The organism is Comamonas sediminis, assembly GCF_041107495.1.
GTDB lineage: Bacteria > Pseudomonadota > Gammaproteobacteria > Burkholderiales > Burkholderiaceae_C > Comamonas > Comamonas sediminis.
In genome coordinates this window covers 338,741-754,887 of record NZ_JBGBDC010000002.1, presented here as the reverse complement: position 1 = coordinate 754,887, position 416,147 = coordinate 338,741, and the positions used below count along the sequence as shown (strand labels likewise).

Sequence of the window (416,147 nt, the reverse complement as noted above, 5' to 3'; positions counted from 1 at the left end):
GGAGTGGTAGTTCAGTTGGTTAGAATACCGGCCTGTCACGCCGGGGGTCGCGGGTTCGAGTCCCGTCCACTCCGCCAGATTCCAAAAGCCTTCTTGTCCTGTGGCAAGAAGGCTTTTTTCATCGCTGCTGCTGCCCGTGTGCAGCGTGCAAGAAAAAGCCGATCGCCGGGTTGCCCCGCAGATCGGCTTTTTGCATCGCAAGGCCCGCAGGCCTTGGTATTACTTGGGTGCCAGGCGGATGGCGCCATCGAGGCGGATCACTTCGCCATTGAGCATATCGTTCTCGATGATGTGCTTGACCAGCTTGGCGTAGTCCTCAGGGGTACCCAGGCGGCTGGGGAAGGGCACGCCAGCGGCGAGCGCATCCTGCACCTCCTGGGGCATGCCAAAGAGCATGGGGGTGCCAAAGATGCCGGGGGCAATGGTCATGTTGCGGATGCCGCTGCGCGCCAGATCGCGGGCGATCGGCAAGGTCATGCCGACCACGCCGCCTTTGGAGGCCGCATAGGCCGCCTGGCCGATCTGGCCGTCATAGGCGGCCACGCTGGCCGTCGAGATCAGCACGCCGCGCTCGCCAGTGAGCTCGGGCGCATTCTGGGCCATCGCTTCGGCGCAGAGGCGGATCATGTTGAAGCTGCCAATCAGGTTGACCGTGATGGTTTTGCTGAACAACTCCAACGAATGCGCGCCTTTTTTGCCGACGGTCTTTTCAGCCGGGGCAATGCCTGCGCAGTTGACCAGGCCAAACAGCTTGCCCAGCGATACCGCCTTGTCCACGACGGCCTGGGCCTGTTCGGCATTCGACACATCGCATTGCACAAATGCGCCGCCCAGCTGCTGGGCCAGCGCCTGGCCTTTGTCTGCCTGCATGTCGGCGATGACGACGGTGGCGCCTTCATTGGTGAGCATGCGGGCCGTGCCTTCTCCCAGGCCGGACGCGCCGCCTGTGACGATAAATACCTTCTTGGCGATTTGCATCGCTATGTCTCCCGGTTGTTGGATCGGTGCATCTTAGCCGAGCCCAGTGCGGTGAGCAGTCACAAAAAAAGCCCGCGAGCGGGCTTTTCGTGACAGCGTGCGCGGCTTACTGGAAGCCGGCGCGGTCCAGCATCTGCTGCACCTTGGCCATGTTGCTGCCCACAGCGCTGATCGGGATGGTCTCGCTCTTGAACGGCTTGTCCTGCGTCATCGCCTTCAGCGCCGGGTTGTCGGTCTGCACGTTCTTGGCTGCAGGCCACTCGTTGTTGCCGTTGGCGAAGTAGGTCTGGGCTTCCGGGCTGGCCAGGTACTCCAGGAACTTGACCGCGTTGTCCTTGTTCTTGCTGTACTTGGCGACTGCGCCACCAGCGATGTTCAGGTGGGTGCCCCAGCTGCTCTGGTTCGGGAACACGACGCTCACCTTGTTGGTGATCGCGACATCGTCGGGATTGCTCGAACGCATCAGGCGGGCGAAGTAGTAGCTGTTGGTGACGGCGATATCGCATTCACCAGCGGCAACGGCCTTGATCTGGTCGGTGTCACCGCCTTTGGGTGGGCGTGCCAGATTGTCCTTGACGCCTTGCAGCCATTGCTGGGCCTTGGCCTCACCGATGTGTTCGGTGACGGCGCCAAACAGGCTCAGGTTGTAGGGGTGCGAGGCCGAGCGGATGCAGATCTTGCCCTTGTTCTTGGGGTCAGCCAGCTTTTCATAGCTGTCGACATCCTCGAGCTTGACCTTGTCCTTGTTGTAGGCGATCACACGGGCACGGGTCGACAGACCGAACCAGGTGATGCCGCCATCGGCTTCGGGCTGGGCGCGCAGGTTGGCGGGGATCACGTCCTCCAGCTTGGCCGAGCGGATCGGCAGGAACAGGTTGTCCTTCTCGCCGCGGTAGAGGCGGGCGGCGTCCACCATCAACACCACATCGGCAGGGGAGGCGGCACCTTCTGCCTTGAGGCGGGCCACAATGCCTGCGTCGTCCGAGTCCACACGGTTGATCTTGATGCCGGTCGCTTTTGTGAAGTTGTTATAGAGCGCCTCATCCGTCGCGTAGTGGCGGGCAGAGTACAAGTTGACCACTTCCTGGGCTTGTGCAGCAGCACCTGCCGTGATGGCGCAAGCCAGTGCAAGGATTTTGAAAGAATGCATAGGGCAAAACGTCTCTGTAAAGTTGGAGACGCGATCTTAATTGAAACAAGAATTGTTTCTATTTAATCCAGTGCAGGGTCTGTGCTTATTCAGCTGCCATTAAGTGATGCATTGTCCATGGCGCGCCAGCCGTGCTGGCCGCCGGACAGACAAAAAAAAGCCCGGCAAGGCCGGGCTTTAAAAGGATCCAAGAAACCAGGTTTCGAAAAGATCCAAGGAGACAACTGGGTGCACCGACAAAGTCAGTGCGATCTATGTATTCTAGGGTTTACCCTTGGATTTGTCCAGGGGCTGGCCCTTTGCCGGGCTAAGTTGTGGGTATTGGGCCACAACCGGCGTCCGTTCAGCGGCGCTTGGCGGTCGCTGCGCTGACGGTACCAGCAGCCTTGACGGCGTTGTTGGTGATCGTGTTGAAGTTGGTCTCGGCCACTTCACCGGCTTGCTTCACGGCCTTTTGCACGGAGTCGTAGGCGTTGTTGGCAGCGGCAACAGCGGTCTTCATCACGGCAACGGCACTTTCGGAACCGGCTGGTGCGTTCTTGGCAGCAGTGTCGACAAAGTCATTGAACTTCGACTGGGCTTCCACGGCCTTGTTTTCGAACGCCTTGCTGAACTCCAGGCTGGTGGCAGCGGCGATTTCATACAGATGGCGGCTGTAGGCAGCGGTCTTTTCGGCCATCGGTTGCAGCAGACCGCTTTGCACGCTCAGCAGATCCTGGGCGCTCTTGGCATCGAGCACGGCCGAGGTGTTGGCCGAGACATCGGACAGCGCAGCGCGGGTAGCGGCCACATTCAGTTCCACCAGCTTTTCCACGCCTTCAAAGGCCTTGTTGGTCAGGCCCAGCAGGGTTTCCAGATTCGCCTTGTGTGCAGCCAGGATTTGGTCAGGGGTCAATGCCATGTTCATACTCCGTCTCGTTAGAAGTGGTGAAAATACCGGTCCGGACACCCATTGTGTACCGGAGGCTTGTGCATTGCTTTGAATTTGCTGCACTGCACAATGACTCTATTGTTGGGCATCTGCGGGTGTTTTGCAAGCCTTTTTTTGTGCAGTGCAGCAAAAAATCTTTTGTTTTGATTTCAATCATTTACCTTTTGTTTAATTAGTTGATGGGGTAACGAATTAATCGCCTGGTAATCGGCTCAAACCTGCTTGTTCTGACGTTGTAGCCGCCGCATGTGACAGCACGATGGCAGCGTCTGTGCTGGTCTGTCTCCGACAGTGCCGCGCTGCGGTGACGGCGGGTTCAGGCACTCGAAGAACGTGTTTACGATCTCCTCGCGCCGCGACAGCGGTTTTGCGGGAGGGGAGGCGAGGGGGGCGCCCAGCCGCGCAACACCGCAGCCATAGTCGCACTATTGCGGGGATTTGCAACGACGCAGACTGCCCTTAGTCGGGCACCCCTGCCCGGGCGGCCCTAGTCGGGCGCCCCTAGCCGGGCGCCCGCAAAACCCCTGTCCCTATGGGTTGGAGTGAAATGGGCCGATTTCTGCGCGCTGGCCCTTGCTTGCACCCCGGTGCAAGCTGCGGACCTGCCCTTCGAACTCATCCCGATTGCACTCCAACGCGGCCGCGTAGAGATTGCAAACACGTTCTACAATGCCTGCGAACTTCGTGACCAGGATGGCCAGATGTCTTCTTCGCAGCAGCACGCCGAGCGTCCCCAGCCGCAGCCCCGGTCGGCCTATGCCGAGTTTGTGCGCATAACCACCCGCTGGGCGGATAACGATGCCTATGGGCATGTCAACAACGTCGTTTATTACAGCTGGTTCGACACGGCCGTGAACCGCTTGCTGATCGACAATGGGCTGCTCGATCTGGAAAAGAGCTCCAGCATCGGCCTGGTGGTGGAGACCCAATGCCACTATTTTGCGCCAGTGTCCTATCCGCAGGATGTCGATGTTGGCGTGCGTGTCGCGCATCTGGGTAAAAGCAGTGTGCGTTATGAGCTGGCGATTTTTGTGGCCGGTGCATCGCAAAGCGCCGCTTGCGGGCATTTTGTCCATGTCTATGTGGACCGCAGCAGCCGGCGCCCGGTTGCGCTGCCAGACGCCACGCGCTTGGCGCTCGACAGACTGCGCCTGCGATAAGCCTCCGCGGGGTTGCCTTGCCCTGCCTCACAGCAGGGCGGCGGTCAATCGCCTACACTTGCCGCTGTTGCGACCTTATGAAATAGGCGCTGGGTTGTGGATACGAGACATGGCGTCTGCCTGTAGCAGCCACATAGGCCGCTGCACGTGTTGGCGCGCAACCCTGTGCTGCCAAACATGATTATCCAAAGTCTGCTGGACACCGACCTGTACAAGTTCACGATGATGCAGGTGGTGCTGCACCAGTTTCCGGGAGCCCAGGTGGAATACAAGTTCCGCTGCCGCAACCCCGGCGTGCAACTGGCGCCGTATGTGGACGAGATTCGCGCCGAAATCCAGCATCTGTGCAGCCTGCGCTTTGCCGATGACGAATTGGCCTATCTGCAGTCGCTGCGCTTTATCAAAAGCGATTTCATCGATTTCCTGCGGCTCTACCAGCTCAAGGAAAAATACATCAGCGTGATGCCGCTGCCCAGCGGTGAGATCGATATCACGATCACCGGCCCCTGGCTGCACACCGTGCTGTTCGAGATCCCGGTGCTGGCCATCGTCAACGAGGTCTACTTTCGCAACACTCAGCCTGAGCCCGATTGGGCGGAGGGGCGCAGGCGCCTGGCGGGCAAGATCGAGGCCATGCGTGGGCAGGGCCTGGAGGCGCTCAAGATCGCCGACTATGGCACGCGCCGGCGTTTCAGCCATCGCTGGCAGCGCGAGGTGCTGGGCAGCCTGGTGGGTGGCCTGGGCGTGGCCACACATCCAGCGATGCCGGGCGAGCGCCGGGGCCAGCTGGCCGGCACCAGCAACACCTTGTTTGCCAAACAACTGGGCCTGACCCCGCTGGGCACGATGGCCCATGAATACCTGCAGGCCTGCCAGGCGCTGGGACCGCGCCTGCGCGAAAGCCAGATCTATGGCTTTGACATGTGGGCCAAGGAATACCGGGGCGATCTGGGCATAGCGCTGTCCGATGTCTATGGCATGGATGCCTTCCTGCGCGATTTCGACCTGTACTTCTGCAAGCTCTTCGACGGCGCGCGGCATGACAGCGGCGACCCGTTCAGCTGGGGTGAGCGGCTGATTGCCCATTACAAGCTGCACAAGGTCGATCCGCTGAGCAAGATCTTGATCTTCAGCGATGCGCTGACGATACCGCGCACCATTGCGCTGTTCGAACGCTTCCAGGGGCGCTGCCAGCTGGCCTTCGGTGTGGGCACCAACCTGACCAATGACCTCGGCTACGAGCCGCTGCAGATCGTCATCAAGATGACCCGCTGCAATGGCCAGCCGGTCGCCAAGATATCGGACACGCCCGGCAAGAGCATGTGCGACGACGAAAAATACCTGGCCTATCTGCGCCAGGTGTTCAACCTGCCCCCCAGCCAGCACATGCCGCCGCAAGGGGTGGCACCAGCCCCCGCACGTGCGGGTTAATCGGGAGGGCGGCTGTTACCCGCAGCCGGTCCTGGCGCATGGCCGCTGACTAAAATCACCGGCTGCACCCGTCTGCCAGGCGCGCACGGCTGCATGGGGGAATAAGCACAAACACAAGGAGCAGCTTATGGCGCAGGTGGGGCAGCGGTATGGGGCGTGGGGCAGGGCGGCCGTGGGGGCTGCGGTGCTGGTACCGGGCTGGGCCAGTGCGGCCACGATCAATGGGGCTGATCTTTCTGTTTTATGGGGCATCCCTTTTGCCGGCATTCTGCTGTCGATTGCGCTGATGCCGCTGTTTTTGCCCCACTTCTGGCACCACCATTTTGGCAAGGTCGCCGCTTTCTGGGCGCTGGCCTTTTTGCTGCCGTTTGCTGCCGTCTTCGGACCGGGGTTGGCCGCTGGCAGCCTGGCCCATGCGCTGGTGGCTGAATACATTCCCTTTGTCATTTTGCTCACCGCCTTGTTCACGGTCTCGGGCGGCATCTACATCCGTGGCAACCTGCATGGCTCACCGGGCTTGAACACTGCCATCCTGGCCATTGGGGCGGTGCTGGCCAGCTTCATGGGCACCACCGGGGCGTCGATGCTGCTGATCCGGCCGCTGATCCGCGCCAACGATTCCCGCCGCAGTTGCGCGCATGTGGTCGTGTTCTTCATCTTCATCGTCTCCAACGCCGGTGGCTCGCTCACGCCGCTGGGCGATCCGCCGCTGTTCCTGGGGTTTTTGAAGGGAGTCGATTTCTTCTGGACCGTGCGCCACATCTTTGCCGAGACCCTGTTCCTGGTCGGTGCGCTGCTGGTGATCTTCTACCTGCTGGACCGCTACATGCTGCGCTTTGATGCGCAAAAGCCCCGCACCGATCCGACGCCCGACACCCACAGCCTGGGCTTTGAGGGCAAGATCAATTTTGTGCTGCTGGGCGCCGTGGTGGCCCTGGTGCTGCTCAGCGGCTTCTGGAAGTCCGACCTGCAGTGGGACATTGCCGGTGTAGCCGTTGGTCTGCCATCCATCGTGCGTGATCTGGGCCTGATTGCGGTGGCCGTGCTGTCCTTCAAGCTCACCCCTGCGTCTGCGCATGCCGCCAACCAGTTCGACTGGGGCCCGATGCAGGAGGTCGCCAAGCTGTTCGCCGGCATTTTTCTGACCATCATCCCCGTCATTGCAATGCTGCAGGCTGGTGCCAACGGGCCATTTGGTGCGGTGGTGCGTGCGGTGACCCGGCCCGATGGCTCGCCGGACCCGGCGATGTACTTCTGGGCCGCCGGCCTGCTCAGCAGCTTTTTGGACAATGCGCCCACCTATTTGGTGTTCTTCAATACCGCCGGGGGCGATCCCCAGGTGCTGATGACCTCGATGGCAACCACGTTGGCCGCCATCTCGGCCGGTGCTGTTTTCATGGGTGCGAACACCTATATCGGCAACGCACCCAATATGATGGTCAAGGCCATTGCCGAAAGCCGCGGCGTGCGCATGCCCAGCTTCTTTGGCTACATGGCCTGGTCCTGCGCCATCCTGGTGCCGCTGTTTGTCGTGATGACTTTTATCTGGTTCCGCTGAACCCCGAGGAAACTGCCGATGTCCCGCCCGAAAATTCTGATTGCCCGCGCCATCTCCCCTGAAGTGGTCACTGTGCTGGAGCAGCACTTCGAGGTCCAGTCCAACCAGGACGATGTCGCCTGGTCGCCCACCGAGCTGGCCGAGCGCCTGCAGGGCATCGATGGCGTGCTGACCACCGGCTCGCAGCGCATCGATGCGGATTTGCTGGCCGCCTGCCCGCAGTTGCAGATCTGCGCCAACATGGCCGTGGGCTACAACAACTTCGATGTGGCCGCGATGACGGCAGCCGGCGTGCAGGGCACGAATGCGCCCGATGTGCTGACCGAGACCACGGCCGATTTCGGCTTTGCGCTGATGATGGCGGCTGCCCGCCGCATCACCGAGAGCGAGCATTTTCTGCGCGCCGGACAGTGGAAGGACTGGCGCTATGACCTGTTGGCCGGTGCCGAGGTGCATGGCAGCACCCTGGGCATTCTGGGCATGGGCCGCATCGGCCAGGCCATTGCGCGGCGCGGTGCCCATGGCTTTGGCATGCAGGTGGTCTACCACAACCGCTCGCGCCTGAGCCCCGAGCTGGAGGCCGATTGCAAGGCCCGCTATGTGAGCAAGCAGGAGCTGCTCAGCACCGCCGACCACCTGGTGCTGGTGCTGCCCTACACCCCTGAGGCCCACCACACGATCGGTGCGGCCGAGATCGCCAGCATGAAGCCCACGGCGACGCTGACCAATATTGCGCGCGGCGGCATTGTGGACGACGCGGCGCTGGCCAAGGCCCTGGCCAACAAGACCATTGCTGCCGCCGGCCTGGATGTGTTCGAGGGCGAGCCTGCCGTGCACCCGGATTTGCTGGCACTGTCCAATGTGGTGCTGACCCCGCATATCGCCAGCGCCACGATGGGCACGCGCTGGGCCATGGCCCAGCTGGCGGCCGACAACCTGATCGCCTACCTGGGCGGCCAGGAGCCGGTCACGCCCGTCAACCACCTGGAGCACAGCCGCCGCAGCGCTGCCTGAACGCAAAATATTTCAATAAACATGGCTGTTTGTGCCCACCAGGCGGGTGCAAGCAGCTATTATTTTTGAAGTCTTCTCAAACACGGGGAACGCTTGTGAATCTGGATCTGGATCGGTCGCTGCTCAGCCTGGTGCTGCTGACCTTGGTGTTGTTGGCGGTGCTGGCCAATCTGCTGGTCATGCTGCTGCGCCGGCCCAAGGCCGGTCTGGGTGAGGTCTGGCTGCAGCAGCAGGAGCGCCAGGCCCGGGACCAGCAGCAGACGGTGCAGGCGCTGGCACGCAGCGAAGGGGCGCTCAGCCACCTGTCGCAGCACCTGACTTTGCAGCTGCGCGAGCTGAACCAGGGCAGCCAGGACGTGATGGGCGAGTTCCGCGAATCGCTGGAGGCGCGCATGGCGCAAAGCCTGGCCGAATCCCGCCTGGGGCGCCAGGAACTGGCCCAGGCACTGGCCGGGTTCGAGGCCCAGCTGGCGCAGCGCCTGGCCCACCTCGATGCCGCCGTCAACCAGCGCCTGTCGGTGCTCGATACCTCGCTGACCCAGCGCGTCGATGCACTCACCCGGGCCAACCACCACAGCCTGACCACGCTCAAGACCGATGTGCAGTCGCACCTGAGCGGCATGCAGGATGGGGTGGGGCGCCAGCTGGCGCAGCTGCTGCAGGCCAACCAGCAGCAGGCCGAGCAGCTGCGCGGTACGCTCAATGAGCGGCTGGCCAGCATCCAGAGCGACAACGCCAGCAAGCTCGAAGAGATGCGCAAAACGGTGGACGAAAAACTGCATGCCACCTTGGAGCAGCGCCTGGGTGAATCCTTCAAGCTGGTCAGCGACCGGCTGGAGCAGGTGCACAAGGGCTTGGGCGAGATGCAGACCCTGGCAGGCAGCGTGGGCGACCTCAAGCGCGTGATGACCAATGTGAAATCGCGCGGCACCTGGGGCGAGCTGCAGCTGGGCATGATCATCGACAACGTGCTGACCGCCCAGCAGTACGCCAAGAACGTCAAGACCGTGCCGGGCAGCGACGAAATGGTGGAGTTCGCCATCCGCCTGCCGGGCCACAGCGACGACAGGCCGGTGTGGCTGCCCATCGATTCCAAGTACCCGGTGGAGCACTACCAGCGGCTGATGGATGCGCAGGAGAGCATGGACAAGGCGGCGATCCAGTCGGCCAGCATCGGTTTTGAGAACTCGATCCGCCTGGAGGCCAAGAAGATCTACAGCAAGTACGTCTCGCCGCCCAACACTACCGATTTTGCGGTGCTCTACCTGCCCACCGAGGGCCTGTTTGCCGAGGTGATGCGCCGGCCCGGCCTGGTCGAGGCGGTGCAAAACGACTGCCGGGTCATGGTCTCGGGGCCCGCCAACCTGGCAGCGATGCTCAACAGCCTGCAAATGGGCTTCAAGACGCTGGCCATCGAAAAGCGCAGCTCTGAGGTCTGGGCGGTGCTGGGCCAGGTCAAGACCGAGTTCAACAAGTTTGGCGAGGTGGTCGAGGCCACGCGCAAGTCGCTGGACCAGGCAGCCAAGAAGTTCGAGCAGGTCGATGTGCGCACCCGGGCGATCAAAAAGCGCCTCTCGCATGTGCATGAGACGCCTGCAGCCGGCGAGTTGGGCCCTCTGACCTCGGATACGGACGAAGGCGACAGCGCGGCAAGCCTTTCTTAGCCGACAATGCAGGCCAAGCAAGCGCCAAGTGCCCAAGGTGCTGAAGGGAACGCGTGAATCGCGAGTTGATACGGCTGATCATCGGCCAGTTTTTCGTCCATACCTGTATGACAGGCACGCGTTTGGCAGCCCCGCTGCTGGCCCTGCGCGATGGCCACACCCCCGGCGCCGTGGGGTTCTTGCTCAGTCTGTTTGCGCTCACCCAGGTGTTTCTGGCGCTGCCGGCAGGCCGCTACGCCGACCGGCATGGCTTCATGAAGCCGATGCTCGCGGCGATTGCGCTGGCCTTTGTCGGTACTGCCATCGGTGTGGCCTTTCCCCGCTTTGAAGTCCTGTGCCTGTCGGCGCTGCTGACCGGCGCGGGTTGCGGCATCTCCATCATTGCGCTGCAGCGCCACGCCGGCCGCGTCGCGCATGAGGCCAGCGAATTGCGCCAGATCTTCAGCTGGCTGTCATTGGGCCCGGCGATTGCCAATTTTCTGGGCCCGATGGTGACGGGCCTGATCATCGACCACTCCACCGGCCAGGCGGGCAACAACCTGTCCTACCGCATCGCTTTTGCGGTGCTGGCGCTGTTCTCGGTGGTCGCCTGGTGGTGCGTGCGCAGCGCGCAGGAGATGGAGCCGGCGCCGCCCAAGAGCGATGGCCAGCCGCACCATGCCTGGGATTTGCTGCGCGAGCAGTCCTTCCGGCGCCTGCTGATCGTTAACTGGCTGGTCGCCTCCTGCTGGGATGTACACACCTTTGTCGTGCCGTTGCTGGGCCATGACCGGGGGCTGTCGGCCTCCGAGATCGGCGCCGTGCTGGGCGTGTTCGCGCTGGCGGCCTTTGTGATCCGGGTGCTGCTGCCTGCCATCTCGCGCCATCTGCGTGAGATGACGGTGGTGATGGCCGCGATGGTGCTGACCGCCGCCATCTTCGCGGTCTATCCGCTGATGCCCAATGCCTGGGCGATGGCCTTTTGTTCAGCCTTGCTGGGCATCGGCCTGGGCAGCGTGCAGCCGATGGCCATGAGCATGCTGCACCAGATCACTCCGGAAGAGCGCCATGGCGAGGCGGTGGGCCTGCGGCTGATGCTGATCAACGGCTCCAGCGTCTGCATGCCGCTGATGTTCGGTGCGGCGGGGGCGGCGATCGGTGTCGGCGGGGTCTTCTGGGTGATGGGCGCGCTGGTAGGTGCGGGCTCGCGCATGGCCTGGGTGCTGGGGAAAACGCCGCTGCCGACTTTCAAGGTCATCGACAGCAGTCCTGCGGCGGGGCCCGCCGCCCATGCGCTGGGCGAGAAGCCGGTGGCTATGCCGCCACGCGAGCCCTGATCGGCGGGCCCGACTTGCATTTGGCTCTGGCCCGAGCGGCTAAACTGCAGGGCTTGAATGGGGGATGCAAGCATGATGGATGGATTGGTTTCCGGGCGCATACTGGGCCAGCCGGTCGAGCGCACCAGTAAAACCGGCAAGCCCTACGCGCTGGCCAAGGTGCGTGCCAATGCCGGTGCAGGCGATGGCGAGATGCTGATTGTCAACGTCATCGCTTTCGACGATGCCCCGGTCGCCGCATTGCTGGGCCTGGGCGATGGCGACAGCATCTGCCTGTCGGGCAGCCTGACGCCCAAGGTCTGGGTGGACCGCGATGGCGTCGCCCGCCCCAGTGTCGATATGGTGGCCCACCAGGTGCTGACCGCCTACGCGGTGGCGCGCAAGCGCGGTGTGGCGGGCGACACGGACCTGGATCCTGCGGGCTGATCCCGTCCGGATGGCTGGCTGGCACGTACAATCTGCCGCAGCATGACTCCATCTTCTCCCGTATCTTCCCCAGCGGCCTCGCGCGGTCTGTTCATCAGCTTTGAAGGCATTGACGGCGCTGGCAAATCCTCGCATATCCAGGGCCTGCACGACGCCTTTTTGGCCGCCGGCCGCCGGGTGGTGAGCACGCGGGAGCCCGGGGGCACGCCGCTGGCCGAGAAGCTGCGCGCGCTGTTCCTGCAGGAGCCCATGGATGCGCTGACCGAGGCCTTGCTGGTATTTGCCGGCCGGCGCGACCACCTGCAGCAGGTGATCGAGCCCGCGCTGGCCCGTGGCGACGTGGTGTTGTGCGACCGCTTTACCGATGCCACCTTTGCCTACCAGGGCGCAGGGCGTGGCTTTGACCTGCAGGTGCTGTCGGTGCTGGAGCACATGGTGCAGGCCCGGCCCGAGCTGGGCGAGGGCGCACTGCGCCAGCCCGACCTGACGATATGGTTTGACCTGCCCACCGAGGTGGCCGCCGAGCGCCTGGCAGGCGCGCGTGCCCCGGACCGTTTTGAGGCCGAACCCCAGCAGTTTTTTGCCCGCGTGGCCGCCGGTTATGCCGAGCGCGCGCTGGCGCAACCCGGCAGGTTTGCACGCATCGATTCGCACCAGCCCAAGCCGGCGGTGTGGCAGGCAGTGCGCCAGGCCGTCGAGGCCCGGGGCTGGCTGAGCGCCAGCCGGGAGGAGGGCTGAGATGGCCACCGCCAAGAACACCGCTGCGGCTGAGGCTGTCTCCGCCGCCCCCGCTCCTCTGGCACCTTGGATCGCCCAGCAGCGCGACCTGCTGCTGGCCCAGCGCGGCCATGCCTGGTTGCTGCAAGGCCCCTCGGGTCTGGGCCAGTTTTCGCTTGCAATGGCCATGGTACGTGCCTGGCTCTGCGATGCGCCGACGCCGCAAGGGGCCTGCGGCCACTGCGCCAGCTGCCATGCCATTGATGTGCATGCCCATACCGACCTGTGTGTGCTGATGCCCGAGACCGAGATGCTGGCGCTGGGCTGGCCGTTGCCAGAAAAGGCCCAGGCGGACATTGACGACAAGAAGCGCAAGCCCAGCCAGGAAATCCGGGTGGATGCCATGCGCGATGCGGTGGAATTCACCCAGCGCACCTCCGGCCGGGGCAAGGGCAAGGCGGTCCTGGTGTACCCGGCAGAAAAGATGAATGCCGTCACCGCCAACGCGCTGCTCAAAACCTTGGAAGAGCCGCCAGGCGATGCCCGCTTTGTGCTGGCGACCGAGGCTGCGCACCAGCTGCTGCCGACGATACGCAGCCGCTGTCTGGCGCACACCATGCAGTGGCCTGATACGGCGTCGGCGCGCAATTGGCTGGTCGCGCAGGATGTGCCGGCCGACCAGGTCGATGCGCTGCTGCAGGCTGCGGGTGGCCGCCCTGATGATGCACTGGCACAGATGGAGGCCGGCCGCTCGCCCCAGGTCTGGAAGAAGCTGCCCAAGGACCTGGCCAATGGCCAGCCCGGCGCGCTGTCCAGCCTGTCCGCGCCCGAGGTGGTCGATGCCCTGCAAAAGCTCTGCCATGATTTGCTGATGCTGCGTGTGGGGGCTACGCCACGGTTTTTTGAGGCGGCTGATCTTCCGGCCCCCCCGACACTGGCCGTATTGGCGCGCTGGAGCAAGGCGTTGACGCAGTCGATGCGCACGGCGTCACACCCTTTCAACCAGGGGCTGATGCTGGAGGCGCTGGTGGCGCAGGCGGCCAGCGTGCTGCAGTCCCGCCGCTGAGCGGGGCCCGCCAGCGGTGTAACAGCGCCGCTTTCTGTCCGCTCTTTGCGCTGGCATAGGGGATGAGCTTGCAAAATTTGGTTATCCTTGCAATCTATGAACAGTCCCACTCCCGCAACAGGCACAGCCAGCGCGCGCCCCAGTGTGCTGCAACTGGCCATCAAGGAAAAAGCCGCGCTGTACGCCGCCTACATCCCCTTGTTCAAGGAAGGCGGCATCTTCGTACCGACGCCCAAGGACTATGCGCTGGGCGATGATGTCTACCTGTTGCTGACCTTGCCGCAGGACCCGCAGCGCTACCCCATTGCCGGCAAGGTCGGCTGGGTGACCCCGGCAGGCGCCAGCGGCAACCGCACCCAGGGCATCGGGGTACGCTTTCCCAAGGACCCCAAAACCGACGAATTGCGTTACAAGATTGAACAGATCTTGGGCACCGCCTTGCAGGCCGACCGCGCGACGCAGACGATCTAAGCACGCAGCTTCGACCCTGTCCCACCCGCATTTCTTAGCCGGGATGACAGGGTTTTACGGTGGCAGGCACCGGCCACGGGGCCGGAGCGCGGACAATGGCAGCAGTTGTTTGTATTTGGACTGCGGCGCTCCGTTCGTCTGCAGCGTTGACGATTGATGTTCACCGACTCCCACTGCCACCTCAATTTTCCCGAGCTCGCCCAGGACCTGCCGGCCATCCGTGCCAAGATGGACGAGGCCCGGGTGACCCGCGCGCTGTGCATCAGCTGCACGATGGAAGAGTTTCCCGACGTGCATGCGCTGGCGATGCGCTATGACAACTTCTGGTGCAGCGTGGGCGTGCACCCGGATACCGAAGGGCTGACCGAGCCCAGCGTGCAGGACCTGGTCGAGCGCGCCGCGCTGCCCCGGGTGGTGGCGATTGGCGAGACCGGCCTGGATTACTACGGCATGGAAGACCGCAAGGGTGGCCGCACGATTGCCGATCTGGAATGGCAGCGTGAGCGCTTTCGCACCCATATCCGTGCGGCCCAGCAGGTGCGCAAGCCTTTGGTGATCCACACCCGCAGCGCTTCGGACGACACCTTGCGCCTGCTGCGTGAAGAGGGCGAAACCGGTGGCGCTGATGCTGCAGGGGGCGTGTTCCACTGCTTCACCGAGAGCATGGAGGTGGCCCGCGCAGCGCTGGATCTGGGCTTCTATATCTCGTTCTCCGGCATCATCACCTTCAAGAAGGCCCAGGATCTGCGCGATGTCGCGGCCTTTGTGCCCGAGGACCGCCTGCTGATCGAGACCGACAGCCCTTATCTGGCCCCGGTTCCGTTTCGCGGCAAGACCAATATCCCTGCCTACGTGCCCCATGTGGCCGCGCAGATTGCCGAGGTGCGCGGCATCAGCGTGGAAGCGGTGGCCGAGGCCACCAACCGCAATTTCGACCGATTGTTCAGCGGAGTGCTGTCATGAAGCCCAAGTCTCGTTCCCTGTCTCCGCTGCGTGCGGCCTGTGCCGCAGCCTTGTCGCTCGCCTGCGCGGTCGCGCAAGCGGGCTCCTACGACGATTTCTTCACCCGCATCATCCGCGACGATGCCAAGGGTATCGAGGCGCTGGTGCAGCGCGGCTTTGACCCCAACACCGTGAGCGAGAAGGGCGAGACGGGGCTGACCCAGGCGTTCAAGCTCGATTCCTACCGCGCAGCCAAGGGCATGATTGCGCTGCCGGCAACCAACGTGAACCTGGCCAATGCCAAGGGCGAAACACCGCTGATGATGGCCGCCATCAAGGGCCAGGTCGATCTGGCCAAGGCCTTGATTGCCCGGGGTGCCGATGTGAACCGCGAGGGCTGGACGCCGCTGCACTATGCCGTATCGGCTCCCAGTGAAGACGGCTCCGACCTGCAGATGGTGGCGCTGCTGCTGGAGCACCATGCCTATATCGATGCCGCATCACCCAATGGCACCACGCCGTTGATGATGGCGGCGCAGTATGGCACGCGCAGCGCCGTGCAACTGCTGATCAAGGAGGGGGCCGACCCCAAGCTGAAAAACCAGCAAGGTCTGACCGCCAGCGACTTTGCCACCCGTGCCGACCGCTCGGAAGTGGTGACCTGGCTGACCCAGGCCGGCGCCGCTGCACCAGGCTCGGGTGCGCGCGCAGGCGCAGCAGCGGCGGGCAGCCAGGCCGCGCCCCAGCTGCAGCCTGGCGGCTATGTGCCGCAAAAGCCCGCGTTCCCGCAGGAAGGCCGGCGGAAGATCCAGAGCAACTGGTAAGGGGGCGGGCGGCGCGCCCGCGCTGCTCCCGCTGCCTCCGCTGCGTTTGCACCCGCTGTTGGCAGGGGCTTGACATTCACACCATGGCAATCTTTAAAGTGGCTGCCATGGATAGAAAGACAACCGCCATGACTGCCCCCACCATCTCCTCTGCTACCCCACTGCTGCAACTGCCGATCGAGGGCATGACCTGCGCCTCCTGCGTCGGCCGTGTCGAGCGTGCGCTCCAGGCCGTACCTGGCGTGCTGAGCGCCCATGTCAACCTGGCCACCGAGCAGGCCAGCCTGCAACTGGGCGACCAGGCCCCCGCCGCCCAACTGCTGGAACAGGCCGTGGCAGCGGTGCACAAAGCGGGCTACAAGGTGCCTGCGCATGCGCTGGAGCTGGAGATCGAGGGCATGACCTGCGCCTCTTGCGTAGGCCGGGTCGAGCGGGCGTTGAAGGCTGTGCCTGGCGTGCAGACCGCAGCTGTGAACCTGGCCACCGAGCGCGCGATGGTGCAGCTGACGGCGGGCGTGCAGGCCGAGCAACTGCTGGCCGCCGTGGCCAAGGCCGGCTATACCGCCCGCAGCCTGCCGCAGGTGGCAGACGCTGGCGCGGCAGCCGATGCCCATGATGCGCAAACCCAGCGCCAGCAGCAGGCACAGCAAGGCCTGTGGCGTGATCTGTGGATCGCAGCCCTGCTGGCTGCGCCGGTATTTGTGTTGGAAATGGGCGGCCATGTGCTGCCGGGCTTCCACCACTGGGTGAGCCAATGGCTGCCGCAGCAGAGCAACTGGCTGCTGCAATGGGTGCTGACCAGCCTGGTGCTGGCAGGGCCGGGCCGCCGCTTTTACCGCCTGGGGCTGCCCGCGCTCGTGCGTGCGGCGCCGGATATGAATTCGCTGGTGGCAGTGGGCACCTTGTCGGCCTATCTGTATTCGCTGGTGGCCACCTTTGCGCCTGGCGTCCTGCCTGCGGGCACTGTGCATGTCTATTTCGAGGCGGCAGCGGTGATCGTGGTGCTGATTCTGCTGGGCCGATGGATGGAGGCGCGCGCCAAAGGCAACACCTCGGCGGCGATCAAGCGCCTGGTGCAACTGCAAGCCAAGACGGCCTGGGTGCTGCGTGATGGCGATTGGCAGTCGCTGGCCATTGACGCGGTGCAGCCCGGGGACACGGTGCAGGTGCGCCCTGGCGAGCGCGTTCCGATCGATGGCCGGGTGACCGGGGGCGAGAGCTATGTCGATGAATCGATGATCAGCGGCGAGCCCGTGCCGGTGCACAAGACCCATGGCGCCCAGGTGGTGGGCGGCACCATTAACCAAAAGGGCGCGTTGACGCTGGAGGCCACCGAGGTGGGGGGCAACACCGTGCTGGCGCAGATCATCCGCATGGTTGAGCAGGCCCAGGGCGGCAAGCTGCCGATCCAGGCGGTGGTGGACAAGGTGACCATGTGGTTTGTGCCTGCGGTGATGGCTGCTGCCTTGCTGACCTTCGTGCTCTGGCTGCTGCTGGGCCCATCGCCCGCGCTGAGCCTGGCCCTCGTCAATGCGGTGGCGGTGCTGATCATTGCCTGCCCTTGCGCAATGGGCCTGGCCACCCCTACCTCGATCATGGTGGCCACCGGCCGCGCCGCCCAGCTGGGCGTGCTGTTCCGCAAGGGCGAGGCGCTGCAGCTGCTGAAGGACGCCCAGGTGGTGGCCGTGGACAAGACTGGCACCCTGACCGAAGGCCGGCCTGCGCTGACCGACCTGGTGCTGGCCCCCGGCTTTGAACGTGCTGCCGTGCTGGCGGCGGTGGCAGCCGTCGAGAGCCAGTCCGAGCACCCGATTGCCCAGGCCATTGTGCAGGCCGCCCAGGCCGAGGGCCTGCAGATACCGCCGCTGTCCGGCTTTGAATCGGTGACCGGTTTTGGCGTGCGTGCCCACGTAGGTAGCGCGCGGGTGGAGGTGGGCGCAGACCGCATGATGCGGCAACTGGGTGCCGATGTGGCGGTGTTTGCGGACGAGGCGGCCCGCCTGGGCGCCGAAGGCAAGACGCCGCTCTATGCCGCCATCGATGGCCAGCTGGCGGCCATGATCGCCGTGGCCGATCCGATCAAGCCCACGACACGCGCCGCCATTGAGGGTCTGCATGCGATGGGGTTGAAGGTGGCGATGATCACCGGCGACAACCGCCGCACCGGCGAAGCGATTGCCCAGCAGTTGGGCATTGACGAGGTGGTGGCCGAGGTGCTGCCCGATGGCAAGGTCGAGGCCGTCAAGCGCCTGAGGGCCGCCCATGGTGCGCTGGCCTATGTGGGCGATGGCATCAACGATGCGCCCGCACTGGCCGAGGCCGATGTCGGCATTGCCGTGGGCTCGGGCACCGATATCGCCATCGAGTCGGCCGATGTGGTGCTGATGGGCGGCGACCTGCGCGGCGTCGTGACCGCCATCGGGCTGTCGCGCGCCGCCATGCGCAATATCCAACAGAACCTGTTCTGGGCCTTTGCCTACAACGTGGCGCTGATCCCGGTGGCTGCAGGCCTGCTCTACCCCATCAATGGGACCCTGCTGTCGCCGGTGTTCGCGGCGGGGGCGATGGCGCTGTCGAGCGTGTTTGTGCTGGCCAATGCCTTGCGGCTGCGCCGTTTTAGCGTCTAGACAAGGCTGCTAGACATGAAAAAGCCCCGCAGGCACCAAGCCTGCAGGGCTTTTGTTCAAGCGGAAGGGCTTAAACCTGGTCGGCCGACAGGCCTGCCGTCTGGCTGAAGCCTCCGTCCACATAGGTGATCTCGGCAGTCACGCCCGAGGCCAGATCGCTCAGCAGGAAGGCAGCGACATTGCCCACGTCTTCGATGGTCACATTGCGGCGCAGCGGGGATGCATCAGCCACGCGGCCCAGCAGCTTGCCGAAGTCCTTGATGCCCGAGGCGGCCAGGGTCTTGATCGGGCCGGCGGAGATGCCGTTGGCGCGGATCGCGCGGCCGTCTTCGGTGCGGCCCACGGCCTCGGCCAGGTAGCGCACGGAGGCTTCCAGCGATGCCTTGGCCAGGCCCATGGTGTTGTAGTTGGGGATGGAGCGCAGGGCGCCCAGGTAGGACAGGGTCAGCAGGGACGACTTGTCGTTCAGGTAGGGCAGGGCGGCCTTGGCCAGCGCGGGGAAGCTGTAGGCACTGATGTCATGCGCAATGCGGAAGCCTTCGCGCGACAGGCCATCCAGGAAGTTGCCGGCAATCGCTTCGCGCGGTGCAAAGCCGATGGAATGCACAAAGCCGTCGAACTTGCCCCAGGTGGCGGCCAGGTCGGCAAACATCTTCTCGATCTGGGCGTCATCGGCCACATCGCAGTCGAACACCAGCTTGGAGTCAAACTCGGCAGCGAATTCGCTGATACGGTCCTTGAAGCGTTCACCCACGTAGCTGAAAGCCAGCTCGGCGCCTTGCTGGTGGCAGGCCTTGGCGATGCCGTAGGCGATGGAGCGGTTGGACAGCACGCCCGTGATCAGCAGTTTCTTGCCGGTCAGAAATCCCATTGTTCTTCTCCTGATGAGTTCCAGGCCATGAGGAATGGCCAAAAAAGACTTGGCACCGGGGCAGAGCGTTTCTCGGGGGTAAACGCTTGCACAGGTGGCCAGCTAGGGCAGAATTGTCGCATGCGATTCTGCCTTCCGCTGATTTTGTGTGCTGCTGCGGCAGCACCCGCCTGGGCCAACCATGCCTATGCCCTGTGGGGCGAGCCGCGCTACGGGGCGGATTTCAAGCATTTTGCCTATGCCAACCCCGATGCGCCCAAGGGCGGTGAGCTGCGGCTGGTCAGTGCGCTGCGCTACTCCACCTTTGACAAGTACAACCCCTTCACGATCAAAGGCTCGCCCCCGGCCTACCTGGCCGAGATGCTGTTTGACAGCCTGCTGATCGCCAGCCTGGACGAGACCACGACCGGCTACGGTTTGCTGGCCGAGGACATCGATGTGGCGGCCGATGGCCTATCCGCCACGTTCAAGATGCGCAAGGCGGCACGCTTTCAGAATGGCAAATCGGTGCTGGCGCAGGATGTGAAGCACAGCTATGAGGCGCTGATCAGCCAGTACGCCGCGCCCGGCTACAAGACCTTGCTGGCCGATGTGGAAGGCTGCGATGTCATTGACGACCGCACGGTGCGTTTTCGCTTCAAGAAACCCAACCGCGATCTGCCGCTGACGGTGGGCAGCCTGCCGGTCTTCAGCCGCGACTGGGGCCTGGGCGCTGATGGCAAGCCCAAGCGCTTTGACCAGATCGTGACCGATGTGCCGATCGGCAGCGGCCCCTACAAGATCGGCCCGGTGGTGTATGGCCGTGACATCACCTATGTGCGCGACCCCGGCTACTGGGCCAAGGACCTGCCGGTGCGCCTGGGCAGCGCCAATTTTGACCGGATCACGATCAAGATCTACAAGGACAACACTGCCAAGCTGGAGGCGCTCAAGGCCGGCGAGTTCGATGCGATGCGTTTTTTCAGCGCCGGCGACTGGGCGCGGCGCCTGTATGGCAAGCGCTTTGACCGGGGCGAGCTGCGCAAGGGGGACTTTGCCAACAAGCTGCCGTCCGGTTTCCAGAGCTATTTTCTGAACCTGCGCCGCCCGGTGCTGCAGGATGTGCGGGTGCGCGAGGCGCTGGGCCTGGCCTTTGACTACGAGTGGATGCAGCGCCAACTGTTCTACGGCGCCTACGAGCGCGTGCATGGCCTGTTTGGCAATACCGTGTGCGAAACCCATGGCAGCCCGAGCGATGCGGAATTGGCCCTGCTCAAGCCCTTTGAAAAAGACCTGCCCGCCGGCACCTTGGGCCCCCTGCAAGACCCACCCCGCACCGACCAGGGCAGCAGTCTGCGCGACAACCTGCGCAAGGCCCAGGCGCTGTTGGCCGATGCCGGCTGGAAGGTGGACGCCAACGGCGTGCTGCGCAATGCCAAGGGCGAGGCGCTGGAGCTGGAGTTTCTGGACAGCAACGAAGGCGGCATACGCACCGTGTCCACCTGGATGCGCAACCTGGAGAAGCTGGGCATCAAGCTGAGGCTGCGGGTGGCCGATTACGCGCTCTACCAGCAGCGGGTCGACAAGTTCGACTACGACCTCATATCGGTCAACATCCCGGGCACCAATATCCCCGGCCAAGAATACGCCGAGCTGTTTGGCAGCGCGGCGGCAGACCAGGAAAGCTCGGGCAATTTCATTGGCTTGAAGAGCCCGGCCGTCGACGCGATGATTGCCAAGATGGCCAGCGCCAAGAGCGAGCAGGAACTGCTGCCGGCCTGCCATGCGCTGGAGCGCATCATTGTGGCGGGCCACTACCTGATCCCGCAGTGGTATGCCGCAAGCCACCGGGTGGTGTATGACGCCTGGCGCCTGGTGGAGCCGCCCCAGGTGCCCGCCTATGTGCCGGGCGAGACCTGGCTGATGTACTACTGGTGGGCGCGCATGCCGCCGATCACCGCTGACACGGCCAAGCCATGACCCGGTCTGACGCAGGGCCCAGCCGTTATATGATCCTTCTCACCGCCCCAGCGCGCCTGCCGCGCTGCCCAGGCCTTTTCTGCCACAGTGCCACGGCGCTTGCCCGCCCTTGCTGACATTGGAGCCCGCACCGCATGTTTGCCTACATCCTCAAACGTTTGCTGCTGATGATTCCCACCTTGTTCGGGGTCTTGCTGCTGACGTTTGTGGTGATCCAGTTTGTGCCGGGCGGCCCGGTCGAGCAGTACCTGGCGGAGGCCAAGGCCGGCAACCGGGGGGCCGAAGGTGCGAGCATGGGCTACCGGGGAGCGCAGGGCATTGACCCCAAGCGGCTCGAAGAGATCAAGGCCTTGTACGGCTTTGACAAGCCGCCCGTCGAGCGCTTTGTGCAGATGCTGGGCCAGTTCGCGCGCTTTGATCTGGGCAACAGCTTTTTCCAGAACAAGAGCGTCTGGCAACTGATCAAGGACAAGCTGCCGGTCTCCATCAGCCTGGGGCTGTGGACCTTTTTCATCAGCTACCTGATTGCGGTGCCGCTGGGCATTGCCAAGGCGGTGCGCGCGGGCAGCCGTTTCGACATGGTCACCACGCTGATCGTGCTGGTGGGCTATGCGATACCCGGCTTTGTGCTGGGCGTGGCGCTGCTGGTGATCTTTGGCGGGCAACTGCAGTGGTTTCCGCTGCGAGGCCTCACCTCATCGGGCTGGGAAGAGATGGGCTGGGCCGCCAGGCTGGTGGACTATCTCTGGCACATCACCTTGCCGGTGACCGCCATGGTGGCTGGCAGCTTTGCGGTGACGGCCATGCTCACGAAGAACGCCTTTCTTGAAGAAATCCGCAAGCAGTATGTGATCACCGCCAAGGCCAAGGGCCTGAGCGAGCGCCAGGTGCTGTGGCGCCATGTGTTCCGCAATGCCTTGCTGCCCATTGTCACCGGCTTTCCGGCGGCCTTCATCGGGGCTTTCTTCACCGGTTCGCTGTTGATCGAAACCTTGTTCTCGCTCGATGGTCTGGGCCTGCTCAGCTACGAGAGCGTGCTGCGGCGCGACTACCCGGTGGTGCTGGGCACCCTGTACCTGTTTACCTTGATCGGTCTGCTCACCAAGCTGGTGAGCGACCTGTGCTATGTCTGGGTGGATCCGCGTGTCAAGTTTGACTGAGGCGCGCATGCCCGCATTGGCCCACCCGACAGCAGCGGGATACTGTGGTGCTTCAGTGCTTGCGCCGCAGGTACAGGCGCCGCAGCAGCACGGCCACCACCACGATGTTGAGCAGCAGCACCACCGCCCCTTGCCAGTGGCGGTGCGCCAGCAGGTGCTGTATTTCCAAGGGAATGTACAGCCCCGAGGACAGCGCGCCCAGCCATTCGCCCCAGGCCTTGTCATGCCACAGGCCCCAGGCCTCCAGCCAGCGCAGCGCGATATAGGCCGTGCCCAGCAGCACCAGCGTATGGATGGAGGTGGCATTGATCTTGTCCACCCAGCTGATCAGCACGGCCGGGTAGCGGGCGTTGGGCGAGAGGCCGAAGTGCCCGATCAGCTCCAGCGCCAGGCGGTGCAGATCGTGGTGCAGCAGGCTCAGCAGCCCCAACAGGCCCAGCAGCGCGGCAAGGCCTTTGAGCGCTTCAAAAATGGCAATGCTTTTGAGCGCGGTGCGCAAGGCTGGGGGGCTGGTGCTGGCTGGCATGGCGCAGAGCATGGCCGATGGCGTGCCGTTTGGCTGTCGGCCAACAGCGACAACGCGGCTGCCAGTGCCATCGCCGCCACAGTTGTTACCGTCGCCCCCCAAGGCCCCAGGCCCCCCTATTCAGTGACAGGAGGGGGACGGTGCCCACACCGCCTCTGCAGACCATGACGATGACCGAGCCTGTTTCCCCACTCCCGCCGGGCCGCTCGCCCGCTGCCCGCGCCTGGCGCCGTTTCAAGTCCAACAAGCTGGGCTTTTACAGCCTGCTGCTGTTTGTGGTGCTGGTGGTGCTCAGCCTGTTTGCCGAGCTGATCAGCAACGACAAGCCGCTCGTCGTGCGCTACGAGGGGCAGACCTATTTTCCGCTCGCCAAGGACTACCCCGAGACCACGTTTGGCGGCGATTTCCACACCGCCACCGACTACCTGGACCCCTTCATCCAGCAGCAACTGGGCAAGGATGGCAACTGGGCGCTCTTTCCGCTCAACCGTTATGGCCCCAACACCATCAACTACTTTGCCAAGTCACCCACGCCGTCGGCACCATCGGCGGACAACTGGCTGGGCACCGATGACCGGGGGCGTGACCTGCTGGCCCAGCTGATCTACGGCTTTCGGGTCAGCGTGCTGTTTGGCCTGGCGCTGACGGCAGTGGGCACGGTGATCGGCGTGCTGACAGGTGCCATACAGGGCTTTTTCGGCGGCAAGGTGGACCTGATGTTCCAGCGCTTTACCGAGATATGGGGCGCCATGCCGGTGCTGTACCTGCTGATCATCTTCAGTGCCGTGCTGGCCCCCAGCGCTGCGCTGCTGCTGGTGCTGCTGGCCTTGTTCGGCTGGATGGCGCTGTCGGACTATGTGCGGGTGGAGTTTCTGCGCAACCGCCAGATGGACTATGTGAAATCGGCGCGGGCGCTGGGCGTTCCCAGCTGGAAAATCATGTGGCGCCACATTCTGCCTAACAGCATGACGCCGGTGGTCACGTTCCTGCCGTTCCAGATGAGCGCCTCGATTCTGACCTTGACCTCGCTGGATTTCCTGGGCCTGGGTGTGCCGCCCGGCACGCCGAGTCTGGGCGAGTTGCTGAGCCAGGGCAAGAACAGCATCGACGCCTGGTGGATATCGCTGGCCACCTTTGCGGTGCTGGTCGGCACCCTGCTGCTGCTGACCTTTATGGGTGATGCGCTGCGGGATGCGCTGGACCCGCGCAAGCAGCTCAATGCGCCCCGTGCGGGCGCAGCGCCGGTGGCAGTGCCGGCCCAGCCAGCCGCACCAGCTGGCGCAGATGCCAAGGAGGCCCGCCATGCTTGAGCCAACACAAGCCCCGGTGGCGGTGCCCGCGCCGCTGTTGCAGGTCAACCACCTCCATGTGGGCTTTGGCGGCCAGGATGTGGTCAAGGACCTGAGTTTTTGCATCCAGGCTGGCGAGAAGCTGGCGCTGGTTGGAGAGTCCGGCTCGGGCAAGACGATCACAGCGCTGTCGCTGCTGCGCCTGGTGGGTGAGGCCCAGCTGCGCGGCGAAGCGCTGATGGGCGGGCGCAATCTGCTGCAGATCTCCGAGCGCGAGATTCAAGCGGTGCGGGGCGACGAGATTGCGGTGATCTTTCAGGAACCGATGACGGCGCTGAACCCGCTGATGACCATGGGCGCGCAGATTGCCGAGGTGCTGCAGCTCAAGCAGGGGCTGGGCGACAAGGCGGCCTGGGAGCAGGCCGTGCAGCTGCTGGCCACCACCGGCATTGCCGAGCCGCAGCGCCGCGCCGGCAGCTATCCGCACCAGCTCAGCGGTGGCCAGCGCCAGCGCGCGATGATTGCGATGGCGCTGGCCTGCCGGCCCAAGCTGCTGATCGCCGATGAACCCACCACCGCGCTGGATGTGAGCCTGCGCGGCCAGATCCTGGAGCTGCTGGGTGACTTGCAACGCCAGACCGGCATGGCCGTGCTGATGATCACCCATGACCTGCCGCTGGTGCGCCATTTCGCCGACCGGGTGGCCGTGATGGAGAAGGGCCGGTTGGTCGAGCAGGGCGCCGTGGCCGAGGTGTTTGCCGCGCCCCAGCATGCCTATACCCAAAAGCTGCTGGCCAGCACGCCCCAGCGCCAGGTCGTGGCGCGCCAGCCCGAGGCGCCAGCGGTGCTGCAGGCACGTGACCTGCATGTGGCCTATGCGACGCCGCTGCCGGGCTTTGCCGGCTGGTTCCGCAAGGGCCGGTTTGAGGCGGTGCGCGGCGCCAGTCTTCGCCTGGCCCGGGGACAGACCCTGGGCGTGATTGGCGAATCGGGCTCGGGCAAATCCACCCTGGCCCAGGCGATCCTGGGTCTGCTGCCCAGCGAGGGTGAGCTGCGCATTGGCGAACAGGCCTGGCAGTTGCCGGCGCAGCGCAACAGTGCCGCCAACCAGCAACTGCGCCGCCAGGTGCAGGTGGTGTTCCAGGACCCGTTCTCGTCGTTGTCGCCACGCATGACGGTGCAGGAGATTGTGGGCGAAGGCCTGCAACTGGCGCAGCCCCACCTGGCCGCTGCCGAGCTGCAGCAGCAGGTGCGGGCGCTGTTGCAGGAGGTGGGCATGACCGAGGCCCAGTTCCCGGGCCTGCTCGACCGCTATCCGCATGAGTTCTCGGGTGGCCAGCGCCAGCGCCTGGCTATTGCCCGTGCGCTGATCGTAGACCCTGACATTCTGGTGCTGGACGAGCCTACCAGCGCGCTGGATGTCACCATCCAGCAGCAGGTGCTGGCCTTGCTGCAGCGCCTGCAGCGTGAACGCGGTCTGAGCTACGTGCTGATCACGCACGATGTGGCGGTGATCCGCGCCATGGCGCATGAGGTGCTGGTGATGAAGGATGGCGAAGTGGTCGAGAGCGGCGACGTCATGCAGGTGCTGGACGCACCCCGCCAGCCCTACACACAGCGGCTGATGGCGGCCAGCCTGGAGCTGGGCTGAACCGGCCCGAACGACACAGATTGACGTATCTGCAGGCGGCTCAGAGCGCCTGTGGTATTCCTTGGAAATCCATGACAGAACTACTGCAAGTGACCGGTTTGGGCAAGCGCTTTGGCGGCGTGCAGGCCGTGGCGGACGTGGGCTTTACGCTGCGCCGCGGCGAGGTGCTGGCGCTGATAGGCCCCAATGGCGCAGGCAAGACGACCACCTTCAACATGCTAGGCGGGCAGCTGGTGCCCGATGCCGGCAGCATGCTGCTCAACGGCACCGCCCTGGGGGGCAAGCGGCCCCGTGAGATATGGCGCCTCGGAGTAGGGCGCACCTTCCAGATTGCCGAGACCTTCGCCTCACTGACGGTGGCCGAGAATGTGCAGATGGCCTTGCTGTCTGCTGCGGGCCGCACTTTTGGCCTGTGGCAGAAGGCTGCCGGCTTTCAGCGTGACGAGGCACTGGCGTTGCTGGCGCTGGTGGGCATGCAGGACCAGGCCGACCGCGCCTGCAATGCGCTGGCCTATGGCGATGTGAAGCGGGTGGAGCTGGCGCTGGCGATGGCCCACAAGCCGGTGCTGCTGCTGATGGACGAGCCCACGGCCGGCATGGCGCAGGCCGAACGCCTGCAGCTGATGGCGCTGACCCGGCAACTGGCCCGCGAGCGCGACATGGCCGTGCTGTTTACCGAGCACAGCATGGATGTCGTCTTTGCCTATGCCGACCGCATCATTGTGCTGGCGCGGGGCCGGCTGATTGCCGAGGGACAACCTGAGGACGTGCGGCGCAACCCCGAGGTCCAGGCGGTGTACCTGGGCAAGGGCAGCACTTACGACAGTGACGGCATGCGCCAGGAGCCCGCCTTATGAACACGCAGACCCCCGATGCAACGGCTGAATTGCTGCTGCAGGTGAGCCAGCTCAACGCCTGGTACGGCGAGGCGCATATCCTGTTTGATGTGGGCCTGGAAGTGCGGCGTGGCGAGGTCGTGGCCCTGATGGGCCGCAATGGTGCGGGCAAGTCCACCACGCTCAAGGCCATCATGGGCCTGGTGGAGCGGCGCAAGGGCAGCGTACAGTTCATGGGCCAGAACATTGCGCAGGCCGACTCTTGGCGTATAGCGCGCCTCGGGCTAGGCTATGTGCCCGAAGAGCGCCGCATCTTCAGCGGTCTGACGGTGCTGGAAAACCTGGAGGTGGGCCGCCAGCCTGCCCGCCGCTGGGCCGATGGCAGCCAGGCCAGTGCGTGGACGGTAGACGACTTGCTGGCGTTCTTTCCCAATCTGGCAGCCATGCCGCAGCGGCCAGGAGGGCAGATGAGTGGCGGCGAGCAGCAGATGCTCACCGTTGCCCGCACGCTCATGGGCAATCCCTACATGGTGCTGCTCGACGAGCCCTCCGAGGGCGTGGCGCCTGTCATCGTCGAGCAGATGGCGCAGATGATCCTGCAGCTCAAGCAGCGCGGCGTGAGCATTCTGCTGTGTGAGCAAAACCTGCACTTTGCACGTCTGGTGAGCGACCGCGCCTATGTGCTGGAGAAAGGGACGATCCAGTTTGCCGGCAGCATGCAGGCGCTGATCGATGAGGAGCGTGCTGGCGCCAAGCGGATCGGCGTCTGAAACGCCATCTGGCAAAGCAAAGCCTGCACGGCACATGCAGGCTTGGGGGCCGCTGCAGCGATTGAAGGGGGCTGCGGCCTGGAGCCGTTAACACGACCGAGCAAACCGAAGGTTTGCGATTGAAGTTGGGCGCCCCCGACAACGCGTCAAGTCACAGGCAGTGCAGCAGTACGAACAGGCTTGGTGCGGCCGGCGAGGCAACGACGTATCAAGGCTTGTGTTGGCGGCGCTTACCAGTGGCCCGTGGGATTGACGCCGTCCTGCATCACCCAATGGATGCGTGAGGTCTCCACGCCCATCAGTGCGGCCTGGTGCACCAGCATGTCGGTTGTCTTGCCGTCGAGCACGGGCTTGCGCGAGAGCAGCTTGAAGGAGTCGGTGGTGTCGCCCATCAGCATGGCCCAGCGGTACTCGGGATCGATCGCGACCACATGGTAGCCCTCGTGGAAGGGTCCCATGAACGAGGCTTTCATCGCGCCAAAGTGGGGCGCGCCGACAAAGCGGGCAATGCCATGGCCTTCCACCCAGCGGTGGGTGCCTGCATGAAAGCCCCGGGTGGTGATGCCCAGGCTGCCGTCGCTCAGCAGTTCGTATTCGACGCGTGAACGTGTCAGCGGCTTGCCCAGACCGCGTTCGATGCGGGCGATCTCATACCAGTCGCCGACAAAGCGCTCAACATCAAAGTCGGCCACCGGCTCAATCAGGTCGACCGGCACGACTTTGCGGGAGCGCTTGCTGGTCCACCAGTAAACGGCCAACGCTGCGACGCCCGCTGCTACGGGGAGCCAGAGGGAGCGCTGCTGCGGTCGTTGTTGATGATCGAGCTCGTGCATAAGCAAATATTCCTTGTTTTGTTTTATGAATCCTAACCAGATGGCCGTAATTTACAAGCTGGTAGAGCGGGCCAAATGTAAGCAAAGCGCCTGATTTGCGGGCTCCGCTTGCGGCGTGCATGCCTAATTTCGCACCCAGCCATCGGAATTAGCAGGTATTTTTATCTGCTCGCCTGGCATCTGTGGCCTAATGTCGGTTTTGTTTATCGCGAGGTCCCAGGATGGGCAACAAAATCGTTACGGAAGCTGACCGCAAGTTCACCCCCCAACCGGCCCTGCCTAACGGCAAGAGCCTGCCTACCGCTGGCCGTGGCCAACAGGTCAGCCGTGCCCGTGGCACCGCTACCCGTTCCAAGAAGAACCCAGGCAAGCGTACGCACAAGGGCGGTTGATACCGCATACCGGTTTTGCCCCGTCCGCATGCCGCGCTTGCCACGATCAGGCGCGGCATGCGGATGGTGCCTTTTCGGTAAGAAAGAGCCCGCTTTGGCGGGCTTTTTTGCGTCTGTGCAAAGGGGCTTCAGCGCTGCAGGCGGCGGCGCAATTCCAGCACCTCTTCCATCAGGTCGACAGTCAATGCGGCCAATTGCGGGTCGGCGTCATAGGTGTGCTCCAGCATCGCAACGCGGCGCGCGCGAACGATGCAGGTGGCGGCAAAGCGCCAGCTGGTGACCGCATCGGGGTTGCGCGTGCCCGTGCTGGGCGTCAGCACGCCATCGACGACACGGGCCTGCACCCAGTCCAGATTGCGTTGGCAGGCCTGCGCCAGGCTGGCGGCATCCAGGCTGTCGTCGTCGATGATCTGCACGGTGGTGGTGTGTACGGTGGTGGTGTGGGGCATGGTTACGCTCCTTGGCGAGGCTGGAACTGGGGAAAGGCCTGGGCAAAGGCGGTATAGGCGGCGCGTTCCTCCTCGGTGGTTGCTGGCGGGATGTGCAGCTGCAGCTCCAGGTACAGGTCGCCAGGTGTGGCAGCGGGCAGGCCCTTGCCCTTGATGCGCAGCTTGCGCCCGGCCGACCAGCCCGCCGGAATGCGCACCTCCAGCGTGCCTGCGGGGGTGTGCACCTCGGCGCTACCGCCCAGTGCCGCTTCCCAGGGGCTGACGGCCATCGGCATATAGACATCCTTGCCTTCGGCGCGCCAGCGCTTGTCAGCGCGAAAGTGCACTTCCAGCAGCAGATCGCCCGCCGGGCCGCCCTGGTACCCGGGTCCGCCCTGACCGGCCAGACGAATCATCTGCCCTTCACGCACGCCGGCGGGGATCTTGACCTGCAGCTGGCGTTCCTGGTTGCGCACCTCGCCCTCGCCGGTGATCTCCTGGCTGTGCAGGGTCAGCATGCGCTCGCTGCCGCGGTAGCTGTCCGTCAGGTCCAGCTCGATGCTGGCATGCTGGTCTTCGCCCCGCATGGCGGCACGCGGCCCGCCCGCAGCGCCGCCGCGTTGCCCCCGTGCAGCGTCGCCAAACATCTGGCGAAAGAAATCGCTGTAATCCGCATCCCCGCCCATGCTTTGGCGGCGAAACTGGAAATCACCGCTGTCAAAGCCCTCGGCACCCCGGAAGGGGTTGCCCGCGCCGGACGCAAAACCGCGCGGAGCGTCGAGCATCGCGTCGTACTCAGCGCGCTTTTCCGCATCCGACAGCACGGCATTGGCCTCGTTGACTGCGGCCATGCGCTGCTGGGCGTCTTTTTCCTTGCTCAGGTCCGGGTGGTATTTGCGCGCCAGCTTGCGAAATGCCTTTTTGATCTCGTCTGCGCTGGCCTTTTTATCCACGCCCAGAACCTCGTAGTAGTTTTTGGAATCCATGCCTGCTCCCGAAGATGTGGCAGTTTGCCGTTGTACCGGCAACTGCCCATTGGTCAATCACTTTCTAGAACTTAGTTGCTTTTGACGCTGATGCAAGTCAGAGAAGCGCGTATTCACAAAGACGTTGGGCCCGTCGGATACCGCAATGGTGGTAAAAATACGCCTTTTGCGGGATGGGCTTGGTATGACCGACGCTGCGAATGCGCGCTGGCTGGTGGTGTGTTTATGCGCGCAGTGGTGTGGTACCTGCAGCCAGTACCAGCCGGTGTTCGATGCGCTGGCCAAGGCGTGGCCCGGCATGGACTTTGTCTGGCTCGACGTGGAGGACGAGGAAGAGGCCTTGGGCGAGTTGGACATCACCACGTTTCCCACCGTCCTGCTGGGCCGGGGCTCCGACGCGCTGTTTCTGGGCCCGGTCCTGCCCCAGGCCGGTGTGCTCCAGCGCATGCTCGAGCGCTTTTCGCAGGGCGATGCGCCCGCATTGCCCGGCGGCGATGAGGCCCACGCGCTGCTGCACCGAACCCTGGCCATTGTGCAGGCCCGCAGCGCGCAGGCTTGATCGCCACTGCGCCTAAAAGCCACCCTGCCTCATTGCATCGATACTGGTTTGCCCCTATAATTGATGTCTACACGACCAACTGGGCGGTGCCAACCGCCCATTTTTTTTGGTCGCATGTTTTTCAGCTCGATGCTGCGGAATGTGTAACATTCCGTGGTTCTCGGGTTTTTTGTATTTGCGGGATAAATAGCACACGTGAGCTTGCAAGAAACCACCCTACAAACGGTGAGCGGCCTGGGCTACGACTTGGTGGAGATCGAACGCTCTGCCAGCGGCCTTTTGCGCATCACCATCGACCTGCCTTGGAGTGCGGATGACGTCCGCCCGGAAGGCGTGCCAGAACAGTTTGTCACGGTGGAGGATTGCGAGAAAGTCACCCGCCAGCTGCAGTTTGCGCTGGAAGTCGATGGCGTGGAGTACAAGCGCCTCGAAGTGTCCTCGCCCGGTATCGACCGCCCATTGCGCCATGAGCAGGATTTCATCCGCTTCACCGGCGCGGTGGTGGACCTGACGCTGAAGGAGTCCATCGGTGCCGCTGCCGAAGGCACGACCATCAGCGCCAATCGCAAGAAGTTTCGCGGCACGCTCGAGCGTACCGAGGCCGGTGGCTGGCAGATCGTCTGGAGCGATGCGCCACCCGTCAAGCCTGGTGCCCGCGTGAGCAAGAAGCGCCCGCCCGCACCGCTGCAAAGCCTGGGCTTTACGCTCGATGAATTGCGTGAAGCGCGTCTGGCCCCCATCGTGAGCTTCAAGGGCAGGGCGGCGGCAGAGGCCGCCGACGATACCCAGGCCTGATTGGCCCCGCACATGGTGGCGCTGCTGATGCTGCCTTCTGGTTAAAGATTGAAATAGGAGAGTCGTCGCATGAATCGCGAATTGTTGATGCTGGTGGATGCCATCGCGCGCGAAAAGAACGTAGAGCGCGATGTGGTGTTTGGCGCCGTGGAATCTGCCCTGGCCCAGGCCACGAAAAAGCTGTATCCCGGCGAAGTGGATGTGCGTGTGGCTATCGATCTCGATACCGGCGATTACGACACTTTCCGCCGCTGGCTGGTGGTGCCCGATGATGCGGGCCTGCAAAACCCAGACGCCGAAGAAATGCTGATGGACGCGGTCGACCGCAAGGAAGATGTGCAGGTCGGCGATTACATCGAAGAGCAGATCGAATCCGTGCCTATCGGCCGTATCGGTGCGATGGCGGCCAAGCAGGTCATTTTGCAAAAGATCCGTGATGCCGAGCGCGAAATGCTGCTCAACGACTTCATGGCGCGCGGCGACAAGATCTTCAACGGCACCGTCAAGCGCATGGACAAGGGCGACATCATCGTCGAGTCCGGCCGCGTCGAAGGCCGCCTGAAGCGCGGTGAAATGATTCCGAAGGAAAATCTGCGCAATGGTGACCGTGTCCGCGCCATGATCATGGACGTGGACCTGACCCTGCGCGGCGCGCCGATCCTGCTGTCGCGCTCTGCGCCCGAGTTCATGGTCGAGCTGTTCCGCAACGAAGTGCCCGAAATCGAGCAAGGCCTGCTGGAGATCAAGAGCTGCGCCCGTGACCCGGGCAGCCGCGCCAAGATTGCCGTGCTGAGCCACGACAAGCGCATTGACCCGATCGGCACCTGCGTGGGTGTACGCGGCAGCCGCGTGAACGTGGTGACCAATGAGCTCGCCGGCGAGCGCGTGGACATCGTGCTGTGGTCCGAGGATCCCGCCCAGTTCGTCATCGGTGCACTGGCTCCGGCCAATGTGTCCTCGATCGTCGTGGACGAAGAAAAGCACGCCATGGATGTGGTGGTGGACGAGGAAAACCTCGCGATCGCCATCGGCCGTGGCGGTCAGAATGTGCGTCTTGCCTCCGATCTGACGGGGTGGAAGATCAACATCATGGACGCGGCCGAGTCGGCCCAGAAGCAGGAAGAGGAAACCAGCACTTCCCGCAAGCTGTTCATGGAAAAGCTGGATGTGGATGAGGAAATCGCTGACATCCTGATCGAAGAAGGTTTCTCCAGCCTGGAAGAAGTGGCCTATGTGCCACTGCAGGAAATGCTGGAAATCGAGAGCTTCGATGAAGAGACCGTCAATGAGCTGCGCACCCGTGCCAAGGATGCGCTGCTGACGATGGAAATTGTCCACGAAGAGAGTGTTGCCCGTGTTTCCCAAGAGTTGCGTGATCTGGAAGGGATGACGCCTGAGTTGGTAGCCCAGCTGGAAGCTGGTGGAATCCACACGCGTGACGACCTGGCCGATTTGGCCATTGATGAATTGACCGAGCTGACCGGACAGTCTGCCGATGACGCAAAAGCCTTGATCATGAAGGCCCGCGAACATTGGTTTGATGGACAGGAATAAGGTCAGGAGGCACGGAACAAGATATGTCGAGTAATACTGTCGCCGAGTTCGCTGTTGAACTCAAGAAATCACCGGATACATTGCTGGAACAACTGCAAGCTGCAGGTGTGTCCAAGCAAAATGCATCCGATGCACTGACCGAATCGGACAAACAAGCGCTGTTGTCCCATCTGCAGGCCGCCCACGGCGCTGCCGACCGCAAGAAGATCACATTGACCAAGAAATCTACCAGCGAGATCAAACAAGCCGACGCCACCGGCAGGGCACGCACCATCCAGGTGGAAGTGCGCAAGAAGCGTACCTTCGTCAAACGTGACGAAGTTGCCGAGCCCGATGCCGAAGAAGCGCTCAAGCACGCCGAAGCCAAGCAAAAGGAAGCCGAACACAAGGCTGAGCTGGTCAAGCGCGAAGAGGAAGCCCGCCGCGAAGCTGAGCTGATCAGCAAGCAGGAAGCGGACCTGGTGCAGCAGCGTGCCGATCGCACCGAACGCGAAGACCGCGAGCGCAAGGAGCGCGAGGCCGAGGAGCGCGCCGCTGCCTATGTGGCCAAGACGCAGGAGCGCAAGGCCCAGGAAGCTGCCGAGCAGGAAGAAGCGGCCCGCCGCCATGCCCAGGAGCTGGCTGCCCGCAACGAAGCGCAGGCTGAAGCCAAGAAAAAGGCTGAAGACGAATCCAAGGCCCGTGAGGCGGAGGAAACCGCGCGCGCTGTCGATCTGGACGAGCGCCGCCGCAAGGCCCTGGCCGAAGCGGAAGCCATTCGCGCGATGATGAACGCGCCCAAGAAGGTGCTGGTGGCCAAGAAGCCTTCGGAAGAGAAGAAGGATGTCAAGGCCGCTGATGCCAAGAAGGGCACCTTGCACAAGCCTGCCACCACCGGGACTGGCGCTGCCAAGCCTGCCGCTGGCGCAGCGCCTGGCAACAAGGAAGTCAAGTCGGCCAAGCTGTCGTCGAGCTGGAGCAACCAGAACGACAGCAATGGCAAGAAGAAAGAGCTCAAGACCCGTGGAGATTCCTCGGGTGGCGTGGCTGGCCGTGGCAACAACTGGCGCTCCGGCCCCCGTGGCCGCCGTGGCAACGATCGCAACGACAACCGTGGCGCGCAATCGGCTGCGCCGGTGGAAGCGCGCGTGCTGGACGTCTATGTGCCCGAGACCATCACCGTGTCCGAGCTGGCCCACAAGATGGCCATCAAGGCCTCCGAGGTGATCAAGTCGCTGATGAAGATGGGCCAGATGGTCACCATCAACCAGCCACTGGACCAGGACACCGCGATGATCGTCGTGGAAGAGATGGGCCACAAGGCGCACATTGCTGCGCTGGATGATCCGGAAGCGTTCACCGCCGAAGAGGAATCCCAGGCCGAATCCGAAGCGCTGCCACGCGCTCCGGTGGTGACCGTGATGGGTCACGTCGACCACGGCAAGACCTCGCTGCTGGACTACATCCGCCGCAGCAAGGTGGCTGCGGGCGAAGCCGGCGGCATTACGCAGCACATTGGTGCCTACCACGTGGAAACGCCACGCGGCATGATCACCTTCCTGGACACCCCCGGTCACGAGGCCTTCACGGCCATGCGTGCCCGTGGTGCACAGTCGACCGACATCGTGATTCTGGTGGCCGCTGCCGACGACGGCGTGATGCCCCAGACCAAGGAAGCCATCAAGCACGCCAAGGCGGCTGGTGTTCCTATCGTGGTGGCCATCACCAAGGCGGACAAGCCCGATGCCAACCCCGAACGCGTCAAGCAGGAGCTGGTGGTCGAGCAAGTGGTGCCTGAAGAGTACGGTGGTGACTCGCCCTTCGTGGCCGTGTCGTCCAAGACCGGCCAAGGCATTGACGAGCTGCTCGAACAAGTGCTGCTGCAGGCCGAAGTGCTGGAACTCAAGGCACCGGTGGAAGCCAATGCCAAGGGTCTGGTGATCGAAGCCCAGCTGGACAAGGGCCGCGGCCCGGTGGCCACGGTGCTGGTGCAGTCCGGTACCCTGAAGGTCGGCGATATCGTGCTGGCAGGTCAAACCTATGGCCGCGTGCGCGCCATGGTCGACGAAGACGGCAAGGTCGCCAAGGAAGCGGGCCCATCGCTGCCCGTGGAAATCCAGGGTCTGTCGGATGTGCCGCAAGCCGGTGATGACTTCATGGTGCTGCCCGATGAGCGCCGCGCCCGTGAAATCGCCACCTACCGTGCAGGCAAGTTCCGCAACACCAAGCTGGCCAAGCAGCAGGCTGCCAAGCTGGAGAACATGTTCGCCGAAATGGGTGCAGGCAACGTTCAATCGCTGCCGATCATCATCAAGGCCGACACCCAGGGTTCGCAGGAAGCATTGGCTGCCTCGTTGCTCAAGCTGTCGACCGACGAAGTCAAGGTGCAGATGGTCTACACCGGCGTGGGTGGTATCAGCGAGTCGGATGTGAATCTGGCGCTGGCTTCCAAGGCGATCGTGATTGGTTTCAACGTGCGTGCGGATGCGCAGGCGCGCAAGACCGCCGAGAGCAACGATGTTGATATCCGCTACTACAACATCATTTACGACGCTGTCGATGAGTTGAAGGCGGCCATGTCCGGCATGCTGGCTCCCGAGCAACGCGAAGAGATCATCGGTATGGCCGAAATCCGCACCGTGTTCGTGGCCTCCAAGATCGGTACCGTGGCAGGTTCGTACATCACCCAGGGTCACGTTACCCGCAATGCACACTTCCGTCTGCTGCGCGACAACGTGGTCATCTACACGGGTGAGATCGACTCGCTGCGCCGTATGAAGGACGACGTCAAGGAAGTCAAGGAAGGCTTCGAGTGCGGTATCAAGCTCAAGAACTACAACGACATCAAAGAAGGTGATATGTTGGAAGTCTTTGAGATCAAGGAAATCGCTCGTACGCTGTAATTTCCGATGGCAACTCGCAAGAAAACTGCTGCGCCCAACCGCAGCTTCAAAGTCTCCGACCAGATCCAGCGCGATCTGTCGGAGCTGATCGCCCGTGAGTTGAAGGACCCACGTGTGGGCATGGTGACCCTGCAAGCCGTTGAGGTGACGCCGGACTACGCCCACGCCAAGGTCTATTTCAGCTTGCTGATCGGTGACCCTGACCAGACCCAGGACGCATTGAACCAGGCTGCTGGCTTTTTGCGCAATGGCCTGTTCAAGCGCCTGCACATCCACACCGTGCCGACCTTGCACTTCATCTACGACCGCACCACCGAGCGTGCAGCCGACATGAATGCCTTGATCGCCAAGGCAGTGGCATCGCGCGGTCCCGAGGAAGGCTGACCCGATGAATGCCTCTCGCACACGGGTGCAGCGGCGCCCTGTGCACGGGGTGTTTCTGCTTGATAAACCCATTGGCCTGTCCAGCAACGACGCTTTGCAAAAAGTGAAGTGGCTGCTGCGCGCCGAAAAAGCGGGCCATACCGGCACGCTCGACCCTTTGGCCACCGGTGTGCTGCCGCTGTGCTTTGGCGCGGCCACCAAGTTCAGCCAATTGCAGCTCGATGCCCCCAAGACCTATGAGGCCCTGGTGCACCTGGGCGCCACCACCACCACCGGCGATGCCGAGGGAGAGGTGCTGCAGACCTGGGAGGTGGACACACAGGCGCTGACCTCCGAAAACCTGGCTGCTGTGGCGGCCCGGTTCACCGGCCCCATCAGCCAGGTGCCGCCGATGTACAGCGCGCTCAAGCGCGATGGCAAGGCCCTCTACGAATACGCCCGTGCCGGCATCACGCTCGAGCGTGAGCCGCGCGCCGTGACCATCTTGCATCTGACGCTCTCCCGCGTTGAAGAAGAGCAGGCGTATGTCGCGCTCAAGATGACGGTGCGCTGCAGCAAGGGCACTTATGTGCGTACGCTGGCCGAGGACATCGGCCAGGCGCTTGGCTATGGCGCGCATCTGCGCAGCCTGCGCCGCATAGAGACCGGCGGGATCGATCTGTCCCGCTGCATCAGCCTGCAAACCCTGGAAGCGACGCCCGACGCCGAGCGCCTGCAGACCGTGTTGCCCGTCGACACGTTGCTTGCAGCGCACACCCGTGTCACGCTCGATGGTGATAATGCAGGCAGATTTTTGTCCGGCTTGCGCCGGCGGGGTGAATGGGCCGATGCCGATGCAGTGGCCGTTTATGGAGAAGAGCCTCCTGCGCTTTTGGGTGTGGCACACATCCGGGCGCGTGAGCTCATTCCCGACCGCCTCCTGAGCCCCGTCGAGATTCAACAAATTTTGGAAGGAACGCCGCGCCCACAAGCCAGCGGCATTTTGGAAACATCATGAGCAAACAAATCCGCAATATTGCGATCATCGCCCACGTTGACCATGGCAAGACGACCATGGTGGACCAGCTGCTGCGCCAGTCTGGTACCTTCGCCGAACACGAAAAAGTCGTGGACACCGTGATGGACAACCACGCCATCGAGCGTGAGCGCGGCATTACCATCCTGGCCAAGAACTGCGCCGTGTCTTGGAACGGCACCCACATCAACATTCTCGACACCCCCGGTCACGCGGACTTCGGTGGTGAAGTGGAACGCGCGCTGTCCATGGTGGACGGTGTGGTGCTGCTGATCGACGCGCAAGAAGGCCCCATGCCCCAAACGCGTTTCGTGACCAAGAAGGCACTGGCCCTGGGCCTCAAGCCCATCGTCGTGGTGAACAAGGTCGACAAGCCCGGTGCCAACCCCGACAAGGTCGTCAACGCTGCGTTCGACCTGTTCGACAAGCTGGGCGCGACCGATGAACAGCTGGACTTCCCCGTGGTGTACGCCTCGGGCATCAACGGCTGGTCGTCGAAGGAAGAAGGCGAGCCAGGCGCGCAATGGGGTCCCGACATGTCGGCCCTGTTCGAAACCATTCTGGAGCACGTGCCATCGGTGCAAGGCGATGCGACTGCACCGCTGCAGATGCAAGTCTCCGCACTGGACTACTCCACCTTCGTGGGCCGTATCGGCGTGGGCCGTATCACCCAGGGCACGCTCAAGCCCGGTCAGCAAGTGGCCGTGATGGCCGGCCTGGACGGCAAGAGCTACACCGGCAAGATCAACCAGGTCCACACCTTCCAAGGTATTGACCGCGTGCAAGCGACCGAAGCCGGTCCTTCCGAAATCGTGCTGATCAGCGGTATCGAAAACATCGGTATCGGTGAAACCGTGACCGACCCGGCCAATCCACAGCCTCTGCCGATGCTGAAGATTGACGAGCCTACGCTGACGATGAACTTCTGCGTGAACACCTCGCCACTGGCAGGTCGTGAAGGCAAGTATGTGACCAGCCGCCAGATCTGGGACCGCCTGCAAAAGGAACTGCGCTCCAACGTGGCCCTGCGCGTCAAGGAAACCGACGAAGACGGTATCTTTGAAGTGGCTGGCCGTGGTGAACTGCACCTGACCATTCTGCTGGAAGAAATGCGCCGCGAAGGCTATGAGCTGGCCGTGTCCAAGCCACGCGTCGTGATGCAGATGATCGACGGCGTCAAGCACGAGCCTATCGAGCTGGTGACGGCCGACATCGAAGAAGGCCACCAAGGCGGCGTGATGCAAGCGCTGGGCGAGCGCAAGGGCGAGCTGGTGAACATGGAACCCGATGGCCGCGGCCGCGTCCGTCTGGAATACCGCATTCCGGCCCGTGGCCTGATCGGTTTCACCAACGAATTCCTGAACCTGACCCGTGGTTCCGGCCTGATCGCCAACATCTTCGACAGCTACGAGCCGCACAAGGGCGAAATCGGCGGCCGCAAGAATGGCGTGCTGATCTCGATGGACGACGGTGAAATCTTCACCTACGCGCTGGGCAAGCTGGACGACCGTGGCCGCATGTTCGTCAAGCCCAACGACCCTGTGTACGAAGGCATGATCGTCGGTATCCACAGCCGTGACAACGACCTGGTCGTGAACGCCACCCGTACCAAGCAGCTGACCAACTTCCGCGTGAGCGGCAAGGAAGACGCGATCAAGATCACGCCTCCTATCGAGCTGTCGCTGGAATACGGTGTCGAGTTCATCGAAGAAGACGAACTGCTGGAAATCACCCCCACCAGCCTGCGCGTGCGCAAGCGCCACCTGAAGGAACACGACCGCAAGCGCGCATCGCGCGAAAACGCATAATCTGCGTTGCGACGTGATCCCACACCAGCAAAGGCCGCATCTGCGGCCTTTTTTGCGTATTGGAGGCGTCAGCCCGTAGGCTGGAGCTTGAGCAGCAGTTCCTTCAAACGCTGCGCCGTGGCCACCGGCTGGCGCTGGTTCAACGCCAGCGCAATGCCGATCTGGGGCAGGTGCTGGGTGTCGGTCAGTTCGCGGAAGACGACGCCTGGCGTGGCGGCCTTGGCGACGACGGCGGGCACCAAGGCGACGCCCAGGCCCGCGCCCACCAGGCTTACCAAGGTCTGTGCCTGCACGGCATGCTGCTTGATCTTCGGCATGAAGCCAGCGTTCTGGCAGGCCAGCACCACCAGCGCATGCAGGCCTGGCACCTCGCTGGGGCGGTAGTTCACAAAGGGTTGGTCGGCCAGGTCGATCAGTTGCAGACGGTCCTTGATCTGCAGCGGGTTGCCAGCGGGCAGCGCGGCAATCAGGCGGTCGGGCTCGACCGGGGTGATGGACAGCTCGGTGGCCTGTGTCACCGGGTAGCGCAGTAGGCCGGCATCGAAATCGCCGCTGGCGACCTGGGCGCAAATCTCACGCGTGGTCGATTCCGTCAGCACCAGGTCGATCGCAGGGTAGGCGGCCCGGAAGGCCTGCACCAGTTTGGGAATCAGCGAGAACGTGGCCGAGCCGATAAAGCCGATGTGCAGGCGCCCCAGCTCGCCGCTGGCAGTGGTCTGTGATACCGCCTGCACCTGGCGCGCATGGTAGAGCGCGAGCTTGGCGCTCTCCAGCGCAGCCCGGCCCGCGCCCGACAGCACGGTGCCGCGCCGGTCACGCTCGAACAGCTGCACGCCCAGGTCGTCTTCAAGCTTGCGGATCGACTGCGACAGCGGCGGCTGCGACATATGCAGCTGCTCGGCCGCCTGGCGGTAGTTCAGGGTGTGCGCCAGGGTGACAAAGTGGCGCAGTTGGCGCAAGTCCATTGATATCTCCTGTGTATCAGTACCTGTCAATTGCGACATAGACACAGTTGTGAAACATATCAAATAATGCCATTCATCGCTATCACCACAAAGACGGAGACAAGCCTTGAGTGCATTGACAGGCCTGCGGGTGCTGGACCTATCCAGCGTGATTTTCGGGCCGCTGGCCAGCCAGGTGCTGGCCGATTACGGCGCCGAGGTGATCAAGATCGAGCCGCCCGGCGGCGACTCCACGCGCTACACCGGGCCGGCGGCTGAGGCCGGCATGTCGGCGCTGTTCATGGGCTCCAACCGCAGCAAGAAAAGCGTGGTGCTGGACCTGAAAGCGCCCGAGGCCCAGGAGGCGCTGCATGCGCTGCTAAAGACCACCGATGTCTTCATGCACAGCATGCGCCCGCAAAAACTGGCCAAGCTGGGGCTGGACCCGGTGCGGCTGCGCAGCCAGTACCCGCGCCTGGTCTACGTGGGCCTGCATGGCTTTGGCGAGGATGGCCCCTATGCCGGCCTGCCCGCCTATGACGATGTGATCCAGGGCATGAGTGGCCTGGCCGACCTGATGGAGCGCCAGACCGGCGAGGCCCGCTACCTGCCGACCATTGCCGCTGACAAGACCTGTGGCCTGGTGGCAGCGCATGCGGTGATGGCGGCCTTGTTCCAGCGTGAACGCACCGGAGAGGGCAGCTTTGTCGAGGTGCCGATGTACGAGACCATGGTGGGCTTCAACCTGGTCGAGCATTTCTACGGCATGCATTTTGAGCCGGCACTCAGCGGTGCCGGCTACCCGCGCGTGATGGCGCCCTGGCGCAAGCCCTATAAAACCCTGGATGGCCATGTCTGCATGATGCCCTACACCGATGGCCACTGGCGCCGCTTCTTTGCCGCCGTGGGCCAGCCAGAGCTGGCGCAGGACGAGCGCTTTGCCACCCAGGCCCAGCGCACCCGCCATATCGCGACCTTGCTGGAGACCATGAGCAGCTATGTCGCGCAAAAGGACACCGCCTACTGGCTGCAGACCTGCGAGGCGCTGGAGATCCCCGCCGCCCCCGTCGCGCGCATGGACGACCTGCCGCGCGACCCGCACCTGCAGGCCACCGGCTTTTTTGTCGAAAAGCACGATCCCGCCATGGGCACGGTGCGTTTTCCGCGCTCCTCGGTGCGCATCGATGGAGCGCAGGCTCCCATCGGCATGCCACCGCGCCTGGGTGAGCACACGCAGCAGCTGCTGCGCGAAGCCGGGTGGGGCGATGCCCGCATTGCCGCTTTGCAGCCCTCCGTGGCTGATGAACCGCTGAAAGAAAAAACGCCATGACCGCCCCTAACTGGATTTCTTCCACCGAGAACCGCGCCGCCACGCTGGCCGGCACCGCACGCATGGGCCAGGGCTTTGTCTGGCAGGACCTGCAGGTCGGCCAGCAGCTGCGCACCTTTCGCCGCACGGTGACGGAGACCGACCTGGTCAACTTCATCAACACCACCGGCATGCTCGAAGCCATCTTTATCGAGGACGGCTACGACGGCGGCGCGATCCGGGGCCGGCCGGTACCCGGTGCGCTCACCTACACCTTGATCGAAGGCTTCATCCTGCAAAGCATGATCCAGGGTACGGGCCTGGCCATGTTGGAGTTGCACCAGAAGATTCTGGGCCCGGTGGTGGTGGGCGACACGATTGAGGCGCTGGTGGAAGTAACCGATATCAGGCCCACCAGCAAAGGTGGCCGGGCGGTGGTGACCTCGCGCATCGAGGTCTACAACCAGCGCCAGGAGCAGGTGATGGTCTACACCGCCGTGCGCCTGCTGGCGGGGCGCTAGCGCGGCCTTCCGTTAGGTGGCCGCCCTGGCCTGGGTCAGATGAGAGAACAAATACAGGAGACAAAGATGCAATATGGTTTTGTACGCCGTTCGGCCCTGCTTGCGTTGGCGCTGGTGGCTGTTGGCGGGGCTGCGCAGGCGCAGGATCCCTGGCCCAGCAAGCCGATCACCTTGGTCGTGCCGTTTCCGCCGGGCGGGCCTACGGACATGGTGGCGCGGGTGCTGGCACAGCAGGTGGGCCAGCAGCTGGGGCAGACGGTGATCGTCGACAACCGGCCTGGCGCCAACGGCAATATCGGTAACGCGCTGGTGGCCAAGGCGGCGGCCGATGGCTATACGGTGCTCTACAACACCTCGTCGATTGCGCTCAGCCCATCGCTGTACAAAAAACTCAGCTACGACGTGGCCAGGGACCTGCGCCCGGTCGCGTTGACGGCCGTGGTGCCGCTGGGCCTCGTGGTCAACCCCAAGGTGCCCGCCCACACGGTGCAGGAGCTGGTGAAGTACGCGCAGGACAACAAGGGCAAGCTCTCCTACGGCTCGGCCGGCAATGGCAATGTCACCCACCTGGCCGCCTTTCAGGTGGTGCAGCACTATGGCATCGATGCCAGCCATGTGCCCTACAAGGGCAGTGCGCCGGCCGATGTGGACCTGGTCGCGGGCCAGATCGAGTTCATGACCGACACCATCAACTCGGTGGCGCCCTTCATCAAGGACGGCAAGCTCAGGCTGCTGGCGGTGAGCACGGCCCAGCGCATTCCCAATTTCCCCAACGCCCCCACGTTGGCCGAAAGCGGCATGACCGGCTTTGAGGCCGGTGCCTGGCAGGGTGTGATGGTGCCTGCCAAGACGCCCGATGCGGTGGTGCAGCGCCTGAACGCCGAACTGCTGAAGGCATTGAAGGACCCTGGCGTGCTGGAGAAGCTGCGCGTGCAGGGCACCGAGCCGCTGGGCTCTACCCCGCAGGCCTATGGCGACTACATCCAGAGCGAGATCAAGCGCTGGGCCGGCGTGGTCAAGAGCACCGGCGTATCCCTGGACTGAACGAAAGCGAAGACGATGACGATTCTCAACGGACTGGCGCTGACGCGCATCCCGCCCGAGGGTGAGGCGCTGCGCGCCGAAGTGCGTGCCTTTTTGCAAGAGGCGGTCAAGGACATTCCGGCCCATATCCGCGCCAAATCCTGGAGCGGTTATGACCCCGCCTTCAGCCGCAAGCTGGGGCAGAAGGGCTGGCTGGGCATGACTTTCCCCAAGGCATATGGCGGCCATGAGCAGGGCGCTTTTGCGCGCTATGTGGTGGTCGAGGAGCTGCTGAATTTTGGCGCCCCGGTCGGTTCGCACTGGATTGCCGAGCGCCAGAGCGCGCCCTTGATCCTGAAATACGGCACCGAGGCGCAAAAGCAGCGCTATGTACCGCCGGTGGCGCGGGGCGAGAGTTTTTTCTGCATCGGCATGAGCGAGCCCAATGCCGGCTCCGACCTGGCCAGCGTGCGCACCCGCGCCGTGCCCCATGAGGGCGGCTGGCTATTGAACGGCCAGAAGATCTGGACGACGAACGCCCAGCACTGCCAGTACATGATTGCGCTGGTGCGCACCTCGGGTGAGGCGGCTGACCGCCACAAAGGTCTGTCGCAGTTGATCGTGGACCTGAGCCTGCCGGGCGTCACCGTGCGGCCCATTGAGGACATGTCAGGCGATAGCCATTTCTGCGAGGTCTTCTTTGACAACGTGCAGCTCGCCCCCGATGCACTGGTGGGCGCTGAAGGGCAGGGCTGGGAGCAGGTCACCGCCGAGCTCGCCTATGAGCGCAGCGGCCCGGAGCGCCTGTTCTCGTCGGTGGTGCTGTTGGACCAGTGGCTGGCCTTTTTGCGCAGTCAGGCGGCGCCACGCGCGGAATCGCTGAAGCTGGCCGGCCAGATCCTGACACGCCTGGCACCCTTGCGCGCGCTGTCGGTGGCGGTGCAAGAGAAGCTGGTGCAGGGCCAGAGCCCCATCGTCGAGGCCGCGCTGGTCAAGGACCAGGGCACCGTGCTGGAGCAGTACATTCCGGCCGCGATTGCCGATGACCTGATGGCGCTGGATGGCGAGGCCGTGCCGCATGAACTGCTGCTGACCCTGAACTACCTCACACTCGTCTCGCCCTGCTACACGCTGCGCGGCGGCACCCGCAGCATTTTGCGCGGCATGATCGCGCGCGGCCTGGGCCTGCGTTGAGCGCAAGGAGAAAAACATGGACCATTTGATTAACGAGGCCCTGCGCGATCTGCTGAGCGGCCAATGCATGCCTGCTGTGGTACGCGCAATAGAGAGCGAAGCGGCAGCAAGTGCTGGGGCATCACCGGCCGCTGCGGCGCTGTGGCAGCAGATTGAAGATACCGGCTTTGCCGACCTGCTGCTGCCCGAGGCCGCTGGCGGTGCAGGCCTGGCCTTGCGCGATGCCTTTGGCGTATGGGATGTGCTGGGCCAGCATGCGATGCCGCTGCCGCTGGCAGACACCATGCTGGCGCGGGCCTGGCTGGCAACCGCCGGTGTGCCATTGCCGCAGGGCGCCATTGCATTGGCGCCGCAGCTGGCAGTGGCGGCCGGTGGCGTGCGGGCCGCCGGTGTGCGCGGCGCCCGCGTGGCGCAATGGGTGCTGGGCCAGCAAGGCACCGATCTGCTGCTGCTGCCGGTGGCTGCAGCACAGGCCAGTGCCAGCATTTTTGTGCTGGATGCGGATCTGCACTGGCCCGAAGCAGCACTGGCCTCTGCAACGCGCGTGCCTGCCTTCGCCTCCTTGCTGGTCGCGCAGGCGGGGCTGGTGTCGGCCTTGCTGGCGGGCAGCCTGCTGACGGTGTTGGAGAGCAGCCTGAACTTTGCCAACGAACGCCAGCAGTTCGGCCGCCCGATTGGCAAGTTCCAGGCGATCCAGCATGAGCTGGCGGTGATGGCCGAGCATGTGAGCGCCGCGCGCATGGCCGCACAGATCGCCTGCGAGGCCGATGGCGTGGTGGCAGACCCGCTCAAGGTGGCGGTGGGCAAGGCGCGCAGCAGCGAGGCGGCTGTCGAGGTGGCCTCGCTCGCCCACTCGGTCCACGGCGCCATCGGTTTTACCACCGAGTTTGACCTGCAGCTCTACACCCGCCGCCTGCACCTGTGGCGCCAGACGGCCGGCAGCGAAAGCTATTGGCAGCTGCAGGCGGGCCAAGCACTGCTGGCTGCCGATGGCATGGCGCTCGATGTGATCCGCCAGATCACGGACAGCAGCGCGCCGGTAGCCTGATTTGGCACCTGATTGACCGCAGCCAGCGCCGTTTTTCGGCTATGGTGGCGGTTGTTTTCAGAAGAACAAGGAGTCAAGTCTTATGTCGGTCTACACCGAAGATGTGCAAAGCGAAGTGCGTGGCCAGCTGGGCTTTATCACGCTCAACCGGCCCAAGGCGCTGAATGCGCTGTCGCTGGCGATGGTGCGCGAGCTGCGTGATGTGCTGCTGCGCTGGCAGCAGGACGACAAGGTGCTGGCCGTCGCCATCCGGGGCAGCAACAAGGAGGGCGCGTTTGGCGCCTTCTGCGCTGGTGGCGATATCCGCTTTCTGCATGCCGCCGGCATGGCAGGCAACCCCGAGCTGGAGGATTTCTTCACCGAGGAATATGCGCTCAACCACCTGATCCACCACTTCGGCAAGCCCTATATCGCCTTCATGGATGGCATCGTGATGGGTGGCGGCATGGGCATCAGCCAGGGCGGCAGCCTGCGCATCGTCACCGAGCGCACGAAGATGGCGATGCCCGAGACGGCCATTGGCCTGTTCCCCGATGTGGGCGGCGGCTACTTCCTGTCCCGCTGCCCCGGCCATGTGGGCGAGTACCTGGGCCTGACCGGCCAGATGATTGGCGCGGCCGATGCACTGGCCTACCGGCTGGCCGATGGCTACCTGACCAGCGCGCAGCAGCAGGCGCTGTGGGACGGGCTGGCCACTGGCAGCTTTGCCAACGGCGACGCGGTGCAGGCCTTTGTCAAAGCCGGCCTGGCACCTGCGCCAGAGCGTGCAGCCAACCCCGATGCAGAGATCAACCAGTACTTTGGCCTGGCCGATGTGCCGGCCATCATCGCCGCACTGGAGGCCGGCAACAGCGACTTTGCCCGCGCCACTGCCGAGACCTTGCGCAAGCGCTCACCGCTGATGCTGTTTGTCGTGCTCGAGCAGATCCGCCGCGCTCGCGGCATGCGCCTGGCTGACGACCTGCGCATGGAGCGCGACATGGTGCGCCACTGCTTCTACCTGCGGCCCGACCGCAAGAGCGAGACGCTCGAAGGCATCCGCGCACTGGCGGTGGACAAGGACCACGCCCCCCAGTGGAGCCCCGCCCGCATCGAAGACGTGAACCTGCAGGAAGTGGCGCAGATGTTTGCCAGCCCCTGGCCTGTGGAGGCGCACCCGCTGCTGGCGCTGAACTGAGCGACAGGACAGCGCAAGCGGCTACGTGGATGCGTAGGCGCTTGCCGCTCATCAATAGCGGGTGGGAGCCGGTGTGCTATACCTTGACGTCTGATCGTCAAGCTATCCATGAAAGGCAACAGCATGAAGCATGCAGACTCCCGGACCTCCTCGCTGCGCGTTGAGGCGAACATTGGTGAAGGCTTTTGGCGCAAGGGCCCCCAAGACAGCCTGCCGCCACCCGATATGACGGGCGCCTATATGCGCAACCGGCCGGTGCTGGGGGCGCCGGTTGCTGGGCGCAAGGCCTGGATCATCGGCAGCGGCATCGCCGGCCTGGCCGCAGCTTTCTACCTGATCCGTGACGGCGGCATGGCTGGCGAAGACATCACCATTCTGGATACCCTGGATGTGGCGGGTGGCTCGCTCGATGGTGCGGGCAATGCCGAGCAGGGCTATATCGTGCGCGGTGGCCGCGAGATGAACTGGAACTACGACAACTTCTGGGACCTGTTCCAGGACGTGCCGGCGCTGGAGCTGCCCGAGGGCTACAGCGTGCTCGACGAGTACCGCTACGTCAATGACAACGATCCCAACTGGTCCAAGGCCCGGCTGATGCACCAGCAAGGCAAGATCCGCGATTTCTCCACCCTGGGCCTGACCAAGGCGCACCAGTGGGAGATCGTCAAGCTGCTGCTCAAGCGCAAGGAGGAGCTGGACGACATCAGCATCGAATCCTATTTCAGCAAGAGCTTTCTGGAGACCAATTTCTGGTACCTGTGGCGTTCGATGTTCGCGTTCGAGAACTGGCAAAGCCTGCTGGAGATGAAGCTCTACATGCACCGCTTTCTCGATGCCATCGATGGGCTGACCGACATGTCGGCGCTGGTGTTCCCCAAGTACAACCAGTACGACAGCTTTGTCGTACCGCTGACGCGCATGCTCAAGGACAAGGGCGTGAAGGTGCAGTTCAACACCCGCGCCTATGACTTGGACATGCGCGAAGAAGCGGGCAGCCGCACGGTCACCGCGATCCGCTGCCGATCGGCGGGCCAGGAGGTACAGATTGACGTCGGTCCCCATGATGTCGTGTTTGCGCTGACCGGCTCGATGACCGAGGGCACGGCATATGGCGATATGGATACGGTGCCGGTGCTGGCGCGTGGCAATGAGGAGCCGGGCGATGACAGCGACTGGACCTTGTGGAAGCGCCTGGCAGCCAAGTCGCCGGTGTTTGGCCGGCCCGAAAAGTTCTATGGCGATGTGAAGGGCTCGATGTGGGAGTCGGCCACGTTGACCTGCAAACCCTCGCCATTGATCGACAAGCTCAAGGAACTGTCGGTCAACGATCCCTACTCGGGCAAGACGGTGACCGGCGGCGTCATCACCTTCACCGATTCGAACTGGGTGATGAGCTTTACCTGCAACCGCCAGCCGCATTTCCCCGACCAGCCCGGCGACGTGCTGGTGCTGTGGGTCTACGCACTGCTGATGGACAAGAAGGGCAACCATGTGCCCAAGACCATGCCTGAATGCACGGGCCGCGAGATTCTGGCCGAGCTGTGCTACCACCTGGGCATTGCCGACCAGATCGATGCGGTGGCGGCCAATACCAAGGTGCGCCTGGCATTGATGCCCTACATCACCGCGCAGTTCATGCCGCGCGCCGCCGGCGACCGGCCCCATGTAGTGCCCGAGGGCTGCACCAACCTGGCCTTGCTGGGCCAGTTTGTCGAGACCAGCAATGATGTCATCTTCACGATGGAGAGCTCGGTGCGCACGGCGCGCATCGGCGTCTACACCCTGCTGGGCCTGCCCAAGCAGGTGCCCGACATCAGCCCCACGCAGTACGACATCCGCAACATCATCAAGGGTGCGCGGGCGCTGAATGGCAACCAGCCCTTTGTCGGTGAACGTTTGCTGCACCGCGTGCTGGGCAAGACCTATTTCGCCCACATTCTGCCGCCGTTGCCCGACAACGACGAGACCCTGCGCGAGCGTGCCGAATCGGAGCTGGCGCAGCTGCTGGGCAAGGGCGGCCAGGCTTTCGGCAAGCTGTCGGCCTGGCTGGAGCGCTACAGCAGCAATCTGCGCGATAAATCCAAATAATTGGCGTGCGGGGCGGTATGCCCCCATGCAAAGAGGTGGCCGCAGGGCCACCTCTTGTTGTATGCGCTGACGGTCAGGGCCGCTGGCCGATCAAGGCGTGGCGAGCTTCCACACACCGCCGCCCATGCCGTCGCCACGCTTGTCGCCCGCCTGGCTGTCCTTGGCGAAGTAGTACAGCGGCCAGCCCTTGTAGGCCCACTGCTGGGTGTTGTCCGTGCGGGTGATGATGCTGAAATCACCAATCGGCTTGGCGCCTGGGGCCACGCCCAGTGGCGGCCAGTTGGTGGCGCACTGCTGGTAGCAGGTGGAGGCACCGCTGCCAGCAGTGTCCTTGGTGAAGGTGTAGAGCGTGCGGCCATCGGGACCGACGAGCACACCATCGGCGGAACGCACCGGGGTGCTGGTGGCCGCTTCCTTGTGGTCCTTGTGGTGCATCGAGCCACAGGCGGTCAAAAGGACGGCCGACAGCGGAATGGCCAGTACTGCGAGCTTGGAGAACATAGACAGCATCCAGGTTGGTTGATGGTGCCGACCAATATAGTGCGCGCTGATGTAGTGCCGTGTCAGACGGGCGCGCTATATCGCAGCCCTCAGCGCCCGGCGTCAGCGCTCGCGGCAGCCAGTTTCAGCATGCGGTCAAAGGTGGCGGCCAGGGTGTCGCGGCGGTCCTGACGGTAGTCCTCATCCGGGTCCAGTTCGTCGATGCTGCCGTCCCACTCGCGCAAATAGCTTTGCTTCCACTGCTGCAGCTCTTGCAGATCAGGCCAGCGCGGCGCCATGCCGTTTTCTGCCATCACGCAGAGCAGCTCGATGCGGCACGGCACGATATCGCCGTCCCATTCATCGGCCTGCATGCTGTCCGGCGATGCCATCGCTTCCCGGATCTCTGCAATCAGCTGGCCGGTGGTGTCGCCGAGCCAGTCCAGTGCTGCGTCGTTGTCAAAATTGCCGTGTGACCAAGTTCCCCTGCGGATCTCGCTACAAGAGATAGAGAGCAAAAAAACAGGGCCACTCGTGATGGTGGCCCCATGGCAGTTACGCGGAAGTTGTCGCCGATCAGCGGTTGTGCACCTTCATCGCGCGCTCGACCTCGCGCTTGCCTTCGCGGTCCTTGATCACGTCGCGCTTGTCGTGCTCGGCCTTGCCCTTGGCCAATGCAATATCGCATTTGGCCAGGCCGTTCTTCCAGTGCAGGTTGATGGGGACCAAGGTGTAGCCCTTTTGCTCGACCTTGCCGATCAGGCGCTTGATCTCGTCCTTTTTCATCAAGAGCTTCTTGATGCGCGCGGCATCCGGGCTCACATGGGTCGAGGCGGTCTTGAGCGGGTTGATCTGGCAGCCCATCAGAAAGAGCTCGCCGTTCTTGACGAGCACGTAGCCATCGGTCAGCTGGGCCTTGCCCTCGCGCAGTGCCTTGACTTCCCAGCCGTGCAGCACCATGCCCGCTTCGAAGCGTTCCTCAAAGAAATAGTTGAATGCAGCCTTCTTGTTATCGGCTATGCGGCTGTTGGTGTTGTTCGTCTTCGACATAATTGCAATATTAGGGGCAAAACGGCTTTCCCAAGCCCTTAGGGCTGCTGGGTGCAGCGCTTTTTGTTCTGGTCTATGATTTTATGAATGTTTTGGGCGGCAGCCGGTTTGCTGCTGCAGCCCGCTCTCCTGTCTGCATGAAAACTGTCAACAAGTCCGTCCTGATCTGGTACAGCCCCCAGGAGATGTTCGATCTCGTGGCCGATGTGCCACGCTACCCAGATTTTCTGCCCTGGTGTGACCACGCGCATGTGCTGGAGCAGCACGCCGATGGCGTCACCGCCGAGGTAGGCATTGCGTTGGCGGGTATCAAAAAGTCCTTTGTCACCCGCAACACCTACGAGCCGGGCAAGCGCCTGCAGATGGCGCTGGTCAAAGGGCCGTTCTCGCAACTGCAGGGTGATTGGCGCTTTGAGCCGGTGGGCGACGGCAGCCAGCGCGCCTGCAAGGTATCGCTGAGCCTGAGCTACGGCTTTGACAGCATGGCGCTGGCCGCCGTGGTCGGCCCCATTTTCGACAAGATCGCCGCGACGATGATGGACGCCTTCATCCAGCGTGCCGAGAAAATCTATGGCTGATGGAGACACGGCGGCAGCAGCGCGCGCAGTGGCGGCTGCAGTGGCGGCTGCAGGCCTGATGCAGGTCGAAGTGGTCTGGGCTGAGAATGGCGAACCCCACAGCGTGCAACTGCGGCTGCCCGCCGGTGCCAGCCTGGCCCAGGCCCTGGCTGCTGCCAGCGCACAAACCGGCCAGGTGTTTGCCGATACGCAGGACGCTGGCATCTGGGGCCGGCTGCGCTCCCGCAGCCAGCTTCTGGCAGATGGCGACCGGGTGGAGCTGTACCAGCCACTCAAGGTCGATCCGAAAAAGGCCCGCCGTGAGCGCTTTGCCAAGCAGGGCGCCCGCGGTACAGGCCTGTTTGCCCGGCGCAGGCCGCAGTCCAAAGCCGGCTATGGCGCTTGACGCCGCGCGCCTTGAATGAAAAAAGCCAAGCATCTGCTTGGCTTTTTGGCGGGTGGCGCGGGTGATCAGCAGTTGTTGAAGATGGCCTCATCGGTGCGCTTGATCTCGGAGGCGCGCTGTTCGGCATTCTGGAACACCATCTCTCCCTTTTCATTCGGTGCACGGACGGCCTTGCCGGTGTCATACATCGCCTTGGCCTGCTGCGCACGTTTGCAGTTGTCCGCCCTGGCCGCCGCTTGCTTGGCCTTCTCAGCAGCTTCGGCATCGGCCTTGGCCTTGGCGTCTGCGGCTTTTTTCGCCTCCAGCTCCTTGTCCTTGCCGGCGGCTGCCTTGGCAGCAGGGGCGGCCGCTGCAGGGGCTGGTGCCGCTGCCGCATCGCTGGCCTCGCCCTCTTGCGGGGCAGGGCTGGCATCGCGCAGCGCAGGGCCTGTGCCCGAGGATTGCACACCCTTGAGCGCGCCATAACCCTTGGGGCGCTTGACAATGTTCTTCTCCGGCACCTCCAGCCCCGGTGGTCGGTCGCTGAAGACCTTGCGGCCATCTTTGTCGATCCACTGCCACTGGGCCATGGCGGGCGCGCCAATGCCAATGGCTACCGAGAGCAAGAGCAGCTTGATGAGTTTCATAGAAGGCGAGTGTAGCGTGCCGATTGTCGGTGCCGCACGAAGTTGTTGGTTGGAGATAACAACCTGCGTTGGAGGGGCTGTCATACCGCCGCCCTGCAGGCTGCTTACAAAAGACGGTAGAATCCTTTTTTTGGAGCCTTCACAATGCGCCTGATCGGAAAAGCGCTCACCTTCGACGATGTGTTGCTGGTGCCCGCATACTCCCAAGTCCTGCCCAAGGACGTCTCTCTCGCCACCCAATTCACCCGCAATATCCGCCTGAACCTGCCCCTGGTGTCTGCCGCCATGGACACGGTAACGGAAGCCAGACTGGCGATTGCCATCGCCCAGGAGGGCGGTATTGGTGTGATCCACAAGAACATGACCGCCGAGCAGCAGGCTGCCGAGGTCTCCAAGGTCAAGCGCCATGAATCGGGCGTTGTGCACGACCCGGTGGTCATCACGCCGGAGCACACGGTGCTGCAGATCATGCAGCTGTCCGACGAACGCGGCATTTCCGGCTTCCCGGTCTGCGACGGCGGCAAGGTGGTGGGCATCGTGACCAGCCGCGATCTGCGCTTCGAGACCCGCTACGACGTCAAGGCGCGCGACATCATGACGCCGCGCGAGAAGCTGGTGACCGTTAACGAAAAGGACGACACCACGCCCGCCGCTGCCAAAGCCTTGCTCAACAAGCACAAGCTCGAGCGCATTCTGGTGGTGAACGATGCCTTTGAACTCAAGGGTCTGATCACCGTCAAGGACATCACCAAGCAAACCACCTTCCCCAATGCCGCCCGTGACCGCGCGGGCCGTCTGCGCGTGGCTGCAGCGGTGGGCGTGGGCGCTGGTACCGAAGAGCGCGTGGACCTGCTGGTCAAGGCCGGTGTCGACGCCCTGGTGGTGGATACGGCCCACGGCCACAGCCGTGGCGTGATCGAGCGCGTGCGCTGGGTCAAGCAAAACTACCCGCAAGTCGATGTGATCGGCGGCAATATCGCCACCGGCGCAGCAGCGCTGGCGCTGGTCGAAGCGGGCGCGGATGCCGTCAAGGTCGGTATCGGCCCCGGCTCCATCTGCACCACCCGTATCGTGGCCGGTGTGGGCGTGCCCCAGATCATGGCTGTGGACAGCGTGGCCCAGGCGCTGCAAGGCACCGGCGTGCCCTTGATCGCTGACGGTGGTATCCGCTTCTCCGGCGATATCTCCAAGGCCCTGGCTGCTGGCGCATCCACCATCATGATGGGCGGCATGTTTGCCGGTACCGAAGAAGCCCCTGGCGAAGTGATCCTCTACCAAGGCCGCTCGTACAAGAGTTACCGTGGCATGGGCTCGATCGGTGCGATGCAGCAAGGCTCGGCCGACCGCTACTTCCAGGAATCGAGCACCGGCAACCCCAATGCCGACAAGCTGGTGCCCGAGGGCATTGAAGGCCGCGTGCCTTACAAGGGCTCGATGGTAGCCATCGTCTACCAGATGGCAGGCGGCGTGCGTGCGTCGATGGGCTACTGCGGTTGTGCATCGATTGCAGAGATGAACGAGAAGGCCGAGTTTGTGGAAATCACCGCAGCCGGTATCCGTGAATCGCATGTGCACGACGTGCAGATCACCAAGGAAGCGCCGAACTACCGCGCTGACTGATGGTCCAGAGAATGGCTGCCGCTGGCAGCCATTTTTTCGAACCCTGCGAAGGAATGCCGATGAAGCTTGCCGAAGCCCTGTTGCTCCGCGCCGACCACAAGAAAAAGCTGCTCTCCTTGCGTGAACGCATTGCGCGCAATGCCATCGTGCAGGAGGGCGAGCAGCCCAAGGAGCGGGTCGAAGACCTGCTGGCCGAGGCCACCTCGACCTTGCTGGCGCAGCAGCAGCTGGTGCGCGCCATCAACACCGCCAATGAGACGGCCCGCTTGGCCGATGGCCGTCTGCTGGCCGATATCCTGGCCGAGCGCGATACGCTGGTGGCCCAGCATTCGCTGCTGGTTGCCACCATCGCCGCCACCCACAAGGATGTGGACCGCTACAGCCAGCGCGAGATCAAATGGCTGCCGCAGATCAACGTGGCCAGCTTGCAAAAGCAGGCCGATGACCTGTCGCGCCGGATTCGCGAGACCAATGTGGTGCTGCAATCGGCCAATTGGCAGGTCGATGTGGCGGCCTAACCGTTCAAGAATTCAACAAGGGATGATTAGCTAGTTTTTGGAGCGCCACGGGCGAGTGCAAAGACCCCGGCCGGGAGCCAGGGGGTTGAAAACATACTGGGTCCCTCTGGATGCGCGGAGGGCAGCGCAAACGTGCTCAATACACGGCTTACCCATCAGCCCGGAACCACGCACCCTGTACCTTTGACAGCGTATACCTCACTACCTTGCACTGACGCGGCGCTCCTCCCTCTTGTGACAACAGCCCTTGCTGCGCTGTCGCGCCACAAGAGGCCACAGCCAAAACCCCTTCAATTCCGGTCTGTTGGCATAAAACTGGTCTGAATGATAGAATCTGGTCTGAATTGATGTTCAGGCCAGATTTTTTGTCACCTACTTCCATGCACAGCGTCGGTATTTACGAAGCCAAAACCCGTTTTTCTGCGCTGGTCGAGTTGGTCGAGCAGGGCGAGGAAGTGCGCATCACGCGCCACGGCAAAGAGGTGGTGCGCATGCTGCCGATGCGGCGCAAGCCGGTGATCACCGACGAGCAGATTGCCCGTGAGCTGGCGCAGATCGAGGCCTTGCAGGCCAGCATTGCGCCGCCGCCCGAGGCAGATTCGGTGCCCCAGTTGCGCCGCCGCGGCAGGAGCGCTGCATGAGCGCCGCCTTCAGCGCCTTTGTGCTCGATGCCTCGGTCACCGCAGCTTGGCTGCTGCCCGAGGCGGCCAGCGCCCATACCCAGCGCCTCTACGCCCGCATTCGCCGCCATGAGGTGGACCCGCAAGCGCCCAACCTCTGGTTCTGGGAATGCAGCAACTTGGTGGCCTCCGGCGCCAACAGCGGCCGTATCCCGCTGGGCAGCGTCGAGGGCCTCTGGGGCGTGCTTGATGCCATACGTCACCGGGTGGAGCTGCATGAGCTGGCACCCGCCCAGCACAAGGCTGTGCTCGATGTGGCGCTGGCCACTGGCCTGCCGGTCTACGATGCCGCCTATCTGTGGCTCGCGCAGTCGCTGCGCCTGCCATTGGCCAGTTTTGATGCCGCGCAGGTGGCAGCGGCCCGGCAATGCGGAATCACCGTGCTGGCCGCCGACGATTTTTGACCCATCACCCCCTTTTTTTCTCCATCCAAACCCAACGATCCTGCTATGCAACACGACAAGATCCTCATCCTTGACTTTGGCTCCCAAGTCACCCAACTGATCGCCCGCCGCGTGCGCGAAGCCCATGTCTACTGCGAAGTGCATCCCTGCGATGTGAGCAGCGACTGGGTGCGCGAGTTTGCCGCTGATGGCAAGCTCAAGGGCGTGATCCTGTCCGGCAGCCATGCCAGCGTCTACGAAGTGGACGACCGCGCGCCGGACGCCGTGTTCGAGCTGGGCATTCCCGTGCTGGGCATCTGCTACGGCATGCAGACCATGGCCACCCAGTTGGGCGGCAAGGTTGAAGGCTCCAACAGCCGCGAGTTTGGCTACGCCGAAGTGCGCGCCCATGGCCACACCGAACTGCTCAAGGGCATCGAGGACTTCGTCACCCCCGAAGGCCACGGCATGCTCAAGGTCTGGATGAGCCACGGCGACAAGGTCACCGAGCTGCCACCAGGCTTCAAGGTCATGGCGTCCACGCCATCCTGCCCGATCGCTGGCATGGCCGACGAAGCGCGCCGCTACTACGCGGTGCAATTCCACCCCGAGGTAACACACACCGTGCAAGGCCAGGCCTTGCTCAACCGTTTTGTGCTCGACATCTGCGCCACCCAGGCCGACTGGATCATGGGTGACTACATCGAAGAAGCGGTTGCCAAGATCCGCGAGCAGGTCGGTGACGAAGAGGTGATTCTGGGCCTGTCCGGCGGCGTGGATTCGTCCGTCGCTGCCGCGCTGATCCACCGCGCCATTGGCGACCAGCTGACCTGCGTGTTTGTGGACCACGGCCTGCTGCGCCTCAACGAAGGCGACATGGTGATGGAGATGTTCGAAGGCAAGCTCCACGCCAAGGTCATCCGCGTCGATGCCTCGGACCTGTTCCTGGGCAAGCTCGCTGGGGTGAGCGATCCCGAAGCCAAGCGCAAGATCATCGGCGGCCTGTTTGTCGATGTGTTCAAGGCCGAGGCCGCCAAGCTCAAGGCTGGCGACGGCGGCCACAAGGGCGCCACCTTCCTGGCCCAGGGCACCATCTACCCCGACGTGATCGAGTCGGGCGGCGCCAAGAGCAAGAAGGCCGTCACCATCAAGAGCCACCACAACGTGGGCGGCCTGCCAGAGCAACTGGGCCTGAAGCTGCTCGAGCCGCTGCGTGACCTGTTCAAGGACGAAGTGCGCGAGTTGGGCGTGGCCCTGGGCCTGCCCCGTGGCATGGTCTACCGCCATCCGTTCCCCGGCCCAGGCCTGGGTGTGCGTATCCTGGGTGAAGTGAAAAAGGAATACGCCGACCTGCTGCGCCGCGCCGACGCCATCTTCATCGAAGAGCTGAACAACTGGGTGGACGACGCCACCGGCAAGACCTGGTACGACATGACCAGCCAGGCCTTCACCGTCTTCCTGCCGGTCAAGAGCGTGGGCGTCATGGGCGACGGCCGCACCTACGACTACGTCGTGGCGCTGCGCGCCGTGCAGACCAGCGACTTCATGACCGCCGACTGGGCGGAACTGCCTTATGGCCTGCTCAAGCGTGTCTCGAACCGGATCATCAATGAAGTGCGCGGGATCAATCGCGTTACCTACGATGTTTCGAGCAAGCCGCCTGCGACGATCGAGTGGGAGTGAAACAGCGTCGTCTCACGCTGCCTCAAACAGGCTTGAAAATCACGGAAATTCCAAATGCAATAAAGGCTTAGGCGTCTCTGGGTGTCTCACCCAGTTTGCCTAAGCCGGCGCATTTGACGGTTGTCGTGACGGTATCTTTTTGCGGCGGCAAATCACATGAGATGCTGATTGCTGACCGATCGAGCACGTGGGGCCTTGGCGCTCAAAAAGAATATTCCACGTGGTGGACCGCGACGGCATGTTCGTAGCGGTGTTGCCAACTGAAGCCGGAGCGTTGCGGTACAACTACCGTTTCAATGGCTTTGGCTGCTGCGCGTCCTAGATGCCCGCTGCTTGCTTCAGGCAGAACCGCAGAACCGCAGAATCGCATCAGCCACAGCCTGCGGCGCCTCGCGCTGCGGAAAATGCCCCACGCCATCGAGCACTTGCCGCTCGTAGCCGCCCTGGAAGAAGGCTTCCCGTCCCTTGGAGCTATCGGGGTGGTTACAGGTGTCGGCGCCGCCGTGGTATACCAGCGTTGGCACCTGCAGCACCGGTGCTGGGTAGAGGCGCGCTTCGTCCTCGGCATAGGCTGGATCGCCTTCGGCGAAGCCCCAGCGGTGGCGGTAAGAATGCAGCACAATCTCGGCCCAGTCCTTCCCCTGGAACGCACGTGCCGCCTCGTCGAAATCGGCCGGGTCGTACCAGCCGGACGGCGCCCAGGTGTCCCACATCATCCGAGTGAACGCCTCGCGTTCGTCCTGCACCGTGCGGGCGCCGCGCGGCGTGGCCATGTACCAGTGATACCAGTAGTTGCGCGTCTGCGGCAGCGCCAGCGGCTGGTTCGGATCGTTGGTGCCATATCCAACCGACAGCATCACCAGATGCGAAGCCACGCCGTCACGCAGCCCGCAGGCATTGGCGACCGCGCGTGCACCCCAGTCATGGCCGATCAGGGCGGGACGCTCTAGCCCCAGCGTGTCGATGAAGTCGAGAAGGTCGCGGCCCAGCGCGGACAACTGGCCGCTGCGAGGGGTGGCGGGATCACGGAACCGGGTGGGCGCGAACCCGCGCAGTGCGGGCGCCAGCACGCGGTAGCCGGCATCGGCCAGCGCCGGGGCCACGGCCTTCCAGCATTCGGGGCTGTCGGGCCAACCATGCAGCAGGATGGCAGTTCGCACACCCTGGGGATTCCATTCGAGATAGGCGATGTCCAGCCGGTCGGTCACAGCGCAGTGGTAGTTTTGCATGGGATGGTCTCTCATCATCAGGATGCGCCATCGTAGCTGGACAGTTCTATTCGATTGGAGAACAATCATTCATAATTGATGATTTATTGCGATGAATGCCAGAATGAGTACGTCTTCCATTGCCGACGGCACACCGCTCGAGACCGTGCTGCTGCGCACCTTCGTCGAAATCGTGGACAGCGGCAGTTTCGCCAGCGCTGCCGATCGGCTGGCGCTGACGCCCTCTGCCGTCAGCGGGCACATGCGACGGCTTGAACAAATTGCCGGTGCCAGCCTGCTGGCGCGCACCACGCGTCGCCTGGAACTGACCCAAGCCGGTGACACCTTGTATGCCTACAGCCGCAACATCCTCGATCTGGAAAGCGAGGCACGCGCCAAACTGCGTGGCACACCGCTGCGCGGGCGGCTGCGCATCGGCGCCTCGGAGGACTTTGCCGGTGCTTGGCTGCCCCAGGTGCTCCAACGCTTCCGGCAATGGCACCCCGAAGCGACGGTCGAGTTGAAGGTCGGCATCACCGCCGACTTGCTGCGCCAGCAGGAGCGTGGCCGGCTGGATCTGGTCTTTGGCAAGCAATGCAGCCGCGTCGAGCGCAGCGGCGCACTCCTGTGGGAAGAGCCGCTGGTTTGGGTTTACGCAGCGGATCAGCCCTTGGCTGCCGGCGAACCCCTGCCGCTGGCTGTCTTCCCCGAGCCGTGCGTGTACCGCGAGTCGGCTGTCGCTGCGCTGGACCGGACGGATCGCCTCTGGCGAATCGTGTTCGAGAGCAGCAGTATGGCTGGCTGCCTTTCGGCGGCGCGTGCAGGCTTTGCGGTCACCGTCATCGCTGACAGCCAGCGTATCGAAGGCTTGCGTGTGCTGGATCGCGACGATGGCCTGCCCGCACTGCCGATGGCGCGCTTTTATGCCTTTGCGGGCAAGGACAGCCCGGCCGCATCGTCACTGATCGAGGCCGCGCGGCGTGCTGGCCAGAGCCGGTTTGCTTCGCGTGGGCTTCGGGACTGATGAACGCGGAGGCGGCCTCAGCGCGCCGCGATTGCCCTGCTGTGCCAAGCCGATAACCTCGGCCAATCCTTTCAGAGGGGGGGCAGTCCCGGGTAAAGGCCAGAGGCCTGCGGCTTACGGTAGCCGCCGCATCGGTGGCCGGACTCAAAGATACCGGTAAGCGGCACAGTCAGTGCCAATACCCGGAGACACCATCCCACAGCAGCTTAGCCGCTGTGAGCACCAGCAAGCCATAGCAGGCCTTGTACAGCTGGCGCTGATCCAAGCTGGCATGCAGACGCCAGCCGAGCCGCACCCCTGCGGGAATCGCTGGGAGACAGATCGCCATCAGGATCCAGACATTGCGCGCTGGCGGAGCTATGGCCAGCCATGGCACTGCTTTGATGATGTTGCCCACCGTGAAGAATATGCTGGTGGTGCCCGCGTAGACCTGCGTGCTCAGCCCCAGCGGCAGCAGGTACATGGCCAGGGGAGGCCCGCCTGAATGCGCAACCATGGTCGTGATACCCGACGCCACGCCGGCCGCCACGGCCTTGGGCGATGAGCGTGGCTGCACCACGACCGTGCCACCACGCAGAAACCAGAGTCTCACAAAGACCAGCGTGATGATGGCCATCAGGATGGCGATCGCGCGGTGATCCAGCATCTGGAACAGCAGATAGCCAGTCCCGATACCGGCCACCAGCCCCGGTACCAGCAACAGCAGATCGGGCTTTGACCAGGTAGACGGCTTCCAGTAGCGCAGGCCGTACAGATCCATCGCTATGAACAGCGGCGCCAGCAGGCCGCCTGCCGTGACTGGATCCATCACAAGCGACAGCAATGGGATACCGATGATGGCAAAGCCGCCGCCAAACGCGCCTTTCATGAAGCAGATCAAGAAGACACCGGCAAAGCTGATGAGGATGGTGGTGACAGTCAGTTCCATGCCGGCATCCTAGGGACAATTGTCAGTACAATCAAATTATTGTCATAGATACAATTTCGTATGCCGCAAGCGCGCTACAAGCAACTGGTGGACCGGCTTGCTGACGACATCCGGCAAGGGCGGTTGAGGCCCGGAACGGTGCTGCCACCCCATCGCAAGCTGGCGGCTGTGGAGGGCATTTCCCTGGCTACGGCGACGCGCGCCTATGCCGAACTGCAGGCCATGGGGCTGGTCGCTGGTGAGGTGGGCCGCGGGACCTTTGTTCGCGAGCCCATCTCGATGGGCGGGGAGGTTGCGATGCACGCGGCCAGCGACGATCTGGTGGATCTGACCTTCAACTATCCAGCCTTGCCCACGCAGACGGAGATGTTGCGCACGGCGCTCAAGCAGCTTGCCTCGGCAGGTGAATTGGAGTCGGTTCTGCGCTACCAGCCGCATGGAGGCCGTCCCCACGAACGGGCCATTGTGGCCGAGCACCTGAAGAGCCGAGGCCTGCCGGTGTCTGCCGATGCCGTGCTCATCGTCAGTGGTGCCATCCACGGGCTCGCCACGGCAGCCATGTCCTTGCTGCAACCGGGCGACATGGTGGCCGTGGATGCCTTGAGCTACCCCGGCATCAAGGTCGTGGCCGAGCAGTGTCGGCTGGAACTGGTTGCCATCCCGCTAAGCGGCGCTGGCCCCGACCTGGATGCACTGCAAGCGTTGTGCCTTGCCCGGAAGGTGCGTGCGATGTACTGCATGCCCACGCTGCATAACCCGTTGGGTTGGGTCATGACATTGAATCAGCGTCTTGCGCTGATAGAAGTGGCTCGGCGCCATGGCCTGCTGCTGCTGGAGGACGGCACCTATGCCTTTCTGGAAAAGCAGGCGCCACCACCGCTGGCTGCGATGGCGCCCGACATCACCGTCTACGTCTCCAGCCTGTCCAAGAGCGTGGCGGCAGGCTTGCGTTTCGGATTCCTATGCGCGCCCGTTGCCTTCGTTCCCAGGATCAGCCGCGCTATACGTGCCACGGTCTGGAATACGCCCACTCTCGTGACTTCTCTGTGCTGCAACTGGTTGCAGGACGGCACCGTGGCGCGGCTGGAGCAGGAAAAGCGCCGCGATGCCGGCGCGCGTCAGGCCATCGCGGCCAAGGCGCTCGCAGGCTTCAGGACCATCCGCCATCCGGCGTCATACTTTGTCTGGCTGCCGATGCCCGATGAAGTGCGTTCGGATGCAGTCGCCATGCGGCTTGAACGCGAGGGCATCTTGGTATCGACTGCGGCGCCCTATGCCATGGGGGGCCAGCCTCCGCATGCCATTCGGCTGGCCCTGGGCTCCATCTCCCATGCCAGGCTGAAGCTGGCCTTGGAGGCTGTTGCCCGTGCGGTGGCCAGTCTCAGCTACTAGGCCGGTGGTGCGATCCGCGCTTCACGCCGCACGGCCTGTGGCGGCATGCCGAAGCCACGCAGGAAGGCCTCGCGCATATGGCGCCGGTCGCGAAAACCCGTTTCCCTCGCTACGACTTCAAGGGGATGCCGGCTGCCTTCGATCATCAGCCGCGCGGCCTCGAGCCGCAGTCCTTCCACGGCCTTGGCGGGTGACTGGCCGGTCTCTGCGGTGAAGACGCGGCTGAACTGGCGCGGGCTCAGGCTGGCGGCTTCGGCCAGCGCTTCGACGCTCAATGGCTGCGCCAGGTTGCGCCGCGCATGTTCCAGCGCCTGCTGGATGCGGTCGGACTTTGGCGCGAGCTTGAGCATCTCGGAATGCTGTGATTGCCCGCCCGAGCGGCGCTGGTGCATAACCAAGCGGTGTGCCACGGAGCGCGCAATGTCGGCACCGAGATCTTTCTCGACGAGGGCGAGGGCCAAATCCATCTCTGCCGTCATGCCCGCTGACGTCCACACCGGTCCGTCGGCAATGTAGATGCGGTCGGCCTCGACCTGGATATGGGGATAGCGCTCCTGCAGCACTTCAGCCCAGTACCAGTGCGTCGTGGCGCGACGCCCGTCGAGCAGACCTGCCTCGGCCAGAATGAAGGCACCCGTGCACAAACCTGCGATGCGCCGCGCGCGCACGGCGATCTTGCTCAGCAGCCGGATCAATTCGGGGGCCGAAGGCATGGGCTTGATGGTGCCTGCTACCAGCCACGTATCAGCACTGCGGTGCGCGCTGAGCGGCTTGGCTTGCAGCACCAGGCCTGTCGATGCGCGTGCCGATCCGTCCAGCGCATAGGTTTCCACGGCATAGAAGGGCTGGCCCACCAGCAGATTGGCCAGCTCGAACACGGCCTGGGTGGCCAGCGCCATGACCTGAAAGCCTTCGGGCAGTATGTAGCCAATGCGGTGCATGGAGGGTGTCCTGGGGATATGTCCTTTTTTATAACTATATACGTCATTTACGACATTGTCTGCATAGAGGACCATTCATGCCATGGACAGCATCTCTCAACCCTCCAGGAGTTTCACCATGGCACAGACCCATCTCGGCACCGCCCTCATCACCGGCGCATCCAGCGGAATCGGTGCGCTGTATGCGCAGCGACTCGCGCAGCGCGGCTACGATCTGATCCTTGTCGCCCGCAACCGCGAGCGGCTGAATGCGCTGGCGAGCGACATCAGCGCCCGCACCGGCCGCGCGGTGGAAGTGCTGCCCGCTGACCTGAACGACCGTACCGCCCTGGCGCAGGTCGAGGCGAAGCTACGCCAGGACGCCAGCATCACCCTGCTGGTGAACAACGCGGGCATCGGCACGCACAAGCCGTTGCTGCAGAGCGACGTGGAACAGATGACGCGCATGGTCGAATTGAACGTCACCGCACCGATGCGGCTGGCCTATGCCGCCGTGCCGGGCTTCGTGGACCGTGGACACGGAGCGATCATCAACATCGCATCCATCGTCGCCATCTCGCCAGAGACGCTGAATGGCGTATACGGCGGCAGCAAGGCCTTTGTGCTGGCCTTCAGCCAGTCGCTGCAGCATGAGCTGGCCGACAAGGGCGTGCAGGTGCAGGCGGTTCTGCCTGGTGCCACTGCCACCGATTTCTGGGCCATTGGCGGTTTACCGGTCGAGCATCTGGATCAGCGCATCGTCATGCGCACCGAGGATCTGGTCGATGCCGCGCTGCTGGGCTTCGAGCGCGGCGAGAAGGTCAGCATTCCCTCGCTGCATGCCGGCGAGAAATGGGATGCGTACGAGGCCGCACGCCAGGCGATGGCAGGCCAACTGTCCAGCAGTGCCGTCGCGCCCCGCTATGCCGCCGTGTACTGACCCCTGCAAGGAGCCTCCGCCATGAAAGCCGTCATCAGCGCCTATGCGCGCTCGCCATTCCACTTTGCCCGCAAGGGCCGTCTGGCCGAAGTGCGGCCCGACACGCTGGCCGCCCAGGTCGTGCAGGGCCTGCTCCGGCGCTCCGATCTGGATCCCGTGCTGCTGGAGGACGTGATCCTCGGCTGCGCTTACCCGGAAGCCGCGCAGGGCAACAATCTGGCGCGCATCGTCGGCCTGCGGGCCGGCCTGCCCCAGGCCGTGGGCGGTATGACGGTGAACCGCTTCTGCGGCTCGTCGATGCAGGCAGTGCACATCGCAGCGGCGCAGATCGAGGCTGGCATGGGCGATGCTTTCCTGTGCGTGGGCGTGGAGTCGATGACGATGGTGCCGCAGGGCGGCTTCAACTTCTCGCCCCATCCCGAGCTGCAGGCGACGAGCGATGCCTACATCTCCATGGGAGAGACGGCGGAGAACGTGGCGCAGCGCTGGAACGTGAACCGTGCCGACCAGGAGCTGCTCGCACTGCAGTCCCACCAGAAAGCCGCAACTGCCCGCGACCAAGGTTTGCTGGCCGAGGAGATCGTGCCCATCCGTTTGCCCGATGGCGAGGTGGTGGAGGCCGACGGTTGCATCCGCCCTGGTACCACCTTGGAGGCGCTGGCGGGGCTCAAGCCGGCCTTCCGGGCCGATGGCGTGGTCACGGCGGGCACTTCGTCGCCACTGACCGATGGAGCGGCAGCGCTGCTGGTCACCAGCGATGACTTTGCCGAACGCCACGGCCTGCAGATGCTGGCGCGCATCCGCAGCTTTGCCACTGTGGGGGTGGACCCGGCCATCATGGGCATTGGCCCGATCCCGGCCACGCGCAAGGCACTGGCGCGCGCCGGCCTTGCCGTCACCGACCTGGACGTCGTGGAAATCAACGAGGCCTTCTCATCGCAGGCCCTGGCCTGCATCCGCGACTTGGGCCTGGACATGGCGACCGTGAACATCGACGGCGGAGGCCTGGCCATCGGCCACCCGCTGGGCGCCACCGGCGCGCGCATCACCGGCAAGGCTGCGGCCCTGCTGGCGCGCCAGCAAGGACGCTACGCGCTGGCCACCCAATGCATAGGCGGGGGACAGGGCATCGCTACGGTGCTGGAGAGGGCTTGAATGATGACCACGCCCACTTCCATGGCCATTTCGCCGGTCGGCTCCACGCCCAGCTACTGAGCGGCCCTGTGCTGGCCATGCTCGCCGGGCTGCGTTGGGGGTGGTGTCCGCCAGCGCCATCCTGCCGGCCTTGCCGTGCATGGCGTCCGATCTTGGCGCCGCCACCAGCGACACCAGCAGGGTGCGGTCGCGCCCGTTCCTGGCGTTCGCGGTCGGCAGCTGTTCGCCGGGCAGGTATCGATCGTTGGGGCCACCGTGCTGCGCGTGGGCGGGCGATATTTGGGGCGCGGGTGACGCGGGAAGCCACTACTGGCCGCAGGCCGGTGGCTGCGGGCGGCCAGATGGCTTGATGCATGGCAGGCACATCGGCAGAGTTTTGTAGCCCGCACCGCGCTCGGTCAGCCACGACGTTGATCCGTGTCCTTATCTGGCCCTCGAAAGGCGGGGCTCTTTGCTGCTTGCGGCAGGACGGGCGGATGCCTGCGATGGCACCACGGCGCGCTTGACGTTCTCGCCCGTTCGGCGGATGTGTGCTTCCAGGATGGCAGCAGCTTTGTCTGCATCCCGGGCCAAGGCCGCTTCATACAGCTGCAAGTGCTCTGTGGGCACCTTTTTGTCGCGCGGCGCCTGGGTGAGGAACAGGCGCCGGTAGCGGTCACTCAGGTCATGCAAGGTGCTGCAAAACTTCAGCAGCAGCGGCATGCGGCAGGCGGACACCAGCGCCGCATGGTAGTTGCGGTGTGCGGCTTCCCAGGTCTGCTGGGCTTGCGCGTTGACGGGCGCTGCGGCAACGCGGCCAAGCCGGTAGTGCGCGGCGACCAGGGCCTCTTCCCATTGCTCGTCTCCCAACCGGATCGATTCGCGGATGGCCGTGGTTTCGGCCATGCAGCGCAGGCGGATGAGCTCGTCCAGGTTCTCCACAGACACCGGGGCCACATGGAAGCCGCGCTGGCCTGCTGCCACGACCAGGCCTTCTGCCGCCAGGCCTGTCAATGCCTCACGCAGCGGACTGAAACTGATGCCAAAGCGGGCTTTCAACGCGCTCAGGTGCAGACGCTCACCGGGCGCAATGTCACCGTTCAATATGGCTGTGCGCAAACGGACTGCCAGCGAATGGGCCAGGGTGCTGCCTTCGTTGTCTGTCTTCAGTGGGGGCAGGCTTTCCATGGGAATCCTCAGAACAAAGAAGGGCCGCATTCTACCCATACCGATACTTATGGACACCATCGGTATCTCAAGAAATGTCGATGAAATGCCAAAATATCGATAATAATTATTTGCAATCGATGGAGGTGTGGTGATGCAAATCGTTGGATTGAATTCTGTGGTGTACGGTGTGGAGGACTTCGATGTGGCGCGCCGCTACTGGACTGATTTCGGACTGCAGCTCGTGATGGATGCACCCGACCAGATCATCTTTTGCACGCCGGAGGGCTCGCAGGTGCATGTGCGGCGCCTCGCAGATCCCATGCTGGCGCCCGCGCCGGTGGCGGGCCCCACGGTGCGGCAGGTGGTCTGGGGTGTGCAAAACCAGCGCACGCTGGATGCCATCGCGGCCGAGCTCGGCCAGGATGCCAGCATGCGTACCGATGAGGCCGGACGGGTGCTCGCCACCGACCCCGCCGGGCACGCGATTGCCTTCGAGCTCAGCTGTGTCGAGCCCATGGTGCAACCGGCTACCGTCTTCAACACCCCAGGCCATGCGATGCGCATCAATGCTGCGGCGCAGATTTATCCGCGTGCCTACCCCAGCCACATGAGCCATGTGGTGTATGCGGTGCAGAACCTGCAGGAGACGGCGGAGTTCTACGAAAAGCGCCTGGGCTTTCGGGTCACCGATTCGTATACCGGCAGCGGGGTGTTTCTGCGGCCCGCCGGTTCGGCAGACCACCACAGCCTGTTTCTGCTCCAGCGCGGTGATGCGGTGGGCTTTCACCATCTCGCATTCGATGTGCGCGACATCCATGAGGTCTTCGGCGGCGGGCTCTTCATGACCTCCCGGGGCTGGAAGACCCACATTGGGCCTGGGCGGCATCCGGTGTCCTCCGCCTATTTCTGGTACTTCAAAAACCCCTGCGGGGGCGCTGCTGAATACGACTTTGACGCAGATATCTGCGATGACAGCTGGGTGGCCCGGCAGTTTGTCCCCAGTGCCGAGGCCTTTGCGGAGTGGGCTTTTCCGGATGGCGTGCAGCGCCACCAGGGCATGCAGACCGGCAAGGCATGACCGCCGGCACCGCGCCATGCCGCCTTTATCTCTCCCCATTGAAAACAGTTGCATATGAACTCAAGTCTTGACACCGCCGCGCTGGCCAAATTTGCGGGCCTGGATTCTCTCGCATCACAAACGGCCGTATGCACCCATGCCCATACCTACCGCAATTTGCTGGGATTTCTGCCGCACCGGGTGGAGTCCCGGCTCAACTTCACCGGAGGGCTGGATTCGCAGATGCTCAACCTGCAAGAGCGCATGCGCAACCATGCCATGACCACCCCGCATATCGATGCTAAGACCATCCAGTTGATGCTGTTTGGCATGCTGCTGATGGATGGCAACGACGCGGCGGAAACCCATGCGATCGCTTCACGCCGTGCCGGCGCTGGCTGGGCCGAGTTGCAGGCGGTCATCAACCTGTGTTTTCTGTTCCGTGGACTGCCCGCTGCCAACCGGGGCGCCGATATTCTGGTGCGTGTGGCTGGCCGCGAGAGCCGGGCGGCAGGGGCTGACGACGCGGCATAGCACCTTGGCGCTGGTGGCGGGATGCAAAAAGCCTGGGGTAGCCAGCAGGCGTTCCCGCCCGGCAGCAAAGGTGAGTGCTGCGCTCGGTTGCAGAAGGCGGGCATCATCGGCCCAGGGGCAGCGGCAAAGCGCCGGTGCTGGCCCCAAGCTCTTTTGTTTTGTATGATGAATGATTCTGCACCACCACCGATTGCCATGTCTTTATCGTCACAGCCCGGCAGCAGTCTGCACCACCAGGTGATGGACAGCCTGGGCCGGCTGATTGCCAGCCCCGAGTATGGGCCCGGGGCCACCTTGCCCAATGAGGAGGAGCTGTGCGAGCGCCTGGGGGTGAGCCGCACTGCCGTGCGCGAAGCGATCAAGGCGCTGAGCGCCAAGGGCATGCTGGAGGCGCGGCCCCGCACCGGTACCCGCGTGCGGCCGCAAGCGCAGTGGAGCCTGTTTGATGCCGATGTGCTGGGCTGGCTCTGCAGCCAGGGGGTGGACCAGCAACTGGGCCGGCACCTGATGGTGATGCGCGGCATCCTGGAGCCGGCCGCCGCGTCATTGGCCGCGCGCATGCACACCGAGGCGCAGCTGCTCAGCCTGCAGCAGGCCTTCGCCGCGATGGAGGCGGCGACCTCGATCGATGAGTGGGTCGTCGCCGATCTGGCGTTTCACCAGAGCATTCTGCAGGCCACGGGCAACCCTTTGCTGATCTCGCTGGGCGGCATTGTGGCGTCGGCGTTGGAATCCTTGCTCACCGTCAACGCGCAGCAGGCCGGGCAGTTCAACGATGGCTTGATCATGCATGGCAAGGTGCTGGCGGCCATTGAGCGGCGCAGCGCCGATGATGCGCAGCTGTGGATGCGGGCGCTGCTGGCAGACACGATTGCCCGCTGGGGCGCACCCGCTTAAGGCCTGCCAATCCAGGTATCGCACGGCTGTCACGCAAAGCGCAGGGGCGGCCGAAGTCTAGGGTTTGCTCGGATTCAATCATCATACAAATAAACCGATGATGGCGACTTCTGAAATTCTCCAGGTCGCCATTCCATGTCTCGTTCCCTGTTTGATCTGTCGGGCCGTACAGCGCTGATTACCGGTTCCTCGCGCGGCATTGGGCTGGCGCTGGCCCAGGGCCTGGCAGAGTCGGGGGCGACCGTGGTGGTCAACAGCCGCCAGCAGGCTGCGGTGGATGCGGCGGTGGCGCAGTTGCAGGGCATGGGCCTGCAGGCCCAGGGGGCAGCATTCGATGTGGCGGATCAGGCCGCGGTGGAGGCCGCCTTTGCTGCGTGGGATGCCCAGGGCCTGGCGATCGACATCGTCGTCAACAATGCCGGCATCCAGCACCGCCAGCCCTTGCTCGATGTGTCGCTGGAGGACTGGACCCGCGTCATCAACACCAACCTGACGGCCGCCTTTGTGGTGGGCCGCACGGCAGCGCGCCGCATGATCGAGCGCGGCACCGGCGGCAAGATCATCAACATCGGCTCGCTCACCAGCGAGGCGGCACGGGCCACGGTCGCGCCCTATACGGTGGCCAAGGGCGGCATCAAGATGCTCTCCAAAGCCATGGCGGCCGAGTGGGCCATGCACGGCATCCAGGCCAACTCCATCGGCCCGGGCTACATCCTTACCGACATGAACGAGGCCCTGGTCAACAACGTGGCGTTTGATGCCTGGGTCAAGGCCAGCAACCCCACGCAGCGCTGGGGCCGCCCCGATGAGCTGGTGGGCACCGCCATCTACCTGGCCTCGGGCGCCTCCAACTATGTCAACGGCCAGATCATCTATGTGGATGGCGGCTGGCTGGCGGTACTGTAGGCGGGGCATCACCATGGCCACCTTGATCACCGACGTCAAAGTCATCGCGACGGCGCCAGAGGGCATCAACCTCCTGGTCGTCAGGATCGAGACCAACCAGCCCGGCCTCTACGGCCTGGGCTGCGCCACCTTTGCCTACCGCCATCTGGCGGTGCAATGCCTGGTGGAGCAATACCTGCGCCCGCTGCTGATCGGCCGCGATGCCAGCCAGATTGAAGAGCTGTGGCAGCTGATGCACCAGAACGCCTACTGGCGCAACGGCCCCATCGAGAACAATGCGATCTCGGGCGTGGACATGGCGCTGTGGGACCTGAAGGGCAAACAGGCCGGCATGCCGCTGTACCAGTTGCTGGGCGGCAAGCTGCGCGAGGGCGTGCCCATCTACCGCCATGCCGATGGGCGCGATCTGGAGGAGCTTTGCGACAACATCCAGAAGTACCGCGAGCAGGGCATCACCCATATCCGCTGTCAAAGCGGTGGTTATGGCGGTGGCGGCTTTGGGGCTGCGCCCGGTACGGCACCGCAAGGCGCAGCGGACGGCATTTACCTCGATGCGCGCAAGTACATGCGCGAGACGCTGAAGATGTTCGACACCCTCCGCAGCCGCATCGGCTTTGAGGTGGAGCTGTGCCACGATGTGCATGAGCGCCTCAAGCCGGCAGACGCGATCCGCTTTGCGCAGGCGCTCGAGCCCTACGAGCTGTTCTTTCTGGAAGACGCGATTGCGCTGGAAGAGGGCGACTGGCTGCGCCAGCTGCGCGGCAAGACCAATGTGCCGCTGGCCCAGGGCGAGCTGTTCAACCACCCGTTTGAATGGCGCGGCATCATCGCCGAGCGGCTGATCGACTTCATCCGCGTGCACCTGAGCCAGGTGGGTGGCATCACCCCGGCGCGCAAGCTGCAGCTGTTTGCCGAGCAGTACGGCGTGCGCACCGCCTGGCACGGGCCGGGCGATATGTCGCCGCTGGCACATGCGGCCAATGTCCATATCGATCTGGCCTCGCGCAATTTTGGCGTGCAGGAATGGTCGGGCACCGAGCCGCCCAATTTTGTGATCCAGGCGCTCAAGGGCCCGCGCGATGCCTTGCTGGCCGTGTTCCCCGGTTTGCCCACGTTCCGCAATGGCTATGTCTACGCCAATGAGCTGCCCGGTCTGGGCGTGGACATTGACGAGCGCGAGGCCGCCAAGTACCCCTGCAGCAGCGCCATCACCACCTGGACGCAGACGCGCCTGAGCGACGGGAGCCTGCAAACCCCCTGATTCCCAGCGTGCCGGGCAAGAGCGCCGGCTTTTTTCGATTCACAACAAAGACGGAGACAGACAGATGAGCACTCACTTCCAATTGCGCCGCATCCTGCTGGCCACCCTGGCGGCATCGGCCATGGGCGCTGGCGCGGCCTATGCCGAGGTCAAGGCACGCATCGGCCATGCGATGCCCGAGAGCCACCCGCAAGCGATGGCGATGAACAAGTTCGCCGAGCTCGCATCGACTTACACCAATGGCAATGTCAAGGTGCAGGCCTACCACAGTGCGGTGCTGGGCAGCGATGAGAAGCAGCTGCAGGCCGTACAAGCGGGCACCCAGGATCTGTACATCGGCACCCTGGCGCCACTGTCCTCGCGGGTCAAGGAAGTGCAGGTCTGGGATCTGCCCTTCATGTTCCGCAACTCGGCCGAAGTCTATGCAGTGCTCGATGGCGCCTCGTCCAAGAAAATTTTCGAGAAGATCGCACCGGCCAACCTGGTGGGTCTGACCTGGACCGGCATGGGTTTCCGCAACCTGTCCAACAGCAAGCACCGCGTGGCCAAACCGGAGGACGTGAGCGGCCTCAAGATCCGCGTGATGACCAACCCGGTCGCGCTGGACACCTGGAAGACCCTGGGCGCCAACGCCACGCCGATGGCCTTTGCCGAGGTGTTCCCAGCGCTGGAGATCAAGGCGCTGGACGGCCAGGAGAACCCGCTGCAGCACATGTGGGCCAACAAGATGCAGGAAGTGCAGAAGTACATCACCATCACCAACCACGTATACACGCCGTCGGCGCTGGTGGCCTCGAAGAAGTTCTGGGACAGCCTCTCGGCCGCCGACAAGGCCGGCGTGCAAAAGGCGGCGACGGAGGCCGGCCTGCTGCAGCGCAAGCTGCTCGATGAAGGCGACAGCCAGGCGATCGACAACTTCAAGAAGGCGGGCGTGACGGTGGACAGCATGCCTGCGGCCGAGCTGGCGCGCATGCAGGACAAGGTCAAGCCAGTGCTGGCCAAGTTCGCACCGCAGATCGGCGATGAGTTCGTCAAGGGCTTCTTTGCCGAAATCGAACAGGCGCGCAAGGCCCAGTAACGGCAGCGGGCCTGCCCGGTGAGGCCGGGCCCGTTTCCCTCGTTTCAACGTTCTGGCAGCGCCCCATCGCGCGGCGCTGCCGGCATCGACCTACAAGCTTCAGGTGGCGGCACGGCACAAGGCCATGCTGCCGGGAAAGGTGTTGCCATGGGCAAGGTACTCAAAATGCTCGCCGACGGGCTGACGCGCGCGCTGGAAATCGTCATGGTGCTGTGCATGCTCGTCATGCTGGTGATGGTGTTCGGCAATGTGATGCTGCGGCTGTTTTTCAATACCGGCATTGATCTGTCGGAAGAGGTGCCGCGCTTTGCCTTTGTGTGGCTGACCTTTCTGGGCGCCATCGTGGGCATGCGCAAGCGCGCCCACCTGGGGGTGGACCTGATGGTGCAGATGATGCCGCTGGCCGGCCGCCGCGTTTGCTGGGGGCTGAGCCAGGCCATCATGCTGCTGTGCTGCATCTACATCGTCTACGGCACCTGGCTGCAGCACGACATCATCGCCGGCAATGCCTCGCCGGTGGCGCAACTGAGCATGATCTGGGTCTATGGCGTGAGCTACTTCACCGGCGCGGCCATCGGCATCATCTGCCTGTCCAACCTGGTGCGCCTGGTGCTGGGCAGGGTAGCGGATGACGAATTGATCGACGTGCAGGAAGAGGGCATGGATGAGGCGCGCGAAGCCGAGCATGCGATGCAGGCGCAGTCCGGACCTCAGGGTGGCCGCGTATGACCATCTTCATTTTCATCTCGTCGTTGCTGGGGCTGATGGCCCTGGGCATGCCCATTGCGTTTGCGCTGATCGGCTGCGGCCTGGCGCTGATGTACTACATGGGCTTTACCGATCCGCAGATCGTCGTGCAGAACATGTGGGATGGCGCCAACAGCTTCCCGCTGCTGGCCGTGCCGTTCTTCATGCTGGCGGGAGAGTTCATGAACGCCGGCGGCATGACGCGCCGCATCATTCAGATGGCCATGTCCTGGATTGGCCATATCCGTGGCGGCCTGGGCTATGTGGCCGTGGGTGCAGCGGTCATCATGGCATCGCTGTCGGGTTCGGCCGTGGCCGATACCGCCGCGCTCGCTGCGGTGCTGGTGCCGATGATGCGCAAGGCCGGCTATGACGTGAACCGCTCCTGCGGCCTGATTGCCAGCGGCGGCATCATTGCGCCGGTGATTCCGCCATCGATCGCGATGATTCTGTACGGCGTGACCGGTGGCGTCTCCATCACCAAGCTGTTCATCGCCGGCATTGTGCCGGGCCTGCTGATGGGGCTGGCGATCTTGCTGGCCTGGCGCTGGTGCATTGGCCGCGACCCGATCGTCACCGAGCCCAAGCGCACGATGGCGGAGCGCCTGAGTGCCACGCGCCAGTCGCTGTGGGCGCTGGTGCTGCCGGTGGTCATCATCGGTGGGCTGAAGTTCGGCTGGTTCACCCCGACCGAGGCTGCCGTCATTGCCGCGATGTACTCGCTGGTCGTGGGCATGTTCGTCTACCGCGAGATCAAGCTGAACCAGCTGTTTGCGCTGATCTACCGGGCCGCTGAGACCACCGCCATCATCATGTTCCTGGTGTCGGCCGCTGGCGTGTCGGCCTGGCTCATCACCACGGCCAATATCCCGCAGCAGCTGGCCGCGCTGGTCGAGCCGCTGATGGACAACAAGATGCTGCTGACCTTTGCGCTGATGGTGCTGGTGCTGCTGGTGGGCACGGCGCTGGATTTCACGCCCACGGTGCTGATCATGACGCCCGTGCTGATGCCGGTGCTCAAGCAGGCAGGCATCGACCCGGTCTACTTCGGTGTGCTGTTCATCATGAACAACGCCATTGGCCTCGTTACGCCCCCGGTGGGCACCGTGCTCAATGTCGTCTGCGGGGTAGCCAAGATACCGATGAGCGGTGCCATCAAGGGCGTGATTCCGTTCATGGTCGCCCAGACGATTGTGATGTTCCTGCTGGTGGTGTTCCCGCAGATCGTCATGTGGCCGCTGGAGATGATGAGCCGCTAGCCCCAGCCGCTACCCCCTAACCCTATCCATTGAAGAGCCCTGGGCGCATGCAAATAACCTGTACCTGCAAGCGCCGGGCTGGGCTTTGCCCAAAAAAACAAGGAGCCGACCATGACACTGATCCAACGCCGAAGCCTCGTTGCAGGCTTTGCCTTCGCCACCCTGGCAGTCTTGGGCCTAGCGCCCGCGCAAGCCCAGGAGGGCAAGCGTGCACGCCTGGGCCATTCCTTTGCCGACTCGCACCCCCGCGCCATCGCAATGAAGCAGTTTGCCGCCGATGTGGCCAAGGCGACCGATGGCAAGGTGCTGATCGATGTGTACAGCAGCGCCACCCTGGGCAGCGAAGACAAGATGCTGATTGCGGTGCAAAGCGGCACGCAGGACCTGTACATGGGCGCGCTCTCGCCCATCGCCGCGCGCAAGAAGGCGCTGCAGATTTTTGATTTTCCGTTTCTGTTTGCCAGCGACGCCGAGGCCGCCCATGTGCTCGATGGCCCCATCGGCCGCCAGATGCTGGACGGCATTGCCGACATGAAGATGCGCGGTCTGGTCTGGGCGGGCGGCGCCTTCCGCAATATGTCCAACAGCAAGCGCCCGCTGGCCTCGCTGGCGGACATGAAGGGCCTGCGCGTGCGCGTGATGCAAAGCCCGATGGCGCTGGCCAGCTTCAATGCGATGGGCATGAACGCCGTGCCGATGGCCTTCTCCGAGGTCTACCCGGCGCTGGAGATCAAGGCGCTGGACGGCTATGAGCACCCGGTGGTCGACATGTATGCCAACAAGATGTACGAGGTGCAGAAGTACCTGACCATCACCAACCATGTCTACACGCCGGTGGCATTGATTGCGTCGGACAAATGGTGGTCGGCCTTGACGCCCGCGCAGCAGCAGGCAGTGCAGCAATCCGCAGAAAAGGCCCGCACCCTGCAGCGCAGCGAAGAGCTGCGCCAGGCCGGCGAGGTGGTCGCCCAGCTCAGGTCGCATGGCATGCAGGTGGGCGAGATGCCGCCGGCCGAGCTGGAGAAGATCCGCGCGGCGGTGCAGCCAGTGATCGGCAAGAACCAGGCGACGGTGGGCCCGGAGTTTGCCCAGTCGTTTTATGCGGCGCTGGCCAGCTACCGCAACAGCAAACGCTGAGATCTTCTCTCATTCAAGCCAACGAGGAACTTTTGACATGGAAGCGCTTGTAATCCACGCACCCGGCGATCTGCGGGTCCAATCCGTCCCCACGCCTGCGCCCGGGCCTGGCCAATTGCAGGTGCGGGTGCGCTGCGGCGGCATCTGCGGCTCTGACCTGCACTACTACCAGCACGGCGGTTTTGGCACCGTTCGCATCCAGGAGCCGATGGTGCTGGGCCATGAGGTCTCGGGCGTCATCGAAGCGGTGGGTGCTGGTGTGACGGGCTTCGCTGCGGGCCAGCGCATTGCAGTCAGCCCCAGCTGGCCTTGCGGCGAGTGCCGCTTTTGCCAGATGGGCCTGCACAACCACTGCCTGGACATGCGCTACTACGGCAGCGCCATGCGCACCCCCCATGTGCAAGGGGCGTTCCGCCAGCAGATCGTCATCGAGGCGCACCAGGCCCATCTGCTCGCCCCCCAGGTGAGCGATGCCGAGGGCGCGATGGCCGAGCCGCTGGCGGTGGCCCTGCATGGTGTGCAGCGGGCGGGGCCCTTGCTGGGCCGCAAGGTGCTGGTGACCGGATCCGGGCCGATTGGCGCACTGGCCATCATTGCGGCACGCCGCGCAGGGGCCGAGCACATTGTCGCCACCGACATGAGCGCGCACCCGTTGGCCAAGGCCTTGCAGGTGGGCGCCGATGAGGTCGTGCACGTGGGCGAATCGCCCGATGGCCTGGCGCGTTACGCGGCCGACAAGGGCCAGTTTGATGTGCTGTTCGAGGCCAGCGGCAACCCGCACGCGTTGCGCGGGGCCTTCGATGTGCTGCGCCCGCGCGCCACCATCGTGCAACTGGGCCTGGCCGGTGCCGAGATGAGCTTGCCGATCAACACGCTGGTGGCCAAGGAGTTCGACTGGCGTGGCTCCTTCCGCTTCCATCAGGAGTTCGCCACTGCCGTGGCGCTGCTCAACAAGGGCCTGGTCGATGTGAAGCCACTGATATCGGCCACCTTGTCCTACCGCGATTCAGCCCGCGCTTTTGCGCTGGCGGCCGACCGCTCGCAGGCGATGAAGGTGCTGCTGGACTTCGAATGAATCGCCTCCGCAACCGCTGATCCCGACCCATTCTTTCTCTGTTCTTCCCATGAAAATCGTCAAGCTCACCACCTTTATCGTGCCACCGCGCTGGTGCTTTCTCAAGATCGAAACCGACGAGGGCATCGTCGGCTGGGGCGAGCCGGTGGTGGAGGGCCGCGCCCACACCGTAGCCGCAGCGGTCGAGGAGCTTTCCGACTACCTGGTGGGCCGCGACCCGCGCAATGTGCAGGACCTGTGGAATGTGATGTACCGCGCCGGCTTCTACCGGGGCGGCCCGGTGATGATGAGCGCCATCGCCGGCGTCGATCAGGCGCTGTGGGACATCAAGGGCAAGGCGCTGGGTGTGCCCGTGCATGAGTTGCTGGGCGGCAAGGTGCGTGACCGCATCCGCGTCTACTCCTGGATTGGTGGTGACCGCCCGGCGGACACGGCGGCCCAGGCGCAAGCGGCGGTGGCGCGCGGCTTTACCGCCGTGAAGATGAACGGCACCGAAGAGATGCAGTACATCGACAGCCACGCCAAGGTGGAGCAGGCCGTCGCCAATGTGGCGATGATCCGCGAATCGGTGGGCAAGCACATCGGCATTGGTGTGGACTTCCACGGCCGGGTGCACAAGCCCATGGCCAAGGTGCTGATGCGCGAGCTGCGCGATTTCAACCTGATGTTCATCGAGGAGCCGGTACTCAGCGAGCACCTGGAGGTAATCCCCGAGCTGGCCGCCATCGGCGCTGCACCCATCGCGTTGGGTGAGCGCCTCTACTCGCGCTGGGATTTCAAGCGCGTGTTTGCGCAGGGCGGTGTCGACATCATCCAGCCCGACCCCTCGCATGCTGGCGGCATCACCGAGACCTGCAAGATCGCCGCGATGGCCGAGGCCTACGATGTGGCGGTGGCCCTGCATTGCCCGCTGGGCCCGATTGCACTGGCCGCGAACCTGCAGATCGATGCGGTCTGCTACAACGCCTTCATCCAGGAGCAAAGCCTGGGCATCCACTACAACCAGGGCAATGACCTGCTCGACTATGTGCACAACCGCGATGCCTTTGACTACCAGGACGGCTATGTGGCGATGCCCGGCGGCCCCGGCCTGGGCATCGAGGTGAACGAGGCCTATGTGGTGGAACGCGCCAACGAAGGCCACCGCTGGCGCAACCCGGTCTGGCGCCATGCGGATGGCAGCGTGGCGGAGTGGTGATGTGGCACAAGGCCCGCACCATTGGGTGACCTAGACGACGCTGAGCGCGACAGTGCTCTCTGGAACACCTGCACCCCACGCGAGCAAGTGGGGTGCAGGTGTTTTGTTATTCGGCCAGTCATCAGGCGCTAATTCGTCGTTAAGAACAGACAGCTGTCGCTCATAATTTATGTAAATATTTAATTTCATAAATTGGAAGCAAAAGAAAAATCAATAGAAATAGTTGAATGTTGAACGGCGTCAAAGCTGCATTGGGTTGCGACTCAGCGCACGCTGCATAAGAGGGCTATCTGCTGCCGCCCTGCCAGCCCTGGCGAGAGCTGGCAGGGCGGCGATGTTGCTTTTTTCGAAGGTCTTGGTTGTAACTCTTTCCTCATCTCCGGCGGGTTATTGTTAAATGTTTTTATTCTTTTGAAATTGATAGTTCGATAGCTAAATAACATCAAAGGTTAGAATTTGCGGCCGGTGTGTATTGCCACACCGCTACCCAGCAAATATCAACCAGTGGAGCAGGCGTGAGGATTGAGTTTTCCATTCAAGCCCATTCAGCCGTCGGGCGCGGGCTTCGCACGCCATGCCAATGGGGGACTTGGGCAGCGGCCCAGCCATCGGCACCGCTGGGGGAACTGGATCTCGATGTCTCCTCTATTCCCGCAATGGCACGCCGCAGACTCGGGTCGTTGGCCAAGATGGCGGTCGTGGTGGCAGACGATGTGCTGGCGCAGACATCGATGGCCGATATCCCCATGGTCTGGGTGTCCCGCTACGGTGACAGCGACAAATCCTTGCGGCTGCTGCGCGCCCAGGCCGGCGCACAACCCCTTTCTCCTACCGCATTTGCGCTGTCCGTGCACAACGGCGTTGCGGCGCAGTATTCAATTCTGCGGGGCATGGTTTCCAATGCCATCTGTATAGCGGCGTCCTCCGCTGGCCCCGAGGCCGGCCTCGTCGAGGCCATCGGCCTGCTGCACGAGGGTGCTTCTGCGGTGGTGCTGGTCTGCTATGACGAGGGCCTGCCGGGCGAGTACGCGCGTTTTGGCGATGCCGTTGCTGCCGAATTCGCGTGGGCCTTGGTGGTCAGCCTGATCCGGCCTGGTCTGCCAGCCTTTGCGCTGACTGCAGCGGTGGCCCACGGCGAGGCCGATGCAGGTACTGGTCAGGCAGGCCTTCCTCATGGTCTGCAGGTACTGCGTTTTCTACTGGATCCCACGCAAGCCCAATGGACCGGGGCACAAGCCGCGCCGGGCAGGGGCTGGACCTGGGAGCGCATGCATGGCTGAACGTCTCAACCGTTACTGGCGTGTCTTTGCGACGGGCTTTTGTTTTGCCGTCTTTGGCCTGGGCGGGTTGGTGGTCCGCTTGCTGGTCTATCCGCTGCTGCTGGTCTGCAACCGCGATCCGCAACAGCGCAAGAATGCCGCGCAGGCATGGATACACCACAGCTTTCGCTGGTTTGTCGGCCTGATGAATTTTGTGGGCGTGATCTCGTACGAGACCCGCCATCTGGAGCGCCTCAACCGCCAAGGACTGTTGATTCTGGCCAACCACCCCTCGCTGATCGACGTGGTGTTTCTGATCTCCTTCATCCCGAAGGCGGACTGCATTGTGAAGGCCTCGCTGCTGCGCAACCCCTTTACGCGTGGTCCCATTCAGGCGGCAGGTTTCATCTGCAATGGCGGCGGCGCCCAGCTGATCGAGGACTGCACCCGTTCGCTCGATGCCGGCAGCAACCTGATCATTTTCCCGGAAGGCACGCGCACGCCGCTGCAGGGCGCGCCCAAACTGCAGCGTGGCGCGGCGCATGTGGCGGTCAAGGGTGGCGTCGATATCACGCCGGTGTACATCCACACCAGCTTGCCGATGCTGTCCAAGGGCCTTCCCTGGTGGCGGGTGCCGGTGCGCAAGCCGCATTTCACGTTCGAAGTGCGGGAAGACATCGCCATTCAAGAATTCTGCACAGTGGCAGGCAACGAGTCGCTGGCGGCACGCCAGGTGACCGATTACCTGTCCGATTATTTATTCAGAGGACCCTCACGTGCTTCAGCTTGAACAGGAAATCAAGGAACTCATCATCGCATCGCTGGCACTGGAAGACCTGGCACCGCAGGACATCGATTCGGCCGCACCACTGTTTGTGGACGGTCTGGGCCTGGACTCCATCGACGCGCTGGAACTGGGCCTGGCGCTGCAGAAGAAATATGGCCTGAGCATGTCGGCCGACTCCGAGCAGACCCGCCAGCATTTCAGCAGCGTCAACGCCCTGGTGGCTTTTGTCGCTGGGCACCAGGCGCAATAAGCGTCCCTGGCTCCTTCTCATCTATTGATTCATTGGGTACCGCTTTGAAAAAGCAAGAAATTTATGAACATATCGTGCGCATCCTGGACGAGAACTTCAGCATCGAGGCCGCGCGCATCACACCTGAGGCCAGGCTCTATGACGACCTGGATATCGACAGCATCGATGCGGTCGACCTGATCGTGCAGCTCAAGCCCCTGGTGGGTAAGCGCCTGAATGCGGAAGCCTTCAAGTCGGTGCGCACCGTGCAGGACGTCGTGGACGCGCTCTACCTGCTGGTCAACGAGGACCAGCAGGCCGCCTGAGCGCCATGGGCATGCGCAGCGCGCTGAACTGGGCCCTGGTCGGGCTGACCGTGCTCTACCCGCTGGTGGTGTACGCCACCATCGGGCGGGTTGCGCCCCAGTGGCTGGCGCTGTTGATCGTGGTGCTGGCTGTTGGGCGTGCGCTCATCGCCCAGCAGAAGTTTTGGTGGCTCGCGGCAGCAGGCGCCGCCGCGCTGGGCCTGGCTGCCTGGCTGGGCAACGATCCGCTGATGGTCAAGCTCTACCCGGTCTGGGTCAATGCGGTGATGTTGGCGGTATTTGGCTACAGCCTCTTGCACCCGCCTTCGGTGGTCGAGCGCCTGGCGCGGCTGCAGGAGCCCGCATTGCCGGCATCCGGCGTGCGCTACACACGCAAGGTCACCTTGGTGTGGTGCCTGTTCTTTGGGCTCAATGGCGCGGTCGCTGCCATTACCGCACTCTGGGGCAGTGATGCCGTTTGGGCTTTCTATAACGGACTGCTGGCTTACCTCCTGATGGGATGCCTGATGGGCGGCGAGTGGCTGGTGCGGCGCCATGTGCGGCAGCCAGCGCCCGGGATGTGAACGCAATGGGACAAGGGGTGACGCAGTTGAAGCAGGGTGTGGCATTGGCCGACGTGGCCGTGGCGATGGCAGAGCAGGGCGCCCAGCGCCCCGTGGCCATGCGGGTCACACCAAGCGATGCCCAGGCCGTGGCGGGCGGCGAATGGCTGCAGATGGTGCGCTGCTGGTATGCCGCCTTTGCAGAGCTGCCCGGCCAGGAGATCGGCTTTTATTTTGACGATGCGCTGGAATTTTCGGCCGCGCTATGGGGGGCCTGGCATGCAGGCAAGACGCCAGTGCTGCTAAGCGATCTGCAGCCGGCGACCACCGATGCCCTGCTGCCCAGCCTGGCCGGTACTGCAGGGCTGCTGCCCGGCGCCGTGGCATCCGTGGCCGATGCTGCTGGCGATACGCCTTTGCTGGCCTTGGACAGGCATGCCACGCGCTTGGTGCTGTTCACGTCGGGCTCGACCGGCAAGCCCGAGCGCATTGTCAAGCAGCTGGCGCAGCTGGATGCCGAAGTCCAGGCGCTGGAGGCAGCCTTTGGCGCTGCGCAGGGCGGTGGGCCGCTGCAGGTGCTGGCCACCGTTTCGCACCAGCATATCTATGGGCTGCTGTTCCGAGTGCTGTGGCCGCTGTCGGCGGGCCGCATGCTCGGCTCGGCCTTCGCGCGCTACCCCGAAGACCTGCTCGCGCAGTTCCGCCAGGCACCTGCGTGCCTGCTGGTGTCCAGCCCTGCGATGCTGGGCCGGCTGCCGCAGCAGCTGCCCTGGGGCGATGCGCCATCGCGTTTGCGCGCCATTTTTTCCTCAGGCGGGCCCTTGGCTGCCGAGGCCTCGGCCCACTGCCTGGCAGTGCTGGGGCATTCCCCGACGGAGGTGTTTGGCAGCTCGGAGACCGGTGGCATTGCCTGGCGGCGCCGCGCCGATTCAGGCGAGGTATGGCAAGCCTTGCCGGGTGTGGCCGTCGCGCTGGACGCGGACAGCGGTGTGCTCAAGGTGCGCTCACCGCATCTGCCCGATCCTGCAGTGTGGTGGCAGACCGCAGACCGGGCCAAGGCCAGCAGCGATGGGACCAGCTTTGTGCTACGGGGCCGGGTGGACCGGATTGTGAAAATTGCCGAAAAGCGCATTTCTTTGACTGCACTGGAGCTGGCCCTGCAGGCCAGTGACTGGGTGCATGCGGCCCGCGCGGTGCTGATCGAGCGCAGCGACTTGCCGACCCGCGTGGGCATGGTGCTGGCGCTGACGGAAGCGGGCTGGCAGCAGCTGCTTACCCATGGCCGCCAGGCCCTGGCACAGGCCCTGCGTGCCTTGCTTGCTGATCGGGTAGAGCGGGTGGCGCTGCCACGCAGCTGGCGCTATGTCGAGCGCATGCCGATGAATGCGCAGAGCAAGGTTACCCAGCAAAGCCTGCTGGCGCTGTTTGATCCGATGATGCCCGCGCCGCAATGGATCCGCCGCAGCGCCACCGAGGCCTGCGCCCGCCTCCAGGTCCTGGCGGGCTTGCGTGTGCTGGATGGGCATTTTCCGCAGGCCCTGCTGGTTCCCGGCGTGGCCCAGCTGCACTGGGCGGTGACTTTGGCGCAGCAGGCCTTTGCATTAACAGCGGCCTATGGCCGGGGCGAGGTCATCAAGTTCCAGCAGCCGATCTTGCCGGGCGATACCGTCGAGGTCGAGCTCCAGTGGCTGGCGGCCAAGGGCGCGGTCCAGTTCGCCATCCGTTCGGCGCGTGGCATGCATGCCAGCGGCCGGCTGCTGCAGGGCGTTTGAAGCATGCAGCACGCCATCATCACCATCATCCCGGTCTACAACCATCCCGACACGATGGCAGACATGCTGCGCGGTGTCCTGGCCAGCGGGCAGGATTGCATCATGGTGGATGATGGTTCGGAGGCGCGCTGCGCCGCCGTGCTGGATGCGCTGGCCGCCGAACATGCACCCCGGGTGGAGCTGCTGCGCCTGGCGCAGAACCAGGGCAAGGGCGCGGCCATGATCGCCGGCATGCGCCGCGCGCAGCAGCGCGGCTTCACGCATGCGGTGCAGATCGATGCCGATGGCCAGCATGCCACCGCCGACATCGCTGGCTTCGCCGCCCTGTCACGCCAGCATCCCTTGGCCATGGTCTGCGGTGCGCCGGTCTACGACCACAGCGTGCCCAAAGCCAGACTGTATGGCCGCTATGCCACCCATGTCTGGGTCTGGATCAATACCTTGTCCCTGGACATCCGCGACTCCATGTGCGGCTTCCGGGTCTACCCGCTGGCGTCCAGCTTGCGTGCCTGGGACAGCGCCCACATCGGGCGGCGCATGGAGTTTGATACCGAGATCCTCGTGCGCATGCACTGGCAGGGCGTGCCCTTTGTCACGCAGTTCACCCGCGTGACCTACCCGCAAGATGGCCTGTCCCATTTTCGGATGCTGCGTGACAACCTGCTGATCTCCAAGATGCATGCGCGCCTGTTTGCGGGCATGCTGTTGCGCAGCCCGGTGCTGCTGCTGCGCAAGCTGACGCGGCGGAGGGCGGTCTGATGGCAGGCGCATGCAACAAGGCTTCGCAGGCTTGTCCGCAGACGCCACCCACGCATTGGGCCCAGATCGGGGAGAGCAGTTTTGTCGCAGGCATGTGGCTGCTCTACCAGATCCACCGGTTGTTGGGGCGTTGGCCGTTCTTGCTGTGCCTCTACCCGGTCGTCAGCTATTACTGGCTCAGCCGGCCTCTGGCCAGGCAGTCGTCGTTGGACTACCTGCAGCGCATGCAGCAAGCCCATGGCCTGTGGCCGCATTCGCCCGGTTGGCGGGAGAGCCTGCGCCACTTCCGCATGTTTGCGCAGGTCATTCTCGACAAGATGCTGGCCATCTCGGGCCGTTACCCTGCCTCCCGGGTGCAGGTTCTGGGGCAGCAGGCCGTCATGGATTTGATCGCACGTGGCCAGGGGGCCGTGTTCATCACCGCCCATATGGGCTGCATCGAACTGAGCCAGGTGCTGGCCGAGCAGCGCGCGGGCCTGCGGCTGAATGTGCTGGTGCACACCCGCCACGCGCAGCAATTCAACCGCATGCTGGCGCGCCTGTCACCGGGCAGCCAGGTGCGCTTCTTGCAAGTGAAGGAGTTCAACGCAGCCACGGCGATGATGCTGGCCGAGCGCGTCAGCGCCGGGGAGTTCATCGCCATTGCGGGTGACCGGGTGCCGGTGCACGCGGGCAATACCGCACAGGCCCCGTTCCTGGGCGCGCAAGCGGCCTTTCCCACCGGTCCCTATGTGATAGCGGCGCTGCTCAAGTGCCCCTTGCTGCTGATGACCTGCACCCACGCCAGCGACGGCTATGCGCTGCAGATCGAGACCCTGGCCTCGCAGGTGGTGCTGCCCCGCGCTGGCCGCGAGCAAGCGCTGGCCCAGTATGCCGCCCGTTACGCGGCGGCGCTGGAGGCGCGGCTGCGCAGCGCGCCCTGGGACTGGTTCAATTTCTTTCCCTTCTGGGCGCAGGCCAACGCGCCGCAGCCCGTCACCCCTTTGGCACAGGCCCAGAAAAGTAGCTCCCCATGACACAGAACGTTCCACCCACGCTGATCCTCTTTGATGGCAGCCCGCTGCAGATCGAGCAGATCACGGCTATCGCCCAGGGCCAGGCGCGAGTGCAGCTCTCGCCCGATCCCCTGTTCCGCAGCCGCATACAGCGCGGCGCGGATTTTCTCGACCGGCTGTTGCGCGAAGATGGTGTGGTCTATGGCGTCACCACCGGCTATGGCGACTCCTGCACGGTCGAGATTCCGCCAGCGCTGATCCCCGATCTGCCGCACCACCTCTATGCCTACCACGGCTGCGGCATGGGCCGTTTTCTGACCGACGTGGAAACGCGCGCGGTGCTGGCCTGCCGCCTGGCCTCGTTGTGCCAGGGCATGTCAGGCGTCAGCTGGGCGCTGCTGCAGCAGCTTGAGCACCTGATCGAGCACGATATCCTGCCGCGCATTCCTGCCGAAGGCTCGGTGGGTGCCAGTGGCGATCTCACCCCGCTGTCCTATGTGGCAGCGGTGCTCTGCGGTGAGCGTGAGGTGCTGTTCCGGGGCCAGGTTGTGCCCGCCGCGCAGGCCCTGCAAGATACTGGGGCGACACCATTGCGCCTGCGTCCCAAGGAAGGCCTCGCGCTGATGAATGGCACGGCCGTGATGACGGCGCTGGGCTGCCTGGCCTGGCAGCGCGCGGATTATGTCTCGCGCCTGGCTTGCCGCATCACGGCGGCCAATGTGGTTGCCATTGCCGGCAATGCCCACCATTTTGACGAGACGCTGTTTGCCGCCAAACCCCATGCAGGCCAGCAGCGCGCCGCCGCACGCATCCGGGGCGACCTGGTGGTCGAGGCGCAGCTGCGCAACTCCCACCGCCTGCAGGACCGCTACTCGCTGCGTTGCGCACCGCATGTGATCGGCGTGCTCGAAGATGCCTTGCCCTTTTTGCGCCAACTGATCGAGGCAGAGCTCAACTCGGCCAACGACAACCCGCTGATCGAGCCCGATGAGGAGCGGGTGCTGCATGGCGGCCATTTCTATGGCGGCCATATAGCGCTGGCCATGGATACCTTGAAGAACACGGTAGCCAATATTGCCGATCTGCTGGACCGGCAGCTCGCACTGCTGGTGGACACGCGCTACAGCCAGGGCCTGCCATCGAACCTGTCGGGCTCGCAGGGCGCAACGCAGCCGATCAACCATGGCCTCAAGGCGCTGCAGATCAGTGCCTCGGCCTGGACGGCCGAGGCCCTCAAACAGACCATGCCGGCTTCGGTGTTCTCGCGCTCGACCGAGTGCCACAACCAGGACAAAGTGAGCATGGGCACGATTGCCGCGCGCGATGCGCTGCGGGTGCTGGAGCTGACCGAGCAGGTGCTGGCGGCCATGTTGATCGCCGCGCGCCAGGCAGTGCCGTTGCGTGAGCGCATCCAGCCCGATGTCCCGGTGGGTCCCGCCATGCGTGCCTGGATTGCCGACCTGGCCGGCCGCGTGGCGCTGGTCGAGGAAGACCGTGCGCTGGACCGCGATCTGCACCAGCTGCTGAGCGGCATCCGTGCCCAAACCTGGAGCCTGTATGCCGACTGATAGTGAAATGGCTTCGCGCGAGCGCCTGTCCTGCGACATCGAGATCACGCCGGCGTTCTATGACATCGATGTGATGGAGATCGTCTACCACGGCAACTATGTGCGCTTTCTGGACCTGGCCCGCAGCGCTTTGCTGGCCCAGTTCGACTACGACTACCCGCGCATGCGCGATTCGGGCTTTGGCTGGCCGGTGGTGGACATGCGCCTCAAATACGTGCGCCCGGCCGTCTTCGGCCAGCGCCTCAAGATCAAGGCCAGCATCACGGAGTGGGAGAACCGCTTGCGCATCGACTACCTGATCCGCGATGCGCAGACCGGCGAAAAGCTCAATTCGGCCTACACGATCCAGGTGGCCGTCGACATGCAAACGCAGGAGATGCGCTTTGTCTGCCCACCTGTGCTATGGGAACGTCTGGGGGTGGCGCCATGAAGGCCTGGATTCTGTGCATGGCGCTGGCTGCGGGGATCGCCCCGGCTTTCGCCCAAAAGCCCGCTGCGGGCGCGACCGAGCCGGCGGCCCAGGACCTGTTGGCGCAGGTGCGCCAGCAGCTCAAGGATGCGCCCGTGGTGCGCGGCCAGTTCACGCAGGAGAAGACGGTCAAGGGCTTCAAGCAGCCATTGCGTTCTTCGGGCGAGTTCGTGGTGGCCAAGGGCCAGGGCATCGTCTGGCATGTGCGCAAGCCCTTTGCGTCGAGCCTGGTGGTCAAGCCCGACAGCCTGCAATCGCGCCGCGCCGATGGATCCCTGAGCATGCAGATGCGTGCCGAAGACGAGCCGGTGCTGCGCACGGTAAACGCCATGCTGTTTGCCGTCATGTCGGCCGATCTGGTGCAACTGCACCATTTCTTTGAGGTCAGCGGCAAGGCGCAGGCTTCGGGCTGGCAGATGCGCTTGCTGCCGCGCGACCCGATGCTGGCGCAGTGGCTGTCCTCGATCGAGTTGGAAGGCGGGCAGTTTGTGCGTGAAGTGCGCCTGCAGGAAGCCCGGGGCGATAGCAGCCTGATCCGCATCCAGAGGGCCGAGGCCGCGTCCCAGGCCAGCGATGCCGAGCTAGCGCAGTTCCGCTGAAGGATGAAGGTTTGATGACTGCTACCCCACAGACTGCCGCTGACAGCGGCCACCAGGAGCGGCCTGCCGGCCTGCTGTGGCGTGCCGCTGCGCTGCTGTGGCTTTTGCTGGTGCTGGCCGTTGGCGCGCACCAATGGCATTTCTGGAAGCAGGGCCGCATCGACACCGATGTGCTGGCCCTGCTGCCAATCAATGAACGCGCGCCCGATGTGGCGCAGGCCACGCAGCAGCTGGCCGAGCAGCTCCAGCGCCAGGTCGTGGTGCTGTTGGGCACCGAGCAATGGGAGCAGACGCGAGCGGCGGCGCAGACCTTTCGCGCGGTGTTGCGCCAGCACCCTCAAGTGCATCTGCAGGAAGTGGCGATGGCCAAGGATGTGTCACTGCAGTCGGCACTGGGCTTCTACCAGCCCTGGCACACGGCGCTGCTGACGCCTGCGCAGCGTGCCGAGCTGCGCGCGTCCAGCGATGAGGCCCTGGTCCAGCGCGCGCTGCAGGGCCTGTACCAACCTGCCACGCAGGCCCGCCTGACCGACTGGGTGAACGATCCGCTCGGCCTGTGGACGCAGTGGTGGTCGGCCCGCGCTGCACAGAGCCCGGCCCGGCCGAGGGATGCCGAGCTGTGGGTGGCTGCGCAGGGCAAGCAATGGGTGGTGCTGCAGTACACGCTGGATGGCTCGGCCTTCAGCCTCTCGGGGGAGCCGGTGATTGGCTCGGCGATGGACGATGCGCTGGCCCAGGTGCGCCGGCAAGCGCCCGATGCCCAGATGATCATGGCGGGCGTGCCGCTGCATGCCGAGGCTGCTGCCGTGCAGGCCAATGGCGAGATCAATGTCATTGGCTGGGGCTCGCTGGCGGGCGTGCTGCTGCTGGCCTGGATCGCGTTTCGTTCGCTGCGGCCGGTGCTGCTGGTTGGGCTGTCGCTGCTGATTGGCTGCGCGGTGGCGCTGAGCGTGACCGACCTGGTCTTTGGCAAGGTGCATCTGCTCACCCTGGTGTTTGGTGCCAGCCTGGTCGGCGTGGCAGAGGACTACGGCATCCACTACTTTGCTTCGCGCCAGGGTGCACCCGGCCGCGCACCGCATGCGCTGATGCGTGGCCTGCTACCCGCGCTCTGGCTAGCGCTGGGCACCAGCGCCATCGCCTATGTGGCTTTGGGCATGGCAGCCTTCCCCGGCCTGCGCCAAATGGCCTTGTTCTCGGTGGTCGGCCTGGCGGCGGCGATGCTGACGGTGATTTGCTGGTTCCCCTGGCTGGACCGTGGCCAGGTGGCGGGCAATGCGGCTGCGCAGTGGATCGGCAGGACCATGTGGTGGTGGCCGCGCTGGCGATCGGCACTGCCCTGGTCACTGGCGCTGTGCGCGCTGGCGCTGCTGTGGATCACGCAGGGCCATCTGCTGCAGCCGCGCGACGATGTGCGCCAACTGCAGAACAGCTCGCCCCAGCTGCTGCAGCAGCAGATACAGGTCAGCCAGATGCTGGGACTGCCCAGCCCGGCGCAGTTCTACCTGGTCAAGGCAGCAAGCCCTGAGGCCTTGCTGCAGCAGGAAGAGGCACTGAAGGAGCGGCTGGATGCACTGGTCGCGCAGCAGCACATCGCAGGCTACAGCGCCGTCTCGGACTGGGTGCCATCGCAGCAGATGCAGCAGCGCAACGCCCAGCTGGCGCAGCATGCCAACCAGGTGGTGCTGGCTGGTGTGAACGCACAGCTCGGTGAGGCCTTCGAGGCGTCGGCGGCGGTCAGCCCGCAGGAGCCGCTGACGCTGCAAGCCTGGCTGGCACAACCGATATCGGCTGCTGCGCGCCCGCTGTGGCTGGGTGAGCACGATGGAGCCTACCGCAGCATGGTGATGTTGCGCGGAGTGCGTGGCCAGGCAGCCTTGCCGGCGCTGGAGGCCGCTGCCCAAGGCCTGACCGCCGTGACCTGGGTGGACAAGCCGGCGGAGATTTCTGAATTGCTGCAGCGCTACCGCATCTCGATGACCGAGCTGCTGGTGGTGGGCCATCTGCTGGTGCTGGCTGCCCTTTGCCTGCGCTTTGGCCGCAGCGCCTGGCGTGCCTGGCTGCCGACGGTGCTGGCCAGCCTGGCTGTCGTCATCACCATGGCACTGATGGGCGAGCCCTGGCAGCTGTTCAATGTGCTGGCGCTGATGCTGCTACTGGGCGTAGGCATTGACTACGGCATCTATTTACAGGAACACGAGAACGATCCGCAGGCCTGGCTGGCGGTGGTCATCGGCGCTGCCAGCACCTGGCTGTCGTTTGGTCTGCTGGGGCTGTCGCAGACGCCAGCATTGCGCGCCTTTGGCGTGACCTTGATGCTGGGCCTGCCGATGGTGCTGCTGCTGGCGCCGCTGTTCCGTGCGGAAGCCGCGCCGCTGCCTGCGGCTGAGAAAGGATGAACGGCCTATGGGCAAGATAGAGCAAACAGAGATTGTGATCATCGGTGCCGGCCCTTCCGGGGCGGTGGCTGCAGGTCTGCTGCGCAAGCAGGGCCGCCAGGTGCTGGTGATCGAGAAAGAGACTTTTCCGCGCTTTTCCATCGGCGAGAGCCTGCTGCCCCAGAGCATGCAGTACCTCGAGGAAGCAGGCATGCTGCAGGAGGTGGTCGAGGCCGGCTTTCAGCACAAGAATGGCGCTGCCTTTGCGAAGGGGGCGTTGTGCAGCGATTTTGACTTTCGCGACAAGTTCTCGCCGGGCTGGGGCACCACCTACCAGGTGCCGCGCGGGCAGTTTGACAAGCTGCTGGCCGATGCTGCAGAAAAGGCCGGCGCCGAGATCCGCTACGGCCATGCGGTGACGGCTGTAGATGTGGACGCTGAGCGGCCCCTGGTACAGGTGCGCGGCGAAGGCGGTGAGAACTACGCCGTCAGTGCGCGCTATCTGCTCGATGCCAGTGGTTTTGCGCGCACCCTGCCGCGCCTGCTGGGCCTGGAGCGGCCGTCTGATTTTCCGGTGCGTGGGGCCTTGTTCACGCACGTTGAGGACCGCATCGCGCTGGAGGACATGGACCGGCACAAGATCCTCATCACCGTGCATCCCGAGCACCACGGGGTCTGGTTCTGGACCATTCCGTTCTCCGACGGCCGCAGCTCGCAAGGGGTAGTCGCTACGCCGGACTACCTGGCGCGCTACCCAGGCACTGAAGTCGAACGTCTGCGCGCCATTATTGCCGAGGTGCCTACGCTGGCCAAGGTGCTGCGCCAGGCCGTATGGGATACGCCCGGGCGTTCGCTGACGGGCTATGCAGCCAATGTCACCTCGCTGTGGGGCAAGAACTATGCGCTGCTGGGCAATGCGGGTGAGTTTCTCGACCCCGTCTTCTCCAGCGGCGTGACGATCGCGATGAGGTCGGCCAGCCTGGCCGCCCACTGCATCGGCCGTGCCTATCAGGGCGAGACGGTGGATTGGCAGGCGAACTATGCGCTGCCCCTGCAGGCCGGTGTCGACACCTTCCGGGCCTTTGTAGCTGGGTGGTACGAGGGGGGCTTTCAGGATGTGATCTTCCATGACCAGCACGCGCCGGAGATTCGCCGCATGATCGCCTCCATCCTCGCCGGCTATGCCTGGGACCGCAGCAATCCCTATGTGGCCAAGCCCCAGCGTCGCCTGGATGTATTGCGCCAGCTGTGCCAGCAGACCGTGCCGGAGGTGGTGGCATGAAGGCGCTGGGCATGCTGGGCATGGCTCTTTTGCTGGCCGGTTGCGCGCTGCAGCCAGCGCCGCAGCGGGAATCCACGGCCCAAGCAGCCCATGCATCGCCCCGGCTGGCGCTGGCGCTGGCGCCGGCAGCCTTGGGTTGCTCGGCGGCGGTGCAGCAGCGCCTGACGGTGCAGCCCCCGGGCCAGGCTACGAAGGAACTCGAAGCCTTGCTGGAAGTGGATGCGCACAGCATGAAGCTGGCGATCCTGAACTTGGGCCAGATGGTGGGCACGCTGGAATGGAATGGTGTGCAGCTCCAGCCCCAGCTGTCACGCTGGTGGCCGGCGGTGCTGGAGCCCGAGCAGGTGCTCAGCGATGTGCAGCTGGCGTTCTGGCCGCCCCAGGCGATTTCGGCCGCGCTGCCCGAGGGCTGGTCCTTGGCAGTGTCTGCAGCCGGGCGGGTGTTGCAGTACCGGGGCAGCGAGCGGGTGAGGGTACGCGCTGCAGGTGCTAATGCCCTGGAGCTGGTGTACCAGCAGGGCGCCTGGTCGCTGCGTATCGACAGCCCGGGCGGTGCCGATCTGTGCAGCAACGCGGCGGAGGCACCATGACGGCTGCCACGGTCTATCTAAATGCAAGCTCAGCGATCAGCGCGGTCGGTGGCACGCCGGAGGCATTGCGTGCCAACCTGTTTGCGCCGGCCTTGCCGCCGACCTTGACGGCCACCGAGGCCTATTCGCCTGGGCGGACGCTGATGCTGGGCTGCCTGCCGGCGGATGCCGTGCTGCCGGCGCTGGACTTTGCACCGCCTCAGCAGCGGTCGCGCAACAACGCCCTGGCTTGGGCGGCCATGCTGCCACTGCGCCCGCGCATCGATGCGCTGGTGGCGCGTTGCGGACCGCAGCGGGTGGCGCTGATCGTCGGCACCAGCACCGGCGGCCTGGACGAAGGGGCGTTGGCTGCAGACAGCTACCGTTGCACCGGGGCTTTCCCCCCCGGTTTTGACTACGCCGTGCAGGAGCTGGGCAATGTGGCCGCGTTTCTGGCCTCCGCGCTGGGCGTTGCTGGCCCCGCCCATGTGATCTCGACAGCGTGTTCCTCCGGTGCCAAGGCCCTGGCCAGTGGTGCAAGGCTGCTGCGTGCTGGGATGGTGGATGCGGTGATTGCCGGCGGTGTGGATGCGCTCAGCCCGTTCACAGTGGCCGGCTTCAGTGCGCTGGAGGCGGTGTCCGCCCAGCGCTGCAATCCGCTGTCCCTGTACCGGCAAGGCATCAACCTGGGCGAAGCAGCTGCCTTTTTTGTGATGACGCGCGACGCCGGGCCGGTGCGGCTAGCGGGCTGGGGCGAGAGCCAGGATGCGCACCACATGTCTGCGCCTGACCCGAGCGGGCGCGGGGCGCTGTCGGCCATGCAGCAGGCGCTGCAAGGTGCCGGCATGCAGCCAGCCGCGCTCGATTACATCAATCTGCATGGCACGGCCACGCCACACAACGACGCGATGGAAAGCCTGGCGGTGCATGCGCTGGTAGGCGAGGGCTGCGCGGTCAGCTCCACCAAGCCGCTCAGCGGCCACAGCCTGGCTGCCGCAGGTGCGCTGGAGGCCGCCTTTTGCTGGCATGTGCTGCATGACAATCCGCAGGGTCGTTTGCCCGTGCATTGGTGGGATGGTGAGCCCGACCCGGCCCTGCCGGCGCTGCAGGTGGTGGGGCCGCAAACGGCCCTGGGCTGCGCGCCGCAGGCGGTGCTGAGCAACTCCTTTGCCTTTGGCGGCAGCAATTGCGCGCTGCTGTTGGCGGCGGGCTGACCCATGGACGAACCACAAGCAATGACTGAGATGCTGCCCATCGAGAACTATGTACCCCACCGTGGCGCGATGCTGCTGATCGACCGCCTGCTGGCGGCCGACGCAGACGGTGCGACCGCCGAGCTGCAGGTGCCGCGCGACGGTCTCTTTCTGCAGGACGAAGGAATGCCCGCCTGGGTGGGGCTGGAGTACATGGCGCAGACCGTAGCGGCCTGGGCCGGATGGCGTGCGTTGCAGGCCGGTCTGCCTGTGAAACTGGGCTTTTTGCTCGGCACGCGCAAGTTCGAGGCCACGGCACTTTTCTTTGCGCCAGGCACCCGGCTGCAGGTGCAGGCGCAGTGCGAACTGATTGCAGAAAACGGACTGGGCATGTTTGCATGCAGCATCCGTGCGGACGGCCAGGTGTATGCCACGGCCCGCATTTCGGTCTTTGAACCTGAAGACGGCAGTGCCTACGTGCAGGCGCTGCAAACGACTGAGAATTGAATGACAACCCAATCCCTCTCCAAGGGCACCGTGTTGGTGACCGGCTCCAGCCGAGGCATAGGCCGGGCTATAGCGCTGCGACTGGCGCGCGATGGTTTTGACCTGGTCGTGCACTGCCGCAGCGGCCTGGCGCAGGCGCAAGCGGTCGTGCACGATATCGAGGCGCTAGGCCGCACCGCCCGCTTGCTGCAGTTTGACGTGGCCGACCGCAGCGCAGCCAGTGCCGCGCTGGAGGCCGATATGGCAGAGCACGGTGCCTACTACGGCGTGGTCTGCAATGCCGGCATTGCGCGCGATGGTGCCTTTCCGGCGATGACCGGCGAGGACTGGGATGCTGTGGTGCACACCAATCTGGATGCCTTCTACAACGTGCTGCACCCGGTCGTCATGCCGATGGTGCGCAGACGTGCGGCCGGGCGCATCGTCACCTTGGCATCGGTGTCGGCCTTGATGGGCAACCGGGGACAAACCAACTACAGCGCCGCCAAGGCGGGGGTGATCGCGGCCACCAAGTCGCTGGCCATCGAGCTGGCCAAGCGCGACATCACCGTCAACTGCGTGGCTCCCGGGCTGATCGACACCGAGATGGTCAGCGGAGAAGTGCTGGCGCACGCGATGGACATGATCCCCATGCGCCGCATGGGGGCGGTGGATGAGGTCGCTGGGGTGGTGGCCTTTTTGATGGGGCCGGATGCGTCCTATGTGACCCGGCAAGTCATATCAGTCAATGGAGGCATGCTGGGATGAGCAATGACAACCACAGCGCCAAGCGCCGTGTCGTGGTGACGGGCATCGGCGCCCTGAGCCCGCTGGGCCATGATTGGCAGACCGTCCGGCATCAGCTGCACAGCGGACGCAATGCGATCCGCGTGATGCATGAGTGGCAGGACATCGAAGGCCTGAACACCCAGCTGGGCTGTACCGTGCCTGAGTTTGCACTGCCCGCGCACTATAACCGCAAGACCTTGCGCAGTATGGGCCGGGTGGCGCTGATGGCCACCCGCGCAAGCGAGCTGGCACTCGAGAATGCCGGTCTACTGGGCCACCCGCTGCTCAGGAGCGGGAGTATGGGCGTGGCCTATGGTTCCTCGGCGGGCACGCCAGCGGCCATTGGTGATTTTGGCCGCATGATCATGGACCGCACTACCGAGGGCATCAACGCCAATACCTACATCAAGATGATGTCGCACACGGCTGCGGTCAACATCGGCGTGTTCTTTGGCTTGACGGGCCGGGTGATCACCACCTCCAGCGCCTGCACCTCCGCCAGCCAGGGTATTGGCTATGCGTTCGAGGCGATCCAGAGCGGCAAACAATTGGCCATGCTGGCCGGCGGCGCCGAGGAGCTTGATGCCACGCAAGCGGCGGTCTTTGACACGTTGTTTGCCACCAGCGTGAAGAACGACACGCCCGGGCTGACGCCACGGCCCTTTGATGCCGGGCGCGATGGCCTGGTGCTGGGAGAGGGCGCCTGCACCTTTGTGCTGGAGGAGCTGGCGCATGCGACAGCGCGGGGAGCGCCCATCATCGCCGAGCTGATTGGCTTTGGCACCAACTGCGACGGCACGCATGTGACCCATCCCAACCCGGCCACGATGGCGCAGGCCATGCGGCTGGCACTGCAGGATGCGGAACTGACGCCCCCAGACATCGGCTATGTGAATGCGCACGGCACCGCCACCGAACAGGGCGATATCGCCGAGTCGGCCGCGACCTTCGATGTCTTTGGCGACCGGGTGCCGGTGAGCACGCTCAAGGGCTTCATGGGCCATACCTTGGGCGCCTGCGGCTCACTGGAGGCCTGGATGACCCTGGAGATGATGCACGAGGGCCTGTTTGCCCAGAACGCGAACCTCGACCGGGTGGACGAGCGCTGCGCTGCACTCGACTACATCACCGGCCAGCCCCGGGCCATCGGTACCGATGTGGTGATGAGCAACAACTTTGCCTTTGGTGGCATCAATACCTCGCTGATCTTCAGGCGCTGGATGCCCTGAGTTCGTCCTCTACCCATCCACAACTCGGAAATGAGAAAAACATGAACCTCTTAAAAACCTCCAGCTGCATTCTGGCCTTGGCACTGTGCTCCGGCGCTGCCATGGCGCGCCAGGCAGTTTTGATTGACCACCCAAAGATTCTCTTGCTGGCCGATGGCCCGCCGCTGACCGAACAACAGGTACGCGCCAGAATCATCAATGCCGCGCAGAACATTGGCTGGCAAGCCACCAAGGATGATCCTGGCCATATGGAGCTGATGTATGACAAGGCCGGCCAGTACCAGGCATACATCGAGGTGAACTACGACGCAGCGGGCTTTGACATCAACTATTTGCGTAGCAACAACCTGAACTATGAGGAGCGCGACGGCCAGCGCAGGATCCACCCGGGCTACAACCGCTGGATCAAGAACCTGAACAAGCAGATCAGCGCGCCCGTGGCGCCCGTACCCGCTGCACCAGGAGCTGAACAATGAACGCCCTGGAATTTGCCTGCGCGCTGCTGCTGGCCTGTGGCAGCCTGGGCGCTGCCCATGCGCGCGATACCCGTTTGCTGGTACCGCTGGAGGAAGTCATCCAGATGGGTCTGGCCGATGGCAAGCTCGATGGCAGTGTCACCTTCCACCTGTCTGGCGCTGCGGCCCCGGCCGTCAAGGAAGCGCTGGGCGATGATGTCTCCAACAAAAAAACCAATGGCGTCGGCAAGGACGACCTGACCGCCTGCCGCTGGGCTGCGCTGTCGGCGCTGATGGCTTTCCAGGCGTCTGCCAAGAAACGGGGAGCCGACGCGGTGGTGGATATGCACAGCGTGTACAAGGGCAACACCGTCAAGGACCCCGTCAACTTTGAATGCCATGCGGGCAACATTGTTGTGGGTGTGGCCCTCAAGGGCAGCTACGCCAAGACGCGTTAAAGCGGGAATGCTTCTGTGTCCCATCGGCTGCTGCTGGTCTCACAGGCCTCGTTGGAGGGCGCGGTGCAGGCCAGTGCACCGCCGCAGTGGTTGAGCGCCTCGGAGCAGGCGCGCCTGGCGCAGATGGCGGCACCGGCGCGCCGCGCCGAGTTCATCGCCTGCCGCTATGCGCTGCGGTTGCTGCTCGCGGGCGACCAGGAACGGTTTGCCGAATGGTCGCTGGAGGCGCCGGCCGGGCAGCCGCCGCGTCTTTCAGCAAGCACAGGCGCGGGCTTGCATTTGTCACTGTCCCACAGCCATGGCTGGATCGCCTGCGCGCTGGCGCCTGAGCCGGTCGGCATCGATATGGAGCTGATCACCCGCAGGCCGGCCAGCGCCATCGCTGACCTGGCCCAGCTGGCCTGCACACCGAACCAGCGCAAGGAGTTGGCGCAGATCGCCAGCCTTGAACAGTGCCAGCAGCGCTTTGTGCAGCTCTGGAGCCTGAAGGAGGCCTGGTTCAAGCTGCGCGGGACGGGGGTGGACTTTGCCATGCTGCCGCGCCTGGTCTGCCAGCCAGCCCCCGCTGCAGCCGTGCAAGGCGCTGTGGACGGTGCCCATGCCTGGGCATGGGTGACAGCGACGCCTGCTGGCCAAGCGGCAATAGTGTCGGTATGCACCCGCAGTCCCGTCGCGCACTGGGCGCTGCATGCGCAGTCCCATCTGCCGCTGCCTGCAGCCCAGCGCTTTTGCATCGGCTTGTTGGGCTCAGTCTGAGGTTTAAGCAATACCGCCATTGGCGCGCAGCACCTGGCCGTTGATCCAGCCGGCGTTCTTGCTGGCCAGAAATGCAACCACGGCGGCGATGTCTTCGGGCTCGCCCAGGCGCTCCAGCGGAGGCATCTTGGCAAAGTGTTCGATCTGCGCTTCGCTCTTGCCGGCAAAGAACAGCTCGGTCGCGACCGGGCCCGGGGCCACTGCATTGACGGTGATCTGGCGGCCGCGCAGCTCTTTGGCAAACACGCGGGTAAAAGCCTCCACTGCGGCCTTGCTGCCGTTGTAGGTGGCGTAGCCGGGCATGTTCAGCGCCAGCGCGGTGGTCGAGAGGTTGATGATGCGCCCGCTGTCGTTGAGGCGCGTGGCTGCCTCGCGCAGCGTGTTGAACACGCCCTGGGTATTGATTGCAAAGGTTTTGGCAAACAGCGCGTCGCTGGTTTCGGCCAGGGGGCTGGTGGTCAGCACGCCGGCGTTGTTGACGAGCACATCAATCTTGCCCAGTTGCTGCTCGACGGCGCCGAACATGGCCTGGACCTGCTCTGCCTGCGAGATATCGGCGCGGATGGCCATCGCCTGGCCACCTTCTTGCACCAGCGTCTGGGCCAGTGCCTCGGCCTCTTGCGCGTTGCTGGCGTAGTTGATGGCGATGGCATGGCCCTCTTGGGCCAGGCGGCGGGCAATGGTGGCACCGATGCCGCGCGATGCGCCAGTGATCAGGGCGATGGATGTAGGCTTGGTCATGTCTGTTTTCCTGTCGTTGATGGAATGGCTGGATTTTTCACTATTCCATTCAAAAGATCATTGCCCTGATTTGAATTTTATAATTCGGTTTACTTTAATAATTACCGGACGCTGCAGCGTCCCTTTGGCCCATGGACCGCTTTCAGGAGATGCAGGTATTTGTGCGTGTGGCGGACCGCAGCAGCTTTGCGCAGGCGTCGGACGACTTGCAGATTCCGCGCGCCACGGTGACCAATCTGGTCCAGCGGCTGGAGGCGCGCGTGGGCTCGCGCCTGCTGGACCGCACCACGCGCCAGGTGCGTTTGACGCCCGAGGGCGAGGATTATTACCGCCGCTGCACCCGGCTGCTGGCCGATCTGCAGGAAGCGGAAAGCGCCTTTCGCCACGCGCCGCCGCAGGGCTTGCTGCGGGTCAACCTGCAGGGCACGTTGGCGCGCTACTTTGTGATGCCCCACCTGGGTGACTTTGCCAACCGCTACCCCGAGGTGCAACTGCACATGGCCGAAGACGACCGGTTGGTGGACCTGGTGCGCGAAGGGGTGGACTGCGTGCTGCGCGCTGGCAGCCTGCAAAGCTCATCGCTGATCGGGCGCCAGGTTGCGTCGCTGCGCCAAGTGACCGTGGTCAGCCGTGGCTATGCCAAGCGCCACGGCCTGCCTGCGTCGCTGGATGAACTGCCCCAGCATGCCGCCGTGGCCTATGTCTCCAGCGCCACGGGTCGGCCGGTGGCGCTGGAGTTTTGTGTGGGCAAGCAGGTGGTGGAGCGGCGCCTCAAGCCCAGCATCACCGTCAACGGCGCTGACCTGTACACCGGTGCTGCGATGGCGGGCCTGGGGATGGTGCAGGTGCCGCGCTACCGCATTGCGCAGGCGCTGGAAGAGGGCGAGCTGCTGGAGGTGCTGCCCGATCTGCCGCCGCCACCAATGCCGGTGTCGGTACTACATCCCTACAGCCGCCAGCCCTCGGCACGGGTGCGCGTGTTCATCGACTGGCTGGCAGAGCGCTTTGCGCATGTGGGTTAGCGGCCCGGCGTCCAGCGCCCGGCGGCCTGGTTGTCGCGCTCTGCCATCGCTGTGCATGGCCGCGAATCCATGCGATGATTTGTTCGATCTATAAGTTGTTTTATTAATCAAACAAACTGCTGTCGCCTACTGGGCGGGCAGATGGAGGGATAGCGATGCCAGGGTCTTCCACCTTGCACCCCCGGGTGCGCCTTTGCGCCAACGCCTGGCGCCATGCAGCGCTGGCTGCCATCGCAGGCCTGCCCTTGGCCGCTGTGGCGCAGCAGCTGCCAGCACCCGCCGAGGAGGGCGCCACCGGCGCCTGGGCTGTTCAGCTCACGCCCTATGTCTGGGCCAGTGGGGTGGGGGGTGATCTGCGGCCTTTCCGGGGCGACAGTGTGGTGTCGATGGACAAGTCGTTTTCCGACGTGATGAAGGACCTGGATGCCGCATTCTTTCTGACCGGCTATGCCCGCAAGGACCGCCTGGTGCTGCTGGGCGACATCAGCTACTCGTCCAGTTCGCGCTCGGGCAAGTTGCCGCCTAGTCTGCCGGCATCGGGCAGCTTCCGCCAGGCCTCCGCCACGTTGGCTGCGGGCTACCGTGCGGTCTTCAACGCCGATATCAACCTGGATCTGCTGGCCGGCTTGCGCGCCTGGAGCGTCAAGGCCTCGGTCGATGTGGCGGGCGGCCTGGTGCAGGCCTCGCCCGAGAAGCGCTTTGTCGACCCTGTCCTTGGCCTGCGCGCCCATATCCCCATTGCGCCGCGCTGGTCGGCTATTGCCTATGGCGATGTGGGTGGCTTTGGCCTAGGGTCGCGGGCCACGCACCAGGTCGCTGCCACCGTCAACTACCAGTGGAGCGAGCAGGCCTTTGTCTCGCTGGGCTACCGGGTGCTGACCCTGGACTACCGCCGGGGTGGCACGCGCATCGATGTGACGATGGCCGGGCCTTTGCTGGGGGCCACCTGGCGCTTTTAGGTTCCGCGCATAAAAAACCGGCACACAGCCTGGGGCGCTGTGTGCCGGTTTGCTCTTTTGCGCTGTTGCCTGCCGGGCAAGGGCTTGCTCAGGCAGGCCCGGGTCTTAGCGGTTGGACCGGGTCGCAATGCCCGCCACCACATGGGCAGGCGCTTCGGTGTAGCGCTTGAACTCCATCGTGTAGGTGGCACGGCCCTGCGTCATCGAGCGCAGCTGCGTGGCATAGCCAAACATCTCGGACAACGGAACCTCGGCCTTGATGCTCTTGCCGCCACCGGCAATGTCGTCCATGCCTTGCACCATGCCCCGGCGCGACGACAGGTCGCCCATCACGGTGCCGGCATAATCTTCCGGCGTTTCCACTTCGACCGCCATCATCGGCTCCAGGATGACCGGGTTGGCCTTCTTCATGCCTTCCTTGAAGCCGAAGATGGCCGCCATCTTGAAGGCCTGCTCGGACGAGTCCACATCGTGGTACGAACCAAAGGTCAGGCGCACGCGCACATCCACCACCGGGTAGCCGGCCAGCACGCCGGTCGTCAGTGCCTCGCGCACCCCCTTCTCCACAGCGGGGATGTACTCGCGTGGCACCACACCGCCCTTGATCTCGTCGACAAACGCAAAGCCTTCGCCGGACTCCATTGGCTCCAGGGTGAAGACCACATGGCCATACTGGCCCTTGCCGCCGGACTGGCGCACAAACTTGCCGTCCACATCCTTGACCGTATTGCGGATGGTTTCGCGGTAGGCCACCTGGGGCTTGCCCACATTGGCTTCCACGTTGAACTCCCGCTTCATCCGGTCCACGATGATCTCCAGATGCAGCTCGCCCATGCCGGCAATGATGGTCTGGCCCGATTCCTCATCGGTGCGCACGCGGAAAGAGGGGTCCTCAGCGGCCAGGCGCGACAGGGCGATACCCATCTTTTCCTGGTCGGCCTTGGTCTTGGGCTCGATCGCTTGCGCAATGACGGGCTCAGGGAAGGACATGCGCTCCAGGATGATCGGCGCGCTCGGGTCGCTCAGGGTCTCGCCGGTCGTCACCTCTTTGAGGCCCACACAGGCGGCAATGTCGCCGGCGCGGATCTCATCGATTTCCTGGCGCTCATTGGCATGCATCTGCACGATGCGGCCAATGCGCTCCTTGCGGCCTCGGATCGGGTTGTAGACCAGGTCGCCCTTGCTGAGCACGCCCGAGTAGACGCGCACAAAAGTCAGCTGGCCCACAAATGGGTCGGTCATCAGCTTGAAGGCGAGGGCAGAGAACTTCTCGCCATCGTCGGCGCGGCGCGTCAGCACCGTGCTGTCGTTCTCGTCTTCACTGTGGCCAGTCACCGCAGGCACATCCAGCGGCGACGGCATGAGCTCGACCACGGCGTCCAGCAAGCGCTGCACACCCTTGTTCTTGAAGGCCGAGCCACACAGCATGGGCTGGATCTCGGTCGCAATCGTGCGCAGGCGCAAGCCGGCAATGATGTCGGCCTCGGGCAGGTCACCGTCGTTCAGGTACTTGTCGGTCAGCGCTTCGCTGGCTTCGGCCGCAGCTTCCACCATCTTGGTACGCCATTCCTGCGCAGAGGCCTGCAGCTCGGCGGGGATGTCCCGGTACTCGAACTTCATGCCCTGCGAGGCCTCGTCCCAGATGATGGCCTTCATCTTGATCAGGTCGATCACGCCGGAGAACTCGGCCTCGGCGCCAATCGGAATCACGATGGGCACAGGGTTGGCCTTCAAGCGGTCCACCATCATCTGGCGCACGCGGAAGAAGTCCGCACCAATGCGGTCCATCTTGTTGACAAAGGCCAGGCGTGGCACCTTGTACTTGTTGGCCTGGCGCCAGACGGTTTCGGACTGCGGCTGCACGCCGCCCACCGAGTCATAGACCATCACGGCGCCGTCGAGCACGCGCATGGAGCGCTCGACCTCGATCGTGAAGTCCACGTGACCGGGGGTGTCGATGATGTTGATGCGGTGCGCCGGGAAGTTGCGTTCCATGCCCGACCAGAAGGCCGTTGTCGCTGCCGAGGTGATCGTGATGCCGCGCTCTTGCTCCTGGGCCATCCAGTCCATCGTGGCGGCGCCATCATGCACCTCGCCCAGCTTGTGGCTCACCCCGGTATAGAACAGGATGCGCTCGGTCGTCGTGGTTTTTCCGGCATCGATGTGCGCAGAGATGCCGATGTTGCGATAGCGTTCTATGGGGGTATGGCGGGCCATGTTGACCTCCTTGGGTCGGTATATCAGCTGGATTCAGCTGCATGTTACAGCCCTGTGCGCTCCCACTTTGCGACATCCGGTGCCTTCAGGACAGCACCGGCACAGGGCCAGAAAAGAGCGATATTAATAGTACGAAGACAATCGTACTGTCGTCATGGGTATTGGCGGTTTGGTGACAATAGCGCCCATCGGGCTGTCAGCCCTGCTGACCCAGGCAGAATGACGGCCTTTTACCCGGCCCGACGGGTCGATCGATGCGCGCCACTGTGGCGCCTGGACTCCGATGATTCCTCACCACCCTGAATCTGCGCAGATTCATCTGGAAAATGTGCTCACCGCGCTGGGCAACCCCACCCGGCTGGCAGTGGTGCGCGTGCTGGCCGATGGCCAGGAGCGCAGCTGCACGGCGCTGCTGCGCGACCAGACCAAGTCCACGATGACGCACCACTGGCGCGTGCTGCGCAGCAGCGGCGTGATCTGGCAGCGCCCTGCGGGGCGCGAAAACCTGTTGTCGCTGCGGCGCGAAGACCTCGATGCACGCTTTCCCGGCCTGCTCGACGCGATACTGTCGGCCACGCGCAGCGATGCGCTGACCGATGCCAGCACGGCCTGGAGTGAGCGCAGCTGAGCCATTGCCCATACGAGCCCGGTTTTTAGATTTTGGGATGGATGGAGAAGCGCAGCATGCAAGACGCCAAGGCGCTGGTACTTTTTTCGGGTGGACAGGATTCCACCGTCTGCCTGGCTTGGGCATTGAGCCGTTATGCCCATGTGGAAACGATTGGCTTCGACTACGGCCAGAACCACCGGGTGGAGCTGGAATGCCGCAGCACGGTGCTGGCTCACTTGCGCGCGCAGTTCCCGCACTGGGCGGCAAAGCTGGGGGATGACCACCTGCTGAACATCGATGTGCTCGGCCAGATCAGCGATACGGCGCTGACCACGGATGCCGCACTGGCCTACCAGGCCGATGGCCTGCCCAATACCTTTGTGCCGGCGCGCAACCTGGTCTTTTTGACCCTGGCCTCTGCGGTGGCCTACCGCCGCCAGTGCACGGTGCTGGTGGGCGGCATGTGCGAGACCGATTTCTCCGGTTACCCCGACTGCCGCGACAACACGATGAAAGCCATGCAGGTGGCGCTGAGCCTGGGCCTGGGCCGGCAGCTGGTGGTGGAGACGCCGCTGATGTGGATCGACAAGGCCGCGACCTGGCAGCTGGCGCAGGACCTGGGCGGCGACGCGCTGACCGCGCTGGTGCAGGAAGACACCCACACCTGCTACAAGGGCGACCGCAGCGAGCGCCATGACTGGGGCTATGGCTGTGGCGAATGCCCGGCCTGTGCGTTGCGCGCCCAGGGTTTCGCCCGGTGGAAGCAGGGCGCCTAGGTCCTCCATGCCGCCCTAGCGCGGCGCCACCAGCGGCGCCTTGCGGTTGGCCATCGCCCGCTCGAACAGCGCCATGAAGCGGGGCGCCACCTTGGCGATGTGGTAGGCCTTGCCGGTCTCCAGCGCCGCCTGGGCATAGCGCTGGCGCCGGGCTGGGTCGTTGCGCAGCTGCCGTATCGCGTCGATCCAGTCGTCGTCGTTGTCGGGCAGCAAGAGGCCGTTGACGTTGTGGGCAATCAGCTCGGGCGCAAAGCCCCAGTTGGAGCCAATCACACAGCCGCCGCGTGCCAGGATCTCCATCAGGCCCCAGTTGGCCACGCCATAGCGCAGCGGGTAGAGGAAGAGATCGACCTCGGCCAGCAGCGCCGAGAACTGCCCATAGGGCAGGTGGCCGGGGAACTCGATCACATCCGCCGCAGGGTAGACCTTGAGCAGATGGTCGCGAAAACTCTCCACCTTGCCGCCGTAGCGCCGCTCCACCCATTGCTGCTCATAGCCGTAGGTGGAGGCCTTGGCATCGCCGATGGCGATGAAGCGGGTGTTCTGGCCATCGCCTTCGCGCACCATGCGGTCCACCAGCCGGATATAGGTCTCCAAGCCCTTGGCACTGGACAGATCCCGCGCCGAGAAGGCGATCGTGAAAGGCTTGTCGGCACGGCCTGCCCCATCTGCTGCTTCGCTGGCCGCGCCCCAATTGCGCAGCGGCGGCTGGATGTCAAAGCCTTCGAACTGCACCGCAATGCGGTCCTGCAGCAGCGCGGGGAACATCGAGCGCGCATAGGCGCTGGGCACGATGGTCAGGTCGCTGCACAGCACCTGGTGAAAGCTCAGCATCTCGGTGTTGCGGTCGCCCAGGCGCTGCGCCTGGTCGGGCGGGTAGGCGGCATCCCAGCCATGGGCCAGGTAGCTGGGAAACTCGATGTAGCTGATGATGGCGGCGTCCAGCTCGCCATACAGCCAGTTGGGCGCGCCCCACAGCGAATGGGCGACCACCACATCGATCTTGCGGCCTTGCGCGGCCTCAAAGTCTTCCAGCGCCTTGAGCACGCCCCGGCAGATGCGCGCCGAGCGCTCGACCTTGTCCGAGTAGTAGTAGCTCTGGGGGCCGACGATCAGTCCATCGGGCTGGAAGGACAGCAGGTGGTCGCAGTGCTTGTCATGGTTGGCCTTGTGGCCGGGTGTGGTCATGAACCACGCATCGGCCAGGCCCTGGGCCCGCAGGTAGCTGCACAGCAGGCTGTACTGGCTCGGGTACACCGCGCCTACAAAAACGATCAGGGGTTTGTCTGTCATGGTCGGCCAAGGCTGGGTTTGCAGGGTCACAGGGGCAGGTTATCGTTGGCTTGCGCGGCGGCTGGTGCCAGCGGCACCAGCGGTTCACCGTCCGAGATCTGGTACTTGCGCATCTTCTCCCACAGCACCTTGCGGCTGATACCCAGTTGCTGCGCGGTGTGCTGGCGCCGCCAGTCGTTGGCATGCAAGGCCTCGATGATGCGGTTGCGCTCCTCCAGGTCCCAGTTGCTGCGGTCGGCCAGCAGCGGTTCGGCGGCATGGGGCTCCAGCGGAAAGGTGGTGGCCGACAGGCTCTGGGCCTGCAGCAGCAGCCGCTCGGTGGCGCCACCGGCATGCCAGTCCTGGGTCTGGCGGGCGGCCACGCCAACGCGCTCGGCCAGGTTGCGCAGTTCGCGCACATTGCCGGGGAAATACATTTGCGCAATCGCGTCGAGGATGAACATCGGCGGCCCACCCAGGCGTTCCATCATCTCCTCGCCCACCACCTTGCGCAGGATGCTGTTGAAGATGGCCAGCTTGTCGGCCTCGCCACGCTCTTCCAGGCTGGGCATCTGCAGCTCGATCACCGCCAGGCGAAAGAACAGATCCGCCCGGAAGCGCCCGGCATGCACCAGCTCGCGCAGCGATTTGTTGGTGGCCGCCACCAGGCGAAAATCCAGCGCCACCGGCGACGTGGCGCCCAGCCGGGTCACCGTGCGCTCTTCGAGCACGCGCAGCAGCTTGACTTGCTGGTACAGCGGCAGATCGGCGATTTCGTCGAGAAACAGGGTGCCGCCATTGGCCTGCTCGAAAAATCCCTTGTGCGCCGTCACTGCACCGGTGAACGAGCCCTTCGCATGTCCAAAGAACAGCGACTCGAACAGGCCATCGGGGATGGCGCCGCAGTTGACGACGACAAAGGGCCCCTGGCCGTAGTGCGTATTGCGCTCATGCAGGCGCTCGGCAATGCGCTCCTTGCCGGTACCCGTCTCGCCAAAGATCAGCACGCTGTGCTCGCAGTCGGCAAAGGTGTCCACATCGCGCAGCAGCGCCAGCATGCATTCGGCCTCGGCGATGATGTCGTCGCCACGGGGCTGCTTGTGCCTGGTGCTTTGCAGCCGCCGCACAATGCGCACCAGCATCGCCCGCAGTTCCGCGCCGGTAAAGTCAAAGGGCAGCACATGGGAGTACTCGGTGGCATAGGTGCCCGGTCCTTCGCCACGCGGTTTGGCGCTGACCCACAGCACCGGCATGCCGCCAAAGTTGCCCTCGATCCCCTGGCGCGTAAATCGCGCTCCTTCCAGCACCGACACACTGACCACGGCAATGGCGTTGCCGCCCTGTGCCACCACGGGCGACAGGGTCAGGCCATCGGCGCGCACCACGTCCACATCCAAGTTGACCATGCAGCGCTCCACCCGTTCTGCAATGTCCGCTTGGCCTTCCCAGACGTAGATGACCAAATCGTTCTGATTCACGTTCTATTCCCTCGGTTCTTCATGTCGCTGCGCTCACTCCTGTCCTCATTGCACGATCTGGGCGGTGTCGCACTGAATGCCCAGCAAATCCACACTGGCGCGGCCCAGCTCGATGCCCAGGCCCTGCAGCAGCAGGTCCAGTGCGCCGCCGATGGTGTTGAGCAGCGGGGCGAGCAACGCAGTGACCACCGTGACGACCACGTTGAGCAGCGCATTGAGGCCGCCCAGCAAACCCCCCAGCAGCCCGCCCAGCAGTCCCCCCAGCACACCGTAGTACTCGGCGTTCTGAATGTCTCCAACCAAGCCTGGCACCTGCTTCAATAGGTTGCTGACCGTGGTGCCCAGCCGCAATCCGTTGGGACCACTGGATCGTTCGACATCCACCTGCATGCCGACCAGGCATTCGTCCACATTGCTGTTGTTGTAGGGGCAGGCCTGGGCATTGGGCGCCGAGGAGTAGGTGGCGCCTTGCAGCACGGACGTGGACAGCTTGCTTTGGACGCGCAGCCCGCCCAGCAGGTTGAGCAGGTTCAGGTCCACGAGCTCGGTCTTTTGGCACACGCCGTTGGCATCGAGCTGGCCAATGCAGACATCGCCAATCGCCGAGCGCACGGAGATATTGGCGCGCCGGTCATTGCGCGCGGGCGTGCACTGGATGGCTTCGAGGGTGCCGGTGCTGCGCACCAGATCCACCTGAATGGGGATGTGCACCCGAATGCCCAGCAGATTGCCCAGCAGCGCCGTCAGCAGGCCGGGGGTGCTGACATTCTTCTGCTCGCCGATATTGACGGTCAAACGCACCTGGGCACTGCGGGCCTTGGTCTGGCCATTGGCGGGGCCGATGGCGTTGCGCGGTGGTTCCACCACGGTCAGGTTGGCATCCAGAATGCCCGGCAGCCCCAGGCCCAGCGCCACGCTGTTGCTGCCATTGGCAGCGAGCAGGTGGGTGCGCACCAGGTCACCCAGGCCGATGGCGGCATCGAGCCCAGCGCCGATGGGCGAGGCCGCGCCGCCCGCAGAGATGATCGCCAGCAAGCCCTTGTCTCCCCCCAGTGGCAGCTTGACGTTCGCGATCTGGAAGGCGGCCAGGTAGGTGCGAAGATCGACCAGGGCAGCGATATCCACCCCGGCATTGAGCAGGCTGTCGCTGCCGGCCTGGATCGCGGCGTCTATCAGGTCGATCACCGAGGCATTGACGTTGGCCAGGTCATTGGGGGTGAGCAGCGCCAGGTCATTGACACCAATGGGCAGCCCCAGCACCTTGAGCAGGCCCGAGGGCGTGATCTTGGCATTGGCGATGCCGTCCTTGTCGAGCACGGTGAGGCGCTGTATATCCAGCCCCACCAGCGCGGTGATGCGCCCGAGCAGGCCATTGTTGTTGAAGCGCAGCAGCTGCGATCCGATCGAGAACGCGGCCACCGGTTCGCTGTCCTTGGCTGCGGTGGCAGCGGCGGCCACCACCCGGGAGCCGATAAAAGGCACCAGCTGCAGCACCTCGCCTTGGAGCTGCACGCGCACGGCATTCATCGGGCTGCTGTTGAGGCCAAAGCGCAGCGCATCGGCCTTGCTGCTGTCCCAGTGGCCGCAGTCAATAGTGCGCTGTTCGTTGTTCAGCGACAGGCGCATTTGGGTGGTCACGCTTTGGTTGGCCGCTGTCCGGCCCAGCCCGCAGGTCGCAGAGTTGCCGTAGGTGATGGCGTTGACGGCTTCGAGCGCGGCCACATCGGCGATACGCTGCAGATCCCGCTTGGCGTAGTACATATAGCCGATCTGCACGGTGCCCAGCAAGGTGACCAGCACGGCAGCGAGCAGCGCAAACTGCACCAGCACGGCGCCGCGCTGGGCCGCAGGTATGGGGCGTCGTAGGGAAGGGGCGCTATAGGCGGACATGGTGCTGATCCTCCTCACAGCAGCGATGCAAAGTGCACCACGCTTTTTTCATAGAGCTGCCGTGGTTCGGTGACCCAGGCGCTTTGCGTGCCGAACAGTGGCGCGAGCTGGTAGCGCAGCTCAAACGTGGCACTGCCGGTGCCTGTGCTCGGGCAGGCCGCTTGCCATTGGATGGCGCCCACCGTCAATTGGTCTGCCACCGTGCCCGGTATGTCACTGCGCTCCAGGCTGGAGCGCACCGATTGCGCCACCCGCAGCTGGATGGTGGCGCGGTTGGCCGCTGCCTGCGTGGGATGGCAGGGGTCGCTGACCCCCGCTGCCAGCACGCCCAGAATGGCGCGTGCGCCATCGCCCGCTGCCCGGGTGAGCGACTGCTGCGCCTGGAAAGCGCGCCAGTACACCGTCACGCCCAGCAGCATGACGACCATGAACACGGCAATCAGCGCGAACTCGATGGCCGCAACGCCGCGCTGGCGCCGCGGCTGCGCGCTGGTGTGCAGATACAGGCGGAGCTGCTTCATAGCATCCTCCTGTCCACCAACAGGCTCGCCTGGGCCTGCAGGCTGGCGGGCAGCAACAGGCCGAAACCGGGGATGGCCGGCGCAATGGCGCCCTGGCGGTAGTTGGCGATGCGGTAGCTGACCAGCACCAGGCAGGGGGTCTCGATATTGCAGTCCAGCGCCGGGTTCAACGCCGTGTCCTGGTTGCAGGCGGTGTCTGCCAGGTGGCAGAGCGTGAAGTTGATATCGCTCTCGGCCGGGCGCAGTTCGGCCGGCAACCAGTTGAGCGCGTTGGCCGTGGTGCGGCGCGCCTGCAGGCTGCGGAAGGCCCAGGTGGGCGGGTTGCTGCCAATGATCGTTGAGCTGGGGTAGCGCAGCGCTGCGCGGGCGCCTTCTTCGACCGCGTACTGCATCGACTGGCGCACCAGAAAGGTCAGCCCGTAGCAGACGATGCCGTAGAGCAGTGCAAAGAACACCGGGAAGATGATGGCCCACTCGAGCGCATACACCCCGCGTTGCTGGCGCGAGTGCCTGCAGCGGTGCATGGATGGGGTGGGGTGCGGGCGCATCGCGGGCTCCTGGACGGCGGGGACTTACTTTTTCACATCCAGGCCGGTCTCAAAGCGCTCGGGGATCTTGGTCTCGAAGCTCTTCAAATAGCGCTGGTAGCTGCGGCTGGCCTGCTCGCCATCAATGGGGCGAGGGTGTACGCCCGGTGATGCCGTCTGCATGGCCAGCAGGCGCTCGGTGGCATTGCCGATGACGATGGGGCGGCTGCGCCAGATGACCGGGTTCTCCAGCGACGGGTTGCTGTTCTCCGTGGCCAGTGGAATATAGGGCTGCGTGGCGGGCGAGGCGCGCTCGGGAATCTCCACCACCGGCGCTTGCCGTGTCATCTCCAGGCTGGGCACCTCGGCCTCGACCGATACCACAGCGCGGCTGGATTCGGCATGCAGGTCGAATGCCGAGAGGCCGGCACTAGCAGCCAGGCCGAGCATCAGCATGGAACGCCAGGTGGGGAGAGAAAGAGACTGAGACATGGGGTACTCCTGGTGGTGCTAAGGCGCAATGGGGCGTGCCGGGGATGCGGTGATGGGTTGGCTGTCGTTGCCAGCGGTCGTACTGCGCAGGGCCGTGGGCAAGGCAGGCCCAGGTCCCGCCGCTGGCACTTCGGATGGAGCTGCTGCCGGGGTTACAACAGGGGCAGCAGCCGGAACGGTCAGCGGGCTGGCTGCAAGCGTGGCACTGTCCACCATGGGCGCCGCCGCAAGCGGTGCGGGCGTTGGCAACTCGCCACCGTTGCGCCGGCGCATGGCGGTCTGCACCGTCTGCAACTGGGCTTGCAAGGTCTGCATCGAGTTCGCATCAATCAGCGCAGGCACATTCTTGGCAGCGGGCTGGCTGAGCCGCTGCAGCAGTTGCGAGGCCTGCGCCTTCTGGTCGCTGGCCATCAGGTAGAGCGCCAAGTTGAGCTGCACCCGCGCATTGCCGGGGGCCAGCTGCGCCGCTTGCAGCACCGGCAGATGGGCGGCCTCGGTCTGGCCATCCAGCATATGGGCATAGGCCAGGTCGCTCAGTACATCGGCATCGATGGGGTTGATCTGGCGTGCCATCTCCAGCTGCGCAATGGCGTTGGGGTACTGGCCCTGGCTGGCGTACAGCAGACCCAGGCCGCGCCGGGCACGTGCGACCGTGCTGCTGTCAGGATCGGCCAGCAAGGCCTGGTAGCCCTGTTCGGCCCATTTGCCTTGGCCGGTGTTGCGCAGCGCATCGGCGCGCATCAGCCGGATCTGCGGCTGGCTGCCGTACTGGCGCTCAAAGGCCTGCGTGTGTGCCAGCGACGCATACCACTGGTTGGCCTGCTGCATCTGGCGGATCAGGTTCAGATAGGTCTGCTGCGCATCGATCTGGGTCAGCTGCGCGGCCTTCTCCATTTGCTGCTGCGCCTGGGCGGCCGTGCTTTGCTCGGCAGCGCCATAGCCCTGCGGGCCCTTCGAGGCGCAGCCGCCCAGCAGCGCTGCGGCCAAGGCCAGCAGCGGTAGGGACCATGTTCGGGTGTTGCGGTAGGTCTGGCGCATGTTTATCGCCCTCCAATGGATGACAGGGAGCGGATCACCGCGGTAAACCCGGGGCCCGCGGTAATCACGATTAAGGCGGGAAGCAAGGTCAGCACCATCACACCGGTCATCTTGACGGTGATGGTGCCAATCTTTTCCTTGAAACTGGCCTGGCGCTTTTCACGCAGGCGCAGGCTGAACTCGCGCAGCGGCTCCTGCACGGCGCCGCCGTGCCGGTCCACCTGTACCAGCAGGTTGACCACGGCACTCATGTCGTCATCGGCCCCCAGCATGGCCAGGCGCTGCAGCGACTGCTCGCGTGTGCGGCCCGAACTGTAGAGCCGGTTGGCCAGGCCCAGCTCGGCGCTCAGCACCCGCAGCACGCTGCCAAACTCGGTCGCCAGAATGTGCAGGCTCTGGTCAATGCTCAGGCCCACGCCTTGCAGCAGGCGCAGCAGGTCCACAAACAGCGGCAGCTCCTCGACCACCTGCTTGCGCCGGTTATTGGCCTTGGAGCGCAGAATCCATTTGGGCAGCATCAGGCCCAGGCTGAACGCTGCAAAGCCATAGAACACGGCCTTCATACCTTGCGGTTGCAAAAGCAGAAGCACCAGCGCGGGCAGCAACAGGCAGAGCACGGTGCGGCAGCCCACAAAAATGAGACCACCTCGGCCAATGTCGATGCCCGCCTGCTCCATGAGTTTGCGGTCCTCTTGGGCGAACAGCGCCTTGGCCAGTCCTGTCTCCAGCCACGCCGGTGGTTGGAGGCGTTCGAGCACCTGCTGGGCTGCTTCTTGCTCAGTCTGAACTGCCGAGGTAACCAGCGGCTGCAGCCCCGGCATCGGGAACGGCTGTACTACCGCCGCCGCCATGGCCTCGCGCTGCTGCAGCAACTGTGCCACCCGCTGTCCGGTGCGTTCGGCGCGGTGCTGGCGCAGCAGCAGCCTGCCGGCAAGTATCAGCAGACCCAGTGCAGCGAGCGCCAGGCTGGCGATCCACAGTTGGTCGGCGTTCATAGGCACTTCCTTGCGCTGGACATGTGCGCAGACCGAGATGCGTCGTGGCGGTCTAGATGGCAAATGGATCGGAACATCTTGGGCCTTCCTTACTTCAGGCGTGCCAGCCGGTACAGCAGGAAAGAACCAAATACCTCCAGGCCGGCTGCGGCAAAAATCATCTTCTGACCGGTGCCGTCGTTCCACATGCGCATGAAGTAGCCTTGGTTGAGCAACAGGATCAAGGTGCCGACAATGATGGGTAGCAAAGCCAGCACCCAGGCGGACAGACGCACCTCGGCCGACAGCGCATGCAGTTCGCGCTCCGCCGATTGGCGGTCGCGGATATAGGCCGATACGCGTTCCAGCACCTGGTCCACCCGGCCGCCATAGCGCGTGCTCATGCGGAACACGGCGGCGAGCAGGCCAAATTCGGGCAGTTTCCAGGTGCGCTCCAGCTGCGTCATCGCCTGGCCCAGGTCGGGCGAGACGCTGAGCGAGGCATTGACATGCTGCAAGGCGCTGCCCAGCGGCTCGGGCACATTGCCGCTGGCAAACTGGAAGGCCGCGTGGGGCGAGTTGCCGATCGAGATCAGGCGCACCATATTGTCCAGAAAGCCGGGCAGCAGCGAGAGCATCTTGGCGCGGCGCTTGCTCACCCGGTGCCAGATGCCAAACCAGGTCAGCAAAGCATAGACCCCCAGCACCATCATTCCCAGCAAGGCGCCTGCTTGCAGTGCAACCACAAATGCGAGTACCAGGCCCAGCCCGGCGATCATCACCAGGCCACGCGGGCTGATGCCCCAGGCGCCATAGCCCAGGTGGTCATACAGCCACTGCCGTGCTGACGCCGAGCTGCCGGGTGCGCCCGCCAAGGCTGTGGAGGCGCGCGGATCGGCCACCATGCCAGGCACCGGTGCTGCCGCAACGCTGGCCATCAGATCGCGCTGGATATCGCGGCTGCGCTGCAGGTGGCCGGTAATCGATTGCCGCGCCTGCTGCTGGCGCGCACGGGAGAACAGCCACAGCGCCAGGGCCAGCAGCGCGCAGGCGAGGGCGGCGATGACCAGGACGGCGGGGTGGATGTTCATCGTGGCCCTCCGCTGCTGCCGGGCTGCTGCTGGGCACGCCACCAGGCCAGCAATTTGGGGGAATGGGGGGAGATGCCCATGGACACCCATTGGTCTTGCTCCTGGCCATCGGGCCCGATCTGGGCCTCGTAGCGGTAGAGTTCCTGGGTGGAGATCATGTTGTCCGTCATACCGGTCACCTCGGTCAGCGACAACAGGCGCCGGCGGCCATTGGAGAGGCGGCCGATCTGCACGATGAAGTCCACCGCATTGGCAATCTGGCGGCGCAGGCTCACTTCGCTGCCCTGAAAGCCTGCAAAGCCGGCCAGCATCTCGGCGCGGTAGAGGCATTCGCGGGGCGAGCTGGCATGGATGGTACCCATGGAGCCATCGTGGCCGGTGTTCATCGCCTGGAGCAGCTCCAGCACTTCGCCACTGCGCACTTCGCCGACGATGATGCGGTCGGGCCGCATGCGCAGGCTGTTGACCAGCAGGTCGCGGATGCTCACATGGCCCGAGCCATCAAAGCTGCCCGGGCGGCTCTCCAGCCGCACCACATGGCTGTGGTTGAGGGCCAGCTCGGCGGTGTCCTCAATGGTCACGATGCGCTCGTTGCTGGGGATAAAGCTGGCCAACGCATTGAGCAAGGAGGTCTTGCCCGAGCTGGTGCCGCCGCTCACCAGAATGTTGCAGCGGGCCTTCACCGCCATCTCCAGAATGCGGCAGATGTCTTCGCTAAAGCTCCCCAACTGCACCAGGTCCTTGGGCGTCAGCGGATCCTTGCGGAACTTGCGGATCGAGACCGTGGGGCCGTCAATGGCCAGCGGGCCGATGATCACATTGATACGGCCACCATCGGGCAGGCGGGCATCGACCATGGGGCTGGATTCATCCAGCCGCCGGCCCAGCGGCGCCAGAATGCGCCGCACGATGCGCAGCACATGCTCGTCGTCCTTGAAATGCGAGGCCTCGCGCTCGAGCATGCCGCCGCGCGAGACATAGAGATCCCGGTAACCATTGATGAGGATGTCCTCGACCCTCGGGTCTTCGAGGAGCGGCTGCAGCGGGCCCAGGCCGGTCAGTTCGCGGCTGAGCGCCTCGCCCACCTGGCGGGCCTCCTGTTCGTTGACCGGCACCGCATGCAGGCGGATAAAGCTGTCGAGTTCGAGCTTCACAAACTGCGCAATTGCCGCCTGTGACCAGCGGCCAAACTCCGCCCCCAGTTCCTCGATGCGGCTGAGCAAATGCTCGTAGGCATGGTTCTTCAGATCGGCGAGCAGCTGGGCATGCTGCAAGCTGTCGCTGGTAGCGGTGGCGGCGTTGGTGTAGTCCGGGGTGGTCATGGTCGTGTTCAGTGGCCGCGCAGGCGCTGGAGAAGGGTTTGCAAGGGGCCTGCCGCACTGCTGCGGTGGCCCGGGCGCTGTGGGTGGTGCTCGGCCAGCAGCTGATCAGCCAGCTGGGCGACGGCCTTCACATAGGGCTCGCTGCGGCGCTGCGCCTGCAGCAGCTGGCCACGGTTGACCTCCTGCATCAGCGGTCGGCGGCGCTCCGGAATGCGGCCCAGCAGTGGCAATTGCAACTGCGCCGCCATATGGGTAGCCGCCAGCTCCAGGCGGCTGTCATGGCGGTTCACAAGCAGTTCGATGCGATCGGCTGCAACGCCCATGGCCTGCAGCTGCTGCAGCAGCTCGGCCGTCCAGACCACACTGGCCACACTTTGGTCGCAAACCAGCCACACCTCGCTGGCCTGCGGCAGGACCTCGGCCATTACCGGCACCGGAGTGTCGGCGCCCAGGTCCAGCACCAGGTGCTCAAAGTACTGGCCCAGGCGCTGGACCAGCGCGTCAATCTCTCCGGGCGCTGGCAACGCGGCATGGCGGGGCATCGTCAGCAGCCGCAGGCCGCTGGGGTGGCGCGACAGCGCACTGGCCGCCATGCGCTTGTCCAGGCGGCGCTGCTGGCTGAGCGCATCGGCCAGGCTGAACTCGCCCGGGGTGTTCAGGTAGATGGCGCAGTCCCCGCCCGAGCTCCCCATGTCCAGCAACAAGGTGTGCAAGCTTTGCGCATCGGCCGCATGGCTGGCGGGCGCTGTGGCTTTGGCCCCATGGGCCGGGCTCAGGCCTTCTTGCAGTTGCCAGGCCAGGTGCGATGCGAGCAGGCTGCAGCCCAGGCCGGCGCGGGCCGAGAGCAGCGCGGTGATCGGGGCGGTGTCCGCGCGGCGGTGGTCAACGGCAGCGGGGCGTGCCAGCAACTGGCTGACCACGCGCTGGGCCGGCTCCAGCGGCGCATCCAGATCCAGAAAATCCTGTACGCCCGCGCGCAGCGCGGCCAGCAGGCATGGGGCCTCCTGCGCATGCCCGATTGCCAGGCGAGGGATATGCGGGAATGCCTGCTGCAGTTGCGCCACCAGCGCCGTAGCGGCATCGACATTGGCGCCATCAAACTGCACCAGCACGGCATGGGGCTGCAGCTGCCGCACTTGCTCGGCTACCGTGTACAGGCTTGGGGCAACATGGGGCTGGGCGCCGCCCAGCAGTCGCTGCATCCAGACCAGCGCCAGTGCGCCTTGCGGCGCGGGCGCTTGCACCAGCAGCAGTGGCACCGTGGCGGCGCTGTCGGCCGTGTGGTCGGCATGCGCGGGTACCTGTGTCAGCGAGGGAGGAACGGCGCGCAACGCGGGGCGCTCGCTGGCATCTGCCGGCGCAGGCCGTGCCTGGACGGGCCGTGGCGTCAGCAGGTCGGCCAGCGACGGGCTCTCGGGCGCGGGGCCTGCGCTGTGGGGGGCGAGAGAATCCTTGTTCATGGCATCAGTACGAAAAGCCGGGCAGGGGCGAGTCGGCATAGGGCACACCCACGGCATAGGGCGCCCACACGCGGCCAGCATTGGGCAGTTCCTGCTGGGCACCAGGCAGCAGGGCCTCCAGGTTGGTGCCCGCGGGCAAGGGCTGCACCAGACGTGGCGTGACGATGATCACCAGCTCGGTCTCTTCCTGGGAGTAATCCAGATTCTTGAAGAAGGTGCCCAGGATGGGCAGGTCACCGAGCAGCGGCACCTTTTTGACGTTGGACAGGGTCGAGCGGCTGACCAGCCCGCCAATGACAAAGCTCTCGCCGTCGGCCAGCTCGACAAAGGTGTCGGCCCGGCGGGTGCGCAGCGCGGGTACCGAGATATCGTTGATGGTCACGCCCTGGGTGTAGTCCAGATCGCTGGCCTCGGGCGCCACCTTCAGGGCGATGCGCTCATTCGACAGAATGGTCGGTGTCAGCTGCAGCTTGACGCCAAACTCCTTGTACTGGATGGAAATGCTGTTGCTGCCGCCGCTGGGAACGGGAATGGGGATTTCGCCACCCGCCAGAAAGCTCGCGGTCTGGCCGCTATGGGCCACCAAGGTGGGCTTGGCCAGCACGCGCGCCAGGCCATTGCCTTCCAGAAAGCCCAATTGCGCGGTAATGCCCCGGCCGCTGAACGCGCGGCCAAAGCCGAGCACCAGGTTCATCGCACTGGCAATGGCCGAGGTGCCGTTGTCGCCGCCGTTGCCACCACCACTGCTGCCGTTGGACGAGCCACTGCTGCTGCCATTGCTGCCAGGAGTGTAGACCCCGAACTGGAAGCCATGGTCATTGGCGCCACCGCTGTTGAGCTGCACGCCCGCACGCCGCATGGCCGATTTCTTGAACTCCACCACCTGCACATCCACCTGCACGGTATTGCTGCGCACGTCCACCTTGGACAGGTCGGCCAATGGCGTGCCTTTGGGGGCCAGGGCGGCCAGTTCCGACGCGGCACGCGCATGCTCGGGGAGGGACTGCAGGCGGCGCTCCAGCAAAAGGCGCGGGCCGCTGACCACGATGCTCCAGGTCTGCGGTTCGCCCTGCGTAGGCCAGACCATCAAGGTCGTGCTGCCAGCAGACTTGGGGGTCAGCAGCAGCTCGGCATGGCGGGTGGGGCGCTGGCCCGCTGCCTTGCCGGCGGCAGGCTTGCCGGTCTGGGGCAGTTCGCCCAGCACCTGCACATCCAGCACCGCAGGGTCGCCAATGGCGATGCGTGCAATGGCGATACCGGGTTTGAACAGCTGCTGCTGGCCTTGCACCAGTGCCAGGGGCTGCACGTTCATGGCAGCGGGGGCCACCGGCTGGGCCTGCACGGCCAAGGTGCCGGCCAACAGGGGCAGCCAGGCGGCGGATGCGAGTGCAGTGGTTCTCATAGTCGTTTCCCTCGTCTGTCTCGTTCTGGTTCCGGGCCTTGCGGGCCCGTGTGCGCCTGTGCTGGCGCGGTCAAACGGGGCTGACAACCCCGGTCGCCCTCAATAACGTACGGTCTGGGCGCTGGCGCCCTGGTAGACCTCTACCGTGCGCAGCGGTACGGACGGGGCAGCAGGTGCCGCAGGCACCTTGGCCTGCGTGACGGCGGGCGGGCGGCGCACCGGTTTGCTGTCGGCGCCCGTTGCCAGGTCCTTGAAGCGCAGGCCGGCAAAGGAGCGGTCCATGTCCTGCAATTGCTCGCCCTTGGCCAGCTTGCCCGCTACCGGCTGCAGCACGGTAGGCAGCGCGGCAAACAGCGCCGGGTCGGGCACACGGCTGTCATCAGGGTGGCGCAGCGCCAGGCTCAGCTGGCCGTATTTCTCGGCAAGGGTCAGGCGCTCCACATCCTGCAAAGGCACCGCCAGCACGGCGGTAGCTGCGTTGCGGGCCGCCTGCGCATCTTGCGTATTGCGCCGGGCCGCATTGGCGCTGCTGCCGGTCTTGGCGGCCTCTTGCTCCTCCTGCTGGCGCTGGGCCAGGGTGAGCGGTGGGTTTTCCACACTGGCTGCGCCATAGGCCAGCACACGGGTGCGCGCCAGCAGCAGCCGGGTCTGGCTGTCCACCTCCGCGGCGTCCGTCTTTCCATCCAAGGTAAAGAACACATCGACAAAATCGCCGGGCCGCACATGGTGGCCGGCGGCCATGGCCTCGCGGATGCCGACGGACACTGCGCGTTGGCCGGGTTCGACCTGCAATGCCAAACCGCTGATCAGCTGCTGTTCAAACAGCGGTGCATCGGGCACCAGAGCCATCGTGGTGGTGCGGCCCAGCAGTGCATCGGTCGTCGAGAAACTGGACGCTACCGCCACTGGCAACTGCGCAATCTTGATATCGTCGGCTACCAGGCGCTGACCTGCGGCAATGGGTTTAGCTGCTACCACGACTGCGTGGGTAGGGGCAGGTTGGCTGGCAGAGGTGCCGCTGGCCTCGGTTACGGGTGCCACGGGACGGTTGGCCGTCTGGCGGCCCAGCAGCAAGGCGCCCAGGCCCAGGGCCAAGGCCAGTACCAGCAGCAGGCCGGCAAGTATCTTGGTGAGGTTCATGGTCGGAGGCTCCTGGAGGTTGAACACGGCATATGCTTTGCTGTCGCGGCAGCGCATGCGGCCCAGCGGGCGACAGCAAAGCACATGGAAAATGGATAAGGTGTGATGGCCATATCTGCTTGCCTTTATCCGGTGATGGGACCTGCATTGCGCATCAGCAGCACGATGGCCACCAGGGCCATATAGCCTGCATAGGGGATGCTGCGTGCGGGGCCTGATGGGCGGTTGGATGCAGCGGCGTCGGTACCAGTTGTCGTAGCGGGTTGCAGCAGCGGTGCCCAACGCACAGGCAGCTTGGCCTGCAGCATGGCCCCTTGGGGACTGCGTACCAGGCTGCGCCATGCGAGTACCGCCATGCCGTGCAGGCCGGCCATCAAGCTGGCTCCGAGCCAGATCGCCAGCAGGTGCGCAGACAGACCAAACCACAGACCGGCGACCGCCGCAAACTTGACATCGCCTGCACCCATCCAGCGGATGGCATAGAGCGGCAGCAAGGCGGCAAAGGCCACCGCCATCCCCGCCAGGCCTTGCCAGGGCAACAGATCGAACGGTTGCACACCTCCGAACAGTGCTGCCAGGCCGGTCGCCAGGCCCAGCAGCACCATCCAGTTGCGCACCTTGCGGCTGCGCAGGTCCATGACGGCTATGGCGACAAGCCATAGCAGCAGGATCCAGGTGACGACAGTGTTATCCACGGCCTGTTGCTCGAGATTAAGTGCCGCTGCTTGTACCAGTGCCCGCGCCAGTTATTGCGGCGCGAATCCGTTCAAATAGGCCACCCAAGCCCTCTCCCACTTGGCCCAGTACTGTAATCAGCGCCACAGCAATCAGCCCCGCAATCAACCCATACTCAATGGCGGTCGCGCCTTCTTCATCGTTCCAGAAGTTCTTGATGATGTTGGTCATGATGCTCTCCATTTACATAGCCCAGCTGAAAAACAGTGGCAGGCGTGGGCAAGCGCCTGTCGCTGTGGAAACCCGTACCTCTTACCAGCGCAGAGCGCGTGCTGCACCGGGGCCTTGCGGCTGGCTGAGCAACTGCGTGTCCCATCGGTGGTCCAGGCGCAGCGGCAGGTGCTGTGCCGTCAAAACAGGGGGGGAGGTAGAGGGTGTGCCGGGCCGGGCAGGGGCTGCGCGGCTGCTGGCCAGGGGCGCGGGGCCAGGGCCGGCAAAGGGGCGCTGCGCAGCGGCAGGCGCGGGGGCATTCGCAGAGCGCTGGGCAAAGAGCTGGTCCAGCCAGTGCTCGGGCAAGTCGCGGGGCAGCAACTGGCCGGTGGTGCGGGTCAGGCGCAGTTCATTGATGCGCTGGTCATACATGGCGTCGGCGGCGTCCAGCATGAGGCGCTGCACATCGAGCTGGGCATCGAGCACCTGCGACAGGTTGCCCCGGCCCACTTCCAAGAGGCGGCGGTAGCCGTCAAAGGCGGCGCTGGCTTCGCGCACGGCATCGCGCAGCTGGGTTTCGCGCGCGCGGCCCGCTTGCCAGCGGCCCCAGGCCGATGAGGCAGCCTCATGCACCTGGCGGCGCACGGCCTCCTGCTGGGCCTGCTGGGCCTGCAGCTCGCTGATGGCCTTGAGGATGCGGTCGCGCAGCTCAAAGCCATTGCCAAAGTTCCAGTTCAGCTCCACGCCATAGCGGGTGCCTTCGGTGTAGAGCACGCTCTTGGGGTCGCGGGTGTGCGAGACCACCGCTGCCACCGTGGGCCAGCGCTGGGCCTTGCTGCGGTCCACCTCGGCCTGGGCGCGCGCGATCAGGTGAGCGATCTCGCGCAGCTCGGCGCTTTGGTTTTCGGCGGCCAGCAGCGCGGCTTGCTCATTGGTCGGCACCCAGAAGCTGGGCACCTGGGGCTCGGGCAGCCAGGACAGACTGGGGATGTAGTTGAAGTAACGGGTAAAGCGGGCCTGCGCATCGATGCGCTGGGCTTCGAGGGCATTTTGCTGGGCCAGGGCGCTGGCGCGGCGCGATGCGGCCTGGCGCAGGTCATTGCGGCCGACGGCACCCAACTCGGCGCGGCGCTCCTCCACCCGCGCCAGCTGGCCGATGATCTCGGCCGATTCGGCGGCAATGCGGGCCTTGGTCTGGAAGCGGTGCAGCTCCAGCAACGCAGACAATGCGTCGAGCAGCACATTCTGGCGCGTGGTGTAGAGGGCGCTGCCTTGGGCCGCTTCCATCGCCTGCGCCGATTCGATGCCGGCGCTGATGGCGCCGCCGTCGAGCAGGTTCATGCGCACCTCGGCATTCACTGCCGTGTAGGAGCTGCGGCGCCCACCCTGGGGCAGTGCCGCATTGCCGGCCGAGGTGCCGAGCTTGAACGTGGGCCAGCGTGCGCCCTCTGCGGTATGGGTGTCGTAGCCCGCCGATTCCACCGCTGCGCGCGCCTTGCGCACATCGGGGTGGTCGCTCAGCATGGCGTAGAGCGCGGCCAGCAGTTGTTGTTGGGATGCGTTGCCCGCCAGCGTGCCGGGCATCAGCTTGGGGGCCATCTGCAATGCGGCAGCCGGGCTGGAGCTGGCGGGGGAAACGGGGGCGTTTGCCGTTGGAGCAGGCCGTGCTGCAGGGGCGGTTGGCGCAGCATGGCTGGCCACCTCAGGCGCGGAAACTGGGCTTTCAAGCGCAGGCTCAGCCCTTTGCACGCGCAGCGGCATCTCCAGCACCGGCGGGGCATCGTGCAGGCTGCTGTCCTGCGCGGGCACGGTGCCATCGGAGAAGCCCTGGGCCTGCAGATCACTGCCCGCCAAGGCCATCGTGAGCGCACAGACGATTCCCCACACGGCAGAGCCCTGGGGCTCGGCACGTGCCGGGCAAGCCAGCCGGGGCTGCGCCGCCAGGTAGTGGGCCGGCTGACAGCTGGGGAGAAGGGGGGCAAAGAGGCGCATGGCTCAAGGCTCCCGGAAAGCTTCGCTCTGGATATGCAGCACGGGGCGCAGCAGGTACCAGATAAAGGGCTCGCGGCCCAGCAGCAGATCCAGCTCGGCCTGCATGCCGGTGGTGATGCGGTTGTCCTTGCGGCCGACCCAGGGCTGGGCCAGGCTGGCCTGGATCCGGAAATACGAAGGCGCATCGGGCACGTTCGGGTCGTGGTCGGCATCGGCCGATACCAGCGTGACCTTGCCGGGCACAAAGCCATAGCGCAGGTAATCATAGGCACTGACCTTGGCCTTGGTGGCCTGGCCGGCACGCACATAGCCCCGGTCGGCCGGGTTCAGGCGCGCTTCGACGATGACCTCGTCCTTGTCGGGCACGACTTCGAGGATCGCCTCGCCAGGCTTGACCACCCAGCCCGCACCCGAGCTGCGCAGCCCTTTGACGACGCCGTCGGTCGGGGCCAGCACCACGGTGCGGCTGCGCTGGTTGCGCGCCCGGGACAGGTCCTCGCTCAGGCTGAGCAGTTCGCGCTCGGTCTGCGCCAGCTCTTCGGAGGCACGGCGCCGGAACGCGCCCTGGGTTTCGAGAATCTTAGCCTGCGCCTGCTCGACCTTGGCACGGTTGCTGACCAGGCTTTGCGTGGCGGCCGCCAGATCGGTGCGCACCAAGGTCAGCGCGCGTTGCTTGTCCAGCACTTCAAGCTGGCCGATCAGTTGCTCGGCCGCCAGCTGCTGGGCGATGGCGGCCTCTTGCTCATGCAGCGCCAGGCTGCTGCGCAGACCGTCAATACGGGCCTGGCTTTGGGCCACATCGCCTCTGGCCTGCAGCAGCATGGCCTGGCTGGACGCGAGACTGCCCTGGTATTCCAGCGCGCGCGACGAGAACGCGCCCAGCTCGGCACGCACGATCTTGTTCTCCAGCTCCTTGGGGAAGTCCGAGGCCTTGAGCGCCAGGCCCTGGCTCTCGGCCGTCAAGCGCGTGCGGCTGGCCTGCGCAGTGGCACTGCGGGCCGTCAGCTGCTCCAGGTTCAGGCTGCTGCCGCCCAGGTCAATCTCCAGCAGCGGCTCGCCCTTGTGCACTTCCTGGCCTTCTTTCACATGCACGGTGGTGACAATGCCGCCCTCCAGGTGCTGCACGGTCTGCACGCGGTCCGACGGAATCACCTGGCCGGTGGCGACCACGACGTTCTCCACGGGGTAGAACAGGCCCACCATCACCAGCACGGCCAAGGCCGCCAATGCGATACGGCGTTGGTTGCGGCCGGGTGCGGGTGTACCGGGATCGGGTGCGCGCTCCAGGTTTTGCAGCACCTGGGGCAGGTCGTGGAGGGAGCGGGCCGTCATGATGCCAACTCCTGGGCCTGGGCCGGGCCGGATGCCGGTGATGGCTTGGCGGCAGCAGCAGCGCTGCGCGATGCGGTGGCCTCATTGGCAGCAGCCGCTGGCTTGTGGCTGACGCCAAAGAGCAGCGGCAGCATCTGCTCGGGCTGGCCCTGGTCGACCTGGCCATCGCCGCGCACATGGTAGATATGCTGGGCAAGCGATGCTACACGCAGCGAATGGGTGACGACGATGACGGTGTGTTTGGTCGCGATCTGGCGCAGCGTCTGCAGCAGCGCGGTTTCGCTCTCGAAATCGAGGTCATTGCTGGGCTCGTCGAGGATCAGCACCGAAGGGTTGCGCAGAAAGAGCTGGGCCAGACCGAGCTTGCGCAGCTCGCCGGCGGACAGGCCCGCGCCGCCTTCGCCGAGCACCGTCTGGTAGCCCTGGGGCAACCGGCTGATGAAACCGTGCGCACCGGACAGCTGGCAGGCCGCCAGAATCTGGCCGTCATCGGCATCGGGGCTGACCATGCGCAGGATATCGACGATGGGACCACTGAACCAGTAGGTCTGCTGCGCGAGGCAGCCGACCCAGCGGCCCAGGTCATTGCGCGGGAACTGCGCCATGTCATATTCGTCGATCGAGATGGTGCCCTGCGTGGGCTGGTAAAGACCGGCGAGCAGCTTGGCCAGCGTGGATTTGCCGGCGCCATTGCGGCCCAGGATTGCATGGATGCCGCCGGGGCCGATCTGCAGCGACACGTTGTCCAGCGCCAGATGGCCCGATGGGTACTGGAAGCTGGCCTGTTCCAGGCGGAACACACCGCGTGGCCGGGGCAGCGCGATGCGTTGGCTATCGGGCTCCAGCGGCTCCTCCAGCGCATCCTGCAGGCGTGCAGTGGCCTCGTTGGCGCGGGCCAGCGAACGCCAGTTGCTGGCCAGCTGTGCAATCGGGCCCAAGGCCTTGCCCGACAACAGGTTCACGGCCATCAGGCTGCCGATGCTCATCCACTGCGCATTGATGGCCAAGGCACCCACAGTGATGACGGCGACCGAGAACAAGGTCAGCAGCACATGGCTGGTTTCCTTGGCGTTTTCCATCTCGCCGTTTTTCTCGAAGCTCTCGGCCAGCCAGCGGTCATAGCCGGACTGCCAGGCCTGCTGGGCCGCTGCGTCATAGCCCAGCACCTTGAGCGTGCCACGTGCATTGCAGATCTCGGCCGTGCCCCTGTCCAGCTGGCGCGCCTGCTCGACTTCTTCGACCCGGCCGCTGCGCACCTCATCAGCCCACCACCAGGCCAGCACCGCCAGGATGACCATGGCCACGACGATCACCGGCAGCACCGGCCAGGCGATGATGCCGATCACGATCAGTGCGAGCAGGGCCATCGGCAAATCCAGCACCGACGAGGCCACGCCGCCCGAGATGCACGAGCGCATCGCGCCGACATCGCGGAACAGCTGCAGCCATTGGGTGGCTGAGCGCTGCTCCAAGGTCAACAAGGGGTGGCCCAGCATCGAGCGCATCAGGCTTTGCGAGACTTCGCGGTCGATCGTGGCGCCGGCTTCCCGCAGCGCACGGGCGCGTTTGCGGCGCAGGTACAGCTCCAGCGCCAGCATGCACAGCACACCGGCGACCATGGCCGTCAGTGTGGCAGTGCCGCCGCGTGAAATCACCCGGTTGTAGACCTGCAGCAGGAAGATGGAGGGCAGAAGGCCGAGCAGACTGATGGGCAGGGACAGCCAGACGGCCTGGTGCAAATGGCCTTTGGCATGGGCGAAGGAGGTCGCCATCGCAGAGGCAAACGGGCTGGCGGTCGCCGCTTCGGCCTCCTGGGCCTGCGCCGTGGCTTCGGTGCGTGACACCAAGGCGCGGGGTAGCAGGTACTCGATCATGTAGGTCTCTCCCAATTCCTCTCAGCTATCCACTGCTGCACTGCACAAATACTCTTATCTATTTATTTGTTTTTGTTATTAAGTCGTAGAACCAACCGCTGTTTGGTTCAGCAATTGCTCTAATTTACTTTGATTTTTATCAAACATATCCCGGATGGTAGGTGGTAAGAAATTGTATTTTTTTATGGCAAATGTCACCCGCCCAGATACTTAATATAGGGTTTGATTAAATATTGGCGGAACGGAGTGGTTGAAGTTTTTTTCTATGTAAATGTTCAACAAATTAATAGTGCTTGCTAATCAAAAATTGATTAATTGCGGGACAGCGATATGGTGAATCCACTGGTAGCTGCGCCAGCTGCTGGCCTGGGACGGATCGGCATGCGCAAAGGGGTCGATAAACGCGGTGTACTCGCGGGTGTCGGGCGGTAGAAACATCGCTGTTTCCGGGTAAATGCGTTGCGGCAGGTTGGCGCGCAACGGCTGGCGCAGCGCTGCGAGCCAACTGCAGCTTTGCAAATGGCGGCGTGCGGTGGCCATCGCCGGTTGCAAGGCCAGCTCGGCCACGGCAATCACGGACCAATCGGGTTGTGGTGCAGAAGCACCGCCATGGGCGAGCAGATGCCACTGCAGCCAGTGCCGGGTCAGTGCTTCCAGCGCCGCCATCTCGGGCGCCACCATGCGGGCGGGGCTGGCGTCACTGTGCAGGCCGGTGTTGCTCGCCGGTACGGCAGTGCCTGCCGCAGCTAGTGGCCCAGCGGCGCCCAGGCAGCCTGCATAGGCGGTCAGTGCCACCAAGCGCCAGGCGGGTGCCAGTGCGGCCGGTTTGGGCGTGGGCAACGGGGGTTGCAAGTCGCTTTCGGGCAGCGGCTGATGGGCTGCTATGCGCCGGGCCAACTGCGCCATTGCGGGCATCACGCTGTCCAGCGCGTCGGAATCGGCCTGCGCATAGCGGGCCAGTACCAGCAGGCACAGCGCATGGTTCAGGCGCTGCGCGCGCTCCGCCTGTTCGTCCCTGATGTGTTCGCACAGCTGCAGCGCGGCGCGACCCAGCAGTTGGGACAGTCCACGCTGCGGCATTGCCGGGCCGTCGCCCGCCTGCTGCTGGTAGTGGTGCTGTACCAGCAGCAGCGCATAAAGCCGTGCGCAAAAGGCGTCCAGGCGCTCGCTGCTCCAGCTGTCTGGGGCGGGCTCGGGCGCGGCCAGTGCTTGCAGTATCGCCAGACTGGGATCTCCCGGCGGGGGGCCGGCAGTGGCTGCTGCGGCTTCCAGCGGCCCGCTGCTGCGCGACGGACCGCCTCCCGCGCGTGGCAACGGTGTCAGGCTGCCCTCGCTGTTGACCAACAGGCCTTGCAGATGCAGCAACCAGTGCGCGCGGGGCAGGCTGTCTGGCTGTTGGGCGCCCCCCGCCAGCCAGCTGCGGGGCGCTGATGCCGTTGCAGGCCAGTGCTGCGGTGGTAGCAGCTGGACCTGCTCCAGGCTCTCATCGGCCAGCGCCCAGGCCGATATGGCGGGTTGCGGGCCCGGTAGAACGGAGGCGGCGGCTTCCAACGCGCTGATTTGCAAGGGCCAGTCGATGCGCAACTCCAGGCAGTCAAGGCTGCGGCTCCAGGCCCATTGCCGCACCTGGGTCGAGCCTGCGCGCCACGCGGCATCCAAGGTGGCGCGGCGCACATAGAAGGTGGCCACGGGCTCACCCGGCGTGGCCACGCTCAGCAGCAGGATGCAATCACCGAAGGGCTCGGGCAGCGGGCTGGTGCGGGTTTTCAGGTAGTCCAGGCCCAGGCCCAGTTGCTGGACCAGGCTGGGCTGTGTGCTCCAGCGGTGGGGTGCTTGGTGCGCCAACACGGGGCCTCCAGGGGGCTGAGACAAGAGAATCGGCATCGCGCGGTTGCGCGCCATGCCGTGCGGCGCTTAGCGGTACTCGAACTCCACGCGGCGGTTGCGCTGGTGGGCCTCTTCGCTGGTGCCGGTATCGGCCAGCCGCTCCTTGCCGTAGCTGACGGCTTCGACGCGCGCGGGATCGATCCCCAAGGTCTGCAAGCTGCTGCGCACCGACTCGGCCCGTTTTTGGCCCAGCGCCAGGTTGTATTCAATGCCACCGCGTGCATCGGTGTGGCCTTGCAACGTCAGCGATTGGCCGGGGTTGCTGCGCATCCAGCGGGCATGGCTTTCCAGAACCGGGCGATCGGCGGGACGCACCGTGTAGGAGTCAAAGTCGAAATAGACGATATGGGCGGTATCGGCCGGGCCTTTTTTGCCGGGCTGTGCGGTGGCCACGACCGGCGCCACGCCCGATTGGGCAGGTGCTTGCGCCGGTTTGGGCAGCGCGTAAATGTGTTCCTCGCGTTTGGCGGTGGTGGAACTGGTGCCGCAGGCGGTGAGGCTCAAGGCCAGTGCGGCGGCAACGGAGAGAGGTAAATGTTTGAACATGGCAATCCTTGATCCGGCCCGGCGCTTGCCTGTTGCCAGGCAAGCGCTGCGAACCCATGGGGCACAAGCGGGTCACTGCTCAGCGCGGGGAGCGCTGTGCATCAGGCCGCCTGGTGGTGCAGAAGGTCCTGCGGCAGCACGCTGTGTGCATCGCCACTGGACACGCTGCTGATGGCCGTAGCCACCGGCTGCAGCGCACTGCCTGCGCTGCTGGCCACGAAGTGCGGCGCTGCCGTGCCCCCCAGCAAGCCGCCCAGCAGGCCTTGTCCGCCGAGCAGACCGCCGACGATGCCTTGTTCACCGGTGATGCCGGACAACAGGCCGGTGTTGCCACCCAGCAGGCCGCCGACGACGCCGTTGTCGCCCAGCAGGCCGCTGACGAGGCTGCCGTCGCCGGTCAGGCCCGCCAGCACGCCGCCCGTGGTGCCATCGGCCGAGCCAAGCACACCGCCGAGCAGACCGTCAACAACACCGCCCAGGTCTGCCGCGCCACCACCCGAGGTGGCACCGCCCAGCCCTGCCACGACTTCGTGCACGGTAGAGAGCACCGGCTCGAGCGCCTGGCCTGGCACCTGGGTCAGGCCATCGGCGACCGAGGTCACCACGCCAAGCGGGCCACCGCTGGTGCTGGTCAGGTCCTCGGCGACACTGGTGACCGGTGCCAAGACGCCGCTTTGCGGATCCAGCAAGGTATCAACCACTGCGTTGACCGGTGCTGCCACCGTGCCGCCGACCAGGTCGCCCACCACGTTTTGCGCGGTAGTCACCAGACCGCTGCCATCGGCGCCGCCCGAGCCGGAGCCCAGCACACCGCCCAACAGGCCACCGTCACCGGTCAGGCCGCCGAGCAGACCGCCATTGCCGGTCAAGCCGCCCAGCAGGCCGCCTTCACCAGTGACGCCGGAGAGCAGGCCGCCGTCGCCACCCAGCACGCCGCCAAGCAAACCGCCTTCGCCGGTCAAACCGCCCAGCAAGCCACCGGCCGCGCCACCCGATGCGCCGCCGCTCAGACCCGCCACCACATCGTGCACCGCAGAGACGACCGGCTCCAGCGCCTGGCCAGGCACTTGCGTGAGGCCGTCGACCGCCGAGGTCACGAGGCCCAGTGGGCCGTTGCCGGTGTTTGTCAGGCCTTCAACGATGCTGGTCACCGGCGCCAGGACGCCGCTTTGCGGATCCAGCAGGGTATCGACCACCGCGTTGATGGGCGCTGCCACCGTTCCGCCGACGAGATCGCCGACCAGGTTTTGTGCCGAGGTGACCACGCCGCTGCCATCGGCACCGCCGGAGCCGTTGCCCAGTAATCCGCCGAGCAGGCCGCCTTCACCGGTCAAGCCACCCAGCAGGCCGCCTTCACCGGTCAGGCCGCCGAGCAGGCCACCATTACCACCGACGACGCCGCCGAGCAGACCGCCGTCACCGGTCAAGCCACCCAACAGACCGCCTTCACCGGTGAGGCCCCCGAGCAGGCCGCCATTGCCGCCGACGACGCCGCCGAGCAGGCCGCCGTCACCGGTCAAGCCACCCAACAGGCCGCCTTCACCAGTCAGACCTCCCAGCAGACCACCTTCTCCAGTGAGGCCACCGAGCAGGCCGCCTACTGCGCTGCCTGACGTGCCTCCGCTCAGCCCTGCGACAACCTCGTGCACCGCAGAGACCACCGGCTCCAGCGCCTGGCCAGGCACCTGGGTCAGGCCATTGACGGCCGAGGTGACGACGCCAAGCGGGCCGCTGCCGGTGTTGGTCAGGCTTTCAACGACGCTGGTCACAGGGGCCAACACCCCGCTTTGTGGATCCAGCAAGGTATCCGCCACCACGTTGACAGGGGCTGCGGCCGTGCCGCCGACCAGGTCTCCGATCAGGTTTTGTGCCGTGGTCACGACACCGCTGCCGTCGGCACCGCCCGAGCCCGAACCCAGCAGCCCGCCAAGCAAGCCGCCGTCACCGGTCAGACCGCCCAGCAAGCCACCGTTGCCGCCGACGACGCCACCCAGCAGACCGCCTTCGCCTGTCAGGCCGCCCAGCAGACCGCCTTCTCCGGTGAGGCCACCCAGCAGGCCACCTTCCCCGGTGAGGCCGCCCAGCAGGCCGCCTTCACCGGTCAGGCCGCCGAGCAAGCCGCCATTGCCGCCCGTCAAACCGCCCAGCACGCCGCCAACCACGGTGCCAATCAGGCCGCCACCGAGGCCGCCGCCACCGCCGTCGCCGATACTGCCCAGGCCGGCAATCAGTTCGTTCAGCGTACCGATCACAGGCTGCAGGCCCTGGCCTTCAACCTGGGTCAGACCGCTGACCAGCTCGGTCAGTACGCCCAGTGGGCCGCCTTCGACCGAGGTCAGGCCTTCGAGCACGTTGGTGACCGTCGCCAGGGTGCCGCTACCAGGGTTGAGCAGGCTGTCGAGCAATTGGCCTACCGGTTCAGCAACGGTGCCGCCCAGCAGGTTGTCGACGACATCCTGGGCTGTGGTGATCAAGCCACCGTCGGTGGCACCGCCGCCCGGGACCAGACCGCCCAGCACACCGCCGACGATGGTTCCGATCAGACCGCCGCCCAGGCCGCCGCCCAAACCGCCTTCGCCAATGGTGCCCAGACCGGCAATCAGTTCGTTCAAGGTGCCAATGACCGGTTGCAGCGCCTGGCCTTCGACCTGGGTCAGGCCGCTGACCAGCTCGGTCAGCACACCCAGCGGACCGCCTTCGACCGAGGTCAGGCCTTCGAGCACCGAGGTCACCGTGGCAAGCGTGCCGCTGCCAGGGTTGAGCAGGCTGTCGAGCAGTTGGCCTACAGGCTCGGCCACCGTGCCGCCCAGCAGACCATCGACAACATTCTGTACCGTCGTGACCAAGCCGCCGTCGGTGGCGCCGCCACCGGGCACCAGGCCACCGAGCACGCCGCCAACGATGGTGCCAATCACGCCACCTCCCAGGCCACCTTCACCCACGTTGCCCAAGCCGGCAATCAGCTCGTTCAACGTGCCGATGACAGGTTGCAGCGCCTGGCCTTCGACCTGGGTCAGGCCATTGACCAGCTCGGTCAGCACGCCCAGCGGGCCACCATTGACCGAGGTCAGGCCTTCGAGCACCGACGTCACTGTGGCAAGCGTGCCGCTGCCAGGGTTGAGCAGGCTGTCGAGCAATTGACCCACAGGCTCGGCCACAGTGCCGCCCAGCAGGCCATCCACCACGTCTTGCACGCTGGTGACCACGCCGCCGTCAGTGGCGCCACCGCCTGGCACCAGACCACCCAGGATGCTGCCGACGATCGAGCCAATGAGGCCACCGCTGATACCGCCTTCGCCAATGCTGCCCAAACCGGCAATCAGCTCGTTCAAGGTGCCGATCAGCGGCTGCAGCGCCTGGCCGTCCACTTGGGTGAGGCCATGGACCAACTCGGTCAGCACCCCCAGCGGGCCGCCTTCCACGCTGGTCAGGCCTTCGAGCAAACCGGTGACGGTGGCGAGTGTGCCATCGCTGGGGTTGAGCAGACTGTCGATCAATTGGCCCACGGGCTCGGCCACGGTGCCGCCCAGCAGCCCATCCACCACCTCTTGCACCGTGGTCACGATGCCGGGGCCATCCGTACCACCGGGAGGCGTACCGGAGCCGCCGCCCAACAAACCGCCCAGCAGGCCGCCAACGCCTGCCAGCAGCTCACCGAGCGGGCTGTTCTCACCCAGCAATCCGCCCAGCACCTGGTTGACCACGCCGGGAATGCCTTCGGTAGCGGTCGGGTCGCCCAGACCGGCGATCAGTTGGTTGAGCGTCGCCACCAGTGGCTCCAGCCCCTGGTCCTGGATATTGACCAGTCCATCGACCAGCTCAGTCAGCACGCCCAGAGGACCGCCATTGGTATTGGTCAGCTGCTCCAGCACGCCGGTCACCACTGCCAGGGTTCCCGTCGATGGGTTGATCAGCGAATTGACCAGGTCCGTGACGGGTGCCACCAAGGTGCCACCGCCCAGCGCGCCCAGTACGTCCTCCACCGAGGTGATCAGACCATGCCCATCCGTCGGATCGGTAGGGGTCGTCGGATCCGTTGGGTTGGTCGGGTTGGTCGGATTGGTTGGATCCGTGGGGTTGGTGGGGTTCGTCGGATTGGTGGGGTCCGTGGGGTTAGTTGGATTGGTAGGGTTGGTCGGATTGGTAGGGTCCGTGGGGTTGGTCGGATTGGTGGGGTTCGTAGGGTTGGTTGGATTGGTTGGATCCGTAGGATTGGTCGGGTTCGTCGGATTTGTTGGATCCGTAGGGTTGGTTGGGTTGGTCGGATTCGTAGGATTCGTCGGATTGGTGGGATCCGTAGGGTTGGTCGGGTTCGTGGGATTCGTCGGATTGGTAGGGTCCGTCGGATTCGTAGGGTTGGTGGGGTTGGTCGGATTGGTTGGATCCGTGGGGTTGGTTGGATTGGTCGGGTTTGTAGGATCCGTCGGGTTGGTCGGATTGGTGGGGTTCGTCGGGTTGGTCGGATTCGTGGGATTCGTGGGATCCGTAGGATTGGTTGGGTTAGTCGGGTTCGTAGGGTTGGTTGGATTGGTCGGATTCGTAGGATCCGTCGGGTTGGTCGGATTCGTGGGGTTAGTCGGGTTCGTTGGATTGGTGGGGTTGGTCGGATTCGTAGGGTTCGTTGGATTGGTCGGGTTCGTCGGATTCGTGGGGTTGGTTGGATTGGTCGGGTTCGTAGGATCCGTCGGGTTGGTCGGGTTCGTTGGGTTGGTTGGACTGGTGGGGTCCGTGGGGTTGGTCGGATCCGTAGGATTGGTGGGGTTCGTCGGATTGGTCGGATCCGTGGGGTTGGTAGGGTTGGTGGGATTCGTTGGATTGGTGGGGTTGACCGGAGGCGTGCGGTCGTCGTCATCGTCCCCACTGTCCAATGCGGCCGCAATCAGCGCGCCACCGCCAATGCCGACGAGACCCGCCAACAGAAAATCGCCCAATGTGGAGCCACCTGCCTCGGCCGTTTCCTGGGTTACCACCAGGCCCAGCGCGTCGGTGTCATCGCCGGCAGGGGCTACATCGACTTTGCCGGAGGCCAGATCCAGCGCCATGGCACCGGCCCCGTCAGACCCTGCCTGGTAGCCCAACGTCGCCTCGGTGCCACCGGCAAAGGTACCGACCAGCTTCTGGCCACCAGCGCCGGTGAACTGGGCCTGCGCACTGCCATCGGCCGGGACGATGATCTTGTCACCCACCTGCAAGGCTGTGCCTGCCGGCGCTGCCATGGTCTGGCCGTCGCGCACGATCTGTACGCCAGCAGTGGCCTGGGACAGCGTGGCAGGCGTGCCTTTGGCCGATGCGGCCATCGCCGCTCCACTGCCGGTTTGGGACGCCATGCCGTGGGTTGCCAGTGCGGCAGCTGCGGTATTGGAAGGGAGGGCGGTAGAGGTGGTCATGTTCTCTGTCCTGTTGGAGATGGAATATCAAACGCAAGGGCTCCGACTCGCCTCGCGAGGCTTATCTGGGTGGAGCCTGTGCAACATGTGTGCCATAGATTTGTTTTTTATCTGGCGTCTTTTGGTTTTTCATAAGTGATTGAAAAATATGGGGTAATTTATTAATCAATGGAAAATCCGCTATTTAAAAAACTATGATTCGGAAGGGTGGTCAAGCTATGTCCAATGTTGTTCCGTGGGGTGTTACGTAACGTTCCCGAGTTATGGCGGAGCAAATCTGTAAATATTTGATACTTTTGTTGGTTCATAGTATTTGCATCATGGGGCGGGATAAGTCATAAAAATTTACATAATGAATCAGGTGCCGTGCTCGCATACCATTTCCGCTGTCGTCTGCTTCTCGTCTGTTTTTCCAAATCGCTGATCCGGTGCCTGTCGGGCCGGACATTCGGCTGCGTTTTCTGACCCATGACTTTGAAAAAGCCATTTATGCGCATTGCGTCTCGCCCTGTTTCTCGTTCGATCCGGTTATTGCAGACGCGGCTGCCCCGAGTGGCCGCCGCACTTTGGACAGGCAGCGCCGCCGCGTTGCTGGCGCTGCCGGTCCATGCGGCGCGAGAGGTGGATGCCGTCGCGCAGCTGCTCGAGCAGGGGCAGACCGAGCAAGCCGCCCAGCAGGCCGACCAGTTCCTGCAACTGAACCCCGCCGATGCAGAGATGCGCTTTTTGCGCGGTGTGATCGCTACGGAGCAAAAGCAGCTGCCGCAGGCCATTCAGATCTTTTCGGCATTGGCCCGCGATTACCCGGCCATGCCCGAGCCCCATAACAATCTGGCGGTGCTCTATGCCGCTCAGGGGCAGGAGCGCAAAGCTGTCGATGCGCTGGACCAGGCCATCCGCGCCCAGCCCGGCTATGCCACTGCCTACGAAAACCTCGGTGATCTGTATGCACGCATGGCCAGCCAGTCCTACGCCAAGGCGCTGGAGCTGGACAGCGGCCGCCAGGGCATTGCTCCCAAGCAGGCGCTGATCGCCCAGATTGCGCCGGCAAAGGCAGGGTCTGTCGCGCCGGCCGCTGCGTTGCCAGTGGCTGCGGTGGCCGCGGACGCGCCCGTGTCTGCAGCCAAGGCCGCGCCAGCGCCAGACTTGACGCCTGTGCAGTCCGCTGCTTCGCTGGGCACCACCGAGCCTGCGGCGGCGCCGTCTACCGCCGGACGCACCCCATCGGCGTCGCCCCGGCCCCTGGCCGGCGCGCAGGCGGCCCTATCTTCTGCCCGCCCCGATCCGGCGGGAGATGCGGCGCCTGCGCAAACCGCTACGCCGAAGGCCGATGCTTCCCCTTCCGCCGTCCAGGCGGCTGTACAGGCCTGGGCAAAGGCCTGGGCACAGCAGGACATGGACGCCTACCTGGCTGCCTACAGCCCCAGCTTCACACCCGCCGATGGCAGCAGCCTGGCGGCCTGGAAGCAGTCGCGCCGCCAACGCATTGGGGGCAAGCGCGAGATCAGCGTAGTGCTCAGCGATGTGCAAGTGGTGGTGGAGGGCGAGCGTGCCAGCGCGCGGTTTCTGCAGGCCTACGCCTCCGGGGCACTCAAGAGCAACACGCGCAAGACCTTGGTGCTGCAGCCGGAGCAGGGCCAATGGCGCATTGTGAGCGAGACCGTCGGGCGCTGAGCCAGCGCGACAGGAAAGGCGCCTGCCGGGAACGGACAGGCGCCTGGCTGGGGTGGGGCGCTCAACGCGGCGGGCCGGACTGCTGGCGCTGACCGCCGCACCCCGCGCGCCTTTCGCGCTCCCAGCGTTCAGTTGCGTGCAAGGTTGGAGAAATTCACCGCCGCGCTGATCGTGATCAGCAACTGACTGGCCACGCGGCAGTCGGTCAACGGCGCGCGGCTGCCACCGCTGGCAGGGCGCTGGCGGCCGGCCAGTGGATGCCCCGCTTTGGGCCAGACCATGCGCTGGTAGCAGGTCTTGAACAGCGACTGCATGCCCGAGAAAAACTGGCTGCGCTGCGCCGGGCTGGAGAACGCGGGTTGGCCGTGCTGCAGCGAGCATTCCATCAACGCAGTCGCCACCCAGGGCTCGGGATGCAGCTTGCTGTGCTCCTGGTCTTGTGCCAGGGCGTGCATCTGTTGCCAGGCTGCGTGCAGCCATTGGCAGTCCGTGGCGGATGCAGCCTCGCCGCCGCCGGCTGCATCCCCAGCCTGCTGCCCGCTCAGTTGCAGGCTTTGCAGCGCCAACTGGGCCCAGGGTGCAGAGGCACCGGCGGCGTTGCCGGTCTTGCCATGCAACTGCTGTGACAGCAGGCCAATCAGGTCCCGCAGCGCTGGGGCACTGCCGGCGCCCGGGTAGAGGTGGACATACTGCACGAGCACGATCAGCCCCATCGCCTTGAGCAGGTCGCTGCCGCATTCATGCAGGCTCCAGCGCTGCATTTGCGCGACCTGGTAGGCGATGGCGCGGTGCACGGTCATGGAGGACGCCGCTGTGGTTCCGCTTTGACGCTGCGTCAGCAGCAGTGCGTAGGTGATGCCAAGGTGGTCGATCAAGGTGCTGGCCTCGGGCCAACTGCCGTCTTCGCTCTGGCTCAGGGCCAGCAGCTGCTGGGTAGCCTGGTAGATCGCCGGTGCCGCGTCGCCCCGGTTCTGCCGTGGTGCGGCTGGCGGGTAGTGGGGCAGGGTGCGCATTTCTCCAAGCGGGCAGAGGTGCAGGCCTTCCAGCACCAGATGCCAGCGGGCCTGGGTGTTGGGTGGCACCGCATCGCTCAACTGCTGCAGGCGCGAGAGCGCCCGCGTTGTCTGCTGGCTCAGCGCGGCGAGCATTTCGCCGCGGTACGGCGCATGGTCGGCCAGGCTCCAGGACTGGCGCAGGTCAGCCAGCGCATCCTGCGGCTCATCGCCCGCCAGCGGAAGCACCGCCGTCACCCAGTCGACACGCAGCTCCATGCTGGTGATGTTGAATGCCCAGGCCCACTGCCGGATCCGCGCTGCACCTTCGGCCCAGGCTTCATCAATGCTGGGCTGGTGGGTGCAGAAGCTGGTGATGGGCAGGTGCTGTGCGGTCACCGTGAAGAACATCAGGCAGCCATCGTAGGGCTTGGGCAGCTCGGCCGCCTGCTGGGCGACAAAGCGTGCAGCCAGTTGGAGCTGGTGGCTCAGGCCCGGGGCGCTGTGGATCTCCATGGACAGATGGCGTTCCTGGGCTGCATCGAACAAGGTATCGCAGACCTCCGGGCTGAGCAAGGGAGCGTTTTGGGTCATGTGCAGGTCTCCGGTCCGGGTGAAGGGCTGGCTGGGTGGAAAAATGTCTGGCCTGCGAGGAGCTGAGCAACTGCCGTGCCAGCGTGCCCATGCTTTCCGGAAGAATGTCTGCAATCGCAAAGACGTTGTTTTATTTGGATATTTTTATGCCGGGTAGTGCGAGCCCGCTTCTGAAGGCCCACGCCGCTCTCGCTGTGTTCCCCGGTTGTTACGTAACGTTTGGCCGGTGTTCCAAGAGCGCCTGGCCCGCGCAGCCCTATGCTTGGCCGCTGCAGCGGTCTGTATAATCAGCCCGCTTTGCGCGCGCTCCCGGCGCCGCCTTCGCCGCCTTCGCCGCCTTCAGGGGCGCGTAACCGGCAAGCAAGATTTCTGGCTGTTTTCTGCGGCTTTGGTCCACTGCAACGAGACAAATCCCCCATGCAAAGTGCTTCTCCAGCGCGCCCCTCCCTGCGATCTCTGGTGCCCGTCCTATGTCGCCAGCACTGGGCGGCGGTCTGTGTGGGTGTGCTGCTGGGGGGGACAGCGCTGCAGGGGCAGGCAGCGCCGCCATCGCCAGCGGTGGCAGAAGTGAGCCAGCTGCTGCAGCAGGGCAAGGCGGCCCAGGCTGCCAAAGAGGCCGACGCCTACCTGCGCAAGCAACCCGCCGATGTGGAGATGCGCTTTTTGCGTGGCGTGATTGCGGCCGAGCAAAAGCAGAATGCGCAGGCGATCAGGATCTTCCAGGAGCTGACCCGCGATTACCCCGGCATGCCCGAGCCTTACAACAACCTGGCTGTGCTGTATGCAGCCGATGGGCAGGATCGCAAGGCGGCGCAGGCGCTGGAGCAATCGATGCGCACCCATCCGAGCTACACGACGGCGCATCAGAACCTGGGCGACCTCTATGCGCGCATGGCCAGCGACGCCTATGCGAAGGCGCTGCAACTGGAAGGCGGGCCCCAGCAAACGGGGCCGCAACTGGCGTTGATCACGCAGATTGTTCCGGCATCGCTTGCCAATGGCAAGAATGCCTTGGTGCAGGCGCGCGCCGATGCGCCGCCCAAACCGGTGGTCCCACCGCCTGCGCCGGCCCCCGCACCCGTGCCCGTGCCCGTGCCCGTGCCAGCACCCGCACCGGTGCCAGCACCGGCTCCCGTGGCCGCGCCCAAGCCGCCTGCGCCGGCTGTAGTGGCCCAAGCGGCTCCTGCGCCTGCTCCCGCTCCCGCCAAGGCGGCAGCGGCGCCCGCTCCAGCGCCGGCCCCTACGCCTGCTCCGGCGCCCGCGCCCAAGGCGGCTCCGGCACCTGCCGAGCCCGCCCACGCCGTGGCCGCCGCGCCAGCCGCCAAACCGGCAGCACCTGTGGCCGAGACCAAGCCCAAGCCAGCGCGCGATACCGCCAAGCTGGATGTGGAGCGCGCCGTCAACGCCTGGGCCTCCGCCTGGGAGAAGAAGGACATGGGCGGTTATCTGGCCGCCTACAGCGACCAGTTCAGCCCCGCCGGTGGCGGCAGCCTGGCGGCCTGGAAGGAAGAGCGGCGCCAACGCATCGTCGGCAAGCAGGCGATTGTGGTGAATGTGCGCAATCTGCAGGTCAGCGTCGACGGCGACCAGGCGACGGCCAAGTTCCGCCAGTACTATGCGGCCGGTTCCCTCAAGACGACCACCCGCAAGACCTTGGTGATGCGCCTGGAAAAAGGCCATTGGCGCATCATGCGCGAGACCACCGGCGGCTGATCGGGCAGCTATGATCGGCGCTGGTCCGCACGGAAGTCAGTAGAAGGAATCGCAGGCTATGCCTTTTTGCAAGCAGTTTTGGCGCACGGGGATTGGCGCAGCCATGGTGGCCGCCGCAGGCGCGGCGCTGGCCGCAGGCACCCCGGCCACGCCGCGCGCTGCAGCACAGGCCGGCGCCGCTACTGCCAACATCCGCCAACCCGATGCCGAAGAGCGCCTGGTGCAGATCATTGCGCTGGTGCAGAACCAGCAGCTGGACCAGGCCCTCAAGGCGGCAGCCAGCTTGACGGCCGATGTGCCGCATTTTCAGGCGGCGCAGCTGGTGTATGCCGATCTGCTGCGTTTTCGCTCCGGCCAGCCCGGCGCGTTGACACCGGCTGCGGTGGCCGAGCGGGCTGCGATGCTGCCGGTCAAACATGTCCCGCTGCCGCAAGCCGGGGCAGCGCCGTTGCCCATCCCCGCCGCCAGCGTTCAGGGCGCGCAGAGTCTGGAGCAGCTCCAGGGCCTGCAGGACGAAATCCGCCGCCGCATGCTTGGCGCCCGGTCGCTGCCCGCTGCTGGCCAAGTGCCTGCGGAGTTTCTGTCGCTGTCGCCCTCGGTGCGGCAGGTCATTGCGATCGATGCGAGCCAGTCGCGCCTTTATTTGCTGCGCCACGACAAGGGGCAGTTGCAGCTGGTGGACAGCTTCTATGTCTCCGTTGGCAAGCTCGGCGTGGGCAAGCTCGAAGAGGGCGACCAGCGCACGCCTGAAGGCATTTACTTTATCGGCCGGCAGATCGCAGGACAGCGCCTGCCCGAGTTTTATGGCAAGGGCGCCCTCACGCTGAACTACCCCAATGACTGGGACAAGGCCATGGGCCGCTCGGGCAGCGGCATCTGGCTGCACGGCGCGCCGCCGGACCAGTTTGCGCGCCTGCCCCAGGCCAGCGATGGCTGCGTGGTGTTGGCCAACCCCGACTTGATCGCACTGATGCGCACGGTGGACAAGCTCACGCCGGTCCTGATCCGCGATCAGCTCCAGTGGGTGGCGCCAAGCGATGCCTCCCACCGCCAGAATACGGAGGCCTTCCACGCCGTGCTCCAGCAGTGGCACCAGGCCTGGATGCAGGACGGTCCCCAGGCCGCTTTGCAGCTGGCCTCGCCGCAATGGACGGCCTCGCCCGAAGGCCAGGCCTGGCAGAACCGCATGGCCGCGCTGTTCAAGGGCCGCAACGTGGAGCTGCAGGACATCTCCACCTACGGCTGGAAGGACGACAAGGGCGAGATCCGTGTTGCCAACTTGAAGCTCAAGAGCCGCGAACAGGCCCAGCCCTTGTCGCTGCGCCAGTACTGGCGCAAGGTGGGCAAGGACTGGCGCTTGTTCTCTGAAGACCTGCAAAACCAGAGCTGACCGTTGTCAGCCCATAGCAAAAGGCCCAAACCGAGGTTTGGGCCTTTGTGCTTTGTGCAGCGGCTTAGTGCTGCGAGTCCGGGTCATCCAGCAGCTGCTGGCGCAGCTTCTGGTCTTCGGTCATCTCAAACCACATGGCGTTGAGCACCGCAAAGGCGGCGGCCAGTGGCAGGCCGAGAATCCAAGAGAAATACCACATAGTTGAATCCTTTCTGTGTGCGGCGGCGCTCAGTAAGCGTGGCCGTTGCCGTCGTTGATGTCCTTGGCATTGACCTTGCCCCAGAGGACGGAGTAGACCCAGCTGGTATAGGCGAGGATCAGCGGCATGAAGATGAGCGTACAGACCAGCATGATGAACAAGGTCATGTGGCTGGACGAGGAATCCCAGACCGTCAGGCTGAAACGCGGATCCACGGACGAGGGCAGGATCATCGGGAACATCGAGGCGCCCACGGTCAGGATGATGCCGGCAATGCCCAGGCCGCTGGTGATCATCGCCAGACCATCCTTGCGGGCGCGGATCAGCACGGCCGCCAGCAGGCAACCCAGTACGCCGAGAATGGGCGCAGCCATCGTCCAGGGGTGCTGCTGGTAGTTTTGCATCCAGGCGCCGGGGGCGTGGGCTGCGGTCTTGAACAGCGGGTTCGACGGGCCGGTGGTGTTCAGCACCGAGGTGATGCTGTAGCCGTCGACAAACTTCCACAGCACGATGCCTGCGAGCACGAACAGCACGGCGGTGACGACGGCCGAGATGCTGCCCACGGTGCGGGCCCGGGCGGCAATCGCACCTTCGGTCTTGATGCACAGCCAGGCGGCGCCATGCATCAGCAGCATGGTGACCGAGATCAGGCCAGCCAGGATCGCGAAGGGGTTGAGCAGGCCGAAGAAGCTGCCGTCGTAGTGGATATAGAGCTCAGGCGTGAGGCGGAAGGGTACGCCCTGCAGCACATTGCCCATGGCCACGCCGCAGATCAGCGCGGGGATGAAGCTGCCGGCAAACAGTGCCCAGTCCCAGCGGCTGCGCCAGGCGGGAGACTCGTTCTTGCTGCGGTACTTGAAGGCGACCGGGCGCAGGATCAGACCGATCAGGATCACGAACATGGCCAGGTAAAAGCCCGAGAAGGACACCGCATACAGCTGTGGCCAGGCGGCAAAGATGGCGCCACCGCCCAGCACCAGCCAAACCTGGTTGCCTTCCCAGGTGGGGCCCACTGCGTTGATGATGACGCGGCGCTCCAGATCGTTCTTGCCCAGGAAGGGCAGCAGCATGCCGGTGCCCAGGTCAAAGCCGTCCATCACGGCAAAGCCGATCAGCAGCACGCCCAGCAGGACCCACCAGATGACACGCAGGGTGTCGTAGTTCAAAAGTGTATGCAAGATCATGGTGTTACTTTCCCGAATAGGTAGGTTGTGCCGTGGCGATCGAGGCATAGCTCAGCGGCTGCGGATCACGCTGCTCGGGCTCCAGCTCGGGGCCCTTCTGGATGGCCTTGAGCATCAGCTTCATCTCGATGATCAGCAGCACCGTGTACAGCGCCACAAAGCCCAAAATGGTGATCAGCAGGGTGGTCACGCCCAGGTTGGATGCGGCCACAGCGGTGGGCAGCACGCCTTCGATGATCCAGGGCTGGCGGCCGAACTCGGCCACAAACCAGCCGCACTCAATGGCGACCCAGGGCAGCGGGATCGACCAGACGGCCACCCACAGCAGCCAGCGGCGGTTTTCCAGCTGGTGGCGCGACGCGAGGTAGAAGAACACGGCGGTCAGCACGATGAAGAACATGCCCAGCGCGACCATGATGCGGAAGGTCCAGAACAGCGGAGCCACCTGCGGAACCGTGTCCCAAGCCGCCTTGGCGATCTGCGCGTCGCTGGCCTGGCGTGGGTCATCGACATAGCGCTTGAGCAGCAGCGCATAGCCCAGCGACTTGCCATTGGCCTCGAATTGCTCCTTGAGCTCGGGCGAGATCGTCGTCGTGGAGCCCGCTGCGCGGATCTTCTCCAGTGCGTCATAGGCCTTGATACCGTCGCGGATCAGCACCTCGGCATGCTTGACCAGGTCGTTGATGCCCTGCAGCTCGGTATCCAGCGAGCGGGTGCCGATCAGACCCATGGCCCATGGGATGTGGATGGCGTAATGGGTCTCGCGCGCTTCCTGGTCGGGGAAGCCGATGGCGGTGAAGGCGGCCGGTGCAGGCTCGGTCTCCCACATCGCTTCGATCGCGGCGAGCTTCATCTTCTGGTGTTCGCCCGACAGGTAGCCGGACTCGTCCCCGAGCACCACCACCGACAGCGAACCGGCCAGGCCAAAGGCGGCAGCCACAGTCATCGACCGCTTGGCCAATGCCACATGGCGGCCCTTGAGCAGGTACCAGGCCGACACGCCCAGCACAAAGATGGCCGCGCAGACATAACCGGCAGAGACGGTGTGCACAAACTTGGCCTGCGCCACCGGGTTGGTGAGCACGGCCGCGAAGTCATTGACTTCCATGCGCATGGTCTGCGGGTTGAAGACGGCACCCACGGGGTTCTGCATCCAGCCGTTGGCGATCAGAATCCACAGCGCCGACAGGTTGGTGCCCAGGGCGGTGAGCCAGGTGACGATCAAGTGCTTGACCGGCGAGAGCTTGTCCCAGCCGAAGAAGAACAGACCGACAAAGGTCGCCTCCAGGAAGAAGGCCATCAGCCCTTCGATGGCCAGCGGGGCGCCAAAGATGTCGCCCACATAGTGGCTGTAGTAGCTCCAATTCATGCCGAACTGAAACTCCATCACCAGGCCGGTGGCCACGCCGATGGCGAAGTTGATGCCAAAGAGCACACCCCAGAACTTGGTCATCTGGCGCCAGATGACGCGCCGCGTCATCACATAGACCGTCTCCATGATGGCGATCAGCATGGACAGCCCCAGGGTCAGGGGTACGAAGAGAAAGTGGTACAGGGCTGTGAGTGCAAACTGCAATCTTGATAGCCCGACGATGTCGAGATCCATGAACTGGTCCTTCCGTGTTGTAAGTGCTCGATCTGGTAGAAAAACTACGTGGGTTCCAAACTGACAAATCCGTGGCTTGCGCAGGCTGCGGGGCTAGCCAGGCCGCAATCGCTGCAGCAGTGCTTCAAACTCCGCCGTGCCCTTGCGCGCTTGCGCCAATCCTCCTTGCAAGGGGGCTATCCAAACAATGCGGTCGGCGTGGCGCGCCTCGCGCTGCAAATGGCTGGCCATCACGATGGCGCTGCGGCCGCCAGCTGCGCGCTGGGCATGCCATTGCGCCAACGCGCTCATCACCTGGGCAGCGGTCTGGCGGTCCAGGCCTTCGGTGGGTTCGTCCAGCAAGCGCAAGGGTGCGGGGTGCAGCAGCAGGCGGGCGAGGGCCAGGCGGCGTGATTCGCCCCCCGACAGGCCTGCGCCCTGGCTGCCCAAGGGCGTATTCAGTTGTTGGGGCAGTGCGCGGATGACGTCGGCCAGCCCTGCCGTTTGCAGTGCGTCCCACAGCTGCGCATCGCTGGCATCAGCGCGGCCCAGGCGCAGGTTGGCGGCCACGCTGGCCTGGAATAGCTCTGTGCGTTGGGGCAGGCTGGCGCAGTGCGCCCGCAGCACCTGGCCGGCGCTGGGCGCCAGGTCGCCCGCTATCAGCGCCATCAGGCTGGATTTACCGGCGCCGCTGGGCCCGGCCAGCACCAGCCATTCGCCATCGGCCACCTGCAGATCGACCTGCTGCAGCAAGGCGCTGGCGCTGCCCGGGTGCTGCAGGCGGACTGCTTGCAGGTCCACGGCCAGGCCGGTAGCAGGTGCTTGGGCTTCGCCGGCGCGGGTGCCTGCAGCGTCATCGAGCAGCGGAGCAATGCGGCGCGCAGCGAGCAGGGTGCGGCCCGCTTCCATCGCGCCACGGCGGATATGGACGAGGGGCTCCAGCGCTGCCAGCAGCAGCAAGGTGGCCAGCGCGGCAATGGGCGCGCCAATTTCACCCTTCTGGGCCAGCCAGGCGGCGCAGAGCAAGGCGGCTGCGGTGGCCAGATGGCCCAGCATGGCCATCGCGACGGCGACCCCCGATTCCAGCCGGTTCAGACGGATATCGGCAGCAAACTGCTGGCGCTCCGCCGCCGCAATGCGGGCCATTTGGCCAGCCAGGGTGCCGGCCATCACCAGCTCGGTCTGCGCGCCGACGGCATCAATCACCTGGGCCCGCAGCTGTTCGCCGGCAAAGCTGCGGCGTAGCGCGGTCATAAAACCGTAGCGCACGCACCAGGCCACGCAGGCCAGGCCGCCGGCCAGCACCATGGCGCCCACGAGCAGGCCGCTTTGCCAGTTCAAAAAGACCGTCAACGCCAGCGCGGTGACGCAGGCACTGACCAGCAGCGCGACGGCCGGGGTCAGCAGACGCAGGTAGACTGCGTCGAGCGCATCGATGTCGGCGGTAAGGCGGTGCAGCAGGCGGGCGGGGCGCTGGCGCAACGCCAATGCGGTATCAGCGGCGGCCAGGCGCGAGAACAGCTGCACCCGCAGGGCGGCCAGCACGCGCAAGGTGGCATCGTGGGTCACTACCCGCTCGCTGTAGCGCGCGCCGGTGCGCAGCATCGAGAAAAAGCGCACACCGGCGCCGGGTGCGAATACATCAAACACCACGGCCGTGGCGGCGGAAAGACCCGCCACATAGGCAGCCGTGAGGAACCAGCCCGACAGACCCAGCAACGCCATGCCGGCGCACACGGTGATGGCAGCGAGCAGACTGCCCAGCAGCATGCGCCGGCGGTAGGGCGATTGCGCAAACAGTTGAACAATGGGGCGCAGCGCGTTCCAGGCCATCATGCGATGCTCCTCGTGGCGGCGGGCAGGCCGGTGGCAATGGGCGGCTGGCTGCCATCGAGCGACAGCACCCGGTCCATGCAGGCGGCCAGCAGCGGATCATGGGTGGCCACGACCAGAGTCGCGCCGCGTGCAGCCAACGCCAGCAGTCCCTGGCGCACAAACTGCGCGGTCTCGGCATCCAGGTGGGCCGTCGGTTCATCGGCCAGCACCAGGCGGCAGCCAGGCGTGGCAGCCGCGCGTGCCAGGGTCAGGCGCAAGGCCTCGCCACCCGACAGGCCCAGGCCGCCATCGCCCACCACCGCATTGCCGCGCAAGGCCAGCACGGGGCCGAGCGCCGCGCGCTGCACCGCTTGCTGCAGCGCGGCGTCGTCGATATCGCGGCCCAGGCGAATGTTGTCCATCAGGCTGGCAGCCAGCACATGGGGCTTTTGCGCGACCCAGGCGATGCCGCTGCGCAGCCGGTCGGCATGGGCTGCATCCAAGGGGGCGCCATCGATATGGATACTGCCGGCGCTGGGGGCAGCCAGGCCCGCGATCAGCGCCATCACGGTGGATTTTCCGCTGCCGCTTTCTCCCCACAGCGCCACGCGCTCCCCCGCGGCAATCTCTGCGCTGAAGGCATGGACCACCAGCGGGCTCTGGGCGCTGTATTGAAAGCTGAGGTCCTGGATTGTCAGCGCGGCAGCGGTTGTCTTGGGGGCGCTGGCAGCGCTGTCTGGGTGCGCATTGCCAGTACCCACCAGCTGCGGGCCAGGCTGCTGCAGCGCTTGCAGCGCGTCCAGCGCAGCGACACCGGCGGCCTTGTCATGCCATACCGCAGACAGCTCGCGCAGCGGCTCAAAAAACGCGGGGGCCAGCAGCAGCACGAACATGGCCTGGGCGAGGCCCAAGGTACCGCCCCAGCTGCCAAACGGGATCTGGCCCAGCAAATGAAAGCCGACATAGACAGCGACCAGGGCCACGCCCAACGCAGAGAACAGCTCCAGCACCGCAGAAGACAGGAACGCAATCTTGAGCACCGCCATGGTGTTGGCACGCAGCTGCTCTGCCGCACCGGTCAGCTGCTGGGCCACCTGGGCCACGGCACCCAGCCCGCGAATGCTAGCGAGACCTTGCAGGCGATCGAGCAAGAACTGGTTCAGGTTTCCAACATCCTGCAAATGCTTTTTGCTGGCCGCCTCGGCCCGCCAGCCCACAAGCGCCATAAAGATCGGAATCAACGGCGCTGCCACCAGCAGCACCAGCCCCGCCACCCAGGACAGACTGAAGACACAGACCAGGATGACCAGCGGCACGACCATGACCTTGGTGCGCGCCGTGGTGTAACGGGCAAAGTAGGGCGTGATGTGGTCAGCCTGCTCGTTGAGCACACTGGCCGCCAGCCCGGCCGATGGGCGCTGTGGGTGCAACGGCGAATGCAGCGCCAATGCCTGCAGCGCCTGCAGCCGCAGCTGCTGCGTATGCGCGCGCGCCGCTGCAAACGCCCGGCGCAGGCCATAGCCATCGACCAGCGCCCGCAGCAGGCCCAGTGCCAGGAACAGGGCGCAAGCCTTGGCCAATGCCGACCAGGCCGCTTGCTGGTGAATTGCCTCAATCCCCCAGGCAATGACCGCCGCTTGCGGCAGCCACAGTAAAGCCGCAAGCACCTGCCACCACGCTCCCTTTGCAGAGGGGCGCATTGCCACAGCAGGGCTGCTGGTGGAGGGGGTAGCGCGGGTGGATGGCATGGATGAGTTTTTCAGTTTTCAGAAATTCTTGAAAGTATTGTATATCCAAGATACTCATTAATTCAATTTATCGAATACCTGATAGGAACTACGTTGATCGAAGGCGCTGGACTTGACGGGCCGTGCTTAGGCGTCAGTTGCTACGAAATTCAGAGCATTCAACGCCCTGAAAACATAGTGAATGCAGAAATTGCCGTAAACCCCAGAGCCTTCGGTTCTGGCTGCTGCCTGGCGTTTTGAGCCCGCTTTGCCAAACGCTTGAGCCGATTGTGTTGCCTAGAGTGTGAACAGAGCTTGCTGTAAGTCAAGAACAGCGCGGGTTCTCCCTAGGGGGTGGGATGGGGAGATGGGGCGTTGTTTTGGGGCGACTGGATGAACCGAGGTCCATGCGCAACTCTTAACGAAGTACTTCTGGCAGGTGAGCCAAATGGCCTTGCGTTCATAACACTGGCGAACGGCTCAACAGGCGCGTACTCCAGCGGCACTTTCCCCGTTAGAGAACAAGTTTCGTCACCGCTTGATACGAGTGCCCCGCTAATCACTGATGAGGTTCAGCTGGCAACGTAAAAGTATCAGCAGGAATGTCACCCAATTTGCTGACCGAAGCCAGGTACATACCACGTTTGGAAAGCGTTTATATGGATTTAGGGTGTGGGCTGTGGTGTCAGTAAAGACGTGGATAAGTAAACATTCATTTCTGAAAAACGCTATGTACGCGTATGTATATAAACGTTCCTGCCTTCGGTAGCTAACTATTCGTTAGGAGAAAGAATTGCCATGCTTTCGAAAAGACGTTATCTAATCAGTCTTTTGAGTGAAATTATATATTAAATATTTTTAAAAATCAATTGTAAGTTATAGGTCGGTATTCTATTTGGTAATCATTTAATCATAATGATTAATGGCTACTAAATATTTGACTGCGATTGAAAATAATATTAAATTTAGCGAAAGCTTGATCGAGGCAAAACTTTGGGGAGTTCTTGTCGCGAGGTAACGTAAACAACTAGTGGTGCTTGGAACGTCGCACTCACGGTTGCTGCACGAATGAGCGCAGGATGAGGCGAGCGTTGCTCAAATAAACGCAATTGAATACAAGGGAGATTTCATGATTGGGAAACTATATCGTTATAGTGTCGCTGTATTAATTGCGGCGTGCGCGCACCACAGCTTTTCTCAAGAAGTCATACCTGATTTGTACAAAGATCCAGGTATTTATCCCAATCGAGATTATATAAATCAGAATGTTAGTGAAAATATTGATCCATTCACTGGTTCGCTGCAAAGGCAATACGTAGACCTCCATCTTCCTGGAAATGGAGGATTTGATCTTAAAGTGATAAGGTCTTACAACAGTTCTTCTGTGGAGCCGCTGAACCCTGCGGCTTACGACTCCTCCTCTGGTGCGGGGGTAGGGTGGAGCATCCACTTCGGTCGCGTTCTGAAAAACAAAGAACGAACCATTTGCTTGAATAAAAATGCTCAAACGGTAGCTGATAACCCGGTACTGGAACTGCCAGATGGTAGTCGCCAGTTACTCGCATTTACTGGCAACACATCGCCTTTGATGCTGACGACCCAGCGGTGGAGAGCAGACTGTATCAACAGTGGGGGGTTAAGGGTCTTCTCCCCGGATGGCATGCAGTATGAAATGACCCATCTGGTGAACATGACCGGCGGCGTCAACCCTATATTTGCATGGTTCACTACCAAAATCATTGATAGAAACGGAAACAATGCCGTTATCAATTACAAAGCGAGTGCATCTTCAGAAATATCCAATATTGTGACCAGTGATGGCCGCAACATAACATTTACTTATGCAGACAGTGGTGCCAGGACTCCCCGAATAAGCCGAATCAGCAGTGCGGGACAGACCTGGAATTATGCCTACCAAGCTGTGCCGAATGTGCTGTACAGCTACTTTTTGACATCGGTGACACGGCCCGATGGCACATCTTGGAAATACCAATACAACGGTAATCTCAATACCTTGCCCGGCAGCCATGTGATGAAAGATGTCACCTATCCGCAAGGCGGTGTTATCAGCTATACCTACGACTTTGTATATTTTGACGGTCAAGCCAATCCATTGAGCCGAACGACCGTCGTTAAAGGCAAAAGAAGCAATAACGGTGGTAACTGGAGCTTTCGCTACGCACCTGGTAGCCGCAATACATATGACACCACCACCGTCACCACCCCCACCGGCACGATCACCTATCAACACGTAGGCCCCAATTATTCCAGCTCGGGCACGGTCTGGATGGTGGGGTTGCTGATGTCTAAGAAAACAGGTAATACACAAACCGAAACCTACACCTGGGACAAACAAAAAATATCCAACGAAAACTATTTCAGGCCAGGTGCCTTTGTCACTAAGGTGGACTCAGGGCAAACCAACGCTCCCATTCTGACCAAGAAGACCACGGTGCGCGATGGTGCAACCTATACCATCACCAACAGCCAATTTGACAGTTATGGAAATCCAAGAACCGTTGTTGAGTCTGGTCCGTCAGGTGGAAGCAAGACTACCACCATTAGCTACTACACGAATGCTGCTAAATGGATCATCAATAAGTCCCAAAATGAAAGCTTCACTGGCAGCTCGATAAGCCGCGCCTTCGATGGGAATGGAAACCTGACCTCTTTTACTGAGGATGGAGTCACTACCACTTATCGGTATGATGCGCAAGGCAATATGGTTGCAAAAACTTTGCCTCGATCTCAGGTACACAACTATTCCAATTTCAAGCGAGGCATACCCCAGTCCGAAACACAACCTGAGAGCATTTCGATCAGAAGGCAAGTGGATGATGCTGGCAATGTCATATCGGAAACCAATGGAGATGGGCATACAACCAGGTTGAGATATGACAGTATGAACAGAATCACATCCATTGATTATCCTGCTGGTACCTCCGTTTCGGTCGCCTACACCGCTACTACGAAAACAGCCACTCGCGGCGCATTGGTGGAACGCACGGTGTACAACAGCTTTGGCCAAGCTACAGGGGTGACTTTGGGTGGTATCGCCCGAAAATTTACGGTGGATGTGCTTGGTCGCCGCACATTCGAGTCAGACCCAGATTCCAATGCCGGTACGAGCTACCAGTTCGATATATTGGATCGAATCACGCGGATCTCTAATGCAGACAATACCTCAAGCAATGTGGTCTACGGAGCCGGCACCAAGAGGGTGACGGATGAGCGTGGCAATGTGACAACCTACAGCTATAGATCCTATGGTGATCCGGATCAGCAGCTGCTAATGGGTATTTCAGCGCCAGAAGCATCTGCAAGCGTAACCATTGCGCGAAATAGCAAAGGCCTTATCACTTCTGCCACCCAGGCGGGATTAACTCGCAGCTATAAATACAACAGCAATTATCATTTGGAGTCAGTGACTAATCCAGAGACTGGCATCACAAAATATGGACGCGATGTCGCAGGCAACATGACCTCCAGCGCAGTGGGCGCTTCAGCAACCACCCGCTATGCCTATGATGCACAAAACAGGCTGACCTCTATTACCTACCCCACTGGAACTCCAAATGTCAGCAATACCTACAGCAAGACGCATAGGCTTTTGACGGCGAGGTCCTCAACTGGCAACCGTAGCTACAGCTACGATGCCAATGGAAACATGACCAGCGAAACGCTTCAGGTGGACGGGCAGACTTTTAAAGCCTCGTATACATACAACGGCCTCGACCAACTCGCCTCCATCACTTATCCATCCGGAAAAACGGTGAGCTATTCGCCCAATGCGCTAGGGCGGCCAACGCAAGTTTCAGGCTATGTTCGAAATATTACCTATTGGCCGTCTGGTCAACTGAGGCAAATTAACTATTCGAATGGCACAATCACTGAATATCAGCAAAATGCTCGTTTATGGCCAAGTACGTTCACAACGCGCAAAGGCGGCGGGGTAAATTACAACAATAACTCTTATAACTACGATGACGTAGGTAATCTGACTTCGATTCGAGATTCTGTAGATGCTGATAACAATCGAACGCTAAGCTATGACAAAATAAATAGATTGATTTCTTCTAATGGGCCTTGGGGTTCAGGGGTGGTGGGTTACGGTGGTAATGGAAATATCACCAGTCAAAAATTCGGCAGCAATACGCTCAGCTATAACTATGATCGCAATAACAAGCTGGCCAGCACGCAAAAAGGAGGCGTGGCTAACTACTATAGCTACGACGCATATGGGAATATTGTCATCGGAGATGGTAAGAAGTATACCTATGACAATGCCTCCAACTTGATATGTGTGGACTGCGACAACGCTGCTTCTAAAGTCGAGTATGCCTACGATGCTCAAAACAACAGGTCGATTATCGTCAAAGCAGGTGTCAAGAGCTACGAGTTTTATAACTCCAGCCATGATTTATTGGTTGACTATTCACCCTCAGAGTTGCACAAGGCCACTGAATATATATATTTGGGTGGCAAGCGTATAGCGCAGCGTGTTTTCCAATCGCAAAAATAGGGTGGAGGGAATCATGAATAAAAATACACGCTCAAAGCTAAAAAACTGTGTCTCATTTTTTTATAAATTTGCATTTTTCATCGCACTACTTTTAAGTCTTGGTAATTTTGCACGTGCTCAGGATGACTCCCAGCTGTTCATGACTGCTGTGCAGCCAAGCATGATTGAGGGGGATATCTATCGATTCCAGATAGGATACAGAAACACGGGTACTACCACTTGGTCAGCCGGCCAAGGCTATGTCTTAGCATCCCCTCAAAACAATTGGAATGCAGGGCCTATCTCCATTAAGCCAAGTGAACCTATTCCTCCCGGCGGGGAGTTCAGTACCTACGTTACCGTAACTGCGCCGCCATGCTGTAACACCCGCCTTGATTGGCAAATGAGAAAGGGGCGTGGTGGATGGTTTGGCTCGACTGCATTTTGGGAGAAGGATAATTACTCGACTGGTACATTTATCCAGATTGTAAGAAGGCCACGTATCCCTAATCGAGCGAGCTTTCACTCCCAGGACGTACCCCTGCATATGGTTGGTGGGCAGACTTATACAGTCTCCGTGACGATGAAGAATACGGGTACCGCTACTTGGAGTGAAACTGGTCAGTACCAACTAGGTTTAAGAAATCCGGCGAATCCCGCTCTCTGGGGTATAAATCGTGTGCCTGTAAAAGGCTCCGTAGCCCCGGATCAACTTCATACCTTTACATTTGACATCACCGCTCCCTCCGCACCAGGGACTCATAAACTAATCTGGCAGATGCTGCAGACGGGTGTCGAGTGGTTTGGCAGCTCATCTTTTATCCTCGATATCGACGTTTCACCACCAGAGCCGAACAGTGCATCGTTTGTAGCGCAAAGCTTGCCTATAAATGTGGTTAGGGGCAGGCAATACAAGGCATCGGTAACGATGAAGAATACGGGTACGCAAACCTGGTCTGAGGGTGCGCACTATCGACTTGGTTCTCAAAATCCTCAAGATAACGCCAGTTGGGGCCTAGGTCGAGTTCAGCTGACTGAACCCGTAGCTCCGGGGCAGACGTATACATTCAACTTTCCCATCACCGCGCCCAATGCGCTGGGTACTTACAATTTCCAGTGGCAGATGGTGCAAGACGGTGTGGAATGGTTTGGTTCAAAATCTACCAGTCTTGCTATCGAGGTAAGCGATCCAGTGCCCAATGATGCACAGTTTGTATCCCAAACGGTGCCCGAAAATATGGTGGCAGGCCAGGCTTACATTGCCGCTGTGACGATGTTAAATACGGGTACTGCCACTTGGTCAGAAGATGCAGCTTATAGATTAGGATCGCAGGCGCCTCAGGATAATGCTCACTGGGGGCCATCCAGAGTGTTTATTTCCAAGCCAGTGCAGTCTGGGGAGCAATACACATTCAGCATTCCTATCACTGCACCTCTGCCTTCCGGAACTTTCTCCTTCCAGTGGCAAATGGTACAAGATGGAGTTCAATGGTTCGGTAGCCCGTCCGATGAACTAAAAATACCGCTACTTGATCCTGTTCCCCATAGTGCCACATATGTATCGCAAAGCGTGCCGGCTAATATGGTTGCAGGGCAGCAGTACAGCGCTTCGGTAACGATGAAAAACACCGGTACTGTAGCCTGGACAGAGGTGGGCGGCTTTAGCCTCGGCTCTCTTGGCTCGCCCGAAAATACCTGGGGAGCATCAAGGGTAAATCTTGGCAATTCTGTTAACCCGGGGGAGCAGTACACGTTCAATTTTCAGATCACCGCACCCGCAACGCCTGATGCTTACGACTTTCAATGGCAAATGGTGCAGGGTGATGGGGCTTGGTTTGGAGATAAATCTGACAACAGAAAGATAGTGGTATCTGCCCCTGCGGGCAGCGACAGCGCCATCTTTGTGGCTCAAAATATCCCCGCCCGCATGATTGCAGGTGATACACACCAAGCGTTGGTGACCATGCGCAACGCAGGTTCCACCACATGGACGAGCGGCAACGGCTACCAGTTAAAGGCGCAGAACCCGTCGGACAACAACACTTGGGGTGCTGGTCCAATTGCGCTCAATGGCACGGTACCAGCGGGGATGGATTACACCTTCTCCTTCCCCATCACTGCCCCTGATGAACCTGGAAGCTATAACTTCCAATGGCGAATGGCGAAGGGTACGCAGTGGTTTGGAGCCACTTCTACCAACGCCGTAGTGACCGTCTCTGAGTCAACAGGAGCAGATGACGCAGCCTTCGTGTCGCAAAGCCTGCCAGTAACCACGATGACCGCTGGGCAAAGCTACACGGCATCCGTCACGATGAAAAATACCGGCACCTCTACTTGGTCCGCCGGCGACACGTACTACCTGGGTGCGCAGAATCCGCAGGACCCTGTCAATACCACATGGACCGCTACCGGTCGGGTGCCCTTGGAGACCGACGTAGTCCCTGGCGGGGAATACAGCTTTAGCTTCCAGGTCACAGCGCCCGCAACGCCAGGCACCTATAACTTCCAATGGAAGATGCTCCGTGGCGATACAGCTTGGTTCGGTGCTCAAAGCACCAACATCGCGGTGCCTGTAGTCGCCGCAACCATCACGGAGACCATCACCTTTTTCCACAACGATGTCTCCGGCTCCCCCATGCTGGCCACCGACGCCAGCGGCAACCTGCTCTGGAACGAAAGCTATTTGCCCTACGGTGAGCGCCTTAATGACATAGGTGATGGCGGCAATGCCCTGTGGTTTACCGGTAAGCCGCATGACAGTGATACGGGTTTGTCGTACATGGGGGCTCGGTACTACAATCCTGCATTAGGGCGGTTTATGGGTATCGATCCTGTGGGGTTTGATGCTGATAATTTGCATAGCTTTAATCGTTATGCATATGCCAACAACAACCCGTATAAGTTCGTTGACCCGGATGGGCGTAGTCCGCTGTCGATTGCTCAAATGAATCAAGTGAATGGAGCAATCCAGGGCTTCCACAGTTGTGGCGGCAATGAGGGTTGCATTGCGTCATCCCTGGCGGTGATGATACAAGTGCGCAATGAGCTACGTGCAGCAGGCGTAGACCCTGCGGAACGCATGCCTATTAATGCGAATATCGGAGCGGCCGGAGTCGCGCTTGGCGATTGGGGGCCTGCACTGTCAGCTGTGGGGGCGGCCGGTGTAGAGTCGCTTAAGGGTGGGGCGACCACGTCGCCAACGCTTCCTGCGAAGCAAATTGCTAAGGGCAATGGAGTAACAGTCGAGCACAACTACAAAGGTGGCGATCACCCGCCAGCCCACGCCCACGTTGTTGGTGGGGGTAAAACGGTAAAAATTGGACCCAATGGAAAACCTATTGCGGGAGAACGCGAACTTTCGTCTACACAGCAAACAGTTGTTGACGAGAACAAATCGAAGATTCGGAGTTCCATAAACAAAATTGGACGCTGGCTTAAACACAATGAATGAGATGGAAATGGAAGCAACTGTTTGGATTTTTGTCGCAACCAAGGCGGCGTTCCCGTCCGGTGTATTTGGATCGGTTGCAGATGCCGAAAATTGGATAGTCAAACATGGACTTACGGGCTTATTGACCGAGTATCCAATCGGAACAGGCGTTTTCGACTGGGCAATTGCCAGTGGAAAATTCAAACCGAAACCCGCGAAAAAACTTGATGCGGCGTTTATCGGCCAATTTACGACTGCGTCGATGGCACACCATCACTACGAGGATGGTTGCCGCCAAGACTAGCTGTCGCATGCCGGACGATCATACGGCCGCTTATTGAACAGTTCAGGATCAGTTGATGTTACTGAATATGGCTTGGCATTGCAAACGGCAATTGCTATTTATTTGAACGAAAAGAAGTCTATTGGTTCTAGATCTCTTTATTTAATCGATTGCCTAGGGGCTGTCATGTCGATGGATGTCAAATCCTTACTCGATAATTTATGAAGCAATAAGCCAATCAAGCAGCGAATTTCTTAAAGGCGTATGAATCACGGAAGTTCGGAAAAGTGTGCTGAATTGCTTTGATTTGAAGCTTCAAATTAAACGATATAACTGCATTAAATTATATTTATTGCATTCAAAAATCAAATGACTTCGCAAAATGAAATACGTTTGTAGTTTTGTTTATACAAATTCTTCACCCAGTGCTGTGTTGTTGGTACTGGAGCCTTGGGCGGAAGAGGTGTTGCTTGCACCTGGGGTTCGTGCGCAATTGGTTGGAGAGGTGGTCTGGTTGGTTCTGCTTTCGAGCTTGAGCAGTTGGATGATCGGTTGATTGTGTATGCATGGCCGGATTCGATAGCATCAATCAGGATATTGTAGTCGGCTGCAGATATTATCGCTCTATGCGTTTGTTTTTATAGATTTTATCCAATCGCTAATTAAATTACTGGGTATATTGGGGGTGGGAATTTATTGCCAAAAAATTTTAGCTCTGCCGTGCAAGGAGAGGTTTTCATGACTGATGATAAATGGAAGACGCTCATCTTAAGTGATGTGAACTACCAAAATTTAGTTGTGGAAGTTGGTTATGATGGCCAACTTTTATTGCTTTTAGACCATGAGCAAGGGCGTGACTGCGTCTGCATAACATTGCCGCAACATGATGGAATGTTGGGTGTGCGAATACCGCTGTCTGACTTCATTACACAGCTAAAAAATTCTGCAGAGAATTTGTGTCGCTGATATATTTTGCGTTGAAGCTATTCAATCAATTATTTGATATTTTTGACTTGGATGGATTGGGACCGCTACTGAATGAGGCCCGTGAGCAGGCCAATAATTGACTCCCTATCGGCGGAAGTTCTGTTGGTCTTGAGATGCATTGCTGCTAACAAAGGATGTGCCTAGTTGTGCTAATGCTTGAATTTGACACTGCAGACCTGTGTTCTATTCAGGGTCTGCTTCGCCAAGGAATAGTTGGCTATGCCACTGACACGCCTACTCCGCGCGGTGTATCAACTATCTGGCTTTTCCTTGCTAATGATTCCATACTGAAAATATATACGACGATGCACGATACGGTGGGTTGGGATGAGGTCGGTAATCTTGTTTTTCGACTTGTCGAGAAAGATAAAAATGCGCCTGAAATGTTGCCGTTGCCGCTAGCCTGGAGAGATATAACGGTTATCGAAAAAATGCTGGTGGTGGACGAAGATTTCACGGCGGAAAGTGGGCTTCAGATCAGCAATAACTCAGGTGAGACATTCACCATCGTTTGCTCTGCAAACATTTATCAAATTGAGGTTGCGGCACCGTTCTATCATGGTGATTTTTTGCCTGAGTATTATATGTGCCATTATATACACGTGCCGTTATAATATATAACTATCATTGGGCTCGGACTGCTTTATGAAGTGATAAATGCATGAGCGGATGGAGTCTGTTTACCACATTTAAGAAGAAGCCGCAGCGCATGCGCAAGACGGTGCAGGTCAGAAGTACCTATTTAACGGTGTGCAAAGAGCTGACAGCTTTTGATATGGTAATTTATAGATTGGCACGGAAATATGATGGAGGCACCCAATTTGCAAATAATCAATTTGCAATCAATCGAATCGATGGTGTTGGCCCCGCACCCTAGCGTGTGTTTGCTGGTCCTTGACGCTATATCTCCAGCCATGGATTTCAAAGGTTTGGTGCGAAACCTTATCCCCGCAGGATGTCAATACTTTATGATCTTAGGTGATGCAGCGGAGGATGTGCATGACGCTTTAGACTATGCCATTGATGATTGCGATCTAGGTTATTTGGGTACACTTACTGCTGTTCACAACGATGAGTCTGCCGAAGACGTAGCATCGTTATTGCTGAATGCAGCGATTCCTGGTGAAGCAAATGTGCGCTGCGTAGTTGGATATGACAAGGAGGATGATGCAGTGCGTGATATTCTGGAGAAATTGCGGCTGAAATCTCCAGAAATGAGTGAGCATTCAATTCCAAACCATCAAATGGTATGATCGCCATATGCTCGTCGAATGATCTGCATGGCTTAAATGGCCGGTGGGACCATCGTTTCGTGAGTGGCTTGATTATTTCAAAAATCGATAGGGGCAAAGTACTCGAATGACATTCAACATCGAAATATCAAAGGACACACGGTGTGAAAATGGATTTGTATACGAAATAGACATCGGCGCGCATCGGGAGGTAGTCCCTATCATGACCACCAGATGGTCACCTGAAGCCTATAAAAGGCAATGGGTGGAGGCGCTTGAATTTCTTGTGGCATCCCGTTCGAGTCGATGCGCTCTTATCACATGTATTCAGCCTGAATCTGTTAGCTATGGAATTACCTATTGGGCCTTATTCAGAGAGGGTGACTTTGTTTATTTTCAACAAATATTTGCCCGAGAAAATTATCTAGGATTTCTCCTCTCTCCGTGCATGGTAGAGAGACATATGCCCGATAGAATGGAAGGTACTTTCGAAGAATACAGCCAAGTATCATAGTGGGTTCTGCCAATTTCAGATATTCAGGAATTCTTGTTGTCTATAAATGATGAGTATTTTTAAAAACATCATTCGTAAGCTCAATTGATTTTTTCCAGCTGTGTTGGCGCCGTGCAGAGCATGCACGGCATGAGAAATCGTCGTCCTCCCAAGACTGGCTACAGCGGACCTTTGCAGCTGCCATCATCAATAAGGGGCATAAAAGTAACAGTGGTATGTTGAGCTTCAATACGAACGAATCTTGTATCGATGCCTTGGCTCTCGAAGAGCTCTTTTGCTTTAGATAAATTCTCTTTTTGGGCTGTAATAACAATGCGGTTTATTTTGTAGTCAATCTGCGAACCGGCGATGTACTGATTGTTGTTAAAGTTTTTAATAACCACTTGCTTGTGAAACCTCTGCAGCTCCGCCATGCTGTATCGGACGTATGTGATATGCAGCATTTGCTGAATCTCTGGATCCAGCTCTACCGGTGATGTCAGGCCTATCACCAATTTGCCATCTTCGCCCAGCCACATGCCTGCGTATTTGTCTCCGGTTGCTTTAAAAATTGCAGCGCATTGGCTTTCCGTTGGGGCGAAGGGGGTAGATGCATTGGCAGCAGGATGGGCGGCGAGCAGGGCAAGGCTAAGGGCAATGGCGGCGGTAGTTCTATGCATGTGAATTTGCCTGGTGACCGGTGTTTCCTGCATTGTTTGGGTGTGCTGCGCCAACTCCGTGCTCTTGTTGCTCCAGCTTCTGCAACACCCAATGAATATGGCTACGCAGCGCATACAACTCATCCGCATACGACAGCGGCACGGTAATCTTCTCGACCTTGCGGCTCAGCTCCAGCAATTCGGCCTGGATGCTCGCGCGGTCAGGGTTGGGTTGCTCCATTTCGTGCTCGATCGCGCGCAACTGGCCGTACCACTTGAAGACGCGTGAGCGCACGCGGAACTGGTAGAGGGGCGGTACGACCCGCGATAGCGGCAGCATGAAGGCCAGCAAAACGCCCAGCACCAGCCACATGCGCTCGACCAGGTTGGCGAGCCAGAAGGGCAGGTAGCGCTGCAGCAAGGGGGCGGGCTCGTTGATGGCGCGTACGCCTTCGGGGGCGACGGCCAGTTCGCTGCTGCGGGTGTTGGGAAAGTCACGCGCGCGGTTGAACCAACCCGCCTGGCTGTGGATGCCCTGCGAGGCCTGGGCAAAGAGCTGCTTGATGGCGGGGTGGGTGTCATCGCGGGCCAGCAGCGAGGTGGTGGAGGCCAGCAGGTGCACATTTTGCGGCGGCACATTGGCGGCGAGGTCGACAATGCCGCGCGGCAGGGTGACGGGGCTCAGGAACTTGAACTTGCGGCCATAGGCCTCGTTCTGCGGAAAATCCATCAGCTGCACACCGGGTGTTTTCAGCAGCATTTGCACCATCGGCGATTCGGGCGCGGAGACCAGGACCAGCGCATCGATCTTGCCGGCCAGAAACTCCACGGTCGCCGGCGTTTCGGCCAGGTGCGATACGCGCAGCTGGGCCAGGCTCAGGTGGTTGGCTTCCAGCAATTGGTTGAACAGATTGGGCACGCCGCTGCCAGCAGTGCCGACATTGATGCGCCAACCGGCGAGCTGGGTGAGGCTGTTCAGGTGGGGGCGCTTGGTCAGGCGCTGGGCCGAGTCGGTGCGGTAGAACAGCCAGACGGGCTCGACAAACAGCGCGCCCAGCGAGGTGAGGCTGTCCAGGTCGTCCTCGGTCAGCTCGGCAGTGCCGCCTTGCACAAAGGCCAGATCGACCTTGCCCTCGCGCAGCAGCTGCAGGTTGTCGAAGGAGCCTTCGCTGCCGACCAGGTCGACGCGGATCTTGTTCCTGGCCAGCGGCGTGCGGTACTGCTCGCCAAAACTGGCGTAGGCGCTTTGGGCCGGGCCGGTGGCCAGCTTGACCTGCGAGGGCGGGTTGGGCTTGAGCCACCAGTAGGCGGCGACGATCAAGGCCACGGCCAGGATCACCAGCGGGCCGCCGGAGACCAGCGCATCGCGGATGTTGAGCACCAGGGTGATCAGGGTTTGGCGCAGCCCGTAGGCTTTTTGGCGCATGGACGTGGAGCGGTCACCCATGGTGGTTGGCGGGCTGCCGGCGCAGCGCTGTTGGAATGGCGCCTACTGTAAATCAGCCGCGCTGGGCAGGTGCAAGGCCTTGTGGTTTTCTCCGGCATCGATTTGTAAACGATTGGCATGCAGCACCGCCTGCAGGGTGGCCTGGGCGACGGCCTCGGCGGCCATCGTGGCCAGCACCATCATGCCGGGGCTGCGCCCGGCGGCTCCCGTGCCCAGGCAAAACAAGGTGTCGCCGTCCGACATGGTGTGCACCGGGTTGATGGCGCGGGCCAGGCCGTCGTGGCCCACGGTCGCCAGGCGGTTGGCCTGGGCCTTGGTGATGGTCGCATCGGTGGCGACCACGCCGATGGTGGTGTTGGTGCCCGCCAGCAGCGGCTGCGGCGGCTCGCCGCGCAGCAGGGCGCGGCGCGTGTCGATGAGCCCCAAGCCATCGCTGGTGCGCGCGCCGGCTACCACCTGGGCGGTGTCCGGGTGCAGCACATCGCCCAGTGCATTGCAGGCAATGATGGCGCCCACAGTGACGCCATCTACGGTGACCGACGCGGTGCCGATGCCGCCCTTCATTGCCCGGTGGATGCCAAAGATCTTGCCCACCGCTGCGCCGGCCCCCGCACCTACATTGCCTTGTGCGGGCATGCCGCTGCTGGCGGCCTGGCAGGCGGCATAGCCCGCCTGGGCATCGGGGCGGATGCGCATATCGCCTACCAGCACATCAAACAGCACGGCGGCGGGCACCAGCGGAATGCGGCCCACGGAGATATCGAGGCCTACGCCTTGCTCTTCCAGCCAGCGCATCGCGCCACTGGCCGCATCCAGGCCCCAGGCGCTACCGCCCGCCAGCATGATGGCGTGCACGCGCTCGACCAGGTTGGTGGGGTGGAGCAAGTCGGTTTCGCGCGTGCCGGGTGCGGCACCGCGCACATCGACACCGCCCACCGCCCCGGCTTTGGCCAGGATGGCTGTGCAGCCGGTGGGGCGGCGCGTGTCTGTGAAGTGGCCCACTTCGATGCCTTGCACCAAGGTGATGGAGCCGGCCGGAGCCATGGGGAGGGGGCAGGAGGACATGGCCCGATTGTGGGGCAAGCCGCAGCCCACTGAGCCGGTGGCAGGGGCTGCAAAGGCAGCGGGCTGTCAAACAGGTGTCTGACAGCCCGCAATGCCGGATAAAAAAATAGCGTGCGGATCAGGGGCGGATGACGATCTGCGGGCTGATGACAATCGCATCGGGGGTGCGGGGCGCCACCAGCACCGGGGCAGCGTAGGCCGGCTGCGGCGCGTAGTAGGCGGCCGGGCGGTCGTGGCAGCGGCGCTTTTCCTTGTATTCGCCATTGCGCTTCCACTTGCGCTCCACCTGGCAGTTGCCGTCCCAGAACTGTTCCTTGTGTTCCTTGCGGTGGTGGTGGCGGTGGCCGCCGCCATGGGCCCAGCTGGCATCCGCCAGGCACGAGAGCGCCAACGCAGTGAGCAAAGGGGTCAACAAACGGTTCATGGCAGGGGTTGGGAGGGTGAACGATGCTGGCAGCTTAGCGGAAAATCCTGTATCAAAAGATGAGCAATGGTTGCTTTGTACATCAGCTGTTGCGGCTGTTTTGATGGTGGAAATCTATGGCGATGGCTGCTACCATTTTTTCATCTGTAAGCACCCGTTGCCGCGCTGGCGCCGGGTGCTATGCGTCATCAGGCGTTGACGGTGGTTTGCTGCTGCTCACCCAAGCCCTCAATACCCAGGCGCATCGTCTGCCCAGCCTTCAGATAGATGGGGTGGGGCTTGATGCCCAGCCCCACGCCGGGGGGCGTGCCGGTCGAGATGATGTCTCCCGGCTGCAGGCTCATGCACTGGCTGACATAGGCGACGATCTGTGCGACGGTGAAGATCATCGTCTTGGTGTTGCCGTTCTGAAAGCGCTTGCCATCCACCTCCAGCCACATCGACAGGTTTTGCGGGTCCGGCACTTCGTCGCGCGTCACCAGCCAGGGGCCGATGGGGCCAAAGGTGTCAAAGCCCTTGCCCTTGTCCCAAGTACCACCGCGTTCGATCTGCCATTCGCGCTCGGACACATCATTGACCACGCAGTAGCCGGCCACATGCTCCAGCGCCTGGGCTTCGGTGATGTACTTGGCCGCTTTGCCGATGACGACGCCCAGCTCGACCTCCCAGTCGGTCTTGGTGGATCCACGGGGGATTTCAACCGCATCGTTGGGGCCGCAGATGGCGCTGGTCCATTTGTTGAAGATCACCGGCTCGGTCGGGATGGCGGCGCCCGATTCAGCGGCATGGTCGGCATAGTTGAGGCCGATGCAGATGAACTTGCCCACGCGCGCCACGCAAGGGCCGATGCGGGGCTGGCCAAGCACGGCTGGCAGGGTGCTGGGGTCGATCGCGCGCAGGCGTGCCAGGGCGGCATCGCCCAGCTGCGCGCCTTCGATATCGCTGAGCACGCCAGAGAGGTCGCGCAAGGTGTTGCTGCTGTCGAGCAGGCCGGGCTTTTCCTGGCCCACCGGGCCATAACGCAGTAATTTCATGTCATCTCCAAAGAATCAATAGCGAGCAGGCGCCAGTCTAGGTGCCTGCCAGCCAGGGGGCTGTCGCGCAGCGAAAAATCGAGGTGGGGTGGCGGAGTCAGTTGGACCAGCCGCCATCAATCACATGGGCCTGGCCGGTGGTGAACGCAGCCTCGTCCGAGGCCAGATAGGCGACCAGTGCCGCAATCTCCTCGGGCTTGCCGACGCGGCCCATCGGTTGGCGGGCCACAAAGGCGGCGCGCACGGCGTCGACGGAAAGCCCATCGTGCGTGGCCTGGGTGGCAATGCGCTGGGCCAGCGACGGCGAATCGACCGTGCCCGGACAGATGGCATTGCAGCGCACGCCCCGGGTGCAGTAATCGGCGGCGATGGACTTGGTCATGCCGATGACCGCTGCCTTGGAGGCACTGTAGGCAAAGCGGTTGGGCACGCCCTTGATGCTGGAGGCGGCCGACGACATATTGATGATGCTGCCCTGGCCCCGCTGCAGCATGCCCGGCAAAAAGGCGCGGATGCTGCGGTACATGGCTTTGACATTGAGGTCAAACGCGAAGTCCCAGTCGTCCTCGCTGCATTCGAGCACGCTGCCGGCATGCACAAAGCCTGCGCAGTTGAAGAGGATGTCGATGGGCCCGAGCACCTCGGCCAGGGTCTGGATCTGGGCGCTGTCGCGCACGTCGAGCTGGCGCGCATCCAGGCCAGAGCCTGCGAGCGGGCCGATGTGCAAGTCGGTGGCAATCACGCGGGCGCCTTCGGCTGCCAGCCGTTCGGCGCTGGCGCGGCCAATGCCTTGCGCCGCTGCGGTCACCAGGGCCACCTTGCCTGCCAGGCGACCGGGGGAGACGGAAGAATGGGTCATGGAGTCAGTCCTGTCAAAACTATCAAAAGGCCCGGCTGCGCCGCAGGTCAGCGCAGCCGGGCAGGGGATGAAAGCGCTGCGGGTTTAGAAGTGGCCGTCCTGGGCCAGCTTGGGCGGGCTGCCAGCCGCGCTGGCTACCGGGCTAGGTGCGGTAGCGGATACCTGTTGGCGGCGGCCATGCTTGCGCGCCCACATGGCCGTGAGGATGGGCACCAGGATCGCGGTCAGCAGGCAGGCGGTGGCGGTGATCGCCGTGGCCGAATCGGCCATGGACTTGAGCTCGGGCACCATGGTGCCGATGATTTGCGGATTGGCGACAGCCGCACCGGCCGTGGATGAGGCAGCCAGTCCGGCCGTGCCATTGCCGCCGCCGATGAACTTGTCCGCCAGGATCAGCGGAATGCCAGTGACGATGATGACCGCCACCCCCACAAAGACGCCGGTAAAGCCGCTCTTGGCGATGACGCCCAGGTCGATCGAGCAGCCCAGCGCAAAGCCGAAGAAGGGGATCAGCGGGTGCACGCAGCGGCCAAAGAACTCGCGCAGGTTGGCATCCAGGTTGCCCAGTGCAAAGCCGATCAGAAACGGCAGCACGGCGCCGGCAAACAAGCGCGGCTCAAACACCGCCACGCCGGTGGCGCCCAGGATCAGCATGCTGACCAGCGGGCCCGACTCGATGGAGGTGAGCACAAAGGCGCCTGCCTCCTCTTGCGTGCCGTACTGCTGCATCAGTGCGGCATACAGGCCGCCATTGGTCATGTCCATCGCGGTGACCAGGGCCAGCACCGACAGGCCGGTGAACAGCCCCGTCTGGATGCCGCCTGGCGGCAAGAAGCGTGTTGCCACCATGGCCACGACCCAGGCCACCAGGATCTTCGTGACGACCAGGGTGCCGGATTTTTTCAGCACCACGCCTGTCGCCTTGAGGTTGATCGTCGCCCCCATGCAAAAGAACCAGACCGCCAGAATGGGCACGGTGCCGGTCATCAGCCCGTTCGTGAACGAGCCGAAGTACTTGCCGGCATCTGGTGCAAAGGTGTGCACGCAGGCGCCCAGCAGCAGCGGAATCAGCATGAGCCCGCCGGGCACACGCTCAATGGTTTTCTGGATTTCCATGTCTCGCTCCTCACACTTTGGTGGTGAATTTGTTATCGCTTGTAGAGGTGTTGTCCGATGACTACCGAAGCAACCGGGACAGTGTTCCATAAATTTAAAACTGGAAAATAGCTGGTAAACCCTTTGTCCAATTCCGTTAATAAAAATTTACGGAACATCGTTCTGAAAAATGAAGAGTGTGTTCCAATAGTTGCCATATCTCTTGGCTGGCCGGTCCTAGCGCTGGCTGTTTTTGATCCCGCCCCTCCCACAGTCCATGTCCCATTCCTCCATCTCCCATGCGCCTGCCCAGGCCCCGTCCAGCCCCCGTCATCCGTTTGATCTGCAGGGAAGGGTGGCGCTGGTGACCGGCTGCAATACCGGCATTGGCGCGGGCATTGCGGTGGCGCTGGCGCAGGCGGGGGCCGATATCGTCGGGCTCAACCGCAGCGATGCCAGCCAGACGGCCGCGCAGGTGCAGGCGCTGGGGCGCCGGTTTGTGCCGATACAGGCCGACCTGTCGCGCACGGAGGCGATGGCCGATGTCCTGGCCCAGGTGCTGGCAGCGGCTGGCCAGGTCGATATCCTGGTGAACAATGCCGGCATCATTCGCCGTGCAGATGCGCTGGACTTCAGCGAAGAGGACTGGGATGCGGTGATGAACACCAACCTCAAGAGCCTGTTCTTTCTGTCGCAGGCCGTGGCGCGCCATATGCTGGACTGCGCCGCGCAGCAGGGCGCGCAGTGGCGCGGCGGCAAGATCATCCATATCGCATCGCTGCTGTCGTTCCAGGGAGGGGTGCGGGTGCCTTCCTATACGGCAGCCAAGAGCGGCGTGCTGGGCCTTACGCGCCTGATGGCCAATGAATGGGCCGCCAAGGGCATCAATGTGAATGCGATTGCGCCCGGCTATATCGAGACCAACAACACCGAGGCGCTGCGCCAGGACGCAGGCCGCGCGGGCGAGATCCTGCAGCGCATCCCCGCCGGGCGCTGGGGGCAGCCGGCAGACCTGGGCGGCGCGGCGGTGTTTCTGGCCTCCAGCGCGGCCGATTATGTGCATGGCCATACCTTGGCTGTCGATGGCGGCTGGCTGGCCCGATAATCGAGCCCATCCACCACAGCCCAAAACAAAAGGACGGACCGATGAGCGAGAGCCCCGCAGCCCTGGACAAGACCGACACCGTCGCCGCGGTGGAAAAAGCCTTTGCCATTCTGGAATGCCTGGGCAACCAGCGTGATGTCAGCGTGACCGCGCTGGCCCAGCAGCTGTCGCTGTCCAAGTCATCGGTGCACCGCCTGCTGCAAACCCTCAAGGCCCTGGGCTATGTGGCGCAGGATGGCGAATCGGAGCTGTACCGCGCCACCTTGCGGCTGTTTGAGCTGGGCGGCAAGGCGCTGGAGAACACCGACCTCGTGCGCGAGGCCGACGAGGAAATGCGCCGCCTGGGCGCGCTGACCCGCGAGACCATCCACCTGGGCGCGCTCGATGAAGACGCGATCATCTACATCCACAAGATCGAATCGGATTTTGGGCTGCGCATGCAGTCGCGCATTGGCCGGCGCAAACCCTTGCACAGCACCGCCATTGGCAAGGTGCTGCTGGCCTTCATGCCTGCCGAGCGGGCGCACAGCCTGCTGTCGTCGCAGCCGCTCAAGCTGTTCACGCCCCGTACCTTGAGCTCTGTCGATGCCGTGATGGACATCCTGCCCCGCGTGCGTGCCCAGGAGGTGGCCGAGGACAATGAAGAGGCCGAACCCGGTCTGCGCTGTATCGCGGTGCCTGTGTTTGACCGCTTTGGCCACGTGATTGCCGCGCTGTCGGTGTCCTTCCCGATCATGCGCTGCGGCGCCGACACGCCGCACTACTACCGCAGCTTGCTGAAAACCGCCAGTGCGGCGATCTCGCAAAAGATGGGCTGGCATGCGCCGCACATTGCCAAAGATGCGAAAGATGCGAAAGATGCGGAAGGCGAGCCGGGCAGCACAGGCGGCGCGCCACTGTAACGCTGTTGGCGCTGCCTGGGTTCAGCCGGGCATCCAGCGGGCATCAAGCTGGCATCAGGCAGTTGCCAGAACAAAATCCCCGGGCTCAAAGCGAGCGCTGGTATCCATGCGCACCTGGCGCAGCGCTGCCGTTTGCTGGTGCGCGTCATACAGCACCTCGGCGGCATAGTTGATCAGCAGGCTGCGGCGGCGTGCGCCGCTGGGGTTGAGGCTTGCGGCATGCAGCAAGTCGACATCAAACACCAGAATGTCGCCGGCCTGGCCAGAGATCTGAATGGCCAGCGATTCATCATGCTCGATGCGCGCAGCTTCTTGTGCACTGGGACGGTGGCTGGCGGGGACCAGGCGCGTGGCGCCGTTCTCAGGTCCAAAGTCATCCAAAAACGCCAGTGCGCCGACGGTATCGCCGGGCCGCTGTTTGGACAGGTCACGGTGCAGGCGCTGGTAGCCACCGCCGCCCACGGGCTCGCGCCCTTCCACTTGCGACAGAAAAAAGCGCTCACCGATCAGCACGCCCGCAGCGGCCAGCAGTTGCGGCAGCCGGCACACCGCCAGCATCTGGGCGTTGTCATCTACCAGCGCATGGCGCCAATCCCAGCCCCGGGGCACCGGCCAGTGGCTGGTGATGCCTGCATCAAAGGCCTCGCGCAGACCGGGCAGCCAGTCAGCCGGGATGGCCTGGCGCAGCAGCAGATAGCCGTCGTGCTGGAGCTGTTCGTGGGGGCCCATGGTTGGCCTTTCAAGCTGTGGTTTGGGGGCGCAGCGGGCAGTATAGCCAGCGGGGACGGAGGGAGCGGCATACATCAGCCGCCTGCATGTCCGCGGTAGCTGCTGGAGGCTGCCGGATTGCGGACATTTTCGTCCGATATGTTCAGAATATCGGCCTGATTGTCTTAAGGCCGCAGTCGCTGCACCATGGCGGCTGATGCTTTTCACCCGCCAGCGGCCCCTGGCCTGCGCGGGTTTGTACAGGACTTTCGCTTAGCGCCATGGCAGATTCTTCTTCGCTTTCCTCCCACCCATCCCCCTCTCTTGAACCCAGCTGCACCCCCCAAAGCGGTGGCCTGCCGCTGGCATCGCTGCTGGCGCTGGCGCTGGCGGGCTTTGCCACCATCCTGACGGAAGCCTTGCCGGCCGGATTGCTGCCGCAGATCAGCGCCGGTCTGGGGGTGTCGCAGGCCATGGCCGGCCAGCTGGTCAGCCTGTATGCGATCGGCTCCTTGGTGGCAGCGATTCCGCTGACGGCGGCCACCCAGCGCATGCGCCGCAAGCCCTTGCTGCTGGCGGCATTGGCGGGTTTTGTGCTGGCCAACAGCATCACCACGGTGTCGGGCAGCTATGCGCTCACCTTGCTGGCGCGCTTTGTGGCCGGGGTGGCGGCAGGCCTGCTGTGGGCGTTGCTGGCGGGCTATGCCACGCGCATGGTGGCGCCGCACCAAAGCGGACGCGCCATTGCGATTGCGATGCTGGGTGCGCCGCTGGCGCTTTCGCTGGGCCTGCCGCTGGGCACCTGGATGGGCCAGCACCTGGGCTGGCGCCTGTGCTTTGCCAGCATGAGCGTGCTGGCGCTGCTGCTGATGGCCTGGGTGCAGCTGCGCCTGCCCGATTTTGCCGGCCAGCCCGCTGGCCAGGCCTTTGCACTGGGCCAAGTCTTCCGCCTGCCTGGGGTGCGGCCGGTGCTGCTGGTGGTGCTGGCTTATGTGCTGGCGCACAACCTGCTCTACACCTATATAGCGCCTCTGCTGGCGCCTGCCGATCTGGGCGCGCAGATCGACCGCGTGCTGCTGGTGTTCGGGCTGATGTCGGTGCTCAGCATCTGGATCACTGGCCTGCTGATCGACCGCCATCTGCGTGCGCTGAGCCTGGCGAGCACGGGACTTTTCCTACTTGGTGCCGTGTTGCTGGCGCTGGCGATGCAGCTGCCCGCTGCCGTCTATCTGGCTGTGGCCGTTTGGGGCCTGGGTTTTGGCGGGCTGCCGCCGTTGCTGCAAACGGCCTTGGCCAAGAGCGCGGGGCCGGCGGCCGATGTGGCGCAGTCGATGCTGGTGACCTCTTGGAACCTGGCCATTGCTGGTGGCGGCATGGCTGGCGGTGTATTGCTGGCGCAGTGGGGCGTGGCGGCTTTCTCGCCAGTGGTGCTGCTGCTGATGCTGCTGAGCCTGGCGGTCGTGCTGATGGCCAAGCGCCATGGCTTTGCAGCGGCCCGGCCCTGACAACGCAGGCGTAGACAAAGGCGCTGAGACAGGATCTCAGCGCCTTTGCCTTCAGGGCGTTAAATCCGCTTAGAAGCTGGCCGTCAAGGTGGCAAAGAAGCGGCGGCCGGGCAGGTAGAAATTGTTGCCCACATCGCGGTTGCCGCTGGCATTGCGGTCAAACAGGTTCTTCACGCCGGCGTTGATGCGCAGCGCCTTGTTGATGCGGTAGTTGGCCGCCAGGTCGTACAGCACATAGCTGTTCTGGATGCGCTGCTCGCCAAAGTTGGAGTTGTCGGCCAGGCGCTGGGCCAGGCCCATCTGCTTGCCCACCAGCTCGGCGCCCAGGCTCAGGCCCAGGGCAGCGTTGACCTGCCAATCCAGCACCGAGGAGCCGCTCCACTTGGAGACGGTGGTCAGCGCCACGCCGGTGGTCTTGTTCTCGGCCTTGAGCATATGGGTCAGGCTGTTGTTCCAGGTGATGCTGCGGCTCAGCGGCACGCGCAGATTGGCTTCCAGCCCGCGCGTGATGGCCGCGTCGATATTCACATACTGGGCCCAGTAGTTGCTGCCGCCCGGCAGGTAGCCAATGCCTTGCGAATCGATCTTGTCCTTGAAGTCGGTGTTGAAGAAGGTCAGGCCCGCTTGCCAGCCCTCATGCTCCCAGGCGGCGCCCAGCTCCCAGTTCTGCGAGGTCTCGGGCTTGAGGTCGGAATTGCCCCGGATGCTGCAACCGCCACCGGTGTAGCCGGCAAAGCCGCAGCCCGCGCCTTGCGACTGGCTCACAAAGTTCTCGTTGGACTGGCGCAGGTTGGGCGCGCGGAAGCCTTCCGAGTAGCCGCCACGCAAGGTCCAGGCAGCGGTGGGATGGTAGACCAGGTAGGCGCGCGGGCTGATGTGCGAGCCGTAGTCGTCATGGCGGTCACCGCGCAGGCCCAGGGTCAGGGTCAGGTTGTCGCGCAGAAAGATCTGGTCTTCGACAAACAGGGCCTGCGACTTGGCCTGCTTGTAGCTGAGGCCGATCACGCCTGCCTCATTGGCGACCGAGCCCACCGAGTTCGGGTTGTCCAGCTCCTGGCGCTGCCACTGCGCACCCACGGTCAGCATCTGGTCAAAGCCCCATTTAAAGGGCATGGTCACCGATCCGTCGAGGATCAGGTCTTCCGATACCGAATGGGTGTTGTAGGTCTGGGTAGCGGTGCCACCGGGCACCGGCACAAACTGGCCGTTCTCGATCCGAGGCGCAGTCGTCTCGTTGCTGTACTTGCTGTGGCTGAGCGAGAGCTTGGATGTACCAAAGCTGTACTTGCCCTGGTGGGTCAGGCTGGTGCTTTCGCGCTCCATATTGGAGGGGCCGCGCGTGGTGGCCGCAGCCGCAAAGCCGCCCGGGTTGCTGGTGGAGGGCGAGGGGCCGCCCAGGGTCTTCCACTCGGCGCGCTGCACATCCAGGCTCAGCTTGTGCTGGTCGTTGATGTCCCAATCCAGGCGTGCGCCCAGCGATTGGCGTTTGGCGCCTTCACGCCCGCCGCCCCAGCGGAAAGCAGTGGTGCCGTCTTCCAGGCCGCTGTCTGCCTGGCGGTAGGTTTGCTGGCCGTTCAGCTGCAGCTTGAAGCCCTTGCCCAGCGGGCCGCTGATGTTGAAGCCACCGCTGTAGTCGTTGCCACGGATGGATTCTGGATTGATCTCGGCACCGGCAGAGACCTGGCCGCCCCATGTGTCGCCGCCTTTCTTGGTGATGATGTTGATCACGCCACCCATTGCATCCGAGCCGTAGAGCGAGGACATGGGGCCGCGCACCACTTCAATGCGCTCGATCGCTTCAGGCGCAATCCAGTTGAGCTCGTTGCGGGTGTAGCGGTCAAAGGTCTCGCTGGAGCTGCCCACGCGCACGCCATCGACGAGGATCAAGGTGTACTGCTGCGGCAGACCGCGAATCTGGATGCTGGTGCCGCCATCGGGCGTGGTGGCTTGCGTGAGGCCGGGAACGCGGCGCAGCACCTCGTTCAAATCGGTGGCCGGCACGCGCGCGATGTCTTCGGCGGTCAGCACCGTCAAGCTGGCCGGTGCGTCCTTGACGGCTGTGGCCGTAGCCGCTGCCGTCACAGTGATCGTGTCCAGCGTGGTGCCGAGATCGGCACGGTCTTGCGCAGAAGCGGCCGGCGCCAGGCACAGGCCTGCGGCCAACGCAATGGGAAGAAGGGGGAATGAAGCAGCGGGATGGGACATGACAACAAACAATGGCAATAAGACGGCCTGCAGGCGGCGCAGCCCCGGGCAAAGCCGGACGGGCCAAAGGTATGCAGAGCGGAGCTGGCTGGCGTGGACGCGGCGCGGGTCCGGTCACGTTGGCTGGGGATGCAAGTTGATTCGCAATCAGAATCATTTGCGACGCATGTGGCGGGTGTTTGCCTGTTTGTGTCAGTTTGTGACTTGGTTCGCTGCTTGCTGTTCGCCGTGAAGGCAGCAGTGGGGGCTGTGGTGACGAAAAAAAGCGCCCCGACAGCCTGAGCTGAGGAGGCGCACTCGGCTAAGCGTTGACGTTATACAGAATCGCGAGATTTCACTTGCCGGGCGCTGAGGCCTACCAGCAAGCCACTCAGCACCAATAAGGCCCATGGCGCATCGGCAGGTACCGGCGTCGGTGTCGTCACCGGCGGCGTGACGGGTTTGATCACCTCAATGCTGGCCGATGCCGTGCACTGGGTGGCACTCGCGCCGCCCGAAGTGGCCGAACACTGTGTGGTTGTGGCGTCCGGCGTGGCTTGGGCTGTGTTGGTCAGCAAGCCGGGCGTTGCATTGGCCTCCACGCTGGCTTGGAGGGTAAACCTCAGTTGTCCGCCAGGATCTCCGGCTGCGGCAGCCGGTGGCAAGGCCAGGTTGGCCAGATTGAGAGCGCCGGTGCCGCTGCTGGGAACCGGGCAGCTGGCGCCATTGGCAGCTGTGCAGGCCCAAGCATTCAGCGTGATACCGGCCGGCGGGGTGTCCGTCAGTTGCGACACCGTGGCCTGCTGCGAGCCTTGGTTGGTCAGCACAATGTCATAGCTGAAGGTTCCACCCGCATTGACCTGGCTTGCGCTGGCGTTTTTGGTGATGTCGACTGAGGTGGGTTTGCAAACGGCCGTAGGCTCAGCCTGCACGAGCAGCCCCGTGACCCAGCCATAGTCCAGCACCTGAAAAACGATTTCGTTCAAACCGGGTTTCCAGTCCTGCGTCAACGTGCGAGAGACGGGCGGCGTGGAAAATGCCGATCCGGGGTTCACGATGGGCGCGTAAGCACTTTGGGCCACGCCGTTGACGTAGATCTCTGTGGCGCTGTCGTCCACCAGGTACGACAGCTGGACCGCCAGATCTGCCGGATCGACGGCAGGGTCCAAGTTGAACTGGTACCGGTAATAGCCCCAGCGTTGGGAATTGGCTCTGTCAAAGCCCAACGGCGAAACCCAATTGGCGTTGGCATAAGGTGACTCGCTCCAAGGCGCAGTCCAGTAAACCGTGAGGGGTGTCCAAGCAGCGGGGGGTATGGCGCTCAAGGCGACGGCGGGGTTGGTGACTGGCCTGCCTGCAAATGCGAATTGCCAAGATGGTTCCACCGCGTTTTGGGGCAGGGCACCTCCGGTTGCTGCGTTATGTCCCGTGCTGAATGCCGCCGATGGCGAGTTGCACGACACCGTGGGCAGCGCCGCTTGCGCCTGTGCGCCAAAAGACGACAGCAGTCCCGCCAATGCAATGAACAGACCTGTCGCTGCCGGAGCCACGGTGGCGCTGAAGCCCTTTGTCCGAGGCATGTTTGTAGAGGTAATGAACTTCACGATAAGACTTTCTGTCGGATGCCTACGCATGGGCGACTGGACTGAAAAAGGCACAGGCTTAACGTATCGTCAGTGGTACTGGGCTTATACGATGCGTGAATCGTCACCGCGAAACATTGTTTCTGTCAGTCGCATATTGTAAGTTTAGTCACCAAATAAGTCTATTGGCTGCGGGTGCGCGATGGTTTGGCACTAGCGGTTCGGCTGGGATTGCGCGCGCCGGTACCACGCGAGTGTTGCGTCGCGATGTTCCGAGGGGAAAACTCGTGCAACGAGCCGCGTCTGACGCGCCGCGCGGTCGTAGTGCGCAGGGTGTAACCGCTCCAAAGAACTCGGCCGCGAATTTGCCATTCCAGACGTTGGAATGCCAACCGATAGAAGTCACTCAAGCCGGCAACTCAATCACCGCCCTTAACCCACCCTCGCTGCGGTTATGCAGCTTCAACTCGCCGCCATGCGCCCGCACACATGAGCGCGCAATCGCCAGCCCCAACCCAAAGCCACCAGTCTCTCCATTGCGGGCGACCTCCAGCCGGCTGAAGGGCCGAAACGCCTGCTCGATGTCCTGCGGCGCAATGCCGGGGCCTTCGTCTTCGATTTCCATGCGCACGGTGGCGGCAGTGCCCGGGGCTGCGGCATCCGGGCCGGCCAGCCGCACGTGGACCCTGCCGTAGCGCGCGGCATTGTCGATCAGGTTGGCGAGGGCGCGCTTGAGGTGGGCCGGGCGGCAGCGGTAGCTGATGCTGTCTGGCGGGCTCCAGTCCACCTGGCGGCCCAGGGTGCGCTGCTGCTCGACCACGTCGCCCACCAGCGCGTCCAGATCGACAGGCTGGGTGGTTTCGCGCATCGCGTCGTCCTGGGCAAAGTGCAGGATCTCTTCGACCATGCTGTGCATCTCGTTGATGGTGTTCACCATAGCCTGGCGCAGTTCGTCGTCGTCCACCAGCTCGGCGCGGATGCGCAGCGAGGTGAGGGGGGTACGCAGGTCGTGGCCGATGGCGGCGACCATGCGGGTGCGGTCGTTCACGACGCCGAGCAGGCGGTCCTGCATCTCGTTGAAGGCCTCGATGATTTCGCGCACCCCTTCGGGGCCGGACAGCGGCAGGTGCGCGGAGCGCTCGCCCCGGCTGATGCGCTGGGCCGCGTCGGTGAGCATGCGCAAGGGCTGCATGATGCGCCGGCCAAACAGCACCGCAATGACGATGATGGGCAGCATGCCCACGGGGATGGAGAAACTCAGCACCCGGCTCCAGTGGCTGAGCAGCATGGTGGGCAGGTGCCAGCTGCTGAGCCACTGGCCATCGGGCAGGCGCACATCCACATGCAGCATCCAGCTGCCATCGTCATCAAATGCCGGGCTGAGCTTGCCCAGGATGTCCTGGTCCACATCGCCAGCCTCGCTGGCGGCTGCAGGAGAGCGCATGCGCAGATGGATGCGCACTGGCGGGTGTGCAGCGTTGGCACCGGCATCCAGCCCCAGGCGTTCTTGCAGCCTGGCGGTGAGTTTGGCTTCCTGCTCGGTGACAGCTTGGCCGTCGTCAAAAGGGCGTGGGCGAATGCGGAACTGCGAATCGGGCAGGCTGATGCTGTGCACCAGGCGCTGGGCGGATTCGGGGCTGCCCTCCAGCGCGCGGTAGGCGGCGGCCACCCGGGTCTCGATGGTGTGGGCCGACAGCGGGTGCACGACATCGCTGTCCTGGCGCAGCCAGGTCAGCAGCAGCACGGCGACCAGGTGGGCGACGATCAGCGCCAGCAGCAGCAGGGCCAGCAACTGGCCGGCTAAGGTGCGCGGCAGCAGTTTCATGGGGCGAGGCTGATGTTTCTGGCAGCCAGCAGGTAGCCGTCGCCGCGCACGGTCTTGAGCATGCGCGGCTGGCGCGGATCGGATTCGAGCTTTTTGCGCAGGCGGCTGATCTGCGTGTCGATGCTGCGGTCAAAGAATGCGTCGCCTTCGCGCTGGGTCAGGTCCATCAGCTGCTGGCGGCTCAGCACGCGGTTGGGGTTCTCCAGCAGCGCGCGCAGCAGGTGGAACTCTGCCGTGGTCAGCGGCACAGGGCTGAGGTTGGGGTCCTGCAGCTCGCGGGTGGTCAGGTCAAAGCACCAGCCTTCAAAGGTGTAGCGCCTTTCTGCCGATACGTCGGCGGTGGGCGCCGCCTGGGCCGCATCGTCTGCCCGCCGGCGGGCGCCGCGCCGCAGCACGCTGCGGACCCGGGCCACCAGCTCGCGCGGGTCAAAGGGCTTGAGCACATAGTCATCGGCGCCAATTTCCAGGCCCGCCACCCGGTCGGCCTGGTCGGTCATCGCGGTCAGCAGGATGACGGGGGTGCCGATGTGCTCGGCCACAAAGCCGCACAGCGACAGACCGTCCTCCCCGGGCAGCATGACGTCCAGGATGATCAGGTCATAGCTGCGGTCCTTCAGCAACTGCCGCATCGCCAGCCCATCGCAGGCAGTGTCGACATCGAAGTCATAGCGGCGCATGAAAGTGGCAAGAGGGTCGCGGATGCTTTGGTGGTCATCGACGATCAGGATGCTGCGTCGCACATTCATGGAAATTCGGGCATTGGCAAATGAGATTACTTCTTATTATCACCGGCCATCTGCCAGTGGGTGCGGTGCATGGTCAATCCCGCACCTTGCCGCGCTGGGCTTTGACATTGGCGCGCAGGCTCTTGCTTTGCAGGCGGCGCTGCTGCGATCCCCAGGTCGGTTTGGTGGCGCGGCGCTTGCGCGGCTCCACCGCCACGCTGGCCACCAGTGCGTTGAGGCGCTCCAGCGCATCCCACAGGTTTTGCTCCTGGGTGCGGTAGCTCTGCGCCTTGATGACCACCACGCCTTCCTGGGTGATGCGCGAATCGGCCAGGGCCAGCAGACGGGTCTGCACAGGCTCGGGCAGGCGCGATGCACGCACATCAAAGCGCAGGTGGATGGCACAGCTGACCTTGTTCACGTTCTGCCCGCCGGGCCCCTGGGCGCGAATGGCCGTCCACTGCACATCGGCTTCATGCAGGGTGAGGGCGGAGGGCGAGGGCGTGGTCATCTCGGGAGGCGTATCGCGGTAAAGCGGCAGGGAAAGGCGGGGTGGGGGTTTCACAGCGCTGTCGTGCAGCGCTGGCATAACCTGTATTTTGCGGCAGCTGTCCGGGAAGCCTCAACAAATCGCTGGGCCAACTCTTGTATAAGACTTAAAAAGCGGCGACAATCCTTGGCGTTGAATTCCGTATTGTGATATTGCATTGCAGCATTTGAGGGACAGGCTTCCCAACGGTGGTCGAGCAGTACATCATGAGGGAGTTTACGCGGGCGCGCCCTGAGCCGTGGAGACCAGCCAAGGCGCGACGCACATCAGAACTTTTGCCACTTGAAAGACCAGATGACTACCCAGCAACCCACCATCATCTACACCCTGACCGACGAAGCCCCTCGTCTGGCGACCGCAGCGTTCCTGCCCGTTGTTCGCAGCTTTGCGAGCGCCGCCGGCATCAATGTGGCCGAGAGTGATATTTCGCTGGCAGCCCGCATTCTGGGTGAATTCCCCGAGTTTCTGACCGAAGCACAGCGCGTGCCCAACAACCTGGCCGACCTGGGCAAGCTGACCCTGACGCCGGATGCCAACATCATCAAGCTGCCCAACATCTCCGCATCGGTGGGCCAGCTGCAAGAAGCGATCAAGGAACTGCAAGACCACGGCTACAAGCTGCCTGACTACCCAGACAGCCCTGCCAACGACGCAGAAAAAGACATCAAGGCCCGCTACAGCAAGTGCATCGGCTCGGCCGTGAACCCCGTGCTGCGCGAAGGCAACTCCGACCGCCGTGCGCCCCTGGCCGTGAAGAACTACGCCAAGAAGCACCCCCATTCGATGGGCGAGTGGAAACAGTGGTCGCAAACCCATGTGTCGCACATGGAAGAGGGCGACTTCTACCACGGCGAAAAGTCCATGACCCTGGACAAGGCCCGCGAAGTCAAGATGGTGCTGGAGACCAAGTCCGGCAAGACCGTGGTGCTCAAGGACAAGGTCAAGCTGCAGGACGCAGAAGTGGTTGACTCGATGTTCATGAGCAAGAAGGCGCTGCTGGCTTTCTACGAAAAGGAAATCGAAGACTGCAAGCAGTCGGGCATCCTGTTCTCGCTGCACGTCAAGGCCACGATGATGAAGGTGTCCCACCCCATCGTGTTCGGCCACTGCGTGCGCATTTTCTACAAGGAAGCGTTCGAGAAGCATGGCAAGCTGTTCGAGCAGCTGGGCGTGAACGTGAACAACGGCATGGCCAATCTGTACGAAAAGATTGAAACCCTGCCCGCATCGCAGCGCGAAGAAATCATCCGCGACCTGCACAAGTGCCAGGAAGGCCGCCCCGCGCTGGCCATGGTGGACTCTGCCAAGGGCATCACCAACTTCCATTCGCCCAATGACGTGATCGTGGATGCATCGATGCCTGCGATGATCCGCGCTGGCGGCAAGATGTGGGGCGCCGATGGCAAGCCTTACGATTGCAAGGCCGTGATGCCTGAGTCGACCTTTGCCCGCATCTACCAGGAAGTGATCAACTTCTGCAAGTGGCATGGCAACTTCGACCCCAAGACCATGGGCACCGTGCCCAACGTGGGCCTGATGGCGCAAAAGGCCGAGGAGTACGGCTCGCACGACAAGACCTTCGAGATCAGCGAAGACGGCGTGGCCAACATCGTCGACATCGCCACCGGCGAAGTGCTGATGAGCCAGAACGTGGAGCAGGGCGACATCTGGCGCATGTGCCAGGTTAAGGACGCACCGATCCGCGACTGGGTCAAGCTGGCCGTCACCCGCGCCCGCAACTCCGGCATGCCTGCCGTGTTCTGGCTGGACCCCTACCGTCCGCACGAAGCCGAGCTGATCAAGAAGGTGCAAACCTACCTGAAGGACCACGACACCAGCGGCCTGGACATCCACATCCTGTCACAGGTGCGCGCGATGCGCTTCACCTTGGAGCGCGCAGCCCGTGGCCTGGACACGATCTCGGTGACCGGCAACATCCTGCGTGACTACCTGACCGACCTGTTCCCGATCCTGGAGCTGGGCACCTCGGCCAAGATGCTGTCGATCGTGCCTTTGATGCAAGGCGGTGGTCTGTACGAAACCGGCGCCGGCGGCTCTGCCCCCAAGCATGTCGAGCAGCTGGTGGAAGAAAACCACCTGCGCTGGGATTCGCTGGGCGAGTTCCTGGCGCTGGCCGTGTCCTTCGAAGAGCTGGGCATCAAGAACAACAACGAGCGCGCCAAGCTGCTGGCCCAGACCCTGGACCAGGCCACCGGCAAGCTGTTGGACGAGAACAAGTCGCCATCGCGCCGCACCGGTGAGCTGGACAACCGTGGCTCGCAGTTCTACATCGCCCTGTACTGGGCCCAGGCGCTGGCCGCCCAAACCACCGATGCCGAACTGGCCGCCAAGTTTGCGCCACTGGCCAAGAGCCTGAGCGACAACGAGGCCAAGATCGTTGGCGAGTTCAAGGACGTGCAAGGCAAGCCTGCCGACATCGGCGGCTACTACCAGCCGGACACTGCCAAGCTGGATGCTGTGATGCGCCCCAGCAGCACCTTCAACGCAGCGGTGGCTGCACTGGGCTGATAAGGCCCTGGCCTGGGCTGGCTGATGCTGCCCGGGTTGCGATCCTCCAAGTAGAACCGGCAGTCCCTTGTGGGCTGCCGGTTTTTTTTCGTGGCTATTGAGGTCATCAGTGCTTGCCGGACAGCTCCGGTTAAGCCTCCAATGCCTACACCTAAATATAGCGAAGCACTGCACACCGGATCCTTGTAAGCCTCGTTAAATTGATCTTCAAATTAATCAAAAGATTGAATTTTGGTTAAAACGTTCACCAAATGACCAGCCAAATCACCAGTCCACTTCTCGAACGCCAATTGCTGCTGCAGTTGGGGGATCGGCTACGGCGCTTGCGTAAATCACAGGGGCTGGGAACGGTAGAGCTGGCTGAACGTGCAGGTATGACGCGCAATACCTTGCGGGCGATCGAAACAGGCGACCCTGCACCAACGATGGGAAGCTACTTGCGGGTCATGTCGGTGTTAGGCGTGAGTGGAGACCTGGCTTTGCTTGCCGGTGATAGTTTGCAGTTTGCACCGGCCGGCTCTGCAGGTGCCCGCTCAGTTCGAGCTGCGCCTGTGGTAGAAGTACGCATCTCGGCAGAGACCACGAGGCACCAGTTGCAGGATCTGCAAAGCCTTGCCTTGCATGATGAGGCGGTTCGCTGGGCCAAGACGCGGCCCGAGGTGCTGGAGCAGGCGCAAGAGACGCTGGAACAGTGGCTGCTTAAGGAGGATGCGCGCTCCGCACCGCTGTGGCGCGAATGGGCGGAGATCTTGAAAAACAGGTCATGGCGCAAAGTGCTGGGCAAGACCAGGCATGCGCAGCAATTGCGACAGGCTTCGCCCCTGGTTACTGCGTTGCCGGCAGAAGTGCGCCAGCGCATCCTGGCGCAGGCCGCAATTCTCAAACAAGGCGTGGTGCTGGGCGATGCCTCCCGGTTACCCGTTGCCGAGGAGACGCCATGACTCGGGAGGAACTGGAGCACATCATTCGCGCCAGTGCGGATATTACCGACCAGTATGAATTCGTCATCATTGGCAGCCAATCCATGCTGGGCACGGTTCCTTATCCTGAAGAAGTGTTCGTCGTGTCCATGGAAGCCGACATCTATCCGCTGCTTGCGCCGCATCTGGCTGACAGGATTGACGGTGCTATTGGCGAGGGTTCGCAGTTCCAGCAAACCTACGGCTACTACGCTCAGGGGGTTGGCCCCGAAACGGCGGTGCTGCCGGCTGGTTGGGAGGGTAGGCTGCAACGCGTGCAGAACAGCAATACCCAAGATCGCATTGGCTACTGCCTGGATCTGCGTGATCTCTTCTTGGCAAAGGCGGTTGCTGGGCGTGAGAAGTACCGCGAGTTTTGCATGGCGCTTCTGCTGCATGGCTATGTTTTGCCAACCGCATTGCTAGCCTTGGTAGCTGATATGCCATTGGATGACAGGGCGCAAAAATCGCTGCGTGCCAAGATTCGCCGCTGGGCCAAGGCTTTGCGCGACCTTGGTCATTCCATTGCCCAGGGCTGAGACGTAGCGCATGCCTGAAGTCGGCTGATATACCAAGGTATATCAGCCCCATGCCAATGGCAGTGGCATGCACCCCAAAGGCCACTGGCGATCCCGCGCTTGGCCTGCGAAAATCCTGTCTGTCGTCGCGAAAGCCCTGTGTCTTGTTACTGCGATGACGCTTCGCCCTGTGGCCATGTACCAGCTCGGCGATTGCCGCCGATGCGCACTTCAGTTGTTGAAGGCAACACATGGGCATCTCTAGAACTGTTCAACCGGAGAAAAGCATGGACCCCGATCCTGAGCCTGAAATGCGCTGCTGCCAGCGCCACCTCCCTTTGCACTGCATTACCACCCATCCCCATCGGGCCAACGCCCCGAGGCTGTCACGCATCTAAATGCATGAGAGGCCTTGGCGGCACCTGGCCCCAAGGAGCATCTCATGCTGTTCTTTCACTCCCCATCCAGCGCGCTGCTGCAGCGCGTCATTCGAGCCGCTGTAGCATCTGACGCCCCGTCCGTGCTGTCTGCCTTTCTGGCATCGCAGGGCGACAAGCCCTTTGCCCAGGCGCTGTCCGGCCTGTCTGGCCCGGTCATTGCCGATGCGCTGTCGAAGCTGCCTAGCCCCGAGCGTGCACGGGTACTACCCCATTTGAGCCGGCTCGCCCGACGCCGCTTGCAGAGCCTCGATAGGCCCGCCCGGTTGGCGGCTTATCGGCCCAGGGCCCGCTCGCGCGCGCTGTGCTGGATATTTGGCCATCGGGCAGGTCTGCCTGTATCCGTGACGGCTGCAAGCGCCCGCCGCTAACCTTGCGCTGCGCTTTGCCACACGCAAAGCCTGCAGCCGAACTTTCCCCCACTTGTCAATCCGCCAGGCCTTGGCACGCATTGCGTGTGCCACCGCCAGCGCGGAACTGCGCCAACCGAGGATGCGCGATGCCGTACTTTCAACATTTCTCGTCCGGTGGACCGCCACCGGCCGCCCATACCGGGCTGAACCTACACAGCCTTGTCTGGAGCCGGTCTGCACGCCGCCCCTATGCGCTGCCGCTGCAGCCGCCTCGGCCCTGGTCGCGCTATGAGCGCCTCTCTTTTTCGATGCTGGGCGTCACCTGGGGCATCTTGGTGCTCGCCGTGGCGGCTCTGCATTTTGGCAACTACCACCTGGATACCAAAACCTCGTCCACCTCGGGCTCGCACGCCGTTTTCTACGAAAGTGCGAGGTCTCTCAAATCCGATAGCCCTGCGCAGGAGTCTTCCCGATGAACATGCAACACCGATCTGATCTTTTGCAGCCCTCTGCCGGTGCCGCGCGGGAAGCCTTGCCCCAGTGGCTGCGCATCCGCGCCGATGAACCCGGCAGGCTGACCGGCATCCAGCAGAGCCTGGGCGTGGACATTGCCCATGGCCTGCAGCGCAATCTGAGCCAGGATGGCGAATTCAGCTACTTTGCTATCACTTTTCTGGGCGTTGAGCAGGGCCTGAGAAAAGCCAGCCGCGTCATCTTTGTGCTGGGCCCACGCATGTTGGTATCGCTGGAACCCGGCACCGCGCCGCAGGCGCTGGAGACGGCGCAATCCAGGCTGGAGCGCCAAGGGCAAGCCCTGCCGGCATTTGAGAACTTTGCCATGGTGCTCCAGGCCATCAACGATGCGACGGACGAGCTGCTGGATTCGCTCAACAGCGATCTGGGCCGGGTGCTGGTGCAAACCAACTCGGTGTTGAATAGCTTGGAAGCGCGGGACCGCGATTTTGGCGTGAGCGATGTGGTCTCTGCGCAGCTGGATCTGGGCGAAGTCGAAGAGCTGCTGTCCGACTGCCTGGAGAGCCAGTTGCAGCTGGCGCTGGCAGCGCGCCATGCACAGGCGCGCATGCCGCAGGCCGACACCGCCCTTCAAGCGCTCTATGCGACCTTGATCGAAGACATTGAAGCCGTGGAGGACCATGTCAGCTTTGTGCATGACCGCGTGCGGCTGCTGCAAGCAACTAACAACATGGCGCTGAACGTCAAGCAGAACCAGATTGTCAAGGTCTTCTCGGTCGTCACAGCCGTGTTTTTACCTGCCATGCTGATTTCCACCTACTACAGCATGAACGTCGCCCGCATGCCCATTCTGGAGTGGCACTACGGCGAGCCCATCACCATCGCGCTGACGGCAGGGCTGGCGTTGCTGCCGCTGCTCTATGTCAAGCACCGTGGCTGGCTGCGCTGAGCCCAGACCTGCCACTGCAAAGACTGCGCTCGGGCTTTTGTCAAAGACCGGTGTGCTGTCTGCGATTTCCCCCCTCCAGGAGTTATTTCCATGCCGCCAACGACTGACAAGAGCCGCTATACCTACACCACGCTGAACCGCCAACTGGAGGGTTTGGTCTGGAATGCCGACCTGAGCCTGCAGGATGCGGGCGAGGCCGCATCGCAGCGCCGCCAGGCCATCAACGAGGCGCGCGCGAGCCGTCCGCGCACCGCACAGATCGAGCGCGAGATCATGATCGCAGTGATCGTGCTCTATGCGCTGATTCTGGGCAGCTTCGCCGCGCTGCACCTCTATGGCGGCCATGTGCTGGAGCAACAGAGCCAGGCCGCGCAAGCCGATGCAACCGCCGCGCCGGCAGGCACTGCCACCCCCGAGGTGCAGCAATGACCGAAGACCGCACCAACCCCCATGCGGCAGGCGGCCTGATGGCGGCGCGCCTGGCCCAGGCTGGCTGGCAGCGGCTGCATACGCAGCAAGCCGAGCCGCTGGCGGCTGAACAACGCCTGCATGGACTGGATCTTTCCCCGATCCGAGGCAGAGCCGCGACGCAGGAGGGGGAGTTCATTGTCATCCCGATGGAGCTGGTCGTCTGCCAGCAGGGGGAGTTCCGAGAAACCGTCCTCGTCCTGGCACTGGGCAAGGAGCAGCTGATCAGTGTTGAACAAGGCCCCGCGTTGCATGCGCTGGACCGGGCCAGCGAACAGCTGTTGACCCGCTTGGCCGATGGTGGCGCGCTCGGGCCCGGCACGATGATGCTCTACCTGCTCGAAGCGCTCAACGATGCCGCCCATGCGAGCTTGCGCGCCATCGCCGAGCGCCTGGACGAGCGCAGTGATGCCGTGGCGGCGGCCAGCGGCGGCTTCGACACCGCCCAGCGCCAGGCCGGGGTGGCCGACATTGCCGGCACGGCAATGGCATTGGCAGAAGCCGAGGAACTGGTTGCCAAAGCGGTGGAAGGCCAACTGATGCTGGCCCGTGCGGGACGTTGGCTGCGGCGTGCTGCAGGGGATGCCCGCTTGGGCCCGCGCCTGACGGTCCTGCTGGCGGACATCCACAGCCTGCGCCGTTATGCCCGGTTTCAGCATGAGAAGATCCGCAACCTGCAGCAGTCGCTGATGACCACGTTGGACATCAAGCAAAACCAGGTCATCAAGGTGTTCACCGTAGTGACTGCCGTGTTCACGCCGCCCACGCTGGTCGCTGCGTTCTATGGGCAGAACTTTGCCTACATGCCCGAGCTGGCGTTGCCGTGGGGAGAGTGGATGGTCATGGGGCTCACGGGCCTGTTCGCGCTGGTGCCGCTGGCCTACATCAAACGCAAGGGGTGGATGCGATGACCTGGGACCAGACCTTGCCTTTATGGGCCCGCCTGCACGCCGCCAGCCCCCAGGCGCTTGATGACCTGGGCAGGCACCATGGCATGGACCTGGCGCCGGCCAGCGCGGCGCAGCGACCGGATGCCGGGGCGGCGATACGCATCCGCTGCGCCCGTGTGCAGGACGGGCGCGTGTTGGTGGCCGATCTGCTGTGGCACCAGACTGCAGATGCGCAGACCCTCTACACGGTCGAGACGGGGCACCGCATGCTCCGGCCCGGTCAGGCGCAGCAGCGCTTCAGGGCGCAGGGTTTGCCTGCGGGCAGCGCGCATGCCGTGGCGCTGGTGCTGCTGCACCAGTTGCTGGGCCAGACCGGGCTGGTGCTCGATCGCATGGATGAGGGGCTGACGCGCTCGATGCGCTCGCTGCGGAGCTTCCAGCTTGCGGTGGGTACGCCGGACTCCCGGGGCGCCGAGGACCTGATCGATGTGGACAGCCATCTGTCCATGCTCAGCCGACCGCTGTCGGTCGTGATGCAGACGCTGGATGATCTGGAACAGGCTGCCAAGCAACTGCGCCGCAGCGTATTGCAGGGCTCGCAGCTCGGGCGTCAGCATGTCGATGCGCTGTTGGCCGAGATCGACGGGGTGCAGCGGCGCAGTCGCTTCATGCTGGAGCGCCAGCGCTTCCACCGCCGCTCGGCTGAGGAAACCGTGGCGATGAGCGACCTGAATGTCACCAAGGTGTTCAGCGTGCTCTGGGCGGCGTTCATCCCCGGCACGGCCCTGATCAACTGGTATGGCCAGAACTTCCGCGTGATGCCCGAACTGTCCTGGGAGGGTTCGCTGTGGACGCAGCTGCTTGCCGTGCTGGTACTCACCGCGGTACCCGTCTGGATGGTCAAGCAATCGGGTACGCTGCGATGACACGAAACCGTCTTGCTGGCGCCGCACGATCGCACGGGGGAGGCTGGTGCCATGGCCTGCGCAGCCCTTGGTGCTGGTTATCTTCCTGTTTTCTGCAGCCGGGCCGCTGCGCCCGTCGCGCGTTGCAGCAGCGCCCCGGCCCCACTTTTACCGAGCCACCTATGTCACCGTTGTTTTTTGTATGGATTGCTGCGCGCCCGTTGGCGCCCGAGCAGACACGTATCCGCTGGGCTTGGTGCAGCGCTGCCGCTGTGCTGGCCGCCGTGGTGGCCATGCCCGCCCAGGCGCAAACCCATGTACGCCTGTATGGCACCGTCGATGCGGCGGTCAGTTCAACCCGGGTGAGCGGCGGGCCCACCGAAAACGGCCTTTTGAGCGGGGGCCAGTCGGACTCGCTCTGGGGCCTGCAGGGCCGTGAGGCGCTGGGCGGCGGCAGCTACGCCGCCTTCGCGCTGGAGGGCGGGCTGGATGTTGCCCATGGTGCGCCCGATGACCCGGCACGGCCGTTCAACTACCAGTCCTGGGTGGGGGTGGGGAGCGCCAGCCTGGGCGAGTTGCGCCTGGGGCGCCAGTACACCGTCGGCCAGGCCTTTGTCAGCGCGATCGAAGTGGGGGCCTGGCGCGATTTTGGCGTGGGTGCCTTGCTGCGGGCCTCCGACAACTACCAGGTGTCCAGACAGATCAGCTGGCGCAGCCCGCCGTGGAGCGGTGTGCAGCTGGGCGCCAGCTACAGCTTTGATGCAGGTGATGCAGCAGCCGCTGATGCGGCCGGCGGCTCTGCCTACAAGCTCTACAGCCTGGCGTTGCGCTATGAGCAAGGCCCTTGGCTGCTGGCCGCCAGCTGGGAGCAAGCCAGTGCACTGCGCTTGGATGCCCTGGGAGGGCGGCGTCCCAGCGCCGCGCAGTTGGGTGCCAGCTATAACTTTGGTGTGGCGCGCCTGGCAGCGGGCTGGAGCCGCCAGCGCAATGGCTTTGTCGGGCGCAATGGCGGTGATGGCCCGGCGCAGTGGCAGGCGGCCGGGCTCCAGGGCCTGGGGCCTGCCGAGTTCATCGATGGAGGCCGGCTGGACGCGGTCTATCTGGCGGCATCGATTCCGACGGGCCGTGGCGAGTTCCAGATGCAGTGGTCCCAGGCACGGCCCAACTGGGATTGGCAGGACAGCGGCGCACGCGCCAAGACCAGCCAGGTGATGTCGCTGGGCTACATCTACCCGCTGTCGCTGCGCACCTCCCTGTACGCCTTTGCCGCCCATGGCCGGGCCTATGCGATGGATGGGGCTCTGGATGCCAGCCAACCCTCGGTCAGCCAGGTGGCTTTCGGGCTGAACACCCGTTTCTGAGGCGCAGGGACTTCGCTGCACCGCTGGGATCGGCGTGGTAGCCTTTGGCAATCCCTGTAACCCACAGACGCTCTGTTGCTGATGAAGACACCGTCCCTGCCAACCCCGCCCCGGCGCCGCCGGGGCCTGCATCTGACCGCCATGGTGCTGGCCCTGGCGCTGCTGTTTTTGATAGACACGGCCACCCGCTATGAAGTGGCCGTGTCGGTCTTCTACACCGTGATCATTCTGGCGATGGCCCATGCGCTGACATGGCGTGGGCTCATCGTGCTGTCAGGCAGCTGCGTTGCGTTGACCTGGCTGAGCTTTCTCATCACCAGCTATGGTGACCAGCGCGCCGGGCTGGTCAACATGCTGATCAGCACGGTGGCGATTGTCATCACCGGCTACCTGGCCTGCACGGCGGAACTGGCGCGCGCGGCGGCGCACGAGGCACAGGCCAGGCTGCTGCGCATCTCGCGCATTCACAGCCTGGAGGGACTGACCACGTCGATTGCGCATGAGCTGAACCAGCCGCTGGCGGCCATCGTCACCAGCGGCCACGCCTGCCAGCGCTGGATGGAGCAGGACCCGCCCCAGCTGGACAAGGCCCGTCAGGCCCTGCAGCGCATCCTTGGTGATGCGGACCGGGCCAGCGGCATCATTGCGCGGGTGCGAAAGCTCAGCAAAGGCGAGCCGGCCAGCACCAGGCCCTTCGTCTTCAACGCCGCCGTGCGTGAAGTGCTGGCCCTGTCGCATGCCGAGATGCAGCGGCTGGACATCGCGATGCGTGCCGATCTGGCGCCCGGATTGCCGCTGGCGCTGGCCGATCCGGTGCAGGTCCAACAGGTGATCGCCAACCTGGTGCTCAATGCGATGGAGGCCACGGCCTTGGTCGATATAGCGCGCCGCACCATCCTTGTCGAATCGCTGCAGCAGGCCGACAAGCTGGTGTTCCGCATTTCGGACGGCGGCCCCGGCTTGCCCGCCGGCGCGCAGGAACAGGTATTCGAACCCTTCTGGACCACCAAGCACGAGGGCATTGGCGTCGGGCTGAGCATCAGCCGCAGCATTGTCGAGGCCAATGGCGGCCATATCTGGGCCGAACCCCATGCACCGGGCGGGGCGGTGTTCACATTCAGCGTACCGGTGGCACCCGCGGAGGGCGAGGCATGACGGACGCAGCGATGGTCTATGTGATCGATGACGACAACTCGGTGCGCGCCGCGCTGGAGGATTTGCTCGCATCGGTCGGTCTGCCGGTGCGCGCCTTTGCCTCGGCGGCCCAATTCCTGGCACAGCCGCTGGCCGATGTGCCCGCCTGCCTGGTGCTGGATGTGCGCATGCCGGGGCTGAGCGGCATGGAGTTCCAGCGCCAGATGCAGACCCTGGGATTGCAACTGCCGGTGGTGTTCATCACCGGCCATGGCGATATTGCGATGGGCGTCAAAGCCATGAAAAGCGGCGCCATCGACTTTCTGGCCAAGCCGTTTCGCGACCAGGACCTGCTGGACGCGATCCACCAAGGCATTGCGCAAGACCGCGCCCGGCGCCTGGCGGATGCCGACCGTGCCGAGATCGGCGGACGCTGGCAGACCTTGAGTGACGGCGAGCGCGAGGTGGTGCAACTGGTGGTCAAGGGCCTGTTGAACAAGCAGATTGCACACCAGTTGCAACTCAGCGAAGTGACCGTGAAGGTGCGCCGCGGCAATGCGATGCGCAAGCTGCAGCTGAGCTCGCTGGCCGATCTGGTGCGGTTGACCGAAAAGCTGGGTGTGTAGTGGCCTGGCGCGAAACGGGCGGCACCAGGCGGCCCGGGCCATTCTGAAGCCCGGCTTACGCCATGTTGGCGGCAGGGGTGTTGGGTTCTGCAGGGTTGCTATCTAATTGATAGCTTGAAAGCCCCATGAGCGGTGCTAAGATATACGTTTTCGCTTGTAAAGATGGTAGCTGCTTGTCGAAGACTGCACGCTGGACCGCCAGGGTCGCCAGTTTGGTCTTAACATGCTGCACCTGCCTTTGTTGCATTGCCGCATGGGCTGCCTGCGGCCGACCGTTGGCCATCCTGCAGGGTTTGGGATTCATCGACAGAACTGAGAAAGATCAGCAGGCGGCGCAGCCTTGACGTGCGACCCCGGCTTGAGCAACACATTACATGCTGGTTCCTTTTTTGATTATGTTGCGCGAGGGCATCGAGGCCGCGCTGATCGTGGGCATCATTGCGAGTTTCCTCCGCCACACGGGCCGTGCCAGGCTGATGCCCGCTGTCTGGGCGGGGGTGTTCCTGGCGCTGGGTCTGTCGCTGTTTGTCGGCGCGGGTCTGCAGTGGATGGCCGCCGAGTTTCCGCAAAAGCAGCAGGAGCTGTTTGAAGCGCTGGTCGGCTTTATCGCCGTGGGCATGCTGACCGGCATGGTGTTCTGGATGCGCAAGGCCTCGCGCTCGATCAAAGGGGAGCTGCAGGCCTCGGTCGACAAGGCGCTCAGCACCTCGGGCAGTGCCAGCTGGGCACTGATCGGCATGGTCTTTTTGGCGGTGGCGCGCGAAGGCGTCGAATCCGTCTTCTTCTTGCTGGCCATCTTCCAGCAAAGCTCGGGCTGGAGTGCCGCAGCGGGCGCCTTCCTCGGCGTGGCGCTGTCGGTGCTGCTGGGCGTGGGCCTCTACAAAGGCGGCGTGCGCATCAATCTGCGCCAGTTCTTCCGCTACACCGGTATCTTTATCCTGGTCGTTGCAGCTGGCCTGCTGGCCGGTGCCGTGCGCCGCCTGCATGAGGCCGGGGTCTGGAACCAGCTGCAGCAAGTGGTGTTCGACAGCAGCGCCGTGCTGCCCGAAGACAGCCCGCTGGGTGTCATTCTGGGCGGCCTGCTGGGCTACATGCATGCACCCGTCGCCGGCGAAGTGCTGGCCTGGGCGCTGTACCTGGCCGTGACCTTGGTGATGTTCTTCTGGCCGGTCAAGGCGGCGCCTGCCGTGGCGGGCGCTCCTGCCACGCCCACCCCCGCAGCCGCAGCGGCCGAAGTGGCCGCTGATGAGCCTGCTCCGCGTCTTGGCCCGGTTGTCCTGGGTAGCGTCGTCGTGTTTCTGCTCGGTGCTGCTGCTTTCTGGCAGGCATCGACGGTGCCGCGTGCCAGCGAGGTTGCAGGCAGCAGTACATCGGTCGATGGCGTGCCGGTGGTGACCATCGAGATCAACCAGGGCACCTGCACCCCCAATGCGGTGACCGTGCCAGCGGGCAAGGTGATTTTCCGCATCGTCAACCAGTCGCAGCGGGCGCTGGAATGGGAAATTCTGGACGGCGTGATGGTGCTCGAAGAGCGCGAGAACATTCTGCCCGGCATGACGCAGCAGCTGAGCGCACGCCTGGTACCCGGCAACTATGAGATGACCTGCGGCCTGCTCAACGCCGCGCGCGGCAGCCTGACGGTGACGACGTCGGACGCCTTCAAGGCCGAAGCTGCCAAGCCGCCGGTGACCGCCTTCCTGGGCGCACTGGCCGAGTACCAGGTCTACATGCTGACCGAGACGGCCAGCCTGCAGGAGATGGTCGATGCGCTGCAGCAGCGCCTGGCCCATCCACTGGAAGCCGGCGCCACCTCGCCCGATGGCTACCCCGCCGATGCCCTGCAACTGGCTGCGCTGGCGCGCGGCCAGTACCAAAAGCTGGCCCCGTTGGCGGTGCAGTACGGCGATTTGAATGCCCGCATCGATGCGCGCGCCGCAGACTTTGCGCTGCGTGACAAGGACCCGGCCTTTGTGGGCCTGCAGCGCATTGCCGCCGGTCTGCAAGCGGGCGAGCCGGCCGAGCAGCTGCTGCCGCTGGCCACCAGCCTGCAGCAGGATGTGCAGCAACTGGCCCAGCGCCTGGGCGATGCGGCCTTGCAGCCGCAGTCGATTGCCGCCGCAGCGGCCAAGGCGCTGGAGCGTGCCTCCACGCTGATTCCCGGTGAGGCGACCACGCCCGAACAGGGCCGGGCGGTGCTGCAGTTTGTCTATGGCAGCTGGGCGGCGGCCAACAAGGCCCAGCAAGTGCTGTCCCCGGTACTTGGCAATGCCAACCCGGCCTTGAACCAGCAGTTGCAGGACAGCCTGGCCAAGCTGCGCCAGCGCATCGAAGAGCTGGGCGTGCCCGCCGATGACAGCCAGGTGGCCGACATGGCCGGCCAGGCACTGAACCCGGTGCAGTGCCAGAACCTGGCCCAGGCGCTCTACCAGAGTTCGCAAAGCATGGCCAAGGTCAATGCAGCGCTGGGCTTGCAGCCCTAAAGTTTCCGCCTTCTATTTCTACAAATAACATACAGAAAGCACCACATGTCTTGGTTCAAGAACAGGAACGAGTCTCAATCCATCGTCCGCGAGGGCACCGACCCGTCGCGCCGCCGCTGGCTGGGCGAGGCCGCTGGCGCCATGGGCGCCGGCGTGCTGGCCGGCATGCCAGTGCGCCAGGCGCTGGCTGCCGACGATGCCTCGCCAGGCAACACCCAGGTGGCCGATGCGCCGCACAGCAGCGTGTCTGCGCAGCGCGTGCCGTTCTACGGCAGGCACCAGGCCGGCATCGTCACGCCCCGGCCGCTGGCCGGCATGGTGGTCAGCTTTGATGTGCTGGCCAGCAACCCGGCAGAGTTGGAGCGCCTGTTCAAGACCTTGACCGAGCGCATCCACTTTCTGACCCAGGGCGGTGCCCAGCCGGTGCTCGACCCCAAGCTGCCGCCGGCGGGCTCTGGCATTCTGGGCCCGGTGGTACAGCCCGATGCACTGACGGTCACCGTGGCCGTGGGCCACAGCCTGTTTGATGACCGCTTTGGCCTGAAGGACCAGCGGCCCAAGCGCCTGACCCCCATGCAGCAGCACCCCAACGATGCGCTGCAGGCCGCGCTCTGCCATGGCGATCTGTCGATCCAGTTCTGCGCCAACACGCCCGACACCAATATCCATGCGCTGCGCGACATCATCAAGAACCTGCCCGATCTGCTGATGGTGCGCTGGAAGCAGGAGGGCTCGGTGCCGCCGATCCCCGCTGCCGTGGGCCAGCCCGCTGAGAGCGCGCGCAATTTTCTAGGCTTCCGCGATGGCTCGGCCAACCCACCATCGGACGATGAGGCCATGATGCGCCGCATTGTCTGGGTGCAGCCTGAATCCGACGAGCCCGCCTGGGCCGCGGGCGGCAGCTACCAGGCCGTGCGCATCATCCGCAACTTTGTCGAGCGCTGGGACCGCACGCCGCTGGGCGAGCAGGAGGCCATCATGGGCCGCGACAAGGACAGCGGTGCGCCGCTGGATGCGCGCAAGAAGACCGAGCACGACACGCCGGACTATGCGGCCGATCCCGAAGGCCAGAAGACGCCGATGGACGCCCATATCCGGCTGGCCAACCCGCGCAACCATGGCAGCGAAGCGAACCTGATCCTGCGCCGGCCCTTCAACTATTCGAATGGTGTGACCAAGTCCGGCCAGCTGGAGATGGGCCTGCTGTTCATCTGCTACCAGGCCGATCTGGAAAAGGGCTTTGTCACCGTGCAAAAGCGCCTCGACGGCGAGCCGCTCGAAGAATACATCAAGCCCATTGGCGGCGGCTTTTTCTATGTGCTGCCCGGTGTGGCCGATGCCAATGACTGGCTGGGCCGTGGCCTGCTGGCCGCTGCCGCCAACAAGGCCTGACCTCGTTTCCTAACCAGCCACCGGTGTCTGTACTGCAAGGCCTGGGCGCGTTCTTCTTCATGAAGCATGTCAGCCGGGATTTGGCATGGGGATACCGGAAGCCAAAAATTATCAATCTAACAGTCTAGGAGTTCTCGTATGTTGATGCGTCGCCAATTCTTGCAAGGCCTGCTGCTGGCCGGCAGTGCCAGCGTCATCCCCCTGTCCAGCTGGGCAGCAGAAGGCGTGTCTGCGCTGGAGCTGGTCAAGCCGCTGGCGGAGTACAAGCTGTACGTCAACAACAACCTGCGCGAGCTGGTCAAGGGCGTGCAGGCCTTCACCGATGCGGTCAAGGCCGGCAAGATCGAAGAGGCCAAGAAGATGTACGCTGCCGTGCGCCGCCCCTACGAGCGCATCGAGCCGATTGCCGAGCTGTTTGCCGATCTGGACAAGAGCATGGATTCGCGTGCCGACGACCATGAAAAGGCCGAGAAGGACCCGGGCTTCACCGGCTTCCACCGCATCGAGTACGGCCTTTGGGTCGAAAAGAGCACCAAGGGCCTGACCCCTTTTGCCGACAAGCTGCTGGCCGATGCCAAGGAACTGCAAAAGCGCGTGAGCGGTTTGACCTTCCCGCCTGAAAAGGTCGTGGGCGGCGCTGCGGTGCTGATGGAAGAGGTGGCTGCCACCAAGATCTCGGGTGAAGAAGAGCGCTACAGCCACACCGACCTGGACGACTTCCAGGCCAACTTCGAAGGTGCGGACAAGATTTTCGAACTGCTGCGCCCCCTGGTCGAGAAGAAGGACAAGGCCTTTGTCGAAAAGACTGCGGCCAACTTCAAGACCGTGTTCGACATCCTGGCCAAGTACCGCAAGCCCAATGGCAGCTTTGAGCTGTACACCAAGCTGGGTGAGGGCGACCGCAAGATCCTGGCAGGCCGCGTCAACACGCTGGCCGAAGACCTGTCCAAGCTGCGCGGCATGCTCGGCCTGAACTGATAGCGCCCGCAGGCGCTGAACGATGAACCGTCCCTGTGCTGTGCAAGGGGCGGTTTTTTTTATGGCTGACGCAGTTGTCGACCATCAGGCTTTTAGAACAGGCTCTTGGATTGGCCGACAATGGCGGCTGCAATTTGAACCGCTAGCGCTATGAACGACACCACCACCAGCCCCGATGGGGGCGAGACCGACTGGGCCGCCTGGAGCCGCGAGGCCGTCGAGACGATGATGGCCCGCAACACCGAATGGCCACGCCAGTTCGGCCTGCAGAATGCGCCGCAATACCACTGGGATCTGGAAAGCGCCAGCCTGGTGATGCAGGCGCCCTTGCATGAGGTGCAGGGCACCGTCTGCCTGGTGGGCACCAGCAGCGAGAGCGAAGGCAGCTTTGTGTGGAGCTGGGCCAATGCCAATATCCCCGCCCAGCATGGCCAGGCCCTGGAGGTCGTGCACGACTTTGGCCGCGAGCATCAGCTGGCCTTGCTGACCACCGCGCGCATCCCCGGTGGCCGGCCGGAAGCAACGGAGTGCCTCTGCATTGCCGCCCGCCTGCAGCGCGCGATCGGCACCTTTATCGACCAGCAAGGCGATATCACGCTGTACTTCAGCATCCTGCATCTGCAAGTGGTGCAGAACCCGGACCAGGCGTTGCAGTAAAGGCTGGCCGCCCGCGACTGGCCGCCCGCGACTGGCCGTCCGCGACTGGCCGTCCGCGACTAGCTACGCACGACTAGCCCGCTGGGCAAAGCAAGCCCAGGCTGCAACCAAAGGGGTCCAGCAGCATCGCGGCTGTAGCCCCCAAGCTGGTCGTCATCGGCCCCCGGTACAGCCGGGCGCCCTGCGCCTGCAGGCGCTCAATGGCCGCGCCCAGGGCGGCCCCCTCCCAGTACACTGTCGTGCCGCCCACGCCGCCCGGGCATTTGCCATCGGTGGGGTGGAAGCCGATCAAAAGTCCCGGGCCTTGCACAAAGGCATAGTGCGCGTTCTCGTGTTGCACCTCCGTGCCCAAAAGCTGCGCATACCAGGCGGCCGCCGCATCGATATCGGCGACAAACAGCACGACAGACTCCAGCTTCTTGAACAAGGCGATTCCTTTGCTTTGGGGGGCGGTGGTGGGCTGCGCGATGGTGGCATGGTGCAGCGGGGCGCTGGCGGCCGTCGGCCAGCGCTTGACCTTAGCCTGGGTAATGGTTCTTGGCGAAGCCGCTGGCGCGGATTCATTTCATGTAACTACAATAGTTGCATGAAACACAACAGCCAGTTTTCCGATGTTTTGCATGTGCTGCTGCACCTGGCCGAGGCGCAGACGCCGCTGACCTCCGAGGTCCTGGCGCTGACCATGGACACCAACCCGGTGGTGCTGCGGCGCCTGATGGCCGGCTTGCGCGATGCGGGCATGGTCTCGTCCGGCAAGGGCCATGGGGGCGGCTGGCTGATTGCGCCCGGTTGGGGCGAGACGACATTGCGCGACATCCACCAGGCGCTGGGCGCGCCGGCGCTGGTGTCGCTGGGCTTTCGCGAGGACCACCCCGAATGCCTGGTCTCACAGGTGGTCAACCAGTCGCTGCGCAGCGCCATGCAGGAGGCCGAGGCCTCGTTGCTGGCTAAGCTGGGCGGCATCACCTTGGCGCAGCTGTCTGCCCAGATCGGCGCTTCGCTGCGCGCGCACCGGCTGGCCAAAACATCCACTTCCCACCGTATAGAGGACCACCATGGACATTCACACTGATTTCGCCATCGTCGGCGGCAGCTACGCCGGCATGTCGGCGGCGTTGCAGCTGGCGCGGGCGCGCCGCCAGGTCACCGTCATCGATGCCGGCCTGCGCCGCAACCGCTTTGTCGACGAGGCAGGCAGCACCTCGCACGGCTTTTTGTCGCGCGACGGCGTGGCGCCTGCCGAGCTGTGGACGCAGGCACGCACGCAATTGCTGCAGTACCCCAGCGTGCGCTGGATCGGCGGCCAGGCCGAGCAGGCCCGGGTGCTGCCCAGCGGCGAACTGTCGCTACAGGTAGGCGGCCAGTTGCTGGTAGCGCGCCGCCTGGTGCTGGCCACTGGGGTGCGCGATGAACTGCCTGCCGTGCCCGGCCTGGCCGAGCGCTGGGGCCACAGTGTGTTCCATTGCCCGTATTGCCATGGCTACGAGGTGGGTGGCGGCGCCATCGGGGTGATTGCCGCATCACCGATGGCCCACCACCATGCGATGATGCTGCCCGATTGGGGCCCGACCACCTTGTTTCTCAATGGCGTCTACGCGCCGACGGAGGCGGATCTGGCCGATTTCGCCCGGCGCGGCACCCAGATCGAGGCGACGCCGGTGCAGCGCATCGATGGTTTTGCGGATGTGGTGCTGGCCGATGGCCGCAGCATCCGCATGCAAGGCTTGTTTACCCAGCCACGCACCTCGCCCGCCAGCCCGCTGGCGCAGCAGCTCGGTTGCGTGCTGGCCGATGGCCCGATGGGCCCCTATGTGCAGGTGGATGCGATGCAGCAGACCAGCGTGGCCAACGTGTTCGCCTGCGGTGATGCTGCGCGTGCAGCGGGCAGCATTGCGCTGTCGGTGGCGGATGGTGCGATGGCCGGGGTGGCCGCGCACCGCGCATCGATGTTCTGAGCCAAGGGCTGGATGCAGATAACGCCCTCTGGAGGGCGTTTTTTCTTGGGCAGATTGCAGCAGCTCGTTGGTCAGCTGGGCTTCCAACCCTCGGGCACGCGCGGCCGCTCGATCTTGGCCAGCTCACAGACCACATCGGCGATGCCCGAGAAATCAATGCCGCCAAACTGGCTGGCCCGCGCCAGGCTGAAGGATTCATGCACGGCGGCAGCCACCGGCATCGGCACCCGGGCGGCATGCGCGGCGCCCACGACCAGCGACAAATCCTTGTGCGCCAGATCGATGGTGAAGCCCGGCGAGGTATCGCCGGCCAGCACCTTGTTGGGAAAGTTCATGCGCAGCTGGCCATTGTTGGCCGAGGTGCCCAAGAGCACCTGCAGGGTTTTGGTGATGTCGAGCCCAAAGCGCTGCGACAGCGCCAGCGCCTCGGCATTGACCTGGCACAAGGTGATGGCCACATAGTTGTTGACCAGCTTGGTGCGGCCGCCGGAGCCGACCGGGCCGCAGTGGTAGGTGGTGGTGCCCATGGCATCGAGCAGGGGCTTGACCTTGGCGAAATCGGCGTCGCTCGCGCCCACCATGAACAGGCTCTCGCCCCGGTCGGCATGCTCGGCCAGGCGGCCTACGGGTGCGTCCACCACGGTCATCTGGCGGCCGGCGGCTGCTTTGCTGAGCCGGTCGGTGGCGAGTGGGTCGATGGTGCTCATGTCCAGCAGGATGGTGCCGGGCAGTGCATTGGCAAGGATGCCATCGGCGCCCTGGGCGATCTGCTCGACCTCGACCGAGGATGGCAGCATGGTGATGACCACCGAGCAGCGGCGTGCCATCTCCGGCACCGTGGCGGCCTCTGCGCCCAGTGCCACCAAGGCCTGCACGGCCTCGGGGTTGAGGTCGGCCACCAACAGGCTGAAGCCTTTTTTCTGCAGATTGGCGGCCATGGAGCGGCCCATGCGTCCCAGGCCGATAAAACCGATGCTGTCTGTCATGGTGTGGTTCTCCTGCGAAGAGTTCTAAGTTGGACGAGGAATGGAAAGAGGGCTCAGTACGCGATGTAGGCCGTCTTGGTGCTGGTGTAGAAATCGACCGCATAGCGCCCTTGCTCGCGCGGCCCGTAGCTGGAGGCGCGCGTGCCGCCAAAGGGCACGTGGTAGTCCAGCCCGGCGGTGGGCAGGTTGACCATGGCCAGCCCGCTGCGCACATGCAGGCGGAAGTGGTTGGCTGCGCGCAGCGAGGTTGTGCAGATGCCGGCCGAGAGGCCAAAGCGCGTGTCATTGGCCGTCGCCAGTGCCTCGTCGTAATCAGCGACCTTGATGACGCTGGCGACCGGGCCAAAGATCTCTTCCTGGTTGATGCGCATCGCGTTATTGCTGCTGGTGAACAGGGCCGGCCGCACAAAGTAGCCCGGCGTGTCCGCCTGCACCGGCGTGCCGCCTTCGACCAGCTCAGCACCTTCGCGCTTGCCCAGGTCCAGGTAGTGCTGGATCTTGTCGAACTGCGACTGGTTGATGACCGGGCCGATCTGCGTGGCCTTGTCCAGGCTGTTGCCGACGACCATGGCTCGCATGCGCGCGGTCAGCGCATCGACAAAACGGTCATGGATCTGCTCGGTGACGATGAGCCGGCTGGACGCGGTGCAGCGCTGGCCGGCCGAGAAGAAGGCGCCGTTGAGCGCGCATTCGACGGCCACATCCACGTCGGCATCGTCCAGCACCACCAGCGGGTTCTTGCCGCCCATCTCCAGCTGCAGGCGGATCATCTCGCCGATGGCGGTCTGCGCAATGCTCTGGCCCACATGCACGCTGCCGGTGAAGGACACCGCATCGACGCCGCTCAGCAACCCCTGCGCCGCATGCTTGCCGCTGCCATTGACCAGGTTGGCCACGCCGGGCAGCAGGCCTTGCGCATCCAGAATGCGGAACAGCGCATGGGCCACGCCGGGCGTGTATTCCGAGGGCTTGAGCACCACGGTGTTGCCAAAGGCCAGCGCCGGCGCAATCTTCCAGGCGGGGATGGCGATCGGAAAGTTCCAGGGTGTGATCAGGCTCACGACGCCCAGCGCATGGCGGCTGATCTGCACACCGATGTCCGGCCGCACCGACGGCAGGCTCTCGCCGCCATAGCGCAGGCATTCTCCAGCAAAGAACTGGAAAATCTGCGCCGCGCGCACCACCTCGCCTAGGCCCTCGGCCAGGGTCTTGCCCGCTTCGCGCGAGACCAGCAGGCCCAGGCTGTCCTTTTGCGCCATCATCTGGTTGGCCACGCGCTGCAGAAAGTCCGAGCGCATCTGCGTGGTGGTGTGCTGCCAGCGCTCAAAGGCGGCGCGCGCAGCGGCCACGGCCTGCTGCATCTGCGCGGCGTCGGCCGCCGCATACTCGCCCACCAGCTCGCGGGTGTCGGAGGGGTTCCAGCTCTGGATGGTGCTGGCGCCCGCCAGCCACTGGCCATTGATCAGGTTCTCGTTCATGTCTCACTCTCAAGGGGATAGGTGGCGCTGCGCAGCTGATGGGCGCGCAGCGCTGGCAGTCGGCAAGCGGGGGGCCGGGCTTCAGGCTGCTGGCTTGAGCAGCGGGCAGGCACCTTCCTTGGACGGTGCATAGGCCTTGTCACCGGGGATGGTGCTGACCACCTTGTAGTAGTCCCAGGGTTTGGTCGATTCGGCCGGCTTTTTCACCTGCATCAGGTACATGTCATGCACCATGGCGCCGTCGGCACGGATGTAGCCTTTGGCAAACATGTCGTCGATGGGCAGCGACTTGAGCGCGGCCATCACCTGGTCGGGATCGGTGCTGCCGGCCTTTTGCACCGCCTTCAGGTAGGTGGTGGTGGCCGAGTAGTCGCCCGCCTGGAAGGTGGTGGGCATCTTCTTGTTCTTGTCGTAGAAGCGCTGTGAGAAGGCCCGCGAGGCATCGCTCATGTCCCAGTACCAGCCCTCGGTCAGGTACATGCCGCCGGTGGTGCCCAGGCCCAGGCTGTGGATGTCGGTGATGAAGGCCATCAGCGCGGCCACGTTCATCTTCTTGTCGATGCCAAACTCCTTGGCGGTCTTGATGGCGTTGATAGTATCGCCACCGCCATTGGCCAGTCCCATCACCTTGGCGCCCGAGCTCTGCGCCTTCATCACATAGGACGAGAAATCGGAAGTGCTGAGCGGATGGCGGATCGCGCCCACCACATTGCCGCCGGTTTGCTTGACCACATTGATCGCGGCCTGCTCCATCGAATGGCCGAAGGCATAGTCCGAGGTGAGGAAGTACCAGTCCTTGTAGCCCTGGCCCACCAGTGCAGCGGCGGTGCCGCGTGCCTGGGCCGAGGTGGAATAGGTGTAGCGCACCATATAGGGCTGGCAGGCCTCTTCAGTCAGCGAGTCGGCACCGGCACCGGCGCTGATGAAGACCTTCTTCTTGTCCTTGGACAGATTGCTGATCGCCAGCGACACGGCCGAGTTCGAGCCACCGATGATCAGATCCACATGGTCGTTGTCCCACCATTGGCGCGCCTTGGATGCGGCGATGTCGGCCTTGTTTTGGTGGTCAGCCGAGATGATCTCGATCTTGCGCCCCAGCACCTCACCGCCAAAATCGGCCACTGCCATGCGGATGGCGTCCAGTCCACCGGGCCCGTCAAAGTCCGAGTACAGGCCCGACATGTCGGTGATGAAGGCGATCTTGACCTTGTCGGGTGCGGCCTGGGCGCCGCTGGCGAGCAGGGCGGCCACGGCCAGGGCGGCGGCGGTCAGGGGTCCTTGTGCTTTTCTCATGGTTTTGTCTCCTAGAGCTGTTGGACGAAGGGCCTGCGGTGCTCTGTGTCACCTGCTAGGCGCGGGAACTAACGCAGTACAAAGGGGTTGCTGGTGGTCGCTCCGCTGTTGATCCAGACCGACTTGGTCTGCAGGTATTCATAGATCGCGCTCTGGCCGTTTTCACGGCCCAGGCCCGAATCCTTGTAGCCGCCAAAGGGCGCCATAAAGCTGACGGCCCGGTAGGTGTTGACCCAGACCGTGCCCGCCTGCAGGCGCTCGGACATGCGCAGCGCGCAGCCGATGTCGCTGGTCCAGACGGCGGCGGCCAGGCCAAAGCGCACATCGTTGGCGATGCGCAGCGCATCGGCCTCGTCGTCAAAGGGGATGACCGAGAGCACCGGGCCAAACACCTCTTCCTGTGCAATGCGCATGCCGTTGTGCACCTGGGTGAGGATGGTGGGCTCGATGAACCAACCCTTGCCGCATTCGGCGCGCGTGGCCTTGGTGCCGCCCAGCACCACCTGGGCCCCTTCGGCCTTGGCGATCTCGATGTACGACAGCACTTTCTCGTACTGGGGCAGGGTGGTGACCGGGCCCACCTGGGTCTCCAGGCTCATCGGGTCGCCCATGCGGGCAGTGGCGGCAAAGGCCACCAGACGCTCGACAAAGGCATCGTGGATGCTGCGCTGAACCAAAAGCCGTGATCCGGCGATACAGGTCTGGCCCGTTGCAGCAAAGATGCCCGAGATTGCGCCATACATGGCCTGCTCCAGATCGGCATCGGCAAACACGATGTTGGGGGACTTGCCGCCCAGCTCCATCGAACTGTGCTTGAGCTGGGCCGCTGCGGCCTGGTTGATGGCGCGGCCCGTCACATCGGAGCCGGTGAAGCTGACCTTGGCCACCAGCGGGTGCGCCACCAGCGCGCTGCCCACCTGCGCGCCATAGCCGGTGACCACATTGAACACACCGGGGGGGAAGCCCGCCTCGTTGAACAGCTCGGCAAATTCCAGGGTCGAGGCCGAGGTGAACTCCGAGGGTTTGACTACCACGGTGCAACCCGCTGCCAGTGCGGGTGCAATCTTCCAGGCCAGCAGGAACAGCGGCGAGTTCCAGGGTGTGATCGCAGCGACGACCCCCAGCGGCTCATGCCGGGTAAAGGCGAAATAGCCTTTCTTGTCCAGCGGCAAGGTGGCCCCTTGCACCTTGTCGGCCAGGCCGCCGTAGTAGTGGAACCACTGTGGTATGTACTGCAGCTGGCCGCGCATCTCGGCGAACAGCTTGCCGTTGTCCATCACTTCGGTGCGGGCGAGCTTGTCGGCATCGCGTTCGATCAAGCCGGCCAGTTTGCGCAGCAAGGCGCCGCGCTCGGTCGCGCTCAGCTGTGGCCAGGCACCGCTGCTGAATGCGGTGTGCGCGGCTTGCACGGCCGCGTCCACATCGGCGGCGCTGCCGTCGGGTATTTCGGCCCAGGCCTCTGCCGTGTAGGGGTTGAGGCTGGCGATCCATTGGCCGTTGGCAGGAGGCTGCGCCTGGCCGGCAATCTGAAGGGAGTAGCGTTTCATGGCAAAGGGCATTCGGGGTGCGGGCAGCTCGGCTGGTGCTGGCCAGTGCTGGAGAGGGCTGGATAGCTCTGAGAAGGGATGCCGGCCGGCATCCCCTGCCAAAGGCTAGAACGGCTGCAGGCCCAGCGCGCTGCGGAAGCGGTTCTTGATGAAGGGTCCGTCGCGCGGCGGCAGTGCGCGCGGTGGTTCATCAGCCTGCACGAGGGCCTGCACAAACGTGGTGGCCTTGCGGGCATTGATGTGCTCAGCCAGTGCATCGGCCTGGTCCACGGTCTGCAGCTGCTGCACCTGGGCAATGCCAAAGCCGCGCGCCACGGCCACCAGGTCGGTGCCCAGGCTGCTATGGCTTTTTTGCATGCCGGTCTCGCCGTAGTGGCCGTTATCCAGCACCACGATGCTGAGGTTGGCAGGCGACTTGGCGGCGATCGTGGCCAGGCTGCCAATGCCCATCATCTGCTCGCCATCCCCGGTGATGACGACCACCGGGCGCGTGGGCTGGGCCAGCGCTATACCCAGGGCCACCGATGAGGCACCGCCCATTGCGCCCCAGAGGTAGTAGTTGTGGTCGCGGTCGCCAGCGGCAAACACATCGTAGGAGGCGGAGCCCAGGCCAGTGACGACCAGCGCATCGGGGGTCTTGGCCAGCAGGCGCGCCACAAACAGGCGGCGGTCCATGGCGGCGGAATTTTCGCGGGTCTGCATTACTTTCTCTCCCATTTCTTGCGGCCGATCACGTCCTGGCCAATCAGCACGGCAATGCGGGCGCCGGCCATGAAGGCGCCGTCCAGCGCCGCGCTGACGACCTCTTGCGCATCTTCGGCGCGGCGCACGCGCATCACATGGATGCCCATTAGTTCCATCGCGGCCTGGGTGGCGCGGCCCATTGGCGCCTGCCAGGGGTTGAACTCCGCGTACTCGCCGCGCATCGTGACGATGGTGACAAAGGGGATGTCAGCGGCGCTGAGCAGCGAGAACATGTTGATGCAGTTGCCGACACCGCTGCTTTGCATCAGCAACACCGCGCGCTGGCCGCCCAGCCAGGCGCCGGCCGCCACGGCCACGCCTTCTTCTTCGGTGGTGAGCGCCACATCGGTGATCCCGGGATCGGCGATCGCGCTCTGGATGACATAGGCATGCCCTGCATCGGGCACATAGGCCACTTGCTGCACGCCGGCATGCTTGATGGCCTGAAAAATGTCTTTTTGCCAGGGGGGTGGGTTGGGGTTGGCGTTCATCTGCTTTCCATTGTGTGAACCAGTGAAGGCATCATAAAATGTGATGATGTGATTTTAATAATCACCATTTTTGATACCACTATCACGCAATCTGATCGAGGCTGCAGCATGGATTTCAAGCAACTCAAGGCCTTCTTGACCGTCGCCGACACCGGCAGCGTGACCCGCGCATCGGAGCTGCTGCATGTGGTGCAGCCAGCGGTGTCGCGCCAGTTGAAGCTGCTGGAGGAAGACCTGGGCTGCGCGCTGTTTGAGCGCGAGCGCCATGGCATGGTGCTGACCGAGCAGGGCCAGGAGCTGGCCAGCTATGCGCGCCGCGCTTTTGGCGAGCTGGAGAAAGCGCGGCTGCAGCTGGCCGGCACGCAAGCCGAGGTGACGGGCCTGGTCACCATCGGCCTGCTACCCAGCACCTGCGATGTCGTATCGAGCGCGCTGGTGGCGGCGATGGCCAGCCGCTACCCAGGCATCAAGCTGCGCCTGACGGTGGCCTATGCGGGCACGCTGCGGCCCTGGTTGGCCAGCGGCCAGGTCGATGTGGCCTTGCTGTATGCGGCCGATAAGCAGCCCGACCTGGTGCTGGAGCCGCTGATCGAAGAAGCGCTGTGGGGCCTGGGGCCCAAGGGCTGCGGCATCGCCGGCGCCAAGGCCGTGCCGATGGCCGATATGGCGCGCCGCGCGCTGGTGCTGCCCAGCAACCCGCATGGCATTCGCCTGCTGGTGGAGCATGCCTGCGCGCTGGAGAACCTGCAACTCAATATCTGCGTGGAGACCGACGCGCTGCCAGTGCAGCGCAGCGTGGTGATCGATGGCCTGGGCTACACCATCTTGCCGCCCATCGCGGTGGTGAGCGATCTGGCTGCCGGCAGGCTGGAGGGCGCGCCGCTGACCGAGCCCGAGCTCAAGCGGGTGATCGCGCTGGGCTATGCCGCCAACCGCAGCCTGACCCGGCCGGTGCGTGCCACCTTGGCGGTGCTGCGCCAGATTCTGGAGGCGGCCGTGGCATCGGGCGGCTGGCCCAGCGGCCAATGGCTGGCTGCGGCATCGGCCAGTGCTCCGCAGGCATAAAAAATGCCCGCCTGACCCTGGAGCAGGGACGGGCGGGCGCCTTGGTGGGTTGGGGAGGGGGCTTACTTCAGGTCGAAGCGGTCCAGTTCCATCACCTTGGTCCAGGCGGCGACAAAGTCCTTGACCATTTTTTCCTTGGCACCGGCCTGGGCATAGACCTCGGCGACGGCGCGCAGGATGGCGTTGGAGCCAAAGACCAGGTCGACGCGGCTGGCCGTCCAGCGCTGGGCACCGCTCTTGCGGTTCACGCCGACAAAGCTGCCGTCTTCCTGCGCCTTCCATTGCGTGCCCATGTCCAGCAGGTTGACGAAGAAGTCATTGCTCAGCTTGCCGGGCGCGGCTGTCAGCACACCCTGCTGGTTGCCCGCAGTGTTGATGTTGATGGCACGCAGCCCACCGACCAGCACGGTCAGCTCGGGCGCGGTCAACGTCAGCAGCTGGGCCTTGTCGATCAGCAGGGCCTCGGCGGCCACCGCAAAGCGGCCTTGCAGGTGGTTGCGGAAACCGTCGGCCTTGGGCTCCAGGTACTGGAAGGATGCGGCATCGGTCTGCTCGGCCGTGGCATCGCTGCGGCCTGGGTGGAAGGGCACGGTGGTGGGGACGCCTGCATCGGTGGCGGCCTTCTCGACACCGGCATTGCCCGCCAGCACGATCAGGTCGGCCAGCGAAATGCGCTTGTCACCGTCAGCCGCCTTGTTGAACGCGCGCTGGATGCCTTCGAGCACGCCGAGCACCTTGGCCAGCTGCGCGGGCTGGTTCACTTCCCAGTCCTTTTGCGGGGCCAGGCGGATGCGGGCACCGTTGGCGCCGCCGCGCATATCGGAACCCCGGTAGGTCGAGGCCGAAGCCCAGGCCGTGCCCACCAGCTCCTGTACCGTCAGGCCTGATGCCAGCACCTGCGCCTTGAGGCTGGCCACATCATCGGCATCGACCAGTGGATGCGTCACCGCAGGAATGGGATCTTGCCAGACCAGCTCTTCCTTCGGCACTTCCGGGCCCAGGTAGCGGCTGCGCGGGCCCATGTCGCGGTGGGTCAGCTTGAACCAGGCGCGGGCAAAGGCTTCGGCAAAGGCCTGCGGATTTTCCAGAAAGCGGCGCGAGATCTTTTCGTAGGCCGGGTCCTGGCGCAGTGACAGGTCGGTGGTCAGCATGGTGGGCTTCTTGTTGGGGCCGCCATGCGCATCGGGGATGACATCGGGCGCATCCTTGGCCACCCACTGGATCGCACCTGCGGGGCTTTTCTCCTGCACCCATTCGTACTTGAACAGGTTCTCGAAGAAGAAATTGCTCCACTGCGCGGGGGTCTGGGTCCAGGTCACTTCCAGGCCGGAGGTGATCGCATCGCGCCCGGAGCCGGAGCCAAAACTGCTGGTCCAGCCCAGGCCCTGGGCTTCGATGCCATCGGCCTCGGGCTCGGCACCCACATGGCTGGCTGCGCCGGCGCCATGGGTCTTGCCAAAGGTGTGGCCACCGGCGATCAGGGCCACGGTCTCTTCGTCGTCCATCGCCATGCGGGCAAAGGTTTCACGGATGTCTCGTGCCGCCGAGATCGGGTCGCCATTGCCGTCCGGGCCCTCGGGGTTCACATAGATCAGGCCCATCTGCACGGCGGCCAGCGGGTTTTCCAGGTCGCGGTCGCCGCTGTAGCGGCTGTTGGCCTTGTCGCTGGTCGCCAGCCATTCCTTCTCTGCCCCCCAGTACACATCCTGGTCAGGCATCCAGGTATCGACCCGGCCACCGGCAAAGCCAAAGGTGCGAAAGCCCATGGTTTCCAGCGCGACGTTGCCGCAGAGGATCATCAGATCGCCCCAGGACAGTTGGTTGCCATACTTTTGCTTGATGGGCCAGAGCAGGCGGCGCGACTTGTCGATATTGACGTTGTCCGGCCAGCTGTTGAGGGGGGCAAAGCGCTGCTGCGCGCGGCCTGCGCCGCCACGGCCATCCTGCACGCGGTAGGTGCCTGCGGCATGCCAGGCCATGCGGATGAACTGTGGGCCATAGTGACCAAAGTCTGCCGGCCACCAGTCCTGCGAGTCGGTCATCAGCGCACGCAGGTCGCGCTTGACGGCCTCGTAATCGAGCTTCTTGAATTCGTCGGGGTAATTGAAGTCTGCGCCCAGCGGGTTGTTGGCAGGATGGTGCTGGCTGAGCAGGTCCACGCGCAGCTGGTTGGGCCACCAGCTCTGGCTGGTCGTTCCGTTGCCTTGGGCAGCCGTTTCGCTGTTGCGTGCAGCTGCGGCGTGAAAGGGGCATTTGGCTTCTGTGGTCATGGGGTTCTCCGGTTCAAGCTGACAGGACGCCAGACAGCTGGCGGCATAGTGATAAGAAAACGCCGATGGAAGAGGCGGTTTCCATGTTTTTTGATTATGAATGCCAGTGCCTGTCCCCAGCCGCGTTTGCCGATTGAATATCCGCAACACGATGATTAATAAATACCTTAGACAGCCCTGGATCCGCCAAACCATGGTTGAAAAAGAGCCATGGCGAAGACAGGCACGCGCCATTACAGCACCGGTTGGCAAACCGGTGCTGTCAGACAATGACTACAAGCGTGGCGTTGGGGAGGGCAGCGTGCAGGGGCGCAACGGCCCAGGCACCGGTCAGCGGCGCAGGTCCTTGACGAGCGTGCTCTTGCCAAACAGGCTTTGCACCAGATCCACCACCAACTCGGCGGTCTGGTTGCGCAGGTCGAGCGCAGGGTTGAGCTCGACGATGTCCACTGAGCCGAGCAGGCCGGTATCGGCAATCATCTCCATGCACAGCTGCGCTTCACGGTAGTTGGGGCCGCCCCGCACTGTGGTGCCCGTGCCCGGCGCAATCTCGGGGTCGAGAAAATCCACATCAAAGCTCAGGTGCAGATGGGTCTGGCTCGGGTCACAGCCGGCCAATGGCGCCAGCGCGCGCAGCATGGTTTCGCGCATGCCCAGCTCGTCAATGGCACGCATGTCGAACACATCGATGTTGTGGGTCTTGATCAGGTGCTTTTCCTGCGCATCGACACTGCGCAAACCGATCTGGCACAGCGACTGCGGCCCCAGTGCGGGCGCAAAGCCGGCCAGGTGCGTGAGCTCGCGCGGGCCCAGACCCGAGAGGCAGGCCACCGGAATGCCATGGACATTGCCCGATGGGGAGGTGTCAGGCGTGTTGAAGTCGGCATGCGCATCGAGCCAAAGCACATAGAGGCGCTTGCCGGTGTCGCGGCAATGGCGCGCCACGGCGCTGATGGAGCCGACGGCCAGGCTGTGGTCTCCCCCCAGCATCAACGGCATGCGGCCTGCGGCCAACTGCCCGTGCACAGCGTCATGCACCGCCTGGTTCCAGACAACGGCCTCACCAAAGTTGCGCAGATCGCCATGCGCGGGGTCACGCGGCTTGCGCTGGTTGGCGGGCCCGGCCAGGTTGCCCAGGTCGTGCACGTCGCAACCCAGCTCGCTGAGCGCCGGCCCCAGTTGGGCGACGCGCAAGGCATCCGGCCCCATCGCGGCGCCCAGGCGCCCGGCACCGATATCAGTGGGTACGCCGATCAGGCTGATGGGCGTGGTGGGCGCGTGCACGGGGGCGGAGGTCAGGTCAGGCTGGAATGGCATGGCGGTCGGCTTCGGCGGGAGCTGGTTCGTCGTGGATTGCGGGCGGCAACAGCAGCTCGAACAGGTTTTTAGGATTGCTCAATTGTGGCAGCAGGGCGAGCGGCTGCAACAGCTGGTGCTGCCGGGCCAGCGCATGCATATAGCGCAAGGCGGTGTAGTCCTCCAGCGCAAAGCCGACGGAGTCGAACACCGTGATCTCATCATCTCGCTGGCGGCCTGCCTGCTCGCCGCGCAATACCTGCCACAGCTCGGTCACGGCAAAGTCCTCAGGCATGTGCTGGATCTCGCCCTCGATGCGGCTTTGGGGCGCAAATTCAACGAATACCCTGGCATCCGGCAGGATCGCGGCATCGAGCTCGGTCTTGCCTGGGCAGTCGCCGCCCACCGCATTCAGGTGCATGCCGGGCGCGACCATGTCGCGGCGCAGGATGGTGGCACTGGTCTTGTCCGCCGTGACCGTGGTGACGATGTCGGCGCCTTGCACGGCTTCGGCGGCGCTGCGGCAGCGCTGTATCTGCAGGCCGGGCATCTGGGTGTGCAGGTTGTGGACAAGCTTGTCGGTGGCGGCGGGGTCGATATCAAACAAGCGCAGACACTGGATGCCCAGCAGGCCGACAAAGGCCAGGGCCTGGAATTCGCTTTGCGAGCCGTTGCCAATCAACGCCATGGTGCGGCTGCTGCGCCGGGCGAGCAGCTTGGCCGCCATCACCGAGGTGGCGGCGGTGCGCAGCGCGGTCGTCAAGGTGAGCTCGCTCAGCAGGATGGGCGCGCCGGTGTCGGCCCGCATCAGTGCACCGAAGGCCATGATCGACGGAATGCCCAGTTGGGGATTCTTGGGATGGCCGTTGACGTATTTGAACGCGAAATGGCTGGCATCGGCCACTGGCATCAGCTCCATCACGCCGTCGGGGGTGTGCTGGGCCAGGCGCGCGCTCTTGTCAAAGTCGTGCCAGCGGGAAAAGTCCTGTTCCAGTGCGCTGACCAAGCCGCGCAGCAGCTCGGTCAGGCCCACACGCTGCACCAGCGTGGCGGCGGCATCGGTGCTGAGAAAGTCGACTTGGCCTGGGTGGTATGTCATGGCGATGGCTCCTGGTTTTTCGTTATGGCTGCCCGCTGCGCACGCCAAAGAGGCGCTGCCGCAGCGGCTGCAACCAGTGTCTCGCCAAGCCGCCATAAAGCAAAGTGCAAAAAATGGTAGAAAATGACAGTATTCAGAGCAATTAGTCAGGCCGCATTGTGCATATCGATAATATTGACCAAGCCTTGATCAGCCTGTTGCGCCAGAATGCGCGCGAGAGCGTGGCCACATTGGCGGGCAGGCTGGGCGTGTCGCGCGGCACTGTCACCAACCGCATGGAGCGCCTGGAGCGCGAGGGCCTGATCGTCGGCTACAGCGTGCGCCTGCGCCCCGATGTGCAGCCTGACGTGCTGCGCGCCTGGATGAGCATCGAGATCACCGGCAATGACACGCGGCGCGTGATGGCGTCGCTGCTCGGGGAGCCGGGCGTGGCGGCGCTGCACAGCACCAATGGCCGCTGGGATCTGCTGGCCGAGCTGCAGGTGGCCAGCCTGGAGGCGCTGTCCCAGGTGCTGGAGCGCATTCGGCTGATCAAGGGCATCAGCAACAGCGAGACCAGCATCCACCTGGAGAGTTTTCGGGTGTCCTGAGCGCGTATCGGCGATTGCTACACCTTCGCGTTGGGATGACACCGGGCTGTGTTCAAAGGGCTGTGTTCAGGCCTGGTCAGCCAGCAAAAACGCCAGCGCCTGCTGCAGTTGCTGGGGGGCCTGCTCGGTGATGAGCGCATCATGGGCCAGCACCAGGCGCTGCACCGGCCAGGCACAGATGCGGGCGGCGGCCGCGCTCGCAGCGGTGCGGTCCCGGATCGCAAAGCGCAGCGCGCGCGGCATCGCCAGGCGGCTGCGCGTGCCGTTGAGGCTGTTGAACAGCCGTGCCGACAGCGACAAATCCTGCGGGTAGTACTGCAGCACATCGGTGACGATCAGGCTGGCGCTGGGCTGGTGCAGCCAGACGCATTCATTCAGTATCGGCAAACCTGCAAACGGCTGCATCTGCAGGCTGGGTTGCCAGGCCGCAGGCAGTGCCTGGTCCAGGCTGTGCAACTGGGGCAGGTCAGGGCGCTTGGCGCCCAGCCCTGGCGCGCCCCACAGTGCTGCCTGCGGGTAATGCGCCTGCCATGCACCGGCAAACAGATGGTGCATGCGGTTGGGCGCCACGATCCAGCGCACATCGCCCAGCGTATCCAGCGCCGCACGCAACGCAGCTGCTGGTGCGATGGGCGAGTGCAGCCACAGCGCGCCGCCCGCCAGGCGCACGACCGTCATGCGGGTGCGCACCGGCAGGCCGTGCACGCTGATCTGTTGGGTAGCGCTCCAGAGGTCGTTGGCGATAGGGTCAAGCATGGTCGGCCTGGTTGCAATGGAGGGAATGCCTTGGATTTTCATTGTGAATCCAGGCTCGCAGGTGCAGAAAAGCTGGCAATGGTCAACAATGGCAGCCATCTTTTGAGGAATCGTACATGCACTATGACGTGGTGATTGTGGGCGGCGGTGCAGGTGGACTGGAACTGGCCGCACAACTGGGGCGCAGACTGGGCGCGCGCGAAGGGCGCGAGCGGGTATTGCTGGTGGACAAGATGCCCTTCCACATCTGGAAGCCGACCTTGCATGAAGTAGCGGCCGGCACGCTGGATGCGCACCAGGAGGGCCTGTCTTACACCGTGCTGGCGCGCCGCAACCATTTCAGTTTTGCGATGGGCGAATGCATGGGTCTGGATGCCGCCAAGCAGAGCATTGTGCTGGCGCCGGTGATCAACGATGCCGGCAAGCAGGTGGTGCCCGAGCGTGTCATCAGCTACCAGCATCTGGTGCTGGCGATGGGCAGCGGCTCCAATTCTTTTGGCACCCCGGGGATCGAGCATGCCTATCTGCTGGAGAGCGTGCGCGATGCGCAGCGCTTTCACGCCGACTGGCTCGGTGCCTGTGCCCATGCGTCGTATGCCGAGCCGCGTTCGCTGGCGGTCGCCATCGTCGGTGCCGGAGCCACCGGCGTGGAGCTGTCGGCCGAGCTGATCGAGGCGCACCAGATGCTGCTGGAGAGCCTGTCGGACAGCCAGCGCTTCCGGCTCGATATCAGCCTGATCGAAGGCGGTGAGCGCATTCTGGGTGGGCTGCCGCCGCGCATCTCGGAGCAGGCCCGCGTCGCACTGGAGCGCAAGGGCGTGCGGGTGATGACCGGTACACGTGTGCAGTCGCTGGCGCAGGGCCAGGTGATCACCTCCAATGGCGAGGTGCCGGCCGATCTGATCGTCTGGGCTGCCGGCATCAAGGCAGCGGACAGCAATGCCCGTCTGGGGCTGGAGGTCAACCGCATCAACCAATTTGTCGTGGACGACCACCTGCGCACCAGTGCCAGCCGCATCTATGCAATGGGCGATTGCGCCGCCGCCACCTGGACCGAAGGCAAGACGGTACCCGCGCGCGCGCAGGCTGCGCACCAGCAGGGCAGCTATTTGTGCAAGCTGCTGTTTGCCGCGCTCAAGGAGCGCTCGTTCAACGAGGTGTTTGTCTACCAGGACTTTGGCTCGCTGGTCTCGCTGGGTGACAACAAGGGCGTGGGCAATCTGATGGGCGGCCTGTCGGGCAAGAACTTCTTTGTGCAGGGCCTCATCGCCAAGTGGATGTATATGTCCCTGCACCTGATGCACCACCGTGCCATTCTGGGCACCGGCAAGACAGCGGTGCTGGCACTGGCCCGTTTGCTGCAGCAACGCGTGTCGGGCCGGATGAAGCTGCACTGACGCGACACTGCTTGGCAGGCCCAGGCAGCGTCAAGCCTCGGGTTCAGATGTCGTCCGGCCCGAGGACGATATCGAGCGAGCTGCCACCGGCCAGCAGCTTTTGCACCAGCTCTGCAGAGGAGTCGGCGCCGTATTTGCGCATCAGCCGGGTGCGGTAGATCTCGACCGTGCGGTGGCTGATGCCCAGGCCCCGGCCAATCTCCTTGCTGGTCATGCCTTCGAGCAGATGGGCCGCGACCTCGCGCTCGCGGGCGGTGAGCTCGGCGCGCACCGGGCGCAGCGCGCTCAGGTCCTCAAAGCTCCAGACACCGCCTTCATGCGGGTCGTCGCGGTTGAACGCGCGGCCCATCACATGGCACCAGAACATCTCGCCATTGGCGCGCTTCATGATGCGGTTGTCCGAATACAGGCCCTGCGCGCCCATGATCGGGGCGATGCGGCGGCCCAGGCGCTCGAACTCGTCGGCACTGGGGTAGAGGATCTGGAAGGACTGGCCCATCATCAGCTCGCGCGAGGTGCGGAACATGTCGCAGACCTGCTCGTTGCAGTCGATCATGACCCGCCGGTGGGACACCACCAGGCCCACAGGCGCCATTTCGAAGGCTTGTCGGTAGTCGAGTGGTGTCACTGCCATGGCAAAAATTGTCCCCTTTACGAAATACTACGTATCCTAATACGTAGTATGCTTGATTAGCGAAACAAGCCCTTCTTATCAGGAGACAAGTGTGAATAAGATCTACCCCAGTGCTGCGGACGCGCTCAAAGGCGTGGTGGCAGACAAGCAGTTAATGGCCGTGGGCGGCTTTGGCCTTTGCGGGATTCCCGAGGCCTTGATCGAAGCGCTGCGCGACAGCGGCGTCAAGGATCTGACGGTGGCATCGAACAATGCCGGTGTCGACGGTTTTGGCCTGGGCAAGCTGCTGGAGACGCGCCAGATCAAGAAGATGATTGCGTCCTATGTGGGCGAGAACAAGGAGTTCGAGCGCCAGTACCTGGCGGGCGAGCTGGAGCTGGAGTTCACCCCCCAGGGCACCCTGGCCGAGAAGATGCGTGCTGGCGGCGCCGGCATCCCCGCCTTCTTCACGAAGACCGGTGTGGGCACGCAAGTGGCCGAAGGCAAGGAGCTGCGCGAGTTTGACGGCGAAACCTATGTGATGGAGCGCTCCATCGTTGCGGATGTGTCGCTGGTCAAAGCCTGGCGCGCCGACAAGAGTGGCAACCTGCAATTCCGCCTGACGGCGCGCAACTTCAACCCGGCAGCGGCCACCTGCGGCAAGGTCTGCATTGTGGAGGTGGAGGAGATTGTCGAAGTCGGCGCGCTCAAGCCCGACGAGATCCATCTGCCCGGCATCTATGTGCACCGCCTGGTGCTCAATGCCACCCCCGAGAAGCGCATCGAAAAGCGCACCATCACCGAGAAGCAGTAAGGAGCCTGTCATGCCTTGGACCCAAGACCAAATGGCCGCACGTGCGGCGCAAGAGCTGGAAGACGGCTTCTATGTGAACCTCGGTATCGGCATTCCTACCTTGGTGGCCAACCACACCGGTGACAAGGAAGTGTGGCTGCAATCGGAAAACGGCATGCTGGGCATCGGCCCGTTCCCGACCGAGGATGCCATTGACGCCGACCTGATCAATGCGGGCAAGCAGACGGTGACCACGATTGCCGGCTCGTCCATCTTCAGCTCGGACCAGTCCTTTGCGATGATCCGTGGCGGCAAGATCAACCTGTCCATCCTGGGCGCGATGCAGGTGTCCGAAAAGGGTGACCTGGCCAACTGGATGATTCCGGGCAAGATGGTCAAGGGCATGGGCGGCGCGATGGACCTGGTGGCTGGCGTCAAGCGCGTGATCGTGCTGATGGAGCATGTGGCCAGGAAGAAGGACGGGACGACCGACCTGAAGATCCTCAAGGACTGCACCTTGCCGCTGACGGGTGTGGGCGTGGTGGACCGCATCATCACCGACCTGGGTGTGTTCGATGTGGTGCCCGAAGGCCTGAAGGTGGTGGAGCTGGCCCCCGAGGTGAGCTTTGACGACGTGCAGTCCAAGACCGGCGTCAGCCTGATCCAGTAAGCACCGCTGCCCAGCCGCTACCGGTTGGCGCTGTAGCCATGAGCCCGCGCATCGATCGATGGCGGGCTTTTTGCATGGCGGGTGGCAGCTGTCGCTTTCCCCATTGCCGGAGAGGGGAGCAGAGGACATACTCAGTGGATATCTTTATCGACCCACCCACTATGAACGCTCCGTTTGCCCCTGCCGACCTTTCCCATCCGCTGTTTACCCGGCCCGATGTACTGCGCATGCGTGAAGACATGGCGCTGGCGCTGCGTGCGGCGGCGCACTTTGGTCTGGGGGAGGGCGTGTGCAACCATTTCAGCATGGCGCTGCCCGATGGCCAGCATTTCTTGCTGAACCCGCGCGGCCTGATGTGGGGCGAGATCCAGGCGGACGATGTGGTGATGGTGGACGCACAGGGTGCCGTGGTGGCGGGCGGCCATGTCGTCGAGCCCACGGCGATGTTCATCCATGCGGCCGTGCACCGCATTGCCCGCAAAACCTGTGTGCTGCACACCCATATGCCGTATGCCACCGCGTTGACCTTGACGACGCAGCGCGCACTGGACACCACGTTGAGCCAGAACGCGATGCGTTTTCATGGCCGGCTGGCCATTGATGCGCAGTACAACGGCTTTGCGCTCGATGACCGCGAGGGCGAGCGTATCGCCCACGCGATGCAGGGCGCGGACATCAGTTTTTTAGGCAACCACGGCATCATCGTGTGCGGAGAACGCATGGACTATGCGTTTGACGACCTGTATTACCTGGAGCGCGCCTGCCAGGCCCAGGTGCTGGCGCAATCCACCGGTGTGCCGCTGGCGCCTTGCGAGCCAGCCTTGGCGGCTACCGTGGCGGAGCAGGCCAATGGCGAGCGGCTGCAATCGACGTTGTTCTTTGAGGCGCTGCGCCGCCAACTGCGCTAAGCGCCCTCTGCAGCACTTTCCCGCACGGGCCGGAGCGCGGACTCGGGCGGAGCCGCGTCCCTCCGGTGGGACGCTTTGCAGGCGATTCGCAAGCTTGTTCTTCGCCGTGGCTGCCAGCGCCATTGAGACCGCAGCTGCAGGCGCCAACATCACAATTCCAATATACAGGAATAAATTCTGTTAAATTGGAGGCATGACCATTGATGAGTTGCTCTCCACCCGCGTGCGCGCGCTGCGCAAGCAGCGTGGCTACACGTTGGAGGTGCTGGCGCAGCGCAGCGGTGTCAGCCGGTCGATGATTTCGCTGATCGAGCGTGGCCAGACCAGCGCCACCGCGGCCGTGTTGGGCAAGCTGGCGCAGGCCTTGCAGGTGCCGCTGGCAGCGCTGTTTGCCGATGAGCGCCAGACCCGCGCTCCGCAGCCGTTGGCCCGTGCCGACGCCCAGCCATGCTGGCGCGACCCTGCGACCGGCTATGAGCGCCGGCAACTGAGCCCGGTGGGCTTTCCAGCGCCGTTCGAGATGCTGGAGGTGGTGTTTCCGCCCGGCCAGCGTGTGGCGTTTGACAACGGCCTGCGCAGCCAGGCCTTGCACCAGCAACTGTGGCTGCTGCAAGGCGAGTTGCAGCTGACGCTGGGCACCTTGAGCTGGCACTTGCGGGCGGGCGACTGCCTGGCGATGGTGCTCGACCAAACCCTGGTATTTAGCAATCCCGGCCGCGAGCCCGCCCGCTATCTGCTGGTGCTGGCCGCGCCAGGCAGCAGCCTCCCGCCGTTGCCTGTGGTTTTTCCTGGAGAGATGGATGACTGAGAGACATGCGGTGCGCTGCACCCACGACCGGCATGCGCCGGCCATTTTGGCGATTCTGAACGACGCCATCGTCAACAGCACGGCGCTGTATGACTACCAGCCCCGCAATGCCGACAATATGCGCAGCTGGTTCGATGCCAAGCGCCAGGGCGGCTACCCGGTGATCGGCATCGAGGATGCGGCAGGCGAGTTGCTGGGCTTTGCCAGCTATGGGGCCTTTCGCGCCTACCCTGCCTACAAGTACACGATGGAGCACTCGGTCTATGTGCGTGCTGACCAGCGCGGCCAGGGACTGGGCCTGCAGCTGATGGAGGCCATCATCGAGGAGGCGCGTTTGAACGATGTGCATGCGCTGGTCGGCGCCATTGACGCGGCCAATGCCGGCTCGATCGCCTTGCATCAGCGGCTGGGTTTCCAATCGGTGGGGCTGCTGCCGCAGGTGGGTTTCAAGTTTGGCCGCTGGCTGGACCTGGCCTTTTACCAATTGCTGTTGCAAACCCCGGCCCACCCGGTGGACGGTTGAGTCCGGCTGCCCTGCAGTGCACGCATGGGATAATCCGCTTTTTCGCGCAGCGCGGGCCCAGGTGGCCTGCGATGGCTGTATCGAGGCTCGATCACTCTGCGCAGTTGCTGTGCCGGCGTTCATCGCTGGCGCCGGCGCTTGCCCCTGATCTTGAGACTGGCCTGTGTAGCCAGCTTGTGCCTTATGTCCCATCGACAGCCTGTTCGCATCAGCGATATCGACAAATTCGACACCATCATCGACGCCCGCTCACCCGCCGAGTTCGCGCTGGACCACATTCCCGGGGCCATCAACTGCCCGGTGCTGAGCAACGAGGAACGGGCCCAGATCGGCACCATCTACAAGCAGGTCAGCCCCTTCGAGGCCAAGCGCCTGGGCGCTGCCTATGTGAGCGCCAACCTGGCGCGCCATCTGCACGACACCTTCCATGACCGGCCCGCCCACTGGAAGCCGCTGGTCTACTGCTGGCGCGGCGGTCTGCGCAGCGGCTCGATGGTGACCTGGCTGCGCCTGGTCGGCTGGGATGCACAGCAACTGGCAGGCGGCTACAAGGGTTTTCGCGGCCATGTGATCGAGCGGCTGGAGTCGCTGGTGCCGCGCCTGCGCTTGCAGGTGCTGTGCGGTGCCACCGGCAGTGCCAAAACCCGGGTGCTGCATGCGCTGGCAGCGCAGGGCGCGCAGGTGATTGACCTGGAGGGCTACGCCAGCCACAAAGGCTCGCTGCTGGGCAACCTGCCTGGTGTGGAGCAGCCCAGCCAGAAGCACTTCGAGACCTTGCTCGCGACGCAGATCGGCCAGTTCGATCTGGAGCGCCCGGTGTTTATCGAAGGTGAAAGCGCCAAGATCGGGCGCATCTCGGTGCCGATGGCGCTGGTCGAGCATATGCGCCAGGCACCGGTTATCGAGGTCAAGGCCTCGGCGCAGGCGCGCCTGGCCTATTTGCTGCGCGACTACGCCTACCTGGGCGCCGACGCGGGACTGCTGGCCACCAAACTGGGCTACCTGAAGGAACTGCAAGGCAAGGAGGTCGTCGGCCGCTGGCAGGGTTGGGCAGCGCAGGGCGAGCTCGCGCCACTGTTTGCCGAACTGATGGCCTTGCACTACGACCCGCACTACGAGCGCAGCCAGGCGCGCAATTTTGCCCGCTGGGCCGAGCGCCGGACCCTGGAGGCAGATGACTTGGCGGACGCGTGCATCGCTGCGCTGGCGGCGCAGGTGATGCAGCAGGCGGGGCGCTCCTGAAGGGCCGTTAGAAGACAGGCAGCCCCAGCTGCTGCCCCAGTGGAGAGAACAGCAGGCACAGGCCCACCAGGTTGAGCACCACGGTCAGCCAGAACACCTGCAGAAATTCCTGCTTGCTGGATTTGTGGCGCAGCCAGCGCTGGGCGAGCAAGGCGCCCGGCCAGCCGCCGAGCAAACCCAGCAGCCACAAGTGCTTCTCGGGGGTGCGCCAATGCCCTTGCTGCGCGGCAGCCTTGTCCCAGGCATACCAGGCAAAGGTGACAAGCGAGGCCAGCAGATACCAGCCTGCAGCCCGCCAGGTGGGGCCAAAGCTCAGGCCCAGCACCAGCAGCAACGCCGCCAGCGCGGGGATGAACAACAGGGCGGCGCCACCGGATGCGCCCGATCGGGCAGCACGGGTGGCCTGGCGCCGGGCGCGCGTGGTTGCGGCCCGTGGGCGTGCAGGATGCGTTGATGGCGGTACCGCTGCGCCCAGCACGCGGGCGCGGCTGGCCCGGGGTCTGTCGCCTGCGGGCTTGTCCAGCACATAGCTCAGGCGCTGGCCGGCTTGGGGCCGGGCGGCGGTGTTCTGAAAGGCGGAGATGTGCACAAAAACTTGCGGGCCACCGCCATCGGGGGCGATGAAGCCAAAGCCGCGCTCATCGTTCCAGGATTGCAGGGTGCCTTCAAGAAGCATAGGCCTCCAGCTGCGCCGCGGCGGCTTCCCATTGGGTCTCGCTGAATACCGCTACCCCGGCCTGGCGCAGCAGGCTGCAGGCCAGGCCTTCGCCCGGCACGGTGTGGCCGGCAAACTGCCCGTCATAGATCTGGCTGGATCCGCAGGTCGGGCTGAACTCCTTGAGCACCGCCACCCGGATGCCATGGCGCTGCACCAGCTGCAGTGCCAACTGGGCGCCCAGCACAAAGGCGGCAGTCACGTCGTTGCCAGCGCTGTCGCGCACCTGGGCGGCATGGCGCAGCACCGCCATGCTGGTGCCGCCGACGATTTCAGCAGGCAGCCGGGGAGTGGGCAGACCTGCGGCCGTCTCGGGGCAGAGGCTCACCACCTGCTGCCCTGCCAGCCAGCGGTCAAGCACCGCGTGCTGGGCCCCTTTGTGGCTGCCGTCATAGCGCACGGGCTGGCCAAGCAGGCAGCCGCTGACCAGGACCTTGGGAGGCGCAGACTTCAGCATGCCAGCACCTCCACCTGCCGGGCCTGTTCGCTGGCCTCGCAGCGCAGGCTGCTGCCGCTCAGTTGCATTTGCAGCCCGTTGGCAAATTGCAGATGCAGGCTGAGCGCCTCAGCCTGGTAATCGCTGGGCACTGGCAGCACGCTGAGCCTTTGCAGGCCCCGTTGCAGCCATCCGCTGGTCAGCAAGCCAAAGGCTTGCGCCTGGTCAGCGATTGCGGGCGGGCAGGGGTTGAGCAGCAGGCGCAGGCCATTGCTGTAGCCTTGCTGGGTGTCGCTTCCCTGGCGCTCAGTGACCAGTGCGGCTGAAAACTCGATGCTGCAGCCTTCTGCGGTGCGGTGGATGCGGCTGATTTCGGAGTCAGCAAATTCAAACTGGTTAGCCATCCCGTGATTGTCGCAGACCGAGGTGAGGGCCTGCACCACATCTGCGCTGGTCATGCGGCCCCGGATGGCGCTACGCAGTCACCGAGCCAGGGCATCGCTGAGGCGGTCCAGATCTGCCGATGTGGCGGCAGCTGCGCGCGTTCTTCCACGCAGCCCAGGCGGATCACGACAAACTCCGGGTTCAGTGCGGCGCAGCCGTACAGCGGCGTTCCGCAGACGGGACAGAAGACCTGGTCGCGGCGCTGGCCGCTTGGCGCGGTCTTGGTATAGGTCTGCACGGTGCCCTGCAGCGAGAAGTCGGCGATCGCGGCTTTGACAATGGCCCGCATCGGCGCGCCCGACAGCACCTGGCAGTCGCTGCAATGGCATACGCTGACCTGCGCGGGCTCGATCAGCGCGGTAAAGCGAACCGCTTCGCAGTGGCATGCGCCGTGGATGAGCATGGCAGGGGCCTCCAGGTGGTTGTTGTTCGCGGGGCAAGCAATACGGTCTGCCTTTTTATCGTATTGAGGAGGCGCTGCCAAGGAACGCGACGGGGAGGAATACCGATGGCACACGGCAGGCAAATGGCATGACCCTTGCTTAACTGTCAACAACACCATGTTCGTCCTGGTCTGACACCCCCGTAGGAATATCTTTACAGTCTTGGTTGCAGTAACTATGGTTGCATATAGAAACAACCAAGAGTTGGGTGTGAAAGTGCGAAGCCTGGAGGGAATTAAATAAAAACAACAAGTTGCGGAATAGATGCAGTTGATTGGATAGCTAGTGGGGCAAAATTCAAAGGGTAAACCCCGGTATTTTGTGACATGAGGGGTTTGGGTTTTGTTACATATTTATGAATTGTCTTCAAAATAAACCGTGCTAAAGTCGCCCGCTATGTCACCGAAATGGATTTGCACCCTCATCGTCGCCGCGTCTGTCAGCGCACATGCCGCCCCCGAGAGCGAACACAAGCCATCCGATTTGGATCTGCTGCTGGGCATTGGCCAAAGCAGTCTTTCCAAGCTCGATTCGGTGCATCACCAGGTCAAGGACCAGGCCAATGTGCTGATCAGCAATGCCCTCGGGCTTATCGGCGTGCCTTACCGCCGTGGTGGTAACAGCGCTGAGACGGGGTTTGATTGCAGTGGCCTTGTTCGTGCTGTCTATGCCGAGAGCTGGGGCAAGATTTTGCCGCGCCGCGCCGAAGAGCAGGCCGCCGCGACCGACAAGATTGAAAAAGCCGAACTCAAGCCCGGGGATCTGGTGTTCTTCAACACCATGCGCCGGGCTTTCAGCCATGTGGGGATCTACATGGGGGACGGCAAGTTCATCCATTCTCCCCGCACCGGCAAGACTGTTCGGGTCGAGAGCATGGATATCGCCTACTGGGAAAAGCGCTTCGATGGCGCGCGCCGCGTGGAGTTGAGTGAAGAGGCGCGCACCAAGCTGATGCAGCAGGTCAACCTCGATGGTGCGGAGGCGCAGGATCTGATTGGCCGGGTGATGTCCAAAGCCAATATGCGTGTGAACTGAGCGCCTTGCGCTCTGCAGCGCGCGAAAGCGAACCAAGCTTCCTTCGGGAAGCTTTTTTGTTGTCTGCGCGGCATTGGTTCGCTGGGCTCAACCGTAAGGAGAGGGGGGGCGTCACGCACCCCTTCATATATAAGTAGCGGGGCGCGCCAGAAGCAGAGGCGTAAAAAAGGCTGCCTGTGGAGCAGCCTGGGCGGGTGACATGCTGGAGAGGCTCCAGCCAGGTCTTACTTGATCATCTGCAGGATATCGCGGAAGTCTTCGTGCTCGCAGCTGCGCAGCCATTCGAAGATGACCATCTCGGTGGTGACCAGCTCGGCGCCGGCACCGGCCAGGCGGTCGAAGGCGGCATCGCGGTTGCGCTCGGTGCGGCTGCTGCAGGCATCGGTGACCACGCAGACATCGAACTCGTCTTCGAGCAGCTCTAGCGCGGTCTGCAGCAGGCAGACATGGGCTTCGCAGCCGGCAATGATGATGCTGTTGCGTTCAGGTGCGGCTTGTTGCGGCTTTTGCAGGTGCTTGGGGAGGCTGCGGGCATTGCCGCCCTGGGGCTTGGCCGGAGGGCGCAACCATTCGTTCAGGCCCTCTGGCACAGCACTGAAGAACATCTTGGCCAAAGTCTTGTTGCACAGCCCGCGCAGCTCTGCGGCATTGGGGCCGAGCTTGCTGGGATTTTGCTCAGTACCGAACACGGGTACCTGCAGTTGTTGGGCTACCTTTGCCAGCAGGGTGGCATTTTTCAGCACCTGCGCGCCATCAAAAATGGCGGGCATCAGTTTTTCCTGGTAGTCGACCAGCACCAGCTGGGATTCTTCAAAATCTAAAAGCATGCGGCATTTTACCTGTGACGGCGCCCGGCCGCTGCTGCGGCATCGCGCAGGGACTGACGAAGGGTGCAAAAGCCATCCAACAGCGGCAGGCCTGGCAGGCCGGGCGGGATTCAGCGCTGGTCCTGGTCCAGAGCAGGCGCATAGACGACCGGCAGCACAATGCCCGCTTCGTGTGCTACCCGCACGCAGTCGCGCAAATGCTGCTCGCCCAGGTAGCGCAAGGTGGCGTACCCCAGGGCGGCCGACACGGCCTGGCCGGCGATCGGCACATATTTGCTGGCCTGCTGCACGGTCAGGCGCATGCCCAGCGCCTTGGCGCCGCGCATGATCACATCCTTGGTGATCAGCTTGCCCACCAGCACACCGCCCAGCATATTGACGGTGTTCTGTACTTTCGCGCGCTTGGCGGGCGTCAGGCGCGCAATCTGCTCATCACTCAAGCCAAAGTAGTTGCTGATTTGCGGGATCAGGCGCGACAGCAACGCGGCGTCCACGGCCATATCGAGCCCGGGCACCGGCGTCGCGCTGGCCAGCGCGGCCATCAGGGCTTTGCGGTGCAGCAGCTTTTGGGACTGCTCAACCGCCTCCAGCAGCGCAGGGTTGCCGGTTTGCGCGGCCAGTTGCAGTGCGGACAGGGGGCGGGGCTTGCGTCCAAGTTTCATGGGTGTCGGGGTGAAGTAAACAGCTGAAAAAAAATGCCTGCGTCCGCGGGCACTCCCGCCTGGCGCAGGCTGCTTTGCGCTTAGCGCTTGCGGATCAGGCCGTAGAGTACCAGCAAGATGATGGCGCCGACCACCGAGGCGATCCAGCCGGCGGCCTGGCCTTCCTGGTACCACCCCATGGCGACACCCGCGTAGGTCGCCAGCAGCGAGCCGGCAATGCCCAGCAAGATGGTCATGATCCAGCCCATCTTGTCGTCTCCGGGCTTGATGGCGCGTGCAATGAGGCCCACGATCAGGCCGATGAAAATGGTTCCAATGATGGACATGCGTAGTTCTCCGTTGAGCTGTGAACGCCAGCGCCTGCGCAAGGTGGGCCTGGCCAATACGCCCTGAAGCGTACCAAGGCACTGTAAGGCTGTTTGTAGGAGAAGGGTCTGAATCCAGCGGCTTTACGTGATAAACAACGGTGAACTGGCACTGTCACGCGCATGAAAAAAGCAGCCGGCGCTGCTGGGGCGCGGGCTGCTTTCGCAGGTCTGGGCCTTGGCAGCCGCAGACCAAGGGGGGCAGGGAATCAGGCGACGACCTTGGCAATCGATGCGCAGACGTGCTCGATATTCTTGCTGTTCAGCGCAGCCACGCACATGCGGCCCGTGTCCGTACCGTACACGCCAAACTCGGAGCGCAGACGCACCATCTGGTCCTTGCTCAGGCCGGAGTACGAGAACATGCCGATCTGCGTGGTGATGAAGCTCATGTCCTGCTTCACACCGGCGGCTTTGAGGCCGTCGACCAGCTTCTGGCGCATTTCCTTGATGCGCACGCGCATTTCACCCAGTTCCTTTTCCCACAGTGCGCGCAGCTCGGGGTTGTTCAGCACTGCAGCAACGACGGCACCGCCGTGGGTGGGCGGGTTGGAGTAGTTGGTGCGGATGACGACCTTGAGCTGGCTCAGCACGCGGCTGGCTTCTTCCTTGTCGGTGGCAACCACGGACAGTGCGCCCACGCGTTCGCCGTACAGCGAGAAGCTCTTGGAGAACGAGGTCGACACGAAAATGTTCAGGCCGGCAGCGATGAACTTGCCGATCACGGCGCCGTCTTCGGCAATGCCGTGGCCAAAGCCCTGGTAGGCCATGTCCAGGAAGGCGACGAGGTTCTTGGCCTTGACCACCTCGATGACCTTGTCCCACTGGGCAGCGGTGATGTCATAGCCGGTCGGGTTGTGGCAGCAGGCGTGCAGCACCACCACGGTGCCGGCGGCGGCGGCGTTCAGGTCGGCGATCATGCCGTCGAAATCGATGGCGCGGTTGGCCGCGTCGTAATAGCGGTAGCTGGCAACTTCAAAACCGGCGTTCTGGAAGATCGCACGGTGGTTCTCCCAGCTCGGGTCGGAGATCAGCACCTTGGCCTGGGGGTTGAGGCGCTTGAGAAAGTCCGCACCGATCTTCAGGCCGCCGGTGCCGCCGACGGCTTGCACGGTCGCCACGCGGCCGGAGGTGACGACTTGCGAGTCAGCGCCGAACACCAGCGCCTTGACTGCGTTGTCGTAGGCAGCGATACCGTCGATAGGCAGGTAGCCACGGGGGGTGGGCTTGTCCATCATGGCTTTCTCTGCGGCCTGCACGCATTGCAGCAGCGGCAGCTTGCCGTTGTCGTCGAAATACACACCCACGCCCAGGTTCACCTTGTTGGGGTTGGTATCGGCGGTGTACTGCTCGTTGAGACCCAGGATCGGGTCGCGTGGGGCCATTTCGACGGAAGAGAAAAGAGACATGTGTAGTCCTTGGTAGGTAGAAATCTGGCTTTGCACCCCCAAATGCCAAACAAGAGGCCATCGCCTCTACCGCAATTTTGCAGTACGCTTTGGGGTTAACCCCGTATTCTAGCGACGCCCGCTCGCGCGTGGCATACCCGACCTATGCACGAAGTCACTCCAGAGGCACCCCGCGAGGGGGAATTCATCCAATATCCCGGCTCTCCATTCACGCTGTTCCAGCCATATCCGCCCGCTGGTGACCAGCCGGCGGCCATCGACGGGCTTGTGGAAGGCATTGATGACGGTGAGGCCTTTCAGACCTTGCTGGGCGTCACCGGCTCGGGCAAGACCTTCACGATGGCCAATGTGATTGCGCGCACAGGGCGCCCGGCCATCGTGTTTGCGCCCAACAAAACGCTGGCCGCACAGCTGTACAGCGAGTTCCGCGAGTTCTTTCCGAAGAACGCGGTGGAGTACTTCGTCAGCTACTACGACTACTACCAGCCCGAGGCTTATGTGCCCCAGCGCGACCTGTTCATCGAAAAGGACAGTGCCATCAATGAGCACATCGAGCAGATGCGCCTGTCGGCCACCAAGAGTGTGCTCGAGCGCCGCGACACCATCGTCGTGGCGACCGTGTCGGCGATCTACGGTATCGGCTCGCCCGAGTCCTATACCAAGATGCGCTTCATCTTGCGGGTGGGCGACGAGTTGAGCCAGCGCGACGCGATCGCGCAACTGGTGCGCATGCAGTACAAGCGCAACGATGCAGATTTCTCGCGCGGCACCTTCCGCGTGCGCGGCGACACCATCGATGTGTTTCCGTCCGAGCACAGTGAAATGGCAGTGCGCATCGAGCTGTTCGATGACGAGGTCGAGAGTCTGCAGCTGTTCGATCCGTTGACCGGGCGTGTGCGCCAGAAGGTGCCGCGTTTCACCATCTACCCGAGCAGCCACTATGTGACGCCGCGCGACCAGGTGCTGGTTGCGGTGGAAACCATCAAGGAAGAGCTCGCCCAGCGCCTCAAGCAATTGGTGGGGGAGGGCAAGCTGGTCGAAGCGCAGCGCCTGGAGCAGCGCACCCGGTTCGATCTGGAGATGCTGACCGAAGTGGGGCACTGCAAGGGCATTGAGAACTACAGCCGCCACCTCTCGGGCGCCGCGCCCGGCGACCCGCCGCCGACGATGACGGACTACATGCCCAAGGATGCGCTGATGTTTCTCGATGAGAGCCACCAGATGATTGGCCAGCTCAATGCCATGTACAACGGCGACAAGGCACGCAAGACCACGTTGGTGGAGTATGGCTTTCGCCTGCCCAGCGCGCTGGACAACCGGCCGCTGAAATTTGGCGAATTCGAGCAGCGCATGCGCCAGGTGGTGTTCGTTTCGGCCACGCCAGCCGACTACGAGAAGACGCATGCCGGCAAGATCGTCGAGCAGGTGGTGCGTCCCACCGGCCTGGTCGATCCTGAAGTGGAGGTGCGCCCCGCCACCCACCAGGTGGACGACGTGCTGCAGGAGATCCACGCGCGGGTCAAGGTGCAGGAGCGGGTGCTGATCACCACCTTGACCAAGCGCATGGCCGAGCAGCTGACCGAGTACCTGACCGACAACGGCGTGAAAGTGCGCTACCTGCACTCCGATGTCGACACCGTCGAGCGGGTCGAGATCATTCGCGATCTGCGTCTGGGCACGTTCGATGTGCTGGTCGGCATCAATTTGCTGCGCGAGGGCCTGGACATTCCCGAGGTATCGCTGGTCGCGATTCTGGATGCGGACAAGGAAGGTTTTCTGCGTGCGGAGCGCAGCCTGATCCAGACCATTGGCCGTGCAGCGCGGAACATGAACGGCAAGGCGATCCTCTATGCGGACCGCATCACGGACTCGATGCGCAAGGCCATGGACGAAACCAGCCGCCGCCGGGAAAAGCAGATGGCCTTCAATGCGGAGCATGGCATCGTGCCGCGCAGCATCGTCAAGCAAGTGCGTGATTTGATCGATGGCGTCTACAGCACCAAGGCCAGCGATGACATGGACCGTGCCCAGCAGGTGGCGATCAGCCGCGCCCAGGTCGAGGACATGTCCGAAAAGGAGATTGCCAAGGAAATCAAGCGCCTGGAAAAGCAGATGCTGGAGGCGGCGCGCAATCTCGAGTTCGAGGCAGCAGCCCAGGCCCGCGACCAATTAACCATTTTGAAACAAAGGGCTTTTGGTGGCGCGTCTCCAGGGGCAGGGAATACCCGCAGCCTCTAGCGTTGTCAGTTTTTGTAAGTAATCTTTGCTTACCCGAGCGAATTCAGGGGGCATTGTGCTATACTGACACAAATTACTCAACAACAAGAAAAAAGCCTATCGATGAATGGGACCTACCCTGCACGCAGGGTGGAGCGACAGGCTACGACGATGTCATTGCGGGTGGCTTGCTTGCATTGGGCGTCTATGGTTATCAAGCCTGACCTCTAAGGAACGATTATGCGTCTCACTACCAAAGGCCGATTTGCAGTCACTGCAATGATTGATCTGGCTTTGCGCCAGAACAATGGCCCGGTAACTTTGGCTGCCATCAGCCAGCGTCAGCAGATCTCGCTGTCGTATCTGGAGCAGCTGTTTGGCAAGCTGCGCCGCCATGAGCTGGTGGAATCCACCCGTGGCCCCGGTGGCGGCTACACCCTGGCTCGCAAGGCCGCCGAGATCACAGTTGCCGACATCATTGTGTCGGTAGATGAACCTATTGACGCCACGCAGTGTGGTGGCAAGGAAAACTGTATGGGTGAAGCCGGCCGTTGCATGACGCACGAGCTGTGGGCATCGCTGAACCAGCGCATGGTTGAATTTCTGGATTCCGTCACCTTGCAAAAGCTGGTGGACGACCAGTTGGCCAAGGGCATCCAGATCGAAGACAAGCCGATCGTGCGCCGCGCCATCTCTACCACGCCGGTGGTCAAGCCCATTCGCGTGACGGCACCGAACTCGGTGTTTGCGCTGGGCAATGTGTTTGCCAAATCCTGATTCTTGATGCGGCGCATGTCGCCGCATCCCCGGTGCCTTTCACGGTGCCGGGAGGTCTTGTTGCGCCTTCCAGAGGGTGTGCAAGTCATTCGATGATTGCGTTTTGAGTTTTTGCGGGTGCCACCAGCACGCGCCAGTAGAGCCAGATATGGACACGACCCCACATTTCCCTATTTACCTTGATTACGGTGCCACCACGCCGGTGGACCCACGCGTGGTTGAAGCGATGATTCCCTGGTTGTCCGAGAACTACGGCAACCCTGCATCGCGCAGCCATGCCTGGGGCTGGACGGCGGAAGAGGCGGTTGAAAAGGCCCGCGCGCAAGTCGCCGCACTGATCAACGCCGATCCGCGCGAGATCGTCTGGACCAGCGGTGCCACCGAGTCGGACAATCTGGCGCTCAAAGGCGCTGCCCAGTTCTACAAGGGCAAGGGCAAGCACCTGATCACCGTCAAGACCGAGCACAAGGCGGTGCTCGACACGATGCGTGCACTGGAGCGCGAAGGCTTTGAGGTCACTTATCTGGACGTCAAGGAAGATGGTCTGCTGGACCTGGACGTGTTCAAGGCGGCCATTCGTCCCGACACGATTCTGGTCAGCGTCATGTTCGTGAACAACGAAACCGGGGTGATCCAGGACATCGACACCATCGGGAACATCTGCCGCGAAAAGGGCATCATTTTCCACGTGGATGCGGCGCAAGCCACCGGCAAGGTCGAGATCGATGTCACCGCGCTGAAGGTGGACCTGATGAGTCTGGCCTCGCACAAGACCTATGGTCCCAAGGGCATTGGTGCGCTGTACGTGCGCCGCAAGCCACGCGTGCGCATTGAAGCACAGATGCACGGCGGTGGCCATGAGCGCGGCATGCGTTCGGGCACCCTCGCTACGCACCAGATCGTTGGTATGGGCGAGGCTTTCCGCATCGCCAAGGAAGACATGGCCAAGGACTACGCCCATGCCAAGGCGCTGCAGCAGCGCATGCTCGACGGCCTGCTGGACATCGAGCAGGTGTTCGTCAACGGCGACCTGACCCACCGCGTGCCCCACAACCTGAACATCAGCTTCAACTTCGTCGAAGGCGAATCGCTGATCATGGGTATCAAGGGCCTGGCCGTGTCCTCGGGTTCTGCTTGCACCTCCGCCAGCCTGGAGCCCAGCTACGTGCTGCGCGCCCTGGGCCGCAGCGATGAGCTGGCGCACAGCAGCCTGCGCATGACGTTTGGCCGCTTCACGACGAATGAAGACATCGACTACGCCGTGGCATCGATCCGTGAGAACGTGGCCAAGCTGCGCGAGTTGAGCCCCCTGTGGGAAATGTACAAAGACGGTGTTGATCTGAGCACCATCCAGTGGGCTGCCCACTAAAGCCGGCGCAGCCGATAACTGTTAAGAGGTACCAAGATGGCATATTCCGACAAAGTGATTGATCATTACGAGAACCCCCGTAACGTGGGCTCTTTTGACAAGGGTGATGAATCCGTGGGCACCGGCATGGTCGGCGCTCCGGCCTGCGGCGACGTGATGAAGCTGCAGATCAAGGTCAATGCCGACACCGGCGTGATCGAGGATGCTCGCTTCAAAACCTACGGTTGCGGCTCGGCGATTGCATCGTCGTCGCTGGTGACCGAATGGGTCAAGGGCAAGACGCTCGATGAAGCCGCTGCGCTGAAGAACGCCCAGATCGCCGAAGAGCTGGCGCTGCCACCGGTGAAGATCCACTGCTCGATCCTGGCGGAAGACGCGATCAAGGCTGCAGTCAACGACTACAAGGCCAAGCACACCGCCAAGGCGGAGGCTTAAGGCGCCATGGCTGTCACGCTTTCTGAATCGGCTGCGCGCCATATCAACCGCTACCTGTCACGCCGTGGCCACGGCGTGGGTGTGCGTCTGGGCGTGAAGACCACCGGCTGCTCGGGCCTGGCCTACAAGCTCGAGTATGTGGACGAGGCAGCGCCCGAAGATGTGGTGTTCGAGGACCACGGCGTCAAGGTGCTGGTCGATCCCAAGAGCATGGCCTATATCGACGGCACTGAGCTGGACTTTGTGCGTGAGGGCCTCAACGAGGGCTTCAAGTTCCACAATCCCAATGAGCGCGATCGCTGCGGTTGTGGCGAGAGCTTCAGAATCTGAGGCCTCAGGTTCAGGCGCCCGGTTGGCCATCCCTGGCCGGTCTGGCCTTGTTTGTCGGCATCGCTGATGCCAAAACTGCAAACCGCCTGCGCTTTTGCCAGGCGGTTTTTTCATGATGAATCTGCAATCCAACGATTTCGAACTGTTCGCCGTGCCGATGCAGTTTGCGCAAGACGCCCAGCAATTGGCCGAGCGCTGGAAGGCCTTGCAAAAGCAGGCCCATCCGGACCGCTTTGCGTCGCAAGGTGCTGCTGCCCAGCGCGTAGCGATGCAGTGGTCGGTGCGCATCAATGAGGCCTACCAGCGCCTTAAGGACCCGCTCAAGCGCGCCGCCTATCTGTGCGAGCTGCACGACGCACCCATCCGTGCCGAAGACAACACCGCCATGCCCACCGCTTTTCTGATGGAGCAGATGGAGTGGCGCGAGGCGCTGGAAGAGGCGCAGTCCCAAGCCGATGTGGACGCGCTGGACGACCAGGTGGCCAGTGCCCGCCGCGCGATGCTGGAGCGCTGCCAGCGACTGCTGGATGTGGAGCGTGACTACGCACAGGCGGCCCAGCAGGTGAGAGCCCTCATGTTTGTTGCGCGATTTAGCGGCGACATCGACCGCCGCCGCGAGCAACTGGGACAATAGGCTTTTGACCAAGGCAGGGTGGCCCACCAGGCCGCACAGCATGCCTTGGCGCCCCCCGTTGAGACCGCTGCGCCCGCATCCCCTGCGGGCCGCAGGCAAGAGAACACAAGATAGATCGCATCCATGGCATTGCTCCAAATTTCTGAACCTGGCCAATCTCCCGATCCCCACCAGCGCCGCATCGCCGTGGGCATTGATCTGGGCACCACGCATTCCCTGGTCGCTGCCGTGCGCAACGGCGTGGCCGAATGCCTGCCGGATGATGAAGGCCGGGTGCTGCTGCCATCGGTGGTGCACTACCACGCCAATGGCAAGCGCGACATCGGTCATGCGGCGCTCGCCCATCCCGGTGTGGATGCCGCCAACACCATTGCCTCGGCCAAGCGCCTGATGGGCCGCAACCTCGCCGATATCCATGCGCCCGAGCAACTGGCCTATGCGCTGGTGCAACCCGAGGGCAGCGGCATGGTGGCCATCGAGACGGTGGCCGGCCGCAAGACCCCGGTGGAGATCAGCGCCGAGATCCTGGCCACCTTGCGCTACCGCGCAGAAGACACTTTCGACAATGACCTGTATGGCGCGGTGATCACCGTGCCGGCCTATTTTGACGATGCACAGCGCCAGGCCACCAAGGATGCGGCCCAGCTTGCCGGTATCAAGCTGCTGCGCCTGATCAACGAACCCACGGCTGCGGCCATTGCCTATGGCCTGGACAATGCCTCTGAAGGCATCTACGCCGTCTATGACCTGGGCGGCGGCACGTTCGACATCTCTGTGCTGCGCCTGACGCGCGGCGTGTTCGAGGTCATTGCCACCGGCGGTGACTCGGCGCTCGGCGGGGACGACTATGACGCGGCGCTGGGCCAATGGGTGCTGGAGAAAACCGGCGGCGCGGTGCAGACCGCGCAGGACAAGGCGGTACTGCGCCTGGCCGCCAAGGCCGCCAAAGAGGCACTGACCGAGGCCGAGCAGGTCATCTTCTCGGCGCAACTGTCGGGCCAGACCATCTCGCTGCCCCTGAGCCGTGCCGATTTTGATGCGGCCACCCAGGCCTTGACCGCCCGGACCCTGACGGCCGTGCGCCGTGCGCTGGCCGATGCCCAGCTCGCCAAGGACGAGGTACAAGGCGTTGTGATGGTGGGCGGCTCTACGCGCATGCCCCAGGTGCAGACGGCGGTCGGCAACTTCTTTGGCAAGCCGCCGCTGACCAACCTGAACCCTGACGAGGTGGTGGCCCTGGGTGCCGCCATCCAGGCCAACCAACTGGCCGGCAATGACACCAATGGCGATTTGCTGCTGCTTGATGTGATCCCGCTGTCGCTGGGCATCGAGACCATGGGAGGGCTGGTCGAGCGCATTGTCAGCCGCAACGAAACCATTCCGACCGCACGCGGCCAGGACTTCACGACCTACAAGGACGGCCAGACGGCCCTGGCCATCCATGTGGTGCAGGGCGAACGCGATCTGGTGGCCGACTGCCGCAGCCTGGCGCGCTTTGAGCTGCGCGGCATCCCGCCGATGGCCGCGGGCGCGGCACGTATCCGCGTGTCCTTCACCATCGACGCCGATGGGCTGCTGAGCGTGGGCGCGCAAGAACTGGTGAGTGGTGTAGAGGCGCATATCGATGTCAAGCCCTCGTATGGCCTCTCGGACGAGCAGATCGCGAACATGCTGCGCGACAGCTTCAGCACCGCCCAGGCCGATATGCAGGCACGCGCGCTGGTCGAGGCGCGGGTCGATGGCGACCGCCTGCTGATCGCCACCCAAAGCGCGCTGGACGCCGATGGCGACCTGCTGGCCGACGCCGAGCGCAGCCAGGTCGATGCGCTGATGGACCAGCTGCGCCATGCGCTGGCCAACAGCGAAAGCGCCGCCGAGATCGAGGCCAGCACCGACGCGCTGGCCAAAGGCACGGAGGCCTTTGCCGCCGAGCGCATGAACCGTGGCATCCGCCAGGCCCTGGCCGGCAAGAACGTGCAATCCATTTAACCGACTACAGCAAGAAGAACCACACTCCCATGCCTATCATCAAAATCCTGCCCCATGCCGAATACTGTCCCCAAGGCGCCGAGATCAAGGCGCCTACCGGTACATCGATCTGCGAGGCGCTGCTGGACAATGGCATCAACATCGAGCACGCCTGCGACATGAGCCGTGCCTGCACGACTTGCCATGTGATCGTGCGCCAGGGTTTCGATTCCATGGAGCCCTCCGAGGAGGAAGAAGACGATTTGCTCGACCGTGCCTGGGGCCTGGAGCCGCAGTCCCGCCTGTCCTGCCAGGCCATTCTGGCGCGCGAGGATGTGACCGTGGAGATTCCCAAGTACTCGATCAACCACGCCAAGGAAAACCACTGAGCATCTGCCGGGCCGGGCGTATCGAAGCGCCCGGCTTTTACAATCGCTGTTTTGAGTCGAGGAAGTTGTAGATGTCGCGCCAAATTGTTCTGGATACGGAAACCACGGGTCTGTCTGTCGTCGATGGTGACCGTGTCATTGAGCTGGGCTGCGTCGAGCTGCTCAACCGCAAGCTCACCGGCAACAATCTGCACCTGTACTTCAACCCCGACCGGGAAAGCCATGAAGACGCGCTGCGTGTGCACGGCATCACCAGCGCGTTTCTCGCTGACAAACCACGCTTTCACGAGAAGGCCGAAGAGATCCGGGCCTACCTGGAAGGCGCCGAGCTGATCATCCACAATGCACCATTCGACATGGGCTTCCTGAACAAGGAGTTCGAGCGGGTGGGCATGCCTGCGCTATCGAGCATGGTCAGCGGTGTGCTCGACTCGCTGTTGATGGCGCGCGATCTGTTCCCGGGTAAGCGCAATTCGCTCGATGCCTTGTGCGATCGCCTCGAAGTGGACAATTCCGGCCGCGACCTGCATGGCGCTTTGCTCGATGCCGAGCTGCTGGCCGACGTCTACATCAACATGACGCGCGGGCAGGAGCAACTGCTGTCATCTGACAGCATGGCGTCCAACAACAAATCCGGCTCGGCGGTGGTCATCAAGAAGGTGGACTTTGCGCAGTTCGATCTGCCGGTGATCCTGCCTTCCGATGCGGAGCTGGCAGCCCATGAGGACGTGCTCGCGCAGTTGGACAAATCGAGTGGCGGTAAAACTATTTGGAGAAAATTGGCCTAATTTTTACGGCCAGCAAATATTTGCTGTCATAATAGAGGGCTTGACGGCGAGAGATTTCGGGTGATTAGCTCAGCGGTAGAGCACTGCCTTCACACGGCAGGGGTCACATGTTCGATCCATGTATCACCCACCATTGATCGTCGTTGCGGTATGTCCCTTGGGGCATGCTTGGGGTGATTAGCTCAGCGGTAGAGCACTGCCTTCACACGGCAGGGGTCACATGTTCGATCCATGTATCACCCACCACCATTTAGTTTCGGTAGGCCCTTTTGGGGCGTACTCAGGGTGATTAGCTCAGCGGTAGAGCACTGCCTTCACACGGCAGGGGTCACATGTTCGATCCATGTATCACCCACCAATCAACAAGCCTCTTGAATGTGATGTTCAAGGGGCTTTTTGTTTTCTGTGCGCTGCGTCGCCGTCCACCATGTCGTGCAGGTCTCCGGCCTGTCGCTGCCAGGTAAATCCCGCCCCAATGCTGCAGCGCTGGGCTGCAAAGGCCTACGATGGCAGGTCTTGGCATTCAACGGTACCGACATGACTGCTCGCACGCTCGCTTCTGGTGTTGGCCTGGCCGCCTTTCTGGCCTGCAGTGGCTGGGCGGCCTCTGGGCCGCCATCCAGCCCGCCATCCGCCCCGCAGACTTGTACCGAACAGGCATCAGACGCCTGTTACCACGGCTTTGCGTTGCCAGGCCAGGCCGGGCGCATGCATTTCTATGCGTCACTGGCGCCGCAAGGCGAAAAGGCGGATGGATTCGGCGGGCCGGCAATGGCGCTGCTGATCATGCATGGCTTTCCGAGGGATGCCAACCGCAGCTTCAACGCTGCGCTGGACGCTGCACGCAGCGCAGGGCGCCTGGACACCACCCTGGTCATTGCGCCGCTCTACCAGGTGACCGGCGACAAGGCCCAGCGCTGCCGCACCCCGGGCACTCCCGCGCCGGAGCCGGGAGATGCGTTGTGGACCTGTGGCAGCTGGCTGGCCGCGCAAAACTCCCAGCCCGGTGCTGGCAACACCCCGATCAACGCGATTGCCGCGCTGGACGCCTTGATCGCCCATATCCATCAACGCTGGCCCAGCGTGCGCCAGATCACGTTGGTGGGTTTTTCCGCTGGTGGGCAAATGCTCCAGCGCAGCATCGGCTTTGCACAGCAACCGCCCGCCGGGGTATCGCTGCGCTATGTGGTGGCCGACCCTGGCACCTGGCTGTATTTTGATCCGCTGCGCCCGCAGCCCCAGCGCGCGGGCAGGGATGTGGACTGGGCCGCTTGCAGCGATGCAGGTTGCAGCTACCGCATGCAGGTGCCTGAAGCGCAATCCTGCCCGGGCTATGACCACTGGAAGTACGGCACCCAAGCGCTGCCGTCCTACCTGGGCTCGAACGCCGTCCAAGCCCGAGAGCGCTACCGCCAGGCAGATATCCATTACCTGGAAGGGGCACTCGACAACCACGCCGGCAAGGGCACCAGCTACGGTGCACTCGATAAATCCTGTGCCGCCATGCTGCAAGGGCCGTTTCGCCGCCAGCGGGGTGACGGCTATGCCGCCTATGTCAACCAGGTGCTGCAACCGCCGCGCCCGCAGCCTCTCTACACCGTGCCGGGCTGCGCCCATGATGTGGCCTGTGTGCTGCCCTCGGATGCCGCGCGGCCGGCCTTGTTTGGCACGGCGCCTTGATGGCAGCAGTTCGCAGACCGATGCCGAAGGCGGGTTGGCGCTTTAGCGTGGGCTTGCGGGCTGGGGTGCTGGCAGCAGCGGCAGGGCCGGTGTAGCCGCCGCAGTGGGGGCTGCGCTGGTCAGCATGCTGCGGTCCAGTACCTCGATGTCGTTCAGCGTCAGCGTGCCTGCGGCCTGCTTGAGCTTGAGCTGGCCGAGCAAGGTGTTGTAGCGGGCCAGTGCCAGATCACGCTTGGTCTGGTAGAGCTGGCTTTGGGCGTTGAGCACATCGATATTGATGCGCACGCCCACCTGGTAGCCGGTCAGGTTGGCATCGAGTGCAAGCTGGCTCGATGCCTCGGCTGCTTCCAGCGCCTTGACCTGGGTGGCGTTCGACTGCAGGCCAAAGAAGGCACTGCGCACGTTTTGTGCCACGGTGCGGCGGGCGTTGTCCAGATCGGCCTCAGCCTTGGTCTCCAGCGCCAGGGTTTCCTTGACCCGGTTTTGCACCGAAAAACCGGCAAACAACGGCACGTTGAGCACCACACCGACGGTGGCCTGGTTGGCGTTGTAGCCATGGGTGGGCATGGTGACGCTGCCCTTGGGGTAGAGCTGGCGGCCCACGGTGGCTTGCAGGTCGACGGTGGGCAGGTGGCCGGTTTCGGCCTTCTTCGTGTCCAGCCTGGCGTTGTTGGTGGCCAGCTGGGCAATGCGGATCTGCGGCTGTTCGCTCTGGGCCTGGTCCACCCACATCAGCACATTGTCGGGCATGGTGACCGGCAGCAGCACCGGCTGCTTCAGCGCCCAGGGCTGGTTGCCGGGCGTGCCCACCGCATTGTCCAGCGCCAGGCGTTTGACGGTGAGGTCGTTCTCAGCGGCGATTTCCTGGGCGCGCACCAGATCATAGCGGGCCTCCGCTTCGCGCGAATCGGTGATGGTGGCCGTGCCCACATCGAAGTTGCGCTTGGCGGCGGCCAGCTGCTCCTTGACCGCGGCTTTTTGCGCCTGCACGAACACCATGCTGTCCTGCGCGGCCAGCACGTCAAAGTAGGCCTGGGCCACCCGCACCAGCAGGTCCTGGCTGGCGGCATCGAGCTGCAGCCGCGCGATATCGCCGCCCAGCCGGCCCTGCTCCAGCGCAATGCGGTTGGCCGGGCGGTAGAGCGGCTGGCTGGCAGTAATGCCGATCTGGTGGTTGGGGCCGTTCAGGCGCAGCTCGGGGTTGCTGATGGCCGTGTGGCTGTACTGGGACTGCGCCTGCAGCCCCACCTGCGGAAGCAGGCCGGCGCGTGCCTGCTCGCCCCGGGAGATGGCTGCATCCAGGTTGGCGCGGGCCGATTGCCATTGGGCGTCATAGCCACTGGCCTGCTCCACCATCTGCAAAAGGCTCTGGGCCTGAACGGGCAACTGGGCCAGCCCCAGCAGCACCGCAGCGGCTGCGGCGCAGATTGATCTCGGACGGGGCAGGGCGGGGGCTTGGCGCATGGTGCAGAAGGTGGTGGTAAGAAGGTTGGCACGTGAAGGGCGGTTGCCCACCCCGTGCCGCAGACGACGATGACCGGTGGTCAGTAGCGGGGCACCGAAGGGTCGCGCTCGGCTGTCCAGAGGTCGATGCCGCCGGTCAGGTTGCTGACCTGGCTGTAGCCCTGGCGCTCCAGGAACACGGCAACCTGCATGCTGCGCATGCCGTGGTGGCAGAGGCAGGCGATGGCGCGGTCTTCATCGAGCAGGTTCAGCGACGCCGGAATCTGCTGCATCGGGATGTTCAGCAGCTCGAAACCTTCAGGCTTGACCGAGGCGGTCTGCAGCTCCCAGGGCTCGCGCACATCGAGCACCAGGGGGTTCTGGTCCGCGTGTTGGGCCAGCCATTCATCGAGTTGCGCAGGGCGGATTTGCTCCATACATCACTTTCTGCAGCGCGGCGGCCCGGAGGGCCGGCTGCGCTGCGGGGGGCATCAGAACTTGAAGCGGGGTGCTTCGGCAAAGCCCTTGAGGCGGGCCACCACGGTGTCCCAGGGCTGGCTGATCGTCAGCCTGCCTTGCGTGCGTGTGTAGACGGTGGTGCGCATCATGGGTTCGGTGCCCACGAAGGCGATCAGGCGGCCGCCTTCCTTGAGCTTGTCGAGCAGCGCTGCCGGCACTTCGTAGACCGAGCCGCTCAGCACGATCACGTCATAGCTGCCGCCGATGGCCTGGGCGTTGGAGCCGTCTTCCAGCACCACATCGACATTCTTGATCTGGGCGCGGTGCAGGTTGGCGCGGGCCAGCTCGACCAGCGCAGGCTCGATCTCCAGCGAGGTGACCTGCTTGGCCAGGCGCGACATCAGCGCTGCCATGTAGCCCGAGCCGGTGCCGATTTCCAGCACGTTTTCATGGGCTTGCAGCTTCAGGTCCTGCAGCACGCGTGCTTCGACGCGGGGGGGCAGCATGCAGTGGCCGTTGGCGATGGCTTCTTCACCATCATCACCCAGCAAGGGCAGCTGGATATCCATGAACGCCATGTCCTGCAGGCCATCGGGTACAAACTCTTCGCGGCGCAAGGTGCCGATCAGCTCCAGCACCTGTTCGTCGCCCAGGCTCCAGGGGCGCACCTGCTGCTCGACCATGTTGTAGCGTGCTGCGCGGTACTTATCATCCGTGCTGGGGGACATGTTCAGTGGCAAACTCATTGCAGACTCCGGTTGGCTTGTTGGGGTGGGGCAAGAAAAAACCCCCTATTTTAGGCCGCTTAGCGTTCCATAGCGGGGTGCCGCCACTTTTGGGCAGCCCATTTCGCAAAATCATCGAGGTAGCAGTAGACCACCGGCACCACCACCAGGGTCAACAGCGACGAGGTGATCACCCCGCCGATGACCGCCTGGCCCAGTGGCGCGCGCTGCTCGGCGCCTTCGCTCATCGCAAAGGCCAGTGGCACCATGCCAAACACCATGGCCAGGGTGGTCATCAAGATCGGGCGTAGCCGCACCTGGGCGGCCAGCAGCAGCGCCTGCTCGCGCGGCAAACCCGGCACGGTCTGGCCGTCCTCTGCCAACTGCGGCTGGCGGGCCCGTATCGCAAAGTCCACCAGCAAAATTGCATTTTTCGTGACCAGGCCCATCAGCAAGATGACGCCGATGATCGAGAACATCGACAAGGTCGTGCCGAACATCATCAACGTGAGCACCACGCCAATGAGGGTCAGCGGCAGCGAGGTCATCAGCGCCAGCGGCTGCAAAAAGCTGCGGAATTGGCTGGCCAGAATCATGTAGATAAAGATCACCGCCAGGGCCAGCGCCGACAGCGCATAGCCAAACGATTCCTGCATGTTCTTGGTGCTGCCGGCAAACTCGTAGCGGTAGCCGGGCGGGAAGGTGGTCTGCTCCAGCACCGCGCGGATATCGGCCGCCACCTCGCCAGCGCTGCGCTGGTTGGCGTTGGCATTGAAGGCGACTTCGCGGTTCATCGCCCGGCGGTTGATGCGGTTGGGGCCGGTGGTTTCGGTCAAGGTCGCCAGCTGGCTCAGGCGCACGGTATGGGGCTGGCCATTGGCGCCGATCGCCGTCAGCGGCAACTGGGCAAGCATGTGCGGGTTCTCGCGCGCCTCGGGCGCCAGGCGCACCCTAACGTCATAGGTCTGGTTGTCGCCGGCGCGCCAGTTGCCGACGGTGTCGCCTTCCACCAGGGTACGCAGCGCGGTGGCTACCTGGCCCATCGGCAGGCCCAGGTCGGATGCGGCATCGCGGTTGAACTGCAACTGCACGATGGGCTCGCGCTCGAGCACGCTGCTGTCCAGGTCCACCAGGCCAGGGATGTGCTGCAGGCGCTCGCTCACCTGGCGCGCCAGGCGCTCGAGCTCCCGCAGATCGGGGCCTTGCAGCGAGAACTCCACCTGCTTTTGGCCGCCCACGGCCTCCAGCAGGCCCACATGCGTGACCTGGATGCCGGCAATCTGGTTGAGTTCGGCGCGCAGGCTGGCCGATATTTGCTGTACATCCTGGCTGCGCTGGCTGCGGTCCACCAGGCGCACATACATGCTGGCGTAGTTCTTGCCATTGGCATTGCCGGTGTTGATCGTCGTCAGGGTGTAGCGCACGGCCGGGTTGCGGCGCACCACGTCCTCGACTTGGCGGGCGCGGGCTTCGGTGGCCTCTACCGAGGCGCCCACCGGTACGTTGAAGCGGATCTGGGTTTCGGAGAAATCGGCGCGCGGCACAAACTCGGTACCCAGCAGCGGCAGCAACAGCAGGCTGAGGATGAAGATGGCCAGCGCCACCAGCAGGCTGGCCAGGCGGTGGCGCAGCGCCCAGGCCAGCAGGCGCTGGTAGCCAGCGCTCAGCTGCTCGGTCGCCGCCTCGAAGCCGGCCAATGCCCGGCCCAGCGCGCGTGCGAACCGGTTGCGCGCTGGCTTGCCGCCTGGGTGCACGCTGGGGTCATGCCAGACGCTGGAGAGCATCGGATCCAGCGTGAAGCTGACAAACATCGACAGCAAGACGGCGACCACGATGGTCAGGCCAAACTCATGGAAGAACTTGCCGATGATGCCGCCCATGAAGCCGATGGGCAGAAACACGGCGACGATCGACAAGGTGGTGGCCAGGACGGCCAGGCCGATCTCCTGTGTGCCCTCCAGCGCCGCACGGTAGGCGGACTTGCCCATCTGCAGATGGCGCACGATGTTTTCCCGCACGACGATGGCGTCATCGATCAGCAGGCCCACGCACAGCGACAAGGCCATCAGGGTCACCATATTGATCGTGAAGCCAAAGGCATACATGAAGAAGAAGGTGCCGATGATGGAGATCGGCAAGGTCAGGCCGGTGATGACGGTGGAGCGCCAGGAGTGCAGGAACAGAAACACGATCAGCACGGTGAGCACGGCGCCTTCAACCAGGGTCTGGCGCACGTTGTCCACGGCCACGCGGATCGGGCGGGAGGCATCGGCAATGGGCTCCAGCCGCAGACCCGGCGGAAGCTCGGGCGTGATTTCGGCCACCGCGCGGCGCAGGCCGTCCACCACCTCGATGGTGTTTTCCTCCTGCGATTTCTGGATCGACAGCAGCAAGGTGCGGGTGCCGTTGTACAAGGCCAGGTTTTTGAGCTCCTGCGCGCCATCCTGCACCCGGGCGACCTGGTGCAGGTAGATGGGCGCGCCGTTGCGGCGGGCCACAATGATCTGGTTGAAGTCCTCGGGCCGCTTCATGCGCGAATCGATCTGCACCAGCCGGTCCTGCTCGCGCGAGCGCACCGAGCCCAGCGGCAGGTCCTGGTTCTCGCGGCGCACGGCGTCGGCCACTTCGCTGGCCGAGATGGACAACGCCTCCATCTGCTGCGGGTTCAGGTAGACATTGATCTCGCGCGGTGTGCCGCCCACCAGGCTCACGGCACCCACGCCGCGCACATTCTCCAGCCGCTTCTTGAGCACCTGGTCGGCCCAGGAGGTCATCGCGATCGCGCTGGGCGGCGTGCCCCGGCTGGGGTCAGGCAGCAGCGCCACTGACCAGACGGCGGCATCGGCCGGGTCAAAGCGGATCACGCGCGGGTCTTTGACCTCGTCGCGCAGCAAGGGGCGCACGGCGGCGATCTTCTCGCGCACATCCTCGGCGGCCCGGCGCCCGTCCACATAGATCTGGAACTCCATGATGATGACGGCCGTGCCTTCGTAGCTGCGCGAGGTGAGCGCGCTGATGCCGGCCACCGCGTTGACGGCTTCCTCGATCTTCCTGGTGACTTCGCTCTCGACGATCTCGGGCGCGGCGCCGGGATAGTCCACCGTGATGACAACCACCGGAAAATCGATGTTGGGAAACTGGTCGACCTTGAGGCGCTGCAGCGAAAACAGGCCGAGCACCACCAGTGCGGCCATCATCATCGTGGCCAGCACCGGGTTGTTCAGGCTGAGGCGGGTGAACCACATGGATCAGGACGCGGGCGACGCGGGTGTGGCGGGTACGGCTTCGGGCGCCAGCCGCACCGGCGTGGCCTCGCGCAGCTGGCCGACCTGGCCGCCCAGAATGCGCTGGCCGGCCTTCAGGCCTTGGCTGATGGCCACCCAGGTCATGCCATCACGCTGGCTGCGCGTGCCCAGCAGCACGGGCTGGTGCTGCACCCGCAGCGATTCGCCCGATTCGCCTTGGGGGCTGAGCAGCTGCACATAGGGCTCGGGCTTGTCCGTGCGCACGGCGGCCAGCGGCACGGCAAGGGTCTGCACCTGGCCGGTGGCCAGTTGGCCTTGCAGGTACAGGCCCTGGCGCAGCGCTGGCGTTGCAGCGCCTGCGGGCGCGGCTGGCGGCGCAATGCGCAGGTACACCGTCACGCTGCGGCTGTTGGCATCGGCCTGGGGGTTGATGCGCACCACCTGGGCGCTGATGGTCTGGCCGCTGCCATCGACCTGCAGCTGCGCCGTCTGACCCAGGCGCAGTTGCAGCGAATCGGCGGCGGGTATCTGGGCCTGCAGCTCCAGCTCACGCAGGTCGACGACCTCCAGCACACTGGCGTCGGGACCCACCTTCTCACCATTGCTGACCCATTTGCGGGCCACCTGGCCCTGGATGGGGCTGCGCAGCACGGTATCGCTCAGGTTTTTGCGCAGCACATCGGCCGCCGAGCGCGCTGCCTGGTAGTTGGCCTGCGCGGCCTGCAGCTGCGACTGCGACGATTCCAGCGCCGTGGCCGAGATGAATCCCTGGTTGGCCAACGCCCGGTTGTTGTCGTACTGGCGCTGCTGGATATCTTGCTGCGCACGGGCGGCATCGGCCTGCTGCTGGGCCTGCGCCAGTCGGGCCTGGCTCTCGGTGCTGTCTACGCGTGCGATGACCTCGCCGGCCCGCACCGGGTCGCCTTCGCGCAGCTGCAGCTGCTGCAGCTCACCGGCGATGCGGGCCTTGATGGTGGCGGAGTGCACCGCCTGCACCGTGCCGCTGATGGGCAGGCTCAGCACCAGGGTCTGCGGCGCCACGGTGATCGCGTCGCTCGCGGCCAGTTGGTAGACGGCCTGCGCCTTGGCCTGTTCGGCCTGGGCCAGCGCTTGCTGGCGCTGCTGCTGGGTTTTGACGCCACGCCACAGCCCGCTGGCAAGCAGCGCGACGACCACGGCGGCAGCCAGCCATGGCAGGATGCGCTTCATGGGGCACTGCCCTTGGACGGGTGCCCCATGCCATGCATCAGCGCATCGGCCTGCATCTGCAAGAAGCGGGGGATATCAAAATCGGGATCGGGCAAGCAGATACCGCCGGTGCTTTTGACGCTGGCACAGAAGATCAGCGGGGCCAGCACCAGGGTCACGCCATAGTCCAGATCGATGGGGGCCAACTCACCGCGCTCCATGCCCCGGCGCAGCACGCGCTCGATCAGGCGGTTGCCGGGCAGTACCACTTCCTGGCGGTAGAAGGCCGCGATCTCGGGAAAGTTGTGGGCCTCGGCCATAACCAGGTGCGGCAGGCCGCAGGCCTTGGTCGAGCCGATGCGCTGCCACCAGACCTCGTAGCAGTAATGGATCAAGGTGGCCGTGTCGTGCTGGTAGGTGTCCAGCTCCAGATCCCACTCGGCAAAGCGGCTGCTGAGCACATGGCGCACCACGGCCTGGAACAGCTCTTGTTTGCTCGGGAAATAAAGAAACAGCGTGCCCTTGGAGACACCGGCCTGGCGGGCCACTTCTTCGACCTTGGTGGCTGCATAGCCTTTGCTGACAAACAGGTCCAGCGCCGCATCCAGCAGCTCGCCAGGCCGGGCCTCCTTGCGGCGGCTGCGGCGGGGCGCAGGCGTGGCCAAAGCAGGTGGAGAGGGCGGGGTGGACACGGTGGGCAGCGCAATCAAACAGTTAATGACCAATGGGTTAGTAATGTAGGCGGCCGCCCGCGACAAGTCAAGCAAAACGCGCTGAAACAAATAGAGAACGCATTGGCATATGGCTGTCTTTTTCTCTGTTAAAAATGGAGCCGGCAAGCCGCTGTTTGTGCGCGCTTGCGCCTGAATGTTTGGCCCTTTTGTTGCCGGGGTCGTGATATCAAATGAAGCCCAGTCCCCCGTGGAAAAATCCATCTTGCCGGTAGTTGTTTTTCGTAAAAAAGGTCTACTTTTCAGTAAAAAGCACAATAAAATCAATGTTTTGTGAAATTTTAAAAGTGGAAATTTGTGAAGTTCTGTTGCTTTCACAACTCCTTAACTCACTCAAAAATATCTACTGATTTGCTTTGCTATTATTTTTGGTTGTCGCTTGTTTGGACCTGTCCGAATGAATGATTCCCTGGCCTGGGGACCCCGGTCCATGCAGTTTTAAAAAAGCTTTTAAAAGATAGCTGTAGCTTTTAAAAGTGCGGCAGAATGTTTCTGTAAAAGTTTTATAGGAGTAGACATGAACCTTCAAGCATTAGATTACATTAATAAGAATTGTGAAGAAATATTAGAGCAAGCCTCTAATGATAATAATGTTAATGAGGCGATGATTAAAGGTGTTGCCAAATTTGCTGTGGCAAATGGCTACGAAAAATTGTCACCAAATCAGAAATTTCATTTTGATGAAACTATTAGGCCATTGATTGAAGATGTGCAGTGTTCTGGATACACTCACGAATTAGAGGAGGTGCATCAAGAGTGCTCCTCTACACTTCCTGATGACAGGCTTGTAGAGTATTATCAAAATGATGGGGCTTACTGTGATAGTTGCCAAGGTCAAAATGATGCAGATGCTCATACTAAAGCAACATTTATGCGAGATTAGTTAATAATAGGTAAATTTAAAAAGCCCTACACTGAACTGCACCCCAAAAGTTGGACATCCCATCCAACCTTTGGGATGTTTCTCATGGCGAAGTACGACGAGAGTTACAAGCTGGAAGTTGTCCAGGGATACGTGCAGGGGCAGCATGGGACCAAGCGACAGTGCGGCGTTGGGTAAACTGAGGGAAGCCCAGAGTTCTTACACCTCAACAAGTTCAGCAGCGTGACGCAGCTTCAAGAAGGTCTTCACGACTACATCCATTACTACAATCACCAACGCATCAATCTAAAACTAAAAGGCCTGAGTCTGGTGCAATACCGGATTCAGGCCTTCAGTCCCTAGCTTCCAAGTGTCCAACTTCTTAGGGTCAGTTCACTTTGGGTGGCTTTGTTCATGCCGGTATACAGTCTTTTGCTGTGAACCAATCAGGGGGGATTTCCATTGCCCTGCCTGGTCTGTCTTTTTCTTCCATGAAGCTTTTTAAGTGTTCCTTGTATTGCTTTATTGCCCAGCTCAGGCTTTGGAATTCAAATGCAAGCCGTAGGAATGATTGCATTGAAATCCTAAGGCCACCTTCTAAGATGTTCCCCGTTGCTGAAATCTGAGCATACCAGGGACCGTCTTGTAGATAGGTAAGATGCATTCCATTTTGTTTAAATCTTCTTTTTATAATCTGCAAATCAAGAATAACAATAATGCTCAGATTCCCGATAATGAATTTGTATAAATGCTCAGGTGCCAACGAAAGATGAAAAGGTGTGTAAGGGTGCCAATTTAATTCTCGCTTAAAAGTATTTAGATTAATTTGGTGTACATACTTTGCGGAAATTTGTTTATAAACTTCTGGTTTGAATTTAAGTGCTGCTATGTAGTGAATGCCACTTTCAGGACTTACATGGCTCATCTCTTCAATGTATGCCTTTTCTATACATTGATTTATTGCCTGAAAATGGTACTTTTCTTTAAATGAAAGTTCATTTCGTACTACTGGGCCGCCACCTCTAAAATTTTCTGCCGCATCATTTTTGAAAAAACTATTGAGCTCTCCAATGCTTCTAAATTGTTTTTCTGCTCGCTTATCCGGTTTGTAGGCATCAGATTTTGTTGTTTTTATCTCAATAGGAAAGGGATCACTGCGACCTAAAAGACATACATCGCCATGCCTCAATGTGTTGGTTAGATCGCAAAGCACAGCAGGAACATTATTCTTGCCAGCCTCTTTTAAGAACATTAGTTCTGCCTTCAGTCCTTCTTTCCCTGAAATAAAACCGGCTGTTTCCTTGATGTTGTAATTTTTATCATAAAGAAAGTGTTTGATTGCATATTTGTCGCAGAAGATAAATGCAATGCTTTCTCCGTACATTTTCCATATATAAATAATGTACTTGTAGTCCTCAAGTTTTTCTTCAAACTTGGGAATAAGTTTTGTTATTTCCTTTGACCGTTCTTTTGTTGGTCTATCATTTGATTTTTCAAGTCGTAGCTTTTGAATTATTGCTTTTGTGCGAAGGATTGCTTTCTCTGCTTCCTTCACTTTCGTTAAAAGTAATAATTGAAAATCTACAATTGCCCCTGCATGCAAATCTTTTTTTGTCTTGATGATGTGCAGCATCATCGTAAACTGGTCAATGCTTTTTTTGTATCTTGCAACCATTTCTAGCCTTCAAAAAAAGCACTCCTTAGAGTGCTTGTGTGGGGGGTACTGTTTAAGCAAAAACCTTGGCAAGCCAAGTTTTGCCGGCTTCTGTCTCAAACCAAGCCTTCCCTTCGGCAGTGGACTTCTCAACAAAACTATCGTTGCCGAGCTGCTTAATAGACTGCCAGTACTTGAGAGCATCAGCAGTGAGCTTCCAGACTTCGCGGTCTTTCCAGACTTTGAACTGGCTTTGCCGACCTTCTTTTGTTTTGACAGCAGTAGCGAAGATAGGTTCTTTGTCAGTAGGTTGGCTACCTGCGGGAAGAATAATTAGCTTTTCAGCAACAAGAAGGGCAGTGAGTTCCTTGGGTCAATCTTGCTCTTTTTGATTTCTTCAATGATTTTCTTGCTAGATTTCTCAATTTCTTCTGCCTGTGCAAGCTGAGCTTGCAGGGCTTCCATCTGGGCTTTGATTTTTGCAGAAGTCAAAAAACTTTGATTGGCAAACATTTTAAAGCCCTTATGTGGCTGTTTAAGAGGTCTCTATTTTATTGTTGTTGTTTTCACTTGTCCAGGATTTTTAAACTTTCTTCTGTAATATTATAGTAGTGCTTAGTTTGTTATCCTGTCGCATGCCCAATAGACTTCATTGCTTGTTGTTGTGCAGTCACATCTTCGGGTGCAACTATTGAACTATGTAGCTCTTCAAATTTCCTTATAGATTGCAGTCCTAAGATTTTAGTTGCAAGTACTGAATTTCCTTGGCCTATTTTGAAAGCAATCTTGAAATATTGGTTTTTCTTAAGTCGTGAAATCTTAGCTTTTTGTGAAGCTCTGCTGACTTGAGAAAATCAGTCCAGATCTTTTCAAATTCACCGATTGAATAAGAAAAGAACTTACCATTTTCCGTATTTAGTTTATGGGTGGCTATGAAGTCTCTTGCATCTTTGGTCAGATAGACTTTTCTAGGCTTGTTGCTCTTTGTGTGTGTGAGTTGTATGTATGTGCTTTTAACTTATTCTTGTGTGAGGTAAATAATTTCACTTCTTCTCATTGCTGTCAGCAACGAAAGTCTTGGGATGTTGTACAAATCTCTATTGCTTTTCTCAATCAGCTTCCTATGGATGAGTTCTTCTTGTTTCTGTGACAAATAACTTATCATTTTGACATTGTGTAGTGTCCAAGTAGTTCTTTGTCGTAGTTCTTTGTGGGGTTGGAGAGGTCAGCTAAACTTTCATTGAAGTATTGAAGTTTTCTATACACATTAGAAATAAAAGTAATTTCTCTGTTGACTGAAATGGGCTTAATGGTTTTTAGTCTTGTCTTGATGGATTTAGTGGTTTATGTTAATGGCCCTAATTTCCCTAACATCAAATCCTTTAAGAAATTTGTAGACTGGCTCATCTGGGTCTAAGGCAAACTCTAATTTCTTTTCCAGTGTTATGTTTCTATCAATAATGCTTCTGTTCTTTATTGATTTCAAAAAAGATAGCTTGTTGTTTTTGTTTCTTTGAAGTTCGGTTGTCGGCTTTTTGATGTAGTCTTGTGTATACAAATCTACAAAATAGCCAAATTGATAGTTTTTGTTGTTTAAGGAGATTTCTTTCTTTCAGACTCAACAGAGTAGATAAGTTCTTGCCCCCTTTTTTGCTTTTGTCAATGCAAGAAATGCCTTGGCTTCATTGATATCTTTAAAATACTTGTCGCATTTGAAATAAATACTTGTCGCATTTGAAATCTTTCCGGCAAACCTTCGCTCTCTAGTAGATAGTTGTTGGCTTGCGGACTCGCTGTATGCCTCTGGGTAAGGTAGTAGCCATAGTGAAATCTGTGGTGAAATTTGGTGTATTAGTGACATTCTAGAGGCTGTGTAGTGAAATTTCCATGCAGCTTTAACTCATTGATTTAAAGGGGAAAATTATGACTGAAACCATAGTTCTCGGAGGTGGTTGTTTTTGGTGCACCGAGGCGGTTTTCGGGCGGGTGCGGGGCGTCGTCAAGGTCGTCAGCGGCTATGCCAATGGCCAGATCGCCAACCCCAGCTACGAACAGGTCTGCACCGGCACCACGGGCCACGCCGAATGTGTGGAGCTCACTTTCGAGCCGCAGGTGCTGCCGCTGGACAAGGTGCTGCACATCTTTTTTGCAACGCATGACCCGACCACATTGAACCGCCAGGGCAATGATGTGGGCCCGCAGTACCGCAGCGGCATCTACACCACCACGCCCGAGCAGCTGGCCCAGGCCCAGGCCTTCGTCGACAAGCTCAATGCCTCCGGCCAGATGGGTGCGCCGGTGGTCACCGAGGTGGAGCCGCTGCAGCACTTCTGGAATGCCGAGGCGTACCACCAGGACTATTTCGACAACAACCCACGCCAACCCTATTGCACCTATGTGGTGGCGCCCAAGGTCGACAAGCTGGAAACCCGTTTTGCAGACTGGTTGAAGTAGCACTGCGTGGGTGCCGGGCGCGGGCGATGGGCATAATGCAACACAATTGCATCAAAGCCATTCCGCCCCGCCACCGATGTCCGCCCGTACCCCATCCCCTGCCACTGCCGCTCTCAGCGTGCAGTCCCTGCCGCCCGGCATGCGTGCCACGCGCGCTACCAAGGCTTTGCTGGCCCTGGTCGGTGGCCAGCCGGGCGTGCAATGGTCCGTGGCTGAGGTGCAGGCGCGGCTGCAGAAGATGGGCGTCGAGGTCAACCGGGTCACCAGCTACCGCTTGCTCGATCGCCTGGCCGCTGCCGGCAAGCTGGTCAAAAGCGTCGATGCCGAGCGGCTGACGCGCTATGCGCTGCGTGCGGACGCGCCGGAGCCGCTGCAGGTGCGCTATGAATGCACCGACTGCCATTCGGTACAAAGTCTGGCCGAGCAAGCCGGCGACGCGGCCACGGCGCAGGTCAACCAGGCGATGGCGCAGTACCTGCAGGTGCTGCAGGAGCAGGGGCTGGCACCGGAGCAGACCGAGTTGCGCCTGCAGGGCCTCTGCGCCGACTGCAAGCACGAGCACAAGAAAGCCTGATCTCAGCGCTGTTTGAGGCCAATCAGCCCCGTAGACAGCATGGTGCCGCCAATCACCACGGCGCCGCAGCCCAGCATCCAGGCGGTGATGGGCTCCGCCAGAAACCAGTTGCCATAGACCAGCGCAAATACCGGCGCCAGAAAGGTGACCGCAATCGCGCGGCTGGGCCCGGCGGTCTGGATGATCTGGAAATACAGGATGTAGGCCACGCTGGTGCACAGCAGCGCCAAGGCAGCAACGGCCAGCCAGGAGGTCCAGGACGGCGTCTGGCTGGGCCACATCGCAACCGTGGGGACCAGCAGGCACAGGCTGGCACCGATCATGCTGCCGGTGGCCGTGGCCAGTGGCGGCACGCCCACCAGGTAGCGCTTGGCAAAGCTGGCCGCCACGCCATAGCTCAGCGACGCACACAGGCAAGCGGCGATGGCGGCATAGGCGCTCCAGCTGGCAGCGCCTGCGGTGGCCGGCTTGTCATGCAGCGCGAGCAGGGCCACGCCGGTGAACCCGATCAGCAGGCCGGTGACGCGCAGGCCGGTGATGCGGTCACCCAGCCAGAGCCAGGCCACCAAGGCCCCAAACAGCGGAGCACAGGCATTGAGCACCGAGGCCATGCCGGTGGGCATATAGACCACCGCGTAGGCAAACAGTGAAAACGGAATGGCCGAATTGATGATGCCGGAGAACAACACTGGCTTCCAGTGCTGGCGCAGCGCAGGCCATTCGCCACGCATCAGCATCACGGGCAGCAGGAACAGCGCGGCCAGAATCACACGCAGGCCAGCGGTAGGCACCGCCCCGAACTGCGAGGCGCCCAGGCGCATGAAAAGAAAGGACGCGCCCCACAGCACCGCCAGCAGCACAAAAGGGGGCAGCCAGCGGCTGGCGCTGGGCGCCGCCGACAGGTGGGAATGACCAGGGGCGGAGGCAGTCGCTGAGGAAGGGTTGGGGCGCATAGGTTCTCGCAAGGGCAGACTGCATGCTAGCGGGCGCCGCGCTGGCCATTGGTGACATTCTTGCGGTGTATTGATGCGTGCCGTGCAAAGGGCCGTGAAAGGGCCGCAGCGGCGCGGCCCATCCGCCTGTGCGCGGGCCTGGTGGCGCGTCTGGCGGCGCTGCGCCCTGGCCGCCAAATGGGCAACTGGCTGGCCCTGGCCCGGAGCGTGCCTACAATAGCTGTCTCGCAGTGATGGCGCGGCTTCTCCAGGAGGCCGTTTTTCATGCCTGTTCTGCGCCAACAACAAGGTGAGTTCTGTGCCGATTTCTTCGACAATCTTCAAAGCCTATGACATCCGCGGCGTCGTGCCGAGCACGCTCAACGAGAGCGTGGCACTGAAGCTGGGCCGCGCATTTGGCCAGCAGGCGATTGCCGCTGGCGAGCTGGTCGTCGCGGTGGGGCGTGACGGACGGCTGTCCGGCGATGCCTTGAGCCGCGCGCTGATGCAGGGCCTGGTGGAGGCCGGTATCGAGGTGATCGATGTGGGCCGTGTGACCACGCCCATGCTGTACTTTGCCGCCAGCACCTTGTGCCACAGCGGCATCCAGGTGACCGGCAGCCACAACCCCAAGGACTACAACGGCTTCAAGATGGTACTGGCCGGCCGCGCCATCTATGGCGAAGAGATCCAGAAGCTGCGCCAGATCATGGAAAAGGAATGCTGGCGCTTCCAGGGCGGCGGCAAGCTGCGCGAGGAGGATGTGACGGCAGCCTACGTCGAGCGCATTGTCTCCGACATCAAGCTGGCCCGCCCGATGAAGATCGTCGTGGACAGCGGCAACGGCATTGCCGGTGCCACCGCGCCGGGCATCTTCCGCGCGCTGGGCTGCGAGGTGACCGAACTGTTCTCCGAGGTGGATGGCAACTTCCCCAACCACCATCCGGACCCCAGCAAGCCCGAGAACCTGTGTGACCTGATCGAGGCACTGCAGACCGGCGATGCCGAGCTCGGCCTGGCCTTTGACGGGGATGGCGACCGCCTGGGCATCGTGACCAAGGACGGCCAGAACATCTACCCGGACCGCCAGATGATGCTGTTTGCCCAGGACGTGCTCTCGCGCGTGCCTGGTGGCGAAATCGTCTATGACGTCAAGTGCTCGCAGCGCCTGGCGCCGGCGATCGAGGCCGCAGGCGGCAAACCGGTGATGTACAAGACCGGGCATTCGCTGATCAAGGCGCGCATGCGCGAGACCAATGCGCCGCTGGGCGGCGAGATGAGCGGCCATATCTTCTTCAAGGAACGCTGGTACGGTTTTGACGACGGCACCTACGCCGGCTGCCGCCTGCTGGAAATTCTCAGCAAGGCCCAAAATCCTTGCGCACTGCTGCATGCGCTGCCCAGCAGCTACAGCACACCCGAGCTCAATGTGGAGTGCCAGGAGGGCGAGCCGCACAAGCTCAGCGCCCAGCTGCAGGAGATGGCGGCCGATGTGTTCAGCGAACCCGCCCAGATCAATACGATTGACGGGCTGCGGGTGGACTGGCCCGATGGTTTTGGCCTGATCCGTGCGAGCAACACCACGCCGGTGCTGGTGCTGCGCTTTGAAGGCCACACGCAGGCAGCGTTGCACCGCATCCAGAACGAGATGAAAGCGCTGCTGCTCAAGGTCAAGCCCGATGCCGTGGTCGGCAGCGCCTCGCACTGAAGCGCGGCCAAGTCCATGGGTCTGAGCCTGATGCTCTACGGCTGGGTGGCACGGCTTGCCCGCCCGCTCGTGCGGCGCAAGCTGGCGCGCCGCGCGGTGCAGGAGCGCGGCTACGCCCAGATGGTGGAGCAGCGTTTTGGCGATTACGGCGATCTGCCGCGCTACCGGGCGGTGCCCGAGATGCCGCTGGTCTGGATCCATGCGGTATCGCTGGGCGAGACCCGCGCTGCGGCCATCCTGCTGCGCGAGCTGCGGCTGCAGATACCCGCATTGCGCCTGCTGCTGACCCACGGCACGGCCACCGGCCGTGAGGAGGGGCGAAAGCTGCTGCTGCCTGGCGATATCCAGGTCTGGCAGCCCTGGGATGACCGCGCCAGCGTGAACGCGTTTTTGCGCCATTTCCGGCCCTCGATCGGCATTCTGATGGAGACGGAGATGTGGCCGGGCCTGGCTGCTGGCTGCCAGCGCGAGCATGTGCCACTGGTGCTGGCCAATGCCCGGCTCAACGAGAAATCCCTGCGCGGTGCCCAGCGCCTGGCCTGGCTGGCGCGCCCGGCCTACCAAAGCCTGCGCTCGGTGATCGCGCAGACCGAGGCCGATGCCGCACGCCTGCGCGCCGCAGGGGCCGAGGTCACCGCCGTGCTGGGCAACCTCAAATTCGATGTCGAACCCGATGCGGCGCAACTGGCCCAGGGCCAGGCCTGGCACCAGGCGGCAGGCAAGCCGGTGGTGATGCTGGCCAGCAGCCGGGAGGGCGAGGAGGCCCTGTGGCTGCAGGCGCTGGCACAGCTGCGCAGCAGCGGCCCGGAAGCGGCAGCGAAGGTGCAATGGCTGCTGGTGCCGCGCCACCCGCAGCGTTTTGACGAGATTGTGCAACTGCTGCAGCGTGCCGGTTTGCAGGTATCACGACGCAGCCAGTGGCAGGAGGGGCCGCAGCCTGCCGATGTGTGGCTGGGCGACAGCATGGGCGAGATGCAGCTGTACTACGGCCTGGCCGATGTGGCGATGCTGGGCGGCAGCTTTGCGCCTCTGGGCGGCCAGAACCTGATCGAGGCGGCCGCCTGCGGCTGCCCGGTGGTGATGGGCCCGCACACCTTCAACTTTGCGCAGGCGGCCGACAGCAGCGTGCAAGCCGGTGCCGGGCTGCGCGTGCCAGGCATGGACGAGGGCCTGCAGCAGGCCGTGGCCATTGCCACCGACAGGGCCAGCCACAGCCGCATGCGCCGCGCAGCGCTGCAGTTTGCGCAGGCGCACCGGGGTGCTGCCAAGGCGAGCGCGCAGCTGGTGGCTGCCGTGCTGGAGTCGACGGACGGTTTTGTCAACTCGAGCTTCGAGGCCTCGCTGTTCGACGAGGATTCTGCCTAGCCAGACCAGGCTTTCAGGCCCTGGAGCGGGTGGCAAACGCCAGCACAAAGGTCAGTGCCAGGGTGGGCAAGGCCGATCCCGCTTGGGGCGCCCAGGCGGCCAGGCCGTGGTAGAGCGCAATGCCGCCCAGCCACAGCGCCAGGGGCAGCAGGTGCACGGCAGCCTGCGCATTGCCAGGCTGGTAGCCACCCCAGGACAGGCGGCCCAGAATCACGCCAAACAGCGGCACAAAGATGGAGCTGAGGATCAGCAAAAAGGGCTCGAGGCTGTGCATCGGCAGCACCACGGCCAGCGCAGTGCTGGCTACGGCCATCGCAATGCCCCAGCCGTGCACGCCCCAGCGCGGCAGCAGGCTGTGGGCCGATACTGCGCCCGAGTAGGCATCGCCATAGGCATTGTCCACCTCATCGAGCAGCACCAGCGACAGCGCAATCAAGCCGCCCTGGGCCAGCAGCAACGCGGCAACCAGGTCGGTGCTGGGCAGCACCAGGGCCACCAGCACGCCCAGTGCATAGCACCAGATATTGGCAATGCCAAAACCGATCCAGGTGCCGGCCAGGGCGCTGCGGCCATCGCGCCCGTAGCGGGCATAGTCGGCCACCAGCGGCAGCCAGGAAATGGGCATGGCCACCACCAGGTCGAGTGCGGGCATCACGCCCATGCCGCCGGCGCCGGCGCGGCTCCACAATGCAGGCAGGCCCTGCTGCACTGCCATGCCCACAAACTGCCAGCTCAGCCACAGCAGCGACAGCACCACCAGCGGCAGCGCGATGCGCGAGATCAGCTGGCGCACCAGCCGCACCATGGAGCCGGTCATCAGCGCCACCAGCAGCCCGCCCCAGAGCAGGGTCGCCAGCCAGGGCCAGTACGCCGCCTGCATGCCGCCGGCCTGGCGGCCAATGGCCACCGTGGATTCGCGCATCACGACCAGCTCGAAAGCACCCCAGCCCAGCAGCTGCACGATATTGAGCAGTACCGGCAGCTTGGCAAAGTGGCGGCCATAGACATGGTGGATCAGCGCGGCGCTCGACAGCCCCGTGTCGCATCCGATCTTGCCCACCCAGGCCAGCAGACCCGCTCCCACCACCGAGCCGCCGATGATCGCCATCAGGGCCTGCTGCGTGGACAGCGCGGGCATCAGATAGGCGCCGACCTGCATCACCAGCAGTCCCACGCCCAGGCTGAACCACAGCGAGGCCAGATGCCAGCCGTTGAAAACACGCTCTTGCGCAGTGACGGGATGGAGGGCGAGGTTGGAGGCGGACGATGCGTTGGCAGTCATGGTCTGTTATTTTTTGGAGTGCTGCGAAAGAGGCGGCTGCGCAGGGCGGCCCCGGGCGCCTAGAAGTGCCGCTATTGTGCCCAGCCTGCAAGACCCTGGGCGCATATGGACGATCTCTGCCAGGTTGCCGCGCGCGCAGGCCGCCCACCCTCGCTCGGGTTGACTACAATCGCCTCCGAGATGACGATACAGACCGACCCGACTACCTGGATGCGCGAGGGCGTGAGCCCCAGCTGCGTGGTGCTGCCTTCGCGCGGCGGCGGGCTGCTGCTGGATTTTCTGGCCCAGCGCCTGCCTCTGGTCACTGCTGCGCAGTGGCGCGAGCGCATGCAGGCGGGCGATGTGGTCGATGGAACACGCCGGACCTTGGGGCCGGCGCAGGCCTTCGTGCCTGGCATGCGGGTGTACTACTGGCGCAAGGTGGAGCGCGAGCTGCCCATCCCTTTCGACGCCGATGTGCTGTACGAAGACGAGCGCCTGCTGCTGGTGGACAAACCGCATTTTCTGCCGGTGCTGCCCACCGGCAAGTATGTGCAGAACTCATTGCTGGTGCGGCTGAAGAATGCGACCGGCAATGCCCATCTCTCCCCGCTGCACCGCATCGACCGCGATACTGCCGGGCTGCTGCTGCTGTCCAAGGATGCGGCCACGCGTGGCCAGTACCAGGCCTTGTTCCGCGACCGGGCGATGGACAAGACCTATGAGGCGGTGGCGCCGTGGCGGGCAGACCTGGTGTTTCCGCGCGAGCACCGCAGCCGCATGGAAGAGAGCCAGCGCTTTTTTCTGATGCACGAGGTGGCTGGCGTGCCCAACAGCCACAGCCATATGGAGCTGCTGGAGCAGCAGGGCGCCTGGGCGCGCTACGGTCTCAAGCCCGTCAGCGGCAAGCGCCACCAGCTGCGTGTGCACATGGCGGCCTTGGGGCTGCCGATCCGCAACGATGCCTTCTACCCCGAGGTGAATGATCCGCCAGAGGGTGATTTCTCGCGGCCCTTGCAGCTGCTGGCACGCGAGCTGCGCTTTACCGATCCGGTGACCGGGCAGGCGCATGTGTTCCGCAGCCGGCGCCAGTTGCTGCCGCTGGTGGGCTGAAAAGCAAAGCCGCCTGGGCGGCGGCTTGGTGGGGTATGGACCAGATCGATCCGCATCAGCGGCTGAGCGTACCCATGGCCTCGCCCAGCCGCACGGGCTTGGCCGCTGCCCAGTCGGGGTTGAAAGTGCTCTTGCCTTCGGGCAGCAGCAGCACGATGGTCGAGCCCAGCAGAAAGCGGCCCATCTCATCGCCTTGCTCCAGCACGATCGGCTGGGTCTGATAGTCCCAGCTGCGCACCTTGCGCGAGCGCGGGGGATTCACCTGGCCATGCCAGGTCGTGTACATGCTGCCCACGATGGTGGCGCCGACCAGCACCATGACGACAGGCCCGATGCGCGATTCAAACACGCAGACCACGCGCTCGTTGCGTGCAAACAGGCCGGGCACGCCACGCGCGGTGACCGGGTTCACCGAGAACAGATCACCCGGGACATAGAGCATCTTTTGCAGCTTGGCGCGCAACGGCATATGGATGCGGTGGTAGTCGCGGGGGCTCAGATAAATGGTGGCGAACTGGCCGTTGGTGAACTGCGCGGCCAGCTGTGCATCGCCGCCGAGCAAGGCCGTGGTGCTGTAGCTGTGGCCCTTGGCCTGGAAGATCTGGTCCTGTGCGATGGCGCCGCACTGGCTGATGGCGCCGTCGACCGGGCAGACCAGATCGGCCTGGGCGATCGGCCGCACACCTTGGCGCAACTCCCGGGTGAAGAAGTCGTTGAAGCTCTTGTACTGCGCAATATCGGGCTGCGCTGCCTCATCCATGTTGACCTGGTACTTGCCGACAAACCAGCGGATGAAGCTGGTGGTTGCGCCGCCCAGCTCCGCCGATGCCAATGAGCCGGCCAGCGCGGTCATCCATTTCTTGGGCATCAGGTATTGGGGCAAAACAGCAATTCGATCGCGCATGGTCAGGGCCGTCACAGTAAACCGCCGATTCTATCGACACTGTGTCGTTCGAATGACAAATTGCGTTGTGAAATGCAGCTTTTGTCGGTCATGTGCTGACAATTTGTCGCCAAATGTCTGGTGGCGATGACGATGCCGCCAGCAGGGGTGACAGCAGCGGCTGGGTCTGTAGTCCGGGGCCTGATTATGATGGCGGACCTCCCGCCTTCATCTCGCTCTCTGCCGCGCCATGTCTTCTGCACGTCCGCCATCGCCACCCAGATCTTCGCCGGGCACCACCAGCCGCCGCGCGCGGCTGCAGCTGTGGTGGCGCAACTTTTTGCCATCGGCCGCGCATGTCAACGGGCTGGAGCTGGCGCGCATGGTGGTGGGCGCGATGGTGGTGCTGTGGCTGACCGGTCTGGCCAGCCAGACCTGGGGCCAGCATGACCACACCCCCTGGCTGTTTGCCGCGATGGGGGCCAGCGCCTTGCTGCTGATAGGCACGCCATCCAGCCCGATGGCGCAACCCTGGCCGGTGATTGGCGGCTCGCTGCTGTCGGCGCTGGCGGGGTGGGTCGCAGTGCTGGTGTTTCCCGATCCGCTGCTGGCTGCGGCGGTGGCGGTGGGTCTTGCCATCATGTTGATGGTGGTGCTGCGTTGCCTGCACCCGCCGGGCGCTGCGCTGGCCATGTGGATGGCCATCCAGGGCTGGCACGATGTGTCGATCCTGCTCAACCCGGTGGCGCTGAACCTGGTCGTTCTGGTGCTGCTGGCCACCGCCTACAACCGGATGACCGGCAAGCGCTACCCCGCGCCCCAGCACAGCCAGAAGCCGCAGGCAGTGCAGCCATCGCGCGCGTCCAGCGCACACATCGAGGGCGGCGATCTGGATGAAGCACTGGCGCGGTTCAACGGCGTGCTGGATGTGAGCCGGGCCGATCTGGAAGCGCTGCTGCAGGGCGCTAGCCAGGCGGCCTTCAAGCGCACCCTGGGCAATGTGCGCTGCGAGGATGTGATGTCCCATCCGGTGCATGCGACGCGGCCGGAGAGCAGCATCAAGGATGCCTGGTCGCTGATGCAACAGCACCGGGTCAAGGCGTTGCCGGTGGTCGATGCTGCGCAGCGGGTGGTAGGTATCATCACCGCCACCGATCTGCTCAACCATGCGCTGACCGCCACCCCGGCCGCGCTCAGCAGCAAGCTCAAGCACTGGGTACTGCGCAAGAAAGACGCTGGCCAGCTGGTGGCCGACCTGATGACGGCCGAGGTCTCCCAGGTAGGCAGCTACGACCGCATAGTGGACCTGATTGCGGTCTTCTCGCGCGCCAAGCTGCACCATGTGCCGGTCGTCACCCAGCAGGGCAAGCTGGTGGGCATCATCTCCCAGACCGATCTGATGCGCGAGATGGCAGCGGCGCTGTCGCTGCCGCGTGACGATGCCTGAGCGGAAGTTTGAGTAATTGCCAAGAATTAGCAAAGCCCTGCAGTAGCGATGCTGCAGGGCTTTGCTCTTCAGAACGGGGACTCCGCCCTGGGGCATGATCGCGGGGCTGGAAAACCTCTGCAGAACCCTCGCCCGACGCAGGGAGTTTGCAGAGGGTTCCCAAGCCCCGCTACCTTCGCAGCACCAGCCAGCTGAAGGCGCCCAGTGACAGCAGCGAGTAGATCAGCCCCGGCGCAGCAGCAGTCAGCATCGGGTGCCAGTTCTGCAGGTTGCCGGCAAAGCCGAACACGTTGTTCAGCAGGAAGAAGCTGATGCCGGCCATCACGCCGCCAAACACATAGCCGGTGATGCCGCCCGAGCGGAAGTGCAGGTAGGCAAAGGGCAGGGCGAGCACGACCATCACCAGGCAGCTGATGGGGTAGAACACCTTGCGCCACAGCTCGATCTCGTAGCGTTGCGCACTTTGGCCGTTGGCCTGCAGGTGGCTGACGTAGAGGAAAAGGTCGTAGGTACTCATCTGGTCGGGCTTGAGCACGGCGGCGGCCACCATGCTGCTGGTCACCGACGTCGGCCAGTCCATCGTCTCCAGGTTCTTGACTTCGACACGCGCCTGGCGCTGGTCGCCCAGGTAGTAACGCTGCTCCTGGATGTGGTGCAACTGCCAGACGCCATTGCCAAACTTGCCACCGGCAGCGGTCAGCTGCATCTGGATGCGGCCCTGGTCATCGAAGCTGTAGACCCGCACACGCTGCAGATCGCCTTCGGGCGAGATGGCGCGCACATTGATGGCGGCCATGCCGTCCTCGCGCTTCTCGCGCAGCCAGGCGCCGGTGCGGCCGGTGCTCAGCTGGCCAAAGCGCTGGGCACGCACCAGCTGGCTCGCCTGCTCGCCGGCGGGCGCCACATAGTCGCCGATCGCAAAGGTCAGCACGACGAAAGCCAGGCCAATGCTCAGCAGGCTGCCCAGTGCCTGCCAGGGGCCCAGGCCGCTGGTGCGCAGGATGGTGAACTCCGAGGTCTGCGCCATGCGCGCCATCACAAAGATCGTGCCGATCAGCACCGTGATCGGCAGCAGCTCGTAGATGTGGTTGGGGATGTTGAGCGCCACGCTCAACAGCGCATCCTTGAGCTCATAGGTGCCGGTGCCGATCCAGCGGAACTCGTCGACGAGGTCGAAGAAAAAGAACAGCGCCAGGAACGCGAGGGTGACAAAGCCGACGGTCACGGCGATGTCCCGGTAGATCATTTTGCGGAAGGTCTTCATGCGCGGCTCCCCTTGCGGCGTACCCATTGCAGGAGCGAGAACTGCTGGTTGCGGCTGAGCAGCAAGGTCCAGGCGAGCAGGGCTGTCAAGCCGTGGATAAGAACGAATGAGAGCGGCAGCGAGGCTTTGCCCGAAGACACCCAGTTCTGGGCAAAGGTCATGAGGTTGTAATAGACGATGAAGGCAAACAGCGCAAACACCAGGCTGCTGCTGCGGCCCGCCCGCGGGTTGACGCTGGCCATGGCCAGGCCCAGCACGACAAAGTTGATCGCGGCAATCGCCAGACCCAGGCGGTAGCCCAGCTCGCCCAGCAGGCGGGGCTCCTCACTGGCCATCAGCTGGCGGGTGGGGATGTTCTTGACGGCGCCCATGTCATTGGGGTCGATCGTGGCAGCACTGCCGATGCGGGTACCGTATTCCTTGAAGTCACTGACCTTCAGCCCGGGGTTGTCCTTGGTCTTCTCGACGCGCTGGCCATCATTGAGCACGGCGACGCGCGCATTCTCCTGCACTTCCAGGTGTGCGCTCTTGGCGGTGGTGACGGTGTCCTTCTTCTCCTCGTTGGTCACGATGAAGACATTGCTCGCTTCGAGGTCCGAGTTGCGGTCGCGGTCGATGAAGAACACACGCGAGCCGTCGGACGATTCCTGAAATTCCCCGGGCGCGATGCGGTCGACGTCGCCGCGCTGTTCATACTGGGCGCGAAGCTGCACAATCTGCTGGTTGGCCCAGGGCCATACCAGCAGGGCCAGCACGGCGATGACCACCATGATCGGCCAGGAAAAGCGCATCAGCGGACGCAGAAAGCTGACCAGGCTTTGCCCACTGCTGAACCACACGGCCATTTCGCTGTCGCGGTACATGCGCGATAAGGTCGCCACCACGGCGATGAACAGGCAGAGGCTCAAGATGGTCGGCAGCTGGCCCAGCACGGTATAACCCATCACCAGCAACACATCGGAAGGGTTGACGCTGCCGCGCGAGGCCTGGCCCAGCACTTTGATGAGCATCATCGTCATCACCACAGTCACGAGCACCACCAAGGTGGCGCCAAAGCTGCGGGATAGCTCTTTACGGATCGAGGAATCGAATAACATTGGCGAGAAGGAAAGCACCGATTATGAACTTTGAACTCAAAACTCTGGATTTGGCTTCGGCCGCATTGCAGTCCGGCGATCTGCTGATCGTGCTGGTAGCCGACAAGCAGCCCAAAACCAGTGATGCATTGTCCACCCTGATTGCGCACGCGCAGAAAAATGGTGATTTTGAGGCAAAAACCGGCAAGTTGCTGGCCATGTATGCGGTGCCCGCCATTGAAGCCCGCCATTTGTTGCTGTTGGGCGTGGGCGACGGTTCGCCCCAGGCCGTGCGCCAGGCGCTGGCGGCCGTTTCCGGCCCGCTGACGCGCGAGGGCATCGGGCGCGCTGCCGTGGTCAGTGCCCAGCCGTTGGCCGACGCCGCTTTGCACGCGCTCGTGCAATGTCTGGCCGACAGCACCTATCTTTACCGCACCACCAAGCCGTCGGCCAAGGCGGTGGGACTCCAGTCCGTGGTGCTGGGCGCGCCCAATGCTCCGGCGCTGGGCCAGGCGTTTGAAGTGGCCAATGCCACCGCGCAAGGCGTGGCCTTTGCCCGCGAATGGGCGAACCGCCCCGCCAACTACGCGACCCCCAAGCTGCTGGCCGAGGCCGCTGAGTCGCTGGCTGCTGATCACAAACGCATCAAGTGCAAGATCCACAAGCCTGAGGACGTGGCCAAACTGGGCATGGGCTCATTCATGGCCGTGGCCCAGGGCTCCAAGGAGCCGCTGCGCTTCATCGAGCTGCACTACCACGGCGCCAGCAAGGACAGCCAGCCGGTGGTGCTGGTCGGCAAGGGCATCACCTTTGATACCGGCGGCATCTCGATCAAGCCTGCGGGCGACATGGACGAGATGAAGTACGACATGGGCGGCGCCGCCAGCGTGCTGGGCACCTTCCGTGCGCTGGCCGAGTTGAAGCCCGAGATCAATGTGGTCGGCCTGATTCCCGCCTGCGAGAACATGCCTGATGGCGCGGCGGTCAAGCCCGGTGATGTGGTCACCAGCATGAGCGGCCAGACCATCGAGATCCTGAACACCGATGCCGAAGGCCGCCTCGTGCTCTGCGACGCGCTGACGTATGCCGAGCGCTTCTCGCCCAGCGCCGTGGTCGATATCGCCACCTTGACTGGAGCCTGCGTGATCGCGCTGGGTGCGCAGCGCAGTGGCCTGTTTTCGAACAACGACGCACTGGCCCAGGCGCTGCAGACTGCCGGCGACCAGGCGCAGGACCACTGCTGGCGCATGCCGCTGGATGACGAATATGCCGAAGGCCTGAAGACCAACTTTGCCGATGTGGCCAATGTGGGTGGCCGCCCGGCGGGGGCCATCACGGCCGCCAAGTTCCTGCAGCGCTTTGTCGGCACCATGGCCTGGGCGCATCTGGACATTGCCGGCACCGCCTGGCGCGGCGGCGCCAAGAAGGGCGCCACGGGCCGCCCCGTGGGCTTGCTGCTGCAGTACCTGCTGAGCAGCGCCCAGAGCGCAGCGCCTGCCGAGCAAGCCAAGACCGTCAAGCCTGCCAAGGCCAGCAAGACAGACAAGCCTGTGGTGCTGGACAAGCCGGGCAAGGCGGCGGTCAATATCGACGGCGCTGACAAGGCGGACGCCCAGTAAGCACAGCCTGCCTTATGACGACCTCGACGACGGTAGCGTTTCACTTCAACGCGCCCAGCAAGCTGGCCTATGCCTGCAAGCTGGCGCGCAAGCTCCAGCGCATGGACATTCCGCTGGTGGTCCTTGGTGAGCCGGCCATGGTAGCCCAGCTCGATGAGGCCCTGTGGTCCTTTGGCGGTGCCAGCCAGTTTCTGGCCCACTGCCGGGGAGACGCGGAGATGGATGTGCTGCAGCGCTCGCCGACGGTGCTGGTCAGCGATCTGGCGGGCAGCCTGCCGCACACCAGGGTGCTGCTCAACCTGGGCACGCAGATGCCTGCCGACGTGACCCGCTTCGAGCGGGTGATCGAAGTGGTCAGCGCCGACGATGAGCAGGACCGGCAGCAGGCCCGGGCGCGCTGGCGCGCCTATGCGGCCATGGGGTACGACATCGAGCGCCGCGATCTGGTGATGAAGACGGAGGACTGAGCCATGACCGAGTCCCGCATTCCCCCGAAGTTTGTGCCCACGCTGACCGAGGAAGCCGCACAGGACGCGGCCGACGCGCTGGCCCAGGGGGTGCCCGCTGGGCCAGCCGCTGCCGCTGCCGCAGCGGCTGACAGCACACCGTCCAGTGTCGACGTGTTGCGCAGGCGCCGCGATACCGATGCACCGGCCTCTGGCGCATGGGCAGCGCCGGTGCCTGCTGACGATATTGCCGATCTGCCGACCTACAGCGGCTGGGCGCAACAGACCGATGCGGCGCTGCCGCTGGGCAGTGGCGCGCAGGCCTGGGCAGCGCCTGAACCCGTGCAAGGCGAGCGTGCAGACACGCATGACCTGGTGCCAGCCTTGGCGCCAGCGCCGTTCACCGCGCTGCTGGCCGGGGCCGGGGCGGTGGTGGATGACAGCGCGGGCCTGGCGGCACCCGGCCATGTGCAAAGCTCGCAAGGGGCCGAAGGCGCCGGGGTGACCGATGCCGCCAGCCAACTGGTTGAATCGGCTGCCGAAACGGCCCAGGCGCTGGAAGACGCCATCACCCGCCGGGTGACGCGGCGTGTGCAGGAGACCCTGGATACGCGGCTGTCGGCTGCGGTGCTCAAGGTGGTGGAGCAGCAGACGGCGTTGCTGCAATCGTCGCTGCAGCTGGAGATCGACACGACCATCCGTGAGGCAGTGGCGGACGCCGTGGCTGGCATTCTGCGCGAATCCCGCGGAAAAGGCGTATAGCCATCTGCTTTTTGATATCAAAAATGACCTGCTGAAATAACCGGCGGTTGTAAAGAACTAAAATTTCGTTCTTTGCTGCTGTCTGTTGCATCGCTTACAGTACGGCTATTCACGGTTTTTCAAGCGCCCGCTTCAAGCTGCAGGGCGCTTTCTTTATTCCAATGATTGAACTACGGGGTATCACCCAAACCTATCCGGGCAAGAATGGTCCGGTCCAAGCACTGCGCGGTGTCGATCTGAGCATTGCCGCTGGTGAAGTGTTTGGCATCATCGGACGCAGCGGGGCGGGCAAGAGCTCGCTGGTGCGCAATATCAACCTGCTCAACCGCCCGACCACGGGCCAGGTGGTCGTCAATGGCAAGGAGCTGACGGCGATGGACGATGCGCAGCTGCGCGCCGCGCGCCGTGAGATCGGCATGGTGTTCCAGCATTTCAACCTGCTGTCGTCCCGCACGGTGTTTGACAACGCCGCGCTGCCATTGGAGCTGGCGGGCATGGGCAAGGCCGCGATCAAAAAGCGCGTGGACCCGTTGCTGGACCTGGTGGGCCTGGCGGCGCTGAGCGACCGCTACCCCGCGCAGTTGTCTGGCGGCCAGAAGCAGCGCGTGGGTATTGCACGCGCTTTGACCAGCGAGCCCAAGGTGTTGCTGAGCGATGAGGCCACCTCGGCGCTCGACCCGGAAACCACCCGCTCGGTGCTGGCCCTGCTCAAGCAGATCAACAAGGACATGGGCCTGACCGTGGTGCTGATCACGCACCAGATGCAGGTGGTCAAGCAGATCGCCGACCGCGTGGCGGTGATGGAGGCGGGCAAGGTGGTGGAGATGGGCTCAGTCATCGACGTCTTCACCCGCCCACAGCAACCCATCACCAAGAGCCTGATCGACGAGATCGTGCCCCAGGAGCTGCCCGCCAGCGTCATCGACCGGGTGCGCAGCCTCAATGGCGCGCTGTCCAGCGGCCAGGGCAAGCTGCTGCGCCTGTCCTATGCCGGCAACCTGGCCTACCAGCCCATTCTCTCGCGCCTGATCCGTGACTTTGGCCTGGATGTGAGCATTCTCAACGGCCAGGTCGATGAGATCCAGGACCAGACCTTCGGCTTTCTGGCGGTTTACGCCAGCGGCGATCTGGCCCAGCTCAACGCCGCAGTGGAAGCGCTGCGCGCCTCGGGCGTGATGGTGCAGGAAGTCAATACCGAGGCCTCGGCCGCCTAACACCCGCAAAGAGGTCATCGATGTTTGAGAATTTTTCTGAAATGATGCTGCAGCTGTTTGCCACCTCGTTGTGGGAAACGCTGATCATGGTCGGCATATCCGGCGTGGCCGGCGCGCTGATCGGCATTCCGCTGGGTGTGTTCCTGCGCCTGACGGACCATGGCGGCATCCTGCAAAACGGCGCCGCCAATAAGATCGTCGGCTGGCTTGTGAATGCCGTGCGCTCCACGCCCTTCATCATCTTGCTGGTGGCGATCATCCCGTTCACCCGCTTCATCACCGGCTCGTCCATCGGCACGGCCGCAGCCATTGTGCCGCTGACCCTGGCCGCAGCACCTTTCATCGCCCGCCTGGTGGAGACCTCGCTGCGTGAAGTGGACCATGGCCTGGTCGAAGCCGCGCAAGCCATGGGTGCGACCTCCTGGCAAATCGTCTGGAAGGTGCTGCTGCCCGAGGCGCTGCCCGGCATCGTCGCAGGCCTGACGATCAGCTTTGTCTCGCTGACCGGCTACTCGGCGATGGCCGGGGCCATTGGCGGTGGCGGCCTGGGCGACCTGGGTATCCGCTATGGTTACCAGCGCTTCCTGCCGGACATCATGCTGGCTGTGGTCGTCATCCTGATCGTCTTTGTGCAGCTGGTGCAAAGCCTGGGTGACTGGGCGGTGCGCCGCCTGAGCCACAAGTAATCCGCTGCTCCAAACGGTGGCCCCAGCCCATGTGCACTGCGCATGGGCTTTTTTCATCGGCAGCGGCGGCTGTCGCCCAAGGGCGTTGCACGCTGTGGGCTCTGCCTACAATGCAGCATTGCCCACGCTTTGGAGACCGCCATGAATGCCGCCTTGCCCACTGCCACCGCACATGCCTTGCCGCTGCAGGCGCTGGACCCGGCGCAATGGCTGCGGGCCAAGCCCTTGCTCGACGAGAACTGGATCCATGCCCACCCGGCGCTGGCGCGCGCCTTGCCGGTGGTGCTGGCCCGTGATGTCGGTCAGGACTGGCACAAGGCCGGCACCTTTCGCCACCATCTGCTGGGGGTGACGCGCACGCTGCAGCTGTGGCAGCAGCCCGAGGATGTCAAACTGCTGGGCCTGCTGCACAGCGTCTATGGCAACGCCTTTGTAGACCTGGTCAAGTTCGATGCGAGCAGCGAGCGCAGCCAGCTCGCGGCGCTGGTGGGCGAGCCGGCCGAGCAGCTGGTCTACGAGTTCTGTATTCTCTCGCGCGCCCAGTTTGTACAGAAGGTGCTGGCCGGTGCCATCGAGCCCGATGGCGCCGTGCTGCTGGACCACCAGGGCGCGCCACGCCGCGTCGAACCCTATACCGTGGCGGCGTTCATCATCGTCAGCATGGCCGACACCATCGAGCAGTGGTTCAGCTGGCAGGATGACATTTTCTCCAGCTTTCCGCAGGTGCCCCAGCGCCCGCAAAAGGCGCACTGGATGGCCTCGCTCTGGCCCGGCCCGATGCGGCCTAGCGGGCGCATGCTGTCGCAGATTGCCAGCCTGGGTCTGGCCTTGCAGCACCCGGGCTTGCAGGGCCTGCTGCCCACGCCGCCGGTGTTTGCCAACTGCACGCTGGGCCTGAGCGCGGCGGCCGATGCGGCGGCCGCGTCGCTGTACTGGTCGGTGATCCAGCAGGACCAGCCGCTGACCGATCTGGATGTGGCCACCGGCGTGCTGGAGCAGGCGGTGCAGCTCAATCCCTGGGTGGGCGAGCCGCAGATGGTGCTGGCCCAGCTTTACCTCAGCGCCGGGCGTGATGCCGATGCGCTGGCCGCTGCCGACAGCGCGCTGCAGTGCTTCAGCCAATGGGGCAATGCCTGGGACAAGCGCGTGCAATGGGATGCCTGGGTCGCCTGGACCCGCATCCTGCAGCAGCACGCCAGGAATGGCAACTGGCCCGAGCGCCTGGACAAGCTCAACAATGTCGCGCTGCGGCCGGAGTGACAGCGGTTTGGCAGCGGTGGGCAGGTTGTAAGCAAATGGCAAAAAGTTCTTTGTTGCGTTGCAAAATCGGGCGTACATTTCGGTATCGCATTTGAAAGGTATCGCTCCCGTGCAAAAACGTACATTGCTGCAATCCGTGCTGGCCCTGGCTTTGGCCGTCGGTGTTTCTGGCGCCGCAGTCGCACAAGACAAGGAAATCAAGATCGGCGTGACCGCCGGCCCCCACGGCCAGATCATGGAGCAGGTCAAGAAGATTGCCGAAAAAGACGGCCTGAAGATCAAGGTCATCGAGTTCAGCGACTATATCCAGCCCAACGCCGCGCTGCAGTCCGGCGAGCTCGATGCCAACAGCTACCAGCACAAGCCTTATCTGGATGCCCAGATCAAGGACCGTGGTTACAAGTTTGTCGCGGCGGCCGATACGGTCAATTTCCCGATCGGCATCTACTCCAAGAAGATCAAGAAGATCGACGAGCTCAAAGAGGGCGCGCGTTTCGGTCTGCCTAATGACCCGACCAATGGCGGCCGCGTGCTGCTGCTGCTGCAGGCCAATGGTCTGATCAAGCTCAAGGAAAGCGCTGGCTTGAAGGCCACGCCGCTGGATGTGATCGAGAACCCCAAGAAGCTGCGCTTTGTCGAGCTGGACGCCGCCCAGCTGCCGCGCTCGCTGGACGACCTGGATGCTGCTGCGATCAACACCAATTTCGCGATCTCGGCGGGTTTGAACCCCAAGTCCGATGCGATCGTCCTCGAGAGCGCCAAGAACCCGTATGTCAACATTCTGGTGATCCGCGAAGCCGACAAGAACCAGCCCTGGGTGGCCAAGCTGGTCAAGGCCTACCACAGCGAAGAGATCCGCAAGTTTGTCGACACCCAGTTCAAGGGTTCAGTGATGCCCGGCTTCTAAGCCCAGCACGCCCCAGCAAAAAGCCTCGCAGGTCACCGCTGCGAGGCTTTTGCTTTTAAGCGGTGTATCCAGCTCGGCGCTTCAGCTGCGCACTGGTGGTTTGGCCTTGGCGCGTTTGCTGCCGGGCACGACGGCCTGGGACGTTTCTGCCGGCAGGGGCTCGACCTTGACAATGGCCAGCGACATATTGTCGCCCGAGCCCGAGGCGCGCATGCGGGCGCGCTCGATCAGGAACTGGCTGGCCTCACGGGGCGAGAGCAGGCGCGTGATGGAGGAGAGCTCGTCGGGCGAGAAATAATGCCAGATGCCGTCACTGCAGGCCAGCAGCACATCGCCTTGCTTGAGCATCGGAATGCGGTGGTGGATCAGTGGCGGGTCTTCGGCAGTGCCCAGGCAGTGCAACAAGATATTCGATTGCGGGTGGTAGCGCGCTTCTTCGAGCGTCAGCTGCCCTTGGTCGACCAGGGTCTGCACATAGGAGTGGTCGCTGGTCTGGTAGAGCAGCTGTCCATCACGGAAGTGGTAGATGCGCGAATCACCGGAATGTACCCAGGCGCAGGCGCTGTTGGGCAGGATCAGAAAGGCGGCAATCGTGCTATGGGGCTCCTGCTCGGCGGCAATCGCCACCAGGCGGATCAGCAAATGGGCCTCGCGCACCAGGTTGCCCAGCATTTCTTCGGCGCTGTCCGTCTCTGGCGAGTAGCGCTCGAACACCTGCTTGGCCGTCAGCATGACCTGGTCCGACGCGGCACGCCCGCCGCTGCGGCCACCCATGCCATCGGCCACCACCGCCAGTACACAACCCTTGGCGCGCGGGTGGGCGAGCATGATGACCTGGTCCTGCTGGTAGGGCCGGTCGCCTTTGTGCAGGCCGGTGGCGGCAGAGAGACGGTAGCTATGGCTCATGCGCGAGGAGGGGTATGCCGTATGCAAGCTCGTTGAAGGGAAGGGGAATCATAGAACAGATTGCCCGGGGGGCCGCCAAAGCGGGCGGGATTACGCTGCCAACCGATGTTTGTATACCAACGCCTGGGGCGTTGCAGGCCGCCGGGCAGCGATGGCTGCCGAACGCGCTAGACTGCCATGCCCGCGAAACCGATCCATCGATGCCCTTGTCCGCCGCCTTTGCCAGTGATGCCCCGCTGCGCCTGCGCCCGCAGCAGGAGCAGATGATTGCGGCCATTGAGGCGGCCTGGGGCCAGGGCCAGCGGGTGGCGATCGAGGCGCCCACGGGCACGGGCAAGACCTATGCCTATCTGATAGCGGCCTTGGCGCGCCAGGAGCGCTTTGTGGTCAGCACGGCAACCCGGGCGCTGCAGGACCAGCTGGTGGAGCGCGACATTCCGGCGCTGCTGGCGCACCAGGGCCAGCAGCGCAAGGTCGCAGTGCTCAAGGGGCGGGAGAACTATGTCTGCCTGCATGGCCTGGAGCAGGCGCGCAGCAAGCTGCAAGGCCAGCATGCCGGCGCGCTGGCCCAGGTGAAGCGCTGGGCGCAAAGCACCCAGGGCGGTGACCTGTCCGAGCTGGACGACATCAGCCATCTGCCCCACCTGGTGCCGCATATCACGGCCAGCCATGACGAATGCATGGGCCAGCGTTGCGGCCACTTCGAGCGCTGTTTCTCCAACCAGGCCCGCGCCCGCGCCGCGCAGGCCGACATCCTGGTGATCAACCACCATCTGTTTTTCAGCGAACTGCGCCACCGCCAGATGCTGGGGGTGGGCCATGGCTTTGTGCCACTGGCGCAGACCATGGTGATGGACGAGGCCCACCAGCTGCAGGCCATTGGCCTGAAAGTGCTCGCCAAGGGCCTGAATGTGGGGGATATGCGCGACTACCTCCAGACGGTGGAGCGCGAAACCCGCGTGCATGCGCGCGGCTTTGCGCCGTGGCAGGCGCTGCAGCAGCAGGTGCAGCAGGCCATGGCGCAGTGGATGGATGCCGAGCGGCAGGCACTGGGGCCGGCAGAGGCGCCCGCGGATGCGGCGGCCCGCGTCACCAGCCGCCAGGCGCTCATCCATTTGCACAACGCGCTGTCGGCCCTGGTCGCTGCGTTGCAAGGTGTGGCCGGCAGTGCGGCCGTGGTGGCCCAGCTGGCCGGCCAGGGTGATGGGATGCTGCAGGCCTTGCGCCAGTGGGCCCAGGGGGCCGCCAAGGATCTGGTGCGCTGGTGGGATTCGCCCGCTGTGGTACGCGACGGCCCTGCCGGCGACCTGCAGACCTACGGACGCTATGCCTGGCGCCAGGGCTTCCGGGAATCGCCGCTGTGGCTGTGGCAGGCGCTGCAGGCGCTGAGCCCCCAGGTGCAGGCCAGCAGCTGGCTGGGCCAGGGGGTGCAGCGCTGGCTGTTCACCTCGGCCACGTTGGGCGATGACGATGCGCTGACCTGGTTTGCGCAGGGCCTGGGCTTGCGCAGTGACAGCAGCCAGGCCGGCGATGCGCCCTTGCTCGCGAGCCTGCGTTTGCGCAGCCATTTTGACTGGGCGCAGCAGGCCCGGCTGGTGGTGCCCCAGGGCCTGCCCGGCACGGATGCACCGGCCACCGAGCGCGCGCAGGCGCTGGCGCAATGGCTGCTGCCACACCTCAAGACGCTGGGCGGGCGCTGCATGGTGCTGTGCACATCGACGGCTGCCGTGCAGGCCCTGGCCCAGGCCTTGCGCCAGGGCCTGCAGGGCCAGGCGATCAGCGTGCTGCAGCAGGGCGAGCAGCCCAAGCGCCGCTTGCTGCAGACCATGCGCACGGCCCCCGGCAGCAAGACCGGGCGGGTGCTGGTAGGTACCTTGGGCCTGTGGGAAGGGGTCGATCTGCCCGGCCAGGCGCTGCAGCTGTTGGTGATCGACAAGCTGCCGTTCCCGCCGCGCCATGATGTGCTGCATGCGGCGCGGGTACAGGCGCTGCGCGCTGCGGGCCGGGATGCGTTTGAGCGCTATGTGCTGCCCCAGACCGCCATGCAACTGCGCCAGGGCGTCGGGCGCCTGATCCGCTCTGCCAGCGACGAGGGTGTGGTGGTGATCGCCGACGAGCGCCTGCACAGCCGCAGCTATGGCGCAGCCTTGCTGGCGGCGTTGCCGCCGCTGCCCAGCCTGGACGACGCGGCTTTGCCTGCGTTTTTGCGGGCGTTGGCGGAAAAAGCTATCCGCCCATAAGAAAACGGCTGCCGCAGTTTTTATCTTGCAGCAGCCGCTTGGCTGTCAACGCACACGCGCATCAGGCGCGCTGCATCACCACATCTTCCACCAGGGGCGGTCTTCCTTGCGGAAACCATTGGCCAGCAGGCGGGTGTTGGGGTAGCTGGCTTCCAGTACGCGCTTGGTGTCAGCGGCCATGTCGGCCATGTTCAGGCGCTCGTAGGACAGCATCAGGATATAGAGCGCGTCCTCCTGGGCGGGCACTTCCTTGTAGTCGGCGATGGCGCTTTGGGCGCGGTTGATCGCGGCCACATAGGCGCCGCGCTCGTAGTAGTAACGGGCCACATGCACTTCGTACTGGGCCAGCGAGTTCACGATGTAGCGCATGCGCTTTTCAGCATCGGGTGTGTACTTGGACTCGGGGAAGCGCGTGGTCAGCTCACGGAAGGACTCGAACGAATCCTTGGCGGCCTTCTGGTCGCGCTCGGACAGGTCCTGCTTGGACACCCAGGAGAAAAGACCCAGGTTCTCGTTGAAGTTGACCAGGCCCTTCAGATAGAGCGCATAGTCCACCCCTTCGCTGGCAGGGTGGAGCTTGACGAAGCGGTCCAAGGTGGCGATGGCCTGGGCCTTCTCGCCGCTCTTGTACTGGGAATAGGCCTTCTCCAGCTGCGCTTGCTGCGCCATCGCGGTGCCGGCAGCGCGGCCTTCCAGCTTTTCATACAGCGGAATGGCCTTGTCGAACGAGCCCGAAGAGGCCTCGTCGCGGGCTTCGGAATAAATCTTGTTCGGGCTCCAGCCGGCGGTGGGATCCACATCGGTCGATGAACAGCCTGCCAGCAAAGCGGCAAGTGCTACGGAAGCGATAGCGGGAACCTTCGATTTGGGGTACGCAAACAGCATTTTTGGCTTGAAATCCATGGACGGAAAGCTGAAGAACTGCGAGCAGCCGCAAGGCCTGCCGCGCAGCGGGGCAGCCCGTGCCGCGCCCTCTGATCTGGGCCATTGTAATCGGCGCGGGGCCTGCGCACACCATGCCGGACTTGCAGGCAGTAGGGCTGTGTAACATTCGGCCGCCGATATGCCATGGTTTGCACAGACGGTGCTGCGGCTTTCCTACAATGCAGGGATATGTTCGTACACCTTCGCATCCATTCCGAGTTTTCCATCATCGACAGCACCAATCGCGTAGGCGATCTGATCAAGTTTGCTGCGGGTGATAGCCAGCCGGCGATGGCGCTGACCGACCTGAACAGCCTGTTCGGCGCCATCAAGTTTTACAAAGCGGGCCGGGGTGCAGGTGTCAAACCCCTTCTGGGCGCCGAGCTGACCCTCGAGCCCGAGGTGGCAGGCGGGCCGCTGTCGCGCATCATCGTGCTGATCCAGAGCCAGCAGGGCTACCTGAACCTGTCGGAACTGCTGGCGCGGATCTGGATGGCCGATACCATCAAAGCGCAGCCGCAGTGCACCTGGGCCTGGCTGGAAGAGCTGTCGGACGGCCTGATCCTGCTGTCGGGCGCCCAGGCCGGCCCCGTCGGCCAGGCGCTGATGCGCGGGGACGAAAAGACCGCGCGCAGCGTGGCATTGCGCCTGGCGGGCCTGTTCCCGCACCGTTTCTACATCGAGCTGCAGCGCGCCGGCCGCGCTGACGATGAAAGCCATGTAGCCGCAGCCGTGGCGCTGGCAGCGCACCTCAAGCTGCCGGTCGTGGCCACGCACCCGGTGCAGTTCACCAAGCCTGCCGATTTTGAATCGCACGAGGCCCGTGTCTGTATTGCCGAGGGCGAGACCCTGGGCAACAAGAAGCGCGTCAAGCGCTTTACCCGCGACCAGTACCTGAAGTCTGCTGCCGAGATGGAGGCCTTGTTCGCCGACCTGCCCAGCGCCATCGCCAATACGGCCGAGATCGCCCGCCGCTGCAGCGTCACCCTGCAGCTGGGCAAGTACTTTCTGCCCGATTTCCCCACGCCCAATGGCATGCCGATCGACGCGTATTTCCGCCAGGCCTCGTTCGAGGGGCTGGAGGACCGCCTGCAACTGCTGTTCCCGAACGAGGCCAAGCGCGAGGCCGAACGGCCCAAGTATGTCGAGCGGCTGGAGTTCGAGCTGGGCATCATCTTGAAGATGGGTTTCCCCGGCTACTTCCTGATCGTGGCGGACTTCATCAACTGGGCCAAGAACAATGGCTGCCCGGTGGGCCCGGGCCGGGGATCGGGGGCCGGTTCGCTGGTGGCCTATGTGCTGAAGATCACCGATCTGGACCCGATTCACTACAACCTGCTGTTCGAGCGCTTCCTGAACCCAGAGCGCGTCTCGATGCCCGACTTTGACGTGGACTTCTGCCAGGCCAACCGGGACCGAGTGATCGACTATGTGAAGGACCTGTACGGCCGCAATGCAGTGAGCCAGATTGCCACCTTCGGCACGATGGCCGCGCGCGCGGCGATCCGCGACGTGGGCCGGGCGCTGGACATGAGCTATGGCTTTTGCGATGGCATCTCCAAGCTGATCCCGAACAAGCCGGGCCTGCATGTGACCTTGAAGTACCCGCCCAATCCTCCGAAGGACGGCGACAAGTACACCTACGCGATCAAGGAAGAGCCAATCCTGGCCGAGCGCATCGAGAAGGAAGAGGACGTCAAGACCCTGATCGAGATGGCGCAGAAGCTCGAAGGCATGACCCGCAACATCGGCATGCACGCCGGTGGTGTGGTGATCGCCCCGGGCAAGCTGACCGATTTTTGCCCGCTCTACCAGCAGCCGGGCAGCACTTCGGCGGTGGCCATGTATGACAAGGACGACGTCGAGGCCGTGGGCCTGGTCAAGTTCGACTTCCTGGGCCTGGCGACGTTGACGATTCTGGAGATCGCGCGCGAGTTCATCATCAAGCGCCACAAGGGGCAGGAAAACTTCAAGTTCGAAGAGATCCCGCTCGACGACGCCCGCACCTACCAGCTGTTTTCGGCCGGCAAGACCGAAGCGGTGTTCCAGTTTGAATCGCGCGGCATGCAGCAGATGCTGAAGGAGGCCAAGCCCAGCCGCCTGGAAGACCTGATCGCGCTGAATGCGCTCTACCGCCCGGGTCCGATGGACCTGATCCCCAGCTTTGTGGCGCGCAAGCACGGCAAGGAAGTGGTGGAGTACCCGCATCCGCTGGTCGAGAAGGTGCTGTCCGAGACCTACGGCATCATGGTCTACCAGGAGCAGGTGATGCAGACGGCCCAGGTGCTGGGCGGCTACAGCCTGGGCGGCGCCGACTTGCTGCGCCGCGCGATGGGCAAGAAAAAGGTCGAGGAGATGGTGCAGCACCGCGCGACCTTCCGGGAAGGGGCCTCCAAGATCGGCATCGACGAGGCCAAGGCCGACGAAGTGTTCGACCTGATGGAGAAGTTTGCAGGCTACGGCTTCAACAAGTCGCACGCCGCTGCCTACTCGCTGCTGGCCTACCACACCGGTTGGCTCAAGGTGCACTACACGGCAGAGTTCTACTGCGGCAATATGACCGTGGAAATGGACAACACCGACAAGCTCAAGGTGCTGTACGAAGACGCGCTGAAGATGGGCATGACCTTCGAGATGCCCGACGTGAACCGGGGCCACCACCGCTTCGAGCCGGTGACCGACAAGGTGATCCGCTATGGCCTGGGCGCCATCAAGGGCACCGGCCAGGCCGCCATCGAGGCCATTGTGGCGGCGCGCGAAGGCAAGGGCACGGGCCCCCAGGGCGATACCAAGGGGCCGTTCAAGAGCCTGTTCGACTTCTGCCTGCGCGTGGACCGCAGCAAGCTCAACAAGCGCACGGTCGAAGCGCTGATCAAGGGCGGCGCCTTTGACAGCATCCAGCTCAACCGCCGCGCGCTGATCGAATCGGTCGATGTGGCCTTCGAATTTGCCGCCACCACCCATGCCAACGCCAACCAGGGCGGCCTGTTTGACATGATGGGGGATGACGCCGTGGGATCGAGCACGCAGGAGCCGCCGCTGGCCGATGTGCTGCCCTGGGGCATCAAGGAGCGGCTGGTGCAGGAGAAGACCGCCATCGGCTTTTACCTGTCGGGCCATTTGTTCGACGAGGTCGAGCTGGAGGTGCGCCAGTTCGTGCGCACGCCGATCTCCCAGCTCAAGGACAGCCGCGAGCCCCAGACGGTGGCGGGCATCATCAGCGACATGCGCGTCATCAACGGCCAGCGCGGCAAGCTGGTGCTGTTCAAGATCGACGACAAAACCGGTGTCATCGAAGGATCGCTGGACGAGGCCACCTGGAACCGCCACAAGGAGCAGCTCAAGGACGATGAGTTCGTCATTCTGAGCGCCCGCATCGGCCAGGACCATTTCAGCGGCGGGCTGCGCGCCAAGGCCCAGCATGTCTGGGGTCTGGCCGATGCGCGCGCCCGTTTTGGCCGCTACCTGCTGGTCAACACCGACCGCCACCAGCCCGATGTTGCGCGGCTGATTCAGGAGTTTCCCGCAGTCGAGGAGCACACCGACGAGGGTGTGCTGCGCCACGGCCTCAAGATCCGCCTGGGCGTGGTCTGCGGCCAGGGCGAGGCACGGGCGGGTGTGGAGCTCAATCTGGGCGATGCGGCGCGCTTTTTCCCCAGTGACCAGGCGATGGCTGCCTGGTCCCAGGAAGCAGGCCACGAAGCCATCAAAATCGTTTACGAAAGCACTGTCTAGGAAGATTTTGCCAGGGCTGACAATACGGCTGCGCCAGTGGTTGCTGGCGCAGCCGTATTGAAGTTCATAAAAGCATCACCATCTTTGTGCATGTGGAAATTTAGCCTTATAGAATGATCTCAATGGCCACGAAACCTGTTGTTCCTCCCTCGCCGAATCTGCCTGCAACGCCCCAGCCACCGGAGGACGGTGGGGGTGCGCTGGTTGTGGAGCGCATCGCGCAGCGTGTGGAGCCACCGAAGATGTACCAGGTGGTCATGCTCAATGATGATTTCACGCCGATGGAGTTTGTGATTGAGGTGCTGCAGCATTTTTTTGGCAAAAGCCGCGAGGCGGCGACGCAGATCATGCTGAAGATCCACCTGGATGGGAAAGGCGTCTGCGGGGTGTACTCGCATGAAATCGCTGAAACCAAGGTGGCACAGGTGATGGATGCCGCCAACGGAGCAGGCCATCCGCTGCAAGCCGTATCGGAGCCTGTTGAATAACGGAATATGGTCCTCATCTAGAAGCAAGTTGAGTGTATTTGGCAAGCAATAAAGGAGTTTCAAATGATTGCTCAGGAACTGGAAGTCAGCTTGCATATGGCTTTTGTAGAAGCCAGGCAGCAGCGCCACGAATTCATCACCGTGGAGCACTTGCTACTGGCCTTGCTGGATAACCCAAGTGCTTCCGAGGTGTTGCGCGCATGCTCTGCCAATATTGACGACCTGCGCGCGTCGTTGACCAATTTCATCAAGGACAATGCCCCGCAGGTGGCTGGCGAAGACGAGGTGGACACCCAGCCCACCCTTGGTTTCCAGCGCGTGATCCAGCGCGCCATCATGCATGTGCAGAGCACCGGCAATGGCAAGAAGGAAGTGACCGGCGCCAATGTGCTGGTGGCCATTTTTGGCGAAAAGGACTCGCATGCCGTGTACTACCTGCACCAGCAGGGTGTCACGCGCCTCGACGTGGTCAACTACATCGCCCATGGCATCAAGAAGAATGACACGCCCGAGCTGCCCAAGTCCGAGTCCAGCTCGGATGCGGAAGAGGTCGGCAGCAACAACGCCGAGCGCGCTGAAAAGGCCTCGCCGCTGGAGCAGTTCACCGTCAACCTGAACCAGCAGGCCAAGGACGGCAAGATCGATCCGCTGATCGGCCGCCAGTACGAGGTCGAGCGCACGATCCAGATCCTGTGCCGCCGCCGCAAGAACAACCCGCTGCTGGTGGGTGAGGCGGGTGTGGGCAAGACGGCGATTGCCGAGGGCCTGGCATGGCGCATCACGCAAGAAGATGTGCCCGAGGTGCTGGCCGAGGCCACCGTCTACTCGCTGGACATGGGCGCGCTGCTGGCAGGCACCAAGTACCGTGGTGATTTTGAGCAGCGCCTCAAGGGCGTGCTCAAGGCACTGAAGGACAAGCCGCATGCGATCCTGTTCATCGACGAGATCCACACCTTGATCGGTGCCGGAGCTGCCTCGGGCGGTACGCTGGATGCGTCGAACCTGCTCAAGCCAGCGCTCTCGAGCGGCCAGCTCAAGTGCATTGGTGCGACCACGTTCACCGAGTACCGTGGCATCTTCGAAAAAGATGCAGCGCTGTCGCGCCGCTTCCAGAAGGTCGATGTGGTCGAGCCTACCGTGCCCGAAACCATCGATATCCTGAAGGGCCTGAAGTCGCGCTTCGAAGAGCACCACAACGTCAAGTACGCGGTGGCCGCTTTGCAGGCAGCCGCTGAGCTGTCTGCCAAGTTCATCAATGACCGCCATCTGCCCGACAAGGCGATTGACGTGATCGATGAGGCCGGTGCCGCGCAGCGCATTCTGGCGCCTTCGAAGCGCAAGAAAACCATCGGCAAGACCGAGATCGAAGAGATCGTCGCCAAGATCGCCCGCATTCCGCCGGCCAACGTCAGCAATGACGACCGCGGCAAGCTGCAGACCCTGGAGCGCGACCTCAAGAGCGTGGTGTTTGGCCAGGACAAGGCACTCGAAGTGCTGGCGTCGGCGGTCAAGATGTCCCGCTCCGGCCTGGGCAAGGTGGACAAGCCGATCGGCTCCTTCCTGTTCTCCGGCCCGACCGGCGTGGGCAAGACCGAAGCGGCCAAGCAGCTGGCGTATATCCTGGGCATCGACTTGATCCGCTTTGACATGTCCGAGTACATGGAGCGCCATGCGGTTTCGCGCCTGATTGGTGCGCCTCCCGGCTATGTCGGTTTTGACCAGGGTGGTTTGCTCACCGAGGCGGTGACGAAGAAGCCCCATGCGGTGCTGCTGCTCGACGAAATCGAGAAGGCGCATCCGGATATCTTCAATGTGCTGCTGCAGGTCATGGACCACGGCACCTTGACCGATAACAACGGACGCAAGGCGGACTTCCGCAACGTGATCATCATCATGACCACGAATGCGGGCGCCGAGACGATGAACAAGGCCGTCATCGGCTTTACCAACCCGCGCGCGGCGGGCGACGAGATGGGCGACATCAAGCGCCTGTTCACGCCCGAGTTCCGCAACCGGCTGGATGCCATCGTCAGCTTCAAGCCGCTGGACGAGCAGGTCATCCTGCGCGTGGTCGACAAGTTCCTGCTCCAGCTGGAGCAGCAACTGGCCGAGAAGAAGGTCGAGGTCACGTTCAGCGACAAGCTGCGCAAGCACCTGGCCAAGACCGGTTTCGATCCGCTGATGGGTGCACGCCCGATGCAGCGCCTGATCCAGGACACGATCCGCCGATCGTTGGCCGACGAGCTGCTGTTTGGACGCCTGACCGAAGGCGGACGCCTGAGCGTCGATTGGGACGACAGCAACGCCGACAAGCCCGAGGTGCTGCTGGACATCCAGCCGCTGCCCAAGAAGGAGCGTGCCAAGCAGGAGCCTGCCGAGCCAGAGGAAGAGCTCGCTGCCGATTGAGGCCGCACCACGCAAAGAACGAGAACAGCCGCTTGCGGCTGTTTTTTATTGCGTCTGTTCGTCACGGGGGCAGGCTACACTGAGCGGTCCCATCAACAGGAGCGCGGTGCTGTGGCGTCGTTATCTCAGTATCTGACCAAAGAAAACATTGTCGCGTTGCTGTCCGTGATCTGGCCGATCTATCTCGGCGTGGTGGGTATCTGGATACTGATGCAGCGCCGCGCGCCCGTGGCTACCTTGGGCTGGCTGCTGTCCATGGGCTCGCTGCCGGTGGTGGGGCTGATCGTTTACTACTTCATCGGTCCGCAGCGCATGAAGCGCCAGCGCATCAAACGCCTGCGCGCCCGCAACAAGAACCATGTGCGCGAGACCACGCGCCGCATCCGCGATGGCCAACCCCAGCCCCCGGTCCAGCTGCGCGAGATGGTCAAGCTGGTCGAAGCCACCTGCGGTTTCCCGATCACCTCGGCCGAGAGCGTGGAGCTGCTCAGCGGCGGCGCAGCCACGTTTGACCGCATTCTGGAGGATGTCACCCAGGCCCGCCACCATGTGCACCTCGAATACTATATTTTTGAGCCTGACCAGACCGGCACACGCCTGCGCGATGCACTGGTCGAGCGCGCCAAGGCGGGCATCAAGGTGCGCATGCTGGTCGATGCGCTGGGCTCCAAGCGGGTCAACCGCAAGTTCATCGCCCCGTTGCTGGCGGCAGGCGGCGAATTTGCGGTCTTCCACCCCACGCGGATCGGCAGGCGCCTGCGGCCGGTGATCAACTTCCGCAGCCACCGCAAGATCCTGGTGGTCGATGGCCAGATCGGCTTTACCGGTGGCGTCAACATCACCGACGAAGAGGACCGCCGCGTCAATACCTATGCCTACCATGATGTGCACCTGCGCATGGCCGGCCCCATCGTCACCTGGCTGCAGACGACGTTTTTGGAAGACTGGGCCTATGCGCTGGAAAAATCTGCCCAGGACATGCCGGCCAACCTGGACTTGCTGCTGCCCGACATGCCCGATGGCAGTCATGCGATGCAGCTGGTCAGTTCAGGCCCGGACAACCCCACCGAGCCCATCCACCGCGCCCATGTGGCCGCCATCCAGTCGGCGACCGTGCGGGTCTGGTTGACCACGCCATACTTCGTGCCGACCGAGCCCGCGATGTATGCGCTGACCAGCGCCGCACTGCGCGGCGTCGATGTGCGGCTGCTGGTGCCGGAGAAATCCGATTCGATCTTTGTGACCGCTGCGGCCCGCTCCTACTACGAGGAGCTGATCAGCGCCGGCGCCAAGGTCTACGAATACAGCGCCCGAATGCTGCACTCCAAGACCCTGGTGGTTGATGACGACCTGACCATCATCGGCACGGCCAATTTCGACAACCGCAGCTTTCGCCTGAACTACGAGGTCTGCGCGATTGGCTACGGGCCGGAGCTCAATGCCCGGCTGCAGGACCAGTTCAACACCGATCTGATGCGTTCCAAGCAGGTGGCCACGCGCCGCAAGCAGCGCTTTTTGCTGCGGCTGGGCGATTCGGTTGCGCGGCTGTTCTCACCGCTCTTGTAGTTGCGCGCCCAGGTTGCTCGGCGCTGGCTACCAGAGCAGGCATACTAGCGGGCATGCAGAATTCCCCGTCCGCCTCCGCCAGCTTTTTCTGGCATGACTATGAAACCTTTGGCGCCGTGCCGCGCCGTGACCGCCCCGCGCAGTTTGCCGGCATCCGCACGGACATGGATCTCAACGAGATTGGCGAGCCGGTCATGCTGTACTGCCAGCCAGCGCTCGACTACCTGCCCAGCCCCCAAGCCAGCCTGATCACCGGGTTGACGCCCCAGCACTGCCTGGAGCAGGGCGTGCCCGAGCACGCGTTTGCAGCGGTGGTGGAGGGCGAGCTGGGCCGTCCCGGCACCATCGGTGTGGGCTACAACACCATCCGCTTTGATGACGAGGTGACGCGCTACCTGCTGTGGCGCAACCTGCGCGACCCCTATGCCCGCGAATGGCAGAACGGCTGCGGCCGCTGGGATCTGCTCGATGTCGTGCGCATGGTCCATGCGTTGCGCCCCGAAGGCATCCAGTGGCCCAGGAAGGACGATGGCTCGGTCAGCTTCAAGCTCGAAGACCTGGCCCGCGCCAACGGCATCCTGCATGAATCGGCGCATGATGCGCTCAGCGACGTGCGCGCCACCATTGGCCTGGCCCGGCTTATCAAGCGCCTGCAGCCGCGCCTGTTCGATTTTGCGCTGGGCCTGCACAAGAAGGACCGCGTCATGCAGGAGCTGGCCCTGCCGGCCACCGCTGCACAGGCCCGGCCCTTTCTGCATGTATCGGGCATGTACGGGGTCGAGCGTGGCTGCATTGCGGTGGCCTGGCCGCTGGCCCAGCACCCGACCAACAAGAACGAGATCATCGCCTGGGACCTGTCGCAGGACCCGAGCCACCTCGCAGAGCTGTCGGTCGACGAGATGCGCCTGCGCATGTTCAGCGCAGCGGCCGATCTGCCCGAAGGCATGACGCGCCTGCCGATCAAGACCGTGCATCTGAACAAGTCGCCGATGGTCGTCAGCAGCCTGCGCACCTTGAGCCCCGAGCAGGCCCAGCGCTGGCAGATCGACATGGACCAGGCCCTGCGCCATGCCGCGATTGCCCGCGATCTGCCCGATATGAGCGCCACCTGGGCCGCCGTGTTCGAGCGCCCGCCGCTGCAGGACGTGGATGTGGACCAGGATCTGTACGGCGGCTTCATCGGCCAGGCTGACCGCCGCCGCCTGACCCAGCTGACCGGCATGCACCCGCAGGAGCTGGCTGTGGCCAAGCCTGGGTTTGATGATGCGCGCCTGCAGGAGTTGCTGTTCCGCTACCGCGCGCGCAACTTCCCCGATTCGCTGAACCCCGAAGAGCAGCAGCGCTGGCTGGAGCTGCGCATCGCCTTCCTGCAGGAAGGCCGGGGCGGCGCGCGCACGGCCGAGCAGATGTTTGCCGAGATCGACCAGCTGCAGGAAACCGCTGATGAGCGCGCCGAAGAGATTCTGGGCACCCTCTATGACTGGGCCGACGCGATCATGCCGGATGCCTGACGGCAGCTACATCCCTCAGCAGCATGCGTCTGCAGCCCGTGCAGGCCGCTGCTGCAGGCATCAGCCAAAGAACTGGTAGCAGACCACAATCGCGGCCACCACGCCCGAGAACTCGGCCAGCAGCGCGCAGGGCACCGCATGGCGGGCGCGCTGTATGCCGACGGCGCCAAAGTACACCGCCAGCACATAGAAGGTGGTCTCGGTGCTGCCCTGGATGATGGCGGCTGCCAGCGCAGGGAAGCTGTCCACGCCATGGCTTTGCATGGTCTCGATCAGCATCGCGCGCGCAGCGCTGCCCGAGAAGGGTTTGACCAGCGCGGTAGGCAGCGCATCGACAAAGCGCGAATCCATGCCGCTCAGGTCTACCAGCCAGCGGATGCCGTCGAGCGCATAGCCCAGCGCGCCCGAGGCGCGGAACAGACCGACGGCGCAGAGCATGGCCACCAGGTAGGGCAGCAGCCCTTTGGCCACGTCGAAGCCTTCCTTGGCGCCTTCGATAAAGCTCTCATACACAGCGACCTTGCGCAGCGCCCCCACCACCACAAACAGCACCACCAGGCCAAACAGGGTCAGGTTGCCCAGCAGCGATGAAACCTGCGCCATCGCGGTCGACGTCAGTGTCGCCAAAAAAGCCATGAAGCCAGCCAGCACCAGGCCTACCGGCAGCAGATAGGCCAGCACCACCGGGTGCCACAGCGGCAGGCGCTGCACGATGGCCACTGAGATCAGGCCGACCAGGGTAGAGACCGAGGTGGCCAGCAGGATCGGCAGAAAGACCAGGGTCGGGTCGGGCGCGCCTTGCTGCATGCGGTACATGAAGATGGTCACCGGCAGCAAGGTCAGCGACGAGGCATTGAGCACCAGAAACAGAATCTGTGCATTGCTGGCCGAGGTGGGCGAGGGGTTGATGTCCTGCAGCGCACGCATGGCCTTGAGCCCGATGGGGGTGGCAGCGTTGTCCAACCCCAGCGCATTGGCGGCAAAGTTCAGGGTCATCAGGCCCAGCGCAGGGTGGCCGCGCGGCACCTCGGGCATCAGCCGGGCAAACAGGGGGGCCAGCCAGCGGGCCAGCATATCGACCAGGCCGGCTTTTTCGGCAATCTTCAAAAAGCCCAGCCACAGCGTGAGCGTGCCAAACAGCAGCACCATCACCTCGACCGAGAGCTTGGCCATCGCGAACAGCGCCTGCACCATGTCGCCAAAAATCTGGGCATGGCCGCCCACCAGCCACTGCGCGAATGCGGCAAAGGCTGCCACTACAAAAAAACCCAGCCACAAACCATTGAGCATGGGACACCCTTCGTCATCCGGCACGCCACAGCACCGGGGTGGTGCGCCATGCCGCTGATTGTGCGCGATGCCGCAGCCTGCCCGGGCCGGCCGGCGCCGAAACTGCGCCCGGTGCCGCAAAAGCCCCTCTGGGCGGCCCGCATGTATGCGGGAAAACCACAGGGTAGCCCGCACAGCCGGGCGCGCATTTGTCAGCGGTTTGCAAGACAAAGGGAAATAATGGCTCCACGACAAAAGATGGAGACAGACTTCGATGAGCCGTTTTGCCGACTTCTACGACCGCTCGATCAATGACCGCGATGCCTTCTGGGCCGAGCAGGCGCAGCGCATCGACTGGCAGGTGCCGCCCCAGCAGATCTGTGACTACAGCAACCCGCCGTTTGCGCGCTGGTTTGCCGGTGGCCTGACCAATCTCTGCCACAACGCCATCGACCGCCATGTGGCAGAGCGCGGCGACCAGGCCGCGCTGATTGCGGTATCGACGGAGACCAATACCGAGCGCAGCTACAGCTATGCCGAGCTGCACCGCGAGGTGCAGCGCATGGCCGCCGCATTGCAGGCCCTGGGCGTCAAAAAAGGCGACCGCGTGCAGATCTATATGCCGATGATTGCCGAGGCCGCCATCGCGATGCTGGCCAGCGTGCGCATCGGCGCCATCCATTCGGTGGTGTTTGGCGGCTTTGCCTCGGGCTCGCTGGCCACGCGCATTGATGACGCCCAGCCCAGCGTCATCATCAGCGCCGATGCCGGCTCACGCGCCGGCAAGGTCGTGCCCTACAAACCCTTGCTGGACGAGGCCATTGCGCTGGCCAGCCACCCGCCCCAGGCCGTGCTGATGGTGGACCGGGGCCTGGCCCCCATGCAGCTGGTGGCGGGCAGGGACCACCTTTGGGCCGATCTGCGTGCCCGGCACCTCGATGCGCAGGTGCCCTGCGAATGGGTGGAGTCCACGCACCCCAGCTACACGCTCTACACCAGCGGCACCACCGGCAAGCCCAAGGGCGTGCAGCGCGACACCGGCGGCTACACGGTGGCGCTGGCCGCCAGCCTGCCGGCGATCTTCGATGCCAAGCCCGGCCAGACCTTTTTCTGCACCAGCGATATCGGCTGGGTGGTGGGCCACAGCTACATCATCTATGCGCCGCTGATCGGCGGCATGGCCACGCTCATGTATGAAGGCGTGCCGGTGCGGCCGGACCCGGGCATCTGGTGGAGCCTGGTCGAGAAATACAAGGTCACGCACATGTTCTCGGCGCCCACCGCTATCCGGGTGCTCAAAAAGCAGGATCCAGAGTACCTGCGCAAGTACGACCTGAGCAGCCTGCAGGCGCTGTGGCTGGCCGGTGAGCCGCTGGACGAGCCCACTGCCAGCTGGATCAGCGGCGCCATCCAGCGCCCCATCATCGACAACTACTGGCAGACCGAAACCGGCTGGCCCATCCTCACGCTGTGCAATGGCGTCGAGCCCCAGCCATCGCGCTTTGGCAGTCCGGGCAAGGCGGTGTTTGGCTACCACGTCAAGCTGATCGATGGCGACACCGGCGCCGAGCTGCAGGAGCCGATGCAAAAGGGTGTGATCGCCATCGAAGGCCCCTTGCCGCCTGGCTGCCTGATGACCATCTGGCGCGACGACCAGCGCTTCGTCAGCACCTACTGGAAGAGCATCCCCGGCCGCCTGGTCTACAGCACCTTTGACTGGGGCGTGCGCGACAAGGACGGCTACTACTTCATCCTGGGCCGCACCGATGACGTGATCAACGTTGCCGGCCACCGCCTGGGCACGCGCGAGATCGAGGAAAGCATCTCCGGCCACCCGGACATTGCCGAGGTCGCCGTGGTCGGTGTAGCCGATGCGCTCAAAGGCCAGGTCGCACTGGCGTTTGCCGTCGCGCGCAGCAATGCGGTGGCCGGTGACCTTGCCGCCTGCAATGCGCTGGAGAAATCCGTCTGCAACCATGTCGACACGCAGCTGGGTGCCGTCGCCAGGCCGGCGCGGGTGTACTTTGTGGCCAGCCTGCCCAAGACCCGTAGTGGCAAGCTGCTGCGCCGCGCGCTGCAGGCCGTGGCCGAGAAACGGGACACCGGCGATCTGTCGACGATGGAAGACCCGGCAGCACTGCAGCAGGTGGTGGCGGCCATGACAGCGGCGCAGCGCTGAAGCCACCCGGGCCTGCGTGGAGGCCACCAGGCGCGCTGCGCAGAGGTACCGAAGCTTCGGCGCAGCGGCTCAGCACGTGTTGCCGTAACTGCGATCACCCCCATCGGTGGCCGGGGAGGGGTGCGAATCCTTCACAGACGGATCATGGAAGCGCCGATCCCCGGGGAGGCGTTTGCCTTACAACGGCGGCCAAGACCCATCGATACAGTGAAATTTTCCAAATCGACAGGAGTCTCGCCATGGCCCAAGAAAATCCGCGTGAAAAATTGTGGGAACTGATCAAGGACATTCGCTTTGCGATGATTACCCACCGCCATGAGGATGGCAGCCTGCATGCCTGCCCCATGACGACAGCCAACCGTGAAGGCATGAATGAGGACAAGCATCTGTATTTCCTGCTCGGCAAGGATTCGGATCTGTCGCGCTGTCTGCAGCATTCCAGCGATATCAATATCTCTTACGCAGACCCCGATAAAGACAGCTATGTGTCCATTTCGGCCAAAGCGTCGGTCAGCGATGATCTGGCGATCAAGGAGAAGTTCTACGGCCCGATGGCCAAGGCCTGGTTTCCGGATGGCCCCAACGATCCCAACCTGCAAATTCTGATTGCCCGCGTTGACTTCGCCGAATACTGGGATGTCAAGGAAAACAAGCTGGTGCAGCTGTTCAAGATGGCCAAGTCGGCAGTCACCGGAGAGCGGCCCGAAGGCATGGGCGAGCACCGCGAGATCCGGCTGTAAATCCCCGGCCCTCACCCTCCAACTGCCAGCCCTGTGCCATGTCCCATGGCGCAGGGCTTGTCACATCAGGCTGGGCTCGCGTGCTGCATGCCATAAGACCGTTCCACCTTCGCCACCCGCACCTGGTAATGCGCATACCAGCGCTCGGCACCGATGCGCTGGGCAATCAGGTGGTCGCTGTGGGCCTTCCAGCGGCGGATGTCTTCTTCACTTTGCCAGTACGACACGGTGATGCCCAGGCCGTCACCGCCACGCGTGCTTTCGGCGCCCAGAAAGCCAGGCTGCTGCGCGGCCAGCGCCACCATGGCATCGGCCATCTCGGCATAGGGCTGGTGCTCGGTGTCGCTACGCTGCGAGGTGAAGATCACGGCGTAGTACGGCGGCTGGGGGGTGTTGGCAAAGGCGGCACTGTGCATGGCGGTAGCTCTGGGTGGGCGCGAAGCATAAAAAAGCCAGCGCGGAGGCTGGCTTGGCGGATTCAGGGACTGGGCGTCAAAGCGCGGTATTCCTGCATAGGGACTGGGCTCAGCGGATCAGGTCCTTGAGCTTGCCCGGCTGGCCGTTGGCCTCGTCGGCGCCTTCAAGCGGTGCCTTGCGCTTGGTGATGCTCTTCCAGCCGTCGGCCAAGGCCAGTTCGGCATTGAGCTTGATGAAGGCCAACTGGTCCGCAGGCACATCCTCTTCGGCATAGATGGCGTTGGCAGGGCACTCGGGGATGCAGACGGCGCAGTCGATGCATTCGTCCGGATCGATGGTCAGGAAGTTCGGGCCTTCGCGGAAGCAGTCAACAGGGCAGACGTCCACACAATCGGTGTATTTGCACTTGATGCAGTTTTCGGTGACGACGTGGGTCATGGAATGGTTTTCGCCAGTGATTCAGACAAACAAACAGCGGAGGATTTTACGGTTTTTGTGCACAAGCACCTAACCCGCCTCCGAATAACGTGGTTTTTAGCTGCGGGACTGCTTGCTTTATTCCACCAATACCGCGGCAGCCGTGCTGTTGGAAGCCGTGTCCACCAGGATCAGCGAGCCCAATTCACGCGAGCGCACAAACGCGGCCGCCGGAATTGCTTCCTGCAAGCTGATCTCCACGCGGCCAATGGCATTGGGTTCGAGCTGCTCGGCATCCTGGCGCTCCAGCGAGTGGATGTCCAGGCGGTTGAGCACCTTGCGCACCTTGGCCTTGATCCAGCGGCGGCCATGCAGCGCCCAGTACACGCGGCCGGGCAGCAGAGGCTCGTTGTCCATCCACGCGATGGTGGCGGTGATCTCGCGCGTTGCGGGCCAAGCGGGCCGTTCGCTGGGGGTGTCAAAGTCATCGTCGGCAGCGTGGGTCACCGCAGGCGCGGGGGCTGCAATGATCCAGTCACCGCGCGAGACATCCACCTCGCGGTCGAGCACAATGCCGGCGCTCTGGCCGGCGCCGCGCGCTACGGGCTGGCGGACATGGTCCAGCACCTGGGCGACGGTAGCGCGCTGGCCGCTGGGCAGGATCTGCACGGCGGTGCCCACTGCCACATCGCCTGTGCCAACACGGCCCCAGAAAATGCGGCGGCCCTGGTGGGTGTCGGCCGACGCAGAGAACTTCTCGACCCATTGCACGGAAAACGCCAGAGGCTGGCCGGCGTCGGCGGGCGTCGTGGGCAGCTTTTCCAGCAGCTCCAGCAGGCTCGGGCCCTGGTAGCCGGCCCAGTCGGGGTGCGCGGTCACCACGTTCCAGCCCTTCAAGGCCGAGACCGGGATGGTGGCAGCGACGGTGATGCCCGCTGCCTGGGCAAAAGTTGCCAGCGCATTGCGGATATTGGCAAAGGCCAGGGCCGGGTCGGCCACGGCGTCGAGCTTGTTGATCGCAAACACCAGCGAGTGCACGCGCAGCAGATGGGCCAGCAGGCTGTGGCGGCGGGTCTGGGGCAGCAGCGCGAGCTGCGGGTTCTGCCAGTCCAGCTTGGTCGCGTCCACCAGCACGACGGCCGCGTCGGCGCTCGATGCGGCGGTCACCATATTGCGGGTGTACTGCTCATGGCCGGGTGCATCGCCAATGATGAACTTGCGCGTCTCGGTGGCGAAGTAGCGGTAGGCCACGTCGATGGTGATGCCTTGCTCGCGCTCGGCAGACAAGCCATCGGTGAGCAGGGCCAGGTCGGTCTCGCCACTGCGCTGCACGCCGGCAAGCTGGTCCTGCAGCACCGATTTGCTGTCCACCAGCAGGCGGCCGATCAACGTGGACTTGCCATCATCGACCGATCCGCAGGTGATGAAGCGCAGCGCCGATGCGGTGCGCTGGTTGTCGTGGGCGGGGGTGCGCACGGCGCTCAGGGTATCGGTAGTCATCAGAAGTATCCGTCTTTCTTGCGCTTTTCCATCGAGGCGTCGCTGGTCTTGTCGTCCATGCGGGTGGCGCCACGCTCGCTCACATCGGCAGCCAGGGTCTCCAGCACAATGTCATCGGCCGAGGCGGCGTCGCTGCTCACCGGGCAGGTGCAGGTGATGTCGCCCACGGTACGGAAGCGCACGGTGCGGTTTTCAATGGTTTCGCCTTCGCGGGCGGGGGTCAGCGGCGTCACGGGCACGAGCAGGCCCTTGCGCTCCACCACATCGCGCTGGTGGGCGTAGTAGAGGCTGGGCAGCGCGATGTTTTCGCGCGCAATGTACTGCCAGACATCGAGCTCGGTCCAGTTGCTGATCGGGAACACACGGAAATGCTCGCCGGGGGCCAGGCGGGTGTTGAACAGGGTCCAGAGTTCGGGGCGCTGCGCCTTGGGCTGCCACTGGCCAAAGCTGTCGCGGTGGCTGAAGATGCGCTCCTTGGCGCGGGCCTTTTCCTCGTCGCGGCGCGCGCCGCCAATCAGTGCGTCAAAGCGGAACTCCTCGATCGCCTCGAGCAAGGTCACCGACTGGTGCACATTGCGCGATTCGCCGGGGTGGGCCAGGCGCACGGTGCCGCGCGCCATCGAATCTTCGACGCTGCGCACGATCAGATCGGCGCCCAGTTCCTTGGCGCGCAGATCGCGGAAATCGGTCACCTCGGGGAAATTGTGGCCGGTGTCGATCATCAGCAACGGGTAGGGGATGCGGCCGGCGCCAAAGGCTTTTTCGGCGCATTTGAGCATCACCAGCGAATCCTTGCCGCCGGAAAACAGCAGCGCAGGGCGCTCGAAGGCGGCTGCCACTTCGCGCAGGATAAAGATGGTTTCTTCTTCCAGCGCATCCAGGTGCTGGTTGCTCAGGTGGTTGAGCACATCGGTTTCGACACGGGCGTTCATATCTGAGGGACTTTCTTGTCGGGCGGGCTGCATACGGTCAGTGGGCAATGTGCAGGCCGCATTCGCGGTTGTCTTCGCCCTTGGTGGGATCCACATAGTCGAAGTTGTTGGGCAGACCGTGTTTTTCGCAGTATTCGTAGAGGTCCTTGGACGACCAGTGCAGCAATGGTGCCACTTTGATGAGGCCATCGGGGTTGAGGCTCACGGCCTCCATCTGCGCACGCACGGCGGTGTCGGTCGCGCGCAGTGCGGTGAACCAGACCTGGGGCCGGGTCTCGCGCAGCGCGCGGGCAAAGGGCTCGAGCTTGACCTCTTCGGTAAAGGCGGCGTGGCGCGGGTCATCAAGCGCGGGCGTCGCGCCTTCAACGGCTTCGCGGTGCGCACGCGAGCGGCGGGGCAGGTAGATCTGCAGGTTCAGCTGGAGCTGGCGCGCCACCTCGTCGGCAAAGCGGTAGGTGGCCTCGGTGTTGTAGCCGTTGTCCATCCAGACCACCGGCACATCGGGCTGCACTTGCGTGACCAGGTGCAGGATCACCGCTTCAAACGGGCGGAAATTGGTGGTCACGATGCTGGTCTGGCCCAGCGACAGCGCCCAGCGCACCAGGCCGGCAGCGTCGTTGCCCAGCTCGGCATTCACACGGGCCAGCTCTTGGGGAGTGAGGGTGGTCTTGCTCATGCGGCGGCCTGGTCAAAATGGGGCTTGGCTTCGACGCCGCCTTGGTAAAAACCGGCAAAACGCTCAAACTGGCGCGCGGCATCGGCCACGTCCACGCCTGCTTTCAGCACCGCACTGCTGAAACCGGTGCGGTGCATCTGCACCAGCTGGTCGATCAGCACATCGCCATGGGCGCGGATGTCGCCCTTGAAGCCCCGGCGGCGGCGCAGCAGGTAGGCCTGGCTGAACGCGCGGCCATCGGTGAAGGCGGGAAAGTCGAGGTCGATGCGCTCCACGCCATCGAGCGAGACTTGCAGTGCATCGGCATCATTGGCCAGCCGCAGCACGCTGCGGTCGCCTTCGGCAGCGGGCTGGTGGTCACCGGCGGCCAGGATCTGGAAATCGTTGGGAATGCTCATCGTTGTTCTTCTCAATGCTCAGGCTTCGGTGGTTTCTGCAGCCGTATCAGCCGCTTCCGGCAGGCGGGCGGACTTGCCGGCTTCCTTGAAGGGATCCAGGCCGACACGGCGCACCGTATCGATAAAGCGTTCGCCGTTGCTCCGCAGATCGCGGTAGGTGGACAACACCGCTTCGATCACACCCGGCACTTCGGCGGCGCTGAACGAGGGGCCGATCACCTTGCCGGCCTGGGGGGCGCCCGACAGCTGGGCGCCGTCGGAGCCGCCCACGGTGATCTGATACCACTCCTTGCCGTCCTTGTCCACGCCCAGAATGCCGATATGGCCGCTGTGGTGGTGGCCGCAGCTGTTGATGCAGCCGCTGATATGCAGGTCGATGTCGCCGATGTCGTCGAGCTCGTCCAGGTCCTGGTAGCGCTCGGTGATGGCGGCGGCAATCGGCAGGCTGCGGGCATTGGCCAGTGCGCAGAGGTCACCGCCGGGGCAGGCGATCATGTCGGTCAGCAGGTCCACATTGGTGCTGGCCAGGCCCAGGGCCTTGGCCTGCAGCCACAGGTCATGCAGCTGGCTCACATGCACCCAGGGCAGCACCACGTTCTGGTCGTGGGTCACCCGGGCTTCGCCGGCGGAGAACTGGTCCACCAGCTGGGCGAGAGCGTCGAGCTGCTCGCCCGAGGCATCACCGGGCGCCTGGCCAACGCGCTTGAACGACAGCACCACGGCACGCAGCTGCGGGTTCTGGTGGGCGCGCACATTGCGGCTCACCCAGCGGCCAAAGGCCGGCTCACGTGCGCCTTGCTCGGTCAGCAGGTGCTTGGCTTCGGTGGCGTTCACCTGCGGGTAGGCCGACAGGTCCGGCGCGACAAAGCAGGCGGCAACACGGTCGAATTCGGCCTGGGGGATGGTGTGCGGGCCGCCGTCGACTTCGACGATCTGGCGGAATTCCTCTTCCACCGAATCAATGTAGGTCTGGCCTTCGGCCTTGACCAGGATCTTGATGCGGGCCTTGTACTTGTTGTCCCGGCGGCCGCGTTCGTTGTAGACGCGCACGATCGCCTCGATGTAGTTGAGCACCTGGTTCCAGGGCAGAAACTCGCGGATGGGTGTGCCGATCACCGGCGTGCGGCCCATGCCGCCGCCGACAAACACCTTGAAGCCGATTTCACCAGCCTCGTTCTTGACCAGATGCAGCCCCACATCGTGCCAGCCGGTGGCGGCGCGGTCTTCGGCCGAGCCGCTGATCGCAATCTTGAACTTGCGCGGCAGGAACGCGAACTCGGGGTGCAGGGTGGTCCACTGGCGCAGCACCTCGGCATAGGGACGGGGGTCCACCAGCTCGTCCACCGCCACGCCGGCCAGCGCATCGGTGGTCGTGTTGCGGATGCAGTTGCCGCTGGTCTGGATGCCGTGCAGGTTGACGCTGGCCAGCAGGTCCATCACATCGGCGGACTTGGACAGCGGAATCCAGTTGAACTGCACATTGGTGCGGGTGGTGAAATGGGCGTAGTGGGTGGGCAGGTAGGTGGTGCCCATGGCGCCCTGGGTCTTGAGCGCGTCCTGGTACAGCTGGGCGTCCGGTTCATCGTATTCGCGGGCGATGCGGGCGAGCACGCGGATCTGGGCAGAGTTGATTTCGCCATAAGGCACTGCCACCCGCAGCATCGGTGCGTAGCGCTGCACATACCAGCCGTTTTGCAGACGCAGCGGGCGGAATTCTTCTTCACTCAGCCGGCCCGTTTCCCAGCGTTGGAGCTGGTCACGGAACTGGTCTGCTCGGGCCTGGACAAACTGGCGGTCAAAAGGGGTGTATTGGTACATCGTGGTGCGGAAGTTGCAGCTACCGAGCCCTGGTGTGCCCGCTGCCCCAATGGCGGCGGAGCTGGGCTGTTGCGATGTACTGTAGAAAAGTTTTATATAAACTCAAACTACATTTTTCTCAGTCCTGTATGACATCGAGTTATATGAAAATGGCAAATGCTAGTGAGTAAATGGCATATGGGCGCAGTAGCAGTCCCGGTAGACGGGGCGAAGCGAAGGCCCTGGCCGCAGCAACCACGGGCTTTCAAACACCGCTTATTTGCAGTATCGGTCGCTGGCCAGCGCCAGGGCCAGCGGGTTGGCTACCGGCAGCGGCTCCGTATGCAGGCGGGCCGCCAGCAGTTCGGCGCAGAGCAGCGCCCAGGTCAGGCCGCGCGATCCCATCGCCGTCGCGACCCAGGGGCTGGCGAGGCCTTCGGGCAGCGCTTGCAGCGCCTGTGCCGGCAGCAGCGGGCCCACCAGCGGTAGCCGGTCGGCCGATGCGCAGCGCAGCTGGGCCCAGTGCCGGGCCTGGGCAAAGGCCTGGGCGTCAGGCCGGTGGCCGGCCGGCAGCAAGGTTTGCAGCTTGGCCCAGTTGCCGGCATGCGCAGCGGCGGCATCGTCGGCAGAAGGTGGCAGTGTTGACTGACCACGCTCAAAACTTGATCCCATGACCCAGGCCGCTTCTCCGGTCTGCCCATGGCGGAAATACGGCACCCAACTGCCATGGCCGTTGACGGGCGGGTGGACAGTCGGCGCCTGGCCGGCCGGGTAGCTGCCCCAGCTGACCTGGCCGCGAATGGTTTGCAGCGCTGGGGCCGCAGCCAGGCTTTGTCCGTTGATGCGGATGCTGGCCGATTGCGGCCCGGCGCAGAGCACGACCAGATCGGCCTGCGCCCATGGCTGGCCTTGGCCGTCGCGTAGCGACCACTGCGGCGGGCCTTCTGCGGTCTCCAGCGCGTCGAGCGCCTGCACCGGCGCGTTGCCCACAAAGCGGATCGCTGGATGGTCCAGCAGGGCCTGCACCAGCGCGGCCGGGCGCAGCCAGCCGCCGCGCGGGTGCCAGAGCGCCGGGGTGCCGGCGGGCAAGCCCAGCGCCTCCAGGCAGGCGGCGCTGGCCTCGTCACTCCAGTCAGCGGCAGGCGCGGCCAGCGTGTCTCTCCAGGCGGGTGGCCGTCCATGGGCGCTGCGGCGTGCCGACACCGCCGGGCCGTCGCCATGCGCTGCCGTCTCATCGGGCGGCGTGCCCAGTTGCCGGCGCTCCAGCACCCCGGTCATCTCCCAATCCACCCCGGCCTGCAGCAGCTGCTGCAAGCATTGCAGGCTGCAGCGCTGGCCGGCGCGGGTGATGCGCGAGAGCAGGCTGTCGTCGCTGCTGGTATGGGGCGCAAAAATGCCGGCGGGCAGCGCAGACGCGCCGGCGGCCGGATGGCTGGCGGCATCGAGCACGGTCACCTGCCAGCCGCGCAGGGCCAGTTGGCGCGCGCAAGCCGCACCGGCGATGCCCGCGCCGACGATGGCAGCATGCCCGCCACCGCCGGCGAGCCGCGCTGGCAGGGCCTGCGCGCCCATGGGCCACAGCGGCGCCTTGCGGGGCTCCCAGTGCGGCGCAAAGCTGGCCTGCAGGTTGTCGCGCTTGGGCGGCACGCCGGGCACCTTTCGCACCTCAAAGCCGCACTGGGCCAGGTCGCGCCGCAGCTGGGCGGCGATGGTCCAGGTGGCGAGCCGGGTGCCGCGCCGGGCGCAGCGTGCCACGGCCTTCAGGGTGTGCAGGCTCCACATGTCGGGGTTGCGGGCGGGGCTGAAGCCGTCCAGGTAGATGCTGTCGGCGACCAGCTCGTGCTGGCGCAGCATGGTCTGGCTGTCGCCCACCAGCAGGCTGAGCAGCACCTGGCCACCGGCCAGGCGCAGCCGGTGCACGCCCGGCAGCAGGCCCCACCATTGGGCTGCCAGTTCCTCGGCCAGCGGCAGCAGATGGGGAAACTTGCGCGCCTGCTCCAAGAGGTCAGCCGCCGCAATGGGAAAGGCCTCGGTCGAGACAAAGTGCAGCAGCGCAGGGCGGGCCGGGTCTTGCTGCCAGGCATGCCAGGTGACCAGAAAGTTCAGCCCAAAGCCAAAGCCGGTCTCCAGAATGCGCCACTGCGGCTGGCCCGCCCAGGCCTGGGGCAGGCCGCAACCGGCCAGGAACACCTGCTGGGCCTGGGCCAGTGCATGGGCGGCTTCGCTGTGGTAGCGGTCGCCAAAGCGGGGGCTGTACGGTGTGCCGTCGGCCATCCATTGCACGGTCTCGGTCATGGCTTGCAAAGATCATTTCTCAAAGAATGCGCATTGTAGGGAGTGGGAGGCTGCTGCAGCGCCGGTATCGCCGCTTATGGCGGTTTTGTGACAATTTGTTGTCGAAGCCGTACTATCATCGGCCCATGCCTGATCGACCGTCTTCCTGTTCTTATGTCTTCTGTGGTTTGTGGATGGCGCTGGCCTGGAGCGCGCCCGGCCACGCCCAAGCGCCTGCCAAAGCCCAGCCTGCCGTGTATGCCGCAGCGCAAGCAGAGCAAAACCCCATGCTCGCCACGTTGAAAAACCTGGTGCATATCGAATCGGGCAGCCGCGATTATGGCGGCGTCAGCTATATCGCCCAGGTGGCTGCCGAGCGCCTGAAAGCACTGGGCGGCGAGGTGCAGACCATCCCCGCGACGGATGTGGTGCGGCTGGAGGATACGCCCGAGCAGGTCGGCCCCATGGTGCAGGCTGTCTTCAAGGGCCGGGGCCAGTCCCGCATCCTGATGATGGCGCACATGGACACCGTCTACCAGCGCGGTGATGTCGATAAGCAGCCTTTCCGCATCGAGGGTGACCGCGTCTACGGCCTGGGCGTGGAAGACGAAAAGCAGGGGGTGGCGCTGGTGCTGCACAGCATTGCGATGCTGCAAAAGCTGGGCTATGACCGCTTTGGCGAGATCACTGTGCTGTTCAACAGCGATGAAGAGATCAGCTCGCCGGGCTCACGCCGGCTGATCAGCGCGCTGGCGCGCGACCAGGATGCCATCTTCTCGTTCGAGAGCGGTGGCCTGCAAGGCACCTTGCACCTGGCCACCAGCGGCATTGGCGCGATGTTCCTGGATGTGGAGGGCAAATCCTCGCACGCCGGGGCCAAGCCCGAGGCAGGGGTGAATGCGCTGTATGAACTGTCGCACCAGCTGCTGCAGATGCGCGACCTGTCGCAACCCGAAAATGGTCTGAAGCTGAACTGGACCATCGCGCAGGCGGGCACCACCCGCAATGTGATACCGCCCCATGCGCAAGCGCAGGCTGATGCCCGGGCGCTGCGGGCCCAGGATTTTCAGGCGCTGCAGGATGCGGTGCAGGAAAAAATCAAGAACCGCCTACTGGAGGGCAGCAAGGTGACGGCCCGCTTTGAACTGCGCCGCCCGCCGATGCAGGCCAGCGACGCTGCCCGCCGCATCGCCGCACAGGCCCAAGCCATCTACCAGGATGAGCTGGGCATACCACTGCATGTGAACGATGTGGCGCTGGGCGGCGGCACCGATGCCGCTTTTGCCGCCCTCAACACCCGGGGTGGGGTGGTCGAGGGCATGGGCGTGTGCGGCTACGGCGCGCATGACATGTATGGCGAATACATCCTGCTGGACTGCATTGCGCCGCGCCTGTACCTGGTGGCGCGCATGGTGATGGCGCTGTCGGAGCCAGCGACCGCGCGCTGAGCACCGGCCGCCGGAGCAGGGCTGAGACTCAGCCCTTTTTCTGCAGCATCTTGATGACGCTGGAGAAGTCCTCGCCACCATGGCCGGCAATGCTGTGCGCCGCATACAGCTGGCGCGCCATGCCGCCCAGCGGGGTGCTGGCCTTCACCGTCATTGCGCTTTCCTGCGCCAGGCCCAGGTCCTTGAGCATCAGGTCGGTGCCAAAGCCGCCGGTGTAGCCGCGCGCGGCAGCGCTGGCGTCCTGCACGCCGGGGAAGGGGTTGTAGACCTCCAGCGCCCAGTTGCCGCCCGAGCTGCGGCGCATGATCTCGCTGAGCACCTTGGGATCCAGGCCATTGGCAACGCCCAGCGCAATCGCCTCGCTGGTGCCGATCATCAAAATGCCCAGCAGCATGTTGTTGCAGATCTTGGCCGTCTGGCCTGCGCCCACATCGCCGGCGTGGAAGATGTTCTTGCCCATTTTCTCGAGCAGCGGGCGGGCACGCTCCAAGTCTGCTGCGCTGCCGCCGACCATGAAGGTCAGGGTGCCGGCAATCGCGCCACCGGTGCCGCCGGAGACGGGCGCATCGATAAAGCCAATCCCCAGCGCTTGCGCGGCCTTGGCCACTTTCTGGCTGGTCGCTGCCGCAATCGTGGAGCTGTCGATGATCAGCGCGCCTTTGGCAATGCCTTGCAGCAGGCCCGCCTGGCTGCCGTTGCCCAGAAACAGGCCTTCGACATGCTGGCTGGCGGGCAGCATGCTGACGACCACCTCCGCGCCTTCGACGGCCTCCTGGGCGCTGGTCGCGGCGCTGCCACCTTCTGCCACCACCTTGGCTACCGCCTCGCGGCTCAGGTCAAAAGCGTGCACCTGGTGGCCCGCCTTGGCCAGGTTGATGGCCATGGGCGCGCCCATATTGCCCAGGCCGATGAATGCGATAGTTGCCATGTTTGTCTCCTTGAAGGTGTTATTGCAAAGCTTGTCGGTTGGTAGGGGTTGCGAATGACAGTCAGTACTCAAAGATCGCTGTCAAACACGCTGTGGCGTTTGCGGGCGGCGGGGGCCGGGCCCGCATCGCCAGCCGGCTTGGCGGTTTTTGGTTTTTTGAGCGGCTTGGCGGATGGATCGGAAGCGGCTGCCCTGGGCTTTTTCTTCGGTGTGGCCTTGGCGCGCGGGTTGAAGGCCAGCGCCGCATCGATCCAGTGCTGCCAGGCCTCGCGCGTGGCGTAGGCCGCGGGGCCGACCAGAAAATAGCCGTCCATCAAACCTTTGGACGACAGCGGGCGCAGGCCAGGCATTTCTGCCACCTGGGCATGGGTGTCGGGCGCCAGGCGCACCAGCAGCTCATCGTTTTCCACGCCCAGGCACATCTTGCCGTCGACCATGAACACATGGCAGCCGAACATGGTTTTCTCTTCCACCGGGACGCACACGGCTTGCTCGGCCAGTGCCAGGCGTACGGCATCGATGAGGCGCAAAGTTTCGGGGTCCAGAGGGCGGCGTGGCATGGTGGGATAGTGCTTGGGCAGAAGGGGCAGGGCAGGGGCCTGCTCAGCGGATGGCCTCGGGCGCATCTCCATCGAGCATGCGCCGGGCGATGATGACCCGCATGATTTCGTTGGTGCCTTCCAGAATCTGGTGCACCCGGGCGTCGCGCATCAGGCGCTCCAGCGGGTACTCCCGAATATAGCCGTAGCCGCCGTGCAGCTGCAGCGCATCGTTGCAAACATTGAAGCCGGCGTCCGTCGCAAAGCGTTTGGCCATTGCGCAGTAGGTGGAGGCATCGCGCGCGCCGGCATCGAGCTTGCTGGCGGCCAGGCGCACCATCTGGCGCGCGGCGACCAGTTCGGTGGCCATGTCGGCCAGCTTGAATTGCAGCGCCTGAAAGCTGGCAATCGGCTTGCCGAACTGCTTGCGCTCCTGCATATAGCTTTGCGCCTGGGTCAGCGCGCCCTGGGCCGCGCCCACCGAGCAGGTGGCGATATTGATGCGGCCGCCATCGAGCCCCTTCATCGCGATCTTGAAGCCTTCGCCCTCGCGGCCCAGCAGGTGGTTGGCGGGGATGCGCACATTGTCAAAGCTGATCACACGCGTGGGCTGGCTGTTCCAGCCCATCTTTTCTTCCTTCTTGCCGTAGCTGATGCCTTCCAGGTGTGCAGGCACCGCAAAGGCGCTGATGCCTGAGGCGCCCGATTGGGCATCACCGGTGCGGGCCATCAGCACCAGCATGTCGGTGGCGCCGGCCCCGCTGATGAAGGCCTTGCTGCCGTTGATGATGTAGTCATGGCCGACCAGCTCCGCCCGGGTTTTGAGCGAGGCGGCGTCGGACCCGGCACCGGGCTCGGTCAGGCAATAGCTGGCCAGCTTCTGGCCGCTGGCGAGCAGGGGGCCCCATTCATCGCGCACGGCATCGCTGGCCCAGGTGCCCAGCATCCAGGTCGCCATGTTGTGGATGGTGATGAAGGCGGTGGTGGAGGGGTCGACCGCGGCCAGCTCCTCAAACACCAGGGTGGCGTCCAGCCGTGGCAGCGCCAGGCCGCCGGCGTTTTCAGGCGCATACAGGCCGCAAAAGCCCAGCTCGCCGGCCTTGGCAATCGCCTCACGGGGGAAGACGGCTTCTGCATCCCAGTGCGCGGCATGCGGGGCCAGCTCGGTCTGGGCAAAGGCGCGCGCGGTGTCGGCAAAGGCGCGTTGGTCTTCTGATAGCTCGAAATCCATGGGCTTGTCTCCTGTCTCTTATCGCGCTGCGCCGGGCATGCGAGGCCCGGGCAGCACCGTTATGTGGTGAACGCGGCTGGCTATGGTTTTTGTAGCAGCTCGGGCGGCGGGCCCTCGTGCAGCCAGACCATCAACTCCTTCTTGCGCTTGCCGATTTCGGCCACCAGGCATTCGTGGTAGCGGCGCGGCCAGTCGGGCTGGGCCTCGTGCGCGGCCTGCTGCTTTTTGCAGATGGCCGCGCGCTGGCGTATCCACTCGTTCTGATCGCGGCGCAGTGCAGGGCGCTCGTGCGCCGACAGAATGCGCATGACGTCGGCATAGAGGATGTTGTTGTCGGTATCGGCTTGCTGAAAGGCCTGCACCGCGCAGGCATTGGTTTGCTCGGTATTGCCGCCGCTCACACAGGCCGCGCCTGCCTGGGCAAGCACGGTCTGCGGTGCGAGGGCAGCCGAGGCTGCAAAAAACAGAGCCAGCAGTGCTGGGCGGAATGCAAAGGAATGGGGCATAGCCCAGATCATCGCCGCAAAACCGCAGCGGTCCGGCAAAGGGCCGCTGCGGTGTTGGCCAACGCCGCTTACTTCAGGCTGATCGTGGTGTTCACGCCATGGGCAATGGTGCTGTCGTCAAACCAGCGGGCCGTCACCGTCTTGGTCTGCGTGTAGAACATGACGACCTGCTTGCCGTAGGGGCCCAGGTCGCCGAGCTTGGAGGCGCGGCTGCCGGTGAACGAGAACAGTGGCACCGGCACAGGAATGGGCACATTGATGCCGATCTGGCCGACATCGATCTCTTCCTGGAACTTGCGCGCTGCGGCGCCGCTTTGCGTGAAGATCGCTGTGCCGTTGCCATTGGGATTGGCGTTGATGAAGGCAATCGCCTCATCGATATCGGCAGCCTCGGCAATGCAGAGCACCGGGCCGAAGATTTCCTGGTCATAAATGGCCATGCCGGGCTTGACGCCCGAGAAGACCGTCGGGCCGACGAAATTGCCCTTTTCATAACCCGCGACGGCGGGCTTTCGGCCATCGAGCTCCAGCTTGGCACCGTCGGCAATGCCGCGCTCGATCAGGCCCTCGACCCGCGACAGCGCCTGGCAGGAGACGACCGGGCCCACATCGGTGCCCGCTTCGGTGCCGGCAGAGACCTTCAGGGTCTTGGCTTTTTCGACCAATTCGGGGATCCACTTCTGCGCTTCTCCGACCAGCACCACCACCGACAGCGCCATGCAGCGCTGGCCAGCGGCACCAAACGCCGCACCCGCGAGCGCGTTGAGCGACTGCTCCTTGTTGCAGTCGGGCAGCACGATGGCGTGGTTTTTCGCGCCCATCATGCATTGCACGCGCTTGCCGTTGAGCGATGCGCGGTTGTACACATGGGTGCCGACCTTGGTCGAGCCCACAAAGCTGATCGCCTTGATATCGGGGTGGTCGCAGATGGCGTTGACCGCGTCTTCGCCGCCGTGAATCACATTGAGCACGCCCGGGGGCACGCCGGCTTCCAGTGCCAGCTCGCACAGGCGCATGGTCACCATCGGGTCTTGCTCGGAGGGCTTGAGCACAAAGGTGTTGCCGGTCGCAATCGCCATCGGGAACATCCACAGCGGGATCATCGCCGGGAAGTTGAAGGGAGTGATGCCGGCGCAAACGCCCAGCGGCTGGTTCAGGGTGTAGGTGTCGACACCATTGGCCACATTGTTGGCCAGCTCACCCAACTGCAGGGAGCCGATGTTGGCCGCATGCTCGACCACTTCCAGGCCGCGAAACACATCGCCTTCGGCGTCGGGCAGGGTCTTGCCTTGCTCGGCCGTCAGGATGGCGGCCAGCTCCTTCATGTTCTCGCGGATCAGCTGCTGGAGCTTGAGGAAGATGCGGGCGCGCACGCCAATCGGCGTCTTCTTCCAGGTCTTGAACGCTTCCTTGGCATTGGCCACGGCGGCGTTGATCTCTTCGGGCGTTGCAAAAGGCACGCGGGCCAGCACCTGCTGGGTCGCAGGGTTGACGACGTCACGCCACTGCGTGGTCTTGGACTCGACCAGCTGGCCGTTGATCAACAGCTTGACGGTCGGCGCCAAGGTGCTGGTGGATTGCGGTGCGTTCATGTTTTGTCTCCTGGGTATCTGGGTCACGAGCGGCGGCAGGTTGCCAGCGGGCAAGCTACCGTTGGTGCCCATGGTAGATGTGCGCATTCGCCCAAACAAGAGGTTGTCTGCACATGGCTGTGCGAAGCTGCACATTTACGCTGTTGCAGAAGGCTTGGGGCATACTGTTCCGGTGGCTTTGCAAAGGAGGTTTGCATGGGTTGGTTAGACAGAATCGGTCAGCTGTTGGGCGCCAAACCGCCGGCCCAAGACGGAAGCACCGCACCGGCGCTTGCGCCTGAACGCCCCTCGGAGCCTACGCTGGACGACTGGCATGCCTTGTGCCTGGCTTGGGGTCAGGCGCTGGCATTGGACGATACCGCTGAACTGTGGAGCGAGGTGCGCCAGGCCATCGAGCAGCCGGCGCTCTACCTTGATCGCTTTGCGGATGCGTTGGTCAACCGGGGGATGGACGAGCCCGAGCATGTGACGCCTTGGCTGGCGCTGTTAGAAGGGCTGCAGCGCCGAGGGCAGAACGTTGAGCTCGATTGGAAGCTGGGCATGGACGACGCCATCTGGGCGCTGCAGCAGCTGAAAACCGTGCAGCAAGCGGGTGTGGACCTGCAGGTGCTGGCGGGCAGCAAGGCGCTGAACCATGAGGCCTTGCAGGAAGCGGGTGACTGCCTGCGCCGCCAGGGACTGAGCTTGGTCAGCATCGACATCGATAGCGATAGTTATCCGCTGTCTGTGTTGGAAATCAGCGCTGTCGCGCCTTTGCAGGCCCTGGCCCAACGGGTGGGCGGCAAACTGCTGACTTTGCACAATTAGTTGCGCAACAAAATAACCTTTTGGCCCTGCGCGGTGTAACGCTGTTTTATCCTTGCGCACCTTCGCGGTGCGTGCCAGCTTCAGCTGGGCTGAGCGCACTATCTTTTTCGCTAACGCCCGGCGCTCTACTCCATGAACAAACAGGCCCCAGCGGAGCAATCGAGGGCCGAGCATGGCACCGACGATCTCCAACGCAATCTCAGCAACCGCCATATCCAGTTGATCGCCATTGGCGGCGCCATCGGCACGGGCCTCTTCATGGGCTCGGGCAAAACCATCAGCCTGGCGGGTCCGTCGATCGTGCTGGTCTACGCCATCATCGGCATCATGCTGTTCTTTGTAATGCGGGCCATGGGCGAGCTGCTGCTGTCCAACCTGCACTACAAGTCCTTCATCGATTTCTCCGACGACCTGCTGGGCCCCTGGGCTGGCTTTTTCACCGGGTGGACCTACTGGTTCTGCTGGATCATCACCGGCATTGCCGATGTGATTGCGATCTCCGCCTATGCCCAGTTCTGGTGGCCTGATTTGCCCCAGTGGGCACCCGCGATCGCCTGCGTGGCCTTGCTGCTGTCGCTGAACCTGCTGACCGTCAAGCTGTTTGGCGAGATCGAGTTCTGGTTTGCGATGATCAAGATCGTCGCGATCGTCGCGCTGGTGGGCACGGGCCTGTACATGGTCAGCACCGGTTTCAGCTCGCCAGCCGGGCGCCAGGCGAGTATCGCCAACCTCTGGAACGATGGCGGGCTCTTCCCGCATGGGGCGATGGGCTTTTTTGCCGGCTTCCAGATTGCGGTGTTCGCGTTTGTCGGTATCGAGCTGGTGGGCACCACAGCCGCCGAAGCCAAGGACCCGCACCGCACCCTGCCGCGCGCGATCAACTCGATTCCGGTGCGCATCATCATCTTCTACGTCTGCGCGCTGATCGCCATCATGGCCGTCACCCCCTGGCGTGATGTGGTTCCGAGCAAGAGCCCGTTTGTGGAACTGTTTGTGCTGGCCGGCCTGCCTGCCGCAGCGAGCGTGATCAATTTTGTCGTGCTGACCTCGGCCGCCTCATCGGCCAACAGCGGCGTGTTCTCCACCAGCCGCATGCTGTTTGGACTGGCGCTCAAAGGGGATGCACCGCGCTCGTTTGGCAAGCTCTCGGCCAGCAGCGTGCCGTCGCGCGGCCTGCTGTTCTCCTGCGTCTGCCTGCTGGGCGGTGCGTTTTTGATGTGGGTGGTGCCCAACCTGGTGGAGGCCTTCACCCTGGTGACCACCGTCTCGGCCATCCTGTTCATGTTTGTCTGGTCGCTGATCCTGCTGTCCTATATCAGCTACCGCAAGCAGCGCCCGGCGCTGCATGAGGCCTCCCGCTACCGCATGCCCGGCGGCGTGTTCATGTGCTGGGTCTGCCTGGCCTTCTTTGCCGCCGTGCTGGTGCTGCTCAGCCTGGAGCTGGACACGCGCCAGGCGCTGATCGCCACGCCGGCCTGGTTTGTGCTGCTGGGCCTGGCCTACGCCTGGCAACGCAAGCGCGCCCAACTCGCCTGATCGGAGCCAGGCACGCTGCCTCACTGCTGCCCCTGTTGCAAATTTGCACAATAATGCTGTGCAACATCGACAAGGGGCTGGCATGGATTGGGATCATTTGCGCTTTTTCTGGGCCTTGGTGCAGGCGGGCACCTTGGTGGGTGCGGCCAAGGCGCTGGGCGTGGAGCACACGACGGTGTCGCGCCGCATCCAGGCGTTGGAAAAGCAGCTCGGCGCCACCTTGTTCACCCGCGAGGGCAGCGGCTACAAGCTGACCGATGCCGGCCGCCAGTTGCAGCCACGGGCCGAGGCCATGGACCAGATTGCGCGCGGCATTGCGCCGATTGCCGCCAGCCAAGGCGCCGAGACGCCCAGCGGCGTGGTGCGCATCGGCGTGACCGAAGGCTTTGGCACCCAGGTGCTGGCCAAGCACCTGGCTGTGTTGGCCCAGCGCTACCCGTTGCTGACGATTGACCTGCTGGCCGTGCCGCGCATGCTCCAGCTCTCGCGCCGCGAAGCCGACATCGTCATCTCGCTGGAGCGCCCGGTGCGCGATACCGTCGTGACCAGCCGGCTGACCGAGTACCGCCTGTATCTGTATGGCCAGCGCGAATACCTGGCCCGCCATCCGCTGATCACCTCGACCGAAGGCCTGGCCAGCCACCGCTTTGTGCACTATGTCGACGACCAGCTCTTCACCAAGGAGCTGCAGTTTCTCGACAGCCTGAGCGCGCCGCAGCGCTTCAGCTTCCGCAGCACCAGCATCCTGGCGCAGTACACCGCCGTGCGCACCGGTGCAGGCTTGGGGGTGCTGCCCGGCTTTCTGGCCGACAAGGATCCGCTGCTGCAGCGCGTGCTGCCCGAGCAGGCCCAGTTCACCCGCACTTTCTGGATGTCGATGCCGCCGGAGCTGCGCTCGGTGCCGGGCATCCAGGTGGTCTGGCGCTTTTTGCAGGCCACGGTGCAGGAGCAGCAGGACCTGCTGCTGCGCTGACCTCGGGCACCAAAAAAACCGGCTGCCAAGGCAGCCGGTTCGTTGTGCAGCGACGCGCGGTTTACATGTTGTTCGGCAGCACGGTAACGATTTGCGGAAAGAACCACAGAATCACCAGGGCCAGCACCATCAGCACAAAGTACGGCGCGCAGACGCGGGCCAGGTAGGTGATCTGCTTGCCCGTCATGCCCTGCAGCACAAACAGGTTGAAGCCCACCGGCGGTGTGATCTGGGCAGTCTCCACGGTGATCACCAGGAAGATGCCGAACCACAGCGGATCGATACCGGCAGCCTGGATGATCGGCAGCACTACGCCCATGGTCAGCACGATCGTGGAGATACCGTCCAGGAAGCAGCCGATCAGGATGTAGAAGATGCCGAGCACGATGATCAGCATCGCCGGCGACAGGTTCAGACTGCCGACATACTCGGCCAGCTGGCGTGGCAGGCCGATATAACCCATCGACAAGGTCATGAACGCAGCGCCGGCGAGGATCAGCGCGATCATGCAGTACAGGCGCGTGGCGCCAAACAGCGAGTCCTTGAAGTTCTTCCAGGTCAGCGCGCCTTGGGCGGCAGACAGCACCAGCGAGCCCACCACACCGATGGCAGCTGCTTCGGTCGCCGTTGCAATGCCGGTGTAAATACTGGCAATCACCGAGGCAATCAGCAGCACCACCGGGATCAGGTGGCGCGACTCGTGGAGCTTTTGCTTGAAGCTCATCGTGCTGTCAGCCTTGGGAATCTTGTTCGGGTTGAGCAGCGCCCAGAACACGATCCAGCCGCTGAACATCAGCGCCAGCATGATGCCGGGCAGCACGCCGGCCATGAAGAGCTTGGAGATCGACATCTCCGCGGCCACGCCATAGACGATCAGGATGATCGATGGCGGAATCAGCAGGCCCAGGGTGGCCGGGCCGCCCAGCGAGCCGATGACCATGTTCTCGGGGTAGCCGCGCTTCATCAGCTCGGGCACATTCATCTTGCCGACGGTGGCGCAGGTGGCGGCCGACGAGCCAGACACTGCCGCAAAAATCGTGCAGCCAATCACATTGGTGTGCAGCAAGCGGCCGGGCAGCAGGTTGACCCAAGGTGCGAGGCCGCGGAACATGCTCTCCGATAGGTTCGTGCGGTAGAGAATCTCGCCCATCCAGACAAAGAGCGGCAGCGCCGTCAAGGTCCAGCTGCTGGCCGATCCCCAGATCGTCATCGCCATCGCGTCCCCAGCCGCACGGGCGGTGAAGAACTCCATGCCGAACCAGGCGACACCGGCCAGGGTCAGACCCACCCAGACGCCGCCGCCCAGCAGGATCAGCAGCACCACGATCAGCGCAATGCTGGCGGTAATTTCATTCATGGTGGGCGTCCTCTTTAACCACAGGTTTGCGTTTGCCCATCAGCTCCAGCACCAGCTCGTCGCAAAAGGCGATAAAAAACACCAGGGTACCCAGTGCCATGAAAACTTGGGGAATCCACAGCGGCGTCGCGTCGATGCCGACCGAGATATCGTCGATCTCCCAGGATTGCCAGACCAGGCGCGAAGCGTAGAACGCCAGGAAGCCCGACAGCACAGTGGCGATGACCAAGGCAATCACTTCCAGGGTCTTGAGGGCGGAGCCTTTGAGCGCGCCCAGCAGCAGGGTCACGCGGATATGCTCGCCTTTTTTGAGGGTACTGGCCAGGGCCATGAAGCCCGCTCCCGCCATCGCGTAGCCAGCATAGGAATCGGTGCCCGGGGCACTGAAGCCGAACAGGCGGCTGATGACGGTGAGCAGCACCATCACGAGGATGCCGATCATTGAAAGCCCCGCCAGCCAGGCGGAGGCTTCATACAGTCCATTGAGTAGCTTGCGCATGCTTGTCATTCAAAGCAGTAAAGGTTGCTGACTATGCAGCCCCCCCGGCCTAGGCCGGCGGACTGCATAGAGAGGGGCCGTGGCTTACTTGGAGGCCTGGTAGGCGTCCAAAATGGCCTTGCCTTCAGCGCCCGCCTTGTCGGTCCATTCCTTGATGACGGTCTCGCCGACCTTGGCCAGGTCAGCCTTGAGCTGGGCCGATGGCTGCTCGATGCTCATGCCGCCTTGCTTCAGGGTCGCCAGCGACTTGGCATCCACTTCCTTGGATTCCTTCCAGCCGCGCTCTTCGGCAGCAGCAGCGGCCTTGAGCACCGCTTCCTGCTCGGTCTTGCCCAGCGCGTTGAAGGCCTTCTTGCTCACGGTGACGGCATTCTTCGGAATCCAGGCCTGCACGTTGTAGTAGTACTTCAGGTTTTCAAACAGCTTGTTGTCGGCGCCGGTAGCCGACGAGGTGATCAGGCCATCGACTACGCCGGTGGCCAGCGCCTGGGACAGCTCAGCTTCCTGCACGGTCGCCGGTTGCGCGCCAATCAGCTCGCCAATGCGGGCGGTGGTGGGCGAGTAGACGCGCCATTTCATGCCCTTGAGGTCAGCTGCCGAGTTGATGGGCTTCTTCGTGTAGATGCCCTGGGGTGGCCAGGCCACCGAATACAGCAGCACCTGGCCTTGCTTGTCCAGCAGCTTTTGCAGCGCTGGCTTTTGGGCCTGGTAGAGCTTGAAGGCGTCGTCGTAGTTGTTGACGAGGAAGGGCAGGCCGTCAACGCCGAAGATCTGCGATTCATTCTGGAAGCTCACCAGAAAGAACTCGCCCATTTGCGCATTACCGGTTTGCACGGCACGCTTGATTTCGGGCATTTTGAACAGCGACGCACCAAAATGGGGCGTGATCTTGAGTTTGCCGCTGGTCGCCGCGTCCACGTCCTTAACGAACTGCTCATTGTTCTTGGAATGGAAGTTGAATGGCGCATACGCCGTGGCGAAATCCCATTTGGTTTGGGCAGCGGCTGCGGTGGCAAAACCGACGCTGGCAACCAGGGTGGCGGTGGCACAAAAAATTCGACGCTTCATGACGGCTCCTTCTAGAGACAAATAGGGCGCAGCGGATGCTGCCCGGGATGAATACGATCAACAGCCACAGCAATGCTCGCAGCAACTGCTATGCTGGTGAATTGTTTGCCAAAATTAACAGTTATTGCAAAGTAACGCTATACGGGGTTTCAACAATCGTCGGTTCTTGTAGGTTTCAAAATTTCTTTTGTGGGATGTGGTATTAAAAATTGTTCAACGATTTTTGATTTCGATGGAACACGCCCATTATTTTTGCCGTGATAGTGTCATAGGGTTAATACTAGGTTTGCTGAGAAATCAGACAGGCCATGGGGCGCCAAAGCATGACCTTAAGGCAGTCTTAAGAGCCCTCTAAAGCCTGGAAATGCAGGCGCAAAAAAGCCACCACGGCGGCTGGAGCGCGGTGGTGGCTGGCGTGAGGCAGCAGTGCAGCAGGGCAGCGGTTCAGCCCTTGTTGGCGCTGTCGCCGGCAGGCTTGTCGGCGGGGGTGGCGCTAGTGGTTGCCACCGCTGCAGTGCCGGTGCTGCCTGGCTTGGGCGCTTGCCAGCCGATGAATTGGGGGTAGATGGTGGCGACCCCTTTGCCATTGAAATCCCAGCCTTTGCACTGCCCCAGATGGCGGGGTGGCTGGTCCGATTGGGGGCGCGCAAAGGCCTGGTTCACGCTCTGGAAAGCGGCAGTCGCCATGTTGAACAGCAGCTCGCGCATATGGGTGCAGCCCTCGATATGGCCGAGGTTGGCTTCGATGGCCTTGCGCCAACCGCGCGCCATGCAGCAACCCACCATCCGTTGCATCGCGGGCAGGGCCAGCGGGCACTCGCCCAGCGGATGCGCATCCATCGCGACCTCGATCGCAACCACTGTAAGTGTTGTATCAATGGTACAGCGAATCCACATATGGTGAATGGGTTCTCCCGCCATGCGTTTGCGCTCGCCGGACAGCACCAGGTCATAGGCCTTGGTGTCCACCAGCTCGCCTTCGACATCCCAGAGCCCATCGGCGCGCTCGAAGCTGCGGTAACGCACATCGCGCAAATGTTTGGGGACTCGGTTGGGGACGGGAGACAAAGGCATGGGAGAGGGTGTCGCGGTGGGATTGTTTTTTATGAATGACCCGGTTTGGTGCAGACGGCGCGGTATCGCTGCGCTGCCATGCCAACAGTGTTGATCACTATGCGGCTGTTGCTGCGGGCTGTCTGTGCAGCAGGTGACAGGGGGGCTGCCGGCTGCGCAGAGCCCTCTATTGTAAAAACAATCGCGCCGCCGCTGCAGAGCAGGGGCGGCGCTGTGGGGGAGGGCCTGCGAGCCGGTATCAGCCGTGGCGGATCGCGACGGTCTTCAGCGTGGTAAAGCCATACAGCGCCTCAAAGCCCTTTTCGCGGCCGTGACCGCTGGCCTTGGTGCCACCAAAGGGCAGCTCCACACCGCCGCCGGCGCCGTAGTTGTTGATGAAGACCTGGCCGCTGCGCAGGCGCTTGGCCACGCGGAACTGGCGGCCGCCATCACGCGTCCAGACGCCGGCGACCAGGCCGAACTGGGTGGCATTGGCCATCTTGATGGCTTCTTCCTCGGTGTCGAAGGCCATGGCGCTGAGAATGGGGCCAAAGATCTCTTCCTGGGCCAGGCGGTGGTCCACTGGCACATCGCGCAGCAAGGTGGGGGCCTGGTAGTAGCCGCCCTCTGGGGCCTCGTCGATGATCTGGCCCTGCGCGACGACGGAGATGCCGTCGTTGTGCGCATCGCTCAGAAAATCCCAGACGCGCTGCTGCTGGGTCTGGCGGATCAGCGGGCCCAGGTCCAGGTCCAGGCTGGCCGGGCCCACGCGCAGCGCTTCGAAGGCGCTGCCCAGGCGTGCCAGCAGGGTTTCGTAGATGCTGCGTTCGACCAGCAGACGCGAGCCAGCCGAGCAGGTCTGGCCGGAGTTCTGGATGATGGCGTTGATGATGGTCGGGATGGCGGCATCCAGATCGGCATCGGCAAACACGATCTGCGGGCTCTTGCCACCGAGCTCCAACGTGCAGGGGCAGTGGCGCTCGGCAGCGGCCTGCTCGATCAAGGTGCCGATGCGGGGGCTGCCGGTAAAGCTGATGTGGTCCACATCGGGATGGCGGGCCAGCGCGTCGCCCACTTCATGGCCAAAACCGGTGACGATGTTGATGGCGCCGGCAGGAAAGCCCACGTCGGCCGCCAGCTGCGCCACGCGGATGAGGCTCAGGCATGCGTCTTCGGAGGGCTTGACGACGCAGACATTGCCTGCCGCCAGCGCGGCGCCCACGCAGCGGCCAAAGATCTGCATCGGGTAGTTCCAGGGCACGATATGGCCGGTCACGCCATGGGGTTCGCGCCAGGTCAGCACGCTGAAATCATGGGGGTAGGGAATCGTCTCGCCATGGAGCTTGTCAGCCGCGCCGGCGTAGAACTCGAAATAGCGCCCCAGCGCCAATGCGTCGGCCTTGGCCTGCTTCGTGGGCTTGCCGCAATCACGCTGCTCGATGGCGGCCAGTTCATCGGCATGCTCCAGCACCTTGGCCGACAGGCGCATCATCAGGCGGCTGCGTTCCGCAGGGCTGGTCTTGCGCCATACGTTGTCGTAGCACAGACGTGCGGCCTGCACCGCATGGTCGACATCTTCCGCATTGCCGCGCTGGATTTCATCAAAGGGTTGGCCGTCAGAGGGGTCGAGGACGGGGATGGTCTTGCCCGACAGTGAGGGCACAGAGGCGTTGGCGATGTAATGCAATTGCATGGCGTTGTTCCGTTCTGGGTGCAATAGGCGGCAGAGTCTGCCAGCTGGCAGGCTCGAAACGGCCACCACGATAGCGCAGGAATGGGCCAGCGCCTACCGGGATGAGCCCGCGGTTGTCACGGGTTTGACCAGCCCATTTGAGCAGCCTGTTGGCACTTTTTGGGCGATGGCGGGCCAATGCACCTAAAATCACGGGGTTTTGCCGCTGGCGGGCCGATTTTTTGCGTGCTGCCGGCCCTCCATTCAATTGACCTCATAGGAATCGCATGTCCTTCGAAAAACTGACCCCTGGCTCCAAGGCCCCTGATGTCTTCAATGTTGTGATCGAAATTTCGGCCAACTCCGCTCCTGTGAAGTACGAAGTGGACAAGGATTCGGGCTGCGTGTTTGTGGACCGCTTCCTGGGCACCGCGATGCACTACCCCGTGAACTACGGCTATGTGCCCCAGACCCTGTCGGGCGACGGCGACCCGGTGGACGTGCTGGTGATGACGCCTTTCCCGTTGCCTACCGGTGTGGTGGTGCCTTGCCGCGCGATCGGCATCCTGCAAATGGAAGATGAGTCCGGCGTGGACGGCAAGGTGCTGGCCGTGCCCACCCAGAAGCTGCTGCCTTCCTATGACAAGATCAACCACCTGAGCGATATCCACGACCTGGTGCTGCAGCAGATCTCGCACTTCTTCGAGCACTACAAGGACCTGGAAAAGGGCAAGTGGGTGAAGGTGCTGGGCTGGAAGGGCGTGGACGAAGCGCACAAGGAAATCCTCGACGGCATCGCCAACTGCAAGAAGTAAGAAGGCGCCGCCTGCTGGGGCCTTGCGGCCCTCGCCAGGCCATGCTGACAAAAGCCGGTTTTTCACCGGCTTTTTGCTTTTGGGCGATGCGCTAGGCGCTAAGCTGGCAGGCATACAAAAAGGCGAAGGAGCGAGCAAGTGGTTGATGTCGTCGATTGCGTGGTGATTGGTGCAGGGGTGGTGGGGCTGGCTGTCGCCCGTGAACTCGCCTTGGCGGGGCGGGAAGTGCTGGTGCTGGAGGCCCAGGATGCCATTGGTACGGGCACGAGCTCGCGCAACAGCGAGGTAATCCATGCCGGCATCTACTACGCCCAGGGATCGCGCAAGGCGCGCTGGTGTGTGGAGGGCAAGGCGCTGCTGTACGCCTACTGCCAGGAGCGAGGTATCGACCACCAGCGCTGCGGCAAGCTGATTGTGGCCACGTCCGAATCACAGCGCGCGAAGCTGCAGGACATTGCCCGCCATGCCGCTGCCAATGGCGTCGATGACCTGGTGCTGCTCAGCCGCGAGGAGGCCCGGGCACTCGAGCCCGCGCTGGAATGTGTGGCGGCGCTGCATTCGCCCAGTACCGGCATTGTCGACAGCCACGGCCTGATGCTCAGCCTGCAAGGCGACCTGGAAAATGCCGGTGGCATGGTGGTCTTCAACAGCCCGTTGGCTGCCGCCCGCTGCAAGGAGGGCAGTATCTTGCTGCGCACCGAAGATGGCACCGAGCTGCAGGCCACGACCGTGGTCAATGCTGCCGGCCTGTGGGCGCCTGATCTGGCGCGCAAGTTTGAAGGCGCAGACCTGACGCAGCTGCCGACCGCCCATTACGCCAAGGGCAACTACTTCACGCTGTCGGGCCGCGCGCCCTTCAGGCATCTGATCTACCCGGTGCCCGAGGTCGGTGGCCTGGGCGTGCATCTGACCCTGGACCTGGGTGGTCAGGCCAAGTTTGGTCCGGATGTGCAGTGGGTGCAAAGCCCGGAGGACCTGGTCGTTGATCCCGCCCGTGGCGAGGCCTTTTACGCGGCCGTGCGCCGCTACTGGCCGGCGCTGCAGGAGGGTGCGCTTGCAGCCGGCTACGCCGGCATCCGGCCCAAGATCAGCGGCCCTGGCGAGCCCGATGCCGACTTTGTACTGCAAGGCCCGGGTGTGCATGGCGCCGCTGGTCTCTTCCATTTGCTGGGCATCGAATCTCCGGGGTTGACCAGTTGCCTGGCGATTGCGAAAGCAGTGGCCCGGGAAGTGGCCGCGCCTGGGGCATAGGCATGGATTACGCCCCGCGTGGACTGTGCTGGGAAAACTACAAATAGACGCTTTTGTACCGCGATAGTCGGAATCTTCTGACAGGCAGGGGTGCATATCTGAACCCGGCAGCGCCGCTTTCTCCGTTAATATGTAACGGAGCTAACGCCATGCCGCAGTCCTTGTCTGTGCTGCACGGCGTCTGCGGAACTTTCCTGTAGCCTGACCAAGAAAAGGATGATGAATATGCGTAAATCCAATTTGCTGAGCGATACCGTTGAGAATGCCCAGGCTGATCTGGAAAAACTGGTGAGCGATCTGCGCGGCGTGCTGTCGAGCAAGGACCTGGACGGCGTGCCGGACATCAAGCAACTGCGCCAGCGCCTGGAAGACACCGCTGGCGATGCCCGGGAAGGTGCAGTGCGCGCAGCCCAGGAAGCTGCCCGCCAGGCCAAGGAGGCCGCACTGGCCGCAGACCGCTATGCCCACGATGAGCCATGGCGCGTTGCCGGCGCAGCGTTGGCCGTGGGCGCACTGATCGGCTTTATCTTCTCGCGCCGCTAAGCTGCGCCCGATGGCCAGTTGCCGGCACCATAGCCGCACTGGCCTGGCCCGACGGGCCAAGACCTAGAACAAGGGGCACCCCGGTGCCCCATATGCACGAGGAGAGTCCATGAACTGGTTGTCTGTGCTGGGCGTGGATGACATGCTGATGCGCTTTCGCGCGCTGCTGTCTGAAAGCGCCATGGCGGCTGAAGACCGAATGGATCTGCTGGCCATTGAATGGCAGGAGCAGAAGAAGAACCTGATCTGGCTGGTACTGATGGGTTTGGTGGTCGCAGGTCTGACCATCGTCGCGCTGACGGTGCTGTCGGGCGCCATCATCATTTCGTTCTGGGACACGCCCAACCGCATGCTCGCCACCTGGCTGGTGGCTGGTGTGTGGCTGGTGCTGTGGCTGGGTGTTCTGGCTTTCCTGTATTTCACGACGAAGAAAGCCGCCAATCCCTTCCAGCTGACCAAGACCGTGCTGCGCCAGGACTGGCAAGCGGTCAAGGGCCGTCTTAAATAATGCAGGTGACCAACGCTATGAGCAATGCAAGCAAGGACGCTGATCTGGTGCTGCTGCAGGCCACGGATCCGCAAGCGCGTGAAGTGCTGCAGCGTATAGAGAACCAGCGTGAACGTCTCGAAGGCCGCCGCCTGGCGCGCCAGCAGGCACTCACGCTGCGCAGAGATGCTGCCGGAGGCCAGCACAACCCCATGGCCTATGGCACGTTGGCAGAGCGCTTGATCAACTTTGGCCGTGAGCATCCTCTGGTATGTGCCGGTCTGGTCGGTGCGGGTCTGTTGCTGGGCCCCCGCAAGCTGATCCGCATGGCCTCAATCGCGATGCCCATCGTAATGAAATTGCGCCGCAGCCATTAGGCTGCACGCGAGCGCAGCCTCGCACCTTTGGCTCGCTGGAGACCGCCATGCTTTACCGCATGGCGGTTTTTTTCGTGCTACAGCCACGGGCACAGTCCCGGCAATAGGGACAGTCCGCTTGCTGTCTGCGATGGCATCGCGAAAATACGCTGGCAAGCCCCGCTTATCTGGTTAGAATGCGCGGCGCGCTGTGTATATACGCATTGCGTGGTGCACTTGTTTTTGCGCTGTGCTCGGTGTTGCTGGTGCTGAAACGGACGGCCCATGACGAATGGGCGGTCCTGAAAATGGAGCAAGCACGGGCCTGTGCACCGCAGCGGAGCAAGACACGGTACAGAACTTGCTTCTCTCGCCCGCCCACTTGATCGCAGGTGGATCTCACCCCTAAGGAGTTTCTTGATGACTACACGGCGTCGTATTGTTCAAACCTGTCTGGCTGCGCTTCCCCTTGCGCTGGCTGGCTTGTCGGCTGCACCGGCCTGGGCGCAGACCAAGGTCAAGGTCGCGGCGGTGTACACCGTGCCGTATGAACAGCAATGGGTCAGCCGCATCCATGAGGCGCTCAAGGCTGCCGAGGCGCGTGGCGACATCGAGTACAAGTCCAGCGAGAACGTCGCCAATGCGGACTACGAGCGCGTGATGCGCGAGTACGCCACGGGCGGTGCGCAGCTGATGTTTGGTGAGGTGTTCGGCGTGGAAGCGGCTGCTCGCAAGGTTGCCAAGGACTTTCCGAAGACCGCCTTTGTGATGGGCTCGTCCGGCAAGATCCAGGCGCCCAACTTCAGCGTGTTCGACAACTATATCCAGGAGCCTGCGTACCTGACGGGCATGGTGGCCGGCGGCATGACCAAGACGGGCAAGATCGGCATGGTCGGCGGTTTCCCGATTCCGGAAGTCAACCGCCTGATGCATGCCTTCATGGCAGGCGCCAAGGAAGTGAACCCCAAGGTGGAGTTCACCGTGAGTTTCATCAACAGCTGGTTTGACCCGCCCAAGGCCAAGGAAGCGACCTTTGCGATGATCGACAAAGGTGCGGACGTGCTCTATGCCGAGCGGTTTGGTGTGAGCGATGCGGCCAAGGAGAAGGGCAAGCTGGCGATCGGCAACGTGATCAACACCCAGGCACAGTACCCCGATACCGTGGTGGCTTCGGCGCTGTGGCACATGGAGCCCAGCGTGGAGCGCGCGATCAAGGCGGTGAAGGACGGCAGCTACAAGGCTGAGGATTACGGCCCGTACTCGATGATGAAGTACAAGGGCTCGTCGCTGGCACCGTTTGGCACCTTCGAGAAGAAGCTGCCCGCAGACTTGATCGCCAAGGTGCAGGCCAAGCAGGCCGACATCCTGTCGGGCAAGTTCACCGTGAAGGTCGACGACTCGCAACCCAAGTCCACGGCCAAGTAAGCCGGGCCTGGATTGCATAGGCGCTGTGCCCACTGGCATGGCGCCTCCACTTCCAGCTCCGGCACTTGCCGGGGCTGTTTTTGTGCCCGCTGGCAGGCCACGCCGCCTGCCCAGCGAACCCAGCGGCCCCTTTGCCCATGTCTCCTCCAAGCTCCTCTCCTGTCGTGCTCCAGCTGCATGGCATCACCAAACGTTTTGGCCCCCTGGTGGCCAATGATTCCATTTCGCTGACCCTGCACCGGGGTGAGATCGTGGCCCTGCTGGGCGAGAACGGTGCGGGCAAATCCACGTTGATGTCGATCCTGTTTGGCCACTATGTGGCCGACGAGGGGGAGATCACGGTGAGGGGCCAGCCGCTGCCGCCGGGCCAGCCGCGTGCCTCGCTGGCCGCTGGCATCGGCATGGTGCACCAGCACTTTGCGCTGGCCGACAACCTGAGCGTGCTGGACAACATCATCGTGGGCAGCGAATCGCTGCTGCGCCTGCAGTCGGCCAAGCGCCAGGCCCGTGCCAAGCTGGTCGAGGTCGCGCGCCAGTTTGGTCTGGTGGTGGACCCGGATGCGCGGGTGGGCAGCCTGTCGGTGGGTGAGCGCCAACGGGTGGAAATCCTCAAAGCGCTGTACCGGGGCGCCAAGATCCTGATTCTGGATGAGCCGACCGCCGTGCTGACCCCGCAGGAGAGCGAGGCGCTGTTTGCGACCTTGTCCCAGATGGTGGCGCAGGGCCTGTCGATCATTTTCATCAGCCACAAGCTCGGCGAAGTGCTGCGTGTGGCCGACCGCGTGGCCGTGCTGCGGCATGGCAAGCTGGTGGCCGAGGCGCCGACTGCCGGCAGCACCCAGGCGCAGTTGGCGCAGTGGATGGTGGGCGAGGCGGTGAGCCTGCCCGAGCGCCAACCTGCCGCCCAGGTGGGCGACGAGGTCTGCAGCCTGCGCCATGTGCACACCACGGCCTCGGCCAAGTCCACCGCGCGCGATCGCCTGGTCGATGTATCGCTGGTACTCAAGGCCGGTGAGATGGTGGCGATCGCCGGTGTCTCGGGCAACGGCCAGGTGGCTTTGGCCGATATGCTCTGCGGCATGCGCCGCCCGGGCCAGGGCACGGTGCAGTACCTGGGCGCGCCGATGCCGGCGTCGGCCGTGGCCCTGGTCGCCCAGGGGGTGGCCCGTATCCCCGAAGACCGGCATGGCACCGGCGTGGTCGGTGATTTGCCGGTGTGGGAAAACGCGGTGTCCGAGCGGCTGCGCAGCCCCTGGTTCTCGCGCTGGGGCTGGGTGCGCCGTGCGCAGGCGCGCAGCCAGGCCCAGCATGTGTCCCGGCAGTTCGACGTGCGCGGTGGCGGGCTCGATGCGCCGGCCCGCTCGCTGTCGGGCGGCAATATGCAAAAACTGATTCTGGGCCGGGCGCTGTTGGCACCCCAAGGCGCCGAGGGCGTGGCGCCGCGCCTGATTGTGGCGCACCAACCCACCTGGGGGCTGGACATTGGCGCGGTGCGCTTTGTGCACCAGCAGCTGCTGGCGGCCCGCGATGCCGGCGCTGCCGTGCTGCTGATCTCGGACGATCTGGACGAGGTGCTGGCACTGGGTGACCGCATCGGCGTGATGCACGAGGGCCATCTTTCGCCCGTGCTGCCTTTTGCGGACTGGAGCCGCGAGACCATCGGTCTGGCCATGGCCGGATCCCCTATGACAGCGCCTGTGCACCAGCGCTGAGAGACTGCCATGCGTATAGAAAAAAGAGCAACCCCGTCGAAGCTGGCCATGGTGGCTGCGCCCTTGGGGGCCGTTGTATTTACCCTGGCCATCAGCGGCTTGCTGGTGCTGTGGGCCGGCGCGCCCGTTGGTGCGACCTATCTGGCGCTGTTCAAAGGGGCCTTTGGCTCGCTGTTTGCGCTGTCCGAGACCTTGACGCGCGCCGTGCCGCTGATCCTGACCGGCCTGGCCGCGGCAGTGGCTTTCCGGGCGCGGCTGTTCAACATTGGTGCCGAAGGCCAGCTGTATGCCGGTGCGGTGGCGGCTGTGGCCGTGGGCGGCATGCATGGCGGCACCGGCTTTGAGCTGCCCATTTATCTGCTGTTTCCGCTGATGCTGCTGGCCGCCGCACTGGCCGGCGCGGCCTTGCTGCTGGGCCCTGCGTTGATGAAGACCAAGCTGGGTGTGGACGAGGTGGTCACCACGTTGCTGCTGAACTTTGTCATGCTGCTGGCGGTGTCCTATCTGCTCGATGGCCCGATGAAAGACCCGATGGCGATGGGCTGGCCGCAGAGCGTGGCGCTGCAGGGCGACCTGGAGCTGGGCAAGCTGATTGCGCAGACCCGTTTGCACAATGGCCTGCTGATCGCCGTGGGCCTGGCTGTGGCGCTGTGGCTGCTGCTGCAGCGGGCGGTGCCGGGTTTTGACATCCGCGCTGCTGGTGCCAACCCCCGCGCGGCGGCCTTTGCCGGTGTGCCGGTGACCCGCACCGTCGTGCTGGTGGCGCTGCTGTCGGGCGGGCTGGCAGGCCTGGCCGGCGCCATCGAGGTGGCAGGCCGCACCAGCTACCTGACCCTGGACATGTCGCCCGGCTATGGCTACAGCGGCATCGTGATCGCGATGCTGGCAGGCCTGCACCCGCTGGGCGTGGTGGCCTCGGCCGTGTTTGTGGCCGGCATGCTGGTGGGGGCCGACAGCATGAGCCGCGCGGTGGGCGTGCCCAATGCGATTGCCGATGTGATCGTCGCGGCCTCGCTGCTGTCGGTGCTGGTGGCCAGCCTGATGACCCAATACCGCTTGCGCAGAAAGTGAGAGCTGCGATGTTGAAACCCCAAGAACAAAGCGCAGCGCGAGGTACCCTATGAGCGACATGATGGATATTTTGGCCAATGCCTCTTTCTGGGTGGCCGTGCTGCGTACGGCCACACCACTGCTGCTGGGCACGCTGGGGGTGCTGCTGTGCGAGCGCGCCGGCGTGCTGAACCTGGGCATCGAAGGCATCATGGTGGCCGGTGCCTTTACCGGCTGGCTGACCGTGTATGCCGGCCATGGCCTGTGGATGGGGGTGCTGGTGGCCGCGCTCACCGGCGCGGTGCTGGGCAGCCTGCATGCCTGGCTGACGGTGGGGCTGGCGCTGTCGCAGCACGTATCGGGCCTGGGCATCACGATGCTGGCCACGGCCTTGTCGTACTACGGTTACCGGGTGAGCTTTCCCAAGGTGAACACACCGCCCACGATCACGCCTTTTGAGGCGATGGACTGGCTGCCGATTCCGATTCTGGGCGACCAGACGGCCTTGACCTTGCTGGCCCTGCTGCTGGTGCCTTTGCTCGCCTGGGTGCTGTTTCGCACGCCCCTCGGTCTGGCCGTGCGCATGGTCGGCGAGAATCCGCAGGCCGCAGAAGGGCAGGGCGTGGCCGTGATGGCCGTGCGCAGCGGTGCCATCATTGCGGGCTCGGCACTGATGGGCGTGGCCGGTGCCTTCCTGACCCTGTCGGCCTTCAATGCCTTTTTCTTCAACATGGTCAATGGCCGGGGCTGGATCTGCGTGGCACTGGTGGTGTTTGCCTCCTGGCGGCCGGGCAAGGCCCTGCTGGGCGCGCTGCTGTTTGCGTTCTTCGATGCGCTGCAGCTGCGCCTGCAGCAGTCGGGCGATGGCCTGGTGCCCTACCAGTTCTATTTGATGCTGCCGTACCTGCTGTCGATCCTGGCGCTGGTGCTGGTGGCCCGCAAAGCCGCGTACCCGCAGGCGCTGATGAAACCCTACCGCAAAGGCGAGCGCTGAGCCGCGCGCCGCGCCCCACGATGCAGACCAGGGTCTGCCTACAAGGATAAAAAATGCTTGATTTATTGATTCGCAATGCCAGCCTGGCCGATGGCCGCAAGAACATGTCGGTGGCTGTGCAGGACGGCAAGATTGCCGAGGTGAGCGAGGGCCTGCAGGCGCCAGCGGCCGAGGTGGTGGACGCCGAGGGCCTGCTGCTGAGCCCACCTTTTGTGGACCCGCACTTCCACATGGACGCCACGCTGAGCTACGGCATGCCGCGTGTCAACGAAAGCGGCACCTTGCTCGAAGGCATTGCGCTCTGGGGCGAACTCAAACCCCAGCTGACGCATGAGGCCCTGGTCGAACGCGCCTTGGCCTACTGTGACTGGGCGGTGGCGCGCGGCCTGCTGGCCATCCGCAGCCATGTGGACACCAGTGACCCCAGCCTGCTGCCGGTCGAAGCGATGCTCGATGTGCAAAAGCGCGTGGCGCCGTATATCGATCTGCAGCTGGTGGCTTTTCCGCAGGATGGCGTGCTGCGCACACCGGGCGGGCTGGACAACCTCAAGCGTGCGCTGGACCTGGGCGTCGATGTCGTCGGGGGCATTCCGCACTTTGAGCGCACGATGGCCGATGGCGCAGAGAGCGTGCGCATTCTCTGCGAACTGGCTGCCGATCGCGGCAAGCGGGTGGACATGCACTGTGACGAGTCGGATGACCCGATGTCGCGCCATGTGGAGACGCTGGCCTACCACACGCAGCGCCTGGGGCTGCATGGCCGCGTGACCGGTTCGCACCTGACCTCCATGCACAGCATGGACAACTACTACGTCAGCAAGCTGATGGCCCTGATGGCCGAGGCGCAGCTGGGCGTTGTCAGCAACCCCTTGATCAACATCACGATCCAGGGCCGCCACGACACCTACCCCAAGCGCCGGGGCATGACGCGCGTGCCCGAGCTGATGGCCGCTGGCATGACGGTGGCGTTTGGCCATGACTGCGTGATGGACCCCTGGTACAGCCTGGGATCGGGCGATGCACTGGAGGTGGCGAGCATGGGCCTGCATGTGGCGCAGATGACCAGCCGCGCAGGCATGCAGCAGTGCTTCGATGCCATCACGCTGAACCCGGCACGCCTGCTGGGCCTGCAAGGCTATGGCATTGAAAAGGGCGCACATGCCGACTTTGTGCTGCTGCATGCCAAGGACCCCGTCGAGGCCTTGCGCCTGAAGGCCACGCGCCTGGGCGTTTGGCGCCGAGGCCAGCGCATTGCCAGCACGCCCGCACCGGTGGCCCGCTTGAACCTGCCCGGGCGCCCAGCCAGCACCAGCTTGCTGAGCGCGCGTTAAGCACGGCCCTTCAGCGCTGCTGCAAGCGCTTGCGGATGGGCTCGAACTCCGGTGTCGCGCGGCGCTTCACCGGGTCGGGCTGGCCTTTTTCCATCGCATCCCAGTAGCGCCAGTGCACCTTGGCGTGGCCCAGTTCGTAGTCCATCGCGTCCCAGGCATCTTCGCGAAAGCTGTAGAAGGCCCAGTGGTAGCGCTTGTCTTCGGCATAAGACAGAACATCGTCCAGGTACTGGCTGCAGCTGTCGAGCATGCGCACACAGCCAAACTCGCCCATGACGATCTGCTCCGGCGCGATCGACAAGGAGCGCGCCCAGCCGTTGACGGTATCCAGGTACCGGGCCACGCGCTCCTTGTTCCAGGGCTGGGTCTTGCCGGCAAACGGCACCTCGCCCGGGTAGCGGTAGGGCTGCTTGCGCTTGAGGTTGGGGCCGCTGGTGGCCTGGTAGGGCTCGTACATGTGAAAGCTGTACAGTACCCGTTTGTCCTCTAGTGCTTTGGGCCAGTAGGCGAAGGCATCGGCTGCGCCATACCAGCCGGCATCGACCATGATGGGCGTGTCCGGGTCGACGGCACGCACCTGGGCAATGAGGTAGTTGTAGAAGGCGAGCAGATCGCGCGATCCACCTTTGGCCTTGGCATACCAGGCCTGCATTTCCGCTGGGCTGGCATGCTCGGGCAGGCCGCCTTCCTTCTCGGGCGCGGGTTCATTGACCAGGTTGTAGGCCGCTATGCCGGGCGTGTCCTTCAACGCGCGGGCGAGGTCTTGCCAAAACTGGCCGGCGGCCTTCCAGTGTGCCTTGTCCTGCCAGATACGGTCATCAAACTTGCCATCGTTGTTTTGTGACCAGCGGGACAACGGCAGCGACAGCGGTGCAATCACCACCTTCAAGCCCGCCGCATCGGCCTGGGCCACCGAGGCTTTCAAGGTGGCCAGATCCACGGCGGACAGGCGCCGGTAGTCGTCGGCATTGCCCATCAGGAAATCACGCTGCTCGGGCTTCCATTTGTCATACGACAGCCGTACCCAGCTGGCGCCATAGCCGCGCAGTGCTGCGTAGTAGCTGGCATCCGGCGGCAGGCGGTTGAAGCTGTTGCCACCCCGTTGGGTGTCGGTCCAGAAGGCCGCCAGATCGGCCGCTTGCACGGATGCGGTCAGCGCCATCGCGACGGCCAGGCTGGGTACAGAGATCTTGAACATCGAAGCAGGGCGCTGAAGGCCAGTGGCTGGAGATGCGGGCGATGCTATCACTGGTATTGCTTTGATTGATTTTTATTTGCAACCGGTTTGGGGGCCGTTACAGGGCGTTTTAAGAGGCGTGCCGTCCGGACCATCCTTTGCGCTTGCTCACACAATGCCTGGCCATCGCGTTGCGCTTCTGCTTTTTAAGGATGACCAGGCAGGTTGGGCACCGCTTCCTGGCCGCCACCCTCCGCCAGCAGCCACTGCCGCAGCTGCGCAAAAGCGGGAAACTGCATACGGTCGGGCCGGTAGCACAGGTAGTGGCCATGCTCGACGGCGGTGCTGCCGTCGAACGGCGTCACCAGCACACCCTCGGCCAGTTCGTCTTCGACGAGGATGAGCGGCACAAAGGCGATCCCCAACCCGCAGCGCGCCGCCTGGATCAAGGCCGAGTACTGCGCAAACCGTGGGCCGGTGATCAGCAACTGGTGGGTGATGCCATGGACTGCGGCCCACTGCGACCAGGCGCCCTGGGCTTCTTCATGGTGCAGCAAGGTATGGGCCAGCACATCGCTGGGGTTCTCGATCTTGTGCTTGCCCTGCATCAGCTCGCGGGAGGCGATCACCACGAACTCGCGCCCTGCGATGTATTCGTTCACCACGCCAGCGTAGTCAGCCGGGTTGTAGCGGATGGCGGCATCGACATAGGCCGGCAGGTTCTCCAGCGGCGCCAGATGGCGGCTGAAGCTGAGCGTGGCGCGGGGATGGGCCTGGCGGAAGCGGGGCAGGCGGGGAATGAGCCAGCGCGTGAAAAACGTCGGCACGCAGCTGAGGGTCAGCACATGGGTGTCCGCGCCGGCGCGGGCCTCGTAGGTGGCGGTTTCGAGGTTGCGCAGGCTGCCGGTGATCTTGAGCCAGTAGCTGCGGCCCACGGGCGTGAGCTCTACGCCGCGCCCCACTTTTTGCAGCAGGGCGGTGCCCAGAAAGCTTTCCAGCGAGGCAATCTGCTTGCTCACGGCACTGGTGGTCACGCACAGCGAGCAGGCCGCCAGGGTCAGGCTGGAATGGCGGGCCACGGCGTCGAGCGCAAGCAGTTCCTGGATGGTGGGGCAGTCCCGTTTCATAGTGTCAGTCAGCGGTTTTGTTGATGAAAAGTTGCGAGAACACTTTCCATTAATTCAATGATGAAGTGGCATTGTCACGCAGTTGCAATATCAATATAGAGGCCGATCGCTACACTAACATGTCTGAAAAGGAAAGTATTCGCTTTTACCGGGAGACAAGATGGTTCGTGGCATTGCCATTGTCTATGGCCTGTACCTGCTGCTGCCGATGGCATTGCTGGCGATCGGCAGCTTCGGGCAGAACTGGACCAACACACTGCTGCCTTCGGGTTTCACCGGGCAGTGGTACATGGAACTGTGGAGCGACCCGTCGTTCCGCAAAGGCTTCGTCTCCAGCCTGGTCGTCGCGCTGTCCACCTGCGCGATCAATGCGGTGCTGGCGCTGCCGCTGGCCTATTCGCTGCACCAGGGCGCAACGCGCGGGCGCGCCTTTGCGGCCCGCATCGTGAGCGCCATGCCCGTGGCAGTGCCCGCCATCACGCTCGGGTTCGGCTACATGATTGTCTTCAACACCGATACCTTGCCCTGGCTGGGCAGCACACCGCTGCTGGTTGCTGCGCATGTGATCGCAACCTTGCCCTATCTCACCAACACCTTGCTGACCGATCTGCGCCACCTCGGCATCGAGCGGCTGGAGCAGGCGGCCGCCACCTTGGGGGCGGGCGAGTGGCAGCGCTTCAGCGGCATCGTGCTGCCGAGCCTGCGCCAGAGCATGCTGTCCGGTCTGGTGATGGTGGCGGCGCTGTCGATCGGGGAGTTCAACCTCTCCAATCTGCTGGTCGGTTTCCAGAACCGCACCTATCCGGTGGTGCTGCTGCAGGCCTTCTATGGCGCAACCGGCTTTGCCTGCGCCGCCACGGTGATCCTGCTGCTGCTGGCCAGCCTGGCCGCACTGCTGTCTTCTTCTCTTATGCGTAAATCCCCATGAGCCTGACTTTCGAGAACGTCAGTTACCGCTACCCCGGCAGCCAGCAAGGGCTGCACGAGGTGTCCTTCGACATTGGCCAGGGCGAGCTGGTGGCGGTGATCGGCCCCAGCGGCTCGGGCAAGTCCACCTTGCTCAAGCTGGTAGCGGGGCTGGAGACCGGCTACCAGGGCCGCATCGCACTGGCTGGCCAGGACATGGCGGGCACGCCGGTGCACCAGCGCGGCATCGGCATGGTGTTCCAGAGCTATGCGCTGTTTCCGCATCTGTCGGTGCGGGACAACGTGGCCTACGGGCTGGCGCTGCGCAAGATGCCAGCCGCACAGCGCCATGCCCGGGCGGCAGAGCTCTTGGAGGTGGTGGGCCTCTCCGATTTTGCGCAGCGCGGAGTGCAGCAGCTCTCCGGCGGGCAGCAGCAGCGGGTAGCGCTGGCGCGTGCGCTGGCCATCGATCCGCGTGCGCTGCTGCTGGATGAGCCGCTGTCTGCGCTGGATGCCAGCGTGCGGGGCCATCTGCGCGACCAGATCCGTGCGCTGCAGCAGCAGTTTGGCGCCACCACCTTGTTGGTCACCCACGACCAGGAAGAGGCGCTGGCCATGGCCGACCGGGTCGCGGTGCTCAAGGAAGGGCGGCTGCTGCAGATCGCCTCGCCCAAGGACATTTACGACATGCCAAACTGCCGCGCCGTGGCGGAGTTTGTGGGGCTATCGACCATTTTGGAAGGGCGGGTGGCCTCCAGCGGCCGCGTGGACTTTGGCTTTGCCGAGCTGTCCGTGCCCACCGGCACCCATCGCCCCGGGCACAAGGTGCCTGCGCTGATCCGCCCCGAGCATATCGAGCCAGACCCGCAGCCCGGGCAGACCAATACCTTGCAGGGGCGTCCGAGCGCCTGCCGCTATCTGGGTTCGCTCACGCGCTATGACTTTGCGGTCGAGGGCGCGCCGCGCGCCTTCCTGGCCGAAGGCCGGCAGCCGGCACGCCAGGCCATTGCCATCGCACCCGAGCACATTCGCCTGCTGGATGCCTGAGCACCGCAGATCCGTTCAACACCACACCGACTCCGTAATTTCAACGAAGGAACACCGCTATGCAACGCCGACATCTCATCCAAGCCGCTGCTGCCTTGCCTCTGGCAGCCCTGGTCCAGCGCACATCGTGGGCGCAGGAGGGGGCCGAGCTCTATGCCGGAGAAAAAGAGCTCTACGACCTGGCCAAAAAAGAAGGTTTTTGCGTGTCCTTCGACACAGGTCCGGAATGGGCCAACTGGAAGGCCTTGTTTGCCGAGTTCAAGAAGCGCTACCCCGATGTCGAGCTGAGCTACAACGATCTGGGCTCGGCCGCCACGGTGGTCGCGCTGGAGAAGATGCGCCGCCGCCCCCAGGCAGACACGGCCTACTACTTCGCGGCCTCGGCCGTGGATGCCGCGAAAAAGGACGTGGTGGCACCGTTCAAGCCCATCCACTTCGACAAGTTGCCCGAGGTTTTCCGCGAGCCGGAAGGGCGCTGGTTCACCATCCATACCCTGAACATCGCCTTCCTGGTGAACAAGAAGCTGGTCAAGAATGTGCCCACGGGCTGGGCCGACCTGCTCAAGCCCGAGTACAAGAACAGCGTGACCTATCTGGACCCCCGCAGTGCCGGCGTGGGCCAGGTGCTGACCTTGGCCGCAGCCTATGGCAATGGCGGCAGCGTGGAAAACGTCAAGCCCGGCACGGATTACCTGGGCAAGCTGCATGCTGCCGGCAATGTGCAGCGCGTGGAGGGCACGACCCCCTATGCCAAGTTCATCAAGGGCGAAATCCCGATCTGGATCGGCTACGAGAACGATGGCCTCAAGGCCAAGCATAACGATGGCATGGGCGACGCCTGCGAGGTCGTCATCCCCAAGGAAGCCAGCGTGGCCGCACCGTATGCCATCAGCCTGGTGAAGGGCGGCCCGAACCCGAATGCCGGCAAGCTGTGGCTGAACTTCATCATGAGCGACGCCGGCCAGCAGCTGTTCGCCAAGGGCTTTGTGCGGCCTGCAGTGCCTGGTGTCAAGCTGCCCGACGATGTGGCCAGCAAGCTGCCGGCGGCAGCGCAGATCCGTCCGCTCGATGTCATCAAGGCCTCGGCCAAGAAGGCCGAGATCGACCAGCTCTGGGCGCAGGCCACGCTGGGTCGCTCATGAGCGGTTGGATACGCCGTTTCGGCGCCTGGCCGGCCTGGTGCTTCATGGCGCTGTTCTTCGTGCTGCCCCTGGCATCCTTGGTGCCCGAGGCCATGACGGACGGAGGCAGCGCCTTTGCCCGCTTGTGGAGCAATCCACTGCTGGGCCGGGCGGTGTTGAACACCCTGGTGCTGGGCCTGACCGCCGGTGCCGTCTCCGGCCTGGTGGGCACGGTGATCGCCATTGAGCTGGGGCGCCAGCCGCTGCAGCGCCGGCGCTGGATGATGACCTTGCTCGGGCTGCCGCTGGCCTTCTCGGGCCTGGTGATCGCCTATGGCTTCATCCTGGCCTTTGGGCGCTCGGGCTTTGTCACGCAGCTGCTGGTGGCGCTGGGCCTGGATGGCGCTGCCGTCGGCAGCTGGATCTATGGCACGGTGGGGCTGGGCTGCGCCTATGCCTACTACCTGGTGCCCCGCGTGGCGCTGTCGCTCTACCCGGTTTTTGCCAACCTTGACCTGCGGCCCATGCTGGCGGCGCGCACCTTGGGAGCCACGCGCTGGCGCGCATTCCGCGACACGGTGGTGGCCGAGGTGGCGCCATCGGTGGTGTCCAACGCCTGCCTGGTGGCCGCCATTGCGATGGGCACCTACGGCACGGCGCTCGCGCTGGTGGGGACGCAGCTGAACATTCTTCCGCTGATGCTGTTTGCACAGGTCAGCGATGGCGGATCGGACCTGAGCGTCGCATCCGCCTTGTCATTGCTTTTGATGGCGCTGTGCGTCATCGTCATGGGATTGGGAGACGCGATTGCACGCCAACGTGAACAACATGCCGCAGGATCGCATTGATGCGCTCGGCTTGCCGCCCGGGCTGACCGAGGCGCTGCGGCGGCTGGCCCTGCACCAAGCCAGCCCGGCGCGCCACCGCCGGCCGGTGGGCGTCATCGGCCCGGGTGATGCCGATGGCCAGGTCTACGCCGATGCGCGGCTGATTGCCCGCGCGCTGGCTGCCGCCGGCATGGCGATTGTGTGCGGGGGGCGCGGCGGGGTGATGGCTGCGGCCTCACAGGGCGCCACCGAAGTGGGCGGCGTCGCCATCGGCATCCTGCCCGAGGAGGATGAGCGCCATGCGAATCCCTATCTCAGCGTGGCCTTGCCCACGGGCATCGGTGAAATGCGCAATGCGTTGATCGCCCGCAGCGCCCTCTGCCTGGTGGCCGTGGGCTACAACATGGGCACGCTTTCCGAGATGGCGCTGGGCCTGAAGTGGGAGCGCCCGGTCTTCGTGCTGCACGGCGAGCTGTCCTTGCCCGGCGCAGTCGAGGTGGCGGATGTACACCAGATGCTGGGCTGCATCGTGGACTGCCTTTTGGGCGATGCCGCGTCTGCGTGAATGGCGGCAATGCGCTCGTGAGGCCGCCTACACCTCCCGGTGCAGAAATTGCTTTCTGTAGCTCGCGGGAGAAATCGAAAACATCCGCGTGAACTGCAGGCGAAATGACACCGTGGAGCCAAAGCCTGCCGTCTCCGCCACCTGGTCGATGGAGCCGTCACCGCGCTCGAGCAGGCGCTGGGCGACGGCCAGTCGTTGGTGCAGCAGCCATTGCACGACGGTAGCGCCGGTCTTGCGCTTGAAGTGGCGGCTGAAGTTGCGGGCGCTCATATGGGCCTTCTGGGCCAGCTGTTCCACATTGATGGGCTCGTTGAGATGGGCCATGGCCCAGTCAAGCGCGGCGGAGACGGCATCCGGGCGCTCGGTTTCGGACAGCGGCATCTCGATGTACTGGGACTGGTTGCCGTGGCGGTGGGGCGCAACGACCAGGCGGCGCGCCACCCGGTTGGCGATTTCTGCGCCATGGTCCAGGCGGATCAGGTGCAGGCAGCAGTCAATGGCGGCGGCCGTGCCGGCCGACGTGGTGATATTGCCGTCGTCGGTGTAGAGCGCATGGCGGTCGAGCTTGACGTCGGGATGGTCCTTGGCGAAATCATCGGCCCAAGCCCAGTGCGTCGAAGCCGAGCGGCCCTGCAGCAGACCGGCCTGGGCCAGCACAAAGGTGCCCAGGCACAGGCCCACGACCCGCGCGCCACGCGCATGGGCCTGCTGCAGCGCGGCCAGCATCGCGGCCGAGGGCTGCGCCTCCGGTGAACTCCAGGACGGAATGATGACGGTATCGGCCTGCTCCAGAGCGGCCAGGTCGTGCTCGACCTGAATCGCGAATCCGGACAGGGTGGACACAGCACCGGTGCGCTCCGCGCAGACCCGCAACTCGTAGCGCGGGGCACCCAGGCGCAGCAAATCGTCGCCGAACACGATGCAGGGGACGGACAAATGGAAGGGGCTGATGCCGTCGTAGGCAATCACAGCAATCGTGTGCATGGCATGGAAAGGGTGGATTTGGCCGGATCTTATCGCATCTTGTCTATTTGGCTACTTTTGCATTTTCTGCAGATCAACAGAATAGAGCCATCGATTCAGACAAACTTGAAGGCATTACTAGTCAGGATCGAAGAGCTTATTCAATCGTTTAATACTAGGAGTTAATGATGAAGTTTTCCATCGCTGCTGCCGTGTTGGCCACCTCTTCGCTGATCGCCTGCGCCGCAGGTGCTGCTGACGGCCTGGTCTCCGTTCCTGTATCGCAGCTCAAGTGGACGGAGCTGGCGGGCTCGGGCGGCATCAAGTATGCCAATCTGCGCGGTGACCTGACGGGTAAGGAAGCCTACGAAGCCTTTGTGCTGTTTCCTGCAGGCCGCGACAATCCCACTCACCACCATACCAAGTCGCTGCCCACCGTGGTCGTGCAAGGCACCTTCTATGCGGTGATCGATGGCAAGCGTACCGAATACCCCGCCGGCTCTTTCTATGATCTGCCTGCCGGTTTGATCCATGAAAGCGGCTGCGTGGCCGGTATGGACTGCCTGCTGTTTCAATACCAGAGCGGTGGTTTTGATTTAGTCGCTAAATAATATATTTATGCAAGCGAATGGATTTACTGCGCAAGCAGTAAGTTCCTCGCGCAGGGATATAAAAAAAAATGGCAGCCTCGGCTGCCATTTTTTATGTCCGGGACGGAGCCGCGGCGTGCACTTTACAGGGGCACATCAGTCTGCGGTAGGGGGCACGTAGCCGGCTGCCGCATCGGCGCCTTCGCCGAAGAAATGGTTTTCCATCTGGCGGGCCAGGTACTGGCGGGCGCGCTGGTCGGCCAGATTCAGGCGGTTTTCATTGACCAGCATCGTCTGGTGCTTGAGCCACCCAGCCCAGGCTTCCTTGCTGACGTTTTCCCACAGGCGCTTGCCCAGCTCACCAGGGTAGGGGGGAAAGTCGAGGCCCTCGGCTTCTTTGTGCAGTTTGACGCAGTTGACCATACGTGCCATGGGAGATGCTTCCTTCGTTGGGTTGACGCTGATGCACTGGCGGTGCTCGCCCGATGCTGCCGCAGTCTGCCGGCCATCGCCAGACACTGCCTGCTTTGCCCGCACTTCCACCAGGGTGGGGGTGCGGGCGAGCCTCCTGCTTGCCAGCCCGTCACCGGGCCCGGCCACTGCGATTTCGCGTCTTGTTAATAAGTTTCAGTTATAAAAAACTGAATTAATAGTAGTTTGAGTTTTTATGGCGGCGTTTCAGAATGTGTTCAGGCCTCAAGCCCTACGACTTTTGCCATTCTGAAAGTGTTCCATGCAACAACGCCGCCACTTTATCAAGTTTCCGATAGCCGCAGCCGCAGTCGCGTCTCTGATGGCGCTTGCGCCTGCCGTTTTCAGCAGCGCGGCCCACGCCCAGGCGCCAGCCCCGGTGACCTTGCTCAATGTCTCTTACGACCCGACCCGTGAGCTGTACAACCAGTTCAACCAGGCTTTTGCCAAGCACTGGAAGGAGACGACCGGCCAGACCGTGACCATCAAGCAGTCGCATGGCGGCTCCGGCAAGCAAGGGCGCGCGATCATTGACGGCATCGAGGCCGACGTGGCAACGCTGGCGTTGGCGGGGGACATCGACGCACTGCACAAATATGGCCAGCTGGTGCCCGCCGATTGGCAAAAGCGCTTGCCGCTGAACAGCGCGCCTTACACCTCGACCATTGTGTTCCTGGTCAAAAAAGGCAATCCCAAGGGCATCAAGGACTGGGGCGATCTGATCAAGCCGGACGTGAAGGTGATTACGCCCAACCCCAAGACCAGTGGCGGCGCGCGCTGGAACTACCTGGCTGCCTGGGAGTTTGGCAAGCGCAACTATGGCGGTGAAGCAGGTGCGAAGGACTACATCACCAAGCTGTTCAAGAATGTGCCGATTCTCGACACCGGCGCGCGCGGCTCGACGGTGACCTTTGTGCAGCGGGGCCAGGGCGATGTGCTGCTGGCCTGGGAAAACGAAGCCTACCTGGCACTGAAGGAATTCGGGCCCGAGAAGTTCGAGATCGTGACGCCTTCGCTGTCGATCCTGGCCGAGCCCACGGTGACTGTCGTGGACAAGGTGGTCGACAAGCGTGGCACCCGCAAGATTGCCGAGGCCTACCTGCAGTACCTGTACTCCGACGAAGGCCAGGACATTGCCGGCCGCAATTTCTACCGCCCCACTGCCGAAGCGGCCAAGGCCAAATACGCCAGCCAGTTCGCCAACCTGAAGCTTTTCACCATCGATGACGCTTTCGGTGGCTGGACCAAGGCAGATGCTGCGCACTTTGCCGACGGCGGCAGCTTTGACCAGATCTACACCAAGAAATAAGCAAGGACGCTCAACAATCCGCCAGGTCATTACCTGGCGGTTGGTCCATAAAGGTGAATGTTATGAATTTTCAGCAACTGCGGGCCGTGCGTGAGGCCGCCCGCAATGGCTACAACCTGACCGAGGTGGCGCATGTGCTCTACACCTCGCAACCGGGTGTCAGCCGCCAGATCCGCGAATTGGAAGACGAACTGGGCGTGGATATCTTCATCCGAGCCGGCAAGCGTCTGACCGGGCTGACCCCGCCGGGCGAGGCCATCTTGCCGATCGTGGACCGTTTGCTGCTGGAGTCCGAAAACCTGCGCCGCGCCGGTGCCGATTTCCATGCGAGCCGCAGCGGTCAGCTGAGCATTGCCGCCACCCACTCGCAGGCCCGCTATGCGCTGCCGCTGGTGGTGCGCGATTTTCGTGAGCAGTTTCCGGATGTGGCCCTGCACCTGCACCAGGGCTCGCCGCGCCAGGTGGCCGAAATGCTGCTGAGCGGTGCGGCCGATATCGGCGTGGCCACCGAGGCCTTGACCGGCTATGCCAGCCTGGCCACCTTGCCGGGCTACCGCTGGACGCACTCGGTTGTCGTGCCGCCCGGCCACCCCTTGCTGGCCCAGCAGGAGTCCGGCCGGCCGCTGACCCTGCAGTCGCTGGTGCGTTTTCCGATCATCACCTATGAGCAGGGCTATACCGGCCGCTCGCATATCGATGAATCCTTTGCCGCCGCCGAGGTCACACCCAATGTGGTGCTGACCGCGATGGATGCGGACGTGATCAAGACCTATGTCGAGCTCGGCATGGGCATCGGCATCGTGGCCTCGATCGCGTTTGACGAGGAGCGCGACCGCAACCTGCGGGCCATCGATGCCGGTCATCTGTTCAAGGTCAACACCACCCGCATCGCACTGCGCAAGGGCGTGTGGTTGCGCGCCTACGCGTTGCAGTTCATCGAAAGCTTTGTGCCAACCTTGAAGCGCGAAGTGGTGTTGCAGGCCGTCTCTGCCACGGCGCCCGACGAGCCGGCAGCCGCTGCTACAGCGCAGAAAGCCGCTTGAGCGGCTGGCACTGACACTGCGACTGGATCGAGGCAGACAAGAATGGAAACAAAGTTTTCCATATGCGCAGGCTATGATGCACGTTTTCAACGTGAGGAGATAGCGAATGCGCACAACTTTGATGCTCACCGGTCTGGTGGCCGCCATGGCCCTGGCCGGCTGCAAGACCATGGACGCGGGCAACCTGAGCGGGCTGATGGACTCCGGCTCCACCGCAATGAAGGCCATGACATTGACCGATGGCGATGTCGTGGCCTTGTCCAATGAATCCTGCGCCGCACTGGACCAGCAAAACAAGCTTGCGCCTGCGAACAACAAATACAGCCTGCGTCTGGCCAAGGTCGTGGCCAAGATGCCGCAAGAGGTAGAAGGCAAGAAGGCCGACTACAAGGTCTACCTGACCAGCGATGTGAACGCCTGGGCGATGGCCAATGGCTGCATCCGCGTCTACAGCGGCCTGATGGACCTGATGAACGACGACGAACTGCGTGGCGTGATCGGCCATGAAATCGGCCACGTGGCCTTGGGCCACAGCAAGCGCCGCATGCAGACGGCCTATGCCACATCGGCCGCACGCCAGATTGCCGCCAACAGCGGCAATGCCACCTTGGCATCGCTGTCGAGCTCGCAAGCGGGCGAGCTGGGGGAGAAGTTCATCCATGCACAGTTCTCGCAGGCCAACGAGTCTGCTGCCGATAACTACTCCTTTGACCTGCTCACCAAGCAAAAGATGGAACGCAAAGGCCTTGTCACGGCCTTCCAGAAACTGGCCAAGCTGAGCGGCGGTGGCGGCGGATCTCTGATGGATTCGCACCCCCCATCGGAAGCCCGCGCCAAGGCGATGCAGGCACGACTGGACAGCGGCAAGTAAATCTCCGCAACGCAAAGGACTGGCAGGCTGCAAGGCAGCTGACCAGTCCTTTTTTGCGTCTGCGCATCGCAGAGGGGCCTGCCGCCGGTGCTTGTGTGACGCCGCTGCACAGCGCGGGCTGCTATGCTGGCAGCCCAACTCCAAGAGATGTTATGCAGTTACTGTTGTTGAGCAACTCCCGTGCCCCGGATGGCGGCTACCTGACTTTTTGCCGCGATGCGCTGGCAGCCCAGATGCAGGGCGTGCAAAAAGCATTGTTCGTGCCCTTTGCCGGTGTCACCCTGAGCTGGGATGATTACGCTGCGCAGGTGCAGGACGCCATGGCACACACCGGCGTTCAGTTGGTGGGCGCGCACAGGGATGACGCCCTGGGCCAGTTCCTGGCTGGGGATATTCAAGCCGTCATCGTCGGCGGTGGCAATACCTTCCAGCTGCTGGCCGAATGCCGCAAACGGGGCTGGCTGGTGCGCATCGGCGATGCGGTGCGCTCTGGCCGCATGTCGTACACCGGTTGGAGCGCTGGCGCCAATCTGGCGGGGCTGACGATCAACACCACCAATGACATGCCTATCGTCGACCCCCAAGGCTTTAGCGCGCTGGGCCTGGTGCCGTTCTGCATCAACCCCCATTACAACAACAGCCTGCCGCCCGGCCACCAGGGCGAAACGCGCGACCAGCGCCTGGCAGAGTTCCTGATCGCCAACCCGGACAAGCTGGTGGTGGCGTTGCCCGAGGGCAGCTGGCTGCGGGTGCAGGGCGGCCAGGCCCAGGTGGCGGGGCAGTTTGCAGCCAAGCGCTTTGCAGCGGGCAAGCCGGTCGAGGACCTGCCCGTAGGGACTGCGCTGAACGTCTAGTACTTAGACGCGCTCAAAGATGGCGGCAATACCCTGGCCGCCGCCGATGCACATGGTAACCAGCGCATAGCGGCCACCGGTGCGGTGCAGCTCATGGATGGCCTTGACGGTGATGATCGCGCCGGTCGCTCCAATCGGGTGGCCCAGCGAAATGCCCGAACCATTGGGGTTGACCTTGGCTGGGTCGGCGCCCAGGCCCTTGGTCACCGCGCAGGCCTGTGCCGCAAAGGCTTCATTGGCTTCGATGACATCGATCTGGTCGAGCTTGAGGCCGGTCTTGGCCAGCACGGCCTTGGACGCCGGCACCGGGCCAATGCCCATGATCTTGGGGTCGACACCCGCGTGGGCATAGCCCACCAGACGGGCCAGCGGCTTGGCGCCACGCGCGTTGGCGGCGGCCGCTTCCATCAGCACCACGGCGGCTGCGGCGTCATTGATGCCGGAGGCATTGGCGGCGGTGACGGTGCCGTCTTCCTTGATGAAGACGGGCTTCATCTTCTGAAAGTCTTCGATCTTGGCGCCGGCGCGGAAGTGCTCGTCCTTGTCAAAGCGGATGTCACCCTTCTTGCTTTTGAGGATGACCGGCACGATCTGGCCGGCAAAGCGGTTCTCTGCCCAGGCCTGCTCGGCGCGCTGGTGGCTGCTCAAGGCCAGCTGGTCCTGGTCATCGCGGCTGACGCCAAATTCCTTGGCCACGTTCTCGGCGGTCACGCCCATATGGATGTTGTGGAAGGGGTCGTGCAGCGCGCCGGTCATCATGTCGATCATCTTGAAATCGCCCATGCGTGCGCCCCAGCGGCTGGTGGTGCTGGCGTACGGTGCGCGGCTCATGTTTTCTGCTCCGGCACCGATCGCCACGTCATAGTCGCCCAGCAGAATGCCCTGGCTGGCCGTCACAATCGCCTGCAGGCCCGAGCCGCAGAGGCGGTTGACGTTCATCGCCGGCGTCTCCTGCGGGCAGCCGCCCTGGATGGCGGCCACGCGGCTCAGGTACATGTCCTTGGGTTCCGTATTGACCACGTGGCCGAAGACCACATGGCCCACATCCTTGCCTTCAATGCCGGCGCGGGCCAGCGACTCCTTGACGACCAGCGCGCCCAGCTCGGTCGATGGAACATCCTTGAGGCTGCCGCCAAAGGTGCCGATGGCAGTGCGCACGGCGCTGCAGACAAGTACTTCACGGGACATGGAAAGGTCTCCTGTTTAAATGGATAGAGGCATGCAAATGTTGCCTTGCAGCATTATTGCCACCCAGCCCGCCGCTGTGTCAACCAGAGAGGGCGAGCACGCACCTTGGTGACAGTTCACGACGGGCCGGAAGCGTCCAGTGCGCTCCGTCGTTCAAGGCTCGCGGACGTCGGCGATCACGTTCTGGCCAAAGTCGGCGCGGTCCAGCCAGCCCAGCACCTTGGCAGCGGCTTCTTCAGGGCTGCTGAGTTTGCCGCCTTCATGCAGGCCCTTGAAGTTGCCTACATCGGGGAAGGCGCCCGCATCGGCACTGCGCAGCTGCACCTGCATGTCGGTGTCGATCACGCCAGGCGCGAGCGAGACGATCTTGGCGCCATGGGGCTTGTGGGCCTCTTCCAGCGCCACGCAGCGCGCATAGGCATCCATGCCGGCCTTGGCGGTGCAGTAGGCAGCCTGCGATGCCATCGGGCGGCGGCCCAGGCCGGAGGACACATTCAGCACCTTCTTGGGCACGGTCCAGCTGCCGGTGGCGCCCAGGAACACGCCAGTCAGCGCCATCGGTGCCTCCAGCCCTACGCGCAGTGCATTGCGCAGATCGGGCGTGGCCAGGTCCGACAGCGGTGCGATCTGCGGAATCACGCCAGCGTTGTTGATCAGCGTGATGCTGGCCCAGTCGGCGGGCTGGAGGCGGCGCAGCCAGTCGCCCAGGCGCTGGGCTGCGGCATCGGTGTCGCCCAGGTCCTGCTCCCACTGGATGAGCTGGTCAGGCGTTGGAGCGGCAGCGGCCAGCGCGCTGGAGCTGCTGCGCGCGATGCTCAGCACGGTATGGCCCTTGGCCAGAAGTTGCCGGCCCATGGCCAGGCCCATGCCGCGCGATCCGCCGGTCAGGATGGTGAGGTGTTTGGTGGTCATAACCGGCTATCGTAACGGCAGTTGGGCCTGGGCGTTACGGCGTTTTTCCCGGATGCCTGCACAGGCGTGGCGGCTTGGTTAGGATCAGCAGCTTTGGAACGACAAAGACAAAGGAAGCACAGCATGAACCAATCCAAAGTAGCCATCGTGATCGCCGGTGGATCCGGCATGGGCGCAGCGGCAGCACGCCAGTTGCACCAGGCCGGCTATGCGCTGGGCATTTTGTCGTCTTCGGGCAAAGGCGAGGCGCTGGCCCAGGAGCTGGGCGGTGTGGGTGTGACCGGCTCCAACCAGAATGTGGCCGACATGCAAAAGCTGGTGGATGCGGTGATGGCGCGCTACGGCCGCATCGATGTGCTGGTCAACGGCGCCGGCCACGGCCCCAAGGGCGATCTGCTGTCGATCAGCGATGAGGACTGGATCAAGGGCCTGGAGGTGTACTTTCTGAACGTGGTGCGCGCCACGCGCCTGGTCGCCCCCATCATGCAAAAGCAGGGCGGCGGCGCGATCATCAATATCTCGTCGGCCTGGGCGTTCGAGCCGGCAGCGCTGTTCCCGACCTCGGCCATGGCGCGCTCCGGGCTGGCGGCCTTCACGAAGATCTTCTGCGATGAATATGGTCAGCACAATATCCGCATGAACAATGTGCTGCCTGGCTGGATCGACAGCCTGCCCAAGAAGGACGAGCGCCAGGCGGCCGTGCCGCTGCAGCGCTACGGCAAGGCCGATGAGATTGGCGCCACCGTGGCCTTTCTGGCCTCCGACGGTGCGGCCTACATCACCGGCCAGAACATCCGCGTCGATGGCGGCCTGATGCGCCACGTCTAAGACGGCCAGGCCGTTCCACCCCGGCCTTCAGAAATCTGCCGCCAGCCGGCAGTCCAGCCATTGGCCGGTCACCGGGTGGGCAAAGCCCAGCTGCTGCGCCTGCAACAGCAGGCGCGGTGCCATGGCCTGCACTGCGGCGCTGGCATACAGGCCGTCGCCCAGCATCGCATGGCCGATGGCCTGCATATGCAGGCGCAGCTGGTGTGTGCGGCCGGTCAGCGGCTCCAGCCAGAGGCGGGTGCAGCCGGCGGGAATGGTTGGGAGCGCGGCTGCCTCGTCTGCGGTCATCGCCCGCCACCAGGTCTGGCTGGGCTTGCCAATCTCCCAATCGACACGCTGCAAGGGGCGGCGCTCCCAGTCGGTGATCAGCGGCAGGTCCACCAGGCTCCAGGCGTGGCCATCCTGCGGCATCGCGGCATGCAGCGCATGGCCGGGTGCCAGAGGCTGTGCAGCAGGGCTGCCGCAGACGACGGCGGCATAGCGCTTGCGTACCGTGCGGGCCGCAAAGGCATCACCCAGCGCACGCTGCACGGCCAGGCTGCGCGCCATCACCACCAGGCCCGAAGTGGGCTGGTCCAGCCGGTGCACCACCAGCGCATCAGGCCACTGCCGCTGGGCACGTGCGCTCAGGCAGTCCTGCTTGTCTTCTCCGCGGCCAGGCACGCACAACAGGCCCGATGGCTTGTTCAGCACCAGCAGGTGCTCGTCGATGTAATCGGGAATCAGCATGGCAACAGCGCAAAAAGGCGGCGGAGAAATGCGCAGGATTTTACGTGCTGCAGCCTAGGTGACAGCGCGCCGTGCACGTGGCGAGCGGCTGCCTGTACTGTATGCCTCGTCATAAGCAGCAGGCATTTGCTCATGCAGCCCGCGCGCAGTGCGGGTTGCTACGATGCCCTTTGCCGCGCACAAGCGCTATAAAAACGGATGCATGCCGGTGGTGCCATGCGCAGCATCGCCTGCGTGCTGCCACTGGCCATATCACAAGGAGACCCAATGCTAGGCCTGATGCAAAAGCAGCAACTGCTGACCTCCAACCTGCTGAAGTTTGCGGAGCGTTACCACCGCGATACCGAAATCGTCTCCCGCCGTGTCGAAGGTGACATCCACCGCTACACCTATGCCGACTTTGCGCAGCGCTCGCGGCAGCTGGCCCAGACCCTGGATGGCATGGGCCTGGCCGCAGGCACACGCGTGGCGAGCCTGGCCTGGAATGGCTACCGCCATATGGAGCTGTACTACGGCGTGGGCGGCTCGGGCCGGGTCATCCATACCTTGAACCCCCGCCTGCATCCTGACCAGGTGGTCTGGATCGTCAACCATGCCGAGGACGAGGTGCTGTGCTTTGACAGCTGCTTCCTGCCGATCGTGCAGGCCATCCACGAACGCTGCCCCACGGTGCGCCAATGGGTGGCGCTGTGCGATGCCGACAAGTTACCCGCCGATGCCGGCATTCCGGGCCTGGTCGCCTACGAGGCCTGGATTGCCGGCGCCGATGGCGCCTACCAGTGGCCCGAGTTTGACGAAAACACCGCCTGCGGCATGTGCTACACCAGCGGCACCACCGGCAACCCCAAGGCCGTGCTGTACTCGCACCGCAGCACCGTATTGCACGCCTATGGCGCCTCGCTGCCCGATGTGATGGATATTTCCTCGCGCGATGTGGTGCTGCCCGTCGTGCCGATGTTCCACGTCAACGCCTGGGGCCTGCCGTTCTCCGGGCCGCTCAATGGCGCCAAGCTGGTGTTTCCCGGCCCGGCGCTGGATGGTCCCTCGGTGTACGCGCTGATGGAGGCGGAGAAGGTGACGTTTGCCGCCGGTGTGCCCACTGTCTGGCAGATGCTGCTGAGCCATGTGCAAAGCCAGGGCCTGCGCTTTGGCAGCCTGCAGCGCACCATCATTGGCGGTTCGGCCTGCCCGCCGGCGATGATCAAGACCTTCCAGGACGACTATGGCGTGACGGTCCTGCATGCCTGGGGAATGACCGAGCTCAGCCCGCTGGGAACCGTCTGCACCTTGAAGCACAAGCACCTGGCGCTGCCGGCCGACACCCAGGCGCAGCTGCTGGCCAAGCAAGGCCGGGTCATCTTTGGCGTGGACATGCGGATCGTGGGCGACGATGGCCAGGACCAGCCCTGGGACGGCAAGACCTATGGCGACCTGCTGGTGCGCGGCCCCTGGGTGGTGGCGGACTACTACCGCAGCGAGGGCGCGTCGCCGCTGGTGACCGATGCGCAGGGCCGCGACTGGTTCCCCACCGGTGATGTGGCCACCATCGATGCCGATGGCTTCATGCAGATCACCGACCGCAGCAAGGACGTGATCAAGTCCGGCGGTGAATGGATCAGCTCCATCGACATCGAGAACATTGCGATGGCCCACCCGGCCGTCGCCATGGCCGCCTGCGTGGGCATGCCCCACCCCAAGTGGGACGAGCGGCCAGTGGTGTTTGTCGCGCTCAAGAAGGATGCCGCCGTCAGCGAAGCAGACTTGCTGGCCTTCTACCAGGGAAAAATGGCCAAATGGCAGATTCCCGATGCGGTGGTGTTTGTCGATGCGATCCCGCTGGGCGCCACCGGCAAGATGCTCAAGACCCGGCTGCGCGAGCAGTTCAAGGACTATGCGCTGCCGGCCTGAGAGCCTCCATTTGATCCATTTCTTCAGGCATACCAGGAGGCCTTTGCATGACCCGCAAGATTGGGCAATTATTTGATTTGACCGGCAAGACGGCACTGATCACCGGCGGCTCGCGCGGCCTGGGGCTGCAGCTGGCCCATGCGCTGGGCGAGGCCGGCGCCAAGGTGGTGCTGAGCAGCCGTAAGGCCCACGAGCTGGAGGCGGCCGTGGCCGAACTCGGTGGCGCCGGTATCGATGCGCGCTGGGTGGCGGCCGACTGTGCGGTGGACAGCGAGATCGAGCGCCTGGCGCAAGAGGTGCTGGAGCGCGTCGGTGATGTGGACATTCTGGTCAACAACGCCGGTGCCAGCTGGGGCGCGCCGGCCGAAGACCATCCTGCTGCCGCCTGGGACAAGGTGATGAACCTGAATGTGCGCGGCTATTTTCTGCTGTCGCAGCAGCTGGCCAAGCGCAGCATGATCCCGCGCCGCCAGGGCGCCATCATCAACCTGGCCTCGATTGCCGGGCTGGGCGGCAACCCGGCAGCGATGAAGACCATTGCCTACAACACCAGCAAGGGCGCCGTGATCAACTTCACCCGGGCGCTGGCGGCCGAATGGGGGCACTACGGCATCCGCGTCAATGCGCTGGCGCCGGGCTTTTTCCGCACCAAGATGGCCACTGGCCTGATCGACCAGATCGGCGAGGATGCGATGACCGCCGGCGTGCCGCTGGGGCGCCTGGGCGGGGATGATGATTTGAAGGGTGCTGCCGTGCTGCTGGCCAGCGATGCCGGCAAGCACATCACCGGCCAGTGCCTGGCTGTCGATGGCGGGGTCAGCATCGTCACTGCAGGCTGACGGCGCATGAGGGGGCTGCCTGCTCCAGGCAACCCCGCTGCGGTGCATCAGCTGTGGTCCGTCTGCGCCAGGTAGAACCACTCGCGGTTCACGGCGGCATCGGCCTGCGGGAAGATCACGCAGCCATCGAACGGCGCCAGAATCTGGCTGCCATCGGCGCGCGTGGCCAGCAGGTCGCCCTTGCGGAAAGGGTCAAAGTTCTGCCAGTCCTGTTGCATGCGGTCGTCGGCGCTTTCGCGCATGAACACCTGCCGCATATGGTGGGTGGTGTACTGGGCAACGGGCTCAACGGTCACATCGGCCATCTCCAGCAGGTTCAGCACGCCAGCGATGCAGCGGTCGGCGACCTCGATGGCCTGCGGCTCTTCGTGCGAGCCCGATTCCACGGTGATCGCATAGCCGCCCCGGCTGCGCATGAACTCATTGGTGCCGATGCCATGCTCTGGGCGAAGCGCGCCGCCGCTCGCCTTCACGGCTTGCTCATAGACCTCCAGCCAGCCTTGCACGATGACCGGCAGGCCCACGGCCTTGGCAAAGGCTTCTTCTTCCTGCTGGCGGGCAAAGGGCTCGAGGCTGCCCGTGTTGTTGAGCGGCCCGGTCATCGCAAAGGGCTGGCCGTCGCCGCTGTACGAGTGCAGGTCGAGCAGTGCGTCATGGCTCTCGAGCAACGGAGCCAGCGCATTGACCATGTGGTCTTCAAAGTTCTGCGGCTCGGCCTGCGGCACAAAGTTGCGGTTCAGGTTGCGGTCGCCTTCGCGCTCGTTCTTGATGAAGGCCTTGGGATTGGCGACGGGCACCATCGTCAGCCGCCCGCGCTTGAGGCGCACCTGGCCCGATTCAAAGCGCTCGATCCAGCGGTGGATCGCATGCGTGCCGCTTTGCTCATTGCCATGCACGGCGCCAAAGATCAGCAGGGAAGGGCCGGGCACAGCCGATGCCCAGCCGTAGCTGCGCAACGCGGCAGGCTGATCGGCAGAGGGGCTGTGGTCCAGTTGGGGGATGTGGAAGCGAGAGACAGTCATTGCAGTTTTCCGGTGTGATGGCATGCCAGCCCGGGCCACTGCATCACAAGCCTTGCATCCCGCCGGGGACTGTCGCACCAGAGCAGGGCGCAAGGTTTATACCCACAACCGTGGGGCAGGGGGCGGCGTGTGCCATTGGCACCTGCTCGCAGGTGCCAGCAGCCATCCTACCGCATCGGGGGCTGCAGGCGGCCGGTTCTGCTATCAATTTTGATAAACATGGCAACTGTTACCTCGTCAGCCCGGTGCCCCAGGCAGCAAAAAAGAGAAAGGCTGCCGAAGCAGCCTCTGCACGTGGCGTGGGCCACTCGGCCCCCCCCCGCTTATGCGGCGCGGGTGAACACCAGATCCCAGACACCATGGCCCAGACGCAGTCCGCGGTTCTCGAACTTGGTCAGCGGGCGGTATTCCGGCTGCGGCGCGTAGCCGTCGGCGGTGTTCTTCAGGTCGGGGTTGGCCGACAGCACCTCGAGCATCTGCTCGGCATAGGGCTGCCAGTCGGTCGCGCAGTGGATATAGCCACCGGGCTTCAAGTGGGCCACCAGCTGGGCCACAAAGGGCGACTGGATCAGGCGGCGCTTGTTGTGCTTTTTCTTGTGCCAGGGATCGGGGAAGAACACATGGATGCCGTCCAGCGAGCCTGGCTGCAGCATGTTCTCCAGCACTTCCACCGCGTCGTGCTGGAAGATGCGGATATTGGTGATGTCCTGCTCGCCAATGCGCTTGAGCAGCGCGCCCACACCCGGCTCATGCACTTCGCAGCACAGGAAATTGTCTTCCGGGCGAACGCGGGCAATGTGCGCCGTGGCCTCGCCCATGCCAAAGCCGATTTCCAGAATCACCTTGGCCTGGCGGCCAAAGGCGGCTTCGGCGTTGAAAGCCTCACCGGTGTAGGGCAGCACATAGCGGGTGCCCAAGGTCTCAAAGGCCTTGGCCTGGCCGGTCGTGGTGCGGCCCGCACGGCGCACATAGGAGCGGATGGTCTTGGGATGGGCGATATCCGCAGGCGCATGGCCGGGGGCACTGCTGGCATCGCGTGCGTTGGTAATGATGGGCTCGGGCACGGGGCCGGCAGCAGGCGTCGAAGAAGATTGCATGGTCATGGAGGTGCCGCTTAGCACAAGCGGCAGGGTGGCGCTTGCCCGGCAAGGGGCGCTCGGCCGCGTCAAAAAAGGGGCTATTGTAGATTTTTCCAGTCTGCAATGGCAAAACGGTGGGCAATCGGTGTGCGTGCAGCTGGCCTGGTGACTGCCATCTTGCTGCCTATAATGCCTTTTTCACAAAGTGAAGTCTGTCGTGATTGCAGGTCTGTATGCGACAGGAAACTCGGGTGGCGGCTCGCGGCTCGCGCCAGGCGGCGTGGCTCGCCCCATGGGTTCCGGTATGGGCCTGCCAGTTGCGCCAGCATCCGGAGCAGCATGGACATTCTTTCGTCGTTGGAGCCGATTGTGCGCGAGCTTATCGCGCCGGCGGCCGCGCATACCGATAGCCAGGCGGTCTACCCGCGCCAGGCGCTGCAGGCCTTGGGCAGCCAGGGGCTGCTGGGCCTGATAAGCGCCGCTGATGTGGGCGGCATGGGCGCAGGCCTGCCCGAAGCGGTACAGGTGGTGGAGCGCATTGCCCAGGACTGCCCCTGCACGGCCATGGTGCTGACCATGCACTACTGCGGCGTGGCGCTGATCGAGCCCTTTGCTGCCGAAGACACCCGGCGCGCCATTGCGCAGGGCCGCCACATCACCACGCTGGCGGTGTCGGAGACCGGCTCGCGCAGCCATATCTGGGCGCCAACGGGTACTGCCGCAGCGCAGGGCCCGAGCGCGGTGCTGCTCAATGCCCACAAAAGCATGATCACCTCGGCCGGGGAGGCCGATTCCTATGTCTGGATCTCGCGGGCGAGCACCGGTGAGGGCAATACGCTGTGGCTGGTGGACAGCCGCCTGCCCGGGCTGCAGATTCCCGCGCGCTTTGATGGCATGGGGCTGCGCGGCAATGCCTCGTCTCCGATCATCGCCCAGGATGTGGCCGTGCCGCTGTCCTGCCGTTTGGGCGAGGATGGCCGGGGCGAAGACGTCAAGGCCCGCTACCTGATGCCGTATTTTCCGACCTTGATCGCAACCACGTCGGTTGGCCTGATGCAAGGCGTGCTGCGCCGCGCGCTGCAGCATGTGGCCCACACCCGCTTTGCCGAAAACGGCAGCGGCCTGGCCGACCTGCCCACCATCCGCGCCTACCTGGCCAAGGCCCAGCTCAAGGCCGACCAGGCCCGCCTGCTGCGCGATGACGCCGTGCAGGCGGTGCTGGCCGGGCGCCCCGATGCCAAGACCCGGCTGCTGCAATGCAAGGCCGCTGCGGCCGAGGCGGCGCTGGAAGTGAGCGATACCGCCATGCGTGTCTGCGGTGGCGCCGCCTTCCGCAAGGACCTGGGCATTGAGCGGCTGTTCCGCGATGCCCGCGCTGCCTCGGTGATGGCGCCCACCACCGATGTGATCTATGACTTGCTGGGCAAGGCGCTGTGCGAGGCCGCCGCCTGAGCCCTTTGTGTTCCACCTACCTGAGAAGGCATCCATGACAGCTTCCTACACCACCCTCCGACTCGGCGCTGTGGCCTATGCGCCCAAGGTCATCACGATCTGGGAGGGCTTCAAGGCCCACTTCATCGAGCAGGGCCTGTACTTTGACTATGTGCTGTATTCCAACTACGAGTCGCTGACCGAGGCACTGATTGACGGCCGTGTGCAGCTGGCCTGGAACTCGCCGCTGGCCTTTGTGCGTGCCGAGCTGATGGCCCGGGCCGCCGGCCAGCAGGTGCGGTCCATCGCAATGCGCGACACCGACATGGATGTGCAGTCGCTGCTGGTGGTGCGCGCAGACAGCCCGGCCCAGACCCTGGCTGACCTGCGCGGCCAGACCCTGGGCTTTGGCGCGATAGATTCGCCCCAGGCCACCTTGATTCCACTGGACCACCTGCGCCAACAGGGCATGCTGGCCGGCCGGGATTTTCAGGCGCGCCGTTTTGATGTGCTGGGCGGCAAGCATGGTGACCATATCGGTGGCGAGCGCCTGGCGGCCAAAGCCATGGTGGCGGGAGACATTGCGGCGTCGTGGATGGTGGCCAAGAACTACCTGGCCTTTGCCGCCGAAGGCACCTTGCCCGCAGGCGCCACGCGCGTGCTCGACACCTCGCAGCCTTTTGACCACTGCAATATGACGGCGGGCCCCAGCATCAGCGCCGCCGATGCGGCGCGCTTTACCGAGATCCTGCTGGCCATGTCCTGGGACGACCCGCTGATCCGCCCGTTGCTGGAGTTGGAAGGCCTCAAGGTCTGGCACCCTGGCCGTGCTTCGGGCTATGCGCCGTTGTCCCGTGCGGTGCGCGATGAGCGCTTCTATGATGACGCGGGCCGCATTCTGGCGGCGGACTACCGGTATTGACGCCCATGGAAAAACCGTCCGCACCGTCCTGTGGCGCTGGCAGCGAACGCCAGGCCGACCCCGCCAGCCTGCCGATTGTGGATTTGGGCCGGCTGGGCTTTGATGCCGGTGCGCACCTGCTGGTCAAGCACGGCCTGGCCGCCGTCGCAGTGGGCGAGTCCATCCGGGTCAGCGGCCAGGCGCCGGGCTGGCAGGCGCAGTTGGCGGCCTGGTGCCAGGCCCAGGGCCATGCGCTGCAAACGCCGCCGGGCTGGCTGCGGCAGCCGGCCTTGCTGGTGCTGCGCGGCAACGCGCAAGCCGGCCGGTGGCGCCATGCTGCGGTGGCAGGCCACAGCGATGCCAGCCAACCCGGTGCGGTCGCCGCACAGGCCAACCCGGCCTGGGGCTTGGCGGCGCGCGGCGCAGCGGTGGAGGCCGGGGCGCCGGCCTTTGCCTTTCGCCTGCAGGAGAAGGCCGAGTTCTGGACCGACCAGGCCGGGGACCTGTATGCCCAGGCCGTGGCTGCACAGTGGAATGCCGACACCGATATCGACTGGGCGCATGCGCCCGAGCCCCCGGCAGTGATCGAGGACGCCATCGTGCAGGTGATGACCTATATGGTCGAGAACGAGAATGCGGCGCTGATCGTGCCGGCGCGCTTCTTGGGCGAGCTGCATCCGCATTACCGCGAGTTGCAGGCGGCGCTGGCGATCCAGGTGGCCGATGAGGCCCGCCATATCGATGTGTTCACCCGCCGCATTCGCCGCCATGGGCGGGAACCGGCGCTCTCCACCGCAGGCGGCCAGGCATCGCTGCAAAGCTTGCTGGCGGAAAAGGATTTTTCGGTTGCGGGCTTTTTGCTGTCGGTGCTGGGCGAGGGCAGCTTTGTCAATCTGCTGCAGTTCTTGCAGACCTATGCGCCCGATCCGCTGACCCGCCAGATCTGCCGCCTGGCCGCCCGCGATGAGGCGCGCCATGTGGCGCTGGGCATGTCGCACCTGCTGCACCGCTTGAAGCTCGAGCCGGATTTTCGCCACCGGCTGGCCCAGGCGGTGGAAGCACGCCATGATGCCCTGGCCGGGACATCGGGCTTGAACGAAGAGGTGTTTGATGCGCTGATCCTGGTGGGCGCCGGGACCTTGTCCGCCGATGCGCTGGCGCTGGGCAGCCAGCGCGTGCAGCAGCTGATGCAGGACATGGCCGATGGCCGCTACACCAAGCTGGTGCGGCTGGGCTTTGAGCGCGGCCATGCGCAGGAGCTGGCCTCCTTGCACACGCGCAATTTCATGTAGGGGCCAGGTGGCGGCGCGCCCATTGCGCCGTCCAGCCGGCCAGCGCATCGGGGATGCTGCTGGCCTGGCCCGCCTCCAATCCCAGGTGCTGGGCCGACTGGCGCAGCACGGCGATGCGCTGCTCGGCGCTGTCCACCACGACGGCTGGCGCGCCGTATTGTTTGGAGAGTTTTTCACCATCGGCCTGCAGCACCAACGGCGTGTGCATATAGCGCGGCGCAGGCAGGCCCAGCGCGCGCTGCAGCAGCAACTGGCGCGGCGTGTTGTCAGCCAGGTCGGCGCCGCGCACCACATCGCTGATGCCTTGCGCGGCGTCATCGACCACCACGGCCAGCTGGTAGGCCCAGAGGCCATCGGCGCGCTGCACCAGAAAATCGCCGACGCTGGCAGCCACATCCTGCTGCAGCGGGCCCAGCCAGCGGTCTTGCCACAGCAGCTGCTGGTCGCTGTGCAGTACCGGGTGTTCGAGCGTCGGCAACAGGTCGTCTTCGGCCGCTACGGCGCTGGCATGCTGCTGGAAGCGCTGCGCATGGAAGCGCCAGCTGCGGCCGGTCTTGCCATGCAGGCCATCGCGGCAGGTGCCCGGGTAGGGGCGCTCGCCGTGGCGCTCGTGCATATGGCCCTGCGCGGCGAGCGCGGCATCCATGTCACGGCGGGTGCAGGCGCAGGGGTAGGCCCAGCCTGCTGCCTGTAGCTGCGCCAGTGCGGCGGCATAAAGGCCATGGCGGGCGGATTGCCATTGCGGCGGCGCATCGGGAACCAGCTGCAGCGCATGGAGCTGGCGCAATATTTCCCGGTCCATACCCCGCGGGCAGCGGGGCGGATCGATGTCTTCGATACGCAGCAACCAGGTGCCGTGATGGGCGCGGGCATCCAGCCAGGACGCCAGGGCCGCCACCAGCGAGCCCGCATGCAGCGGGCCGGTGGGCGAGGGGGCAAAACGGCCGGTATAAACGCGTGAGCTCATGGGAGAGCAAGTGTAATGCCGCTGGCCAGCGCGAAAAGCCGTTGCCCGGTATCGGCATCGGCTGAGGATGAAGAGAACGGAGAAGCGCCCGGCAGGCTGCTGGGCGCGCTGCGCTTAGAGTCGCTAACACGGCCCAGCAAACCGAAGGTTTGCGGTTGAGGCTGGGCGCCCCCGACTAGGCGCCAAGCCGCAGGCAGTACAGACGTAAGACAAGGCTTGGTGCGGCCGGCCAGGTAACGACGTATCAAGGGTTGTGTTAGCGACTCTTAGTCGCCGAGCACGGCCAGCGCGAGTTCCAGGCCGGAGACAAAGGCGTCTTCGACTCGGTAGCCCAGGCACCAGTCGCCGCACAGGCCAATGGCGCTCTTGGCGTTCCACAGATGGCTGCGGGCTTGGCCCTTCGCATCCTTGGGCAGGGGGTTGATGGTCTTGGCATAGCCCCATTGCACAACGCGGATGTCGCTGGGCGTGGCGCGGATGCGGGTCAATTCGGAGAAGGCCTGCAGCATCTTGGCGGCGACGCGCTGGGGCTCGTCGTTCTCATGCTTGCGCGCCCAGTCGGGGCTGGCCTGCACGGTCCAGCGCTCAACCTTGCCACGGCCGGGCTTGGACGACTCACGCGAGAGCCAGGTAATGCGGGGGTGTTCGGTGCGCGCGGCATTCCACTGCGGGCCCATCGTGGTGATGCTCGGATCGACCGCATGGGCAAAGGTCAGCAGCAGGGTCCAGCTCGGGGCGATGTAGACATCGGGCAGCTGCCAGTCAGCGGGCACATGGGTTTCGCTGTCGGCCAGCAGCTCCTGGGCTTCGGGCGACGGAATGGCCAGCACGACGCCGTCGAGGCCGGCGTAGACGTGGACGCCGCCGTCGACGTCTTCGGTGCGCAACTGCCACTGGCTGGGGTTGAGTGCATCGCGCTCAAAAGCCAGTGCGTATTCATTGAGGCGAACGGTCAGCGGCGCGGACCAGGACGCGAGCAGACTGTCCATCGTGGGGACGCCCACCAGATGGGCTTCCATGCCGCGCTGAGTGGTCACGGCGACCTTGCCGGTCGCATCCAGGGTGCGGATGGCATTGACGCTCCATTGGCGGGTGACATCGGGGGTGGTGTTCAGCGCCAATTGGAAGCGCGGGTCGCGCACTGTGAAGAACTGGGCGCCGACATCGAAGCTGCCATGCGCGCTGTGGCGGCTGGCCATGCGGCCACCCACCTGGGGTTGGGCTTCGATCACGGTGACCTGGTGGCCCGCCTGCTGTAAGGTGCGTGCGCAGACGATGCCCGCCATGCCGGCGCCTACCACGGCATAGTGCTTGCGGGTGGCCAGAACAATATGGGAAGAGGAGGCTGATCGTTTGGGTTTGGGGGGAATGCGAGAAGACATGAAAGACTTTCTGTACTGTTTCGACAAACGATAAGGCATCACAGATGGCTGCAGGTGCAGCGGCATCTGGAGAACCACTCTACACGGTGTGCATGCCCATTTTGCTCAGGATTTATCCCACATAGTGATTGCTCAGCAAAGAAGTGCGTGTGGCCTCGGACTGCAACTGGTCGAGCCACCACTGCAAAGCCTTGCCGGGATTGGTGCCGCGCCAGGCGTAGCGCAGCTTGATCTTGCGGGGGGGACGCATCAGTTCGCGCTCCACCAACTGGCCGCTGCGCAGATAGGGCATGGTCATGTTGTCGGGCAGAAAGCCGCCGCCAATCCCGCGCAGCTGCGCCTGGAGCTTGGCCTGCATGGTGTCGACGGTCAGCACATCCTGGCCGTTGATCACGCCGATGGTCTGGCCGTTTCCGCTGCGCGAGGAATCGGCCACGGCGATGATGCGGTGCTGGCGCAGCACCTCGTCGCTGATGGGTTGCAACTCGTCGGCCAGGCGGTGGTGCGGGGCGACGACATAGCGGAAGGTGATCTCGCCCAGGTCCAGCTGCTGCAGGCCGGCGACGTGCGATGCATCGACGGCAATGCCGATGGCCAGATCGGCGCGGCCCGAGCTGAGGGCTTCCAAGGTACCGGCCAGTATGGAGTCGGTGATCTTGAGCCTGGTGGGCGGCGCGATCGTGTAGAAGGCCTCGATCAGCTCCAGCAAGGTGGTGCGCGAGATGACACCATCGACGGCGATGCGAAGCTCGGGCTCCCAGCCGGTGGCCACGCGGCGTACGCGGTTGGCAACGGCATCCACTTCCGACAGCAGGCGCGCGCCTTCGCGCAGCAGCTCCTGGCCAGCCTCGGTGGGCCTGGCCTGGCGCGCGCTGCGGTCAAACAGCAGCACATCCAGGGCATCCTCGACCTGGCGGATACGGTAGGTGAGCGCGCTGGGCACCAGACCCAGCTGGCGCGCCGCAGCAGCAAAGCTGCCGGAGTCCGCCACCAGCTGGAGCAAGGCCAGGGTATCGGGGGTGAGGACATCGCGGTCACGCAACAAGGCCATTTTGACGGTTCTTTCCTACATGCAGCCCTGGGCAGATCGGTAAATCTTCGCTGCTGAGGCCGGCTTGATTCAGGCTTGACGAGATCGTGGATACGTTCTGGAAAAAGCCCATCAGATTTTTTGAATGATGCCATCAAAACCGCTGCCCCGCAGGCAGATGCTGCGGTTTTACAGTCTTGGACATGGTGATGAACAGCGCAATGTGCGCCGTTTGCCAGACAGGAGATCAAAAATGTTGATGGTTCGTAAATCTGCCGATCGTGGCCATGCTGACCATGGCTGGCTGCGCTCCAACCACAGTTTCTCGTTTGCCGGCTACTACGACCCCCGCTTCATGGGCTGGGGCAATCTGCGCGTGATCAATGAAGACCGGGTGGCACCGGGCAAGGGCTTTGGCACCCATGGTCACCGCGACATGGAAATCATCAGCTATGTGCTGGAAGGCAACCTGGCCCACAAGGACAGCATGGGCCACATCGAAGGCCTGCCACCGGGCGATGTGCAGCGCATGAGCGCCGGCACCGGCGTGCAGCACAGCGAGTTCAACCATGCCAGCGGCCAGGAAACGCATTTTCTGCAGATCTGGATCGAGCCGGATCGCAAGGGCATTGCGCCCAGCTATGCACAAAAGACGTTTGCGGATGCGGACAAGCGCGGCCAACTGCGCCTGGTGGTGTCGCCCGATGGGGCCGACGGCTCGCTGACGATGAACGCCGATGCGCGCATGTATGCCGGATTGCTTGACGGCGATGAAGAGGCCAGCCTGCGCCTGGCGCCCGGACGCAAGTCCTATGTCTATGTGGTGCGGGGCGATGTGTCGGTGAACGACACGGCGCTGCACACCGGGGATGCGGCCTATCTGGACCAGGAGACATCGCTGCGCCTGGCGCAGGCTCGGGATGCCGAAGTGCTGGTATTTGATCTGGCTGCCTGACGCACCGGGGGCGCTGCCATGGAGGGCAGCCCCCGTGTGGCGCAGGTATGGGTGTTGGTAGTAGTGGTGGTGTTATTTCAAGGAGAAAAATATGAATGCTTTGCAAAATCCTTTGGCCCTGCTGGGCCGTATCCTGATTGCCTGGTTCTTTATCATTCCAGGCTGGGGCAAGTTGACCGGCTTTGCCGGCGCCGTAGGCTATGCCCAATCGGCAGGCATGCCGATGCCCGAGGTGGGGGTGGCCGTGGGCCTGGCGATCGAGATTCTGGGTGGTCTGGCGCTGCTGCTGGGCCTGGGTACGCGCTATGCCGCAGCCATTCTGGCGGTCTTTACGTTGGCTGCGACCATGATCTTCCATGCCTACTGGTCGGTACCCGCCGAGGCCGTGATGGTCACCAAGCTGCTGTTCAACAAGAACATCGCCATCGTCGGCGGGCTGCTGGCCTTTGCCGCCTTTGGGGCCGGCGCATGGAGCCTGGACGCCAAGCGCCACGCTGCTTGATCGCCTGCAGCATGCCGAGCCGGGCAGCAGCCTAGCGGTCAGGTCTCGGTCTTGAGCGCCGTCTTGCGCAGGCCGTCATCGACGGCGCGGCGCTCGTCAAACACAAAGCAGCTGCCCTGGTAGCCGCTGCCATCGGTTTCCTCGAAGTACTTGAGGATGCCGCCTTCGAGTTGGTAGACATGCGTCAGGCCTTCTTCCTGCATCAGGATGGCGGCCTTTTCGCAGCGGATGCCACCGGTGCAGTAGCTCACCACGGTCTTACCGGCCAGCTCCTCCCGGTGTGCCCGCAGCTGTGCGGGGAACTCGGTGAACTTGCGCAGTCGCCAGTCGATCGCGCCGACAAAGGCGCCTTCGTCCACCTCGTAGTCGTTGCGGGTGTCCAGGGTGACCACCGGGCGGCCCTGGTCATCATGGCCTTGCTGCAGCCAGTGCTGCAGATCACGGGGGCTGACCGATGGTGCGCGGCCATGGGCAGGGCGAATGGCCGGGTGGTCCATGCGGATGATCTCCGGCTTGACCTTGACCAGCATCTTGCGAAACGGCACCGTCTGCGACCAGCTCTCCTTGGGCTGTACATCGGCAAAACGTGGGTCCTGGCGCAGCGCATCCACCCAGGCATGTACCGCCTCGGCGGGGCCAGCCAGAAAGAAATTGATGCCTTCCTCGGCCAGCAATACCGTGCCCTTGAGCGCCAGATCGGCCGCGCGCCGGGCGAGCAGCTCGCGCAGCGCCTCACAGTCAGGCAGGCTGATGAACTTGTAGCAGGAGATGTTGAGAATCGAGGACACGGTGGTTTCTGGCAAAGCTTCGGGGATGAAATAGCCGCCTGTGCCGGAGTGCATGGCGGGCGGCTATTTTAGCCAGGGTAGCGCTGGCCGCTGGTCAGGCCCATGTGGCAAGGGCCCGAATCGCTAGATCGCATACTCGATGCCGTCATCGCTGTGCGCGCGGTTCATCGCTTGCAGAAACTCGGCATCGGTGCGGTACATGCGCAGATGCGGATTGTCCTGCAGCAGGCCGGCGCGTTGGAGGCGGGCTTCGACGGGCAGCTTCATGCCGACGATATGCAGCATGCCGCCGCGCTTGGCAGCCATGCGCTCCAACCGCACAAAGGCTTCGACGCCGGTGATGTCGATCTGGTTCATCGGCTGGGCCAGCAGCGCCAGTTGCCGGTAGTGCGCGTGCTGGGTCCACAGGTTGGCGGCGCGCTCCTCGAGCGCTGCGGCCGATGCAAAGTCCAGCTCCGAATCCATGCGCAGGGCCAGCAGGTCCGGGGCCAGCGCAGGCAATTGCCACAGATGGCGGTCGCGCAGGCTGCCGTCCGGGTGCAGGCCGACCTCCACAATGCGCGGGTGCAGCCGGTTGTAGAGAAAGTAGCAGGAGCTGAGCAGGATGCCCGAGAGCACGCCCCAGTAGATGCGCGGTGCCGTCAGCAAGGTGATCCCGAAAGTGGCGACCGCAATGCATCCTTCGACGCGCGAGATCTTGAACAGATAGAGCAGGGCACGCGGCTTGACCAGGTTGGCGACGGCCGTCATCACAATCGCGGCCAGTGCCGCCTGCGGCACATGGTAGAGCGCCGGGATGAAGCACAGCACCACGCTGACGACCAGCAAAATCGAGAACACATTGGCATAGCCGGTCTTGGCACCGGCCAGCAGATTGACGGCCGAGCGCGAGAACGAGGCGCTGGTGGCAAAGCTGCCGAACAGGCCGGCACTCATCTTGGACAGGCCTTGCGCCACCAGCTCCTGGCTGCTGTCCCAGCGTGTACCCGCCTGTTGGTGCTCGACCTGGGCGCTGGAGGCGGTCTCCAGTGCGCTGACCAGCGAAATCACCAGCACCGGCATGACGAGCAGGCCAAATTGCGACCAGTCCAGCATCCCCGGCCAGACCAGGTGCGGCAGGCCAGTGGGCAGGTGGCCGACCACCGCGCCGCCTTTGTCGGCAAAGTCGGTCAGCCAGCTGATCAGCCCGGTGCCGGCGATAACGAACACCGCCGACGGGAAGGCTGGGCGCCACTTCTTGCCCAGCACCAGGATGGCAATGCTGGCCAGTCCCAGCAGGATGGAGCGCCAGTCAAACAGGCCCAGCGACGGGTTGTCCCAGACGGTAGCCCAGTCGCTGCGCATGCCCAGCAAACTGGGCAGTTGCGAGGCCAGGATCAGCAGCGCGGCAGCCTGGGTGAAGCCGGCCAGCACCGGTGAGGTGACCAGGTTCAGCAGCCAGCCGGCACGCACCAGGCCCAGGCTCAGTTGCACCAGGCCGGCCAGGATGGCCATCCAGGCGGCCAGCACCACCCACTGGGCCGAGCCCGGTTCAGCCATGCCGGTCAGCGATGCACCGATCAGCAAGGCGCTCAATGCAGTGGGCCCGACGCCCAGCCGAGGGGACGGGCTGAAAAGAATGGCCACGGCCGCCGGGATCATCGATGCATAGATCCCCGTGATCAGCGGCATGCCCGCCAGATGCGCGTAAGCCACTCCCTGGGGCACCAGCATCAACCCGACCGTCATGCCGGCCATGAATTCACCACGCAAGAGCTGTGGGGTAGGCCTGGGCCAGCGCAGGAACGGAAAGATACGGTGAATCAGGGTGGGCTGCATGGCTGCATTGTCGCCGCATCAACCCCGTCTTGCAGCGTGTCTCCTGCGCCCGCGCGACTGCGGGCAGTGGCCTGGGCCGTTCCTCGGGCTGATCGGCGGCCGGTGTTTGTGAAGCATTGCCAAGCCCTGGTATCTGGCCGGTATCGCTTGCCGCAGCTTGTTGCAATGGCTTGGCAAGCGGCGGCCGCGCCGCGACAATCGTCAGCGCAGACCAGGCCTTGTCTGCGCGCCGCCGCTGCTTGTATCTGTTTGCCTTTGCATTTGCATTCCATGCCCATGATCCGCCGCTTCACCCCGCTTCAAGCCATCGCCATCGCAGCGCTGGTGCTCGCTGTGCTCGGCGCTGGCCTGGTGGCACTGTGGCAGTCCGGGGCCTTGCAGCAGGGCCGGGGCTGGAGCCAGGGGCTGGCACACACACTGGACGCCTCGGGCCAGCGGGCCAGCCAGGCCGTTGAGCGCGCAGCCCAGTCCAACCGCCAGCGCGCCGATGACGATGCGATCACCTCCCAGGTGGTGGATGCGCTGGCCGCCTCGCAAAGCCCTGACCTGGTGGCGCTGCAGGTGGAGACCTCCCACGCAATGGTCACGTTGCGCGGCACGGTCTCCTCCCAACCGCTGCTCGACCGTGCGGTGGCGATTGCGGGCAGTGTGCTGGGGGTGCATGGCGTTTTCAGCCTGATCCAGGTGCATGCCGATGCGCTCGGATGAGCAGCCCTGCCGTGCGGCAGTCCCTGCCTGGCCCATGGCATTAGTCCCCGTGTGGCCCGTCCCCATGGCAGTTGGCCGCATAATGCCGCCCAACACCGAAGGTGCCGGTTGTGCATGCAGAACCGGGCACCGCTCTTCATATCCGGCAGCCTTGGGCCTGCCTTTCTCTACCTCCGTTTGCCGCCATGCACCAGCACGACCACTCCCATGACCACGACCATGGTCACTGCGACCACGCGCACTGCCAGCACCACCATGCCCCCGGCTCCAAGCATATTTATGTGTACTCCCCATCGGGGGCGGTGCGTGACAAAAAGGCGTTCAAACGCGCGGTGAAGCGCCTGGAGGCCATGGGGCACCAGGTGGAGGTGGACCAGGATGCGCTCGCCTCCAGCACGCGTTTTGCCGGCGACGATGACACGCGCCTGGCGGCGATCACGCGCGCCTGCCAAAGCGGCGCCGATGTGGCCATGATCAGCCGGGGCGGCTATGGACTCTCACGCCTGTTGCACCGCCTCGACTATGAACAGATCGCCCAGGCCGTCGCCTCCGGCACGCGTTTTGTCGGACTGAGCGATTTCACCGCATTCCAATTGGCGCTGTATGCCAGGACCCGCGCGGTGACCTGGGCCGGCCCGGCGCTGGTGGGCGATTTTGGCGCCGAAGAGGGCGTTGATGACATCATGCAGGATTGCTTTGAAGACCTGCTGAGCGGGGCTGGCGAAGGCGCTGGCTGGCGGCTGGCGCCGGAAAAGGCGGGCACGGTGACGGGCGCGTCAGCCTCGGACGATGTCTACATCCCCAAGGCGACGCTGTGGGGGGGCAACCTGGCGATGATCGCATCCCTGGTGGGCACACCGTACCTGCCCAAGGTCAAGGGCGGGGTACTGTTCATCGAGGATGTAGGCGAGGCGCCCTACAAGGTGGAGCGCATGCTGACCACCTTGCTGCACGCCGGCGTGCTGGCCCAGCAAAAGGCCGTGGTGTTTGGCCAGTTCAGTGACTACCATCTCAATGCGCATGACAAGGGCTTCAAGCTGGCCAGCGTCGTGCAGTGGCTGCGCACGCAGATCGAGGCGCCGGTGTTCACCAACCTGCCTTTTGGCCATGTGCCGACCAAGGTGCTGCTGCCGGTGGGTGCCCAGGTTTCGCTGAGTGTTGAAGGCCGGGACGCATTGATTTATTGGGGCCATCAATAAGCATCCACCGCCAGCAGCCGCAGGCTTCGACCACGATTTGTCGCAGGCTCCATGTGTTGGAATCTTAACAATTCGTAAGCTCCACGACAGGCTTAAGACTGGTCGGGCATGCTGGTTTGCAGTGTAATATGCATGGTCGCCATTGATGCATAGGCTGGCGTTGCTCCTGGGGAGGAGGTAGCGACGGCCGTAACAAGAAAATCCATGACAACTGTCGCCACCGTGGTATTCATCGATATCTCGGGCAGTACCGCATTGTTCGAAACCTTGGGCAATGAACGCGCTGCGCGAGCCGTCGCGGGCATGACGGACGCCTTCAAGCAGGTCGTCGTGCAGGCGGGGGGCCGCGTCATCAAAACGCTCGGCGATGGTGTGCTGGCCATTTTCAACAGCAGTGCGTTGGCCGTCAGCGCCATGACGATGCTGATGCGCCGCCATTACGGGCAGTGGGATTCGCTGCCCCCCTCCCAGAAATTCCATGTGCGCGTGGGCATGAGTACCGGCGAAGTGGTGCTGATGGAAGGCGACTGCTATGGCGACTCGGTCAACATGGCGGCGCGTCTGTGTGAGAAGGCCGGCCACCGCGAGGTCTGGGCTGCAGCCTCGACGATGGAGTCCGGCGCCCGCGCCGACACGGTGTTTGTGCCGATGGGCTGGATGGATGTGCGTGGCAAGGCCGAGCAGCAAATGCTCTACCAAGTGCAATGGATCGAGCCGGAAGCCCAGGACGTCGTCACCGCCTACGACTCGGTATTGCCGATGAAGCCCGAAGCCGTGGTGCAGATGCGTTTGCGGCTGGCATCGGGCGGCCTCGAGCGCTTTTTCAGCACCCAGGAGATGCCGATCTTTGTCGGACGCTCATCCGATTCGGAGTGGGTCGTGCTGGACCGGCGTGTCTCCCGCCAACATGGCCGCATCGACTGGCGCAGCGGCAATGTCATCTACACCGATCTGAGCCGCTATGGTACCTGGGTGAGCTTTGGTGCCAACCCTGCCACCGCCGTGCGGCGCGAGTCGGTGCAGCTGCACGGGATGGGCGTGATGTACTTTGGCGTGTCACCCGAGGACCCGACCGCGCCGAGCACGGCGTTCTCGGTCACGCCGGTCTGAGGCATACCCCTGGCTGGCGCATCGATAGGCGTCGCCGGGCGCAACGCCGATGCGTTCATGTTTACGGCGCTTGCAGCGCGGCCAGTGCCGTCTCGATGCTTGCTGCCGTCGTGGGCCGCACCACGCGCGCCACTTCCTGCCCATTGCGCAGCATCACCAGCGTGGGCCAGAGCTTGATGCGGTAGCTGCGGCCCAGCGGTCGGCCTGGGCCGTCTTCCACTTTCAGATGACGGATATCTGCGCGCGGTGCCAGTGCCTGCTCGATCAAGCCTTGTGCCCCCAGGCAATGCGGGCACCAGGGGGTGCCAAATTCCAGGACGGTCAAGCCGGGTTGGGTATCGATGTCGGAGCGCTGGGGCTCCTGGCTGAGGTGCTGTGCCGAGTAGGTCAAAAGGCGGCTCCAAGGTGGGGATGCTGATCTGGTCTGTTATAGCACCGGCACAGTCCGTGTCCGTCAGCGCCAGTCACTTGTGCGGCGGTGGCATGTCCTGCAGACAAGCCAGCTCTTCGGGCGTATTGGCGTTATAAAAGGCCTGGGCATCGTCAAATGGCACGAGGCAATGGCCATGCTGCGCTGCCCATTGCCGCAGTTTGCGCCCGCCGCCGGCCACATATTGCCGCACGCTACCCGCCAGGCTGGCGTGGATCAGGCAGAACGTGGGTTGCAAAACCGGGCGTGTGCTGCCGGCCTCGTCGGGCGGGGTGCAGGCCATCGCAATCGGGCAGCCCTGGGCGGCAGTGGCCTGCGCCAGGCGCCGGGCCAGGTCCTGCGGAAAATAGGGTGTGTCGCAGGCCACCGTCAACAGCCATGGCGTTTGGCAGGCCGCCAGGCCGGCGGCAAATCCTGCCAACGGGCCTGCGTAGGCTTCGGTGTCCGGCAAATGCAGGTCTGCCACCACCGGGTAGCCCAGCGCGCGGTAGGTATCCAGGTGGCGATTGGCGTTGATGAGCAGCGGACCCACTTGGGGCTGCAGCCGTTGGGCGCAATGCCATGCCAGCGCCTGGCCGCCCAGCAGTTGCAGGCCTTTGTCTGCCCCGCCCATGCGCGAGCCCTGGCCGCCTGCCAGTACCAGGCCGGTGATGTGTTCAGGGGGGATGGCGACGACAGAAGAGGGCATGGTCGGCAAAGGCAGCGGGTACTCAGGCGATCGGATGGTGGGTCCCATCAGAAGGGCGCGATGGCGCAGTCAGCCCCCGATATAGCTCATCTCCACGCGCTGGCGCTGCTGGGCGATCTCGGGGTGTTGGCTGCGCCGCTCGCTGTAGTTGTCGCTGCGCTGGCCCCAGACCTGGGCAATGGCCTGGCGAATGTCGCTGTCGCTGGCGCCATTGCGCAGCAACGCGCGCAGGTCCCAGCCTTCGCTGGCAAACAGGCACAGAAACAGCTTTCCCTCGGTGGACAGGCGTGCGCGGTTGCAGTCGTGGCAGAAGGCATGCGTGACGCTGCTGATCAACCCAATCTCTCCCAGGCTTGGATCATGCCGGCCGTTGGCACCGACATAGCCCCAGCGTACCGCCGTCTCTCCAGGCGCAGTCGCGGACAAGGGGGTCAGTGCAAAAGCCGACTGCAGGCGCTCCAGCACCGCATCCGAGGGCAGCACTTCTTCCAGCCGCCAGCCATTGGTGGCGCCGACATCCATGAACTCGATAAAGCGCAGCGTGACGCCGCTGCCGCGAAAGTGGCGCGCCATCGCGACGATCTCGTGGTCATTGACACCCCGCTTGACCACCATGTTCACCTTGATGTTGGCAAAACCCACGGCCTGCGCGGCCTCGATGCCCTGCAACACGGTGGCGACCGGAAAGTCCATGTCGTTCATCTGGCGGAACAGCGGATCGCTCAGGCTGTCGAGGCTGACGGTCAGCCGCTTGAGCCCGGCGTCTTTGAGCGCACGGGCCTTGCGTGCCAGAATGGAGCCATTGGTCGTCAGGGTCAGATCCATGGGGCTGCCGTCCAGGGTCTCGATCTGGGCCAGCTGGGCGATCAGCGCCTCCAGGTTCTTGCGCAGCAGCGGCTCGCCGCCGGTGATGCGCAGCTTGCCGACGCCAAGTTGCGAAAACAGGCGCGCAGTACGGGTGATCTCCTCGAAACTGAGCAAATCGCCATGCGGCAGATACACGTGGTCCTTGTCGAACACATCCTTGGGCATGCAGTAGCTGCAGCGGAAATTGCAGCGGTCCGTGACGCTGATGCGCAGATCCCGCAGCAGCCGCTGGCGCAGGTCGTGCACCGCATTGCCGTGCGGCAGTGCAACGCCGGCCGGTGCGGGCATAGCCAGACCTGCATCGCGCAGACGCAGGTCAACCAGGGAAATAACAGGACGATCCATGGCCGAATGGTACTAGAGGGCGCCTTCCGATGTGGCCTTGCGGTTATGCGCTGCCTTGCCAAGCAGCAAAAAGTACCAATCCCCGGTTGCCGGTGGCCCGAGTTGGTGTATGGTTCGCCCCCTTGTTCTCTTTTGCTTTGCGTGATTTTTGCCATGACCTTGCCCAGCCATTCCTCTTCTTCACCCGCCCCATTGGATGTCGCGGTTATTGGTGGCGGCCCGGCTGGCTTGATGGCGGCGCACCGTCTGGCGCAGTCCGGTCTGCAGGTGACGGTGTATGACGCGATGCCGTCGGTGGGGCGCAAGTTCCTGCTCGCCGGGCGCGGCGGGCTCAACCTCACCCATTCGGAGCCGATGGCACCGTTTGTCGGGCGTTATGGGCGTCAGCAGGCGGTGGTCGCATCCTGGCTGCAGTATTTTGGCGCTGCCGAAGTGCAGGCCTGGGCGCAGGATTTGGGTGTCGAGACCTTTGTAGGTACCTCGGGCCGGGTGTTCCCGAAAGACATGAAAGCGGCGCCGCTGCTGCGCGCCTGGCTGGTGGCCATGCGGGCTGCAGGCGTGCGTTTTGCAATGCGCCACCGCTGGCTGGGCTGGGATGATGCAGGCGCGCTGCGCTTTGCGGTGCCCGATGGCGAGACCGCCGTGCAAGCCCGGGCCACCGTGCTGGCGCTGGGCGGAGGAAGCTGGGCACGCCTGGGATCGGACGGCGCCTGGATGCCGCTGCTGGCGCAGGCGGGGGTCAGCACCGTGGCGCTGGAGCCCGCCAACTGCGGTTTTGATGTGCGCATGCTGCCATCGGCCCATGGCGAGACCGCACCCGGCTGGTCGCCATTTTTTGCCAGCAAGTTTGCCGGCCAACCCTTCAAATCGGTGGCCATCCGTTTTGACGATGGCAGCGAAGCGGGCTTTGCACGCCGAGGAGAATTTGTGGCGACTGACTCGGGCGTGGAAGGCAGCCTCATCTACGCGGTGTCCGCTCCGCTTCGCGAGGCCATCAAGGCCCAGGGGAGTGCAACGTTTTTTGTCGACTTGCTGCCCGATCACAGCGCGGAGCGCGTACTCGCCGAGGTTCGCCACCCGCGCGGCTCGCGCAGCCTGGCCAGCCATCTCAAGGGCCGGCTGGGGCTCGACGGCATCAAGGCGGCACTGCTGTTCGAGGTGTTGGGCAAGGAGGGCATGCAGGATGCGCAGAAACTGGCAGCCACCATCAAGGCGGCTCCCATCACCGTCACCGCTACCCGCCCGATGGATGAAGCGATCAGCACTGCCGGGGGCGTGGCGTTCTCCGCGCTGTCGCATGACCTGATGTGCCATGCCCGGCCGGGGCTCTTTTGCGCGGGCGAGATGCTGGACTGGGAAGCGCCGACCGGTGGCTATCTGCTGACCGCCGCGTTGTCGAGCGGCGTGCGCGCGGCGCAGGGTGTTGCGCATTTTCTCAAGGGCTGATCCCACCGCAGCGGTAGCAGCTATGCGGACGCTGCGGCCAGCCCGTTCTTGAAATGCAGCTTCACGCAGGCGCGTGCTGCTTGGCTGTCATGCGTGGCCAGCGCCTGCATCAGCGCCCGGTGCTCCTGCAGCGATTCCTCGATGCGGCCGGATTTGAACAGCGAGTTGTGGCGGTTGAGCTTCATCACCTTGCGCAAGTCGGCGACCATCTGACTGAGCCATTTGTTGTCCAGCATCTCCAGCACGCGCATATGAAACTGCTCATTGGCCATGAAAAACGCATCGCGCTCATGGACGGCAGCTTCCAGCGCATCGTGCAGGCCTTGTAGCTCAGCGATCTGCTCGGCGCTGGCGCAGCTGGCCAGTTCGGCGGCCGCATCGCTTTCCAGCAAGGCGAGCAGGTGGTAGACCTGGAGCAGGTCTTTTTGCGACACCTCAGTCACATAGGCGCCACGGCGCAGCTTCATAGTGACCAGGCCCTCGGTCGCCAAAACCTTCAAGGCCTCACGCAAAGGCGTGCGGCTGATGCCTATTTCTTCGGCAATCTTCAACTCATCGATCCAGCTGCCCGGCGGCAGCTGGTGCGCAAAAATACGTTGCCGCAGTAGCTCGGCAACGTCCTGGTACAGCGCGCGCGGCGCAAAATTGGGGAGGCTCATCGGTGGCGCCATTGTACAGAAGGCGACTGAAATTCAAAATTCTGCATTCATAATTATGAATAATGTACACTTGCCTGGCGGCCGTGGGTAGGCCAATATGCATTGTCTATAACGTATTCCGAGCTTGAGACATGACTGATTCCGCGAAGCACAACACTGCAGCCGAGTTCCCCAAGGCCGACCGCGCTGCCTGGGACAAGGCCGCCAGTAAATCCGCCCCGGGTGGCGATGTCACCAACCTCGATTGGCTGACGCCCGATGGAATCACGGTCAAGCCGCTCTATACCGCTGCCGATACTGCCGACCTGCCTTTTGCCGATACCTTGCCGGGCTTTGCGCCGTATCTGCGCGGCCCGCAGGCCACGATGTACGCGGTGCGCCCCTGGACCATTCGCCAGTACGCCGGCTTTTCGACGGCCGAAGAGTCCAATGCCTTCTACCGCAAGGCGCTGGCGGCCGGCGGCCAAGGCGTGTCGGTCGCGTTTGACCTGGCCACCCACCGTGGTTACGACAGTGACCACCCCCGCGTGACGGGTGACGTCGGCAAGGCCGGTGTGGCGATCGACTCGGTCGAGGACATGAAGATCCTGTTCAACAGCATTCCGCTGGACAAGGTCTCGGTGTCGATGACGATGAATGGCGCGGTGCTGCCGGTGCTGGCCGGCTATGTGGTGGCGGCAGAAGAGCAGGGCGTTGCGCAGGACCAGCTGTCGGGCACGATCCAGAACGACATTCTCAAAGAGTTCATGGTGCGCAACACCTACATCTATCCGCCCAAGCCGAGCATGCGCATCATCGGCGACATCATCGAGTACACGAGCCAGAACATGCCCAAGTTCAACTCGATCTCGATCAGCGGCTACCACATGCAGGAAGCCGGGGCCAACCAGGCGCTGGAGCTGGCCTTTACGTTGGCGGACGGCAAGGAATATGTGAAAACCGCCATCGCCAAAGGCATGGACGTGGATGCCTTTGCCGGGCGCCTGTCCTTCTTCTGGGCGGTGGGCATGAACTTCTACCTCGAAATCGCCAAGATGCGGGCCGCCCGCCTGCTGTGGTGCCGCATCATGACCGGTTTCGACGCGAAGAACCCCAAGAGTCTGATGCTGCGCACCCACAGCCAGACCAGCGGCTGGAGCCTGACCGAGCAGGACCCCTATAACAATGTGGTGCGCACCACCATTGAGGCGATGGCCGCCGTGTTTGGCGGCACGCAGTCTTTGCACACCAATGCGCTCGACGAAGCGATTGCGCTGCCCACCGAGTTCAGCGCCCGCATTGCGCGCAACACCCAGCTGATCATCCAGGAAGAGACCCACATCACCAATGTGATCGACCCCTGGGCTGGCAGCTACATGATGGAAAAGCTGACCCAGGACATGGCCGATGCCGCCTGGAAGATCATCGAGGAGGTCGATGCCATGGGTGGCATGACCCAGGCGGTGGACAGCGGCTGGGCCAAGCTCAAGATCGAGGCCGCTGCGGCAGAGAAGCAGGCGCGCATCGATTCGGGCAAGGAAGTGATTGTCGGCGTCAACAAATACAAGCTGGCCAAGGAAGACCCGGTCGATATTCTGGAAGTGGACAACGTCAAGGTGCGTGACAGCCAGATTGCGCGCCTGAACCAGATCAAGGCCACGCGCGATGCGGCTGCTGTCGACAAGGCACTGCAGGCACTGAGCGCTGCCGCCGAGTCCGGCGAAGGCAATCTGCTGGATCTGGCGATCCAGGCCGTTCGGCTGCGTGCCACCGTCGGTGAGGTGTCCGACGCACTGGAAAAGTCCTTTGGCCGCCACCGCGCCGATACGCAGAAGGTGACCGGCGTCTACGCGGCCGCCTATGACTCGGCCGAAGGCTGGGAAAACCTCAAGGGCGAGATTGCTGCCTTTGCCGAAGCGCAAGGCCGCCGCCCCCGCGTGATGATTGCCAAACTCGGCCAGGACGGCCATGACAGGGGGGCCAAGGTGGTCGCCACCGCCTTTGCCGATCTGGGCTATGACGTCGACATGGGCCCGCTGTTCCAGACCCCCGAGGAATGCGCCCGCCAGGCCATCGAGAATGACGTTCACGCCGTCGGCGTCTCGACCTTGGCCGCCGGCCACAAGACGCTGGTGCCCGCGATCATTGAAGAACTCAAGAAGCAGGGCGCCGATGACATCATCGTGTTTGTCGGCGGCGTGATCCCTGCGCAGGACTACGACTATCTGTACAACGCCGGCGTCAAGGGCGTCTACGGCCCGGGCACACCGATCCCGGCCAGTGCCAAGGATGTGCTGGAGCAGATCAAGGCCAGCTTGACGGCCTGAGGCAAGGTATATACCATTGATATATATCACCTCCTGAAAGCACCGCATGTCTGATCTCGCCACCGCCAAAATCTTCATGAATGGTCGCAGCCAGGCCGTTCGTCTGCCCAAGGAGTTCCGCTTCGACACCGATGAGGTGACTGTCGAGCGCCAGGCAGATGGCTCGGTGGTCTTGCGCCCCGTGCCCGCCGATGCGCATGCAGCATGGCTGGCGCGGCTCGACCGTTTGGTGGGGCGCTTCGAAGGCATGCCCGAGGAGATCGAGCGCGACAAGACGCCTCCGCGTGACATCGGTTTTGATTGATCCGGACTGTGACGCGCTGACCTATGCCCCGTTACTACTTGGACACCAATATCTGCATCTATGCCTGGCACCGCCAGCATGCAGCCGTGCTCCATCGCATGCGGACCGTGGACCATACCCGGATGGTGATACCTGCATTGGTCGCAGCGGAGCTGGCCAGCGGTGCCATGCGCAGCACTTATCCGGAGCGCAACCGGGCGTTGATGGAGGAGGCCCTGTCGCTGTTTTGCATTGAGCCTTGGGGCGGTGATGCCATCTGGCATTACGGTGCGCAATCGGCCCGCTTGCGCAAGGCGGGCACGCCCATTGGTGCCATCGACTTGATGATTGGCTGCCAGGCGCTGGCCGACCCTGATGGCGTTCTGGTCACACACAACGTCCGCGAATTCGAGCGCATCGCAGGCTTGCGGATCGAAGACTGGATGGAGGCAGAGATATGAAGCTTTCTTTTGCCCCGGTGGACAGCAGCGATTTCGAATCGCTGTTCGCGCTGCGCGTAGCCGCCATGCGCCCCAGCCTGGAGCGGCTGGGCATCTTCAACATGGACCATGCCCGCAAGCGTTTTCAGCGCCAGTTCGAGCCGCAGTACATGCAGCACATCTGTGTGGATGACGGCGCAGGCGAGGGCCCTCAGCGCGCAGGGCTGCTGACCTTGGTGCCCTATGACGATGGCCGCCTGAAACTGCAGCACCTGTACCTGCTGCCGGCCTGGCATAACCGCCGCATTGGCGACTGGGCGCTGCAGCAGGTGCAAACCCAAGCGCGCCGCGAAGGCCGCGCGGTGTGGTTGGAGGTGCTCAACCAGAGCGATGCGATCCGTTTCTACGAGCGCCATGGCTTTGTGCAGACGGGCGGCGATCCGATTGACCTGTTGTACCAGTGGACCCCGGCGTAGAGGTAGTGGATATGGTGTTGGCGAAACAAATGATGGTTGCATGTGCTTGTTGCGCAGAGGCTTTGCCGCTATGTGGCGGCAGGGCGGCGGCATGAATACCGAGGTTGCCGAGCGCGTCGCCGCCATTACGCAAGGGGACAACCCGGCGCTGCAGCGCCGCGCGATGGCCAAGGCCATCACCTTGCTGGAATCCACCCGTGCCGACCACCGTGCGCTGGGTGACGCGCTGCTGACGGCGCTGTTGCCGCACACCGGCCAATCCTTTCGCCTGGGCATCAGTGGCGTGCCGGGCGTGGGCAAATCGACGTTTATCGAAACCCTGGGGCTCTATCTGATCGGCAAGGGCCTGCGTGTGGCCGTGCTGGCGATCGATCCGTCGTCGACGGTGTCAGGCGGCTCGATCCTGGGCGACAAGACGCGCATGGAGCAACTGTCGATGCGGACCGAAGCCTATATACGGCCCAGCCCGTCGAGCGGCACGCTGGGCGGCGTGGCAGAGAAGACACGCGAGGCCGTGCTGGTCTGCGAAGCGGCAGGCTATGACGTGGTAATGGTCGAGACCGTCGGCGTTGGCCAAAGCGAGATTGCGGTGCATGGCATGACCGACATGTTCTGCGTGCTGCAGCTGCCCAATGCCGGCGATGACCTGCAGGCCATCAAAAAAGGCGTGATGGAGCTGGCTGATCTGGTGGTCATCAACAAGGCCGATATCGATCCGAATGCAGCCACCCGTGCGCAGGCGCAGATCACCTCCAGCCTGCGCTTGCTGGGCATGCATGGCAGCCATGACCCTGCGGCACGCGGTGCGCTGTGGCAGCCCCGGGTGATACAGATCAGCGCGCTGCTGGGCGATGGCGTGGAGACCTTCTGGGAGGCTGTGAGCAGCTACCGCCAGATGCAGACCAGCAATGGCTGCCTGGCGATGCGGCGCGAAAAGCAGTCGCTGGCCTGGATGTGGGAGCGCATTGACCATGGGCTCAAGCTGGCGTTTCGCAGCCACCCTGCCGTGCGCGATATGCTGCCTGCTGTGCAGCAGCAAGTCGCATCGGGCCAGTTGGCGGCATCGACGGCGGCCAGAAACCTGCTGCAGGCGCAAAGCGCTGCAGCGATGATTCAGAAAGCGGATTGACCCGGGTTGCGAGCCCGGATCAAGACAGAGAGACAACCTAGCAAGCTTCAAGGATGGAACATGCAAGATATCTTGGAACAACTGGAGAAAAAGCGTGAACTCGCCCGCCTCGGCGGCGGGCAAAAGCGCATCGATGCACAGCACAAGAAGGGCAAGCTGACCGCGCGCGAACGCATCGAGCTGCTGCTCGATGACGGCACCTTCGAAGAATGGGACATGTTCGTCGAGCACCGCTGCACCGACTTCGGCATGGAAGAGACCAAGATCCCCGGCGATGGTGTGGTCACCGGCTACGGCATGATCAATGGCCGTCTGGTCTTTGTGTTCAGCCAGGATTTCACCGTGTTTGGCGGCGCGCTGTCCGAGACCCATGCCGAGAAGATCTGCAAGGTGATGGACCAGGCGATGAAGGTCGGCGCGCCAGTCATCGGCCTCAACGATTCGGGCGGCGCCCGCATCCAGGAAGGCGTGGCATCGCTGGGCGGCTATGCCGATGTGTTCCAGAAGAATGTGCTGGCCTCGGGCGTGGTGCCACAGATCTCGATGATCATGGGCCCCTGCGCCGGTGGCGCGGTCTACTCGCCGGCGATGACGGACTTCATCTTCATGGTCAAGGATTCGAGCTACATGTTTGTCACTGGCCCCGAAGTGGTCAAGACCGTGACGCATGAACAGGTGACTGCCGAAGAGCTGGGGGGCGCGCTGACCCACACCAGCAAGAGCGGTGTGGCCGACATGGCGTTCGACAACGATGTCGAGGCGCTGATGATGCTGCGCCGCCTCTACAACTACCTGCCGCTGAACAACCGCGAAAAGGCACCGGTGCGCGCGACGACCGATCCGGTCAGCCGTGCCGATATGTCGCTTGACACGCTGGTGCCCGAGAACCCGAACAAGCCCTATGACATGAAGGAGCTGATCGCCAAGACCGTCGATGATGGCGATTTCTTTGAACTGCAGCCCGAGTACGCCAAGAACATCCTCATCGGCTTTGCCCGCATGGCCGGCCAGACCGTCGGCATTGTGGCCAACCAGCCGCTGGTGCTGGCCGGCTGCCTGGATATCAAGAGCTCCATCAAGGCGGCCCGCTTTGTGCGCTTTTGCGATGCCTTCAACATCCCGGTGGTCACCTTTGTCGATGTGCCCGGCTTCATGCCTGGCACCAGCCAGGAATACGGCGGCATCATCAAGCACGGTGCCAAGCTGCTGTATGCGTATGCCGAATGCACGGTGCCAAAAATCACCGTCATCACCCGCAAGGCCTACGGCGGTGCCTATGACGTGATGGCCTCCAAGCACCTGCGCGGTGATGTGAACCTGGCCTGGCCGCAGGCGGAAATCGCGGTCATGGGCGCCAAGGGGGCTGTCGAGATCATCTTCCGCGAAGACAAGAACGACCCGGACAAGCTCTCCAAGCGCGAGGCCGAGTACAAAAGCCGCTTTGCCAACCCCTTTGTTGCGGGCGCCCGGGGCTTCATCGACGATGTGATCCTGCCGCACGAGACGCGCAAGCGCATCTGCCGCAGCCTGGAGATGCTCAAGAACAAGCAGCTTGAGAACCCCTGGCGCAAGCACGGCAATATCCCGCTGTAAGCGCCGCAGGCCCGATGCATCCCACCCCCGCCACACCCCGCATGGCCGCAACGCGGCTGGCGCAGCGATTGCAGGCGCGCCGCCTGTTGGCGCTGCGCTTGCTGTGCGCGGCCGTGGCTGGCGTTGCCGGGGCCGCGTGGGCGCAAGCCCCTGCCATTTCGCGGGCGGCACCGGGCACCGGTTGCGTCGCTCGCAGTGGCGCGCCGCTGGCCCAGTCCACGCAGTATGTGTTCTCGTACCAGGGAGGCTGCGAAAACGGCCTGGCCCAGGGCGAGGGACGGGCGCAATGGCTGCCGCGCGGCGATGCCGCTGCGGCGCCGGTGGTGTGGCAGGGCCGCTTTGACCGGGGGATTTTCCTCAGCCGGCCGGCAGTACGCGCCGCCAGGCCTTTGGCCGACAGCCAGGTGCTGCTCGATCTGGGGCCGTTGGCGGACAGCGAAGGCAAGGGCGGGCGCCTGTGGGTGCAGGCGGCATTGGATGGCAACACGCCGGCCGATGCCTGTGCACCGGTGGCGCTGCATGTGCTGGTGGACATCCATTCACCGCTGGGCTCCGAGCAGGTGGCCAGGCAGTGGCTGCAGGCGGCCTTGCAGCACTGGCAGCGTGCCTGCCCGGCTGCAGCGCAGAACCTGGTGCGGCTGATGCTGTACCAAGGCTTTGAGCTGGCGGCCGATGCCGATGGCCATTTGCCCGCGCCGGTGGTGCGGGCCACGGCCTCGCTGCAGGGGCGCGAGCTGCTGTTCCAGCAGTACAGCAACAACGCAGCGGCGCAGCAGCAGCACAATGCCGGCCAGCCCGAACAGCAGCGCGAGTACAGCGCCAATGCCCAGCGGCTGCAGGCGATGGTGCGCCAGTACCAGGCCCGGCGCGTGGTGGACCTGCCTACCCTGGACAAAAACCTGGCCAGCTTGCGCGGCCAGGTGGTGCTGGTGGGTGTGCGGCCCGAGCGCATCCTGTCGCGCAGGCTGGCGACGGTGCGCACCGCCCACCGCGATGGCTGGGACGGCACGGCAGCCGTGGTCGAAGGCCAGGAGATTGCCCGCTGGGGCAAGGACAGCCGCCTGCTGGCTGTGAAGGTGCAAGGGCGTTCGACCGATGTGCGCACGCAGGACCAGGTGATGCTGCAGCTGCTGGGCAGTGCGCGCTGCAGCGAGATCGATTGCGAAGACTATCTGCTCATGCCCGGCGGGCAATGGGCACATGACAAGGCGCTGCCGTAAGCACGGCAGCAGGGTGGCCAACCGAGAGATTCAACAAAGAGACGACAACCATGTTCAGCAAAATCCTGATTGCCAATCGCGGCGAGATTGCATGCCGCGTGATCGCCACGGCCCGGACCATGGGCATCCAGACCGTTGCGGTCTACTCCGATGCGGACAAGGACGCGCGCCATGTGAAGCTGGCCGACGAGGCCGTGCATATTGGCGCGGCTCCGAGCCGCGAATCCTATCTGCTGGCCGACCGCATCATCGATGCGGCCCGCAAGACCGGCGCGCAGGCCATCCACCCGGGCTATGGTTTCCTGTCCGAGAACGAGGCCTTTGCCAAGCGCTGCGAAGACGAGGGCATTGCCTTTATCGGCCCCAAGGCGCATTCGATTGCTGCGATGGGTGACAAGATCGCGTCGAAGAAGCTGGCGAACGAAGCCAAGGTCAACACCATTCCAGGCTACAACGATGCCATCGAGAACGCAGAAAAAGCGGTGGGCATCGCGCAGGGCATTGGCTACCCGGTGATGATCAAGGCATCGGCCGGCGGCGGCGGCAAGGGCCTGCGCGTGGCCTACAACGACAAGGAGGCGCTGGAGGGCTTTACCGCCTGCCAGAATGAAGCCCGCAACAGCTTCGGCGATGACCGGATCTTTATCGAGAAGTTCGTGCAGGAGCCGCGCCATATCGAGATCCAGATCCTGGGCGACAGCCACGGCAATGTGGTCTACCTGAACGAGCGTGAATGCTCGATCCAGCGCCGCCACCAGAAGGTGATTGAAGAGGCGCCATCGCCCTTCATCAGCGATGCCACCCGCAAGGCGATGGGCGAGCAGGCCGTGGCGCTGGCCAAGGCCGTGCAGTACCAGAGCGCGGGAACAGTGGAGTTTGTCGTCGGCAAGGAGCAGGACTTCTACTTTCTGGAAATGAACACCCGCCTGCAGGTGGAGCACCCGGTGACCGAGTGCATCACCGGCCTCGATCTGGTCGAGCAGATGATCCGCGTCGCGGCCGGCGAGAAGCTGTCCTTCAGCCAGGCCGATGTGAAGCGCGATGGCTGGGCCATCGAATGCCGCATCAATGCGGAAGACCCGTTCCGCAATTTCCTGCCATCCACCGGCCGCCTGGTGCGCTTTGAGCCGCCCAAGCAGACCATGTGGCAGGCCGATACCGCCCATTTGCAGGGTGTGCGCGTTGATACCGGTGTGTACGAGGGCGGCGAGATCCCCATGTACTACGACTCGATGATTGCCAAGCTGATCGTGCATGGCAAGGACCGCAACGAAGCGATTGCGAAGATGCGCGAGGCGCTCAACGGCTTTGCGATCCGTGGCATCAGCTCGAACATCCCCTTCCAGGCAGCGCTGCTGGCCCATCCCAAGTTTGTCTCGGGCCAGTTCAACACCGGCTTTATCGCCGAGCACTATGGCCATGGCTTCCATGCCGAGGACGTGCCGCACGAGGACACCGATTTTCTGGTGGCGCTGGCGATGTTCCGCAACCGCCGCTACCGCGCGCGAGCCTCCACCATCAGCGGCCAGATGCTGGGCCACCAGGTGCGTGTGGGCCACAGCTACACGGCCGTGGTGCTGGGCGCCGAAGGCCAGCACCGCTTTGTGTCGGCCGAGGTGACCGATTTTGACGACGAAGCCCGCGTCTGCAAGGTCAGCATTGGCGACAAGGTCTACCAGTTCAGCAGCGAAGCGGTGCTGCGCGATGTCGTCACCCACGGCACCTGCAACGGCCAGCCCTTTACCGCCCAGATCGAGCGCGGCACGGCCAAGAACCCGCTCGCGCTGCGCGTGATCCACAATGGCACGCAGCGCGACATCCTCGTGCTGTCCGAGCGCGGCGCCGCGCTCTACCAGCTGATGCCGTACAAGGCGCCACCGGATCTGTCCAAGTTCCTGCTCTCGCCCATGCCCGGCCTGCTGGTCGATGTGGCGGTGCAGCCAGGCCAGAAGGTGCAGGCCGGTGAGAAGCTGGCGGTCATCGAGGCGATGAAGATGGAGAACATCCTGTTTGCGACGCAGGACGGCATTGTCAGCAAGGTGAGTGCCGCCAAGGGCAATTCGCTGGCGGTTGACGATATCATCCTGGAGTTCGAATGATCTGATTGCTTTGCCCGCATGCAGACCCGCTGCCCCGCAGCGGGTTTTTTTGTGGGCCAGGAAGGGTGTACGAGGGAATGGGAATGCAACGAGCTTTGTTGGCCTTGGCCGCGCTGGTGCTGCTGGGGCTGGGCGCCGTGCCATTGGCGGCCGGGCACTTTCACCTGGGGGTGCTGGTGCCTGTGGGGCTGGGCCTGGCCGGTGGCTACCTGGCCTGGCGCTGGTGGGCGGTGCAGGCCTGGTGCGCGGCTGCGCCCTGGCGCCGCGCATGCTGGCGTGCCGCCTGGTTGGGCTTGGCCTTGTGGGTGGTCAGCGTGGGCTGGCTCTGGCAGCGCATTGCCGGCCTGGGGCAGACACCGGCGACTACGCCGCCGGTGGCTGCGATCGTGGTGCTGGGCAGCGGAACGCAAGACGGCAAGCCGCGCCCGGCGCTGGCCATGCGGCTTGATACCGCCGCACAGCTGGCGGCCTTGCAGCCGCAGGCGGTGCTGGCAGTGACCGGCGGGGTGGACTTTGGGCAGGACGAGAGCGAGGGCGCCATCATGGCGCGTTACCTGGCCCAGACCCATGGGCTGGACCCTGCGGCGATGGTGGTGGAAGCGCGCAGCACCAGCACCGTGCTCAACCTGGAATGGACCGGCCCCCTGCTGCAGCAGCGCGGCGTGGATCTGGCGCAGCCCATTGCGATTGTCAGCAGCGATTTTCACCTCTGGCGCGCGCTGCAGATTGCCCGCAGCCAGGGCTTCGGCCAGCCCATTGGCGTGGCGGCCCCGACACCGTTGCTGACCCGGTTCAACGTCTGGCTGCGCGAGTACTTTGCGGTGGCCAGCAGCTGGGCCTTGGGGGAGTGGTAGCGGCTAAATACGTCAGGTGCTGGCGCGCCGCACCAGGTGGTAGCCCAGATCCAGCCGGTTCTGCGTCACCGGCTGGCCTTGCACCAGCTGCAGCAGCATCGTGGCGGCCTCGGCGCCAATGGCGCTGCGGGGGGTGTGGATGGTGGTCAGCGGCGGCACCATCTGCGCGCTGCCGGGCAGGTCGTTGAAACCGGCAATCGCGATTTGCGCGGGCACGGCCAGCCTCAGGCGGTTGGCAGCCAGCAGCGCGCCCTGGGCCAGGTCGTCGTTGCAGAAAAATACCGCATCCACGCCGCTGCCCAGCTGCAGCACCTGCTCCAGCAACTGCGCGCCCAAGGCCAGCGACGAGCGCTCGGGACTCAGGATCTCCAGGCTGGGGTCGGCCAGGCCCGCCCGCTGCAAGGCCTGGCGGTAGCCCTGCAGGCGCTGCATGACGCGGGCATCCAGCTGGGCGCCGCAAAAAGCGATGCGGCGGTAACCCTGGGCCAGCAGGTGCTCCGTCATCGTCACCCCGGCATCCACCTGCGAAAAGCCCACGCTGTGCATGCCAGCGGCAGCGCTTGCCGGGTGCAGTTCCATCAAATGCACGCAGGCCGTGCCACTGGTTGCCAGCAACTGCGCACTGCCGGCGCTGCGCTCATAACCGGTCAGCATCAGGCCGGCAGGGCGCATCGGCAGGTAGGCGCGCAGCAGTTGCTCTTCCTCAGCGGCGCTGTAATGCGATACCCCAATCAGCAGGTGGTACCCGGCGGCAAACAGCACCTTGTGCGCCGATTCGAGCAAATCCACAAACAGGGTATTGCTGAGCAAAGGCACGATGACCAGCACCTGGTTGCTTTTCTGCGATGCCAGTGCGCGCGCGGCCGGGTCCGGCACATAACCCAGGCGCAACGCCGTCGCGCGCACCTTGTCTGCCAGCGCTGGTGCTACCCGGCGCTCACCGCGCAGCGCGCGGGACACGGTCATCGGGCTCACGCCAGCGGCATCTGCAACGTCCTGCAAGGTGACCCGGCCGCTGGCGCGCGAGCGGCGGCCAGCGGGCTCGGCCACTGGCGCGGGCAATGGGGTGGAAGAGGGCAGGGGCAAGCAATTCTCCGGTCGAGTGGGCAAGCAATATCCGGTATGATAGCGCTATCCCAGTTTGATGGGGAAGGAAGGCAGTGCCTGCAGGCGTCTCAAATGCTAAGTTGATTGCTGAATCGGCTTGTTCAAGAGGCGTCATCCAAGGGCAGTGCTTATTTTTTACCTGTATTGGATAGCGCTAACCCAATGACCATGTCCTCTAGTGATTCTTCGCGTCGGCGTCCTGTAGCTCTGGTGGTGATGGGGGTGTCGGGATGCGGCAAATCCAGCGCCGGTGAAGCCATTGCAACGCACCTGGGATGGCGCCTGGTCGAAGGCGACAGCTACCATGCGGCCGAAAGTGTGGCCAAGATGCAGGCGGGCATAGCGCTCACCGATGCCGACCGTGCAGGCTGGCTGCAGCGCTTGGCGCAATTGCTGGCAGAGGCGGATGATGGCGGCGGTGTGGTGCTGACCTGCTCGGCACTCAAACGCCAGTACCGGGAGTTGCTGCGCGCATCCCAGGCCCGGCTCGGCTTTGTGTTTCTGGATCTCAGCTACGAGACGGCCCTGGCACGGGTGCAGCAGCGCGCGGGGCATTTCTTCTCGCCCGAGCTGGTGGCCAACCAGTTTGCGACGCTGGAAGACCCCCGCGAGGAGGCGCAGGTATTGACTGTGGATGCCGACACCCCACTGGGGCACATAGCCCAGCAAGTGCAGCAGTGGCTCGATGCCCAGCAGCCTTGAGATCGTCAACAGGCTCTAAGTGCTGACAAAGCCTGGTGCCAGCGCCGCATGCGGCGGCTGTGCTATAAAAATTACATAAACAAGGGGATGCTGCAGCCATGGCTGCAGGCCCCGGCAATGCAAAGGATTCCCCATGATGCAGATCCACCCCGTTCTTCAAGCGGTCACCGACCGCATCCGCGCCAAGAGCGCGGCCACGCGCAGCGACTATCTGGCCCAGCTGGACGCGATGGCCCAGCGGCCGCCGCAGATGCGCTCCATGGGCTGCGCCAATGTGGCCCATGCCGTGGCCGGTGTGCCGGTCCATGACAAGCTGCGCATTGTCGAGGTCAAGGGCCCGAATGTGGGCATTGTCACGGCCTACAACGATGTGCTGTCGGCCCATGCGCCGCTGCAGCGCTACCCCGACATCCTGAAGGACGAGGCGCGCAAGCACGGCGCCACCGCGCAGGTGGCGGGTGGTGTGCCTGCCATGTGCGACGGGGTGACTCAGGGCATGCCGGGCATGGAGCTGAGCCTGTTCAGCCGCGATGCGATTGCGATGGGCACCGCCGTGGCACTGACCCATGACACCTTTGATGCGGCGCTGATGCTTGGCGTCTGCGACAAGATTGTTCCTGGTTTACTGATCGGTGCCTTGCATTTTGGCCATCTGCCGATGGTGTTTGTGCCCGCAGGGCCGATGACCTCGGGCCTGTCCAACAACGACAAGGCCAAGGTGCGCGAGCTGGCCGCCCAGGGCCTGGTGGGCCGCGAAAAGCTGCTGGAAGCCGAGATGGCCGCCTACCATGATGCGGGCACCTGCACCTTCTACGGCACGGCCAACAGCAACCAGATGCTGCTCGAGGCCATGGGCCTGCATGTGCCTGGCAATGCCTTCATCAACCCCGAAAATGGCGCGCGTGAGCTGCTGACCCGCGAGGCGATGCGCACGGTGCTCAATATCACTGCCGGCAAGCGCTTTGCGCCGATTGGCCGCGTCGTCGACGAGCGCTGCATTGTCAACGCGATGGTGGCCTTGCTGGCCACCGGCGGCTCGACCAACCACCTGATCCACTGGGTGGCAGTGGCGCGGGCTGCGGGTATCGTCATCGACTGGAATGATTTCGAACAGCTGTCGTCGGTCGTGCCCCTGCTGGCACGTGTCTACCCCAATGGGGCAGCCGATGTGAACCAGTTCCAGGCGGCAGGCGGCCCGGGCTATGTGATTGGCCAGCTGCTGGCGGCAGGCCTGATGCATGGCGATGTGCTGACGGTGCGCCCCGAGGGCCTGACGGCTTACGCCAGTGTGCCGCGCGTCGAAGCGGGCCAACTGGTGTGGCAAGCGGCCACCGAATCGGGTGACGACAGCGTGCTGCGCCCCGTCAGCGCGCCTTTCAGTCCCACCGGAGGCCTCAAGCTGCTGACCGGCAACCTGGGCCGCAGCGTCATCAAGGTCAGCGCCGTGCCGCTCGATCGCCATGTGCTGCGCGCGCCTGCCTGGGTGTTTGACTCGCAGGACGCGCTGCAGGAAGCCTTCAAGTCGGGGGCGCTGGAGCAGGCCTGCCAGACCAATGGTCACAACGGCGTGGTCTGCGTGGTGCGCTGGCAGGGCCCGCAAGCCAATGGCATGCCTGAGCTGCACAAGCTGACGCCCCCATTGGCCGTGCTGCAAGGCAAGGGCTACCAGGTGGCTTTGGTGACCGATGGGCGCATGAGCGGCGCCTCGGGCAAGGTACCCGCTGCCATCCATGTGTCGCCTGAAGCACTGGCCGGCGGCCCTCTGGCCAAAATTGAGAGCGGCGATATGGTGCTGCTGGACGCTGAAACCGGTATCATGCAGGCCGAAGTGGATGCCGCCGTCTGGGAGGCACGCCCGCTTGCCACGATACCGGCCGAGCAGCTGCGCGCCAATGGCCGTGGTCTGGGCCGAGAACTGTTTGCCGGATTCCGGCGCAATGCGCTGAGCGCAGAAGAAGGAGCCTGCACATGGCTGAGCAACTGACCGCCTTGTCGATCATGCAAGATGCACCGGTGATCCCGGTGATCGTGCTGCGCGATGTCAACCACGCCGTGTCCATGGCCAAGGCCCTGGTCGCAGGCGGTATCCGGGTACTGGAAGTGACCTTGCGCACGCCCCAAGGCCTGCCCTCGATCGAAGCGATTGCCAAGGCCGTGCCGGAGGCGATCGTCGGCGCAGGTACCGTGCGCAATGCCGCCGATGCGCATGCGGCTGCTGCGGCCGGTGCCCGCTTTGCGGTCAGCCCTGGCTACACTTCCAGCGTCGGCGAAGCCTGCCGCCAGGCCCGTTTGCCGCTGCTGCCTGGCGTTGCCACCAGCAGCGAGATCATGCAGGCGCAGCAAGATGGCTTCCAGGAACTGAAGTTCTTCCCCGCGCTGCAAGCCGGGGGCATCAACATGCTCAAGGCCTGGCAGGGCCCCTTCGCCGAAGTGCGGTTTTGCCCGACCGGCGGCATCACCCCCACCAACGCGCCAGAGTTTCTGGCGTTGAAGAATGTCGTTTGCGTGGGAGGCTCCTGGCTGGTGCCCACCGATACCCTGGAGCGCGGCGACTGGGAACACATCACCTTGCTGGCGCGCGAAGCCGCTGGCTTGCGGCACAAGGGCTGACCGCGCAGCCGCAGGCGTGCGGATTAGCTGTGCGCCTGCTACCTACCCGGGCCCCTCTCAGGGCCTGCGGGCGCTGGAGGCCATGCCAAGCGCGATGCTGCCATGACTGGCTGCTGCAGCGCCATCTGCTTCCGCCCCGTTCTTGGATGACCAAGGCGGCGCAGCTGGGCATCGCGCCGCACAGCGCTGCCTGGTACGTGGTATTTGCCCAGCGACGCGAGTGCCGAGGGCGCAGGCTGCCCCCGTGGTGCCCTTATTCCTTGGACTGAGTCTGATCGCCATGGGAATGGCTGGAGGCATCTTCGGTCCACGCTTTGTAGCGGCCGGAATGCGGCTGGAACTGCTGTCCGGGAAACAGCGTTCGCTCGATATCGCGCAGTACCGTCATGCCCACACCATTGAGCTTGAGCAAGCGCTCGGGATATGCTTCGACCACCTGATCCACGGTGGTGATCGCGTGCCGCCCCAGGCTGTTGAGGGTTCTGCGAGAGAGCCTTTTGTTCAGGAGGAGTTCAGTGGCCATGGGATCATCAATCTATAAACAAAGCGGCAACGTCCGTCGTTGGAGTGAAGACAGGGGCCAGGCAACTGCTACTTCAGCGGGAGTTGCGATGCCCAAGCCTTTGCCCCAACGAGACAGGAATGGATACAAATCATGCTAAATCGCATTTTGTTATTCATTGATTCTATCAGCTTATAGCTAATTTGTAACTCAGAGGCGGGCGATTTCTGCCGATGAGAGATTGATTTGCGCCACATTAATGTAATTAAATGTATTTGTGCGCATATACTCAGCGATGTGCGGGGTGGAATGACTGCGTTTCTTCCCAGCGGTATTTTCCTCCTAAAAAAATGAATCTCCAGCGCAACTATCCTTTAACCAAACTGCAGGTAATGGCTGGGAGGGCCTGCCCAAGGACCAGAAAATCACAGGGTTTGCCTAGGGCTGTTGTCACCGCTGCGCTGGCCAGTGCTGGGTTATTACGCAGGTCTATCATGCTATGTAATCCATAAAAACGGTTAAAGTAAGAATGGGCGGAGAGTATCAATATCCCTGGCTGCCCGCCGCGCGCTATCCGCGCCCTACCACTGTCTGGTTATGCCCGTTCGTAAAGCCTCGTCGTTGACGATCACCTTGATTTTGCCTTTTGTGATGCTGGTCGCATTGCTGACCGGGGTGCTGGGCGTGCTGTGGTACTGGACGGGCAGCAAGACGGTCTCGATGCTGTCTCAGCAATTGATGGTGGAGATGGCCGAGCGCATCAGCCAGGCGGTGGACCGGCATGTCTTCAGTTCCGGCTCCATCATCGAGGCGAGCTTTCCGGCCGGTTTGCAGGCGCCTGACCGGATCGAGGACGATATGCCTGCACTGCGCACCCGGCTGTGGGCGGCCACGTCGCTGACACAGCACCGGGGCGACTATGTCTACTACGGCAACCGCCATGGCCAGGGCATGGGCCTGCTGCGCCGCAATGCAACCCAGGCGGAGCTGCGCATCAAGCTCCATGCGCAGGACGTGCGCAGCCTCTACCTGCTGCCGGGGATTCAGGCCGAACCCATCTTTCTGTCCCAAGAGTCCCATCTGTTCGATCCGCGCACCCGTCCCTGGTACCGGCTTGCGCAGGGCGTGGCTGGCCATATCTGGACGCCTGTCTACATCGACTTCAATGCCAAGGACCTGGTGATGACGCGGGCGCGGCAGGTGTTTGGGCGGGACGGCCAGCCCGTTGGTGTGGTGGCCACCGATGTCTCGCTGAAGGAATTGCGGCTTTTTGTCGATGGCCTGCATTTGTCCGAAGGGGCACAGGCATTCCTCATGGAGCCCAATGGCGACCTGGTTGCCGGCACGGGCATGGACAATATCCGCCAGAGCGGTGAGCAGCCGCCCAGCCGGGTCAATGCTGCCAGCGCGGGCAATCCACTCTTGAAGGCGGTGTACCGGCAGCTGGTCAACGAGTTCTCGCAGTCCAACGAGGTGGCTCGCACGGCGCTGATCTTTGACGCCAAGGACCAGGCGATCGAAGTGGCTTACCGCCGCGTCACCGATGAGGCGGGCCTGAACTGGCTGGCGGTGGTGGCCGTGCCGCACCAGCAGATGCTGGCTGGCATTCGCGTCCATGTCGTGCTGGTGGTCGCCTTGGGTTTGCTTGCACTGGGCAGTGCGCTGGCACTGGGGTTGCGCATCTTTGGCGGTTTGGCCAAGGACATGCGCTCGCTCACCTATGCGGTGCGCCGTGTCGGGCAAGGTGAAATCGATGTACCGATCGGCGTGGAACGCAACGACGAGATTGGCGAACTGGCCAACAATGTCCACCATATGCGGCACCGCTTGTTTACGGATGCGCTTACCGGCGCTGCCAACCGCAGCGCGCTGAACCACATTCTGGAAACCCTGACCCGGCCCGGCAGCGGCAAGCCTGCCGTGTTCGCGATTCTCTTCATCGACCTGAACCAGTTCAAGCCGCTCAATGACCGCTGGGGCCATGACAACGGTGACCTGGCCCTGGTCGAGGTGGTGCAGCGCCTCAAGGAAGTACTGCGCAGCAACGATGTGCTGATTCGCCTGGGTGGGGACGAGTTTGTCGCCGTGTTGCAGGGCGTCCACAGTGATGCGCAGATCCAGGTGGTAAAAGCCAAGATCCTTGAAGCCCTCGCACCGGCGTTGCAGACGCTGAAGGGCTTGCCCGAGGGTGTGGTGGTTCACCTGGGCGCCTCCATCGGGCAGGCCATCTTTCCGACCGATGGTGCCGATCCGCAAAGCCTGCTCAAGCACGCGGACCTGGACATGTACAAGAACAAGCAGCGCAGCGGCCATAGCCGTTGACCGGCGCAATGGGCCGTTGAGGGCCTGAAAGCAGAAAAGCCAGGCAGGGGCCTGGCTTGGGGGTGTGAGAGGCCTGCTGTCAAGCGGCCTAGGGTCTGTTAACGCAGACCGCCACCTTCGCCACCTTCGGCACGTTGAATGAGTTCAATCTTGTAGCCATCAGGATCGGTCACAAAAGCGATCACCGTGGTGCCGCCTTTTACCGGACCGGCTTCGCGGGTGACATTGCCGCCATTGGCCTTGATCTTTTCGCAAGCGGCGTAAGCATCAGGCACGCCCAGCGCGATATGGCCATAGGCCGTGCCCAGGTCATAGCTCTCGGTGCCCCAGTTGTAGGTCAGCTCGATCTCGGCCTGGCCGGGGTTGCCGCCGTCATAGCCGACAAAGGCCAGCGAATACTTGTATTCGGGGTTTTCCGAGGTGCGCAGCAGGCGCATGCCCAGCACCTGGGTGTAGAAATCGATGGAGCGCTGGAGATTGCCAACGCGCAGCATGGTGTGCAAAAGACGCATGGGGTTTTCTTTCTTGTAAAGGCAGCGGCAGCGCTTGGCCGCCGCAGGGAAGAGGGCCGACCTTGTCGGTCTGTCCGGAACCATCTGAGTGTAGCGCTGCAACCAGCCGAGCCGCAGCCCACAAAGCACAACCCCTGCACGGGGCAGGGGTTGGAAGCAGAAGCGAGGCGGCGAGAATTACTCGACCTTGGCCTTTTCACGCAGCTCTTGCTGGTACTTCTGGATTTGTTGCTGACGCAGTTGCTGCTCGATCTGGGGTTTGACTTCCTCGAACTTGGGCAGCTGTGCTTCACGCACATCGTCCACGCGGATGATGTGGTAGCCGAACTGGGTCTTGACGGGGGTGTCCGTCATCTGGCCCTTCTTCAGCTTGGTCATGGCCTCGGAGAACTCAGGCACGTAGTTGGCTGCATTGCCCCAGTCCAGATCGCCACCGCGCTGGCCCGATCCAGGATCCTTGGATTCCTTCTTGGCCAGGTCTTCGAACTTGGCACCCTTCTTGATTTGGGCGATCAGCGCCTTGGCCTTGTCTTCGCTGTCCACCAGGATGTGGAAGGCATGGTATTCCTTGCCTTGGTTGGTGGCGACAAACTTGTCGTACTCGGCCTTGGCGGCAGCGTCAGAAATGGGGTGCGCCTTTTCGTAAGCGGCGAACAACTCCTGGGTCAGGATGCCTTGGCGAGCCAGCTCGACCTGGCCCTTGAAGGACTCGGTCGCATCCAGGCCTTGGGCCTTGGCAGCCTGGGCATAGATTTCGCGCTCGATGATGGCTTCCTTGATCTGGCCTTCTTGCTCGGCACTCACAGGGCGGCCGCTGCGTTCCATTTGTTCCTTGAAGGTCTTCAGCAGAGACGAAGGCACGGGCTTGCCATTGACAACGCCAATGTTCTGGGCCACTGCGGGCAGCGCGGCTGAACCAAGCAGGGCAGCTGCAACCAGACCGGACAAGAGCTGTTTTTTCATGCGAAATCCAAATTGTTTATCTGTGAAGGAAATATACACCAGTGATTTCATTGTTTTGGTGTATTCAGGACTTCAATGGCAAGGGCATGTAAACCCGCGTCAATGAATGCTTGGAGCGCATCATACACAAGCCGGTGCTGGGCAATGCGTGATGTGCCAGTAAATAAGGGTGAAGCGATGCGCAACCGAAAATGGGTGCCAAAACCGCTGCCATTGGCACCGGCATGGCCGGCGTGCAGACCGCTTTCATCGATCACCTCCAACTGGGTGGGTGAGAGTTTGTCGCGCAGCACCGCTTCAATGGCGGTGGCGGTAATGTCCTGGGCGTGCATAGAGGAGAGGCAAAGATGGGCGCGGGTGTGTCAGCGGCAGCCATAGCGTTCAGCGCGATGCGCTGCCGGCCAGCGCCCGCGGTTGTCAGGGCTGGTCTTCCGGGTTGTGCTGGATGTGGCGGCTCAGGTACATGGCCTGGCCGAGCACGAAGACCAGCATCAGGCCCAGGCCTCCGAACATCTTGAAGGTGACCCAGGTGTCCAGGTCAAACTGGTAGGCCACCCAGATGTTGATGATGCCCATGACGGTGAAAAAAATGGCCCAGCTGTAGTTGACCGTGTTCCAGACAGGCTGGGGCAGTTGCACCTGCGAGGACATTAGCTTTTGCATCAGGTTGCGGTTGAAGAACCACTGGCCGCCCAGCAAAACGGCTGCCATCACCCAGTACAAGACGGTGGGCTTCCACTTGATGAAGGCTTCGTCGTGAAAGAGCAGCGTGGCACCGCCAAACACCACGATCACGCCCAGGCTGATCCACTGCATCGGCTCCACCTTGCCGACCTTGAAATGCAGGTAGGCAATTTGCGCAATGGTCGCAGCAATGGCCACCCCGGTGGCCACGAACACCCCCCAGACCTTGAACGCTGCGAAAAACAGCAGGATGGGGAAAAAATCAATCAAAAATTTCATATCAGGCGATGCGGGCTGTGCACGGCGTAGCTGAAAGCGGAGCACGATGCGGACAAGAAGGCAGGGCTTTGGTGCTTGTGTTTTGTTGAGTAGCGCGTCTGCGGGCAAGCCGCCAATGATACGCGAGCGGTTTTGCCGCCAGCTTAAGCTGGACTGAAGCCCCCGCCACGCTTTGCAGCGCTGTCAGAGCGCGTGCTGCTGCCAAAGTTCCACACCGCGCAAGCGCAAGCCACAGGCGCCTGCTGCGCCCTGGGGTCATTCCTGCTTTTCAAAGTCCAGCGCGGCCGAGTTCATGCAGTAGCGCAGGCCGGTAGGCTGGGGGCCGTCCGGGAACACATGGCCCAGATGGGCACCGCACTGGGCGCAGACCGTCTCCACCCGCACCATGCCATGGCTGCGGTCCACGTTTTCCTGGATCGCGCCGGGAATGGCTTCGGAGAAGCTGGGCCAGCCACAGCCAGCATCAAACTTGGTGTCGCTGTCAAACAGCTTGGCACCGCAACAGATGCAGTGGTAGCTGCCATCAGCCCAGTGGGCCTCGTACTTGCCGGTAAACGGGCGTTCGGTAGCGGCATGCCGGGTGACCTGGTAGGCCACTGGTTCGGCGTGTTTGGATGCGAGTTCGGCCTGCCATTGGGCATCCGATTTTTGGACAGGAAAGCTCATGATGAACAGCTGATTTCGATATGTTGCGCCCAGTCGGGCGGGAGGGCGGCCAGGTCTTCGCAGCCCGGATGCTCCGCATATGGTGTCGCCAGCACGGTTTGCAAGCGGGCAAACGGTGCCCAGTCGCCCTGCTGGGCGGCGGTAATGGCTTGCTGGCCCAGGTGGTTGCGCAGCACATAGCGGGGATTGGCGGCAAACATGCGTGCGGCGGTGGCCGCCGCATCGCCGGGCTGCAGCAGCGCTTGGTACTGCTCACGCCAGGTCTCAAACGCGGCATCGCCATCGAACCAATGGACCAGCGCCGGCAGGCTGTCATCGGCCACCGCTTGCGACAGCGCGCGCCAGAACAGGCTGTAGTCGGTGCGGTGCTGCTGCATCATGGCCAGCAAGGGGTTGACCACGCCGGCCACGGTTTCGGGCGCCGTGCTGCGGGCAGGGTCAAGGCCCAGCTTGGCGCCCAGCGCCCGCTGCATCGCAGGCTCCAGCGCGGTTTTGTAGCGCTCCAACGCGGCCAGGGTGGTGGCTTCGTCGCCGATCAACGGCAGCAGCGCCTGGCCCAGGCAGAACAGGTTCCAGTACGCCACCTGCGGCTGGCGGGCAAAGGCATAGCGGCCGCCGGTATCGCTGTGGTTGCAGATGTGGTTGGCGTCGTAGTGGTCCAGAAACTGGAAGGGGCCATAGTCGATCGTCAGGCCCAGGATGCTCATGTTGTCGGTGTTCATCACGCCATGGCAAAAGCCATGGGCCTGCCACCGCGCAATCATGCGTGCGGTGCGCTCGGCCACCTCAGCCAAAAACGCGGCATAGCGCTCGGCGCTGCCGCTGGCGTGTTGGGCAACATCCTGCATGTAGCGCACCACCACATAGTCCGCCAGCTTGCGCAGGCTGTCCTGGTCATCGCGGGCCGCAAAATGCTCAAAATGGCCAAAGCGCACAAAACTGGGCGCTACGCGGGCGACGACGGCAGCGGTTTCCACGGTCTCGCGGTAAATCGGCTGCGGCGAGGTCACCAGCGACAGCGCACGCGTGGTCGGCACGCCCAGGCCATGCATCGCTTCGCTGCACAGGTACTCGCGGATCGACGAGCGCAGCACCGCGCGCCCGTCTCCCATGCGGGAATAGGGCGTCTTGCCTGCGCCTTTGAGTTGCAGCTCCAGCCCCTGCGGGGCCGCCGGGGAGCGGATCTCACCCAGCAGTATGGCCCGGCCATCACCCAGCTGCCCGGCCCAGTGGCCAAACTGGTGGCCGCTGTAGACGCTGGCCAGCGCATCCATGCCCGGCAGCAGCGCATTGCCTCCCAGCACCTCGGTGGCTTCGCTGCCCCTCAGCCATTCGGGGCGCAGGCCCATCTGCTGGGCGAGCGCGTCATTGCGGGCGTGCATCGCCAGCGCCGGCATCGGTGTGGGTTGCAGACGCGTATAGAAGACCGGGGGCAGACCGGCAAAGCCGTTGTGCCATTGGGCACCGGGCTGCAATGCAGAATCGGCTGCTGCAGGCGTGGATGCGGGGGCTGCGGCGGCAGCCGGGCGTGAAGACATGCTTGAATCCATGCAGCCATTGTCTGCCTTGCGGCTTTCCCCGGGTGGCGCTGTGTCTATATACCAAGTCTGGCTTCTTGTGCCGATCCAGTGCGGCGGCGCAACATTATTTCACCCTGCCCCGGGCGCAAAACCGCCGCACCCTGCGCTTTTGTCTCTGGTGGGCCGGGAGGGCACGGTATTATGTCGGCCTGAGTTCTACCGCTTGGTTCATCAGAAAAGATCCCTGGGCCATCCGGCACTTGCCCGGCATGCCTGGCCAGCCCTGTTTTGCGCGGGCCGGCCGGTGTGCGACAGCGCATCGCAGGTGATTGCCGCCCATCCAAGAGAAAACGAGCACTGTGCGCCTCAATTCCATCAAGCTTGCTGGCTTCAAATCGTTTGCGGAGCCCACCAATTTCATGCTGCCAGGGCAACTGGTGGGCGTGGTCGGCCCCAATGGCTGCGGCAAGTCCAACATCATGGATGCGGTGCGCTGGGTGCTGGGCGAGTCCAAGGCCAGTGAATTGCGCGGCGAGTCGATGCAGGATGTGATCTTCAATGGCACGACGCACCGCAAGCCGGCCAGCCGCTCCAGTGTGGAGCTGGTGTTTGACAACAGCGACCACCGCGCCGGCGGCCAGTGGAGCCAGTACACCGAAATCGCCGTCAAGCGGGTGCTGACGCGCGACGGCAGCAGCAGCTATTTCATCAACAACATGCCGGTGCGCCGCCGCGATGTGCAGGATGTGTTCCTGGGCACCGGCCTGGGCCCGCGCGCCTACGCCATCATTGGCCAGGGCACCATCAGCCGCATCATCGAGTCGCGCCCCGAGGAACTGCGCCTGTTCCTGGAAGAAGCAGCTGGCGTCTCCAAGTACAAGGAGCGCCGCCGCGAGACCGAAAACCGCCTCAACGACACGCGCGAAAACCTGACCCGGGTCGAAGACATTCTGCGTGAGCTCAATGCCAACCTCGACAAGCTGGAAAAGCAGGCCGAGGTAGCCGCCAAATACAACGCGCTCAATGCCAGCGCCACCCTGAAGCAGCACCAGCTGTGGTTCCTCAAGCGCAGCGATGCCGAGCAGGAGCAGGAGAAGGTGCGCATCGAGGGCCTCAAGGCCGTCAATGACCTGGAATCGCGCATGGCCGATCTGCGCCATGTCGAGGCGGACCTGGAAACCATCCGCCAGTCGCACTATGCTGCCGGCGACACCGTGAACCAGGCGCAGGGCAAGCTCTATGAAGCCACCGCCGAAGTCGGCCGGTTGGAGGCCGAAATCCGCTATGTGGTCGAAGGCCGCCAGAGGGTGGAGAACCGCCTGGTGCAACTGGCCGAGCAGATTGCGCAGTGGACGATACGCAAGGACGAGTCCGAGGCCGAGCTGGAAAACCTGGCTGGCCAGGGTATGGATGCGGAAGAGCGCGCCGAGATGCTGGCGGCCCAGCTCGAAGAGCAAAACCTGCAACTGCCCGATATGGAGGAAGCGCTGCGCCTGGCCCAGCAGCGCGCCAATGAGCAGCGCAGCTCCGTCACCCAGGTGCAGCAGCAGATCCAGGTACTGGCGGCAGAACAACGCAGCCTGAACGAACAAAGCCGTGGCCTGGAAGTGCGCAGCGAGCGCCTGCGCAGCGACCGCAATGCGATGGCTGCGCCCGACGAGACCCGCTTGGCCAACCTGCAGCAGCAAAACGAGGAAGCCGCCGAGGCCGCCGAGATCGCCGAAGGGCGGCTGCTGGAGCTGCAGGACAGTGTGCCCCAGCTCGATGAAGCGCGGCGCAGCAAGCAGCAGCAGGTGAACCAGGAGGGCGCCAAGCAGGCCGATCTGTCGGCGCGGCTCGATGCCCTCAAGGCGCTGCAGGAAAAGGTCAAGACCGACGGCAAGCTGCAGCCCTGGCTGGCCAAGCATGGCCTCGATGGCCTGCAAGGCCTGTGGAGCCGCATCCAGGTGGAGCCGGGCTGGGAAAACGCACTGGAAGCTGCACTGCGCGAGCGGCTGGCGGCATTGGAAGTCAGCCGCCTGGATATGGTGCGCGGATTCTTGGGCGCCGGTGCCCAGGATGCACCGCCGGCGCGCCTGGCCTTTTACAGCGTGCCGCAAGCACCAGCCGCTGCCCCTGCGGGCAAACTGGCGCAGCTGTCCGACCTGCTGCGTGTGCATGATGCCGGCCTGCGTGCCGTGCTGGTCGACTGGCTCTGCGGCTGCTACACCTGCCCGAGCCTGGACGAGGCGCTGGCCCAGCGCAGCCGTCTGCAGGCCGGAGAAACCATTTTTGTGCCGACCGGCCACTCCGTCAGCCTGCACAGCGTGAGCTTTTATGCGCAGGACTCCGAGCAGTCCGGCATGCTGGCACGGGCCCAGGAAATCGAGCATCTGGAAAAGGAGCTGCGCGCCCAATCGCTGATCGGCGAAGAGGCGCGCAACGCGCTGGTGCGTGCCGAGAGTGCCTATGCCGATGCCTCGCAGCGCCTGGTGGCGGTGCGTGCGGAGGCTGCCCAGACCCGCAACCGTGCCCATGAGCTGCAGGTGGAGACCTTGCGCCTGACCCAGTTGGCCGAGCAGGCCCGGGCCCGCGCGGCCCAGATCGATACCGACCTGGGCGAAGTGGTGCAGCAGCTCGAAGAGATCCAGGAGCGCCGGATTGCGGCCGAGGCCCGCTTTGAAGAGCTGGACATGCAGCTGGCCGACAGCCAGGAGCGCCATGCCCAGCTCGATGAAACCGTCTACGAGTCCGAGCGCAAGCTGGCCAGCGCCCGCGAGCAGCTCCGCGCGCTCGAGCGCCAGTCGCAGGAAGCGGTGTTTGGCCAGCGCAGCATGGAAGCGCGCCGCGCCGAGCTCCACCGCACGATGGAAACGGCGATGCAGCAGGCCAAGGCCCTCGGAGATGAACAGTTGCGCGCGCAGGAAGAGCAAAAACGCCTCAATGACGCGGCAGCGCAGGGGGGGCTGCAGGATGCGCTGAACCTCAAGATGGAGCGCGAAAAGGACCTGGCCGCACGCCGCAGCGAATACGATGACCTGACGGCCCGGCTGCGCAGCAGCGATGAGCGCCGCCAGCAGTTTGAGCGCGAGCTGCAGCCGCTGCGCGACCGGATCACCGAGTTCAAGCTCAAGGAGCAGGCCGCGCAACTGGGCCTGGAGCAGTACACGACCTTGCTGCAGGAGGCCCAGGCGGATCTGGACGTTATCGCCGCGTCGGTCAAGGATGGGCAGGTGCGCCTGACCGGTCTGCAGGGCGACATCGACCGCCTGCACCGCGAGATCGAAGCGCTGGGTGCCGTCAACCTGGCTGCCCTGGATGAGTTGAACCATGCCCGCGAGCGCAAGACCTTCCTCGACTCGCAGATGGAAGACCTGACCCAGGCCATGACGACCCTGGAAGACGCCATCAAGAAGATCGATGCCGAAACCCGGCAACTGCTCTCGGGCACCTTCGACACCGTCAACAGCCACTTCGGCCGCATGTTCCCGGAGCTGTTTGGTGGCGGGCAGGCCAAGCTGATCATCACCGGCGACGAGATTCTGGACTCGGGTGTGCAGGTGATGGCGCAGCCGCCCGGCAAGAAGAACCAGACCATCCACCTGCTGTCGGGCGGCGAGAAAGCGCTGACCGCGATTGCGCTGGTGTTCGCGATCTTCCAGCTCAACCCGGCGCCCTTCTGTCTGCTCGATGAGGTGGACGCGCCGCTGGACGATGCCAACACCGAGCGCTACGCCAAGCTGGTCGCCTCGATGAGCCGGGGCACGCAGTTCCTCTTCATCAGCCACAACAAGATCGCGATGGAGATCGCGCAGCAACTGATTGGTGTGACAATGCAGGAGCAGGGCGTCTCGCGCATTGTGGCTGTGGATATGGAGTCTGCGTTGTCGATGGCGGATTCGGCGTGATAGATTTTTAGAACGAAAACGTATGAGTAATTTTCAACTGGCGTTGGTGATCACCTTTGGGGTCATTCTGGTTTTGTACATCGCCTACAACACCTGGTCGGCGCGCCGCAACGAGCCCAAGAAACCCCGGCCCGAGGAGCCCGGCCAGAGCGGCGACTCCGAGCTGCGCTACGAACCCGGCTTTGATGGCCGTGCCGCATCGGCAGCTACCGGTGACCCGGTCCTCGACGCCCAACTGGGCGGCCAGGGCCCCCGCCTGAGCGGACACAGTGCCGATGCCTTTGGTGCAGGCGCGGTGGCGCGCAGCGGCAACCCGGGCACCTTTCTGGGCGACCGCCAGCAGATCCTCGATCCCCTCACCGATGCGATTGCCACCATTCATACAGACGGCATTGTCTCGGGCAATGCCGCGATTGCGGCGATGCCCAGCAGCTTTCGCGCAGGCAACAAGGCCTTCAACATCGAGGGCCTGAATGAAACCAGCCAGACCTGGGAGCTGCCGCGCGCCGGTGCCCGCTACACCGGTTTTCAGGCCGGCGTGCAGCTGGCCAACCGCCATGGCCCGATGAACGAGATCGAGTTTTCCGAATTCGTCACCAAGGTCCAGCAGTTTGCCGACAGTATCGGTGCGGCGTACGACACGCCCGACATGCTGCAGGAAGTGGCCCGCGCCCGCGAACTCGACGCCTTTGCGAGCGAGCATGATGCGCAGCTGGCCTTCATGCTGCGCGCCAAGCGCGCCTCCTGGAGTCCCGGCTATGTGGCCCAGGTGGCGGCCAAGCATGGCTTTGTGCCGGCAGGCCCTGGCCGCATGGTGATGCCCTCGGGCATCGAGCAGATGCCCGCGATCCTGGCGCTGACCTACGACGCGCAGGCGGCACTGGCCGACGACCCGGAGGCCAGCGCCTTGCGCGATGTGCTGCTGAGCCTGGATGTGCCGCATGTGGCCCGCAGCGAAAAGCCTTTCGACAAGATGCGCGCCGCCGCCGAAGCGCTTTGCGCAGAGATGGACGGCGTCATCTGCGACCAGAATGGCACGCCGCTGCCGATCATGGTGGTCGACCCGATCGCGCAGGATTTGGAGAACCTCTACGACCAGCTCGAACTGCGCGATCTGGCCGCCGGCTCGCTGGCCGCACGGCGCCTTTTCAGCTAAGCCTCGTACCTTTTTTCGCAAAGGCTGCCGGTGCAGCCTTTTTGCATTCTGGCTGCTGCTGTTTACGCGATGGCGATGCGGCTTTGGCCGTATAGTCGCAGGCATCAGACCAGGCAGAGCCCCGCGCTTTGCCAGATTTTCGGAGTCAAGCCACATGGCTGAGAATATTGATCTTTTTGCCTCGCCCGCCAGCGGTACCCCGCAGGATGCTGCTGCCGAGGTGCAGGCCTTGCGCGCGCAACTGGTGCAGTGGGCGCATGAATACTATGTGCAAGACGCGCCCACGGTGCCCGATGGCGAGTATGACCGGGTCTACCAGCGGCTCGAAGCGCTGGAAAAGGCCCACCCCGAGCTGCACAGTCCGGAATCGCCCACGCAGCGTGTGATCGGCGCCATTCTCGAGGGGCTGACCCCGGTTCGCCATGCGGTGCCGATGCTGAGCATCCGCACCGAAACCGACAATGAAGCCAGCGGCGCGCAAGCCTTCGATGCGCGCATCCGCAAGGAGCTGGGCCTGGACCCCGGTGACCCGCCGGTCGAGTATGTGGCCGAGCCCAAATTTGATGGCCTGGCGATGAACCTGCGCTACGAGGCGGGGCGCCTGGTGCAGGCCACCACGCGCGGCGATGGTGAAGTGGGCGAGGACGTCACCCACAATATCCGCACCATCCGCCAGATACCGCTGCAGCTGCGCGCCGATGCCGCGGTGCCGCCGGTGCTGGAAGTGCGCGGCGAGGTGTATATGCGCCGCGATGATTTTGATGCCCTCAACCGCAAGCAGGAGGCCGCTGGGGGCAAGACCTTTGTCAACCCGCGCAATGCGGCAGCCGGCGCAGTGCGCCAACTCGATTCGAACATCACCGCCCAGCGCCCGCTGTCTTTCTTTGCCTATGGCCTGGGCGAGGTCACGCCGGTGGCCCAAGGCGGCATGCAGTGGGACAGCCACTACGCGATGCTGATGCAACTGCGCGCCTGGGGCTTTCCGGTCGCGCCCCAGGTCTGTGTGGCCAAGGGTGCCGATGAGCTGGTTGCGTTTCACCAGCGCATGGGCGCCGAGCGTGCCAACCTCGGCTACGAGATCGACGGTGTGGTCTACAAGGTCAACAGCCGCGCGCTGCAGCTGGAGCTGGGCTTTGTCAGCCGCGAGCCGCGCTGGGCCGTGGCCCATAAGTACCCGGCCCAGGAGATGGTCACGCGTCTGGAGGGCATCGAGGTCCAGGTGGGCCGCACCGGCAAGCTCACGCCAGTGGCCCGGTTGGCGCCCGTGTTTGTCGGTGGCGTCACCGTCACCAATGCCACCTTGTCCAATGTTTTCGACATCCGCAAGAAAGGGGTGCGCGTTGGTGACGACGTCATCGTGCGCCGGGCCGGGGATGTGATTCCGGAGGTCGCCGGGCGGGTGCCTGGCGTGCGCCCGCAGTATGTGCCCAATTTCTCGATGCCCCGCCAATGCCCGGTCTGCGGCAGCGACGTGGTGCGCGAGAAAGGCGAGGCCAACCATCGATGCACCGGTGGCCTGTTCTGCGTGGCGCAGCGCAAGGAGGCGATCCTGCACTACGCGCACCGCCGCGCGATGGATATCGAAGGCCTGGGCGACAAGCTGGTCGATCAGCTGGTGGACAGCGGTGTGATCCGCAGCCTGCCCGACCTCTACAAACTGGGTATTGCGACCTTGTCAGGCCTGGAGCGCATGGCAGAGAAGTCCGCACAGAATGTGCTGGCCGCGCTGGAGTCGTCGAAGAAAACCACACTGGCGCGCTTTGTGTTTGGCCTGGGCATCCGCCATGTGGGCGAGTCCACCGCCAAGGACCTGGCCAAGCACTTTGGCGTGCTGGACGCGATCATGGATGCGTCGGTCGAAGAGCTGCTGCAGGTGAATGACGTGGGGCCGGTGGTGGCCAACAGCCTGCACACATTTTTTGCACAGCCACACAACCGCGAAGTGGTTGAGCAGCTGCGCGCTGCGGGCGTGCACTGGGACGAAGCGGTGCCTGCCGAAAAGCCCGCGCAGATCCTGGCCGGGATGACGGTGGTGCTGACCGGCACGCTGCCCACCATGGGCCGTGATGAGGCCAAAGACCTGCTGGAAGCTGCAGGCGCCAAGGTCTCTGGCTCGGTCAGCAAGAAGACCCATTACCTGGTGGCCGGCGCCGATGCCGGCAGCAAACTGAGCAAGGCGCAGGAGCTGGGAGTGACCGTGCTGGACGAGGCCGCGATGCTGCGGCTTTTGCAACATGGAGCGCCTTGAGTTGCCGGAAGGTTGGAGCGCGCTGGCGCTGCACTGGCTTGCTATCTCGCGCCACACGGAGCAGGGATAGGGACATTCTCCGACATCGGCGCCTGCCAGATGTCAATACGATGAAAAACGCCAGTGGCTGCCATCCGGCGGCCCTGCTTTTTTTTATGCAGAGGAGATGCCGTGAGCTATACCCTGAGACAAGTTCAGACCTTGCTGACCAAGCCGGAGCTGGAGCTGTTCCAAGCCAGCCGTGCCAATGCGATCAAGGAGCTGACCGAGCGTCAGCTCAGCAGCAAAATCACCCGCACCCGTACCTTGCGCGCCAAGTACCGCGATCTCTACCAGCGCCAGACGGTGAAAACCCAGAAAGGGCCAGCGGCTGCGCGTCGGCCCGCTGGCAATGACAACAACCGCACCGAAGTGAAGGCCGATGTCATGCAGGAGGTGCTGGGCCGTTTCGAAGAGCGCCTCGCCAAGGTACAGGCCGATGCCACGAAAGCGGCTGCCAAGACCGCCGCTGTGAAAACCAGCAAGCCCGCGCCCGCAAAGAGCGCTGCCAAAAAGCCCGCTGCTGCGGCCAAGACAACCGCAGCAGCTGCTCCCCGCAAGAAAGCGGCCAAGTCCGCCACCAAGGCATCCCCTGCCGAGGCGGTCAAAGCCGCTGCAGTGAAGAAAGCCAGCGGCGCTCGCAAGGCTGCCTCCAAGGCCGCTGTGAAGAAAACCGCCTCGTCGTCTGCGGCTCCGGCCAAAGCGTCAAAGACCGCAGCGAACACTCCGAAAGTGGCCGGCAACGCAACGGCTGCAGCACAAGGGGCCGTGCCCACGACACAACCAGCAGCGGCCAGCCGCGGCAACCCCATCAAAGCCAAGCCGGTCAACAAGAAAATCCAGGCCAGTGGCCAATCCCGCACCCAGGCGGCGCAGGCCAAGCGCGACAGCCGCTGACCGCACACACGAGCGATGAAAAAGGCCGTACCTCCTGCACAGGGGGTACGGCCTTTTTAGGGGGTTCCGACGGGGGGTCATGGGCCCGGCGGGCCCAGCGCTCGTCAGCGTCAGGGTTTCTGTTTTTTGGCAGGCGCACTGGGGGCGGCTGCAGGTTGCTGTGCTTTGGCATACGCTTTAGCCATCATCTCGCGCAGCATGGCCGAACTCGATTGCTGCATCATGCGGTTGATGTCGGCTTGCTTGCTTTGCATCAGCTGGGCGTGGGGCGACTGGGGTCCCTGGTCCAGCAGCGATTGCAGCTGCGCTTCGTTGAAATTCTGCGCATAGGCGGTAGCCAGCTGCGTGTCCCAGCGCTTTTGGTAGTCCGCCGCGACCGAGCGCGTGGCAGCAATCATGGCCTGGCCGGCCTGCTGCTGGCCCACCTTGTCGATCAGGGCCTGGTATTCGGGCGACTTGGCGGCAATCTGCAAGCCCACTTGTGGCAGGCTGTGGCCGAGCTTGTATTTCTCGACCAGCGCCAGTGCCAGGTCTTGCAGTTTGGCGGCGTGCGCGAGACTGGGCAGCCAGGCGCTGCCGGCCGCCACGGCGGGCAGGAGCAGGCCGCCAAGCAGGCGGCGTCGGGCGGAGGAAGTGCGGGCAAAGTAAGAGGTCATAGGAGGCACTTGAGTCAGGAAGCGGTCGGGACAGCGGAGGCTTCGGCCGGCTGGGGCGGTACCAAGGGGCCGGGCGGCGTTTCCAGATCGATCACATGGATGCCGAATGCACCGCGCCTGCGGTCTTCGAAATAGCGCTGCAGGGTGACCTTGACGGTGCGAAAGGCAATATCGTCCCAGGGGATGTCGGCTTCGCTGAAGAGACGGGCCTCCATGGTTTCCCAGCCGGGGTTGAATGTGGTGCTTTGGAGCTGTGCCAGATAGAACAGATGCACTTGCCCGACATGCGGCACGTTGACCAGCGAGAACAGCGGGCCCATCGTGATGTCGGCGCCGGCTTCTTCCTCGGTCTCGCGCTCGGCGCCCTGGCCGGTGGTTTCGTCCAGCTCCATAAAGCCGGCTGGCAAGGTCCAGTAGCCTTTGCGCGGTTCAATATTGCGCAGACACAGCAGCACCTTGTCATCCATGTATGGAATGGTACCCACCACGTTCAGCGGATTTTCGTAATGGACGGTATGGCAGGCCGGGCAGATCGCGCGGATCTTGGTATCGCCGTCATCGGGCAGGCGGTGCTCAACCTTGGTGCCGCAGCGGCGGCAATAATCAACGGGGGCGCGAGAGGTCATGCGGTCTATTGTGCGTCAAGCCCGCGTTGCTCGCGGCAACGGGCGAAAAAAAGCGCCACCGCAGTGGGTGGCGCGTTGTCCTGGTATTACACCAGCTCGATTTTCAACGCGGGCAGGCCGGTCACGCCGCCCTCCAGCACATCGCCCTTGACCACGGCGGCCACGCCTTCAGGCGTGCCGGTGAAGATCAGGTCGCCGGCTTGCAGCTCCCAGGCTTGCGAGATCACTTCGATGGTCTCGGCAATGTTCCAGATCAGCTTTTGCACATTGCTGTGCTGGCGCTCCACACCATTGACCTTCAGCCAGATGTCGGCGTTGTTGATATCGCCGGCCTGGGCGGCGGGCACCAGCGCTGCAATCGGCGCGCTGCCTTCAAAGGCCTTGCCGATCTCCCAGGGGCGGCCCTGCTTTTTCATGTCGTTTTGCAGGTCGCGGCGGGTCATGTCCAGTCCGACGCCATAGCCCCAGATATGCGCAGCCGCATCGGCTGCAGCAATGTTCTTGCCGCCCTTGCCGATGGCCACCACCAGCTCGATCTCGTGGTGCAGGTTGCTGGTGAGCGTTGGGTAGGCGATCTGGCCGGTGCTGCCGGTGGCGACAGGCACCACCGCATCGGCGGGCTTCATGAAGAAGAAGGGCGCCTCACGGCCGGTAAAGCCCATTTCCTTGGCATGATCTTCATAGTTGCGGCCCACGCAGTAGACGCGGCGCACGGGGAACAGCTGGTCGCTGCCTTGGACAGGCACGCTCGTTGGCGCGGCTGGGGGAATGACGTATTGGCTCATGCTGGACTTTGGTTGGAGGCGGACAAATACCGCCCGGTTGAAGCGGTGCCAAAAATTATGCGGCAAAACACATTGCTCTGCAGGCTCTCCGCAGGGGCTGTTGCTGGTCTTGGCATGCCAGACAGCGACAGCTGTCATGCTGGCGACTGGCTCATTCGCGGCCGCAGCGCCCTGCGTTATGCTCGGTCGCCATGAAGCTGCACAATTATTTCCGCTCCTCTGCCTCCTACCGGGTGCGTATTGCGATGCAGGCCAAGGGCCTGGCCTATGACTACCTGCCGGTGCACCTGGTCAAGGCTGAGCACCGCGAGCCCGCCTTTGCCAGCCATGTGGGCGATGCGCTGGTGCCGGCGCTCGAGACCGATGATGGACTGTGGTTGAACCAGTCGCTGGCGGTGATCGAGTGGCTGGACGAAACTTACCCGCAGACCCCCTCGATGCTGCCAGGCGATGCGCTGGCGCGTGCGCGCATCCGCGCTCTGGCGCTGCAGGTGGCCTGCGAGATCCATCCGATCAACAACCTGCGGGTGCTGGCCTACCTGACGGGCGAGCTGGGCCACAGCGATGCGGAAAAAACCCAGTGGTACCAGCACTGGTGCCGCACCGGGCTGGAGGCCTTTGAGCGCCAACTGGTGCTGCTGGCGGCCGAGCGCCAGGCGCAGGGCCTGGCGCCATCGCGTTTTTGCTGGGGCGACAGCCTGACCATGGCCGACTGCGCGCTGGTCCCACAGATCTTCAATGCGCAGCGCTTCAAGGTCAGCCTCGATGGTCTGCCGCTGACCATGGCGGCCTATGACACTGCCTTCGCAACCGATGCGGTGCAACAAGCCCAGCCCGGCGTATGCCCGGATGCCCAGCCATGAGCGCCGTTGAACGTTCCCGTTTTCCGGCAGACTGGCTGCTGCCCCAGTGGCCCACGCCACCCGGCGTGTTTGCGCTGTGTACGACCCGCCAGGGCGGTACCAGTGAAGGCCTGTTCGGCACCACCAACCTGAGCTTCAATGTGGGCGATGTGCCCGCCCATGTGCAGAACAACCGGCAATTGCTGGCCGAGGCCATGCAGGCACTGGAGATGCAGGCAGGCCGCGGTGCAGGCAACGCGCCCCCTCGCCAGCCGGTGTTTGTGCGCCAGGTGCACGGCACCCATGTGCAGGTGCTGGGCGAGGGCGGCGGGAATGAACAGCCGGCCGATGCCAGTGTCAGCGATGTGCCGGGTCTGGGTTGCACCGTGATGGCGGCCGATTGCCTGCCCGTGTTGTTCTGCCACCAGCAGCTGCCGGTGGTGGGCGCCGCCCATGCTGGTTGGCGCGGTTTGCTGGGGCAGGGCGGCCTGGGGGTGCTGGAGAACTGTTTTGCGGCATACGCTGATCGCGTGCGGCTGCAAGCGGGCCAGGCGGGCCTGAGCGATGCGCAGATTGCCGCGCAGACTATCGCCTGGCTGGGTCCTTGCATCAGCCAGCCAGCCTTTGAGGTGGGGGCCGAGGTGCGGGCCGCCTTTGTGGATGCGGATCCGGATTGCGGGCCGCTGTTTGCCCCCGGCAAACCGGGCAAGTTTTTTGCAAACCTGAGCGGTCTGGCGCGCCACCGGCTGCAGCGCATGGGGCTGGCCCAGCTGTTTGGCAACGACGGCAGCCAGGACTGGTGCACCGTCGCCAACCCAGAGCGCTTCTTCTCGCACCGCCGTGATGGATCGCCGACCGGAGGCACCGGGCGTTTTGCCGCTTGTATTTGGGTAGCCTAGATCGCTTACATTTTCGGATATTGATTCATAAAGTACTCATTTCTATAAAAATGAGTACTTTTTGCATCTTAAATGGAAGTGTTTATGTTATTTAATCTACTCATTTTTTCAATAAAGAGTAGAATATGCAGCATGACTACCCCTCTGATGGCCACCTTGGTGGCAGCCCGCAAAGCCCAGCAACTGACCCAGGCCCAATTGGCCGAGCAGGCGGGACTGTCGCGCATGGCGGTGCAGCGCACCGAAACGGGTGATGTGGACCCGCGCTACTCGACGGTGGCCGAGATGGCCCGGGTGCTGGGCATGCAGCTGGTGGCCGTGCCGGCGGATCTGCTGCCCGCACTGCAGGCCTTCATCCAGTCGGGCGGCAAGTTCTTGGGCCAGCCTACTGGTGCGGAAGCACCCCCTTCGGTAGTAGACAGCCTGGCGGGCCGCAAGCCCTGAGGCATGGCGGATCGCAAGCGGGGCACTGAATGAGCACCTCCATCCGCTACCTGCGTCTCTATATGCACCTGCCCGGCAGCATGGGCGGCGGGCGGCGGGCGATTGGCTACCTGTCGCAGTACGGCGATATCTTGCGTGTTTCGTTCGAGGACAGCTATATCGCCGACCCCCAGCGGCCCCTGTTGTCGCTCAGCTACCAGGGTGCCAGCGAAGCCGACACCCAGCGCATCCTGCGTGCCGCGCGTGACGCCCGGCTGGTGCGTACCGATGGGCGCTGGCCGGTCTACTTTCAGAACCTGTTGCCCGAGGGCCATAACCGCCAGCGCCTGGCCGCTGAGCGGGGCTGCTCGCCCGATGATGAGTTTGAACTGCTGGCCGCTGCCGGCCACGACCTGATGGGCGCGCTGGAAGTGGAGCCGGTGCCGCGCGACGAAGCCATCCCGGACGTTGTGCGCCACTGGCATACCTCGCAAGGCCTGGATGTGCTCGAACCCGGTTTTGTCGAGTTTCCGGTGGCCGATGCCGCATCGCTGCCGGGCATCGTCACCAAGTTCAGCGCGGTGCAAGACGGCCGGCGCTACACGGTACGCCGCCGGGGCGCGGCCGGCAGTGTGATCCTGAAGCTCCCCAGCACCCAGCATCCCGATCTGGTCGCCAACGAGTACAGCTGCTACCAGCTGTGCCAGGCCGTGGGGCTGACGACGGCTGACGCGCAGATCATCAGCCGCGCCCAGGCCGATCTGCCCGAACACCTGCCGTTTGACGAGATCTTGGCGGTGCAGCGCTTTGACCACCTGCCCGACGGCTCCCGTGTGCACATGGAGGAGTTCAACCAGGCCCTGGGCTATGCACCACGCCACAAGTATGGCAAGGGCCTGCAGCAGGACTGGCCGACGATGCTGCGCGTTCTTGATCGCCTCAGCCCCCAGCCGGTGGCCGACACGCGCGAGTTCCTGGCCCGTACCGTGGCGGCCATCCTGATGGGCAACACCGACGCCCACCTGAAGAACTGGGCGCTCGTGTACCCCGATGGGCGGCGGCCGCGCCTGGCGCCGGTCTACGACTGTGTCTGCGTCGCCGCCTTCTTTGAGGGCTCGGCGCCGCAGCAGTACGCCGTCAACAAGGCCATTGACAGCAGCATGCGGGCGCTGCGCTGGGACGATGTGGCGGCACTGCTGAAGACCGCCGGTCTTCTGCGGGTGCCGCGCCATATCAGCCTGCTCAAGGAGGTGGTGCGGCAGGCGCAGAGCAGCTGGCCCGCCTTGCTGGCCCAGGCCCCGGCAGGCATGGCCGGCGTGGTGCAGCAGCGGTTGCGCGGCGGGGTCGCTATCGCCGCGCTCTAATGCGGCAGCGGGCGTATTGCCCGACGGGCTGTCGCTTGTATGTCAGGGTTTGCCCCAGGATGGCGCGCAAAAGCGGTATGCTCCACGCTTGCCTGTTGCTGGAGCCTGTGCTGTGCTGCCCTTTGAAGTCGAAATCCCCTTTGTCAATCACCTGGGCTTTAGCTTGCACCGCTGGGAGAACGGCGAGGCGGAACTGCATTACCAGGCCCGGCCCGAACACCTCAATAGCTATGAAGTGACGCATGGCGGGGCCTCGATGACCTTGCTCGATGTGACGATGGCCCATGCGGCGCGCAGTGCCATTCCTGGCAGCGGCGCAGTCACGATCGAGATGAAGACCAGCTTCATGGCGCCGGCCAAAGGCGCGTTGGTGGCCAAGGGCAAGCTGCTCTCGCGCAGCAGCCGCATGGCCTTTTGTGAGGCCTGGCTGTATGACGAGCAGGGCGCGTTGTGCAGCCACGCCACGGGTACCTTCAAATATGTGATGCCGGAGGTCGTGCAGTCCTTGCAGGCGGCCAAAAAGCAGATCAAGACGGATTGATTCTCGCGCTCGCGCAATGCTGCGCTGTAGCGCAGCTGGGCCTGTGGCCACTGTCCCCAGGCCTTTGATAGATGGACAGAACATGCCAAAGCCTTCTTCGACGGTAGACCAACTGAGCTGGTCCTTTCAGCCCTTTTCGGCCCTCACTCTGCAGCAGCTGTATGACCTGCTGCATGTGCGCTGCCAGGTCTTTATTGCCGAGCAGGTCGCCTTCCAGGACCTGGACTACAAGGACCAGGACGCCTGGCACCTGCTGGGGCGTGATGCGCAAGGCGTGCTGCAAGCCTATGTCCGGGTGCTGCCCCCGGGCCTGGCCTATGCAGAGCCTTCGATTGGCCGCGTAGCCGTCATGCAGGCCATGCGCGGCACCGGCGCTGGCTGGGAGCTGATGCGCCACGCGATGGCGGAGACGGACCGCCTCTGGCCCGGTTCGGCCATCCGTATTGGCGCGCAGGCCTATTTGCAAAAGTTCTACGAAGGCTGCGGATTCGAGGTTGTCTCCGAGCCCTATCTGGAAGATGGCATTGCCCACCTGACCATGCTCTACCCGGGCAAGAGCCAGGCCGTGGAAAGCGCCGCTTTATGACAAGCAGGCAGCCCAAAATGGGGATGATTCGCCATGGCTGAGGCCGGCATGCAACCGGCCTCGCTGAACCAGGGCCTGCCGATGCCGGAGCGCCGTCTGGCAATGCTGGTCATCGTGCTGGGCCTGATTGTGGCCGTCCTCGATGGCAGCATCATGAACCTGGCGCTGCCCACGGTCGCCAAGGAGTTGCAGGCATCGCCCGCCGAGGCGATCTGGATCATCAATGCCTACCAGCTGGGTACCCTGGGCCTGCTGCTGCCCTTGGCTGCGCTGGGCGAGCGCATTGGCTACCGCAAGGTCTACCTGGTGGGCCTTGTCTGTTTTACCCTGGCATCGGCCGTGGCCATGCTGGCCCAATCGCTGTGGCTGCTGATTGCGGCGCGTGGCCTGCAAGGCATGGGCGCGGCCGGGGTGATGGCCGTCAACGCCGCACTGGTGCGCTTGACCTACCCAGCTGCCAAGCTGGGCAAGGGCATGGCGCTCAACTCGCTGGTTGTCGCGATTTCATCGGTGGCCGGCCCCGGCGTGGCGGCGCTGATTCTGTCGGTGGCCAGCTGGCCCTGGCTGTTTGCCATCAATGTGCCGCTGGGCATTCTGACCTTGTGGCTGGGCCGCAAGGCCTTGCCCCGCAACCCGCAGCAGTTGCTGGATGCGCCTCATGCCAAGCTGACGCCGATTGATGTGGTGCTGAATTTTGCGATGTTCTCACTGGTGTTCCTGGGCGCCGAGCGCATTGGCGCACGCCACGACGTGCAGGCGGGTGGTTCTGCCGCATCGGGCTGGCTCATGCTGGGCCTGGGCTTGCTGCTGGGCGCCTGGTATGTGCTGCGCCAGCGCAAGCTGAGCCTGCCTCTGCTGCCGCTGGACTTGCTGCGCATTCCTGTTTTTGCGCTGTCGATGGGCGCATCGATTGGCGCATTTGCCGCGCAGATGCTGTCCTTTATCGCACTGCCTTTCTTGCTGCTGGATGCGCTGCAGCGCAGCCATTTTGCGGCGGGCATGCTGATGACGGCCTGGTCGGTCGCCATCGTGATGGTGGCACCGTTGGCTGGCCGGCTGATTGGCCGGGTGCAAGACGGTCTGCTGGGCGGCATCGGCATGGCGATTTTGGCGCTGGGCCTGCTGAGCCTGGCGCTGCTGCCGGTGGACCCGAGCGATCTGAACATCGGTTGGCGCATGGCCTTGTGCGGCCTGGGCTTTGGGCTGTTCCAGTCGCCCAACAACCACACTATTGTGACCTCGGCTCCGCTGGCCCGTGCCGGCGCTGCCAGCGGCATGCTGGGCACCGCACGGCTGACCGGGCAATCGCTGGGCGCTGTGCTGGTGGCCATCATCTTTACCTTGTGGCCGGTGGCCAGCGGCCATGGCACGACGGTGGCGCTGTACCTGGCGGCAGGCTTTGCCGCCATGTCGGGGGTGTTCAGCAGTCTGCGGCTGCGGCATTCCGCCCACTAAGGCGCGCTGGGCGGCGGTGGAGGAGGGGCCTGTTGCGCATCGGCTTCCGCGCGGTGGCGCATGCGGCGCCGCGCGGGCGTGCCGGCAATGAACAGCAGCAAGCCCAGCGGCAGTGCGCCATACAGCAGCAACGTGAAAATGGCGCCCAGCAGGCTGCCATGCGGGCTGGCCGCTTCAACCACAGCCATCAGCACCACCACATAAAGCCAGGCTATCGCTATCAGGTACATGCCCTGGAATTTACCCGAACTTGCCCCCCTCCAGCACACGGCTGCCATTTTTTGCGCCTAAGATGCACAGACGCCTACGCGCAGCGTGGCGCCTGTTCAGGGAGACGACGATGACGCAGCAACCGTATTGGGGACTGGGCAGTGACCAGCTCCAGCAACTCAGCCAGATGACCCAGCAATGGATGGAGCGCATGCAGTCCTTGCAGACCATGGCATCTCCCTTCAATGCCGTCGGCGCACCCAAGGGCCTCAGTGCCGGGCTGCCGGGGCTGGGGGCCCTGCCGGGCGGCACGCCACCGGTCAGCTTTGACATGGAAAAGCTCCAGGCCATCCAGGCGCAATACGCCCAAGCTGCGTTGGCGCTGTGGACCGAAGGCGCCAAGGGTGAGGTGGCGCTGCCCAAGGACCGGCGCTTTGCCGGCGAGGCCTGGCAGCAAAATCCGGTCTCCAGCTTCACCGCCGCCAGCTATGCGCTGCATGCCAAAACCATGATGGACATGGTCGATGCGGTGCAAGGCGACGAGAAAACCCGGGCCCGGGTCCGCTTTGGGGTAGAGCAGTGGCTGGCGGCCACGGCGCCCAGCAACTTTCTGGCCTTCAATGCCGAAGCGCAGAAAAAGGCGTTGGACACCCAGGGCCAGAGCATTGCCCAGGGCCTGCAGAACATGCTGGCCGATATGCGCCAGGGCCATGTGTCGATGACCGACGAGTCGCTGTTTGAAGTGGGGCGCAATGTGGCCACCAGCGAAGGGGCCGTGGTCTTTCAGAACGAGCTGTTCCAGCTCATCGAATACAAGCCGCTGACCACCCAGGTCTATGAGCGGCCGATGCTGTTTGTGCCGCCCTGCATCAACAAGTACTACATCCTCGATCTGCAGCCCGACAATTCGCTGATCCGCTACAGCGTGGCCCAGGGCCACCGTACCTTTGTGGTCAGTTGGCGCAACCCGGATGCCAGCCTGGGCGGCAAGGGCTGGGACGACTACATCGGCAGCGCCGTGCTGGAAGCGATCGAGGTGGTCAAGGCCATCTCCGGCAAGCCGCAGATCAACACTCTGGGCTTTTGCGTGGGCGGCACCATGCTCGTCAACGCACTGGCGGTGCTGGCTGCGCGCGGCGATGACTCGGTGGCCAGTGCCACCTTGCTCACCACGTTGGTGGATTTCAACGACACCGGCATTCTCGACGTGTTCATCGATGAGAACTTCGTCAGGTTCCGCGAGCTGACCATGGGCCAGAATGGCCTGATGCCCGGCCAGGAGCTGGCTTCGACTTTCAGCTTTCTGCGCCCGGTGGACCTGGTGTGGAACTATGTGGTGGGCAACTACCTCAAGGGTGAGACGCCGCCGCCTTTCGATCTGCTGTACTGGAACAGCGATTGCACCAACTTGCCTGGGCCTTACTACGCCTGGTACCTGCGCAATTTCTACCTGGAAAACAAACTGGTGCAGCCCGGTGCGCTCAGCGTCTGCGGCGAAAAGCTCGATGTCGGCAAGATCGACATGCCGATCTACATCTACGGCTCGCGTGAGGACCACATCGTGCCGATTGGCGCGGCCTACGCATCCACCCAGGTGCTCGGGGGCGACAAGCGCTTTGTCATGGGCGCGTCGGGCCATATCGCCGGTGTCATCAACCCGCCGGCCAAGAACAAGCGCAGCCACTGGCTGCGCGACGATGGCCAGTTGCCTGCCGATATCGACGCGTGGATCGATGGCGCTGACGAACTGCCCGGCAGCTGGTGGACGGACTGGAGCCAGTGGCTGGCCCAGCACGGCGGCAAGAAAGTGGCGGCGCCCAAAAGCTATGGCCGCGCGCGCACCGAGTACCGCGAACTGGAACCTGCACCCGGCAGCTATGTGCAAGCCAAAGCCTGAGCATCCAAGGCACAGGGCCCTCACCACCCGATTGCCATTGCGGGGTGGTCATTCAAATGCTGCAGTGCAATAATTAGCACCGCAGGGGCCGTGAGAGACAACGGCATCCGTGCCATTTTGAAAAGGAAGAATCATGGAAGACATCGTCATCATTTCCGCCGTCCGCACGGCAGTGGGTAAGTTTGGTGGCTCGCTGGCCAAGGTGCCGGCGACGGACCTAGGTGCCACCGTCATCCAGGAAGCGCTGGCACGCGCCAACGTGGCAGCGGACCAGGTCGATGAAGTGATCATGGGCCAGGTACTGGCCGCCGGCGTGGGCCAGAACCCTGCGCGCCAGGCGATGATCAAGGCCGGTGTGGACAAAAAGACCCCGGCGCTGACCATCAACGCGGTCTGCGGCTCCGGGCTGAAGTCGGTGATGCTGGCGGCCCAGGCCATCGGCCAGGGGGATGCCGAGATCGTCGTGGCCGGTGGCCAGGAAAACATGAGCCTCTCGCCCCATGTGCTCAACGGTTCGCGTGACGGCCAGCGCATGGGCGACTGGAAGATGACCGACACGATGATCGTTGACGGCCTCTGGGACGTGTACAACCAGTACCACATGGGCATCACTGCCGAGAACGTGGCCAAGGAATTCCATATCGACCGCGACAAGCAGGACGCCTTTGCACTGGCCAGCCAGCAAAAGGCCGCCGCCGCGCAGGATGCTGGCAAGTTCGATGAAGAAATCGTCACCGTGCAAATTCCGCAGCGCAAGGGTGACCCGGTGGCCTTCAAGGCCGATGAATACATCAACCGCAAGACCAATGGCGAGGCCTTGGCCAGTTTGAAGCCTGCTTTTGACAAGGCCGGCTCGGTCACTGCCGGTAATGCGTCCGGCCTCAACGATGGCGCCGCCGCCCTGGTGATTGCCAGCGCCAAAAAGGCCCAGGAACTGGGTGCCGAGCCACTGGCCCGCATCGCCGGCTTTGCCACTGTCGGCCTGGACCCCAAGATCATGGGCATGGGACCCATGCATGCGGTGCGCAAGGTGCTGGCCAAGACCGGCTGGAAGGCCGAAGAGGTCGACCTGTTCGAGCTCAATGAAGCTTTCGCAGCCCAGGCCTGTGCAGTCAACCAGGAGTTGGGTCTGGACACCAGCAAGGTCAACGTCAACGGGGGCGCGATTGCCATCGGCCACCCCATCGGTGCATCCGGTGCGCGCATCTTGGTGACTTTGCTCCATGAGATGAAGCGACGTGGCTCCAAGCGCGGCATCGCTGGCTTGTGTATTGGTGGCGGCATGGGCGTGGCACTGGCAGTCGAACGCGCCTGACTTTTCGCCCCTGCGCGTCATGACCAACCGCCTCTCGAGGCGGTTTTTCTTTGCTCCAGCAAAGGCGATGGCGATCCGCGTGGCCCAACGATCACGCTGAGCGTCGGGAACCGAACCGGACAACGCCGGAATACCTGACTATGGTGGTGTGCCTCGTGATAGGGTTTCCGATGATGGAGCGCGCAAACGCGCAAAACCGCGCACGGAACTGGCGCGTTTCTGTTGCAATGCTCTTTGGAAATCACCGAAATTTATAGGTACTGCAAGAATTTGTTCGCTTGGCGTAAACGAGCGTTTCGGTGCTCGGTTTCTTGGTTACAGTGGTAGTGCACAAGCATGTCAAGCAGAACCAAGGAGATGTGAATGAGTCAAAAAGTGGCCTACGTAACCGGCGGTATGGGAGGCATTGGGACGGCCATTTGCCAGCGCTTGCACAAGGATGGATTCAAGGTTATTGCGGGCTGCGGGCCCACGCGCGATTTCCAGAAATGGCTCGGCGAGCAAAAGGCGCTGGGCTATGAGTTCCACGCTTCTGTTGGCAATGTCGGCAACTGGGAGTCTACGGTGGAAGCCTTCAGCAAGACCAAGGCTGAACATGGCAGCATCGATGTGCTGGTGAACAATGCCGGCATCACCCGGGACCGCATGTTCATCAAGATGACGCCCGATGACTGGCAAGCGGTGATCGAAACCAACCTGAACTCCATGTTCAACGTGACCAAGCAGGTCGTCGCCGACATGGTGGAAAAGGGCTGGGGCCGCATCGTCAACATCAGCTCCGTCAACGGCGCCAAGGGCCAGGCGGGCCAGACCAATTACTCTGCCGCCAAGGCAGGCATGCATGGTTTCTCGATGGCTTTGGCCCAGGAACTCGCTGGCAAGGGTGTCACCGTCAATACGGTGAGCCCCGGCTATATCGGTACCGACATGGTCAAGGCCATCCGCCCCGATGTGCTGGAAAAGATCGTCGGCACCATTCCGATGAAGCGCCTGGGCGAACCGACCGAGATCGCTGCGATCATTGCCTGGTTGGCATCGGAGGATGGTGGTTATGCGACCGGTGCGGAGTTCTCGGTTAACGGTGGTTTGCATACCCACTGATCGCCGCAGCAGCTGCCCATGAAAAACGCGCCTCACAAGGCGCGTTTTGTTTTGTCTGGAGCGGGTGATGGGAATCGAACCCACATTATTTGCTTGGGAAGCAAGAGTCCTACCACTGAACGACACCCGCGAATCGATGCATTGTAGCGTGATAAGCAGCTGCGCCCACCTGCGCACTGCCGCATAGGCTACAGCCAGGTGTGCCGCCTAGTTTCCCTTCTTGTCTGGGAACTGCCAGCCTTGCTTTTTCTCCTCCAACGGCTGCAGCTTCCATTTTTCCAGTTCCGCCTCACGCTCCGTCTCGCGGCGCACATCGATGCGCTTGGCGGTGTGCTTGGCCACGACAGCCAGCTTTTGCAGATCGGTATCGCGCAGCGAAGGATCGGGCTCGGTGCTGAAGCAGCACAGCGTGCCGTAGATCTGGCCATCGGCAAGGATGATGGGGGTACTCAAATGGGCGCCGACGCGGAAGGGCGTGGCTGGGAGTTTCGCGGACTCTGTGTATTGTGCGGCATCGTGCACCAGCGGCGGCAGGCGGCCATCCAGCACGCATTGGCAGAACGATTGCTCCAGTGAGGAGCCACCGCCGGTCTCGATCAAGGCCTTGTCGGCGCTGTGGTCCACATGCTTGAAAGTGCGCTGGCCGTTGCGGATCTCGGAGACAAAGATCACATCCATCTTCAGATGCTCGCGCAGCCCGTGCAGCACCTCTTTCACGTTCTGGTCGATCAGGTCATCGGCGCCTTCGGCCGTGGCCACCAGCAGCTCGCTCATCGATACCTCCAGCGCGTCAGGTGCGTAATCCCATAAATGAATCGCCATAGTTGCTCTCACTATTTCCATGCGCTACCCGCTAGCGCATCCCGGTCGCATTTGATGATAACGGCACTGAAAAGTGCTGGCCTGTCTGGCAGCGGGAATGAATTATTCTTTTACATCGAAGCGAGGGACCATGCCGCACTCACGCCAACAGCCGGGATTCAGGCCGGCTCGTCGATCCAGACCAGGCGGCCCTGGCCGAGTTCATTCATCCGGGCTACAAAATCGGGCACTTGCGACGCGACTAGCTCAATCTCTGCCAGCACATCGTCACCATGGCTCACGTGGAGCAATTGCGCATGGGCGCTGCTGACCTCGCGCCGCATACCGCCTTCAAGCGCATAGGGCAATCGGCATTGCAAACGGGTCATGGCCTGGCGCTCGATTTTTTCGGCCTTCAACATGGCCTGGGCAATGGCATCGGTGTAGGCGCGGACGAGGCCGCCAGCGCCCAGCTTGACGCCGCCAAAATACCGCACCACGGTGGCCAGCGCGCCTTCGATCTGCTGGTGGCGCAGAACATCCAGCATGGGCCGGCCGGCGGTGCCGCTGGGCTCGCCATCATCAACGGCGGCAGACTGCCCGCCCGCCATCAGCGCCCAGCAGACATGGTTGGCACCGGGGTGCTGCTCGCGCAGACCTTGAACGATGACCAGCGCCTGTGCGCGGTCCTGCACCGGTTGGACGCAGCCGATGAAGCGGCTTTTCTTGATGACCAGTTCGCTATGAACGGCCTGGGCCAGGGTGTAGGGCATGCGTTGCGTGGAGAAGACGTTTGCTTACACTGTGATGCGTCAACGTCGCCTAGATGTCATGCGTTAGACACATATCATTGTTTCAATGGCGGGAGCGCTCCAGTGATGGAGTGGCTGACCGCAGTGGAGACCTCAGGCGCAGCCAGGCGCGAAGTCTACCCCGATTTTTCCAAGAACCATTTCATACCACCGACTGACACATTACCCGGGAGCGATCATGCAACACCAACTGCAAACCAATTTGGATTCCTTGAACAACCATGGGTTCGGACGTGCAGGTTTGGAGACGCCCGCCTATGTGACGGAGGTGCTGGCAGCACTGCCCACTACCCCCAGTGCCAACGATGATGGCAGCTACGTGGACCTGGCCCAACGCGTTCGCGAAGGTGGCGAGTGGTAAGGCGCTGAACAAGAGCGCCAGATTCCGGTACCGGTTGACTGACGAAACTCGCATCGCATCAACGCGATAGGCAGCTTGGGCTGCCTTTTTTGTTTGCGGTGCAATGCCTAGCCATGCGACAATGGCGGGCTATTTGATGCAGCGCAAAAATGCGGTTTTTGCAGCTCAGGCCATTGAGGCCATGGCCCCGCCAGCCAGGGGCCGGCGATGGCCCCGGCCTGGAGCCTCGCTGCAATCCCTTCACCGCCCTGGTCCGAGCTAGGGCTTTGCGCCGTAGATGCTTCCAAATACATAGCATCAATACCCGTACAAATGCGCGCTACGGGCTATTTTTTTAGAATATCGGACCCTGCCACCGCTGGCACCGAGCCCCGCGTGCATTACTCCACGACTGTTGTTGCCCATGTCTGCCCCGATTGATGTTTCTTTTTTTGAACGTGCTGCCAAGCCGCTGACCAGCTACAAGCCGTACTGGGCCAAGCGCTTTGGCCCGGCGCCATTTCTGCCGATGAGCCGTGCCGAGATGGACCAGCTGGGCTGGGACAGCTGCGACATCATCCTGGTCACCGGCGACGCGTATGTGGACCACCCGAGCTTTGGCATGGCCGTCATCGGTCGTGTGCTGGAAGCCCAGGGCTTTCGTGTCGGCATCATTGCACAGCCCGATTGGCACAGTGCCGATGCCTTCAAGGCCCTGGGCAAGCCCAATCTGTTCTGGGGCGTGACGGCGGGCAACATGGACTCGATGATCAACCGTTATACGGCTGACCGCAAGATCCGATCCGACGACGCCTACACCCCTGGCGACGTGGGTGGCAAGCGCCCCGACCGCGCGGCCATCGTCTACAGCCAGCGCTGCCGTGAAGCCTACAAGGATGTGCCCATTGTTCTGGGCGGTATCGAAGGCTCGCTGCGGCGCATTGCCCACTATGACTACTGGAGCGACAAGGTGCGCCGCTCCATCGTGGTGGACAGCAAGTGCGACATCCTGCTCTATGGCAATGCCGAACGTGCGCTGGTCGAAGTGGCCCACCGCATCGCTGCGCGGGAGCCGGTGGAGAACATCACCGATGTGCGCGGTACTTCGTTTTTCCGCCGCGCGTCGGAAGAGGGCTGGTTCGAGGTGGATTCCACCACTGTCGACGAGCCCGGTGAGGTCGAGCCCCACATCAACCCGTACATGACCACCAGCGAGCAGGCGGAGGCCCAAGGCCAGAGCTGCGCGAAGGAAGATGCGGAAAAGCAGGGTGCTGATGCAGTGCCCGCCGCAACCGCTTGCGGCACCGCTGCAGGCGCTGCCAGCCCAGGCGCGCCAACGCTGTCGAATGTGCAGCCGCTGCAGTTTGTGCCCAACCTGTCGCTGCGTCACAAATCCAAAATGCCGGCGCGCGACCGTACCGTGCTGCGCCTGCCCAGCTTTGAAGAGGTCAAGAGCGACCCGATTCTCTACGCCCACGCCAACCGCGTGCTGCACCTGGAAACCAACCCTGGCAACGCCCGGGCACTGGTGCAGGCCCATGGGGAAGGCACCACGGCCCGCGATGTGTGGATGAACCCGCCGCCCATCCCGCTGACCACCGCCGAAATGGACTGGGTGTTTGGCCTGCCCTATGCGCGCAGCCCGCACCCGGCCTATGCCGATGAGACCGGCAGCCACGAAGGGGCGACCAAGATCCCTGCCTGGGAGATGATCCGCACCTCGGTCAACATCATGCGCGGCTGCTTTGGCGGCTGCACCTTCTGCTCGATCACGGAGCATGAAGGCCGCATCATCCAGAGCCGTTCAGAAGACTCCATCATCCAGGAACTCGAAGAGATTCGCGACAAGGTCAAGGGCTTCACCGGCACCATCTCCGACCTGGGTGGGCCCACGGCCAACATGTACCGCCTGGGCTGCAAGAGCCCGCAGATCGAGGCGGCCTGCCGCAAGCCCAGCTGCGTGTTCCCCGGCATCTGCCCGAACCTGCACACCGACCACGGTCCGCTGATCAAGATCTACCGCCGCGCGCGCAAGCTGCCCGGCATCAAGAAGATCCTGATCGGCTCGGGTCTGCGCTACGACCTGGCCGTCAAGTCGCCCGAATACATCAAGGAGCTGGTGCAGCACCATGTGGGCGGCTACCTGAAGATCGCACCTGAGCATACCGAGGCCGGCCCGCTCAATAAGATGATGAAGCCGGGTATTGGCAGCTATGACCGCTTCAAGCAGCTGTTCGAAAAGTTCAGCGAAGAGGCGGGCAAGACGCAGTTTCTGATTCCCTACTTCATTGCCGCCCACCCGGGCACCAGTGATGAAGACATGATGAACCTGGCGATCTGGCTGAAGAAGAATGGCTTCCGCGCCGACCAGGTGCAGACCTTCTACCCCAGCCCGATGGCCACCGCCACCGCGATGTACCACAGCGGCCGCAATACGCTCACCAAGGTGCGCCGCCAGATGCGGGACGAGGCCGAGGAGCGCGTGGACATCGTGCGGGGCGAAAAGCGCCGCCGGCTGCACAAGGCCTTCCTGCGCTACCACGATCCCAATAACTGGCCGCTGCTGCGCGAAGCGCTCAAGACCATGGGCCGCTCGGACTTGATCGGCAACGGCAAGCAGCACCTGATCCCGACCTTCCAACCGCTGGTCGACGGCAGCTACCAGAGTGCGCGCAAGAAGAACAGTACCGCTTCCAAGAGTGGCACCGGCCTGGGCTACACCACCAACAAGGAGGGCAAGGCCGTGGCGATGGCGCCGCGCCGCCCGCAAGAGCAGCAAGAGCCCAAGGGGGATGTGCGTTTCCGCACTGTGCAGCCCAAGCCCGGTCAGCTGCTGACCCAGCACAGCGGCTTGCCACCCCGCGCGGGCGTGCGCGCTGCTGCGGGCAAGCCTGGCCAAGCCAGGAAACCCGGGTCCGCGCGCAAAAGCGGCCGCTGAGTCGGCTCTGCGCCTTCCAGCGCTGATTACGCCAACAAGGCGCCAAGCACAGGTTTGGCGCCTTGGTTTTTTGTGCAGGCGCCAAGACGGCCCGCCACCCGCCGACCGGCACGGTCAACCGGTGAATTTCTGGCCATGGCGGTGAAGCGCCGTGATGCCCGCAACCACCAGCAGCAGGCCCGCCCAGACGCCGCTGATCGGAATGGGTTTGGCGGCCACGACGCTGCCCGCCTCCAGGCCGCTGCCGTCGGCTTTGGCCGTTGCAAGACGCGCGTCGCTGGCAAAGGCCACACCCCAGGGTGCGCTGCCGACCGTCACGCTGCCTCGCGGCTGCTGGGTCATGGTATCGATGACGGACAGTGTGTCGGATTGCGGATGGCTGACATAGGCATGCTTGCCATCCGGGTGGAAGACCAAATGCTGGGGCGCCTGCTCGACAGGAATGGACCCGGCCACCGCATGGCGGGCCGTGTCGATGACGGACACTGTGCCATCGCCACTGTTGGTGACATAGGCGAGTGTGCCAGCGGGGTGAAAGGCGACGCGGCTGGGGTGCTTGCCGACCTTGATGGTCGCAATAACGGTGTGGGTGCGGGTATTGATCACGGTGACGCTGCCCTGGGCCTGGCGAGACTCTCCATTCACGACATAGGCATAAGCGCCCGCAGGGTGCACCTTGATGTCGGTCGCATCCATGCCCACGCTGATGCGTTCCAGAACGGTGCCGCTGACAGGATCGACTACCGCAACCTTTCCGGCATCCGGGGGGCGGTGCTGTTCAAGCGCGTAAAGACGTGAACCATCGGGGTGAATGGCCATGCCACGCGTGTTCTGGGGGCTGACGACAAAGGTTCGCATGATCTGGTGGTTGGCAGTGTCAATGACGGCAATGGCGCCGCCGTTGGAAGTCGGGGTGTCTACATAGGCGAGGGCGCCGGAAGGGCTAAATACCACGGCGTTGCCAACGCTGTTCAACGGAATGCCGGCCAGTAGCTGCTGTTTGCCCAGGTCCAGCACGGCAATGGTGGCGGACCAGACGCTGGACAGGTAGGCGAGGCATCCATCCGGGCTGATGGCGATTTCCTGTGGCATGGCCATGCCTGCAGGCAGCGTCCGGATCGTGCGTTGGCGCGCGACATCGACCACCGACACCAGGCTGTCGTCACGGTTGACGACATAGGCCAGAGGTGCTGCTGCCTGGGCCCATACGGCAGCGCTGCATAGCAACAGCGCGCTGCAGTTGCGCACGGCCACTGACAACCATCCTTTCACATTGACTGACACGATTGAAATTATGTAATTGATTAATTATATTAATGTACATTACAAAATGGTAAAAGTGTCAGCATTGGCTCCCGTGCTAAGGATTGTTGGCAATCGATGGGTTGTTTGCCAAGAAGGGCATCAACTCCGAATGATTGGTAGAAATAGTTGAACATTTGCTGGGCGGTGGGATGCAGAATGCTGCGTCCGTGACTGCTTGAAACATGGCCAATACCTATCCAGCGGAAAGGGCAACGTCCAACTGAAGTGGCAATGGTGGCCACGCAACGCGACCCTTTGCCGGCCAGGCCCTGAGACAGGCCGGGTGCCAGGCCGGGGTCAGACCGGGAATGCTTCAGCAGCCGGGTGGGAAAACGGCTGAGGCCGGCCCACCGCATAGCCTTGCGCATAGTCGATACCCATGCTGCGCAGCGTCTCGACAATCTCGGGCGTGGAGGCAAATTCCGCAATGGTCCGCATTCCCAGTGCGTGGCCGAGGTGGTTGATGGCGTCCACCATCGCGCGGTGCGCTGGCTCGTTGAGCATATCGGCCACAATGGCGCCGTCGATCTTCAGAAAATCCACCGGGAGGTTCTTCAGAGAGCTGAACGAGGACACGCCGGCACCAAAATCATCCATCGAAAAGCGGCAGCCCAGCGCTTTGAGCGCCTTGACCAGGCGGATGGCATTGGGCAGGTGCGTGATGGCAGCGGTCTCGGTGATCTCGAAGCAAAGCGTCCCCGGGTCGACCGCATGCAGCGCGATCTGCTCCTGCAAGAAGCCCAGCAGCCGCTCATCACCCAGTGAGGTGCCTGACAGATTGATCGCACAGCAGGAGATGGCAGGCACCTGGCCGGATTTTTGCAAGTGGGCCAGCGTGCGCAGCGATTGCTTGACCACCCAGCGGTCCACCATCGGCATCAGCCCGTAGCGCTCTGCCGCAGGGATGAACAACACAGGGCTGATGATATTGCCATCGGGCAAGCGCATCCGTATCTGCACCTCGATATGCAGGCCGCCGCCGGCGATGTCGTCGGCCGTGGTGTTCAACGCGCCGATCGTCTGGGCATACAGGCAGAAATGCCCGCGTTCCAAAGCGGCCTTGATCCGTTCGACCCATTCCATCTCGCCCACATAGCGGGCAATCTCCTGATCGACGCCAGGGTCGTAGGCATAGACGGTATTGCGGCCACGCTGCTTGGCGCCATAGCTGGCCATGTCTGCCACCCGCAGCACTTCTTCAACGGTGGCCAGCGGCGCAGCCAGCTTGACCAGGCCGATGCTGATGCCGGCGCTCAGGCTGCGCTCACCCCACTGTATGCGCACGTTCTGCGCGGCATCCCGGATCTGTTCGGCAATCCGCTGGGCTTCGCCGAATGCACAATCCGTCAGCAAAATGGCAAATTCATCGCCGCCCACGCGCGCAAGCACATCGCCAGTGCGCAGGCAGCGCTGCAGCATCGCGCTGATCGCGCGCAGCATCGCATCGCCGGCAATGTGGCCTGCGGTGTCGTTGATGACCTTGAACTGGTCCAGATCCAGGTACATGATCGCGTTGCCTGCGGAGGGCAGGTCGGACTGCTGGTTCCTGGCGAGCAGCACACCGAGCAGGCGCTCGAATTCGTAGCGGTTGATCAGGCCGGTCAACTGGTCGTGGGTCGCCTGCCAGGCCAGTTCGCGGATGTAGCTTTGTTCCTGGCTGACATCGTGCAGCACCCATACCGCCTCGGTGGTGCCGGTATGGTCACCGATCGGCGTGAATGCCAGCCTGACTTCGCGCAGGTGGAACTGCGCGTCATAGAGGCGGAAAATCGTATCCCGTGGGTACTCATGGCCCCGCAAGGTCTCCGATATCGCGGTCTGCACCAGCGGGGCGACACCGGGTTTGTCCCTGTCGGTGACCAGCGGTGGTGCATGCATGTGCTGCACCAATTCACAGGTGACCAGTTGCTCCAGTGACATGCCCAGCAGCTCTTCTGCTGCCCGGTTCATGTACATAACATGGCCTGCCGCGTCGGTGGTGATGACCGCCTCACCAATGGCTGCCAACGTCGTCGATGCGCGCTCGCTGACCAGATCCAGCGCATCTTCAGCGCGGGCCGTCTTGCGCTGCAAGCGCCAGGTGTGGCCCATCAGCAAGCTCAGCATCGCCACCGCGATGCCGATATTGATCGACCACAGCCATGCATTGAGCGCACGCGATGTATCGCCCAGTACCTTGTTGAAGGCCCGCTCGGCCTCGGACAGCTGAATCTGCAGCGAGTTGATCTGGGCCAGCCAGCTTTGCTTTTGCGCCGGTGTGGGCGGTGCCAGCTGCAGGCAGGCATAGATGTCCCCCGCCAGGTTCTGCAATTCCTGCAGGGGCTCGTCGCTGTCCCGCCAGCGGGCGAGCAGCTGGCCGATGGACTCGGTGTGTTTGAAATACACCGTCAGCCAGATCAAGGCATTGATCTCCTCGGGCTCATTGTGGCCTTGCAGCAGCAGCAGCGATGCCTGGGGTCTGGCAGCGTAGCCGCGATCCTCCAGCATCAGGCGCGCCTGCATATCGCTCATCGGTATATGCAGGCCCTGGTGGAACTGCTCATACGCGGCAGCGTCGCCGCTGACCGCATAGCGCGCCAGTGCATAGGTGGCGTCCTTCTGGCCTTTGCTCCACTGGCTTTCCCCGGAGCTGAAGGCCCGCATGGCTCCCAGAATATGCAGGCTGGAAATCGCCAGCACGGTTTGCACGATGGCCAGCGCAACAAACGGCCAGATGCTCAGCAGCAGGCTGCGTTTGCGTAAGGGCCCGCTAAAGCGCGCCGCAGGCGGCGCTCCCGCCGAATCGATGCCCGGGGCTGGAGGAGTTAGACGGGGCATGGTCCCCCCGGTTCGCGGCGAGTGCTGGCCAGCCCGGCTGCGTACAAGGCAGGTGGTCGAAGGTGGGAGCGGGGAAGGTCAGCAAATAACATGGTGGGAACAAGGCCGGGCAGCGTCGCAGGTGAGTGCCTTAAGCTATCCAAATATAGTAATACGCTATTCGATGAATGAGTCCTTTTAATTGTAGTTATTTAGGGTAAACACTGTACGCTTTGCGGTCACTGATTTAGAAGCAATGTGTAATTAGCACCCCACCGTTCATCCTGCCGATGATGGCGGTAGACGGCGCTTCGGGTCGCGCACTCTACCGCCAGCAGCGCCCGGCCTTGGCACAATGGCGTCTGCGGCGCAAGCCTCACACCACCTACAAGGAGCCACTCAGCATGCCGGTACAGCGTCCGTTCAAAGTTTTGGGAATTCAGCAAGTGGCCATAGGAGGCACTGACAAAGAGCGCATGAAAACACTCTGGGTGGACATGCTCGGACTGTCACAAACGGGCAGCTTCCGCAGCGAGCGGGAGAACGTCGATGAAGACATCCTGGCGATGGGCAAGGGCGCCTTCGCGGTCGAGGTGGATATCATGCAGCCGCTGGATATCGACAAAAAGCCTGCCGTGCATGCCACGCCGCTCAACCACATTGGTTTGTGGATAGACGACCTGCCCAAGGCCGTGGAATGGCTGACGGCCCAGGGCGTGCGTTTTGCGCCGGGCGGCATTCGCCCAGGTGCTGCAGGCCATGACATCTGTTTTCTGCATCCCAAGAGCAATGACGAGTTCCCCATTGCGGGGGAAGGCGTGCTGATCGAGCTGGTGCAAGCGCCGGCCGATGTGATTGCCGCGCTGGGTTGAAGGGATCGCAGCGATGGCCGATGCCACGACTTTTCAGCCTTGTGTGATCCCGGTGTTGCGCAGCTTCGACGCGCAACGGGCTGCAGAGTTCTACCAAGGGTTTCTGGGTTTTGTTCAGGACTGGACACACCGCTTTGGTGATGACTTTCCGCTCTACCAGCAGCTCAGCCTGCGCAGCGCTGCAGGCCTGGCCTGTGTGCTGCATGTGAGCGAGCACCATGGCGATGCCTGCCCCGGCAGTACCGTGCGCATTGCCTGGCCGCAACTGGAGGCCTTCCAGCAAAGCCTGCTGGCCAAGAACTACCGCTATGCCAAGCCCGGGCTGGAGCGCATGCCCTGGGGCATGCTGGAGATGCGCATTGCCGATCCCTTTGGCAACCATCTGGTGTTTTTTGAAGAACTGCCGGATGCGCCGGGGAGCGCTGGCCGCTGAGCGCCATGCCAACCTCCACCACAGCCGCACGCCGTTGCGGCTTTTTTACGTCCGGCATCTGCAAAGACCCCCAGCGCTGCAGGGGCAAATCTGGGGCGCCGGCGTCAATAAACTCCCAAATAGTGCCAGTGGTATTGGGCTGGAAGGTCGGCAAACGCACGGGATCGGCCTTGCTCCGGGGCTCCACCCCTTTCCAACCATTTATTTGCCGTTAATTGCATGCCTGGCACGTGTTGTTTGGCGGTCTAAAGCGCTCCCAAAGAGGGTCGTTGACGATGCATTGCACGAAGTTGCAGCAATGCCTCCTCTTCTTGCCTGCAATCTGCCTGTAACAGCGCTCTAAATTAACGGCGCTGCAAAGCTGCCAAACGGCGCTTTTGGAGGCCGCTCTGCACGGGCTGACCAGTCTTCGGTATTGGACACAATAAGTGCCATACCCAGGCATTCCGCACCGGGTAGCGATTGAGGAGAGCTTCATGTCCATCCCACATAGCCCCGATGCGAGCACATCGGCGCTGCATTGGCATCCCAAAGTAGCAGTGACCGATCGGACGGCGGCCGCAGAGCCCTGGCCGGTAGCCCAAGTGCAAGCCCTGTTCGATATGCCTTTTATGGCCTTGATGTTCCACGCGCAGACGGTGCACCATGCGCACTGGCCAGCGGGTGATATCGAGCTGGCAACCTTGCTTTCCGTCAAGACGGGCGGGTGCCCGGAGAACTGCGGTTATTGCCCGCAGTCGGCGGCCCACGACACCGGAGTCAAGGCCGATAAGCTGATGGATGTTGCAGAGGTGATCCGCGCTGCCCAAGCCGCCAAGGATGCAGGGGCCAGCCGCTTTTGCATGGGGGCAGCCTGGCGTTCACCCAAGGACCGCGATATCGCGCAGGTCAGCGAGATGATTGCGGCCGTCAAGGCCCTGGGGCTGGAAAGCTGCGCGACCCTGGGCATGTTGGCGCCCCACCAGGCGCAGGCGCTGAGCGATGCAGGTCTTGACTTCTACAACCACAACCTGGATACCGGCCCCGCTTATTACCGCGATGTCGTCAGCACGCGCCAGTACCAAGAGCGGCTCGATACGCTGGCCCATGTCCGGGCCGCAGGTATCCGGGTCTGCTGTGGCGGTATCGTCGGCATGGGGGAGACGCCGGTCGACCGCGCAGCCTTGCTGGCCCAACTGGCCAACATGCAGCCCTATCCGGAGTCGGTGCCCATCAACAGCCTGGTGCGCGTGCCTGGCACGCCGCTGGCCGACAGTGAGCCGGTGGACCCACTGGACTTTGTGCGCGTGATCGCAGTCGCCCGCATCGTCATGCCCAAGGCCCGCATACGCCTGTCTGCCGGCCGCCAGCAGCTGGGCGAGGCGGTGCAGACGCTGTGCTTCATGGCCGGCGCCAATTCCATCTTCTATGGTGACAAGTTGCTGGTGACCGGCAACCCGGAGGCCGACTGCGACGCAAAGCTGCTGGCCAAGCTGGGACTTGCGAGCTTGAAAACTGCGGCCTGAACGACGCGCCTGGACGCACCAGCGCAGCAGGCGGGCACAAAAAAGGCCAGCGCATGCTGGCCTGGTGCTGGTTGCTATGGCTGAATCAGCGGCGACCGCCTTGCGCTTTCAGCGCCTGGGCAATCTCGGTGACCAGCCCGGGGCCGCGGTAGATCAGGCCCGTGTAGATCTGCACCACATCGGCGCCGGCCTTGATTTTCTCGACCGCATCGGCGCCGCTCAGAATGCCGCCCACGCCAATGATCGGGAACTGGGGGCCCAGGGCTGCACGCAGCTGTCGAACCACGGCATTGCTGGCCTCGAACACAGGGCGGCCGGAGAGGCCACCGGTTTCTTGGGCATGCTGCAGGCCTTGCACCGCATCGCGGCTGATGGTGGTGTTGGTGGCTATCACGCCATCCATGCCATGGGTCTTGAGGCTGTTGGCAATCACGCTGATCTGTTCTTCGGTCAGATCGGGAGCGATCTTCAAGAACACCGGCTTGTGCTGGCCATGCTCGCGCGCCAGCTGCTCGCGGCGCTGCACCAGCGCGCTCAGCAGTGCATCCAGCGCCTCATCGCTTTGCAAGGCGCGCAGGTTCTTGGTATTGGGCGAGCTGATGTTGACCGTGATGTAGTCGGCATGGGGGTAGACGCCATCGAGGCAAGCCAGGTAGTCGCTGGTGGCGTTTTCAATCGGGGTGGCCGCATTCTTGCCAATGTTCAGGCCCAGCAGCAGCGGCGAAGCCTGCTTGCGGAACTGCGCCTTTTTCACATTGGCCACAAAGGCTGCCAGACCTTCGTTGTTGAAGCCCAGGCGGTTGATCAGCGCATCGCGCTCCGGAATGCGGAACATACGGGGCTTGGGGTTGCCCGGCTGCGCCAGCGGCGTGACCGTGCCCACCTCGACAAAGCCAAAACCCATGGCGCCCAGGCCGTCGATGGCGCGCGCATTCTTGTCCAAACCGGCCGCCATGCCCACCCGGTTGGGAAACTGCAGACCCGCCAAGCTAATGGGGTCATTGACCCGGCTTTGGCGCCAGGCGCAGGCCAGCGGCGTGTTCTGGCCCTTGGCCAGCATGTCCATCGTGAAGTCGTGGGCCGCTTCGGGCTGCATGCCGAACAGAACGGCGCGGGAGAGGGAATAGGGGATCAGGGACATGGGATGGGATAATCAAGGCGTTATCTGTATTTTCGCTGATCTGATCGCACTACCATGACACAAGACGAATTAAAGGCCGAGGTTGGCCGCGCAGCCCTGCAGTATGTGGTTGCCGGAGAAATCGTAGGCGTGGGAACCGGCTCCACCGTGAACAAGTTCATCGATGCGCTGGCCTCCATCAAGGACCAGATTCCTGGCGCCGTTTCCAGCTCGGTGGCCAGCACCGAGCGCCTGCAAGCGCTGGGCATCAAGGTGTTGGACGCCAACGAGGTCGAGCGCCTCGCAGTCTATATCGATGGCGCCGATGAGATCGACCACCAGGGGTTCATGGTCAAGGGCGGCGGCGCTGCGTTGACGCGCGAGAAGATCGTCGCTGCGCTGGCCGACCGCTTCATCTGCATCGCTGATGCGTCCAAGCAGGTACAAACCTTGGGTGCGTTTCCGCTGCCGGTCGAAGTCATTCCCATGGCTGCCACCCAGATTGCCCGCCGCTTCGCAGCCAAGGGAGGCCAGGCCAGGTTGCGCCTCAAGGACGGCCAGCCCCTGGTCACCGACAACGGCCAGCACATCCTCGATGTCACCGGTCTGGCCATTGCCGATCCTGCCGCTTTTGAATCGGAAGTGAACCAGTGGCCCGGCGTGGTGACGGTTGGCGTGTTTGCGCACCAGAAGGCGGCAGTTTGCCTGCTGGGGACCGAGCAAGGCGTAGAGACGCTCGAGTTCTAAATCAACCAGTCAAACCTGACAAAATGGCCCGACGCAGGCAACGCCTGGTCGGGCCATTGTTGTTCAGTGCGCAGGCTTAGAAAACAATCCCGGTCGGATTGCTGGGCGTGACACGTTCCGGTTCGACATTCTGGTTGCCCGACGCCGGTGAGCCTGGCGCTGCAGGCTGCGCGGCAGCGGGCGCAGCAGGTGCAATGACCTTGGGGATCAGCGGCTGGGCCGGGGCGGGGCGGTAGCTGGACGGCAGCTTGGACTGGGCAGGGTAGCCGGCGGCATCCAGATAGGCGCTCCAGTCGTTTTCGTTGAAGCCACTCAGGTGCTGCGCACCCAACGTCGCAAAGGGGATCGTGCCATCGGGGTTGAGCTTGCGCAGCGCCTGGATTTCTTCGTTGGAGATGACTGTCTTCTCCGTGAAAGGCACACCCCGCGTCAGCAGATAGCGGCGGGCCGTGTCACAGGCGCCGCAGTCCTTGCTGGTGTAGAAGGTCAGGGGGTACTTGGTAGCCGCTTGCTTGACCTCGAGCGGCAAGTCACTGAGCCGGGTACCGGTTGGCTCGGTGACGGCACCGGTCGAGACCGATTGGCTCGGCGTATCGGATGTCGGCGCACGGTCTGAAAAGGTCACCCTGCCATCGGGCCCCACGATCCGGTACACCGTTTGCGCGCTGGCCCAGCCAGTGGCACAGGCCAGTGCGGTGCCCACCAGGATGCTGCCCAAAGCCATTGTCCTCATGCGTTTCCCTCTCTATAGCTGTTGTGGCTCCATTATGCCTTCGCAACGCCAGCGCCATCAGCGGCTTGCAGGGCCCCAGGGGGCGGCGCTGCAAGCCGGAAGGCTCATGCGGTCAGGGGTTCCGCCATGCCCTGGTGGCGCAGCAGCGCGTCCAACTGGGGCTCTCGGCCACGGAAGGCCTTGAACGACTCCATCGCCGGACGGCTGCCACCGGCTTCCAGGATGGCATGCAGGTAGCGCTGGCCCACCTCGCGGTCTACCACATCACTGCTGCCGCGCTTTTGCGCTGCTTCTTCGAAGCTGGCAAAGGCATCGGCCGACAGCACCTCGGCCCACTTGTAGCTGTAGTAGCCCGCTGCATAGCCACCCGCAAAAATATGGGTGAAGGTGTTGGGCATGCGGTTGAACTCCGGTTGATCGAGCACAGCCACCTGGCTGCGGACGTCGCGCATCACGCGGTAGATCGCCTCTGCGTTGATGCCATCGCCTGACAGCTCGGTGTGGATGCGCATGTCGAACAACGAGAACTCGATCTGCCGCAGGGTCTGCATGCCGGACTGGAAGTTCTTGGCGGCAATCATCTTGTCGTAGAGTGCGCGCGGCAGCGGCTCGCCGGTGTCGACATGGGCCGTCATATGGCGCAGCACTTCCCACTCCCAGCAGAAGTTCTCCATGAACTGGCTGGGCAGCTCGACGGCATCCCATTCCACACCACCGATGCCGGAGACATCGCGCTCATTGACCTGCGTGAGCATGTGGTGCAGGCCATGGCCGGTTTCGTGGAAGAGGGTGATCACGTCGTCATGGGTCAGCAGCGGCGGCTTGCCGTCCACGCCGGCTGCGAAATTGCAGACCAGGTGTGCAATGGGGGTCTGCAGCTCGCCATTGTCCGGGCGCAGCCAGCGGGTGCGCACATCGTCCATCCAGGCGCCGCCACGCTTGCCATTGCGGGCAGGCGGATCGAGGTAGAACTGGCCGACCAGCTCGCCATCGCGCTCGATGCGGTAGAAGGCCACGTCCTGGTTCCAGACAGGCGCCAGGTCACCCTTGATCTGCACGCCGAACAGGGTCTCGACAATGCGGAACAGACCGGCCAGCACCTTGGGCGCCGGGAAGTACTGCTTGAGTTCCTGCTCGCTGAAAGCGTAGCGTGCCTCTTTCAGGTGTTCGCCGATGTAGCCCCAGTCCCAGGCCTGGGGGTTGTCCAGGCCCAGTTCGGTGCGGGCATAGTCGCGCAGGTCTTGCACATCCTTTTGGCCATAAGGCTTGGCCTTGCTGGCCAGCTCCTGCAAAAACTCCATCACCTGCACTGACGACTGGGCCATCTTGGGCGCTACCGAGAGTTCGCCAAAGCTGGGGTAGCCCAGCAGATGTGCTTCCTGCTCGCGCATTTTCAGGATCTCGACCATCAGCGGCGTATTGTCGAGCTTGGCATCGCCAAACTCACTGGCCCGCGTGGTGTAGGCACGGTAGAGCTTCTCGCGCAACGCGCTGCTCTTGGCAAACTGCATCACCGGCAGGTAGCTGGGGATCTTCAAGGTCAGCTTGTAGCCGGGCTTGCCTTCGGCCTCGGCTGCGGCGCGTGCGGCCTGGATGACGTCTTGGGGCACGCCGGCCAACTCCTCCAGTTCGGCATAGTAGGCAAACTGGTCGGTCGCATCCATCGCGTTTTCGCTGTACTTCTGGCAGGCGATGGCGCTTTTCTCTTGCAGTTGGGCATAGGTCTCGCGGGCCTGGCCTTGCAGCTCGGCACCACCGAGCACAAAGTTGCGCATTGCGTTGTCCCAGGCCTGCTTTTGCTCGCTGTTCAAGCTTGCCGGGTCGATGGCCTTGTATTTGGCATACAGCGCTTCGTCCGCACCCAGCTGGGTCCAAAACGCCGTGACCTTGGGCATCTCGGCGTTGTAGGCAGCGCGCAGCTCGGGGGTGTCTGCAACAGAATTAAGGTGACCGACCATGCCCCAGGCGCGGCCCAGCTTTTCGGTGCTGACATCGAGCACTTTGGCAATCTCGTTCCATTGCGCCGGGAACTCTGGCGCCGTTACTGTCTTGAGGGCCGCTTCACTGTCGGCCAGAAGCTGGTCGATGGCGGGGGCAATGTGTTCAGGTTGGACCTGGTCAAAGCGGGGCAGGCCGCTGAAGTCGAGCAATGGATTGGTCATGGTGCTGTATATGGGGCCTCGCGCGCCGCAATCAATGCCATGTTGGCACAGGCTTGCAAGGCATGATGGCACTTGGGTCTTGCCTGTCATTTAAGCACAAAAAAAAGCCGCTGGCACCGGCAAGGCGGATGCCAACAGCTATCGTTTTCATAGTTTTACCGCCGCGATAAATCGGCGCGGAATCGAGGCGATTTTGTGGAGATCAGGCGCGCTCGGCCGACTCCAGCGTATTGACCATCAGCATGGTGATCGTCATCGGGCCGACACCGCCGGGCACGGGGGTGATGTAGCCTGCCACTTCCTTGACGCCGTCAAAATCCACATCGCCGCAAAGCTTGCCTTCAGCATTGCGGTTCATGCCCACATCGATCACCACGGCGCCGGGCTTGACCATGTCGGCGGTCAGCACATTGAGCTTACCCACGGCAGCCACGATGATGTCGGCCTGGCGGGTCATCGCGGCCAGATCGGCCGTGCCGCTGTGGGTGATGGTGACGGTGGCATTGGCGGCCAGCAGCATCATGGCCATGGGCTTGCCGACGATGTTGGAGCGGCCGATGACCACGGCATGCTTGCCGCGCAGGTCCTTCATGCCGATCGATTCGAGCATCTTCATGCAGCCATAAGGCGTGCAGGCCTTGAAGCCCACTTCACCCACCATCAGCGCGCCGGCGCTGGCCACATGGAAGCCGTCCACATCCTTCTTGGGTGAGATGGCTTCGATGACCTTGTGGTCATCGATGTGCTTGGGCAGCGGCAGCTGCACCAGGATGCCGTGGATGCTCGGATCGTTGTTGAGCGCTTCGACCCGGGCCAGCAACTCGGCTTCGGTCATGTTGGCGTCGTACTTCTCCAGCACCGAGTGGAAGCCGCACTCTTCGCAGGACTTGACCTTGTTGCGCACGTACACCTGGCTGGCCTGGTTGTCACCCACCAGGATGACGGCCAGCCCCGGCACGATGCCCCGGGCCTTGAGCTGGTCGGCGCGCGTCTTGACATCGGCACGCAGTTGCTGGGAAAGGGCCTTGCCATCGATCAATTGAGCAGTCATGTGGTCATCCAAAAAGGGTTGCGCGTGGTCCAGAAGCCGGGCGAGCCCCCAGCATGGCGCGCGGAATTGAAAAATGCGCCGTACCGAAACCGGTACCGGCGCATTGCGCTTTGAGCAGCGTTGTTGGAACGTCGTCCTTAGGGCGCGAAGACCGCTAATTTATCACGTTGCCTTGGCCGCTGCATTCGAGCCCAGGGCAATCTTGAGCAGATCAGCCACGGTATTGGCGCCCAGCTTTTCCATGATGTTGGCGCGGTGCGCCTCCACGGTCTTGATGCTGATGCCCAGGTCATCGGCGATCTGCTTGTTCAGGCGGCCGGCCACAATGCGTTCGAGCACTTGCGATTCGCGTCCGGTGAGCTTGGCCAGCAGCGCATCGCGGCTGGCAGCTTGCTGGTGGCCCGCGAAGGCATCGCGTGCCTGGTCGAGCATGCGCTCGACCAAGGTGTCCAACTGGGCTTCGTCAAAAGGTTTCTGGATGAAATCCATCGCGCCTTTTTTCATCGTGTCCACCGCCATCGGCACATCGCCGTGGCCGGTGATGAAGACGATGGGCAGGGGCGACTTGTTTTCGATCAGACGATCCTGCAGTTCCAGGCCGCTCATGCCGCCCATGCGGATATCGACAATCAGGCATGCCACTTCGCGGGCGTCGTAGCGTGCCAAAAAGGATTCGGCTGAATCAAAGCAGCGCACACGGTAATCCTTGCCCTCCAGCAACCATTGAAGCGAGTCGCGAACCGCTTCATCGTCATCGACTACGTAGACCGTGCCCTTTTTGGGGATCAAGCTCATGCACAATTCCTTCTATCAGTATTGGTATAGCGCTGGCTATTCAGCGGACTCCGCCGGCGTGGCCACCGGAATCCAGAAGCTGAAATTACAACCCGTCACCTCCGAGCCATTGTAGAGGTTCTCTGCCTGCATCCGGCCATGGTGAGATTCGACAATGCTGCGGCAGAGATTGAGGCCGATTCCCATGCCTTCGCTCTTGGTGGAGAAGAAGGCCTGGAACAGGCGCTCCAGTGCTTCAGGTGACAGGCCGCGCCCCGTATCTTGAACGGAAAACTCTATCACATCCGTGGCGTCGATCTTGCGAGGTACAACGCGCAGCTCGACCATCCGCTGGTGGGCCGGGCGCTCGGCGTTGGCGATGGATTCGGCGCCGTTCTTCATCAGGTTGATGAGCACCTGCTCGATCAGGATGCTGTCCACCTTCACTTTGGGCAACCGTGCGGCAACGTGGTGCGAAAGCCGCACATTGTGCCGTTTGAGCTCGATCGAGCCCAGCTCGACCGCTTCGCTGACGATGTCGCTGACATCGGCCAGCGCCCGGTTGGGTTCGCTGCGTTTGACAAACGAGCGGATACGGTGGATCACCTGGCCGGCGCGCTGCGCCTGGTGGGCTGTCTTTTCTAGCGCGCCCAGCAAAGCCTCTTCGCTGAGGCTGCCGTTCTTGACGCGGGTGATCATGCCCGAGCAGTAGTTGCTGATCGCTGACAGCGGCTGGTTGAGCTCATGCGCGACGCTCGAGGCCATCTCGCCCATGGTCACCAGGCGGCTCACGGTGGCGGCTTTTTCGGCCTGGCGCGCGGCTTGCTCTTCGGCATGGCGGCGGGGTGTGATATCGGTCGCAATCACCATTTGCGCGAGCCGTCCGTCCACCCAGTTGAGGTAGCGCGAGCGCACCTCCAGCCATTTGCCCAGTTCAGCGATGTAGATCTCGGCGTTGCCGCTGACGGCCGTCGTGATCTGGTCACTGGGCAGGCCCATCAGCCCGTCCTCATCGTCCATGCTGGTGCTGGCATTGCTGCTGCTGGGCAGCACGCCCGCCTGGGCGACCAGCTGCAAATGGCCCACCGTTTGCGAGCCGAACCACTGCCGGTAGAGCTTGTTGGCAAACAGCAGCTCGGCACTGCCCAGCGGTGCCACCGACACCGAGGCATCCAGTGCTTCGAGCACGATGGTAAAGCGCTCGTAGGAGGCGGAGAGCTGCTCTCGGATGCGGTTGGGCTCGGTGATGTCGGTCATCGAGGTCATCCAGCCGGTCTGACGGCCATGGCCATCGATGAGCGGCGAGACATAAAGCCGCGCCTCGAACATCGTGCCATTCTTGCGCTTGACCCGCATCTGGAAGCCACCGGGAAACACCTTGCCGCTCATCTCGTCGATCAGCATGTCGTGGTAGGTGCTTTGGTCGCCTTCGGGCCAATAAGGGTAGGGGGGCAGCTTGCCCACCAACTCTTCTTCGCTCCAGCCGGTCATCTGGCAGAAGGCGGCATTCACGTAGGAGATGCGGCCTTGCAGATCGAGCGCACGCATGCCTGTGAGCACGCTGTTCTCCATTGCACGGCGGAAGTTGGTTTCTCCCTGCAGCGCCTCCTGCGCGCGGATGCGCTTGCGCGTATGGCGCCAGGTGGCCACCAGCAGCCAGGCCGTCATGAAGCTCAGCACACAGACAAGCCAGAACAGCCCGTTGCTGACCAACCCCAGTGAGGTGTGGTAGGCCTGCGCACGCAGCTTGAGGCTGTTGCCCACCGGCGCGACTGGCATGTCGAATTCGTTGGGCCCCGTGCGCCAGGGCAGCAGCCGCTGCGCAGCCACACGCGGCGCCAGCGGCGTGCCGGCCAGCGTGGTGCCCTTGCCATCCTGCAGCGTTACCGCGTAGCGCGCGAGGATCTCGGTGGGCGTGCCGTAACGCAGCAGATTGTCAATCGAGAACTCGGCCAGCAGCACGCCGCCAAAGCGGCCCTTCTGACTGATAGGCACCTCCAGCAGCAGCATCGGTGCCGTCTCGCTGGTTGCCAGCGGCTGCGAGAACACGGGCTGCTGCAGGTCGCGCGCCATCTCGAACAGCTCCAGCAATTCCTTTTTCTGGATCACCTCATCAAGGGTGAGCAGGTTCTCGGCCGCCACGCTGGGGCCGAACTGGGTGGCGCGCACCTGACGCGCGGTATCGATCCAGGTCAGTGCTTGCAGCTCTGCATACTGGCTGATCAGCGTATCGGCACGGTCATTGAAGCCGTTCTTGTCCACGTCCTGGTTGCCCACATCGCGGGCCAGGCGCATCAGCTGCTCCTGGCGCTCCGACAGACGCAGTCGAATGCGCTGCTGGGCATATTCCACATCCCGGCGCATGGCCTCGCGTTCGCGTTCCAGCTCCTCACTGCGCAGGTACCAAAAGGCCGCGACGATCGCGATGAAGAACATCACCACCGCCACCAATGGAGCAATGGCCGCATAGCGGTCTTGTCTCGAAGGTGACAATCCGCGCCACCAGGTTTGCCACATCTGCACCAAACGGGGTCGGCTGTTCGGGGGCGGGGTGGCGGGGCGCTCGGTCGAATTCATGGCCGCAAGTGTAGTCCAGGGCAGGATCAACGCAGGCTCAATACGGATGGGTGGAGGCAGCCTAAGCCAAAATTCCTTGTCCGCTGTCCGCTGTCCGCTGTCCGCTGTCCGCTGTCCGCTGTCCGCTGTCCGCTGTCCGCTGTGCGATGCATGCGGGGCGCGGAGGCGTGGCGCCCATTTCGTGCAGGGCCTGGTCCCAGGATTTACTACCACCAGGCTTCGGCCTGGATGCCAAACAGAGTGCTGCTAGTGCGCCCATGGGACCCGTAGCTGGTGACATTCGCGCGGCTTGCTGCCTGATTCCAACGCGCATGGCTGACATAGACGCGCAGTTCTGGCCGCGTCCAGAAATCGGTATTGGGCGAGAACGCCACTGCCAGCGTGGCTTTGCTCAGCTGTTGCCGATCCTGGTGCTGCATGTTGCGCCGGGTGCTGCCCAGTTCCGCCAAGAGTTTGGTGTAGGGCGCAACACCATAGGACAGCCGGCCGCCGACGGATAGATCGCGCGTCTGTACACCGTTATCCGGTTGCAAACTTTGGTAGCCAAGCAGCGCTTGCCCGCCCCACTTTCCCCATTGAAAGTCGATAGTGTCCAAAAGGCGGTACTGCTTTGCGCCTGGCTGAGACGCGGCAGGTGTTGGCGGGGCGGGTGCTGCAGCAACTGCTCCATCCCATGGGAGACCGGACGCCTTTTCGGGACTGCGGACATCTAGGTTGTAGAACTTGCCGTTGATTGCTGCATGGCCGCTGGAGGCCTGCAGCACCAGCGTATGGTTCAAACGGGGGAGCAGAAAGTCTTTCTGTTGGTGCATCAAGCCCAAGGCCAGGCCATCGCGCCCCCGGGAGAACTTGCCCGAGACCAGTGCAGCGGTCAGCGTGAGTTTGCCGTTGGCGTTGCTGGGAATGTCCTGCCACTGCAGGTTCAAGCGCCCGGCGTTGTTGTCATTGCGGCTCTTGCTGTCGATGGAGTCTGCGGTATAGATAGCCGCATTGAGCCGTCCCAGTACCCCCATGGGCAGGCCATCGATACCCAGGCCATAGTTGTCGCCGTCTTCCAAAATCCATTTGTCGAGAATATGTATATCGTGGATGCGATGGTAGCGCTGGCCGGCCCACAGCGTGGCGCTGCTGCCAGCGATGCCGCTGAGCGCGACATAGGCCTGGGCCGTGCCGCTCTTGCCGTTGTAAATGCTGGGCATGTAGAAAAAGCCGAGCTTGCTGCCTTTGCCCAACGCGAATTGCTTGCCAATGCCAAACTCCAGATAGTTATCGCCCTCATTTCCGAGGCGGTAGTGCTGCAGGTCGCCACCCAGCGTATAGCCACCCTTGGCTTGGCCGCTGGGCGAGCTGTAAACGCCGCT

378 protein-coding genes, 5 tRNA genes and 1 pseudogene (1 of these 384 cut by a window edge) are annotated in these 416,147 nt (G+C 63.5%); 228 read left to right on the top strand and 156 right to left on the bottom strand.

Translation table 11 applies throughout. The features are described 5' to 3' along the window. Positions 1 to 77 (top strand) — tRNA-Asp (locus tag AB7A72_RS07660). A gap of 142 nt (positions 78 to 219) precedes the next feature. On the opposite strand, the gene AB7A72_RS07655 is transcribed toward AB7A72_RS07660, so the two are convergent. The 3 genes from AB7A72_RS07655 to AB7A72_RS07645 all read right to left on the bottom strand — a co-directional run bounded on the left by AB7A72_RS07655 (position 220) and on the right by AB7A72_RS07645 (position 3,029). Then, positions 220 to 978, bottom strand: coding sequence for a 3-hydroxyacyl-CoA dehydrogenase (locus tag AB7A72_RS07655; protein WP_239811683.1), 759 nt, complete (start codon positions 976 to 978; stop codon positions 220 to 222). A 106-nt stretch (positions 979 to 1,084) separates the two neighbouring features. Further along, entirely contained in the window at positions 1,085 to 2,128 is a 1,044-nt protein-coding gene (locus AB7A72_RS07650; protein ID WP_239811684.1) for an extracellular solute-binding protein, read from the bottom strand. Positions 2,129 to 2,471: 343 nt separating this feature from the next. Then, entirely contained in the window at positions 2,472 to 3,029 is a 558-nt protein-coding gene (locus AB7A72_RS07645; protein ID WP_239811685.1) for a phasin family protein, read from the bottom strand. Between the two features lie 731 nt (positions 3,030 to 3,760). Between AB7A72_RS07645 and AB7A72_RS07640 the strand changes: the two genes are divergently transcribed. From AB7A72_RS07640 to AB7A72_RS07580, 13 genes are all read left to right on the top strand, one after another. Then, positions 3,761 to 4,219, top strand: coding sequence for an acyl-CoA thioesterase (locus AB7A72_RS07640; RefSeq protein WP_312408829.1), 459 nt, complete (start codon positions 3,761 to 3,763; stop codon positions 4,217 to 4,219). A 177-nt stretch (positions 4,220 to 4,396) separates the two neighbouring features. Further along, positions 4,397 to 5,650, top strand: coding sequence for a nicotinate phosphoribosyltransferase (gene pncB / locus AB7A72_RS07635; RefSeq protein WP_239811687.1), 1,254 nt, complete (start codon positions 4,397 to 4,399; stop codon positions 5,648 to 5,650). A gap of 127 nt (positions 5,651 to 5,777) precedes the next feature. After that, a complete protein-coding gene (locus AB7A72_RS07630) occupies positions 5,778 to 7,208 on the top strand; it encodes a sodium:proton antiporter (RefSeq protein ID WP_369459513.1) in 1,431 nt (476 codons plus the stop codon). A gap of 18 nt (positions 7,209 to 7,226) precedes the next feature. Further along, positions 7,227 to 8,222 (top strand): 2-hydroxyacid dehydrogenase, encoded by a 996-nt coding sequence (locus tag AB7A72_RS07625; RefSeq protein ID WP_369459512.1) that lies wholly within the window; start codon positions 7,227 to 7,229, stop codon positions 8,220 to 8,222. A gap of 179 nt (positions 8,223 to 8,401) precedes the next feature. Further along, positions 8,402 to 9,886, top strand: a complete 1,485-nt coding sequence (gene rmuC / locus AB7A72_RS07620) for a DNA recombination protein RmuC (protein ID WP_369459531.1) — start codon at positions 8,402 to 8,404, stop codon at positions 9,884 to 9,886. 53 nt (positions 9,887 to 9,939) lie between these two features. Beyond that, positions 9,940 to 11,202, top strand: a complete 1,263-nt coding sequence (locus tag AB7A72_RS07615; RefSeq protein WP_312834428.1) for an MFS transporter — start codon at positions 9,940 to 9,942, stop codon at positions 11,200 to 11,202. Between the two features lie 75 nt (positions 11,203 to 11,277). Then, positions 11,278 to 11,628 carry a single-stranded DNA-binding protein gene (locus AB7A72_RS07610; protein ID WP_312408835.1) on the top strand — a complete coding sequence of 117 codons (351 nt, stop codon included), beginning with the start codon at positions 11,278 to 11,280 and terminating at the stop codon, positions 11,626 to 11,628. Positions 11,629 to 11,670: 42 nt separating this feature from the next. After that, positions 11,671 to 12,366, top strand: coding sequence for a dTMP kinase (tmk, locus tag AB7A72_RS07605; protein WP_239811693.1), 696 nt, complete (start codon positions 11,671 to 11,673; stop codon positions 12,364 to 12,366). Position 12,367: 1 nt separating this feature from the next. Continuing rightward, the gene (locus tag AB7A72_RS07600; protein WP_312462666.1) at positions 12,368 to 13,411 is read left to right on the top strand and encodes a DNA polymerase III subunit delta'; all 1,044 of its coding nucleotides are present in this window, start codon (positions 12,368 to 12,370) and stop codon (positions 13,409 to 13,411) included. Between the two features lie 96 nt (positions 13,412 to 13,507). Continuing rightward, positions 13,508 to 13,882, top strand: a complete 375-nt coding sequence (locus AB7A72_RS07595; RefSeq protein WP_239811695.1) for a PilZ domain-containing protein — start codon at positions 13,508 to 13,510, stop codon at positions 13,880 to 13,882. 156 nt (positions 13,883 to 14,038) lie between these two features. Beyond that, complete coding sequence (locus AB7A72_RS07590; RefSeq protein ID WP_239811696.1) at positions 14,039 to 14,845, top strand: TatD family hydrolase; 807 nt, start codon at positions 14,039 to 14,041, stop codon at positions 14,843 to 14,845. After that, the gene (locus AB7A72_RS07585) at positions 14,842 to 15,648 is read left to right on the top strand and encodes an ankyrin repeat domain-containing protein (RefSeq protein WP_369459511.1); all 807 of its coding nucleotides are present in this window, start codon (positions 14,842 to 14,844) and stop codon (positions 15,646 to 15,648) included. The genes AB7A72_RS07590 and AB7A72_RS07585 overlap by 4 nt, the downstream gene beginning before the upstream one ends. 128 nt (positions 15,649 to 15,776) lie before the next feature. Beyond that, positions 15,777 to 18,275, top strand: coding sequence for a heavy metal translocating P-type ATPase (locus AB7A72_RS07580; RefSeq protein ID WP_369459509.1), 2,499 nt, complete (start codon positions 15,777 to 15,779; stop codon positions 18,273 to 18,275). A 70-nt stretch (positions 18,276 to 18,345) separates the two neighbouring features. Here the strand turns inward: AB7A72_RS07580 and fabI are convergent, their stop codons facing one another. Beyond that, entirely contained in the window at positions 18,346 to 19,146 is an 801-nt protein-coding gene (gene fabI / locus AB7A72_RS07575; RefSeq protein WP_021027875.1) for an enoyl-ACP reductase FabI, read from the bottom strand. A 120-nt stretch (positions 19,147 to 19,266) separates the two neighbouring features. Here fabI and AB7A72_RS07570 point away from each other — a divergent pair, with 120 nt between their 5' ends. Both AB7A72_RS07570 and AB7A72_RS07565 read left to right on the top strand, forming a co-directional pair. After that, complete coding sequence (locus AB7A72_RS07570) at positions 19,267 to 21,105, top strand: extracellular solute-binding protein (protein WP_369459508.1); 1,839 nt, start codon at positions 19,267 to 19,269, stop codon at positions 21,103 to 21,105. Positions 21,106 to 21,239: 134 nt separating this feature from the next. Next, positions 21,240 to 22,265, top strand: coding sequence for a microcin C ABC transporter permease YejB (locus AB7A72_RS07565; protein ID WP_369459507.1), 1,026 nt, complete (start codon positions 21,240 to 21,242; stop codon positions 22,263 to 22,265). 52 nt (positions 22,266 to 22,317) lie between these two features. Here the strand turns inward: AB7A72_RS07565 and AB7A72_RS07560 are convergent, their stop codons facing one another. Beyond that, positions 22,318 to 22,791 carry a DUF2127 domain-containing protein gene (locus tag AB7A72_RS07560; RefSeq protein ID WP_369459506.1) on the bottom strand — a complete coding sequence of 158 codons (474 nt, stop codon included), beginning with the start codon at positions 22,789 to 22,791 and terminating at the stop codon, positions 22,318 to 22,320. A 164-nt stretch (positions 22,792 to 22,955) separates the two neighbouring features. On the opposite strand from AB7A72_RS07560, the gene AB7A72_RS07555 reads away from it, so the two are divergent. From AB7A72_RS07555 to AB7A72_RS07540, 4 genes are all read left to right on the top strand, one after another. Beyond that, positions 22,956 to 24,101: an ABC transporter permease gene (locus tag AB7A72_RS07555; protein ID WP_369459530.1), complete on the top strand. Its 1,146-nt coding sequence runs from the start codon at positions 22,956 to 22,958 to the stop codon at positions 24,099 to 24,101. Next, the gene (locus AB7A72_RS07550; protein ID WP_312462367.1) at positions 24,094 to 25,731 is read left to right on the top strand and encodes an ABC transporter ATP-binding protein; all 1,638 of its coding nucleotides are present in this window, start codon (positions 24,094 to 24,096) and stop codon (positions 25,729 to 25,731) included. The genes AB7A72_RS07555 and AB7A72_RS07550 overlap by 8 nt, the downstream gene beginning before the upstream one ends. A 71-nt stretch (positions 25,732 to 25,802) precedes the next feature. Continuing rightward, complete coding sequence (locus AB7A72_RS07545) at positions 25,803 to 26,588, top strand: ABC transporter ATP-binding protein (protein WP_312408844.1); 786 nt, start codon at positions 25,803 to 25,805, stop codon at positions 26,586 to 26,588. Beyond that, entirely contained in the window at positions 26,585 to 27,337 is a 753-nt protein-coding gene (locus AB7A72_RS07540; RefSeq protein ID WP_312462364.1) for an ABC transporter ATP-binding protein, read from the top strand. The genes AB7A72_RS07545 and AB7A72_RS07540 overlap by 4 nt, the downstream gene beginning before the upstream one ends. A 230-nt stretch (positions 27,338 to 27,567) precedes the next feature. Here AB7A72_RS07540 and AB7A72_RS07535 read toward each other — a convergent pair whose 3' ends face one another. Further along, positions 27,568 to 28,170: a lipocalin family protein gene (locus tag AB7A72_RS07535; protein ID WP_239811706.1), complete on the bottom strand. Its 603-nt coding sequence runs from the start codon at positions 28,168 to 28,170 to the stop codon at positions 27,568 to 27,570. A gap of 221 nt (positions 28,171 to 28,391) precedes the next feature. Here AB7A72_RS07535 and AB7A72_RS07530 point away from each other — a divergent pair, with 221 nt between their 5' ends. Continuing rightward, positions 28,392 to 28,562, top strand: coding sequence for a hypothetical protein (locus tag AB7A72_RS07530; RefSeq protein WP_239811707.1), 171 nt, complete (start codon positions 28,392 to 28,394; stop codon positions 28,560 to 28,562). 128 nt (positions 28,563 to 28,690) lie between these two features. Here AB7A72_RS07530 and AB7A72_RS07525 read toward each other — a convergent pair whose 3' ends face one another. Beyond that, positions 28,691 to 29,011 carry a MerR family transcriptional regulator gene (locus AB7A72_RS07525; RefSeq protein WP_239811708.1) on the bottom strand — a complete coding sequence of 107 codons (321 nt, stop codon included), beginning with the start codon at positions 29,009 to 29,011 and terminating at the stop codon, positions 28,691 to 28,693. A gap of 2 nt (positions 29,012 to 29,013) precedes the next feature. Further along, a complete protein-coding gene (locus tag AB7A72_RS07520) occupies positions 29,014 to 29,976 on the bottom strand; it encodes a DnaJ C-terminal domain-containing protein (protein ID WP_369459504.1) in 963 nt (320 codons plus the stop codon). 184 nt (positions 29,977 to 30,160) lie between these two features. Between AB7A72_RS07520 and AB7A72_RS07515 the strand changes: the two genes are divergently transcribed. The 7 genes from AB7A72_RS07515 to typA all read left to right on the top strand — a co-directional run bounded on the left by AB7A72_RS07515 (position 30,161) and on the right by typA (position 38,973). After that, complete coding sequence (locus AB7A72_RS07515; protein WP_239811709.1) at positions 30,161 to 30,535, top strand: thioredoxin family protein; 375 nt, start codon at positions 30,161 to 30,163, stop codon at positions 30,533 to 30,535. Positions 30,536 to 30,730: 195 nt separating this feature from the next. Continuing rightward, positions 30,731 to 31,330 carry a ribosome maturation factor RimP gene (gene rimP / locus AB7A72_RS07510; RefSeq protein WP_239811710.1) on the top strand — a complete coding sequence of 200 codons (600 nt, stop codon included), beginning with the start codon at positions 30,731 to 30,733 and terminating at the stop codon, positions 31,328 to 31,330. Between the two features lie 69 nt (positions 31,331 to 31,399). Then, positions 31,400 to 32,884 (top strand): transcription termination factor NusA, encoded by a 1,485-nt coding sequence (gene nusA, locus AB7A72_RS07505; protein WP_230776252.1) that lies wholly within the window; start codon positions 31,400 to 31,402, stop codon positions 32,882 to 32,884. Between the two features lie 23 nt (positions 32,885 to 32,907). Further along, on the top strand, positions 32,908 to 35,766 hold the full coding sequence (gene infB, locus AB7A72_RS07500; RefSeq protein ID WP_312462360.1) for a translation initiation factor IF-2: 2,859 nt from the start codon (positions 32,908 to 32,910) through the stop codon (positions 35,764 to 35,766). A gap of 6 nt (positions 35,767 to 35,772) precedes the next feature. Beyond that, positions 35,773 to 36,150: a 30S ribosome-binding factor RbfA gene (gene rbfA / locus AB7A72_RS07495; RefSeq protein WP_021027862.1), complete on the top strand. Its 378-nt coding sequence runs from the start codon at positions 35,773 to 35,775 to the stop codon at positions 36,148 to 36,150. Between the two features lie 4 nt (positions 36,151 to 36,154). After that, positions 36,155 to 37,147: a tRNA pseudouridine(55) synthase TruB gene (gene truB, locus AB7A72_RS07490; protein WP_312408850.1), complete on the top strand. Its 993-nt coding sequence runs from the start codon at positions 36,155 to 36,157 to the stop codon at positions 37,145 to 37,147. After that, on the top strand, positions 37,144 to 38,973 hold the full coding sequence (gene typA / locus AB7A72_RS07485; RefSeq protein ID WP_239811713.1) for a translational GTPase TypA: 1,830 nt from the start codon (positions 37,144 to 37,146) through the stop codon (positions 38,971 to 38,973). Before truB ends, typA begins: the two co-directional genes overlap by 4 nt. Before the next feature lie 68 nt (positions 38,974 to 39,041). On the opposite strand, the gene AB7A72_RS07480 is transcribed toward typA, so the two are convergent. Then, positions 39,042 to 39,938 (bottom strand): LysR family transcriptional regulator, encoded by an 897-nt coding sequence (locus tag AB7A72_RS07480; RefSeq protein ID WP_369459503.1) that lies wholly within the window; start codon positions 39,936 to 39,938, stop codon positions 39,042 to 39,044. 106 nt (positions 39,939 to 40,044) lie between these two features. Between AB7A72_RS07480 and AB7A72_RS07475 the strand changes: the two genes are divergently transcribed. The 7 genes from AB7A72_RS07475 to AB7A72_RS07445 all read left to right on the top strand — a co-directional run bounded on the left by AB7A72_RS07475 (position 40,045) and on the right by AB7A72_RS07445 (position 48,277). Then, the gene (locus AB7A72_RS07475) at positions 40,045 to 41,247 is read left to right on the top strand and encodes a CaiB/BaiF CoA transferase family protein (RefSeq protein ID WP_369459502.1); all 1,203 of its coding nucleotides are present in this window, start codon (positions 40,045 to 40,047) and stop codon (positions 41,245 to 41,247) included. A gap of 62 nt (positions 41,248 to 41,309) precedes the next feature. Further along, a complete protein-coding gene (locus AB7A72_RS07470; protein WP_394680233.1) occupies positions 41,310 to 41,747 on the top strand; it encodes a MaoC family dehydratase in 438 nt (145 codons plus the stop codon). 66 nt (positions 41,748 to 41,813) lie between these two features. Then, positions 41,814 to 42,791: a Bug family tripartite tricarboxylate transporter substrate binding protein gene (locus tag AB7A72_RS07465; RefSeq protein ID WP_312408856.1), complete on the top strand. Its 978-nt coding sequence runs from the start codon at positions 41,814 to 41,816 to the stop codon at positions 42,789 to 42,791. A gap of 15 nt (positions 42,792 to 42,806) precedes the next feature. After that, entirely contained in the window at positions 42,807 to 43,964 is a 1,158-nt protein-coding gene (locus AB7A72_RS07460) for an acyl-CoA dehydrogenase family protein (RefSeq protein ID WP_369459501.1), read from the top strand. A gap of 16 nt (positions 43,965 to 43,980) precedes the next feature. After that, entirely contained in the window at positions 43,981 to 45,012 is a 1,032-nt protein-coding gene (locus AB7A72_RS07455) for an acyl-CoA dehydrogenase family protein (RefSeq protein ID WP_369459500.1), read from the top strand. A gap of 82 nt (positions 45,013 to 45,094) precedes the next feature. Next, complete coding sequence (locus tag AB7A72_RS07450) at positions 45,095 to 46,189, top strand: enoyl-CoA hydratase/isomerase family protein (RefSeq protein WP_369459499.1); 1,095 nt, start codon at positions 45,095 to 45,097, stop codon at positions 46,187 to 46,189. 123 nt (positions 46,190 to 46,312) lie between these two features. Beyond that, positions 46,313 to 48,277, top strand: coding sequence for an oleate hydratase (locus AB7A72_RS07445; RefSeq protein ID WP_369459498.1), 1,965 nt, complete (start codon positions 46,313 to 46,315; stop codon positions 48,275 to 48,277). A gap of 90 nt (positions 48,278 to 48,367) precedes the next feature. On the opposite strand, the gene AB7A72_RS07440 is transcribed toward AB7A72_RS07445, so the two are convergent. The 3 genes from AB7A72_RS07440 to smpB form a co-directional block, all read right to left on the bottom strand. Further along, positions 48,368 to 48,778: a COG4315 family predicted lipoprotein gene (locus AB7A72_RS07440; RefSeq protein ID WP_239811722.1), complete on the bottom strand. Its 411-nt coding sequence runs from the start codon at positions 48,776 to 48,778 to the stop codon at positions 48,368 to 48,370. A gap of 89 nt (positions 48,779 to 48,867) precedes the next feature. After that, positions 48,868 to 49,275, bottom strand: coding sequence for a DUF4259 domain-containing protein (locus tag AB7A72_RS07435; protein WP_369459497.1), 408 nt, complete (start codon positions 49,273 to 49,275; stop codon positions 48,868 to 48,870). A 58-nt stretch (positions 49,276 to 49,333) separates the two neighbouring features. Beyond that, the gene (smpB, locus tag AB7A72_RS07430; RefSeq protein ID WP_021027262.1) at positions 49,334 to 49,807 is read right to left on the bottom strand and encodes an SsrA-binding protein SmpB; all 474 of its coding nucleotides are present in this window, start codon (positions 49,805 to 49,807) and stop codon (positions 49,334 to 49,336) included. 137 nt (positions 49,808 to 49,944) lie between these two features. On the opposite strand from smpB, the gene AB7A72_RS07425 reads away from it, so the two are divergent. After that, on the top strand, positions 49,945 to 50,385 hold the full coding sequence (locus AB7A72_RS07425) for a type II toxin-antitoxin system RatA family toxin (protein ID WP_239811724.1): 441 nt from the start codon (positions 49,945 to 49,947) through the stop codon (positions 50,383 to 50,385). A gap of 58 nt (positions 50,386 to 50,443) precedes the next feature. After that, the gene (locus AB7A72_RS07420) at positions 50,444 to 50,770 is read left to right on the top strand and encodes an RnfH family protein (RefSeq protein WP_312462373.1); all 327 of its coding nucleotides are present in this window, start codon (positions 50,444 to 50,446) and stop codon (positions 50,768 to 50,770) included. 65 nt (positions 50,771 to 50,835) lie between these two features. Here the strand turns inward: AB7A72_RS07420 and AB7A72_RS07415 are convergent, their stop codons facing one another. Next, positions 50,836 to 51,396, bottom strand: coding sequence for a DUF4124 domain-containing protein (locus tag AB7A72_RS07415; RefSeq protein ID WP_312408863.1), 561 nt, complete (start codon positions 51,394 to 51,396; stop codon positions 50,836 to 50,838). A 144-nt stretch (positions 51,397 to 51,540) separates the two neighbouring features. On the opposite strand from AB7A72_RS07415, the gene guaB reads away from it, so the two are divergent. From guaB to guaA, 5 genes are all read left to right on the top strand, one after another. Then, positions 51,541 to 53,016 carry an IMP dehydrogenase gene (gene guaB / locus AB7A72_RS07410; RefSeq protein ID WP_239811726.1) on the top strand — a complete coding sequence of 492 codons (1,476 nt, stop codon included), beginning with the start codon at positions 51,541 to 51,543 and terminating at the stop codon, positions 53,014 to 53,016. Positions 53,017 to 53,075: 59 nt separating this feature from the next. Next, positions 53,076 to 53,534 carry a DIP1984 family protein gene (locus AB7A72_RS07405; protein ID WP_239811727.1) on the top strand — a complete coding sequence of 153 codons (459 nt, stop codon included), beginning with the start codon at positions 53,076 to 53,078 and terminating at the stop codon, positions 53,532 to 53,534. Between the two features lie 380 nt (positions 53,535 to 53,914). Beyond that, positions 53,915 to 54,175 carry a type II toxin-antitoxin system Phd/YefM family antitoxin gene (locus tag AB7A72_RS07400; RefSeq protein ID WP_230777299.1) on the top strand — a complete coding sequence of 87 codons (261 nt, stop codon included), beginning with the start codon at positions 53,915 to 53,917 and terminating at the stop codon, positions 54,173 to 54,175. Then, positions 54,172 to 54,618, top strand: coding sequence for a type II toxin-antitoxin system VapC family toxin (locus AB7A72_RS07395; RefSeq protein ID WP_369459496.1), 447 nt, complete (start codon positions 54,172 to 54,174; stop codon positions 54,616 to 54,618). The genes AB7A72_RS07400 and AB7A72_RS07395 overlap by 4 nt, the downstream gene beginning before the upstream one ends. A gap of 45 nt (positions 54,619 to 54,663) precedes the next feature. Further along, positions 54,664 to 56,280 carry a glutamine-hydrolyzing GMP synthase gene (gene guaA, locus AB7A72_RS07390; RefSeq protein ID WP_369459495.1) on the top strand — a complete coding sequence of 539 codons (1,617 nt, stop codon included), beginning with the start codon at positions 54,664 to 54,666 and terminating at the stop codon, positions 56,278 to 56,280. A 338-nt stretch (positions 56,281 to 56,618) separates the two neighbouring features. On the opposite strand, the gene AB7A72_RS07385 is transcribed toward guaA, so the two are convergent. After that, positions 56,619 to 57,509, bottom strand: a complete 891-nt coding sequence (locus AB7A72_RS07385) for an alpha/beta fold hydrolase (protein WP_369459494.1) — start codon at positions 57,507 to 57,509, stop codon at positions 56,619 to 56,621. Positions 57,510 to 57,612: 103 nt separating this feature from the next. Between AB7A72_RS07385 and AB7A72_RS07380 the strand changes: the two genes are divergently transcribed. Further along, positions 57,613 to 58,512 (top strand): LysR substrate-binding domain-containing protein, encoded by a 900-nt coding sequence (locus AB7A72_RS07380; RefSeq protein WP_369459493.1) that lies wholly within the window; start codon positions 57,613 to 57,615, stop codon positions 58,510 to 58,512. Between the two features lie 169 nt (positions 58,513 to 58,681). Here AB7A72_RS07380 and AB7A72_RS07375 read toward each other — a convergent pair whose 3' ends face one another. After that, positions 58,682 to 59,440, bottom strand: coding sequence for a sulfite exporter TauE/SafE family protein (locus tag AB7A72_RS07375; protein WP_369459492.1), 759 nt, complete (start codon positions 59,438 to 59,440; stop codon positions 58,682 to 58,684). A 60-nt stretch (positions 59,441 to 59,500) separates the two neighbouring features. On the opposite strand from AB7A72_RS07375, the gene AB7A72_RS07370 reads away from it, so the two are divergent. Further along, positions 59,501 to 60,832 carry an aminotransferase-like domain-containing protein gene (locus AB7A72_RS07370; RefSeq protein WP_369459491.1) on the top strand — a complete coding sequence of 444 codons (1,332 nt, stop codon included), beginning with the start codon at positions 59,501 to 59,503 and terminating at the stop codon, positions 60,830 to 60,832. Here the strand turns inward: AB7A72_RS07370 and AB7A72_RS07365 are convergent. Then, positions 60,829 to 61,773, bottom strand: coding sequence for a GlxA family transcriptional regulator (locus tag AB7A72_RS07365; protein ID WP_312462088.1), 945 nt, complete (start codon positions 61,771 to 61,773; stop codon positions 60,829 to 60,831). The genes AB7A72_RS07370 and AB7A72_RS07365 overlap by 4 nt on opposite strands. 118 nt (positions 61,774 to 61,891) lie before the next feature. Between AB7A72_RS07365 and AB7A72_RS07360 the strand changes: the two genes are divergently transcribed. Then, positions 61,892 to 62,692: an SDR family NAD(P)-dependent oxidoreductase gene (locus tag AB7A72_RS07360; RefSeq protein WP_369459490.1), complete on the top strand. Its 801-nt coding sequence runs from the start codon at positions 61,892 to 61,894 to the stop codon at positions 62,690 to 62,692. A 21-nt stretch (positions 62,693 to 62,713) separates the two neighbouring features. Beyond that, entirely contained in the window at positions 62,714 to 63,847 is a 1,134-nt protein-coding gene (locus AB7A72_RS07355; RefSeq protein WP_369459489.1) for a thiolase family protein, read from the top strand. A gap of 423 nt (positions 63,848 to 64,270) precedes the next feature. Here AB7A72_RS07355 and AB7A72_RS07350 read toward each other — a convergent pair whose 3' ends face one another. Further along, positions 64,271 to 65,014: a GntR family transcriptional regulator gene (locus AB7A72_RS07350; protein ID WP_369459488.1), complete on the bottom strand. Its 744-nt coding sequence runs from the start codon at positions 65,012 to 65,014 to the stop codon at positions 64,271 to 64,273. Positions 65,015 to 65,147: 133 nt separating this feature from the next. Between AB7A72_RS07350 and AB7A72_RS07345 the strand changes: the two genes are divergently transcribed. From AB7A72_RS07345 to AB7A72_RS07190, 32 genes are all read left to right on the top strand, one after another. Next, positions 65,148 to 66,074: a VOC family protein gene (locus AB7A72_RS07345; RefSeq protein WP_369459487.1), complete on the top strand. Its 927-nt coding sequence runs from the start codon at positions 65,148 to 65,150 to the stop codon at positions 66,072 to 66,074. Between the two features lie 54 nt (positions 66,075 to 66,128). Continuing rightward, positions 66,129 to 66,587 (top strand): carboxymuconolactone decarboxylase family protein, encoded by a 459-nt coding sequence (locus AB7A72_RS07340; protein ID WP_312408875.1) that lies wholly within the window; start codon positions 66,129 to 66,131, stop codon positions 66,585 to 66,587. A gap of 195 nt (positions 66,588 to 66,782) precedes the next feature. Then, the gene (locus AB7A72_RS07335; RefSeq protein ID WP_369459486.1) at positions 66,783 to 67,484 is read left to right on the top strand and encodes a FadR/GntR family transcriptional regulator; all 702 of its coding nucleotides are present in this window, start codon (positions 66,783 to 66,785) and stop codon (positions 67,482 to 67,484) included. A 135-nt stretch (positions 67,485 to 67,619) separates the two neighbouring features. After that, positions 67,620 to 68,390 carry an SDR family oxidoreductase gene (locus tag AB7A72_RS07330; protein ID WP_239811739.1) on the top strand — a complete coding sequence of 257 codons (771 nt, stop codon included), beginning with the start codon at positions 67,620 to 67,622 and terminating at the stop codon, positions 68,388 to 68,390. A gap of 13 nt (positions 68,391 to 68,403) precedes the next feature. Then, positions 68,404 to 69,651 (top strand): enolase C-terminal domain-like protein, encoded by a 1,248-nt coding sequence (locus tag AB7A72_RS07325; protein WP_369459485.1) that lies wholly within the window; start codon positions 68,404 to 68,406, stop codon positions 69,649 to 69,651. Positions 69,652 to 69,715: 64 nt separating this feature from the next. Next, positions 69,716 to 70,729 carry a TRAP transporter substrate-binding protein gene (locus AB7A72_RS07320; protein ID WP_312834513.1) on the top strand — a complete coding sequence of 338 codons (1,014 nt, stop codon included), beginning with the start codon at positions 69,716 to 69,718 and terminating at the stop codon, positions 70,727 to 70,729. 147 nt (positions 70,730 to 70,876) lie between these two features. Next, complete coding sequence (locus tag AB7A72_RS07315) at positions 70,877 to 71,458, top strand: TRAP transporter small permease (protein ID WP_369459484.1); 582 nt, start codon at positions 70,877 to 70,879, stop codon at positions 71,456 to 71,458. Continuing rightward, the gene (locus tag AB7A72_RS07310) at positions 71,455 to 72,735 is read left to right on the top strand and encodes a TRAP transporter large permease (protein WP_369459483.1); all 1,281 of its coding nucleotides are present in this window, start codon (positions 71,455 to 71,457) and stop codon (positions 72,733 to 72,735) included. Before AB7A72_RS07315 ends, AB7A72_RS07310 begins: the two co-directional genes overlap by 4 nt. Positions 72,736 to 72,846: 111 nt before the next feature. After that, positions 72,847 to 73,872: a DctP family TRAP transporter solute-binding subunit gene (locus AB7A72_RS07305; RefSeq protein WP_369459482.1), complete on the top strand. Its 1,026-nt coding sequence runs from the start codon at positions 72,847 to 72,849 to the stop codon at positions 73,870 to 73,872. Between the two features lie 37 nt (positions 73,873 to 73,909). Beyond that, complete coding sequence (locus tag AB7A72_RS07300; protein ID WP_369459481.1) at positions 73,910 to 74,947, top strand: L-idonate 5-dehydrogenase; 1,038 nt, start codon at positions 73,910 to 73,912, stop codon at positions 74,945 to 74,947. A 49-nt stretch (positions 74,948 to 74,996) separates the two neighbouring features. After that, positions 74,997 to 76,145 (top strand): galactonate dehydratase, encoded by a 1,149-nt coding sequence (dgoD, locus tag AB7A72_RS07295; RefSeq protein ID WP_369459480.1) that lies wholly within the window; start codon positions 74,997 to 74,999, stop codon positions 76,143 to 76,145. Positions 76,146 to 76,612: 467 nt separating this feature from the next. Next, positions 76,613 to 77,425: a beta-ketoacyl synthase chain length factor gene (locus AB7A72_RS07290; RefSeq protein ID WP_369459479.1), complete on the top strand. Its 813-nt coding sequence runs from the start codon at positions 76,613 to 76,615 to the stop codon at positions 77,423 to 77,425. Next, positions 77,418 to 78,194, top strand: coding sequence for a lysophospholipid acyltransferase family protein (locus tag AB7A72_RS07285; RefSeq protein WP_369459478.1), 777 nt, complete (start codon positions 77,418 to 77,420; stop codon positions 78,192 to 78,194). Before AB7A72_RS07290 ends, AB7A72_RS07285 begins: the two co-directional genes overlap by 8 nt. Further along, a complete protein-coding gene (locus AB7A72_RS07280) occupies positions 78,181 to 78,441 on the top strand; it encodes a phosphopantetheine-binding protein (protein WP_133858483.1) in 261 nt (86 codons plus the stop codon). Before AB7A72_RS07285 ends, AB7A72_RS07280 begins: the two co-directional genes overlap by 14 nt. 44 nt (positions 78,442 to 78,485) lie before the next feature. Beyond that, positions 78,486 to 78,746, top strand: a complete 261-nt coding sequence (locus tag AB7A72_RS07275; protein ID WP_312408887.1) for an acyl carrier protein — start codon at positions 78,486 to 78,488, stop codon at positions 78,744 to 78,746. A gap of 5 nt (positions 78,747 to 78,751) precedes the next feature. Then, on the top strand, positions 78,752 to 79,309 hold the full coding sequence (locus AB7A72_RS07270; RefSeq protein WP_369459477.1) for a COG4648 family protein: 558 nt from the start codon (positions 78,752 to 78,754) through the stop codon (positions 79,307 to 79,309). Positions 79,310 to 79,326: 17 nt separating this feature from the next. Continuing rightward, a complete protein-coding gene (locus AB7A72_RS07265) occupies positions 79,327 to 81,060 on the top strand; it encodes an AMP-binding protein (RefSeq protein WP_369459476.1) in 1,734 nt (577 codons plus the stop codon). Positions 81,061 to 81,063: 3 nt separating this feature from the next. Further along, positions 81,064 to 81,819 (top strand): glycosyltransferase family 2 protein, encoded by a 756-nt coding sequence (locus AB7A72_RS07260; RefSeq protein ID WP_313336196.1) that lies wholly within the window; start codon positions 81,064 to 81,066, stop codon positions 81,817 to 81,819. After that, positions 81,819 to 82,835: an LpxL/LpxP family acyltransferase gene (locus AB7A72_RS07255; protein ID WP_369459475.1), complete on the top strand. Its 1,017-nt coding sequence runs from the start codon at positions 81,819 to 81,821 to the stop codon at positions 82,833 to 82,835. Before AB7A72_RS07260 ends, AB7A72_RS07255 begins: the two co-directional genes overlap by 1 nt. Next, complete coding sequence (locus AB7A72_RS07250; RefSeq protein WP_369459474.1) at positions 82,832 to 84,382, top strand: HAL/PAL/TAL family ammonia-lyase; 1,551 nt, start codon at positions 82,832 to 82,834, stop codon at positions 84,380 to 84,382. Before AB7A72_RS07255 ends, AB7A72_RS07250 begins: the two co-directional genes overlap by 4 nt. Continuing rightward, positions 84,372 to 84,812 (top strand): acyl-CoA thioesterase, encoded by a 441-nt coding sequence (locus AB7A72_RS07245; protein ID WP_369459473.1) that lies wholly within the window; start codon positions 84,372 to 84,374, stop codon positions 84,810 to 84,812. Before AB7A72_RS07250 ends, AB7A72_RS07245 begins: the two co-directional genes overlap by 11 nt. Further along, entirely contained in the window at positions 84,809 to 85,450 is a 642-nt protein-coding gene (locus AB7A72_RS07240; RefSeq protein WP_369459472.1) for an outer membrane lipoprotein carrier protein LolA, read from the top strand. The genes AB7A72_RS07245 and AB7A72_RS07240 overlap by 4 nt, the downstream gene beginning before the upstream one ends. A 14-nt stretch (positions 85,451 to 85,464) precedes the next feature. Continuing rightward, on the top strand, positions 85,465 to 87,849 hold the full coding sequence (locus AB7A72_RS07235; RefSeq protein ID WP_369459471.1) for an MMPL family transporter: 2,385 nt from the start codon (positions 85,465 to 85,467) through the stop codon (positions 87,847 to 87,849). A 7-nt stretch (positions 87,850 to 87,856) separates the two neighbouring features. Continuing rightward, positions 87,857 to 89,110 carry an NAD(P)/FAD-dependent oxidoreductase gene (locus AB7A72_RS07230; protein WP_369459470.1) on the top strand — a complete coding sequence of 418 codons (1,254 nt, stop codon included), beginning with the start codon at positions 87,857 to 87,859 and terminating at the stop codon, positions 89,108 to 89,110. Continuing rightward, a complete protein-coding gene (locus AB7A72_RS07225) occupies positions 89,077 to 89,700 on the top strand; it encodes a DUF3261 domain-containing protein (protein WP_369459469.1) in 624 nt (207 codons plus the stop codon). Before AB7A72_RS07230 ends, AB7A72_RS07225 begins: the two co-directional genes overlap by 34 nt. Further along, entirely contained in the window at positions 89,697 to 90,893 is a 1,197-nt protein-coding gene (locus tag AB7A72_RS07220; protein ID WP_369459468.1) for a beta-ketoacyl-ACP synthase, read from the top strand. Before AB7A72_RS07225 ends, AB7A72_RS07220 begins: the two co-directional genes overlap by 4 nt. A gap of 21 nt (positions 90,894 to 90,914) precedes the next feature. Next, the gene (locus AB7A72_RS07215; protein ID WP_313336404.1) at positions 90,915 to 91,379 is read left to right on the top strand and encodes a hotdog family protein; all 465 of its coding nucleotides are present in this window, start codon (positions 90,915 to 90,917) and stop codon (positions 91,377 to 91,379) included. Beyond that, positions 91,380 to 92,126 carry a 3-ketoacyl-ACP reductase FabG2 gene (locus AB7A72_RS07210; RefSeq protein ID WP_369459467.1) on the top strand — a complete coding sequence of 249 codons (747 nt, stop codon included), beginning with the start codon at positions 91,380 to 91,382 and terminating at the stop codon, positions 92,124 to 92,126. Next, entirely contained in the window at positions 92,123 to 93,376 is a 1,254-nt protein-coding gene (locus AB7A72_RS07205) for a beta-ketoacyl-ACP synthase (protein ID WP_369459465.1), read from the top strand. Before AB7A72_RS07210 ends, AB7A72_RS07205 begins: the two co-directional genes overlap by 4 nt. Before the next feature lie 41 nt (positions 93,377 to 93,417). Beyond that, a complete protein-coding gene (locus tag AB7A72_RS07200) occupies positions 93,418 to 93,852 on the top strand; it encodes a hypothetical protein (protein ID WP_313336413.1) in 435 nt (144 codons plus the stop codon). After that, entirely contained in the window at positions 93,849 to 94,289 is a 441-nt protein-coding gene (locus tag AB7A72_RS07195; protein WP_369459464.1) for an excinuclease ATPase subunit, read from the top strand. Before AB7A72_RS07200 ends, AB7A72_RS07195 begins: the two co-directional genes overlap by 4 nt. Before the next feature lie 15 nt (positions 94,290 to 94,304). Continuing rightward, positions 94,305 to 95,045 carry a 4'-phosphopantetheinyl transferase family protein gene (locus AB7A72_RS07190; protein WP_369459463.1) on the top strand — a complete coding sequence of 247 codons (741 nt, stop codon included), beginning with the start codon at positions 94,305 to 94,307 and terminating at the stop codon, positions 95,043 to 95,045. 3 nt (positions 95,046 to 95,048) lie between these two features. Here the strand turns inward: AB7A72_RS07190 and AB7A72_RS07185 are convergent, their stop codons facing one another. Further along, entirely contained in the window at positions 95,049 to 95,786 is a 738-nt protein-coding gene (locus AB7A72_RS07185; protein WP_369459462.1) for an SDR family oxidoreductase, read from the bottom strand. Positions 95,787 to 95,917: 131 nt separating this feature from the next. On the opposite strand from AB7A72_RS07185, the gene AB7A72_RS07180 reads away from it, so the two are divergent. Both AB7A72_RS07180 and AB7A72_RS07175 read left to right on the top strand, forming a co-directional pair. Continuing rightward, positions 95,918 to 96,808 (top strand): LysR substrate-binding domain-containing protein, encoded by an 891-nt coding sequence (locus AB7A72_RS07180; RefSeq protein WP_369459461.1) that lies wholly within the window; start codon positions 95,918 to 95,920, stop codon positions 96,806 to 96,808. A gap of 155 nt (positions 96,809 to 96,963) precedes the next feature. After that, the gene (locus AB7A72_RS07175) at positions 96,964 to 97,767 is read left to right on the top strand and encodes a hypothetical protein (RefSeq protein WP_369459460.1); all 804 of its coding nucleotides are present in this window, start codon (positions 96,964 to 96,966) and stop codon (positions 97,765 to 97,767) included. Positions 97,768 to 97,872: 105 nt separating this feature from the next. Here the strand turns inward: AB7A72_RS07175 and fusA are convergent, their stop codons facing one another. Continuing rightward, entirely contained in the window at positions 97,873 to 99,984 is a 2,112-nt protein-coding gene (gene fusA / locus AB7A72_RS07170; protein WP_230776467.1) for an elongation factor G, read from the bottom strand. 283 nt (positions 99,985 to 100,267) lie between these two features. Here fusA and AB7A72_RS07165 point away from each other — a divergent pair, with 283 nt between their 5' ends. Both AB7A72_RS07165 and queC read left to right on the top strand, forming a co-directional pair. Then, a complete protein-coding gene (locus AB7A72_RS07165) occupies positions 100,268 to 100,612 on the top strand; it encodes an ArsR/SmtB family transcription factor (protein WP_369459459.1) in 345 nt (114 codons plus the stop codon). Positions 100,613 to 100,668: 56 nt separating this feature from the next. Beyond that, positions 100,669 to 101,370: a 7-cyano-7-deazaguanine synthase QueC gene (gene queC / locus AB7A72_RS07160; protein WP_312529829.1), complete on the top strand. Its 702-nt coding sequence runs from the start codon at positions 100,669 to 100,671 to the stop codon at positions 101,368 to 101,370. Between the two features lie 15 nt (positions 101,371 to 101,385). Here queC and AB7A72_RS07155 read toward each other — a convergent pair whose 3' ends face one another. The 21 genes from AB7A72_RS07155 to AB7A72_RS07055 all read right to left on the bottom strand — a co-directional run bounded on the left by AB7A72_RS07155 (position 101,386) and on the right by AB7A72_RS07055 (position 129,880). Further along, a complete protein-coding gene (locus tag AB7A72_RS07155; protein ID WP_369459457.1) occupies positions 101,386 to 102,663 on the bottom strand; it encodes a glycosyltransferase in 1,278 nt (425 codons plus the stop codon). A 26-nt stretch (positions 102,664 to 102,689) separates the two neighbouring features. Continuing rightward, entirely contained in the window at positions 102,690 to 104,120 is a 1,431-nt protein-coding gene (locus AB7A72_RS07150) for a sigma-54 dependent transcriptional regulator (protein ID WP_312408911.1), read from the bottom strand. Positions 104,121 to 104,165: 45 nt separating this feature from the next. Then, positions 104,166 to 106,010, bottom strand: coding sequence for a TadG family pilus assembly protein (locus tag AB7A72_RS07145; RefSeq protein WP_369459455.1), 1,845 nt, complete (start codon positions 106,008 to 106,010; stop codon positions 104,166 to 104,168). A 14-nt stretch (positions 106,011 to 106,024) separates the two neighbouring features. Then, positions 106,025 to 106,531: a TadE/TadG family type IV pilus assembly protein gene (locus AB7A72_RS07140; protein WP_239811755.1), complete on the bottom strand. Its 507-nt coding sequence runs from the start codon at positions 106,529 to 106,531 to the stop codon at positions 106,025 to 106,027. Then, positions 106,528 to 107,079, bottom strand: coding sequence for a TadE/TadG family type IV pilus assembly protein (locus tag AB7A72_RS07135; RefSeq protein WP_369459454.1), 552 nt, complete (start codon positions 107,077 to 107,079; stop codon positions 106,528 to 106,530). The genes AB7A72_RS07140 and AB7A72_RS07135 overlap by 4 nt, the downstream gene beginning before the upstream one ends. A 24-nt stretch (positions 107,080 to 107,103) precedes the next feature. Further along, the gene (locus AB7A72_RS07130) at positions 107,104 to 107,550 is read right to left on the bottom strand and encodes a DUF3613 domain-containing protein (RefSeq protein ID WP_369459453.1); all 447 of its coding nucleotides are present in this window, start codon (positions 107,548 to 107,550) and stop codon (positions 107,104 to 107,106) included. An 18-nt stretch (positions 107,551 to 107,568) separates the two neighbouring features. Beyond that, the gene (locus AB7A72_RS07125; RefSeq protein WP_369459452.1) at positions 107,569 to 108,588 is read right to left on the bottom strand and encodes a tetratricopeptide repeat protein; all 1,020 of its coding nucleotides are present in this window, start codon (positions 108,586 to 108,588) and stop codon (positions 107,569 to 107,571) included. Between the two features lie 2 nt (positions 108,589 to 108,590). Beyond that, positions 108,591 to 109,583: a type II secretion system F family protein gene (locus AB7A72_RS07120; RefSeq protein WP_369459451.1), complete on the bottom strand. Its 993-nt coding sequence runs from the start codon at positions 109,581 to 109,583 to the stop codon at positions 108,591 to 108,593. An 89-nt stretch (positions 109,584 to 109,672) separates the two neighbouring features. Continuing rightward, positions 109,673 to 110,653, bottom strand: coding sequence for a type II secretion system F family protein (locus tag AB7A72_RS07115; protein ID WP_369459450.1), 981 nt, complete (start codon positions 110,651 to 110,653; stop codon positions 109,673 to 109,675). Further along, positions 110,650 to 111,975: a CpaF family protein gene (locus tag AB7A72_RS07110; RefSeq protein ID WP_239811761.1), complete on the bottom strand. Its 1,326-nt coding sequence runs from the start codon at positions 111,973 to 111,975 to the stop codon at positions 110,650 to 110,652. The genes AB7A72_RS07115 and AB7A72_RS07110 overlap by 4 nt, the downstream gene beginning before the upstream one ends. Before the next feature lie 8 nt (positions 111,976 to 111,983). After that, a complete protein-coding gene (locus tag AB7A72_RS07105) occupies positions 111,984 to 113,435 on the bottom strand; it encodes an AAA family ATPase (RefSeq protein WP_369459449.1) in 1,452 nt (483 codons plus the stop codon). 4 nt (positions 113,436 to 113,439) lie between these two features. Next, positions 113,440 to 114,837: a type II and III secretion system protein family protein gene (locus AB7A72_RS07100; protein WP_369459448.1), complete on the bottom strand. Its 1,398-nt coding sequence runs from the start codon at positions 114,835 to 114,837 to the stop codon at positions 113,440 to 113,442. 99 nt (positions 114,838 to 114,936) lie between these two features. Then, the gene (gene cpaB / locus AB7A72_RS07095; protein WP_369459447.1) at positions 114,937 to 115,977 is read right to left on the bottom strand and encodes a Flp pilus assembly protein CpaB; all 1,041 of its coding nucleotides are present in this window, start codon (positions 115,975 to 115,977) and stop codon (positions 114,937 to 114,939) included. 125 nt (positions 115,978 to 116,102) lie between these two features. Next, positions 116,103 to 116,672 (bottom strand): A24 family peptidase, encoded by a 570-nt coding sequence (locus AB7A72_RS07090; protein ID WP_369459446.1) that lies wholly within the window; start codon positions 116,670 to 116,672, stop codon positions 116,103 to 116,105. Between the two features lie 16 nt (positions 116,673 to 116,688). Then, entirely contained in the window at positions 116,689 to 116,883 is a 195-nt protein-coding gene (locus AB7A72_RS07085; RefSeq protein WP_369459445.1) for a Flp family type IVb pilin, read from the bottom strand. 81 nt (positions 116,884 to 116,964) lie between these two features. Next, a complete protein-coding gene (locus AB7A72_RS07080; RefSeq protein ID WP_369459444.1) occupies positions 116,965 to 118,854 on the bottom strand; it encodes a TolC family protein in 1,890 nt (629 codons plus the stop codon). 3 nt (positions 118,855 to 118,857) lie between these two features. After that, positions 118,858 to 120,186 carry an HlyD family type I secretion periplasmic adaptor subunit gene (locus AB7A72_RS07075; RefSeq protein ID WP_239811767.1) on the bottom strand — a complete coding sequence of 443 codons (1,329 nt, stop codon included), beginning with the start codon at positions 120,184 to 120,186 and terminating at the stop codon, positions 118,858 to 118,860. After that, on the bottom strand, positions 120,183 to 122,060 hold the full coding sequence (locus AB7A72_RS07070) for a peptidase domain-containing ABC transporter (protein WP_369459443.1): 1,878 nt from the start codon (positions 122,058 to 122,060) through the stop codon (positions 120,183 to 120,185). The genes AB7A72_RS07075 and AB7A72_RS07070 overlap by 4 nt, the downstream gene beginning before the upstream one ends. Before the next feature lie 300 nt (positions 122,061 to 122,360). Next, on the bottom strand, positions 122,361 to 123,905 hold the full coding sequence (locus AB7A72_RS07065; RefSeq protein ID WP_369459442.1) for a hypothetical protein: 1,545 nt from the start codon (positions 123,903 to 123,905) through the stop codon (positions 122,361 to 122,363). Positions 123,906 to 123,974: 69 nt separating this feature from the next. Further along, positions 123,975 to 124,493: an OmpA family protein gene (locus tag AB7A72_RS07060; protein ID WP_312463360.1), complete on the bottom strand. Its 519-nt coding sequence runs from the start codon at positions 124,491 to 124,493 to the stop codon at positions 123,975 to 123,977. 101 nt (positions 124,494 to 124,594) lie between these two features. After that, entirely contained in the window at positions 124,595 to 129,880 is a 5,286-nt protein-coding gene (locus tag AB7A72_RS07055) for a hypothetical protein (protein WP_369459441.1), read from the bottom strand. A 552-nt stretch (positions 129,881 to 130,432) separates the two neighbouring features. Here AB7A72_RS07055 and AB7A72_RS07050 point away from each other — a divergent pair. Next, the gene (locus tag AB7A72_RS07050; protein ID WP_369459440.1) at positions 130,433 to 131,554 is read left to right on the top strand and encodes a L,D-transpeptidase Cds6 family protein; all 1,122 of its coding nucleotides are present in this window, start codon (positions 130,433 to 130,435) and stop codon (positions 131,552 to 131,554) included. Positions 131,555 to 131,682: 128 nt separating this feature from the next. On the opposite strand, the gene AB7A72_RS07045 is transcribed toward AB7A72_RS07050, so the two are convergent. Next, positions 131,683 to 133,140, bottom strand: a complete 1,458-nt coding sequence (locus tag AB7A72_RS07045; RefSeq protein WP_369459439.1) for a hypothetical protein — start codon at positions 133,138 to 133,140, stop codon at positions 131,683 to 131,685. Positions 133,141 to 133,599: 459 nt separating this feature from the next. Between AB7A72_RS07045 and AB7A72_RS07040 the strand changes: the two genes are divergently transcribed. Both AB7A72_RS07040 and AB7A72_RS07035 read left to right on the top strand, forming a co-directional pair. After that, positions 133,600 to 134,853 carry a L,D-transpeptidase Cds6 family protein gene (locus tag AB7A72_RS07040; protein ID WP_369459438.1) on the top strand — a complete coding sequence of 418 codons (1,254 nt, stop codon included), beginning with the start codon at positions 133,600 to 133,602 and terminating at the stop codon, positions 134,851 to 134,853. 58 nt (positions 134,854 to 134,911) lie between these two features. Beyond that, on the top strand, positions 134,912 to 136,243 hold the full coding sequence (locus tag AB7A72_RS07035) for a L,D-transpeptidase family protein (protein ID WP_369459437.1): 1,332 nt from the start codon (positions 134,912 to 134,914) through the stop codon (positions 136,241 to 136,243). 64 nt (positions 136,244 to 136,307) lie between these two features. Here AB7A72_RS07035 and cydX read toward each other — a convergent pair whose 3' ends face one another. The 5 genes from cydX to cydD all read right to left on the bottom strand — a co-directional run bounded on the left by cydX (position 136,308) and on the right by cydD (position 142,693). Further along, positions 136,308 to 136,442, bottom strand: coding sequence for a cytochrome bd-I oxidase subunit CydX (gene cydX, locus AB7A72_RS07030; protein WP_021025677.1), 135 nt, complete (start codon positions 136,440 to 136,442; stop codon positions 136,308 to 136,310). A gap of 29 nt (positions 136,443 to 136,471) precedes the next feature. Continuing rightward, on the bottom strand, positions 136,472 to 137,626 hold the full coding sequence (gene cydB / locus AB7A72_RS07025) for a cytochrome d ubiquinol oxidase subunit II (RefSeq protein WP_312462754.1): 1,155 nt from the start codon (positions 137,624 to 137,626) through the stop codon (positions 136,472 to 136,474). Between the two features lie 4 nt (positions 137,627 to 137,630). Next, positions 137,631 to 139,232, bottom strand: a complete 1,602-nt coding sequence (locus tag AB7A72_RS07020) for a cytochrome ubiquinol oxidase subunit I (protein ID WP_230776577.1) — start codon at positions 139,230 to 139,232, stop codon at positions 137,631 to 137,633. Between the two features lie 93 nt (positions 139,233 to 139,325). Continuing rightward, the gene (locus AB7A72_RS07015; protein ID WP_369459435.1) at positions 139,326 to 141,047 is read right to left on the bottom strand and encodes an amino acid ABC transporter ATP-binding/permease protein; all 1,722 of its coding nucleotides are present in this window, start codon (positions 141,045 to 141,047) and stop codon (positions 139,326 to 139,328) included. Beyond that, complete coding sequence (cydD, locus tag AB7A72_RS07010; protein ID WP_369459434.1) at positions 141,044 to 142,693, bottom strand: thiol reductant ABC exporter subunit CydD; 1,650 nt, start codon at positions 142,691 to 142,693, stop codon at positions 141,044 to 141,046. Before cydD ends, AB7A72_RS07015 begins: the two co-directional genes overlap by 4 nt. A 1,189-nt stretch (positions 142,694 to 143,882) precedes the next feature. On the opposite strand from cydD, the gene AB7A72_RS07005 reads away from it, so the two are divergent. From AB7A72_RS07005 to AB7A72_RS06975, 7 genes are all read left to right on the top strand, one after another. Further along, positions 143,883 to 147,275 (top strand): DUF6531 domain-containing protein, encoded by a 3,393-nt coding sequence (locus AB7A72_RS07005; protein WP_369459432.1) that lies wholly within the window; start codon positions 143,883 to 143,885, stop codon positions 147,273 to 147,275. Positions 147,276 to 147,288: 13 nt separating this feature from the next. Further along, on the top strand, positions 147,289 to 150,705 hold the full coding sequence (locus tag AB7A72_RS07000; protein ID WP_369459431.1) for an NBR1-Ig-like domain-containing protein: 3,417 nt from the start codon (positions 147,289 to 147,291) through the stop codon (positions 150,703 to 150,705). Further along, on the top strand, positions 150,698 to 150,988 hold the full coding sequence (locus AB7A72_RS06995) for a DUF7710 domain-containing protein (RefSeq protein WP_369459430.1): 291 nt from the start codon (positions 150,698 to 150,700) through the stop codon (positions 150,986 to 150,988). Before AB7A72_RS07000 ends, AB7A72_RS06995 begins: the two co-directional genes overlap by 8 nt. Positions 150,989 to 151,705: 717 nt before the next feature. Next, positions 151,706 to 151,933: a hypothetical protein gene (locus AB7A72_RS06990; protein ID WP_313333825.1), complete on the top strand. Its 228-nt coding sequence runs from the start codon at positions 151,706 to 151,708 to the stop codon at positions 151,931 to 151,933. Positions 151,934 to 152,106: 173 nt separating this feature from the next. Then, entirely contained in the window at positions 152,107 to 152,568 is a 462-nt protein-coding gene (locus AB7A72_RS06985) for a hypothetical protein (protein WP_369459429.1), read from the top strand. A 189-nt stretch (positions 152,569 to 152,757) separates the two neighbouring features. Next, positions 152,758 to 153,207 carry a DUF7684 family protein gene (locus tag AB7A72_RS06980; protein WP_455423818.1) on the top strand — a complete coding sequence of 150 codons (450 nt, stop codon included), beginning with the start codon at positions 152,758 to 152,760 and terminating at the stop codon, positions 153,205 to 153,207. A 106-nt stretch (positions 153,208 to 153,313) separates the two neighbouring features. Then, complete coding sequence (locus tag AB7A72_RS06975; protein WP_369459427.1) at positions 153,314 to 153,700, top strand: hypothetical protein; 387 nt, start codon at positions 153,314 to 153,316, stop codon at positions 153,698 to 153,700. Positions 153,701 to 153,858: 158 nt separating this feature from the next. On the opposite strand, the gene AB7A72_RS06970 is transcribed toward AB7A72_RS06975, so the two are convergent. The 7 genes from AB7A72_RS06970 to kdgT form a co-directional block, all read right to left on the bottom strand. Further along, positions 153,859 to 154,359 carry a hypothetical protein gene (locus tag AB7A72_RS06970; protein ID WP_369459426.1) on the bottom strand — a complete coding sequence of 167 codons (501 nt, stop codon included), beginning with the start codon at positions 154,357 to 154,359 and terminating at the stop codon, positions 153,859 to 153,861. Next, positions 154,352 to 155,764: a TAXI family TRAP transporter solute-binding subunit gene (locus tag AB7A72_RS06965; RefSeq protein WP_369459425.1), complete on the bottom strand. Its 1,413-nt coding sequence runs from the start codon at positions 155,762 to 155,764 to the stop codon at positions 154,352 to 154,354. Before AB7A72_RS06965 ends, AB7A72_RS06970 begins: the two co-directional genes overlap by 8 nt. Before the next feature lie 63 nt (positions 155,765 to 155,827). Next, entirely contained in the window at positions 155,828 to 156,850 is a 1,023-nt protein-coding gene (locus tag AB7A72_RS06960; protein WP_369459424.1) for a P1 family peptidase, read from the bottom strand. A 118-nt stretch (positions 156,851 to 156,968) separates the two neighbouring features. Further along, positions 156,969 to 157,274 carry a hypothetical protein gene (locus AB7A72_RS06955; RefSeq protein WP_239811781.1) on the bottom strand — a complete coding sequence of 102 codons (306 nt, stop codon included), beginning with the start codon at positions 157,272 to 157,274 and terminating at the stop codon, positions 156,969 to 156,971. A gap of 188 nt (positions 157,275 to 157,462) precedes the next feature. Continuing rightward, complete coding sequence (locus AB7A72_RS06950; protein ID WP_369459423.1) at positions 157,463 to 158,308, bottom strand: ureidoglycolate lyase; 846 nt, start codon at positions 158,306 to 158,308, stop codon at positions 157,463 to 157,465. A 97-nt stretch (positions 158,309 to 158,405) separates the two neighbouring features. Further along, a complete protein-coding gene (locus tag AB7A72_RS06945) occupies positions 158,406 to 159,167 on the bottom strand; it encodes an SDR family oxidoreductase (RefSeq protein WP_369459422.1) in 762 nt (253 codons plus the stop codon). Positions 159,168 to 159,251: 84 nt separating this feature from the next. Beyond that, positions 159,252 to 160,283 carry a 2-keto-3-deoxygluconate transporter gene (gene kdgT / locus AB7A72_RS06940; protein ID WP_369459421.1) on the bottom strand — a complete coding sequence of 344 codons (1,032 nt, stop codon included), beginning with the start codon at positions 160,281 to 160,283 and terminating at the stop codon, positions 159,252 to 159,254. A gap of 256 nt (positions 160,284 to 160,539) precedes the next feature. On the opposite strand from kdgT, the gene kduD reads away from it, so the two are divergent. Continuing rightward, complete coding sequence (gene kduD / locus AB7A72_RS06935) at positions 160,540 to 161,367, top strand: 2-dehydro-3-deoxy-D-gluconate 5-dehydrogenase KduD (RefSeq protein ID WP_369459420.1); 828 nt, start codon at positions 160,540 to 160,542, stop codon at positions 161,365 to 161,367. Between the two features lie 41 nt (positions 161,368 to 161,408). Continuing rightward, on the top strand, positions 161,409 to 162,269 hold the full coding sequence (gene kdgR / locus AB7A72_RS06930; protein ID WP_369459418.1) for a DNA-binding transcriptional regulator KdgR: 861 nt from the start codon (positions 161,409 to 161,411) through the stop codon (positions 162,267 to 162,269). A 54-nt stretch (positions 162,270 to 162,323) separates the two neighbouring features. Here kdgR and AB7A72_RS06925 read toward each other — a convergent pair whose 3' ends face one another. Next, the gene (locus tag AB7A72_RS06925) at positions 162,324 to 162,998 is read right to left on the bottom strand and encodes a phytanoyl-CoA dioxygenase family protein (RefSeq protein ID WP_369459417.1); all 675 of its coding nucleotides are present in this window, start codon (positions 162,996 to 162,998) and stop codon (positions 162,324 to 162,326) included. Between the two features lie 260 nt (positions 162,999 to 163,258). Between AB7A72_RS06925 and AB7A72_RS06920 the strand changes: the two genes are divergently transcribed. After that, positions 163,259 to 164,482 carry an MFS transporter gene (locus tag AB7A72_RS06920; RefSeq protein WP_369459416.1) on the top strand — a complete coding sequence of 408 codons (1,224 nt, stop codon included), beginning with the start codon at positions 163,259 to 163,261 and terminating at the stop codon, positions 164,480 to 164,482. A gap of 69 nt (positions 164,483 to 164,551) precedes the next feature. On the opposite strand, the gene AB7A72_RS06915 is transcribed toward AB7A72_RS06920, so the two are convergent. The 5 genes from AB7A72_RS06915 to arfB form a co-directional block, all read right to left on the bottom strand. Then, positions 164,552 to 166,687: a TonB-dependent receptor domain-containing protein gene (locus tag AB7A72_RS06915; protein ID WP_369459415.1), complete on the bottom strand. Its 2,136-nt coding sequence runs from the start codon at positions 166,685 to 166,687 to the stop codon at positions 164,552 to 164,554. 314 nt (positions 166,688 to 167,001) lie between these two features. Next, complete coding sequence (locus AB7A72_RS06910; protein ID WP_369459414.1) at positions 167,002 to 168,270, bottom strand: hypothetical protein; 1,269 nt, start codon at positions 168,268 to 168,270, stop codon at positions 167,002 to 167,004. Between the two features lie 385 nt (positions 168,271 to 168,655). Beyond that, positions 168,656 to 170,074 (bottom strand): ATP-binding protein, encoded by a 1,419-nt coding sequence (locus tag AB7A72_RS06905; RefSeq protein WP_369459413.1) that lies wholly within the window; start codon positions 170,072 to 170,074, stop codon positions 168,656 to 168,658. Further along, positions 170,071 to 170,820 carry a response regulator gene (locus AB7A72_RS06900; RefSeq protein WP_369459412.1) on the bottom strand — a complete coding sequence of 250 codons (750 nt, stop codon included), beginning with the start codon at positions 170,818 to 170,820 and terminating at the stop codon, positions 170,071 to 170,073. The genes AB7A72_RS06905 and AB7A72_RS06900 overlap by 4 nt, the downstream gene beginning before the upstream one ends. Positions 170,821 to 170,893: 73 nt before the next feature. Beyond that, the gene (gene arfB, locus AB7A72_RS06895) at positions 170,894 to 171,310 is read right to left on the bottom strand and encodes an alternative ribosome rescue aminoacyl-tRNA hydrolase ArfB (RefSeq protein WP_369459529.1); all 417 of its coding nucleotides are present in this window, start codon (positions 171,308 to 171,310) and stop codon (positions 170,894 to 170,896) included. A gap of 333 nt (positions 171,311 to 171,643) precedes the next feature. On the opposite strand from arfB, the gene AB7A72_RS06890 reads away from it, so the two are divergent. From AB7A72_RS06890 to AB7A72_RS06835, 12 genes are all read left to right on the top strand, one after another. Then, entirely contained in the window at positions 171,644 to 173,878 is a 2,235-nt protein-coding gene (locus tag AB7A72_RS06890; protein ID WP_312408954.1) for an NADP-dependent isocitrate dehydrogenase, read from the top strand. A 251-nt stretch (positions 173,879 to 174,129) separates the two neighbouring features. Then, a complete protein-coding gene (locus AB7A72_RS06885; protein WP_312529727.1) occupies positions 174,130 to 174,819 on the top strand; it encodes a helix-turn-helix transcriptional regulator in 690 nt (229 codons plus the stop codon). Then, entirely contained in the window at positions 174,816 to 175,376 is a 561-nt protein-coding gene (locus AB7A72_RS06880; protein WP_369459411.1) for a DUF6036 family nucleotidyltransferase, read from the top strand. The genes AB7A72_RS06885 and AB7A72_RS06880 overlap by 4 nt, the downstream gene beginning before the upstream one ends. A 421-nt stretch (positions 175,377 to 175,797) precedes the next feature. Beyond that, entirely contained in the window at positions 175,798 to 176,163 is a 366-nt protein-coding gene (locus tag AB7A72_RS06875) for a hypothetical protein (RefSeq protein ID WP_369459410.1), read from the top strand. Between the two features lie 128 nt (positions 176,164 to 176,291). Then, positions 176,292 to 176,621 (top strand): hypothetical protein, encoded by a 330-nt coding sequence (locus AB7A72_RS06870; RefSeq protein ID WP_369459409.1) that lies wholly within the window; start codon positions 176,292 to 176,294, stop codon positions 176,619 to 176,621. After that, complete coding sequence (locus tag AB7A72_RS06865) at positions 176,618 to 177,568, top strand: CorA family divalent cation transporter (protein ID WP_369459408.1); 951 nt, start codon at positions 176,618 to 176,620, stop codon at positions 177,566 to 177,568. Before AB7A72_RS06870 ends, AB7A72_RS06865 begins: the two co-directional genes overlap by 4 nt. Positions 177,569 to 177,658: 90 nt before the next feature. Next, positions 177,659 to 177,997: a hypothetical protein gene (locus AB7A72_RS06860; RefSeq protein WP_239811797.1), complete on the top strand. Its 339-nt coding sequence runs from the start codon at positions 177,659 to 177,661 to the stop codon at positions 177,995 to 177,997. Next, positions 177,994 to 178,947, top strand: a complete 954-nt coding sequence (locus AB7A72_RS06855; RefSeq protein ID WP_369459407.1) for a magnesium transporter CorA family protein — start codon at positions 177,994 to 177,996, stop codon at positions 178,945 to 178,947. The genes AB7A72_RS06860 and AB7A72_RS06855 overlap by 4 nt, the downstream gene beginning before the upstream one ends. Continuing rightward, positions 178,944 to 179,852: a CorA family divalent cation transporter gene (locus tag AB7A72_RS06850; protein WP_369459406.1), complete on the top strand. Its 909-nt coding sequence runs from the start codon at positions 178,944 to 178,946 to the stop codon at positions 179,850 to 179,852. The genes AB7A72_RS06855 and AB7A72_RS06850 overlap by 4 nt, the downstream gene beginning before the upstream one ends. A 161-nt stretch (positions 179,853 to 180,013) precedes the next feature. Beyond that, positions 180,014 to 181,192, top strand: coding sequence for a porin (locus tag AB7A72_RS06845; RefSeq protein WP_369459405.1), 1,179 nt, complete (start codon positions 180,014 to 180,016; stop codon positions 181,190 to 181,192). Positions 181,193 to 181,273: 81 nt separating this feature from the next. Next, a complete protein-coding gene (locus AB7A72_RS06840) occupies positions 181,274 to 182,347 on the top strand; it encodes a sensor histidine kinase (RefSeq protein ID WP_369459404.1) in 1,074 nt (357 codons plus the stop codon). Further along, a complete protein-coding gene (locus AB7A72_RS06835) occupies positions 182,344 to 182,952 on the top strand; it encodes a response regulator transcription factor (RefSeq protein WP_369459402.1) in 609 nt (202 codons plus the stop codon). Before AB7A72_RS06840 ends, AB7A72_RS06835 begins: the two co-directional genes overlap by 4 nt. 55 nt (positions 182,953 to 183,007) lie before the next feature. Here AB7A72_RS06835 and AB7A72_RS06830 read toward each other — a convergent pair whose 3' ends face one another. Continuing rightward, positions 183,008 to 183,256 carry a hypothetical protein gene (locus AB7A72_RS06830; protein ID WP_369459401.1) on the bottom strand — a complete coding sequence of 83 codons (249 nt, stop codon included), beginning with the start codon at positions 183,254 to 183,256 and terminating at the stop codon, positions 183,008 to 183,010. A gap of 70 nt (positions 183,257 to 183,326) precedes the next feature. Between AB7A72_RS06830 and efeU the strand changes: the two genes are divergently transcribed. The 4 genes from efeU to AB7A72_RS06810 all read left to right on the top strand — a co-directional run bounded on the left by efeU (position 183,327) and on the right by AB7A72_RS06810 (position 188,459). Next, positions 183,327 to 185,432 (top strand): iron uptake transporter permease EfeU, encoded by a 2,106-nt coding sequence (gene efeU / locus AB7A72_RS06825; protein WP_369459400.1) that lies wholly within the window; start codon positions 183,327 to 183,329, stop codon positions 185,430 to 185,432. 45 nt (positions 185,433 to 185,477) lie between these two features. Beyond that, positions 185,478 to 186,824 carry an iron uptake transporter deferrochelatase/peroxidase subunit gene (gene efeB, locus AB7A72_RS06820; RefSeq protein ID WP_369459399.1) on the top strand — a complete coding sequence of 449 codons (1,347 nt, stop codon included), beginning with the start codon at positions 185,478 to 185,480 and terminating at the stop codon, positions 186,822 to 186,824. Positions 186,825 to 186,962: 138 nt separating this feature from the next. Further along, positions 186,963 to 187,802, top strand: a complete 840-nt coding sequence (gene efeO, locus AB7A72_RS06815) for an iron uptake system protein EfeO (protein WP_369459398.1) — start codon at positions 186,963 to 186,965, stop codon at positions 187,800 to 187,802. A 150-nt stretch (positions 187,803 to 187,952) separates the two neighbouring features. Then, positions 187,953 to 188,459: a DUF6882 domain-containing protein gene (locus AB7A72_RS06810; RefSeq protein WP_369459397.1), complete on the top strand. Its 507-nt coding sequence runs from the start codon at positions 187,953 to 187,955 to the stop codon at positions 188,457 to 188,459. 73 nt (positions 188,460 to 188,532) lie between these two features. Here AB7A72_RS06810 and AB7A72_RS06805 read toward each other — a convergent pair whose 3' ends face one another. Then, positions 188,533 to 188,886, bottom strand: coding sequence for a VOC family protein (locus AB7A72_RS06805; protein WP_369459396.1), 354 nt, complete (start codon positions 188,884 to 188,886; stop codon positions 188,533 to 188,535). A 159-nt stretch (positions 188,887 to 189,045) separates the two neighbouring features. Between AB7A72_RS06805 and AB7A72_RS06800 the strand changes: the two genes are divergently transcribed. Next, complete coding sequence (locus AB7A72_RS06800) at positions 189,046 to 189,531, top strand: Rrf2 family transcriptional regulator (protein WP_369459395.1); 486 nt, start codon at positions 189,046 to 189,048, stop codon at positions 189,529 to 189,531. Continuing rightward, positions 189,515 to 190,414, top strand: coding sequence for an NAD(P)/FAD-dependent oxidoreductase (locus AB7A72_RS06795; protein ID WP_312461687.1), 900 nt, complete (start codon positions 189,515 to 189,517; stop codon positions 190,412 to 190,414). Before AB7A72_RS06800 ends, AB7A72_RS06795 begins: the two co-directional genes overlap by 17 nt. A 71-nt stretch (positions 190,415 to 190,485) precedes the next feature. Here AB7A72_RS06795 and AB7A72_RS06790 read toward each other — a convergent pair whose 3' ends face one another. From AB7A72_RS06790 to AB7A72_RS06765, 6 genes are all read right to left on the bottom strand, one after another. Continuing rightward, on the bottom strand, positions 190,486 to 191,400 hold the full coding sequence (locus tag AB7A72_RS06790; RefSeq protein WP_369459394.1) for an NAD(P)-dependent oxidoreductase: 915 nt from the start codon (positions 191,398 to 191,400) through the stop codon (positions 190,486 to 190,488). A gap of 53 nt (positions 191,401 to 191,453) precedes the next feature. After that, entirely contained in the window at positions 191,454 to 192,878 is a 1,425-nt protein-coding gene (locus AB7A72_RS06785; protein WP_369459393.1) for an aldehyde dehydrogenase family protein, read from the bottom strand. Positions 192,879 to 192,959: 81 nt separating this feature from the next. Continuing rightward, on the bottom strand, positions 192,960 to 194,171 hold the full coding sequence (locus AB7A72_RS06780; RefSeq protein ID WP_369459391.1) for an ABC transporter substrate-binding protein: 1,212 nt from the start codon (positions 194,169 to 194,171) through the stop codon (positions 192,960 to 192,962). A 68-nt stretch (positions 194,172 to 194,239) separates the two neighbouring features. Beyond that, positions 194,240 to 195,718: an aldehyde dehydrogenase gene (locus tag AB7A72_RS06775; protein ID WP_369459390.1), complete on the bottom strand. Its 1,479-nt coding sequence runs from the start codon at positions 195,716 to 195,718 to the stop codon at positions 194,240 to 194,242. Between the two features lie 105 nt (positions 195,719 to 195,823). Then, positions 195,824 to 196,420: a thiamine pyrophosphate-dependent enzyme gene (locus tag AB7A72_RS06770; RefSeq protein WP_313329611.1), complete on the bottom strand. Its 597-nt coding sequence runs from the start codon at positions 196,418 to 196,420 to the stop codon at positions 195,824 to 195,826. Beyond that, positions 196,420 to 196,953 carry a thiamine pyrophosphate-binding protein gene (locus AB7A72_RS06765; RefSeq protein ID WP_312529681.1) on the bottom strand — a complete coding sequence of 178 codons (534 nt, stop codon included), beginning with the start codon at positions 196,951 to 196,953 and terminating at the stop codon, positions 196,420 to 196,422. The genes AB7A72_RS06770 and AB7A72_RS06765 overlap by 1 nt, the downstream gene beginning before the upstream one ends. Before the next feature lie 108 nt (positions 196,954 to 197,061). Between AB7A72_RS06765 and AB7A72_RS06760 the strand changes: the two genes are divergently transcribed. Continuing rightward, the gene (locus AB7A72_RS06760; RefSeq protein WP_312836002.1) at positions 197,062 to 198,018 is read left to right on the top strand and encodes a LysR family transcriptional regulator; all 957 of its coding nucleotides are present in this window, start codon (positions 197,062 to 197,064) and stop codon (positions 198,016 to 198,018) included. Between the two features lie 62 nt (positions 198,019 to 198,080). Here AB7A72_RS06760 and katG read toward each other — a convergent pair whose 3' ends face one another. From katG to AB7A72_RS06745, 3 genes are all read right to left on the bottom strand, one after another. Then, entirely contained in the window at positions 198,081 to 200,288 is a 2,208-nt protein-coding gene (katG, locus tag AB7A72_RS06755) for a catalase/peroxidase HPI (RefSeq protein ID WP_369459389.1), read from the bottom strand. Between the two features lie 330 nt (positions 200,289 to 200,618). Continuing rightward, the gene (rocF, locus tag AB7A72_RS06750) at positions 200,619 to 201,605 is read right to left on the bottom strand and encodes an arginase (protein WP_239811812.1); all 987 of its coding nucleotides are present in this window, start codon (positions 201,603 to 201,605) and stop codon (positions 200,619 to 200,621) included. Then, positions 201,589 to 202,683: an ornithine cyclodeaminase gene (locus AB7A72_RS06745; RefSeq protein WP_369459387.1), complete on the bottom strand. Its 1,095-nt coding sequence runs from the start codon at positions 202,681 to 202,683 to the stop codon at positions 201,589 to 201,591. The genes rocF and AB7A72_RS06745 overlap by 17 nt, the downstream gene beginning before the upstream one ends. Positions 202,684 to 202,847: 164 nt before the next feature. On the opposite strand from AB7A72_RS06745, the gene AB7A72_RS06740 reads away from it, so the two are divergent. After that, entirely contained in the window at positions 202,848 to 203,273 is a 426-nt protein-coding gene (locus AB7A72_RS06740) for an Lrp/AsnC family transcriptional regulator (RefSeq protein WP_239812681.1), read from the top strand. Between the two features lie 66 nt (positions 203,274 to 203,339). Here AB7A72_RS06740 and AB7A72_RS06735 read toward each other — a convergent pair whose 3' ends face one another. Beyond that, positions 203,340 to 204,029 (bottom strand): DUF4336 domain-containing protein, encoded by a 690-nt coding sequence (locus AB7A72_RS06735; protein WP_369459386.1) that lies wholly within the window; start codon positions 204,027 to 204,029, stop codon positions 203,340 to 203,342. A gap of 116 nt (positions 204,030 to 204,145) precedes the next feature. Here AB7A72_RS06735 and AB7A72_RS06730 point away from each other — a divergent pair, with 116 nt between their 5' ends. Next, on the top strand, positions 204,146 to 205,426 hold the full coding sequence (locus AB7A72_RS06730; protein ID WP_369459385.1) for an NAD(P)/FAD-dependent oxidoreductase: 1,281 nt from the start codon (positions 204,146 to 204,148) through the stop codon (positions 205,424 to 205,426). 43 nt (positions 205,427 to 205,469) lie between these two features. On the opposite strand, the gene AB7A72_RS06725 is transcribed toward AB7A72_RS06730, so the two are convergent. After that, on the bottom strand, positions 205,470 to 206,060 hold the full coding sequence (locus tag AB7A72_RS06725; protein WP_230776784.1) for a PAS and helix-turn-helix domain-containing protein: 591 nt from the start codon (positions 206,058 to 206,060) through the stop codon (positions 205,470 to 205,472). A 91-nt stretch (positions 206,061 to 206,151) separates the two neighbouring features. Here AB7A72_RS06725 and AB7A72_RS06720 point away from each other — a divergent pair, with 91 nt between their 5' ends. From AB7A72_RS06720 to mnmH, 6 genes are all read left to right on the top strand, one after another. Further along, positions 206,152 to 206,853 carry a CoA transferase subunit A gene (locus AB7A72_RS06720; RefSeq protein ID WP_133855995.1) on the top strand — a complete coding sequence of 234 codons (702 nt, stop codon included), beginning with the start codon at positions 206,152 to 206,154 and terminating at the stop codon, positions 206,851 to 206,853. Positions 206,854 to 206,863: 10 nt separating this feature from the next. After that, a complete protein-coding gene (locus AB7A72_RS06715) occupies positions 206,864 to 207,502 on the top strand; it encodes a 3-oxoacid CoA-transferase subunit B (protein ID WP_312408976.1) in 639 nt (212 codons plus the stop codon). 161 nt (positions 207,503 to 207,663) lie between these two features. Further along, complete coding sequence (locus tag AB7A72_RS06710) at positions 207,664 to 208,410, top strand: aldolase (RefSeq protein ID WP_256460968.1); 747 nt, start codon at positions 207,664 to 207,666, stop codon at positions 208,408 to 208,410. Between the two features lie 193 nt (positions 208,411 to 208,603). Beyond that, a complete protein-coding gene (locus tag AB7A72_RS06705) occupies positions 208,604 to 209,218 on the top strand; it encodes a helix-turn-helix domain-containing protein (protein ID WP_369459384.1) in 615 nt (204 codons plus the stop codon). Continuing rightward, complete coding sequence (locus AB7A72_RS06700; protein WP_369459383.1) at positions 209,211 to 209,741, top strand: GNAT family N-acetyltransferase; 531 nt, start codon at positions 209,211 to 209,213, stop codon at positions 209,739 to 209,741. Before AB7A72_RS06705 ends, AB7A72_RS06700 begins: the two co-directional genes overlap by 8 nt. A gap of 183 nt (positions 209,742 to 209,924) precedes the next feature. After that, positions 209,925 to 210,983 carry a tRNA 2-selenouridine(34) synthase MnmH gene (gene mnmH / locus AB7A72_RS06695; RefSeq protein WP_369459382.1) on the top strand — a complete coding sequence of 353 codons (1,059 nt, stop codon included), beginning with the start codon at positions 209,925 to 209,927 and terminating at the stop codon, positions 210,981 to 210,983. Positions 210,984 to 210,990: 7 nt separating this feature from the next. On the opposite strand, the gene AB7A72_RS06690 is transcribed toward mnmH, so the two are convergent. The 4 genes from AB7A72_RS06690 to AB7A72_RS06675 are packed head-to-tail and all read right to left on the bottom strand — an operon-like array spanning position 210,991 to position 212,981. After that, the gene (locus tag AB7A72_RS06690; protein WP_369459381.1) at positions 210,991 to 211,659 is read right to left on the bottom strand and encodes a DUF1294 domain-containing protein; all 669 of its coding nucleotides are present in this window, start codon (positions 211,657 to 211,659) and stop codon (positions 210,991 to 210,993) included. Further along, the gene (locus AB7A72_RS06685) at positions 211,649 to 212,155 is read right to left on the bottom strand and encodes a DUF523 domain-containing protein (protein WP_369459380.1); all 507 of its coding nucleotides are present in this window, start codon (positions 212,153 to 212,155) and stop codon (positions 211,649 to 211,651) included. The genes AB7A72_RS06690 and AB7A72_RS06685 overlap by 11 nt, the downstream gene beginning before the upstream one ends. After that, the gene (locus AB7A72_RS06680; protein ID WP_369459379.1) at positions 212,149 to 212,592 is read right to left on the bottom strand and encodes a hypothetical protein; all 444 of its coding nucleotides are present in this window, start codon (positions 212,590 to 212,592) and stop codon (positions 212,149 to 212,151) included. Before AB7A72_RS06680 ends, AB7A72_RS06685 begins: the two co-directional genes overlap by 7 nt. Then, complete coding sequence (locus AB7A72_RS06675) at positions 212,589 to 212,981, bottom strand: GFA family protein (RefSeq protein ID WP_369459378.1); 393 nt, start codon at positions 212,979 to 212,981, stop codon at positions 212,589 to 212,591. The genes AB7A72_RS06680 and AB7A72_RS06675 overlap by 4 nt, the downstream gene beginning before the upstream one ends. Before the next feature lie 436 nt (positions 212,982 to 213,417). Between AB7A72_RS06675 and AB7A72_RS06670 the strand changes: the two genes are divergently transcribed. Next, positions 213,418 to 214,056, top strand: a complete 639-nt coding sequence (locus tag AB7A72_RS06670; RefSeq protein WP_239811823.1) for a C40 family peptidase — start codon at positions 213,418 to 213,420, stop codon at positions 214,054 to 214,056. 224 nt (positions 214,057 to 214,280) lie between these two features. Here the strand turns inward: AB7A72_RS06670 and AB7A72_RS06665 are convergent, their stop codons facing one another. The 4 genes from AB7A72_RS06665 to AB7A72_RS06650 form a co-directional block, all read right to left on the bottom strand. Further along, a complete protein-coding gene (locus AB7A72_RS06665) occupies positions 214,281 to 214,883 on the bottom strand; it encodes an isochorismatase family protein (protein ID WP_239811824.1) in 603 nt (200 codons plus the stop codon). Between the two features lie 110 nt (positions 214,884 to 214,993). Beyond that, positions 214,994 to 215,545 (bottom strand): hypothetical protein, encoded by a 552-nt coding sequence (locus tag AB7A72_RS06660; protein WP_312408983.1) that lies wholly within the window; start codon positions 215,543 to 215,545, stop codon positions 214,994 to 214,996. A gap of 80 nt (positions 215,546 to 215,625) precedes the next feature. Continuing rightward, on the bottom strand, positions 215,626 to 215,871 hold the full coding sequence (locus AB7A72_RS06655) for a GlsB/YeaQ/YmgE family stress response membrane protein (protein WP_239811826.1): 246 nt from the start codon (positions 215,869 to 215,871) through the stop codon (positions 215,626 to 215,628). A 248-nt stretch (positions 215,872 to 216,119) separates the two neighbouring features. Further along, entirely contained in the window at positions 216,120 to 217,319 is a 1,200-nt protein-coding gene (locus AB7A72_RS06650; protein ID WP_312408984.1) for an amino acid aminotransferase, read from the bottom strand. Positions 217,320 to 217,463: 144 nt separating this feature from the next. Between AB7A72_RS06650 and uvrB the strand changes: the two genes are divergently transcribed. From uvrB to AB7A72_RS06585, 13 genes are all read left to right on the top strand, one after another. Beyond that, positions 217,464 to 219,557, top strand: a complete 2,094-nt coding sequence (gene uvrB / locus AB7A72_RS06645) for an excinuclease ABC subunit UvrB (RefSeq protein WP_239811828.1) — start codon at positions 217,464 to 217,466, stop codon at positions 219,555 to 219,557. 219 nt (positions 219,558 to 219,776) lie between these two features. Next, positions 219,777 to 220,313 carry a Fe-S cluster assembly transcriptional regulator IscR gene (gene iscR / locus AB7A72_RS06640; protein WP_021025851.1) on the top strand — a complete coding sequence of 179 codons (537 nt, stop codon included), beginning with the start codon at positions 219,777 to 219,779 and terminating at the stop codon, positions 220,311 to 220,313. A gap of 148 nt (positions 220,314 to 220,461) precedes the next feature. After that, positions 220,462 to 221,682: an IscS subfamily cysteine desulfurase gene (locus tag AB7A72_RS06635; RefSeq protein WP_312461704.1), complete on the top strand. Its 1,221-nt coding sequence runs from the start codon at positions 220,462 to 220,464 to the stop codon at positions 221,680 to 221,682. 36 nt (positions 221,683 to 221,718) lie between these two features. Next, on the top strand, positions 221,719 to 222,117 hold the full coding sequence (gene iscU, locus AB7A72_RS06630) for a Fe-S cluster assembly scaffold IscU (RefSeq protein ID WP_021025849.1): 399 nt from the start codon (positions 221,719 to 221,721) through the stop codon (positions 222,115 to 222,117). A gap of 6 nt (positions 222,118 to 222,123) precedes the next feature. Further along, positions 222,124 to 222,447 carry an iron-sulfur cluster assembly protein IscA gene (gene iscA / locus AB7A72_RS06625; protein ID WP_021025848.1) on the top strand — a complete coding sequence of 108 codons (324 nt, stop codon included), beginning with the start codon at positions 222,124 to 222,126 and terminating at the stop codon, positions 222,445 to 222,447. Positions 222,448 to 222,562: 115 nt separating this feature from the next. After that, positions 222,563 to 223,081 (top strand): Fe-S protein assembly co-chaperone HscB, encoded by a 519-nt coding sequence (gene hscB / locus AB7A72_RS06620; protein WP_312461734.1) that lies wholly within the window; start codon positions 222,563 to 222,565, stop codon positions 223,079 to 223,081. 123 nt (positions 223,082 to 223,204) lie between these two features. Beyond that, positions 223,205 to 225,070 (top strand): Fe-S protein assembly chaperone HscA, encoded by a 1,866-nt coding sequence (hscA, locus tag AB7A72_RS06615; RefSeq protein WP_312461705.1) that lies wholly within the window; start codon positions 223,205 to 223,207, stop codon positions 225,068 to 225,070. A 29-nt stretch (positions 225,071 to 225,099) separates the two neighbouring features. Continuing rightward, positions 225,100 to 225,438: an ISC system 2Fe-2S type ferredoxin gene (gene fdx, locus AB7A72_RS06610; RefSeq protein ID WP_239811831.1), complete on the top strand. Its 339-nt coding sequence runs from the start codon at positions 225,100 to 225,102 to the stop codon at positions 225,436 to 225,438. A 71-nt stretch (positions 225,439 to 225,509) separates the two neighbouring features. Next, positions 225,510 to 226,226, top strand: a complete 717-nt coding sequence (gene dnaQ / locus AB7A72_RS06605; protein ID WP_239811832.1) for a DNA polymerase III subunit epsilon — start codon at positions 225,510 to 225,512, stop codon at positions 226,224 to 226,226. Positions 226,227 to 226,284: 58 nt separating this feature from the next. Next, positions 226,285 to 226,359, top strand: a tRNA-Val gene (locus AB7A72_RS06600). A 38-nt stretch (positions 226,360 to 226,397) separates the two neighbouring features. Next, a tRNA-Val gene (locus AB7A72_RS06595) sits at positions 226,398 to 226,472 on the top strand. A 37-nt stretch (positions 226,473 to 226,509) separates the two neighbouring features. Further along, a tRNA-Val gene (locus AB7A72_RS06590) sits at positions 226,510 to 226,584 on the top strand. A 179-nt stretch (positions 226,585 to 226,763) separates the two neighbouring features. Continuing rightward, entirely contained in the window at positions 226,764 to 227,906 is a 1,143-nt protein-coding gene (locus AB7A72_RS06585) for a hypothetical protein (protein WP_369459376.1), read from the top strand. 42 nt (positions 227,907 to 227,948) lie between these two features. On the opposite strand, the gene AB7A72_RS06580 is transcribed toward AB7A72_RS06585, so the two are convergent. The 6 genes from AB7A72_RS06580 to AB7A72_RS06555 all read right to left on the bottom strand — a co-directional run bounded on the left by AB7A72_RS06580 (position 227,949) and on the right by AB7A72_RS06555 (position 235,658). Continuing rightward, positions 227,949 to 229,370, bottom strand: a complete 1,422-nt coding sequence (locus AB7A72_RS06580) for a TolC family outer membrane protein (RefSeq protein ID WP_369459375.1) — start codon at positions 229,368 to 229,370, stop codon at positions 227,949 to 227,951. An 80-nt stretch (positions 229,371 to 229,450) separates the two neighbouring features. Next, on the bottom strand, positions 229,451 to 229,786 hold the full coding sequence (locus AB7A72_RS06575) for a rhodanese-like domain-containing protein (protein WP_312835986.1): 336 nt from the start codon (positions 229,784 to 229,786) through the stop codon (positions 229,451 to 229,453). 54 nt (positions 229,787 to 229,840) lie between these two features. Next, positions 229,841 to 230,554 (bottom strand): protein-L-isoaspartate O-methyltransferase family protein, encoded by a 714-nt coding sequence (locus AB7A72_RS06570; protein ID WP_230776831.1) that lies wholly within the window; start codon positions 230,552 to 230,554, stop codon positions 229,841 to 229,843. 59 nt (positions 230,555 to 230,613) lie between these two features. Further along, on the bottom strand, positions 230,614 to 233,778 hold the full coding sequence (locus AB7A72_RS06565; RefSeq protein ID WP_312408990.1) for an efflux RND transporter permease subunit: 3,165 nt from the start codon (positions 233,776 to 233,778) through the stop codon (positions 230,614 to 230,616). A gap of 3 nt (positions 233,779 to 233,781) precedes the next feature. Continuing rightward, the gene (locus AB7A72_RS06560; RefSeq protein WP_369459374.1) at positions 233,782 to 234,987 is read right to left on the bottom strand and encodes an efflux RND transporter periplasmic adaptor subunit; all 1,206 of its coding nucleotides are present in this window, start codon (positions 234,985 to 234,987) and stop codon (positions 233,782 to 233,784) included. Then, positions 234,984 to 235,658 carry a TetR/AcrR family transcriptional regulator gene (locus AB7A72_RS06555; protein ID WP_239811837.1) on the bottom strand — a complete coding sequence of 225 codons (675 nt, stop codon included), beginning with the start codon at positions 235,656 to 235,658 and terminating at the stop codon, positions 234,984 to 234,986. The genes AB7A72_RS06560 and AB7A72_RS06555 overlap by 4 nt, the downstream gene beginning before the upstream one ends. Before the next feature lie 556 nt (positions 235,659 to 236,214). Between AB7A72_RS06555 and AB7A72_RS06550 the strand changes: the two genes are divergently transcribed. Both AB7A72_RS06550 and AB7A72_RS06545 read left to right on the top strand, forming a co-directional pair. Further along, positions 236,215 to 236,580, top strand: coding sequence for a hypothetical protein (locus AB7A72_RS06550; RefSeq protein ID WP_369459373.1), 366 nt, complete (start codon positions 236,215 to 236,217; stop codon positions 236,578 to 236,580). A gap of 192 nt (positions 236,581 to 236,772) precedes the next feature. Further along, positions 236,773 to 236,922, top strand: a pseudogene (locus tag AB7A72_RS06545) (IS3 family transposase); the annotation flags it as partial. Between the two features lie 49 nt (positions 236,923 to 236,971). On the opposite strand, the gene AB7A72_RS06540 reads toward AB7A72_RS06545, so the two are convergent. After that, the gene (locus AB7A72_RS06540) at positions 236,972 to 238,234 is read right to left on the bottom strand and encodes a hypothetical protein (protein WP_369459372.1); all 1,263 of its coding nucleotides are present in this window, start codon (positions 238,232 to 238,234) and stop codon (positions 236,972 to 236,974) included. Between the two features lie 312 nt (positions 238,235 to 238,546). Further along, entirely contained in the window at positions 238,547 to 238,726 is a 180-nt protein-coding gene (locus AB7A72_RS06535) for a hypothetical protein (RefSeq protein WP_369459371.1), read from the bottom strand. A gap of 1,407 nt (positions 238,727 to 240,133) precedes the next feature. Here AB7A72_RS06535 and msrA point away from each other — a divergent pair. Both msrA and AB7A72_RS06525 read left to right on the top strand, forming a co-directional pair. After that, the gene (msrA, locus tag AB7A72_RS06530; protein ID WP_369459528.1) at positions 240,134 to 240,667 is read left to right on the top strand and encodes a peptide-methionine (S)-S-oxide reductase MsrA; all 534 of its coding nucleotides are present in this window, start codon (positions 240,134 to 240,136) and stop codon (positions 240,665 to 240,667) included. 76 nt (positions 240,668 to 240,743) lie between these two features. Then, entirely contained in the window at positions 240,744 to 241,241 is a 498-nt protein-coding gene (locus AB7A72_RS06525; RefSeq protein WP_239811839.1) for a Fur family transcriptional regulator, read from the top strand. Between the two features lie 2 nt (positions 241,242 to 241,243). Here AB7A72_RS06525 and AB7A72_RS06520 read toward each other — a convergent pair whose 3' ends face one another. Beyond that, a complete protein-coding gene (locus tag AB7A72_RS06520; protein ID WP_369459370.1) occupies positions 241,244 to 242,194 on the bottom strand; it encodes a DMT family transporter in 951 nt (316 codons plus the stop codon). Positions 242,195 to 242,492: 298 nt separating this feature from the next. On the opposite strand from AB7A72_RS06520, the gene AB7A72_RS06515 reads away from it, so the two are divergent. After that, positions 242,493 to 243,881, top strand: a complete 1,389-nt coding sequence (locus AB7A72_RS06515; RefSeq protein WP_369459369.1) for a phosphomannomutase/phosphoglucomutase — start codon at positions 242,493 to 242,495, stop codon at positions 243,879 to 243,881. 15 nt (positions 243,882 to 243,896) lie between these two features. Then, positions 243,897 to 245,246: a 3-deoxy-D-manno-octulosonic acid transferase gene (locus tag AB7A72_RS06510; protein ID WP_369459368.1), complete on the top strand. Its 1,350-nt coding sequence runs from the start codon at positions 243,897 to 243,899 to the stop codon at positions 245,244 to 245,246. A 13-nt stretch (positions 245,247 to 245,259) separates the two neighbouring features. Here AB7A72_RS06510 and AB7A72_RS06505 read toward each other — a convergent pair whose 3' ends face one another. After that, positions 245,260 to 246,528 (bottom strand): purine-cytosine permease family protein, encoded by a 1,269-nt coding sequence (locus AB7A72_RS06505; protein WP_369459367.1) that lies wholly within the window; start codon positions 246,526 to 246,528, stop codon positions 245,260 to 245,262. A gap of 180 nt (positions 246,529 to 246,708) precedes the next feature. On the opposite strand from AB7A72_RS06505, the gene AB7A72_RS06500 reads away from it, so the two are divergent. Then, the gene (locus AB7A72_RS06500; protein WP_369459366.1) at positions 246,709 to 247,620 is read left to right on the top strand and encodes a pseudouridine synthase; all 912 of its coding nucleotides are present in this window, start codon (positions 246,709 to 246,711) and stop codon (positions 247,618 to 247,620) included. Positions 247,621 to 247,675: 55 nt separating this feature from the next. Here AB7A72_RS06500 and asd read toward each other — a convergent pair whose 3' ends face one another. Further along, on the bottom strand, positions 247,676 to 248,524 hold the full coding sequence (asd, locus tag AB7A72_RS06495) for an archaetidylserine decarboxylase (protein ID WP_239811844.1): 849 nt from the start codon (positions 248,522 to 248,524) through the stop codon (positions 247,676 to 247,678). Between the two features lie 229 nt (positions 248,525 to 248,753). Between asd and AB7A72_RS06490 the strand changes: the two genes are divergently transcribed. Next, positions 248,754 to 249,950 (top strand): HPP family protein, encoded by a 1,197-nt coding sequence (locus AB7A72_RS06490; protein ID WP_369459365.1) that lies wholly within the window; start codon positions 248,754 to 248,756, stop codon positions 249,948 to 249,950. 169 nt (positions 249,951 to 250,119) lie between these two features. On the opposite strand, the gene lptG is transcribed toward AB7A72_RS06490, so the two are convergent. Further along, positions 250,120 to 251,214, bottom strand: a complete 1,095-nt coding sequence (gene lptG, locus AB7A72_RS06485) for an LPS export ABC transporter permease LptG (protein WP_239811846.1) — start codon at positions 251,212 to 251,214, stop codon at positions 250,120 to 250,122. After that, the gene (gene lptF, locus AB7A72_RS06480) at positions 251,211 to 252,311 is read right to left on the bottom strand and encodes an LPS export ABC transporter permease LptF (RefSeq protein ID WP_239811847.1); all 1,101 of its coding nucleotides are present in this window, start codon (positions 252,309 to 252,311) and stop codon (positions 251,211 to 251,213) included. The genes lptG and lptF overlap by 4 nt, the downstream gene beginning before the upstream one ends. 23 nt (positions 252,312 to 252,334) lie before the next feature. Here lptF and AB7A72_RS06475 point away from each other — a divergent pair, with 23 nt between their 5' ends. From AB7A72_RS06475 to AB7A72_RS06445, 7 genes are all read left to right on the top strand, one after another. Then, entirely contained in the window at positions 252,335 to 253,909 is a 1,575-nt protein-coding gene (locus AB7A72_RS06475; RefSeq protein ID WP_369459364.1) for a leucyl aminopeptidase, read from the top strand. Positions 253,910 to 253,923: 14 nt separating this feature from the next. Next, complete coding sequence (locus AB7A72_RS06470; protein ID WP_239811849.1) at positions 253,924 to 254,376, top strand: DNA polymerase III subunit chi; 453 nt, start codon at positions 253,924 to 253,926, stop codon at positions 254,374 to 254,376. 3 nt (positions 254,377 to 254,379) lie between these two features. Continuing rightward, entirely contained in the window at positions 254,380 to 255,117 is a 738-nt protein-coding gene (locus AB7A72_RS06465; protein WP_313329581.1) for a hypothetical protein, read from the top strand. A gap of 161 nt (positions 255,118 to 255,278) precedes the next feature. Next, positions 255,279 to 256,331, top strand: a complete 1,053-nt coding sequence (locus tag AB7A72_RS06460) for a methionine ABC transporter ATP-binding protein (protein WP_239811851.1) — start codon at positions 255,279 to 255,281, stop codon at positions 256,329 to 256,331. Positions 256,332 to 256,351: 20 nt separating this feature from the next. Next, complete coding sequence (locus AB7A72_RS06455; protein ID WP_239811852.1) at positions 256,352 to 257,017, top strand: methionine ABC transporter permease; 666 nt, start codon at positions 256,352 to 256,354, stop codon at positions 257,015 to 257,017. 141 nt (positions 257,018 to 257,158) lie between these two features. Then, the gene (locus AB7A72_RS06450; RefSeq protein WP_312461722.1) at positions 257,159 to 258,277 is read left to right on the top strand and encodes a DUF6817 domain-containing protein; all 1,119 of its coding nucleotides are present in this window, start codon (positions 257,159 to 257,161) and stop codon (positions 258,275 to 258,277) included. Between the two features lie 109 nt (positions 258,278 to 258,386). Next, complete coding sequence (locus tag AB7A72_RS06445; RefSeq protein WP_369459363.1) at positions 258,387 to 259,184, top strand: MetQ/NlpA family ABC transporter substrate-binding protein; 798 nt, start codon at positions 258,387 to 258,389, stop codon at positions 259,182 to 259,184. Between the two features lie 81 nt (positions 259,185 to 259,265). On the opposite strand, the gene AB7A72_RS06440 is transcribed toward AB7A72_RS06445, so the two are convergent. Beyond that, positions 259,266 to 260,090 carry a PP2C family protein-serine/threonine phosphatase gene (locus tag AB7A72_RS06440; protein WP_239811855.1) on the bottom strand — a complete coding sequence of 275 codons (825 nt, stop codon included), beginning with the start codon at positions 260,088 to 260,090 and terminating at the stop codon, positions 259,266 to 259,268. A 200-nt stretch (positions 260,091 to 260,290) separates the two neighbouring features. Between AB7A72_RS06440 and AB7A72_RS06435 the strand changes: the two genes are divergently transcribed. Beyond that, complete coding sequence (locus tag AB7A72_RS06435; RefSeq protein WP_369459362.1) at positions 260,291 to 262,330, top strand: ATP-dependent DNA helicase; 2,040 nt, start codon at positions 260,291 to 260,293, stop codon at positions 262,328 to 262,330. Positions 262,331 to 262,405: 75 nt separating this feature from the next. Here AB7A72_RS06435 and AB7A72_RS06430 read toward each other — a convergent pair whose 3' ends face one another. Next, positions 262,406 to 263,215 (bottom strand): outer membrane protein assembly factor BamD, encoded by an 810-nt coding sequence (locus tag AB7A72_RS06430; protein ID WP_239812684.1) that lies wholly within the window; start codon positions 263,213 to 263,215, stop codon positions 262,406 to 262,408. Between the two features lie 228 nt (positions 263,216 to 263,443). Between AB7A72_RS06430 and dnaE the strand changes: the two genes are divergently transcribed. The 5 genes from dnaE to sbcB all read left to right on the top strand — a co-directional run bounded on the left by dnaE (position 263,444) and on the right by sbcB (position 272,960). Next, the gene (gene dnaE / locus AB7A72_RS06425) at positions 263,444 to 266,989 is read left to right on the top strand and encodes a DNA polymerase III subunit alpha (RefSeq protein WP_239811857.1); all 3,546 of its coding nucleotides are present in this window, start codon (positions 263,444 to 263,446) and stop codon (positions 266,987 to 266,989) included. 113 nt (positions 266,990 to 267,102) lie between these two features. Beyond that, a complete protein-coding gene (gene clpS / locus AB7A72_RS06420; protein WP_021025816.1) occupies positions 267,103 to 267,477 on the top strand; it encodes an ATP-dependent Clp protease adapter ClpS in 375 nt (124 codons plus the stop codon). 63 nt (positions 267,478 to 267,540) lie between these two features. Continuing rightward, positions 267,541 to 269,883, top strand: a complete 2,343-nt coding sequence (clpA, locus tag AB7A72_RS06415) for an ATP-dependent Clp protease ATP-binding subunit ClpA (RefSeq protein ID WP_312835973.1) — start codon at positions 267,541 to 267,543, stop codon at positions 269,881 to 269,883. Positions 269,884 to 269,994: 111 nt separating this feature from the next. Next, positions 269,995 to 271,449 (top strand): cardiolipin synthase, encoded by a 1,455-nt coding sequence (gene cls / locus AB7A72_RS06410; protein ID WP_369459361.1) that lies wholly within the window; start codon positions 269,995 to 269,997, stop codon positions 271,447 to 271,449. Positions 271,450 to 271,502: 53 nt separating this feature from the next. Continuing rightward, positions 271,503 to 272,960, top strand: a complete 1,458-nt coding sequence (gene sbcB / locus AB7A72_RS06405) for an exodeoxyribonuclease I (protein ID WP_312528347.1) — start codon at positions 271,503 to 271,505, stop codon at positions 272,958 to 272,960. Between the two features lie 60 nt (positions 272,961 to 273,020). Here sbcB and AB7A72_RS06400 read toward each other — a convergent pair whose 3' ends face one another. Next, positions 273,021 to 274,250, bottom strand: a complete 1,230-nt coding sequence (locus AB7A72_RS06400; protein WP_239811861.1) for a nucleoside recognition domain-containing protein — start codon at positions 274,248 to 274,250, stop codon at positions 273,021 to 273,023. Positions 274,251 to 274,503: 253 nt separating this feature from the next. On the opposite strand from AB7A72_RS06400, the gene AB7A72_RS06395 reads away from it, so the two are divergent. Beyond that, a complete protein-coding gene (locus AB7A72_RS06395) occupies positions 274,504 to 276,408 on the top strand; it encodes a propionate--CoA ligase (protein WP_369459360.1) in 1,905 nt (634 codons plus the stop codon). Between the two features lie 239 nt (positions 276,409 to 276,647). Next, complete coding sequence (locus AB7A72_RS06390; RefSeq protein ID WP_239811863.1) at positions 276,648 to 277,148, top strand: pyridoxamine 5'-phosphate oxidase family protein; 501 nt, start codon at positions 276,648 to 276,650, stop codon at positions 277,146 to 277,148. A 65-nt stretch (positions 277,149 to 277,213) separates the two neighbouring features. Here AB7A72_RS06390 and AB7A72_RS06385 read toward each other — a convergent pair whose 3' ends face one another. The 8 genes from AB7A72_RS06385 to mnmC all read right to left on the bottom strand — a co-directional run bounded on the left by AB7A72_RS06385 (position 277,214) and on the right by mnmC (position 285,580). Further along, on the bottom strand, positions 277,214 to 277,564 hold the full coding sequence (locus AB7A72_RS06385; protein ID WP_369459359.1) for an antibiotic biosynthesis monooxygenase family protein: 351 nt from the start codon (positions 277,562 to 277,564) through the stop codon (positions 277,214 to 277,216). A gap of 109 nt (positions 277,565 to 277,673) precedes the next feature. After that, a complete protein-coding gene (fdxA, locus tag AB7A72_RS06380; protein ID WP_230776950.1) occupies positions 277,674 to 278,003 on the bottom strand; it encodes a ferredoxin FdxA in 330 nt (109 codons plus the stop codon). A gap of 117 nt (positions 278,004 to 278,120) precedes the next feature. Continuing rightward, complete coding sequence (locus AB7A72_RS06375; RefSeq protein WP_369459358.1) at positions 278,121 to 279,482, bottom strand: sulfate adenylyltransferase subunit 1; 1,362 nt, start codon at positions 279,480 to 279,482, stop codon at positions 278,121 to 278,123. Further along, positions 279,482 to 280,414, bottom strand: coding sequence for a sulfate adenylyltransferase subunit CysD (cysD, locus tag AB7A72_RS06370; protein ID WP_239811866.1), 933 nt, complete (start codon positions 280,412 to 280,414; stop codon positions 279,482 to 279,484). The genes AB7A72_RS06375 and cysD overlap by 1 nt, the downstream gene beginning before the upstream one ends. Positions 280,415 to 280,451: 37 nt before the next feature. Beyond that, a complete protein-coding gene (locus tag AB7A72_RS06365; RefSeq protein ID WP_369459357.1) occupies positions 280,452 to 281,090 on the bottom strand; it encodes a phosphoadenosine phosphosulfate reductase domain-containing protein in 639 nt (212 codons plus the stop codon). Further along, complete coding sequence (locus AB7A72_RS06360) at positions 281,087 to 281,488, bottom strand: DUF934 domain-containing protein (RefSeq protein ID WP_369459356.1); 402 nt, start codon at positions 281,486 to 281,488, stop codon at positions 281,087 to 281,089. Before AB7A72_RS06360 ends, AB7A72_RS06365 begins: the two co-directional genes overlap by 4 nt. 18 nt (positions 281,489 to 281,506) lie before the next feature. Next, the gene (locus AB7A72_RS06355; protein ID WP_239811867.1) at positions 281,507 to 283,306 is read right to left on the bottom strand and encodes a nitrite/sulfite reductase; all 1,800 of its coding nucleotides are present in this window, start codon (positions 283,304 to 283,306) and stop codon (positions 281,507 to 281,509) included. Between the two features lie 255 nt (positions 283,307 to 283,561). After that, positions 283,562 to 285,580: an FAD-dependent 5-carboxymethylaminomethyl-2-thiouridine(34) oxidoreductase MnmC gene (gene mnmC, locus AB7A72_RS06350; protein ID WP_369459355.1), complete on the bottom strand. Its 2,019-nt coding sequence runs from the start codon at positions 285,578 to 285,580 to the stop codon at positions 283,562 to 283,564. A 173-nt stretch (positions 285,581 to 285,753) separates the two neighbouring features. Here mnmC and AB7A72_RS06345 point away from each other — a divergent pair, with 173 nt between their 5' ends. Further along, positions 285,754 to 287,007, top strand: a complete 1,254-nt coding sequence (locus tag AB7A72_RS06345) for a glutamate carboxypeptidase (RefSeq protein ID WP_369459527.1) — start codon at positions 285,754 to 285,756, stop codon at positions 287,005 to 287,007. A 28-nt stretch (positions 287,008 to 287,035) separates the two neighbouring features. Here the strand turns inward: AB7A72_RS06345 and mmsB are convergent, their stop codons facing one another. The 5 genes from mmsB to AB7A72_RS06320 form a co-directional block, all read right to left on the bottom strand. Further along, a complete protein-coding gene (gene mmsB / locus AB7A72_RS06340; RefSeq protein ID WP_369459354.1) occupies positions 287,036 to 288,007 on the bottom strand; it encodes a 3-hydroxyisobutyrate dehydrogenase in 972 nt (323 codons plus the stop codon). Further along, positions 288,004 to 288,495 carry a TfoX/Sxy family protein gene (locus tag AB7A72_RS06335; RefSeq protein WP_369459353.1) on the bottom strand — a complete coding sequence of 164 codons (492 nt, stop codon included), beginning with the start codon at positions 288,493 to 288,495 and terminating at the stop codon, positions 288,004 to 288,006. The genes mmsB and AB7A72_RS06335 overlap by 4 nt, the downstream gene beginning before the upstream one ends. A 43-nt stretch (positions 288,496 to 288,538) precedes the next feature. Further along, complete coding sequence (locus tag AB7A72_RS06330) at positions 288,539 to 289,705, bottom strand: acyl-CoA dehydrogenase family protein (protein WP_239811871.1); 1,167 nt, start codon at positions 289,703 to 289,705, stop codon at positions 288,539 to 288,541. 80 nt (positions 289,706 to 289,785) lie between these two features. Further along, complete coding sequence (locus tag AB7A72_RS06325; protein WP_369459352.1) at positions 289,786 to 290,211, bottom strand: lysozyme inhibitor LprI family protein; 426 nt, start codon at positions 290,209 to 290,211, stop codon at positions 289,786 to 289,788. A 68-nt stretch (positions 290,212 to 290,279) separates the two neighbouring features. Continuing rightward, a complete protein-coding gene (locus AB7A72_RS06320) occupies positions 290,280 to 291,803 on the bottom strand; it encodes a CoA-acylating methylmalonate-semialdehyde dehydrogenase (RefSeq protein ID WP_312409020.1) in 1,524 nt (507 codons plus the stop codon). Between the two features lie 195 nt (positions 291,804 to 291,998). Between AB7A72_RS06320 and AB7A72_RS06315 the strand changes: the two genes are divergently transcribed. From AB7A72_RS06315 to AB7A72_RS06305, 3 genes are all read left to right on the top strand, one after another. Then, on the top strand, positions 291,999 to 292,610 hold the full coding sequence (locus AB7A72_RS06315; protein ID WP_312836481.1) for a DUF6630 family protein: 612 nt from the start codon (positions 291,999 to 292,001) through the stop codon (positions 292,608 to 292,610). Between the two features lie 132 nt (positions 292,611 to 292,742). After that, a complete protein-coding gene (gene cycA, locus AB7A72_RS06310) occupies positions 292,743 to 294,146 on the top strand; it encodes a D-serine/D-alanine/glycine transporter (protein WP_369459351.1) in 1,404 nt (467 codons plus the stop codon). Between the two features lie 82 nt (positions 294,147 to 294,228). Continuing rightward, a complete protein-coding gene (locus tag AB7A72_RS06305) occupies positions 294,229 to 295,119 on the top strand; it encodes a LysR family transcriptional regulator (protein ID WP_369459350.1) in 891 nt (296 codons plus the stop codon). A 61-nt stretch (positions 295,120 to 295,180) separates the two neighbouring features. Here AB7A72_RS06305 and AB7A72_RS06300 read toward each other — a convergent pair whose 3' ends face one another. The 5 genes from AB7A72_RS06300 to AB7A72_RS06280 all read right to left on the bottom strand — a co-directional run bounded on the left by AB7A72_RS06300 (position 295,181) and on the right by AB7A72_RS06280 (position 300,789). Continuing rightward, positions 295,181 to 296,476 (bottom strand): TRAP transporter large permease, encoded by a 1,296-nt coding sequence (locus tag AB7A72_RS06300; RefSeq protein WP_312457351.1) that lies wholly within the window; start codon positions 296,474 to 296,476, stop codon positions 295,181 to 295,183. After that, positions 296,469 to 296,975, bottom strand: coding sequence for a TRAP transporter small permease (locus AB7A72_RS06295; protein ID WP_369459349.1), 507 nt, complete (start codon positions 296,973 to 296,975; stop codon positions 296,469 to 296,471). The genes AB7A72_RS06300 and AB7A72_RS06295 overlap by 8 nt, the downstream gene beginning before the upstream one ends. A gap of 84 nt (positions 296,976 to 297,059) precedes the next feature. Continuing rightward, positions 297,060 to 298,043: a TRAP transporter substrate-binding protein gene (locus AB7A72_RS06290; protein ID WP_369459348.1), complete on the bottom strand. Its 984-nt coding sequence runs from the start codon at positions 298,041 to 298,043 to the stop codon at positions 297,060 to 297,062. Positions 298,044 to 298,487: 444 nt separating this feature from the next. Beyond that, positions 298,488 to 299,117, bottom strand: coding sequence for a DUF2889 domain-containing protein (locus AB7A72_RS06285; RefSeq protein ID WP_369459347.1), 630 nt, complete (start codon positions 299,115 to 299,117; stop codon positions 298,488 to 298,490). Positions 299,118 to 299,355: 238 nt separating this feature from the next. Next, on the bottom strand, positions 299,356 to 300,789 hold the full coding sequence (locus AB7A72_RS06280; RefSeq protein WP_239811881.1) for an aldehyde dehydrogenase family protein: 1,434 nt from the start codon (positions 300,787 to 300,789) through the stop codon (positions 299,356 to 299,358). Positions 300,790 to 301,055: 266 nt separating this feature from the next. Here AB7A72_RS06280 and ppa point away from each other — a divergent pair, with 266 nt between their 5' ends. The 10 genes from ppa to AB7A72_RS06230 all read left to right on the top strand — a co-directional run bounded on the left by ppa (position 301,056) and on the right by AB7A72_RS06230 (position 310,732). Next, the gene (ppa, locus tag AB7A72_RS06275; RefSeq protein ID WP_239811882.1) at positions 301,056 to 301,583 is read left to right on the top strand and encodes an inorganic diphosphatase; all 528 of its coding nucleotides are present in this window, start codon (positions 301,056 to 301,058) and stop codon (positions 301,581 to 301,583) included. A 138-nt stretch (positions 301,584 to 301,721) separates the two neighbouring features. Beyond that, positions 301,722 to 302,834, top strand: coding sequence for an NAD(P)/FAD-dependent oxidoreductase (locus AB7A72_RS06270; protein WP_369459346.1), 1,113 nt, complete (start codon positions 301,722 to 301,724; stop codon positions 302,832 to 302,834). A gap of 225 nt (positions 302,835 to 303,059) precedes the next feature. Continuing rightward, a complete protein-coding gene (locus tag AB7A72_RS06265) occupies positions 303,060 to 303,377 on the top strand; it encodes a DUF883 family protein (protein WP_133856071.1) in 318 nt (105 codons plus the stop codon). 109 nt (positions 303,378 to 303,486) lie between these two features. After that, the gene (locus AB7A72_RS06260; protein WP_312457431.1) at positions 303,487 to 303,885 is read left to right on the top strand and encodes a phage holin family protein; all 399 of its coding nucleotides are present in this window, start codon (positions 303,487 to 303,489) and stop codon (positions 303,883 to 303,885) included. 17 nt (positions 303,886 to 303,902) lie between these two features. Then, complete coding sequence (locus AB7A72_RS06255) at positions 303,903 to 304,241, top strand: hypothetical protein (RefSeq protein ID WP_239811885.1); 339 nt, start codon at positions 303,903 to 303,905, stop codon at positions 304,239 to 304,241. Positions 304,242 to 304,640: 399 nt separating this feature from the next. After that, positions 304,641 to 305,645: a BMP family protein gene (locus AB7A72_RS06250; RefSeq protein WP_369459344.1), complete on the top strand. Its 1,005-nt coding sequence runs from the start codon at positions 304,641 to 304,643 to the stop codon at positions 305,643 to 305,645. Positions 305,646 to 305,782: 137 nt separating this feature from the next. Then, complete coding sequence (locus tag AB7A72_RS06245) at positions 305,783 to 307,357, top strand: ABC transporter ATP-binding protein (RefSeq protein WP_369459343.1); 1,575 nt, start codon at positions 305,783 to 305,785, stop codon at positions 307,355 to 307,357. Positions 307,358 to 307,366: 9 nt separating this feature from the next. Beyond that, complete coding sequence (locus AB7A72_RS06240; protein ID WP_239811888.1) at positions 307,367 to 308,428, top strand: ABC transporter permease; 1,062 nt, start codon at positions 307,367 to 307,369, stop codon at positions 308,426 to 308,428. Positions 308,429 to 308,477: 49 nt separating this feature from the next. Then, positions 308,478 to 309,401: an ABC transporter permease gene (locus AB7A72_RS06235; protein ID WP_369459342.1), complete on the top strand. Its 924-nt coding sequence runs from the start codon at positions 308,478 to 308,480 to the stop codon at positions 309,399 to 309,401. 53 nt (positions 309,402 to 309,454) lie between these two features. Then, on the top strand, positions 309,455 to 310,732 hold the full coding sequence (locus tag AB7A72_RS06230; protein WP_369459341.1) for an amidohydrolase family protein: 1,278 nt from the start codon (positions 309,455 to 309,457) through the stop codon (positions 310,730 to 310,732). Between the two features lie 10 nt (positions 310,733 to 310,742). Here AB7A72_RS06230 and AB7A72_RS06225 read toward each other — a convergent pair whose 3' ends face one another. Continuing rightward, entirely contained in the window at positions 310,743 to 311,930 is a 1,188-nt protein-coding gene (locus tag AB7A72_RS06225) for a glycoside hydrolase family 5 protein (RefSeq protein ID WP_369459340.1), read from the bottom strand. A gap of 185 nt (positions 311,931 to 312,115) precedes the next feature. Further along, positions 312,116 to 313,036 carry a LysR substrate-binding domain-containing protein gene (locus AB7A72_RS06220; RefSeq protein ID WP_369459339.1) on the bottom strand — a complete coding sequence of 307 codons (921 nt, stop codon included), beginning with the start codon at positions 313,034 to 313,036 and terminating at the stop codon, positions 312,116 to 312,118. 160 nt (positions 313,037 to 313,196) lie between these two features. Here AB7A72_RS06220 and AB7A72_RS06215 point away from each other — a divergent pair, with 160 nt between their 5' ends. Genes AB7A72_RS06215 through AB7A72_RS06195 form a run of 5 tightly spaced genes read left to right on the top strand, consistent with a single transcriptional unit; the run spans position 313,197 to position 317,502 of the window. Further along, a complete protein-coding gene (locus AB7A72_RS06215) occupies positions 313,197 to 313,964 on the top strand; it encodes an ABC transporter permease (RefSeq protein ID WP_369459338.1) in 768 nt (255 codons plus the stop codon). Further along, a complete protein-coding gene (locus AB7A72_RS06210) occupies positions 313,961 to 314,989 on the top strand; it encodes an ABC transporter ATP-binding protein (RefSeq protein ID WP_369459337.1) in 1,029 nt (342 codons plus the stop codon). The genes AB7A72_RS06215 and AB7A72_RS06210 overlap by 4 nt, the downstream gene beginning before the upstream one ends. A gap of 59 nt (positions 314,990 to 315,048) precedes the next feature. Beyond that, positions 315,049 to 316,131, top strand: a complete 1,083-nt coding sequence (locus AB7A72_RS06205) for an extracellular solute-binding protein (protein ID WP_369459336.1) — start codon at positions 315,049 to 315,051, stop codon at positions 316,129 to 316,131. Next, positions 316,128 to 316,958 carry an ABC transporter permease gene (locus tag AB7A72_RS06200; protein WP_312457565.1) on the top strand — a complete coding sequence of 277 codons (831 nt, stop codon included), beginning with the start codon at positions 316,128 to 316,130 and terminating at the stop codon, positions 316,956 to 316,958. Before AB7A72_RS06205 ends, AB7A72_RS06200 begins: the two co-directional genes overlap by 4 nt. Beyond that, positions 316,939 to 317,502 carry an SLOG cluster 4 domain-containing protein gene (locus AB7A72_RS06195; RefSeq protein WP_369459526.1) on the top strand — a complete coding sequence of 188 codons (564 nt, stop codon included), beginning with the start codon at positions 316,939 to 316,941 and terminating at the stop codon, positions 317,500 to 317,502. The genes AB7A72_RS06200 and AB7A72_RS06195 overlap by 20 nt, the downstream gene beginning before the upstream one ends. Positions 317,503 to 317,529: 27 nt before the next feature. Here the strand turns inward: AB7A72_RS06195 and AB7A72_RS06190 are convergent, their stop codons facing one another. Beyond that, positions 317,530 to 318,486, bottom strand: coding sequence for a GlxA family transcriptional regulator (locus AB7A72_RS06190; protein WP_313335082.1), 957 nt, complete (start codon positions 318,484 to 318,486; stop codon positions 317,530 to 317,532). A gap of 167 nt (positions 318,487 to 318,653) precedes the next feature. On the opposite strand from AB7A72_RS06190, the gene AB7A72_RS06185 reads away from it, so the two are divergent. Then, positions 318,654 to 319,076, top strand: a complete 423-nt coding sequence (locus AB7A72_RS06185) for a cupin domain-containing protein (protein ID WP_312836495.1) — start codon at positions 318,654 to 318,656, stop codon at positions 319,074 to 319,076. Between the two features lie 135 nt (positions 319,077 to 319,211). Here the strand turns inward: AB7A72_RS06185 and AB7A72_RS06180 are convergent, their stop codons facing one another. Further along, positions 319,212 to 319,487, bottom strand: a complete 276-nt coding sequence (locus AB7A72_RS06180; protein WP_133856086.1) for an oxidative damage protection protein — start codon at positions 319,485 to 319,487, stop codon at positions 319,212 to 319,214. Between the two features lie 301 nt (positions 319,488 to 319,788). Here AB7A72_RS06180 and AB7A72_RS06175 point away from each other — a divergent pair, with 301 nt between their 5' ends. From AB7A72_RS06175 to pepE, 4 genes are all read left to right on the top strand, one after another. After that, a complete protein-coding gene (locus AB7A72_RS06175; RefSeq protein ID WP_369459335.1) occupies positions 319,789 to 320,835 on the top strand; it encodes a sulfate ABC transporter substrate-binding protein in 1,047 nt (348 codons plus the stop codon). Positions 320,836 to 320,897: 62 nt separating this feature from the next. Further along, complete coding sequence (locus tag AB7A72_RS06170) at positions 320,898 to 321,878, top strand: CysB family HTH-type transcriptional regulator (protein ID WP_133856088.1); 981 nt, start codon at positions 320,898 to 320,900, stop codon at positions 321,876 to 321,878. Positions 321,879 to 321,984: 106 nt separating this feature from the next. Next, on the top strand, positions 321,985 to 322,749 hold the full coding sequence (locus AB7A72_RS06165; RefSeq protein WP_369459334.1) for a M48 family metalloprotease: 765 nt from the start codon (positions 321,985 to 321,987) through the stop codon (positions 322,747 to 322,749). 152 nt (positions 322,750 to 322,901) lie between these two features. Then, a complete protein-coding gene (gene pepE, locus AB7A72_RS06160; RefSeq protein WP_239811901.1) occupies positions 322,902 to 323,603 on the top strand; it encodes a dipeptidase PepE in 702 nt (233 codons plus the stop codon). A 3-nt stretch (positions 323,604 to 323,606) separates the two neighbouring features. On the opposite strand, the gene bktB is transcribed toward pepE, so the two are convergent. After that, the gene (gene bktB / locus AB7A72_RS06155) at positions 323,607 to 324,791 is read right to left on the bottom strand and encodes a beta-ketothiolase BktB (RefSeq protein WP_369459333.1); all 1,185 of its coding nucleotides are present in this window, start codon (positions 324,789 to 324,791) and stop codon (positions 323,607 to 323,609) included. Between the two features lie 153 nt (positions 324,792 to 324,944). Further along, a complete protein-coding gene (locus tag AB7A72_RS06150) occupies positions 324,945 to 325,703 on the bottom strand; it encodes an SDR family NAD(P)-dependent oxidoreductase (protein WP_369459332.1) in 759 nt (252 codons plus the stop codon). Positions 325,704 to 325,826: 123 nt separating this feature from the next. Between AB7A72_RS06150 and AB7A72_RS06145 the strand changes: the two genes are divergently transcribed. Then, positions 325,827 to 326,531, top strand: coding sequence for an SDR family oxidoreductase (locus tag AB7A72_RS06145; RefSeq protein ID WP_312457672.1), 705 nt, complete (start codon positions 325,827 to 325,829; stop codon positions 326,529 to 326,531). 27 nt (positions 326,532 to 326,558) lie between these two features. Here the strand turns inward: AB7A72_RS06145 and AB7A72_RS06140 are convergent, their stop codons facing one another. Continuing rightward, entirely contained in the window at positions 326,559 to 327,260 is a 702-nt protein-coding gene (locus AB7A72_RS06140; protein WP_312457687.1) for a pseudouridine synthase, read from the bottom strand. Between the two features lie 267 nt (positions 327,261 to 327,527). On the opposite strand from AB7A72_RS06140, the gene AB7A72_RS06135 reads away from it, so the two are divergent. After that, on the top strand, positions 327,528 to 329,168 hold the full coding sequence (locus AB7A72_RS06135) for a 3-(methylthio)propionyl-CoA ligase (RefSeq protein ID WP_369459331.1): 1,641 nt from the start codon (positions 327,528 to 327,530) through the stop codon (positions 329,166 to 329,168). 47 nt (positions 329,169 to 329,215) lie between these two features. Further along, positions 329,216 to 330,007 carry an SDR family oxidoreductase gene (locus AB7A72_RS06130; RefSeq protein ID WP_312457707.1) on the top strand — a complete coding sequence of 264 codons (792 nt, stop codon included), beginning with the start codon at positions 329,216 to 329,218 and terminating at the stop codon, positions 330,005 to 330,007. A gap of 47 nt (positions 330,008 to 330,054) precedes the next feature. Here the strand turns inward: AB7A72_RS06130 and AB7A72_RS06125 are convergent, their stop codons facing one another. Next, positions 330,055 to 331,029, bottom strand: coding sequence for a succinylglutamate desuccinylase/aspartoacylase family protein (locus AB7A72_RS06125; protein ID WP_312409044.1), 975 nt, complete (start codon positions 331,027 to 331,029; stop codon positions 330,055 to 330,057). A 323-nt stretch (positions 331,030 to 331,352) separates the two neighbouring features. Then, entirely contained in the window at positions 331,353 to 332,126 is a 774-nt protein-coding gene (gene trmB / locus AB7A72_RS06120) for a tRNA (guanosine(46)-N7)-methyltransferase TrmB (protein WP_369459330.1), read from the bottom strand. A 321-nt stretch (positions 332,127 to 332,447) separates the two neighbouring features. On the opposite strand from trmB, the gene AB7A72_RS06115 reads away from it, so the two are divergent. Genes AB7A72_RS06115 through AB7A72_RS06105 form a run of 3 tightly spaced genes read left to right on the top strand, consistent with a single transcriptional unit; the run spans position 332,448 to position 335,732 of the window. Next, a complete protein-coding gene (locus tag AB7A72_RS06115; RefSeq protein ID WP_369459329.1) occupies positions 332,448 to 333,560 on the top strand; it encodes an acyl-CoA dehydrogenase family protein in 1,113 nt (370 codons plus the stop codon). A gap of 34 nt (positions 333,561 to 333,594) precedes the next feature. Continuing rightward, complete coding sequence (locus tag AB7A72_RS06110) at positions 333,595 to 334,461, top strand: phosphate/phosphite/phosphonate ABC transporter substrate-binding protein (protein ID WP_369459328.1); 867 nt, start codon at positions 333,595 to 333,597, stop codon at positions 334,459 to 334,461. A 5-nt stretch (positions 334,462 to 334,466) separates the two neighbouring features. Then, positions 334,467 to 335,732 carry a ferritin-like domain-containing protein gene (locus tag AB7A72_RS06105; RefSeq protein ID WP_369459327.1) on the top strand — a complete coding sequence of 422 codons (1,266 nt, stop codon included), beginning with the start codon at positions 334,467 to 334,469 and terminating at the stop codon, positions 335,730 to 335,732. On the opposite strand, the gene gluQRS is transcribed toward AB7A72_RS06105, so the two are convergent. The 3 genes from gluQRS to AB7A72_RS06090 all read right to left on the bottom strand — a co-directional run bounded on the left by gluQRS (position 335,725) and on the right by AB7A72_RS06090 (position 339,126). Continuing rightward, positions 335,725 to 336,699, bottom strand: coding sequence for a tRNA glutamyl-Q(34) synthetase GluQRS (gluQRS, locus tag AB7A72_RS06100; protein ID WP_369459326.1), 975 nt, complete (start codon positions 336,697 to 336,699; stop codon positions 335,725 to 335,727). The two genes, AB7A72_RS06105 and gluQRS, sit on opposite strands and share 8 nt — an antisense overlap. A 266-nt stretch (positions 336,700 to 336,965) precedes the next feature. Next, the gene (locus AB7A72_RS06095) at positions 336,966 to 338,081 is read right to left on the bottom strand and encodes an NAD(P)/FAD-dependent oxidoreductase (protein WP_369459325.1); all 1,116 of its coding nucleotides are present in this window, start codon (positions 338,079 to 338,081) and stop codon (positions 336,966 to 336,968) included. 112 nt (positions 338,082 to 338,193) lie between these two features. Then, positions 338,194 to 339,126, bottom strand: coding sequence for a LysR family transcriptional regulator (locus AB7A72_RS06090; RefSeq protein ID WP_230777322.1), 933 nt, complete (start codon positions 339,124 to 339,126; stop codon positions 338,194 to 338,196). A gap of 238 nt (positions 339,127 to 339,364) precedes the next feature. Between AB7A72_RS06090 and AB7A72_RS06085 the strand changes: the two genes are divergently transcribed. Both AB7A72_RS06085 and AB7A72_RS06080 read left to right on the top strand, forming a co-directional pair. Beyond that, entirely contained in the window at positions 339,365 to 340,066 is a 702-nt protein-coding gene (locus AB7A72_RS06085) for a pirin family protein (RefSeq protein ID WP_312409051.1), read from the top strand. Positions 340,067 to 340,157: 91 nt separating this feature from the next. Beyond that, a complete protein-coding gene (locus AB7A72_RS06080; RefSeq protein ID WP_312457796.1) occupies positions 340,158 to 340,568 on the top strand; it encodes a DoxX family protein in 411 nt (136 codons plus the stop codon). 38 nt (positions 340,569 to 340,606) lie between these two features. Here the strand turns inward: AB7A72_RS06080 and AB7A72_RS06075 are convergent, their stop codons facing one another. Together AB7A72_RS06075 and AB7A72_RS06070 are read right to left on the bottom strand one after the other, a co-directional pair. Continuing rightward, positions 340,607 to 341,356: a sulfurtransferase gene (locus tag AB7A72_RS06075; RefSeq protein ID WP_369459525.1), complete on the bottom strand. Its 750-nt coding sequence runs from the start codon at positions 341,354 to 341,356 to the stop codon at positions 340,607 to 340,609. A 123-nt stretch (positions 341,357 to 341,479) separates the two neighbouring features. Next, positions 341,480 to 343,174, bottom strand: coding sequence for a SulP family inorganic anion transporter (locus AB7A72_RS06070; protein WP_369459324.1), 1,695 nt, complete (start codon positions 343,172 to 343,174; stop codon positions 341,480 to 341,482). A 270-nt stretch (positions 343,175 to 343,444) separates the two neighbouring features. Here AB7A72_RS06070 and AB7A72_RS06065 point away from each other — a divergent pair, with 270 nt between their 5' ends. The 3 genes from AB7A72_RS06065 to AB7A72_RS06055 all read left to right on the top strand — a co-directional run bounded on the left by AB7A72_RS06065 (position 343,445) and on the right by AB7A72_RS06055 (position 346,191). Next, the gene (locus AB7A72_RS06065; RefSeq protein WP_239811917.1) at positions 343,445 to 343,882 is read left to right on the top strand and encodes a BON domain-containing protein; all 438 of its coding nucleotides are present in this window, start codon (positions 343,445 to 343,447) and stop codon (positions 343,880 to 343,882) included. 185 nt (positions 343,883 to 344,067) lie between these two features. Continuing rightward, entirely contained in the window at positions 344,068 to 345,081 is a 1,014-nt protein-coding gene (locus tag AB7A72_RS06060; RefSeq protein ID WP_239811918.1) for an LD-carboxypeptidase, read from the top strand. Positions 345,082 to 345,285: 204 nt separating this feature from the next. Further along, complete coding sequence (locus tag AB7A72_RS06055) at positions 345,286 to 346,191, top strand: adenylate/guanylate cyclase domain-containing protein (RefSeq protein ID WP_312409055.1); 906 nt, start codon at positions 345,286 to 345,288, stop codon at positions 346,189 to 346,191. A 61-nt stretch (positions 346,192 to 346,252) separates the two neighbouring features. Here the strand turns inward: AB7A72_RS06055 and AB7A72_RS06050 are convergent, their stop codons facing one another. The 3 genes from AB7A72_RS06050 to moaA form a co-directional block, all read right to left on the bottom strand. After that, positions 346,253 to 346,582, bottom strand: coding sequence for a thioredoxin family protein (locus AB7A72_RS06050; RefSeq protein WP_312528450.1), 330 nt, complete (start codon positions 346,580 to 346,582; stop codon positions 346,253 to 346,255). A 73-nt stretch (positions 346,583 to 346,655) separates the two neighbouring features. Then, positions 346,656 to 347,309: a molybdenum cofactor guanylyltransferase MobA gene (gene mobA, locus AB7A72_RS06045; RefSeq protein WP_369459323.1), complete on the bottom strand. Its 654-nt coding sequence runs from the start codon at positions 347,307 to 347,309 to the stop codon at positions 346,656 to 346,658. Positions 347,310 to 347,378: 69 nt separating this feature from the next. Further along, the gene (moaA, locus tag AB7A72_RS06040) at positions 347,379 to 348,521 is read right to left on the bottom strand and encodes a GTP 3',8-cyclase MoaA (protein WP_369459322.1); all 1,143 of its coding nucleotides are present in this window, start codon (positions 348,519 to 348,521) and stop codon (positions 347,379 to 347,381) included. A gap of 153 nt (positions 348,522 to 348,674) precedes the next feature. On the opposite strand from moaA, the gene AB7A72_RS06035 reads away from it, so the two are divergent. After that, positions 348,675 to 349,967, top strand: a complete 1,293-nt coding sequence (locus AB7A72_RS06035; RefSeq protein ID WP_312409058.1) for a TIGR03862 family flavoprotein — start codon at positions 348,675 to 348,677, stop codon at positions 349,965 to 349,967. 20 nt (positions 349,968 to 349,987) lie between these two features. On the opposite strand, the gene AB7A72_RS06030 is transcribed toward AB7A72_RS06035, so the two are convergent. Beyond that, positions 349,988 to 350,626 carry a GntR family transcriptional regulator gene (locus tag AB7A72_RS06030; RefSeq protein WP_239811924.1) on the bottom strand — a complete coding sequence of 213 codons (639 nt, stop codon included), beginning with the start codon at positions 350,624 to 350,626 and terminating at the stop codon, positions 349,988 to 349,990. Between the two features lie 131 nt (positions 350,627 to 350,757). Between AB7A72_RS06030 and scpA the strand changes: the two genes are divergently transcribed. From scpA to AB7A72_RS05985, 9 genes are all read left to right on the top strand, one after another. Then, the gene (scpA, locus tag AB7A72_RS06025; RefSeq protein WP_369459321.1) at positions 350,758 to 352,932 is read left to right on the top strand and encodes a methylmalonyl-CoA mutase; all 2,175 of its coding nucleotides are present in this window, start codon (positions 350,758 to 350,760) and stop codon (positions 352,930 to 352,932) included. Between the two features lie 46 nt (positions 352,933 to 352,978). Continuing rightward, positions 352,979 to 353,236 (top strand): antitoxin, encoded by a 258-nt coding sequence (locus tag AB7A72_RS06020; protein ID WP_369459320.1) that lies wholly within the window; start codon positions 352,979 to 352,981, stop codon positions 353,234 to 353,236. 23 nt (positions 353,237 to 353,259) lie between these two features. After that, positions 353,260 to 353,676, top strand: a complete 417-nt coding sequence (locus AB7A72_RS06015; RefSeq protein WP_369459319.1) for a PIN domain-containing protein — start codon at positions 353,260 to 353,262, stop codon at positions 353,674 to 353,676. After that, entirely contained in the window at positions 353,673 to 354,131 is a 459-nt protein-coding gene (locus AB7A72_RS06010; protein WP_369459318.1) for a GNAT family N-acetyltransferase, read from the top strand. The genes AB7A72_RS06015 and AB7A72_RS06010 overlap by 4 nt, the downstream gene beginning before the upstream one ends. Before the next feature lie 91 nt (positions 354,132 to 354,222). Continuing rightward, a complete protein-coding gene (meaB, locus tag AB7A72_RS06005) occupies positions 354,223 to 355,260 on the top strand; it encodes a methylmalonyl Co-A mutase-associated GTPase MeaB (protein ID WP_369459317.1) in 1,038 nt (345 codons plus the stop codon). A 60-nt stretch (positions 355,261 to 355,320) separates the two neighbouring features. Continuing rightward, positions 355,321 to 356,853 (top strand): acyl-CoA carboxylase subunit beta, encoded by a 1,533-nt coding sequence (locus tag AB7A72_RS06000; protein ID WP_230777196.1) that lies wholly within the window; start codon positions 355,321 to 355,323, stop codon positions 356,851 to 356,853. Between the two features lie 14 nt (positions 356,854 to 356,867). Continuing rightward, a complete protein-coding gene (locus AB7A72_RS05995) occupies positions 356,868 to 358,073 on the top strand; it encodes a hypothetical protein (RefSeq protein WP_369459316.1) in 1,206 nt (401 codons plus the stop codon). Positions 358,074 to 358,123: 50 nt separating this feature from the next. After that, on the top strand, positions 358,124 to 360,172 hold the full coding sequence (gene accC / locus AB7A72_RS05990; RefSeq protein ID WP_369459315.1) for an acetyl-CoA carboxylase biotin carboxylase subunit: 2,049 nt from the start codon (positions 358,124 to 358,126) through the stop codon (positions 360,170 to 360,172). An 83-nt stretch (positions 360,173 to 360,255) separates the two neighbouring features. Further along, a complete protein-coding gene (locus AB7A72_RS05985) occupies positions 360,256 to 361,026 on the top strand; it encodes a YdcF family protein (RefSeq protein ID WP_369459314.1) in 771 nt (256 codons plus the stop codon). Positions 361,027 to 361,038: 12 nt separating this feature from the next. Here AB7A72_RS05985 and gntR read toward each other — a convergent pair whose 3' ends face one another. Next, positions 361,039 to 362,112 carry an HTH-type transcriptional regulator GntR gene (gene gntR / locus AB7A72_RS05980; RefSeq protein WP_407064954.1) on the bottom strand — a complete coding sequence of 358 codons (1,074 nt, stop codon included), beginning with the start codon at positions 362,110 to 362,112 and terminating at the stop codon, positions 361,039 to 361,041. Between the two features lie 189 nt (positions 362,113 to 362,301). Between gntR and AB7A72_RS05975 the strand changes: the two genes are divergently transcribed. The 3 genes from AB7A72_RS05975 (at position 362,302) to eda (ending at position 365,445) form a co-directional block, all read left to right on the top strand. Continuing rightward, positions 362,302 to 362,835: a gluconokinase gene (locus AB7A72_RS05975; protein WP_312409066.1), complete on the top strand. Its 534-nt coding sequence runs from the start codon at positions 362,302 to 362,304 to the stop codon at positions 362,833 to 362,835. A gap of 136 nt (positions 362,836 to 362,971) precedes the next feature. Next, positions 362,972 to 364,819: a phosphogluconate dehydratase gene (edd, locus tag AB7A72_RS05970; RefSeq protein WP_369459523.1), complete on the top strand. Its 1,848-nt coding sequence runs from the start codon at positions 362,972 to 362,974 to the stop codon at positions 364,817 to 364,819. Beyond that, on the top strand, positions 364,804 to 365,445 hold the full coding sequence (eda, locus tag AB7A72_RS05965) for a bifunctional 4-hydroxy-2-oxoglutarate aldolase/2-dehydro-3-deoxy-phosphogluconate aldolase (RefSeq protein ID WP_312409067.1): 642 nt from the start codon (positions 364,804 to 364,806) through the stop codon (positions 365,443 to 365,445). The genes edd and eda overlap by 16 nt, the downstream gene beginning before the upstream one ends. A gap of 253 nt (positions 365,446 to 365,698) precedes the next feature. Here eda and AB7A72_RS05960 read toward each other — a convergent pair whose 3' ends face one another. After that, positions 365,699 to 365,968 carry a DNA-directed RNA polymerase subunit alpha C-terminal domain-containing protein gene (locus tag AB7A72_RS05960; RefSeq protein ID WP_312528482.1) on the bottom strand — a complete coding sequence of 90 codons (270 nt, stop codon included), beginning with the start codon at positions 365,966 to 365,968 and terminating at the stop codon, positions 365,699 to 365,701. 576 nt (positions 365,969 to 366,544) lie between these two features. Here AB7A72_RS05960 and AB7A72_RS05955 point away from each other — a divergent pair. After that, positions 366,545 to 368,269: a diguanylate cyclase domain-containing protein gene (locus tag AB7A72_RS05955; protein ID WP_369459313.1), complete on the top strand. Its 1,725-nt coding sequence runs from the start codon at positions 366,545 to 366,547 to the stop codon at positions 368,267 to 368,269. A 98-nt stretch (positions 368,270 to 368,367) separates the two neighbouring features. Here AB7A72_RS05955 and gloA read toward each other — a convergent pair whose 3' ends face one another. The 6 genes from gloA to AB7A72_RS05925 all read right to left on the bottom strand — a co-directional run bounded on the left by gloA (position 368,368) and on the right by AB7A72_RS05925 (position 372,911). Further along, entirely contained in the window at positions 368,368 to 368,781 is a 414-nt protein-coding gene (gloA, locus tag AB7A72_RS05950; protein ID WP_239811936.1) for a lactoylglutathione lyase, read from the bottom strand. Positions 368,782 to 368,958: 177 nt separating this feature from the next. Next, positions 368,959 to 369,744 carry a peptidylprolyl isomerase gene (locus AB7A72_RS05945; RefSeq protein ID WP_239811937.1) on the bottom strand — a complete coding sequence of 262 codons (786 nt, stop codon included), beginning with the start codon at positions 369,742 to 369,744 and terminating at the stop codon, positions 368,959 to 368,961. A gap of 47 nt (positions 369,745 to 369,791) precedes the next feature. Continuing rightward, a complete protein-coding gene (locus AB7A72_RS05940) occupies positions 369,792 to 370,076 on the bottom strand; it encodes a BolA family protein (RefSeq protein WP_369459312.1) in 285 nt (94 codons plus the stop codon). An 85-nt stretch (positions 370,077 to 370,161) separates the two neighbouring features. Further along, positions 370,162 to 370,707, bottom strand: a complete 546-nt coding sequence (locus AB7A72_RS05935) for a septation protein A (protein ID WP_239811939.1) — start codon at positions 370,705 to 370,707, stop codon at positions 370,162 to 370,164. A 255-nt stretch (positions 370,708 to 370,962) separates the two neighbouring features. Then, entirely contained in the window at positions 370,963 to 371,373 is a 411-nt protein-coding gene (msrB, locus tag AB7A72_RS05930) for a peptide-methionine (R)-S-oxide reductase MsrB (RefSeq protein WP_312835782.1), read from the bottom strand. After that, on the bottom strand, positions 371,370 to 372,911 hold the full coding sequence (locus AB7A72_RS05925; RefSeq protein WP_369459311.1) for a protein adenylyltransferase SelO: 1,542 nt from the start codon (positions 372,909 to 372,911) through the stop codon (positions 371,370 to 371,372). Before AB7A72_RS05925 ends, msrB begins: the two co-directional genes overlap by 4 nt. A gap of 341 nt (positions 372,912 to 373,252) precedes the next feature. Between AB7A72_RS05925 and smc the strand changes: the two genes are divergently transcribed. The 4 genes from smc (at position 373,253) to AB7A72_RS05905 (ending at position 381,120) form a co-directional block, all read left to right on the top strand. Continuing rightward, positions 373,253 to 376,780: a chromosome segregation protein SMC gene (gene smc, locus AB7A72_RS05920; protein WP_369459310.1), complete on the top strand. Its 3,528-nt coding sequence runs from the start codon at positions 373,253 to 373,255 to the stop codon at positions 376,778 to 376,780. Between the two features lie 22 nt (positions 376,781 to 376,802). Beyond that, on the top strand, positions 376,803 to 377,936 hold the full coding sequence (locus AB7A72_RS05915) for a cell division protein ZipA C-terminal FtsZ-binding domain-containing protein (RefSeq protein ID WP_239811943.1): 1,134 nt from the start codon (positions 376,803 to 376,805) through the stop codon (positions 377,934 to 377,936). A 154-nt stretch (positions 377,937 to 378,090) separates the two neighbouring features. Then, complete coding sequence (ligA, locus tag AB7A72_RS05910; RefSeq protein WP_369459309.1) at positions 378,091 to 380,184, top strand: NAD-dependent DNA ligase LigA; 2,094 nt, start codon at positions 378,091 to 378,093, stop codon at positions 380,182 to 380,184. A 171-nt stretch (positions 380,185 to 380,355) separates the two neighbouring features. Continuing rightward, the gene (locus tag AB7A72_RS05905; protein WP_369459308.1) at positions 380,356 to 381,120 is read left to right on the top strand and encodes a hypothetical protein; all 765 of its coding nucleotides are present in this window, start codon (positions 380,356 to 380,358) and stop codon (positions 381,118 to 381,120) included. A gap of 110 nt (positions 381,121 to 381,230) precedes the next feature. Here AB7A72_RS05905 and AB7A72_RS05900 read toward each other — a convergent pair whose 3' ends face one another. From AB7A72_RS05900 to AB7A72_RS05890, 3 genes are all read right to left on the bottom strand, one after another. Next, positions 381,231 to 381,776, bottom strand: a complete 546-nt coding sequence (locus AB7A72_RS05900) for a hypothetical protein (RefSeq protein WP_312528498.1) — start codon at positions 381,774 to 381,776, stop codon at positions 381,231 to 381,233. A 14-nt stretch (positions 381,777 to 381,790) separates the two neighbouring features. After that, positions 381,791 to 382,402 (bottom strand): NUDIX hydrolase, encoded by a 612-nt coding sequence (locus tag AB7A72_RS05895; protein WP_312835787.1) that lies wholly within the window; start codon positions 382,400 to 382,402, stop codon positions 381,791 to 381,793. An 86-nt stretch (positions 382,403 to 382,488) separates the two neighbouring features. Continuing rightward, positions 382,489 to 383,187 carry a fumarylacetoacetate hydrolase family protein gene (locus AB7A72_RS05890; RefSeq protein WP_312409076.1) on the bottom strand — a complete coding sequence of 233 codons (699 nt, stop codon included), beginning with the start codon at positions 383,185 to 383,187 and terminating at the stop codon, positions 382,489 to 382,491. A gap of 191 nt (positions 383,188 to 383,378) precedes the next feature. On the opposite strand from AB7A72_RS05890, the gene maiA reads away from it, so the two are divergent. From maiA to AB7A72_RS05855, 7 genes are all read left to right on the top strand, one after another. Next, positions 383,379 to 384,050, top strand: coding sequence for a maleylacetoacetate isomerase (gene maiA / locus AB7A72_RS05885; protein WP_369459307.1), 672 nt, complete (start codon positions 383,379 to 383,381; stop codon positions 384,048 to 384,050). Then, positions 384,047 to 384,928: a polyphenol oxidase family protein gene (locus AB7A72_RS05880; RefSeq protein WP_369459306.1), complete on the top strand. Its 882-nt coding sequence runs from the start codon at positions 384,047 to 384,049 to the stop codon at positions 384,926 to 384,928. Before maiA ends, AB7A72_RS05880 begins: the two co-directional genes overlap by 4 nt. Positions 384,929 to 385,060: 132 nt before the next feature. After that, positions 385,061 to 385,372 carry a helix-turn-helix transcriptional regulator gene (locus AB7A72_RS05875; protein WP_230777257.1) on the top strand — a complete coding sequence of 104 codons (312 nt, stop codon included), beginning with the start codon at positions 385,061 to 385,063 and terminating at the stop codon, positions 385,370 to 385,372. Positions 385,373 to 385,401: 29 nt separating this feature from the next. Further along, entirely contained in the window at positions 385,402 to 386,715 is a 1,314-nt protein-coding gene (locus AB7A72_RS05870) for a type II toxin-antitoxin system HipA family toxin (protein WP_312528508.1), read from the top strand. 112 nt (positions 386,716 to 386,827) lie between these two features. After that, complete coding sequence (locus AB7A72_RS05865) at positions 386,828 to 387,256, top strand: PaaI family thioesterase (protein ID WP_239811953.1); 429 nt, start codon at positions 386,828 to 386,830, stop codon at positions 387,254 to 387,256. A gap of 82 nt (positions 387,257 to 387,338) precedes the next feature. Next, a complete protein-coding gene (locus tag AB7A72_RS05860; RefSeq protein ID WP_369459305.1) occupies positions 387,339 to 387,842 on the top strand; it encodes a GNAT family N-acetyltransferase in 504 nt (167 codons plus the stop codon). A 33-nt stretch (positions 387,843 to 387,875) separates the two neighbouring features. Continuing rightward, a complete protein-coding gene (locus AB7A72_RS05855) occupies positions 387,876 to 389,297 on the top strand; it encodes an MFS transporter (RefSeq protein ID WP_369459304.1) in 1,422 nt (473 codons plus the stop codon). Here the strand turns inward: AB7A72_RS05855 and AB7A72_RS05850 are convergent. Continuing rightward, complete coding sequence (locus AB7A72_RS05850) at positions 389,294 to 389,527, bottom strand: hypothetical protein (protein WP_369459303.1); 234 nt, start codon at positions 389,525 to 389,527, stop codon at positions 389,294 to 389,296. The two genes, AB7A72_RS05855 and AB7A72_RS05850, sit on opposite strands and share 4 nt — an antisense overlap. Before the next feature lie 110 nt (positions 389,528 to 389,637). Here AB7A72_RS05850 and AB7A72_RS05845 point away from each other — a divergent pair, with 110 nt between their 5' ends. The 3 genes from AB7A72_RS05845 (at position 389,638) to phbB (ending at position 393,820) form a co-directional block, all read left to right on the top strand. Next, complete coding sequence (locus AB7A72_RS05845; protein WP_369459302.1) at positions 389,638 to 391,404, top strand: PHA/PHB synthase family protein; 1,767 nt, start codon at positions 389,638 to 389,640, stop codon at positions 391,402 to 391,404. A 133-nt stretch (positions 391,405 to 391,537) separates the two neighbouring features. Continuing rightward, entirely contained in the window at positions 391,538 to 392,719 is a 1,182-nt protein-coding gene (locus tag AB7A72_RS05840; protein WP_239811957.1) for an acetyl-CoA C-acetyltransferase, read from the top strand. A gap of 363 nt (positions 392,720 to 393,082) precedes the next feature. Continuing rightward, positions 393,083 to 393,820: an acetoacetyl-CoA reductase gene (phbB, locus tag AB7A72_RS05835; protein ID WP_369459301.1), complete on the top strand. Its 738-nt coding sequence runs from the start codon at positions 393,083 to 393,085 to the stop codon at positions 393,818 to 393,820. 56 nt (positions 393,821 to 393,876) lie between these two features. Here the strand turns inward: phbB and AB7A72_RS05830 are convergent. The 3 genes from AB7A72_RS05830 to AB7A72_RS05820 all read right to left on the bottom strand — a co-directional run bounded on the left by AB7A72_RS05830 (position 393,877) and on the right by AB7A72_RS05820 (position 395,394). Then, positions 393,877 to 393,950: transfer RNA gene (locus AB7A72_RS05830), tRNA-Gly, on the bottom strand. A 77-nt stretch (positions 393,951 to 394,027) separates the two neighbouring features. Next, positions 394,028 to 394,642 (bottom strand): GAF domain-containing protein, encoded by a 615-nt coding sequence (locus AB7A72_RS05825; protein WP_239811958.1) that lies wholly within the window; start codon positions 394,640 to 394,642, stop codon positions 394,028 to 394,030. A gap of 158 nt (positions 394,643 to 394,800) precedes the next feature. Then, positions 394,801 to 395,394 (bottom strand): IMPACT family protein, encoded by a 594-nt coding sequence (locus tag AB7A72_RS05820; RefSeq protein ID WP_369459300.1) that lies wholly within the window; start codon positions 395,392 to 395,394, stop codon positions 394,801 to 394,803. A gap of 217 nt (positions 395,395 to 395,611) precedes the next feature. Between AB7A72_RS05820 and AB7A72_RS05815 the strand changes: the two genes are divergently transcribed. Together AB7A72_RS05815 and AB7A72_RS05810 are read left to right on the top strand one after the other, a co-directional pair. Beyond that, the gene (locus AB7A72_RS05815; protein WP_021028080.1) at positions 395,612 to 395,794 is read left to right on the top strand and encodes a hypothetical protein; all 183 of its coding nucleotides are present in this window, start codon (positions 395,612 to 395,614) and stop codon (positions 395,792 to 395,794) included. A gap of 403 nt (positions 395,795 to 396,197) precedes the next feature. Then, on the top strand, positions 396,198 to 398,711 hold the full coding sequence (locus AB7A72_RS05810) for a YgiQ family radical SAM protein (protein ID WP_369459299.1): 2,514 nt from the start codon (positions 396,198 to 396,200) through the stop codon (positions 398,709 to 398,711). A 114-nt stretch (positions 398,712 to 398,825) separates the two neighbouring features. On the opposite strand, the gene AB7A72_RS05805 is transcribed toward AB7A72_RS05810, so the two are convergent. After that, the gene (locus AB7A72_RS05805) at positions 398,826 to 399,965 is read right to left on the bottom strand and encodes a YncE family protein (protein WP_369459298.1); all 1,140 of its coding nucleotides are present in this window, start codon (positions 399,963 to 399,965) and stop codon (positions 398,826 to 398,828) included. 348 nt (positions 399,966 to 400,313) lie between these two features. Continuing rightward, positions 400,314 to 402,833 (bottom strand): putative bifunctional diguanylate cyclase/phosphodiesterase, encoded by a 2,520-nt coding sequence (locus tag AB7A72_RS05800; RefSeq protein ID WP_369459297.1) that lies wholly within the window; start codon positions 402,831 to 402,833, stop codon positions 400,314 to 400,316. 383 nt (positions 402,834 to 403,216) lie between these two features. On the opposite strand from AB7A72_RS05800, the gene AB7A72_RS05795 reads away from it, so the two are divergent. The 3 genes from AB7A72_RS05795 to bioB all read left to right on the top strand — a co-directional run bounded on the left by AB7A72_RS05795 (position 403,217) and on the right by bioB (position 405,622). Next, on the top strand, positions 403,217 to 403,684 hold the full coding sequence (locus tag AB7A72_RS05795; protein ID WP_239811964.1) for a VOC family protein: 468 nt from the start codon (positions 403,217 to 403,219) through the stop codon (positions 403,682 to 403,684). Between the two features lie 13 nt (positions 403,685 to 403,697). Continuing rightward, entirely contained in the window at positions 403,698 to 404,117 is a 420-nt protein-coding gene (locus AB7A72_RS05790; RefSeq protein WP_369459296.1) for a glyoxalase superfamily protein, read from the top strand. A 476-nt stretch (positions 404,118 to 404,593) separates the two neighbouring features. Continuing rightward, a complete protein-coding gene (gene bioB / locus AB7A72_RS05785; protein WP_369459295.1) occupies positions 404,594 to 405,622 on the top strand; it encodes a biotin synthase BioB in 1,029 nt (342 codons plus the stop codon). Between the two features lie 85 nt (positions 405,623 to 405,707). Here the strand turns inward: bioB and AB7A72_RS05780 are convergent, their stop codons facing one another. Further along, positions 405,708 to 406,763 (bottom strand): quinone-dependent dihydroorotate dehydrogenase, encoded by a 1,056-nt coding sequence (locus AB7A72_RS05780; protein WP_369459294.1) that lies wholly within the window; start codon positions 406,761 to 406,763, stop codon positions 405,708 to 405,710. A 54-nt stretch (positions 406,764 to 406,817) separates the two neighbouring features. Between AB7A72_RS05780 and rpiA the strand changes: the two genes are divergently transcribed. Next, positions 406,818 to 407,489: a ribose-5-phosphate isomerase RpiA gene (gene rpiA, locus AB7A72_RS05775; protein WP_312409092.1), complete on the top strand. Its 672-nt coding sequence runs from the start codon at positions 406,818 to 406,820 to the stop codon at positions 407,487 to 407,489. Between the two features lie 76 nt (positions 407,490 to 407,565). Here rpiA and AB7A72_RS05770 read toward each other — a convergent pair whose 3' ends face one another. The 6 genes from AB7A72_RS05770 to AB7A72_RS05745 all read right to left on the bottom strand — a co-directional run. Continuing rightward, positions 407,566 to 408,222, bottom strand: a complete 657-nt coding sequence (locus AB7A72_RS05770; protein ID WP_369459293.1) for a DUF4124 domain-containing protein — start codon at positions 408,220 to 408,222, stop codon at positions 407,566 to 407,568. A gap of 104 nt (positions 408,223 to 408,326) precedes the next feature. Continuing rightward, complete coding sequence (locus AB7A72_RS05765; protein ID WP_369459292.1) at positions 408,327 to 410,384, bottom strand: M3 family metallopeptidase; 2,058 nt, start codon at positions 410,382 to 410,384, stop codon at positions 408,327 to 408,329. 202 nt (positions 410,385 to 410,586) lie between these two features. Next, complete coding sequence (gene folD, locus AB7A72_RS05760; protein ID WP_239811971.1) at positions 410,587 to 411,435, bottom strand: bifunctional methylenetetrahydrofolate dehydrogenase/methenyltetrahydrofolate cyclohydrolase FolD; 849 nt, start codon at positions 411,433 to 411,435, stop codon at positions 410,587 to 410,589. Between the two features lie 162 nt (positions 411,436 to 411,597). Then, the gene (locus AB7A72_RS05755) at positions 411,598 to 412,230 is read right to left on the bottom strand and encodes a response regulator transcription factor (RefSeq protein ID WP_133856160.1); all 633 of its coding nucleotides are present in this window, start codon (positions 412,228 to 412,230) and stop codon (positions 411,598 to 411,600) included. Positions 412,231 to 412,266: 36 nt separating this feature from the next. Continuing rightward, on the bottom strand, positions 412,267 to 414,726 hold the full coding sequence (locus AB7A72_RS05750; protein WP_312458250.1) for a PAS domain-containing sensor histidine kinase: 2,460 nt from the start codon (positions 414,724 to 414,726) through the stop codon (positions 412,267 to 412,269). A gap of 266 nt (positions 414,727 to 414,992) precedes the next feature. Further along, positions 414,993 to 416,147, bottom strand: partial view of a carbohydrate porin gene (locus AB7A72_RS05745; protein ID WP_369459291.1) — the 3' portion only. The gene runs 183 nt beyond the window's last position; 1,155 of the gene's 1,338 nt are visible here — the last part of the coding sequence; its start codon lies beyond the right edge, outside the window; the stop codon is at positions 414,993 to 414,995.

What these genes read in the sequence shown, in the direction of transcription:
- AB7A72_RS07130 (WP_369459453.1), bottom strand. Translation starts at nt 107,550, where the DNA reads ATGTCTCAGTCTCTTTCTCTCCCCACCTGGCGTTCCATGCTGATGCTC.
- AB7A72_RS05890 (WP_312409076.1), bottom strand. Translation starts at nt 383,187, where the DNA reads ATGAGCCAATACGTCATTCCCCCAGCCGCGCCAACGAGCGTGCCTGTC.
- AB7A72_RS07640 (WP_312408829.1), top strand. Translation starts at nt 3,761, where the DNA reads ATGTCTTCTTCGCAGCAGCACGCCGAGCGTCCCCAGCCGCAGCCCCGG.
- AB7A72_RS06070 (WP_369459324.1), bottom strand. Translation starts at nt 343,174, where the DNA reads ATGCAGCCCACCCTGATTCACCGTATCTTTCCGTTCCTGCGCTGGCCC.
- AB7A72_RS06365 (WP_369459357.1), bottom strand. Translation starts at nt 281,090, where the DNA reads ATGAGCAAGACCACCCTCACTCCCCAAGAGCTGGCCCGTGTGAATGCC.
- AB7A72_RS07585 (WP_369459511.1), top strand. Translation starts at nt 14,842, where the DNA reads ATGAAGCCCAAGTCTCGTTCCCTGTCTCCGCTGCGTGCGGCCTGTGCC.
- clpS (WP_021025816.1), top strand. Translation starts at nt 267,103, where the DNA reads ATGATCTCAATGGCCACGAAACCTGTTGTTCCTCCCTCGCCGAATCTG.
- nusA (WP_230776252.1), top strand. Translation starts at nt 31,400, where the DNA reads ATGAATCGCGAATTGTTGATGCTGGTGGATGCCATCGCGCGCGAAAAG.
- AB7A72_RS06240 (WP_239811888.1), top strand. Translation starts at nt 307,367, where the DNA reads ATGCGTATAGAAAAAAGAGCAACCCCGTCGAAGCTGGCCATGGTGGCT.
- AB7A72_RS06905 (WP_369459413.1), bottom strand. Translation starts at nt 170,074, where the DNA reads ATGAAACTGCTGCCGCGCACCTTAGCCGGCCAGTTGCTGGCCCTGCTG.
- AB7A72_RS07570 (WP_369459508.1), top strand. Translation starts at nt 19,267, where the DNA reads ATGCGATTCTGCCTTCCGCTGATTTTGTGTGCTGCTGCGGCAGCACCC.
- AB7A72_RS06925 (WP_369459417.1), bottom strand. Translation starts at nt 162,998, where the DNA reads ATGGGCCCCCACGAACAGCTCCAGCACGACGGCTATCTGCTGCTGCGC.
- AB7A72_RS06860 (WP_239811797.1), top strand. Translation starts at nt 177,659, where the DNA reads ATGCCGCCAACGACTGACAAGAGCCGCTATACCTACACCACGCTGAAC.
- AB7A72_RS07315 (WP_369459484.1), top strand. Translation starts at nt 70,877, where the DNA reads ATGGGCAAGGTACTCAAAATGCTCGCCGACGGGCTGACGCGCGCGCTG.
- AB7A72_RS06115 (WP_369459329.1), top strand. Translation starts at nt 332,448, where the DNA reads ATGGACATTCTTTCGTCGTTGGAGCCGATTGTGCGCGAGCTTATCGCG.
- cydX (WP_021025677.1), bottom strand. Translation starts at nt 136,442, where the DNA reads ATGTGGTATTTCTCTTGGATTCTCGGCCTGCCACTGGCCGCCGCCTTT.
- queC (WP_312529829.1), top strand. Translation starts at nt 100,669, where the DNA reads ATGCAAGACGCCAAGGCGCTGGTACTTTTTTCGGGTGGACAGGATTCC.
- AB7A72_RS06705 (WP_369459384.1), top strand. Translation starts at nt 208,604, where the DNA reads ATGACCATTGATGAGTTGCTCTCCACCCGCGTGCGCGCGCTGCGCAAG.
- katG (WP_369459389.1), bottom strand. Translation starts at nt 200,288, where the DNA reads ATGACCACAGAAGCCAAATGCCCCTTTCACGCCGCAGCTGCACGCAAC.
- AB7A72_RS06360 (WP_369459356.1), bottom strand. Translation starts at nt 281,488, where the DNA reads ATGAGCATTCCCAACGATTTCCAGATCCTGGCCGCCGGTGACCACCAG.
- AB7A72_RS07005 (WP_369459432.1), top strand. Translation starts at nt 143,883, where the DNA reads ATGATTGGGAAACTATATCGTTATAGTGTCGCTGTATTAATTGCGGCG.
- AB7A72_RS06810 (WP_369459397.1), top strand. Translation starts at nt 187,953, where the DNA reads ATGAACGACACCACCACCAGCCCCGATGGGGGCGAGACCGACTGGGCC.
- AB7A72_RS06560 (WP_369459374.1), bottom strand. Translation starts at nt 234,987, where the DNA reads ATGAAGCGCATCCTGCCATGGCTGGCTGCCGCCGTGGTCGTCGCGCTG.
- ligA (WP_369459309.1), top strand. Translation starts at nt 378,091, where the DNA reads ATGGCTGAGAATATTGATCTTTTTGCCTCGCCCGCCAGCGGTACCCCG.
- AB7A72_RS07550 (WP_312462367.1), top strand. Translation starts at nt 24,094, where the DNA reads ATGCTTGAGCCAACACAAGCCCCGGTGGCGGTGCCCGCGCCGCTGTTG.
- AB7A72_RS06080 (WP_312457796.1), top strand. Translation starts at nt 340,158, where the DNA reads ATGAATGCTTTGCAAAATCCTTTGGCCCTGCTGGGCCGTATCCTGATT.
- AB7A72_RS07055 (WP_369459441.1), bottom strand. Translation starts at nt 129,880, where the DNA reads ATGACCACCTCTACCGCCCTCCCTTCCAATACCGCAGCTGCCGCACTG.
- AB7A72_RS06800 (WP_369459395.1), top strand. Translation starts at nt 189,046, where the DNA reads ATGAAACACAACAGCCAGTTTTCCGATGTTTTGCATGTGCTGCTGCAC.
- AB7A72_RS07375 (WP_369459492.1), bottom strand. Translation starts at nt 59,440, where the DNA reads ATGGAACTGACTGTCACCACCATCCTCATCAGCTTTGCCGGTGTCTTC.
- AB7A72_RS07235 (WP_369459471.1), top strand. Translation starts at nt 85,465, where the DNA reads ATGACTGCTACCCCACAGACTGCCGCTGACAGCGGCCACCAGGAGCGG.
- AB7A72_RS07400 (WP_230777299.1), top strand. Translation starts at nt 53,915, where the DNA reads ATGCACAGCGTCGGTATTTACGAAGCCAAAACCCGTTTTTCTGCGCTG.
- AB7A72_RS06335 (WP_369459353.1), bottom strand. Translation starts at nt 288,495, where the DNA reads ATGCCACGCCGCCCTCTGGACCCCGAAACTTTGCGCCTCATCGATGCC.
- AB7A72_RS06205 (WP_369459336.1), top strand. Translation starts at nt 315,049, where the DNA reads ATGCAACGCCGACATCTCATCCAAGCCGCTGCTGCCTTGCCTCTGGCA.
- AB7A72_RS06390 (WP_239811863.1), top strand. Translation starts at nt 276,648, where the DNA reads ATGGCCCAAGAAAATCCGCGTGAAAAATTGTGGGAACTGATCAAGGAC.
- rbfA (WP_021027862.1), top strand. Translation starts at nt 35,773, where the DNA reads ATGGCAACTCGCAAGAAAACTGCTGCGCCCAACCGCAGCTTCAAAGTC.
- kdgR (WP_369459418.1), top strand. Translation starts at nt 161,409, where the DNA reads ATGAGCGAGAGCCCCGCAGCCCTGGACAAGACCGACACCGTCGCCGCG.
- AB7A72_RS06195 (WP_369459526.1), top strand. Translation starts at nt 316,939, where the DNA reads ATGCCGCAGGATCGCATTGATGCGCTCGGCTTGCCGCCCGGGCTGACC.
- AB7A72_RS05815 (WP_021028080.1), top strand. Translation starts at nt 395,612, where the DNA reads ATGCAACACCAACTGCAAACCAATTTGGATTCCTTGAACAACCATGGG.
- AB7A72_RS07155 (WP_369459457.1), bottom strand. Translation starts at nt 102,663, where the DNA reads ATGACAGACAAACCCCTGATCGTTTTTGTAGGCGCGGTGTACCCGAGC.
- AB7A72_RS07480 (WP_369459503.1), bottom strand. Translation starts at nt 39,938, where the DNA reads ATGGACTTGCGCCAACTGCGCCACTTTGTCACCCTGGCGCACACCCTG.
- AB7A72_RS07335 (WP_369459486.1), top strand. Translation starts at nt 66,783, where the DNA reads ATGTCTTTATCGTCACAGCCCGGCAGCAGTCTGCACCACCAGGTGATG.
- AB7A72_RS06865 (WP_369459408.1), top strand. Translation starts at nt 176,618, where the DNA reads ATGAACATGCAACACCGATCTGATCTTTTGCAGCCCTCTGCCGGTGCC.
- AB7A72_RS06875 (WP_369459410.1), top strand. Translation starts at nt 175,798, where the DNA reads ATGCTGTTCTTTCACTCCCCATCCAGCGCGCTGCTGCAGCGCGTCATT.
- AB7A72_RS06920 (WP_369459416.1), top strand. Translation starts at nt 163,259, where the DNA reads ATGGCAGATTCTTCTTCGCTTTCCTCCCACCCATCCCCCTCTCTTGAA.
- AB7A72_RS06190 (WP_313335082.1), bottom strand. Translation starts at nt 318,486, where the DNA reads ATGCACACGATTGCTGTGATTGCCTACGACGGCATCAGCCCCTTCCAT.
- AB7A72_RS06140 (WP_312457687.1), bottom strand. Translation starts at nt 327,260, where the DNA reads ATGCTGATTCCCGATTACATCGACGAGCACCTGCTGGTGCTGAACAAG.
- AB7A72_RS07120 (WP_369459451.1), bottom strand. Translation starts at nt 109,583, where the DNA reads ATGAACGCCGACCAACTGTGGATCGCCAGCCTGGCGCTCGCTGCACTG.
- AB7A72_RS07555 (WP_369459530.1), top strand. Translation starts at nt 22,956, where the DNA reads ATGACGATGACCGAGCCTGTTTCCCCACTCCCGCCGGGCCGCTCGCCC.
- AB7A72_RS07325 (WP_369459485.1), top strand. Translation starts at nt 68,404, where the DNA reads ATGGCCACCTTGATCACCGACGTCAAAGTCATCGCGACGGCGCCAGAG.
- moaA (WP_369459322.1), bottom strand. Translation starts at nt 348,521, where the DNA reads ATGGATCGTCCTGTTATTTCCCTGGTTGACCTGCGTCTGCGCGATGCA.
- AB7A72_RS06585 (WP_369459376.1), top strand. Translation starts at nt 226,764, where the DNA reads ATGACTGCTCGCACGCTCGCTTCTGGTGTTGGCCTGGCCGCCTTTCTG.
- AB7A72_RS06085 (WP_312409051.1), top strand. Translation starts at nt 339,365, where the DNA reads ATGTTGATGGTTCGTAAATCTGCCGATCGTGGCCATGCTGACCATGGC.
- AB7A72_RS07270 (WP_369459477.1), top strand. Translation starts at nt 78,752, where the DNA reads ATGGGCATGCGCAGCGCGCTGAACTGGGCCCTGGTCGGGCTGACCGTG.
- AB7A72_RS06915 (WP_369459415.1), bottom strand. Translation starts at nt 166,687, where the DNA reads ATGTCCCATCCCGCTGCTTCATTCCCCCTTCTTCCCATTGCGTTGGCC.
- AB7A72_RS06060 (WP_239811918.1), top strand. Translation starts at nt 344,068, where the DNA reads ATGCACCAGCACGACCACTCCCATGACCACGACCATGGTCACTGCGAC.
- AB7A72_RS05850 (WP_369459303.1), bottom strand. Translation starts at nt 389,527, where the DNA reads ATGTACCTGATAGCGATAGCCTGGCTTTATGTGGTGGTGCTGATGGCT.
- AB7A72_RS05825 (WP_239811958.1), bottom strand. Translation starts at nt 394,642, where the DNA reads ATGGCGATTCATTTATGGGATTACGCACCTGACGCGCTGGAGGTATCG.
- AB7A72_RS07645 (WP_239811685.1), bottom strand. Translation starts at nt 3,029, where the DNA reads ATGGCATTGACCCCTGACCAAATCCTGGCTGCACACAAGGCGAATCTG.
- AB7A72_RS05845 (WP_369459302.1), top strand. Translation starts at nt 389,638, where the DNA reads ATGACGCAGCAACCGTATTGGGGACTGGGCAGTGACCAGCTCCAGCAA.
- AB7A72_RS06225 (WP_369459340.1), bottom strand. Translation starts at nt 311,930, where the DNA reads ATGTTCAAGATCTCTGTACCCAGCCTGGCCGTCGCGATGGCGCTGACC.
- AB7A72_RS06375 (WP_369459358.1), bottom strand. Translation starts at nt 279,482, where the DNA reads ATGACTACCGATACCCTGAGCGCCGTGCGCACCCCCGCCCACGACAAC.
- AB7A72_RS07340 (WP_312408875.1), top strand. Translation starts at nt 66,129, where the DNA reads ATGAACTCAAGTCTTGACACCGCCGCGCTGGCCAAATTTGCGGGCCTG.
- AB7A72_RS06525 (WP_239811839.1), top strand. Translation starts at nt 240,744, where the DNA reads ATGTCCGCCCGTACCCCATCCCCTGCCACTGCCGCTCTCAGCGTGCAG.
- AB7A72_RS05985 (WP_369459314.1), top strand. Translation starts at nt 360,256, where the DNA reads ATGCAACGAGCTTTGTTGGCCTTGGCCGCGCTGGTGCTGCTGGGGCTG.
- AB7A72_RS05975 (WP_312409066.1), top strand. Translation starts at nt 362,302, where the DNA reads ATGTCCTCTAGTGATTCTTCGCGTCGGCGTCCTGTAGCTCTGGTGGTG.
- AB7A72_RS06870 (WP_369459409.1), top strand. Translation starts at nt 176,292, where the DNA reads ATGCCGTACTTTCAACATTTCTCGTCCGGTGGACCGCCACCGGCCGCC.
- scpA (WP_369459321.1), top strand. Translation starts at nt 350,758, where the DNA reads ATGACTGATTCCGCGAAGCACAACACTGCAGCCGAGTTCCCCAAGGCC.
- AB7A72_RS06665 (WP_239811824.1), bottom strand. Translation starts at nt 214,883, where the DNA reads ATGCTTTTAGATTTTGAAGAATCCCAGCTGGTGCTGGTCGACTACCAG.
- AB7A72_RS06565 (WP_312408990.1), bottom strand. Translation starts at nt 233,778, where the DNA reads ATGTGGTTCACCCGCCTCAGCCTGAACAACCCGGTGCTGGCCACGATG.
- AB7A72_RS07595 (WP_239811695.1), top strand. Translation starts at nt 13,508, where the DNA reads ATGAACAGTCCCACTCCCGCAACAGGCACAGCCAGCGCGCGCCCCAGT.
- AB7A72_RS05790 (WP_369459296.1), top strand. Translation starts at nt 403,698, where the DNA reads ATGGCCGATGCCACGACTTTTCAGCCTTGTGTGATCCCGGTGTTGCGC.
- AB7A72_RS06285 (WP_369459347.1), bottom strand. Translation starts at nt 299,117, where the DNA reads ATGCCTTTGTCTCCCGTCCCCAACCGAGTCCCCAAACATTTGCGCGAT.
- AB7A72_RS07440 (WP_239811722.1), bottom strand. Translation starts at nt 48,778, where the DNA reads ATGTTCTCCAAGCTCGCAGTACTGGCCATTCCGCTGTCGGCCGTCCTT.
- AB7A72_RS07205 (WP_369459465.1), top strand. Translation starts at nt 92,123, where the DNA reads ATGAGCAATGACAACCACAGCGCCAAGCGCCGTGTCGTGGTGACGGGC.
- gloA (WP_239811936.1), bottom strand. Translation starts at nt 368,781, where the DNA reads ATGCGTCTTTTGCACACCATGCTGCGCGTTGGCAATCTCCAGCGCTCC.
- AB7A72_RS06300 (WP_312457351.1), bottom strand. Translation starts at nt 296,476, where the DNA reads ATGAATGAAATTACCGCCAGCATTGCGCTGATCGTGGTGCTGCTGATC.
- smpB (WP_021027262.1), bottom strand. Translation starts at nt 49,807, where the DNA reads ATGTCGAAGACGAACAACACCAACAGCCGCATAGCCGATAACAAGAAG.
- AB7A72_RS07195 (WP_369459464.1), top strand. Translation starts at nt 93,849, where the DNA reads ATGAACGCCCTGGAATTTGCCTGCGCGCTGCTGCTGGCCTGTGGCAGC.
- AB7A72_RS06400 (WP_239811861.1), bottom strand. Translation starts at nt 274,250, where the DNA reads ATGCTCAATGGTTTGTGGCTGGGTTTTTTTGTAGTGGCAGCCTTTGCC.
- guaA (WP_369459495.1), top strand. Translation starts at nt 54,664, where the DNA reads ATGCAACACGACAAGATCCTCATCCTTGACTTTGGCTCCCAAGTCACC.
- AB7A72_RS07610 (WP_312408835.1), top strand. Translation starts at nt 11,278, where the DNA reads ATGGATGGATTGGTTTCCGGGCGCATACTGGGCCAGCCGGTCGAGCGC.
- AB7A72_RS06650 (WP_312408984.1), bottom strand. Translation starts at nt 217,319, where the DNA reads ATGTCTCTTTTCTCTTCCGTCGAAATGGCCCCACGCGACCCGATCCTG.
- typA (WP_239811713.1), top strand. Translation starts at nt 37,144, where the DNA reads ATGAGCAAACAAATCCGCAATATTGCGATCATCGCCCACGTTGACCAT.
- AB7A72_RS06220 (WP_369459339.1), bottom strand. Translation starts at nt 313,036, where the DNA reads ATGAAACGGGACTGCCCCACCATCCAGGAACTGCTTGCGCTCGACGCC.
- hscA (WP_312461705.1), top strand. Translation starts at nt 223,205, where the DNA reads ATGGCATTGCTCCAAATTTCTGAACCTGGCCAATCTCCCGATCCCCAC.
- mnmC (WP_369459355.1), bottom strand. Translation starts at nt 285,580, where the DNA reads ATGACCGAGACCGTGCAATGGATGGCCGACGGCACACCGTACAGCCCC.
- AB7A72_RS06680 (WP_369459379.1), bottom strand. Translation starts at nt 212,592, where the DNA reads ATGACCAGCGCAGATGTGGTGCAGGCCCTCACCTCGGTCTGCGACAAT.
- AB7A72_RS07165 (WP_369459459.1), top strand. Translation starts at nt 100,268, where the DNA reads ATGATTCCTCACCACCCTGAATCTGCGCAGATTCATCTGGAAAATGTG.
- clpA (WP_312835973.1), top strand. Translation starts at nt 267,541, where the DNA reads ATGATTGCTCAGGAACTGGAAGTCAGCTTGCATATGGCTTTTGTAGAA.
- AB7A72_RS07425 (WP_239811724.1), top strand. Translation starts at nt 49,945, where the DNA reads ATGAAAACTGTCAACAAGTCCGTCCTGATCTGGTACAGCCCCCAGGAG.
- AB7A72_RS07085 (WP_369459445.1), bottom strand. Translation starts at nt 116,883, where the DNA reads ATGACCAACATCATCAAGAACTTCTGGAACGATGAAGAAGGCGCGACC.
- AB7A72_RS07215 (WP_313336404.1), top strand. Translation starts at nt 90,915, where the DNA reads ATGACTGAGATGCTGCCCATCGAGAACTATGTACCCCACCGTGGCGCG.
- AB7A72_RS07455 (WP_369459500.1), top strand. Translation starts at nt 43,981, where the DNA reads ATGGACCATTTGATTAACGAGGCCCTGCGCGATCTGCTGAGCGGCCAA.
- rmuC (WP_369459531.1), top strand. Translation starts at nt 8,402, where the DNA reads ATGCTGCTGCGCCGGCCCAAGGCCGGTCTGGGTGAGGTCTGGCTGCAG.
- AB7A72_RS07515 (WP_239811709.1), top strand. Translation starts at nt 30,161, where the DNA reads ATGACCGACGCTGCGAATGCGCGCTGGCTGGTGGTGTGTTTATGCGCG.
- AB7A72_RS07115 (WP_369459450.1), bottom strand. Translation starts at nt 110,653, where the DNA reads ATGAACATCCACCCCGCCGTCCTGGTCATCGCCGCCCTCGCCTGCGCG.
- dnaE (WP_239811857.1), top strand. Translation starts at nt 263,444, where the DNA reads ATGTTCGTACACCTTCGCATCCATTCCGAGTTTTCCATCATCGACAGC.
- AB7A72_RS07525 (WP_239811708.1), bottom strand. Translation starts at nt 29,011, where the DNA reads ATGCCCCACACCACCACCGTACACACCACCACCGTGCAGATCATCGAC.
- AB7A72_RS07320 (WP_312834513.1), top strand. Translation starts at nt 69,716, where the DNA reads ATGAGCACTCACTTCCAATTGCGCCGCATCCTGCTGGCCACCCTGGCG.
- AB7A72_RS06165 (WP_369459334.1), top strand. Translation starts at nt 321,985, where the DNA reads ATGCGCACAACTTTGATGCTCACCGGTCTGGTGGCCGCCATGGCCCTG.
- AB7A72_RS05810 (WP_369459299.1), top strand. Translation starts at nt 396,198, where the DNA reads ATGTCTGCCCCGATTGATGTTTCTTTTTTTGAACGTGCTGCCAAGCCG.
- AB7A72_RS06315 (WP_312836481.1), top strand. Translation starts at nt 291,999, where the DNA reads ATGGGTTGGTTAGACAGAATCGGTCAGCTGTTGGGCGCCAAACCGCCG.
- kdgT (WP_369459421.1), bottom strand. Translation starts at nt 160,283, where the DNA reads ATGGAAATCCAGAAAACCATTGAGCGTGTGCCCGGCGGGCTCATGCTG.
- AB7A72_RS06950 (WP_369459423.1), bottom strand. Translation starts at nt 158,308, where the DNA reads ATGAAATTACTGCGTTATGGCCCGGTGGGCCAGGAAAAGCCCGGCCTG.
- truB (WP_312408850.1), top strand. Translation starts at nt 36,155, where the DNA reads ATGAATGCCTCTCGCACACGGGTGCAGCGGCGCCCTGTGCACGGGGTG.
- AB7A72_RS06785 (WP_369459393.1), bottom strand. Translation starts at nt 192,878, where the DNA reads ATGAACGAGAACCTGATCAATGGCCAGTGGCTGGCGGGCGCCAGCACC.
- AB7A72_RS05940 (WP_369459312.1), bottom strand. Translation starts at nt 370,076, where the DNA reads ATGCACGCCCAGGACATTACCGCCACCGCCATTGAAGCGGTGCTGCGC.
- AB7A72_RS06265 (WP_133856071.1), top strand. Translation starts at nt 303,060, where the DNA reads ATGCGTAAATCCAATTTGCTGAGCGATACCGTTGAGAATGCCCAGGCT.
- AB7A72_RS05755 (WP_133856160.1), bottom strand. Translation starts at nt 412,230, where the DNA reads ATGAGCTTGATCCCCAAAAAGGGCACGGTCTACGTAGTCGATGACGAT.
- AB7A72_RS07560 (WP_369459506.1), bottom strand. Translation starts at nt 22,791, where the DNA reads ATGCCAGCCAGCACCAGCCCCCCAGCCTTGCGCACCGCGCTCAAAAGC.
- AB7A72_RS07520 (WP_369459504.1), bottom strand. Translation starts at nt 29,976, where the DNA reads ATGGATTCCAAAAACTACTACGAGGTTCTGGGCGTGGATAAAAAGGCC.
- AB7A72_RS07100 (WP_369459448.1), bottom strand. Translation starts at nt 114,837, where the DNA reads ATGAGAACCACTGCACTCGCATCCGCCGCCTGGCTGCCCCTGTTGGCC.
- AB7A72_RS07405 (WP_239811727.1), top strand. Translation starts at nt 53,076, where the DNA reads ATGAAGCTTGCCGAAGCCCTGTTGCTCCGCGCCGACCACAAGAAAAAG.
- AB7A72_RS07145 (WP_369459455.1), bottom strand. Translation starts at nt 106,010, where the DNA reads ATGTCCGCCTATAGCGCCCCTTCCCTACGACGCCCCATACCTGCGGCC.
- AB7A72_RS05925 (WP_369459311.1), bottom strand. Translation starts at nt 372,911, where the DNA reads ATGTCTTCACGCCCGGCTGCCGCCGCAGCCCCCGCATCCACGCCTGCA.
- AB7A72_RS06110 (WP_369459328.1), top strand. Translation starts at nt 333,595, where the DNA reads ATGACAGCTTCCTACACCACCCTCCGACTCGGCGCTGTGGCCTATGCG.
- fdxA (WP_230776950.1), bottom strand. Translation starts at nt 278,003, where the DNA reads ATGACCCACGTCGTCACCGAAAACTGCATCAAGTGCAAATACACCGAT.
- AB7A72_RS05750 (WP_312458250.1), bottom strand. Translation starts at nt 414,726, where the DNA reads ATGTGGCAAACCTGGTGGCGCGGATTGTCACCTTCGAGACAAGACCGC.
- AB7A72_RS06775 (WP_369459390.1), bottom strand. Translation starts at nt 195,718, where the DNA reads ATGAAACGCTACTCCCTTCAGATTGCCGGCCAGGCGCAGCCTCCTGCC.
- AB7A72_RS06290 (WP_369459348.1), bottom strand. Translation starts at nt 298,043, where the DNA reads ATGAAGCGTCGAATTTTTTGTGCCACCGCCACCCTGGTTGCCAGCGTC.
- AB7A72_RS06030 (WP_239811924.1), bottom strand. Translation starts at nt 350,626, where the DNA reads ATGAGCCTCCCCAATTTTGCGCCGCGCGCGCTGTACCAGGACGTTGCC.
- AB7A72_RS06995 (WP_369459430.1), top strand. Translation starts at nt 150,698, where the DNA reads ATGAATGAGATGGAAATGGAAGCAACTGTTTGGATTTTTGTCGCAACC.
- AB7A72_RS07000 (WP_369459431.1), top strand. Translation starts at nt 147,289, where the DNA reads ATGAATAAAAATACACGCTCAAAGCTAAAAAACTGTGTCTCATTTTTT.
- AB7A72_RS06840 (WP_369459404.1), top strand. Translation starts at nt 181,274, where the DNA reads ATGAAGACACCGTCCCTGCCAACCCCGCCCCGGCGCCGCCGGGGCCTG.
- rpiA (WP_312409092.1), top strand. Translation starts at nt 406,818, where the DNA reads ATGACACAAGACGAATTAAAGGCCGAGGTTGGCCGCGCAGCCCTGCAG.
- AB7A72_RS06885 (WP_312529727.1), top strand. Translation starts at nt 174,130, where the DNA reads ATGACCAGCCAAATCACCAGTCCACTTCTCGAACGCCAATTGCTGCTG.
- AB7A72_RS06975 (WP_369459427.1), top strand. Translation starts at nt 153,314, where the DNA reads ATGACATTCAACATCGAAATATCAAAGGACACACGGTGTGAAAATGGA.
- AB7A72_RS06175 (WP_369459335.1), top strand. Translation starts at nt 319,789, where the DNA reads ATGCAACAACGCCGCCACTTTATCAAGTTTCCGATAGCCGCAGCCGCA.
- hscB (WP_312461734.1), top strand. Translation starts at nt 222,563, where the DNA reads ATGAATCTGCAATCCAACGATTTCGAACTGTTCGCCGTGCCGATGCAG.
- AB7A72_RS07230 (WP_369459470.1), top strand. Translation starts at nt 87,857, where the DNA reads ATGGGCAAGATAGAGCAAACAGAGATTGTGATCATCGGTGCCGGCCCT.
- AB7A72_RS07080 (WP_369459444.1), bottom strand. Translation starts at nt 118,854, where the DNA reads ATGCGCCTCTTTGCCCCCCTTCTCCCCAGCTGTCAGCCGGCCCACTAC.
- efeU (WP_369459400.1), top strand. Translation starts at nt 183,327, where the DNA reads ATGCTGGTTCCTTTTTTGATTATGTTGCGCGAGGGCATCGAGGCCGCG.
- AB7A72_RS07625 (WP_369459512.1), top strand. Translation starts at nt 7,227, where the DNA reads ATGTCCCGCCCGAAAATTCTGATTGCCCGCGCCATCTCCCCTGAAGTG.
- AB7A72_RS07175 (WP_369459460.1), top strand. Translation starts at nt 96,964, where the DNA reads ATGCCAGGGTCTTCCACCTTGCACCCCCGGGTGCGCCTTTGCGCCAAC.
- cycA (WP_369459351.1), top strand. Translation starts at nt 292,743, where the DNA reads ATGAACAAACAGGCCCCAGCGGAGCAATCGAGGGCCGAGCATGGCACC.
- AB7A72_RS07445 (WP_369459498.1), top strand. Translation starts at nt 46,313, where the DNA reads ATGAAGCATGCAGACTCCCGGACCTCCTCGCTGCGCGTTGAGGCGAAC.
- AB7A72_RS05955 (WP_369459313.1), top strand. Translation starts at nt 366,545, where the DNA reads ATGCCCGTTCGTAAAGCCTCGTCGTTGACGATCACCTTGATTTTGCCT.
- AB7A72_RS07210 (WP_369459467.1), top strand. Translation starts at nt 91,380, where the DNA reads ATGACAACCCAATCCCTCTCCAAGGGCACCGTGTTGGTGACCGGCTCC.
- AB7A72_RS07580 (WP_369459509.1), top strand. Translation starts at nt 15,777, where the DNA reads ATGACTGCCCCCACCATCTCCTCTGCTACCCCACTGCTGCAACTGCCG.
- AB7A72_RS06715 (WP_312408976.1), top strand. Translation starts at nt 206,864, where the DNA reads ATGCCTTGGACCCAAGACCAAATGGCCGCACGTGCGGCGCAAGAGCTG.
- AB7A72_RS06735 (WP_369459386.1), bottom strand. Translation starts at nt 204,029, where the DNA reads ATGCTTGACCCTATCGCCAACGACCTCTGGAGCGCTACCCAACAGATC.
- AB7A72_RS05855 (WP_369459304.1), top strand. Translation starts at nt 387,876, where the DNA reads ATGGCTGAGGCCGGCATGCAACCGGCCTCGCTGAACCAGGGCCTGCCG.
- AB7A72_RS06475 (WP_369459364.1), top strand. Translation starts at nt 252,335, where the DNA reads ATGAACTTTGAACTCAAAACTCTGGATTTGGCTTCGGCCGCATTGCAG.
- AB7A72_RS07075 (WP_239811767.1), bottom strand. Translation starts at nt 120,186, where the DNA reads ATGACGGCCCGCTCCCTCCACGACCTGCCCCAGGTGCTGCAAAACCTG.
- AB7A72_RS07180 (WP_369459461.1), top strand. Translation starts at nt 95,918, where the DNA reads ATGGACCGCTTTCAGGAGATGCAGGTATTTGTGCGTGTGGCGGACCGC.
- AB7A72_RS05765 (WP_369459292.1), bottom strand. Translation starts at nt 410,384, where the DNA reads ATGACCAATCCATTGCTCGACTTCAGCGGCCTGCCCCGCTTTGACCAG.
- iscA (WP_021025848.1), top strand. Translation starts at nt 222,124, where the DNA reads ATGGCTGTCACGCTTTCTGAATCGGCTGCGCGCCATATCAACCGCTAC.
- cysD (WP_239811866.1), bottom strand. Translation starts at nt 280,414, where the DNA reads ATGAACGCCCGTGTCGAAACCGATGTGCTCAACCACCTGAGCAACCAG.
- AB7A72_RS06900 (WP_369459412.1), bottom strand. Translation starts at nt 170,820, where the DNA reads ATGAATGTGCGACGCAGCATCCTGATCGTCGATGACCACCAAAGCATC.
- AB7A72_RS07300 (WP_369459481.1), top strand. Translation starts at nt 73,910, where the DNA reads ATGGAAGCGCTTGTAATCCACGCACCCGGCGATCTGCGGGTCCAATCC.
- AB7A72_RS06765 (WP_312529681.1), bottom strand. Translation starts at nt 196,953, where the DNA reads ATGAACGCCAACCCCAACCCACCCCCCTGGCAAAAAGACATTTTTCAG.
- AB7A72_RS06850 (WP_369459406.1), top strand. Translation starts at nt 178,944, where the DNA reads ATGACCTGGGACCAGACCTTGCCTTTATGGGCCCGCCTGCACGCCGCC.
- AB7A72_RS05820 (WP_369459300.1), bottom strand. Translation starts at nt 395,394, where the DNA reads ATGCCCTACACCCTGGCCCAGGCCGTTCATAGCGAACTGGTCATCAAG.
- AB7A72_RS06200 (WP_312457565.1), top strand. Translation starts at nt 316,128, where the DNA reads ATGAGCGGTTGGATACGCCGTTTCGGCGCCTGGCCGGCCTGGTGCTTC.
- AB7A72_RS06435 (WP_369459362.1), top strand. Translation starts at nt 260,291, where the DNA reads ATGCCCTTGTCCGCCGCCTTTGCCAGTGATGCCCCGCTGCGCCTGCGC.
- edd (WP_369459523.1), top strand. Translation starts at nt 362,972, where the DNA reads ATGCAGATCCACCCCGTTCTTCAAGCGGTCACCGACCGCATCCGCGCC.
- AB7A72_RS06955 (WP_239811781.1), bottom strand. Translation starts at nt 157,274, where the DNA reads ATGAACCGTTTGTTGACCCCTTTGCTCACTGCGTTGGCGCTCTCGTGC.
- efeO (WP_369459398.1), top strand. Translation starts at nt 186,963, where the DNA reads ATGTTGATGCGTCGCCAATTCTTGCAAGGCCTGCTGCTGGCCGGCAGT.
- asd (WP_239811844.1), bottom strand. Translation starts at nt 248,524, where the DNA reads ATGCGCGATCGAATTGCTGTTTTGCCCCAATACCTGATGCCCAAGAAA.
- AB7A72_RS06245 (WP_369459343.1), top strand. Translation starts at nt 305,783, where the DNA reads ATGTCTCCTCCAAGCTCCTCTCCTGTCGTGCTCCAGCTGCATGGCATC.
- AB7A72_RS07650 (WP_239811684.1), bottom strand. Translation starts at nt 2,128, where the DNA reads ATGCATTCTTTCAAAATCCTTGCACTGGCTTGCGCCATCACGGCAGGT.
- AB7A72_RS07350 (WP_369459488.1), bottom strand. Translation starts at nt 65,014, where the DNA reads ATGGAAAGCCTGCCCCCACTGAAGACAGACAACGAAGGCAGCACCCTG.
- AB7A72_RS06710 (WP_256460968.1), top strand. Translation starts at nt 207,664, where the DNA reads ATGAACGCTCCGTTTGCCCCTGCCGACCTTTCCCATCCGCTGTTTACC.
- AB7A72_RS06170 (WP_133856088.1), top strand. Translation starts at nt 320,898, where the DNA reads ATGAATTTTCAGCAACTGCGGGCCGTGCGTGAGGCCGCCCGCAATGGC.
- AB7A72_RS06505 (WP_369459367.1), bottom strand. Translation starts at nt 246,528, where the DNA reads ATGACTGCCAACGCATCGTCCGCCTCCAACCTCGCCCTCCATCCCGTC.
- AB7A72_RS06760 (WP_312836002.1), top strand. Translation starts at nt 197,062, where the DNA reads ATGGATTTCAAGCAACTCAAGGCCTTCTTGACCGTCGCCGACACCGGC.
- phbB (WP_369459301.1), top strand. Translation starts at nt 393,083, where the DNA reads ATGAGTCAAAAAGTGGCCTACGTAACCGGCGGTATGGGAGGCATTGGG.
- AB7A72_RS06550 (WP_369459373.1), top strand. Translation starts at nt 236,215, where the DNA reads ATGAACCTTCAAGCATTAGATTACATTAATAAGAATTGTGAAGAAATA.
- AB7A72_RS06325 (WP_369459352.1), bottom strand. Translation starts at nt 290,211, where the DNA reads ATGCCCCATTCCTTTGCATTCCGCCCAGCACTGCTGGCTCTGTTTTTT.
- AB7A72_RS06580 (WP_369459375.1), bottom strand. Translation starts at nt 229,370, where the DNA reads ATGCGCCAAGCCCCCGCCCTGCCCCGTCCGAGATCAATCTGCGCCGCA.
- AB7A72_RS06685 (WP_369459380.1), bottom strand. Translation starts at nt 212,155, where the DNA reads ATGCTGAAGTCTGCGCCTCCCAAGGTCCTGGTCAGCGGCTGCCTGCTT.
- tmk (WP_239811693.1), top strand. Translation starts at nt 11,671, where the DNA reads ATGACTCCATCTTCTCCCGTATCTTCCCCAGCGGCCTCGCGCGGTCTG.
- AB7A72_RS06490 (WP_369459365.1), top strand. Translation starts at nt 248,754, where the DNA reads ATGTCTTCTGCACGTCCGCCATCGCCACCCAGATCTTCGCCGGGCACC.
- AB7A72_RS07655 (WP_239811683.1), bottom strand. Translation starts at nt 978, where the DNA reads ATGCAAATCGCCAAGAAGGTATTTATCGTCACAGGCGGCGCGTCCGGC.
- trmB (WP_369459330.1), bottom strand. Translation starts at nt 332,126, where the DNA reads ATGCAATCTTCTTCGACGCCTGCTGCCGGCCCCGTGCCCGAGCCCATC.
- AB7A72_RS07540 (WP_312462364.1), top strand. Translation starts at nt 26,585, where the DNA reads ATGAACACGCAGACCCCCGATGCAACGGCTGAATTGCTGCTGCAGGTG.
- AB7A72_RS06065 (WP_239811917.1), top strand. Translation starts at nt 343,445, where the DNA reads ATGCCCATGATCCGCCGCTTCACCCCGCTTCAAGCCATCGCCATCGCA.
- AB7A72_RS06670 (WP_239811823.1), top strand. Translation starts at nt 213,418, where the DNA reads ATGTCACCGAAATGGATTTGCACCCTCATCGTCGCCGCGTCTGTCAGC.
- AB7A72_RS07385 (WP_369459494.1), bottom strand. Translation starts at nt 57,509, where the DNA reads ATGCAAAACTACCACTGCGCTGTGACCGACCGGCTGGACATCGCCTAT.
- lptF (WP_239811847.1), bottom strand. Translation starts at nt 252,311, where the DNA reads ATGTTATTCGATTCCTCGATCCGTAAAGAGCTATCCCGCAGCTTTGGC.
- bktB (WP_369459333.1), bottom strand. Translation starts at nt 324,791, where the DNA reads ATGTCCCGTGAAGTACTTGTCTGCAGCGCCGTGCGCACTGCCATCGGC.
- AB7A72_RS06845 (WP_369459405.1), top strand. Translation starts at nt 180,014, where the DNA reads ATGTCACCGTTGTTTTTTGTATGGATTGCTGCGCGCCCGTTGGCGCCC.
- AB7A72_RS06215 (WP_369459338.1), top strand. Translation starts at nt 313,197, where the DNA reads ATGGTTCGTGGCATTGCCATTGTCTATGGCCTGTACCTGCTGCTGCCG.
- AB7A72_RS06440 (WP_239811855.1), bottom strand. Translation starts at nt 260,090, where the DNA reads ATGAGCCATAGCTACCGTCTCTCTGCCGCCACCGGCCTGCACAAAGGC.
- fdx (WP_239811831.1), top strand. Translation starts at nt 225,100, where the DNA reads ATGCCTATCATCAAAATCCTGCCCCATGCCGAATACTGTCCCCAAGGC.
- AB7A72_RS05915 (WP_239811943.1), top strand. Translation starts at nt 376,803, where the DNA reads ATGAGTAATTTTCAACTGGCGTTGGTGATCACCTTTGGGGTCATTCTG.
- AB7A72_RS06675 (WP_369459378.1), bottom strand. Translation starts at nt 212,981, where the DNA reads ATGCTCATCCACGGCGCATGCCACTGCGAAGCGGTTCGCTTTACCGCG.
- AB7A72_RS06655 (WP_239811826.1), bottom strand. Translation starts at nt 215,871, where the DNA reads ATGTCCATCATTGGAACCATTTTCATCGGCCTGATCGTGGGCCTCATT.
- folD (WP_239811971.1), bottom strand. Translation starts at nt 411,435, where the DNA reads ATGACTGCTCAATTGATCGATGGCAAGGCCCTTTCCCAGCAACTGCGT.
- AB7A72_RS06450 (WP_312461722.1), top strand. Translation starts at nt 257,159, where the DNA reads ATGAATGCCGCCTTGCCCACTGCCACCGCACATGCCTTGCCGCTGCAG.
- AB7A72_RS07460 (WP_369459501.1), top strand. Translation starts at nt 42,807, where the DNA reads ATGACGATTCTCAACGGACTGGCGCTGACGCGCATCCCGCCCGAGGGT.
- AB7A72_RS07415 (WP_312408863.1), bottom strand. Translation starts at nt 51,396, where the DNA reads ATGAAACTCATCAAGCTGCTCTTGCTCTCGGTAGCCATTGGCATTGGC.
- AB7A72_RS07035 (WP_369459437.1), top strand. Translation starts at nt 134,912, where the DNA reads ATGCCTTTTTGCAAGCAGTTTTGGCGCACGGGGATTGGCGCAGCCATG.
- AB7A72_RS05860 (WP_369459305.1), top strand. Translation starts at nt 387,339, where the DNA reads ATGCCAAAGCCTTCTTCGACGGTAGACCAACTGAGCTGGTCCTTTCAG.
- AB7A72_RS06535 (WP_369459371.1), bottom strand. Translation starts at nt 238,726, where the DNA reads ATGTTTGCCAATCAAAGTTTTTTGACTTCTGCAAAAATCAAAGCCCAG.
- AB7A72_RS06130 (WP_312457707.1), top strand. Translation starts at nt 329,216, where the DNA reads ATGACCCGCAAGATTGGGCAATTATTTGATTTGACCGGCAAGACGGCA.
- kduD (WP_369459420.1), top strand. Translation starts at nt 160,540, where the DNA reads ATGTCCCATTCCTCCATCTCCCATGCGCCTGCCCAGGCCCCGTCCAGC.
- AB7A72_RS07135 (WP_369459454.1), bottom strand. Translation starts at nt 107,079, where the DNA reads ATGCGCCCGCACCCCACCCCATCCATGCACCGCTGCAGGCACTCGCGC.
- AB7A72_RS06700 (WP_369459383.1), top strand. Translation starts at nt 209,211, where the DNA reads ATGACTGAGAGACATGCGGTGCGCTGCACCCACGACCGGCATGCGCCG.
- AB7A72_RS06980 (WP_455423818.1), top strand. Translation starts at nt 152,758, where the DNA reads ATGATGGAGGCACCCAATTTGCAAATAATCAATTTGCAATCAATCGAA.
- AB7A72_RS07395 (WP_369459496.1), top strand. Translation starts at nt 54,172, where the DNA reads ATGAGCGCCGCCTTCAGCGCCTTTGTGCTCGATGCCTCGGTCACCGCA.
- AB7A72_RS07355 (WP_369459489.1), top strand. Translation starts at nt 62,714, where the DNA reads ATGAAAGCCGTCATCAGCGCCTATGCGCGCTCGCCATTCCACTTTGCC.
- mobA (WP_369459323.1), bottom strand. Translation starts at nt 347,309, where the DNA reads ATGCCCTCTTCTGTCGTCGCCATCCCCCCTGAACACATCACCGGCCTG.
- AB7A72_RS07345 (WP_369459487.1), top strand. Translation starts at nt 65,148, where the DNA reads ATGCAAATCGTTGGATTGAATTCTGTGGTGTACGGTGTGGAGGACTTC.
- AB7A72_RS07330 (WP_239811739.1), top strand. Translation starts at nt 67,620, where the DNA reads ATGTCTCGTTCCCTGTTTGATCTGTCGGGCCGTACAGCGCTGATTACC.
- AB7A72_RS07565 (WP_369459507.1), top strand. Translation starts at nt 21,240, where the DNA reads ATGTTTGCCTACATCCTCAAACGTTTGCTGCTGATGATTCCCACCTTG.
- AB7A72_RS06015 (WP_369459319.1), top strand. Translation starts at nt 353,260, where the DNA reads ATGCCCCGTTACTACTTGGACACCAATATCTGCATCTATGCCTGGCAC.
- AB7A72_RS06465 (WP_313329581.1), top strand. Translation starts at nt 254,380, where the DNA reads ATGACCGAGTCCCGCATTCCCCCGAAGTTTGTGCCCACGCTGACCGAG.
- gluQRS (WP_369459326.1), bottom strand. Translation starts at nt 336,699, where the DNA reads ATGAGCTCACGCGTTTATACCGGCCGTTTTGCCCCCTCGCCCACCGGC.
- AB7A72_RS07545 (WP_312408844.1), top strand. Translation starts at nt 25,803, where the DNA reads ATGACAGAACTACTGCAAGTGACCGGTTTGGGCAAGCGCTTTGGCGGC.
- AB7A72_RS06035 (WP_312409058.1), top strand. Translation starts at nt 348,675, where the DNA reads ATGACCTTGCCCAGCCATTCCTCTTCTTCACCCGCCCCATTGGATGTC.
- AB7A72_RS07380 (WP_369459493.1), top strand. Translation starts at nt 57,613, where the DNA reads ATGAGTACGTCTTCCATTGCCGACGGCACACCGCTCGAGACCGTGCTG.
- AB7A72_RS07125 (WP_369459452.1), bottom strand. Translation starts at nt 108,588, where the DNA reads ATGCGCCAGACCTACCGCAACACCCGAACATGGTCCCTACCGCTGCTG.
- cydB (WP_312462754.1), bottom strand. Translation starts at nt 137,626, where the DNA reads ATGATCTTGCATACACTTTTGAACTACGACACCCTGCGTGTCATCTGG.
- AB7A72_RS07245 (WP_369459473.1), top strand. Translation starts at nt 84,372, where the DNA reads ATGCCGACTGATAGTGAAATGGCTTCGCGCGAGCGCCTGTCCTGCGAC.
- AB7A72_RS06095 (WP_369459325.1), bottom strand. Translation starts at nt 338,081, where the DNA reads ATGTCTTCTCGCATTCCCCCCAAACCCAAACGATCAGCCTCCTCTTCC.
- AB7A72_RS07105 (WP_369459449.1), bottom strand. Translation starts at nt 113,435, where the DNA reads ATGAACAAGGATTCTCTCGCCCCCCACAGCGCAGGCCCCGCGCCCGAG.
- AB7A72_RS06345 (WP_369459527.1), top strand. Translation starts at nt 285,754, where the DNA reads ATGGCGCTGGCCTGGAGCGCGCCCGGCCACGCCCAAGCGCCTGCCAAA.
- AB7A72_RS07140 (WP_239811755.1), bottom strand. Translation starts at nt 106,531, where the DNA reads ATGAAGCAGCTCCGCCTGTATCTGCACACCAGCGCGCAGCCGCGGCGC.
- AB7A72_RS07200 (WP_313336413.1), top strand. Translation starts at nt 93,418, where the DNA reads ATGAACCTCTTAAAAACCTCCAGCTGCATTCTGGCCTTGGCACTGTGC.
- efeB (WP_369459399.1), top strand. Translation starts at nt 185,478, where the DNA reads ATGTCTTGGTTCAAGAACAGGAACGAGTCTCAATCCATCGTCCGCGAG.
- eda (WP_312409067.1), top strand. Translation starts at nt 364,804, where the DNA reads ATGGCTGAGCAACTGACCGCCTTGTCGATCATGCAAGATGCACCGGTG.
- AB7A72_RS06105 (WP_369459327.1), top strand. Translation starts at nt 334,467, where the DNA reads ATGGAAAAACCGTCCGCACCGTCCTGTGGCGCTGGCAGCGAACGCCAG.
- lptG (WP_239811846.1), bottom strand. Translation starts at nt 251,214, where the DNA reads ATGAAGACCTTCCGCAAAATGATCTACCGGGACATCGCCGTGACCGTC.
- AB7A72_RS07015 (WP_369459435.1), bottom strand. Translation starts at nt 141,047, where the DNA reads ATGATGGCCTGGAACGCGCTGCGCCCCATTGTTCAACTGTTTGCGCAA.
- AB7A72_RS06520 (WP_369459370.1), bottom strand. Translation starts at nt 242,194, where the DNA reads ATGCGCCCCAACCCTTCCTCAGCGACTGCCTCCGCCCCTGGTCATTCC.
- AB7A72_RS07530 (WP_239811707.1), top strand. Translation starts at nt 28,392, where the DNA reads ATGGGCAACAAAATCGTTACGGAAGCTGACCGCAAGTTCACCCCCCAA.
- AB7A72_RS06570 (WP_230776831.1), bottom strand. Translation starts at nt 230,554, where the DNA reads ATGAGTTTGCCACTGAACATGTCCCCCAGCACGGATGATAAGTACCGC.
- AB7A72_RS06745 (WP_369459387.1), bottom strand. Translation starts at nt 202,683, where the DNA reads ATGACATACCACCCAGGCCAAGTCGACTTTCTCAGCACCGATGCCGCC.
- AB7A72_RS06790 (WP_369459394.1), bottom strand. Translation starts at nt 191,400, where the DNA reads ATGACAGACAGCATCGGTTTTATCGGCCTGGGACGCATGGGCCGCTCC.
- AB7A72_RS06135 (WP_369459331.1), top strand. Translation starts at nt 327,528, where the DNA reads ATGCTAGGCCTGATGCAAAAGCAGCAACTGCTGACCTCCAACCTGCTG.
- AB7A72_RS07045 (WP_369459439.1), bottom strand. Translation starts at nt 133,140, where the DNA reads ATGACCCAAAACGCTCCCTTGCTCAGCCCGGAGGTCTGCGATACCTTG.
- AB7A72_RS06330 (WP_239811871.1), bottom strand. Translation starts at nt 289,705, where the DNA reads ATGGATTTCGAGCTATCAGAAGACCAACGCGCCTTTGCCGACACCGCG.
- bioB (WP_369459295.1), top strand. Translation starts at nt 404,594, where the DNA reads ATGTCCATCCCACATAGCCCCGATGCGAGCACATCGGCGCTGCATTGG.
- AB7A72_RS06230 (WP_369459341.1), top strand. Translation starts at nt 309,455, where the DNA reads ATGCTTGATTTATTGATTCGCAATGCCAGCCTGGCCGATGGCCGCAAG.
- mnmH (WP_369459382.1), top strand. Translation starts at nt 209,925, where the DNA reads ATGTCCCATCGACAGCCTGTTCGCATCAGCGATATCGACAAATTCGAC.
- AB7A72_RS05870 (WP_312528508.1), top strand. Translation starts at nt 385,402, where the DNA reads ATGAGCACCTCCATCCGCTACCTGCGTCTCTATATGCACCTGCCCGGC.
- AB7A72_RS06575 (WP_312835986.1), bottom strand. Translation starts at nt 229,786, where the DNA reads ATGGAGCAAATCCGCCCTGCGCAACTCGATGAATGGCTGGCCCAACAC.
- guaB (WP_239811726.1), top strand. Translation starts at nt 51,541, where the DNA reads ATGCGCCTGATCGGAAAAGCGCTCACCTTCGACGATGTGTTGCTGGTG.
- AB7A72_RS06635 (WP_312461704.1), top strand. Translation starts at nt 220,462, where the DNA reads ATGGACACGACCCCACATTTCCCTATTTACCTTGATTACGGTGCCACC.
- AB7A72_RS06185 (WP_312836495.1), top strand. Translation starts at nt 318,654, where the DNA reads ATGAAGTTTTCCATCGCTGCTGCCGTGTTGGCCACCTCTTCGCTGATC.
- AB7A72_RS07250 (WP_369459474.1), top strand. Translation starts at nt 82,832, where the DNA reads ATGACACAGAACGTTCCACCCACGCTGATCCTCTTTGATGGCAGCCCG.
- AB7A72_RS05895 (WP_312835787.1), bottom strand. Translation starts at nt 382,402, where the DNA reads ATGACCTCTCGCGCCCCCGTTGATTATTGCCGCCGCTGCGGCACCAAG.
- AB7A72_RS06990 (WP_313333825.1), top strand. Translation starts at nt 151,706, where the DNA reads ATGACTGATGATAAATGGAAGACGCTCATCTTAAGTGATGTGAACTAC.
- AB7A72_RS06470 (WP_239811849.1), top strand. Translation starts at nt 253,924, where the DNA reads ATGACGACCTCGACGACGGTAGCGTTTCACTTCAACGCGCCCAGCAAG.
- uvrB (WP_239811828.1), top strand. Translation starts at nt 217,464, where the DNA reads ATGCACGAAGTCACTCCAGAGGCACCCCGCGAGGGGGAATTCATCCAA.
- ppa (WP_239811882.1), top strand. Translation starts at nt 301,056, where the DNA reads ATGTCCTTCGAAAAACTGACCCCTGGCTCCAAGGCCCCTGATGTCTTC.
- AB7A72_RS07465 (WP_312408856.1), top strand. Translation starts at nt 41,814, where the DNA reads ATGCAATATGGTTTTGTACGCCGTTCGGCCCTGCTTGCGTTGGCGCTG.
- AB7A72_RS06055 (WP_312409055.1), top strand. Translation starts at nt 345,286, where the DNA reads ATGACAACTGTCGCCACCGTGGTATTCATCGATATCTCGGGCAGTACC.
- cpaB (WP_369459447.1), bottom strand. Translation starts at nt 115,977, where the DNA reads ATGAACCTCACCAAGATACTTGCCGGCCTGCTGCTGGTACTGGCCTTG.
- rocF (WP_239811812.1), bottom strand. Translation starts at nt 201,605, where the DNA reads ATGCCATTCCAGCCTGACCTGACCTCCGCCCCCGTGCACGCGCCCACC.
- AB7A72_RS06795 (WP_312461687.1), top strand. Translation starts at nt 189,515, where the DNA reads ATGGACATTCACACTGATTTCGCCATCGTCGGCGGCAGCTACGCCGGC.
- AB7A72_RS07220 (WP_369459468.1), top strand. Translation starts at nt 89,697, where the DNA reads ATGACGGCTGCCACGGTCTATCTAAATGCAAGCTCAGCGATCAGCGCG.
- AB7A72_RS06540 (WP_369459372.1), bottom strand. Translation starts at nt 238,234, where the DNA reads ATGGTTGCAAGATACAAAAAAAGCATTGACCAGTTTACGATGATGCTG.
- AB7A72_RS07630 (WP_369459513.1), top strand. Translation starts at nt 5,778, where the DNA reads ATGGCGCAGGTGGGGCAGCGGTATGGGGCGTGGGGCAGGGCGGCCGTG.
- AB7A72_RS05800 (WP_369459297.1), bottom strand. Translation starts at nt 402,833, where the DNA reads ATGCCCCGTCTAACTCCTCCAGCCCCGGGCATCGATTCGGCGGGAGCG.
- AB7A72_RS07305 (WP_369459482.1), top strand. Translation starts at nt 72,847, where the DNA reads ATGACACTGATCCAACGCCGAAGCCTCGTTGCAGGCTTTGCCTTCGCC.
- AB7A72_RS06970 (WP_369459426.1), bottom strand. Translation starts at nt 154,359, where the DNA reads ATGCATAGAACTACCGCCGCCATTGCCCTTAGCCTTGCCCTGCTCGCC.
- AB7A72_RS06455 (WP_239811852.1), top strand. Translation starts at nt 256,352, where the DNA reads ATGTTTGAGAATTTTTCTGAAATGATGCTGCAGCTGTTTGCCACCTCG.
- AB7A72_RS07110 (WP_239811761.1), bottom strand. Translation starts at nt 111,975, where the DNA reads ATGACCACCCCGGACTACACCAACGCCGCCACCGCTACCAGCGACAGC.
- AB7A72_RS06460 (WP_239811851.1), top strand. Translation starts at nt 255,279, where the DNA reads ATGATTGAACTACGGGGTATCACCCAAACCTATCCGGGCAAGAATGGT.
- AB7A72_RS05935 (WP_239811939.1), bottom strand. Translation starts at nt 370,707, where the DNA reads ATGAAATTTTTGATTGATTTTTTCCCCATCCTGCTGTTTTTCGCAGCG.
- AB7A72_RS06500 (WP_369459366.1), top strand. Translation starts at nt 246,709, where the DNA reads ATGACGATACAGACCGACCCGACTACCTGGATGCGCGAGGGCGTGAGC.
- AB7A72_RS06235 (WP_369459342.1), top strand. Translation starts at nt 308,478, where the DNA reads ATGAGCGACATGATGGATATTTTGGCCAATGCCTCTTTCTGGGTGGCC.
- AB7A72_RS05875 (WP_230777257.1), top strand. Translation starts at nt 385,061, where the DNA reads ATGACTACCCCTCTGATGGCCACCTTGGTGGCAGCCCGCAAAGCCCAG.
- AB7A72_RS06020 (WP_369459320.1), top strand. Translation starts at nt 352,979, where the DNA reads ATGTCTGATCTCGCCACCGCCAAAATCTTCATGAATGGTCGCAGCCAG.
- AB7A72_RS06000 (WP_230777196.1), top strand. Translation starts at nt 355,321, where the DNA reads ATGCAAGATATCTTGGAACAACTGGAGAAAAAGCGTGAACTCGCCCGC.
- AB7A72_RS06255 (WP_239811885.1), top strand. Translation starts at nt 303,903, where the DNA reads ATGAGCAATGCAAGCAAGGACGCTGATCTGGTGCTGCTGCAGGCCACG.
- AB7A72_RS06730 (WP_369459385.1), top strand. Translation starts at nt 204,146, where the DNA reads ATGCACTATGACGTGGTGATTGTGGGCGGCGGTGCAGGTGGACTGGAA.
- AB7A72_RS05900 (WP_312528498.1), bottom strand. Translation starts at nt 381,776, where the DNA reads ATGACCTCTTACTTTGCCCGCACTTCCTCCGCCCGACGCCGCCTGCTT.
- AB7A72_RS06145 (WP_312457672.1), top strand. Translation starts at nt 325,827, where the DNA reads ATGAACCAATCCAAAGTAGCCATCGTGATCGCCGGTGGATCCGGCATG.
- AB7A72_RS06985 (WP_369459429.1), top strand. Translation starts at nt 152,107, where the DNA reads ATGCTTGAATTTGACACTGCAGACCTGTGTTCTATTCAGGGTCTGCTT.
- AB7A72_RS06945 (WP_369459422.1), bottom strand. Translation starts at nt 159,167, where the DNA reads ATGACCCATTCTTCCGTCTCCCCCGGTCGCCTGGCAGGCAAGGTGGCC.
- AB7A72_RS06250 (WP_369459344.1), top strand. Translation starts at nt 304,641, where the DNA reads ATGACTACACGGCGTCGTATTGTTCAAACCTGTCTGGCTGCGCTTCCC.
- iscR (WP_021025851.1), top strand. Translation starts at nt 219,777, where the DNA reads ATGCGTCTCACTACCAAAGGCCGATTTGCAGTCACTGCAATGATTGAT.
- infB (WP_312462360.1), top strand. Translation starts at nt 32,908, where the DNA reads ATGTCGAGTAATACTGTCGCCGAGTTCGCTGTTGAACTCAAGAAATCA.
- AB7A72_RS07020 (WP_230776577.1), bottom strand. Translation starts at nt 139,232, where the DNA reads ATGGATCTCGACATCGTCGGGCTATCAAGATTGCAGTTTGCACTCACA.
- AB7A72_RS07370 (WP_369459491.1), top strand. Translation starts at nt 59,501, where the DNA reads ATGCCGCAAGCGCGCTACAAGCAACTGGTGGACCGGCTTGCTGACGAC.
- AB7A72_RS07240 (WP_369459472.1), top strand. Translation starts at nt 84,809, where the DNA reads ATGAAGGCCTGGATTCTGTGCATGGCGCTGGCTGCGGGGATCGCCCCG.
- AB7A72_RS06260 (WP_312457431.1), top strand. Translation starts at nt 303,487, where the DNA reads ATGAACTGGTTGTCTGTGCTGGGCGTGGATGACATGCTGATGCGCTTT.
- AB7A72_RS06295 (WP_369459349.1), bottom strand. Translation starts at nt 296,975, where the DNA reads ATGCGCAAGCTACTCAATGGACTGTATGAAGCCTCCGCCTGGCTGGCG.
- maiA (WP_369459307.1), top strand. Translation starts at nt 383,379, where the DNA reads ATGAAGCTGCACAATTATTTCCGCTCCTCTGCCTCCTACCGGGTGCGT.
- AB7A72_RS06510 (WP_369459368.1), top strand. Translation starts at nt 243,897, where the DNA reads ATGGGTCTGAGCCTGATGCTCTACGGCTGGGTGGCACGGCTTGCCCGC.
- AB7A72_RS06890 (WP_312408954.1), top strand. Translation starts at nt 171,644, where the DNA reads ATGACTACCCAGCAACCCACCATCATCTACACCCTGACCGACGAAGCC.
- AB7A72_RS06180 (WP_133856086.1), bottom strand. Translation starts at nt 319,487, where the DNA reads ATGGCACGTATGGTCAACTGCGTCAAACTGCACAAAGAAGCCGAGGGC.
- AB7A72_RS06150 (WP_369459332.1), bottom strand. Translation starts at nt 325,703, where the DNA reads ATGACCACCAAACACCTCACCATCCTGACCGGCGGATCGCGCGGCATG.
- accC (WP_369459315.1), top strand. Translation starts at nt 358,124, where the DNA reads ATGTTCAGCAAAATCCTGATTGCCAATCGCGGCGAGATTGCATGCCGC.
- arfB (WP_369459529.1), bottom strand. Translation starts at nt 171,310, where the DNA reads ATGACCACGCCCTCGCCCTCCGCCCTCACCCTGCATGAAGCCGATGTG.
- AB7A72_RS06960 (WP_369459424.1), bottom strand. Translation starts at nt 156,850, where the DNA reads ATGTCCTCCTGCCCCCTCCCCATGGCTCCGGCCGGCTCCATCACCTTG.
- AB7A72_RS06830 (WP_369459401.1), bottom strand. Translation starts at nt 183,256, where the DNA reads ATGAATCCCAAACCCTGCAGGATGGCCAACGGTCGGCCGCAGGCAGCC.
- AB7A72_RS05995 (WP_369459316.1), top strand. Translation starts at nt 356,868, where the DNA reads ATGCATCCCACCCCCGCCACACCCCGCATGGCCGCAACGCGGCTGGCG.
- AB7A72_RS07255 (WP_369459475.1), top strand. Translation starts at nt 81,819, where the DNA reads ATGGCAGGCGCATGCAACAAGGCTTCGCAGGCTTGTCCGCAGACGCCA.
- sbcB (WP_312528347.1), top strand. Translation starts at nt 271,503, where the DNA reads ATGCAGAATTCCCCGTCCGCCTCCGCCAGCTTTTTCTGGCATGACTAT.
- AB7A72_RS07060 (WP_312463360.1), bottom strand. Translation starts at nt 124,493, where the DNA reads ATGTTCAAACATTTACCTCTCTCCGTTGCCGCCGCACTGGCCTTGAGC.
- AB7A72_RS06965 (WP_369459425.1), bottom strand. Translation starts at nt 155,764, where the DNA reads ATGCGCCAAAAAGCCTACGGGCTGCGCCAAACCCTGATCACCCTGGTG.
- AB7A72_RS07470 (WP_394680233.1), top strand. Translation starts at nt 41,310, where the DNA reads ATGGGCCAGGGCTTTGTCTGGCAGGACCTGCAGGTCGGCCAGCAGCTG.
- AB7A72_RS06690 (WP_369459381.1), bottom strand. Translation starts at nt 211,659, where the DNA reads ATGCTTCTTGAAGGCACCCTGCAATCCTGGAACGATGAGCGCGGCTTT.
- AB7A72_RS05840 (WP_239811957.1), top strand. Translation starts at nt 391,538, where the DNA reads ATGGAAGACATCGTCATCATTTCCGCCGTCCGCACGGCAGTGGGTAAG.
- meaB (WP_369459317.1), top strand. Translation starts at nt 354,223, where the DNA reads ATGAATACCGAGGTTGCCGAGCGCGTCGCCGCCATTACGCAAGGGGAC.
- AB7A72_RS06660 (WP_312408983.1), bottom strand. Translation starts at nt 215,545, where the DNA reads ATGAAACTTGGACGCAAGCCCCGCCCCCTGTCCGCACTGCAACTGGCC.
- AB7A72_RS06725 (WP_230776784.1), bottom strand. Translation starts at nt 206,060, where the DNA reads ATGGCAGTGACACCACTCGACTACCGACAAGCCTTCGAAATGGCGCCT.
- AB7A72_RS07070 (WP_369459443.1), bottom strand. Translation starts at nt 122,060, where the DNA reads ATGATCGAGTACCTGCTACCCCGCGCCTTGGTGTCACGCACCGAAGCC.
- AB7A72_RS05880 (WP_369459306.1), top strand. Translation starts at nt 384,047, where the DNA reads ATGAGCGCCGTTGAACGTTCCCGTTTTCCGGCAGACTGGCTGCTGCCC.
- AB7A72_RS07285 (WP_369459478.1), top strand. Translation starts at nt 77,418, where the DNA reads ATGGCTGAACGTCTCAACCGTTACTGGCGTGTCTTTGCGACGGGCTTT.
- AB7A72_RS07535 (WP_239811706.1), bottom strand. Translation starts at nt 28,170, where the DNA reads ATGCACGAGCTCGATCATCAACAACGACCGCAGCAGCGCTCCCTCTGG.
- AB7A72_RS05780 (WP_369459294.1), bottom strand. Translation starts at nt 406,763, where the DNA reads ATGTCCCTGATCCCCTATTCCCTCTCCCGCGCCGTTCTGTTCGGCATG.
- dgoD (WP_369459480.1), top strand. Translation starts at nt 74,997, where the DNA reads ATGAAAATCGTCAAGCTCACCACCTTTATCGTGCCACCGCGCTGGTGC.
- AB7A72_RS07310 (WP_369459483.1), top strand. Translation starts at nt 71,455, where the DNA reads ATGACCATCTTCATTTTCATCTCGTCGTTGCTGGGGCTGATGGCCCTG.
- AB7A72_RS06280 (WP_239811881.1), bottom strand. Translation starts at nt 300,789, where the DNA reads ATGCAATTGCATTACATCGCCAACGCCTCTGTGCCCTCACTGTCGGGC.
- AB7A72_RS07600 (WP_312462666.1), top strand. Translation starts at nt 12,368, where the DNA reads ATGGCCACCGCCAAGAACACCGCTGCGGCTGAGGCTGTCTCCGCCGCC.
- AB7A72_RS07420 (WP_312462373.1), top strand. Translation starts at nt 50,444, where the DNA reads ATGCAGGTCGAAGTGGTCTGGGCTGAGAATGGCGAACCCCACAGCGTG.
- pepE (WP_239811901.1), top strand. Translation starts at nt 322,902, where the DNA reads ATGCAGTTACTGTTGTTGAGCAACTCCCGTGCCCCGGATGGCGGCTAC.
- AB7A72_RS07365 (WP_312462088.1), bottom strand. Translation starts at nt 61,773, where the DNA reads ATGCACCGCATTGGCTACATACTGCCCGAAGGCTTTCAGGTCATGGCG.
- AB7A72_RS07185 (WP_369459462.1), bottom strand. Translation starts at nt 95,786, where the DNA reads ATGACCAAGCCTACATCCATCGCCCTGATCACTGGCGCATCGCGCGGC.
- AB7A72_RS05770 (WP_369459293.1), bottom strand. Translation starts at nt 408,222, where the DNA reads ATGAGGACAATGGCTTTGGGCAGCATCCTGGTGGGCACCGCACTGGCC.
- AB7A72_RS06320 (WP_312409020.1), bottom strand. Translation starts at nt 291,803, where the DNA reads ATGAACGCACCGCAATCCACCAGCACCTTGGCGCCGACCGTCAAGCTG.
- AB7A72_RS06385 (WP_369459359.1), bottom strand. Translation starts at nt 277,564, where the DNA reads ATGCACAGTGCCGCCTTTGCCAACACCCCCCAGCCGCCGTACTACGCC.
- AB7A72_RS05960 (WP_312528482.1), bottom strand. Translation starts at nt 365,968, where the DNA reads ATGGCCACTGAACTCCTCCTGAACAAAAGGCTCTCTCGCAGAACCCTC.
- AB7A72_RS06010 (WP_369459318.1), top strand. Translation starts at nt 353,673, where the DNA reads ATGAAGCTTTCTTTTGCCCCGGTGGACAGCAGCGATTTCGAATCGCTG.
- AB7A72_RS06395 (WP_369459360.1), top strand. Translation starts at nt 274,504, where the DNA reads ATGAGCCGTTTTGCCGACTTCTACGACCGCTCGATCAATGACCGCGAT.
- pncB (WP_239811687.1), top strand. Translation starts at nt 4,397, where the DNA reads ATGATTATCCAAAGTCTGCTGGACACCGACCTGTACAAGTTCACGATG.
- AB7A72_RS05945 (WP_239811937.1), bottom strand. Translation starts at nt 369,744, where the DNA reads ATGAAAAAACAGCTCTTGTCCGGTCTGGTTGCAGCTGCCCTGCTTGGT.
- AB7A72_RS06780 (WP_369459391.1), bottom strand. Translation starts at nt 194,171, where the DNA reads ATGAGAAAAGCACAAGGACCCCTGACCGCCGCCGCCCTGGCCGTGGCC.
- AB7A72_RS07260 (WP_313336196.1), top strand. Translation starts at nt 81,064, where the DNA reads ATGCAGCACGCCATCATCACCATCATCCCGGTCTACAACCATCCCGAC.
- dnaQ (WP_239811832.1), top strand. Translation starts at nt 225,510, where the DNA reads ATGTCGCGCCAAATTGTTCTGGATACGGAAACCACGGGTCTGTCTGTC.
- AB7A72_RS06880 (WP_369459411.1), top strand. Translation starts at nt 174,816, where the DNA reads ATGACTCGGGAGGAACTGGAGCACATCATTCGCGCCAGTGCGGATATT.
- fusA (WP_230776467.1), bottom strand. Translation starts at nt 99,984, where the DNA reads ATGGCCCGCCATACCCCCATAGAACGCTATCGCAACATCGGCATCTCT.
- AB7A72_RS07360 (WP_369459490.1), top strand. Translation starts at nt 61,892, where the DNA reads ATGGCACAGACCCATCTCGGCACCGCCCTCATCACCGGCGCATCCAGC.
- AB7A72_RS06855 (WP_369459407.1), top strand. Translation starts at nt 177,994, where the DNA reads ATGACCGAAGACCGCACCAACCCCCATGCGGCAGGCGGCCTGATGGCG.
- AB7A72_RS06355 (WP_239811867.1), bottom strand. Translation starts at nt 283,306, where the DNA reads ATGTACCAATACACCCCTTTTGACCGCCAGTTTGTCCAGGCCCGAGCA.
- msrB (WP_312835782.1), bottom strand. Translation starts at nt 371,373, where the DNA reads ATGAGCTTTCCTGTCCAAAAATCGGATGCCCAATGGCAGGCCGAACTC.
- fabI (WP_021027875.1), bottom strand. Translation starts at nt 19,146, where the DNA reads ATGGGATTTCTGACCGGCAAGAAACTGCTGATCACGGGCGTGCTGTCC.
- AB7A72_RS06835 (WP_369459402.1), top strand. Translation starts at nt 182,344, where the DNA reads ATGACGGACGCAGCGATGGTCTATGTGATCGATGACGACAACTCGGTG.
- AB7A72_RS06305 (WP_369459350.1), top strand. Translation starts at nt 294,229, where the DNA reads ATGGATTGGGATCATTTGCGCTTTTTCTGGGCCTTGGTGCAGGCGGGC.
- AB7A72_RS07450 (WP_369459499.1), top strand. Translation starts at nt 45,095, where the DNA reads ATGTCGGTCTACACCGAAGATGTGCAAAGCGAAGTGCGTGGCCAGCTG.
- AB7A72_RS06210 (WP_369459337.1), top strand. Translation starts at nt 313,961, where the DNA reads ATGAGCCTGACTTTCGAGAACGTCAGTTACCGCTACCCCGGCAGCCAG.
- AB7A72_RS06770 (WP_313329611.1), bottom strand. Translation starts at nt 196,420, where the DNA reads ATGCAGACCCGCGAAAATTCCGCCGCCATGGACCGCCGCCTGTTTGTG.
- iscU (WP_021025849.1), top strand. Translation starts at nt 221,719, where the DNA reads ATGGCATATTCCGACAAAGTGATTGATCATTACGAGAACCCCCGTAAC.
- AB7A72_RS07590 (WP_239811696.1), top strand. Translation starts at nt 14,039, where the DNA reads ATGTTCACCGACTCCCACTGCCACCTCAATTTTCCCGAGCTCGCCCAG.
- AB7A72_RS06430 (WP_239812684.1), bottom strand. Translation starts at nt 263,215, where the DNA reads ATGCTGTTTGCGTACCCCAAATCGAAGGTTCCCGCTATCGCTTCCGTA.
- AB7A72_RS05795 (WP_239811964.1), top strand. Translation starts at nt 403,217, where the DNA reads ATGCCGGTACAGCGTCCGTTCAAAGTTTTGGGAATTCAGCAAGTGGCC.
- AB7A72_RS06125 (WP_312409044.1), bottom strand. Translation starts at nt 331,029, where the DNA reads ATGACTGTCTCTCGCTTCCACATCCCCCAACTGGACCACAGCCCCTCT.